Below are 461373 nucleotides of genomic sequence, written 5' to 3' on the forward strand. Positions count from 1 at the left end.
CGAGGCACATCGCCCCGACCCAGAGCGGGACCGCGAGCGCGTAGCCCAGGATGAACCGCGCCTCCTCGGCGAGCGGGGCGAACCGCGAGAGGCAGGCGCCCCCGAGGACGGCGATTGGAAGCGTCCCGACGAGCGCTGCCAACACGCGCAGGGCGGCGTTGAGCCGGGCGGACCGGGCGAGCTGCTGGCTACCCATGGCACGCCCCCACGGACGAGAGCACCGCGATGGCCGGCGGAGACAGGAGGGCAGGGATCCACGCGGCACGCGGCCAGACGGGCGCGATCAGGACGAAGAGGCTGGCGGCGGCCATGAGGGCCGTGAAGGCGACGAGGATCGCTGACGGCCCGGCCTCGGCGCGGCTCCACAGCCACACCGAGAGCGCGAAGGCGGCCGCAGCGAGGCCCCGCGCCGCGGCGCTCCAGGCGCGCTTCCCGCGCAGCCTCGCCGCGACGCCGAACGGAATGCGCTCGGGGCGCGCCGCGTGCAGCAAGGCGAACGCGAGGTACGCCGCCAGGATCGAGGCCGTCTCAACCACGGCCGGCCGCCTCGCAACCCCGGTCGGTGGCGCAACCTCGGTCGGTCCCGCCGCCGCAACCCCGGTCGGTGGCGCAACCCCGGTCGGTCCCGCCGCCGCCGCCGCAACCCCGGTCGGTGGCGCAACCTCGGTCGGTGGTGCAACCCCGGTCGGTCCCGCCGCCGCAACCCGGGTCGGTCCTCTCGGCGCAACCCCGGTCGGTCCCGCCGCCGCAACCCGGGTCGGTCCTCTCGGCGCAACCCCGGTCGGTCCCGCCGCCGCAACCCGGGTCGGCGGCGCAACCCGGGTCGGTCCTCTCGGCGCAACCCGGGTCGGTCCTCTCGGCGCAACCCGGGTCGGTCCTCCCGCCGCAACCCGGGTCGGTCCTTCCGGGTAGCCCGGCTGCGGCGCAACCCCGGTCGGTCCTCTCGGCGCCGCAACCCGGGTCGGTCCTCTCGGCGCAACCCGGGTCGGTCCTCCCCGGGTCGGTCCTCCCGGTTATCCAGGTCCTCCCGGTCTCACCCAAGCGAGCCTCCGCTGCGCGCGTACGCTGGCCGCCCCTCCGGCATGAGCCCCGCCTCGCCCTGGTCCACGGCCGCCGCCTCCCCATCCGGCGCGACCCTCCGCGCCGTCCGTCGCAACGCCGCCCGCCGCAGCGCCCAGGCCGAGGCGCAGAGCGCCGCCGCCGCCACGAGGAGCCCCACGTCCACGGCCACCACCGCCGCGACCTTCGGCCCGGCGCCGAACAGGCCCGCGCCCGACCAGCGCGCCGCGAGCGCGGGCACCGGCAGCAGCAGGAGCCCCGCGACCCCGAGCTGCCGCCAGAAGAGCCCCCCGCCGTCGCGCGCCGCGAGCGCCCAGGCGACGCACAGCCCGAGCGCCGCGACGAACGTGAGCTCCTCGGCCGCCGCGCGCCCGCTCCAGCCGAGCGGAAACGCCCGGCTCGCCAGGAAAAGCGCCGCGATCGCCACGAACGTCCCCGCGCCCACGCCCGCGGTGAGCCGCGCGAGCAGCCGGTTCCCGACGCTCGCTCGCCGCGCCTCCCGCCGCGCGACCCAGATCCAGTTCCCCGTGAGGATCGTGGCGCACGTCCCCAGCGCCATCACGAAGAACAACACGCGCAGGACGGGGCCGCCGAAGTCGGCGAAGTGGAGCCCGTTGATCCAGCGGGTCACGCTCCCCCGCGCCCCCTCCGTGCTCGGCGTGTCCGCGGCGAGGATCGCGCCGTCCGTCGCCCGCAAGCGCACCAGCCCGCGCCCGAACGGGACGCCCTCGATCGGGCCGCGCACCTCGACGATCCCGTCGTCGAGCCCGCGGTGCCGCACGCGAAACGCCTCGGGCTTTAGCCGCGGCTCCACCGCGCGCAAGCGCGCCGTGAGCTCGTCCAGCGTGAGGTTGCGCGCGGGCACCCCGGGCCCCCCCTCCTGGGCGAACGTCATTCCCCACGCCACGCGCTCCGCCCGCAGGACGTCGCCCCCGAACACCGGCCCCGTGAACACCTGCAAGAGCAGCCCGCCGAACACCAGGAACGCGCCCGTGTACGCGTACATGACCTGGAACGGCAGGCCCATCACGCCGAGCACCTTGTGCATGTCCGACCACAGGACACGGCGCGTCTTCTCCGGCCGGAACTGATGGAACTGCCGGACGATATCCTTCAGGTGAATGAGCACCCCGGTCGCGAGCGCGAGCAGCAGCGCGACCGACAGCGACCCGGCGAGGTAATACAGCCACTCGCCGGTCGCCTTGTGCCAGAGGTAGTGGAGATCGAAGAGGAAGCTCGAGAGCCGCTCGCGCTCGGGCACCAGCCCCTCGTGGATCCACGCCGACGTCTCCGCGCCCTCCGCGTAGTAGCGGAGCTTCGCGGCGCCCAGCCCGTCCTTCGGCGGGTAGAACCAGAGCTGCTCCGGCGCCGCGCCGGCCGCCGCGAGCCCGCGATCAAGCGCGTCCTCGAGCCCCCCCTGCGCCGCGGCGGACCGCTGCTGCGCGATCGGCTCCTCCCACACCGCGAGCTGATCCCGGAACAGGGCGATCCCCCCCGACAGGAACATCACGTACAGCAAGAGCCCCCCGATCACGCCGGTCCAGGCGTGCACGTCCCAGAAGGTCGTGAAGGCGTGGCGGGAGAGCTTCTTGGACATCGACGAACACCCTGTCTTCGCGCGCGGCGCGCCGCGCGCGCTGCGCCCTTTACCTCACCTTCGCCACGCCGTGCAGGAACCCCGGCGTCGTCAGCCCGCGCTTCGGGCCCCCCTCGGCCGTGAGCTCGATCAGCGTGGTCTCCGCGTAGTCGTCCGTCGTCTCGGTCCCGAAGACCCGGCCATCGATCTGGAACCAGGAGACGTCCGACGTCCCGGGGCTCAGCTCGTCGACCGGCGCGGCCTCGTTCGCCGCGGTGTCCCACCGCCACCACCGCCACGCCTTCTGACCCGTGAGATCCCACGTCACGCTGTCTTCCTCGACCGTGGCGAGGTCCTCGTCGAACACCCGGAGGAAGATGCTGTCGCCGCCGCCGGGGATGGGCTCGCCCGCGATCGCGCCGTCCGTCAGCTCGCCGAGGGGCTGCAGGTAGTCCTTGTCGAAGGCGTCCGCGTCCTTCTGCACGCGCAGCGCGCACGGCTCGGTCGGCAGCCGGTCGAGCCGATGGGCCGCGCCCGCGAGCGCCGAGCTCACGAAAACCACGTCGCCCGAGGTCGTCTCGACGGCGTGCGTGATCCCGCCGCAGCGCTCGTCGACGTCGACCCGCGCCACGGTGTCCGTCGCGGTGTCGATCACGACGAGCCCGGTCTCCGCGAGGATCGTGTCGTTCTGCTCCCAGTCGAACCACCCCACCGAGAAGAGGAGCTTGTCTCCGCGCAGGAACGACGCGTAGCCGTACAGCGCCAGGTAGCCGTCGCGCGTGGTCTCCGGCAGCGCGATGCGCCCCGCGATCTCCATCGTCGTGGGGTTCCAGACGATGAGCTGCTCGCCGTGGCGATCCGGGTAATACGCCTTCGTCGGGGAGACGAAGTACATGGTGGGCCAGAGGTCCTGCACGCCGAAGGGCTGCAGGCTGATGCTCGCCCCCTCCTGCTCGAGCGCGCCTCGCGCGTCGAGCGTGTAGCGCGAGATCGTCGGCGCGTCGCCGCCGCCGATGGCGAACCAGCCCAGCTCGTCGAGCGAGTAGAGCTTGGCCGAGCCCGGCAGCTCGAGCGCCTGGGCCAGGTCCACCTCCGTGCCTTGCTCGAGCGACGGGACCGTCTGGAAGTAGGACGTCGTCGAGGTGTCGTCCCAGACGCGCGTCCCGATCAGGAACGCCGGCACGCCGCTGTCGACGCTCCCGCCGCCGCCGCCGCCCCCGCCGCCGCCGCTCGGGTTCGTCGGCCCCTCTCCGCCGCCGATCGGGTCGGTCGGCCCCTCTTCGCAGCCGCCGTTGCCGAGCGCAGCGGTCAGGATCCCGAGCGTGCCGAGCGTGGTCCTCGTGCGCCTCGACGCCAGCATGCTGTCCCAGATCGTCCTCATCGGTTCTCCTGACTCTCCGTCACATCTCCAGCGTCGCCTTGGAAAAGAAAGCCCTTCCGGGCCGCTGGACACCGTAGAAATCGAAGGCCGGCTCGTCGGTGAGGTTGTGGCCCTCGACCGTCAGGCTCAGGGTGCGCGGCGCGAGGCGCGCGACGTAGGTGAGCGCGAGCGAGTGCAGGAGCTGCGCCGGCACGCGCGGCTTGTCCTTGCGCCGCCCGTCCTGCTCCCAGCTGAGGAAGAACCCGTGCACGTAACGTGTGCTCCAGGTGAGCGCGAGCTCGTCGCGCGGCGCGGCGACCTCGCGGAGCTCGACGCGCGCCGACCCGTTGGCGAAGAGCCACGGCCGGTTCGGCATCCGCTGGCCCGCGTTGCGGGCGAAGCTCCCCTCCTTCGACGTGTTGCGGAAGTCCTCGTAGGTGAGGTTGCCGTCGAGGGCGAGGTGCTCGCCGGGCGACGTCCAGCCCGCGGCGGCCTCGACCCCCAGCGCCCGCGCCGAGAAGACGTTCTCGTACCTGGAGATCTGCCCGTTGCCGATCAGCACGATGAGGTCGTCGGCCTCGCGGAGATAGCCGTTCGCGTCGAGCCGCCACGCGCCCCAGGCGGTGTCGCGGGCGTCGAGCGCGACGCCGAGGTTCGCGTTGTGGCTCGTCTCCGGCGAGAGATCGAGCCCCTCGCTCTCGCGGATCATCACCCCGTCGCCGAAGACCTCGTCGGGGCTCGGGAGCCGCGTCGCCCACTCGTAGGACGCCTTGGCGTAGAGCTGCTCGCTGAAGCGGTAACGCAGTCCGTCGCCGGCGCCGAAGCGGTGGGTGTCGCGGTCGCGCCGGCGGAAGCGGTCGGTGAGCCCCTGGAGGCTCTCCTCCGAGCGCAGGAGCTGCACATACTCCTTCGCGAAGAGGAGGTTCTCCAGGCGGTCGTCGAGCAGGTTGAGCTGGTGCTCGACGCCGTGCACCCAGCCGACCAGATCGCGCTCGGCCGTGAGCGGGTCGCGGCCCGCGGGGTTCTTCGGCCTGCGCTCGTCTCCCGTGCGCGTGAAGAAGGTCGGCGAGACGGAGATCTGGAGCGCGTGCTCGGGGTGGGGCCGGTAGCGGAGGTTCAGCCGTCCATAGCCGCTGTGCGACCAGAACACCTGGTCTCGCGGCGAGTTGTCGTCGATCTCGCCTGGTTTGCCCTGCTCGCACTGGCCGAACCAGTCGTAGGTGCACGTGCTGACGTCGAGGAAGGTGGCGCGCCCGTACGTGTACCCGAAGGTCGCGTCGAGGGCGACGCCGCGGCCGAGCACGTGCTCGTACCGGAGCGTCGCGCCCGGCGTGATCTCGCCGCTCGTGACCGCGCCGTAGGGCACCTCCATGACGCCGAACTTGTGCTGGTGCTCCTTGTGGTGATCGGAGACGAAGGCGCGCAGGAGGAGCCGCCGCGCCCAGGGCCGGTTCACGAAGCCGAGCTCGACGCCGCCGCCCGTCGCGCGGTAGGCGTCGTGGAAGCGGTAGGGGTGGGCGGGGCGCCGGACGTAGTCGCGGCCGGGCACGGGGACATCGACCGGGTAGTCGTTCCGCGCGTAGTCGAAGAAGCCGTTCACGCGGGCGAAGAAGCCGCTCGGCTCGTGCAGGTGTCGCGCCGTGGCGGTGAGCCGGTGGGTGTCGAAGGACCCGACCTCGTAGGACGCCGCGCCGTGGGTGCCGCGCACGTCCTGGTCGGTGACCAGGTTGACGGCGCCGCCCAGCGCGTCGGCGCCGAGGCGGACCGGGACCACGCCACGGTGGATCTCGACGCGATCGATCAGGTTGACCGGCACGTTGGCGATGCCGAACGGGTAGCCCGCGAAATCGAGCGGGACGCCGTCGAGGAAGAAGCGGATCTGGTCGTCCGAGAGGCCGCCGAGCGAGAAGCGCGTCGAGGACCCGAGCCCGCCGGTGCGCCGCACGCCGATGCCTTCGGTGCGGGCGAGCACCTCGCCCATGTCGGCGGCCTGCCGCTGCGCCTGTTCCGTGTCGATGACCGTGACCGTCTGGGCGGACTGCCGGAGGCGCTCCACCACGGAGGACCCGCGCACGGTCACCTCGACGGGCGCGGGCGCCGTGGCCGCAACCTGGGCGCCCGGGGTTGCCGCCGGGGTTGCCGCAACCTGGGTGCCCGGGGTTGCCGCAACCTGGGTGCCCGGGGTTGCCGCAACCGGCGCAACCTGGTTGGGGGTGCCTGGGTTGCCGTTGCCGATGCCGGGGTTGCCGGCCGCAACCTGGTTGGGGCTGCCGCCGGCCGCAACCTGGTTGGGGTTGCCGGGGTTGCCGGCCGCACCCTTGCCGGCCGCAACCTGGTTGGGGTTGCCGGGGTTGCCGGCCGCAACCTGGTTGGGGTTGCTGCCGGGGTTGCCGGCCGCACCCTTGCCGGCCGCAACCTGGTTGGGGTTGCTGCTGCCGAGGTTGCCGAGGTTGCCGGCCGCAACCTGGTTGGGGTTGCTGCTGCCGGGGTTGACCTGGGTGCCGGGCGCCCCCGCAACCTGGTTGAGGTCGCCGGCGCCGCCGGCTGGGTCGCCCCCCGTGGCCGGCGCCTCGGGCAGCCGGAACTCGTACCCGTACAGGATCCGCGCGGCGACCGGCGCGCCGTCGCGGCGCGCCGGCGTGAACCGGAGCCGGCGCGCGGCCTCGCGGGCCGCCTCGTCGAAGCCCTGGCCGGCCGGCCCGACGACCTCCGCCTCGGCCACGTGCCCCGCCGCGTCGACCAGGAGCTTCAGCACGACCTTGCCCTCCAGCCGCGCCGCGCGCGCCCCGGGCGGATACGCGGGCTCCGCGAACTCGACCAGCCGCGGCGGCTCGATCCGCCGTCCGTCGCCGGCGGCCGTCGGCGCACGTTCGCCGCCCCCTGATCCAGCACCCGGCGCGCCCGCCTCGCCCTGGCCGCCCCCGCCCGGTCGCGCAGGCCTCCCCGAGGCGCCCGCCTCCTGGGCGTGCGCCGCCATGCGCATGCCGGGCAGCAGGAAGGCCAAGGCGCCTGCAAGCAGGCCTGGAAGGGCGAAAGAGCGTTGCGTCACCGCGTCAACCATCGGCCCGCAGAGGCGCCGGCGCGTGCGGGGTCCTGAGAGGCGGGCAGGGGATCATGTCCGCGCCGGATCCCCTGGTACCGGAGTTGAAAACCAAAGTCAATTTCACCCGTAAATCCCCGATAGAAAACCAAATCTGGAAATTTTCCGCTTGACGCATCCCCCAGATGTGTTCCATACCCCCGCCACCAAGAAAATAATAATCGTTTTCATTTTCAACAAGGCAACCCCGGTCGGTTCTGGCAGCCGCCGTGATGCTCGCCGGGCAGGTCTTTACGTGGGCTCGCAACGCGGCGCGTCGTCGCGTTCGCGGGGCGAACGCCAGCTGCACGCGCCGGCTTCGTAAGCCGCCTTTCTTTTCGATTCGAGGGCTGAGGAAGTGATGGAACCGAACCGATCACATCCGCGCGCGATCCACGGTCGCGCGGCGTCCGATCCCGCCACGCTGGTCGCGCTGCTCCAGCGCCGCGCGGAGCAGCGCCCGACCGCGCACGCCTACACCTTCCTGCTCGATGGGGAGCTCGACGCCCGCTCGATGACCTACGGCGAGCTGGATCGGCGCGCGCGCGCGATCGCCGCGTCGCTCGGCCCGCACGCGCCGGCAGGGGAGCGCGCGCTCATCCTGGTTCCGCCCGGCCTCGACTTCATCGCTGCGTTCTTCGGCTGCCTCTACGCGGGGTGCATCGCCGTGCCGGTCCCGCTGCCGCAGCGCAAGCGCGGGTTGCTTCGTGTTCTGGCGATCGCGCGCGACTGCCGCCCTCGCGTCGTCCTCACCACCGAGCTGTTCCTGGCCGCCGTGGAGCAGCTCCGTGAGGACCCGAGCCTCGCCGAGCTGAGCGCGCTCCGCTGCCTCGCCGTCGACAACCTCCCTGACGGCCTGGAAGGAGGCTTTTGCCCGCCGCGCGTGACCGACGCGACCGTGGCGTTCCTCCAGTACACCTCGGGCTCGACCGGCGCGCCCAAGGGCGTGGTGCTCACGCACGGCAACCTGCTGTGCAACGAGCTCATGATCCAGCGCGCCTTCGGGCACACCGAGGAGAGCGTGATCGTCGGGTGGCTGCCGCCGCACCACGACATGGGGCTCATCGGGAACATCTTGCAGCCGCTCTACATGGGCGTGCCGTGCGTCCAGCTCGCGCCCGAGCACTTCCTGATGAGGCCCTATCGCTGGCTGGCCGCGATCTCGCGTTACCGCGCCACGACCAGCGGCGGACCGAACTTCGCCTACGAGCTCTGCGTCAGCAAGATCCCCCCGGAGCAGCGCGCCGACCTCGATCTCCGCTCGTGGAAGGTGGCCTTCAACGGGGCCGAGCCCGTCCGGGCCGCGACGCTCGACCGCTTCGCGGACGCGTTCGCGCCGTCGGGGTTCCGGCGCGACGTGTTCTATCCCTGCTACGGGCTGGCCGAGGCGACGCTGCTCGTCACCGGCGGCGCGCCGGAAGCGCCGCCCGTCGTGCGCGCCGTCGACCGGGCCGCGCTCGAGCAGGGCCGCGCGGTGTTCGATCCGCTCGACCCGCTCGACCCGCTCGGCCCGCGCGATCCGGAAGCCGGCCTCGCGCTCGTCGGATGCGGCCGATCCCCGGCCGGCGAGCAGGTCGCGATCGTCGACCCCGAGACGCGAGCGCCCTGCGCCGACGAGCGCGTCGGCGAGATCTGGGTGGCCGGGCCGAGCGTCGCTCAGGGCTACTGGGAGCGGCCGGAGGACACGGCGTCGACCTTCGGCGCCAGGCTCTCCACCGGAGAAGGGCCTTATCTCCGGACCGGCGATCTCGGGTTCCTGTCGGCCGGCGAGCTCTATGTGACCGGCCGGCTCAAGGACCTGATCATCGTCCGCGGCCGCAACCTCTATCCGCAGGACATCGAGCTCACCGCCGAGCAGAGCCACCCGGGCCTGCGCGCCGGCGGCGGCGCGGCGTTCTCGGTGGACCTCGACGGCGAGGAGCGCCTCGTCGTCGTCCAGGAGCTCAGCCGGCGCGCGTCCGCGGACCTCGCGGACGTGGCCGCGGCGGTCCGCGCCGCGGTGGCGGATCGGCACGAGGTCACGCCGCACGAGGTCGTGCTCATCAAGCCGGGCAGCCTGCCGCGGACCACGAGCGGGAAGGTGCAGCGGAAAGAGTGCCGCGCGCGGCTCCTCGACGGCTCCCTGGAGGTCGTCTGGCGATCGCCGCTCGACGGGAGCGCGCCCGCCGGGGCCGACGGGAGCGCGCCGGCCCCGGCCGACGACCCGCCGCAGACGGCGCTGGAGACGGCGCTCTCGGCCATCTGGGCGGAGGTGCTCGGCCGGGCGCGGGTCGGCCGCCGCGACGAGTTCCTGAGCCTGGGCGGCGACACGCTGCGGGCCATGCAGGTGAGCGCCCGCGTGAGCGAGGCCCTGAGCGTCGATGTGGGCCCGGCGCAGCTCTTCGAGTCGACCACGGTCGCGGCGCTCGCGGCCTGGATCGAGGCCCGGCGGCGCGGCGCGCCCGAGACCGGATCCGCTGCCTCTGCCGCGCCGTTCGCGCCGCTCGCGCCCGCCACCCGGCCGGAGCACGTGCCGCTGTCGTTCGTGCAGGAGCGGCTGTGGTTCCTCGACCAGCTGGTCGCCGGCGCCCCCGTCTACCACGTCGCGGCCGCCGTGCGCTTCGCCGGCGCGCTCGATCCGAGGGCGCTGGAGCAGGCGCTGACCGCGATCACGGCCCGCCACGAGGCCCTGCGCACCCGCTTCCCGTCCGTCGGCCGGCAGCCCGTTCAAGAGATCCTCCCGGCCGCGCCCGTCGCGCTGCACCCGCGCGATCTGAGCGACCGCCCCGAGCGAGAGCGCGCCGCCCTCCTCCGCGCGATCCTCCAGGACGAGGCCCGGCGGCCGTTCGATCTGGCCGAGGCGCCGCCCGTGCGCTGGACGCTCGTCCGCGTGAGCGATCGCGAGCACGTGCTCGCGCTCACCTGCCACCACCTCACCACGGACGGCTGGTCGATGGCCGTCCTCCTGCGCGAGATCGTCGCGCTGTACGGCGCCTTCGCCGCAGGCGGCGCCCCGGCGCTCGCGCCCTTGCCGCTCCAGTACGCCGATCATGCGTTGTGGCAGCGGGCCCAGGACGGGGCGGGCGCGTACCACAACGAGCTCGCCTACTGGCGCGAGCGGCTCGAGCGGCCCGTCGCGCCGCTCGATCTCCCCGCCGACAGGCCGCGGCCCCCCGTCCAGACGTACGCCGGCGCGCGCGAGGAGCTCGCGCTTCGGCCGGACCTCGTGGAGCGGCTCGCCGCGCTCGGGCGGCGCGAGGGCGCCACGCTGTTCGCGACCCTGGCGGCAGGGCTGTTCGTCCTGCTCCACCGCTACACCGGCCAGACGGATCTCTGCGTCGGCGCGCCCGTCGCTGCGCGCCCGCGGGTCGCCCTGGAGGGCGTCGTCGGCTGCTTCATCAACACGCTGGCCCTGCGCGTCGACCTGTCCGGCAATCCCCGCCTCACGGACGTGCTCGCGCGCGTCCGCGCCGCGATCGCGGAGGCGCAGGCGCACCAGAACGTGCCGTTCGAGCGGGTGCTCCAGGCCTTGCCGCTCGCGCGCGACCTCGGCCGCTCGCCGCTGTTCCAGGTCATGTTCTCGATGCAGCCGCCGCTGCCGCCCACGCCGGCGCTGCCCGACCTCGCGATCGCCGCCGAGCAGCTGGACACCGGCACGGCCCAGTTCGACCTCGCGCTCGACGTCGTCTCCGACGGCCGCGACGGCCGCGGCGCCCGGGCCGCGTGGGAGTACAACACCGACCTCTTCGACGCCGCGACGATCCGCCGGCTGACCGAGCACCTCGGCGTCGTCCTCGAGTCGATGGCCGCGCGGCCCGACGCCCGGCTCGGCGAGCTCTCGCTGCTCGGCGCGAGCGACCCTCTCCTGTCGCCAGGGCAGCCGGAGCGGGTGGCCGCGCCCTCCGCGTGTGTCCACGCGCTCTTCGAGGCGGAGGCCGCCCGCCGCCCCACCGCCGTCGCCCTGATCCACGGGGACGAGCAGCTCACGTACGCGGCCGTCGACGAGCGGGCGAGCCGGCTCGCGCACCACCTCCGGCGGCTCGGCGTCGGCCCGGAGACGCGGGTCGGCGTCTGCCTCGATCGATCGGCGGATCTCGTGGTCAGCGTGCTGGCCGTGCTCAAGGCGGGCGGCGCCTACGTGCCGCTCGACCCCACACACCCCCCGGACCGGCTCCGCTTCCAGCTCGCCGACGCCGCGGTCGCCGTGCTGATCACGCGGAGCGCGCCGAGCGAGCGCCTCCCGGCCACGTCCGCCGCCGTCGTCTGCCTGGATCGCGACGCGGACGTGATCGCCGCCTCCCCCGCCCGGCTCGATCCAGCGCCCGCGCGGAGCCTCGATCACCTCGCTTACGTGCTTTACACGTCCGGCTCCACCGGGCGCCCGAAGGGCGTCATGGTGACGCACCGGACGCTCGCCAGCGCCTTTGCCGCCTGGCGAGAGGTCTATCGGCTCCCCGCGGAGGAGCTGCGCGTCCTCCAGCTCGCGAATCCGGCGTTCGATGTGTGGACCGCCGACTGGGTGCGCGCGTTGTGCTCGGGCGGGACGCTCGTGGTGGCGCCGCACGAGGCCGCGCTGGATCCCGCCGCGCTCTCCTCGCTGCTCCGCCGCGAGCGCGTCACCGTGGTGGACCTGGTCCCGGCGCTGCTCAAGCTGCTCCTCGCGCAGTGGGACCGCGATGGGGAGGGGACAGAGGGGGAGGGGACAGAGGGGGAGGGGACAGAGGGGGAGGGGACAGAGGGGGAGGGGACAGCAGGAGAGGGGACAGGGAGCCTCCGGCTGCTCATCGTGGGATCGGATGCGTGGTCGATGCGCGATTATGCGCGGCTGCGCGCGCGGTGCGCCCCGCACACACGCATCCTGAGTTGTTATGGCGTGACCGAGGCGACGATCGACAGCGCCTGGTTCGAGGGCGCTCCCCCGGCCGCTTCCTCTCCCGAAGCGCTGGTCCCCCTGGGGCGCGCCTTCCCGGGCACGCGGCTCCACGTGCTGGATCGGTACGGTCAGCCGCTGCCGGTCGGCGTGCCCGGCGAGCTTTGGATCGGCGGCGCGGGCGTGGCGCGCGGGTACTGGCAGAAGCCGGGCCTGACGGCGGAGCGGTTCACCCCCGACCCCTTCAGCGGTGAACCCGGCGCCCGGCTCTACCGGACGGGCGATCGGGCCCGCCGGCTCCCGGACGGGACGCTGGAGTTCCTCGGGCGCGTCGATCATCAGGTGAAGCTGCGCGGGCTGCGCGTCGAGCTCACGGAGATCGAGGCGTGCCTGCGGCTCCACCCCGACCTCCGCGACGCGGCCGTCGCCCTCAAGGGCGGTCCGGATCGCGACCGGCGGCTCGTGGGCTACCTGGTGCCGGCGCCGGATCGCGCGCCCCGGAGCGACGCCGTGAGGCAGTTCCTCCGCGAGCACCTGCCCGAGGTGATGATCCCGTCCGCGTTCATGGCGCTCGACGCGCTGCCGCTCAACCCGAACGGCAAGGTGGATCGGGAGGCGCTGCCGCTCCCCGAGGAGCAGGGCGAGGTGTCGGCCAGCGCGGCCACGCCGCCGCGGACCGAGCTCGAGCGCACGATCGCCGCGGTCTGGCAGGAAGTCCTGCTGGCCTCGCGGATCGGCGTCGAGGACAACTTCTTCGACCTGGGCGGCCATTCGCTCCTGGTCGCGCGGGTCCGGACCCGCCTGCGCGAGCAGCTGAACCGCGAGGTCGCGATGCTGGACCTGTTCAAACACCCCACCATCGCGTCGCTCGCGGCCGCCCTGAGCGCGGGCCCGGAGGCCGAGCCCGCGCGCCGCGCCGACGAGGACGAGCGGGATCGCGAGCGCGCCCGGGCGGCGCAGCGGCGGCGCGGGGAGCTGCTCGCGCGGCGGCGCGGCGGCGTGGAGAGCAAGAAATGACGACCCAGGGCAGCAGCGAGGCCCGTCCCGGGCTGGACATCGCGATCATCGGAATGGCCGGCCGGTTCCCGGGCGCGCGCGACGTGGACACGTTCTGGCGCAACCTCTGCGCAGGTGTCGAGTCGGTCACCGTGTTGACCGACGACGAGCTCCGGGAGGCCGGCGTCGAGCCGGCGCTGATGGCGCGACCGGATTACGTGAGGACCCGGGCGGTGCTCGACGACATCGACCTGTTCGACGCCGAGCTCTTCGGGTTCACGCCCCGCGAGGCCGCCGCGCTGGATCCGCAACACCGCCTGTTCCTCGAGTGCGCGTGGGAGGCGTTCGAGAACGCCGGAATCGACCCCGAGCGCGCGGGAGGGCGGGTCGGGGTCTACGCGGGATCGAGCCTGAACGACTACCTGTTTCACCTGTTCCCGGGCGGCGCGCGCCTGGAGTCGGCCGCGGACATCGCGGCGCTGCTCGCGCTGGACAAGGACTTCCTGACCACGCGCGTCTCGTACAAGCTGAACCTGGAGGGGCCGAGCATCGCCGTGCAGACGGCCTGCTCGACGTCGCTCGTGGCGCTGCACCTCGCCTGCCAGGGCTTGCTGAGCGGCGACTGCGACCTGGCCCTCGCGGGCGGCGTCTCGATCAGCATCCCGCAGAAGGTCGGCTATCTGTACCAGGAAGGCGCGATCGGCTCGCCCGACGGCCACTGCCGGGCGTTCGACGCGGAGGCCCGGGGCACGGTCGCCGGCAGCGGCGTCGGGGTGGTGCTCCTCAAGCGGCTCGAGGACGCGCTGGCGGATCGGGACGCGATCGTCGCGGTGATCAAGGGGTCGGCGGTCAACAACGACGGTCGGGCCAAGGTCGGCTACACCGCGCCTCGCGTCGAGGGGCAGGCGAGCGCCATCCGCGCCGCCCACGTGGCCGCGGGGGTGGACGCGGGCTCGATCACCTACGTGGAGGCGCACGGCACCGGCACGCCGCTCGGCGATCCGATCGAGATCGCCGCGCTGACCGAGGCGTTCCGGGCGAGCAGCGACCGGAAGGGCTTTTGCGCGGTCGGATCGGTGAAGACGAACATCGGGCACCTGGACGCGGCCGCGGGCGTCGCGGGGCTGATCAAGGCGGCGCTCTCGCTGGCGCACCGCCGCATCCCGCCGAGCTTGCATTTCCGCGAGCAGAACCCCGCCATCGACTTCGCCAGCAGCCCCTTTTACGTGGCCACCGAGCTCGCGGAGTGGGCGCCTTCCGAGTCGCCCCGTCGCGCCGGGGTGAGCTCCTTTGGGTTGGGCGGCACCAACGCCCACGTCGTGCTCGAGGAGGCGCCGCCCGTGCCGGCGGCGGAGGACGCGGGGCGCCCGTGCGAGCTGCTCGTGCTGTCGGCCCGGTCGAGCGCGTCGCTCGAGCGCCTCACCGACGCGCTCGCGCAGCACCTCGAGGCGCGTGTGGACCTCGACCTGGCCGACGTCGCGCACACGCTGCAGCTCGGCCGCCGCGCCTTCGCGCACCGGCGCGCCGTGGCGTGCCGCACGCGCGAGGAGGCCGCGCGCGCGCTCCGGGACCGCGGCGGCGCGGTGCGCTCGGGCGGGCCCGCGGCGGCCGGACCGCGGCCGGTCGTGTTCCTGTTCCCGGGGCAGGGCGCGCAGCACCCCGACATGGCGCGCGCGCTCTACGAGACCGAGCCGGTGTTCCGGGCCGAGGTCGACGCCTGCGCCGAGCTCCTTCGGCCCCACCTCGGCGAGGACCTCCGGGCGCTGCTGTTCCCCGCGCCCGAGCGCCTCGAGCAGGCCGCGGCGCGCCTCGACCACACGTCGATGACCCAGCCGGCCCTCTTCGTGGTCGAGTACGCGCTCGCCCGGCTGTGGATGGGCTGGGGCCTCGTGCCCGACGCGATGCTCGGACACAGCGTCGGCGAGCTCGTGGCCGCCTGCGTGGCCGGGTGCCTGTCGCTCGACGACGCCCTCGCGCTGGTCGCCGCCCGCGGGCGGCTGATGGAGGCAACGCCGGAAGGCGCGATGCTCGCGGTGTCGGCGCCGGAAGGCGAGATCGCCGCGTGGCTCGGCGACGACATCGCCCTCGCCGCGATTAATGCGTCGCGTCAATGCGTGTTGTCCGGCGGGGTGGCGGCGATCCGCCGGGTGGAGCGCGAGATCGCGGCGCGCGGGCTGGACACACGCCGGGTGCGCATGGCGCGGGCTTTCCACTCCCACCTGATGGAGGGGGCGCTGGAGGGATTCCGGGAGGTCGCGGCGCGGGTTGCGCTGCGCGTGCCGCGGATCCCGTGGGTGTCGAACGTCACGGGGACGTGGATCACGGCGGCTGAGGCGCAGGATCCCGGCTACTGGGCGCGGCACGTCCGGGGCACGGTCCGTTTCGCCGACGGCGTGAGGACCCTGGCGGCCCAGCCGGAGCGGATCCTGCTCGAGGTCGGGCCGGGGCAGACGTTGACCGCGCTGTGCCGGCAGCTGGCCGCGGGGTCGCTCGCGGTGCCGTCGCTGCCCGCGGCGCGCGACGCCTGGGGCCCGGGCGCGGCGAGCGCGACCCTGCTGGATGCCGTCGGGCAGCTCTGGGTGGCCGGCGCCGCCGTGGACTGGGCGGGCCTGCAGGCCGGGCGACAGCGGCGGCGCGTCGCGCTGCCCGCAACCCCGTTCGAGCGGAAGCGCTACTGGGTGGATCGGCCCGCCGCCCCAGGAAGTGCGGTCCCGGCGCGCGCCCAGGTTGGACCGACCCAGGTTGGACCGACCCAGGTTGAGGTCCGACCGACCCAGGTTGAGGTCCGGCCCACCCAGGTTGGGCGCTCCGACGCAACGTTTACCGCCTCAACGGATCTGTCCCGCGCCTTCTACATCCCGTCGTGGAAGCGCGCCCCCCTGGCGCCGGTCGCGCCGCCGACCGAGGACGTCCACTGGCTCGTCTTCGTCGACGACGAGGAGCTCGGCCTCCGCGTCCTCGCCCGGCTCGAGAGCACCGGCCAGCGGGTCACCCGGGTCCGGACCGGCCACCGCTTCGAGCGCGCCGCGGCGAGCGTGTTCGCCCTCCGCCCGGATCAGCCCGACGACTACGCCGCGCTGGCCCGGGAGCTCGGCGCGGCCGCCGCGCGGCCCACGCGGATCGTGCACGCCTTCAGCCTCGCCGACGCCGCCGGGGCGCAGCTCGGCCCGGAGACGTTCCGGGACGCCCAGCGCCGCGGCGCCCTGAGCCTGCTCTGGCTCTCGCGCATGCTGGGCCGGCAGCCGGAAGGCGCCAGCCTGATCGCGCTCGCCAGCGGCCTGCACGACCTCACCGGCCGGGAGACCCTCCGCCCCGAGCACGCGCCGCTGCTCGGCGTCTGCCGGAGCGTCTCGCTGGAGTACCCGCACGTCAGCTGCCGCGTGCTCGACCTCGATGCCACCGCGCCCGCCGCGCCCGGCGCGCCCGTCGCCGCCGAGGCCGAGCGGCTCGTCGACCACATCCTCGCCGAAGCGCACGCCGCGCCCGGCGAGCCCGTCGCCGCCTACCGCGGCCCCCACCGCTGGGCGCCGACCGTCGAGCCCTTCCCGCTCGAGGCGGCGCCCGCCGCGCCGCGGCTGCTGCGCGAGCGCGGCGTCTACCTGATCACCGGCGGCCTCGGCGGCATCGGCCTGGCGGTCGCCGACTACCTCGCGCGCACCGCGCGCGCCCGGCTGCTCCTCGTCGGCCGCTCCTCGCCGACCGACGCCCAGCGCCGGCAGATCGAGGCGCTCGAGCGCGCCGGTGCCGAGGTGCTGACGCTCCGCGCCGACGTCGCCGACCGGGCCGGCATGCGCGCCGCGCTGGGCGAGGCGCTCGACCGTTTCGGCGTCCTGCACGGCGTCATCCACGCCGCCGGCGTCGCGGAGGGCGGCCTCATCGAGCGCCTCACCGCGGCCGCCCTGGAGGCGGATCTCGCCCCGAAGGCGCTCGGCGCCCTGGTGCTCGACGAGATCGCCCGCGAGTGCCGCGCGGACTTCGTCCTGCTCTGCTCCTCGACCACCGCGCTGAGCGGCGGCCTCGCGCGCGCCGGGTACGCGGCCGCGAACGCGTTCCTCGACGCGTTCGCGCACGCCTCGGCGCGGAGCGCGGGGCCGTACACGGTGTCGGTGAACCTCGACCGCTGGCGCGAGGTCGGCATGGCGGCCCGCGCCGAGGCGCGCCTCCTGGCCCTGGGCATCGACGGCGTGACGCCGGGCGGCGGCCTGAGCCCGGCGGAGGGCCAGCAGGTCTTCCACCACGTCCTCGGCCAGGCGGCGCTGCCGCAGGTCGTCGTCTCGGTCCGCCCGCTCCATGGCCTGCCCAGCGACGACGAGGGCGCCGCCCTGGCCCGGCAGCTCGGCGCCGGCGCCGCCCGCAGCGCCGCCCCGGGCCCCGGCGGCGACGCCTCCGCCGGGAGCGCGCGTGAGCGCCCGCCGCCCGGCGACGCCGCCGCGGAGATCGCCGCGATCTGGGCGCGGGCGTTCGGCTTCGATCGCGTCGACCCGCAGCAGGACTTCTTCGCGCTCGGCGGCGAGTCGCTCCTCGCCCTGCAGATCCTGAACCGCGTGCGCGACACGTTCCAGGTGGAGCTCTCGCTCCGCGACTTCTTCGAGCGGCCGACCGTCGCGGCGCTCGCGGAGCGCGTCGATCACGCGCTCGCCGCGCTCACCACGCTCGCGGGGCGCGCCCCGCAGCCGGCAGGGCAGCCGCCCGCGGGCCCGGAGCCGGCGCTGATCGCGCTGCCGCGGACCGCGCGGCGGCTCCCCGGCGCCGACGGCACGCGCGCCCCGGCGAGCCCGGACGACGGCGCGGGCGAGCAGAGCGGCTCGAGGGGGAAGGGGAGATGAACATGCTCGGTTTCCTGGTGCGCCGCGACGTCCGGCTCCTCTCGCTCGCCGTCGCCGCCGGCGTGATCAGCGGGCTCACCGGCGCCGGCGTGATCGCGCTCGTCGAGGAGGCGCTCTCCGCCGAGGGCCGCCCGTCCGCGGCGCTCGCGTGGGCCTTCGTGGGGCTCGGCGCGCTCGGCGTGCTGAGCAAGGCCGTCTCCCAGGTGCTGCTCACGCGGCTGGGACAGGCCATGATCGCGGAGCTGCGCGCGCAGATCGCCCGGCGCATCCTCGAGGCGCCGCTGCGCCGGATCGAGGAGCTCGGCGCCCACCGCCTGCTGGCGGCGCTGAGCGACGATCCGACCGCCATCGCGCAGGCCTACGTCTACCTGCCCTTCGTCTGCGTCAACGTCGCCACCGTCCTCGGCTGCCTGGCCTACATCGGCCGGATCTCGTGGTGGGCGCTCGCGGTCGTGCTGGGCGCCATGGCGGTCGGCGCCCTGCTCTTCCGCGCGCACGAGGACCGCGCGCTCCGCTCCTTCTCGCGCGCCCGCGAGACGAACGACGCCCTCTTCCAGCACTTCCGCGGGCTCACCGTGGGGGTCAAGGAGCTCAAGATGCACGGCGGGCGCGGGCGGGCGTTCCTGTCGGACGTGCTCGGGCGCAGCGTCGCCACGTACCAGCGGGAGTTCGTCGCGGGCACGACCGAGTACGCGGTCGCGATGGGCTGGGGGACGCTGCTCTTTTACGCCGTCCTCGGGCTCGCCGTGTTCGTCCTTCCGGGCTGGGCAGGGCTGACCGCGCCCGCCGTCACCGGCGTGGTGCTGGCGATGCTCTTCCTGATGACGCCGTTCGCGCAGACCATCGAGTTCCTGCCGGCGTTCGCGCGGGCCAGCATCGCGCTCGGCAAGGTGAACGAGCTCGGGCTCTCGCTCTCGCCGGAGGTCGACGCGCCGGGGGCGGCGGAGGCGCAGGCGCCCGCACCAGAGCCGCGCCGCGCCTTCCGCGCCGGCGGCCCGGAGGGCGCGGCCCCGGGCGCGTGGACGCGCCTCGAGCTCGTCGGCGTCACGCACCAGTATTACCGCGAGAAGGAAGACGGGAACTTCCAGCTCGGCCCGATCGATCTGTCCTTCCAGCCCGGCGAGCTCGTGTTCCTCGTGGGCGGCAACGGGAGCGGCAAGACGACGCTCGCGAAGCTGCTGCTCGGCCTCTATGCGCCCGAGACCGGCGAGATCCGGCTCGACGGCGTGCCCGTCGACGACACGAACCGGGAGCAGTACCGGCAGCTCTTCTCGGTCGTCTTCGCGGACTACCACCTCTTCGATCACCTGCTCGGGCTGACCGGCCCCGATCTCGACGAGCGCGCGCGGCGCTACCTCGAGCGGCTGGCGCTCGACACCCGGGTGCGCGTCGAGCAGGGCGCCCTGCGCGTGAGCGGGCTGTCCCAGGGCCAGCAGAAGCGCCTCGCCCTGCTCACCGCCTGCCTCGAGGATCGCCCGTTCTACGTCTTCGACGAGTGGGCCTCCGACCAGGACCCGCAGTTCCGGAGGGTCTTTTACACGGAGCTTTTGCCCGAGCTGCGCGCCCAGGGAAAGACCGCGCTCGTCATCACCCACGACGACCAGTACTTCGGCGTCGCCGATCGCTGCGTGCGGCTCGATTACGGCCGCCTGACGCAGGCGCCGAGGCCCTCCGCAAGCGGCGGCGCGGCGCCGCGGGCGGCGCGCGAGGCCGTGACGGCGGCGGAGCAAGGGGCATGAGGCGGCCGATGCGTTCGCTCCGTTCCGCTCGTTCCCTCGTCACGTCGGCGCTCGTCTCGCTCCTGGCCGCCGGCTGCGCTCAGCCGGGCGCTGCGCCGGCCCCCGCGGCCCCGGCGGCGCGTGAGGCCCGCGAGGCTGGCGCGGCGGCGCGCGAGGCCGGCGCGGCGACCCTGGCAGGCCTCGGCGCGGCGGTGACCGTCGCGTCGGACGGCCTGGGGATCCCCACGATCCAGGCTGCCTCGCGGCAGGACGCCTTCCGCGCCCTCGGGTACGTCGCCGCGCGCGACCGGCTGTTCCAGATGGACCTGCTCCGCCGGAGCAGCGCCGGGCGGCTCGCCGAGATCCTCGGGCGCGATCTCGTGGAGGCCGACACCCGGCAGCGGCTTCTCGGCGTCCCGCGGGCCGCGTCGGCGATCCTGGCGCGCCTCCCCGAGGCCCAGCGCGCCGCGCTCGAGGCGTATGCCGAGGGGGTCAACGCCTACCTCCGGAGCGCGGCGTCGCTGCCGCTCGAGATCGGCCAGCTCGGGTATCGGCCCGAGCCGTGGCGGTCGGAGGACAGCGTGCTCGTCGTGCTGGAGATGTTCCGGACCCTCGCGTTCAGCGAGGAAGAGGAGCGGACGCGCACGGTCCTGACCCACACCTTGCCCCCGCGCGTGGTGTCGTTCCTGTTCGAAGGCGCCGATCCCTACACGAGCGCGCTGCTCGGCGCGCAGGCAGGCGCGCTGCCGCCCTTGCCGGCCGAGGAGCTGCGCGCGCTCGTGGCGCGCAGCCGCGGCGACCGCTCCGCCAGCGCCGGCGTGCTCGGCGCCGGCGGCGTGCTCGGCGGCGTGCTCAGCGCCGCCGCCGGCGAGGCGCCCGTCGGCTCGAACGGCTGGGTCGTGGCCGGCCAGCGGACGCGGGACGGCCGCGCGCTCCTCGCGAACGACATGCACCTCGAGCTCGGCGCGCCCAACCTCTGGTACCGCGCGGAGCTCCGCTACGGCGACACGGCGGTCGCCGGCGTCGTGATGCCCGGCGTGCCGATGATGATCGTGGGCACGAACCGCCACGTCGCCTGGGGGCTGACCAGCCTCGACGGCGACGTGATGGACCTCGTGCGGCTCGACGTGAGCCCCGCGCGCCCGGACGAGTACCGGACGCCGTCCGGCTGGCGGCGGTTCGAGGTCGCCGAGGAGACGATCAAGGTCCGCGGCGAGCCCGACGTCCCCGTCGCGATGCGCGCCACGATCTGGGGACCGGTCGCGCCGCGGCCGCTGCTCGGCCGCCCGGTCGCGGTGCGCTGGGCGGCGCTCGATCCCGAGGCGGTCGACGTCGGGCTCCTCGACATGGACGCCGCGCGGACCGTCGACGAGGCCGTCGCGGTGGCGACGCGCGCCGGTGGGCCGGGGTGCAACGTCCTGCTCGCCGACCGGCGCGGCCGCATCGCCTGGACGGTCACCGGGCGCATGCCCCGGCGCCGCGGGCTCGACGGCTCCGTCAGCGTCTCCTGGGCCGACGGGCGCGCGGGCTGGGACGGCTACCTGCCCCCCGCGTCGCTCCCGCGCGTCGTCGATCCGCCGTCCGGGTACCTCGTCAACGCCAACCAGCGCATGCCGCTCGCCGGCGGCGCGCCCGGCGCGCCAGGCGCGCCCGCGCTCGGCCGCGATTACGCGAACGGCTACCGCGCCTACCGCATCACCGAGCGCTTGCGCGCCGCGCGCCCGGTCGCCGAGGCGGACCTGTTCCAGCTCCAGCTCGACACGCAGGCCGACTTCTACGGCTTCTACCGCGACCTCGCCCTGCGCGTGCTCGGCGGCGAGGCCGCGCAGCGGCGGCCGGCGCTCGCCGAGGCGCGGCGCGCGGTGGCGGCGTGGGACGGCCGCGCGGACGTGTCCAGCGTCGGCCTCGCGCTGCTCGTGCGGTTCCGGCGCGCGCTCGCCGACGAGGTGTTCGCCGCGTGGCTCGGCGCGAGCCGCGCCGCGGAGCCGGACCAGGAGCTCGCGCTGACGGACATCGACACGCCGCTCCAGCGCGCGCTCGCCGAGCGGTCGCCCGATCTCGTGCCCGCGCCCGCGGGCGGCTGGGACGCCTTCGTCCTCGCGGCCCTCGAGCGCGCCGCGGACGACGTGAAGCGGCAGCGCGGCGGGCGCCCCCTCGACCAGATCGCGTGGGGCGCGGTCAGCCGGGTGCAGATCGCGCACCCGCTCGGCGCGATCCCGGAGCTCGGCGCCCTCCTCAACATGCCCGACGAGCCGCTCGCGGGCTGCGGCTTCTGCGTGCGCATGGCGAGCGGCGCGCTCGGCGCGAGCGAGCGGCTCGTCGTCTCCCCGGGGCGCGAGGCGGACGGGATCCTGCACATGCCGGCCGGGCAGTCGGGCGACCCGCGCTCACCCCATTACCGCGATCAGCAGCGCGCCTGGGTGGACGGCCGCCCGCTGCCGCTCCTGGCAGGTCCGGCCGTGAGCACGCTCAGGCTCGTCCCCGACCGCCCGTGACATCGCTCATCCCATCTCGAACGGAGGACCCCATGGCGAACGAAGAACAGGAAGACAACACCATTTACAAAGTCGTCGTGAACCACGAGGAGCAATACTCGATCTGGCCCGAGTACCGCGAGAACCCCCTCGGCTGGCGCGACGCGGGCAAGAGCGGCCCGAAGGCGGAGTGCCTCGAGTACATCAAAGAGGTCTGGACCGACATGCGTCCGCTCAGCCTGCGCAAGCACATGGCGGCGCAGGCGGAGGGCAGGTCGTCGTGATCGACGCGGGCGCGCTCTCCTCGAGCGAGGCGCCGCGGGCCGGGGCGGACGGGCTCTCGCGCTCGTATTTCCCCGGCGCGGCGCTGCCGCTCGTCGTGAGCCCGCTCGGGCGCGCCGCCGCGCCCGAGCTCGCGGCCGCGGTCCGGGCGTGCGCGGAGCAGGAACTCACCGCCCGTGGAGCGGTGTTGTTCCGCGGCTTCCCGGTCCGCTCGCTCGCCGACTTCGAGGGCTTCGTCAAACGTATCACCCCGGATCTCCTCGATTACACCTTCGGCTCCACGCCGCGCTCCCGCCTCGAGGGCCAGATCTACACGTCGACGGAGTACCCCGCTCACCAGCACATCCCGCTCCACAACGAGCAGTCGTACACGCTCGAGTGGCCTCTCAAGATCTGGTTCCACTGCGCCGAGGCCGCGCCCGAGGGGGGCAGCACCCCGCTCGCGGACAGCCGCGAGGTCTTCCGGCGCATCCCCGCGCCGATCCGGGAGCGCTTCGCGGCCAGGAAGGTCATGTACGTGCGCAATTACGGCAATGGCCTGGACGTGCCGTGGCAAAAGGTGTTTGGCACGACCGACCGGGGCGAGGTCGAGCGCTTCTGCGCCCAGGCCGGGATCACCTGCGAGTGGAAGGACGACGGCGAGCTCCGCACGCGCCAGGTCTGCCAGGCCGTGGCCGCCCACCCGCGGACCGGAGAGCAGGTGTGGTTCAACCAGGCCCACCTGTTCCACGTCTCCAACCTGGATCCCGCGGCGCGGGAAGGGCTGCTCGCGGTCTTCGCCGAAGACGACCTGCCCCGCAACGCGTTTTACGGCGACGGCTCGCCCATCGAGGGCGCCGTGCTCGACGAGATCCGCGGCGTGTATTCGCGGCTCGCCGTGGAGTTCGCCTGGCAAGCAGGGGACGTGCTGCTCGTCGACAACATGCTGGTGGCGCACGGCCGCGCGCCCTTCCGCGGCCCGCGCAAGGTCCTTGTCGCGATGGCCGAGCCGTACCGGGCTCCGGCCCACTGAGGTTCTTTCATGGCTGCTGACGACGTCTTTGTCTTCCCGATGAGCTCCGCCCAGGAGCGGCTCTGGTTCCTCGCCCAGCTCGAGCCGGAGAGCGCCTCGTACAACCTGGCCGCCGCCGTGCGGCTGACCGGCGCGCTCGACGTCGGGGTGGCGGAGCGGTGCGTGGCCGAGATCGTGCGCAGGCACGAGATCCTGCGCACCACGTTCGACGTCGTCGACGGCGAGCCGTCCCAGATCGTCCGGCCGGACGGCGCGGCGCGGCTCGAGCGGGTCGACCTGACCGGCTCGCCCGAGGGGCAGCGCGACGAGCAGCTGCGGCGCCTCATCCAGCGCGAGGCGCGGCGCCCGTTCGACCTCGCGCGCGGCCCGCTCCTGCGGCTGCTCCTCGCGCGGCTCCAGCAGGACGAGCACGTCCTCGTCTGGGTGGTCCACCACATCGCCTTCGACGGGTGGTCCACGGGCCTCGTCCTCGGGGAGTTCGCCGCGCTCTACGCGGCGTTCGCCGCGGGCGCGCCGTCCCCGCTCCCGGACCTGCCGCTCCAGTACGCGGACTTCGCGCACTGGCAGCGCCAGCGGGTGGCGTCGGGCGCGCTCGCCCCGCAGCTCGCCTTCTGGACCCGGCGGCTCGCCGGGCAGGAGGCGCTCCTGGAGCTGCCGACGGACCGGCCGCGGCCGGCCATCCAGCGCTACCGCGGCGCGCGGTACTTCTTCCGGCTGCCCGGCGCGCTCGCCGACGACCTGCGCGCCCTCGCGCGGCGGGAGGGCACGACCCTCTACGCGGCGCTCGTGGCGGGGTTCCAGGCGCTGCTCTCGCGGTACACGGGGGCGCTCGACGTCAGCGTGGGCACGCCGGTGACGAACCGGAGCCGGGCCGAGCTCGAGGGGCTCGTCGGCTGCTTCGCCAACACCGTCGTGCTCCGGACCGACCTCGCCGGCGATCCGACGTTCGCGGCGCTGCTCGGGCGGGTGAACGAGACGGTCCGCGAGGCCCAGGCGCACCAGGAGGCGCCGTTCGACAAGGTCGTGGAGGCCGTGCGCCCCGCCCGCGATCTGAGCCGCGCGCCGCTCTGCCAGGTGCTCTTCGCGCTGCAGCCCGCGCTGCGCGGCGCCCCCGAGATCCCGGGGCTCGGCGTGAGCCTGCTCGACCTCGACGTGGGCGGCGCCCAGCTCGACCTGTCGCTCGAGGTGGCCGTCGACGAGGGCGGCCTCGCCGGCGCGGTCGAGTACGACACCGACCTGTTCGACCAGGCCACGATCGAGCGCCTGACCGCGCACCTCGCGCGGCTGCTCGAGGGCGCCGCCGCGAACCCGGCGGCGCGCCTGTCCGAGCTGCCGATGATCTCGCCCGAGGAGCAGCGCCGCGCGCTTGGGTGGGGCGCGGCCGCGGGCGCGGGCGCGGGCGCGCTCGCAGGCGCGGCCGCGGAGGCCCCTGCGGGCGCGGCCGCGCACGTCGCCGCGGCGCCGGACCACGCGCCCCGCGCCGTGCACCGGAAATTCGAGGCGCGGGCGGCGCTCGCCCCCGACGCGGCGGCCGTCGTCCACGAGGAGCGGTCGATCACGTACGGGGAGCTCGACCGGCGCGCCAACCAGCTCGCGCAGCGCCTCCTGCGGCTCGGCGTGGGGCCCGAGGTCCGCGTGGGCGTGTGCCTGCCGCGCTCCATCGAGATGATCGCCGCGGTGCTCGGGGTGCTCAAGGCCGGCGGCGCCTACGTCCCGATCGACCCGAACACGCCGCGGGAGCGCGCCGCCGCGATGATCGCCGACGCGGGCATCGGCGTCGTGGTGACCGGGCGCGACGCGCCGGAGGCGCTGCCCGCCGGCCCGGAGCTCGTCCGGCTCGACCCCGGCTGGGCCTCCCTCGGCGGCGAGCCCGAGGCGCCGCCGGCGGGGGAGCCGGCGCCCGAGCAGGCGGCGTACATCCTGTATACGTCCGGATCGACGGGCGTCCCCAAGGGCGTCGTCGTCCCCCACCGGGCGCTCGCGGGCTTCGTCGACGCCGCGGCGGCGCTCTACGAGATCGCGCCCTCGGACCGCGTGCTGCAGTTCGCGTCGCTGAGCTTCGACGCGAGCGCCGAGGAGATCTTCCCGTGCCTCGCGCGCGGCGCCGCGCTGGTGCTGCGCACCGAGGTGATGCTCGAGTCGCCGCAGCGCTTCCTCGACGCGTGCGCGGCGTGGGGCGTCACGGTGCTCGACCTGCCGACCATGTACTGGCACCGCCTGGCCCCGGAGGTCGCCGCGGGGCTCGCGGTGCCGCCCGGCCTGCGGCTCGTGATCATCGGCGGCGAGGCGGCCCTGCCCGAGCGCGTGAGCGCCTGGCGCGCCGCCGTGACGCCGCGGGTGCGCCTCTGCAACACGTACGGGCCGACCGAGGCCACGGTCGTGGCGACCGCCTGCGATCTGACGGCCGCCGGCGCCGGCGATGCCGTCGCGGTCCCCATCGGCCGGCCGATCGCGAACGCGCGGGCCTACGTGCTGGACGCGGCGGGGCAGCTCGCGCCCGTGAGCGTCGTCGGCGAGCTGTACCTGGGAGGCCAGGGGCTCGCGCGCGGCTACCACCGCCGCCCCGATCTGACGGCGGAGCGCTTCGTGCCCGACCCGTTCGCGACCCGGCCCGGCGAGCGGCTCTACCGCACCGGCGACCGCGCGCGCTTTCGGGCCGACGGGCAGCTCGAGTTCGCCGGCCGCGTGGACCACCAGGTGAAGCTGCGCGGCTTCCGGATCGAGCTCGGCGAGATCGAGGCCCGGCTGGCCGAGCAGCCCGGCGTGCACGAGGTGGTCGTCGTCGTGCGCGACGACCGGCGCGATGAACGGTCCGACGAGCGCCGGCTCGTGGCCTACGTCGCCGCCGGGCCGGGCGTCGAAGCCGAGCAGCTCCGGCGCGCCCTGCGCGACCAGGTGCCCGACTACATGGTGCCGTCGGCGTTCGTCCTGCTCGACGAGCTGCCGCGCACGCCCCACCGCAAGATCGATCGCCGCGCGCTGCCCGCGCCGCGGCTGGACGGCGCCGGCGAGCCCGCGGCCCCGCGGACCGAGGCCGAGGCGGCCCTCGCCGGGATCTGGGCGGAGCTCCTGCGCCGCGATGCGGTCGGCGTCCGGGAGAACTTCTTCGAGCTCGGCGGCGACTCGATCCTCGCGCTCCAGGTCGTCGCGCGCGCGCGCGCGGCGGGCCTCTCGATCGCGCCCCGGCAGATCTTCCAGCACCAGACCGTCGCCGAGCTGGCCGCCGCGGCCACGGCGGCCCCGTCCGCGAGCGCGGCGGCCGAGCCGCTCGCGGGCGACGTGCCGCTCACGCCCGTCCAGCGCTGGTTCTTCGAGCACCTCGGGCAGCACCCGCACCACTGGAATCAAGCGGTGCTGCTGGAATTGCGCGCGCCGGTGGCCCTGGAGGTGCTCGAGGCCGCGGTCGCGGCCGTGGCGGAGCATCACGACGCGCTGCGGTTGCGGTTCACCTGCGAGGGCGGCGTGTGGCGGCAGCGCTACGCGGACGCTGGGGGCGCTGCGGGCGCGACGGTCGTGCGCGTGGACCTCTCGGCGGTCCCCGCCGCAGCGCAGGCGGCGGCGCTGGCCCGCGCGGCGGGGGAGCGGCAGGCGCGGCTCCATCTGGCCGACGGGCCGCTGCTCTGCGCGGTGCTCTTCGACCTCGGCCACGGTCGACCCGGCCGCCTGCTGCTCGCCGCCCATCACCTCGTCGTCGATGCGGTCTCGTGGCGGATCCTGATCGAGGATCTCCAGACCGCCTGCCTCCAGCGCGCGGCCGGCGAGCCGTGCCGGCTGCCCGAGAGGACCGTCGCGTTCGGGTCCTGGGCTCGCCGCCTCGCGGCGCACGCGTCGTCCGAGGGCGTGGCGCGGCAGGCGGACGTGTGGCTCGCCGACGTGGACCGGCCGGCGGCGCCGCTCCCGGCGGACGACCCGGCCGGCTCCGGGCTCGAGGGCGCCACCGTGCGCCGCACCGACCGGCTCGACGAGGCCGAGACCCGCGCGCTGCTCGAGGCGACGCCCGCGTACCGGACGCGGGTCGACGAGCTGCTGCTCACCGCCCTCGCCGGCGCGCTCGCGCAATGGACGGGGGACAGCGCCGTGCTCGTCGAGCTGGAAGGCCACGGGCGCGACGCGCTCGCCGACGCGGACGTCTCGCGCACGGTCGGGTGGTTCACGAGCCTCTACCCCGCGCGGCTCCAGATCCCGCCCGGCGCCTCGTGCGGCGAGGCGCTCAAGGCCGTGAAGGAGCAGCTGCGCGCCGCCTCGCGCGCCGGGGCCGGCCACGGCCTGCTCCGTTACCTCGGCGAGGGCGAGCGCGCGGCCGCGCTCCGGGCGCAGCGCGCGCCCGAGGTGAGCTTCAACTACCTCGGGCAGTGGGACGACGTGTTCGCGTCGAGCCCGCTGTTCGCCCTCGCCGACGGCGATCCCGGCGCCGAGCGCGATCCGCGGGCGCCGCGGGGGTACGCGCTCGAGGTCGACGCGGCCATCGTCGGCGGCCGCCTCCAGATCACGTGGAGCCACAGCGCCGCCCGGATCCGGCCGGAGACGATCCAGCGGCTGAGCGAGGACTTCGCCGCCCGGCTGCGCGACCTCACCGCCCACTGCCGCAGGCCCGACGCGGGCGGGGTCACGCCGTCGGACTTCCCGCTCGCGCGGCTCGATCAGCGCCGGCTCGACCGCCTGGTCGGGCCCGGCCGCGACGTCGAGGACGTGGTCCCGCTGAGCGCGCTCCAGCAAGGCCTCCTGTTCCACAGCCTCTGGGAGCCCGGCACCGGCGTCTACGTCGAGCAGGTGACGTGCCGGCTGCTCGGGGCGCTCGACGCGGACGCCTTCCGCCGGGCCTGGGAGGCCGTGGTGGAGCACCACGGCGTCCTGCGCTCCACCTTCGCGTGGGAGGGCGCCGACGAGCCGCTCCAGATCGTGCGGCGCGCGGGCGCGGCCGCGGCGGTGGAGCTCGAGCTCGAGGACTGGCGCGGCGCCGGGGCCGAGGAGCAGCGGGCGCGGCTCGCCGCGCGGATCGAGGCGGATCGCGCGCGGGGCTTCGACCTGGCCCGCGGCCCGCTGATGCGCCTCGCGCTGCTCCGCGTGGGGGACGAGGCCCACGTCGTGCTGTGGAGCCACCACCACCTGCTCCTCGACGGCTGGTCCGCGGCGCTCGTGCTGCAGGACGCCTTCGCCGCGTACGACGCCCTGCGCGCCGGCCGCGCGGCCGCGCTGCCGGCCCGCCGGCGTTACCGCGAGTACATCGCCTGGCTGCGCGAGCGCGACGCGAGCGCCGAGGAGCCGTTCTTCCGGCGCGCGCTCTCGGGGTTCGGCGCGGCGACGGCGCTGCCGCTCGAGCGCGTGCCGCCGGCGGAGGGGGCGGGCGGGTACGGGGCGAAGACCGCGGCCCTGTCGGAGCCGGCCACGGCGCGCCTCGTGCGCTTCGCGCAGCAGCACCACGTGACGGCGAGCACGCTGGTCCAGGCCGCGTGGGCGCTCGTGCTCAGCCGGGCCGCCCGGAGCGACGACGTGCTCTTCGGGATCACGGTCGCCGGGCGGTCGGCCCCGCTGCCGGGGATCGAGTCCATGGTGGGGCTCTTCATCAACACGTTGCCCCTGCGCGTGGCCGTGCCGCCGGCCGCCACGGTCGTCGGCTGGCTGCGCGACCTCCAGGCGACGACCACCGAGCTCGGCCGCCACGAGCACACGCCGCTCGCGCAGGCGCGGGCGTGGAGCGCCGTCCCGGCGGGACAGCCGCTGTTCGAGAGCCTGCTCGTCTTCGAGAACTACCCCGCCGATCCCCGGACGCAGGAGGGCCTGCCCGGGCTCGCGGTCCGCGACGTCGCGTTCGCGGACCAGACCAACTACCCGCTCACCCTCGGGGTCCTGCCGGGAGGCCAGCTCCAGCTGCGCCTCTCGTACGACCGGCGGCGCTTCGACGAGGAGGGCGCGACCGCGCTGCTCGGCCTCGTGGAGGCGGCGCTGCGGCAGCTCGTCGGCCGCCCCGAGGCGCGCGTGGGCGAGCTGTCGCTGCTCGGCGAGATCGAGGCGCGGCGCGTCGCGACCGAGTGGAACGCGACCGAGCGCGCCTACGGGGACGAGCGGCCGGTGCACGAGGTGATCGAGGCGCAGGCGGAGCGGACCCCCGACGCGGTCGCGGTGATCTTCGAGGAGCGGCGGCTGAGCTACCGGGAGCTGAACGCGCGCGCCAACCAGGTCGCGCGCGCGCTCCGGCGGCGCGGCGTGGGGCCGGACGGGCTCGTGGCCATCGCGGCGGAGCGCTCGGTCGAGCTCGTGGTGGGGCTGCTCGGCATCCTCAAGGCGGGCGCGGCGTACGTGCCGATCGACCCGGAGTACCCCGCCGAGCGCATCGCCTTCATGCTCGAGGACGCGGGCGCGCCGGTGCTCGTGAGCCAGTGGCCGGTGGCCTCGCGCCTGCCGGCGCACCGCGCCGAGGTGCTCTGCCTGGACGCCGATCGCGCCGAGATCGACCGGGAGCCGGCGGGCAACCTCGCGGCGCCGGTGTCGCCGGAGAGCCTCGCTTACACGATCTACACCTCGGGCTCGACCGGGCGGCCGAAGGGCGCGGGCAACAGCCACCGCGGCCTGCTCAACCGGCTGCGCTGGATGCAGGAGCGCTACGGGCTCACCGCGGCCGATCGGGTGCTCCAGAAGACCCCGTTCAGCTTCGACGTCTCGGTCTGGGAGTTCTTCTGGCCGCTGATGACCGGCGCCGCGCTGGTCGTGGCCCGCCCCGGCGACCACCGCGACGGCGAGCGGCTCGTGGAGCTCATCACCCGGCACGGCGTGACCACGCTGCACTTCGTGCCGCCGATGCTCCAGGCGTTCCTGGAGACGCCCGAGGTGTCGTCGTGCCGGTCGCTGCGGCGGGTGATCTGCAGCGGCGAGGCGCTCCCCTCCGAGCTCGCGCGGCGGTTCTTCGAGCGGCTCTCGGCGGAGCTCCACAACCTCTACGGCCCGACCGAGGCGTCCATCGACGTGACCGCCTGGGCGTGCCGGCGGGGCGACGCCTCGGCGTCGGTGCCGATCGGACACCCGATCGCCAACACGCAGATCTACCTGCTCGACCAGCACGGCCAGCCGGTGCCGGCGGGCGTGGCCGGGGAGCTCTACATCGGCGGCGTCGGGCTCGCGCGCGGCTACCACCGCCGCCCCGAGCTGACCGCGGAGCGCTTCGTGCCGGATCCGTTCGGGGCCGCGCCGGGCGGGCGGCTGTACCGGACCGGGGATCTCGCCCGCTACCGGCCCGACGGCGCCATCGAGTTCCTCGGCCGCATCGACCACCAGGTGAAGATCCGCGGCCTGCGCGTGGAGCTCGGCGAGATCGAGGCGCGGCTGCTCCAGCACCCGGACGTCCAGGAGGCCGTCGTGGTCGCGCGCGACGAGGCGCACGGCGGCAAGCGCCTCGTCGCGTACGTGGCCGGGCGCGACGGATCGGCGCTTGATCCCGAGGCGCTGCGCGGCTGGCCGGAGGCGCTGCGCGCCTGGGTCGCCGAGGCGCTCCCGGCGTACATGGTGCCGGCGCCGATCGTCGTTCTGGAGCGGCTGCCGCTCTCGCCGAACGGCAAGGTCGACCGCCGCGCGTTGCCCGCGCCCGAGGCGGCGGCGCTCGGCCATCGCCCCTACGTCGCGCCGCGGACCGAGGCCGAGCGCATCCTCGCGGACGTCTGGGCCGAGGTGCTGCACCGCCCGCAGGTGGGCGCCCACGACAACTTCTTCGAGCTGGGCGGCGACTCGATCGTCACGCTGCAGGTCATCGCGCGCGCCGCCCAGCGCGGGCTGCGCCTCTCGCCCAAGCTCCTCTTCGAGAACCCGACCGTGGCCGAGGCCGCGGCGCAGCTCTCCGTGTCGGCCGAGCCGCCGCCGGAGCCCGCGCCGCCGCCGGCCCCCGAGACCCCCGACGCCGGCCTCTCCGCGGAAGAGTGGAGCGATCTGCTGGACGAGCTCCAGAGGTGAACCGTGTCCAAGAAGCCTGATCCCTCGGCCAACATCGAGAGCGTTTATCCCCTCTCCCCGATGCAAGAGGGGATGTTGTTCCACACGCTGCTCCGCCCCTCCTCGGGCGTGTACCTCATGCAGAACCGCTACCGCATCGAGGGCGATCTGCGGCGGGACGAGTTCGTCGCGGCCTGGCGGGACGTGGTGGCGCGGCACTCTATCCTGCGCACCTCCTTCGTCTGGAAGAGCCAGAAGCGCCCGCTCCAGGTCGTGCACCGGGCGGTGGAGCTGCCGTTCGACGTGCTCGATCACCGCGGCCTCGCCGGCGAAGCCCAGGAGGCGCGCCTCGCCGCGGAGCTCCGCGACGAGCTCGATCGGGGCCTCGATCTCGGCAAGGCGCCGGTGATGCGCCTGCGCCTCGTCCAGCTGGACGACCGGACGTTTGAGCTCGTGCACAGCTTCCACCACATCCTCCTCGACGAGTGGTGCACGTCGAGCCTGATGATGGACTTCCTCGCCCACTACGAGGCCCGGGTGCGGGGCGAGACGCCCAACCTGCCGCCGGCGCGCCCCTACCGCGATTACATCGACTGGCTCGCGCGGCAGGATCGAGAGGCCGCGGAGGCGTTCTGGCGGGCCGCGCTCAAGGGCCTCGCGGCGCCGACGCCGCTCGGGTTCGAGGAGCGCTCCGCGCCGGCGGGGGCCGCGGACGCCGCGGACGCCGCGGATCACGGCGAGATCGCCGACCTCACGGTCCGGCTCGGCAGGGAGCCCACGGCCGCGCTGCGCGCGCTGGCCCAGCGGCACCGCCTCACGCTCAACACGATCGTGCAGGGCGCCTGGGCGCTGCTCCTCAGCCGTTACAGCGGCGAGCCCGAGGTGCTCTTCGGCGTCACCGTCGCCGGGCGCCCCCCGGAGCTGCCCGGGGTCGAGTCCATCCTCGGCCTCTTCATCAACACGCTGCCGCTGCGCGTCCCGGTCCCCGCGGAGCAGCCGCTCCTGCCGTGGCTCGCCGCGCTCCTCGAGAAGAACCTCGGGCTGCGGCAGCACGAGCACACGCCGCTCGTCGACGTCCAGCGCTGGAGCGAGATCGAGCGCGGGCAGCCGCTCTTCCGGAGCCTCTTCGTGTTCGAGAACGCGCCGGTCGACCCCGCGCTCCGCGAGGGGCGGATCGTCTTCCGGGTCGCCGACGTCCGCGACCGCGTCCACACGAACTACCCGCTCACGATCATGGCGTGGCCGGACGTGGAGCTGCCCCTCAAGCTCTCCTACGACCGGTCGCGCGTCCGGCCCGAGCTCGCCGCGCGCCTGCTCGGCCACCTCCGCGCGCTGCTCGAGGGCATGGCGGCGAACCCCGGCGCGCGCCTCGGCGACCTGCCGCTGCTCACGCCGGCCGAGCGGCAGCAGGCCCTCGTCGCGTGGAACACGACGCCCGCGCCCGAGGAAGACCTCTCCTCCTACGCCGCGCGCTTCCGCGCCCAGGTCGCGCGCACGCCCGACGCCGTCGCGGCGACCTGCGCGGAGGAGCGGCGCACGTACGCCGCGCTGAACCGCGAGGCGAACCGCGCGGCGCACGCGCTCATCGCCCTGGGCGTCGGCCCCGAGCAGCGCGTGGCGCTGCTCGACGACCGGGGCCTCCCGCTGCTCACCATGATCCTCGCCGTGTTCAAGGCCGGCGGCGCCTACGTGCCGATCGACCCCACCTACCCGGCCGAGCGCGTCGCGCAGATCCTCGCGTCGAGCGAGCCCCGCGTCGTGCTGACGCGCGAGCGGCACCGCGGGGCTTTGGAAAGAGCCTTTGCGTTGCTGCCCGAGCCGCTCCGGCCGGCGATCGCGACGCTCGAGGCGATCGAGGCGACCGAGGGCGCCCCCGGCGACGCCGCGTCCGACGAGGACCCGGAGGAGCGCGGCGGCGCCGAGAGCCTCGCCTACGTCATCTACACGAGCGGCTCCACCGGCGTGCCCAAGGGCGCGATGGTCGAGCGGCGCGGGATGCTCAACAACATGCTGAGCAAGCTCCCGCGGCTCGGCCTCGCGGCGGGCGACGTCATCGCGCAGACGGCGTCGGCGTGCTTCGACATCTCGGTCTGGCAGCTTTTGACCGCGCTGCTCTTCGGCGGCGTGGTCGACATCGTGCCCGACGAGATCGCGCGCGATCCGGCCCGCCTGCTCGAGCACCTCGAGCGCCGGGGGACCGCCGTCGTCGAGGTCGTCCCCGCCGTGCTCCAGGGCATGCTGGACGCGGCCCGCGAGCACCCCGCGCCGCCCGCGCTCGCGCGGCTGCGCTGGGTCTTGCCGACCGGCGAGGCGCTCCCGGCCGCGCTCGCCCGGGCCTGGCTCGATCGCTACCCCGCGGTGCCCCTCATGAACGCCTACGGGCCCGCGGAGTGCTCGGACGACGTCGCGCTGCACGCGATCGCGGCGCCGCCCGCGGCGCACGAGGCGCACGTGCCGATCGGGCGGCCTGTCGACGGCCTCCGGCTCTACGTCCTCGATCCCCTGCTCGCCCCGGCGCCGGTCGGCGTGTGCGGCGAGCTGTACGTGGGCGGCGTCGGCGTCGGGCGCGGCTACCTGGGCGACCCGGGGCGCACCGCCGCCGCGTTCCTCCCCGACCCGTTCAGCCAGGCGCCGGGGCGCCGGCTCTACCGGACCGGGGATCTCGGCCGCTACCGCGACGACGGCACCATCGAGTTCGTCGGCCGGCGGGACCACCAGGTCAAGCTGCGCGGCTACCGCATCGAGCTCGGCGAGATCGAGGCGCGGCTCGCCGAGCACCCCGCCGTGCAGGAGGCCGTGGTGGTCGTCCGCGAGGACCGGCCCGGCGTGAAGCGGCTCGTCGCCTATGTGGCCGCAGGCGCTCCCGCGCCGTCCGGCGAGGCGCTGCGCGCGTGGCTCGCGGCGCGCCTGCCCGAGTACATGGTGCCGACGGCGTTCGTGCTGCTGCCGGCGCTCCCCCGCACGCCGAACGGCAAGGTGGACCGGCGCGCGCTGCCCGCCCCCGAGGCCGGCGACGCGCTCGATCACGTGGCGCCGCGCACGGCGACCGAGGAGCTGCTCGCCGGGATCTGGGCCGAGGTGCTCGGCGTGGAGCGGGTCTCTGTCGAGGACTCGTTCTTCGACCTCGGCGGCCACTCGCTGCTGCTGACGCAGATCCTCTCGCGCGTGCGCCGCGTGCTCGACGTCGAGCTCCCGCTGCGCGCGCTCTTCGAGACGCCGACCGTGGCCGCCCAGGCGCGCGCGGTGGAGGCGGCCCGGCGCGGCCCGGCGTCCACGCCGGCGCCGCCGCTCGTCCCGGGGCCGCGGGGCGGCCCGCTGCCGCTCTCCTTCGCGCAGGAGCGCCTCTGGTTCCTCGCGCAGCTCGAGGAGACCGCGGCGTCCTACAACGTCCCGGCGGCGGTGCGCCTGCTCGGCCCGCTCGACGTGGCCCGGCTCGAGCGCAGCTTCGCCGCGGTGGTCCACCGGCACACGTCGCTGCGCGCCACGTTCGTGGACGAGGGCGGCCGGGCGGCGGTGGTCGTGCGCGACGCGCTGCCGGCGGCGATCGCGGTCGTGGATCTCGCCGGCGTGCCCGAGGCGTCGCGCGAGGAGGAGGCGCGGCGCCTGCTCGAGGAGCAGGCCAGCCGGCCCTTCGACCTGACCCGCGGGCCGCTCTTCCGGATCGCGCTGCTGCGCCTCGCCGAGCGCGAGCACCTCCTGCTCGTCGTCCTCCACCACATCGTGTCGGACGGCTGGTCGATGAACGTCCTCGTCCGCGAGGTGACGGAGCTCTACGCCGCCGACGCGGAGGGCCGCGCCGCGGCGCTGCCGTCCCTGCCGATCCAGTACGCCGATTATGCGCGGTGGCAGCGCGCCTGGCTCGCGGGCCCGGCGCTCGATCAGCAGCTCGCGTACTTCCGGCAGCGGCTTGGCGCCGAGCCGCCGGTCCTGCGGCTGCCCGCCGACCGGCCGCGCCCCGCCGCGCGCTCGTACCGCGGCGCCCGCCTCGCGTTCGAGCTCTCGCGCGAGCTCTCCGAGGGGCTCGGCGCGCTCGCGCGCGCCCAGGGCGTCACCTCGTTCATGCTGCTCCTCTCCGCATTCCAGGCGCTGCTCTCGGGCTACAGCGGCCAGACGGACCTCTGCGTCGGGACGCCGATCGCGGGCCGCACGCGCGTCGAGGTCGAGGGCCTCATCGGGCTCTTCGTCAACACGCTCGTGCTGCGGGCGGACCTCGGCGGGGATCCGCGCTTCACCGACGTGCTCGCGCGGTCGCGGGAGGAGGTGCTGGCGGCGCAGGCGCACCAGGACCTGCCGTTCGAGCGGCTCGTGAAGGCGCTCCGGCCGGCGCGGGACCTCGGGAATACCCCGCTGTTCCAGGTGATGTTCTCGCTCCAGGAGGCCCCGCGGCGCGCGCTGCCGCTCGCCGGCCTCGAGCTCCGGCACGTCGAGGTGGATCCGGGCAGCGCCCAGTTCGACCTGTCGCTCCACATGGCGAGCGCGCCGGAGGGGCTGAGCGGCTCGTTCGAGTACAGCACGGAGCTCTTCGAGGAGCGCACGATCCGCCGCATGGCGGACGACCTCCGCGCCCTGCTGGAGGCGATCGCGGCGCGGCCGACCGCGCGGCTCGGCGAGCTGCCGCTGCCGGCGCTCGCGCTGTCGCCGACCGAGGCCACGCCGCGCGCCGGCGTGGCCCTCGAGGGCGCGCCGCCGACCGAGGCCGCGCCGCCGATCGATCCCGCACCGCAGCTCGACGAGTCAGGAGCGCGCCTCGACGCCGCGCCGGACGCTGCCTCCGCGGCGGCCGTCGAGGCGCAGCTCGCCGAGATCTGGGCCGCGGTGCTGGGCCGCGAGCGCGTCGGCCGCGACGACAACTTCTTCGAGCTGGGCGGCGACTCGATCCTGAGCCTCCAGGTCGTCTCCCGCGCGAAGCAGGCCGGCCTGCGCGTGACGGCGCGGCAGATGTTCCAGCACCAGACGCTCGCCGCGCTGGCCGCGGCCGCGAGCGCCGCCTCGTCCGCCGCGGCGCCCGCCGGGGAGGAGCCGGCGACGGGCGACGTCCCCCTGACCCCGATCCAGCGGCGGTTCTTCGCGCGCGATCTGCCGAACCCCCACCACTGGAACCAGGCGCTCCTGCTCACGATCGCGGAGCCCCTCGCCTGGCCGGCGCTTCAGACCGCGGTGCAGGCGCTCCTCGCCCATCACGACGCCTTGCGGCTGCGCTACGTGCCGGAGGGGGCCGGCTTCCGCCAGGCGCACGCGCCCGGCGAGATCGACGCCGCCGTGCACCGGGCGGACCTCGCCGGCGTGCCCGAGGCCGAGCAGCCGCGGGTGCTCGAGGCGCACGCGGCCCGGTGGCAGGCCAGCCTGGACCTGACGACGGGGCCGCTGCTCCGCGTGGTCGCGTTCGACCTCGGGCCGGGCCGGCCGGCGCGCCTGCTGCTCATCGCGCACCACCTCGTCGTCGACGGCGTCTCGTGGCGGATCCTGCTCGACGACCTCCAGACCGCCTACGACCAGGCCCGGCGCGGCGCGCCGGCGCAGCTGCCCGACCGGACCACCTCGTTCAAGCGGTGGGCCGAGCGCCTCGAGGCCGCGGCGCAGGACGCCGCCCTCCAGGAAGAAGCGGCCTTCTGGCTCGGGCTGCCCTGGGATCGGGTCGCGCCGCTCCCGGTCGACGATCCCGCCGGGGATCGCGCCGAGTCGACCATGGCCACGCTCAAGGTGGCCCTGAGCGGGGCGGAGACGCGGTCGCTGCTCGAGGCGGCGTCCGAGGCGTACCGGACGCGCGTCGACGAGCTCCTCCTGGCCGGGCTGGCCCTGGCCCTCGGCCGGTGGACCGGGCAGCGCGTGGTCGCGGTCGAGGTCGAAGGCCACGGGCGCGAGGGGCTCGACGGCGAGGAGCTCGACCTCTCGCGCACCGTCGGCTGGTTCACGACCGCCTACCCGGTGGTGCTCGACGTCGCGCCGGACGCTGCGCCGGGCGCGGCGCTCAAGGCGGTCAAGGAGCAGCTCCGCCGCGTCCCGAGGCGCGGCCTCCCGTACGGCGCGGTGCGCGAGCTCGGCGCGGGCGCGATCGCGGACCGGCTGCGCCGCCTGCCCGCGCCGGGCGTCGGGTTCAACTACCTCGGGCAGTGGGATCAGGTGCTCGGCGCGGGCGCGCGGTTCTCCCTGGCCGCGGAGTCGCCCGGCCCCGAGCACGACCCGCGCAGCCCGCTCGCGTACGAGATCGAGATCGACGCGGCCGTGTACGACGGCCGGCTCGACGCGACCTTCCGTTACAGCGCCGCGCGGTACCGGCGCGAGACGGTGGCGGAGGTCGGCGCGCTCTTCCGCGACGCCCTGCGGGAGCTGATCGCGCACTGCCTGTCACCCGACGCGGGCGGCTACACGCCCTCGGACTTCCCTGACGTCGCGCTCGCGCCGAACGAGCTCGACTCCATCTTGGAACGACTGGACTGAAGCCATGGCGAACCAGAAGAAAGACGTTGAGTCGATTCACTACCTCTCCCCGCTCCAGCAGGGATTGCTCTTTCACGCGGTCTCGGACCGGTCCGCCGATCCGTACTTCGTCCAGATCGGCTTCGTGCTCGAGGGTCGGCTCGATCAGGACGCCTTCGAGCGCGCCTGGCAGGCGCTCGCCGAGCGCCACCCGATCCTGCGCACCGCCTTCGTCTGGGAGGGCGTCGAGAGGCCGGTGCAGGTCGTCCGCCGGCGGGCGGCGATCCCCGTGGCGCGGCGCGATCTCCGGGGGCTGCCCGCGAGCGAGCGCGACGAGGCGCTCTCCGCGCTCATGGCCGAGGACCGGCGCGCCGGCTTCGACCTGCTGAAGGCGCCGCTCATGCGGCTCACGCTCGTCCAGCTCGAGGACGACGCCTTCTGCTTCATCAACAGCCATCACCACCTCTTGCTGGACGGGTGGAGCTTCGCCCTCCTGCTGCGCGAGGCGCTGTTCGCCTACCAGGCGCTCGTCCGCGGCGCGATCCCCGAGCTGCCGCGGGCGCGCCCGTACCGGGAGTACCTCGGGTGGGTGCAGGCCCAGGACGAGGGCGCGGCCGAGCGGTTCTGGCGCGATGTTCTGGCCGGGTTTCACGCGCCGACGCCGCTGCCCTTCGACGCCGGCCCCGCGGCGGCCGCGGCGCGCGACGGCGACGGCGGCTTCCCCTGCGCCGAGCAGGAGCTGCGCTTCTCGCGGGCGGAGACGGAGGCGCTCGCGGCCTGCGCCCGCCGCCTGCGCGTCACGCCGAACACCCTCGTGCAGGGCGCGTGGGCGCTCGTGCTCTCCCGGAACAGCGGGGAGCCCGACGTGGTCTTCGGCGCCACGGTGTCGGGCCGCCCCCCGGAGCTCCCCGGCGCGGACGCCATCGTCGGCCTCCTGATCAACACCCTGCCGGTGCGGGTCCGCGTGGACGAACATGCGCCGCTCGCCGGCTGGCTCGCGCGGCTGCAGGACCGGAACAGCGAGCTGCGCCAGCACGAGTGGACCCCGCTGTCGCTCGTCCAGCGCTGGAGCGAGGTGCCCGGCGGCCGGTCGCTCTTCGACACGCTGGTGGTGTTCGACAGCTACCCCGAGGAGGACGTGAGCGGCGCGTCGCTCGACGTGCACGTCCGCGCCTTGCCCCGGCCCGGCGGCGGGCGCGAGGGCGGCGCCCTGCTCACGGCCGGGCGCAACAACTACCCGCTGTCGCTCATCGTCGAGCCGGGCCGCGAGCTCGCGCTGATCGTGAGCTACGAGCGCCGCCGCCTCGCGCACGACGCCGCGGCGAGCCTGCTCGGTCAGTGCCGCGCGCTGCTCGGGGCGATGGCGGCGGCGCGGCCCGAGGCGCGGCTCGCCGAGCTGCCCCTCGTGAGCGGCGACGGGCGCCGGCGCCTGCTCGTCGACTGGAACGCGACGGCCGCGGCCTTCCCGGCGGCCTGCGTCCACGAGCTCTTCGAGGCGCACGCGGCCGCGCGGCCCGACGCGCTGGCGGTCGTCTGCGAGGACACGGCCCTGACCTACCGGGAGCTCGACCGGCGGACGAACCAGCTGGCGCGCCGGCTGCGCGCGCTCGGCGTGGGGCCCGAGGACCGGGTCGTCCTGTGCGTCGAGCGCTCGGCGGAGATGATCGTCGGGCTGCTCGGCGCGCTCAAGGCGGGCGCCGCGTACGTGCCCGTCGACCCGAAGTTCCCGCGCGAGCGGCTCCGCGCCGTGATCGAGGACAGCGGCGCGCGGGTCGTGCTCTCCCGGGAGCCGTGGGCCGCCGCGCTCGACGCGCCGGGGCCGGCGCTGCTCTGCCTCGACCGCGACGCCGGCGCGATCGCGGCCGAGCCCGACGCGCCGCTCGGCGCGACGGCGCGGCCCGAGAACGTCGCCTACCTCATCTACACCTCGGGCTCGACGGGGCGGCCCAAGGGCGTGGCCGTGGAGCACCGCCACCTCGCGAACTACGTGCGCGGCGTGCTCGCGCGGCTGCCCCTCCCCGAAGGCGGCGGCATGGCGCTGGTCTCGACCGTCGCGGCCGACCTCGGGCACACGTCGCTCTTCGGCGCGCTCTGCTCGGGCCGCACGCTGCACGTCCTGTCCGAGGCGCGGATCTTCGATCCCGACGCGACCGCCGAGTACATGAGCCGGCACGGGGTCGACGCGCTCAAGATCGTCCCCAGCCACCTCACCGCGCTGCTCGAGGCGGCGCGCCCCGAGCGGGTGCTGCCCCGGCGTTGCCTCGTGCTCGGCGGGGAAGCCTCGAGCTGGGAGCTCATCGACCGGATCCAGGCGCTCGCGCCGGGCTGCACCGTCCTGAACCACTACGGACCCACCGAGACGACGGTCGGCTCGCTCACGTGGGAGATCGGGGCCGCGGCGGACCGGTCGGGATCGACCGTGCCCATCGGCCGGCCGCTGCCCAACACCCAGGCGTACGTCCTGGGTACAAATATGCAGCCGGTGCCCGTGGGCGTGACCGGGGAGCTTTACCTGGGCGGGGCCGGCGTGACGCGCGGCTACCACGCCCGCCCCGAGCTGACGGCGGAGCGCTTCGTTCCGGATCCGTTCGGGGGCGCTCCGGGCGGCCGCCTGTACCGCACCGGGGATCGGGCGCGCCTCCGGGCCGACGGCGCGATCGAGTTCCTCGGGCGCACCGACCACCAGATCAAGCTGCGCGGCCACCGCGTCGAGCTCGGCGAGATCGAGGCGCAGCTGCGCGCGCAGCCCGAGGTGCGCGAGGCGGTCGTCGTGGCGCGGGACGGCGGCGGGGCGAAGCGCCTCGTCGCGTACGTGGTGGGCCACGGCGCGTCGGCGCTCGACGTGGCCGCCCTCCGCGCGCGGCTCGCGCTGCAGCTCCCCGACTACATGGTGCCGAGCGCGATCGTGCCGCTGCCCGCGCTGCCGCTCACGGCGAACGGCAAGATCGACCGCGCGGCGCTGCCCGAGCCCGGGCGGGCGGGCGCGCCGGAGGCCGGCGGCTTCGTCGCGCCCCGGAACGAGGTCGAGGCGACGCTCGCCCAGATCTGGGCCGACATCCTGCGCGTGGAGCGGGTCGGCATCCACGACAACTTCTTCGCCCTCGGCGGCGACTCCATCCGGAGCCTCCAGGTCATCGCGCGCGCCAACCAGCGCGGCATCAAGCTGAGCCCGAAGCACCTGTTCGAGCACCCCACGGTGGCCGCCGCCGCTGCGGTCGCGGTTCCCGCCGCCGCTGCGGTCGCGGTTCCCGCCGCCGCTGCGGTCGCGGTTCCCGCCGCGGGGCCGCACCAGGCCGGAGCGCCGTCGGCAGAGCCGCCCGCAGCGCCCGAGGCGCCGCCGTCCCGGTTCGCGTTGTGCGGCCTCACGCCGGACGAGATCGCGCGCGCCCTGCCGGACGCGTCACGGATCGAGGACGTCTACCGGCTCTCGCCGATGCAGGAGGGCATGCTCTTCCACACCCTCCTGAACCCGGGCTCCGGCATCTACCTGATGCAGCAGCACTACGTGTGGCACGGCCCGCTCGACGCCGGCCTGCTCATCGAGGCCTGGCGGCGGGTGGTCGCGCGGCACCCCATCCTGAGGACGTCGTTCCTCTGGAAAGATCTCGAGCGACCGCTCCAGATCGTCCACCGGGAGATCGACCTCGCCGAGGTCATCCACGTCCTCGACTGGCGCGGCCAGACCGAGGCCGAGCAGGAGGAGCGCCTCGCCGAGACGCTCGAGGCCGAGCTCGCCGCCGGGCTCGACATGACGCGCGCGCCGCTGATGCGGATCCGGCTGATCCGCGTGGCCGAGGACGCCTACCGCATCGTGCGGAGCTTCCACCACATCCTCACGGACGACTGGTGCTTCTCCGTGCTGATGATGGAGTGCCTGTCGTACTACGAGGCGCTCGGCGAGGGCCGCTCGCTCGAGCTGCCCGAGCCGCGCCCCTACCGCGACTACATCGCCTGGCTCGCGCGGCAGGACCTCGCGGCGGCCGAGCGGTTCTGGCGCGAGGAGCTCCGCGGCTTCACGGAGCCGACGCCGTTCGGCGTGGAGCGGGCCTTCCCCGAGGGCGCGGAGCCGCCCGCGGGGGCCGGCGTGAGCGACGAGTTCGTCGAGCTGCCCGTGGACATGACCGAGGCGCTCGTCGGCCTCGCGCACCAGCACGCGCTGACGCCCAACACCCTCGTGCAGGGCGCCTGGGCGCTGCTCCTGAGCCGCTACAGCGGCCGCCGCGACGTCGTGTTCGGCGTGACCGTGGCGGGCCGCCCGACCGATCTGCCCGGCGTGGAGACGATCGTGGGCCTGTTCATCAACAGCCTGCCGCTGCGGGTGCAGGTGTCGCCGGAGCGGCCGCTGCTCGCGTGGCTCAAGGATCTCCTCGCCCACAACTACCGGGTCCGCGAGGTCGAGTACCCGCCGCTGCTCGACATCCAGCGGTGGAGCGAGCTCCCCAAGGGCCAGGCGCTGTTCAACAGCCTCGTCGTCTTCGAGAACGCGCCCAAGGATCCCCGGCTGGGGGAGCAGGTGGGCGACGTCCAGCTCTCCTACGAGCGGGACCGGGTCCACACGAACTACCCGATGACGGTCGTCGCGTACCCGGGATCGAGGCTCGGGATCCGGCTCTCGTACGACCGGCGCTGGTTCGAGCCCGACGTCGTCCAGCGGATGCTCGGCCACCTGGTCCAGCTCCTGTCGGAGATGGCCCGCCGCCCGGAGGCCCGGCTGGGCGAGCTCTCGCTCCTCGGCGAGCGCGAGCGCCGGCAGCTGCTCGTGGAGTGGAACGCCACCGCGGGCGCGGAGCCCCCCGCGCCGAGCTACGTGGCGCTCTTCGAGGCCCAGGCGCGCCGGACGCCCGACGCCGAGGCCGCCTCGTCCCGGGGTCGCCGGCTCACCTACGCGGCCCTGAACCGCGCCGCCAACCAGGTGGCCCACGCGCTGCGGGCGGAGGGCGTCGGCCCGGACACGATCGTGGCCGTGCTCGACGCGCGCGACCTCGAGTTGCTCGTCGCGCTGCTCGGCGTGCTCAAGGCCGGCGGCGTGTACCTCCCGCTCGATCCCCGCCAGCCGGAGCAGCGCCTCGCCCGCCTCGTCGAGGACAGCCGCGCGCCCGTGGTGCTGACCTCGGAGGCGTGGGTCCCGCGCCTCGCGCGGGCGCTCGCGCACCTGCCCGAGCCCGCGCGGCCGCGGCTCGTCGCGCGCGAGCGCGTCGCCGCGCAGCGCGGGCCCGCGGAGGATCTCCCGCACCTCACCGGCCCGGGCCACCTCGCCTACGTGATCACCACGAGCGGGTCGACCGGCGTGCCGAAGGGGGCGATGGTCGAGCACGCGGGAATGCTCAACAACGTGTGGGGGAAGATCCCCGCGCTCGGGCTCGGCCCCTCGGACGTGATCGGGCAGACCGCGTCCCAGTGCTTCGACATCTCGGTGTGGCAGCTGCTGACCGCGCTGCTCTGCGGCGGTCGCGTGCACATCGTGCCCGACGAGATCGCGGGCGATCCGCGGCGCCTCGTGGAGGAGGCCGAGGCGCAGGGCATCACGGTCCTCGAGCTGGTCCCGTCGCTCCTGCGGGAGCTCGTGGCGGCCGACGCGGACGTGCGCGAGGCGCGCGACGCGCCGACCCTCGCGCGCCTGCGGTGGATGTTGCCCACCGGCGAGGCCCTGACGCCCGACCTCTGCCGCCGGTGGTTCGAGCGCTACCCCCGCGTCCCGCTCGTGAACGCCTACGGCCCGGCCGAGTGCGCCGACGACGTGGCGCTGCACGTGATTGCGGCGGCCCCGGGGCCCGAGCTCGCGCGTGTGCCCGTCGGCCGTCCCGTGCCCAACGTGCGGCTCCACCTCGTCACGGGCGACGACCTCTCGCCCGTCGGCGCGACCGGCGAGATCTGCGTCGCGGGCGTCGGCGTGGGGCGGGGCTACCTGAACGACCCCGCCCGGACCGCCGAGGCCTTCGTGCCCGACCCCTTCAGCGGGATCCCCGGCGCGCGCATGTACCGGACCGGGGATCTCGGCCGGCGCCTCCCGGACGGCGCCGTCGAGTTCCTGGGGCGGCGGGATCACCAGGTGAAGATCCGCGGCTTCCGCATCGAGCTCGGCGAGATCGAGGCGCGCCTCGAGCAGCACCCCGAGGTCCGCGAGGCCGTGGTCGCGGTCCGCGACGAGCGCCCGTCCGGCAAGCGGCTCGTCGCCTACGTGGTCGGCGCCGCCGGCGCGCCCCCGGCGCCGGAGCATCTACGCGATTTCCTTAAGGAAACGCTGCCCGACTACATGGTGCCGCCGGTGTTCGTCTCGCTCGCGGCGCTGCCGCGCACGCCGAGCGGCAAGGTGGACCGCAAGGCGCTGCCGGCGCCGGAGTCGCCCGCGGCCGAGCCGGCGGGGGCGGCGGCCGCCGCCCCGCGGACGCCGACGGAGGACGTGCTCGCGGGCATCTGGGCCGAGGTGCTCGGGCTCGACCGGATCGGCGTGCACGCGAGCTTCTTCGAGCTGGGCGGGCACTCGCTGCTCGCCACGCAGGTGGCGTCGCGCGTGCGCAGGGCGCTCGGCGTCGAGCTGCCGCTCCGCAGCCTGTTCGACCACCCCACCGTGGCGGAGCTCGCCCGCGACGTCGATCAGCGGCGCGCCCGGCGCGACGGCGGCGCGGCGGCGATCGAGGCGCCGCCGATCGTCCCGGCGCCGCGGCAGGGGCCGCTGCCGCTCTCGTTCGCGCAGCAGCGCCTGTGGTTCCTGGACCAGCTCGAGCCGGGCAGCGCCGGGTACAACATGACCGCGGCCGTGCGCGTCGAGGGGGAGCTGGACCTCGCGGTCCTCAAGCAGAGCCTCGCCGCGCTCGTCCGGCGCCACGAGTCGCTGCGGACCACGTTCGGCGTGGCCGGCGGCGAGCCGGTGCAGGTGATCGCCCCCGAGGGCGCGCCGGAGCTCGAGGTGGTGGACGTGTCGGCCATGCCCGCCGCGGAGCGCGGCGCGGCGGTCCAGCGCCTGGCCGCGGCCCGCGCGGAGCGGCCGTTCGATCTCGGTCGCGGGCCGCTCCTGCGGGTGACCGCGGTGAGGCTCCGCGACGACGAGCTCGTGCTGGTCGTGGTCGTGCACCACATCGTGGCGGACGGCTGGACCCTGAACGTGCTGGTCGCCGAGCTCGCCGAGCTCTACGCGGCCGTGAAGGCCGGGCGGCCGCCGGCGCTGAAGCCGCTGCCGATCCAGTACGCGGACTTCGCGGTCTGGCAGCGTCGGTGGATGCAGGGCGCCGTCCGCGAGGCGCTGCTCGGCGCCTGGCGCGAGCGGCTCGCGGGGCACCCGCCCGCGCTCGACCTGCGCCCGGATCACCCGCGGCCCGCCGCGGCGAGTTACCGCGGCGCGCGGCACACGATCGCCGTCGACCGCGGCCTCGCCGACGCGGTGCGCGCGCTCGGCCGGCGCGAGGGCGCGACGCTGTTCATGACGCTGCTCGCGGCGTTCAACGTCGTGCTCTTCGCGCGCTCGGGCCAGACCGATCTCCTGGTCGGCACCGACGTCGCGGGCCGGAGCCGCGAGGAGACCGAGGGGCTCATCGGGTTCTTCGTCAACCTGCTCGTCCTGCGCACGGATCTCGGCGGCCAGCCCACGTTCCGGGAGCTCCTCCGGCGGGTCCGCGAGGTCACGCTGGACGCGTACGTGCACCAGGACCTGCCGTTCGAGCAGGTCGTGGACGCCGTGCGCCCGGCCCGCGAGCCCGGCCGCCACCCCCTCGTGCAGGCCCTGTTCGTCCTGCAAAATACGCCGGCGACCGACATCGCGCTGCCCGGCGTCCGCTTCAGCGCCGTGGAGCTCGATCGCGAGGTGTCGCGGTTCGATCTCGGGGTGTTCGCCGAGGAGACGGACGAGGGGATCTCGATCGCGTGGAAGTACCGCGCCGACCTGTTCGAGCCGGCGACGATCGCGGCGATGGCGGCGCAATTCCTGGCCCTCTTGCGGGCCGTCGTGGACGACCCCGACCGCCGCGTGACGGCGCTCGCGGCTGCAGAAAGGAAGGAACGCATCATGGAAGGGCGCGCGCGCGACGAGGGCCGGCAGAAGGGCCTGCGGCGCATCACCCCGCGCAGGGTCGACGTGGAGCCCGGCGCGCTGGTCTCCACCGGCACGCTCGGCGAGGGGCCGCTGCCGCTCGTGATCCAGCCGGCCATGGACGACGTGGATCTCGCGGCCTGGGCCCGCGCGGAGCGGGGGTTCATCGAGGAGCAGCTCCACCGGCACGGGGCCGTGCTGTTCCGCGGCTTCTCGCTGCGGTCGGTGGCGAGCTTCGAGGAGGTCGCGCAGGCCGTCACCGGCGAGCTGTTCGGCGAGTACGGCGACCTGCCGCGGGAGAAGGCCGGGCGGCACGTCTACGGCTCGACGCCGTACCCCGCGGACCGGGCGATCCTGTTCCACAACGAGAGCTCGCACCTGCCGCGCTGGCCGCTCAAGCAGTGGTTCTTCTGCGTGCAGGCCTCGCCCGAGGGCGGCGCGACGCCGATCGTGGACTGCCGCCGCCTCCACGAGGCGCTCTCGCCCGAGGTGCGCGAGCGCTTCCGGCGGTCGGGGCTGCTCTACGTGCGCAACTTCACGCCCGGCTTCGACGTCGCCTGGCAGGACTTCTTCCACACGACCGATCCCGCGGTGGTGGAGGAGCGCTGCCGGTCGGGCGGCATGCGGTGCGAGTGGCGGGAGGGCGGCCGGCTGCGGATCAGCCAGCGCGGCCCGGCGGTGATCCAGCACCCGCGGACCGGCGCGTGGGTGTTCTTCAACCAGGTCCAGCTCCACCACCCGGCGTACCTGGAAGCCCCCGTGCGCGAGTCGCTGCTCGCCATGCTCGGCGAGGACTGGCTGCCTCGCAACGTGCTCTACGGCGACGGCGCGCCGATCGACGCCGCGACGACGCGCGCGCTGGGCGAGGCCTACGAGCGCTGCGCTGTGCGGTTCCCGTGGCGGGAGGGCGACCTCCTGCTCCTCGACAACATGCTCGTGGCCCACGCCCGCGACCCGTTCTCCGGCCCGCGGAAGATCGTGGTCGCGATGGGCGAGATGGTGGCGCAGGACGAGCTCGGGGCGGTGGCGTCATGACGATGCAGAGCGCGATGACGGCGCCGAGCGTGCAGGGCGTGCGGCTGTCGCCGCAGCAGCGGGCCCTCTGGGCGCTCCACCGGCGCGGGGCTGCGTGCGCCGCGCGCGGCCTGCTCCGGCTGGAGGGGCCGCTCGACCCGGCGCGGCTGGCCCGCGCCCTGGACCACGTGGTCGCCCGCCACGAGATCCTGAGGACGACCTTCCGCCGGGACGCGCGCCTCAAGTATCCGCTGCAGGTGGTCGCGGCGGCGGCGCCCTCGTGGCGCGCCGTCGACCTCGGCGGCCGCGCGGCGGAGGAGCAGGAGGCCCGCGTCGAGGCGCTCTGGCGCGAGGCCGCGCGGCGCGGGTTCGATCTCGAGCGCGGGCCGCTGCTCGACGTGGCGCTGGTGCGCCGCTCCGAGCGGCGGCACGACCTGCTGCTCACGGCGCCCGCGCTCTGCGCCGACGCCTGGACGCTGGGTCTCCTCGCGCGCGAGCTGGCTGAGGCCTACGCCGCCGGCGGGGAGCGGCGGCCGCTTGGCGACGCGCACGCGCCGGTGCAGTACGCGCAGTTCGCCGAGTGGCAGAACGACCTCGTCGGCTCCGCGGAGAGGGCGAGCTCCCCCGCGGGGGCGCCCGTCGTGCTCCCCTTCGAGCGCGCCGCGGAGGACGGCGGCGCCGCCGGCGAGGCCGTCGAGCTCGAGATCGACGCGGCGCTCGCCGACCGGCTGGAGTCGCTGGCCCGCGGCGAGGGCGCCTCGCTCGCCTCGGCCCTGCTCGCGGCCCTAGAGGTGCACCTCGCGCGCCTCGGCGGACCGCGGGAGCTCGTCCTCGCGGTCGCCTCGGCCGGGCGGCGGATCGAGGACGTCGAGGAGCTCATGGGCCCGGTGGCGAAGTGGCTCCCGGTCGCGTTCCGCGTGGAGGATGCTGCGGCGTTCGCCGACCTGGTGCGGAGGGCGCACGCCGCCGTCGAGGAGGCGGCGGAGGAGGAAGAGTACGTCGACCCCGGCGCGCTCGCCGACGGCGGGGCGCTCTCCGGCGCGGTCGGCTTCGAGCTCGTGACGCTCCCGGAGCCCTGGGTCGCGGGGGGCCTCTCGTGGCGCGTCGAGCGGCAGTGCGCGGGCGCGGGCGGGCTCAAGCTCGCGCTCTCGGCCCAGCGCGGGCCCGGCGGCGTGCGCCTCGCGCTCTGGCACGACGCGCGCCGGATCTCGACCGACGGCGTCGCCGGCATGGCGGAGCAGTACCTGGCGCTGCTCGGCGGCGCGGCCGCGTCCTGGTCGGCGCCGGCCGGGCGCCTCGGCCTGCTCGGCCCCGCGGAGCGGGCGCGGCGGCTCGCGGCGGGCCGGGGCGCCGCGTGCGACGCGGCGCCGCCGCGGTGCCTGCACGCCTCGTTCGAGGAGCACGCCGCGCGGCGGCCCGACGCGCCGGCGGTGGTCGCGGGCGATCAGGAGCTCACGTACCGCGACCTCAACCGCCGGGCCAACCGGCTCGCGCACCACCTCCGCCGGCGCGGGGTGGGCGGCGGCAGCCCCGTCGGCCTCTGCTGCGAGCGCTCCGCGGACATGATCGTCGGCCTGCTCGGCATCCTCAAGGCCGGCGGCGCGTACGTGCCGCTCGACCCGCACGCGCCCGTGCAGCGGCTCGGCCAGCAGATCCGGTGTGCCGGCCTCTCCCTCCTGGTCACGAACCTCCCTGACGTCGCCCGGCTGCCCGCGGCGGGCGGCGCCGTCCTGTCGCTCGATCACGCCGCGCACGCCGCGCTCCTCGACGAGGACCCCGAGGTGAACCCGGCCGCGCCGGTGCACCTCGACGACCTCGCGTCCGTGGTCTTCACGTCGGGCTCCACGGGCGTGCCCAAGGGCGTCGCCGTCACGCACCGCGGCGTCGCCAGCTACACCCGCGCGCTCTGCGAGGCGCTCGCGATCGAGCCGGGGCTGCACTTCGCGACCGTCTCGACGCTGAGCGCCGACCTCGGCAACACGAGCATCTTCGGCGCCCTCGCGTCCGGCGGGTGCCTCCACGTGATCGACTACGCCACCGCCACCGACGGCCGGCTCTTCGCGGCGTACTACCGGCGCTCTCCGCTCGACGTGCTGAAGATCGTGCCGTCGCACCTGAGCGCGCTGCTCGACACGGGCGAGGGCGCGGCGGTGCTGCCGCGTCGGCTCCTCGTGCTGGGCGGCGAGCCGCTCTCGTTCGCGCTCGCCGAGCGGATCGCGGCGCTCTCGACCGGCTGCGCGGTCGTCAACCACTACGGGCCGACCGAGACGACGGTGGGCGCGCTCGTGCTGCCGCTCGCCGAGATCGGCGATGCGCGCGGGTGCGACTCCGTGCCGATCGGCCGCCCGCTCGCCAACGCCGAGGCGTACGTGCTCGACGAGCGCCTGGAGCCGGCGCCGGCCGGCGCGGTGGGCGAGCTGTACCTCGGCGGCGCCGGGCTCTCGCGCGGTTACCTCGGCCAGCCGGATCTCACCGCGGAGCGGTTCGTGCCGCACCCGTTCGCCGCGGGCGCGCGCCTCTACCGCACGGGCGATCGCGCGCGGTACCGGCCCGACGGCGCCGTCGAGTTCATGGGCCGGCGCGATCACCAGGTGAAGATCCGCGGCTTCCGGGTGGAGCTCGGCGAGGTCGAGGCGCGCGTCCGCGAGCACCCCGGCGTCGGGCAGGCGGTCGTCGTCGCCCGCGACGACGGCGCGGGCGGGCGCTCGATCGCCGCCTACGTGGTGCCCCGCGAGGGATCACTCGACGAGGCCGCGCTGCGCGGGTTCCTCAAGGAGAGGCTCCCCGAGTACATGGTCCCCGGCGACTTCGTGCTGCTGCACGCGTTGCCGCTCACCGCCAACGGCAAGGTGGATCGCAAGGCGCTGCCGAGCCCCGCCGCGCGCCGGCGGCGCGAGTACGTCGCGCCGCGGACGCAGGTCGAGGAGACGCTCGCGGCGATCTGGGCCGACGTGCTGGGGCGCCCGCAGGTGGGCGTCGAGGACGACTTCTTCGAGCTCGGCGGCCACTCGCTGCTCGCGATCCCGCTGATGCACCGGATCCAGCAGGCGCTCGGCGGCTCCCTGTCGCTGACGGCGATCTTCGAGGCGCCGACCGTCGCGGGCCTCGCCCGGCGGATCGAGGCCGAGCGCCCGGCGCCGGGCGTCGTGGCGCTGCGCGCGGACGGATCGCGCCCGCCGCTCTTCTGCGTGGACCCCACGGGCCGGCACGTCGCGGCCTACCGGCGCCTCGCCGACGCCCTGGGGGACGACCAGCCCGTGCTCGGGCTCGAGCTCGGCCCGGCGCTTCCGTGCGAGGCCGAGGCCGTCTCGCTCCCGCGCATCGTCGAGCACCTCGCGCGCGAGATCCGGCAGCGGCAGGAGCGCGGGCCGTACCTGCTGCTGGGGTGGTCCCTCGGCGGCGTGCTGGCGCTCGCCGTCGCGCGGTCGCTGGAGGAGCAGGGCGAGCGGGTCGCGTTCCTCGGCATCCTGGACACGCAGCCGCGCGCGCAGCTGTACGCGGCGGGCGAGCCGGACGCCGTGGAGGAGCTCGCGGCGTACCTCGAGACGGACCGCGGCGCGCAGTGGCGCCAGCTCCCGCCGGCGGAGCTCGACGTGCTGCGCGGGCGGCTGCGGGGGCTCGGCGGCGGCGACCGGGTGACGGAGGCCGTGCGCTGGGCGCAGTCCCACGGCCTGCTGCCGGCCGACGTGCCGCCCGCCGCCTTCCACCACCGTTACGCGCTGCTCCGCGGCGCGGCGACGCTCGTGAGCGAGCTGCCGCCGCGGTGCCTCCGCGCGCCGATCCACGCGTGGTGGAGCGACGAGACGATCGCGCGCCACGGCGGCCCGCCCGTCGACTGGCAGCGCTACACGGCCGGGGCGGCGCGCGCGGCGATCGTCGCCGGCGATCACCTCGCCGCCGTGCAGGGGGACGAGGTGCATGCGCGCGTGCGCGCGGCCCTCGAGGCCCTGGATCTGCGCGCGCGCCCCGGAACACACGAGGTCGAGCAACTCTTCTCACGAGGGAGCACCCGATGAGCCTGTCTGCAGTTTCCATGTCGTCTGCGGTGGACCATCCGCCGCCGGTCTCCAGGGCGCCGCTCCACGCGGGCCTCGCCGCCGAGCTGGCCGAGCGCCACCGGCGGCGCGCGCTCTACGACCTCGGCGATCACCCCCTGCTCGAGCGGCAGCGGCAGCACGAGTCGAGCGCCCGCACCTACCCGCGGCGCCTGCCGCTGGCGCTCTCCCGCGCGCAGGGCGTGTACGTGGAGGACGTCGAGGGCCGGGTGTTCATCGATTGCCTGGCCGGGGCGGGCACCCTGGCGCTCGGGCACAACCACCCGGCGGTGCTCGACGTCCTCGAGCGGACGCTCCGCTCGGGCCTGCCGCTGCACGCGCTCGACTTCACGACGCCGGTCAAGGACCGCTTCATGCAGGACGTGCTCGCGGCGTTGCCCTCGGCCTTCGCCCGCCACGCGCGCATCCAGTTCTGCGGCCCCACCGGGGCCGACGCGGTGGAAGCCGCGCTGAAGCTGGTGAAGACCGCCACCGGCCGCGGCACGGTGATCGCCTTTCAGGGGGCCTATCACGGCATGACACAAGGCGCGCTCACCCTGATGGGCAACCTCGGGCCCAAGGTGGCGCTCGGCTCCAGCCTGCATGGGGTCCAGTTCGCGCCGTATCCTTATGCCTACCGCTGCCCGTTCGGCCTCGGCGGCGACGCCGGCGTCGCGGCCTCGCTCGCCTACCTGGAGAACCTGCTGTCCGATCCGGAGGGCGGCGTGCCCAAGCCGGCCGCCATCATCCTCGAGGCGGTGCAGGGCGAGGGCGGCGTGATCCCGGCGCCGGCGGCGTGGCTCAAGGGGCTGCGGGCGCTGGCGACGCGCCACGACATCCCGCTGATCCTCGACGAGGTGCAGACGGGCTTCGGCCGCACCGGCCGCATGTTCGCGTTCGAGCACGCCGGCATCGAGCCGGACGTGGTGGTGCTGTCGAAGGCGCTGGGCGGCGGGCTTCCGCTGTCGGTGGTGGTCTACCACGAGCGCCTCGACGCCTGGCGCCCGGGCGCCCACGCGGGCACGTTCCGCGGCAACCAGCTCGCGATGGCGGCGGGCTCGGCCACGCTCGCGGTGCTGCGCGAGGCGCGCCTCGACGCCGCGGCCGCGGAGCTCGGCGCGCGCCTCCAGCAGCAGCTCGCCGCGCTCGGCGGCGCGTTCGCGTGCGTCGGCGAGGTGCGCGGCCGCGGCCTCATGATCGGCGTGGAGCTGGTGGACGCCGCGGCCGCGCCGGACGCGCGCGGGGCGCGCCCCGCGCACCCGGAGCTCGCCGCGCGCGTGCAGCGCGAGTGCCTGCGCCGCGGCTTGATCGTGGAGCTCGGCGGCCGCCACGGCAGCGTGGTGCGCTTCCTCCCGCCGCTGATCATCACCGCCGCGCAGATCGACGAGGTGGCGAAGATCTTCGGCCAGGCGCTCGCCGCCGCGCGCGTGTAGCCCGCGGCAGCGCGCGCGCAGCCCGCGTGTCGGAGGCGGCGCCGCGCAGCCCACCGCAGCCCGCGTGTCGGATGTGGCGCCGCGCATCCCGCCGCAGCCCGCAAGTCGGAGGCGGCGCCGCGCATCCCGCCGCAGCCTGCGTGTCGGAGGTGGCGCCGCGCCCCAGGAGCGCACCCAGCAGCGCTCAAAATGTAATATAAACCACATAACAATTCGCCGATCGACCGATGTCGTCGTTGGGCACGAGCCTGGCGGTTCGCCCGCTCCTGTGGTCCCGCGCGGGGGCGGTGCGGCGCCGGCGCGTTTCCCCTCACGATCTTTTGTGCACGGCGAGAACCTCTGAGGTATGTTGCCGCTCCCTCGACTGCCGCCCCGTGCGACCGCCGGGTGGATGCTCTTTTAAACTCCGAGCTTCGAGGTTCGCCTCGGCCGTGCGCTCCGCACGTGTCGGGCGGGCCTTCCTGACAACCAGGAGAGGTGGCCGAGTGGCTGAAGGCACACGCTTGCTAAGCGTGCGATCGGGAAACTGATCCGCGGGTTCGAATCCCGCCCTCTCCGCTGCGATGTGCGCTCAGCGTGACGCCCCCCGTGCGGCGACCTGAGCGCCGCGTGCTGTTGCCGCCGAAGCGCGGAGTGTGGCCCGCTCGAGCGGGCGTCCGCTCGCGCAGCGCGCCCGGCGCAAGGCGCGCCCTTTCAGTCCTCCGCGCGGCCGCGGCGCCTCGGGGCGCCCTGGTCCTCGGCACACGCGCGGGCTGCCGCAGCGCTGTCCTCCGCGCGGCCGCGGCGCCTCAGGGCGCCCTGGTCCTCAGCACGCGCGACTGCAGGAACTGGTAGATCGTCTTGATCGCGTCGAACGACCCGACGGCGCTCTCCTTGATCACCTCGTTCACCGTGCGCGAGCCGTTGACGGCCCCGAGCACGAGCTCCTCGACGCGCGTCAGCTTGTTCTCGCCCACGCCGTCGAGCGCGACCTGGTCCACGACGATCACCTGGTCGAAGTTGATCGTCCCCTCCATGAGCCGCCACTCGTCGACGCGCCGGAAGCCCTCGAGCACCAGCGCGGAGACGGGGAGGCCGAGGCGCGCCTGCTCCACCTCGGGGCGGAACGGCTCGCGCGTGAACGAGAAGCGCCCGTACGGCCAGCGCAGCACCTCGTAAATGAGCTCGCTCGACTGGCGCTCGAGCACCTCGACGAGATCCTCGTCCGTCGCGAAGCCCGCCTCCACGAGCACCTGCCCGAGCAGGACGTTCGGCCGCTTCTCGCGGACCATCACCTCGATCCGCTCGCGCGTCACGAGGCCGCGCTCGATGAAGTAGCGCCCGAGCTTGAACTCGTCGGACGAGTTGCGCGCCTGCACGAGATCGATGAGCCCCTGCCGGAGCGAGATCGTCACCGACGCGCGGTTCGTCACCACCCGCAGCACGCCCGTCTGCCGCTGCATCTGGAGCAGCTGGAGGATCTCGGCGAGCGGGATCGCGGAGACGTCGCCGCTCATCACCTCCTTCGCGTCCGGCGGCGAGTCGGTGTCGCGCAGGGTCAGCGTCAGCATCGAGACCACCTCGCTGGTCATGGCGCGGGCGACCGCCTGCATCACGGCCGCCTCGTTGGTCCGCGCCTCGGGCGACAGGCCCATGATCGCGGGCGTCATCGCCGTCGCCAGCTGCTGGGCGAAGTCCACCCCGGCGCGCTGCCGCATGTGCCGGGCGACGAGGCTCGGCCGCACGCTCTCGGCGATCGTGTCCTCGTCGGGCATCTTCGCGCCCTCGGGGACGGGCCGCGCGCGCCCCTCCGCGGTCTTCGCGAGCGCGCCCTCGATCACCGCGACCAGCGCGCGCGCGTCGAACGGCTTCGTGATCGCGTCGACCGCGCCGGTCTGCTGCACGAACTGCCCCCGGATCTTGTCGCCCTTGGCGCTCATCAGGACCACGGGCACCGTGCGGTGCGACGGGTTCGACCGGAGCTCCCGGCAGAAGGCGTAGCCGTTCATCCTCGGCATCACGAAGTCGAGGAGGACGAGGTCGTACTTCGGCCCCTTCTTGATCAGCTCGATCCCCGCGAGCCCGTCGCGCGCCACGGTCGGCTCGAACCCGTGGCGGGCCAGGATGGCGCTGACGACCTTCAGGATGGTCGGGCTGTCATCGACTACGAGGACGCGCGCCGGGGAGCCCATGGGGAAGGAATGACGGACCTACCCTATCAGAAGTGCGCGGCCTGCAAACAGAAAGGCCGCGCGACATGGTCGCGCGCGGCGAGGTCGTGTCGTACCCGGTGAGCATGGCCGGTCGCCATGGAGCGGCGGGCACCCGCTTCGGATACGGGCCCACCTCGGCGTTTTCGGTGCTCAGCGCACAGGAGTGCGCCTCCGCGCCGAAAACGCCGATCTGGGCCCGTCTCCTGTGCGGGGGACCGCCGCTCCGTGGTGCGTGACCAGAGACGGAGGAAAACGCGCTCTGGGATTAAGCGCCCGCGCTGCCGGCGCCGGTCGCGCTCGCCGCGCCGGCCGGACGGGGCTCGTCCACGACCGTCTTCACGCGGAGCTCGGCGAGCTGCGCGGCGTCCACGGCGACCGGGGCGCCGGTCATCTGGTCCGTGCCCTGGTTGGTCTTCGGGAACGGGATGACGTCCCGCAGCGTCGGCGCGCCGCTGAGCAGCATCGAGAGCCGGTCCATGCCGAGCGCGATGCCCCCGTGCGGCGGCGCGCCGCTGCGGAGCGCGTCGAGGAGGAACCCGAACTTGTCGCGCGCGTCGCGCTCGTCGATGCCCAGCGTCTTGAAGACGCGCGCCTGCACGTCGGGGTCGTGCAGCCGGATCGAGCCGCCGCCGATCTCGAACCCGTTCAGCACGAGGTCGTACCGGTAACACTCGACGCGCGCCGGATCGCTCTCGAGCAGCGGCACGTGCTCGTCGATCGGCCGCGTGAACGCGTGGTGCGCGGCCGCCCAGCGCCCCGTCTCCTCGTCGTACTCGAACAGGGGTGGGTTCGTCACCCAGAGGAACCTCCACTGGTCTCCATGCCCGTACTCCGGGATGAGGCCGATCTTCTTGGCGACGTCGACCCGGAGCTTCGCCATGACGGTGTGCACCACGTCGGTCTTGCCGAACTGGAAGCAGAGGATGTCGCCCGGCTTGGCGCCGAGCGCCTCGTTCAGCTTCTGCCGGAGCTCCGGCGTGATCGACTTCGACAGCGGCGACTGCGTCCAGGAGCCGTCCTCGGCGAGCTTGGCGCGCGCGAGCCCCCGGAACCCCTTCACGTCGCGCAGCCCGCGCTCGAGCTCCTCGGTCTGCTGGCGCGACAGGTTCGCGCTCGCCGGGATCACGAGCCCCTTCACGATCTCGGCCGGCACGTCGCGCCGCAGCTTGCCCGACCGGTACTTCTCGGCGATCTCGACCCAGAAGGGCACCCCGCCGCCGCCCTGCTCGATGATGAGATCGGTGAGGTCGACGTGCTCGATCCCGAAGCGGAGGTCGGGCTTGTCGTTGCCGAAGCGGGCCATCGACTCGGCGAACGGCATCTGCGGGAAGCGGCCCGACGGGTAGAGCTTCGTCAGGTCGATGCCGAGCGCCGCCTTCCAGATGGTGAAGACGAGCCCCTCGATGAGACGGAAGACGTCGTCCTGGTTCACGAACGAGAGCTCGACGTCGATCTGCGTGAACTCGGGCTGCCGGTCGATGCGCAGATCCTCGTCCCGGAAGCACTTCACGATCTGGAAGTAGCGGTCGAAGCCCGCGACCATGAAGAGCTGCTTGTAGAGCTGCGGGCTCTCGGCGAGCGCGTAGAACTTCCCGGCCGAGACCCGCGAGGGCACGAGGAAGTTGCGCGCGCCGCCGGGGGTGTACTTCACGAGGAACGGCGTCTCGAGCTCGAGGCACCCCTGGTCGGACAGGTAGTTGCGGGTCGCCCGGTTGACCTCGTGGCGCATCCGGAGCGCCCGCTGGAGCGGGGCCCGGCGGAGGTCGAGGTAGCGGTACTGGAGGCGGATCTCCTCGCGCGTCTCGATGTCGTCCGCGATCTCGAACGGGGGCGTCTCCGCCCGGTTGAAGACCGTCGCCTCGGCGACCCAGACCTCGATGGCCCCCGTGTCGATCTTCTCGTTCACGTTGCCCTCGCGGCTCTTCACGAGGCCGCGGACGCCGATGACCCACTCGGATCGGGCCTTCTCCGCGGCGGCGTGCGCCTCGGCGACCTGCTCCGGCTTGACCTCGCCGCCTCCCACCTTCTGGAGCTCGCTCTGGATCGCGCCCGCGTAGCTCACGTCGAAGACGATCTGCGTCACCCCGGTGCGGTCGCGGAGGTCGATGAAGATGCAGCCTCCGTGATCGCGGCGCCTCGCGACCCAGCCGAACAGCACGACCTCCTTGCCGATGTCCGCCGTGCGCAGTTCGCCGCAGCGGTGCGTCCTCTTGAGCTCATCGATGAAACGGGACACGAGCCGACCTCCGAGTTTCCGTGGAAGGGGCGACTCTAGCCCAGGTCGCCATGGACCGCCTCTCCGATGCTCGCGCCCTCGGCGACGTCCGCGCGCGGGGGCGCGGCCGGCCGCCGGGCGGGAACTTGGCCGTTCCGGGGCCGATCTGGCATGGCCGGCCGGTGAGCTCGGGAGAGGAACGCTGCTGGCTCGATCGGTCGCTCGCCCTGCTGTCGGCCGCGCTGCCCTTCGGGCTGTCGCTGGCCCGCGCCGCCTCGTCCGGGCAGTGGCGCGACGATCTCAGCGCGGTCCGGGACCTCGGCCTCGTCGCGGTCGGCGTGGGCGGCGGCCTGTCCACGCCGCTCGCGCAGGCGCTGAGCCTGATCCCGCTCGGCTCGCGCACCTTCCGCGCCGCCCTCGGGTCGGCGCTGGCGCTCGGGCTGGCGTCGCGCCTGCTCTACGCGATGGTCCGCCGGCTCCTGCTGGAATCCGCGCGCCCCTCGCCGCTCGCCGGGTCCTCATGGTGGCGGAGGCTCCGCCGCGCCGCGGAGCTCTTGTTCCCCGCCGCGGCCGCGTGGCTCCCCGCCGCGGCCGCCGCGCCGCGCGCGACCGAGGCCGCCGCGCCGCGCGCGACCGAGGCCGCCGCGCCGCCCGCCGCCTCCGGGGCCGCCCCGAGCGCGCCCGCCGCCGGGGTGAGCCCGCGGCTCGCCTCCGTGCTCTCGGCCATCGCCGTCCTCACGGCGGCGCTGTCGCCGACCTGGCAGCGGGAGGCGACCGTCGGCGGCGGCGCCATGCTCGCGACCTGCTGCGCGCTCGCGGCGCTCGCGCTCGCGTCGGCCTGCGCCGAGCACGCGCGGCACGCCGGCCGCGCCTGGATCGCGCTCGGCGCGGCCCTCGGGGTCACGTTCGCCGAGAGCCCGCCGGCCGGCCTCGCCGCGCTCGCCGCGTCGGGCGCGGTCCTCTACGCCGGCCGCGCGTCCGGCGGGCGCCAGGGCGGCGCCCCGGCCCCGGGCCCGCCCCGGCGCCTGCTCGCCGCCGCGGCCGGCGCCGGGGTGCTCGCCGCAGCGCTCCTGCTCGCGCCGCTCGTGCTCCGGCCGCTCGCGCCGCGCGCGTGGGCCGACATCGGCCGCGCGCTCACGGCCGGGAGCCTCGCCGCGCTCGACGTCGCGAGCGCGCGCACCACCGCGCTCGCCGCGTGGAGCCGCGAGATCGGCGTCGTCTCCCTGATCATCGCCGCCGCCGGCATGGCGATCGCGCTCCTGCGCCCCCGCGCGCGCTGGCTCGCCGCCCCGTTCCTCGTGCTGCTCGCGCTCGACACCCTCCTGCCCGCGCGGGCGGCCGGCGTGCTCTCCGCGGACCCGCTCACCCCGCTCCGCTCGCTCGCGGTCGCCGCGATCGCGGCCGGCTCGGCGCTCGGCGCGCACGCGGCGGTGCGGGCGCTGCTCGGCACCCGCGTGCCGTTCGCGCGCAGCGGCGCCGCGCTGCTCGTCGTCTTCCAGATGACGCTGGTCGCGCTGACCAGCGAGGAGGCCGGCTTCGCCGCCGACCGCAGCGAGCAGGCGGCCGCCGAGGTCTGGACGGACGAGGCGTACGGCAGCCTCGACCCCAGGTCCGCGATCCTCGTGCGGTCCCCGGCGATCGCGTGGCGCGTCTGGGCGGCGCGCATCACGCGCGGCGAGCGGCCCGACGTCCTCGTGATCCCGATCCCGCTGCTCGATCGCGGCCAGGTCGCGGCGAGCTTGCTCGAGGACGAGCGCAAGCTCGCGCCGCTCCTGCGCGACTTCGCGCTCGCCGGCGAGCCGGGCGAGTTCGCGCTGTCCACGCTGGCCGACGTCCGGCCGCTCCACGTCGAGATCGATCCGCGCTGGTCGAAGAAGCTGCTCGGCCACCTGAACGTCGCCGGCGTCTGGCTCGAGTACGCGCCGCAGCCGCTCGGCGCCTCGGATCGCAAGCTGGCGACCGCGCAGTCGATCGTGCCGCTGCGGCGCGTGCTGGAGGCGCTCTCGGCCGCGGCCGTGCCGGACACGTCGACGGCGGCGGTGCTCGCGTCCACGATGCGCGGCCAGTCGGACGTCGTCAGCCTGCTCGGCGAGCGCGTCGTGGCGCAGTCGTTCCTCGACCGGCTCGGCGAGCTCGCCCAGGAGGATCCGTTCGTCTCCGGCGGCCCGCGCCGCCGCGCGGTCGCCGGCATCCGCCAGGCGTTCATCGCGAGGCGCCCGGTGCGGCGCCGCTGAGGCGCCCGGCGCAGCGCCCTCCGCTGGCCGCCGCGCCGGCCGCGATCACGGCGACGCGTGCAGCCTCGACTCGGCCGGCGGCAGCGCCCGGAGATCGGCCGAGCGCAGCGCCTTGACCCGCCGCTCGAAGTCGCGGCTGTCGTCCTCCGTGAGCTTCGCCCCGCCGAAGCGGGCGCGCAGGTACACCTGCGTCAGCGTCAGGACCTCGCGCGCCAGCGGGTGATCCACGCGCCCGAGCGCCTCGGCGTGGCGCAGCGGCGGCGTGCTCGGCGGGCGCGGGATCCCCTGCGCGAGCATGGCGGCCTCCAGGCTCTCGTAGAGCGCGGTCGCCAGGATCGAGCTCGGGGTGCGCCCCGAGTCCGAACGGTCCTCCTCGCGCCCGCGGCGCCCGCGGCGGAAGCGCCAGTACAGGAGCCCGCCGCCCACCGCGAGCGCGACCCCGGCGACGGCGAGCAGCCGCCGCGTCGACAGCGCGGCCTCGCCGCTCGATCCCGTCCGCCGGTAGCGCGAGGTGAGCGTCTGGAACAGGCTCACCTGCTGGTTCAGATCGTAGCCGACGATGTGCCGATCCCAGCGCTGGCTCGTCGCCTCGATGAAGTCGCGGAGGTACGCCCAGACCCCGACGAGCTCGCTCTTCGGCGCCGCGTCCGCCGGCGGCGTCGGGTCGAACGTCACCCACCCCTCGCCGTCGAGGAAGACCTCGACCCACGAGTGCGCGTCGCCCTGGCGCACCGCATAGAAGCGGCCGAACCGGTTGTAGGTGCCGCCGATGAAGCCCGTCACGTTGCGCGTCGGCACGTCGACCGCGCGCAGCAGGATCGCCATCGCCGACGAGTAGAACTCGCAGTGCCCGCGCTTCGACTCGAACAGGAAGTGGTCGAGCGGCTGCGGGTCCTGCCCCGACGGGGACGCGAGATCGTACCGGTACTCCGTGCGCAGGCGCGCCTCGATCGCCCGCGCCCGCTCGACGGGGCGCTCCAGGCCCTGCGTCCACGCCATGGCGAGGTCGACGATGCGCGACGGCATGTCCTTCGGGAGCTCCAGGTAACGGCGCCGCTCGGCAGCCGCGAGGCGCTGGAACGTCGGCGCCCGCTTCCGCGACAGGAACACGTCGTAGACCAGCCCGCGGTCGTCCACCGGCTGGTACCTGAACTCCCCCTCGGGCCCGCGGTGCGCGATCGTGTTCGGGTCGACCCCGAGCTGCCCGCGGTGCTTGAACCGGAGCCCCGTCGCGTTCGGCGGGAGGAAGATCACGGGGGGGTCGATCGGCTCGAGGTCGATCCGCATCACCGGGTCGACCGCCGGATCCGGGTAACGCTCGATCGGCACGAGCCCCGCGTCGTTCTCCGCCGGGCGCTTGAAGCTCTCGCTCTGCGTCCAGGTGCGCCCGTCGTACGCGTCGAGCGCGGTGCCGCGCAGGTGCATGGTGAGGCGCATCGGCGGCGGCTCCGGCAGATCCGGGATCTCGACCCGCATCGCCAGCTTGGGGTCGCTGCGGAGCACGCCGACCGCGCCCAGGTCGACCTTGCCGGAGAAGCCGATCATCCGCCCGGTGTGGCCGCGGTTCAGGAGGAGCAGCGAGAGCCCGACGCGCGGGAAGATGACGAAGAGCAGCGCGGTGAAGACGAAGATCGGGATCGACAGGAGGCACGTGACCGCGAGGAACGAGCGCCCCACGACCCGGCGCGAGCGCAGGATGCGCGGCACGTCGACGGGCAGCCCCGTCCGGTCGCGCGCCCCCTGCCGGTAGTTGCCCTCCACCTCGCGGCGCAGGTGGCTGAGCACGAGCGCGCCCGGCGCCACGACGAGCACGCCGAGGAAACACAGCCCGTAGCCGAGCCCGCCGCCGAGCACCGTCCCGGCGATGAGGTGCAGGAGCGCCAGCACGATGACCTGCTGGTCGTGCGCCGCCCCCTTGCGCGTCGCGAGCCGGATGATCTGCAGCGCGGCCGCGAACTCCACGAGCACGTCGAGCACGCTCGCGTCGGTGACGACGATGCGGAACACCTGGGCGGCGATGACGAGCAGGAGGACGATCGTGTCGAGGTGGCGGAGCGCCGGGTGGCGCTGCCACGACTCGCGCACGACGAGCGCCAGCCCGAGGCCGATGAGGATGGCCCAGCTCACGTAGCGGTTGAACTGCCCGCTCGCGACGAGGGCGATGACGCCGAGCGCCGCGAGCGCGTCGGTCATCACCCGGTGCACCATGCCGAACCTCATGAAGCGGTCCTCGGCGAGCTCGCGCGGCGCTCGCCGCTCGTGGGTCCCGCGCTGGAGGCGGCCTTTCGCTGGGACGCCCGGGCGGCGCGCTCGGCCTTGATCTCCGGAATCCGGCTCTCGTCCACGGCCTCGAGCAGCGCCAGGAACCGGAGGATCCCGTCCGAGCCCATGGTGCGATCGCCGCGCACGCGCTCGCCCAGCGTCGTCGCGACGACCACGCCGTCGCCGCGCTTGATGTGGGCGACCGCGCGCGACGCCGCCTCGCGGATCCTCCGCTCGAACGCCTGCGCGAACCCGTCACCCTCCGCCGCCGGGCGCACGGTGTCGACCACGATCTGCACGTCGGGCCGCGTCTCCCGGGTCCGCTCGCGCAGGACCAGCTGGTCGCGCATCGTGCTCTTCCTCCAGTAGATGTCGCGCGGGTCGTCCCCCTCGCGCATCGGCCGGAGCCCGAATGTCTCGTCGCCGCCCCCGCGCCCGCTCAGGCTCGCCCCGCCCTCGCGCCGGCCCGCCTCCTCGACCGGCAGCCGGACCGGATCGACGGCCGGGTAGATGATGAGATCCCCCTCGGCCTCGACCTCGCGCGACTTCTCGAACAGCCCGAAGGGGAAGCGGGTCGCGATGCGGAAGCCGGTGTGCCGGTCGCGCCCGCGCTTCGCCGGCGTCCGCCGGTAGGCGGCCACCTGCGCGCTCGACGGGCTGATCTTCAGGAAGAAGCAGCGCTTGTCGGCCGGCTGACCGGCGCGCAGGTCCTCCACCTCGATCGCGTACGACGGCACGCGCTTCTTGTGGTTGTAGACCTCGATCTCGACGAGGTGCGCCCGCCCCACCTGGGCGCGGGCCGGGAGCCGCCGGGTGACGGTGAGGTGACGGAGCGACAGATCGCTCATCACACCGGAGACGACGATCAGCGACAGCAGCATCCCGAGCAGCAGGTAGAGCAGGTTGTTGCCCGTGTTGATCGCCGCGAAGCCGACGCCCAGGGTGATCCCGAGGTAGTACTTCCCCTCCCGGGTGAACTTGAGCTTCCGGGGCGGCCTGAGGGCGAGCAGGAGCCTCGTCCACCGCGACGCGTTCTCCCCGCGCGCCGGCAAGAGCGGGCGCTGCTCGACCGGGGGCCGCTCGCGCCTCGGCCGGCTCGTCCGGACCGAGCTGCGCAGCACCGGGTCGGAGCGCTCGGGGCTCCGGGCATGGGCAGGGAGCGATCCCCGCTCGCGATCCTCGGTGCTGCTCATCACCCACTCCTCAGAGCGGGACCGGCACCCGCGCCACGAGGTCGCGAACCGCCGCCTCACACTCGTCGCGGGTCGGCATGTAGCCCTCCGCGTGGGCCGATAGCCGGACGCGGTGCGCCAGCACGGCGACCGCGAGGTCGTGGATGTCGTCCGCGATACAGTACGAGCGCCCGTAGAGGACCGCGCGCCCCCGGGCCGCCCGCGCGAGGTTCATGCCGGCGCGCGGCGACGCGCCGAGCGAGAGGGTCGGGCTGGATCGCGTCGCCGCGAGCACCGCCTGCAGGTAGGTCGCGAGCGACGAGTCGAGCTCGACGCGGTCGACCTCGCGCTGCAGGGCGACGAGCTGGGCGGGATCGATGACCTGCGGCACGTTCCGCGCGCGATCGGGCTCGCCGCCCTGGAGGAGCAGCCGCATCTCCACCTGCGGCGGCGGGTAGCCGATCCGGATCCGCACCATGAACCGGTCGAGCTGCGACTCCGGCAGCGGGAAGGTCCCCGCGAAATCCTGCGGGTTCTGGGTCGCCAGCACGAAGAACGGCTCGGGCAGCGGCGTCGCCGTCCCCTCGATCGACACCTGGCCCTCGTTCATCGCCTCGAGCAGCGCCGACTGCGTGCGCGGGCTCGCCCGGTTGATCTCGTCGGCGAGCAGGACGTTCGCGAAGATCGGCCCCTGGCGGAAGACGAACTGCCCGATCCGCTGGTCGAACACGCTGACCCCGAGCACGTCGCTGGGCAGGAGATCGCTGGTGAACTGAACGCGGCGGAGCTCGCCCCCGACCGCCTTCGCCAGCGCCCGGGCCAGCGTCGTCTTGCCGACGCCGGGCACGTCCTCGATGAGGACGTGCCCCCGGGCGAGCAGGGCGATGAGCGCCAGCTCGACGGCCTCTGGCTTCCCTTCGAGGGCCTGCTCCACGGCAGAGCGAAGCTTCAAGAGCAGAGGCGAAGCTTCACGCGCGACCGAGAGCGCTGATGTCATCACGGGCGATGGTAGCACGAGGTTACGGCCCGCCTGCGGGGATGCGCATTTTGCGTTCCACGAGCCGATCTGGCCAGTGCGAACCCGGATTCGCGACGCGCTCCCGCCGACCCGCGGGCGCAGGTGCGCCGCGCCACCTTATGTCCCGGGGGTTCTGGGCCGGTCCTCGCCCGGCTCCGCCGCCCGGCCTCAGGCGACCGCGGTACGACCGCTGTTTTCCATGTCGCAGAATGGATCACCGCGGTGCGCCCAGGTATGCTCGGCCTGCTGTGACCGCCTCGGGGCCCCTTCCTCGCCACACTCCCACAGGTTTTCCTGACGGCGCACGTGACGACGCCGGCGCGCGTGACGACGCCGGCGCGCCCGAGGTTCCGGCGCCCGCTGGGCCGGACGGCTCGCTCGGCGCGGCCGCGGCGGGCAACCTCACCTCGTCGCCCCCGCGCGGCCCCGCGACGCAGAGCTCCCGCCCCCCGGAGAGTGATCCCCCGTCGGGCAGCCTGATCGCGCAGCCGCCGCTCCTGCCCGACTCGCCGCGGGGGACGCTGCTCTGGCGCGTGCGCGGGATGATCCGCGCGCTGCGGCCCCATCAGTGGGTGAAGAACCTCTTCGTGCTCGCCCCGGTGGTGTTCGCGAAGCACCTGACCCACCCGTCGATCATCAAGAGCGCGATCGGCGCGTTCGTGATCTTCTGCCTGCTCGCCGGCGCGGTCTATGTCCTGAATGACATCGTCGATGCGAAGGCCGACCGGGTGCACCCGGTCAAGCGGTACCGGCCGATCGCCTCGGGCCGCGTGCCGATCCCGGTCGCCAAGGCGATGGCGGTCGGCCTCGCGGTGATCGCGCTCGGCGCAAGCCTGCTCGGCCCGCCGCTCTTCGCGGCCGTCGCCGCCAGCTACTACGTCCTCAACGTCGCCTACTCGTTCCGGCTCAAGAAGATCGCGTACATCGACGTCGGCTGCATCGCGGTCTTCTTCGTGCTGCGCGTCCTCGCCGGCGGCTTCGCCACGAAGACGCCGCTCTCCGGCTTCATGATCGCGTGCACCGCCCTGCTCGCGCTCTTCCTCGGCTTCGGCAAGCGCCGCCACGAGCTCGCCTCGGTCAACGCCGCAAAGCAGCGCGCGGCGCTCGACGCCTATACGCCGGGCGCCCTGACGCTGGCGCTGGCCGCGACGGGCATCGCCACCATCGGCACCTACCTGGCGTACACGCTCGACCACGACACGCAGCGGTTCTTCCAGAACCCCTACCTCTGGCTCACGACGATCCACCCGCTCTTCGGGGTGATCCGGTTCCTCCAGCTGGTCGCCGGCCGCCCGAAGGCCGAGAGCCCCACCCAGGAGATCCTCAGGGACACCCCCTTCGTGCTGAACCTCGTCATGTGGTCGGCCGAGGTGCTGGTGATCGTGTACCGCCTGAGGCCGTCCTGATGGGCGGCGCCGGGCCGGACGCCGGATCGGACGTCGGATCGGATCGCTGATGGGCGGCGCCGGATCGGAGCTCGCCCGGCCGGGCCCGGCGCCCGCCGGCGACAAGCCCACCGCGAAGAGCGACGCGCTGACCGATCTGGCGCTGACGATGCCGATCTTCATCCTCTATCACCTCGGCGTCGCCTTCCTCCCGATCCGCAACGCGGCGGACCCGGTGACCGCCGAGCTCAGGGCGCTCGCCAAGCAGAGCCTCCCGCTCTACGCCGGCCTCACGTTCGCCGTCGGCGCCGTGTTCGTCCTCGTCCTCTCCCTCCTCGGCCGCGGCCACGCCCTCCAGACCCGGCGCTTCGCGCTGCTCGCCACCGAGGGGGCGCTCTACGCCATCCTGATGCGCTTCGCCGGCGCCTATGTGGTCGGCTCGCTCCGGCTCGGCCCCCCCGCGGCGTCGAACGACATCTTCACCGGCGTCGTGATGTCGCTCGGGGCCGGCTTCTACGAGGAGATCGCCTTCCGCGCCGGCCTCTACGGGCTGGGCGCGCTCGGGATCAAGGTCCTCTTCGGCCGGGGCCTCCAGGGCATCGTCCTGATGGCCGGCTGGGCGATCGCGGCCGCGGCCGTCTTCTCCGGCTGGCACTATGTCGGATCGATGGGGGATCCCTGGAACGCCCCGTCGTTCGTGTTCCGCCTGGTGTGCGGGCTCGTGCTCACGGGGATCTACGTCTTCCGCGGCTTCGCGCCGGCCGTCTGGACCCACGCGCTCTACGACGTCTGGGTCCTCGTGCTCCGCTGAGCCGGCCTGACGCGTGATTGCGCGGCGCGGCGTATTGCCGGGGCGTCCTGCCCGTGCTTTGGGACTCCGGTGTCCCTCGCACAGCAGATCTCCTCTCTCCCTGCTTCTCTTCTGAAGCGCCTGCACGACCGGGGCTTCGACGGGTCCCGCCTGGCGCAGTGGGCGGCGACGATCGGCGTGGAGCGCGACGCGCGCAACCGGCTGCCCGGCCGGGTCGAGCCGCCCACCCCGGGCGACATCGTGGCCGCCCCCGTCGAGGGCACGGCCGAGCACGAGCGTTACCGCGCGATCGGCCTCGAGGCGCTCGGGCGGGGCGAGGTGGCGCTCTGCGTGCTCGCGGGCGGGATGGCCACCCGGATGGGCGGCGTGGTCAAGGCGCTGGTCGAGGCGCTCCCCGGCCGGACCTTCCTCGACCTCCGGCTCGGCGAGAACGTGCACCTCGAGCGGCTGGCCGGCCGCCCGGGCGTGCACGTCCCCCTGTGGCTGATGACGAGCGAGGCCACCGAGCGCCCGATCCGCGACGCCCTCGGCGCGCGCCTCGACGGCGACCGCTGCGCCACCTTCGAGCAGAACGTCTCGCTGCGCCTGACCCCCGAGGGGGCGCTGTTCGTGGACGAGCAGGGCGAGCCGAGCGTGTACGCCACCGGCCACGGGGACCTGCCCGACGCGCTCCGCCGGAGCGGCCTGCTCGCCCGCTTCCTCGAGCGCGGCGGCAAGACGGTCTGGATCGCCAACCTCGACAACCTCGGCGCGAGCGTCGACCCGGCCATCCTCGGCTGGCACCTCGCCCACGGCGACCCCCTCACGGTCGAGGTCGTCGAGAAGGTCGGCAGCGATCGCGGCGGCGGCCCGGTGCGTTGGAACGGGAGGCGCATCATCACCGAGGAGTTCCGCCTGCCCCACGGCTTCGATCCGGCCACGGTCCCGGTGTTCAACACGAACACGTTCCTGGTCAGCGCCGCGGCGCTCGGCTCGCTCCAGATGGAGTGGACCTACGTCGAGGTCGAGAAGAAGATCGGCGACCGCAAGGCCATCCAGTTCGAGCGTCTCCTCGGCGAGATCACGGCGGCGCTCGAGCCCCGATTCCTGCGCGTGCCGCGCGATGGGGTCGCCTCGCGCTTCCTCCCGGTCAAGGATGTGCCGGAGCTCGAGCGGCGCCGCCCGGAGATCGAGGCGATCGCGAAGGCGCGCGGCATGCTCGGCTGAGGCCCTCCAGGCCGGGCCGCGCCACGGGCGCGTCACGGCGGCGCCGGGAGATCGTCACGCACCGCACCGCGTCCGGGCGGCGCGCATCGCGATCCGAGGTCGTTTGGCGCTATGCTGCGCGCCTCGACGCATGCCGCTACCTCCCTTCCCGAAGCTCGCGCTCAGGCTGGTCCAGACGATTCCATCGTTGGACCCTCCCGGTTTCCTCAACGTGCGGCGCCAGGTGTTCCGCGTCGAGTTCCCGGACGGATCGCTGAGCGACCCCTTCACGTACGACAGCGTCGATCGCGAGCGCCTCGACGCGGTCGTGATCGCGCCGCATTACCGCGGCGCCGACGGCCGCCGTCACGTGTACCTCCGCTCGGCGCTCCGGCCGCCCGCCGCGACCCGCTCGCCCGCGGTGTGCCCCGTCCCCGAGAAGCCCACGCTCGGCGCGCTCTGGGAGCTGCCCGCCGGGCTCGTCGAGGTCGACGAGCGCAGCGCCGAGGGCCTCCAGCGCTCGGCCGTGCGCGAGCTGCTCGAGGAGGTCGGCTTCGACGTGGACCCGTCCGCGCTCCGCGCGCTCGGCCCGCCGAGCTTCCCGGCGCCGGGCATGGTCGGCGAGCGCCACTTCTACTTCCACGTCGAGGTCGATCCCGCGCGCCAGGGGCAGCCCACGGAGGACGGCTCCCCGCTCGAGCGGCTCGCCGCCATCGCGGTCGTCCCGCTCGACGAGGCGATCGAGCTCACCCGGCGCGGCGAGATCGAGGACGCCAAGACGGAGGTGGCGCTCCGGCGCCTCGCGGAGCTCTGATGCCGGAACAACCCCCCGCGCCGCGGCGCCCGCCGCGCGTCGCGCTCGTCGTGAAGCGCTCGGCCTGGAGGATCTACCGCGAGGAGCGGAAGGACCCGCGGATCACGCACCTCATCGAGACCGGCGACGCCGCCGTCGCGCGCCTCAAGGCCTCGCACGACGCGCACGAGCAGACCGTGCGCGAGGTGAAGGCGGCGCTCGACGCCCTCGGCGCCAAGGTCGAGCTCCTCGTCGGCGCGGTGCAGTCCTTCGACGCGGACGGCCTCGATCTCGTGATCACGGTCGGGGGCGACGGGACGCTGCTCAGCGCGTCCCACCACGTCGGCGACGTCCCGATCCTCGGCATCAACAGCGCGCCCGGCCACTCCGTCGGCTTCTTCTGCGGCGCGACGAGCGGCGAGGCGGCCGAGGCGATCTCGAAGGCGCTGCGCGGCTCGCTCCGCAGCACCGTCCTCACCCGCATGCAGGTCACCGTGAACGACCGGCTCGCCACGGCGCGCGTCCTCAACGACGCGCTCTTCTGCCACGTCTCCCCCGCGGCCACGTCGCGCTACGTGATCCGGCTCGGCCGGGCCGAGGAGGAGCAGAAGTCGAGCGGCTTCTGGGTGGGCCCCGCGGCCGGCTCCACGGCCGCGCAGCGCTCGGCCGGCGGGCGCGTCCTGCCGCTCACCTCGAAGCGCCTCCAGCTCGTCGTCCGCGAGCCCTACACCCCGCACGGCGAGCAGTACCGCTTCCGCCACGCCCTGATCCAGCCGGGCGCCTCGCTCGTCGTGCGCAGCAAGACGCACGACGCGAGGCTCTTCTTCGACGGCCCGATCCACTCGGTGAGCGTCGGCTTCGGCGACGTCATGGAGTTCACGCAGGCCGCCCAGTCGCTCACGATCCTGGGCCTCTCCGCGAAGCGGAAGTGGGGCGCGGGCTCGGCCGCGAGCCGCGGCTAGCCCCGTTCGCCGGCATTCCGGCCAGCCCTGACCGCTTCCACGCCCGAGTGGCCCCGCCGTCAGCAGGCACCCGCACGCCCGGATCGCCTTCAACGGAAGGAGATCGGGCGATCTCTGACCCGAACAGCCACCCTCGGGCTGCCCTCGAGGCGGGCGCGCGCGGGCCGAAGAACGGTCGATTTCGGCCGATTTTCAGGCGATTTGGAGGCCCAAGGCGCAAGCCCCCGGCCGCCCTTCCGGCGCGAGGGCGCGCCCCCCGGGGCAGGAAACCCCTGTTTTTGTAGCTCCGATCGACGATTCGACACTGGATCTGCGGCGGCCGTTGTGTTTCCTTTGGCGCGCGAGAGGGCACAAACCTCCGGAGGAAAAGACATGGCGGCGAAGAAAACAGACGGGAAGAAGAGCACGTCGCTCAGCAAGAGCGCGCTGATCAACGCGGTGGTGGAGGCCAGCGAGAACGAGGTCTCGCGCAAGCAGGTCAAGGCGATCCTCGAGGCGCTGACGGACATCGCCTACAAGGAGCTCAAGAAGAACGGCATCTTCACGATGCCCGGCTTCGCGAAGTTCCGCGTCGTGAAGAAGCCGGCGACCAAGGCGCGCGAGGGCATCAACCCGTTCACGAAGCAGCCGATGACGTTCGCGGCGAAGCCGGCCAGCAAGTCGGTCCGCGCCCGCCCGATCAAGGCGATCAAGGACTCGCTCTCCTGAGCGGTCCTGGCCTGCGCTCGCGGCAGGGCTCCTGGGCGCGGCGAAGGCCGCCGGCGGACGGCCCCCCCTCCGGGTGAATTCCGCCCCGGAGGGCGAGCATGGCTGGCCCCGCGCGGCCCCTGCGGTAGCATGGTGCGGCCCTTTCGCCGCACATGACGCTCGCCGTCCGACTCATCCGCGCGCTCTTCGCGTTCTCGGTCATCCTGACGAGCTACCTCGTCCAGCTGGGGCTCGCCCGGGTGTTCGCGAGGCGCCTCGGCGGCGGCTCGTCGGGCGGTGAGCTGCCCGGCTGGCTCGCCGCGCGGCGGGCCCGCGTCGACCAGAACAACGCCCGGCGGCTCTTGCGCGCCATGCTCAAGCTGCGCGGCGTCTTCATCAAGCTCGGCCAGGTGCTGTCCATCATGGGCGGCTTCCTGCCGCGGGCGTACGGCAAGGAGCTGGAGCAGCTCCAGGACCAGGTCCCGCCGCACCCCTTCAGCGACCTCGAGGCCGCGCTGCGCGCGAGCTTCGGCCGATCGGCGGCCGAGCTGTTCTCCTCGATCGAGCGCGCGCCGCTCGCGGCCGCGTCGCTCGGGCAGGTCCACGTCGCGCGCCTGCGCGACGGCCGCAAGGTCGCGGTGAAGTTCCTCTACCCCGGCATCCGCGGGATCATCGCCGTCGACCTGCGCGTCCTGCGCCTCGCGATCCTCGTGTACAAGCGGTTCGTCCCGGTGGGCCGCATCGAGCGGGTGCACGAGTCGCTCGTCGATCTGCTCCGCCGCGAGACCGACTACCTGCACGAGGCCGCGTGCATGGAGCGGATGGCGCAGAACTTCGAGGGCGACGCGGGCATCGCGTTCCCGGAGGTGATCCACGAGCTCACGACGCGCGACGTGCTCACGATGACGTTCATGGAGGGCACGAAGATCACCCGCCTCGACGCGCTGAAGAGCGCGGGCGTCGAGCCCTCGGACGTGGCGCTCCGGCTCGTGCAGGCGTTCTACAAGATGCTCTTCGCGGATCGCTTCTTCCACGCCGATCCGCACCCGGGGAATTTCCTCGTCGCCCCGCGGAGCGCGGAGGAGGGCGGCGGCTTCCGCCTCGTCGTGCTCGACTTCGGCGCGATCTGCGAGGCCCGGGACGAGCTCATCGACGGGCTGCTCGACATCCTGAAGGGCATCTTCGCGCAGGACGACGCGGCGGTCGTGCGCGGCTTCCGGCGGATGGGCTTCGTCGCGCCCGGGGGCAACGACGTGCTCCTCGAGCGGACGGTGAAGAGCTATTTCGCGAAGCTCCTCAAGATCCGCGATCGCACGCCGGCCGCGCTGATGCGCGCCCGCCCCGAGCAGCTGGAGAAGCTCGCCGACCCCGAGCTGGAGCGCGGCGAGCTCCAGGAGCTGATGCGCTCGTTCGAGTACCCCGAGGACTGGTTCTACGTCGAGCGCGCCTGCGTGCTCCTCTTCTGGCTGGCCGCCCAGATCGACCCGAACCTCGACACCATGGCGGCCGGCTTTCCCTACCTGATGCCGCTGATGGCGCAGCGCGAGGCCGACGCCGCGTCGGGCCGCTCGAGCCCAGGGTCGCGCCGTTAGGCGCTCCGCCGGGCGCGCGGTTCACGTGGTGCGGGCTTTGTTTCCTCGGGGTTTCCTCGGGGTTTCGCCCCGAACCCCGGTGTCCGCTTCGCGGCCGCGCTCGTTACGCGCGTCATCAATCCCTGGCGGGATTTCCGACATGCGAGCTAGCGCGGCAGGGAGGGCGGGGCGGGGCTGAAGCGGGGTCCAGGGCGAGCGAGGCCGAGCCGCGCGAGGAACGGCGCGTAGCTCGCGTCGCGATCCGCCATGACTTCGGCCAGCCTGGCCTTGACCGCGGCGATCCCGGCCCCTTGAAGGCGCCGGTAGTTGTCCTCGGCCGGATCGGCGGCGGGCTGGATCCCCGCCCCGGCGAGGACCGTGCCCGTATGGTTCAACCCCTCTGGAATCGTCTGGATGAACGGGTCTGGCGCGTGCCGGAGGAGCCCCACGAGCCGGTGCGAGCTCGTCTCGTCTCCCGCCATCTCGGGGTGGAACGCGGCCAGGACCGGCGCGGGACGGAGGCGCCGCCGCAGCGCCTCGCCGAGGCGCGACGCGAACCGCTCGAACGGGGACGACGGAGCATGGATGCACGGGAAAACCAGGTGCACCACGGCGGAGTCGGCCTCCTCGACCGCCGCGAGCGCCGTCTCCAGGACGGGCTCGCGGTCGAGCAGGACATAAAAGCGTCCGAAACCGGTTGCGGCGTCGCGCATGAACGGGCAGAGCCGGTAGCGAGCGACGACCTCGTCTGCGTACCGTCCGTGGACCCGCCTCACCTCGGCCGCGAACCGCGGCGCCTCCGGGTGGTGGGCCAGCTCCCCTCGCACGACCGGCTCGCTCAATCCCATCACCTCGTTTCTCTTGGGGAAGCAATCTTCCCCCACCTCGTGATAGCTTACGCCGCGCTGCGGCGGAAGGAGGAGGCGTGCAGGAGACCGCGAAACTAACGCTGAACAAGAATGGTGTGGAGCAGACGATCGAACTCCCTGTGATCACGGGGACCGAGGGGGAGAAGGCGATCGACGTCGCGTCCCTTCGCTCGAAGACCGGGTACGTCTGCATCGACCCGGCGTTCGTCAACACGGCCTCCACCACGAGCGCCATCACGTTCCTCGATGGGGAGACGGGCGTGCTCCGCTACCGCGGCATCCCGATCGAGCAGCTCGGCGAGAAGTCGACCTTCGTGGAGACCTCGTACCTCCTGATCTACGGCAAGCTGCCGAACAAGACCGAGCTGTCCCGGTTCTCCACGCTGCTCACCCGGCACTCGCTCATCCACGAGGACATGAAGCGCTTCTTCGACGGCTACCCGTCGACGGCGCACCCGATGGCGATCCTCTCCGCGATGGTGCTCTCCCTGTCGAGCTACTACCCGGAGGCGATGGACGTGAAGAACACCGATCTTCTCGACATCACCATCGCGAGGCTGCTCTCGAAGGTGCGCACGATCGCCGCGTTCTCGTACAAGAAGTCGATCGGCCAGCCGTTCGTCTACCCGCACAACTCGCTCTCGTACTGCGCGAACTTCCTGAACATGATGTTCTCGGTCCCGGCGGAGCCGTACGAGATCGACGAGGACATCGTGAAGGTCCTGAACCTGCTCCTGATCCTGCACGCCGATCACGAGCAGAACTGCTCGACCTCGACGGTGCGCCTCGTCGGCAGCTCGAAGGCGAACCTCTTCGCCTCGATCGCCGCGGGCATCTGCGCGCTGTGGGGCCCGCTCCACGGCGGCGCCAACCAGGAGGTCGTGACGATGCTCGAGGCGATCCGCGCGGACGGCGGCGACGTCTCGAAGTTCGTCAAGCTCGCGAAGGACAAGACCTCGGGCTTCCGCCTGATGGGCTTCGGCCACCGCGTCTACAAGAACTACGACCCGCGCGCGCGCCTCATCAAGGCGGCCGCCGACAAGATCCTGGCGAAGCTCGGCATCAAGGACCCGCTGCTCGACATCGCGCAGCGGCTCGAGGAGACGGCGCTCAAGGATCCCTACTTCGTCGAGCGGAAGCTCTACCCGAACGTCGACTTCTACAGCGGCATCATCTACCGCGCGCTCGGCTTCCCCACGAACATGTTCACCGTCATGTTCGCCCTCGGCCGCCTCCCGGGCTGGATCGCCCACTGGAAGGAGATGAACGAGGATCCGACCGGCAAGATCGGGCGCCCGCGCCAGATCTACACGGGCTCGAACGCGGTCGACTACACGCCGCTCGACGAGCGCGCCTGAGCGCGGCGGGGCCGCGACGGCCCCGCCCCCAGCCCCCTTCAGCAGCTCACGAGCAAGAGGACGACGACCGCGACGAGCACGCCGGTGGCGAGCGAGGCGCCGCCGACGAGCAGGAGCAGCTTGCCCGTCGACAGCTGCGTCAGCGACGCGCCCACCTGGGCGACGCCGCCGGCCCGGGGAGGCGACGTCATGCTGTCGTCGCGCAGCGTGCGCTCCGGCCGGCTCATCGGCGCGCCCGTGACCGCCATGGGCTCCGGCACGGTCGGCTGGGGACGTGCGCTCGGCGACACGGCGGCCGGCGGCGGAGGCGTTTGCGGCGGCGCCGGCGGAGGCAGCGGCTGGCCGGCGTGGATGCGCCCCTCGAGCACGGCCTGCGCGTAGGGCGGCGGCTGGCCCATGCGCACCGCGCGGACGTCCGCGCGCATCGTCTCCGCGCTCGGGTAGCGGTGGAACTTGATGAAGGCGAGCGACCGATCGACCACGGCCGCGACCGCGGGCGAGATGCCCGGCGCCACCGAGGCGAGCGGCGGCGCCGGCTCGGTCGCGGCGGCGATGACCTCCATCGCCTCGGTGACGTCGCCGTGCACCTGCCGGCCGGAGAGCAGCCGGAACATCGTCGCGCCGAGCCCGAACAGATCCGTGCGTCCGTCGATGTCGTGGATGAGCCCCGTCGCCTGCTCCGGCGCCATGTACGTCGCCGTGCCCATGATCATGCCGGTCTTCGTCGCCGTCTTCTCGGGCAGGCCGGTGAGCCCGTCGACGACGCGCGCGATGCCGAAGTCGAGCATGCGCACGCGCCCGTCGACGCCGAGGTGGATGTTCTCGGGCTTGAGATCGCGGTGCACCACGCCGCGCGCGTGCGCGATCGCGAGCGTCTCGAGCACCTGGTCCGCGAGCGCGAGCACCTCGCCGGGCGGCATCGTCCCGGTGCGCGCCATCCGGTCGAAGAGCGTCTCGCCCTGGAGCACCTCCATCACGAGGTATGCGAGCCCCTCGGGCGTCTCGCCGGAGCCGAGCACACGCACGACGCCGGGCACCGCGTCCGCCCCGCCGAACGTGTTCCCGATGAACCCCTCGCGCAGGAAGCGCTTGCGCACCTCCGAGATCGCGTTGAGCTCCGGGTGCAGCACCTTCAGCGCGGCCTGCGATCCGTCCGCGGCACGGCCGAGCAGCACGCTCCCCATGCCGCCCGTCCCGAGCACGCGCTCGATCCGCCACGTGCCAGCGAACGTCTTGCCGACCCAGTGCTGCGCGTCGTCGTCGTACACGGAAGGCGCCCTTGTTCGACCCGCCGCGGCGAGGAGGGGAGGACCTCAGCGGCAAGAGCACTGGTAGGCCGCACCGCGGCAGGCGCGCAAGTTAATTGATGGAGGTCGTCCCGAAGCGAGGATCGTCGTCGAGCCGCTCCGCCGCCGCCTTCAGCCCGGAGGCGACGCCGCGGAACGCCTCCGCCGACATGCGCACCGTCACGCCGGGGCCAAGCAGGGTGACGTGGACGGTGCCGCAGCCGCACCGGGTGACGCGCGTCGCGTCATTCGAAGCAAGCTCAGTGTGTGGACCGCATTTTTTTGACGACGCCATTGGTACCTCTCCCACATCTTAGCAGCATCTGCTCCCGTTCCGCCACGACACCTACAGCCACGACGAATCCCTGCCTTTCTCCTGACGCGATGGTCGTGGGATCGCTGTACGGTGTATATCTCCATCATTGCTGCTGCGCCTGGAGGGATTCATGGACGCTCGAGCGAGGACGCTGGGTTTGCTTTCGGTTGTGCTGGGGGTCGTCGCCTGCGTGGACGAAAGGACGAACCCCTTGGAAGGGCCCGACGTCGACCTGTCCCTGCTCGATCCGCCGCCGGTCGGCCAGGGCTTCCAGATGCAGACCGAGGAGATCGAGGTCCCGCCGGGGGTCGAGCAGCAGGACTGCTACTTCTTCAAGGTCCGCGAGCTCGCCGAGGCGAGCGGGATGGACCCGAACGAGCCCGTGAACCTCCACCGCGTGCAGATCGCCCAGCGCGACGGCTCGCACCACATGAACATCTTCCGCGTGAAGACGGTCAAGGGGCTGGGGCCCGAGGGTGGGCTCATCCAGAAGAACCAGAACGGCGTGGGCGAGTGCTTCAAGAGCCCGAACTGGTCGGACTGGCCGCTCATCGCCAACTCCCAGCAGGACGGCCAGCAAGACTGGGAGTTCCCCGACGGCGTCGCGAACGTCCTCCAGCCCGACGAGTGGCTCATGCTGCAGACGCACTACGTGAACGCCGCGTCGCAGAAGACCCCCACGGCGGTCGGGCGCGTGAGGGTGAACTTCTGGTCCCTGCCGAAGGACCAGGTGAAGGCCGAGATGGGCACCGTCTTCGCGACCAAGCAGTCGATCCGCGTCTGCCAGTCGAACCCGCGGCCCACGTTCGGGGGCTCGTGCCAGATCAACAGCCCCTCTCCGGTGAGGGTCATCGGCGCGAACGGCCATTTCCACAGCCGGGGCACGCGCTTCGACATGTACACGTGGGACGGCCGGACGGCCGGCACGCCCGCGGAGGACGCGCGCTTCTACACCTCGGAGAGCTGGGACGACCCGCCGATGCTCACCTCGCCCCAGCTCGACCTCGAGCTCCCGCAGGGCGGCGGCGTCTGGTACGACTGCACCTACGAGTGGTCGCCGCCGGACCCCTCGGTCGGCTGCAGCGGCCTCGATCAGTACGACGTGACGAAGAACAACACGAAGGAAGAGCTGCTCGACTGCTGCTACACGTTCGGGCCGATCGTCGAGAAGAACGAGCACTGCAACATCTTCGTTTATTACTATCCGAAGCAAGACGACGTGTTCTGCAACTGAGCCTCACCTCGCCTCACCTCAACTCGCGAGCCGCGCGCCGCGCGCCGCGCCGCGCGGCTCGCCCGGCGCGCGCGCTCCGATACCGGATCTCACCAGACAGGCCTCCTATCATGCATCGCTCCCTCCGCTCCGCGGCCGCCCTGGCGCTCGGCGCCCTCGCCCTCACCGGCTGCCCCGAGGAGGAGGAGCCGGGCCCGCCGCCCGCGTGGCGCGTGCTGCTCGACGAGGGGGACCTCGACCGCGCGGTCCTGTCGATCTGGGGCTCTTCGCCTGACGACGTGTTCGCCGTGGGCGGGCCGCTCGGCAATGCAGGGCTCGAGTCGCTCGTGCTGCATTATGACGGCGCGGCGTGGCGCGAGCTCCCGGCGGGCGGGGAAGAGACCTTCTGGTGGGTGGCGGGCTCCGGCCCGAAGGACGTCTGGATGGTCGGCGAGCGCGGCCGCGCGGTCCGCTGGGACGGCGCGGCGTTCACCCAGTACGACGCGCAAGGCACCGGGACGACGGCGACGCTCTGGGGCGCGATCGCGTTCGCCCCCGACGACGCCTGGGCCGTCGGCGGCATGCCCGGCGGCGCCGAGGGCGCGCCCAAGGATATCGTCCTCCGCTGGGACGGCAGCGCGTGGTCGAGGGTGCCCCTGCCCGAGCCGACCGGCAGCGCGCTCTACAAGGTGTGGGGGAGCTCGTCCGAGGATCTCTATGTCGTCGGCGAGTACGGCGTGATCTGGCACCGCGCGGGCACGACCTGGGAGCTGGAGGCCGATCCGCCGCTCGCGCAGGGCACCCTGTTCACCGCCGCCGGCTGCGGCGCCGGCGAGGTGTACGCGGTCGGCGGGCGGGACGTGCTGCGCTCGGACGGCAGCGCGTGGCGCCGGGTCGAGGTGGAGCTCACGAACGACGTGAACGGCGTCGCCTGCGGCCGCCCGGGCGAGGTCGCGATCGTCGGGTATGGAGGCCTGAAGCAGCGCCTCGTCGACGGGGCCTGGATCGACGAGTTCACCGAGGAGCCGTACGCCGACCTCCACGCCGTCTGGTCGGACGGCGAAGGGGCCTTCTGGGCCGTCGGCGGCGACTTCCTCAGCGGGCCGTCGCCCGGCAGGGCGCGCAAGGGCGTGGTGGCGCGTTACGGACGCGGGCAGATCGCCGACACTGTGAGCCGCTGAGCGCCGGCGCGCAGATCCGCTCCTGTTCACGGACATACGCGCAGTGTGGCAGTCTGCATCACGAGACCGTGAACTCGTCGCTACGCCTGCGCTGCACGGGCGCGCCGGCAGAGAAATTTCGCGAGCAATGACTCAAAGTCTGGCGTTGGTCGTCCGATTGCAATACCCGGTGGAACCACACGCGGAACCCGCGCACTAAATTGAGGAGAATCGGCATGCGACGGACCATCGCTCAGCTTTTTGTAAGCGCTTTTACTTTTGCTGTTCCCCTGCTTATCGCTTCTTCCGCATCAGCCCAGGCCAATCCATGCGGAAATCTCCAGCTCGCGGCGGCCGGAAAGTGTGAGATTCGCACGGAGGGCGGCTGCCAAGGCTACTGCGAGCCAGTCCAGTTCACGGCGGAGTGCTCCGGGCGGTGCAATGGCACCGCGCAGGCCTCGTGCACGGGCAGCTGCGAAGCGGATTGCCAGGCGAATTGCACCGGCACCGCGGGGAGCCTGGACTGCGAAGGGAGCTGCACGGCGAGCTGCAAGGGGAAGTGCAGCGCCAACTGCTCGGCGCAGGGGGCGCAGGGGGAGTGCGAAGCGGCGTGCGCTGCGAACTGTGAGGGCGAGTGCAGCGTGAGCTGCGAGGCGACCCCGCCGAGCGCCTCGTGCGACGCGAAGTGCGAGGCGAGCTGCGAGGGGCAGTGCAACGTCGAGGCGAACATCGACTGCAACGCCGAGTGCACGGCCGACCTCAGGGGCGGGTGTGAGGTGCAGTGCTCCACGCCGGACGGCGCGCTGTTCTGCAACGGGCAGTACGTCGATGTCGCCGAGAGCGTGGAGGCGTGCAAGGACTGGCTGCTCACGCAAGGCGTCGACGTCGAGTTCCACGCCGAGGCCGAGGCCGAGGCCAGCGTCTCCTGCGCCGCCGCGCCGGGGTCCCGCGCGCCGCTCACGGGCACCGGCATCGCGGCGCTCGCCATGGGCGTGGGCGTGGCCGCCGCGCGCCGCCGCAAGCGGTCCTGAGCGGACCGCAAGGCTGCTGACGGGGTAGGCGCGCCCGCGAAGGCTCAGCGCCCGCTCCGAGCCGCGCGCCGCGCCGCTCGTCCGGCGCGCGCGCCCTCGGAGCCCGAACCGACAACCCAGGCCGGGTCGCGCTGCGCGGCCCGGCCTGGCTTTCTCCGGGCCTGGTGTAGATTCGCGCACGCCGATGATCCTGCTCCCCGTCCCGAGGCCGCGCTGGGCGCTCGCCCTCGCGCTGCTCGCCGGCTGCGAGGTGCGCCCGCCGCCGGCGCTCGTCGAAGGCGCGGCGGCGCCGCCCGCGACCGCCGGCGCGCCGGCCCTCACCCGCGCCGCCGCCGCGCCGCCGCCCGCGGCCGTCGAGAGCGCCGCGGCGCCGCCGGCGCCCGCGCCCCCGCCCCCGCCCGATCCGCCGATCGCGCTCGCCCCCGGGGGCGCGCGGGCCGTGCGCGGCGACGCGGGGCTCGTGACCTCGGTCGAGGCGCACGCGACGCGCGCGGGGGCCGACGTGCTGCGGAGCGGCGGCAACGCGGTCGACGCCGCGGTCGCCGTCGCGTTCGCGCTGGCGGTGACACACCCGAGCGCGGGCAACATCGGCGGCGGCGGCTTCATGATCGTCCGCCTCGCGAGCGGCGAGACGCACGCCATCGACTTCCGCGAGGCCGCGCCCGCGTCGGTGACCACCGAGGCCGTCCTGGCCATGGTGCGCGCCGGCGGGTACGGCTACACGTCCGCCGGCGTCCCCGGCTCGGTCGCGGGCCTCGCCCTCGCGCACGAGCGGTTCGGCTCGAAGCCGCTCGCCGAGCTGCTCGCCCCCGCGATCGCGCTGGCCCGCAAGGGGCACCGCCTCGGCGCGCGGCAGGCGCTGACGCTGCGCTGGGCGTGGCCCAGGCTGCGGGGCGACCGGGCCGCGAGCGCGATCTGGGGGCGCGGCAAGGCGCCGCTCGCCCAGGGCGACCTCGTGCGCCAGCTCGACCTCGCCCGCACCCTGGAGGCGATCGCCGCCGAGGGGCCGCGCGGGTTCTACGAGGGGCCGATCGCCAGGAAGATCGCCGCCGCGATGCGCGAGCGCGGCGGCCACATCGCCGAGAGCGACCTCGGCGCCTACCAGGCGAAGCTGCGCGCGCCGCTCCGGTTCTCGTACCGCGGCTTCACCGTCGACACGATGCCGCCCCCGTCGATGGGCGGCGTCGCGTTCGCCGAGATCATGCTCACGCTGGAGCGGCTGAAGGCGCACGAGGCGCCCGCCGGCTCCGGGCTCTCGCTGCACCTGTTCGTCGAGGCGGCGAAGCGCGCGTACGCCGACCGGCGCAAGGTGAGCGCCGACCCGGATTTCACCGCGCCCGGCACGACGCGTATGCTCGCGATGCTGCTCGACGGGGGCTACCTGATGGGCCGCAGGCCGCCGGTCGATCCGGAGCGCGCGACGCCGGCGGGCGACATCGCGCCCATCCAGGACGCGATCGCGCTGGAGTCGCCGCAGACGACGCACTTCTCCGTGATCGACGCGCAGGGCAACGCGGTCTCGTGCACGACCACCCAGTCGGCGAGCTTCGGCGCGAAGATCGTGATCCCCGGCACGGGGATCCTGCTCGGCAACGCGCTGGGTGCGTTCTCGGAGACGGGCATCAACGCGGTCGCGCCGGGCAAGCGCATGGCGAGCTCGATGGCGCCGACGGTCGTGAGCCGGGACGGCAAGGTCGCGCTCCTCCTCGGCTCGCCCGGCGGCGACACGATCCCGAACACCGTCGCCCAGGTGTTCCGCAACCTGGTCGACCACGGGATGACCATCGACGAGGCGGTCCGCCACCCGCGCATCCACCACCAGTGGCTGCCGGACCGCGTGCGCGTCGAGCAGCTGAACCCGCCGCCGAAGGCCGCGCTCGACGACCTCGTCCGGCGGGGGCACGTCGTCGCCATGGATCCCATGCCGATCGGCGACGCGAACAACGTCCTCGTCGACGGGGACGGCGTCGCCTGGGGTTACGCGGACACGCGCGAAGGGGGCACGGCGGAGGGCGTCGGCGCGGCCGGCAAGCTGGGCCCGGCGGCGCAGGCCGGCGTGCCGCCCGCGGCGAGCGCGCCGAGCCCACCGAGCGCGCCGAGCCCGCCGGGCCCCTCCAGCCCGCCGTGAGCCGCCGGCCGGCCGCCGGCGCGCCCTCGGGGCGCGCCCGCAGCCGGCGTCACCGCAGCCGCGGGTCGTACTCGCTCGCCTCTGCGTCGTCGTCCTCCTTGGGGCGCACGACCACGACCGGGCAGGGCGCGCTGCGCGCGATCCGGTCGGCGGTCGAGCCGCCGAAGAGCCGCTGCAGCGGCGACTGCGGGTGCGTGGCCACCACGATGAGATCCGCGCTGAGCTCGCGGGCGAGCGCGACGATGGCCCGGTGGGGCTGGCCCGTCCGGAAGTGCATCGCCATGAGCCGCGGCTGGCCGTCCGCGCACCGGTGCTGGAGCACCCGGAGCGCGGGCGGCGAGGAGGCGCCCGGCGTCGTCACGTCGCGCACCGCGGGGGCGACCTGCCGCGGGCCGACGACCACGGCGTGGATCTCCGTCTCGCCCCGGAGCGCCGCCAGGTCGAAGGCGAAGCGCCACGCGCGCCCGCCCGGCTCGGACAGGTCCATCGCGACCACCACAATGTAGGGCTTCAGCCGTCGGCCGCTGCGCGTGCTCGAGCTGGGCGGCTCGTCCGCGGGCCTTCCCTGGTCGGCGCGCGCCTCCGCCGGCGCCTCGGTCAACATCGCGCAAACCTTCGCAACGCGCCGCTCCACCGCAAGCGGCGCCGGTCGCGCCGCGGGCGAGGGGGCCGCGGGCGAGCGGCCCGAGGGCGCCCGGCGCCACTCCCTCCTTGACGCACCCTCCAGACCTTCGCAGCGTCCCGCCCATGATCCCCCGCTATACCCCGTCCGATTTCGAAGAGCTCTGGTCGCCCGCCACCCGATTCTCGACCTGGCTCGAGGTGGAGCTCGCCGCCTGCGAGGCGATGGAGGCCGAGGGGCTCGTGCCCGAAGGCATCGCGAAGGGGATCCGGGCGAAGAAGATCGCGCTCGACGCCGATCGGATCGAGGCGATCGAGCGCACGGTCAAGCACGACGTCATCGCGTTCCTGACCCACGTCGAGGAGCTCGCGGGCGAGGGCGCGCGCTGGCTGCACCGGGGGATGACCTCGAGCGACGTGCTCGACACGAGCCTCGCGCTGCTGCTCGTCCGCGCGGCGGACCTGCTCACGAAGCGGCTCGACGGGCTCATCGACGCGCTCGCGCGGCGCGCGGACGAGCACCGGCGCACGCCGATGATCGGCAGGAGCCACGGCATCGCCGCCGAGCCGGTCACGTTCGGCCTGGCGCTCGCGGGCCACCTCGCCGAGATGAAGCGCGGCCGCGCCCGCCTCGCCGCCGCCCGCGAGGCGGTCGCGGTCGGGAAGGTCGCCGGCGCGGTCGGCACGTACGCGCACCTGTCGCCGCGCATCGAGGAGCGCGCGCTCGCCGCGCTCGGCCTGCGGCCCGAGACGGTCTCGACGCAGATCGTGGCGCGCGACCGCCACGCCGAGTTCTTCGCGGCGCTCTCGCTCATCGCGGCCGGCATCGAGCGGCTCGCGACCAACGTGCGGCACTGGCAGCGGACCGAGGTCCGCGAGGCGGAGGAGCGCTTCTCCGTGGGCCAGAAGGGCTCGAGCGCGATGCCGCACAAGCGCAACCCCATCCTCAGCGAGAACCTGTGCGGCCTCGCGCGCGTCGTGCGCGCGGCCGTGATCCCGGCGCTCGAGAACGTGCCGCTCTGGCACGAGCGCGACATCTCGCACTCCTCGGTCGAGCGGATGATCGCGCCCGACGCGACCGCGACGCTCGGGTTCATGCTCGACCGCGCCGCGGGGCTCGTCGACGGGCTGGTCGTCTACCCCGAGAAGATGCGCGAGAACCTCGACCGCACGGGCGAGCTCTTCTTCAGCGAGGCGGTGCTGCTGTCGCTCGTCCAGAAGGGCAAGCCCCGGCAGGCCGCCTACGAGATGGTGCAGCGTTGCGCGATGCGCGCCATCGCCGGCGAGGGGCGCTTCCGCGACAACCTCGCCGCGGACGCCGACGTCGCGGCGCTGCTCGCCCCGGACGAGATCGCGCGCTGCTTCGATCTCGACCACGCCCTGTCCCACGTGGACACGATCATCGATCGCGCGCTCCGCGCGTGACGCCGGGCCTGCGCCTGCGCCGTTGACCTGCACAGGCCGGTTTGACAGGCTCGGCCCGCCCATGGCCGCCCCCCTCGAACCTCCCGCCCGCCGCTCGCCCCCGCGTCGCCTCGCCGCGCTCGCGGCGGCCTCGGCGCTGTCTGCCGCGCTCACCGCCTGCGGCGGGGGCGCCCCGCCGCCGCCGTCGTCCGCCGCGCCCGCCGAGGCCGCGGCGCCGCCGCTGCTCGCCTCGCCGCCCTCGGCGGCGCCGGCGCAGCCGGCCGCGGTGCCGGCGGAGCCCTTCGCCGCGCTCCGCGAACGGATCCTGCGGGAGTGGATCGCGGACGAGCCGGCGTTCGCCCGCTCGCGCGGCCTGCACGAGCAGGACGGCAAGGTCGGCGACTGGTCCGCCGCCGCGATCCAGGGGAGGCTCGCGCGCCTCGAGCGCGACCGCGCGGCCCTCGCCGCCGCTGCCGCCGCGGCGCTGTCGCCGGACGACGCGCTCGACCGCGCGCTCCTCCTCCAGCAGATCGATCTGCGCCTCTTCAACGGCGAGGATCTCGAGGACTGGCGGAGGAGGCCGCAGTTCTACGGCGATCTGTTCGGCGTGAACCACTACCTCGATCGGGCGTACGCGCCGCTGCCGGATCGCGCGAGGCACCTGCTCGCGCACGAGAAGGCGGCGCTCGCCCAGGTGCCGCACATCCGCGAGAACCTCGCGAGCCCGCTGCCGAGGCCGGTGATCGAGGTCGCCGCGAAGATCTACCGCGGCTACGCCGAGTACCTGCGCGGCGACGTCGTCAAGCTGCTCAAGGGCGTGGGCGACGCCGCGTTCCAGGCCGACTTCGAGAAAACGAACGCCGCGCTGGCCGACGCGGCGCAGGCGCTCGCGGACCACCTGATCCAGGTCGAGCTGCCGAAGGGCGACGCGAGCCACGTGCTCGGCGAGGCGCGCTACCGGAAGCTCCTCCTCGCGCAGGAGGGGCTCGCGATCCCGCTCGCCGAGTTCAAGAAGATGGGCGAGGAGGACCTCGCGGCGAACAAGGCGGCCTACCAGGCGCTCGCGAGGACGGTGAAGGCCACCCGGCCGAAGGCGCAGCGGCTGCTCGCCGAGGCGACGCGGGTGATGGAGGCGTCGCGCAAGTTCGTCGTCGACAAGCAGCTCGTGAGCCTCCCGACCGACGAGCGGGCGATCGTGAAGGAGACGCCGCCGTACATGCGCTGGAACTCGGCGTTCCTCGAGGCGCCGGGGCCGTTCGAGCGCGAGGGGCTCGAGGCGTTCTACTACATCACGATGCCCGACCCCTCCTGGTCGCGGAAGGAGCAGGAGGAGTACGTGATGCCGAAGGGGACGTTGCTCTCGACGACGGTGCACGAGGTCTACCCGGGGCACTTCGTCCAGGGCCTGTGGGAGAAGCGCGCGCCGACGACCGCGCAGCGGCTGTTCGGGAGCTACTCGTTCGTCGAGGGCTGGGCCCACTACATCGAGCAGATGATGATCGAGGAGGGGTTCGGCAAGGAGGACCCGCAGAACCGGCTCGGCCAGCTCGCGGACGCGCTCCTGCGCAACTGCCGCGTGGTCGTGTCGCTCGGGGTGCACGCCGAGGGGATGAGCCTCGAGGAGGCCGAGCGCCGCTTCGTCGACGACTGCTTCCAGGACCGCGCGACGGCGCGGGAGCAGGCGGCGCGCGGGACGTTCGACCCCGGCTACTTCGCCTACACGCTCGGCAAGATCCAGATCCTGAAGCTCCGCGAGGAGGCGAAGGCGACCCTCGGCCCGGCGTTCTCGCTGCGCCGCTTCCACGACGCGGTGCTCGCGCACGGCTCGCCGCCGCTGCCGCTCATCCGCGAGCGCGTTCTCGCCGAGCTCGCGGCGCCGGCGCCTGCGACGCCCGCGACGCCAGCGCCTGCGACGCTCGCGCCCGCGACGCCGGCGCCCGCGAAGTAGCTGCAGCGGCGGGCGGCCGCGGCGACGGCCCGCCGCGGCGACGGCTCACGCGCTCACGCGTGGCCGCTTCGAGTCGTGGGCGCGGAAGAGCTCGTAGGTGCCGTCGACGAGGTGCAGCCGCATGCTGGGCCCGACCGCCGCCGCGGCGGCGCGCTACGCCGTCATGTCGGCCATGAAGATCGGCGGGGCGTGCAGCGCCATGATCTCCGGCGCGGGCGGCGCCGTCACCTTGGCCATCCGGAGCGCCTCGTCCATCGTGCGCGCCGTCTCCCAGCCGAGCAGCTGCGGGATGTACTCGTTGTCGGCGCCGACCACGATCATCCGGCCGATGTGCTGCCGGCCCGCCTCGCCCCAGTACCACATGAAGAACGGGTGCGTCGGGTGGTACGCGTGGCCGAAGCGGTACATCTCGATGTAGGCCGGGTTCTCGGAGAACTTCTTCTCGTACCGCTTGTGCAGCTCCATCGCGTCGCGCGTCTCCGGCAGCAGCCGGTGGACGAACTCGATGTACGGGGCGTGGTGCTCGTTGTCGAACAGGTCGGTGCAGGGGTGGAGGATGATCATCGTCCCCCCCTTCTTGAGCATCGGCGCGCCGCGGTAGAGGTTGAACAGGTAGCCGTTCGCCATCACCTGCACGAGCAGCGGGTTCAAAAACGAGTTCACGTTGTACGGGCTGATGAACGGGATGCCCGTGATCAGGATGTCGGCCTGCCCCGAGACGGGGACGAGGTACTGATCGAAGCTGCGCTTCAGCGTGTGCTCGTGCGTGGCCTCGGTCTCGCCGGCGAAGACGCCGGTCACGCCGAACGGCGAGGGGACGCGCTGGAAGATCGCCTGGCGGGCGGGCTGCGGCAGCTTGGAGAGCGTGAAGCGGAGGGCGCGGAGCGCGCTCTTCTCGGTCGGGGAGAGGTCGTCCTCGTTCCGCGCGAGGAACTCGAGCGGGCGATCGAACATGCGGTTGTTGATCGTCGTCTCGATCGTGAAGACGTTGAGCTTCTTGTTCGCGAGCCGGCCCATGCGCTCGACGCTCGTGTGCAGCGCGGAGCTCTTCGGGTCCATGTACGAGTAGCAGTCGCGCATCACCCGCGGGTTGTGGTGGGCGCGCAGGCTGCGGTAGCCGCACAGGCCGACGCTGACGGACTTGTGCCCGCCGTCCATCGGCACGAGGTTCAGGTTCACGTAGATCACGAGGTCGCTCTCGACCGCGCGCTTGTTGAGCTCGACCTCCTCGCCGACGTCCGTCGTGCCGACGTACTTCATGTTGGCGAGGTTCTCGGCGTCGTGGTTGTAGAGCCGCTTCGGCCAGTACGCGTTGAAGATCCGGTCGCCCACGACGTGGCGGATCTCCCAGTCCTTCATCCGCCGGTGCACGCTCGTCGCGATGATGATCTCGACGTCGTCGACGCCGTAATCCGCGAGCAGGTCGAGCACGATCGTGAGGACGCGCTCGCGGATGTCCGGGCGCCGCATCGGCGGCAGCGGCAGCGAGATGTCGTCCACCGCGATCGTGACCTTCATCCCCGGGCGGAGCTTCGCGTAGAGCGGCTCCGAGTTGTACGGGTGGTTGATCGCGTAGCGGATCGCGGCGTCGACGTCCTTCAGCGGCTCGATGGGCGGCTTCGGGTAGAGCACCCGCGTTCCGGTGGGCAGGTCGACCTCGACCAGCTGGTCGCCTGAGAAGAGCACCCGGGGGGCGCTGCGGCTGTCTAACGTGACGACGCAAGGATGGCTCATGGGGCTCTCCGAGCAGGGGGTGCGACGTGTTGGGCTGGGGTGGGGCGCTCCGCCGCCGTGCGCCGGCAGGGCGGGGTCACGCGGCGAGCTCGAGGATCGGCCAGTGGTACGCCTGCGCGAGCAGCTTGAGCTTGCGGTCCGGGTTCACCGCGGCCGGGTAGCCGACGACCGAGAGCATCGGCACGTCCGAGTAGCTGTCCGAGTACGCGAAGCACGCGTCGAGGTCGTGCCCGTTCGCGTGCGCGTGCTCGCGGATGAGCCGCGCCTTCTCGGGGCCGGCCACGACCGGGCGCAGGAGCTTCCCGGTCGCGAAGCCGTCCTTCACCTCGAGGCGGTTCGCGATGATGCCCGTCGCGCCGAGGTGGGCGGCGAGCAGCTGCATCAGGAAATCCAGCGCCCCGGAGATGAGGACGACGTCGTGCCCCTTGTCGAGGCTGCACTGCACGAGGTCGCGCGCCTTGGCGTAGATCGCCGGGCGGAGCACCTTCGTGAACGCCTCCTCGGCGAGCGCCACGAGGCGGTCCTCGGAGACGCCCTCGAAGGAGCTGAAGAGCAGCTCGTTGAACATGCGCCGATCCCTGAGCTCCGCCATCGCCATCCACGGCGCCTTGACGAGAGCGCGGCCGAGCTTCGCGAGGCTGTGCATCGGCGTCGGCTGGTTCAGCATGTAGAACACCGTCGGGTGCACGAGGTTCGTCGTGACCAGGGTGCCGTCTACGTCGAAGTAGCTCGCCGGCATGGGGGGCAAATCTCCCTGCATGCCGTTCGAGTCAAGATGAAGCGTGCGCGAACCGGGATTCGCAGGGAAATGGTCAGGCGGCGAAGAGGCGCTCGTAGCGATCGTCGAGCTCGACGCCGCCCTCGGCGGCGCCCCGGTCCACCGGGTTGATGCCGCAGTACTCGACGCTGGCGAGGTGGCGCCAGCGCCCGGCGCGCTCCGGCTCGTCGGGGAGCACGGGGGTCGTGCACGGGAAGCAGCCGATCGTGCGGAAGCCCATCGCGTGCAGGGGGTTCTCGATCGCGTCCGGGTGTGCGGCGAAGTACGCGTCGAGCTCCTCGTTGCTCAGCGACGCGAAGGGGTGGATCCGGAGCGTGTTGTTCGCGAGGTCGATTCCGAACGGCGCGACCCTGGCGCGGGCGCCGCCCTCGCCGCGGCGGAGCGCCGCGACGAGCGCGTCGTAGCGGCCGCGGACGGCGCTGAGCGGGGCCGACTTGCGGAGGTCGCAGCACCGCTCCTGGCCCTCCTTCGAGAGGTAGAGCAGGCCCTCGTCGCGCGTCTGCTGGGCGAAGCTGCGCTCGGGGGACAGCGTGACCACGCGGAGGTTCTTGTGGGTGCGCGCGAGCTCGTCGCGGGTGGCGAGCGTCTCGGCGTGGAGCACGCCGGTGTCGACGAAGACGACGTCGAAGGAGAGCCCGGCCCGGTCGGCCACGTGGCAGAGCGCGGTGCCGGCCCGCTGCATGCTGCTCAGGATGGCCGCGCGGGATCCGAACGACTCGCGGACGAAACGGAGGAGCTCGACGGGCGGAGCTCCCTGGAAACGACGGTTCAGCGGTTCGAGATCTCGCTCGGTGATGCGCATGACGGGAGGCATAGCAGAGCCCGTCCCCGCGATCCGGGTTGCGTTCGCCCGGGCTTGCGCCTAACTCCGCTATCGCGGAATGCAGAGCGCCCACCACGAGTTGCAGGCCGGCGGCCTGGGCCATGACCTCCCGGAGCTCGAGCGCCGGCGCTTCCTGTTCGTGACCGGCAAGGGCGGGGTCGGGAAGACGACGATCTCCGGCGCCCTCGCCCTCGCCTTCGCCGCGCGGGGCAAGCGGGTCCTCGTGGCGATGTGCAACACGAAGGAGCGGCTCTCGGCCATCCTGGGCACGCGGCCGATCGGCCAGGAGGTCACCCAGGTCGCCGAGCGGGTGTGGGCGGTGAACATCTCCCCGGACCGGGCGCTCCGGGAGTACGGCGAGATGGTCCTCAAGGTGCGCGCCGCGGCCGACCTCGTCTTCGACAACAAGTACACGCGCACCTTCTTCCGCGCGGTGCCCGGCCTGTTCGAGTGGGCGATGCTCGGCAAGGCCTGGTTCCACACGACCGAGGTGCTCGACGACGGCTCCCCGCGTTACGACGTGGTGCTGCTCGACGCGCCCGCGACGGGGCACGGCATGGACATGCTGCGCGTGCCCAAGGTGATCCTCGACGTGGCGCCGCCGGGCGTCCTGCGCCGCGACGCGGAGGCGGCGTGGGCGATGTTCCGGGATCCGGCGCGGAGCGGGGTGGTCGTCGTGACCCTCGCCGAGGAGATGCCGGCGACGGAGACGATCGAGCTCGTCGGCGAGGTGCGGGGCGAGCTCGGCCTGCCCGTGCACCGGCTGATCATCAACAGCGTGTTGCCGCCGCTGTTCTCGCCCGAGGAGCGGCGGGCGCTGCTCGCGGACCCGGCGCGCCTCGACGTGGGGGCGCCGGCGCGCGCGGCGCACACGGCCGAGAGCGCCGCCGTGGCCGGGGCGCGGCGGGCGATGCGCGAGTCGGTGCAGCACGAGAGCCTGGCCCGCCTGCGCCGCGCGCTCGACGTGCCGACGGTGGTGCTGCCCTTCCTCTTCGACGAGGCCTCGACGGTCGCCGGCACGCGGACGCTGGCCGCGCGGCTCTGAGCGGGGCGCGGGCTTCGGCCATGCGAGCGAGCCCGCTGCTCTGCGACGGACGTGTGCTGCTCGACGCGGACCGGCTCGTGCGCGCGGGCGTCGCGGACCGGCGCGCGAGCTTCGAGCTCGCCTTCACCGGGATGCCGCCGCACACCGGCTTCCTCGTGGTGGCCGGCGTCGAGGCGACGCTCGAGGCGCTCGCGTCCGCCGGCGCGCGCCTCGACGCGGACGAGGTCTTCGCGGCGCGCGCGGCCTGCGGGCTGAGCGACGCGCTCGCGGAGCGGCTCGCCGGGGCGCCGCTCGCGGTGGACATCGACGCGATGCCCGACGGGACGATCGCCTTCCCGGGCACGCCGGTCGTGTCGGTGGAGGGGCCGTTCGTGGCGGCGCTGCTCGTGGGCGCGGTGCTCGTGCCGGCGGTCCGCCGGGGCACGGCGGCGGCGACGCGGGCGGCGCGGCTCCACATCGCGGCGGACGGGGGCGTCGTGGTCGACGGGTCGTCGGCGCGCGCGCCGTTCGTCGAGGAGCAGCTGGCGCTCGCCCGCGCGGCGCACGTGGGCGGCGCGGCGGCGACGACGAGCGCGCTCGCGGCGACGGCGCTCGGGATCCCGTTCCGCGGCGAGGCGGGGATCGACCTCGGCGAGCTCGCGCCGCCGCCGTCGCCGTACGAGGGCAGCTGGCCCTGGTACGCGGACGGGATGATCGACCTCGGCGGCCGCGAGGAGGAGGCGCTGCTGCTCGAGGCGCGGCGCGTGGGCACGACCGCCGGGGGCTGGGTCGCGTCGGGGCTGGCGGAGTGCGGGGAGGACATGCCCGCGGTGCGGTACGAGCTCGTGGCGCTCGAGGAGTCGGGGGCGTGGGCGCTGCGGCAGGGCACGAGCAACCGCGGCGACGTGATCGCGGGGCGCAAGATGGTGGCGCGCTACTACGACGAGGCGGGCCGGGCGGCGGCCGACGTGATCCACCTGGCGCACGAGCGGATGCTGCCGCCGCGCGCGCTCGGGGTGGTGCGGCTCGCGCCGCTCTCGCGCGCGATGATGCGCGGTGGCCACGCGCTCGAGGCGGCTGAGCCGCCGGGCGCGGGGCGCGAGCGGTCCGTCGCGGCGCGGCAGCTCTTGCCGTACGGGGTCGCGCACCTGCGCGCGCCGGCGCGGTACCCGGTGCAGCTCTCGCCGGCGCTGATCGCGATCCGCGAGCCCGAGCCCCCAAGCACCCTCCGGTAGGGCGGCGGTCACCCGCTTCGGATACGGGCCCACCTCGGCGTTTTCGGTGCTCAGCGCACAGGAGTGCGCTTGCGCGCCGAAAACGCCGATCTGGGCCCGTCTCCTGTGCGGGTGACCGCCGCCCTGCGAGGAGCGACCGTCGGGGGTGCGGGGGGACGCCGCGCTGGGACGGGCGGACCATCTGGTGTGCGGGGGGACGCCGCGCTGGGACGGGCGGACCGTTGGCTGTGCGGGGGGACGCCGCGCTGGGACGGGCGCGCCGTCGGCTGTGCAGGGGGACGCCGCCGGAGGGAGCACGCCAGGCTCGCGAGGTGCTCGTCACGGGCACGGACGCCTGCGGCGCCGGCGGGAAGGGGGCGCGCCGCGGTCCGGAAGCTTCGCGCGCCGGCGGGAAGGCTTCGCGCGCCGTCCGGAAGCTTCGCGCACGGGGCGGAGGGTCTATTTCCCGGGAAATTCGGTCCCCGGCGCGCGCCGGAGGGCGCCGGGGGCGCGGAGGACGCCGCTAAGTACGCGAAAGCTCGTGCTCGGGAGCGCGCGCGAAGGTCTCGGGAGCGCGCGCGAAGCTTCCGGAGCGCGCGCGAAGGTCTCGGGAGCGCGCGGGAAGCCTCCGGCGCGTACCGAAGGTGAGAATCTGTGATGTGGGTTACCTGAACTCGGCGCCGCCGGTCTCTTCGCCCGGCTCTGCCGGCGTGGACGGCGTGGCGGGGGGCTTGGTCGGCGTGGTGGCGTGGTCGCGGGCTTGCGCTGGGGTGCCTTGCGGCTCGCGAGGCCGAGGCGGATGAGATAGCTGCGCTTCTTGAACACGGCGCGCGCCGTGGTCGACCACTCGTGGAACCAGCCGCGCAGCTTGACGAACGCCTCGCGCCGGCGCGGCCTCCGGGAGCTCCGTTGTCTCGGGCAGAGGCGATGTCGGGCCGAGCGCCACGTCGACAAGACCCTTGAGGCGCTTGCGCTCGGCCTTGTCGAGGCCGCGGGTGGCGAGGAATACGACGGCCTTCTTGCCGCCCTGCTTCCGGACGGCGGCAATGAGAGCGGAAGCTGCAATGGGAGTTCCGGCGATTGGAAGAGGATTGTTGAGCGCTCCTGTGGCCGCCGGTTTCTTACTTTCGCGGGCTGGCATGGTCCGGGGCAATGACCTGTGCGCCGAGGACGGAGCGCATTGAGCGTTGAGCGCTCTCCGGCGCGATCCTCGGTTGAGGAATGTCCGACCGTTCCGTCGTGGCGCTTGTGTCTGGGAATGGCGCGGGCGAGCTTGCGCCGGCGAGAAAAGTCGCAGGGTGGAGGGAATGAGCATGGGACGGGGAATGACACGACAGAAGGTTATCCTCGTGGCGGCGGCCGCCGCTTTGGCGCTCGGCATGGTAGGGTCCGGGTGCCTGTGGAAGCGCGGGGACCACACCCTCGGGAGCTTCTGCGCCGCGGCGGTGGGCGGCGAGGAGCATTGCGTCGGCGAGAACGTGGGCCCGGGCCGCGCGTGGAGCCAGGCGGAGAAGGACGGCGAGCTGCCGATCGAGATGTGGGCCACGTGGCCGAAGGACAACACGCTGGACGAGGTGGTCGCGCGCTCGCACCGGCTCGACCTGTGGTTTGGTCACCTGGACGAGGCGATCGCGTACGTGCGGGACGACGCGAGGAACGCCGAGTCGCTGCGGGCGACGCTGGCGGGCAAGATGAAATCGCTGCTCGGCGAGGCCGCGGACCGCCAGAGAGAGCTGCTCGCGCAGGAGCCGGTCGACGCGGCGGGGAACTTCAAGACGGCGATGATCGACAAGGCGAGCGCCGAGGAGGAGCCGCTCGCCGCGGCGCTGGCGGCGGACAAGCAGGCGATGGCGGTCGTGCAGGCGGTCTTCGACGAGGCCCGGCGCGACGTCGCTCCGCTGCAGGCGAGGTACGCGGGCGCGGCGGCGCGGTTCGCCGCGTACCGCGCGACCGAGGCGGCGGAGACGGCGGCGTACGCGGCGCTCTCGGAGCAGGCGTCGCGGTCGGCGCTCGAGGAGCTCGACGGCGTGGAGCAGGACGTGCTTGCGGCGGCGCGCGAGGCGAGCCGGGCGCCGAACGAGCTCGCGGCGGAGGTGATGGCGCTGGCGGCGGAGCTCCAGGTCTTCGCGGGCTCCTTCGAGGAGGCGATGGCGCCGCACAGGGAGTTCCTCGGGACGCACGGCGCGGTGCTGCCCGACATGATATCGGGGGCGCTGCGGTCGCTGAGCGCGATGCTGGGGTACACGCACCGGCGGGTGGCGCGGAGCGACGCGACGGCGACGGCGCTGCTCGGCGGGATCGCGATGCGCCGGCAGGCGCTGCGCGCGCTCGAGATGGACGGGGGGGCGCGCGAGGCGATCGCGCGGTCGCGGATTCAGAGGGCTTCGGAGGCCTTCGGGGAGCGGGCGCGCGCGCGGGCGGCGGCGCTGTCGGCGGCGCCGCCGGTGAGCGAGCGGCTCGGGCTGCCGCTGCTGGCCGAGCGGTGCGGGGAGCTCGTGACGCTCGTGCAGATGCGGCCGCTCTGCGAGGCGGCGGGGGCGTCGTGGCGCGAGGCGGGGTGCGCGGCGCTCCGGGAGCGGTTCGACGCGGCGGAGGCGGAGCTCAGGACGGGGCTGCCGCGGAAGATCGCGGCGGGGCTTTCGGCGCTGCGGGAGGAGGGGATGGCCGCGGCGGCGCTCGAGGCGGCGCAGGCGCGGCTCGACGCGGGCGACGTGAAGGGCGCCGCGATCGCGTATGACGCCGCCGTGCGCGGCGCGGAGGGGACATGATCCGGTTGGTCTGCGTTGTGTTGCGCGGCCAGGGCGCCGCGGTGCTGCAGAAGGTTGTCGCGCTGGTCACGATGCTGGCGGTGCTTTTGCCGTCGTTCGCGTGGGCAGGCACGCCGTACAGCCTGAGCTGGATCAACACGCAATCCAGCACGTCATGCGAAGGTCCCTTCCTCGTCGAGGATGGAGACGCGTTCTTTCGCGTGAACGACACGCCGCTGCCGACCTACGAAGTCCCGGGCACGCTCGTAGACCACGGTGATGGAGCGCGCAGTCACCGGTCCGAGGCGGACTTCGACTCGGTGCTGCTCCGCATGGGAGCGAACGAATTCCACTTCGCGGTCGCCAACTCGGGCGGCGACGACTGGTGCACCGACGCGCACGAGCTGGTAACGCTCGTCTCGGTCCCGCTCGGGCTGAACAAGCCGCTGTTCGACGTCCGGCGCCGCGGGGCGAAGTTCTCCGGCAGCACGACAGTCGACCTGAGCCTCGCGGAGATCAACCCGGCGCTCGCGCGCGACATCGAGATCCTGCTGGCCGAGATCGCCGAGGAGCGCAAGGCGCTCGTGGCGAACGCGCCGCGGGTGGAGCGGCTGGCGGAGACGATGGATCTGCTCCAGCAGTTCGACAGCGAGCTGAAGGACCTGGTCAGCCGGCCGCTGGACGAGATCTCGCGGACCGACCTCGACGCGATCCTCGACCGGTACAAGGACGTGGTCGCGCCGGAGACGCGCGCGGCGCTGGAGCAGCTCATCGACGACCTGAAGCAGAGCGTGAGCGACCTGGAGGACGAGCTCGCGCGGCTGATGGACGAGTTCGGCGCGCAGGCCGACGAGGTGGCGGACCTCGTGACGCAGGACGCGCGCGCCGAGGGGTGGGATCCGGACGACTCGGGCGCGTACGCGCTCGGGGCGAGCGACGTGCCGTGGGTGGAGGTGCCGGACATCGCGGAGGTGGAGGGGGCGTTCGACGAGGGCAGGGATCCCTATGCAGCGTACGCGGACGCGGTGATCGGGGCGCTGGAGGAGGACGTGAACGGCGGGGTGGTGGTCGCGCGGGCGGATTTCGTGGCGCACGTGAGGGCGTGGCGAGGGAACAGCGCGGCGCTGGAGATCGCGCTGCGCGACCGGATGGGGGTGTCGCTCGCGGAGACGAACGCGTTCCTGAACGCACAGAACCGGATCACCGGGTTTGTGCGGCGGTTCATGGACGCGTCGGACTGGTTCGAGGACACGCCGGTGCCGGCGGACCTACGGGCGCAGGTGGACATGGTGCTCAAGCCGAGGTTCGACGCGTTCGCCGACCAGATGAAGGACAGCCTCAACCTGTGGACGGGAGACGGGCTCGACCTGGAGCAGACGCAGCTCTACCAGACGATCAGCGCGTTCGCGGGGGCGATGTCGACCGTCAGCGAAGGGGTCGATGTCTACGTCGGGACGATGCAGACGCTGGTGCACGCGACGACACGGCTCGCGGTGGGGTTCGTGCCGGTGGTGGGGCCGGCGCTGGACCTGTGCGAGGCGGTCACGGGCAAGGCGTGGTGCGTGCCGTCAGGGGAGGAGCTGAGCGACGAGGAGAGGATCTTCTCGGGGCTGGGGTTCGGGGTCGCGGCGATCGGGCCGATGTGGCGGGTGATCAAGGGCGCCGGCGGGCTGACGCCGGGGGCGATCCGGGTCGCCGGGGAGATCGCGGAGGTCGACGATCCGGTCTTGGCCGCGCTGCGTGCGAACCGGCGCACATGGTACAAGACGCTGCACGGGGCGGTCACGAGCAAGCCGCTCGATGCGATGGAGAAGAAGGCGGCCAAGTTCATGCTGGACGACGGGAGGGCGCTGATCGGGGTCGGCGACGACGGGGTGCGCACGGTGCTGGACATACCGAAGACCTCTCCGCCAAATACGACCTTGGGGAGGGCTCCCGACTTCCTCACCGTTACCAAGGGGAACAAGCTGGCCCTGAGCGAGGTGAAGGATATTGACAGTGACACCGGGAAGGTCGACATCGACTATGCCCTCAAGCAACTGGAGAATGCGATGAAGAAACTGAGGGACAATGGACTCGCCAGCGACGTCGAGCGGGTCGAGCTCATCATCCCTAAAGGTGCGCGGCTCAAGAATGAGAACAAGATCGTCAAGGACGGCTATCTAGTCGACGTGCTCACGGGCAAGCGCCTTAAACTTGAAGACTTTAGGAACCTGGTCATGGCGATCCAGCTATGAGCCTATCAGGTCCCTGGCTCTTTGCGTGGTGTGACGCGGCGGACAGGGGCGACGCGTTCGCGGCGGCTCTGTCTGCTCTCGTCATCCCGGGGGGAACGTGCGGCTTCCACATCGAGTCTATCGAACATCCCGATAGCACCTGGCGATGGCGAGACACGGTACCACTCAACGAGACGGTCGCGGCGGTGCGCGCAGGATTCACCGCAGGGACGCACGTCTTCGCGTCCTTCGGCGTGACGCTGAGCTCCGGACGCGCAATCGAGCTAGCGATCGAGTGCAACGGCGAAGAGTGGGAGCGCAGGTACGCATCCGGTCCTCTATGCGCGCGCCCTGGTGACCGCAACGATCTACTTCCCACGAACCTCCGCATCGCGTCCGGCGGCAGCATGCGCTCGGTCGACGTTGAGGCGGCGATCCTAGGGATGCACGTCCAGCAGGACATCGAGGACCTCATGCTCCGAATCTGCGCGCCGGACGTGCGTCCGCGCGTCACGATCGGTGCGTGGACGGAGTTCGCGGCGTGGGGGCCGCCGACCAGCGGATGCGCAACGTACCACGCAGATGCGGCCTTGGTTGCGCGCGATCTCGCCCTTGCCTGGCTGCACCTGCAGGATGCCGACAAGGTACCCCGCGTCGCCGGCGTGCCGGTAGATGTGTTGCATACGCGCGTCGACGCCGCGCCGCGCGGAGCCCGCGTCGCGGTCGAGGCCGGCGTGGAGCTCTCTCGCGAAGCCGTCCTAAAGGCGCTCATGATGTCACCCCAGGCGCTGCTCGATGCGCTCGAGGCCGCAGCGGTGCCGGACGACGAGTGGCGCGCAGTCGAATCGATGGCCCTCGAGGCAATCGCCGCGGCGAAGGCGGGCGCGCCCACCTACGAGGCGGACGTCTCCACGCGCAAACACGTCCGGTTCCTCAAGCAACACGCACCCTACCGTGTGCACCGCCTCCCGAGCGGCGGCGTGGTGCTGGCGACCCATCCGTATCGCATGCTCTGGCCGCTCTGGGCCGACGCCCTCTTCTTGCTGGGCATCTCGTCATGATGCAACGGTGTGCCTGCCTCGCCTGCCGTCCGGTCGACCGCGCAGCCAGGTGGACCAGCATCGGAACAGGAGACGCAATGGTATGAGCAAAGATCCTCACGCGAAGCGATTCGAGATCCAGCGGCTCATCGAGCGGTCGCTCGACCTGGCGAGGCGCGCACTCCGGGAACAGGGGTCGTTTCTTCCCGGGTTCATCGCAGTGGAGTCCACCGGGAAGTACAACGTCGGGGTCGCGGCGCAGGGCGGCACCGACGGGTCGAACCTGGTCATCACCGCGCTGAGGCAGAAGGCAGCGGCCAGGCAGATCAGAGCGGCTGCCGTCTATCGGGATGTCCGGGTCCGCCCCCGGGGCGCATTGGAGGACGTCGACGCCATTCAGGTCGTGGCGGAGCTGGCGTCCGGGGAATCACTCAACCTGTTCCAGGTATACCGGATGGAAGGCGCGGAGCCGGTCTTCTACGATGGTCCAGAGACCGAGCAAGTCCCCTCCGTTATCTTCGGGGAGGCGCATCGGAGCGCGGCAGGCGCGAAGCGGTGGTGGAACTTCTGGAAGTGAGCTCCTCTTCCGAGCCGGCGGGGTGGTGCGACACCGCCGCGGACTGCGAGGGGCCGCCGGATACCGGGTGCGGTGTCGGGCGGTGCGTCGAAGGCAAGTGCACGCTGGGTGCTCTCGATGCGTCGGTACATGAATCAAGCGTGCACTGAGCGGGGACCGAGGTTCCACGCGTGGTGTGACGAGGTGGACCGGTTCGACGCCTTCGCGGCGGCCCTGTCCGCGCTCGCCTACCCGGGGGGGCTCTGCGACGTCAGCCTGTCGACGAGCGGAACGTCCGAGGAGATGTGGCGCCCCGAGATCCCCGTCGACGAGGTCATCGCGGTGACACGTCCCGCCTTCAAGGCGGCCTCGCAGGTACGTGTGAGTCTCGGCTCGCCGTGGCGGTGGCTGGGCCGGCATGGGCTGAGCCTGGAGTGCTACGGTGAAGACTACGATCGCCGGTGGCCCAGCGGCCCCCTGGGCGTGGGTGTGGACGAATGGAAGGGGCTCTACCCTTACTGCCTCGAGATGGCCATCGGCAGCGGAGTGCGCTCCGTGGAGGCCGAGGCGGCGATGATCTCGATGCACATGGAGCAGGACGTGGAGGGCATCCTGCTCGGCCTCTGCGCGCCGGACGCGCATGCCCGCGTGACGACGGGCGCGTGCGCGGCCGTCTTGCGCTGGCCCGCGCCGGTGGAGGCGTGCGCGACCTACCACGCCGACGCCGCGACGGTCGCGCGTGACCTCGCCCTATCGTGGGTGCACCTCCACGACGGCGACGTCGTGGGGCGCGCCGCGCGCCTGCCGCTCTCCGCGCTCGCGGCGCGCATTGAAGCCGCTCCCCGAGGGGCGCGCGTCGGCGTCGCGAGCCACGTCGAGCGCGTCGACGAGCACGAAACGCTGGATCTCCATGCCTCGCGGTCGCGGAGCGAGCGGCCCACGCGCGACGACGCCGTGCGGTGTGTGCCCCGCTCCCGGGCGACGTCGAGATCACGCGCGAGCAGGTCCTCCAAGCGCTCTTGACTCCCCCGGACCTGCTGCTCGAAGCGCTCGAAGCCTCGGCGCTGCCGGACGCCGCATGGCGCGCCGTCGAGCCACGCGCGCGCGAGCTCATCCACGAAGTCATCGACGAGGCCGAGACCCGAGAGGGCGAGCCGTCCTACGAGGTGACCGTCGCCACCGGCAGACACGTGCGGTTCATCGAGCGCCATTCGCCCTACCACGTGCGGCGCCTTCCGAACGGTGGCCTCCTGCTGGCCACCCACCCATTCCGCACCCTGTGGCCGCTGTGGGCGGATGCCCTCTTCTTGCTCGGCATGACGTCGTGAGTGGCCAGCGCGAGGGCGCATCGCGCTGCCGCGTCGCTCTGTGTCCCGCTATCGATGCATCTGTTCGCGCGAGGAGGCCCGTCGGGCGACCCGCCGCGGCTCACATGTCGAGCAGCAGCTGCGTCAGGATGTAGTTCGTGACGAGCACGGTGATGCAGCTCTCGACGACCGCGCGCGTCGTCGCGACGCCGACGCCGCGCGCGCCGCCCGAGGCGAAGAAGCCGTGGCGGCACGAGATCGCCGAGACGATGAAGCCGAACACGCACGCCTTGATGAGGCCCATGGAGATGTCCTTGGGCAAGGCGAAGTCGCGGATGCTCTGGAAGAACGCGCCCTCGTCGCCGCCGAGCCAGAGCACGGCGACGAGGTAGGAGCCGCACATGCCGACGCTCGTGTAGAGGATGCAGAGCAAGGGCAGCATCACGACCGCGGCGAACAGGCGCGGCGAGAGCAGGTACTGCACCGGGCTCACGCCCATCGTCGCGATCGCGTCGATCTGCTCGGTGACGCGCATGTTGCCGAGCTCCGCGGCCATCGCGCTGCCGGCGCGGGCCGTGACCATGATCGAGGAGAAGACCGGGGCGAGCTCGCGGGCGAGCGAGACCGCGACGAGGCCGCCGACCCGGCCCTCGGCGCTGAACGCGCGCAGGGCGTACGAGGTCTGCAGCGTCACGACCATCCCGCTGAAGACGCCGGTGAGGCCGACGATGAACACCGACTGCGCGCCCAGGAAGTCCATCGCGGCGAGGAACTGCGCGGGGCGGAACGGCGGGCGCACCAGCCAGACGAGGGTCTGGGCGGTGAGCGTGACGATGGTGCCGATGTTGTCGAGGAACCCGAGGACGGGCGCCAACGCCTTGTTGAGCAGCTCGCTGCGGCTGGTTTCCGCGCCTCCGTTCACGGTGCCCGCTCTTGTACCACGCCAGGCCGCCGCGCACGGGCCCACGCGCGCAAAGGCCACTCGGGCCGCCCGGGCCGCTCGCCCGCGTCACCGCGCGCCGGCGCGAGCAGAGCCTTTTTCCTGCAGATCAGCCGCCAGCGCCGCGAGCACGGCGCGGCTCCGCGCGCCCGTCGCGCCGAGCACAGCAGCGCGGCCGGGGGCGCCGGGGTCCTCGGGCGCGACGAGGTGGACGAGGAGCGCGTCGCCGCCGAGCGCCTCCACGAACGGCTCGCCCCACTCGACCACGAGGAGCGCCCCCTCGGCGCGGCGCTCGCGGAGCCCGAGCTGCGCGAGCTCCGCGGCGGCCGCGCCGCCCTGCGCGCCCTCCGCGGCGGCCGCGCCCTCCGCGGAGGACGCGCCGCCGAGGCGGTACGCGTCGGCGTGCGCGATGGGGACGCGGCCCGCGTGCTCGTGGACCAGCGTGAAGGTCGGGCTGGTGACCGGGATCTCGGCCGGCACGCCGAGCGCCCGGCAGAGGGCGCGGGCGAAGAACGTCTTGCCGGCGCCGAGGTCGCCCGCGAGGACGAGGAGGTCGCCGCCCTCGAGGCGGCCGGCGAGCGCGCGCGCGAGGCGGATGGTGCTGCGGCGGCTCGGCAGCTCGACGCGCATACGTCAGAACCGGAGCCCCGCGCCGAGCGTCGCGCCGAGCAGGATCAGCGCGCCGTCCGCCGTGGGGATCCACCGGAGGTTGCCGAGCTGCGCCTCGAGCTGCGCCGCGCGGCTCAGCGCGTAGACGACGTCGAGCGAGGCGCCGAGCGCGGGGTGCACCGCGAGGTCGCCGCGGTACGTCGCGCCGCCCGGGCCGACGAGGTCGGCGCCGGCCGCCCGGAAGAACGCGCCGAGCTGGATCGACGGGCCGAGGTGGAGCGGGGAGGCGCGCCACGCGCCGTCGTGCGGCGTGAGGCTGGGCGTGAGCAGGAGGCGCGCGCCGCCCTCGATCCAGCCCGCGGGCGGGCCGACCAGGTTGCCGCCGCCGCCGGCGAACAGCTCGAGGCCGCGATCGCCGACGGCGTAGGCCAGGCGCACGGCGCCGATCATCGAGGCCCCGCTGCCGCTCGCGCCCTCGAGGCGCGCCGCCGCGACCGCGGCGCCGAGCGACGCCGACAGCGCGAGCCGGCGCCCGCCCGAGTACGCGGGCCAGACGCGCTCCGGCCCGAGCGGGTACGCCATCAGCACCCGCTTCGCGGGCGGCGACCGCGGCGGCTCCGGCACCGGGGGCACGACGAGCGGCGTCGCGGCCCCCGGCGCGGCGGGGGGGCGCGGCGCGCCCGTGGCGCCGGAGGGCGCGGGCTGCTCCCAGGGGAGCGCGCCGACGCCGACGCCCTCGGGGCGGAGGAGCACGGCGAGCATCTCCTGCGTCTCGAGCTGCGACGCGCTCCGGTCGACCTCCCGCGCGACGGACTCGATCCGCCCCGTTGAGGCGAGGTACGCGGTGAGCTCGACGCGCGTGGTGGTGACCGCGGGCTCGACCGTGGCGGCGAGGACCCAGTCGGCGCCCGCCTGCGCGCCCACCGCGCGGTACTCGTCGGCGGTGTCGGCGACGCCGTCGGCGACGCCCTTGAGCGCGGCCGCGACCGCGCTGTCCGGCGCCGGGGTGTGGCCGAGCGCGGCGAGCCCGCGCGCGATCTCGGACTGGGCGGCGCTGCGGGCGGCCTCGTCGGTGCCGCCGCGCGCGGGGAGCACCGCCACGCGATCGGCGCGCGCGGTCCGGGCGGTAGCCAGCAGCGCGGCGGCGGCGGCGGCATAGCAGAGGGCTCGGCGGAACATGCCGTGACATCGTACGCGCCCCACGGCGCCGGAGCAGCCCCGGGGCCGCGCGCCGGCGCTGTCGGCGCGCGCCTGAGGACCGCCGGCGCTGTCGGCGCGCGCCTGAGGACCGCCGGCGCGGTCGGCGTGCGCCTGAGGACCGCCGGCGCTGTCGGCGCGCGGCTGACGGCCGCCGGCGCTGTCGGCGTGCGCCTGAGCACCGCCGGCGAGGCGGCGGGCGCCGCTCACCGCTCCTTCCCGATCTCGCGGTGCCCGATCTCCCGCGGGAGCACGCGCCCTCCGCCGAAGCCGGGCGCCGAGGTCGTCCACAGCTCGGCCTTCGCGCCGCCGATCGCGGTCGCCGCCGCGAGGCGCCGCGCCTTCACCTCGGCCGGATCCTCGGTGCCCGTCTTCGGCAGGCTCCGCACGCCGGCCCAGGCGAGCACGCCGGCGTCGTGCCCGAGCGCCGCCCAGTAGCTCGGCGGCGTCGGGTGGCTGGTTAGCCACGCGGCGAGCGCGCCGGCGCCGGCACCGGCGTCCGGCGCGCCCGGCGCGCCCGGCGCGGCTGCGGGTGGCGCCTTCGGGCCGGCCGCGCTCGCTGCCGGCCGCGCGCCGCCCGGCGCTGCCGGCCGCGCGCCGCCCGGCGCTGCGGTGAGCGGGAACAGCCCCGCCGTGGCGACGAGGACCCCTGCGGGCGGCGCGATCGCCGCCTCGAAGCCGAGCGCGAGGGTCACCGAGCGCGGGGCGGCGCGGATCGCCTGCTCCGCGCAGGGCGGGTCGCCGCCCACGATGATCCCGCGGATGCCGAGCGGCCGGAGGGTGCGCGCGTCGAACGGCTCATCGCAGGGGAGCACCAGCGCGATGCCGCCCCCGGTCGGAGGCGCCGCCGGGCCCGGCCGTGCGGCGGCGCCGCTCGCGGGCACAGCGCCGCTCGCGGGCACAGCGCCGCTCGCGGTCGCAGCGCCGCTCGCGGTCGCGGCGCCGCTCGCGGTCGCAGCGCCGCTCGCGGTCGCGGCGCCGCTCGCCCCCGCCGTCGCCGCCGCGGCGCCGGCCGCCTCTTTCCGGGCGCTGCGGTCGCCGCCGACCAGGGCCACCGGCGCCGCGCCCCGCGCCGCGAGCGCGGCCGCGAGGACCTCGACGCCCTTGTCGGGATCCTCGCCCACGACGAACACGAACGCGCCGTCGAGCGCGGCCGGCTCCGGCGGGTGGATGAGCAGCACCGGGATCGCGTGGGTGCGCGCGAACTTCGCCGCCGCGGTCGCCTGCTCCCGGTCGGAGCCGGCGACGAGCACCGCGGCGCCCTCGGCCGTCAGGCTGTTCAGCGCCTCGTCGACGCTCCCCTCGCCGCCGTCGTCGCGGCTCACGAGCCGCGCGTCCGAGCCCGGCCGCAGCAGCCCGAGCCCGTGTGTCACGCCGGCGGCGATCTCGACGCCGCGCCGGCGCGACGCGGGCGTGCGCGTCGAGACCAGGAGGCCCACGGTGGGCGGCTCGACGCGCGCGGTCCCCGCGCCGGCCGCGAGATCGGCGATCGCGTCGCCCCGGTCGCCGAGCAGCTCGCCGGCGCGGTCGATCAGCTCCTGCGCGAGCGCCGGGTCGCGGCGCTCGAGGGAGACGGCCGCGAGCCGCACGGCGACGAGCGAGCGCACGTCGAGCTCCGGCGGGATGTCGTCGCCGCCCGCCTGCTTCGCCCGCAGCGCCCGCAGGAGGTGATCGACCGGGACCTTGTCGAGGAGCGTCCCCACCTGCGCCCGCACGGCGGCGCGCTCGTCGTCGTCCGCCTCGCGCAGCCAGATGCCCATCAGCTCGACCGCCTGTGTCCACGCGCCCGCCTCCATGGCGGCGGCGGTGACCTCCTCGTTGAGGAGCGCGCGCACGTACGGGTCGATCACCTTGCTCACGAGCGGGCGCAGCGCCCCGAAGGCCGGCTTCGGCTTGCCGGCGCGCCGGAGCGCCACGCCGCGGAGCACGCGCGCGAGGTCCCCGGTCGCGCCCAGCCGCCCGCGCGCGGCGATCTGCGACGTCAGCGCCTCGGCGCGGCGGAGGTCGCCCTGCTCCAGGGCGATCCAGGCGAGGTGGGCGTCGGCGACCAGCGCGAGGTCGTCGTCCGGGTAACGCTGCCGGAAGGCGGCGAGCTCCGGCCCGAGCGCGACGCGCTCGGCGCGCGCGCCGTTCGCGAAGCGCGCGAGGATGCGCTGCAGCTCGGCCTGCGCCGCGGGCGACCCGCTGAGGATCGGCGCCGCCCCGTCGGCCTCGCCCTGCGCGCCGCCGCAGCCCGCCCCGGCGAGCGCCGCGCCGGCGAGCGCCGCGCCGAGCGCGACGATGGCAGCGGAAAATCGGCCAAAACTGTTCACTGGGTTCACCTTGACGTCCTTCGGGCCATCCCATACACCCGCGGCGCCCGCCTTCCATCGAGGTCAGCGTGTCCGAGGCAATCCCCGCGAGGTCGCTCTTTCACGAGAGCCGCCGGTCCTTTCTCCTGCGCAAGCTGCATTCTCTCACCGGCGCGCTCCCCGTGGGCGGCTTCCTGCTCTTTCACTTCTGGACGAACGCGAAGGCGCTCCAGGGGCAGGCGCGGTTCGACGACGCGGTCGCGGACATCTCGCACATGCCGTACCTGCCCGCGCTCGAGCTCGGGCTCGTCGTGCTGCCGCTCGCGTTCCATGCCCTCTACGGCGTGAAGCTGGCGTTCGAGGGCAAGCCGAACGTCGGCAGCTACACGTACTCGCGCAACTGGATGTACACGATGCAGCGGGTCACCGGGGTGCTCGCCTTCGCGTTCATCGGGTTCCACCTCTGGCAGTACTGGGCGCAGAAGTGGCTGGGCCGGATGGCGCCCGAGGAGTTCTACCCGCGGCTCTGCGCCGACATGGCGTCGACGGTGGGCGGCGTCCCGGTGATCGCGCTCGTCTACATCTTCGGCATCGCCGCGAGCGTGTTCCACTTCGCGAACGGCCTCTGGGGCTTCTGTTTCTCGTGGGGCATCACCGCGTCGCGCCGCGCGCAGCGGACGGCGGCGGCGGTCTTCGGGGTGGTGGGCCTGCTCGTCTTCGTGCTCGGCGCCAACACGGTGATCTACTTCGCGACCGGCGCGGCGCTGCCCGGGACCGCGAGCGCGGCCGAGCCGGGGGCGCTCACCTGCGCGGACCTCGCGGCGGCCGGCGCCGGGCCCGCCGGGCGCGGGGCGGGCGCGGCGGCCGAGCCGCTCGCGCCGGCGCCGCAGCACTGACCACGGTAACGTCGCGGCCGCGCCCCGGCGGGCAGCGGCGCGGGAGCATCGGAGTCGAACATGGCCGCGAAGAGCACGACGAGGAGCGAGGGGGGGAAGGTTCGGCGGGTGATCGTCGTCGGGGGCGGTCTCGCCGGCCTGATGACGGTCATCAAGCTGTGCGAGGCGAAGGTCCCGGTCGACCTGATCTCCCTCGTGCCGGTGAAGCGCTCGCACTCGGTGTGCGCGCAGGGCGGCATCAACGCCTCGGTGAACACGAAGGGCGAGGGGGACAGCCCGCAGGTGCACCTCGAGGAGACGGCGTACGGCGGCGATTTCCTCGCGAACCAGCCGCCGATCAAGGGGATGGCCGAGGCCGCGCCGGGCATCGTGTACATGCTCGATCGCATGGGCGTGCCGTTCAACCGGACGCCCGAGGGCCTGCTCGACTTCCGCCGCTTCGGCGGCACGTTGTTCCACCGCACGGCCTTCGCCGGCGCGACGACGGGCCAGCAGCTGCTCTACGCGCTGGACGAGCAGGTGCGGCGTTTCGAGCTCGCCGACGTCACCGACGAGCACGGCGTCTCGATCCCGGGCGAGAAGATGGTCCGGAAGCACGAGTTCTGGGACTTCCTCGGGGCGATCCTCGACGACTCGGGCACGTGCGTCGGCTGCGTCGCGCAGGACCTGAAATCGATGCAGATCCGCGCCTTCACGGGCGACGCGGTCGTGCTCGCGACGGGCGGCTGCGGCATCGTCTTCGGCCGCTCCACGCTGAGCGTCATCTGCACGGGGACGGCCGCGTCGGCGGTGTACCAGCAGGGCGCGGTGTACGCGAACGGCGAGTTCATCCAGGTGCACCCGACGGCGATCCCCGGCGCCGACAAGCTGCGGCTCATCTCGGAGAGCGCGCGCGGCGAGGGCGGCCGCGTCTGGGTGCCGAAGGACAAGCGCGACGCCCGCGATCCGAAGGACATCCCCGAGAAGGAGCGCGACTACCTGCTCGAGCGGATGTACCCCGGCTATGGCAACCTCGTCCCGCGGGACATCGCCGCGCGCGCGATCTTCAGGACGTGCTTCCACGAGGGCCGCGGCATCTTCAGCGCGGCGACCGGCAAGAACGAGAACGAGGTCTACCTCGACCTGACGCACAAGGACGAGAAGTTCCTCCGCGCGAAGCTCGCGGGCATCCTGGAGATCTACGAGAAGTTCGCCGGCACGGACCCGTACAAGAACCCGATGAAGGTCTTCCCGGCCGTCCATTACTCGATGGGCGGCCTGTGGGTCGATTACGAGGCGGACGCGCGGGGCTCGCTCAAGGTGGGCTCGCCGCGCAATCATGCGACGAGCGTCCCTGGCCTCTACGCGGTCGGCGAGGTGGACTACCAGTACCACGGGGCGAACCGGCTGGGCGCCAACTCGCTGCTCTCGTGCATCTACGGCGGGATGGTCTGCGGCCCGGCGGTGGCGAGTTATCAGAAGAGCATGCGGCGGAGCGCGCTCGATCTGCCGCGCTCGATCTTCGAGAAGGCCGAGAAGCGCGCCGAGGCCGACTACCAGCGCATCCTCACGCAGAACCAGGACGCGAAGCAGCCTGAGAACGCGTACCGGCTGCACCAGGAGCTCGGCGAGATGATGCTGCGCGACTGCACGATCGAGCGCGACAACGGCGTGCTCGACAAGGTGCTGGAGAAGCTCGGCGAGCTGGAGGAGCGGGCGGGTCGGATCCGCTGTACGGACACGGCGCCGCGGGTGAACCAGGGGGCGCAGTTCGTGCGGCATTTCGAGAACATGCTGGTGCTGGCGCGGGTCATCGCGGAGGGGGCGCGGCGCCGCGACGAGTCGCGCGGCGCGCATTACAAGCCCGAGTTCCCGGCGCGGAGCGACGCCGAGTGGCTGCGCACGACGCTGGCGCGGCACGAGGAGAAGGGCGCGGTGAAGTTCGTCCGCGAGTTCGACTACGCCTGCGCCGGCCAGACGGTCCACGTGACCGACGCGGTGGAGACGTCGCTCGTGACGCCGCGGGAGCGCAAGTACGAGCAGGCGGGCGCGGCGAGCGCACAGGCGACGGGCAAGCTGTCGCAGAAGAGCGTGTAGCATGGCGAAGGCGAGCGGAGACAAGGCGAACGGGGCGGCGGCGGCGGCGCCGTCGCAGGCGAGGGGCGAGGGCCGGCTGGTGCACCTGCGCGTGCGGCGCCAGGACACGGCGGATCGCCTGGAGACGCGGCGCTGGGAGGAGTTCAAAGTCCCTTACCTCCCGCAGATGAACGTCATCAGCGCTCTCCAGCAGATCCAGCGTGATCCTCGGACGGTGGATGGCAAGGAGGTCCCTCCCGTCGTCTGGGAGGCGGTCTGTCTGGAGGAGGTGTGCGGCTCGTGCACGATGGTGATCAACGGCCGTGTCCGGCAGGCCTGCTCGGCGCTCATCGATCAGATCGCGCCGAAGGGCGAGGTGATCACGCTCGAGCCCATGTCCAAGTTCCCGCTCGTGCGCGACCTCCTGGTCGACCGCAGCCGGATGTTCGAGGACATGAAGCGCGTGCGCGCGTGGATTGACATCGACGGCACGCACGAGCTCGGCCCTGGCCCGCGCGAGTCCCCGGAGCGCCAGGAGGAGCGATACCCTCTCTCGCGCTGCATGACGTGCGGCTGCTGTGTCGAGGCGTGTCCTCAGTACAACGCGGGAACGAAGTTCGTCGGCGCCTTCGCGATCAACCTCGTGCGCCTCTACAACCTGCACCCGTCCGGCGCGATGCACGCGAACGAGCGCCTGGAGTCCGTGATGGGCGAGGGCGGCATCACCGACTGCGGCAAGTCCCAGAACTGCGTCGAGGTCTGCCCGAAGGACATCCCCCTGGTCGACTCCCTCGCCACCGTGGCCCGCGACACGACGAAGCGAATGCTCTTCGGCTGGCTGCTGAAGTAGCCAGCGCGCCCATCGGACCGGCCGGCATGCCCAGGCGCCCGGGACGGTCTCCGGTGGCGCACGTACGGTCCCAGCGGCGGCGAGGAGGCCGCAGCGTGGCGTTCCGTTATAATGAGCGCCGGATGGATCCCGCGCACATCCGAGCTTTCGCCGAACGGAGTCGAGCCGAGGTGGAGCAACGTAAGCTCGACCACTGGAGCCGCACGTACCGCGAACAGGGCTTCCAGGCGACTCTCCAGGCTGGCCATGCACTGTACGAGCACGCCCGACGTGTACGTCCGGATTTCCCGACGGAACGGGAACGTGCCGAGGATCTGATGCATCACGTCGAGCTGAAGCGTCTTCTTGAACGAGCTGCCGGTGCGTTCGCCGTTCGTTGAGCTCCTCGGGGCGCTCGCTGACGTTTTCGCTCAGCTTGGCGCCGGGTGGTACCTCTTCGGGGCGCAAGCGGCCCTGCTCCACGGAGCGGCGCGGCTCACGGCCGACGTCGATGTCACCGTGGATCTCCAGGACAAGGATCCTGAGGTGCTGGCCAAGGTGCTCACGGAGGCTGGTTTCCAGATGCGCGTCGAGGACATCGCGTTCACGCACGCCCGAAGAAGAGGCGGCGCGCAAGGCGACGCTGAGCGCAGTGGGCGTCGTTGCGCCGCCCTACGAAGCCAGCAAGGCACACGCTAAAAATAGGCGTGAGCGCCGGCGGGGGGATGTGCGCGGCAGGGCGCGGGTGGGCGCGATCCAGCACCGACCGAGGTGCCATAAGGCCTCCCACGGCGCGGCGCCCCAGGCGCGCCTTGTGTGGCGCGCACCATAACGTCCCAGTCCTCAAGGCCCGAAGGGAGACATGCCGGGCGGTGTCTCCATGCGCAAGCTCCCACGCCCCCGCCTCGGCGGATGGCGAGCGCCCACCCGCGCCCTGCCGCGCACATCCCCCCGCCGGCGCGGGCCCACCCGGTCGGCGCCCCCAGCGCCCCCAGCCCTTACGGCGAGAACACCCCTCCCATCCCGAACCCGTCCCCCAGCCCGATCCTGGTCGGCTCCCTCGTGTTCTGCCGCTCCAGCTTCCGGATCCGCATCCCGAGCACGTGCGTGACGAGCGTGCACGCCTGGTGCGCCCGCGGCGTCACGTCGCACCCCAGCCACACGCCGAACGGGATCCGCTCGCCGTCGTCCTCGTACCGCACCACCGCCCCCGACCTCGCGACCGTGATCCAGGCGTTCTTCTCCCCCGGCAGCGACGCGTGCAGCACCCCCATCTGCCCCAGCGACGCCTCGTTCGGCCCGGTGACCCGCCCGTCCCCCTCGAGCAGCGCCACCGGCTCGGCCGACAGATCGAAGACCCGCCCCCCGCGGTCCAGATTGAGCTCGTGCTCGCCGTTCACGAGGATCTTCCCCTCCGGCAGGATGTCGATCGCGAGATCGCCGTAGACCCAGCGGGCGCGGGGGATGTCGAGCAACGCGCCGCCGCGAGCCCAGTTGGCGGGCGGCGTCGCGGCGCACGCCGCCAGCAGCGAGATCGGCAGGACGAGACCGAGGCGTCGCATGCGCCGAGCATACCGCACGGGGGCGCGGCGTGTCGGCCCGCCCCCCCGCGCGGCGGCGCTACACCTTCTCGACGCCCGCCCGACCGAGCAGGCCCGTCGGCTTCACGAGGAGCACCCCGATCAGCACCGTGAACACGAGGACGTCCTGCAGCCCGGAGTAGGGCGTCAGCTTCGTCATCTCGCCGATGATCCCGATCAACATCCCGCCGAGCATCGCGCCCGTGATGTTGCCGATGCCGCCGATGACCGCCGCCACGAAGGCGCGCGTGCCGATCACCACCCCCATCGTCGGGTACACCTGCGACTGCGAGAGGCAGTAGAGCACCGCGCCCACGGCCGCGAGCATCGAGCCCGTGAGGAACGTGAGCGAGATGATCCGCGACGTCCGGATGCCCATCAGCCGGGCGGCCTCGACGTTCATGCTGAGCGCGCGCATCGCCTTGCCCGTCCAGGTGCGCTGCACGAGCAGCTCCAGGGCGATCATCACGAGGATCGAGGTGACGAAGATCACCTTGCGCGCGTGCTCGATCGGCAGGAGCTGCGGGTAACCGCGGTAGCGGGCCGTGAAGAGCAGCTGCGCCAGGTTCTGGAGGAGCACGCTCATCCCGAGCGCCGTGACCAGCGGCGTGATCCGCGTGTTCGCGAGGCCCCGGCCCCGGGCGCGCAGCGGCGCGTAGGCCACCCGCTCGACCGCCACCCCGAGCGCGCCCGTGAGGGCCATCGCGCAGAGCGTGCCCGCGACGCCGGCGAGCAGCGGCGCGCTGTCCGCGCCGAAGGCCGTGATCGCGAAGAGCCCGGCGAAGGCGCCCATCATGAAGACCTCGCTATGAGCGAAGTTGATCAGCTTGAGGATGCCGTAAACCATCGTGTAGCCGAGGGCGACGAGGGCGATCATCGACCCCTGGGCGAGCCCCGTGATGAGGGCATTCACGATCTTTTCCATGGAGACCCCTTCACCGCGCGCGGGGTGGAGATCGGGCGCGCGGGCACGGCTGCTACTGCTTCGCGGTCTTGTCGTTGACCGTCGCGTAGTAGGTAAACTTCTTGTCCTTGATCTGGACAATCACGACCGGCTTGTCGGCGTTGCGGTTCGCGTCGATGGTGATGACCCCCGTCGCCCCCTGGAACCCCTTGGTGTCCTGGATGGCCTGCCGGATGTCGTCCGGGGTCATCGCCTTGGCGCGGCCCATCGCGTCGGCGAGCAGCCCGGCCGCGTCGTAGCCCTGGGCGGCCATGCTCGACGGCGTGCGCTTGTACCGCTCCTCGTACTTCTTCACGAACGCCTGCGAGTTGGGCCAGGGGACGTCCGGCGCGTAGTGGTTCGTGAAGTACGCGCCGTCCAGCTCCTCGGCCGCGTCGCGCAGGAGCTCTTCCGCGTCCCACCCGTCGCTGCCGACGAACAGGGTCCCCGGCACGCCTGCGGCCTTGGCCTGCCGCGCGATCGGGGCCATCGCGGTGTAATAGATCGGCGCGTAGATCATCTCGGGGTTCGCCGATTTGAGCTCGTTGATGTACGTCGTGAAGTTCGTCTCGCTCTTGAGGAAGCTCTTCTCCATGACGACCTCCGCGCCTAGGCGCTTCGCCTCGGCGCGGAACTCGTTGGCGAGGCCCGACGAGTAGAGGTCGTCGGAGGCGAAGAGGAGCCCCACCTTCTTCTTGCCGAGCGTGCTCACGATGAACTGCGCGCCCATCTGGCCCTGCACGTCGTCCGTGAAGCAGGCGCGGAACACGAAGGGGCCGACCTTCGTCACGTCCGGGTTCGTGGACGCCGGCGAGATCATCGGCACCTTCTTCTTGTTGGCGACGATGCCGCCGGCGCGCGACCGGGACGAGGCGACCTCGCCGAGCAGGGCGAGCACCTGGTCGCGGTCGATCAGCTGGAGGACCTTGTTGGTCGCCTCCTCGGGCTTCGACTTGTTGTCCTCGTAGAGGATCTTGATCGGCTTGCCCTTGACCCCGCCCGCCTTGTTGATCTCGTCGATGGCGAGATCGATACCCTCCTTCGAGTCGACGCCGAACGCCGTCTCCTCGCCCGAGAGGCTGAAGTAGGCGCCGACCTTCCACTCGGGGTCGTCCTTGGCCTGCTTCGCCGGGTCGCCGCCCGAGCCCTCGCTCTTCTTGCCGCACCCGAGCGCCATCGCGCTCAGCGCGAGCGCCCCGGCGATCATCCTCACCAAACCCCGTCGTCCGAGCATGTTGTCATCCTCCGTGTCGCCGGGCCGCCTCGCGTGCGGGTCGCCCGCCGGTGGCCATGGCCGCCCACACAGCGGCCATGGAGCGCGTGTACTCGTCGCGTCTACCATTGTCCACGCGGCACGTCAGCTATGTCGGGCCGCGGCGCGCTCGGCGTCGGACATCTTAAGTGTTCGATTCTCCACGGATTCCTGCGGTCTCGCGCGCCGTAGTGCGCGCGCGGCGCGCGGCGCGGTCAGCCGGCGTGCGGCGCGGCGCGCGGCGCGCGGCGCGGTCAGCCGGCGCGGCGTGCGGCGCGGCGCGCGGCGCGGTCAGCCGGCGCGCCGCGCATGGACGAAGTGCTCGACGTTCCCCTTCGGCCCGCGCACCGCGCTGTCGACCTCGCCGACCACCGAGAAGCCCGCGGCCTCGATGGCCTGGCGCGCCTCGGCGATCGCCGCGAGGCGGGTCGCCTCGTCGCGGATGACGCCGCGCCCGCGGGCGGCGGCCTCGCGGCCCGCCTCGAACTGCGGCTTGATCAGCGCGACCAGGTCGCCCGAGGGGCCGAGCAGGCGGGCGATCGCCTCGATGAGCCGGGCGATGCTGATGAAGGACGCGTCGACGACCACGAGATCGATGGGGCTGTCGAAGTCCTCGCGCCGGAGCTCGCGCGCGTTGACCCGATCGCGCACCTCGACGCGCGGATCGGCGCGGAGCTTGGTGGCGAGCTGGCCGTAGCCGACGTCGACCGCGAAGACCCGCGCCGCGCCGCGCTGGAGCAGGCAGTCGGTGAAGCCGCCGGTCGAGGCGCCCACGTCGACGCAGGTCTTCCCGGCGACGTCGAGGCCGTGCGCGGCGAAGGCCGCGAGCGCGTGCTCGAGCTTGTCGCCGCCCCGCGACACGAACCGGGGCCCCGAGGCGACGTGCACCTCGGCGTCCTCCGGGAGCAACGTGCCGGGCTTGTCGATGCGGCGGGGCCCCGAGGTGACCTTGCCGGCCATGATCAGCGCCTGCGCCTCGGTCCGCGACCCGGCGAGCTTCCTGGCGACGAGCAACGCGTCGGCGCGGACGCGGGTCACGGCGCCCTCGAGGTGGAAGAAGGGGAAGGGGGCACGAGGCCCGCGCCCTGGGGGAGAGGCTCGGGGCGGGGCTCGCCGCCGGGCCCCTCGGCCGCGTCCGAGAGCGCAAGGGCGTCGCCGTGGAGCGCCCGGGCCACGGCGACGAGCCCTTCGCCGATGCGCGGCCCCGGGCGCAGCACGACGTCGGTGCGGAGCGGGCGCAGGCGACCCTCCTGCACGGCGCGCAGGGATCTCCAGCCGGGCGCCTCCCGGAGCGCCGCGAGCCGGGAGGCCCCCTGCGCCGCCCCCTCCGCGGCCGTGCCGTCGAGCAGCACGTCGGGGTCCAGGGCGAGCAGGTGCTCGACGCTGATCGACGGGTAGGCCCCGCCGCGGGCGATCGCGTTCTCGCCGCCCGCGAGCCGGAGCAGCTCGTCGGCGAAGCTGCCGGGGCCGGCCACGAAGATCGGCGCGGTGTCGAACAGCAGGGCGACGCGGACGCGCGGCTTGCCCTGCACGGCCCGCTCGACCGCGCGGCGCCGCGCGCGGATGCGGGCGATCGCCTGCTCGGCGCCGGGCGCCGCGCCGAGCCGCCGCCCGAGCTCCGCGAGCATCTCCTCGATCTGCGCGAGCGACTCGGTCTCCGGGAAGAAGGTCTCGATGCCGTGCGCGCGCAGCGTCTCCTCGAGCGCCGGACCGGCGGGGCCGCGGGCGCCGGTCACGAGGGTCGGGGAGAGCGCGACGATCGCCTCGACGCTCGGATCGGCGTAGCCGCCGACGCTGGGCAGGCGGAGCACCTCGGGCGGGTGGTCGCAGTGGCGGGAGCGGCCGACGAGCGCCGCGGCGGCCCCGACGGCGCAGACCGCCTCCGTGGTGCTCGGCGACAGCGAGACGACGCGCGCCCCGCCGGCGGCCGCCGGGGCCCGGCGCCCGCACGCCGAGAGCGCGAGCGCCGCGAGCGCCGCGAGCGCGCCCCGCCGCCCGAGCGCGTGGCCCGGCGCGCTCCCCGCGCCCGGGGGCGCGCCCGGCCGCGGGGGCGCGGGAGCGCGCGGCGCATCGGCGGCGCGCGGCGCTTCAGCCAAGCCGGCCGCGGCTGCGGCGACGCCGCCGCAGGCTCGAGAGGACGCCCAGGCTCGCCGCGCCGACCAGCCAGGGCACTGGCTTCGTCGGATCCGGGCTCGCCTGCATGCTGCACGATCCGCTCCCCCCCACGTCGTCCTCGTCATCACCCGCGCCGTCCTTCGTCTCGTCGCCCCCGCCGTCGTCGTCGGGGGGCGGCCCGGGGATCTGCGCGCAGAAGCCGAGCGCCGCGTCGCAGGTATACCCCGAAGGGCACGTCGCGATCTCGGTGCAAGGACGGGTGCAGTAGCCGTTGAGGCAGGCGTTCGTCGCGCAGTCCCCCGGCGCCTCGCACGCCGCGCCGACGTCGGCCGAGTAGACGGGGTTGGTCGGGTAGCCGGTCGCCCAGCGGGGCGGCTCGTAGCCGCCGAGCTCGGCGGCGCGCACGGTCGTCTCCTTGATCCAGTCGGCCCAGCCGTAGACGTACCCATAAATGGGATACTCGCAGCCCACGGCGCCGCGCGAGGTCACGCCGATCACGCGGTTCATCAGGTCGAGGCTGGGCCCGCCCGAGTCGCCCTCGCAGATGCCGGTGTCGCCCACCCACTCCGTCCTCTTCACCATGGACGCCGGGCAGCTGTCGGCCACGCAATCGATGACCAGGTCGTCGCGGCGCCGCCGCAGGCCCGCGCCGGTGCTGCTGTCGTTCGTCGCCCCGAAGCCGACCGCGTAGTACTCCTCACCTTCCTTGAGGGGCTCGTCGACGCGCGGCACGAGCGGCACGGCGTCGCTCTCCGGGATGAGCTCGTCGAGGATCAGGATCGCCTGGTCGTTGCCGCAGAAGCTGTCGGCGTCGGGCCCGGGGAGCAACACGAGCTCGCTGCCGGGGTAAAAATGCGAGAAGGTGCCGATCTCGGCGTCGGTCGTGACGAGGATCCGCCGCGCCAGGTGCGTGGCCGTGAACTTCGTCGACCGGCAGGTGATCTGACCGTCGAGCTCATTCGCCATGTCCGAGACGCAGTGCCGCGCGGTCAGCACCACGTTCGGCGCGATCAGGCTGCCGGTGCAGATGGCGCCGATTTCGTCGTTGTAGATGCCCACGACGGCCCTGTCGCCGTCGTCCTTGTAACCGCCTCGGATGGCGTCGCGCGTCGACCCGGTCACGTCGGGAGGCTCATCGAAGGCCGAGCTGCACGCGGTGGCAGCGAATCCCAGGACAAGAATCGAAGCGACCCCGGGCGAGCGAAACGACATCGAGAGCCTCCAAGTACTGCAATGTAGGTGCGCGCCTTTGAGGCACAGCAGCCGGCGGAACAGTCTAGAGGCGAATGTGCGGCGATGCACGCGCGCCGCGCGCGATCGACGACTCGGCTCGTTGCATGCAACACATCAGGCGGCAGCTCGCGAGCTCTTGCAGGCTCTCTGGTAATCGCAGTCACGCCGCTCCGCCATGGCGGCGCCAGGGGAATAACGCCTGGCACCCCCACGGAATGACTCGGAAACACGGCGGGCGACGCGGCGGCCCGGCGATTGCGGAGCGGCGCGGCCGTGATCGATCCCGTCCTGCTCTTCGCGCTCGCGCTCGCCGCGGGCGCACCGCTCGCGCTCTCCCCTCTGCCCACGGCGCTCGGCGCGGCGCTCGTCGCGGCGGCGCTCCACCGCCGCGCGGGCCGCGCCGCCGTCGCCGCCGCCGCGACGGCGCTCGTCGTGGGCGGACTGCGCGCCCGCGCGCTGCTCGACGATGCGGGCGGACTCTACGGGGCCGCGGTCGCGCAGCTGCAGCCGCCGGCGCGCTGCGAGGTGACGGGCGTGGTTCTGAGCTCTCCGGTCGTCGTCGGGGCGGCGCAGCGCGCCGAGGGCGAGGCGCCGGCGGCGCGCGTCGACGTGGCGCTCGAGGGCGGCGCGTGCGGCGGTCGGACGCTCCTCTACGGCTACGGGGCGCCGCTCCGGGCGCGCCTCTACGGGGCGCCGGTCGATCTCGCGCGCGGCGATCGGCTCGAGATCCTCGTGGATCTCGCGCCGATCCACCTCTTCCGGAACGAGGGGCTCCGGGACGCGACCGCCGCGATCGCGCGGAGCGGCGTCGTCGCGAGCGGGACGATCGTCGACGCGCGGCGCACCGCGGAGGGGCGATCGATCGGCGCGGCGATCGACCGGGCGCGGGCGTTCGTGCGCGGGCGCATCGAGGCGACGTTCCACCCCGGCGCGACCGCGCTCGGGCGCGCGCTCGTGCTGGGCGAGACGGATCTCGCGCCCGAGGACGAGGCGGCGTTCCGCGACAGCGGCCTCGCGCACCTGCTCGCGGTCTCGGGGACGCACCTCATCCTCGCGGTGGCGGGCTTCGCCGCGCTGCTCCGCGCCGTCCTGGTCCGCGTCGGCCCGATCGCGGCGCGGTGGGACGCGGGCCGCATCACCGCGGCCGTGTGTGTGCCGGCCGCGTGGCTCTACGCCGACTTCGCCGGCGGCGGCGGATCGGCGATGCGCGCCGCCGCGATGCTCAGCGCCGCGATGTGCGCGCGGCTGCTCGGCCTCCGCCCGGTGGGCGTCCGCAGCTTCGCCCTGTCGATCGCGGGCGCCGCCGCGGTGGATCCGCTGATCGCGTGCGATCTCTCGTTCGGCCTCTCCGCGGCCGCGACCGCCGGCCTGCTCTGGCTGCAGCGGCCGCTCGCGGCGCTGCTCGTGCCCGGCGAGCGCGGCGGCGCGCGGGCGGCGGACGACGCGCTCGGGCTGCCCGGCGCCTCGTCCGCGGCGGCTTCGTGGTCGTCGGCGTCGTCGGCGTCCTCGTCGCCCCGCGCGCTCGCGCGCAAGGTCCTCGCGCCGCTCGCGACCACGCTCGCCGCGATGTTCGGGTGCGCGCCGCTCCTGCTCATGAACGGCGCGACGTTCCCGCTGCTCGGCGTCGCGGCGAACGTGGTCGCGGCGCCGATCGGCGAGCTGGCCGCGCTCCCGTTCTGCCTCGCGCACGCGGTGCTCTCGTGGGCGCCGCCGGTCGAGCGCGGGTGCGCCCTCGTCGGCTCGGGCGCGCTGCTCGCGGTGCGCGCCGTCGCCCGCGCCTCGGCGGAGACCGGCGTGGTGCTGCGCCTCCCCGAGCCGACCGGCGCGCAGCTCGCCGCGCTCGCCGCCGCGATCGCGCTCGCGTGCGCCGCGGAGCGCCGCGCCCGCCGCGCCGCCGCGCTCGCCGCCGGCGCGGCCGCCTGGCTGCTGCTCGAGCTGGTCGCCGCGCGCGCGGGCGCGCCGCGCGGGGTGCTGCGGGTCAACGTCCTCGACGTGGGGCAGGGCGACGCCATCCTGATCGACCTGCCCGAGGGCGGCGCGATGCTCGTCGACGCCGGCGGCTTCGTGGGCGGCCCCGTGGATCCCGGCGCGCGCGTGATCCGGCCGCTCCTCAGGGCGCGCCGCCGCGCGCGCCTCGACGCCGTCGTCCTCTCCCACCCGCACCCGGACCACTTCGGCGGCCTCCCCGCGGTCGTCGAGGGCGTCGAGGTCGGCGAGCTCTGGGACACCGGCCAGGGCGAGGCCGAGGGCGCGGGCCCGGTCTACGCGGGGCTGCTCGCCGGCCTGCGCCGGCGCGGCGTGCCCGTGGTGCGGCCGGCCTCGCTCTGCGGCCGGCCGCGGGTGCTCTCGGGCGCCACGATCGAGGTGCTCGCGCCGTGCCCCGAGCTCCACCCGGACCGGAGCGCCAACGACAACTCGTTCGTCCTGCGCATCACCTACGGGGCTCGCTCCGCGCTGCTCGTGGGCGACGCGGAGCACGAGGAGGAGGCCGCGCTCGTCGCGCGGTACGGCGCCGCGCTCCGGGCCGACCTGCTCAAGGTGGGGCACCACGGGAGCCGGACGTCGACCGGCCCGGAGCTGCTCGCGGCCGTGAGCCCCTCGGTCGCCGCGGTGTCCTGCGGCGTCCGCAACCGCTTCGGCCACCCGAGCGCGGAGGTGATCTCCCGCCTGTCGGCCGGCGGCGTCGCCATCGCGCGCATGGACCGCGGCGGCGCCCTGATGTGGGAGACCGACGGCCGCGAGGTCCGCTGGGCCCGCCCGGGCGAGCCGCCGCGGCCGGCGCCCGACCGCCCCGCGTCCTTGCGCCTGGACGTCCCCTGAGGGACGCTCCGCCGATGTCTCGTAGCGCGATGACGACCACGATCCGCCGCCGGCTCGCGAGCGAGATCGGTCGTATCGACAAGCAGGCGCCCTTCCGCGTCGCGTTGTCTTACCCCTCGCCGTACCGGGCCGGCATGAGCTCGCTCGGCTTCCTCCAGATCTACAAGATGATCCAGGCCGAGCCCGGGATGGCGTGCGAGCGCGCCTTCCTGCCGGACGACGAGGGTCAGGGCACCTCCGGCGCCGAGGGCGCTCCGGTCACGTACGAGGGCCTCCGCCCCCTCTCCGACTTTCCGGTCATCGCGCTCTCCGTCGCCTACGAGCTCGAGCTCGCCGGGGTCGTCCGCCTGCTCGAGCTCGCGGGGCTGCCGGCGCTGCGGGAGGAGCGCGACGGCCGCCACCCGTTCGTGCTCGCGGGCGGCCCGCTCACGTTCTCCAACCCGCTCCCGCTCGCGGTGTTCGCCGACGCGATCCTCATGGGCGAGGCCGACACGCTGGCCGTGGACGTGCTGCGCCGGCTGCGGGACGCCCCCTCGCGCGAGGCGGCGCTCGACGAGCTGGCGGGTGTCCCCCACGTCTTCGTCCCGTCGCGCCACGGCGCCGAGATGCCCCCGGTCGCCCAGTGCGACAACGCGCTCCTGCCCGCCTGGTCGCCGATCCGCGCCGAGGAGACGGAGCTCTCGAACATGTTCCTCATCGAGGCGGAGCGGGGCTGCTCGCGCGGGTGCACCTACTGCGTGATGCGCCGCTCGACCAACGGCGGCATGCGCATCGTCCCGAAGGAGCGCCTGCTCGAGCTCATCCCCGAGGACGCGCGGCGCGTCGGCCTGGTCGGCGCCGCGGTCAGCGACCACCCGAAGATCGTCGAGGTGGTCCGGACGCTCGCCGAGCGGGGCTGCGAGGTCGGGCTGAGCAGCCTCCGGCCGGACCGGCTGACCGACGAGTTCGTCGGCGCGCTGCGGCTCGCGGGCTACAAGACGCTCACGACGGCGATGGACGGCACGAGCGAGCGCGTGCGCGAGACGCTCGAGCGGCGCGCGCGGCCCCGGCACCTCCAGCGGGCGGCCGAGCTCGCGCGGCAGCACGGGATGAACCGGCTCAAGCTGTACCTCATGGTCGGCGTCCCCGGCGAGACCGACGCCGACGTCGACGAGTGCGTCGCGTTCGTCACGGAGCTCTCCCGCATCGTGCCCGTCGCGCTCGGGATCGCGCCGTTTTGCCCGAAGCGCAACACGCCGCTGCACGGCGCGCGCTTCGCGGGCATCGACGTGGTGAACAAGCGGCTCGACCGGCTCCGCCGCGGGCTGCGCGGCCGCGCGGACGTGCGGGCCACGAGCGCGCGCTGGGCGTGGGTCGAGGCGGTGCTCGCCGCCGGCGGCGAGGCCGAGGGGCGCGCGGTGCTGCAGGCGGTGCACGCCGGCGGCTCGTTCCGCGACTACGAGCGCGCGTTCGAGAAGGTGCAGCGCCCCGAGCCGCCGCGGCGCCAGAGCCTGCCGCTGCTCGCCGCCGGCTGAGCGGGGCGCGCGGCGGAGCGGGGTTTCGATGAGGGGCGAAAAATGAAGAAGCTGACCCTCTTCACGCGCGAGCGCTGCCACCTGTGTGACGACGCCCACGCCGCGCTCGAGCGGGTGCGCGCGCGTCTGCCGTTCGAGCTCGCCGTCGTCGACCTGGACCGCGAGGCCGGCCCGGAGAAGCGCGCCCTCTACGACTGGGAGGTCCCGGTCGTCGAGCTGGATGGGCGGAAGATCATGAAGTACCGCGTCGACGAGCAGCGGCTCGAGCGGCTGCTCTCCGGTGTGGCCTCCGGCGTAGATTGACCGCGCGCGATCTCCGGTCGCTTCCGCCCGCTTTCCTCCGGCGAGGCGCTACGGTATGGCCATGCCTGTGAAGTGGACCAACGTCTCGCAGATCCTCTTCATCCTCGCCGCGGCCGTCGGCGTCTACAGCTTCGTGCACGCCGCGCAGAACGACCAGCGCACCACGAGCTGCGAGGCCATGTGCGCGATGCGCCCCGCGTACGCCGGCCGCAACCGGATCGCGCCGGACTTCGAGCTGCCGGACATGAACGGCAACCTGGTCCGGCTCTCGTCGTTCCGCGGCAAGACGGTCTTCCTGAACTTCTGGACGAAGACCTGCGGCCCCTGCCTCGAGGAGATGCCGGCGCTCGCGGAGCTCGGCCGGATCGCGCGCGGACGAAAGGACTTCGTCGTGCTCACGGTGTCGACCGACGCGGGGCCGGACGACGTGCGCGACACGCTCAAGGTGGCCCTCAACGGGGATCCCCCGTTTCCGATCCTGTTCGACCCCGAGTCCAAGGTGGTGATGGACCAGTACGGCACCCAGCTCTTCCCCGAGACGTGGGTGATCGACCCGAATGGGATCATCCGGGCGCGCTTCGACGGCGCGCGGGACTGGTCGAGCAGCCTGGCGATCGATGTCGGGGAGATGGTCTCGCGCTGGGGCGGCTGCCCGGTCGAGTTCTACAAGAGTCAGCCCCGCGGCAGCTTCGCTGCCCTCTGCGGCGACGACTCCTGAGCGGCCGGGCGCGGGGGCGCGCTGGCTGCTTGGCGCCCCCGCGAAAGATCGTTATGTGAGCGCACACCATGACCCTCCGCAGGCCCAGGTCGCCGACCGCGCCCCCGCCGCAGCCGCAGCCCGCGGCCGGGGAGGAGGGCAGCGCCGGGGCGTCGGACGAGCGGGTCGCCGCCGCGCGGCAGGAGCTGCTCGAGGGGGTCGGCGCCGAGATTGCCGCCTCGTTTCCCGGCATCACCCGGCTCGGGGGTCAGGTCGTCGCGGCGCTGTACCTCGCGGACGCGCCGCGCTCGATGGATGAGCTCAGCCAGGAGCTCGGCCGCTCGAAGAGCAACATCTTCGCGAACCTGCGCGGGCTCGAGGCGGCGGGGATCATCGAGCGCCGGCGGGAGTCGGGCGCGCGGCACGACTCGTTCGCGCTGCGCGGCAAGTACCCCGACGTGATCGTCGGCGCCTACCTCGCGCGCCTGCGCCGGGTGGTGCAGGACAAACGCGCGCTCGCGCGGCGCGCGCTCGATCTGCTCGGCGACGCCGAGGGCGCGGAGGCCGACGCGATGCGCTCGCGGCTCGTCGATCTGTCGCGCAAGTACGACCTGTTCGCCGACCTCATGGAGCAGCTCTTGCCGTCGATCGACGGCCCGGTGGATCTCGAGCGGCTGGTCGCGCAGGTGCCCGAAGCGGTGGTCCGCTCCCTGAACGCGGCCGCGCGGGTCGCCTGGGCGGCAGGCGACGCCATCAACCGCCTGAGCGCCCGCGCGTCCCGCAAGCGATAACCTCCGCGGCGAGCTCCCCCAGCTTGCGGCGGAGGGGCCGATCGTGCGGGGGTGCCCGCCCCCCGGCGCGTCCCGCTCGGGACCCCCGCCCGCGCTCAGTTGGTGTTGAGCTCGACGCGCAGCAGCTTGCGCCCGATGAAGAGGTAGTCGCCGTGGGCCAGCTCGCGCTCGCTCTTGATGCGCACGTACGTCCCGTTGCGGCTGTTGAGGTCCGTCAGCGTGAACTTGCCGTTGTGCTCCTCGAGCCGGCAGTGCGACCCCGACATGTAGAGGTCCACCGGGAAGTTCAGGTCCCCGCCCTCGCGCCCGATCTGAAGGGAGCTGCCCCGCGCGCAGACCGTCATCCCGACCGCGCCGCCCTGGAGCACCTGCGTGAGCCGGAACGGGCTCGGGTGCTTGGGCGACGAGTAGAAGAACGTGCCGTCCGGGTCCTGCCCGTCGGAGGCGCGCGGCGTCGGATCGAGCCGGAAGAGCTGCTCGCCGGCGAGGAACGTGTCGCCCGGCGTGATGTCGATCGTGCCGCGCACCCGGATGTACACGCCGTTCAGCGAGCCCTCGTCGCGCACCACCAGCTTGCCGTCGCGGTAGAAGAAGTTCGCGTGCTTCGGCGAGACGAACGGGTCGTCCGGGAAGACGAGCTGCCCGTTGCGGCCGACGATGTGCTGCTCGGCCTTGAGGTGGAAGGAGAGGCCGTCCATCCCCTCGCCGCGGATCAGGATCAGCTTCGCCTTCGCCGGGTTCTGCATGTCCCCGAAGAACAGCGTCTGCGCGTTGAGGATCTCGGGCGGCACGGCCGTGCCGCACCGCCCGCAGAACTTGTGGCCCGAGGGAACACCGCTCGAGCAGGAACGGCAGACGTAGTTACGGGCTTGCTCCATCAGCTCCTCCTGGGAGAGTTCGGCGAATTCGCTCTTCGGCGAGGTGGTCTTCGGGCCGCGCGCGCTCGTCGGGCCGAGCCGCGCTTCCGCCCTGGCGCCGCCGTCGGCCGCGCCGGCGCGGCGGCCCGGCGTGACGGGTGAGCTGGCGCGGCGCGGCGTGAACAGGGCCAAGTCGTTCGCGCACTCAGGGCAACGCGCGGTGCCCATCGGGCTCCACAGGTCGCACTGGCCACAGACGATGCCAATCTCGTGCTGCTCGGTGTGCAAACGTCTCCTCGGTGCATTGGAGGACCGCGGAATCACGGTTCTCCGACCCGCGCCAGTGGAGGGCCGCTTGAGCGGTCCTCCGACCGATGAAGCGAGCCCGGACGGGAGAGCCCAGCCCTCGAGGCGCTGGATCCCCGACCCGGGTGGAGAGAACCACGGTTCTAGACGTCGAGGAGCGGAGGGGTCAAGCTTGAGGTGACGCAGATCCAGGGCGGCTGTCGGTAGACGTGCCGCGACGTGCCCCATGGTGCCGCAACGCGGCACGATTCCGCGGCCGGTCCGGGAGCGGCGGGATCGAGCGCGCGGCCCCGACGACCTCCCGCGGGCATGGGCCCGGCGCCGGCCTCCGCGGGCGGCGCGCGGGCCGGCGTGGGCCGGCGCCGCTCAGCGCACGTAGGTGAAGCGCCGCGCGTCGTCGCCCCAGCCCCCGGCGCCCCAGAGCCGGAAGACGATGCGCTGGCTGCACGCGCCGTGCGGCTGGAGGCCGAAGTCGCGCGAGTCGTCGTGGTAGCTCCGGTTGTCGCTCAGCAGGAAGACCGTGTCGGGCCGCACGTCCACGCGGTGCTTGCGCTCGAGCGGGGGCCTGCGCCCCGACGCGCGCATGTGCAGGCCGCTGCCCATCAGCACCATGTCGCACGAGAGCTCGACCGGCTTGCCCGTGGCGGGGTCGGTGATCGTCACCTTGTGCTCGGCGCACGCGCTCTCGGCGTCGTAACGCCGCCCGTTCACGGTGAGGGCGCCGCCGTCGACCTCGACCGTGTCGCCCGACACGCCCGCGATCCGGCCGACGATGTGGCTGCCGGGGGCCTCGGGATCGGGGCACCGCACGAGGTCGCCGAAGCTCGACGTGCCCCGCGTCAGCACCACGACCACATCGCCCGGGGCGAGGCTCGGCGCGATCGAGGCGCCCAGCATCGGGTCGTCCGGCACCCGCCACACGTCGAGGACGAGCGCGCGGAGCGCGACGCCGACCACCAGCAGGAGTCCGAGGATCCAGAGCAGCCCGTTGAACAGCTTCCGCATGCCGCCCCGAGAGCCTAGCGCAGCGGCCGCCGGGATCGGCGGCCAAGGCGCGCCCGGAGACCCCGCGGCGACGTCAGCGCAGGCAGCTCCGGTACGGCGGCAGCTCGCTCGGGCTCGCGCCGGCCGCGATCTCGCGCGCCGCGGAGAACAGCTCGGGCCACACGTCGAGGCGGCTGAAGTACGAGGTGCCGGTCGTGTGCTCGTCGCCGTCCATCACGCTCGACGAGATCACGCCGACGACGTCGTTCCCCTGATCGCTCCGCGCCGGGCCGCCCGAGTCGCCGGGGCAGATCGAGGCGGTCGCGACGAAATGCCCGGGCGCCACGGCGTCGATGGCGCCGCCGGGCCGGGGCACGAGGTGGACCGGATCGCGCGAGAGCGCGCAGCGGCCGAAGCCGTACGGCGTCACCTGCTCCTTCGGCTCCGGCTCGGCCTCGAGCCGCGGCGTGAGCGTCGGGATCCCGAGCAGCCGCCGCGACAGCACGAGGATGGCGATGTCGCCCTCGCCCGCGGTGTACCCGCAGTCCGGCGACACCACCGCGCGGACCGCGACGTCGCCCCAGGGCAGGTGGTCGCCGCCGAGCTCGATCGCGATCGCCTCGGGCTCCTGATCGCGGCGCAGCGTCCTGCCGTTGTGATCGCGCGCGGCGACGCAGTGGTGCGCGGTGAGCACGAGGTCCTCGGTGATCAGCGTGCCCGTGCAGGTCACGTCGGTGACGATCCGGACGATCGCGTCCTCGTCCGTCGCCAGCTCGAACGGCGGGCGCAGCTGGACCTGGCGACCCTCCTGGCCCGGCTGCGCCGCGGGGGTCGGCAGGCCCGCGTTGGTGATCGGCCGCGCGCAGGCCGCGGCGTTCAAGGCAAGCGCGACCGCGATGAGCGCGCCGCGTCGGTACAACCCTCTCAAGGCCGGCGCAGATGCGCCCAACGTTCGAGCGTGCGGCTGTTCCACCTGAGGGGGACCCTCCCAAGCGCAACCGGTTGTTTTATCGGACAGCGCCCCCGGTGCGGACGCGCCGAGCAAGACCTGAGGCTACGGCATAAGACGTGAACCGTCATTCGACAACGACCGGCATTCCAAGCTTGGATGCACTCTTAACGATCCCCGCTCGCCCCTGACGTCTCGCGCGCCGCCGCCGCGCAGGATTTCAACGGTCCGCTCCTCCTCCATCTCCATCCCGGCCAGATCGATCCTTGTCAGGGAGAACCTCACCCCGCGCCGTCGCGCGGTCGCGGCGCTCGCCCTCGACGCCTTGCCTGGCCGCGCGCGCAGCGCCGCCGCGCGCTCAGCGCATCGCGACAAGGCGCACCTCGCTCGCGCTGCGCTCGTAGGCGGCGCGGACGGCGATCGGATCGGCCTGCGGGTCCTCGACGCCGGCCGCGACGAGCTGCTCGAGGAAGGCGCGGTGGCGCGCGGCCTTGGCGGCGAGCCACGCGGGGCACGCGTCCACGGCGCAGGCGGCCGACACCTGCTCGGCCGCGGCGAGCGCGTCCGCGGCGCGGCCGCGACGGAAGTGGGCGCGGGCGGCGAGGTGCGCGGCCTCGGGGCGCGTGCGCACCTCGCGGGGGGCTGCGTCGAGGGCAGAGGCGGCGAGGCCGGGCTGATCGCGCTCGAGGTAGGCGGCGGCGAGCGCGGTGACGTTGGCCGGCGTCGGGTCGGCGGCGTAGCGGGCCTCGAGCTCGGAGAGCTGATCGAGCTGGCCGAGCGCCGCCGGCTCGCGCGCGGGCACGAGCTGCGATGCCCGGAGGTTCGGGCCGAACCCGACCGTCCAGGCGACTCCAGCGAGAAGCAAGCCGTTGGCAACGAACAGCCCGAAGCGCATCACCCGACCTCCAGGACAGGAGCGACAACGCCGAGGGCGAGGAGGTTCCCGCGATCGTGAGCGGCGCGATCGCGATCGCGCGGGCGGCGTGGTCAGCGCACCTACATGGGGGCGAGGCGGGCGGGGCGGGTTACTCGCTCGGCAGCACCACGAGGTCGTCGCGGTGGATCACCACGTCCTCGCCCGCGTCGTCGCGCTTCTTCCGGGCGATGCGGGCGGCGTCGCTTGCGGACATCCGGGCGAGGCCGCGGGCGATCTCGGTGCCCTCCGGGTCGACGACGGCGACGGCGTCGCCCGGGAGGAAGGTGCCGCGCACGCCGAGCACGCCGACCGCGAGGATGCTGCGGTTCTTCGCGCTGATCGCCTCGGCGGCGCCGCGATCGACGAGGATCGCCCCGCGCGGGCGCAGCGTGTACGCGATCCAGTGCTTGCGCGCGCTGAGCCGCTGCGGGACGGCGGTGAAGAGGGTGCCGACGTCCTCGCCCGAGAGGATGCGCGTCACGATGTTCGGCTCGCGGGCGCCGGCGATCACCACGTGCGAGCCCGCGAGCGTGGCGCGCCGCGCGGCCTCGACCTTGCTGGCCATGCCGCCCGTGCCGACGCCCGAGGTCGACCCGCCGGCGAGGTGCCGGGCCTCGCGGGCCACGCTGCGCACGACGGGCACGCGGCGGCCGTCGCCGTCGAGCAGGCCCTCGACGTCGGAGAGGAGGATCAGGAGGTCGGCCTCGCAGAGCGGGGTCACCATCGCCGCGAGCTGGTCGTTGTCGCCGAACTTGATCTCCTCGACGGCGACCGCGTCGTTCTCGTTGATGATCGGGACGGCGCCCGCCTCGAGCAGCGCGGCCAGGGCGTTGCGCGCGTTGTTGGTGCGGGTGCGGTCGGCGAGGTCGGCGTGGGTGAGCAGCACCTGGGCGACGAGCAGGCCGACCTTGCCGAAGGCCTCCTCGTAGCGCTGCATCAGCACGCTCTGGCCCGCCGCGGCCGCGGCCTGGAGCCACGCCATGTCCTTCGGGCGCGACTTCAGCCCGAGCTTCGCCACGCCGAGCGCGATCGCGCCGCTCGACACGATGACGAGGCTCCGGCCGGAGCGGCCGCGGAGCGCGGCGACCTCGGCGGCGAGCCGGTCCCAGGCGTCGCCGGACAGGCTCTTCGATCCGATCTTGACGATGACGCGGCGGCAGCGCTTGAGCGCGGCGCGCGCGGCGGGCTCGGCGTCGGGCGCGGGCTCCGCGGCGCGGGCGCCGCCGGCCGCGCCCGCGGCGGCGGTGTGGTCCTCGGGGTCAACCATGGTCGAAGCCGGTCGCGGCGATCTCGTCGAAGGCCACGTCGAGGCGGCGCCCGACGTACTCGGGCGCGGCGGCGCCCGCGAGCAGGAAGGCGTCGATCCAGCGCGTGAACTCGTCGCGCAGGTCCTCGGAGCCGCCGGGCAGGATGGTGACGCTCGCGCGGAGCGAGGGGGAGAGCGCGCGCCGCACGGCGCGATCGATGGCGTCGCGGACCCGGCGCGCCTCGTCCGCGTGGATGCGGACGGCGCTCGTCCGGCGGACGTGCGTGATGTAGCGGTCGAGGAGGTGGCCGAGCGCGTACACCTCGAGGCCACACGCGGCGGCCGCGACCGCCTGGGCCGGGGTGAGCCGCCGGAGGACCTCCCGCGTGAGGAGCGAGGCGGCCTTGCGGAACGTGTTCCGATCCCCGCCGGGCTGGGCGAGCAGGGCGCGCGCGTCGGTGGTGAGGCTGAGGCCGTGGCGGGCGACCGTGTCCTGGGCGATGGCGCCGCGGATGCGCGTGAGCAAGCGGTCGGGGATCACCGGGAGCGGGATCCACGAGGCGCCCACCGCGAACGCGGTGAGCACGGCGAGGCGGCCTCCGGGGGACGAGCCGCCCGGGGTGACCTGAGCGGCGGACGGCTGGTTCGCGGCGGGTTCGGATGACATCGCGCGCACGGTACTACGGCGCCCGGCCGGGTGGCGAACAGTCGCACGACGCGCGGCGCGCGCTCGGCAGCGGGGGGACGCGCGGGGAGGCTCGGGGGAGGGGACGCGCGGGAGGCTCGGCGGCGGGGGCTAGCGAGAGGCGCAGCGGGGAGGGGAGAGGCGCGCGACGCTCAGAAGAGGGGGACGAGCTCGACGATCGCGGCGCGGCAGCGCGACGCGGCGAGGACGATGTCGCGGGCGGTGGCCCCCTCGGGCAACGCGGCGGTGAAGCGCGCCGGCCCGCCGCGCAGCGCGATGCCGCGGGCGGCGAGCTCCTCGCGGAGCGGCCCGGCGTTGGTGCGGACGGTGAGGGCGTAGGCGTGGCCGCCGGCGGCGATCTCCGCGAACGTGCCCGCGAAGGCGAGCTCGCCGCCCGCGAGCACGACGACGCTGGTGGCGCCGCGGAGCAGCACGCTCTGCGGGCCCTCGGCGTCGAGGCGCGCCGCCGTGATCAGCGCGCCGCGGCCCTCGGTGGCGCCGGCGAGCGCGGCGAGCACGAAGCCGGCGGCGCCGTCGTCGAGGCCGACCAGCGGATCCTCGGCGATGACGACGGGCGGCGCCGCGGCGATCGCCTGGGCGAGGACGAGCGCGCGGCGCTCGGGGAGCGCGAGGGTCTGGAGCGTGCGCCGCCGGGCGGCGGCAAGGCCGACGCGGGCGAGGGCGGCGGGGGCCATCTCGGCGGCGGCGCGGGCGGAGGCGCCCGCGAGCCGGGCGCTCCAGCCGACGTAGGCCTCCGCGGTCCAGCCGAGCGGCAGCGGCGGATCGAGCGGGGCGGCCCCGCTCGCCGCGCGCTGCGCGAAGCCGCCGACGTCGCGGCCCGCGACCGCGAGGCGCCCGGCGACGACGCGCGCCTCGCCGGGGGTCTCGTCGAGGGCGCCGTCGGCGGAGGCCGGAGGCTCCGGCCGACGGGCGGTCGAGAGGGGGATGCCCGTGAGCGCGGCGAAGAGCGCGCCGGTGTCGCCGGCGCAGAGCACGCGATCGCCGCGCGTCTCGACGGTGAGCGCGTCGATCGCGACGACGTCGTCCACGGCGATGCGGGCGGCGTGGGCCGCGAGCAGCGGCGGGCCCGCGGCCGCGGCGGAGAGCGGCGAGCCCGCGGCCGCGGCGGAGAGCGGCGAGCCCGCGGCCGCGGCGGGTTCCATGGCGCTCAGGGCTCCCCGGGCGCGGGGCCGGAGGGCTCGTCCTCGCGGGTGGAGACGGGGGCGCCGAACGAGATCTCGCCGGCGAGCTCGCTGCGCGCGAGCGGCTTGTCCGCGCCGAACACGAGGAACGGCGTGAGGGCGCGCGCGGCGTCGAGCAGGACGGGCGGGATGGTCGCGCGGGCGAGCTCGCCCTCGCGGCCGGCCGAGACGCCGGCCAGGCCGAGGACCATGCCGAGCAGCGAGGTGTCCTCCTCGGGGAGCGACAGGATCGGCGCGTCGTCGGACAGCTGGCCGAGCCGGCGCGCCTCGGCGAGCGCGTCGCGGAGCCCGCCGATGCGGTCGACGAGCCGGCGCTCGAGGGCCTGGGCGCCGGTCCACACGCGCCCGCGGGCGATGGCGTCGACGTCCTCGGGCCGCATGCGCCGGCCCTCGGCGACGCGGCCAATGAAGCGGTCGTAGAGCCGCTTGACGACGACGCCGAGCTCGGCGCGCTCGTCGTCGGTGAACGGCCGGTAGAGCGACTCGGCGTCGGCGCGGGGCGTCGTGCGGAACGTCTCCACCTGCACGCCGAGCTTCTCGAGCAGGCCCGCGACGTCGACCTTGCCGTAGAAGATGCCGATGGAGCCGGTGACCGTGGAGCGGTTCGCGAAGATGGGGCTGCCGGCGACGGAGGCGTAGTAGCCGCCGCTCGCGGCCTGCGAGCCCATGGAGACGACGAGCGGCTTCACGCGCGCGGTGAGGATCGCCTCGCGGAGGATGACGTCGGCGGCGAGCGACGAGCCGCCGCCGGTCTGGACGCGGAGCACGACGGCGCGGACGCTGCCGTCCTCGCGCGCGCGGCGCAGCGCGTTCGCGACCGTGTACGAGCCGGCGAGCTTGACCCCGAGCAGCGGGATCGACTGGCTCTCGCCGTCGATCATGTCGCCGTCGAGGTAGACGAGCGCGATCTTGGGCGCGCGGCCCCAGCGCTCCGGCGCGCTGTCGCCCGGGTCGTCCTCGCCGAGGCGGGAGGGGCGCCCCATGACCTCGTCGACGACGCGGCCGAGCTCGTCGTCGTAGGCGAGGTAGTCGACGAGCTGGTTCTGCTTCGCCTCCTGGGCGAGGAACGGGCCGCGCGCGATCCGCCGCTTGAGCTCGTCGACCGGGATGCGGCGCCCGGCGCTCACGTCGGCGAGGAAGCCGGCGCTCAGCTGATCGACGAGGTCCTGGTGGTCGTCCTTGCCGATCTGCGTGCTGCCCTCGCGCGCGAACTGCTCGGCGGCGAGCTTGTGCGCGCCGATGCGGACGAAGTCGGCCTGGACGCCGAGCTTCTTGAGCAGGCCGCCGAAGTAGAAGTAGCTCGACGAGATGCCGGAGAAGCGCAGGCCGCCGGCGGGGTTCATGGCGATGGCGTCCGCCTGCGAGCAGACGTGGAGCGAGCGCCCGCCGGCGTCCTCGAGGTGGCAGAGGACCTTCTTGCCGCGGCGCCGGAGGTTGCGGATCGCGTCGCCGACCTCCTCGGCGTGGGCGAGGGAGCTCGCCGGCTCGGCGCGGAGCACGAGCGCGACCCCGGAGACCTCGGGGTCGTCGGCGAGGCGCCAGAGCTGCTGCAGGAAGCGCGTGTGCCTGCGGACGCCCGGGGTCGAGTCGAGGCGGATCTTGACGACGCGCGCCGGCATGCGGACGCCCGGCTCGCGGAAGCCGCGGATCGCGGCGCCGGCGTAGAAGCCGGCGCCGCTCCTGGTGAGGGCGTCGCCGAAGACGCCGCCGGCCGAGAGCTGCGTCTCGTCGAGGTTGATGTCGAGGCCGGCCATGGCGGCGACGTGCGGGCCGCCGTCCACGGCGAGGTCGCGGAGGCTGACGTCGCCGCGGAGCGTGCCGACGTAGGGCACCTGCAGCGCGAGCGTGGCGCGCGGCACCCAGGCGCCGGCCTCGGCGGCGGCGTCGCCCTCGGTGTAGGACGCCTCGAGGCCGAGCTCGAGCGCGCGCCGGCCGTCGACGGGTCGGACGGCGATGCCGAGGTCGTAGCTGCGCTCGATGGCCTCGCGCAGGCGGCTCTCGGGCCGGTTCCAGTCGCGCGCGACCGCGGCGAGGGAGAGCCAGGTGTAGGGCCGGAGGGTGATGCCGCTGGTGAGCGAGAAGTGGTCGTCGAGCGCGGGCGCATCGGAGCTGCCCCAGCCGAGCGTGGTGCCGAAGGCGAACGTCGGCCCGGTCTGGAGCGCGAGGCCCCAGCGGATCCAGCGCGAGGGGCTGTCGAACGGCGCCGGTGCGGCGGCGGGCGGGTCGACGAAGTCGAGGCGGAGGCCGGTCGACACGAGCCAGAGGGGGAGGGCGAGCGCGATCGAGTGGCCGCGCGCGGGCAGCGGCGACGCCGAGCCGGTCGAGACCCAGGTCCACCGGAGCTCCGAGCCCGGGAGGAAGGCGAGGTTCGCGGGGTTCACCGCGATCGCGGAGCTGTCGTCGCCGCTGGCGACCGCCTTGCCCGGGTCGGGGATCGGCTGCGAGGGGCCGTCGGGCGGCGCGGCGTGGGCGGCGCTCGCGCCGGCGAGGGCGCACAGGGCGAGGAGCGCGGCGGCGGCGGGGCGAGCGGCGGCGGAGCGGACGGCGGCGGGGCGCGCGGGGCGGGGTAGGTCGTTCATGGGGTGACGAGCTCCCGGAGCGTATCCGCTTCGGCGTCGTACGTCCTCTGGACCTCGGCGACGGCGAGGCGCTCGACGAGGGGGCCGAGGACGCGCAGCCGGATCTGGATGTCGCCGTCGACGCGGCGCCGCGTGCGCCCGTCCGGCAGCCGATCGAGCCGGTAGGTGCCCTCGGCGCGGAAGTAGCTGCGCCACTGCTCCTTCGGGGTGACCTGCCACGTGGAGCTGTGATCGGCGAGGCGATAGGTCGAGCGCTCCTCCCAGGACATGGCGTCCCTCGTGATGGGGTAGCCCTTGAAGATCGGCAGCGGCGCGCTCGCCTGGAAGCGCAGGACGCGGAGGAGCTCACCGCCGCGGAGCGCGTGCTCGACCGTGACGATGCTCTCGAGCAAAGGGACCTTGCTGGCCAGCCGCGGGCCGAGCTCCGGCGAGAGCACGGCGAGCTCGACGGCGTCGAGGGGGGCGTCGAGCTCGTGGGAGAGGGTGAAGTGCACGCGGCGCTTCTAGCACGCTCGAGGATCGGGCGCGGGAGCGGGAGGATCGGGCGCGGGAGCGGGAGGATCGGGCGCGGGAGCGGGAGGATCGGGCGCGGGAGCGGGAGGATCGGGCGCGGGAGCGGGAGGATCGGGCGCGGGAGCGGGAGGATCGGGCCGCGCTGGAGACGTCATTCTACCGGGCCCAGCTCCGGGGCGGCGGCCGACTCGGCGGCAATGGTTTTCTTGCGGGATCGCCGTTTGATGCTCATCCGGTGGCGCGAGACGAACTTGGCGGCGATCTTGGGCTGGTCTCGGAAGGCATAACGGCCGCCCTCCCGAACGTCCTTGGCGAGCTCGTCGGCGGCCCAGAAGCAGCGGTTGCGGAGCTCGAGCGCGCGCGCGGCGTCCGCGTCCGAGGCCTCGTTGGCAGCGGCGTCTTCGAGCGCGTCGGCGAGCGCGTCAGCGCGCCGGAGATCCTTCGTGGTGATGTCGGTGACGCCGAGATCCGCCTCGTGCTCGGACCAGAAGGCGACGAGATCGCGCAGGTCCTGGATGGTATCGGCGAGACCTGAGCCCTCGGCGATGCGCGAGAGCTCCTGCTGGGCCGACGCATCCTTGCGGCACCCCCAGCGGCCGCCGGCGACGAGCTTGGCATCGAGCGCCTCGGCCTCCTCGCGGAGCTTGCGCTGAGCGGACGTGAGCTTCACGGCGCCGCGCGCCTTCTGCCAGGCCTTCTCGAGGGCGCCGAGGCGCCGCGCGAAGCGGGCGAGGAGGTCGACCTTGTCGGCGGTGATGCCGATCCTGGACAGCCGCGCTTGCTGCGCCTGAGCGAGGCGCGCGAGGGACGCGAGCTCGCGCTCGGCGACCGAAGTGGGCATGTCGGGGCTGACCGCGCAGGTAGAGTCCAGCGCGAGGAGCGCCTCGTCGCTGGTGGGGTCGACGGGCGGGGTGGACGGGCGCTTGGTCTTGGAGACCGGCGCCTTCTTCCTGGACGATGCGAGTAGAGGCTTGCTGTTCGCGGTTCGTGTCGGGGGCATGAGTTCCCTCCTGGTGCAGCGGAAGCGTGCGATGGTCGCTCATAGAGATACGATGTCAAGTTGGTTTGACGTCGAAAGATTGCTGTGCCGGACATGGATGTACCGGGGCATGGGGAGTCGGGCAGGGAGGATGGGAGTAGAACCGCAGCGATTCTCTGCGTCTTCCGCCGCCCGGCCGTCGCACTGCGCGGACTCGACGGGTCGCCGCCGATCGCGAGCGGAGGTCGCTCGTCCCTTGCAATGGTGTTGACGTCGCGGCTTTCGATGGAGCAGCCTGCGCGCCTTCAAAGAATCATTTCGCGAGAGGTCTCTCTATGCGGCGGGTGGGTTGGTTGATTCGTCTCGCAGTGTTCTGCGGTGTCGTGCTGCTCCTCGGGCGTGGCCATGAGGGCCTCGCGCTCGCGGGGCCTCCGGAGCCCGGCCTGCTTCCGGCGCAGCCTCCCGGAGGCGGGGTCGCGTCTCTGGCGATGCCCTTGCGGCTACCTCGCGATGGCGGCGGGCGCGTGGTGATCGGACCCGGTGTCGAGGCGCCGCCGGTGGAGGACGTGGGCGCGCCGTATGGCGAGATCGTGCGGCCTGAGGAGGCCCGGGTGCTCTCGTTCGAGGGGGCCGCGCTGGAGATCCCGAAAGGCGCCGTGGAAGAGCCGGTGCGGATCACGATCCGGCCGCTCGACCAAGGCGAGGTGCGGCCGATGGGGCGCGCGATGGTCAACGTCACGCCCGGAGGCAAGGCGTACCGGCTCGGGCCGCACGGGCTCAGGTTCAGGAAGCCGGTGAAGTTGACGCTGCCTTATGACGAGCGCGCGATTCCGCCCGGGATGACAGCGCAGCACGTGGCGGGCTTCTATTACGACGAGGCGCTCGGGCAGTGGCAGCGCGTCGCGAGAGACGGCGAGGCGGCGAAGGGCAAGCTGGCGAGCCTGACCGATCATTTCACCGATTTCATCAATGCGACGCTGGCGATGCCGGACTCGCCGGGCACGCGCAGCTTCGATCCGAACAGCATCAAGGGTCTCGCGCTCGCGAGCCCGTTCGCTGGGGTGACGTTGATCGCGCCGCCGGAGGCGCTGTCGACCGGCGCCGCGCGCTTGAGCCACCCGATCGTGGTCCCGCCGGGGCGGAACGGGATCCAGCCGGAAATCTCGATCGATTACGACAGCGAGCATCGCAACGGGTGGCTCGGCGTGGGCTGGGACCTCAGGCTGTCGAGCGTCGAGATCGACACGCGCTTCGGTGTGCCCACGTACGCGGCAGGCGAGGCGCCGCGTTACCTGCTCGACGGGAGCGAGCTGGTGCAGGTCGAGGACACGTGCGTCGACCCATGCCTCTTCCGGCGGCGCGTGGAGGGGCGGTTCGACCGGATCGTGCGCCGGGGCGCGGGGGCGGACAGCTATTTCTGGGAGGTCACGACCAAGGACGGGACGACCTACGTCTACGGTCGCGGCGCGGACGCGCGGCTCGACGAGCCGGACGTGGACCGGCCGCGCAACGTGTTCCGCTGGTACCTGGAAGAGGTGCGGGACACGTTCGGCAACCAGATGCGGGTCCATTACGATCGGGACGTCGCAGAGGGGCCGCCGCCGCGCATCGAGGTGCACCCGGAGCGCATCGAGTACACGGCCAATCCGTCGCGGGGGATCGGCGCGGCCTATGCGGTGGACTTCGTGTCCGAGGGCGGACGGCGCGACGTCGCGCTCAGCGGCAGGCCGGGCTTCCTGGAGCAGACCAGCGAGCAACTCGCGCGGGTGGACGTGCGGTTCGGCGACGTCGTGATCCGCAGCTACGCGCTGGAGTACGAGGAGGGCGAGTTCGGGAAGCGCCTCCTCAAGGCGATCGCGTTCCATGGCCGAGGCGCGCGGCAGGAAGGCGGGCAGGTGGCGCTCGGCGAGGAGCTGTACCGCCACACGTTCGACTACTTCGGCGCGCCGCGCACCGCGTCCGGAGAGATGGGGGCGTTCGCCCGAGCGGCCGAGGCGTGGGGGAACATGAAGACCTCAGGCGGCCTGTCGCACACGGAGGACTCGACCGGGGGCGGAAGCGCGTCGGTCGGCGTGGGACTGGGGATGTTCTCGCTCACCGTCGGGGGAGGAGGCTTCTCCGGAGACGAGTCGGTTCGCAGGAGCGTGTTCGATCTCAACGGCGACGGGATGCCCGACTTCCTCGACGACGGCGGCGACGTCAAGGTGAACTTGCTCCGGGCGGCGCCGCAGAGCCATCTGGCGGCGGCGAGTGTGCCCGGGTTGTCCCGGGACGATCTCGGCAGGACAGACCGCTCGGGGTGGAGCGTGGACGCGGGGCTGAACGTCGCGATCCTGAGCGGCTCGGTGAACTACACGCGGAGCACGACGGAGGATGAGCAGATCGTCACGGACATCAACGGCGACGGCTACCCCGATCTGGTGTCGGACGGCGCGCTCGGCACGGTGTACGCCGCGATCAACGACCGGCGCGGTCGATTCGGCGAAAAGCGGCCGTGGGGCCAGCTCGCTGCGAGCGGCGTGCCTTCGGGGAGGCCCGACCTGGCGCAGGCGGCGCGCAGGGACTTCCATCCTGCCGATCCGCTCCTGCGCTGGATCGCGCCGTTCGAGGGAGACATCCGCATCGGGGGCGTGCTGCAGAAGCAGGCGGCAGGCGGCGACGGGGTGCGGGTGGAGATCGTGCGGAGCGGCGGGGAAGACCCGCTGTTCAGCGAGGTGCTGGGGCCGGAGGACGTGGCGCCCTGCGCCATCGGCGCAGAAGGGTGCGGCGGCGAGCCGCTGAAGACCCATGTCGCAGCGGGCGATCGGATCTACGTGCGGGTGAGCGCGTCGCCCGGGATCGATCCCGAGGCGGCGGTGGACACGACGTCGGACCTCCTGTCGTGGAGCCCGTCGATTGTGTACGAGGTCAGCGAGGAGCGGCTCGCGCAGGTCGGGCCGGACGGGGCGCCGATCCATCGGTTCGACTACGGCCAGGATCACCGGCTCGCAGGGAGGCCTGACGTTCCGTGGGTGGCGCCTGCGGACGGCAGCGTGCGGATCGAGGGCGACCTGACGAAGGCGTCGACCAGCGATGAGCTGTCGGTGGACATCGTTCGGGAGCGCAACGGCGCGACGGAGACGCTGCTCGCGCCCCAGCGTGTGGGCGCGGAAGCGGGGAGCCTGGGGCTCGGCGCATTCTTGCCTGACGCGATCCCGGTGGTCGCGGGCGACCGTATCCGGTTCCGGGTGAGAGCGGATGTGCCGGACGACCCGGCGCGGATCTCCTGGAGCCCGGTGGTCCGGTACGAGGAGTACACCCGCGTCGACCGGGCGACGGGCGCGCCGCGGCGAGGGCGGGTGACGTGTGGTGTGCAGCCGAGCGGCAAGGCCGGGTGCACGCTGGACAACGACGGTCCGGAGGACGTGCCGCTGCCGCCGTCGCTGATCGTGCAGCAGGCCTATGTGCCCATGCCGGTGGTGAGGTGGCAGCCGGGCACGCGCAGGTCGCCCTGGATGGCGCCGAGCACGGGGACGGTGAGGCTCGAAGGGTCGCTGTTCGTGCCGGGGACCCGCTCGTTCGGCGAGCCGGTGACGCTGCTCGTGCAGGGCGTGCACCGGCTGCTGCACAAGCAGGGATACCTCGCCGCGAGCAGCGCTGGGACCGGATACGCGCTGGCCGTCGATCTGGAGGTGCAGGCCGGCGAGCCGATCTACGTCGCGCTCTTCGCAAAGGAGGCGATGGACGGCGCCTTCGCGCGCGTGAATGTCGACGGCGAGGAGGTGCCGGTGAGCATCCTCGAGCGCGATCCCGCGGCCGAGGCGGTGATCGACGGCGCGCCGCAGGATCCGATGGCGGGCGGGTTCCGCGGCTGGTCGGTGGGCTTCACCAGCGGCGATCGCACGTTCTCGGAGGCGGACATCGTGTTCCCGACGCGCGACCCGGAGCGCGGGTTCACGCTGGCGGTGCCGCTGCCGTCCGGCGACGCGCCGGTGTGGGGCGCGGCGGCGTCGGAGGCGTTCGTCGGCAGCAGCGCGGTCATGCCGTCGATCGCGGGCACGATGGCGCGGGGAGGCGGCGCGCAGCGCGGGAGCCTGCGCAGCGCGGAGACGTGGAACGCGCAGGTCGCCGCCAACCTCGGGTCGCTGGGGGCGGGGTACAGCTTCGGCAGCACCACGTCTGATCGGGATCTCATCGACATCAACGGTGACCGGCTGCCGGATAGCGTGACGCGCGAGGGCGCGGCGCTGAATACCGGGCGAGGGTTCGGGCCGCGCGACAGCTGGTCGCTGCCGGAGGCGCTGCGGCGGATCGAGCACCGCACGATCCGGCTGCAAGGAGGCGCGTCGGTCAGCGTGGACAGCGAGTACCGGATCGTCTCCAAGACCGCAAGCGACGGCGGCACCAGGGGGTATATCCACGCGCTGTTCAGCGCGGGGACCACGTACGGCGTGTCCGCCACACACGTGGATCTGGTCGACCTCAACGGCGATGGACTGGTCGACCACGTGACGCAGGAGCCCGAGAGCGGGGCGATGCGGGTGGCGTTCAACCTGGGACATCGGTTCACCGCGCCGGTGGAGGTGGAGCGGGAACGGTTCGAGAAGGGCGACTTCGATGCAGGAGAGCTGCGCGACACGCTGCGCGGGATCCTGGGAGCGTTCACGGACGCGGCCGGGGTGGACGCGGTGCGGCTCGAGGACACCGGGGCGAACAGCGTCGGGCCGGGCCTGGACGTGACCTTCGCGGCGGCCGGCGCCGGGTACACGTACACGACGGCGCGGACGGTGGTGGACTTCGCGGACGTGAACGGCGACGGGCTGCCGGACAAGGTGATGAAGGCGCCGGAGGAGGACTTCTTCCGGGTGCAGGTCAACCTCGGCAGCTCCTTCGGGGCGGAGGAGCGGTGGCCCGCGGGCGCGTGGGGCGTCGAGATCGACCCGCCGGACTACGCGTTCATGGGCAGCGGCGACGCGCTGGGGTTCCGGAGATCGGAGAGCTACGAGGGGAGCTTCAAGGTCGAGGTGTGTTACTTCATCTGCGTCGGCGGGACGGGGTTCTACTCGGAGGGGAGCGGCTCATCGCACCTCGGGATCGAGGACATCGACGGCGACGGGCTCGCGGACCACGTGCTCAAGCGGGACGGGGACGCGGCGGTGTACGCGCGGGTGAACGCGATCGGCAAGGCGAACCTGCTGAGGCAGGTGAACCGGCCGCTCGGAGGGAGCGTGGTGCTCGACTACCGGCGCGAGGGGAACCTGGTGGTGCCGAGCGAAGGGGGGCTGGAGGCGGTGGATAGAGCGCCGCAGGTGGACATGCCGTCGAGCCAGTGGGTGCTGAGCGAGGTGACCGTACACGACGGCATGGCGGGGCTGCCGGGGGTGCACGGGGTGCATACGTACCGGACGAGCATCGAGACCCACGCGGACGGGGTGTACGACCGGGACGAGCGGGTCGAGCTCGGATACGGGCGCGTGACGACGACGGCGCTGGGTGAGGACGGCGCGACGGCGATGTCGATGCAGGACGTCGAGTACGTGAACCACGACGTCTACCGCCGCGGGTTTGTGGCACGGTCGACGCTGCGCGACGGGGAGGGACTGCTGTACACGGTGGAGGAGCGCGACTACGCGGCGCCGCCGGAGGAGGGGTGGTTCTTTCCGAAGGAGACGGCGCGGCGGAGCGCGTTGTACGAGGGGACGACGGACGATCCGGGGGCGCCGCACAAGCGCACGCGAGAGACGCGGGATTTCGACGAGCTCGGCAATCTGGTTGGGCTGCGCGCCTACGGCGAGGAGGAGACGGACGCGGACGACGTGGTGCAGCGCGTGGTGTACACGGAGCCGGGCGCCGAATACGTGGTGAAGCCGGAGCTCATCGAGACGATGGATGCGGCGGGCCGCGTGCTGCGCAAGCGGACGGCGACGTACTGGCCGGGGACGCGGGCGCCGCGGACGGTGACGGACGTGATCACCGGGGGCAAGCGGCCGGGGGGGACGCCGAACGTGGACGCGGAGGCCACGTGGCAGTTCGAGTTCGATGACGTCGGCAACCTCGAAACGTCGATCGATCCGAACAGCTACACGTTGACCTACCGTTACGACGAGGTGACGCACAACTTCCGCACGTGTGTGAGCGACAGCTTCGCGTACCGCTCGAACAGCGTGCCCAACTTCCTGTACGGCACCGTGGCGCAGGAGACGGACGTCAACGGGCACACGATGGTGCACCGGTACGACGAGTTCGGGCGGCTGAGCGCGGTGTGGGGGCCGAGCGACCTCGCCGGAGACGGCGAGGGCGCGGTGCCGGCGGGATGCGAGCCGAGCAAGGTGTGGAGCGATGAGGAGCTCGCGGAAGCGGGTGAGCCGACGGTCGGGTTCACGTACGCGCTCAGGGCCGACCAGACGGCGGCGCTGCCGGCGTGGGCGAAGACGAGCCACAAGGATGAGGAGCACGCGGGCGACCCGATCGTGACGGTGACGTTCGCGGATGGGCTGGGACGGGTGTTCCAGACCAAGAAGGACCACGAGCGCGACACGGGCGCGGGCGCCGAGCTCGGGATGACGGTCAGCGGCGCGGTGGCGTTCGATGCGCTCGGGCGTGTGGAGGAGCAGGGGCAGCCGGTGTTCAGCGCGGAGCCGGAGACGAGCTTCGTGGCGGTCGAGATGGTGCGAGGGACGCGGCTGCGGCACGACGTGCTGTCGCGGACGAGGCTGGTCGAGACGCCGGATACGAACGCGCCGGACGGGTACGCGAGGACGGCGACCGAGCACGGGCTGGCGGCGTTCGAGGGGCGGCTGTTGTTCCAGGAGATGGTGATCGACGCGAACGGCAAGGTGCGGAATACGTACCGGGACGTGGGCGGGCGGATCGCGGCGGTGGAGGAGTTCAACCGGATCGAGGAGGTGGAGCGGCAGATCGTGACGCGGTACGCGCACAACCCGCTCGGGGAGCTGTTGCGGGTGACGGACGCGCGGGGGAACGTGACGGAGGCGGCGTACGACACGGCGGGCCGCATGGTGGAGCTGGTGAGCCCGGATGCGGGTAGGACCGAGTGGCGGTATGACCTGGTCGGGAACGTGCGGGCGAAGCAGACGGCGGAGCTCGCGGCGCGGGGAGGGCAGCTGATCCGGTACGAGTATGACTTCAACCGGCTGAAGAAGATCGACTATCCGGTGACGCAGGACGTGGTCTACACGTACGGCGGGCCGGAGCACGGGGGCGATGCGTCGGGCAACCGCGCGGGGCGGCTGGTGGAGGAGACGAGCGCGGCGGGGAAGCGGAGCTTCCGGTACGACGGGTTCGGCAACGTGGCTGAGCTGACGACGGAGTTCCCGAGATTGCGGGAGCCGCACCGGGGGCCGTACCGGGCCACGATGCGGTACGTATTCGACGCGCTGGGGCGAATGCAGGAGATGGTCTTCCCCGGGTCGGGGGAGGAGGTGGTGCGGTACGGGTACGACCATGGGGGGCTGGTGGACTCGGCGGTCGGAGAGAACCAGCGGGCGAATCCGCAGCACCCGGACGAGCCGAGGAGGACGGAGTACCTGAGGCACATCGGGTACGACGAGTTCGGGCAGCGGGTGCGTGTCGTGGCGGGCAACGGGGTCGAGACGAGGTACCGGTACGACGAGTCGACGAGGCGGCTGGAGGAGGTGAACGCGGACCACCAGGACGCGCGGATGCGGAGCCTGGGGAGGCCGGCGAGGCCGTTCCAGCGGCTGCGGTACCGGTACGACCTCGTCGGGAACGTGCTGGAGCTGAGCAACGAGGTGCCGCTGGACGAGAGCCTCGGCGGCAGCGTGATGGTGGCGGCGACGCAGCAGCGGTTCCGGTACGACGACCTGAATCAGCTGAAGGAGGCGTCGGGGAGCTACCAGGAGCGGAGGGACGCGCAGCTGCAGTACACGCTGAGGCTTTCGTACGACGCCATCGGGAACGTGACCGAGAAGGGCCAGGAGGTGGCGCGGTACGTGCCGGATGGCGCGAGGGGGTGGAAGCAGCAAGACCCGATCCGGGAGAGGACGTACCGCAACGAGTACCGGTATACGGGACCGCGGCCGCACGCACCGACCGAGGTGGACGAGTACGTGGTGGCGGAGTCGTCGCCGCGGCTGCGGGAGCTGCTCTACGATGCGAGCGGCAACCAGGTCGAATGGAAGTACCGGACGACCTCGCAGCGAAGGATGGAGTGGGACGACGACGGTCGGCTGGTGTCGGTGCAGGAGAACCGGCAGGAGATGTCGCGGGCGCTGTACGACGGCGCGGGGGAGCGGCGGGTGCACCGGCACGGGGTCGCGGGCGAGGAGGAGACGGCGTACGTCGACCAGCACCTGGTGCTGCGGAACGGGGAGTTTCCGACGAAGCACATCTTCGCGGGGGAGACGCGGATCGCGAGCAAGATCGACGCGGACTTCTTCCGGGAGCCGCCGGTGCTCTACTACCACCCGGATCACCTCGGGAGCACGCAGTACATCACCGATGAGGACCAGGCGCTGAGCCAGCACGCGGAGTACCTGCCGAGCGGAGAGCTGTGGGCTGATCAGGCGGACGGGAGCGTGCAGAACAGGCAGCCGTACCTGTTCAACGGGAAGGAGCTCGACCTGTCGACCGGGCTGTACCACTACGGGGCGCGCAGCTACGAGCCGCGGCTCGGGGTGTGGCTCAGCCCGGATCCGGTGCTGGCGAGCTACATGGCTGGGAAGCTCAACGGTGGCGCTTACCGCCCGGCCAACCTGAGCCTATACACGTACGTGTCCAACAACCCTGTCGTTCTCGTTGATCCGACCGGGACCTTGGATGACGCGACGAAGAAGTTCCTCGCTTGGGTCACCGCCGTCGCGCTCGCCGAGCCGACACCGGCTGGAGAGTTAATCCTTGGGGGTGCGTTCGTTCTAGGATCCATAGGCTACGCGGGCTACGTGATCGTTGATGCTGCTGCGAGTGGGAACATACCCAAGCCTCCCGAGTCGTTCCCCATCCCCGAGGACAACCTCCAGGATACCGCGGCGCCGCCGCCACCGCCGCCGACCACGGTCGTCGGGGGGGTAGGCGGCGGTGCGAAAGAGCCCCCCAAGCCTCCTCCGGTTGCCGCGGCAGAGCCGCCGAAGAAGCCGGAAAAAGGAGGGGTGACGATCTCTCGCACTTTGACTCAGTCCGACTTTGGGTTCGACGGTACCGATGCGGAGATACAGGGAACTCTCCGCGTCAAGGATGGTCGTGCTCTTGTGAAGGTCGACTACCTCGGAAGTGCGAAAGGGCTGGGTAGATTGGGGCCACGCGCCTGGTCACGGCTCCAAGATGCGGCACGCACAGAGGGAGCGACAAGCATCCGAGTGGAAACCACGCCGGTGATTGAACAGACCGGGAGGCTCTCGAAGGTGCTTTCCAAGCTCGGCTTCCAAGGCCGTCCGAATGGGACTATGTATTACGAGGGAGATCTCTAATGGCAACAATCGAGATGCATGCCAATAGAAACTTGCGACCACGGACTCTCTCCGATGGTAGCACAAGGGGGATCGATCGCTATTTTTCGTTCGGACGTGGATCGAAGCCTCACTGGTGGGACAGCGAGCATCCGCCAGTTGCTGGTCAAGTAGTTGGCGTGTACGAAAACCGCAAAGATTCAGACAGAGACGCGCTTGTGATTACCGAGGAAGGACTAACTGTGCTCTGCGACCCCGACTGCAACTCATTCAAGTTTGCCGATGTTGCAAGGCTTGTGCTTCCAACCAAGGAGCCTGTGTCCCTTTCCCTTTACGTTTGGCTACGCTCCGGCGCTCGTTTTGAGATACCGGTCTACGAGCCACCTGGTGCGGCGTTTGATTTTTACCGTTTTCTTCTTAGCGTCGTCGGAGAGCAGCAATCGCCGCAATCTCCATAAGCGGCGTTTAAGACACGCGTACGAGTCGACCGGCGCGTACGCGTGCGACGGCCGAGGTATGCTACGGGAGCAACGCGTTCGCGCCGGGCGCGTCGTTCCGCGAGGCGAGTGGCGTGGTACTGCCAGCGGCGGAGGAGGATCCTCGACTTACATAGGATGAGGAGCTCGCCGGGGCGGGTGAGCCGACGGTCAGGTTCGCGCATGCGCTGCGGGCCGACGAGACGGCGGCCGCGCCGGCGTGGGTGAAGACGAGCCACAAGGACGAGGAGCACGCGTTCCAGCAGAGGGTGACCGACGCGAACAACAAGGTACGGAGCACGTACCGGGACGTGGGGGGTCGGATCGCGGTGGTGGAGGAGTTCAACCGGATCGAGGGGGTGGAGCGGCAGCTGGTGACGCGGTACGCGCACAACCCGGTGGGCGAGCTGGTGGGGGGGACCGACGCTCGGGGAACATCACGCAGGCGGCGTACGACACCGCCGGGCGGACACCGCCGGGCGCATGGTGGAGCTCGTGAGTCCGGACGCGGGGCGGACGGAGTGGCAGTATGACCTGGCCGAGAACGTCCGGGCGAAGCAGATGGCGGAGCTGGCGGCGCGGGGGCAGCTCATCCGGTACGAGTACGACTTCAATCCGCTGAAGAGGATCGACTATCCGGCGACGCAGAACGTGGTGTACACGTACGGCGAGGCCGTTCCAGCGGCTGCGGTACCGGTACGACCTCGTCGGGAACGTGCTGGAGCTGAGCAACGAGGTGCCGCTGGACGAGAGCGTCGGCGGAGCTCAGCCCGCCCAGGCTTGCTCCATCGCCGCGATGTAGGCGTCGAGCGAGGGGGTCTGCTCGGCCCTGGCGTCCACGATCTTCCCGCCCGCGTCGCGGACCGGCGCGATCGTCGGCGGAATGGGGACGATGCTCTGCGGCAGGTTCAGCGCCTTCAGCCGGGCCAGCACCTCGTCGCGCCACGCCGGGTTGATCCGGGTCGCGTACCGCTCGACGAGCGCCTTCAGCGCCTCCCGATCGGCCGTCGCCTTGATCCGGTGGAGCTCGGCGAGCAGCTCGCCCGAGGCTTTGCGCCAGGCGTCAGGGTCCTTCACCACGAAGAACGTCTTGCCGCCCCGCACCTCGACGGCGACGGCGCCCTTGTCCTTGACCCAGCCGAAGGCGATCAGCTCCGCGCGGAGGTGATCGTCCTCGGCCACGTCTCCCTGCGGCACCGACTTCAGCATCGTGAGCTGGCTATACGCCGCGAACGCGGGGAAGACCCGCGCGCAGCCGGCGTCCGGCAGCAGGCCTATCTCCACCGTCCTGGGATCGCCGGCCAGCCAGTCGGCCACGCGCTCGGCGCGGCTCTCCTCAAGGGCCGAGTAGTAGGGGGCGAGCAGCGCCTCCGGATCCGCCTTGAGGTCCGGGTTCACCTTGCCCGCGCCGTGGCCGGTGACCTCGTGGAAGGAGGTCGCCGCGAAGCTCAGGTGACGCCCGCAGCGGAGCATCTCGGCGCGCACCTCCTCCGGCGCGAACTCCTCGATGGTCCGGTCGGACGTGAGCGCCTGGCGGATATCCATCGTGGAGGTCACGACGAAGTTCTTCGAGCCGTACTTCTCGCGGAGCTCCTGCGCGTTCGGCAGGTTCACGCCCGAGAACGTGAACGGCCCGCCGTCGCCCGTGGCCGCGACGGCGGTCACGGCCGCGGCCGCGGGCACCGCGAAGGAGTCGCGCTTCCACCGCGCCTCCCAGGGCATCTTCTGCTCGAAGTACTGCGCGCTCCTCGCCACCGCCTGGAGCGGCGGATCGCGCTCCGGATCGGCGATGAAGACGAGGCCCTCGAAGCCGCCCTTGCGCGCGCGGACGTCGCCGTACGTCTCGATGAAGCCGAGGATGTAATCGACCGGGAAGGCCTGCTTGAGCCAGGCGATGTCGTGCTTCGTGAACTCGCCCGGCTCGCCGGTCTTCAGGTAGGTGATGAGGTGCCTGAGCGGCTCCTGCTGCGCGGGCGGCGCGAGCGCGACGGCGGCCTCGAGGTGCCTCACCACCCGGCCGAGCTCCCTCGCGCCCACGCCGGGCAACGCGCCGTCGCCGCCGGCCCGGTAGACCTCCTCGATGAGCTTGCCGCCCTTCTTCACGATACGGCCGTTGAGCTCGTACTTCTCCTTGAAGTTCGCGAGGTCCTTGCTGTCGACCCCCTCGTAGTGCGTCGCCGCCGACTCGAGGATCGGGTCCTTGCCTTTCCCAGGCGTCTTGTTGGTGACGACGGGGGCGACCTTGGGGTCGAAGATCCCCGCGAGCAGATCCCTCGGGATCGTGACGCTGAGCGCCCTGGCCGCGCCCTCGAGCTCCTTCTGTGAGAAGGGCGGGACGAGCTTCTGCCCTGTGCGCGCGTCGTGGATCCCGTGATGCAAGAAGAGCATCTTGCGGTACGTCGTCAGCTTGTCGCGCAGCGCGGGCTCCAGCTTGTCCTTCTGCGCGAGGAGCTGGATCATGAGCTCCGTCGCCGGCCAGCCGTACCTGGAGGTCTGCATCGTGAAGAGCGGATCCCCCGCCAGGGCCGCCTGCACCAGGTGGTAGGCGAGCACGCGCTGCTGCGCCGTGAGCTTGTCGAAGCCGCGGGGCGTGTACGAGGCCGCGGCCACGCCGCCCACCTCCTCCAGCACCTTGACGGTGCTCTCGGGCGCAGGCGCCACGGGCGCGCTGGTGCCGCCCGGCGCCGCCGCGCTCGCGGCAGCGGTGGGCTGCGGCGCGGGCGCGGCCGCGGGCGGCTCGGCGGGCGGCGGGGGAGGCGAGCAGGCGGACTGCAGGGCGGCACACACGGCGAAGGCGGCGACCTGGTGGCGGGAGCGCATGGTGTGGGGCGCTCTATAGCCGCGGCGCTTGCCGGCGAGAAGGGCACGCCGGTGCGGGCGATCGAGGCGTGTGAGGCCTGGTGGACGGAGCGACGGAATCGGGCAGGCGTGGAGAGGCCCGGACGTGCCGTCCAGCCTCCGGGCCGAGGAACCAGGGCTGTCTGTTGTAGGCCAGCGCGATACCCCTTGATCGACGTCAACTACTCTTGCCGGTCAGCGACAACTATTTTTGCCGGCCGCAGCCAGGTCCTTCCTCTCGTCGCCGTCCCACTTCGCCCCCCTCGCTCTCGTTCGTGTAGTTGTCGTCACCTCCGCCGTAGTTGTCGTCGCGTTCCCCGCCCTGCTCCCGCCGCTTCCTCGCGCACTTCCTCCTCGTGTAGTTGTCGTTCCGTCGGCCTCACATTCCCTCGCGCCCACGCCATCGAGGCCTCGGCCGCGCGCCCGCAGTGGCGACGCGGTGCCCCGACGCGCCCCCGCGCCCCCACCGCCGTCCCAGCGCGCCACGGCCATTCCGTTCATCCGCCCTCCTTTGCCACTCGCATCGCTCGTCCTCCCGCGCCCACGCCATCGAAACCTCGGCCGTGCGCCCCCCGTGGCGGCACGGTGCCCGACGCGCCCCGCGCCCCCACCCCGTCGCAGCGCATCGCCGCGGTCTCTCTCATCCCTCGTCCTCGCTGTTCCTCTTGCCTGCGTTGCGCTTCTTCGCCTCCTCTGCCCGCACGCTCTTTCGCTCGATCTCGATGATCGTCGCGTGGTGCACGATCCTGTCGACCGCCGCCGCGGTCGCCATCGGCGTCTTGAAGATCCGGTCCCACTCGCTGAAGACCAGGTTGCTCGTGATGATCAAGCTTCGGCGCTCGTACCTCTCGGCCATCAGCGTGAAGAGCACCTCCGCCTCCTCCGCCGTCTGCTGCACGTACCCCAGGTCGTCGAGCAAGATCGCGTCGAAGACGTCCAGCGCCCGCAGCGCGCGCGGCAAGCTCAAGTCGCGCCGGGCTGCCAGAAGGTGCTGCACCAGCTGGTAGGTCGGCGTAAACAGCACGCTCCTGCCCGTATCGATGAGCGCGTGGCCGAGCGCGCAGGCCAGATGGCTCTTGCCCACGCCGGGCATCCCGAAGAGCAGCACGTTGCCGGCGTGGTCCACGAAGTCGCCTCGCGACAGCTCCTGCACCCGCAGCAGCGCCGACTGCGGCACGCGCGTCTTGTCGAGCGTGTCGAAGGTCTTGCCCGGCGGCAGCTTCGAGGCGCGTCGCAGCCTGTCGGTGCGCCGCTCCTTGCGCCCTGCGGCCTCGAGCTCCAGCACCTCGGCGACCACCCCGAGCGCCTCACCGTGGCCGCCGGCCACAAGCCGCCGCACCAGCTCGCCGGCCGCCGTCGGCAGCTTCCACTCCGACAGCAGCGCCGTGATCCGAGCCCCCATCTCGGGCGTGTACGTCAGGGCGCTCATGACGCGCCTCCGGCCGCGAGCAGCGCGTCGTACTGACCGAGGTCGGGCGCGCCGATGCGCAGCGCGGGCACCGCCGGTGTCTCCGGCTGCGCCAGCGCCTTGACCGCAGCGTAGTCAAACGCTTCGCCCCGCTCAAGCAGCGCCGAGAGCGCCTGTTCCACCGCCCGCTCCCCCGTGCTCGCAGCCAGGTGCAGCACGCGCACATACTCCACGTCGGCGCGGTCGCCACGCCGCTCGCGAAGCGCGTCGTAGGCCCGCCGGAACACGAGCGACGGGAACAGGTCCTCGCGGTAGCGATACGCCGCGAAGGCGCCGGGCTTGCGCACCAGCGACCAGATCACGTGCCGGTAGTCGATGCGATGGCCGTACTCGCCGCGCAGCCGCGGCATCGTCTCGACCAGCTTGCCGGCGTACCGGACCTCGACGACATCGGCGAACAGCCGCGCCTCGACCTCGTGCCCGATGAGCCGCGAGGGCACCGAGTAGATCCGACCCGCGACCGGGATGGTGCTCCACTTGCGCACTGCGACGACTACCCGCGTGTACTCGGGCACGCGGCTGGAGGGCAGTGGCCTGAGCGCCGCACGCTCCTCGGCCAGCCGCGCCTCACGGCCTCGGTGAAACTTCTCCTCGACGACGCGCCCGACAAATGCCATGTACGCCTCGACGGTCAGGAAGTCGCGGCTGCCACGTAACAAGAGCGCCTGCTCCAGCGCGCTCTTGAGCAGGTGGTGCGCCTTCTCCACGACTCCATTCTCATGCGACTCGCCGGGCTGGATGCGCGAGGCCTGAAGGCCGTAGTGCTCGACCACCTCGGCGAACCGCCGTGTCAACGTGCGACCACCCGTCTTCACCAGCTCGTGCGTCGCCGCCGAGAGGTTGTCCAGACGAACCCTCTCGGGCACTCCGCCGAGCGCCCACAGCCCGCCCTGCAGGCCCTTCACGAGCGCCTCGAACGTCTCGCCGAACGCGAGCTCGACGAAGCGCCAGCCGCTGTAGGCGAGCACGAGCTGGAAGAACAGGTGCACGAACAGCTCGCCGGCGATGGTGACGCCGAGCTCGGTGGCGTGGGTGAAGTCCATCGATGCCATGCGCCCCGGCGTGTGCTCCTGCGGGAAGTAGACTTCCTTCTCCGGCCCGTGCTGCGCACGCCACTCCCGTACGCGCCGCTGGAGCGTGCGTAGCTGCCCTGGCTCGAACACGCCCGGCTTTCTGCGCGCAAGCTCCTCGAAAATCGTCTTCGCCTCCAGCTCCCCCTCCTTGTCCGCGACCAACAGCGGCTCGATCTCCGTCGCCCACACCTCGACGAACGGGTCCGGTCGCGTGCGCCATGTCCGCGGTTGCTTCGTCTCCGAGGGCAGCGGCCCGCGCTGCCACGTCCGCGCCGTCCTCTCGCTCATCCCGGCCGCCGCAGCGGCCGCCTCCAACGTCTTGCCTTCCATCCGCTTCTTTCTCAGCACGCGGACCTGCCTGTCGCTGACCATCCGGGCTCCTCGAGCCCCGGCACCCGGCCGGAGCCCTCAGCTCCGCACCGTCGCACAGGCCGTCCGCACGGCCGCCACACCGGCAAATCTAGTTGTCGCCAGGCGGCAGAAGTAATTGTCGCTGATCACCCCTGCTCGCGGAGGCGGGCGCCCTGCGCGCTACGCGCCGTCCGGCAGGAAGTCGCCGTGGAACCCGTGCGGCACGCGGCTCGGGAGCTCGACCTTCGCGACCGGCTCGCCCGCCACGTCGGTGGCGTCGAGCACGAGCAGATGGCTCCGGTTCGTCGCGTGGCTGAACACATAGGCGAGGAGCCAGCCGTCGTCCTCGGCCGTCCCCTCGGCGTCCTGCACGAACGTCGCCTCGCCCACCTCCTGGCCCGCAGGGAGCGCGTGCACGACGGCCTTGCCAGCGTCCCAGTCGTATTTGACGATCTGGTTGAGCGCCGGGGTCGCCCCGGGCTCGGACGGATCAAGCGTCGTCGTCACGCCGTATCCATAGCGGTATTTCATGCCCTGCCGCGCCGGGTTGATGCGCGGGAACTCCACGAAGCGATCGTCGAGCTTCGTGAGCGAGACCTTCGCGTTCGCCAGATCGATCGAGAAGCGGTGAGGGCTCCCGCTCATGTTGAAGTCGCTCGACCCCTTCTCCCATAACGACGGGTACCGCACCCCCTCCAGGTGAACCACGTCCGGATCGGCCGGATCATCCCACGCGTTCCACGTGTGGAACATGAAGCAAGGATCCACCTCGATCCATTTCACGTCCGCCGCCGTACCCGCGCGCGGCATCACCCCGATGCGCGCGCCGCCCTCGGGCCTCCACAGGTACGGGAGCGCGTCGCCCGCGATCGCCCGCTCGAGATCAAACAGCATCGGCAGATCCAAGAAGATCACGCGCGTCGCCGTCACCTGGAAGTCGTGCATCAGCACGGGGCTCCGCACGGAGATCGTCTCGGTCTGCACGAGCGCGCCCTTCGCGTCGCAGCGGTGGTACGTGATGATGGGGTCGGACAGCCCGTAGGCGAAGAACATCAGCTCGCCGGTCACCGGATCGAGCTTCGGGTGCGCCGTCATCGCCGTCTTCAGCTTGGCGGAGAAATCGTACGGACCGAGGGTCGACAGATCGTCCTTCTTGATCTCGTAGGGCAGGCCCACCTCCTCGAGGCAGAAGACGCGCCCCTGGTAGCCGAGTATGCCCGTGCTCGCCCGGTGCTCCGTCAGCCCCGGGGGCCCTTCCCCCCTCCTCGCGCCCCCGAGGACCGGCGTCTGCACGAACCGCGCGCGATACCAGGGGGCCTTGCCTCGATCGAGCAGGATCCCGTGCACCATCCCGTCGCCGAGGAACCAGCGGCCCGAGTCGACCGCCTTGGGGTTCGGTCCGTTCCGCAGGTAGAGCCCGGAGAGCGTGGGCGGGAGCGCGCCGACGATCGCGAGGTCCTTCGCCTCGGTCTCGCCGACCGGCGCGAAGTTCTTGCGGAGCCACCACGGTTTGCGCGGATCGTCCGGGAGCGGATCGGGCCTGGGCGCGGAGGGCGCAAGAGCGGCGGTCGAGCAGCCGGACAAGAGCGGGAGCCCGGCGAGCGCGAGCCCGCCAAGGCCAGTGAAGCCTAGGAAATGACGACGCGATAGCATTGGACCTGCATCTGCGTTCAACCGTCGCTTGATGGATGCCGGCAGCCTCGGCCGTCCTTCGCGAACATGCGCGAGGTTGTGTCGGGTTCCTGCTGTGCGCGCGCACGCGTCCCGGAGATCGACCGCGACGCGGCGAACCCCGGGGCGACGATGCTGGGGGCGGGGCCAAGGCTCGAAGGCGGCACATGACCGAGCTGCCCGCGACGCCGCACCGCGAGGCTACAGGCCCGTGTGAGTCCCCGTGATCCAGACGGTCGCGTGGGAGTCGTCGGGCTGCGTGGCCCAGGTGCGGACGCGGTATTTGTTCGTGGCGACCTGGTGCGCGGTCCCGTAGTTCTCGTGGTAGTAGACGAACGCCGGCGTCGAGCAGTGCCCGCGGCCGGTTGTCGTGTTGTCCCAGACCCACGCGCCGGTCTGCTCCTTGTATGTGAGCTGCACGAACTGGCCCGTGGCCCAGTCCCAGCGCTGCACGCGCGTCGCCATCTTGGTGTTCGCGCAGTCGATCATCGCCTGCGGCGCGTCGCTCCACGAGGTGGACGAGGAGCCCCAGAAGGACGGCTGCACGACGAAGCTGTACGTCTCCGGGGTCTGGTGCTGGTAATAGCCCGGCACGGGGAAATCCACGATCGTCGTCGCGCGATTCTGCCCGCTGGCCGGACAGATGCTGTCGATCCACTGGTAGGCGCGAACGTAAGTCTCGCTTGCTCCGACCGCGGTGAGCTGCGCGCTGGTAAAGTTCGGGTCGGCCCCCATCGCGCAGGGGTCAGGGTTTCCCCCGAGCGCCTCGGCGCTCTCCGCCGTGTCTTCCTCGTCGAAGCTGCCTTCGTCCGCCGCCACGCAGCCCGTGACCATCGAGAAGGCGATGAGACCGAGACCGACATGATACGCAGCAATCTTCATGGTGCGACTCCCTTGGGTTGCCGGCCTCTCCGGCCGCGCCCGACCAAGGAGCAGGGAGCATGCCTGAGGCGTTCCCCGGAGCGCTCCTGAGCGTTTATCGCTCTCGCAGCGCAAGATCGCGACGCGGGCCGTGGGGCTGACCGCCGCTCGCCCTGTCGAGGTGGAGGCGGCAGCCTCCTCCATCGGCAGAGGGATGGAGGCTCGCGCCTCCACCTCGGCGAGGTCCCTGATCCCGTGGACATGGACGAGCGCGGGCGCAGCCCGTTCCCGTGCTCTCGCGTAAGCCGCATGGCGCGTCGACCGCTCCAGAGGTCGACCCGCCCCTCCTCCCGCCTGTACTTTGATTGCATTGCGCGATTCCTGGCGCGCGACGATGGCCCCACGAATCGCGCACCTTATGGCGACGGACGGATCCATCGAGGGCACATCTGGATGGGTGAAGCAAGAGCGCCGCAGCGCTCGCTCGGCGGATCTTCCGCCCCGGCCGCCCGTGCTCAACGGGTGGGTTCCTGTGCGGTGATGCTTTGTGGTCGCTCGCGCTCGCTCTATGCTCGCGCGACGAGACAACGATGCCACGTCTCTACCGACTTTCTGCCAAGCTCAGCAAGCTCGTCCAGGCCCGTCGAGCGCGCGCAGGACGGGCACGGACGTCCGGGGCGGCTGCTCTGGTTGAGGCACAGAGCGGCGCCGCGGAGCATCGGGCGCGGAGGGACCTCGAGCAGCAACAGGCGGTGCTCAAGTACGTTATCGCCAACGTGCCCCACGCCATCTTCTGGAAAGATCGCCAGGGCCGGTTTCTCGGCGGAAACCAGAACTTCCTCAACGACACGAACACGAAGGTCCTGGAGAACCTCGTCGGCAAGACCGACTTCGATGTCTGGGGACGGCGCGACGACGCGGAGGCCTTCGTGCGCATCGACCGGGAGGTCATGGAGCGCGGCACGTCGATCCTCGACATCGAGGAGCCGCTGCTGCGCCCGGACGGCGAGCAGCGGGTCCTGCTCACCAGCAAGGTGCCCATCCGCGACGAGCGCGGCGAGGTGGCCGGGCTGCTCGGGATCTATGTCGACATCACCGAGCGCAAGCGGATGGAGGTCGAGCTCAAGGAGGCCAAGGAGGCCGCCGACGCCGCCGCCCGCGCCAAGGGGGAGTTCCTCACGGTGATGAGCCACGAGCTCCGGACGCCGCTCTCGCTCATCCTCGGGCCGCTCGACTCGCTCCTGTCGAGCAAGGACGAGCCCCTCTCGCCGCGGGCGCGGGCGGATCTCGAGCGCATCCAGCGCAGCGGGCGGCGGCTCCGCCGGCTCGTCGACGACGTCCTCGATTACCAGAAGATCGAGGCCGGCAAGATGCAGGTCGACTGGGAGGCGGTCGACGTGAAAGAGCTCGTCGAGGACATGGTCGAGGAGGCGCGCCCCGCGGCGGAGCACGGAGGAGTGCAGCTGTCGCTCCGGGCGGATCCAGCGCTGCGGACGATCCCCGTCGATCGGCGCAAGCTCGAGAAGATCGCGCTGAACCTGCTGGGCAATGCGCTGAAGTTCACCCCGCCGGGCGGCCGGGTCGAGGTCGGCCTGCGGGCGACGAACAGCCATGTCGAGCTCTCGGTCGAGGACACCGGTCCTGGCATCCCGCCGGACCAGAGACACCTGCTCTTCCAGCGGTTCCAGCAGATCGACGCGTCCGCGACGCGCAAGCACGAGGGGACCGGGATCGGGCTGTCGCTGGCCAAGGAGCTCGCGGAGCTCATGGGAGGCACGGTCGGCGTGGAGAGCGAGCCCGGGGTCGGCTCCCGCTTCTTCGTGCGGCTCCCGCGCGCGGCGGACGGCGCGATGGCGTCGCTCTCGCCGCGCGCGCCGGCGCCGCCGAGCCCGTCCGGCGGCGCCGGCGCCGGCGTCGCGACGCCGCCGGCGCCGCGCGCCGCGGACGCTCTCGCCGCGCCTGCGCCCGCGCCGCGCGCCGCGGACGCTCTCGCCGCGTCTGCGCCCGCGCCCCCGCCGCGGGCCGCGGGCGATCTCGCCGCGCCCGCGCCGCGCGCTGCGGCAGGGGTCCGCGAGGGCGGCCGCGTCGAGGCGCGGACGTCGCGTGTGCTCGTCGTGGAAGACAACCTGGACATGGCCTCTTACCTGGAAGGCATCCTGTCCGCCGAGCACGAGGTCCTGCTGGCGACGAACGGTTGGGAAGCGCTCGAGTCGGTCAGGGCGACGAGGCCCGATGTCATCGTCTCCGACGTCATGATGCCCGGGATGGACGGCTTCGAGCTGGTCCGGCGGCTCAAGGGGGATCCCGAGCTCCGGGACATCCCGATCCTCCTGCTCACGGCGAGGGCGGGCCGCGCCGAGGCCGTGGGCGGGCTCGAGGTCGGCGCCGACGACTACGTGAGCAAGCCGTTCGATCCGCTGGTGCTCAAGGCGCGGATCCGCGCGGCCGAGCGGCTGCACCGCGCCTACGTGGAGCTCGCCGCGAGGAACCGCGAGCTCGCGGCCGCGCTCGAGCGGCTCTCGGAGACGCAGGGGGAGCTCCTCCAGGCGGGCAAGATGGCGGCGATAGGCACGCTGGTCGCCGGGCTGTCGCACGAGATGAACAACCCGGTCTCGGTCATCCTGATGAACGCGCAGCTCCTGCTCCGGCGGCACCGAAAGGGGGATGGCCTGCCCGACGAGGCCGCGCTCGTGAAGGCGCTGGGGGCCATCGAGCGGCAGGCGAAACGCTGCTCGGACCTCGTGACGGCGCTGCTGGAGTACGCGCGCGGCAAGCCGGTCGGCCGGCAGCCGTGCGACGTGCGCGAGGCGCTCCGCCGCGCGGTCGACCTCTCCGCGCCGCGGGCGCGCGAGCGCAGGGTCCACCTCGAGGCGAACAGCTCGGCGTCGGTGCTGCCCGCCGTGCTCGTCAACACATCGCAGCTCGAGTCGGCCCTGCTCAACGTGATCGGCAACGCCCTCGACGCGAGCCCCCGGGGCGGCGCCGTCGTCATCGGGGCTCGACCGCGCCCGCACGGGGACGTCCATGGCGTGGAGATCGACGTGCGCGACGCCGGCTGCGGCATCCGCGCCGAGGACCTGAGCCGCATCTTCGAGCCGTTCTTCACGACGAAGCCGCCTGGGCAAGGAACCGGGCTCGGGCTGTCGCTGACGCACCGGTTCATCCAGGAGCACCAGGGCAGCATCCGTGTCGAGAGCGCGCTCGGCGAAGGCACGACGGTGCGCATGTGGCTGCCTGCCATGCAGGCCGAGCGAGCGCAGTGAGGGAGCGCTCGCCCGGAGGCGCCGGGGGCCTGCTCGTTCTCGGCCACCAGGGTGTTGTCTCCCCGGTACAGCCGGAGGTAGGTGTTGCCGCTGGCGATCGACGTGCCGCGTGACGGTAGAGGGCGCGAGACGCTCGACGGTCAGTGCGCGGCCAGCGCGAGGAGACAGGCGCGCAGCTCCTCGGCGCACTCGGGGCACAGGTCGAGGTGCTTCGCGGCCTCGACCAGCACCTCCGGCACCGGGGCGCCCTCCACCACGAGCTCGGCGTACTGCGGCGCGTGCTCCAGCCATTCGTCGCAGGTCAGCTCGTCGGGCGTCGTCGCGAGGACGACCTTGGCCAGATCGCGGATCTCTTCCTGGGATAGGCGCTTCATGGCGCTCCTCTCGGGGGCGTCCCTTCCTGTGAGGGGATATCGAACGCTTCTCTTACGTCGTCCTCGCTGAAGCCGGCCGCGGCGAGGCCTTGTTGCAGCTTGCGGCGAGCGTCGTGGGTCAATTTGTACAGGGCATTCCGGGTCGTCTCGAGCTGCTCGGCGATCTCGGCCTGGGGCATGCCCTTGAGCTCGGCGATCAACGCCCGGCGCTGCCGGTCGGTCAGCTCGGTATCGAGCGCGTGGTACAAGGCGGCGATCACTCGTTCCCTGGCGGCGTGGGTGTTCGCGTCGGGGGCCGCGATCGGGATCGGCCCGCCCGTGCTCTCGGTGAGCTGATCCAGCGACACGTCCTTCCAGCGGGCCCTCCGCAGGTCGGTGAGCGCCACGCGGATGGAGATGGTGACCGCCCAGGTGGTGAAGCGGCTTCTGCCCCGGAACGAATCGAGCGCGCCGAGCACCTTCAGCGTGGCGTCCTGGGCCAGGTCGTCGAGCACGGCGTCCCCCACGCCGCTGCGTCCGGCGAGCGCCCGCTGCAGGCCTCCCCGCACGACGCGTCGCAGCTCGGCGACCGCGGCGTTCGCCTGCGCCCCGGGTTCGCGGAGGAGCCGCAGCCACTCCTCGTTCGTCCGCTCGCTCATCAGGCGGCCTCGAGAAGAGGCTCCCTGCGGAAGTAAGAACCAGCGCCCCCATGGCGTCCCATGGACATCGAGGGGGCCGCCGGCGAGGCAGCCCCGAGAGGCTGAATCCACGAGGGAGAGACCACCATGTTGACCACCGACCGTGCCGCCCAGCTCGCCGACATCCAGGTTACGAAGCGAACGGAGCCCAGCCTAGCAGCGTGGGGCGTCCGGATCGAGGCCCTCGGCGGCCGACTGCTCCGCGCCGGTCTGGCGCTCACGCTGCTGTGGATCGGGGGCATGAAGTTCACGGAGATGGAGGCGCAGGCGATCCGCCCGTTCATCGAAAACAGCCCGCTGTTCTCGTGGACGTATCCAGTGATGGGTGTCCAGGGGACGTCCAACCTGCTCGGCGTCACCGAGATCGCGATCGGGCTCGCGATCCTGTCCCGGCCGTGGTTCGCTCGGATCGCGGCCGTCGGCAGCCTGCTCGGGGCGCTGACGTTCCTGGGCACGCTGAGCTTCCTGATCACGACGCCTGGGGTATGGGCGGATGACATCGGCGGGTTCCCCGCGATCGGCGCGCTCGGTCAGTTCCTGATCAAGGACGTGGCCCTGCTGGCGATCTCGGTCTGGTCCCTCGGGGAGGCGCTCCGCGCTGCAGGTCGTGGCGATGCGGACTCAACAGCGGAACGCATGTGATAATTTCTTCGCGACAGTAAATTTTGCACATTGGTGCATTGAAATAAGCTGCGCGGCACGCTTTTCAGGCGGCCAGGCGAGCGTGTCGTCGATGCCGCAACAAATACTCTGAAGGGGCGCGCCCCTTCGCGGCATCAAGCCTCATGTGCTGTCCGGATCCGGGCGGCGAGCGGTCCTCTGCGTGCTCCGGGGCGCGGTGCGCGACCCGGGAGCTGCTGAGCGACCATCTATCCCATTCTGACGAAGGGTCTGCATATGCACATGAAGCATGGCATCAGGAAGTATCGACATCGCAGCGCGGCGACGGCAACGCTCGTGAGCGCGGCCGCGTTGACGCTCGTTGCTTGCTCGGATCTCCCGATCCCGCTGGGCTCCGACGGTTCGGATTCGACGCCCTCGACGGCGGTGGATGAGGCCCTGACCGGGGACGAATCGCCCCTCACGGCGGGCGAGCCGACCGACGAGCCGGCTTCCGGCGGCGATGTCACGATGGAGCAGGCGTTCGAGATCACGAGCCGGGCGGTGGAGGCCTATCAAGACCACGCGAGGGCTCACGGGGCTCGCTTCACGGTGGACGCCGGGGTCGTCCCCGAGACCAGGCTGGAGATCGCGGCCGATCGCACCTGGGCCATCCATCTGGGCCCGGACCTCCTCAGGCCGGGCTTGACGCCCGACCTCGTCGCGTTCGTCGCGTGCCACGAGATAGGCCATGCGCTCGGGGGTTTCCCCTTCAAGCGTACACCTGCGCAGCAGGAGCAGGTCGAAGGCCTGGCGACGGGGCAGTTCGGAACGGTGAGCAGCGCGGAGAGCCAGGCGGATTACTTCGCGACGAAGGAGTGTCTCCCGCGCCTCTGGTCCGCCGAGCGCGAGGCGAACGCCGGGTTCCGCGAGACGGTGACGGAGTACGCGAAGACGCGCTGCGACGCCGCGTGGGACGACGTCGCGGAGCAGGACCTGTGTTATCGCCTCGCCGCGGTCGCCGAGGACTTCGGTCGGTGGGGGCGAGCGGGCGGCGATACCCGTCCTGTCCCCGATCTGAGTACGCCCGACGCCACCGAGGTGACGGTGACCAAGGACGAGTACCCGTCCTTGCAGTGCCGGGTAGACACCGCGTTCCAGGGGGCGCTCTGCGGGACCAAGTTCCGCGGCACCACCATCCCCGGCCTGATCCCGCCGTACGAGCAGGTGCTGACGTTCAGCCCTGAAGTGGAGGCGGCCGCGGCGCCCGACGCGTGCACCGAGGGGCCGGGGTCGCGCCCCCGCTGCTGGTTCGCGCCGAACGCGACGGCGCCGGACTGCTCGGGCATCCCCGAGCTGGGGATGTGCGACGTGGTCGACGGGCGATCCGTGGTGGTGACCTGCTCCCAGGACAACGGCGTTCAGACGTTCGTTTGCCCGCCGCAGGCCCCCTGCGGGGTGGACGCAGACGGCTGGGCCGACTGCGGCCTTTGAGCGGCGGTCGCCCGCTGCGGATACGGGCCCATCTCGACGTTTTCGGTGCTCAGCGCACAGGAGTGCGCCTCCGCGCCGAAAACGCCGATATGGGCCCGTCTCCTGTGCGGGCGACCGCCGCTCTGGGACGCAGGTACCGGAGGCGGAGGGAAAACCGATCGAGGCGGCCCAACGGCCGTCTTCACGTCCACAGCCTGCGGGGGCGGCTGCGCTGGAAAATTCTTTCCGAGCGCGATCGTGCAGGCGCGTGAGAGGGGCGCGAAACCGACCTGCGTCCGGCGAGTAGGCACCACCGAACGACGCGCCGCGGGCCACCGCGGGCCGAGGCGGGCGCCATGCGGGCGCCCGCGGCCGCTCCGGTCTCCGGGGCGCGTCGGCGGAACGATCGCTGCCGCGGGGCTTGCCTCGGCGGGGGGCGATCCAGGCCGCGTCATCTCATTCACCGCATCTGGAGGATCGTCATGAAGGTTCGGAATCGCGCGCTGTCGGCCCTGCCCCTCGTCCTCACCCTCGCCGCTGCTTGCAGCGACGGCGGAGGCGGCGATACGACCGGCGCCGGCGGCATGGGCGGGGGAGGCGCAGGCGGATCCACCGGCGGGGATGCGGCCACGAGCTTCGAGGTGACCATCGAGAACGTGACGCCCGCGCGGGATTTCCGGGTGGCCGGCGTGTTCAACACGCCGGTGGGCGCGAGCAAGCCCGGGCCGCTCCTCCCCGGGGACATCTTCGAGTTCCGCGTGGGCGCCCTGCCGGGCGACAGGCTGTCGTTCACGACGATGTTCGCGCAGTCGAACGATCTGTTCTTTGCGCCCGACGGCGAGGGGATCGCGCTCTACGACGAGGCGGGCAACCCGGTGAGCGGGGACGTGACCGACCAGGTCCCGCTGTGGGACGCGGGCAGCGAGGCCAACGAGGAGCCGGGCGCGGGGCCGAACCAGGCGCCCCGGCAGGGGGGCCCGAACACGGGCGCCAAGGACCCGGACAACACGGTGCGGCTGGTCAACGATGCGTATACCTACCCGGCGGTCGAGGAGGTCATCCAGGTGACGCTGACGCCGGAGCCGGGCAATGAGTTCACGGTCCGGATCACCAACATGTCGGAGGTGGGGACGCTGATGCCCGAGGGCGGGGAGCCGGCCGCCGTGCCCCTGTCGCCGGGGCTCTTCGTGGTGCACACGATGAAAGACCCGCTGTTCACGGTCGGGAAGGCGTACCCCGGCAACGGGCTGGAGGCGCAGGCCGAGGACGGGAACCCGACGACGCTGCACGAGGGGACCATGGCCCGCGCGGGGCTGACCTCGCCGGCGGCGCCGGGCGTCGCGGTGGTGCACGGGGCCGCAGCGCCCCTGTTCAGGTCGGGCGAGGCGGACCGGGGCAAGGGCCTCGAGATGCTGGCGGAGGACGGAAACCCGACCGCGCTCGCGGCGTCGCTGAAGACCGAGGTCGGGGGCGAGAGCGGGATCTCGTCGGTGCTGGTCTACAACACGCCCGTGGGCGCCTCGATGCCGGGGCCGCTGCTGCCCGGCGCCAAGTTCAGCTTCACGGTGACCGCGCGGCCCGGCGAGCGGCTGAGCTTCGCGTCGATGCTGGGGCAATCGAACGACCTGTTCTTCGCGCCGAGCGAGCAGGGGATCGCGCTGTTCGACACGAGCGGCGAGCCGGTGAGCGGCGATGTCTCCGACCAGGTCACGATCTGGGACGCGGGCACCGAGGTGAACCAATGGCCCGGCGTGGGCCCCGACCAGGCGCCGCGCCAGGCCGGGCCGCAGGTGGGCGCCGACGATCCGACGGACCAGGTGCGCCCCGTCGATGACGGATACCTGTATCCTGCGGCGAACCAGATGCTCAAGGTGACCATCACCCCGGCGCGGTAGCGGGAGCGCCGGCCGCTGGATCACGGCCCCGGGGGCGCCCGGGGCCGTTCACGCGCGGGGCGCCCGGGGCCGTTCACGCGCGACCTTCGAGGCTGCCACCCCCGGTCCACACGCCCGCAGCGCCGGCGAAACCGCGGCGCGGCACGCGCGTAGAGGGGTCGGCACGCCTGCAGCCTTCAACCGATCGCCGCGAACGTGCCCCGGGCGACCGGAAAGGTTAAGCAGGACGGATGGTGCCGCCGGTCCAGGATGGATGAGCTCGCTCTGAACGCCGCGATGGATCGGTACGCGTGCGGCGACGCCCGCGCTTTCCCGGAGCTGCACCGGGCCCTCCACACGCGCCTGCACGCGTACCTCACCCGCATGTGCAGCTCCACGACGCTCGCGGGCGACCTGACGCAGGAGACGTTCCTGCGGATGCACCGCGCCCGCTCGACCTTCGCCCGGGGCGGCGCCGTCACCCCGTGGGCCTACGCCATCGCGCGCAACGTCTACCTCGATCACACGCGCGCCCAGCGGCACCGCAGCGCCGAGCGCCTCCCGAGCGACCCGGGCGCCGAGCCGCCGGACACGCGCGGCGCCGACGCCGAGGCCGTCGCGATGGCCTCGCAGACCGCGCGGGCGGTCGAGCGGGTGCTCTCGAGCATCCCGGCGGCGCAACGCGAGGCGTTCATCCTGCTCCGCTACGAGGGGATGAGCGTTCAGGACGCCGCGGCCATCCTGGGGGCGACTCCGACCGCGGTGAAGCTCCGCGCGTTCCGCGCCTACGAGGCGCTGCGGGCCGAGCTCGAAGAGCTCAAGCGGGGGCCCGAGGGCGGGAGGGGGGCGGAGGGCGGCGCGGAAAGGCGCACGGAGAGCGGCGCGGAGAAGCGCGCGGCGACAGGCGCAGAGAAGCGCGGGGAGAGCGGCGCGGAGAAGCGCGCCGACAGGAGCACGGAGAAGAGCGCGGCCGCCGAGCCGGAGCGGAGCGGCCGCCGCGGCAGGGCTCCGGGAGGAGCCCGGGGAGGTGCCGATGGCGGATGAACACGAACTGCTGGAAGGGCTCGAGGACATCCCCGATCCCGCGGCCCACCTCGCCGGCCGCGCGCCGCCGCCCCTGACGGCGGCGCCGGCCGAGCCGTCGCTCACGCGGCCCGCGCGCGAGCGCCGCGTCGCGAGCGCGATCCTGGTCGGGCTAGCGTGGGTCCTGCTCCTGACCTGGATCGCGGGCTTCCGCGCCGATATCGGCTCGCCCCGGGTCGCAATCCCGCTCGCCCTCTGGGCGTTGCTCTCCAGCCTCGGCCTGCTGCTCGCGCTGACGCCGCGCGCCCGCGGTCTGCCGGCCGGCGTGAGGGCGCTCCAGGCGCTCGTCGCCGCGGTGCCGGCCGGGTTCCTCGCTGCAGCCGTCGCGACGTCGGGCCTCGCCAACGGACCGCTGTCCCTGATGATGCACCTCAAGTGCAGCGCGATCGGCCTCGGCATGGCGCTGCCGCCGCTCGCGCTGGCGGCCTTCGTCCTGCGCCGCTCGTTCCTCTCGGCTCCGGCCTGGCGCGGAGCCGCGATCGGCGCCCTGTGCGGGCTCGGGGCGGTGATCGGCATCCAGGCGCATTGCTCGTACGACGACGTCGTCCACGTCGCCTTCGCGCACGGCCTGCCGATCGCGGCCGGCGCGCTCCTCGGCGCGGCCGGTGGGGCGCTGCGCGGGAGGGCCTGAGAGCACGGACGGCGGGCGTGGCGCTCGAATCCACGCCTGGAAAGGCCGATGACGTGGTCGAGCGAGAAATGAGACGCCAAGGCGCCAAGGACGCCAAGGGCGCCAAGAAGAAGACAATGCCTTGGCGCCTTGACGGTTCGAAATTCTGCTCGTTTCAGGCGGCTTCAACCCGTTTTCGCGTGCTCGCGCCGGCGTGATACCCTCGACCGATGTTCGTCGTCGCGATCGTCGAGCTGGCCACCTCGATCGAGGCCGAGGCGGCGGCGCTGGCCGCGGACCTCGGCTCGACGGCGTACGAGCAGCGGCTTCACCTCGCGGCCGGCCTCCCCGCCGTCGTGCTCACCACCGCGGATCCGGTGCAGGCGCGGGCGCTGCTCCGCTCGCTCCGCGGCCGCGGCCACGGCGCGCTTGCCATCGACGCCGCCGCGGTCGTGTCGAGCGGCGACATGGTCCCGCTCCGGCGCGGCCGCATCGAGCCGGGCTGCCTCGTCGCCGAGGACCCGGTCGCGCCGGGCGCCGCCGGAGAGCCCGGGGCCGCGGTGGAGCGGCTGCCGTTCGATGACATCCTCGCGCTGATCCGGGCCAGCCATCGGCAGCGTGTCGCGTCGAAGGTCGACGTGAAGGAGCGCAAATTCGCGGCGGGAAGCGCGGTGTTGACCGGCGGGCTGGTGCTGTCGAAGACCGTCACCCGCGAGGAGACCCGCGTGAGCGACGAGCGCTCGGAGGTCCTCTACCTCTTCCGCAAGAGCGGCGACCGTCCCTGGCTCCTGCGCGAGCGCAGCGCGAGCTACGGCTGGCTCGGCGGGGCGATGGCCCCCTCCAGCATCCAGAACTTCACGGCCACCGTCGCCCTGCTCGGCCAGCGCGCTCCGGGCGCTTTCTACGACGAGCGGTTGACCGGCCCGCGGCGGCCGATCCCGTTCTCGGGCAACGGCGCACCCTCGCCCGATCCGACCGCCGACTTGCTCGCCCACCTGCTCGCCCTCTGGGCCTCGAAATCCTCGGCGTCCGGCAGCGGCGCGGTCGCCACCAGGTGAACCTGCCCAGCGCCATTGGGGCCGTCTTCGGGCCGTCCGGGCTCTCCAGCGCCATCGCGGCCGCCGCTCGGGCGCCGCTGCTCACCGGATTGAACCCGAGCTCGTCCCCTTTGCGACGCAAACGCCCGCCCTGATCGGAGCCGTCCTCCCGACACTCCCGCTCGCCCCCCGCCCCGCTTGGCCCGCCCCCCGCCCCGCTTGGCCCGCCCCCCGAACCCGCGCTACCACCGCCGCAGCTCTCCCATGCGAAGACCGCCCCCGCCTGGTACCGGCCTTCGCGCCTCGCCGCGCGCCCCGCTGCGCGCCGCCACCGCCGTCCGGGCCCTCCTCCTCGCGCCGGCCGGCGCGCTCGCGGCCCTCGCAGTCGCCTGCGGCGGCGGTCAGACGCAGGGCGAGGCCTTCGACCGGCGCTGGAAGGACGACCGCGGTGCGGGCATCGCGGAGTTCCAGCAGCGGTTCGCGGGCACGCCCATCCCTACCGGCGTCGACGTGGCGGTCGGCGTCGCGGGCGAGGACGCGCGCCGGATCGTCGGCGTGCCGCTCGACGGCGGCCCCGCGTGGTCGTTCGTGCACCGGCTCAACGCGCGTCCGGCCGTCGCGGGGAACGTCGTCGTGGGGCTCGGGCGGGGCGAGCTGTTCGCGCTCGACGCGCGCACCGGCAAGCTGCTCTGGAAGCGGAACGCCGGCGGCAGGCTCCGCGGCGCGGGCGACGACGGCGAGGTCACCGTGGTGTCGATCGAGTCGACCACGGGCACCATGAGCGTGGTGCTCGCGGTGAACCGCGACGGGGAGGTGCTGCGCCAGATCGAGGACACCGCGGTCATCGGCGTGCCCGCCGTCGTGGGGCGCTACGCGTTCCTGCCGTGGGAGGGGCGGTACGTCACGGTGTTCGACCTGCAGACCGGCCGCGAGGCGGCGCGGACGCAGCTCCGCGCCGAGATGAGCGAGGTGAGCCGCGCGTTCCTGCTCGGCGGCGCCGTCTTCTTCGGCGGGGAGGCGGCGACGCGCTTTGACGAGGCCATCGGGCTCGCGCCGGCCGGGCGCGCGTCCACGGCGCGGCTGCCGCCGCGCGAGCTGCCCGGGACGCCGGCCTGGCTGACCGGCGGGACCGAGGTGCCGGGGCCGATCGCGTCGACCGACGACAAGGCGCGGCGCTACGCCCGCCCGCGCGCCGCGGGTCCGGCGGGCATCGAGGGCGAGCGCTTCGCGGCGACGTACTACCGGATCGCCGTCGGCTTCGACGCGCGCTCGGGCGCGCTCGCGTGGGCCCACGCCGGCGAGGCCGATTTCCTCGGCGGCGCGGCGTACGCCGGCGGCTTCGCGCTGTGCGACGCCCGCGGCGGCGTCGCGTTCCTCGACGCGCAGCGGGGGTCGCTGGCGGGGCGCGCCTCGTTCGGGCGGCCGATCCAGTCGTGTGTGGTGCAGGCCGACGGGCTCACCGCCGCGTCGATTGCCCGGGGTGCGGCCGGGGCCTCGGCCGCCGGGACCGCGCCTTCCGCCGGGACCGCGCCGCCCTCGGAGACCATGCCACCCGCTGCGACCGCGCCTCCCGCCCCGGCCGCATCGCTCACCGAGCAGATCGAGCGCGTCCTCACGCTGCCGCAGCCGGAACTCGCGAGCATGCAGCGGCTGCTGCGCCGCGAGCTCGACGCGCTGCCTTCCCGGTGAGCGATCGAGTTCCGAGCGTCACAAGACTGGCGAGGGATCCCGGGAGATTTCAACGCAAAGGCGCAAAGGCGCAAAGACGCAAACCAGAATTTTCTTTGTATTTTTGCGCCTTTGCGCCTTTGCGCCTTTGCGTTGAAATCTCTCTTCTCTCGCCGTGATCCCTGCCAGGACTCCTGACAGGCGCAACTAGGCACTAGGGCGCCCGCCGCCCCGCCGCGGCCGCCCTTCACCCGGCAGCGCCCCTCAGCGGGGCTTCTCGCCCTTGTCGTCCTCCGGATCGACCGCGATCCGGAACCCGGGATCCTCCGGCGTCGGCCCGGCGGGCGGCCTCGCAGGCGCGTCGTGCCCGGCGTCGCCCTCGCGCCCCTCCTCGCGGGGCGCCGGCGACTGGCCCTTGCTCAGCTCGGTGCCGATCCGGCCGACCACGTTCGACGCCGCCCGCACGAGCTCGCGCCCGGCGTCGTCGATGACCTTGCCGACGCTCGTGCGATCGAGGTCCTTGCGCAGGTCCACGGCCGTCTTGCGCGCCGCGCGCCAGAGCAGGCTCAGCCCCTGCTTGAGATCCTCCTTGGGGTCGTCGCGTTCGGGGTCCGAGCCCATCGCTCCTCCTTGGCTGCCGTCGAGGTGGCTTATGTTCCCGCCCGGGGCCCGCCGCAAGCGCCGCGCAGGCCCTCAGGCCGCGCTCTTCGGGTTGCTCACCGGATCCGGCTCCGTCGGGCGCCTCGTCTTGGGCTTGCTCCGGGGTTCGACCTCCGCCGGCGCCCTCGCCGGCGTGGCCGGCGCGGCGCGCTTCCCGGCGGACGGCGCGCCGTCGTGCCCCGGGGGCGTCACGGCGGCGCTACCGCCGGACGGCCTGCGCTGCGGGGCCGCAGGCGCCGGAGCCGCGGGTGCCGAGGCCCTCGCCGACGCGGGCGCGGCGGCAGCGGGCCTCACCGACGCGGGCGCCTGCGCAGCAGCCCTCGCCGGCGCGGGCGCGGCGGCAGCGGGCGCCTGCGACGCACCCTTCGCCAGCGCGGGCGCGGCGGCAGCGGGCGCCTGCGACGCGCCCTTCGCCGGCGCGGGCGCCGCAGCAGCGGGCGCCTGCGACGCGCCCTTCACCGGCGCGCCCGGCTCGGGCGCCGCAGGCGCCGCCGACGGGTGCGCGCCGCCGCGCATCGACGGCGACCACGCGGTGGAGCGGTTCCGGCCCGACCGCTTCGAGACGTACAGCGCCTCGTCCGCCGCCTTGAACAGCTCCTCCCACGTGCCGCCCGCCTCGGGGTACGTCGCCACGCCGATCGAGCAGGTCACCTGGCACTGCACCGGGCCGGCGCTGCCCGCCGCGTGGAACGTCGTCCGGCCGAGCTCCTCGCGCACGCGCTCCGCCAGCAGCATCGCGCCGCGCGCGTCCGTCTCCTCGCAGATGACCACGAACTCCTCGCCGCCGAAGCGCGCCACCGCGTCCGTCGTGCGCTTCGCCCGCCGCAGCACGTCGCCGAGGCCCTTGATGATCACGTCGCCCACGTCGTGGCCGTACGTGTCGTTCACCTTCTTGAAATGGTCGATGTCGGTCACCAGCACCGACAGCCGCCGCGAGAAGCGGCGCGCCGCCGTGATCTTCTGCTCGGCCACCTCGAGCATCGCGCGCTTGTTGAGCAGGCCCGTCAGCCCGTCCATCGTCGCGAGCTCCTCCAGCCGCCGCATCATCCGCGCGTTCGAGAGCGACACCGCCATGTGGCTCGCGAGCACCTCCAGCGTGCTGCGCACCGAGTCGTTGAACGCCGCGCGGCGCCGCGAGCCCAGCACCAGCGTGCCGAGCGGCCGGTCGTGGACCAAGAGCGGCAGCACGATGATCGACGGCATCGGCGGCGGCGTGACCCGGCGCGTGAAGACGACCTGCCGCTTCTCGTCGTACTCGCCGCGGTAGGGCAGCGGGTGGCGGTTCTGCAGCACCATCGAGACCAGCCCCGCGTTCTGCCGGAAGCGCTGGCCGGTCAGCTCGGAGACGCCCTCGCCGCTCACGGCGCGGATCTCGTGGACCTTCTGCGCCTCGTCGTACAGCGTGACCGCGGCGAAGTCGACCGACGTGATCTCGCGGGCGCTCGTGACGCCCGCCTCGACGACCCCGGCCTCCGTCGTGGCCGCGCCGAGCGCCTCGGCGGCGCGGTAGAGCTTGCCCTGCTCGACCTTGGCGCGCTCCAGCTGGACGAAGACGCGCTCGTTCTGGATGGCGCGCACGGCGTAGCGGCACGCCTCGTCGATGAGCTCGAGCTCGCGCGGCGAGAACGGGCGGTCCTCGACGCGATCGACCACGAGCACGCCCCGGAGCTGCCCGTGCTCGAACACCGGCAGCGCGCAGGCGGCGCGCACCGGGGAGGGGCCGACGTAGTAGGGGAGCTTGTAGCCGGGCTTGAGGCCCGAGACGACGACCGGCGCGCGCTGGGTGATCGCCGCGCCGAAGACGCCGTCGCCGGAGAGGAACGGGCCCTCCGAGAGGTTCGGGGCGTCGCTCGCGAGCTCGCTGATGCGCAGGTGCGTGCCGGCGTCGTTCTGCCAGAGCAGCATCGCGGTGTAGAGCTCCAGCGACTCGCGCAAGAGGCGGAGCGCGAAGAGCACCGACTGGTGGATCTCCTCCACGCCGGAGCGGGCGAGCCGCTCGTCATCGCCCTTCTGGGCGGCCGCGCCGCGCGCGTGCGACGGGGCGGAGAGCAGGCGGTAGCTGCGCGCGTCGTCGCGGAGCCGGTCCATCTCGGCCTTGAGGCGCGTGCTCGACGCCCGCCGGACGCGGCCGATCTCGGCGCGGAGGACGGCGGCGTTCAGGACCGAGAAGACGGCCATGAAGCCGACGTGCGGCGCCGCCGCGCGCGCGGCCGCGAGCAGCGTCGGCGCGCCCCGCGCGGCGGCCGCGCGCACGGCGATCTCGAGGGCGGCGGCGGCGAGCGCGACGAGGAGCGACGCGCCGGGGCGGGCGAACGCGCTGACGAGGGCGATGACGACGTAGAGGGCCGCGTGGGCGCCGCCGTCGAGCGAGCCGTCGAGGCGGAGGACGGCCGCGAACGTGGCGATGACCAGGAGCGCGCCGACCTCGAGGTCGAGCAGCGCGCTCGCCTCGATGGCGGCGGCGCGGCGCCGCGCCCTGTGGACGAGCGCCGCGAGCAGCACGAGCAGCGCCGCCGCCGCGACGACCGGCGGGAGCGGCGCGGCCGCGTCGAGGACCACGAGCCCCCCGAGGGCGAGCGCGCAGGCGAGCGGCGCCGCATTGCGCGCGATGCGGCGGGCGGTGAGCACGGCGAGCACCAGGTTGGCCATGGGCTCGCATGCCGCTACCAGAGGTCGCGCCTCCGGGCCCAGTTCTCTGCCGCGGACGCTCGGCCCGTGAGGGGAAACGGGCGGGATCAGGCGCCGGGGTGTGCCCTCGGCGACAGCGCCGCGGCCGCAGCGCCCGGAGGAGCTGCCGCTCCGGGGGCGGCGGCGGCGCCGGCGCTCACGCGACCGAGCGCGCCGCCGCCGCGCTCCCGGCCCTCTCCCGCTTCCGGATGCGGGTGAGCCCCTTCGCGGTGGCGAGCGCGCTGTCCGGCGTGATCCGCTGCGGCGCGAGGCCGAGCGCGCGCATCATGCGCTCGTCCCACGCCTCGATCGGGTCGAGCCCGGCGACGTAGCGCCGCGCCGGGTTGCCGAGCGGCGCGCGGATGCTCAGCACCTCGGGGGCCGACGCGAGGATGCCGGCCTTGTAACGGGGCGCGTCGCTGAGCAGGAGCTTGCCCGCCACGTGCCGGACCGCGCTCCTCAGGCTGCCAATCTCCCCGCAGAGCCGCTGGAAGTGCTCCACGACCTCGGACGGGTGGAGGTTCTTCGGGCGATGGCACAACGTGTATCCGTCGTAATCGCGGATCGTGGTGTTCGGGAGCAGGCGCCCCTCCGCGGCGACCTGCGTGAAGAACGGCGTCTCCGGGTACGGGCAGACGATCCCGAGGAACGTGACCGAGCCGTACTTGAGCTCGGCCAGGTACTCGGGCACGCGCTCGAGGTAGGCGTTCGTGTCGCCGTCCGAGCCCACGAGCAGCCCGAACGAGAGGAGGATCCCGTGCGAGTATGTCCTCCGCAGGACCTCGCGGACGCCGGCCAGCTTGTTCTGGCCCTTGTTCATGGCCTCGATCGAGTCCGGGTTGAGCGACTCCAGCCCGGTGTAGATGTACCGGCAGCCCGCCCTCGCCATGAGCTTCACGAGCTCCTCGTCCTCGAGGATGTTCCACGTCAGCGCGCAGCCCCACGTCTTCTTGAGCGGGAGGAGCGCCTCGCACAGCGCGCGCAGGTACCGCGGCGAGCCGCCGAGGTTGTTGTCGAGGAAGCTGAAGACGTCATCGACGAGCCCGAAGCGCGACCTGTTGAACCGCATCTTCGTCTCGATCTCCTTCACGACGTCGGCGACGGGCCGGTAGCGATAGCGCTCGTGCCCGGTGAGCACGCAGAAGTTGCAGCTGAACGGGCAGCCGCGCGACGCCTCGATGCCCGGCACGCGCATCGCATTGCGGCTGAAGTCGATGAGGTCGTAGCGCGGCGCGCGGATCTGGGTCGTCGGGGCCGCCGGCAGGTCGTAGCGGGGCTTGAGCTCGCCGCGCTGGAAGTCCTGGATCAGCGCCGGCACGTTCGCCTCCGGGTCGCCCACGACGACCGCATCGAAGTGATCGGCCGCGTCGGCGGCGAAGTGGCCCGCGTGGCGCCCGCCCGCCACCGTCGTGATCCCGCGCCGCCGGAAGATCGTCGAGAGCACCTTCGTGTGCTCGTAATACGCGTGCAGGTACGAGAAGAACACGAGGTCCCAGCCGCCGTCGAGCGGGATATCGCCCTCCTTCTCGTTGTAGAGCTCGATCTCGGCGTCGGGCGGGCAGAGCCCGGCGATGAGCTCCGGCACGGCCGACTGCATGAACGACCGCTCCTTCTTCGGGAGACGGGTGGGGTGGGTGTACGTGCTGATGACGGCGATACGCATGGTTTCCTCACTCCTGTCGAGGACGACAGGACAGGCCGTGTCCGTGGGAAGAAGGACGGTTGTTACGGTGGAACGTCAATTGAGGCCGACAGCGACGCTGGCGATCCCGACCGCGGCGTGGACGGCGGCGACGCCGACGAGGGTGCGGCGGCGCGCGTAGAAGAGTCCGAATCCGACGCTCGCGGCGAACGTGATGAGCGCGAAGGCGAGCGACACGTACAGGTGAAACACCCCGAAGAGCACCGAGGTGACCACGATCGGCGAGAGCCGCCCGGCGTCGGGCAGCAGCCGCTCCAGGGAGGTCTGGATGACGCCGCGCGCGATGAACTCCTGGAGCAGGCAGTGCGGCCCGTAGGCCGCGAGGAAGAGCGCGAGCTCCAGGCGCGAGTAGCCCGCGACCGAGCCCCAGACGAGCCACGGCTCGCCGCGGAGCGCGGGCCCGACGCGCAGCGCGACGCCCGCCGCGAGGGCGACCGCGGCGACGACGAGCGCCTCGCGGAGGCTCTGCCGCGCGCCCGAGAGCGTCACGCCGAGCCGCGCGAGCGGCAGCGGCTGCCGCCGGACGAACCACCCGATCGGCGCGAGGAGCAGCAGGAGGAAGCCCCACGAGTACGCCATCTGGAGGAGCGGCGGCAGGTCCGCGCGGATGAGGTCCCGGACGAGCTGCGCGACCCCGAAGAGGGCGATGGTGACGAGGAAGAAGGCCGCGAGCTCCCGGCGCAGCCGCAGGGCGTCGCGCTGGGCGCGCCGCAGGAGCTCGAGCTCCAGGCGGAGAAGCTCGTCGCCGCCGCCCGCCGCCGGCAGGCCCGCGCGCGCGCTCGCGGGAGCGCCGCCGTCCGGCGCGTGGAGGGAGAAGCGACCACGGTGCGCGCCGGGCAGCTCGGAGCCGGACAGCTCGGAGGACGACTCGAGGAAGCTCATCGTTACGCCGTGGACAGCAGCCGGCGTGCCACGGCGGGCGGCGGGGCCTCACCCGGGATCCGCCGCGCATCCGCGGGCGCTCGCGCGGCGCAGCGGCGCTCGCGCGGCGCAGCGACCGGCCGCATGCTGCCAACTAGCGCAGGAGTTGCTCAATTCGCGCGAGAGACGACCTGCGGCGACGGCCCCTGGGCCGGCCGCCGCGCCAGGCGCCCGCGCGCCCTACCCGGTCGCGGGGTGGGACGACGGCGCCGGAGCAAGATCCGGCTGGGCGCCGGTCGAGGCGACCACGCGGGGCAGCTCGACCGAGAACGTCGCGCCGCGCCCCGGCGCGCTCTCCACCCGCACGGCGCCCCCGTGCTGCTCCACGATGAGCCGCACGATCCAGAGGCCGAGGCCGAACCCGCCGTAGTGCATGACCGACGCCGCGCGCTGGAATCGCTCGAAGATGCGCGCCTGGTCGCCGGGCGCGATGCCGATGCCGCGGTCCTGCACGGCGAAGCGCACCCGCGCCTCGTCGGCCTCGACGTGCACGTCGATCGGGGCGCCGGCGCCGTACTTCACGGCGTTCGACAGGAGGTTCGTGATCACCTGCTCCGTGCGAGAGCGGTCCCAGCGCACGAGGACCTCCGGGCTCCCGAGCAGCCGGATGGGCGAGCCCTGGCCCGGCGTCTCCTGGAACCTCTCGATGCTCTCGCGGAGCAGCGCGACCAGGTCGAAGTCCTCGGCGTGCAGCGGCAGGCCCCGCGCCGAGATCCGCGAGACGTCGAGCAGCTCGTTGACGAGCGCGCTCAACCTGAAGACGCTCCGGTGGATGGTGGCGAGCTTCGGGCCGAGCTGCGCCGCGCCCTCGGGGGCCCGGCCGAGCCGGATCGCCCGGCGCAGGCTCTCCACCTGGAGGAGCAGCGCGGTGAGCGGCGTCTTGAGCTCGTGCGACGCGATGGAGAGGAACTCGTCGCGCACCCGGACCGCCTCCTGGAGGCTCCGCAGGAGCCGCTCGCGCTCCTGCTCGAGCCGCAGGCGCTCCGTCTCGTCGCGGGTGTTCATCACCGCGCCGGCGGGCGCGCCGTCCGCGCGTCGCAGCGGGGACGCGCTCGCCGACAGGACGCGCGCCGAGCCGTCCGGCCGCCGGACCTGGCAGCCGACGCTCTCCACCTTCTCTCCGCGCAGGGCGCGGTGGAGCGGCGTCTGCGCGGCGGGCATCGGGGCGCCGTCCGGCGTCAACAAGCCCGCCGTGCGCGCCCACGCGTCGATCGTCAGCTCCGTGGCCGGCCCGAGCTGCCGCTCGGCCTCCGGGTTCATCAGACGGACGACGCCGTGCTCGTCGACCATGACGATCCCGTCGCCGCTCTGCCCGATGATCCGCCGCAGCGCCGCGTGCTCGGCGGCGCGCCTCGCCTCGCTCTGCCGGAGCGCGTCCTCGGCGCGCTTGCGCTCGATCCCCTGAGCGACCGTGTCGGCGATCGTCGCGAGCGCGTCGAGCACCTGCCCTTGCAGGGGCCTCCGCGCGAACATCGCCATGACGCCGATGAGCCGATCCTCGACGAGCAGCGGATATCCGGCGAAGGACACCATGCCCTCGCGCCGCGCCCATTGCTTCTCGCTCACCTGCGGGTCGTTCAGGACGTCGTTGGTCATGTGCGGCCGGCGCTCCTCCGCGATGCGGCCGATCTTGTACTTGCCCACGGCGATGCGGCTGTGCGCGCCGTCGAGGTGCGTGTACATCCCCGCGCTGGCGCAGAGCTCCAGCGTCTGCCCGCGCTCGTCGAGCAGCCAGATGCGGGCGAACGCCGCCTCGAGCTGCGCCCGGATGGCCTCGGCGCAGCGCTGCACGAGCTCATGCATCGCCCCGGGGCGGGACAGCGCCGCGCTCACCTCCGCCCGGAGCGCGCTCGTGAGCGCCTGCGCCGCGAGCAACTGCTCGCTCCGCTTCCGCTCCGTGACGTCGACGAACGTGACGATGGCGCCGACGACCTCTCCTTGCCTGCGGACGGGGCGGGACCAGCACTCGACGGGGAAGCTCGTCCGGTCCGCGCGAAAGAGCGGCTCGCCGTCGAGGTGCGCGGCCTCCCCGCTCCGGAGCGTGCGGCAGATCCGGCACTCCGAGTCGGGCAGCGGCGCTCCGCTCTCGCGCGTGTGGTGGGTGAGCGGGTGCATGGAGCGCCCGACGAGCTCCGCCTCGTCGCCGTACCCGAGCAGCCGCACGCAGGCCTGGTTGGCGAACGTGCACCGCCCCGCGCGATCGAGCCCGTAGATCCCCTGCTCGGTCGACTCGAGCAGCGCTTGCGCCCGCGCCTCGCTCTCGCGGAGCGCCTCCTCCGCGAGCCTCGCCCGCGTCACGTCCGTGGAGACGCCGCGGGCGACGAGCCCTCCGCCTGGCGAGGCCTTGCAGCGGACCAGCTCGCTGCACAGCCATACCGTGCGGCCGTCCGCGGCGACGAAGCGGTGCTCGATGCGCTCTGTGGCCCCCTCCGCGAGGACCTTGCGCACCAGCGCGAGCAGCCGCGGCCGGTCTTCCGGGTGCTGCTGCCTCCAGAACAGCCCGTCATCGACCGCCCAGCGCTCGGCGGCGTGCCCGAACAGGTCCCTCGCCGGCGCGCCCACCACCGACAGCTCGAGCGCGTCGCCGCGCACTTCCCAGACCAGCGCCTCCAGCGCACCAAGCAGCGCCCGCGCCCCGTCGTCCTCGGCCGGTGCGTCTTGTCCGTGCTCGGAAGGCGCCGGGCTCTGCTGGCAGGCGTCGGATGGCTCCCGGTACGTATTCCTTGTCCGGCCCTGGAAGTCGCTCTCCAGACGAACCACCTGCCACACTAGCATACGCGCAGCTCCTCGGAGCGGCTCGCGGGCCCTCTCGACGGCTTGCGCGCCGCGGGCCGGCCGCCTGCCGGATGCGGACGGAGGCGACCTGGGCGAGGATGGCGCGGAGGGTAGGGACACTCCGTGCGGCTCGGGATCCGGCTCCAGCTCTTGATCGCGCTCGGCTCGCTGCTCGTGCTGGCGTTCGTGCCGCTCTTCTTCGCGGTCGCGAGCCTCACCCGCGCCACGATGGGCGGCGTGCGCGAGTCGAGCGCCCGCGCGATCGGCCGCGCGATCGCCGGGCACGTCGCCGCGGCGCGCGCCACCCGATCCGCTCCGGGCCTGTCGCTCCTGCTCGAGGCGCAGCTCGGCCCGGACGGGGCGTCGGCGGTCGGCGTCTACGACGCGGCGGGGGCGCTCGCGGATCGCGCCGGGGAGCCGGACGTCGCGGCGGCGCTGCCGGCCTCGGTCGGGCTCGGCGCCGAAGTGCTCCGGGCGGTGCGCACGCCGCGCGGGGGCGCGATCCTGGTCGTCGTCCCGGAGAACGGCGGCGAGGGCGCGGGGCGCGCGCGCGAGGCCGGCGCCGGCGCGGTGGCCGTGCTGGTGCCGACGGACCCGTCGACCGTGCCTGCCGCGCCGCTGGTCCGGATCGTGGCGCTCTACACCGGCGTCGTGGCGCTCGCGCTGCTCGTGTTCGCGTACTTCTCGATGACCCGCCTCGTCGTGCGGCCGATCGACCAGCTGTCGCGCGCCGCGCGCCGCGTCGCCGGCGGGGCGCGCGATCTCGAGGTGCCGCGGGCGGGCGCCCGGGAGCTCGCGCAGCTCGGCGCGAGCCTCGCGCTCATGACGGGCCGCCTCCGCGCCGACGAGGAGTCGCTGCGGGCGAAGATCGAGGAGGTCGAGCGTTACGCCGCGGACCTGAAGAGCGCGCAGGAGCGGCTGGTCCGCTCCGAGCGGCTCGCCTCGGTGGGCCGGCTCTCCGCGGGGCTCGCGCACGAGATCGGCAACCCGATCGCGGCGATCCTCGGCTTCCAGGAGCTGCTGCTCACCGGCGGCCTCACGCCGGCCGAGGAGCGCGACTTCCTCGAGCGGATGAAGCGCGAGACGGAGCGCATCCACAAGATCCTGCGCGACCTGCTCGATTTCGCGCGGCCGGCGGCGCTCGGCGCGGGGGAGGCGGAGGGCGCGGGGCGGGCGGGGGAGGAGCCCTCCGGGTCGGTCGCGGAGGCGATCGAGGACGTGCTGTCGCTGGTGGCGCCGCAGAAGGCGTTCCGCGGGGTCGAGCTCGCGCGCGAGGTCGCGCCCGACGTGCCGCGCGTGCCGCTGTCGCAGGGGCGGCTCGTGCAGGTGCTGCTGAACCTGCTCCTGAACGCGGCCGACGCGGTGCCGCGCGCGGGCGGGCGCGTCTGGGTGCGCGCGTCGCGGGGCGCGGACGGGGGCGCGCAGATCGAGGTCGAGGACAACGGGCCGGGGATCGCGGAGGCGGTCCGCGAGACGCTGTTCGAGCCGTTCATCACGACCAAGGAGGTCGGCGAGGGGACGGGGCTCGGCCTCGCCGTGTGCCGGGGGCTCGTCGAGGCGGCCGGCGGCGCGATCGGGGTCGGGCGAGGCGAAGCGGGCGGGGCGCGGTTCGTGGTGCGGTTGCCGGCGGCGTAGCCAGCCCCGCGCGGAGCACCGCAGGCCTCCCTTGACGCAGCCCTTCCTTGACAACTTAGGACTCCTAAGTTAGATGAGGGTCATGGGTCGCTCGCTCCCGCTCTTCTTCGAGGAGAACTCGGAGCCGATCGATCGACGCATCGCGGTGGGGCTTCGAAAGCTGGGGCTCGCCATGAAGCTGCAGGCGTGGGAGCAGGCGAGCCACGAGGGCCTGTCGCCCACGCAGGGTCAGATCCTGGCGACGCTCTCGCTCGAGGGGTCGCTCAGCGGGAGCGAGCTCTCGCATCGCCTGGGCGTCACCCTGGCGACCATCAGCGATTCGGTCCGAGCGCTCGTCGACAAGGGAGCTGTCGTCAAGCGCCCGGACCCGCGCCACCCGCGAGCGAGCCTGATCGAGCTCACGCCGCACGGGCGCGCGCTCGCGCAGAAGGTGACGACGTTGCCCGACGCCATCGTGTCCGCGGTGAGCGCCCTCTCGGCGTCGGAGCAGGAGGCGTTCCTGGCCGGGGTCGTGAAGATCATCCGTTCCTTGCAGATCAGCGGGCATATCCCGGTGAGCCGCATGTGCGTCACCTGCAAGTACTTCCGGCCGAACGTGCATGAAGGGGCGCTGCCCCACCACTGTGCTTTCGTCGACGCGCCGATGGCGGGCCGACATCTGAGGATCGATTGCGGTGAACACGAGCAGGCCGAAGAGCAGCAGCGCGAAGACGCGTGGCGGCGCTTCTCCCAGCTCGACTAGAGCGGTGCTCCTCCTCGCGAGATACGGGCGCTGCCGCCAGGCAGGCGGCGGCTAGACCACCGATCGCGTTGATCGAGCGAGAAGATGAGGCGCCAAGGACGCCAAGGCGCCAAGGACGCCAAGGACGCCAAGGACACCAATTCAATATCTCTCTCTTGGCGTTCTTGGCGCCTTGGCGTCCTTGGCGTTTCGAAATTCTGCTCGTTTCAGGTCGCTCCAGGGCACTGCTCTACATGCGATAGCTCTCCCGAGGCCTGTCCCTGGTTCCTCGCTCCGGGCCCGTGCCTCCGCGGCCTCGGAGCGCAGCCGGCGCGCGCGCCGGCCCCGTCGTGAGGAGCCGAGGCCGAGCTTCGGCGGAACAACCTACCGGCCAGTCGCCGTCGCGACGACCGTCTTGACTCCCCGAGCGCGTCGCTCGGGGTGAGCGCGGGGTATTGCCCGCAGAAGGAGTGGACGATCATGAGCATCCATGGATACACGTATGGAACAGGCGCCGTCGCGAAGTCCCCGGTCCTGCCAGCCGACTTCGAGAACATGAAGAAGAGCGCCCTCTTCGGAGAAGAGGACGTGAGATACCTGCGCCTCTCGCACGATGTCGTGAAGGATCAGATCGAGCAGATCCTCGACGTCTGGTACGGCTTCATCGGCGCGAACCCGCACCTCCTCGCGTCCTTCACCGGCAAGGTCGACGGCAAGCCGCTCGGCGACTACCTCGGCGGGGTCCGCAAGCGCTTCGGCCAGTGGATCCTCGACACGGCGCGCGCGGAGTACGACCAGAAGTGGCTCGACTACCAGCACGAAATCGGCCTTCGTCACCACCGCATCAAGAAGAACAAGACGGACGGGGCGCCGTCGACCGACGTGGTGCCGTTCCGCGACCTCTTCGCGCTCATCTTCCCGGTGACGCTCACCCTGAAGCCGTTCCTCGCCAAGAAGGGCCACTCGGCCGAGGACGTCGAGGGGATGCACGCGGCGTGGCTCAAATCCTGCCTGCTTCAGCTGACGCTCTGGAGCTACCCCTACGTGAAGGAGGGTGACTTCTGACGCGCTGACCGCGCTTCCCTGCCCCGGCCCGTGATCATCGGCGCTTCGGGCCGGCATCGGGCCGGAGACACGCCTCCAGCGTGTCGCAGATCCTCGACAGCTCCTCGACCGTGTGCGCCGCGAAGCCGAAGCGAAATGCGGGTACGGACCCGGCCGCGACGTGGGCAGACCCCGGGGTGAGCGCCAGGCTGCGCTCACGCGCGCGCTCCACGAGCTCTTCCGAGGTCAAACCGTGAAGGCGCATCCAGAGCGCCAGCCCCCCGCCAGGCGGGTCGCACGCGATCGCGGCGCGCAAGCGTGGCCTCGACGCGAGCTGCTCCAGCAGGTGGTCACGGCGCTGCCGGTAGAGCTGCCGGGCGCGGCGCGCGTGGCGCTGGACCTCGCCGTCTTCGATGAGCTCGGCCACGGCGCGCTCGAGCACGACGTCTCCCTGACGATCGAGCAGCTCACGGACCGCCCTCAGGCGCGCGACCACGGGCGTGCCCGCGATGATGTACCCGAGCCGCAGGGCGGGAGCGATGAGCTTCGAGAGCGAAGCGATGTAGACGCAGCGCGACGAGATGTCCTTGGTCGCAGCGAGGGGCAGGAGCGGCGCGCCCTCGAAGTGGTACTCGTAGTCGTAGTCGTCCTCCACGACGTAGAGCTGGAAAGACTCGCAGATCCGCCGCAGGTGCATCCGCCGCTCGGCGGACATCGCGACCGTCGTGGGGTACTGATGGTGCGGCGTCACATACACGGCCTTGAGGCGCCCCTTGAGCCGCCTGGCGTGCGCCTCCAGCTCGTCCGTCCGAAGGCCATCCGCGTCGACGGGCACATGGACGACCTCGGCCCGAGCGAGCTGGAAGGCGCGCCAGGCCGGCGCGTAGCCGGGGTGCTCGGCGGCGACGACATCCCCAGGCTCCAGCATGGCCAGCGCGAACAGGCTCAGCGCGCCTTGGCTGCCGCGGGTCAGCACGACCTCCTCCGAGGTGCATGAGAGCCCGCGAGCGTGGTTGACGAAGCCCGCCAGGACCTCCCTGAGCACGGGATCACCTGCAGCATCCCCGTAGCCGAGGCCCGTCCGCGCCAGCGCTCGGAGGGCGCGCCGCTGGGCGCGGGCGAGCTGCTCCACGGGCGCGATCCGGGCGTCGGGGACCCCATCGTTCACCGCGATCGCGGCGGCGCGCCGCCGGCCGAGCCCCGCATCGACGGAGCGGCGGCCCTCGGCGTCGCCGACGGCGAGCGTCGGGAGGTTCTGCGCGACCCGGGTGCCGCGGGCGGGCAGCGCCTCGAGCCACCCCTGGGCCACCAGCTCGCCCACGGCGGCGACGACGACCTTCCTGTTGACCTTGAGCTGCGCTGCGAGCGTCCGGCTGCCCGGGAGCGTCGACCCCGGCAGGAGCCGCCCGCGCTGGATCTCCTGGACGAGCGCGCGGCTCAGCTGGGTTTGCAGCGGCACGGACGCGCCGCCGTCGAGCGTCAGGTCGAAGCGCCAGGGCCGACCAGCTGGACCCGTCGACATGTTCGTTCTGGAGCCTGTCACGGGTCCAGTCTCGCGCTATCCCTTCTCCTGCGCAAGACGAACTTCGCGCTGACAAGGAGCACCCATGAGCGAACGGTTTCATTCAGCAGACTTCGACAAGACGCCGCCGCGGCCTCGCGTGGTGATGCCAGAGAAGCTCGCGCACCCGGCGGTGGAGTCCGACGGGCATCACGGCGACTACTCGAAGGCGAGGAAACACCCGGTCTTCTTCGTGGACCTCCCGTCGCACGCGATCAGCATGACCATCGGCTGGCTCGACCCGGGGCAATCCTCGAATCGGCACCGGCACACGTACGAGACCGTCCTCTACGTCCTGGAGGGAGAGGGCTACTCGTACGTGGGCGGGAGGCGCGTCGACTGGAAGCAGGGGGACGCGGTCTACGTCCCGGTGTGGGCCTGGCACAACCACGTCAACACCGGGGCGGGGCGGGCGCGTTACCTCGCCTGCGAGAACGCGCCGGCGCTGCAGAACATGGGCGGGGTCGCGCTGCGCGAGGAGGTGCCCGACCGGGGCGATCAGCTCTTCGACAAGGACCACGAGGCGAAAGGAGGCGCGCGATGACATCCTCTCTCCGCGGAATCGTCGCTTACCCCATCACGCCGTTCACGGAGGCCGGGCGCGTCGATGAGCAGCTCCTCGGGCGCATCGTCGACGACATGCTCGCCGCGGGCGTCCATGCGATCGCGCCGCTGGGCAGCACCGGGGTGCTGCCGTACCTCTCCGACGAGGAGCGCGAGGCCGTCGCCGACCTCGTCGTCAAGCGCGTGGCGGGCCGGGCGCCGACCCTGGTCGGCGTGTCGAGCCTCACCACGGAGCGGACCGTGCGCCACGCGAAGTACGCGGAGAGGGCTGGCGCCACCGCCGTGATGATCATCCCGATGAGCTACTGGAAGCTCTCGGACAAGGAGATCGTGGCGCACTTCGACGCCGTCGCGAAGGCCATCTCCATCCCGATCGCCGTGTACAACAACCCGGCGACGGGGGGCCTCGACCTGAGCCCCGACACGATCGCGCGGCTGCTGCGCATCCCGAACGTCACGATGGTGAAGGAGAGCACTGGAGACGTGAACCGGATGCACCGGCTCGTGCAGCTCTGCGGCGATCAGGTCGCCTTCTACAACGGGAGCAATCCGCTCGCGCTCGCCGCGTTCGTGGCCGGGGCGCGCGGCTGGTGCACGGCCGCCCCGCACGTCATCCCTCGCCTCACCGTCGAGCTCTACGACGCGGTGACGCGCGGCGACCTCGACGCCGCGCGGCGTTCCTTCTACCGCCAGCTGCCTTTCCTCCAGTTCATCGTCACGCACGGCCTGCCGCGAGCGATCTCGGCGGCCCTCGAGCTGATGGGCACTCGGGTCGGGCCGCTCCGGGCGCCGCTCTTGCCCCTCGAGAAGGAGCGGGTCGAGGAGCTCCGGCGCATCCTGGTCGATCTCGCCGTGCTGCCATCCGCGTGACGTATTGAGTGTGCCAGTAGCGGAGGTGCACCTGGCGACACGTTGACAGGGCCAGTCCCGCCCGGGTGAAAGGACGTTTCCATGAGTTCAAGAGCACAGACGAACATCCGCCGCGCCTTGCCCATCGTGCTGGCGCTTCTCTGCGGCGCTTGCAGCAAGGAGCTCGGCGATGGGCCCTGGGCGGGCGCGGCGGGCGGTCCGACCCACCCGACGGGCTCGACGCGCGCCGGCGCGGCCCTCGATCCTGCTTCCGCGGAGCCGGCCGCGGCGCGGCGGGTTCAGCAGCTCTCGCGCTTGTACTAGCCAGCGAGACCAGACGCGCAACGCCGCCGCAGCTCAGATGAACACCACCCTCCAGCAACGTGCCAGAGCAGCCGGGGCCGCCCCGAGCCGCCGTCATTTCATCGCCTGGTGCCTCGCGGTCCTCGCCGGCACCGCGGCGCTCTTCTCCCTGATCCATCGGTACGCCGCCGACTACCCCCTCGCCCTCGATATCACGAAGGGCGCGATCGCGGCCTCCGCCGCGCTGGCCCTCCTCTACGAGGCGCGCCGCGCACGGCAGGGACGGCCGATCGCCGAGCGATGGAAGCGACGCGCCGCCTTCGGGTTCTCGGCCGTGGCGGTCGTCGCCTACTTCGACGGCCTTCACTTCGCCTACCCCTCCTTCTACCACCGCTGGGAGCACTACCATTACTACCTCGGGGCCAAGTACTTCCCTGAGATGGCCTACGACGACCTCTACAAGTGCACGGTCATTGCGCAAGACGAGCTCGGGGTCGTCACGTATACGGACGAGCGCACCGGTCAGCCCATCACGCTCGACATGAGCGCGGAGGTGCGCGAGCCGGACAAGAAGATCCGGAACCTCGGCGTGGACAACCTCTTGATCCCCGTGGGCGGGTTCCTGGAGCACCCCGAGATCTGCAAGGCGCGCTTCTCTCCTGAGCGCTGGGAGGCCTTCAAGGCGGACGTGCGGTTCTTCCGGACAGCCTCGGAGAAGGGCTACTGGGAGGACATGGCCAAGGACCACGGCTACAACCCGCCGCCGGTCTGGACGATCATGGGGCGCATCCTGGCCGAGCTTCATCCGGCCACGACAGGCTACCTCCAGCTCCTCGCCAGCTTCGATATCGCCTACCTGCTCGGGGTGTTCGCTGCCCTCTGCTGGGCCTTCGGGTGGCGCGTCTGCGCGGTGGCGGTGATCTTCTGGGGGTGTCAGTCCCCGGCGCCGTTCTTCTGGACGGGCGGCGGCTTCCTCCGGAACGACTGGCTCTTCTTCCTCGTCCTCTCGGCCTGCCTGGTGCGCAGGAGGTACTTCAAGCTCGCCGGCGCGAGCATGGTCTACGCAGGCCTGCTCCGCATCTTCCCGGGCATCGTCGTGATCGGGTGGCTCACCGTCGCAGGGGGCTACCTCCTCCGGCACAGGCGCATGGCGCCGTCCCACGTGCAGGTGCTCCTCGGCGGCGTCCTGGCCGCGGCCGTGCTGATCCCCGTGAGCCTCGCGGTCGCCGGCAAGGACTCGTACCGGCAGTTTTACGAGCACACGCTCGAGGTGCACGACCGGACGCCGGTGACGAACCACATGGGCCTGCGGGTCCTCGTGGCCCACAGGTTCGGAACAGGGGTCGAGTCCGGCAGGATGAAGTACACGAAGGACGCTGCGCTCGCCGACCCCTTCGCGGTGTGGAAGCGAATGCGCAGCGAGCGTTATGCGGAGCACCGGAGCGTCGCCTACGTCGTCATCGCCGCGAGCTTCGCGATCTTCGTCTACGTAGCTCGGCGGGTACGCTCGCTCTGGGTGGCGGAGTGTCTGGCGCAGATCTTCGTCATCCTGCTGTCACAGATCACCTGTTATTACTACGTGTTCATGATCTTGAGCGCCCCGCTCACCCGATTGAGGCGGCACCTCGAGGTTGCCCTCCTCGGCATGGCGGCGCTCAGCCAAGGCATCTGGAGGTGGAGCTCCTGGAACGACGACAGGTACACGCTGCTCACCGCAGCGATGCTCGCGTTCTGCTATTTCCTGCTGTACACGTTCGCGCGGGGGACCCGGCAGGGCCCTGCGAGCGCGGCGGCGCTCGCGAGGTAGAAGCAGGCGCGAGCGGCGCCGCACGATGAGGCCGGGGGCCGGCGATCGTCGACCAACATCGACTTGGGGAGATCTGGAGCGGTTCTCCTCCACCTCCGGTACACGCGTCACAGCGCGGCGGTCACCCGCAGACGCCTTCGCTCATTCCACGACGACCTTCGCCGTCGTGAACTTGACCGTCCCGCTGTTGGACTGGGCCTCGACCAACAGCTTGATCTCGTGCAGGTTCCCCAGGGGAAGGCCGAACGCTTCCCACTGGGTGAAGTGCTCGGAAACGGAGATGGTGCCGCACGTGCGAGCCTTCCGCCGGATGCTGAAATACTGATCGAACGTCTCGCTTGGACCCGTGATGGCCGGCTTGTTCACGCGGGTTTTCTTCCACACGTCGTAGGTCTCGCCATCGGCAGTGAGCGTGCCCACCTCGTCCCGCGGCGTCCCGTCGGAGGAAAAACCTCCCGGCTTCTCGCTCCCCCAGTCGTCGAGGATGTAGAACTCGCGCAGCGGGTTGACGGTCCAGCCGTAGATGCCGATGTACGTCAAGCCACCGCCCTCCTCCGTCTTGGTATGTGCGAACTCCGCCGAGATGGTGCCGATCTGGGTGTGCTTCCGGGTTTGGTTGAAGTCGAGCCCGACGCGCGCCAGGAAATCCTCGACGCCGTTCCATTCCGCGCTGAACGTGGCGTCGACGCCGTGCACGGTCATGCAGCCCGACCCGCTTCCTTCCGCCCAGAGTTCATAACCGTAACCGTGGCCCGCATTGCCTCGGCTGTTCGAGCAATACTCCATGCCTCCGGTCAGGGGTGTCGCTGGCGGGCAGGTGGTCGTGGCGCCGCCCGTGGACCCCCCGCCGTCACCGGCGGAGCCACCTCCACCCGTCGCTCCGCCCGCACCAGGGGGCTCACCGCTGCTGCTCCCGCCGCCACTCCCCGTCACGCCTCCGGTACCGGGGCTAGCGCCCGCGCCCCCGGCGCCCGGTTGATCACCACTTCCGCTCCCGCCGGTCGATCCTGCGATCGATCCGCCGCTCCCGGCTTCGTCCTTCCCCTCCCCGGAGCCGGCACAGCCCGTGAAGACCGCGGCGGTCAGGCAAGCGGCGAGGGGACCCAGCGACCAGCGTGACGGAACGAGAACCATCATGGTTGGAGCATGCCCGAGTATTCGCGTTTGGGTCAAGCGAGGCGAAGTTGGAAAATTCGTCGCCGGGTTGCCGCATCGGGCAGAAGTTTCCAGACCCGCGCGAACATCCACTTCACTTCGTCGCGCCCGACACTGTCGAGTCATATCGTGACCTTGTGTTCGATCACCCTCCAGATCTCCATGCAGGGAGGTAGCAGCGGCCGTGTAGCGTGGATTCGGGTCCGGCAGCGCCCCCTCCTGCATCCCGAAGAGCGGCTCGGCCACGCCGAGCCTTTCTTTCAAGGCGTTCCGTTTACGCCGCCGGCTATCTAACGCATCGGACCGGCTTCATAGGCGCGAAATCCACGCTGAGATCACCGTCGTTGCCTGCGGGGAACATCCTGTCCGCATCGCCCCGGGACATCGCCGCGGCTGGGTCCCTGCCAGAGCGCGGCGGTCTTCAAGGACGTGCACTGCGGCGCGCGATCGACAGCTACTCTCCGGGCCCGGGGATCGCGGACTCGGTCTCGTGGTGCGACGTCGCGTCGGCCCCTTTGCGGGCAACGCGCAGCCACCGCCAGCGCAGAGGGCCTGCCGGACGCCTTCGAGGGTCGCCAGGCGGCGCCGCGTGCGGCACGGACAGGGCCAACCTCAAGGCTACCCCGCCATCGATCCCGCGGCCCTCGGCGGTGATTTCACCTGACAGACGATTCTCATGTGCGTCACGGTAGGAAAGTATGTCGCGATCCCCTTCAACTCGCCGTGGACTGACGCCGCCGAGGACGGCGCTGGCAGCCGAGCGCGTCTCCCGCCGGTGAGCGCGAGCCGAGCGTGCCCCGACCCTGCGACTAGGGGGAGATTCCTGAGCCCGCTTGCTGTATGAACGGACCCATGGAGATCAAAGATCTATCCGACACCCTGCGCGCCGACCCTCGCTTCACCACCCGTCGCAAATGGCTGATCCTGAGCGAGTTCGTCTACACCCCTACGCGTGAGAAGGTGGAGGAAGGTTTCCGCTACTTCACCTGCCCTGTCGAAGCGCTCACCGCCGCCCTGGCGAGGCGGGACTTCGCCGCCATCGCGAAGCTCCCCTTCGCCCTGGACGCGGAGGGCGAGCCGGACACCTCCGCCGTGCGCCTGGATGTCGCCTACACCGCGTCCGGTGCACTCGCCGCCTTCCAGCCCGTGGAGTATCGCGAACACGTGCCCACGCCCCTGTCGACGCCCGTGATCCTCGAGGGGGCCGAGGCCCAGGCGCTCCGCGAGACGCTGCGGACGATCGACCAGTCCGCCTAGTTCGGCCTGTCAGAAGTCTCGGCAGGGATCACGGCGAGAGAAGAGAGATTTCAACGCAAAGGCGCAAAGGCGCAAAGGCGCAAAAATACAAAAGAAAATTCTGGTTTGCGCCTTTGCGTTGATGACATCTGCTCGAACAGCGGGGCGACCTTGCAGGGTGGGGCCGCTGGACGGCCGCCGAACAACGACGGGCATGCTCGATCACGGAAAGAGGTCGAGGCGCCGCGCCCCCGCCGCGCTGCCCGTGCGTCCAGATTCCGGCGCGCCGTCAGCCCACGTCAGTTCACCCCGCGCCCCGCCGACGGCCACGGGCGCTCGCCGCCGAGCTGATCGAGCTCCTTCCGCAGCTCGTCGGACGGCGCGAGCACCTGAATGCGCTCGAGCACGCTGCGCAGCCGCGGCGCGTCCGAGCGGCTCGTGTAGATCGAGCGCAGGTTGTTCAGCATGCGCACGAGGATCTGCCGCTTCTGCGCCGGCACGAGCAGCCGCGGGTCGGGATCGCGCGGCGTGCCGGTGGCGCGGGCGTGCAGCGCGCGCAGGTCCTCGCGGCCGAGCAGGCGGCCCTCGAACGGATCGATGAGCATCACCCCGCCGCGCACCGGCGTCCTCACCAGGAAGTGGCCGGGGAACGAGACGCCCTGGGCCTCCACGCCGATGCGCCAGCACACCTCGAGCAGCACCACCGCGAGCGTGATCGGGATGCCCGTCCGGCGATCCAGCACCTCGTGCAGGTAGCTGTTCTTCGGGTCGTAATAGTCCGACGCGTTCCCGTGGAAGCCGAGCTCGCCGTAGAACCAGCGCAGGAGCTGCTCGACGGGGCCGCTGCCCGGCGTCGCCTCCGGCGCTCGCAGCGGCCGCTCGACCGCCCGGCGCGCCTCCCCGCCGAGCTGATCGAGCAACCTCAGGTAACGGGGGACGTCGAGGCCCGGGTACGCGGCGTCGCCGATGAGCAGGGCCGCCTCGGCGAGGTCCAGCTCGTCCTCCGGCCTCGCCGCGATGTGGGCAAAGAGCGTCAGGTTCACCGGCGCAACCATCGACCGGAGCGTAGCGCCACCGGCGCGAAATGGTCTAGGCCGCGACGTGGTCCCGCGCGCCCTCGTCGAGCCACGCGTCGACGCGGACCCCGGCCAGGTTGCGCTCGCTCATCGCCGCGAGGATACGCGGCAGCGCCAGGACCCCCGCCGGCGTGTGGTCGTCGCGCTCGGCCGCGTCGTGGAGCAGCACGATCGCCCCGTCGCGCAGCCCCGGGATCACCCGCGCCGCGACCGCCTCGGGCTGCGCCCCCGGCAGGCCGTCGAACCCCCGCGCCGACCAGCCGATTACGTCAAGGTCGAGCGCCTCGACCACACGCGCGATGCGCGGGGTCGTGTGGCCGATCGGCGGCCTGAACAGGGCGGGCCGCGCGCCGGTGAGCCGCTCCAGCACGTCGGCCCCGCGCGCGAGGTCGCGCGCGACGTACCGGGACGAGCGCAGCGAGAACAGCCGGTCGTGCGCGTGGCTGTGCAGCCCGATCGCGTGGCCGCGCGCGGCGATCTCGCGGACGAGCTCGGGGTGCGCCTCGGCCTTGCGGCCGATCACGAAGAACGTCGCCTTCACGCCCGCCTCGTCGAGCAGGTCGAGGACCCGCGGCGTGTGCTCCGGGCTGGGGCCGTCGTCGAACGTCAGCGCGACGCCCCGGGCGCCGGGCGGCCCGCGCTTCACCACGTCCACGAACATCCCGAGGCCGAGGAAGAAGACCCCGCACAGGAGGAGCGCCACGTACCCGACGATCGCCGCGCCGGCGACGGCGAGCGGCACCGGCGCGACGAGCAGCGACCGGGCGACCAGCGCGATCGCGCCCAGCGAGGCCGCGTAGAGGAGCGCCCGCGCGATCGGCACGGCCTACTTCTTCGCGCGTTTCTTGTCGGGCTCGGCCTCGAAGTCGTCGTCGAGGTCGTCGAGCGCCGCGGAGGCGGCGATGCGCTTGTTGCCCTTGTCCTTCGCCGGGAGCGCCTGCTTCGGGCCCGGCGCGGCGCCCTCCGAGGGATCGTTGTCGGCCTCGTAGAAGCCGCCGATCAGGGCGGCGATCGCGGCGAGCGACGTGATCGCGAGGCCGCCGAACGTCCCGGCGGTGCCCGCGGCCTCGCCGAGCGACGGGTTCGCGCCCCCGAGCTCGCCGAGCGGCACCGGCACGGGCATGGTCAGCCACTTGCGCGCGGCGAACATCAGCCCGGCGCCGAGCAGCGCGCCGACGAAGGCCTTCATGCCGGCCTCGATCTTCGCGTCCTTGGCCCAGATCGGCTTGCCGGCGATGAGCCCGACGAGGACGCCGGCGAGCGCCGCGGCCAGGTAGGCGACGATCGCGACGGGAGCGGCGAAGCCGAGCTTCGCCAGCCCGAACCCCACCAAGCCCCCCACGATGAGCCCCTTCACAATCCCGAGGATCAGGCGACCCAGCATCAGATCATCCTTGGCACGACGCCGGGCGCCGTTCAACATGGCGCCGCGCCGTGGCCGCCGTCACCGGCGCCCGGCGCCCGGCGCGGCGCCATGTCGAACGGCGCCCCGCGCCGGGACGACGCCGACCTCGACCCCGGACCCACCCGGACCCCCCCTGGGCGCGCTCCTCGCCTGCGCGGCGCGCGCTCGCCGCAGCAGCCTGCCCGACCCGGGCTTCGACCGGCCGTGCTCTTCAACACCCTCTCCTACGCTCAGTTCTTCGCCGCCGCCTTCATCGGATCGTGGGCGCTCGCGCGGGTCTTCGGCGTCTGGCCGCGGATCGTGTTCCTGCTCCTGATGAGCTACGGGTTCTACGCGGCCTGGGACTGGCGTTACCTGCCGCTCATCTTCGCGTCGTCCACGGTCGATTTCCTGCTCGCGCGCGCGATCGCCCGCGAGGAGCGGCCCCGGGCGCGGAAGGTGATGCTCATCGCCACCGTGGCGCTGAACCTCGGGTTCCTGGGGTTCTTCAAGTACTGGAACTTCGCCGTCGAGAACGTCGCGGCGCTCCGCGCGCTGATCACGGGCGCGCCGGTGAGCGCCGACCACGCGCTCCGGGTGCTGCTGCCGCCGGTCGGCATCTCGTTCTTCACGTTCGAGTCGATGAGCTACGTCATCGACGTCTACCGGCGCGAGCTCCCGCCGCACCGGAGCTACCTCCGTTACCTGCTCTTCGTCGCCTTCTTCCCGCACCTCGTCGCCGGCCCCATCGTCCGCCCGCGCGACCTGCTCCCGCAGTTCGAGCGCGCGCCGAGCCTCACCCGCGAGGAGGGCGGCGAGGGGCTGTTCCTGATCGCGGTCGGCCTTCTGAAGAAGGTCGTCCTGTCGGATCAGCTCGCGCTGAACCTCGTCGACCGCGTCTTCGAGCGCCCCGAGAACTTCTCGGCCCTCGAGGTGCTCGCGGGTGTCTACGGCTACGCCGCGCAGATCTACTGCGATTTCTCGGGCTACACCGACATCGCGATCGGCTCGGCGCTCCTGCTCGGGGTGCGGTTCCCGAAGAACTTCGACGCGCCGTACAAGGCCAAGAACCTCGCCGACTTCTGGCGTCGCTGGCACATCTCGCTCTCGACGTGGCTGCGGGACTACCTGTACATCCCGCTCGGCGGCAACCGCGGCTCCGAGCTCGCGACGTACCGCAACCTGATGATCACGATGCTGCTCGGCGGCCTCTGGCACGGGGCGTCGTGGAACTTCGTCTTCTGGGGCTTCCTCCACGGCCTCGGCCTGGCGGTGACGCGCGCCTTCCAGCGCGCCCGCGGCGGCGAGCGCAAGGCCGCGGCGGCGCGCCCGACCGCCGGCGGGCTCTTCGTCCGCGCCGCCTGCGTGCTGCTGACGTTCCACTACGTCTGCTTCGCGTGGGTCTTCTTCCGCGCGCCGACCTTCTCGCAGGCCGCGCTCGTCCTCCGGCAGATCGGCACGCTGACGACCTTCCACCCGAACCTGCCGCCCGTGCTCGTCGCGCTGCTCGGGGCCGCGCTGCTCTCGCATTACGTGCCCGAGCGCCTCTACGAGCGCGCCCGCGGCGCCTTCATCGCCGCGCCGGCGCCGCTGCAGGGCGCGCTGCTGTTCCTCGTCGCGGTCGGCCTGCACGAGGCGGCGAGCGCGGCGGCCGTGCCGTTCGTGTACTTCCAGTTCTGAGGTAGGCTCACGCGGTGCGCCCGCCTCGCCTCGTCCTCGCCCCCCTCGCCGCCCTCGCCGCCCTCGCCGCCGGCGCGCTCCTGCCGGCGTGCTCCGTAGGCAACGTGCCGTCGAACGCGACGCCGATGGTCCGCGCGCGCGCCACCTCCGACCTCGACTGCCCCGACAAGGACGTCCGCGTGGAGGAGCAGCTCGGCGGGCAGTTCAAGGCGATCGGCTGCGGCCGTAAGGCGTACTACCGGGCCGCCTGCGAGGGGCTGCGCTGCGTGGTCCACGGCGAGGGCGAGACGATGGTGCCGTGGCGAGACCGCCCCGATCCGGCCGCGGTCGACCGGGAGCGGGGCCGGTAGGCCGCGGCGCCGCGGCGGAGGAGCGGCGCGGCCCCCGGCGAGGTGGGGAGCCCGGCCGACCGCAGTTTCCCGGCCTTTTTTGGGGCTGTGTGCCCGGGCCTGAGGTAGCCTGCCGGCGCCTCGAGAGTCCTCCGCGGGATCCGGCCATGGCCTTCATCATCACCGAGAGCTGCACGTGACCGACAGGGAGCCGGGCGAGACCGCCGCGCGCCCCGAGCCGGGCGAGACCGCCGCGCGCCCCGAGCCGGGCGAGACCGCCGCGCGCCCCGAGCCGGGCGACGCGGAGACGGGCGCCGCGCAGGGCGAGGCCGCCGGAGCCGAGCCGCGGCGGCGGACGAAGAAGCGCGCGAAGCGGCGCGGCGCGGACGCGGGCCCGGGCGACGGCGCGCCGGAGCTCCCGCGCGACCCCGAGCTCGAGCGCCTCCTCCAGGCGTTCGAGCGCGGCGACTACGCGCTCGTCCGGGCAGACGCGGGGCGGCTCGCCAAGGAGGCCGAGCAGGCCGAGCTCCGGCGGGCCGCGCGGGAGCTGCTGCGCCGGATCGAGCCCGATCCGCTCGCGGTCAAGCTGCTCCTCGCGGCCATGGCGCTGCTCGTGTTCCTCGCGCTCTGGTACTGGTCGCACGGCCACGCGACCCCGTGACGACCGAGGAGGCAGCGCGATGATCGCGGAGATCGACAGCCCCCCTGGCCGCCCGATCGACAGCCCCCCTGGCCGCCCGATCGACAGCCCCCCTGGCCGCCCGATCGACAAACCCCCGGCCCACCCGCCCGCGCGGCGCCTCGCTGCGCTCGCGCCACGGCGCGTCGCCGCGCTCGCGCTCGCGCTGCTCGGCTGCGGCGGCGCCCCCGCCGGCGCGGCGCGGCCGACCGCGTGGAACGCGCCGCCCGAGGGGCAGCAGGGGCTCTCCTCGGGCACGCCGGCCGAGCGCTACTTCCCGCTCGTCGACGGGCACATCTATCACTACGCGACCCTGAGCGACGGCGGCGGCGAGGGGATGCTCGTCGCGCGCGTGCACCGCGCGGACGCGCGCCGCGGGGAGCTCAGGTTCCCTTCCGGGGTGAAGCGGTTCGAGTTCACCCCCGAGGGCGTGATCCGCAGCGACACCGGCGTCTTCGTGCTCAAGGAGCCGCTCGCGCCCGGCACCACGTGGACCGGCGAGCACGGCGGCCGCGCCCGGATCGAAGCCGTCGGCGCCTCGGTCGAGGTGCCCGCAGGCCGTTTCGACGGGTGCGTGCAGGCCGTGGAAGAGCGCCTCGGCGACCGGCCGGCGCGTTACCTCACCACGTTCTGCCCGGACGTCGGCGTGGTGGCCATCGAGGCGACGAGCGGCGCGAGCTACGAGAAGGCCGAGCTCAAGAGCTACGCGCCCCCGGTCGACATGGGCCCCGACGGCGTGCGACGTACGCCGACCGAGCCGCCGGCCGGCGCCGCGAGCTCGCCGTGAGCGCGCGCGGGGCGGCGCGCGAGCGCCGGACCCTTGCGACCAGCGCCGGCGCGCTTCCGTTTTCCGGGGGGCGGGAAGTAGACTCCCGGCGCCGCTCGCGACCCCCGCGCGCGGCGATCGTCCGCGGGCGCGCCGCGCGAGCTCCCGGGCGCAGATCGCGCGATCGTGACCGCCATGAATTACTGGGATTACATCCACGTCGAGGAGCTGCTCGCCCTCCAGGGAGGCTTCGACGACGACGAGCAGAAGGTCGGCAACGACGAGGCCCTCTTCATCGTCGTCCACCAGATCTACGAGCTCTGGTTCAAGCTCATCCTCCGCGAGCTCACCTCGGCGCGCGAGCTCTTCCGCCAGAACCCCGTCCCCGATCAGAAGCTCGCCGAGGCCGCGCGCTCGTTCCGGCGGGTCGTCACCATCTTCGAGCAGGCCATCCACCACTTCCGGGTGATGGAGACCCTAACTACCCGAGATTACCTGGATTTTCGCGATCGCCTCATCCCGGCGAGCGGCTTCCAGTCGGCGCAGCTGCGCGAGATCGAGGTCCTGATGGGCCTCGACGACGCGCTCCGGATCCCGCTCGGCCGCGAGGGGAGCTACCGGGAGGCGCTGAAGACCGCGGACGGCTCGCCGTCGACCGCGACGCGGCGGCTGGAGACGCGCCTCGCGAGCGGGCCGAGCCTCAAGCACTACCTCGACGAGTGGCTCTCGCGCACGCCGATCGACGGCGCGAGCGACCCGGGCGCGGTCCTCGGCTTCCTGCAGCGCTACATCCGGGGGATGCGCGAGGAGAACGAGCGCCGGGTCCAGATCGCGATCGACAAGGCGCTCACGCCGGCCGACGTCGAGCGGCTCCGCGCGCGTTACGAGGCGGAGAGCGCCAACGCCGCGGCGTTCCTGCTCGCCGAGGACGACCCGCAGGCCGACGAGGCCGCGCGCGAGAAGCGCCGGGCGATCCGCGCGGCGATCGTGTTCATCGAGAGCTACCGCGAGCTGCCCCGGCTCGCGTGGCCGCGCGAGGTGCTCGACCGCATCCTGGAGATGGAGCAGGCGATGCTCATCTGGCGGCAGCGCCACGCGCGCATGGTCGAGCGGGTGATCGGCCGGCGCACCGGCACGGGCGGCTCCGCCGGCGTCGACTACCTCGACCAGACCGCGCTCCGCTACCGCGTCTTCAACGATCTCTGGACAGTGCGCTCCCTGCTCCTGCGCAAGCCGAGCGTCCCCGCGCTCGAGCACGCGTCCGATTACGGGTTCCGGGTCGAGGACTCTCCGTGAAATCACTTCGCGATCATTTCTTGCGGATCGACGCCCGCTCGCTCGGGCTGTTTCGCATCACGTTCGGCCTTGTCCTTATCGCCGACCTCTTCGGGCGGTGGCGGTGGCTGCGGGACTTCTACTCGAACGAGGGCGTCCTTCCGAACCACAACCACCTCTTCAACCTCCGCGGCAAACAGGAGGTCTTCAGCGTCTTCCACGCCTTCTCGACGGTGGGCGAGGCCCACTTCGCCTTCGCGCTCGCGCTCGTCGTCTACGTCCTCTTCGTCATCGGCTACCGGACGCGCGTCTTCCACGTCCTCTCGCTGGTGGTGCTCGTGAGCCTGACGGCGAGGAACATCCTGCTCGAGAACGCCGGCAACTACGCGGCGATCGCGATCCTCGCGTTCACCGCGTTCCTGCCCTGCGGCAGCCGCCTGTCGGTCGACAGCCTGCGCGCCTCGATGGCGCTCCGGGACGAGAAGCGCGACACCGAGCTGAACGACCGGTCGCGGACCCCGGAGGCGGAGATCTGGGCCGATCGCCTGCCCGGGTGGTCGCCGACGTCGCTGGCGGCGCTCGGCGTGCTGCTGCAGATCGCGCTGATCTACCTGTGCACGGCGCTCCAGCAGCGCGGCGAGGCGTGGCGCGACGGGACGGCGTTCTACTACGCCCTGCACGTCGACCGGTGGGCGAGCGAGACGGGCGCGTGGCTGGGCGACGCCCTGCCGCTCGGCACGCTGCGCGGGCTCACGTTCGGCGTGCGGGGCATGGAGCTCGCGATCCCGGTGCTGCTCGTCGTCCCCGCGCTCTTCCGGTGGACGCGCGGGATCGCCGCCGCGCTGATGGTGCTGCACGGCGTCCTGCTCGGGGTCTTCTTCGACTTCGGGCTGTTCGGCTGGGCGCTCGCCGCGGCGGCGCCGCTCGTGGTGCCCGGGGAGCTCTGGGACGTGTACGAGCGCTCCTGGAACGAGCGGCGGGCCCGCACGCTCGTCTACGACGCCGACTGCGGCCTCTGCCTCACGATCTCGCGCCTGCTCAAGCGGCTCGACCTGCGCGGCCACCTGGCCTTCCAGGGCAACGGCGCGCTCGACGAGCTCTACGTCCGGAACCAGACCGGCGCGACCGAGCGCGTCCCGATGCCGAAGGAGGTGTCGGCCGAGCTCGTCGAGCGGACGGTGCTGGCGATCGACCGCAAGGGGCGCGTGTTCCTGCGCGGCAAGGCCGTCACCGAGGCCCTGATGGCGCTGCCGTTCGGCTGGCTCGCCTTGCCGCTCAAGCTGCCCGGCATCTCCCACCTGCTCGACGCGATCTACGAGGTGGTCGCGACCCGGCGGCACCACATCAGCATGCTGCTCGGCAAGCAGGCGTGCGGGATCCCGCTGTTCGGCGAGGACGACGTCGACGAGGCGGAGGCGGAGGCCGGGCCCGCGCCCGCGCTGCGGGCGGCGCGCCGCGCCCTGGGGGCGCTGCGGGAGGCGTCGGTGGTCGTCGTGCTGGCGGCGATGCTGGCGCAGACGGCGAAGGAGAACCCGCTGCCCGGCGCGGCGGCGATCCCGCAGGGGGAGCTGCTGGCCGCCGTGGCGTCGTGGCCGCGCATGCTGGCGCGGTGGGATCTGATGGCGCCCGAGCCGCCGCGGAGCAACGGGACGATCGTGATCGACGGCCAGACGCGCGCGTCGCAGCCGATCGATCCGCTGACGGGCGAGGCGCCGCGGCTGGACCCCGCGGCGCAGCCGGCGCCGCGTCTCGGCCAGCTCTGGTCCGATTACCTCGACCGGATCCGGAAGCAGGAGTGGGTCGACTTCCAGCGCGCCTTCCGCGACTACATGGCGAAGGGCGGGCCGCTCTCGGAAGACGGCGGGCGCGAGAGCTCGCTCCAGGGCTTCGACGCCTACTGGGTCGAGGCGCCGATCCCCCCGCCCGGGGCGCCCGCGCCGGGCGAGGCCGAGATCGAGCGGGGGAAGCTCTTCTCGCACGCGCGAGGGGGCATCGCGAAGCCCAGCCTGGAGCGGCGTCCGGGCTTGCCGCCGTCCGTCCTCAAGAAACCGATCCAACCGAACTGAGGCGCTCGAATGCGTGGGCCTGACGACGACCCGAGCGCCGCGGAGCCGGGCGCGCCGGCGGCGGGAGCCGCGCCTGCGGCCGGAGACGCGCCTGCGGCCGGAGACGCGCCTGCGGCGGGAGGCGCGGCTGCGGCGGGAGCGGCGTCTGCGGCAGGAGGCGCGCCGGCGACGGGAGCCGCGCCGGCAGGAGCCCCGCCGGCAGGAGCCCCGCCGGCAGGAGCCGCGCGGCCGGCCGCGAGCCGGCTCCGGCGCCTGGGGCGCTGGATCAAGGAGTATTACTGCACCATCGATGTCCGCACGCTCGGCCTGTTCAGGCTCGTGCTCGGATTCCTCCTCGCGGCCGACTGCGTGCGCCACTGGGCGGAGGCGAGCTGGGCGTACAGCAACGACGGGGTGCTCACCAACCACTATCACCTTTTCCACCCGAGCAGCGGATACAACTTCAGCATCTATCACGCGTTCTCGTCGACGGCGGAGGTCCACGTCGCGTTCGCGCTCTCGCTGTTCTGCTTTCTCTGCTTCTTCATCGGCTGGCGTACGCGGCTGTTCTCGATCCTGTCCTTCCTCCTCGTGACGAGCCGCGACAACCGCCTCCTCATGATCGAGAACGGCGGTTACGTCGTCGTGAACCTCATCACCTGCTGGGCCATGTTCATGCCGACCGGCAGGCGCTTCTCCGTCGACGCGCTGATCCGCTCGTACCGGGAGCGGCAGGAGCGGACGGCCGCCGGCCTTGCGGATCGCAGCCGCCCCGCGTGGGCCGAGCGCCCGTACGTCTCCGGGATCGTGCTGCTCGCGATCCTGAACCTCGGGACCATCTACTACTTCAACGTCGTCAACAAATCGGGCCTGGTCTGGCGTCGCGGCGAGACGGTGCATTACGTGCTGCACCTCGACCGCATGGTCACGGGCATCGCGGTCCTCCTGCGGGAGCACATCCCCTTCTGGGCGATGCGCGGGCTCACCTGGGCCGTGCTCGTGGTCGAGGCGCTGCTCGTGACGTGGATCCTCTCGCCCTACGGCCGCCGCGTCACGCGCGCGCTCGCCATGGGCGGCATGTGGGCGCTGCACGGCTCGTTCGGCGTGATGATGCGCCTCGGCCCGTTCTCGTGGTTCATGATCGGCTGGTCGTTCCTGCTGCCCACGCCGGAGCACTGGGACGCGCTCGAGCGCTGGTACCGCCGCCGCGCGGCGCCACGGGTCGTCGTCTACGACGGCAGCTCGCCGCTCGCGTTCGCCTTGATGCGCTTCCTCGTGCGGCTCGACCTGCTCGAGCTGCTCCGGTTCGAGGAGGCGCGGCCCGCGGCCCCCGAGGCGGGCGAGGGCGGGGCGCGCGAGGCGGGGGCGCGCGAGGCGGGCGAGGGCGGGGCGCCCCGGCCGCCGCTGCTCGTGGTGCGCGAGGCGGGCGACGCGCCGGAAGGGCGTATGTTCGAGGGCGCCGCCGCCGTGCGCGAGATCGTGCGGGCGCTCCCCGGGGGCCGCTTCGCGTGGCCGCTCGTCTGGGCGCTGACCCTCGGCGCGCCCGGCGCGCTGCTCGGCCTCGCCGCGCGGCGGCGCGACGGCATCGCGCGGTTCTTCGGGCTGACGCGCGCGCCGCGGCCGCGGCCGCGGCCGGCGGCGGCCGCGGGCGTCCCGTCACCGCTCTCGGAGAAGGTCGCCCGCGGCAGGGCGATCGCCAGGGAGGCCCTCATCGCCTACCTCGGGATCTGCGCCGTGAGCCAGGCGCTCAACGAGAACAAGAGCGTGCCCGCCATCCTGAAGCACCCCCAGCCGAAGTTCATGCAGGCGACGATCGTGTATCCGCGCCTGCTCCAGGGATGGGGGATGTTCGCGCCGAACCCGATCGCCGAGGACGGGTCTCTCAGCGTGGACGCGATCACCGTCGACGGTCGGCACGTCGACCCGTTCACCGGCCTCCCACCCGATCTGGATCTCACGGACGCGCGCGGGCTCGGGCTAGGGCAGATCCAGCAGGACTATTTCAACCGGATCCGCCTCGACCGCAACAAGCCCTTCCGCCGGCCAGGGCTCCAGGACTACCTGCTCAAGTACCATGTGCGCACCGGCCGCCCGGAGGACGAGATCGTCGCGTTCGACGTCTACTGGGTGAAGGACCAGTGCCCGCCGCCGGGGGAGCGCACGCCTTACAAGAACGAGGCGATACCGATCATGTCGTACCGGCGACCCGGGTATCGGCCCCGCCCCGGGCTGCCGCCGCTGCCGCCGGCGCTGAAAGAGGCGAGCGCGGGGAACTAGCCAGTGAGGAATTCTCGTCCTGCGATCTCCACGGCCGACATCACCAAAGGCCGCTCGAATCCAGGGAACTCGAGCGGCCTCGGTGCGCGGACCCCCGCCGCGAGCCGCCTTATTACCACCCCAAGGCTTCGATCATCTTCTCACCATAACGCGTGCCCATGAGGACAACGGACGCATGATCGAAGTGGTACTGATCCATGACGTTGGTCCCCTGCTGAGTGATCCAGTACCCCTCAGGCAACATGTCGGCCGCTTGGTGCACGAGGTTGTTATGGCCGCTGCAACATCCGCCCGCGGGGAGCTCTCCAAGAATGAAGGGAACGTCGTAGTCGACCCCCCAGGCTTCTTTCACCTCATTATAGAGCTGAACGACCTTGCCGGGCCATGAGCTCTGACCGCTGTCGGATTCGCCCTGGTGGAAGATGATGCCCGCGAAGCGCGCATTCTCAGCCGTCTTCGCTGTGGCGATCTTGTTCAAGATCATCTGGTGATGTGAGCCACCAGTGATGAACGTGTTGATCGATTCACCGCTCTCAGCAGTAGCGACCAACCCGATCGTATCCCCCTCAGGCAGCTTTCCGAGCAGGGTCTTGCCGAACCATATGCCCGGGTCGACGGCGGTCGACAGGTTCCATCCTTTTTCACCAGGGCAATCACTGAGCGGCGGATTGGCCAAGTTCCACTGTCCGGCCGGCTGATTGCATCCGCCGAGGACCTTGAGCCGCTCGTCAGAATTTTGGTCGCTGTCCTGTTTGTCTGCGACGCCAGCCATATTCGACTGGCCCATGAGCATGAAGATGTGAAACGTCGGACTTGAGCTCGGCGCGCCTCCGGTGCCTGTCCCGCTGCTATCCGATCCGGTCCCTCCCGTGCCGCCACCTCCAGTTCCAGCGGTCGTGCTGCCTGTCCCGGCGCCTCCGGTCCCCGCGCTCGTGCTGCCTGTCGTGGCGCCTCCGGTTGTCGAACTGGTCCCTCCGGTATTATCGCTCTCACCGGTCGCGCCGGACGAAGAGGACTCGCCACAACCGGACGCAGCGATGATGAAGAGAAATGGGAGGAGTAGGAATCTAGGTGTGCCTCGGATGGTGCGGTTCATCTCGGTCATGGTCGTTACCTCGTCGCGCCGGGGCGCGATCTTGAAGAGGATGGCGGAATCAGTAGGCCGGCGTCGCGATGCCGGTGCGGCGAGCCTCGCCCGCAAAGAGCTAAGCGCCGGGGCCTAGCCTATCGCATCTTGGGAGCTTGGTATCCAGGATTCGGCCCTAGGACAACACAAGGAGAAGACCGCGACGCTGGACTATTCCATCGTCGACGGCGTTTGTTCTTCCTGCGCCTCGCGCGCCGACCGATCCTTCTGAAGCGAATAGGTTTTATGGTACCGGACCGCGGAATTTGAAACGGATACGTCCCTAGGCAACGCAGGGGACGCATCACGAGGCAGCCGCGCTGCGTCGCGAAATTGGCTAGCATCTCGGAGTCTCTAGTTCCGTGCGTCAGACGAGTCGCCCACCGTGTCGAGCTCGGCGCGTCGCTCTACGTGCTTGAGCCGCCGGGCGACGCGCTCTTCGCGGCGTAGGCGGCCTGGACGATCCGCGGGTTTCGGATGCGATTTCGCCGTCGGCCGACGGGACCGCGCCCGGGGTCCGGGTCGTCACCGCCGCGTCCTGGGTGCGCGGCCTTTCGTCTCCAGCCGCTCCTTGTCGCGCCATGAGTCGGCGTACGACCCGAGTTGCTTCCGCGGGCTTCTTCCCTGGTGCTGGGCAACGCGGCGCGGAAACATGAACCATTTCAATGGCTTCGTCGTGCTCCTCCGCCGGGGTCTCGAAGTGAGTGAGCGCTCACTCTTGACGAGTGAGCGCTCACTCCGGTACAGGGGACACGTGACACCACCGAGCCGGCGAGCTCCTCCCCTGCCCCCCGAGGCGCGCCGCGCGAGCATCATCGCGGCGACGATCCCGCTGCTGCGCTTGTACGGCCGCAACGTGACGACGGCGCAGATCGCGATGGCTGCCGGCACCGCGGAGGGGACGCTGTTCCGCGTGTTCCCTGACAAGGAGTCGCTGATCCAGGCCGCGATCGCGACCCTGTTCGATCCGACGCCGACGCTGCGAGAGCTGGAGTCCATCGATGTCGCGGCGCCGCTGCGCGAGCGCTTGATCCAGGCGGTCGAGATCCTGCAGCGCCGCGTCGAGGGCATCTGGCAGCTCATGTCGATGCTCGGCATGTCGATGCCGCCGAGGCGCCCCGAGTCCGAGTGCGCTCAGAAGCCGCGCCAGGATGAGCAGCTTTATCAGCAGCTCGAGCGCCTGTTCGAGGCGTCGCGCGACGAGCTTCGCTGCGATCCGGCGTATGCAGCGCGGGTCCTGCGCATGATGTCGTTCGCGGGCGCGCACCCGCGGATCACCGACGGCATGCCCCTGACCGCCGCGGAGGTCGTGGCGATCCTGCTCGACGGCATCCGCCGCCGCTCCGAAGAGGAGGAGCCTTGCTGAGGCAGCTGTTGCGCCGCTTCTTGCGCCCACAGGCGCGCTTGCTCGTGATCGTCGTCGCGCTCCAGCTCACGGCGACGCTCGCTTCGCTGTACCTGCCGAGCCTGAACGCCGACATCATCGATCAGGGCATCGCGGCCGGTGACACGTCGCTGATCCTGAAGCTCGGCGCGATCATGCTCGCGATCACCGGCGTCCAGATCGTGTGCTCGGTCGCCGCGAACTACGCCGGCGCGCGCGCCGCGATGAGCTTCGGTCGCGACCTGCGCGCGGCGGTGTTCCACCGCGTCGGCGAGTTCTCCGCGCGCGAGCTGTCGCGGTTCGGGGCGCCGTCGCTCATCACCCGCACGACCAACGACGTCCAGCAGGTGCAGATGGTGGTGATGATGGGCTGTACGACGCTCGTCCTCTCGCCGATCATGTGCGTTGGCGGCATCGTGATGGCCCTGCGCGAGGACAGGTCGCTCGCCTGGCTGCTCGCGATCGCGGTGCCGCTGCTCGCGGGCGCCGTCGTCGCGATCATGTCGCGGATGGTGCCGCAGTTCCGGCTGATGCAGCCCCTCATCGACACGGTGAACCGCGTGCTGCGCGAGCAGATCACCGGCGTGCGCGTGATCCGCGCCTTCGTGCGCGAGCGCGCCGAGGCGGCGCGCTTCGATCGCGCGAACGGCGACCTCACCGAGACCGCGCTGCGCGTCGGGCGCCTGCAAGCGATGATGTTCCCGATCGTGATGTTCGTCTTCAACGCGTCGAGCGTCGCCGTCCTGTGGTTCGGCGCGCACCGGATCGCGGACGGCGAGCTCGCGATCGGCTCGATGACGGCGTTCCTCGCGTACCTGATGCAGATCCTGATGGCCGTGATGATGGCGACGTTCATGGCCGTCATGCTGCCGCGCGCGGCCGCGTGCTCGGAGCGCATCGTCGAGGTGCTGAACACCGAGCCGTCCGTGCGCGCCCCCGACCAGCCCGTGACGCTCGTCGAGCCGACAGGCACCGTCGAGCTGCGAGACGTCGAGTACCGCTATCCGGGCGCCGAGCTGCCCGTCCTGCGCGGCGTCTCGTTCGTCGCGCGCCCCGGGCAGGTCACCGCGATCATCGGCAGCACCGGCTCGGGCAAGACCACGCTGCTCGACCTGATCGCGCGGCTCATCGATCCGACGAGGGGCGAGGTCCGGCTCGACGGCGTCGACGCGCGCATGCTCGCCCTCGAGGCGGTGTGGTCGTGCATGGGGCTCGTGCCGCAGCGACCCTTCCTGTTCTCCGGCACGGTGGCCTCGAACCTGCGCTACGGCGACCCCGCGGCGACCGACGAGCAGCTCTGGGCAGCGCTCGCCGCCGCGCAGGCGCGCGACTTCGTCGAGGCGATGCCGCGAAAGCTCGACACGCCGATCGGGCAGGGCGGCACGAACGTCTCCGGCGGCCAGCGCCAGCGGCTGTCGATCGCCCGCGCCCTGCTGCGCCGGCCGCGCGTGTTCCTGTTCGACGACGCCTTCTCCGCGCTCGACGTCGCGACCGAGGCCCGGCTGCGGGCGGCGCTCGCCGAGCGCACGCGCGACGCCACGGTGATCCTCGTCGCGCAGCGCGTGTCGAGCATCGTCGACGCGGACCAGATCCTCGTGCTCGACCGCGGCGAGCTCGTCGGCAAGGGCAGGCACGGCGAGCTGCTCGCGTCGTGCCCGACGTACGCGGAGATCGTGGCCTCGCAGCGCGACACGGCGGTGGCCGCGTGAGCGCGCGCCGTGCTGGTCCCCCGCCCGCCGCGCCCGAGGGGGCGCGCTCCCCGATGCTGCAGCGCGGCCCTTTCGGCGGCATGGGGGCTGCACCGCCGCAGAAGGCGAAGCGGTTCGCGCCTTCCGCGCGGCGCCTCCTCGGCCGCCTCGCCCCCGAGCGCGCGCGCCTCGCGGTCGTGATCGCTTGTTCGCTGGTCAGCGTGGGCCTCGGCTTGACCGGTCCGAAGCTGCTCGGCCGCGCGACGGACATCATCTTCTCCGGCGTGATCGGCGCTCGCCTCCCGGCGGGCGCCACGAAAGCCGAGGCCGTCGCCGAGCTCCAGCGCTCCGGCCAGGCGCGGCTCGCCGAGCTCGTGGGCCCCATGGACGTCGTCCCTGGCCGCGGGATCCAGCTCCGCGAGCTCGCCGAGCTGCTGCTGCTCGTGATGGCCCTCTACGCCGGCGCGTCGCTGTTCGCCTGGCTGCAGGGCTACCTGCTCAACAAGGTCGTGCAGCGCACCGTGCGGCAGCTCCGCGCCGAGGCGCAGGACAAGCTCGCCCGCTTGCCGCTCGCCTACTTCGACGGCCGCCCGCACGGCGAGCTCTTGAGCCGCGTCACCAACGACGTCGACAACATCGCGCAGGGCCTGCAGCAGACGCTGACCCAGATCATGAACGGCGCGCTGACGCTCACCGGCATCGTCGTCATGCTCGTCGTGATCTCGCCGGTGCTCGCGGTGATCACGCTCTTCACCGTGCCGATGTCGGTGATCACGACCGCGGCGGTCGCGAAGCGCGCGCAGGCGAAATTCGCCGCGCAGTGGGCGCACGTCGGCGCGCTCAACGGCCAGATCGAGGAGGCGTTCACCGGCCACGCGCTCGTCAACGTGCTCGGGCGACGCCGCGACGTCGAGGCGCGCTTCCAGTCCACGAACCAGGAGCTGTTCGAGGCCAGCTTCCGCGCACAGTTCATCTCCAGCACCATCATGCCGGCGGTCAATTTCGTCGGGAACCTGACCTACGTCGCGATCGCCGTCGTCGGCGGCCTGCGCGTCGCGTCGGGCGCGATGCTGCTCGGCAGCGTGCAAGCCTTCATCCAGTACTCGCGCCAGTTCTCTCAGCAGCTCGGCCAGCTCGCGTCCGTCGCGAACGTCCTGCAATCGGGCGTTGCGTCCGCAGAGCGGGTGTTCGAACTGCTCGACGAGCAGGACCAGCCGCGCGACGCCACCCCGCCCGCGGCCCTGCCGAAGGTCAACGGCGAGGTCCGGTTCGAGCACGTCACGTTCCGCTACAAGCCCGACGAGCCCCTGATCGAGGACCTCGACCTCACGATCATGCCGGGCCAGACGGTCGCGATCGTCGGCCCGACCGGCGCCGGCAAGACCACGCTCGTGAACCTCTTGATGCGGTTTTACGAGCTCGACGGCGGTCGGATCCTGATCGACGGCGTCGACGTCGCGCGCTTGCCTCGCCACGAGCTGCGCGCGAAGCTCGGTATCGTGCTGCAGGATACATGGCTATTCTCGGGCACGATCCGTGACAATATCGCGTTCGGCAACGCGGCCGCGACCGAGGCCGACATCCAGGAGGCAGCGCGCGCGGCGCACGTCGATCGCTTCGTGCGCGCCCTGCCCGCCGGTTACGATACGGTCATCAACGAGGAGTCGGGCAACCTGAGCGCCGGCGAGAAGCAGCTCATCACGATCGCGCGCGCGTTCCTCGCGAACCCGGCGATCCTGATCCTCGACGAGGCGACCTCCTCGGTCGACACCCGGACCGAGGTGCTCGTCCAGCGCGCGATGGCCGCCCTGCGCGCCCAGCGCACGAGCTTCGTGATCGCACATCGCCTCTCGACGATCCGCGACGCCGACATGCTCCTCGTGATGAACGCAGGCCGCATCGTCGAACGCGGCACACACGCGGAGCTCCTCGCCGCAGGCGGCGCCTACCACGCGTTGTACCAGGCTCAGCTCACCGGCAGCGGCGGAAGCGGCGCGAAGCTCGAGGGCTAGAGCGCCGCCGCCGGCCCGAGGTCACCCCGGGCGTTCCGGCACGCACGCTCCGCGCGTGGGTGATCGCCGCAGAGCTCGCGGGCGCCAGCTCGACAACCACGGCGGCCCCGGGGCGACGGATCGCTCATCCCGAGCTCGCCAGGCGCGAAGGCCACGCACGGCGCCCCGTCCTGCGGAGGCGAGAGGCTCAGGGGGCGGCGAACTCCCGCTCGTAGATCGAGCGCACCTTCTCCAGCACCCTCGGGCCATGCTCTCGGAACGGGAGATCCGTCGCGCGGTCCTTCGTCAAGTAGACGCCCGAGAGCTCGCGGCTCCCGCCGAACGCCGCCTCGTACAGCCGCGAAGCGCCCTGGCTCGGGGGCGGGAAGAAAAACCTCATCAGCGGCTCCACGTAAAACGGCAGCCCCGACCTTTTTCCCTTCCGCAGCGTGTTGTTGGCCCCCGGATCCACGCTCCGGATCTTGATCCCGTCCCCCTCGAGCAGCGGCGCCACCTCGCGCGTCCAGAGGGAGAGCGCGAGCTTGGAGGTCGCGTACGGGCCGAAGAGCTGCTTGAACGACGCCGGGCGCTCCAGGGCGTCGGGGTCGAAGCGCTTCGTCATCATGAACGCATTGGAGGAGGTGTTCACGATCGTCTTCAAGGTTCCCCGCCGCAGCAGCTCTCTCAGCTCCATCGCGATGACGTACGGCACCACCGTCTGGAGCTCGAAATGCAGCTCGCGGCCTTGCCTGGAGAAGGTCAGCTCCGGGGCGCTGCCGCCAGCGTTGTTGAACAGCACATCGATCTTCGATTCGCTCGCCTTGATCGCGCCGAGCGCGCGCCTGAGGCCCTCGAAATCGGACAGATCCGCCTTGTGGACGCGGAGCCTCCGGCGCTCGAGGCTCTCCCGGATCAGCGGATCGTCCTCGGGGAACCCCGAGCGGTTCAGCGCGACGACCTGAAAGCCCTCCGACAGCAGACGGCGCGTGAGCTCGAGGCCAATACCGTGGCTCGCGCCCGTGACGAGCGCGATCTTGTCGTGTTCCTTGGTGTTCATCATGGCTCCTCAGATGACCGCGTCCCCGCGCGTCCTCGGTGGACGACGACAGCGGGCGCGCCGATCGCCCAGGCCGACCGGCGCGCGGGCGGAGGCGTCGGCGTCCGCTGCAAGGCAGCCTCCGACGATGCGCACGCGCGCCAGGGCCCATGCGCGCGGCGGCCGCGCAGAGGCCTCGGCCGCCGCCCGAGGCGACGGCGATGGATGGACTCCGTACCCGTGAAGGCGCGCTCGCTCGCCCGAAAGCGCTCGAAACCGGCGGGGTGCCGGACAGGAAGAAGAATGTGCCACTGAGTGGCATTTGTCAAGGAGAGGCGCCGGAACGGGCGCGTGGTAGCCTGGCGGGATGGCAGAGGGCCAGGCCCCGGGGCTCCGAGAGCGCAAGAAGGAGCGGACGCGCGCGCAGATCATCGAGACCGCGATCGACCTGTTCCTGAAGAACGGCTACGAGCGGACGACGCTCGACGAGGTGCTCGGCGCGGTCGAGATCTCGCGGAGGACGTTCTTCCGCTACTTCGAGTCGAAGGAAGACCTCCTCATCGCCTGGATGGATCAGCTCATCGAGGTGGCGTGCGAGGCGATCCGCGCGCGCCCCCCGGGCGAGCCGCCGCTCGTCGCGATACACAACGCGATCCGGAACACGCTCCGCTGGTTCCACGAGGGGAACCTGCCGCGGTTCGTCGCGGCCCAGCAGCTCGTCGCGAAGACGCCGGCGGTCCGCGCGAGGCAGAGCGAGCGGCTCGGCCACTGCGCGGAGGCCATCCGCGCGCCGCTGGCCGCGCGGATGAGCCTGGATCCGCAGCGCGACCTCGCGCCGCGGGTGCTGGCGAGCTGCGCCATTGCCATCATGAACTCGACGATCGAGGCGTGGCTCGCCCGCGGGGCGACCGAGGATCTGCTCGAGCTCGTGGACGAGGCCTTCCGGGCGCTCGCGCGCGAGCACGAGCGCCCCTGAGCGGCGCAGGGCTCACGCGGCGGCGGACGTCATTCCTCCTCCGCCGCGCCGCCCGCCAGCACCGTCTCTCCACCTTTCTTGTGAAGCTCGATGAGCCGGCAGGGCGTCGCCTTCCGGATCCGCTCTGCCAGCGGGCGGGAGTGCGTCGTGATCCACAGCTGACTCCGGGACGCCGCGTGCACGAGCAGATCCCCGAGTGGCCCGAGCAGATCCGGATGCAGGCTCGTCTCCGGCTCGTTCAGCGCCAGGAGCAGCGGAGGCCTCGGGCTCAGCAGCGCTGCCAGGAGGCAGAGGTAACGCGCCGTGCCGTCCGAGAACTCGCGGGCGTCGAGCGGTCGCGACATCCCTGGCAACCCGAGCTCGACGCGGAACCGCCCCCGCGTCGAGGAGACCTCGAGCGACGCGCCCGGGAACGCGCTGGAGACGGCATCCTTCAAGGCGCCCCTGTCGCCGATATCGAGGATCGTCGCCAGCGCCGCGGCGAGATCGTGGCCATCGGTGCTGAGCACCGGCGTCCGCACCCCGACCTGCTCCACCCGGAGCGGCGCGCCGGAGTCGGTGCGGAAATGGTGATAGAACCGGAAGTTCATCAGCTGTTGCCGCACCACCGAGAGCAACGGAAAGCGGTGCGGCTCCACCACCTGCGACAGCACCGACTCCGAGCCCCAGAGCGAGAAGGGAAAGGTCACGCGGTGGCCGTCCACGTCGCGCGCGAAGGCCGAGCCCGCGGCCCGCTCCAGCATCGGCAGGCGGCGGCGCTTGTCGAGCAGCCAGAGGTTCTCTTCCTTGATGTCCGGGTCGAGCTCGAACGGCCCTGCAGGCGGCGGCGTCAGCCCGCACTGGAGCTCGTAGACGAGCCGATCCAGCCGCACCCGCAGCGTCATCCGCACCGGGCCTTTGCTGCGCTGGCCGGCCCAGAGCACGGACGGCATCCCCCCCTCCTCGGCCAGGGTGCGCGCGAAGCTCCCGCTCGCCGCGGCGCCGAGCAGCACCATGGTGCGATAGAGGTTGGTCTTGCCGACCCCGTTCGGTCCGACGATGACATTGACCTGCGCGAGGGGGAGGGTCAGCTCGCGGATCGAGCGATATCCCGCGACGTGGAGCTCCTGGACCGTCATCCCGCCCAGGATAACCTATCGTGGTCACCCGCCACCCGCGCCGCGATCAGGGGTCGGCACCACCGCCGCCCGCGGCACCGCCGCCGCCCGCGGCACCGCCGCCGCCCGCGGCACCCCCGCCGCCCGCGGCACCGCCGCCGCCCGCGGCACCGCCGCCGCCCGCGGCACCGCCGCCGTCCGCGGCACCGCCGCCGTCCGCGGCACCGCCGCTGCCCGTGGCCCCACCGCTTCCCGTGGAGCCGGTTGGCGGCAAAGGAGCCACGCACGAGTTCAAGACGACGATCTGGCCCGGATCACAGGGGTCCGAGTCCCAGCACCCCACGAGCATCGCCGCGCAGAGGGCGCCGAGCGCGACGACCAGGGCCCTGGAGCGGGTGGGCGGCATCAGGCGAGACAGGTGGACATCCATGGTTCGTTCCTCTCTCCACAGGCTCACGGCGGCATGACCTGACCGTCGCGGATGCGCGCGATCACCTTGACGGAGGCGTTGACGTCGCTCGCGGCCACATAACCGACGCCGCCCTCTTCCTCGGCCACCGAGCGGAGGACGGCGCCCGGACTCGACACCTTGCGCGGCGGCCGCTCGCCGCCGCGGATCTTGCGGTCGATCCAGTATCGGGCGACACCATCGGGATCGAGGCCCAGCACCGCCCTGTCGAAGCGCTGCCGCACCGGGGAGTCCTCGGGGAGGTTGAACGGGCTCACCGACCGGCCGTACCACTCCGTGCGTGTCGTCTGGAAGATCGGGCGGAGCGTGTCGCGCCCCGCCGCACGCGCAGGGTTGGCCCGGTTGACGACCACGACGATCTCTTCCTCGACAGCGAGGGACGGTGCGGACGGGCTCATGCCGAGCAGGGCCAGGAGGAGCAGAAGGGATGAACGCTTCATCGTTGCGTTGAACCTCTCTCAGAAGGCCAAGATCAGACGTGCCATCAAGGACGTGCCGTCAATCCTCCGCGCCTCGACCCCCTCGCGCGTGGAGGTGAAGAGCGACTGCCTCACCTGGGTTCGAAGCGTGATGTCGGGGGTGATGTAGAAGTTCAGGCCGCCGCCGATCTGCAGCATGGTATCGGTCTGGCCGAACGGCCCATACAGCATGGCGCCCAGGATGAATGGTTCCATGTTCAAGAAATTCATCCGGTGCGCCCCCAGGAGATACGCCGAGGTCCGCCATGCGTCCGGCTCGAAAACTCCGGGTATCAGCTGCTGCCGGGCGCCCTGATCGTAGATCACGCGGACGACCATCGCCTCCGCCCGGAGGCGTGTCGTCCCGACGTCGAGCGAGACATCTCCCCCCGCGATGTACTCCCGGAAAGCCCACGTCGCGTGGATGTCCGGCTCGGGCGCTTCTGGCTTGGTGTCGGCCACCCAGTCCCGCGCCCTGTCCGTCAGGAACGAGGCCCCGAGCTTCAGCGTCAGCTTGCCGGGGTCCTCGTAGCTGGCGTGCAGGCGGCCGCCGAAGCCGCGGTTGTCGTCGAAGGCGAACGGCGCGTTCTCGTTGCGCCCGTTGCTCACGTATGCGTCATACCCGAGCTCCCACGGCCCCGCGAACATGCTGCCGTAGGCCATGACGCCGGTCTGTCGCGTGGGAAAGAGGCTCGATGTGATGAAGTAGGGGTTGTCGACGGTGATGAGCACCGGGCTGCCGTGATCGACGTTGTAGATGCCGATCGGGGTGAAGAACTGCCCGACGCGCACCTTGAAGAGGTTGAAGCGCGTCCAGTCGATGTGGGCGCGCTCGATCGAGACGAGCCCGCCATAGACCATGGGTGTGTCGAGCTTGGTCGTGTCGATGCTCCCGTACGGCTGCGTGCCCACCCGGCGCGTCACGCCGGGCGGCGCCGTCACATCGACCGGCGTGCCACCGGGCGCGGTCGTGAACCGCAGCTCCCCGAGGAAGTGGAAGTCGTCGTGGGGCTGCGCGTCGAGGTAGAGGTTCAAGTTCCCGACGACGAAGTTCAAGGCGTTCGCCTGCGGGATGATGGACTTGATGAACTTGTCCTCGAGCCAGGCGCGCTGGACGCCGACGTCGATGAACCCGTAAATCCGGAGGAGGTCCTTGCTGGGGTCTTGCTCCGGTGCCACCTGCGCTTCCTCGACGGTCGACAGGCGCTCCGCGAGCTCCGCCGCCCGCTTGTTCGCCTCCGTCGCGCGCTCGTTCGCCTCCGCCGCCAGCCTCTCCGCCGCGGCGAGCCGCTCGAGGATGGCAGCCTCTCCGCTCGTCGCGGGCTCCGCGGGTGCCGCTCCGGTCGTGGCGGATGCCGCTCCGGTCGTGGCGGGTGCCGCTCCGGTCGCGGCGGGCGATGCTGCGGTTGCCCCGGTCGCGGCGGGCGCTGCGGCAGTCCCCCGGGGGGCGCCGGCGGCAGGGCTCTGCGCGTGCGCGAGAGATGCCGTGACGAGCACGCCCCCGAAGGCAGCACGCGAGACGCGCGCCAAGCGCGATGCGCGCGCTCTGCGCTGTGAATTCCCACCCATCAACATGGTTCTCTCCCTGTCCGCAGACCCCATATGCGGCAGGCCGACGTCGCACGTCGCTCTTGCGGACTCGCGACCGTCACGTGTACCACACACAGGTGCGGTGATAGATGAAAATTCCGCGCGCTCCGCTGCAATGCAGTACACACTCCACGGGAACACGTCTGAAACGCCTCAACAGCAGCACCTTGAGTCAGCAAGGTCACACATGGTGCGCAGGGAGGGGCCGACAGATGACCGTGTATCTGAGTGGCGCTGTGTTCGCCTGCCATGGTCGATCCGTCGGATGCTCCAGGTGAGCGCCCGGCGGGCGGACTGGCCCCCGGAGGATCCCGGGGCGGGATGCGATGGCAGGTGCGAGGAGCTACTCTCGCCAGCGGTCGAGGAGCTCGCGGGCGGAGCCGCCGCGCTCGAGGCGGGCGCGCGTCACCGCCCCGTCGGGGGCGATGTCGACGATGAACTCGAGTGTCGGCTCGCCGCGCAGGTGATAGCGGAGGTCGGCGACGCGCACGGTGGTCCCGCCGTCGCCGGCGGGGGCGTGGCGGACCACGGGGAAACGGGCCCAGGCGAGCGCCTCGCGCACGGTGGGCACGGCCGCGACACGGGCGGGGACCGGGCCGCTGGGCGCGCGCGCGACCCGGCGCTGCTCGGTCGGCGCGCCGCCGAGCAGGTCGACCGTGCCGGCGGCGTAAGCGTCCTCGTGTGTCGCGATGAAGCGCCATGTCGTCACGCCGAGCATCGCGGGGAAGACGGCGACGTGTTGCGCTGCGGGGTGGGCGGCGGCGACGCGGGCGACGAGGACCTGCTGCGTCGCGATCCGGCCGCCGACGTACGCGGCGGCGACGGCGGCCCCGACGAGGATCACGCGCCGCCAGCGCGCCGGCCGGCGCCACGCGACGAGCGCGCCGAGGGCGAGCGGCAGCGTGACCAGCGGGTCGAGCACGCCGGTCCAGTCGAGCGTCAGGCGCGCGTCCGAGAACGGCAGGAGCAGGCGTGTTCCCCACCCGGTCCAGAGATCCGGCAAGAGGTGCGCGAGGGCGACCGAGAGGACGCTGAACGCGTAGACCGGGCCGAACCGAGCCCGCCGCCGCAGGACGAGCCAGGCGAGCCCGGCGGCCACCGCCGCCACCACCGGCGCAAAGAGCAGCGCGTGCGACGGCCCGCGGTGCGCGCGCAGCGTGCGCAGCACCGCGTCCCCCGCCGGCCAGAGGTAGTCGAGATCCGGCAGCTCGGCGGCGAGCACGCACGAGAGCAGCACGGCGCGGTCGGTCGGCGACGCGCGCCCCTCGCCTGGCCTCACGTCAGGGCGGCGCATCGCGCCGACCGCCAGCCCGAGGAGCCCGTGTGTGAGCGTGTCCATGACGGCCGTCAGCTACCGCATGGACCCGAGCGAGCGCAAGGCCGCCCGCGCCAGCCCGCCGGAGGCAGGCGCCGACCCGAGGCGCGGAGCGGTGGCCGAGGACTGCGCTTCAAGCCTCCGAGAGGCTGCGCTCATCCTTTGATGAAGTGATCCATCAGATTCGAAGCCTCTGCTTCCGAGCCTCACAAGGCTGGCCAGGGATCCCGAGAGATTTGAACGCAAAGGCGCAAAGGCGCAAAGGCGCAAACCAGAATTTTCTCTGTATTTTTGCCTTCTTGTCTCTTTGCGCCTTTGCGCCTTTGCGCCTTTGCGTTAAATCTCTCTTCTCTCGCCGTGATCCCTGCCAAGCTTTCTGACAGGCGGAACTGGGGGGCCGGGGGAACGACGGGCCTCCAATCTCCTGCATGGGGGTGGCGGCGGGTTGACGCGGCGACGTGGGCGGTGAACCTGGCAGCCATGCTCGAACCGCCGCTGCAAATTCGCCCTTGGGCCTCGCCCCTCGCCGCTTCGCGGCGGCGGTGCTCGAGGTGCAGGTCATGAGGACCGACGGATCCGAGCCGGTGTGCATGGGGGTGGCTGTCTCCGGGACGCCCTCCGTGCAGCACCTCGAGCGCGACGCCGAGGGCAGCCTCGACGCCGCGCTCGCGTTGGCCGCCACGCTGCACACGCCGGGGCAGCGCGAGCGCTACCGACGTCTGCTGGAGGGCGCGATCGAGCAGGCGGACCGCGCGGTGGCCGCCGCCGAGCAGGAGCGCGCCGCCCTCCAGGAACATGAGTTCGCCGCTGGAGAAGAGCGGCTCCTCGCGGCGAGGAGGGGCGCCCGTTCGACCTTGGCGAGGGCCCACGCGGCGCGAGCAGAGGACGCGCTCCACGGCGCGGGCCAGCTCTCGCTCAGCGCGCAGCGCGCACCGACGCGCGAGGCGTGCGACGACGGCTGGCAGCGCGTGGAGGAGATCGTGACCGGCGCAGAGGCCTCGGCCCGCGCGGCCGCGATCAGCGCCGCAGAGCTCGAGGCCGGCTCGCCGCGGTCGAAGATCGCCCGCGCGGCGCGCGCGGCAGCTCACAAGGCCGAGGGCGCCGCCCGCGCGGCGCGCAGGATCGTCGAGGAGCGAAACCACGCGTACACGTTCCACACGGACAGCGGCTTCTCGTTCGGCGAGGGGTGGTACGTCGCCGCGGCCGCCGTCCTCGCGGGCACGGCCATTCAGGTCGAGCCAGGCAAGGCCGGAACAGCGCCGGCCGAGGCGTTTCTTCGCGATGCAGGCCTGAGCGATCACCTCCAGGCGTACCGCCCGCGCCCGCGCGCGGTGAAGCAGACGACCGAGATCGTCGCGCGCGCCTTCCGCGCCGATCCGTCGACCGCCCAGCGGAGGCTCCGCGCGGCGTTTCTCGGGGACGTGCCGATTCCGGAGTCGGTGACCGGCTGGGTCGATCGCAGGCTCGCGGGAGCGCGGGCGGGAGCGCCACGCCGGAGGAAGGTGCTGCTCTGGATCCGCGAGGGGCTCCACCACCCGCACCGAAACACGAGGCTCGCCGAGCTTCTGGAGCTGACGGACCTCGTTCAACACACGGGGCTCGTGCCCGTGTTGACCGGCGACGCCCTTCCAGGCGGACAAACCCCCGAGGGCGCGGTCGACATGACCCTCTTCTGGAAAGACCCCACCTTCCGGCAACTCGACATGCGTCGGGCGCAGCTGCAGTTCTTCGAGCACCTGAAGCGAGCGCACGGCCTCGTCGGCCAGCTCGGCGTCACGACCGCAGGCATGGATGGCCCCGCGCTCATGGGGCTTCCCACGATGTACCTCACCGATGCGACGAACGTGCGCATGCGGGCGTGGGTCGGCGCGGTGCCGGGCTACCAGGAGGTCGTGCGCGAGCGCGGTTATATCGAGCGCGTCCGCCGCGTGTTGTCCGGATGGGCTGCCGCTTCGTAGACGGAAGGAGTCGAACGCGGGCAGCTAGCTCAGAGCGTGGTCTCCCCGATCTGCTGGATCGTCGCCTCCACCCGCAACCGTGCCTTCTGCTCTGGAGGGGACTGGATGAGCTCGTTCAGGTTGCTGGAGATGACGTAGATTTTCCCGTCCCGGAGCACTCCGGTCGTTGGATAGACGTCGCCGAGCTGCCGTGCCGCGCGCAGCTTCGCGGTAGCCCAGCCGTCCTCGCTCGACAGCGAGAACGCGGCGTTCGACGCGGCGCCGGGGACCTGGTTCGCGATGAGCACCAGATCCTTCTTGCCCACCAGGATCAGCCCGTCTCCGCCCACGAACCTCTCGGCGATATCGACCCGCGAGAACTGCGAAGGGCTCGCGATCGGCACCCTGAACAGGCTCCCATCGCTCTTCTTGATGACCAGCAAGTAGCCATCGGGGTGAACGACCACCCCGTTCAGGTTGATCCCATCGCCGGCGAAGCGCTCATCCCGCAGAAACACGGTCGCGTTCCCCTGCGGGTCGACCTTGTAGATGGCAGGGGAAAAGCTGTCGGTGACGTAAGCGTTGCCCGCCGAGTCCAGGGCAATGCCGTTCGCGAGGTGAGCGCCGGGGGACAAGGGGGCAAGATCCACGTAGCTGAGCGCCGTGCCTGTCGCGAGATCGTAGATCCCCACAGCGGCCAGGTTCCTGGGCCCCTGGGCAGATGGCTTGACGCTCGACCCGAGGTCGGAGTTCACCGCCCAGAGCCTGCCCCGCCCGGCGTCGACGGCGATCCCGAGCACAGAGCACAGGCGCTTGTCGTCGACGATCCGCGAGACGCCGCCCTCGCCGTCCACCGCGTAGATCGCGCCCTCCCTGAACGAGCCCACGAGAAATCTGTCGCCCCTGCTGTCGTATTCTATCGTCTCCGGATACAGCGCCGGCCTGCGGACCGTCAGGGGCTGTCCCGAGCGCTCGAAGGTGACGGCTCCCGCGCTCGCGCAGCCGACGGACGTCAGCCCGATCATCGCGGCCGCGCACAGGGCGCGGACGGAAGCCCGCGGGCGCGCGCTGATCCGCGTCCCGTTCGCCTCTGCGTGCTGCGCGCTCGGTCCTCTGTTCATGATCGACATCTCAGCTCCTGTTCTGGCTGGCGGCGCGCCGTGGAGAGGAGCGCCGCTACCGAGGCGCGCCGCTAGCGAGGCGCGCCGCTGGAGGCCCCCCGGCGCCGCTCCCACGTGGTCCATTCGTCGACGAAGCGCTCTTCGATCCAGGCCTTTGTAGCGCGCACGTGCCTCAGCTCCTGGCGCAGCTCGAGCACGCGCACCGATTCCTGTGTGTCCGCTCGCTGCGCGCCGGGCAGATCCAGCGCGCTCTCGAGCTGCGCCTCGATCTGCTGCTCACGGCGCGCGAGCTCGGCCATCTGCTCGCTGGCCGCTGCTGTATCGGGAGGTGAGCCCGCCGCCGCGTCGAGCGCAGCCTCAGGGCTCCGCGCGAGCGAGGCGCCTGCGTCCGGCGCGCGCTGCGACGGCCGTGCTCGCGCCGCCTGGACGCTCAGGCCAGCGGTGGCGACGCCGACCGCGGCGAGGGCCGCGATCGCCCACGGCCGGCCCCGCGGGCCCGCCTGAGCCCTCGCCTCGCTCCCCGCCCCCACCAGGCGCTTCACGCGCGGCAGGAGCGCGCTCGCCGAGCGCGCCATCGTCGGGACCGTCGCGCACGGGCGGGGGAGCGGCGCGCCGGCAGCCACCTGGACCAGCGCGCGCGCCAGACCCAGGGGATCCCCCGTGAGCTCGACGGCCCGATCGTCACAGGCCAGCTCGGCGGTCTGGCGAAAGCGAGACGCGACCCAATGGTTGAGCGGCTGCATCCACAGGACCGACTGCACGAGGCCCGCGACGGGGAACCACAGCCCGTCGCGGCGCTCGACGTGGGCGAGCTCGTGAGCAAATACGGCGTCGACCTCTGCATCGCTGAGGGCCGCCAGCTGCGCCAGCGGGACGCACACCTCGGAGGCTCCGATGACCAAGGGGCTGCCGAGATTGGCGCTCTCCGTCAGCACGATCCGGCGCAGCCCGATCCGGGCGCACATCCGATCCATCCGCTCCAGCAGCCGCGCGTCGCGCACCGCTCTGCGCCCGCGAAGATCACGCCACAGCAGCAGCGCCGAGGCGGTGAATCGCAGCAGCCCCAGCGCGGCTGTCACGACGCCGAACATGGCGGGCAGGCGCCACCGCAGGTCTCCCCGCATGCGCCACGCCGAGCCTTCCGCGCCAGCGCTCTCACGCGGTCCTCCGGCTCGCGGCTCGGCATCGGGAGCCGTGGACGCGGGAGCGTCGACGAGCGACACGACGGAGATTTCTCGGTGGTACGACGCGCTCCCAGGGGCGCGCTCGGCGCCCCACGGGCTCCCTGCCGCGAGCAGCGCGGTCGCGAGCGGACCGAGCAGCGCCATCTTCCAGAGGAAGTGCCGCGCCCCGGACGAGAGGGACTTACGGCGAGCAAGCAGCGCCGCCGCCCCCGTCCACACCACGGCGTGAGCCGAGTAGGTGAGCAGCAGCGAAAGCCAGAGCACCGCGCCGTCGGGCTCGGCGTCGCCCAGCCATACCAGCAGCTGGAGCGCCATGATCAGGCCCCCTTCTCCTTGATCAGGCTCCGCATCTCTTCGAGCTCTTCGGGGCTGATCTCCTCGGACTCGAGGAGCTGCGCGGTGAGGGCGGAGACCTTGCCGCCAAAGAAGGCGCGCACGACGCGCTGGAGCACACCCTTGGCCGCCTCTCTCTGATCCACCATCGCACGGTACACGAACTGCCTGCCGCGCCTGCGGCGCTCCACCCAGCCCTGCTTGGTGAGCCGCTGCAGCAAGGTCGCCACCGTCGTGGGCGCAAGCACCCTCCCGTCCTTGTCCATCGCCGCGAGGATGTCGCCGACGGTGCCTTCCCCGACGTCCCAGAGGGCTTTCATCACCGCGAGCTGCAGATCCGTCAGCGTGCCGGTTCCCACGACTACAAGTGTCGTCGTAGGGCTCGCGGTTGTCAACTACAAATGTAGTCGTCTGGGCGAGGGCGGGGCTCCCTCGGCCGTGAGCGTGATGATCTCGCCGGTCTGCCCGCCGTCCTGCCGCGCGGGACGACCTCGGCGCGGTGCCAGGAGCTCACTCCTTCGACAGGTACGCGACCATGAAGCACATCTCCTGGTTCGTCCCCTCCCCCCAGGGCACGTCCCGCGGCGGGCGCTGGAACTGCCCCTCGCTCGCGGCCGTGTTGTCCCAGGTGCACTCGGCGACGAACCGATCTCCCGTCCCCCAGCGCAGCGGCTCGTCGAACATGTAGAGCGCCTGGTGGTGGAACTCGAACTCGCCGCGCGCGGCGCACTCCTCCTCGCCGCCGTCGCGCTCGACCCACGCCCGGTAGGAGCGGCCGAGCAGGTGCATGTGCGGGAGCAGGCCGTAGACGAGCTGCGGCGGGCCCTCGTTCTGCGTGCTGCTCCGCTCGGTGTGCGCCTCGGCGCCGGCGGGGATCGTGAAGGGCACCGGGCCGAACACATCCATGTAGACCTCGGCGCGGGGCGGCTCGCGCGAGAGCTGCAATCGATATCCAGACCGATCGCGGCTGCTCGTGCCCCTGCGCCCGAAATAATGCATCTGCAGGACGAGCTGCTCGCCCGGCTCGACGCGGACCCCGGCGCCCTCCGGGAGCCGCGTCACCCCGACGCCGGGCGCCCAGCTGTGGAGGAGCTGCCAGTCGAGCTCGATGACGGGATCGCGGCACGGAAAAGCGCGCGTACCCGGCGGAACGCCGTATCCGATGCCGGCGTCGCCCGAGAGATCCCGGTACACCGCCATGTGGTGCACCACCGCGGGATCGCCGACCATCGCCTCGAACGCCGTGATCCAGGCCGGCTCCGTGAAGGGGTTGTCGATGATCGCGCAGAAATACTCGTTGCCGTCGTCGTCGAGCGTCACCTCGTGCGCCTCGGGCATCTCGAGCGTGGCGTCGGGCTCCTCGATGGTGTCCTTCGCGCGCTGCGGCGGGGGCGCGTCGGCCGGATCGCCGAGCGGCGCGCCGCCACGCGCCCACGCGTCGAAACGAGCGCGCTCGTCGAGGGTGAGGCTCATCCGCTCCGCGCCCTCGTAGCTGCGGCAGCTCGCGTCCAGCACCGGCGGCGGCATGTCACCGTCGCTCACCCGGAGGGCCATGAGACCGGCGAGCCCCTGCGCCGTCGCCGCGTCCGTCAGCGCCACGCGGCCGACGCCCGCGCCGTCGTGACACGAGGCGCACGAGCGCTCCACGAGGGGCTGAATGTCCCGATACCACGTCACCGTCGACCCCGACGGGGAAGGCGCTTGCTCATCGTCCCCACACCCCGTCACCCCCATCACCCCGAGCACGAGCACCGCCGCGCTCCGCGCTCCACGCACGGTCCTGCACCACGTCATCACACACCTCCGCTCTGCACGGCCGACGCAGGAGCCGCATCTCCCCGGCGAACTCCTATTGATCAACCGTTTCAAACACGTGTTTAACTTGCGCCCGAAGGCGTGTCAAGGACAGGGGCGACGGCGGCGCGCGGCGCGCAGCTTTCCGGCGCAGCGGAGGGGGCCGAGGGGGGAGGGGGCCGAAGGGGGAGGGGGCCGAAGGGGTGCGGGGGCGGAGCCGGCGCCGTCGAGGCGCCCGTCCGTGCGGCGGGAGCTCGATCCACCTGGTCCGATGGATCGGAGGGGGCCAGCTCGAGGCTGGCTCATAGGGGTCTGTGGCAGCGCTGGGCAAGGCCGCAGGCCGGTCCTCGTCGGTGTGACGGTGGCCGCGGTCTCCCCGAGAAGAGTGTCGACGTCGAGGCTAGCTCAGGGCGCGCCGCGGAAGCTGCGCCTCCGCGGCCGGCGCCCTCACGGCGCCGGGCTCGGGTACCGGGCGTGGATCTGATCGATCTCGGCGAGCACGTCCTTGTCGAGCACCACGCCCGCGCTCTTCACGTTCTCCTCGAGCTGCTCGAGCGTGGTCGCGCCGATGATCGTGCTCGCCACGAACCAGCGGCTCCGCACGAACGCGAGCGCGAGCGTCGCCGGGCTCAGGCCGTGCGCGCGCGCGAGCTTCACGTAGGCCTGCACCGCCTCGTCCACGTTGGGCTTCCGGTAGCGCTGGCCGAACGTCTCGAACCGGGCGAGCCGCGCGCCCGGCGGGGGCCCGCCGAGGTACTTGCCCGTGAGCAGGCCGAACGCGAGCGGGCTGTAGGCGAGGAGCGGCACGTCCTCGCGGCGCGACACCTCCGCCAGCGCCGAGTCGAACGTGCGGTTGATGAGGCTGTAGGCGTTCTGGATCGACACCGGCTTCGGGAGCCCCAGGCGCTCCGCGACGTGGCTGAACTGCGTCACGCCCCAGGCGGTCTCGTTGCTGAGCCCGAAATAACGGACCTTGCCGTCGCGGATCACCTCCGCGAGCGCGGCGAGCTGCTCGGGGATCGGCGTGCTCGAGCGCTCGTTCGCCGGATCGTAGGCGGTCGCGCCGAACTGCGGCACGTACCGATCGGGCCAGTGGATCTGGTAAAGATCGATGTAATCGGTCCTGAGGCGCCGCAAGCTGTCCTCGACCGCGCGCCGGACGTTCGCCCGGTTGACCGCGAGCGACCCGCCCCGGATCCACGAGAAGGGCCGGCCCGACGCCGCGATCTTCGTCGCGACGATCACCTTGTCGCGCGGCTTCTGGCTCAGCCACTCGCCCACGTAGCTCTCCGTGCGCCCCTGCGTCTCGGCGCGGGTGGGCACGGGGTACATCTCCGCGGCGTCGACGAAGTTGATGCCGGCGTCGAACGCGTGGTCGAGCTGCGCTCTGGCGTCCTCGAGCGTGTTCTGCTCGCCGAACGTCATCGTCCCAAGGCAGAGCTCCGAGACCCGGAGCTCGCTGTTACCCAGCTGTCGGTAGTGCATTGCTGTTCCGTCCGTCGGCGTCCCGTACCATGACGTCACGCCGATGTCCACTATAGCGGACGAAGTTTCTCTTATAACGGACGCGCCGGGCGGCGCGCCCGCTCCGGCCGCGAAGGCGCCGGCGGCCCGGCCGACGGCGAGGATCGCGGGGCGCTCGCTCAGGGCTCCGGCGAGTCGATGCGCATGAACGAGAGCGTGCGGAACGTGCGCTTGCTGAGCTTCCAGCCCGAGCGCGTCAAGACCGCCTCGTTCTCGTACGTGCCGTGCGCCACCTGGACGCTGCTCAGCGGGTCATAGACGTGCGTCGCGATCAGGTACGAGGTGATCTTCGCCCGGCGGCCGCCAGGGAGGATGTCGACGCGGATGTTGCTGATCAGGTGCTGCGTGCCGACATAACCGGACGCCGCGAACAGCTCGTCGATGAAATCGGCCCAGGCCTCGGCGCTCGGCACCGCGACGACCGGCGGAGCACCCGGAGCGGCGCCGGCTTCCCATATCTCGACCGGGGCGTTCCGCGTGAAGCACTCCGAATAGATCTGCTTGCCCCGCTCCAGATCACCGCGGCCGATCGCGTCGGTCCCGGCCGCGTAGCAGAACTCGAGCTGCTCGATCTCGTGCACCGCCTGGACCTCGTGCAGGCCGCTCGGGGGCGTGCCCTCCGCGGGCTTCGCGACCAGCACGGTGACAGCGCCTGCCAGCGCCACCGTGGAGACGACCGGTAACATACGACGAAGAAAGCTGCCGACACGATCGCTGCTCGTGCTCATGGACCTCACCCCTTTCGTTGGGTGCCCTCAGGCCGCAAAGGACTAAATTAACAGTGTATATATTTGAATAATAGAGTCAAGCGCAGTTCGCGGATTGCGCGTGATCCCTGTTACCGCGCCTCGACGCCATGCTCCGGGCGCGTGGTTTGTCGATGTAGGCTCGATGCAGGCTCGATGCAGCCCCAGCACGTGCGAATCCATCGCTCATGCGGCGCTCCTCGGCGACGCCGTCGCACCCTGTCGGACCGCCCGCCTCGCGCCGCGCGCTCCGGGCCGCGCCGTGATCGCTTTGCCGGCCTGGGCGCGGGGCTCGGCGCCCGCGCGGAGGCGCCGGCGCGAGGGCTCGCGCTGGGCGGGCCGGTCAGCCCGAGCGGCGCCGCCTGGGCTCGCAGGCCATCCTTCGAATGCAGTGCTCGAGCCCCTGCCGCAGCGTCGAGCGCGTCTCGATCGACGTGAGATCCACGCCGAGCCCGACGATGGTCTGGGCGATCGCGGGGTGGATCCCCGTGATAATCCCCTCGGCGCCGAGGAGCTTGATGGCTCCGGTGAGCTTCAGGAGGTGGTCCGCGGTCTCCGTGTCCATCGCCTCGATCCCGGTGAGGTCGAGGATGGCATACCGCGCCTGCGTCCGGACGACCTCGCGGAGCACCCCGTCCATCACGTCGGCGGCTCGCGTGCTGTCGAACATGCCCACGAGAGGCAGCGTGAGCACGCGGTCCCACACCTGGATGATCGGCGTCGACAGCGAGCGGATGACCTGCTGCTGCCTCTCGATGAGCTCCAGCTTCGCGCGGAGCTCCTGCTCGGTGCGCTTCGAGGCCGTGACGTCGAGGCTGACCCCGGCGACGTGGGTGACGTCGCCGCGCTCGTTCTGGATGGGCAGGTACCACGCCTCCCAGTGGACGCCCTCCACCTCGTTCAGGAAGTAAGACATCTTGCCCGCGAGCGCCTTGCGCAGCTCTGCCGTGCCCGATTCGGGGTAGATCTCGAACATGTTGAGCCCGAGGAACTGCCCCGGCTTGAGCCCGGCGGCCTCGAGCGCCTTGCCGTCGTGGAGGACGAAGACCCCTCGCTCGTCGATCGCCCACACGCAGATAGGGAGGTTGTCGTTGATCGCCTTGAGGAGCTTGACCTGTATCTCCTGCTTGATCCGCTCCTCGGCGTCGCGGAGCGTTCCGTACACCTCTCCCTTCTCGGGCGCCCGCCGCGCGGCGCACTGGAAGAACTTGAACGACCCGTCGGCCGTCTTCAGCCTCACATCGACGGTCACGGGCTCCGCCGCGGCGCGTAGCCGCGCCCACGCCTCGTCGAACGAGCGCCTGTCGTCAGGGTGAACCAGCGGGGCGAGCCCCGCCTGCGAGGCCGCGTGGAGGAGCTCGGGGCTCACCGCGCGCGTGAGCGCGCTGCTCATGCGGAGGAGCGCGCCGCCCTCGCTGGCGATGAAGACCATATCCATACAATGCAGGAAAAAGTCGTCGATCGTGCTGGGCGTGCTGTCGGGTTGGGCCATCCGATCGGCAAGGCTACATCGGTCAAGCGTCCAGCGTCGAGGCTGGTCACGCATCCAGCGTCGAGGCGCAGCGCACCTCGCTCCCCGAGCTCGCCCTCCCGATCTCCAGACAAGGAGTGCATGCAGGGCCAGCGGGGCCGCCGCATGACCTCGGCACCCTGACCGCAGGTGTGCGCGAGCACACGCGATCCCGGCGATCGGCTTCCGCGTCGGCAAAAGCTGCTGAGCTCGGCAAGCGTTGCCCGCGGCGCCTGCACGGCCGCAGGATCCTCACAGCAGCGGAGCGCGGCGCGCCCGCGGCGCTGCGGCCGTGCTTGTCCACGACAGCGCGGCTCGGACACGTGCGCCGCCTGGCGCCCGCGCGACGCCGCGCTTCACCGGCAATCGCCACGTCGCCTGGTCTGCGTGTTGCACACGCTGCGAACGCCTGGCTGACGCCCGGCCAATACCTGCGTCGAGCGGAGGCGCTTATCACGCTGCGGGAATGCTCCCCGGCCGCGCCTTCGCCTCGGTCCAAGACCCCTCTCTACCGCTCCAATTCCGGGGCGGCAGAGGGGCTCGCGCGTCACCGCGCAAAGAGGGATAAGTATGCTCGCACGACGTTTCGGTTTCCCCGCCATCCTGCTCTTCACATCCGCCGCGCTCGGCTGCGTCGTCGATTCGGATGCTCCCGCCGACGACGAGGGAGGCGGCGAGCAGGTCGCATCCGCTGCGGCGGAGCTCTCCGGCGTCCGCCGCCCGGTCGCTCTCTGGAACCTCGACGAGTGCCTCAACGGCACGCAGTACCTCGGGACGTCGAGCCATAACGGCACGGCGTGCGCGAAAGGGCAGTTCGGCGCCGCGGCGTCGTTCGACGGCGTGGACGACCGCATCGAGCTCCCCGACGCCACGGCCTATCATTTCACGACGGCGATGACGGTATCTGCCTGGGTCCGGCCGTCGCGCGTGAGCGGCGCGGCGACGATCATCAACAAGTGGTACTCGCCCGACGCGTACTCCCTCGGCATCCTGGACGGCGAGTTCAACTTCTCGGTCGCCTTCCCCGACGGCTCGCTGGACGGCGCGAGCTACATGGTGAGCGCGCCCGCGCAGGCGGGGGTGTGGACGCACCTCACGGGCGTCTTCGACGGGTGGACCATCCGGCTCTACGTGAACGGCGCGCTCGCGAAGTCGCTCGCGGTGCAGCCCGCGGGCAGCCCGGCGCGCTCGCTCCAGCAGTCGTCTCGGCCGCTCGTGCTGGGCAACCACCCGTCGTGGAACGCCTACGCCGGCCTCATCGACGACGTGTCGCTCTACGATGTCGCGCTCTCCTCGTCCGAGGTCTCGGCGCTCGCGAGCCCCGCGCCGGCGCAGAAGGCGATCATCCTCGTCGACCACCGGCTCTACCCGCTCGTCGCCGCGAAGCTCGACGAGTACCGCCACCTCGCCGAGAACGACCGCGGCTTCCGCGTCGCGCTGCACGTCGTGAAGGACCTCGACGACTGGACCCCCGCGCAGACGAGGAGCTATATCTCGAGCCATTACACGACCTGGACGCCGGGGCTCGAGGGAGCCCTCTTCGTCGGCAACGTCAAGCTCCCCTCGTTCTACAAGAGCCGCGACGACATCACCAACACGCGCTACGTCCCGCGCTACTTCGAGGACCTCGACGGCGTCTTCTCCAAGAACTACGCGGACGGCGCCACCGACCCGCTCTGCCCGACGAACGCGCCCCTCTGCGCCTGGAACGGCCCCCTGACGGTGCCCGTCCACGACTTCGACTACACGGAGAAGGGCCCGAACCCGTACCCCGAGATCTGGGCCGCGTTCATGCCGGTCGGCACCGCGACGGACAACACGTACGCGGCGTTCGCGGGCCAGCTGAACCCGTACCTCGACAAGGTCATCAAGTTCCACAAGGGCCAGGTGGTGACGAACGGAAAATATTACTTCGTGTCGAACGACAAGGGCGAGAACTTCGAGAAGACCTGGGAGTCCTGGTCGCGCGATCGCATCGACTTCTACGGCATGCCGGGCCCGAACAACGAGACCGGCTCGGCCTGCCTCACGCCGGGCGGCAACGTCTGCTACCAGCGCTGGCCGATGCAGTCGTACGCGACGGTGAACGACTTCTTCGCCGCCTACGCCGCGAGGCCGTGGGTCGACGAGGGCTGGCAGGATCAGGGCATCTTCATGGGCCACATGAACGGGGCGATGTACGACGTCGCCGAGATCAACGTCCATAGCTGGGAGGGCGGCTCCCTCATCGACGCGTGGCAGGCGCGGCAGCTCACGCAGGCCGCCGCCCTCGTCGCGCTCGACGGCTGCAGCGTGCTCGGCTTCGCGCAGCCGGGCGGCCGGAACGTCGACACGAGCATCGCCGTCGCCGACAACATCGCGATGGCCTACCTCTACGGAAGCTCCAAGGCGGTCGCGGCGATGGGCGACCCGTTCTGGCGCGGCCACTACGCCCACCACCCGACGATCTTCCGCGAGCTCAAGGTGAACGGCAGCTACCTCGGCGCGGCGCACCTCGTCCGCATGAAGCGGCTCTACGACAGCGCGGGTACGAGCCCCTGGGAGCTCCGCGAGCACGGGATGGAGATGCTCGTCGGCGATCCGTTCCTCGACTTCACGCCCTGAGGCCGGCGATGGGGTAATCTCCGCCCGTGGCGACCAGCAGCAGGAGCCGGGCGGAGTACCAGAAGCGGGTGAACCGCGTCATCGATCACATCCAGGCCCACCGCGCGGAGGAGCTCTCGCTCGAGACGCTGGCGGCGGTGGCGGCGTTCTCGCCGTTCCACTTCCACCGCGTGTTCAAGTCGATGACCGGCGAGAACCTCCGCGAGTTCATCCAGCGGACGCGCCTCGAGACCGCGGCCGGCCACCTCGTGCAGCGGCCGCACGCGGACGTCCTCGAGATCGCGCTCGAGAACGGCTTCAGCTCGGCGAGCGCCTTCGCGCGCGCGTTCAAGGAGCGCTTCGGCATGAGCGCCTCCGCCTGGCGCGGCGGCGGGGCCGCGCGGGCGAGCAAGGCGCGACAAGCGGAGAGCAAGCCGGGTGAAGCCGTGCGCAAGCCGGGCAAAGCAGCGGGGTGCGCGCCCGACCAAGATGGCTCCTCGTCGGGCGCTGACGCCCGGAGCAACGAGGAGGAGATCATGAATGTGACGGTGAAGACGCTGCCGAGCTACCATGTGGCCTATGTCCGGACCGTGGGCCCCTATGGCCCGGGAGGGAACGTCCGCGAGGTCTGGGAGCGCCTCATGCGCTGGGCGCGCGCGCGCGATCTGTGGACCGCGGACCGCATCTGCCTCAATATCGCGCACGACAACCCCAAGGTGACCGAGCCGGCCAAGTGCCGCCTCGACGCGGCCATCGTGATCCCGGACGGCTTCGTGGCCGACGGCGACGTCAACGTGACCGACATCCCCGGCGGCAAGTACGCGGCGGGCGTGTTCGCCGGCGAGGCGAGCGCGATCGGCGCCGCGTGGGACCAGCTGTTCGCGAGGTGGCTCCCGGAGAGCGGGTATCAGCCCGATCATCGGGTCTGCTTCGAGCTCTATCAGGGGGAGTTCCACGATCCCAAGACGAACACGTTCCGCTGCGAGCTCTGCTTGCCGGTGCGGCCGCTGTAGGGCGGCGTCGACCTCGGGCGGGGGGCCCGGGGGGCCTCCCGCCTCAGGGAGGCCAGGGAGCGCGGTGATAGCTCACGGCCGGCGAGCTCGACGCGCTGCTCCGCGGTGGCGGGTTCGAGGACGTGTCCTTCACGTCCGGCTTACGCGGGATACTCGCTCATCTGCGCCAGGAAACCTCTTATCGTCGAGGAACACATGGATCCCGTTCGCGAGCTGAAGATCCGCGCCGAGCTGCTGCACAAGCGCCTCGCCTCGAACGACGCGGCGGCGCTGAAGCGCCTGCGCGTGTTGCCCGAGCTCCGGCGCGCCGACGAGGCCGCGCTCGCCGCGGCGGCTCCCGGCATCCGCCGCAAGCACTGCTTCGCGGTGGTCGCGCGCGAGTGCGGCTTCTCCAGCTGGGAGCGCGCGCGCCTCGCCCTCGAGGGAGCTCCCGGCGCGCCCGAGCTCGGGACGTTGCTCTACGGCGGGGAGGGCGGCGTGCTGCACCACTGGTTCGCGACGTACGACGAGGCGCGCGCCCACCTCGCGTCGCGGCCGGCGGCGCCGCGCGGCTACCTCCTCACGTACAAGCAGGACTTCTTCGTCGCCGACCGCGCGTTCGTCGCGTCGCTCGGGCTCGACCCGGACGACCCGGACTGGCGGGCGATCGGGTGGGACTGGGCGCGGCCCGCCGACCCGGCCGCGCGGAGCCGCCTCTACGCGAAGCGGCTCGCCGCGATGCGGGGCTAGTTCCGAGTCTCACAAGGCTCGACCAGGGATCCCGAGAGATTTCAACGCAAAGGCGCAAAGGCGCAAAGACGCAAAAATACAAAGAAAATTCAGGTTTGCGCCTTTGCGTCTTTGCGCCTTTGCGTTGAATTTCTCTTCTCTCGCCGTGATCCCTGCCAAGCCTTCGGACAGGCGGAGCTAGGCAGGAGCCCGGCCCGCGGGGGCGGCGTCACTCCTTGAAGCTGGCGGACGACAGGCCGTGCTTGCGGAGCAGGTCGTAGAGGTCCGTCCGGTTCCGGCCGCAGAGCTTCGCGGCGGCGCTGACGTTGCCGCCGGCGCGGCGGAGCACCTCGACGAGGTAGGCGCGCTCGAAGAGCTCGCGCGCCGCCTTGAGCGAGGGGAGCTCCGCGCCGGGGTCGCCGAAGACGACCGACATGGCCTCGCCCGCGGCGGCGTCGGAGGCCGCGGGGGGCTCGGCGCCCTCGGGCTCCGGGGCGCTCGACCAGCCGTCCAGCTTGCGGGCGGGGGGGACGAGCAGGGCGCTCAGCTCCTGGGGCTGCAGGCGCGCGCCGCGGGAGAGCAGGACGGCGCCTTCCATGACGTTGGCGAGCTCCCGGACGTTGCCCGGCCAGGGGTGCGCGAGCAGCGCGCGCAGGGCCTCGGGGGAGAGCTGGGGACCGGCGAGGCCGTGGCGGGCCGCGGCGCGGGAGAGGAAGACCTCGCAGAGCAGGGGGATGTCCTCCACGCGCTCGCGGAGCGGGGGCATCACGATGGGCACGACGTGGAGGCGATAGAAGAGATCCTCGCGGAAGCGGCCGTCGCGGACCTCGGCGCGGAGGTCGCGGTTGGTCGCGGCGACGACGCGGACGTCGACGTCCTCCTCCTCCAGGGAGCCGACGCGGGTGATGCGCCGCTCCTGGAGCACGCGGAGGAGCTTCACCTGGACGGCGGGGGGAGCGTCGCCGATCTCGTCGAGCAGGAGGGTGCCGCCGTTCGCGGCGGAGAAGAGGCCCGCCTTGTCGCGCGAGGCGCCGGTGAAGGCGCCGCGCACGTGGCCGAACAGCTCGCTCTCCAGGAGCTCGGCCGGCAGGGCGCTGCAGTTGACGGCGACGAAGGGACGGCCGCGGCGCTGGGAGAGGTCGTGCAGCGAGCGCGCCGCCAGCTCCTTGCCGGTGCCGGACTCGCCGAGCAAGAGGACGGTCGCGTCGGTGGGCGCGACGCGGGCGATGATCTCGCGGACGGCGGCGATGCGGTCGCTCGTCCCGAGCAGGCGCAGCTCGTCGCTCTGGGCCCCGACGATGCGGCGGAGGCCGGCGACCTCGCGGCGCAGCCTGCCGCTCTCGACGGCGTGCTCGATCTTCTGGAGCAGGTCGAGGTCGTGGAAGGGCTTCGTGAGGAAGCCGTAGGCGCCGCGCCGCATCGCCTCGACGGCGGTCTCGATCGTGCCGTGGGCCGTGAGGATGACGACGGGCACGTCCGGGGAGCGCTTCTGCACCTCGGTGAGCACGTCGAGCCCGTCGCCGTCGTCGAGGCGGAGGTCGACGATCATGGCGTCCACGGGCTCGCGGGAGAGGGCGGCGATGCCGCCGCTGCCGGTCAGCTCCGTGGTGACCCGGTAGCCGTGGTGCTCGAGGCGGAAGGCGAGCAGCTCGCAGAGGTGCGGCTCGTCGTCGACGATGACCACGTGGGGCTTGCCGGGATGGCTCATGAAAGGGCCGCGGCAGGGTGTAGCGCGGCGGGGGCCTCCTCGGAAGCTCGCTCGGTCGAGAGCGGCACCCAGAGGCGGAACGTCGCCCCCCGTTCGCGCTCGCCCCCACCGCGGGCCGCGCCGCCTTCGCCGGCCGGGGCGGCGGCACCGTCGGCCGAGGCGGCGGCGCCGCCGGCCGAGCCGCCCGCGGCGTGCTCGTCGAGCTCCAGGTCGCCGCCGTGGGCCCGGGCGATCTTGCGGGAGAGGGCCAGGCCGAGGCCGATGCCGACCCGCTTGGGGGAGTTCGCCACGGGCTGCGTCTTGAACTCCTCGAAGAGCGATTGCCGGATCTCCGCGGGCACGCCGGGCCCCTGGTCGGTGACGCTGATCATCACCCAGCGGCCCAGGCGCCGGCCGACGCCCTCCCGGTCGCCGGCGCCCTCCCGACCCCACGCGCCCTCCTGCCTGCCAGGGCCCTCCCGGCCGCCGGGGCGCCCGTGGACGAGCTCGCGCCGCACGACCACCCGCTGGCCGGGCTTGGAGACGGAGGTGGCGTTGCGAACGAGGTTGGCGACGGCGCGCTCGAAGAGGACCACGTCGAGGCTGCACGGGGGGACGTCGCCGGGCGTCTCGACCTGGAGGACGACGCCGCGCTCGCGCGCCTCGTCGTCCTCGTCGCGCACGGCGCTGCGGATCAGCTCGTCGATGGAGGAGCCGGCCTGGAGGCGGATGGGGGAGCCGGCGCTGAGGCGGGAGAGGTCGAGCAGGGTGGTCACCATGCGGATCTCGCGCTCGCAGGCGACGCGGGCGATGTGGAGGATGCGGGTCTGGCGCTCGCTCAGCGCGCCCCCGCCGACGCCGTCCTGGAGCAGGGCGAGCGCCTCCCGGATCTTGGTGAGCGGGGTGCGCAGCTCGTGGGAGACGGAGGCGAGGAAGCCCTGCTTGAGGACCTCCATCTCGGCGAGGCGCCGGCGCAGGGCCTCGATCTCCAGCGCGAGGTCGCGCACCTCGGCGGGGCCGCGCACCTCGGCGGCCGCGTCGAAGTTCCCCCTGCCGAGCAGCTGCGCCTGGGTGGCGATGGCCGCGAGGGGCTCGGTGACGGTGCGCGCGATCCGGTGCGCGAGGACGGCCGCGATGGCGCAGGCGACGATCGTGATGATCAGGCCGTTGGAGAGCGCGCTGGCGCTGGCGCTGAGGGCGTCCTCCTCCCGGACGCGCACGCGCGCCTGGAGCTCGCTGACGCGCACGACCCACGCGTCCGTGAGCTGCTCGTCGAGGCGCACGCGCTCGTGCTGGACGTCGGGGTCGGTGAGGCGCTCGCACGTGCCCTCGTCGAGCGCGCTCTGCACGAGCCGCAGGTGGCCGTCGATCGACGGGAGCATCGGGCCGGGCGGGAGCAGCGCGGTGTCGCCGATCCGCGCCTTCAGCGCGGCGATGCGCTCCCGGAGCGTCGGGGCCACGTTCTCCCAGGGGGCGCCGCGCGAGCACTCCTCCTGGCCGCGCCGCATGGCGAGCCCCATCGCCCAGGCGGCGTGGTGGAGCGCCGCCTCGCGGCGGAGCTCCTCGGTCTCGTCGCTCAGCAGGCTCTGCGAGGACGTGACCCGGGTGAGGGACCCGAGCACGCCGCCGAGGGCGACCAGCATCACGAGCACCGGGACCGTGTGAGAGAGGACCAGCCGGGTCAGGAGGCGCATGCGGGCTCCCGACTATGGCCTCACGCCTCAGCGAGCGCACGAGCCCGGAGATTCGACGATCCTTGCACACCCGCGACGTCGGGAAAGGCCCTGTGGGAGACCGCCGACACCGTCGGCGGCGTCCCTCAAGCAGGTGTCGGCGGATCCAGACGCCGCGCGGGGGAGCGGCGCGCGGGACGCGGCGATCCCGCGCGGAGCGCGCCTGGCACGTCGCGTGAACAGGGCGCGTCACCATGATGCACTCGTCCGGTATACGTACGACGCCCCAGCCGAGCCTCTGGGGCTCGATGTGGGCAGAGACGGTGACCTCCTGGAAGGAGATGGTCGCCCCGAGGAGCGTCGTGGACAACCTCCTGAGCGGGCTGACCGTGGCCTTCGTGGCGCTGCCGCTGAACCTGGCGCTCGCGCTGGCGTGTGGTCTGCCGGCGAGCGTCGGGCTCATCACGGGCGCGGTGACCGGCGTGATCGCGGCGCTGTTCGGCGGCTCGCGGCTGCAGGTGACGGGGCCCGAGGTGGCGCTGGTGCCGCTGACCTTCGAGATCCTGCAGCGGCACGGGCCGCACGGGCTCCTGTGCGCGACGTTCCTGTGCGGCGTCCTGCAGATGCTCATGGGGCTCGCGCGGGTCGGGCGGCTCATCCACATGATCCCCGTCTCGGTGATCGGCGGCTTCATGGCCGCGGTCGGGCTGCTCGTCTTCAACTCGCAGCTGCCGCGGCTGCTCGGCCTGCCGGCGGAGATGAGGCTCGTCTCCTCGCTGCCCGGGACGGGGTGGCTCGCGCACGTCGATCCGTTCGCGGTCGGCGTCGGCGCGCTGGTCATCGCGGCGACGGTGCTCTTGCCGAAGCTGCACCGGCGGCTCCCCGGCGGGCTCGTCGGGCTCGGGGCGGCGGTCCTCGCGGTGAGCGCGCTCGGCGTCGGGACGGCCTCGGTGGGGCCGATCTCGGCGTCGTTCCCCACGCCGGCGCTGCCGGAGTTCCACCGCCTGGAGTTCATCGCGATCTTCCCCGAGGCGATCGCGCTGGCGCTGCTCGCGTCGATCGACTCGCTGCTGTCGGCGGTGGCGATCGACGCGCAGAGCAACACGAAGCGGCACTCGAGCGAGCAGGAGCTGATGGCGCAGGGGGTCGCCAACGTGGTGAGCTCGATGATCGGCGGCATGCCGGTGGCGGGCGCGATCGTGCGGTCGTCGGCGGCGCTCCAGTGCGGGGCGACGACGCGGCTCGCGGCGCTCTCGCAGTCGGTGACGCTGCTCCTCCTGCTGTACCTGGCGCGGCCGTTCGTGGAGCGGCTGCCGCTCGCGGGGCTCGCCGGCATCCTGCTCGTGGTCGGCTACCGGCTGATCAACTGGCGGCAGGCGCGGCTCATGTGGCGGGTGTCGCGGTTCGAGGCGTTCGTGTTCGTGGCGACGGCCGGGTCGATCGTGGTCTCGGACTTCGTGGGCGGGGTGCTGATGGGCCTCGTGCTGTCGCTGGTGCATTTCGCCCACATGCAGCGGAGGGTGGACGTGTCGCTCCTGACGGCGACGACCGACGAGCCCGCGGAGATCCCGCGGCTGCTCGAGCTGCCGGCGCGCCGCTCGCTCGGGCCGACGCCGCCCGTGGCCGTGGTGCGGGTGGAGGGGCCGATCTTCTTCGCGTCGCACACGGAGCTCCGGTCGCTCGCCGAGGGCGGGCCGCTGCCGCGGCACCTCGTGTTCGATCTGGCCGGGGTGCCGCTCATCGACTGCACGGGCGTCGAGGCGTTCCGGACGCTGCTCGCGCGGCTGCGCGAGCAGGGGACGCGGGCGCTCCTGTCGCGGGCCTCGGAGCACGTGGCGGCGCGGCTGGAGGAGGCGGGGGTGCTCCAGCAGCTCGTCGGCGGCCGGGTGTTCCCGACGGTGGTCGAGGCGCTGGAGTCGCTGGGGGAGCCCGCGCCCAGCCCGGGCGTGGTCCCGGCGCAGCGAGGGCAGCTGGCCTTGCCGCTGCTGCGGCCGGAGGCGCCCGCCGGCGCGTCGTGAGCCCGGGCGGCGGGGCGCGCGGGCGGCTCGGCGCCCGCGCGCCGTGGCCGAGCCGATGGCCGGAGCGACGACCGAGCGACGGACGAAGGAGAGGTGCTCCGCGCGTCGGAGCCGAGAGGTGCTCCGCGCGTCGGAGCAAGGAGTGGATCATGGCCTCGCAGACCCGCAGCACGACGATGAACATGGCCGTGGAGACCCGCCGCGGCGGGGCAGGGCCGCTCTCGGCCGGCGAGGCGCCGTCGCCGCCGGCCGAGGCCGGCCCTTCGCCGAGCGCCCCGGCGGCGGGCGAGGCCCCGGCGCCCCGCGGCGACGGCGGCGGGGAGCTCGCTCCGGCGGCGGCGCGGGCGATGGCCCAGGCCGTGGCCGACGGGGCGCGCGCGCTGAGCGAGTCGATGGTCCTGTGCAGCGTGCTGCTGACGGTGGCGATCGGGTGCCTGGCGTGGTCGGTGCCGAGCGCGGGCGCGAGCGTCGGGCTGACGCTCCTCTGCCTGGTGCTCATCGCCGTGGAGCACGCGCAGGCGCGGAAGAGGTTCCAGCGGGCCGTGGCGCGGGCCGGCGAGGAGCAAGGGCTGACGCCGGCCGAGGCGGAGCGCGCGGCGCGGGCGCTGCTCGAGGCGGAGGGCGCGACCCGACCCAGGCTGGGGTAGGGCCGAGCGAGGCACGCGCCGCGCAGGCGCGCTACTCGCAGGGCAGGATGCGCAGCACCTTGATCGTGGTGCTCGTGCTGCCGGGCGCGGCGAAGGCCACGCTTCCGTCGGGAAACGCGGCGAAGTCCTGGTACCGGTTGCCGAGCACGTCGACCTCCAGCGGCTCACCCTCGGCCTCGCCGGTCGCGCGGTCGCGCGCCTGCACGTAGAGCGTGCGCGCCCGGTCGTTGCGCGCGATGTCGCCCGCGGCCGTGGTGGCCTCCCAGGCCGCGATCATGCGGGAGCCGCCATAGGCGGCCAGGTGCGGGGCGCGCTGGTTCAGGCCCGGATCGCTGGCGATCACGATGTCCTGGTCTGCGGCGCCGTCCGTGAAATGGAGCAGCCGCACCTCCGCGAGCCCGGCCGAGCCCGCCGGCTGGCCCGGGCGGCTGTTGCTGGCGGTGAGCCAGTAGCCGCCGCCGACCGCGGTCACGAGGTTTCCCAGGTTCGAGTACGCGAGATCGACCGGAGTGATGGTCGTGTAGCTGGGCGCGAACGCGATGCGGTTGTTGTTGTCGGTCTTGCACACCGTCACGAACTTGCCCGCGCTGTCGTCCCAGAGGACGCGCTCATAGCCGCTGTGGCTGCATCCCCAGTCGAAGCCGTCCCGCTGGAGCTCCCCGCCCGCGTCGACCACCTTCATGCGGTCGCCCTGGTGGATGTTGATACAGCCCCCTTGCGAGACGCTGATCGCGGCGCCGAAATAACCTGCGTAGCGCGAGCCGTCGAAGGCGATGCGGCCGTGGTGGGCGTACCACCAGATCATGTACACATTCGGCCCGGTGGGGCCGGTCGAGTAGGGCGGCAGCGCGGCGCTCGAGCTGGTGAGCTTGGTCGCCCAGGTCTCGCTCGTGCCGTCGAAGCGGACCATGTACATGTCGTAACAGGGGATCGGAGGCGCCGGAGGTGTGCCGCAGAGGTTCGTCGGCGCGCCGCAGTTCAGCGTTCCGCCGCCCTCCGCGTCGCGGGTGAGCAGCAGCACGCCGCCGCGGTCGTCGGCGTACAGATCGGAGAAGTCGTTGGCCGGAAGGCCGAACGGACGGCCCATGATTCGATCGCTGCTGTCGAGCTGGGCGATCTGGACCTGATCGTCGCTGCTCATCCACGCGAGCCGCGAGCCGCCGGACGGCATCGGCGAGATGACAAGCGGCTTCAGCGCCGCCTCGTCCTCGTTGTTGATCACCGGGACTCCGACGTCGACCTCGGTGATACGGATGCGCTCCCGGGTGATCCCGCACGCGCCTGGCCCGGGGCCGCCGCCCGCGCCGCCGCCGCTCGCGCTGGAGGCCCCCGCGCCGCCGCCGCTCGTGCTGGAGGCCTCAGCGCCGCCGCCGCTCGCGCTCGCGGCGTCCCCAGCGCCGCCGCTCGCGCTGGAGGCCCCCGCGCCGCCGCCGCTCGTGCTGGAGGCCTCAGCGCCGCCGCCGCTCGCGCTCGATGCGCCGCCTGCTCCGCCGCCTGTCGCCGCCGAGGAGCGTTCATCCACACACGCTGCGGGTGAGGTGACCAGGGCCAGCGACACGACGACCCGCAGAGTTCGTGTGGACATCTCGTCACGCTACCGTTCGCGTCGTTTTTTCTGCAACGCATTCCACGGAGAGCAGAATTGGACAGCACGCTCCCGCCCTTCGCCGTGAAGCCGGGGCGAGGGCAACGCGGCGCGCGCCGGGCGCTGGACCGGCGGGCTCGCGGCCCCTACCTTCGTCGACGTCGTTGAATCGTTGCTTGAACGTCATCGTATCGTCGCGGTGTCCCTCGGAGGCAGCGCGGCTCGGAGGGGGTGCTGCGCCGTGAAGACGGAAAATCCAGCGGTGAAGAGAGCGTCGGTGTTCGCGGGCGTCAGGTTCGTCCCCCCGGGCCCGGGTCCCTGGGAGCTCGAGCGGTCGCATTTCACGCGCCCGGTCGCGCGGTTCTCCGCGGAGGCGCTCACGCGCGGCGTGCCGAAGGGCTTCGCCGAGGGCTCCGAGCGGTACGGGCTCCTGCTGAGCCACTTCGAGTCCGCCTTCGTGAACGGCTTCAGCTACACGCAGCCCGTGGTCTACGGCGCGCCGCGGGGGGCGAGCGGGCCGCCGCCGAGGCTGCTCCTGTGGCTGCTCCTGCGGCTCCACCCGCGGATGCGCGAGCGCGCCAGGACGTGCCGCCGGGCTTTCGAGACGAAGCTGTGGCGCGCGGACATCGAGCGGTGGGACCGCGTCGACAGGCCGCGCGCGACCGAGAGGAACCTGGCCGTCCAGGCGATCGATCCCGCCCTCCTCGACGCGGACGCGCTGATCGCGCACCTGCGGCGCGTGCACGCGCACATGGTGGACATGGTCGTCCTGCACCACCGCTACAACGTCGCCGGCGTCCTCCCGGTGGGCGACTACCTCGCGCACACCCTGGCGTGGACCGGCGCCGGCCTGGGAGAGGCGCTCGCGCTGCTGCAGGGGACGTCGCCGCTGGCGAAGGGCGTCGCGGTCGACGAGCTCGCGGCGCTCGCCAGGGCGCTGCGCGCGAGCGAGGCGGGGCGCGCGGCGCTCGCCCGGAGGAGCGACCCGCAGGGGGTGCTCGACGCGCTCGCGGCCCTCGGGGGCGACGTCGGCCCGGCGGCGCGCGCGTACCTCGGCCTCGTGCGTTTCCGCTCGATCGGCTACGACGTGGCCGAGAAGACCGGCGGCGAGCTCCCGGACATGCTGGTCCGGGCAATCCGGGCGGCGGTCGACGGCGACCGCGAGGACGGGGCGCTCGCCGCGCGCGAGGCCAAGGAGAGGGCGCTGCGGGAGCGCGTGCCCGCGGCCCACCGCGCGGAGTTCGACGAGCTGCTCGGCGAGGCGCGCCACACGAACCGCCTCCGCGACGAGCGGGCGCTCTACTCGGACAGCTGGGGCAACGGGCTCGCGCGCCGCGCCGTGATCGAGGCGGGGCGCCGCCTCGCCGCCGACGGCAAGATCGAGGACCCGGAGCACGCCGTGGATCTCGCGCTCGAGGAGATGATCGGGCTCCTGCGCGGCCAGGGCGAGCCGTCCGCCGAGGAGCTGAAGCGGCGCGTGCGCTGGCGCGAGCAGGCGAGCATCGACGAGGCGCCCCGCTGGCTGAACGCGCCCCCCGGGCCGCCGCCGCCGCTCGACGTGCTCCCGGCCCCCCTGCGCCGCGTCGCGCGGGCGACCGAGGCCCTCATGGCCAGCATGTCCCAGGAGTCCGAGGCCGCGAACACCGAGACCGTCGTGCGCGGCCTCGCCATCAACGACGGCGTGCACGAGGGCACGGCGCGGATCGTGCTCGAGCCAGGCGACTTCGGGCGGATCCAGAAGGGCGACGTGCTGGTGACGCGCGCGACGTCGGCCTCGTTCAACGTCGTGCTCCCCCTGCTCGGCGCGATCGTGACCGACCGCGGCGGGCAGCTCAGCCACGCGGCGATCGTCGCGCGCGAGTACGGCATCCCCGGCATCGTCGGCACGCGGGAGGCGACGGCGACGATCCCGGACGGGGCGCTCGTGCGCGTCGACGGCGCGGCCGGCGAGGTGAAGATCCTCTCCCCGGCGCCCCCGCCCCGCGCCGAGGAGGCGGCGCTGTGATCGCGCGCCTCGACGAGGAGCTGCGCGAGGGGGAGTTCGGCGGCAAGGCGGCGCAGCTCGGGCGCGCGCGCCGGAGCGGCCTGCCCGTGCCCCCCGGCTGGGCGGCGTCGGCCGGGTTCGTCGAGCGCGTCGTCGCCGGGGACGAGGCCGCGGTCGGGCGGCTCGTCGAGGCGTTCGTCGAGCTCGACGGGCCCGTCGCCGTGCGGTCGTCCGGGGTCGGCGAGGACGGCGCCGCGGCGAGCTTCGCGGGGCAGCACGCGACGGAGCTCAACGTGCGGGGCCGCGAGGCGCTGCTCGAGGCTGTCCATAAGGTGCACCGCTCGGCGCGCACCGAGGCCGCGCTGGCCTACCGGCGCCGGCTCGGGCTGCCGCCGGAGCCGCGCCTCGGGGTCGTCGTGCAGCGGCTCGTGCACGCCGAGTGCGCCGGGGTGCTGTTCACGCGGCACCCGACCACGGGCGCCGACGAGCGTGTCATCGAGGCGGCGTGGGGCCTCGGCGAGGCGGTCGTCGCGGGCCTCGTGACCCCGGACAGCTACCGCGTGGCCCGCGGGGGGCGCGTGCTCGAGCGGCGGCCGGGCGAGAAGGACCTCGCCATCGTGTGGTCCGAGGCCGGGGGCACGGAGGAGGTCCCCGTCGAGGCTGAGCGGGTCGGCGCGCTGTGCCTCGACGACGCCCGGCTCGCCGCGCTCGACGCGCTCGCCGCGGCGTGTGAGGCGGCGTTCGGTGGCACGCAGGACATCGAGTGGGCCTTCGCGGGCGATCGCCTGTACCTCCTCCAGCGGCGCGCCATCACCCGTGGCTGAGCCGGCGGCCCGCTCCGCTGCGGCCGCGCCGGCGGCCCGCTCCGCTGCGGCCGAGCCGGCGGCCGGCTCCGCCGCGGAGGAGCCGGCCGCCCGCGCGCCGGCGCGGCTGCTCGCCGCGATCGTCCTCTCGGCGGCGCTCGCGCCGCTCAACTCCACGATGGTGGCCGTGGCGCTGCCGGAGATGGCGCGCGACCTCCACGCCGGCTCGGGCGAGCTCCGCCAGGGGCTCGTGACGAGCTACCTGCTCACGAACATCGTCCTGCAGAGCCCGGGCGGGAAGCTCGGCGACCGCCTCGGCCACCGGCGCGCGCTCGCGCTCGGGCAGCTCGTCTTCGCGGCGGGCGCCGCGCTCGCCTACCTCTGGCCGGCGCTGCCGGCGCTCACGGCGTCGCGCATCGCGATGGCCACGGGCGCCGCGATCATCGCGCCGAGCGCGACGGCGATGCTCCGCACCGAGCTGCCGCCGGAGGTCCGCGGGCGGGCGTTCGGCGCCTTCGGGGCGATGATGGGGATCTCGGCGGGCGTGGGGCCGAAGGTCGGGGCGCTGCTCGTGAGCCACTTCGGGTGGGCGTCGATCTTCATCGCGAACGTCCCGGTCCTGCTCCTCGCGGTCGCGCTCGCGCATCTGGGCGTGGCGGCGGCGCCGGCCGCGGCCGCCGCGCGGGCCGCGCCCGCCGCGCCGCCGGCGCGCTTCGATACCGTGGGATCGGTGCTGCTCGGCGCGTCGCTCCTCGGCATCGCGCTCGGCCTCGAGAACGCCCATCTCCGCTGGGCGGCCGCGCTCGGCGCGCTGGGGCTCGTGCCCTTCGTGCTCTGGGAGCGGCGCGCGGCGGATCCGGTCGTCGACTTCTCGCTGTTCAGGCGGCGCGCCTTCGTGGGGGGCAGCCTGATCATCGCGATCCAGAACTTCGCCATGTACTCGATCCTGTTCGAGCTCCCGCAGGTGGCCGGGCGGCTGTTCGGCGCGGGGCCGCGCGACGTCGGCAACACGTTGGTGGCGATGATGGGGATGATGGTGGTCGCCTCGCCCCTCGCCGGGCGCGCTTCCGAGCGCTTCGGGGCGCGCGCCGTCGCGCTGCTCGGCTGCTCGCTCGCCCTGGCCGGCGCCGTCCTGCTCGCGGCGCTGCCCTTCCGCGCGATCACGGACGCGATCCCGGCGCTCCTGCTGCTCGGCGCGGGCCTCGGCCTCACCTCGGCGCCGTCGCAGTCCGCGGCGATGGGCGACGTCCCCCGGGAGAAGAGCGGGATGGCCGCGGGCCTCACCTCGACGATGCGGTACTTCGGGGGGATCGCCGGGCTGACGGTGCTCGGCCTCGTGCTCACGGAGAGCCCCGCGCCCGGCGAGGCGATGCGCGAGCACACCACGGCGCTCTCGGTCTTCTGCGCGGCGCTCGTCCTGACGCTCGGCTGCGCCCTGACGCTCCCCGGCCGCGCCTCCGCGCCCGCGCCGACCGCAGCCTCGCGTTAGCCCTGCCGGCGGTTCGTCTCCGCCGCGCCGCGCTGCCCCGCGCCGCGCCGCGCCGCGCCGCGCCGCGCCGCGCCGCCGCGAGCAGTGCTTGCGCTCGATCGCGGTGCGCGCCTGCCGATGTGACGCGATGTGACGACGTGCTCCTCGACGGGGCCGTCGATTCGCTGGCACGCTGGCACGTGAGGCGTGGCACGCTGGCACGAGCGCAGAGTGCCAGTCGACGAGGCGACGAGGGCCGCGCCTGGAACAGCCCATCTCGCGCCGCTCCGCGCACGCCGGCGGCGTCGGGCCGCCGGCGCCGCGGAAGGCACAGCGCGTGCAGAGCGCAGAGTGCAGCGTGCAGAATGGGAGCGCGCTCGGAGCGCCGCCCACTGTAACTTAGGAGAACTTCATGAGCCAACATGGCATCGCCACCCTCGGTGCGGTATTCAGCGCGTTCTCGTTCGTGGCCTGTATGGCAGGAGAGGCCCCTCAGGACGTCGATCGAGAGCCCGGCGAAGAGGTCGTGAGCGAGGCCGAGCAGGCGATCAAGAACGGCACGCCGGCCAGCCCGGACGAGGCGATGGTCGTCCGCGTCAGGTTACCCGGCGCGTCCTGCACCGGGACGCTCATCTCGTCGTCGAGGGTGGTCACCGCCGCGCATTGCCTCGTTTCGAACACTCTGGGCGACTACACGGTGACGTACTCGGGCGCGGCCCGGTCGGTCTCGCAGATCCTCAAGCACCCCAGCGCGTCGAGCGGCGTCGACGTCGGGATCCTCGTCCTTTCGACTCCTTTTTCATTCGGCCCCCTGACGGAGTACCCGCAGGTGAACGTCGCCGACACGGATGGCCTCATCGGCATGGAGGTCACCTGCTACGGCTACGGCGCGGAGGACGTCGGCGGCGCGTGCACGACGAGCGCCGACTGTGCCGCGGGCTTTGGCTGCAATACCAGCGTGGGCTGGTGCTACAAGCCGACGACGACCCTGCGCAAGGGGGATTTCACGATCATCAGCGATCCGAACGACGACGACATCTGGTTCCGGCTCGATGTGCCGAACGCGAGCGGGCAGATCCCGCTGCCGGGCGACTCTGGCGGGCCGTGTATCCTCGAGAACACGAGCTTCGGCACGAAGCACCTCGTGGGGGTCACGAAGGCCGGCAACAACACCAGCTACTCGCGCTACACGAGCCGCGAGGCGTTCGCGAGCTGGGTGCTCGCCAACGACTAGCCCCGAGCAGGGAAGCGACAGGGCCCAGGAGCCGCGCGGCGCGCGCCGACCCAGGTTGGGGTAGCGCCCCGCGAGCCGCCGGACGGCATCGGCGTCATGCACGGGAGCGCAGCCCTCTGCCCCGCGGGCCGGGGAGCGCGCGCTCGGACCGCAGCCAGCAGTAACTCGAATGAGGAAATATCCATGAAGAGGCCTATCCTCGCCACCCTCGGTACGGTATTCAGCGCGTTCTCGCTCATGGCCTGTATGGCAGGAGAGGCTCCCCAGGACGTCGATCAAGCGACCGGCGAAGAGGTCGTGAGCGAGGCCGAGCAGGCGATCAAGAACGGCACGCCGGCCACCCCGGACGAGGCGATGGTCGTCAGCGTCTGGAGGGACAGCAACTTATGCACCGGGATGCTCCTCTCACCGTCGAGGGTGCTCACCGCCGCGCATTGCCTCACGTCGACCCATACAGGCGACTACACGGTGACGTATGCAGGCGAAGACCGGGCGATCTCGCAGATCCTCAAGCACCCCAATGTGTCCAGCGGCGTCGACGTGGGGATCCTCGTCCTTTCGACTGCTTACTCTCTCGGTCCCCTGACGGAGTACCCGCAGGTGAACGTCGCCGACACCGACGGCCTCATCGGCAGGGAGGTCACCTGCTACGGCTACGGCGCGGAGGACGTCGGCGGCACGTGCACGAGCAACGCCGACTGTGCGACGGGCTTTACCTGCATTACCGCCCGGCACCGGTGCTACAAGCCGACGACGACCCTGCGCAAGGGGGATTTCACGGTCATCAGCGATCCGGACAAGGACGACATCTGGTTCCGTCTCGATGTGCTGAACGCGAGCGGGCAGACCACGCTGCCGGGCGACTCTGGCGGGCCGTGTATCCTCGAGAACACGAGCTTCGGTACCAAGCACGTCGTGGGGGTCCACAAGGCCGGCAACAACACCGACATGTCGACCAACACGAGCCGCGAGGCCTTCGCGGCTTGGGTGCTCGCCAACGACTAGCCCCGAGCGGCGCAACGACGAGGTCCACGAGGGGCGCGGCGCGCGCCCCGCCCGCGCTGCCACCCGCGTCGGCCGGACGGCCTCCCTCGCGCTCGCAGGCGCTCTCCGGGGCCGAGCCTCGCGCGCAGCCGGGGAGCGAACCCGATCCGAGGGGCAGCCCGGGTCGACAAGGGGCAACCGCGGGCCGGGCGCAGGGCGCACCGGGGCCGAGGCTCCTGCGCCTGGAATCATTGTGTTCTTATTCATTTGTGGAGGAATCCAGTGAAGAAGCAGATCCTTCCCGCTCTCGGCTCGATGTTCTGCGCGCTCTCGCTCGTGGCGTGCATGACGGGAGAGGCTCCCCAGGACGTCGATCAAGCGACCGGCGACGAGGTCGTGAGCGAGGCCGAGCAGGCGATCAAGAACGGCACGCCGGCCACCCCGGGCGAGGCGATGATCGTCCGCATCTTCAGGAACGGCCGCTCGTGCACCGGGACGCTCATCTCGTCGTCGAGGGTGCTCACCGCCGCGCATTGCCTCGCGTCGAGCACTCCGGGCGACTACACGGTGACGTACTCGGGCGCGGCCCGGGCGGTCTCGCAGATCCTCAAGCACCCCAGCGCGTCGAGCGGCGTCGACGTGGGGATCCTCGTCCTTTCGACTCCTTTTTCATTCGGCCCGCTGACGGAGTACCCGCAGGTGGACGTCGCCGACACGGATGGCCTCATCGGCAGAGAGGTCACCTGCTACGGCTACGGCTCGGAGGACGTCGGCGGCACGTGCACGACGAGCGCCGACTGTGCGACGGGCTTCACCTGCAACACCGACCGGGACCGGTGCTTCAAGCCGACGACGACCCTGCGCAAGGGGGATTTCACGATCATCAGCGATCCGGACAACGATGATATCTGGTTCCAGCTCGACGTGCCGAACGCGAGCGGGCAGATCCCGCTGCCGGGCGACTCTGGCGGGCCGTGTATCCTCGAGAACACGAGCTTCGGCACGCAGCACCTCGTGGGGGTCACCTCGGCCGGCGACCACATCAACTTCTCGCGCTGCGCGAGCCGCGAGGCCTTCGCGAGCTGGGTGCTCGCCAACGACTAGCCCCGAGCAAGGCGGCGGCGAGGCCCACGACGGGACCAATCGGTCTGCGTTTTGAATCATTGTCTTATACTTTTTGGAGAATTCCAGTGAATAAGCATATCAAGTTCACCCTCGGTACGGTGTTCAGCGCCTTGTCGTTCGTGGCCTGTATTGCAGGAGAGGCTCCCCAGGACGCCGGCCAAGAGGCCGGCGAAGAGCTCGTGAGCGAGGCCGAGCAGGCGATCAAGAACGGCACGCCGGCCAGCCCGGGCGAGGCGATGGTCGTCCGCATCTTGTTACCCGGCGGGATCTGCACCGGGATGCTCATCTCGTCGTCGAGGGTGGTCACCGCCGGGCATTGCCTCTTTTCGACCACTCTGGCCGACTACACGGTGATGTTCGCGAACTCCGCCCGGTCGGTCTCGCAGATCCTCAAGCACCCCAGCGCGTCGAGCGGCGTCGACGCGGGGATCCTCGTCCTTTCGACTCCTTTTTCGTTCGGCCCCCTGACGGAGTACCCGCAGGTGAACGTCGCCGACAACGACGGCCTCATCGGCAGGGAGGTCACCTGCTACGGCTACGGCGCGGAGGACGTCGGTGGCACGTGCACGACGAACGCCGACTGTGCGGCGGGCTTTGGCTGCGATACCGAGCGGGACCGGTGCTACAAGCCGTCGACGACCCTGCGCAAGGGGAATTTCACGATCATCGCCGATCCGAACAACGACGACATCTGGTTCCGGCTCAATGTGCCGAACGCGAGCGGGCAGATCCCGCTGCCTGGCGACTCTGGCGGGCCGTGCATCCTCGAGAACACGAGCTTCGGCACGAAGCACCTCGTGGGGATCCACAAGGGTGGCAGCCTCAACAACAACGCAGTCGAGACTGGCCGCGAGGCCTTCGCGAGCTGGGTGCTCGCCAACGACTAGCCCCGAGCAGCGCAACGACGAGGGCCGCGAGCCGCGCGGGGCGACTGACATGAGAGCTCGTCGGCGCTCGGGGCCGGCGGTGGGCGGATCTAACCTGGAGCCGCTACGGACCACTTGGGGAGGCGCGTCGCCGCATGGGCCCGTCGCGCCGCCGTGCGAGCGAGCCCAGCCCTCTGTCCCGCCGGGGAGCGCGCGCTCGGATGACAACCAGCAGCAGCTTAAATCAGGAGATCTTCATGAAGAGGCATATCCTCGCCGCCCTCGGTACGGTGCTCAGCGCCTTCTCGCTCGTGGCCTGTATTGCAGGAGAGGCCCCCCAGGAGGTCGAGCCGGGGGACGGCGAAGAGCTCGTGCGCGAGGCCGAGCAGGCGATCAAGAACGGCACGGCGGCCAGCCTGGGCGAGGGGATGGTCGTCAGCGTCTCCAAGCCAGGCGGGAAATGCACGGGGACGCTCCTCTCGTCGTCGAGGGTGCTCACCGCCGCGCATTGCATCCCGTCGCTCGATCCCTTCGGCTACTCGGTGACGTACGCAAACACGTTCCGGCCGGTCTCGCAGGTCCTCAGGCACCCCAGCGCGTCCAGCGGCATCGACGTGGGGATCCTCGTCCTCACGGATCCTTTTCCGCTCGGCCCCCTGACGGAGTACCCGGAGGTGAACGTCGCCGACACCGACGGTCTCATCGGCAGGGAGGTCACCTGCTACGGCTTCGGCGCGGAGACCATCGGTGCCTCGTGCACGAGCCAGGCCCAGTGCAACACGGCGGCGGGCTTTGTCTGCGTTCAGGGCTTCAACAAGTGCTTCAAGGGATCGACGACCCTGCGCAAGGGGGACTTCACGATCATCCGCCATCCGGACGACGACGACGCCTTCTTCCGGCTCGACGTGCCGAACGCGCTCGGACAGATCCCGTTGCCGGGCGACTCTGGTGGGCCGTGCCTGCTCGATAACCCGAGCTTCGCGAAGAAGCACCTCGTGGGGGTCAACTCGACCAGCAACACCGTCAGCAACGCGACCTACACGAGCCGCGAGGCCTTCGCGAGCTGGGTGCTCGCCAACGACTAGCCCCGCGCAGCGCAACGACCGGGCCGCGCAAGCCGGCGGCGTGTGCCTCGCCCTCGCTGCCCCCCTCGTCGGCCGCTGAACATCCGCACGTCCGCCTGCGCCCTCGGCCCGGCACGCGCCCCGGCGCACGCCCCGGCGGGATCCCGGCACGCGCCCCGGCGCACGCCTCGGCGGGATGCCTCGCCCGCCGCCGCGGGAGGCGGCGCGACGCCCGTCGCGCCGCGTCAGCTTGCCTCCGCGTTAGTAAGTGCCATGATACTAACAAATGGTCCGTCCGCGCAGCACCACCGACGAGGAGATCCTCGACGCCGCCCGCGCCTGCTTCCTCGAGCACGGGGCCGGCGTGTCGACGACCGTGATCGCGGCGCGGCTGGGCATCTCGCACGGGGTCCTGTTCCAGCGCTTCGGCACCAAGGAGCAGCTGATGCGCGCCGCGCTGCTGCCCCCGCCGGAGCCGCCGTGGCTGTCGCGGGCGCGGTCGGGCCCTGACGAGCGCGACGCGCGGACCCAGCTCCTCGAGCTCGCGGTGGAGATCTCCGCCTACCTGGAGCGCATCGTGCCGTGCCTCGCGGTGCTCCGCTCGGCCGGGGTGCCCACGGACGCGTCGAACAAGCGGCCCGACGACCTCCCGCCGGTGCGCGCGCGCCGCGAGATCGCCGCCTGGTTCGCGCGCGCCGTCGCGCGCGGCCTGCTGCGCCCGGTCACGCCGGAGCACGCCGCCGACCTCTTCCTCGGCTCGCTCCACTTCCGCCCGTTCCACCAGCACATCTCGGGCAAGGGCTTCGGCCAGGCCGACGGCCGCACCTACCTCGAGTTCGCCGTCGACGTGCTCTGCCGCACGCTCGACCCCGTCGAGGATCCGCGGTGATCGCCCGGTCCCTCCCGCGCCCTCCGGCCCGGCCGCCGCGGCGCGCCTCTTCTTCCCTGCTTCGCGCTTGTCCATCCAACGACGCGGGCCGCCGCACCGGCGGCGCCGCGGGAGCTCCTTAGATGTCCTCCTCGAACCTCGCCACGCACCCGTCGTTCGCGCCCGTCGAGCTCACCCGCCAGGAGAAGGTCTTCACCATGGCGGGGACCCTCCTCGGGCTCCTGCTCGCGGCGCTCGACCAGACGATCGTGGCCACGGCGGGCCCGCTGATCCAGCGCGACCTCCACATCGAGCCGTCGCTCTACGTCTGGATCACGACGGCGTACCTCGTCGCGTCGACGGTGCTCGTGCCGATCTACGGCAAGCTGTCCGACCTCTTCGGCCGCAAGCCGGTCCTGCTCACCGGCATGTCGATCTTCCTGCTCGGGTCGCTGCTCTGCGGCGTCTCCCAGAGCGCGGTCCAGCTCATCCTCTCGCGGGCGCTGCAGGGCGTCGGCTCCGCGGCCCTGTTCACCACCGCGTTCGCCGTCGTCGCCGACATCTTCCCGCCGGCCGAGCGCGGCAAGTACCAGGGCATCTTCGGCGCGGCGTTCGGGCTCTCGAGCGTGCTCGGCCCGCTCGCGGGCGGCTTCATCACCGATCGCTTCGGGTGGCACTGGGCGTTCTTCATCAACCTGCCCCTCGGCGCGATCGCGATGTTCTTCGTCATCACGCGCATGCCGATGCTGAAGCAGCCGCGGACGAGGCGGGTGTCGATCGACCTCGCCGGCGCCCTCTCGCTCATCGTCGCGGTCGTCCCGCTGCTGCTCGCGCTGAGCCTCGGCAAGGGCGAGCACGCGCCGAGCGCGAGCGGCTACCCGTGGTCGTCGTGGCAGATCCTCTCGCTCTTCGGGCTGGCCGCGGCGGGCATCGCCGCCTTCATCGCGGTCGAGCGGCAGGCGGCGGAGCCCATCCTCGATCTGCGCCTGTTCGGCGGCCGCACGTTCGCCGTCGGCAACGCGGCGTCCTTCGTGGTCGGCATGGCCTTCCTCGCCGCCATCGTGTTCCTGCCGCTGTTCATGGTGAACGTCGTCGGCCTCTCGGCGACCCACTCCGGGCTCACCACGACCCCGCTCACCTTCGGGATCGTCGCCGGCAACGTCGGCTCCGGGCAGATCGTCGCCCGGACCGGGCGGTACAAGCCCCTGCTGCTCGGCGCGCTCGCCGTGCTCGCCGTCGCCTTCGTCGTGATGGGCTTCACCCTCACGCCCGAGTCCACGCAGGGCGAGGTGACGTTCAAGATGATCCTCATCGGCCTCGGTCTCGGGCCCACGGTCCCGCTCTACACCCTCGCGGTGCAGAACGCGGTCCCGCCCGCGCGCATCGGCGTCGCGACCTCGGCGGCGACGTTCTTCCGCTCGATGGGCTCGACCATCGGTATCGCGGTGATCGGCACCGTCTTCGCCGGGACGCTCGCGTCGGGCATGCGCGAGAACGTCGCCGCCGCCACGGCGTCGGTGCCCCCCGCGCTGCGCGCGCAGCTCGCCGCGGGCGCGGGCGCGGGCGCGGGCGCGGCCGGGGCGGAGGAGGGCGGCGCCACGCAGCTCGCCTTCGACGCGGCGCGCGCGCAGCGGGCGGTCAACGCGCACTTCGACCAGCAGCGGAGCGCGTTCACCGCGGCGCTGCGGGACAGGGATCCCGCGGCGCTCCAGGCGCTCTCCGAGAGCCCGGCGACGGACCCGCGGCTGCGGGAGCTCGCGCGCGCCCCGGAGCGGGCCTCCGCCGAGGCGCTCGGCGCCGCGCTCGACGGCGTGGAGCGCGACCGGGCGGCGGCGCTCGCGACGCTCGACCGGATCGGCGCGGCGATGAAGCTCGCGTTCACCGATGCGATCAAGCAGATCTACCGCGTCTGCATCGGGCTCGCGCTGCTCGCGCTCCTGATCACGTCCGCGCTGCCGGAGCTGCCCCTGCGCCGGGACGCCGGCGCCCCGCCCGCCCCCTTGGAATGAAGCGCGCGCGGCGTGACGCGCGCGGCCGGCGAGCGCCGGTGAGGGGAGCCCGGCGCGGCGAGGCGCTGGCCCCGATGTCCGGCAGGCAACCCTCCTTCCACGAGCGACAAGAACGCACGACGAAACGGAAACCCGGAGAAGGCTTCACCCCAGCTTAGGAGAAGGCCCATGACATCCGACACGACGCCCAAGCGCTTCACCTATCTCATGACCGCCCCGGCCGAGGCCGGGCACCTGTTCCGCATCCTCGACCTCGCGCAGGAGCTGACCGCGCGAGGCCACCGGGTGCTCGTGCACACGTCGACCTCGGTCGAGGCCGCGGTCAGGGCGGCGGGCGCCGAGCTCGTGCCTTATGGCCGCTACGAGGACATCGTGATGAGGCTGCGCGATCACCCGGCCGAGGGCCCGTTGAGGTGGCTGCCGAAGATCCCGCGCAACCTGATCCGGTTCCGCGAGGCCCTGATCGAGGGCAGCGTGGCGCTCGCCGAGGAGCTCGCGCTCATCATCCGGCGCGAGCGCGTCGATTGCGTCGTCCACGACACCTTCGGGTTCGGCGCGGCCTATGCGGCCGAGCGCGCGGGCATCCCCTGGGCCAGCGCGGGCAACGCCGCGACGGTGCTCGACGCGGGGGGGCTTCCGATGCTCGCGAGGACGCTCAAGCTCCCCCCGTTCGTCACCCGGAGGCCCGCGCTCGTCCATGCCTTCGTCGACAGGCTCCTGCCGCTCCAGCGAGCGCGGGCGGCGCTCGGCCTGCCGCCGCGCCGCCCCGGCGGACCGGCGGAGTTCCTGCGCCTCGCGGGCTCGCCGATGCTGCACGTCGCGATGGTCCACCGCGGCTTCGTCCAGGATATCCCGCTCCGCGATCGTCAGGTCTTCGCCGGTCCCGTCTCGTTCAACGTGGCCGGCGGGCATCGCGCCGAGGCGCCGACTCCTGCCGCGACCGTCGACGTGCAGCCCGGCACCGTGCTCGTGAGCACCACGACCACCGGCAAGGACGACGGCCTCTTGCGGCGCGTCCTCGAGGCGGTCGCGCCGATGGGCATTCCCGTCCTCGCGACGGCGGCCAGCGCGGAGGACGTCCCTGCCGGCCTCGGCGCCCATGTGCGGATCGAGCGGTATATCCCTCACGAGCAGGTGTTCCCCAAGGTGGCGGCGGTGATCTGCCACGGCGGCTGGGGCACGATCGGGCGCGCGCTGGAGCACGGGGTCCCGATGCTGGTCATCCCGCTCTTCGGCGATCAACCCGTGAACGCCGCGCAGGTGCAGCAGGGAGGGTTCGGGCTTCGCCTGCCGCTCGCCGAGGCGACGCCGGAGGTGATCAGGGCGCGGCTGAAGGCGCTGCTCGCGGACAGGGCGATCCACGAGCGCGTGAAGGCCGCCGCGGCGGAGATACGAGCGCTCAAATCCGACGCGGTCGCCGCCCGGGCCCTCGAGCGGCTGGCCGGCGGCTCCGCCGAGGGCGCGAGCGCCGGCCATGCGGCGCCGCCTCCCGCGGCCGGCCCCCGGGCCGAGGCCGCCCCTGTGCCGCCCGCCGCGGCGGGGGGCTGAGCCGCGCGCCGCGGAAGGGGGCTGAGCCGCGCGCCGCGGAAGGGGGCTGAGCCGCGCGCCGCGGAAGGGGGCTGAGCCGCCCTCCGCGGCAGGAAGTTGATCCGCGCTCGGCACGACGCTTGCGAGAAGCCTCTGCACGAGGTGATTCCCGTGAGACACATCCTTCTCTTCGGAGCGTCCGCTTTCGCGCTTGTGCTGCTGTCCAACCCCGCGTCTGCGGCGCCCACGGTGGCCGCGGACATCGACGGTGGTGCCGCCGTCGGGGAAGCCGCCTACTGGCACAGCGCGACGTTCAGTGTGACAGCGCGTGCAGGGTACGAGTTCGGCCTGGGTGAGCGTTACTTCCTCGCGCCTGAGGTCGGCCTCGGTTACACGATCATGAAACAGGAGGACGGCATCGCAGACGGCGCTTCCGTGCTGCCCACGCGCCCGAGGGTGCTCCGCGCCATCGGCGGCGTCCGCGGCGGCGTGTATGGCGGCGACGGCGGGAGGTGGATCCCCTCGCTGTTCGTGCGGGGTGGGTATGCGTCGATATTCGGCGAACACAACCATGCCGAGGCTCCCTGGATCGAGGTCGGCGCTGCCGTCGACTATGCCCTGTCGCGCCTGATCCGGGTAGGCGCACATGCCAGCTACGAGTCGCTGTGGGCGCAAGGTTACGGCGGCGGTGCGTTCACGGCGCTCCAGGCGGGCGTCGCGCTCACGTTCTCGTTCGGCGGGAGCGAGCGCCCGGACGATGACACCGTCGCTGCGCGGTAGGATCCGTCGAAGGGTGGTCGCCGGCGCCAGGGGGTATAACGTACATCCTGGGCTGGGCGCTCCACGAGGGGAAGGGGAGCCCGGCGGCAGGGGAGGGAAGGTGATCCCGACGGCCTCGATGGGCCTGCGGCGTGTTCTCAGGAGCCGGTCGTTGCGAGGAGTTCCCGGGCGTCGCTGACGACCACGGCTCGGCGGAGCCAGCGGTCCAGCTCGGCAAGGTCCGTGCTCGCCAGGACGCGCTCCCGTACGTCGGCGGGGACCTCTAGACCGCGGACTTCGAACACGGCGAGCACGTCGTGTGCCTTGGCTTCGAGGAGCCCCTGCTGCCGCCCCTGCTCTAGGCCCTTCTCCACGCCCTTGGCCACGTAGCTACGCGCGAACTCGCTCTGAAACTCGTATCCGCCCTTCATCATCGCCTCCAACGTCCGCCTCGCCGCTTCGTTCAGCGAGGATAGCACCACGTCCGTGTACAGGGCGCGGCGTTCCTGATCGAGCCCGGCTGCCGCCGCCAGGAACGCCACGCCGATCGCCTCGCCGACCTCCTCCTGCCCGTGCGCCATCGCCGAGAGCACGACGAGCTCCGGCGCCGCCTTCGCCTGCCCGGTGTCGGTGATGACCGGGACGCCCGCGGGCCCGAGCACCAGCGGCGTCAGCGTCAGGCCGGGGTGGCCCGTGTCGATGGGCTGCGAGCACCACCGCGCCATCTTGGTGTCGATCGTCACGACCAGCAGCCGGGTCGGGCAGCGGTGCCGGGCCCTCGTCTGGGTGACGTAGACCGGCCAGACGTACGGCTTGTCCGGGTCCGGGCCGAGCTGGACCTCGACGACGACGGCCATCGCGGGCCGCCGCTGCTCGTCGACCAGCAGGTCGACGATGACGTCCGCCCGGCGGTCCGAGGGAATGATCTCGGCGAGGTCGGAGGAATCGACACGCGCCTCCGTGAAGGCCGGGACCGGCTGGCCGAGCGCGTCCTGCAGCAGCTCGGCGGCCAGCGTCGGCCGGTTCTTGAACAGCTCCACCAAAGCTTCATGGGTTACTGAGGGCATGGGGTGGTCTCTCGGACAGGTGCAGTCATGCTGAGTTGTCGAGGCATGCCCGGCCGACGCGGTGGATCCGCACGGACCGAGCAGCCGTCTCCCACCCTTGGATTCCGGGTAGCCTCGAGGGCTGGTCACGCTATTTGCTCTCGGCGGGCTCTGCCGGCAGAGAGCGGGGCTTCACGAGAAGGATCGCGGGCGTGGGGAAAGGAATGGGGGCCCGACGGCGAGGCGGGGCCGGAGTCTCCGACGCGGCGTCGGCGTGTCTGGCGTGAATACGGGTGACTGGAGCGACGCTGGGTTCGATTCCCGGCGCCTCTATCACAGAGACACGGCGAGAGCCGTGCCTTCTGCTTTTTGTGTGCCCTGCGTGTGATCTGACAAATTTTAGCGGCACCGGATTTGGAGCGGGCCCGGTGTAGGCAGGACCATCGGGAGCGGTCGCGGCGGGTGACATGAGGGTACCGGGCTCCGCGGAGCTCCACGGCGGGCACCAGGCCGGCGGGAGCGACCCCGGGTCCGAGTCTGCGTGCTTGCGTGCTGGCGGTGGCGCTCGATCAACCGGAGAACGGGCGGGGCTTCTTGGTTGTCGAGCTACTTCGAACACACCTAAAAGAACGCATGCAGCGTCAGACCGACGTCTTCTTCAGTGAACTTGAACGGCTTCCACTCGAGATCGCCAAGCCGCTAGGCGACCCAGCTGCCGCTGGAACCTACTACATACAACTCAATTTCACCGCACCTCCGGCAGCCGTTACCCCGATCATCGCCCCCCCGGCCTCGGAGCTCGCATGCCTTACGTGCCTCGCGGCAGGCGGGAGCCGGAGGATCCAGATACAGCCACAGCGGAACGCCCAAGGAGCCGCTCGTCAGGAGCACGGCGCTCTCCCCCTGCGGGAGCAGGGAGGCATGCCCCTCTTGACACGGGACGGTATCTCGGATGGCCTCGGAGAAGGTGGCGGCCATGAGGGTAGTGGGAGAAGCAGCAAGGCTCGATCCGTGCCTCAAGCACACGCGTCCTCAGATGAACGCTTCCCCGCTCCCCTCCTCTCCTGTCTGCCTCACCAACCATGTTGCGCCGACCGGCCCAATTGAACATTCGCGAGGCAGAAAGGAGCGGTGGATGCGCTTCGCAGCGATCGGCGTCGAAACAGCGAATCCCGATCAGTCGACCCTTGCCAAGTTGGCATCGCTTCTTTTCGGGATGGCAAGCTACAGCGTCAGAATACTTAGAAGCACACAAGAACAAAGACAGTAGGAACGTCTCTATGCAAAAGATGGCTCTTTCCTCACTCTTCGTCGTGCTCCTGTCAATTGGCTGCGGAACCGGCCCTCAAGGGCCGGCGGGTTCCGATGGACCCATGGGGCCGCCTGGCGCGAAAGGCGATCAGGGTGAACAGGGGCCGCCTGGTGCGAAAGGCGATCAGGGTGAACAGGGACCGCCGGGACCATCTCTGGTAGACGTTGGCGATGCCCAGTATTCATTGAATGCCGTCTATTGCGGGAAGTCTGCGCCGGTGAGTGGAAACATCGGAGGCTATGCAGGTGCAAAGACGCTTTGTGAGGATGCGTGTAACTCATTGTCCGCACATCTTTGCGACCCAGCCGAGATGGTGCGCAGTGCGCAGCTCGGCATAATCACAGATCACACTGGGTGGTATAATACGGGTACATTCGCCTACTTCTCGCCAGTCGATAAGCCCATGAACGATTGCGTAGGTTTTACGTCCAACGATGCTAACATTACTGCGCCAGCATGGGAGAGTGGGGCGCCAAGTTTGGGTGGATGTGACCAGAGTCGGGCGCTTCTGTGCTGCGATTCACCGTGATCACAAGTCTAATCCAGAGTAGCTCCAGGAAGGCGTGCCTCAGCCCTGCAGCGAGGGATGGCAACCGAATCTCTGCCGGCGAGGCCATCCAGTGGGTCGGCGACAGAAACCTGACCCCCGCCCGATGCTACGCAACCGACGTCTCCAGCCCGTCGATATCTCGGGCATGATCGACCCTGACCAACTCGACGTCATCGCTGAAGCTGTTCTCGCGGAGGAAGACGAGACCCTCCCCCTACCGTGATCCCCGGTCTCGTGCTGGCGTTTGCATGCCTCGTGCCTGCGGCAAGCAGGAGCTGGGGAACCCACGTACAGTCACAACGGAACGACCCGGAAGCCGCTCGCCGGAGACTCCGCCGGCACGACCTCAAGAGGCTCGGAGCGCTCGGCGCGCGAAGTTGCCTCCCAAATACCTGCTCCGATGCACAGGTGCGCGGCAGTGCTCTGGGACTAGGACCGAGTCGGAAGCTGTGCGACGCTGGTGCTCTCATGGGGGATCATCCTACCGTCTTCGTCAGTTACAGTCACCACGATGGGGCGTGGAAGGACAGACTCGTCCGACACCTGAAGGTGCTCGAAAAGCAGGGGCTGTTGGACGTATGGGATGACGAACGGATCAGGAGTGGAGCGAATTGTAGGCAGGAAATCGCGGACGCAATAGACCGCGCCTGCGCGCCGGCGCCAGGGTGTATAACGTACATCCTGGGCTGGGCGCTCCACGACGGGGAAGGGGAGCCCGGCGGCAGGGGAGGGAAGGTGATCCCGGCGGCCTCGATGGGCCCGCGGCGCCTTCTCAGGAGCCGGTCGTGGCGAGCAGCTCCCGGGCGTCGCCGACGACGGCGGCCCGGCGGATCCAGCGATCCAGCTCGGCGAGGTCGGTGCTCGCGAGGACGCGCTCCCGCACGTCGGCGGGGATCTCGAGCCCGCGGGCTTCCAGGAAGGTGAGCACGTCGTGCGCCTTGGCTTCGAGGAGCCCCTGCTGCCGGCCCTGCTCTAGGCCCTTCTCCACGCCCTTGGCCACGTAGCTACGCGCGAACTCGCTCTGAAACTCGTATCCGCCCTTCATCATCGCCTCCAACGTCCGCCTCGCCGCTTCGTTCAGCGAGGATAGCACCACGTCCGTGTACAGGGCGCGGCGTTCCTGATCGAGCCCGGCTGCCGCCGCCAGGAACGCCACGCCGATCGCCTCGCCGACCTCCTCCTGCCCGTGCGCCATCGCCGAGAGCACGACGAGCTCCGGCGCCGCCTTCGCCTGCTCGGCGTCGGTGATGACCGGGACGCCCGCGGGCCCGAGCACCAGCGGCGTCAGCGTCAGGCCGGGGTGGCCCGTGTCGATGGGCTGCGAGCACCACCGCGCCATCCAGGTGTCGATCGTCACGACCAGCAGCCGGGTCGGGCAGCGGTGCCGGGCCCGCGTCTGGGTGACGTAGACCGGCCAGACGTACGGCTTGTCCGGGTCCGGGCCGAGCTGGACCTCGACGACGATGGCCATCGCGGGCCGCTGCTGCTCGTCGACCAGCAGGTCGACGATGACGTCCGCGCGGCGGTCCGCGGGAATGATCTCGGCGAGGTCGGAGGACTCGACGCACGCCTCCGTGAAGGCCGGGACCGGCTGGCCGAGCGCGTCCTGCAGCAGCTCGGCGGCCAGCGTCGGCCGGTTCTTGAACAGCTCCACCAAAGCTTCATGGGTTACTGAGGGCATGGGGTGGTCTCTCGGACAGGTGCAGTCATGCTGAGTTGTCGAGGCATGCCCGGCCGACGCGGTGGATCCGCACGGACCCGAGCAGCCGTCTCCCACCCTTGAATTCCGGGCAGCTTCGAGGACTGGTCACGCTATGTGCTCTCGGCGGGCTCTGACGGCAGAGAGCGGGGCTCCACGAGAAGGATCGCGGGCGTGGGGGAAGGAATGGGTGCGCGACGGCGAGGCGGGGCCGGAGTCTCCGACGCGGCGTCGGCGTGTCTGGCGTGAATACGGGTGACTGGAGCGACGCTCGGTTCGATTCCCGGCGCCTCCACCAAGAAGACACGCGAGAGCCGTGTCTTCTGCCTTTTGTGTGTCCTGGCGAACGGACGCGCGCGCGATGTGGCATGCCTGGCGGGCCCAGCGCTCATCCAGCGGGCGGCGCGTCGCTTCCTTTCAATGCTCGTACACACCGTTCGGCCAGCGCGTGGATCTCCCGAGCCGCCTTACGCGCCTCATTGCTGTCAAGCCCCGGCCCAATCAGCTGATTAATGCGCTTGACCACCTCGAGGTTCACCGCAGAGAATTCGGCCGTTCCAGCGCCGAGTTTGCCCGCTGCATGGAGCTCGACGAGTCTCTCATACGACTTCTCGAATAGCGCGAGCGTTTCATGGACTACCTCTCGGTTCGCGACCGCAGAAGCCCATGCAGCAACGAGCTCAAGCGCGTGTGCTCCATTGTAGAAATTGACCAGCAACTCCTCGACCTCTGTCGCGCGTTCCATGTGGCCTTTACCTGTCTCTTGCCAAGCCCGTAGCGATACAATCAGCGTAAATCGAAAGTCGAAGCTAGTCCCCACCAGAGTAGGCGCAAGCTTTGGGGAACGGCGTTCCGTGTGGGAAGTAGCAATCGTCGCCGTTTGCGTAATGGTATCCGCACATGAAGCCGATCATCAGATCGTTGCACGAAAACAGCTTGCCAGTTCCGCCGTCAGGCTTGTATGGGTGCACCGCGAGCGCAACACACCCGACCCCATTCGCGAAGCACCGCTCTGAGCATGTGGCGCCATGATCCGGCTTGGTGCAGAAGACCTTCAGGCCCGCCTCATACGGATCATCAGAGGGTGACGGATCATCAGCGTGCGGCGGAGCATCGGTGTGCGACGGGGTGTCGTCGTCCGCCCGACCCGGCTCCCTGCTCTCGCATTCGGTGGGCTCCCCGGAGCCTCTCGGGTCCAGAGGCACGTCCCCGAAGTCTCCCGAGCCTGTCGTCAAGGTGATGATGCCCCCGCCTGCCCCGTCCGGCCCTTCACCGCGGACCCAGCACTCGCCCACGTCGTAGTTACACGCTGCAAGGCTGAGAAGCAAAACAGCAAAGCCCTTGCTCATCTCGACCCTCCGCTGAATTTCCAGACAGGTCCAGCAGTGACCATCGCCACCAAATTGTCTTGAAGGACACGGCTGCTACCACCGACCCAATCCAGGTTGGCGCTCACGGACACCCCCAAAGCCTCTGTGAGGTACCAATCGGTCTGGGTGTGGCCACCCGGAGCAACCCCTACCACTCGCCGACAGATTGTGATGCCGCACACTGGCATCCAGTAGGCCGACAAGGACGGGCCGAGGCTGACTTTGCCCGTCTTCCAAGCGTAAACGAGGGTGACTGCCGTTCGGTCGTAGGCCCCCACCCGCTCTCCGGGAACGATGCTGAACATGTGGTGGACCTCGAGCAGAAACTCTCTCTCTCGACGCCAGAGCAAACCGGCAAAAGGGCTCACTGCGAGCTTCGGGTCCGCCCCGATCTGGATTCCGCCGACGCTCACGCCACCGCTGAGCTCGAAGGCCTCTGCCGGAGCTGGATCACCGACGAGCGCGTACGCACAGCCGCACAGCACGAGCGTGAGTGCCATCACCTTGAACCGGTGCGCCATACCTCCCCCGGGTCCGGATGCTCCTTGCACCGCATAGCTGCGTCAACGGTGATCTAATCTGCATTTATGTCCACGTTGTCGCATTCGGCCTCTGCGGCGCCGTTGGCAGGTGGTCGCGATGGACATCCCGAGGCTCCGGGCGACCGAAGTGACCTGCTTGCCCTCGTCGACCAAGAGCAGGTCGAGGCGCTCCCGCGGCCTGAGCAGGCGGAGCTGGTCCAGGAGATCGCGCGCCTCGGTGGTCCCGTGCGGCGACGGCGCTTGCCCTTCGGCGACGCGGTGCAGATCCGCGACGGCCACCCCGCCCGCGAACCGTGATGTAATCCCCTGCGCCCCGCGCCCTCGCGAGGCCAGCAGCCCCGCGGTGACCCAGTGAGCGATTCAGCCCCGAAAGCGACGATCGCCGTGCTCGAACGGAACCGCGTCGTCGGCCAGCGGATCGCCCGCGTCATGTCGGCCGCCGCCGGCATGCAGGACGTCCCCGTGGCCAGCGACCCGGCCGAGCTGCGCGGCCGGCTCTCCGATCGCCCCCTGCTGCTCGGCTGCGACGCCGCCGACCTCGAGCTCGCGCTCGAGTGGGCCGCCGAGCGGTACCCCAGCATGCACCTGCTCGTGTGGACCTCGGGCAGCACCGACGCGGTCCTCCACGCCGCGCTCCGGGAGCCGCGCCTCTCGAGCATCGTCGGGTGGCCGAGCTTCGCCTCCATGCCCCGGCCGTGGGAGATCGCGCTCGCGGTCCGGCGCATCCTCAAGCCGCTCGCGCTGCCGCCGCGCCTCTCCGACCTGCTCTCCTGGGGCGCGACCATCGTGAAGTGGCGCCCTCGCACGAGCGAGGACCGGGACCGCACCGTCGCCGAGGTCGCGCACTGGGCCGAGCGCGCGGGCGCCCCCGCGCGGGTCGCCGAGCGGCTCGCCGCGCTCGCGCACGAGCTGCTCATGAACGCCATGTACGACGCGCCCGTCGACGGCCGCGGGCGCCCGCGGTACACGCACGACCGGCGGCGGGACATCGTGCTCGAGGAGAACGAGATCCCGACGCTGCGGCTCGGCGCCGACGGCGCGCACATCGCCCTCCAGGCCCACGACCCCTTCGGCGGCCTCCGGCGTCACCACGTCTTCGAGGGCATCACGCGCGGCCTGAGCGCCCGCGGCGAGGGCTCTGCCTGCGCCCCCGTGCTCGACACCTCGCGCGGCGGCGCCGGCCTCGGCATGCTCAAGATCTACGCGGCCGGCGCGGTGCTCGTCGTCGACGTCGCGCCCACGTCGTCCACGATGGTCACCTCCTTCTGGGACCTCGACGTGAACCCGCGCGAGTTCCGCTCGCTCCCCGCGTCGATCCACTACTTCGAGCGCTCCACGTCCGCGGTGGAGACCCTGGAGCGGGGCGGGTGGTAACGCGGCCGCCCGCCGCGCCGCGGCCGCTCGCGCCGCCCGCCGCGCCGCGGCCGCTCGCGTCGCCCGCCGCGCCGCGGCCGCTCGCGCCGCCCGCCGCGCAGCCCGGCCGAGGTGGTCGCCGTGGCTGACATCGACCCGCTGCTCGCCCGGCAGCTCCGGCGCCTCGGCCTCGAGGACCTCGACGAGCCGCCCGACCGGGAGACGTGGCGCAAGGTCATCGCGCGCATCAGCGAGCATTACCGCCACGTCGCCGACGACCGCAGCCTGCTCACCCGCTCGCTCGACCTCTCCACGAACGAGATGAGCACGCTCCACCGCCAGCTGCGCGCCGAGCGCGACCGCCTGCGCAGCGTCGTCGTGGCCATCGGCGACGCGCTCACCATCTTCCACGACGCCGCGAGCTCGCAGTCCGAGCCGGCGACCCCCCACGACGTCGGCTCCACGGTCTCCACGGCCAAGCGCCGCTTCGCCGCGAAGCTCGGCGAGATCCTCTCCCTCAGCAGCGCCCTCGGGGACGCCGCGGGCTCGAGCGGCTCGAACGAGGCCATCAACGAGGCCCGCGTCCAGCTCGTCGCCCTCGGCGACCGGCTCGTGCAGCTGCTCTACGACACCGCCGAGCGGGCCTCGCTCAAGAAGCAGCTCGAGGTGGCGCGCGCCGTGCAGCAGATGCTCGTCCCGGGCGAGGACGTCATCGAGCGGGGCTCGCTGCGGCTCGCCAGCCACTTCCAGCCCGCGGCCGAGTGCGGCGGCGACTGGTGGACGTTCCACGACCTGCCGGACGGCAAGCTGCTCACGGTCATCGGCGACGTGACGGGGCACGGCATCTCGTCGGCGATCATCACGGGCGCGGCCAAGGCGGCGTGTGACCTCGCGCGCACGTTCGCGCGCGAGGAGCTCAGCGCCGCGGAGCTGCTCCGCCTCATGAACTGCTCCATCTTCGAGGCCGGCAAGCAGAAGTACCTGATGACGTGCGCCGCGTGCATCTTCGACCCGGCGGCGCGGTCGCTCACCCTCGCGAACGCCGGGCACCCGTTCCCGTACCTCGTGAGGAACAGCGCCGTCCGGCCGCTCGCCTCGCACGGCTCCCCGCTCGGCGTGGCCCCCTCGGCCGAGTACACCTCGAGCACCGTCGCCCTGGAGGGCGGCGACGCGCTCCTCTGGTTCACCGACGGCGTGACCGAGTGCGAGAACGAGGCGCGCGAGCCGTTCAGCGAGCGCCGCCTGCGCGCGCTCTTCCAGAGCGTGGCGACGTCGCCGCCGGAGGAGGCCCGAGACGCGATCGTGGCCGCCGTCTCCCGGTTCCGCGGCGAGCGATCCCTCGACGACGACATGACCCTCGTCGTGGCCCGCGTGCGGTAACCTGCGGTCGAGGAGCCGCATGATCCTCGAGACGTTCCACTACGACCGGGACTCCAAGAAGTGGTCCGTGCGGGTGCTGCCCGTGCTCGACAGCGACCGGACCCTGGTGCTGGTGTTCGGAGCGCCCGAGTTCCTCGACGACCCCGGGGCGATCCGGGAGCTGCGGCGGGCGTACCCGAGGTCGCACATGGTGGGCTGCTCGAGCGCCGGAGAGATCGCGGGCGCGTCGGTGTGCGACGGGACGTTGTCGGTGGCGGTGGCGCGGTTCGAGCGGACGTCTTTGTGGACGGCGCAGGTGGAGGTGTCGAGCGCGTCGGACTCGTTCGCCGCGGGCCAAGCGCTGGCGCGGAAGCTGGAGCGCCCCGGGCTGCGCGGGGTGCTGGTGCTGTCCGAGGGGCTCGGGGTGAACGGCAGCGAGCTTGTGCGCGGGCTGAACTCGGTGCTGCCGGAGTCGGTTGCGGTGACGGGCGGGCTGTCGGGCGACGGGACGAGGTTCAAGCGGACGTGGGTGTGCACCGGGGACACGGTGCGCAGCGGGGTCGTCGCGGCGGTGGGGCTGTACGGCGAGCACGTGGTGATCCAGCACGGGTCCAAGGGGGGTTGGGACAAGTTCGGGCCCGAGCGGGTGGTGACGAGGTCGGAGGGGAACGTGCTGTACGAGGTCGACGGCCGGCCGGCGCTGTCGCTGTACAAGGAGTACCTCGGGGACAAGGCGGCGGAGCTGCCGGCGTCGGCGCTGCTGTTCCCGCTGGCGCTGCGGGCGACGGCGCAGGACGAGAAGTCGCTTGTGCGCACGGTGCTGGCGGTGGACCACGAGCGGCAGTCGATGACGTTCGCGGGGGACGTGCCGGAGGGGCACCTCGTGCAGCTGATGAAGGCGGACTTCGAGCGGCTGATCGGGGGAGCGGAGCAGGCGGCGCGGTCGGCGAGCGAGGGGAGCCAGGCGGCGGGGGAGAGCGCGCTGGCGATCGCGATCAGCTGCGTGGGCCGGCGGATCGTGCTGGGCGACCGGGCCGAGGAGGAGGTCGAGGCGGTGCTGGATGTGCTGCCGAAGGGGACGCGGGTGACGGGGTTCTACTCGTACGGGGAGATCTCGCCCTACGCCGCGGGCCACTGCGACCTGCACAACCAGACCATGACCCTCACCGTCCTCTCCGAGTCGTCCCCGCTGCTCGTCCGGAGCGAGGGCGGGCGGGCCTCGAAGCCGCGCGCCGCCCGGGAGAAGCCGGTCGTGGCGGCCCGCGTCGTGGCGCAGCCGGCGGGCGGGATGGCGGAGTTCGAGGAGCTCGAGATCGCGTCCGAGTCCTCCTTCGGCCTGCGGTCGTCGCTGCACGACGACGAGCCCGGGATGCGGCTCGAGACGTTCTCGTTCTCGCGCGCGACGGGCGAGTGGTCCGTGCGGGCGCTGCCCGCGCTCGACAGCGACCAGACCCTGGTGCTGGTGTTCGGAGCGCCCGAGTTCCTCGACGACCCCGGGGCGATCCGGGAGCTGCGGCGGGCGTACCCGAGGTCGCGCATGGTGGGCTGCTCGAGCGCCGGAGAGATCGCGGGCGCGTCGGTGTGCGACGGGACGTTGTCGGTGGCGGTGGCGCGGTTCGAGCGGACGTCTTTGTGGACGGCGCAGGTGGAGGTGTCGAGCGCGTCGGACTCGTTCGCCGCGGGCCAAGCGCTGGCGCGGAAGCTGGAGCGCCCCGGGCTGCGCGGGGTGCTGGTGCTGTCCGAGGGGCTCGGGGTGAACGGCAGCGAGCTTGTGCGCGGGCTGAACTCGGTGCTGCCGGAGTCGGTTGCGGTGACGGGCGGGCTGTCGGGCGACGGGACGAGGTTCAAGCGGACGTGGGTGTGCACCGGGGACACGGTGCGCAGCGGGGTCGTCGCGGCGGTGGGGCTGTACGGCGAGCACGTGGTGATCCAGCACGGGTCCAAGGGGGGTTGGGACAAGTTCGGGCCCGAGCGGGTGGTGACGAGGTCGGAGGGGAACGTGCTGTACGAGGTCGACGGCCGGCCGGCGCTGTCGCTGTACAAGGAGTACCTCGGGGACAAGGCGGCGGAGCTGCCGGCGTCGGCGCTGCTGTTCCCGCTGGCGCTGCGGGCGACGGCGCAGGACGAGAAGTCGCTTGTGCGCACGGTGCTGGCGGTGGACCACGAGCGGCAGTCGATGACGTTCGCGGGGGACGTGCCGGAGGGGCACCTCGTGCAGCTGATGAAGGCGGACTTCGAGCGGCTGATCGGGGGAGCGGAGCAGGCGGCGCGGTCGGCGAGCGAGGGGGGCAGGGCGGCGGGGGAGAGCGCGCTGGCGATCGCGATCAGCTGCGTGGGCCGGCGGATCGTGCTGGGCGACCGGACCGAGGAGGAGGTCGAGGCGGTGCTGGATGTGCTGCCGAAGGGGACGCGGGTGACGGGGTTCTACTCGTACGGGGAGATCTCGCCCTACGCCGCGGGCCATTGCGACCTGCACAACCAGACCATGACCCTCACCGTCCTCTCGGAGTCCCCCACGCCGCTGCCGCGGCGCGACGGCCCGGGCGCGGGTACGGCGCGCGGCGCGCTCGACGGCGAGGAGGCGCGGCCGACGATCCGGGTGCCGCAGGCGAACGGCCAGCGGGCCCGGCGCGCCGCGATCTCCGAGCCGGACGCGGAGCCCGTCTCCTCGGGGACGCTGCACACCACCGTCGACTCGGGGACGATGCCCACGGCGGTGGGCTCGGACCGCATGCCCACGGCGGTGGGCTCGGACCGCCTGCCCACGGCGGTGGACACGGGCCGTCTGCCCGCGGCGGGCCCGGACCGCCTGCGCGCCGGACTCGAGCCGACGCCCGCCTCGTTCGCCGCGCACCGCGCCGCGCCCACGCGGAGCGTCCCGCCGGCGGGCGCCGCCGGCCGCCACGCCGGCCTCCTGTTCGATCGCCGCCGGATCGGCGAGGTCGTCGTCGTCCGGCTCGCCGGCCGCATGACCGAGGCGTTCAAGGGCGCGGCGCTCGCCCGGGAGCTCGACGGCAAGGTCCTCTTCGACCTCGCCGGCGTCGAGCGGATCACCTCGTTCGGCGTGCGCGAGTGGCTCCAGATGATCCAGGCGGCCCAGCCCCGCCTGCGCGCGCTCTACCTCGCGCGCTGCTCCGAGCCGGTCGTCCACCAGATCAGCATGATCCGGCGGTTCACGGGCGGCGGGCAGGTCGTCTCGTTCTACGCGCCCTACGCCTGCGAGTCGTGCAGCGCCCAGTTCGAGCGGCTCGTCGACTGCGCGCACGACGCCGCCGCGCTCGCCGAGGGCAAGCCGCCCGAGGCCGTGTGCCCGCGCTGCGGCGGGGCCGGCGCCTTCGACGACGACGCCGACACCTACTTCGGGTTCGTCGCCCAGCACGGCGCCGGCGCGATCCCGCCGGAGGTGCGCGAGCTCCTGCTCGAGCTCGAGAAGAGCGACGACCCGGTCGGCGGCGACGCGGTGGAAAAATCCGTCGACGGGCGCGTCACCCGGCTCAAGGTGGGGAGCAAGCTGACCGCGTCGCTCCGCTGGAGCCGGATCGTCGACGGCCTCGAGGGCCAGGTGGTCTTCGACCTGAGCGCCGTCCCCGGGATCACCACCGACGGCGCGGCGCGCTTCGAGTCGGCGCTCCGCGGCCTCGAGGGCGCCGTCGAGGAGGTCCACATCGAGGGCTGTCCCCGGCTGCTCGCCGAGCGCGTGGCGAGCCCCACCTGGCCCGCGCTCGCGCGGATCGACTCGGCGATCGTCGACGGCCGCTGCGCCTCGTGCGGCGCGCTCCGGGCGGCGATCGTCGAGGTCGACAGCAACGCCGACCTGCTCCGGCGCGGGGAGGACCCGCGCGTCGCCTGCAAGCGGTGCAGCACCCCGCTCGCCTTCGACGGCTCCCGCTCGCTGCTCTACCTGCTCGGCGCCCACGCGCGCCGCCCCGCCTCGACCCCGCCGCCCGCGTCGGCCGCGGCGGGCGCCTCGCCGGCGCCGCCGTCCGCCTCCGCCGCGTCTGCGCGCGCCGGCTCCGCTGCGTCAGCCGCGGCCGGCTCCGCCGCGTCGCCCGCGGCCGGCTCCGCCGCGTCGCCCGCGGCGCCCTCGTCCGCCGCGCCCTCGCCCGCGCCGGCCTCCCCCACCTCGTCGCCGCTCGCCGCGTCCGCGGCGCCGCAGCCGCCCGCCGCGAGCGGCAACGCCGCGTTCCTCGCGCTCCTCGGCGCGGTGGCGCTCGTGGCCGCCGGCTTCGCGCTGTGGCGCAGCGACCACCGCGCCGCCGCGCCGCCCTCCGCTCCCGCGGCCTCCCACGCCCTGCCGCCGGCGGCCTCCGGCGCCGCCGCGCCGCCCTCCGCTCCGGCGGCCTCCCACGCCGGCGCGCCCGCGCCCTCCGCGCGCGGTCAGGCCGCTGCGGGCTGGGCGGCGATGGACGACCTCCCGCCGGCCTGGGTCGAGCGGCCGTTCGTGGTCGAGGGCGAGAGCGTCTTTGTCGTCGGCCGCGGCGGCCCGACCTCGAGCGAGGCGGACGCGCTCGCCGCGGCGCGCAACAGCGCGATCGAGCGCCTCACGTCCGGCCTCGTCGAGGAGCTCGCGGGCTCCCCGGTCGCCGAGCTCCTCCACGTGCTCCCGCCGGCCGAGGTCAGGCCGGCGCAGCGCGCCGAGGTCGCCGAGCGCATCGCCGGGCGCTTCGTGGCCCAGGTCGGGGCGTTCGCGACGCCCGAGCGCGTCGATGCGGTCGTGCGGCGCGAGGGCGGCGGCGTCCAGGCCTTCGCGCGTTACCGGCTGCCCCGGCGGAGCTTTGAAGCGGCCGCGGAGAGCTACCGCCGGACGGTGACGTTCCAGGGCATCACCGTGGCGCGCTTCTTCCCCCGGCTCGAGGCGAGCCTGCGCACCGAGGGCGATCTCGTCGTCGTCGGGGTCGAGGGCGCGCGGCGCGGCGCGGAGCCGGCGATCGCCCCGGGCGACGTCGTGCTCGCGGTGAGCGACCGCCCGGTCCACGCCGTCGAGGTCTTCGGCAAGGCCGCGGCGGACGCGTGGGCGCGCACCCCGGCCGGTGGTACGCTGAGCCTCCAGATCGAGTCGCGCGGTGAGCGCCGCAGCGTCAGCTTCGCGAAGTCCTCCTCCGCCGACCCTCGATGAGCAAGCCGACCGCCCGCCGCGCTCCCGGAGATGTGACGCCGCCGGCCCGCCCGGGGGAGGCGGCCGCATGAGCGAGCGCCACGCCGAGAGCTCCAGGGCCGCGCCGCGTCGCCCCGGCGTGCTCGGCAGGTACCGCCTGCTGAAGAAGATCGGCATGGGCGGCATGGCCGAGATCTGGGTCGCCTCGGTCGCGGGCATCTCGGGCGTGAAGAAGATCTGCGTGGTCAAGCAGATCCTCCCGCACCTCGCCGACAGCCCCGAGTTCGTGCGGATGTTCCTCGACGAGGCGCGCATCGCCGCGACCCTGGACCACCCCAACCTGGTCCAGATGTACGACATCGAGGAGATCGACGGCATCCCGGTCATCGCGATGGAGTACCTCCACGGCGAGGACCTCAGGCACATCAAGAAGTCGCTGCGCACGGCGAACCGGCGGATGCCGGTCGAGCACGCGATCACCATCGCCGCCGGCGTCGCGGCGGGGCTGCACTACGCGCACGAGAAGGTCGGCTACGACGGCAAGCCGCTCGACATCGTCCACCGCGACGTGTCGCCGCACAACGTGTTCGTCACGTACGACGGCGCCGTGAAGATCCTCGACTTCGGGATCGCGAAGGCCGCGAACCGCGTCAACGAGACGCGCGACGGCGCGCTGAAGGGCAAGGTCCCGTACATGTCGCCCGAGCAGTGCACGAGCGACAAGCTCGACCGCCGGAGCGACATCTACTCGGTGGGCATCCTGCTCTACGAGATGTCCACGGGCAGCCGGCTGTTCCGGCGCGGCGCCACCGAGTTCGAGCTGATGCGGGCGATCGTCGAGGACCCGGTCATGCCGCCGAGCCAGGTGATCGGCGACTACCCGCCGGCGCTGGAGCGCATCGTGATGCGGTGCCTCGAGCGCGACCGGGAGAAGCGGTACCCGACCGCGCGGGATCTCCAGATCGACCTCGAGGCCTTCGCCCGGCAGGAGCGGCTCGCCACCTCGGCGCTCGCGCTGTCGTCGTTCATGGCGGAGCTGTTCGGCCAGCGGATCGAGGCGTGGCGGGGCGCGCTCGGCTCGGACTCGGATCTCCTGTCGCACGTCGTCGAGAAGCAGACGGACCTCCTCAACGACGACTCCTTCGCCGACGATCTCGCGGCCACCCCCGGCGCGGCGCTGGGCCTCGGCGGCGCCGGTCGCCCCGGCGCGGCGGCCACGAAGCTCTCCGCGCCGCTCTTCTCGGCGTCGCGGCTCTCGGCCCCGGACGACCTCGACCCGCCTGCGCCGCGCTCTCGGCACCTCGCGCACCCCGCGCACGCGGCGCACGTGTCGCACGCGTCGCACGCGTCGCACGCGTCGCACCCCGCGCCGGCGCACGCGGACGCCGCCGGCGGGGCGGCGGAGCCGGCCGAGGCGCACGGGCACGGGCCGCGGGCGCTCACGGTGACCCGGCGCAGGCTGGGCAGCTTGCTCGTCGTCTCGCTGTCCGGGCGGATGACCGAGGAGCTCCAGGGCGTCGCGCTCGCGCGGGGGATCTCCGGCCGCGTGCTCTTCGATCTCGGCGGCGTGCAGCGGGTGACGTCGTTCGGCGTGCGCGAGTGGATGGCGATGCTGGCCGAGATCTCGCAGAGCGCGTCCGAGCTCTACGTCGCCCGCTGCACCGAGCCGATCGTCAACCAGGTCAGCATGATCCGCCGCTTCTTCGGCGACGGGCGCGTCGTGTCCTTCTACGGCCCGTACCGGTGCGAGCGCTGCGGCGCGGCGTTCGAGCGGCTCTTCGACTGCGACCGGGACGCGCGCGTCGTCATGGCGCACGACCCGCCCCCGAGCCCGTGCCCGCGCTGCGGCGCGGCGGCGGTGTTCGACGACGACGCCGGGAGCTACTTCGCGTTCGCGGCCAGCCACGCGGGGATCGAGCTGCCGGCCGACGTGCGGTCCGCGCTCGACGAGCTCGCGCGGCTCGACGCCGGGACGGGCGAGGCGATCGAGAAGACGGTCGACGAGCGCGGCACGCGCATCGCCGTGCGCTGCAAGCTCGACGAGCAGGTCCGGTGGCGGCGCGTGCTCGACGGCATCGAGGGGGACCTGGTCCTCGACCTCGCGGCCGCGCCGGGGGCGACGCCCGAGGGCGCGAGGGCGCTCGAGCTGTCGCTCCGCGGGCTGGGCCGCGAGGTGACGTCGATCCGGATCGAGGGCTGTCCCGTCGCGCTGCTCGAGCACCTCGCCGCGGCGAGGCCCCCGCTCGGGTCGGCGGTCGCCTCCGCGCACGTCGACGGCGTCTGCGAGCGGTGCCACGCGCCGAGGCAGGTGCTGCTCGACGTGAAGGAGGCCGTCCACGCCGCGCTCGAGGACCGCGACCCGTACCTGCCGTGCAAGCGCTGCAACGCGCCGCTCTCGTTCCTCTCGCTCCGGCCGGTGCTGAAGCGGCTCGGCGGCGCGCCGGCGCCGCGGTCGGGGCCGGGCGAGATCGGCTCGCTGCCGGCGCCCGCGGCGGAGCGCCCTGCGTCGTCGTCGCTGGCGCCGGCGGCGTCGTCGTCGGTGCCGGCCGCGTCGGCGCCGTCGGCGTCGTCGTTGGTGCCGACCGCGTCGTCATCGGTATCGGTGCCGCCGGCCTCGTTGCCGGCGACGGCCGCGTCAGCGCCGGCGACGGCCGCGTCAGCGCCGACGTCGTTGCCGGCGACGGCCGCGTCGACGCCGGCGTCGGCGCCCCGCTCGCAACGCGCGTCGGCGCCGGCGTCGGCGCCTCGCTCGCAACGCGCGTCGGCGCGCCCGTCCAGGGGCGCCGCGGCCCCCGGATCGCGCCTGGCGAACGCGGCGGTCGTGGTCGCGGCCGCGCTGCTGCTCCTCAGCCTGGGCGTCGCGTACTGGGGCTCGGCCCGCCAGCGCGGCGAGGCCCGGCCGGCCGCCGGCCCAGCGGCGAGCCCCGCGCCGGCGCCGGTCGACGGGCCGAGCCCTCCCTGGATGCAGCAGCCGTTCACCGCCGACGGCGACGTGATCTTCGTGGTCGGCGAGGGCGCCGGCGCCGACCGGGACGCCGCGCTGGCGGCCGCGCGCGCCGACGCGATCTCCCGCCTGGCGAGCCACGTGGTGCCGGCGCTCGTGGGGTCGCCTCTCCACGGCTACCTCCAGGCGCGCGGCGGCGGCGCGCGGCGCGCCGGCATGGCCGACGCCGAGGCGCGCCGTTACCTGAGGCAGGTCGGTGCCTTGGCCACGCCCGAGCGCGTCGACGCGCGCTTCCAGGAGCGCGGCGACGAGGTCAAGGCCGTCGCGCGGTACCGCATGAGCCAGCAGAGCTTCGACGCGGCCGTGCAGAGCTACAGGAGGACGGTGACCCTGCTCGGGTTCACCGCGGCGCCCGTGTTCCCGCTGCTGCACGGCGAGCTGGACACCCAGGGCGACGCCATCGTGGTCGCCGTCGACGAAGCAGGCCCCGCCGCCTCCGCCGGCGTGCGCGTCGGCGACGTCGTGGTCGCCCTCAATGGACACCCGATCGCCATATTTGACGCGTTGCGTCGTGCCGTGCAGAGCCTGCCGGAGGGCGCTTCGGTCGAGCTGACGGTGGAGGTGGGAGGTGTGCAGCGCGCGATCGCGATCAAGCGACGGGGCGGGATCCGCGAGGGGGGCTGACGCGAGATCGCCTACGGTATGCTGGGCGTAGCGGCGCGGCGCTCTCGGGTCGGAGGTTTCGAAAACATGCGCGGCCTGGAAGAGATCCAAGGGTTGGAGGTCGGAACCCTGATCGCGGGCAAGTACCGCGTGGATCGTTTGCTGGACAAGGGGGCGATGGGCGCGGTGGTCGCGGCGACGCACGTGGAGCTCGGCGAGCTCCGGGCGATCAAGCTGCTCTTGCCGGCCACGGCCGCGGATCCGGAGATGGGCCGGCGTTTCCTCCGGGAGGCGCGGATCGCGGCGCGGCTCAAGAGCGAGCACGCGGTGCGGGTGCACGACGTCGGGCGGCTCGACGACGGCCTCCCGTACATGGTGATGGAGTTCCTCGCCGGCCGCGACCTCCGGTCGCTGCGCAAGCAGCTGGGCCCGCTGCCGGTCGACGAGGCGACGCTCTACGTGATCCAGGCGTGCGACGCGCTGGCGGAGGCGCACGCGCTCGGCCTCGTGCACCGCGACGTCAAGCCGGCGAACCTGTTTTTGACGCACACGCGCGAGGGCACGCCGTGCATCAAGGTGCTCGACTTCGGCGTCTCGAAGGTCTCGGAGGCGGCGACGCTCGGCGTGGCCGAGATGCGGACGAGCACGGGCCAGATGCTCGGGACGCCGCACTACATGCCGCCCGAGCAGATGCGCGGGGAGCGCGACGTCGACGCGCGCGCGGACATCTGGGCGATCGGCTCGGTGCTCTACGTCCTGCTCACGGGCCGCTACCCGATGCACGCCCGCTCGGTCCAGACGGTCTCGCTGGTGCTCGGGGGCAAGTACGTCCCGCCGCTCCCGTCGAAGGTCCGCCGCGGTCTCACGCCGGAGATCGACCCGATCATCATGAAGTGCCTCGAGCGCGACCGCGACAAGCGATACGTCGACGTCGCGGAGCTGGTCCTGGCGCTGCGCCCGTTCGCGCCGCCGGCGGCGCAGCCGCTCGTCGAGCGCATCCAGGGCATCCTGCACGGCCGCCCGCGCGACTCGCTGGCCGGCGTGCGCCTCAGCCTGGAGTCGCTCGACCTCGCGGCGGACTCCGGCGCGGCGACGGCGGTGGCGGCGGCCGCGGCGGCGGTGCCGGCCTCGGGGCCGCGGGCCGAGGGCTCGCCGGCCTCGGGTGGGCCGGTCTCGGGTGGGCCGGTCTCGGGTGGGCCGGTCTCGGGCGACCCGACGGAGCCGGATCCGGGGGCTCGCCTGCGCTCGGTTCCGCCGGCGGCCGCGGCGCCGGCGGCCGGCGCCGGGGCGGCGGGTCCCGGGGCCGTCGCCGATGCGGCGGAGCCGGTGGATGCCATGGCAAGCGAGCAGAGCGAGGCGGCCACGGTGCCTGACCGGTCGCGGCTCCGGCCGCCCCTGCGGGACCGGTCGCCCCAGATCGAGGAGCCGCCCGACTCGGCGACGCTCGTCGACCCGCCGTCGCACAGCGCGTCCTGGTCGGCGCCGCCGCCGCGGCGGTGGCTGTCGCCCGTGAGGGTGGGCCTCTGGCTGGCGGCGGCGGCGATCGCGGCCATCGCCGCGCTCGTCGTGAGGGGCTCGGCGCCGCCGGCGCCGCCGCCGGGAGGATCGTCACCGCCGCCAGGACAAGGGAGCTCGGTCAGCGCTGCGCCGCCATGACGCGGGAGAGGGCGGCTGCCCGCCGGGTGGGAGCTCGCGCGGCGGGCGTGGGATGACATGGGCGGGTGCCTGGTCGGGCAGGCGGCCGGCATGTCGGGACTGGCAACCCAGCTCACCTCCAGTGGGTTCGAGAGCGGATTGACACGGTAGTCCAGAAGTACGACGAAGTTCGTTAGGGACCGTGGAACCCACGAGGAGGCGGAGGTGGCGATTTTCTGTTCTTTAGGAAAAGTAACGACCTCGTGATTGCTAAAGCGATTGGTGAATATGTGTTATGATTTGGGAGATCGAGCGTTACGACTGGTCAAGCTTGCGCGCGGCGGGCGACGCGTCTGGGATTCCAGCTGCGATTCGACAGCTTGAGTCCGCCAATGCAGAAGCCGAGGCGTCGGTCGCTTACTGGAAAATCGACAACGTTGTAGTCGTTCAGGGAGCTGTTTATCAGGCGGCTCTGGCCACAGTGCCGTGTCTCATAGAGATTCTGCTGCGATGTACTCGCGCGGCTCGCCGCCAGGTGCTGGAGCTTCTAGTTCAGATCGGTAGCGGTGAAGAATCAGAGAGCGAGCTTGCACACGGTGAAGTAGATCTGATTCAGCGATGTTTGCGAGAGCTGTCGAGGGGGGTCGCCATTTATCTGCACATACTCGAATCTAGCTCGGATCCTGATGAGCGCGCCCTTTGTGTCGACCTCCTGGGTTTATCGTGCAGGGCCGACGGTGAGCTGCGGGAGAGGGTCTCATGGTACCTCTCTCGCCTTCGCTCCGAGAAGATCTCGGAAGGGCTGCAAAGCCTGATGTCCAGCTGGTTCGAAGAGCTAGGACCCAGCACGCCGTAGTGGGCTCGTGCGTACCCCCAGCACAACACGCGGCGAGGAGACGCGTGCTGGGCGAACGGTCTCCCCGTTGTCCTCCGGTCCCTCCCGAGGTGAAGCCAATGCTGGTGGCATCGACCACGCGGAACCGGTCCTAAGACAATAGAGCGCAGATGCCAGTCGCGCGAACTCGCCGTCGTGGTTTGCAGTCGATGAAGCTCCCTGGATTCGGCGAGGGGGAGACAGCGCACCACGACCAGCACCTGACGCTGCGGGACGGGCGGTTCATCACCAAGCACATCTACGCAGGACGGACGCGCGTCGCGAGCACGATGGATCCGGCGCCGTGCCGTAGCGCGCCGGGCGCTTACGGCCAGGCGCCGTACGCGACATTGCGCCTGTCACGCGTGCCCAGGATCCCGGGCTGCTTGCCAGCCTTCGCTCGCGGTGCACACTGACGGCCCATGAAGATCCTGATCCTGGGTGGTACATTGTTCGTCGGCCGCCACATCGTCGAAGCAGCGCTCGCGCGTGGCCACCAGGTGACGCTCTTCAACCGCGGTCGCCAGGCGCCTGACCTGTACCCCGAGGTCGAGAGGCTCACCGGCGATCGACGCGGTGACCTCGTCGCGCTCCGCGGGCGGCGCTGGGATGCGGCGATCGACACCGCGGCCTACGTGCCGTCCCTCGTGCAGCGCGCGGCCCGGCTCCTCTCCCCCTCGGTCGAGCACTACACGTTCATCTCGACGCGCTCCGTGTACGCCGACCCGGCCGACTCCGAAGAGACCGGCCCGGTCGCGACGCTGCCCGACGATGCGCTCCGACGGGCGGAGGCGATCGAGCCCGAAGGGCCGTCCAACGCGTCGCTCTACGGCGAACACTACGGCGCCCTCAAGGTGTGCTGTGAGCGCGCGGCCGAGGAAGAGATGCCCGGCCGGGTGCTGGTGCTCCGCCCCGGCCTCCTCGTCGGCACGTTCGATCCCACCGATCGCTTCACCTACTGGGTCCGCCGCGTCGCGCGCGGCGGTGACGTGCTCGCGCCCGGTCGCCCCGAGCGTCCCGTGCGCGCGCTGGACGCGCGCGATTTCGCCGCCTGGTGTGTGCAGCGTATCGAAGCTCGGACCACCGGAGTCTTCAACGCGGCCGGCGCCGACGGTGTGACGATGCATAACCTGCTCGACGCATGCGCGCGCGGTACCGGGAGCGAGCCGCGCTTCGCCTGGGCGAGCGAAGCATTCCTGCTCGCCCGCGGCGTGACGCCCTGGAGCGAGCTGCCCCTCTGGCTGCCTGAGCAGCACAACGCTTTCCTGGAAACTGGCAACGCCAAGGCCGTCTCCGCCGGGCTCACCTTCCGGCCCCTCGTCGAGACCGTCAGAGATACGCTCGCATGGGACCGGTCCCGCGGAGAACCTGCCCTGCGCGCCGGGCTCACCTCGCTCCGGGAGGCCGAGCTCCTGGCGGCGCTCGGAGGTGCGGGTAGCCGACAGGACTCGTAACCGCTGCGTGAACACTGGGTCAGGCGAGCTCGGCCCGTCCCCTGCGCCGCGCGCCGAGCTCCCTCCGAGGGGCCGAGCAGCTCGGCACCCCGCCTCCGCGCCCCCGCGGACGCCCTCAATCAAGCGCGGCAGGCTCACCCCACCGCAGCCACGTTCACTTGCCGGCCGCGGCCCCGATGACCCCGCAACCGATGCGTCCGCCCGCGTTCCCGGAGGGCTGGCCGCCGTCGTCCGCCTTCTCGTGGACGATGATCGCGCGGCCGAGGAACGAGTTCGGCGCGCCCTGCTTGAGGTTCGCCCCCTTCGCGACGATCTCGTGGGTCCCGTTCCCGTCCGGCTTCACCTCGATGTTGCCGAGGTCGCCGAGGTGGCGCTGCGCGGCGTCGGGCAGGCCGTGCTGGTGGTTCTCGGGGTTGTAATGCGCGCCCGCGCTGGCCCCGTCCGGCGCGCTGCAGTCGCCGGTCTCGTGCACGTGCACCGCGACCTTGCCCTTGGGCGCGCCCGAGACCTGGACGGACACCTTCACGCCGCCCTCGACCTCGGTGAACGTCGCGGTGCCCTTCAGCTTCGACTTGCTCCGCGCCTCGATCGGCACGGTGACGGGCGCCGCCGGCGCCGCCGCAGCAGCCGGCGTCGCGGCCCCGGACGCCCCGGCCGCGGACGTCGCGCCCTCGGTCCCGGTGGGCGCCGCGCCGCCGCCCGGCGGGGTGGCTTCAGGCGCCGGCGTCGCCTCGGGCGCCGCGGGCGTCTCGGGCGTCTGCGCCGGCACGGACGGCACCTCGGGCGCCGGCTCGGGCGCGCCGCCGCAGGCGGCGACGACCAGGGCGAACGAGGCGAGCAGCGAGTAGCGATGAGCGGATCTGATCACGGAGACCTCCAGGTTCATGAAGCCGTTGGACCTCACGGACCCTCCTAGAGCGGTCTCAGCGGGCGATCAATCGACCTGCGCACCTTTCGGGCGGCGAGCCGCCAGGCCGGCGGACAGGGGAGGGGACGAGCCGGGGCGCGGATCCAGCTCCGCGCCCCGGGGGGAAGGCTCAGCCGCGCGGGCCGCGCGAGCTCACGGAGCGGGCGGGCAGCCAATCGGCTCGGTGCCGATCACGACGTCATCGATCCACATCGTGCGGGCGGCGTCGGCCTGATACGACTCCCAGCCGAAGCCGATGCTGGTGAACTCCGGCGCGCTCCACGTGAAGTTCTCCACCTCGCTGACGCAGCCCTGGCCGGTCCCGGACATCGTGAGTTTGTCCACCTCCTGGCCGTCGAGCCAGAGGCGCATCTCGTTCTTCGGCCCGTCGAAGCTGAACTCGACGCAGGTCCACTTGCCGGTCGGGACCACGACGCCCTCGGCGTGATGCCAGCAGTCCGTCTGCGGCGCGGTCTTCGGATCGGCCCAGAAGCCGGGCGTGTCGTAGTTCGCCATCATCTGGTTGCCGTTGTCGAGCGCCTTCTGGCCGCCGTAGCGATAGACGGCCGAGTACTCCGCGCCCTCGTAATCGCTCCCCGGCACGATGCCGGAGCCGTCGATGAACGTCCAGTGCACGTCCGTGGTCGGCGCCGACTCCAGGTAGAACATCATGCGGCCACGAATGACGTTCCCCTCGACGGGCAAGGCGTCTCCCGTGAACTGGATCATCGCCGACTTGTAGTTGGGCTCTGCCGTGGTCGCGGGCGTCGTCACCTTCACGGACTGCGTGCCGCTGTAAGCCTGCGCCGTGTCGACCGTGACGGCGGAGCCCTCCAGGGCCGTGTAGACCTTCCACTTGCCGCCGGGCGCGCCCTGGGCCGCGTACGACTCGAAATCATCGGAGATCAGCGACGAGGACGGCGCGGCGCCGCCGCCGCCGTTGTTGTCGCTGCCGCCGCCGCCGTCGCCGCCGCCCGTGCCGCCGCCGCCCGTGCCGCTCGTGGTCCCGCTGCCGCTCGTCGTCGCGCCGGACTCGGTGCCGTTGTCGTCATCTCCACACGCGGCCGCGCTCACGCCGAACGCCGCGAGCAGGCCCGCCAAGGTAATGCAATAACGAAGCTCCATCTTCATTGTATCCTCCGCGGCGGCGACTATGCACGAGGGCACCCCCTGGTTCAAGAACGAACGGTTTTGTGCATCGCCTGACCCACGCGATGGATCTGCCGTGATCCCGGGCAGTCGCCGCGCAATCATGTTCGCGCCTACAGGCCACGTGGGCGCGCCGCCTCTCGCGATCTCGGCGCCGCGGGCCGTCAGCCCTCGCCCGACCCGCCGCGCGCCGCGCCCTCCGCGATCGCCTCCGGCGAGATCGCATAGAGCTTTTCCTCCCCCTGCTTGCCGCGGATCCGCACCACCGCGGGCACCGCGCCTCCCGGGCTCCCGGCCGCGTGGAACGTCGGCTCATCCATCAGCAGGCCACCGGACCTCGCCTGCGCCTGAATCCGAAACGCGGTGTTCACACGATCGCCGATGATCGTGAACTCCCGCCTCCCGCTCGATCCGATGCTCGCGAGCAGGACCGGCCCTGTCGAGAGGCCGAGCCGCGTCGGGAAGGCCGGCCGGCCCTGCGAGCGCTGGTGTTCGTTGAACCCCGCGATGCTGCGCTGGATCTCCTGCGCCGCCGCGAGCGCGTCCGGCGCGCTCCGGAAGAACGCGAGCATGCCGTCGCCCACGTACTTGTCGACCTCGCCCCGGTGGTCGTAAACGACCTGCGCCACCGTGGCCATGTACAGGCTGAGGTCCGCGAGCAGCGGGCCCGGCTCCTCCTGCTCCGACAGCCGCACGAAGTCCTCGATGTCGCTGACCAGCACCGTCAGCACCTCGCGCGCCGGCGCGCTCGGCCGGTTCGACGACACGCTCTCCTCGATGCTCTCCCACGCCCGGTCGGACAGGTAGCCGCGCAGCGCGGCCTGCATCTGCCGGACCTGCGCGTACCGCTCCTCCAGCTCCTTGCGCTGCCGCTCGAGCTCACGGCGCTGCCGGTGCAGGAGCAGCTGCGTCCCCACGCGCGCCAGCACCTCGCGCAGCTCGAACGGCTTCGTGACGTAATCGACGCCGCCCGCCTCGAACGCCGTCACCTTGTCGCCGATGCCGGTCATCGCGCTCAGGAAGATGACCGGCGTGTCCGCGGTCCGCGCGTCCGCCTTCAGCCGCCGGCACACCTCGTAGCCGTCCATGTGGGGCATGCTCACGTCGAGCAGGATGAGGTCCGGCGGCGACGCCGCGGCCGACATCAGCGCCATCGCGCCGCTGATCGCCGCCCGCACCTCGTAGCCCTGCGCCGTCAGCATCGACGTGAGCAGCGACAGGTTCGCCGGCATGTCGTCGACGATCAGGATCTCCGCGGGGCGCTCCCGGGGCCGCTCCGGCCGCGTGCTCACGATCCCCCCGCGAGGTGCTGCTTCTTGTCGGTCGCTTTCATGACGGCTCCTCCTCGTCCGCGCTCGAGAGCGCCAGGATGCTGTCGAACCGATACCCCCGCGCGAGCTCGGCCACAGCCCCCGCGAGCGCCGCGTCCTCCGGCTGGATCCGCTCCACCGCGGCCTGCACCGCCTTGGCGTCGAGCCGCGTCGCCGCCTGCCGGAGGTCCTTGCGCAGCGAGACCGGCAGCCCGGCCGCGGCGCGCGCCAGATCCGCGCCCCGGACGGCCTCCGCCGCCCGCGCCGCCGGCTGGTCCTCGTACTCGAAGCGCGCCCCGAGGTGCTTGCCGAGCAGCGCGAAGATTTCAGCGTCACGGAACGGCTTGCTCAGGAAGTCGTCGCAGCCGGCCTGCGCCGCGAGCAGCCGGTTCTGCTCGAACGCGCTCGCCGTCATCGCGACCACGACCGTGTCCCGCCCCCGCGCGCCCGACTTGATGCGGGTCGCCGCCTCGTAGCCGTCGAGCAGCGGCATGCGCAGGTCGAGCAGCACGAGGTGCGGCGCCCACGTCTCCCACTGCGCCACGGCGCCGAGGCCGTTCGTCGCGCTGCGCACCTCGAACCCCGCGGAGTCGAGCAGCTTGAGCAGGCAGTGGCGCACGTCCCACCGGTCGTCGACCACGAGCACGCGGTACCTCGGCTGCCCCGGCGACAGGCCCACGACCCGCCGCGCGCGCGGCGCGTGGCCCCGGTCCTGCGCGTCGGCCAGCGTCAGGCGCACGTCGAAGCGGAGCGTGGTCCCGCGGCCGAGCTCGCTCTCCACGTGGATGTCGCCCCCCATCATCCGCACGATCCGCCGGCTGATGTGCAGCCCGAGGCCGGTGCCCTCGCGCGCGCCGCGCCCGCTCGCGGTCTGCGAGAACGCCTCGAAGAGCTCCTCGAGCTCGCCCGGCGCCATGCCGCGCCCCGTGTCGGCCACCTCGAAGGACAGCCGCACGCGCCCCGCCGCCGCGCCGTCGTGCGCGCCGGTCGCGCGCCGCGCGGAGGACCGCAGCGTCACCGAGCCGCGGCCCGTGAACTTCAGCGCGTTGCCGAGCAGGTTGATGAGGACCTGCCGGAGCTTGCCCTCGTCGCCGTGCACGAGGCGCGGCACGTCCGGCTCGCGCTCGACCGCGAGCGTGAGGCCCTTCTTCTGCGCCTCCAGCGCGAACATCTCCGACAGCTCCGAGAGCATGGCGTGGAGGTCGAAGTCGACGTCGGCGAGCGTCATCCTGCCGGCCTCGATCTTCGCCATCTCGAGGATGTCGTTCACGAGGCCGAGCAGGTGCTCGCCGCTCTTGCTGATGACCGCGAGGTTCTCGCGGTGCCGATCGCCGAGCGCCTGGTCGCGCTCCATGAGCTGCGCGAAGCCGAGGATCGAGTTGAGCGGCGTCCTGAGCTCGTGGCTCATGTTGGCGAGGAACGCGCTCTTCGCCCGGCTCGCCGCCGCGGCCTCCGCCTGCGCCTTGCGCGCCTGCTCCTCGGCGCGCCGCGCCTCGAGCAGCTCCTCGCCGAGCCGCTGCTCCGCGGCGCGGCTCACGGCGAGCTCCTCCGCCTTGCGCTCGAGCTCGCGCGCGGCGAGGGCGAGCTCGCGCGCGGCGCGCTCGATCTCGAGCTCGCGGGCGCGGAGCCGCCGCGCGAGCGCCCAGAGGACGATCACGACGACGGTCGCGACGACCACGCTGGCGGACATCCAGGCGAGCTGCATGCGGTAGGCCCCACCCACACCCCCGCGGCGGGACGGACCGGAGCGCCGGTCCCGCGCGAGGGCACAGCCCAGCGTACAGGAGTTCGGGACAGCGCGCGGCGCCGCGATCGGCCGGCGCGGCGCCGCGCGGCTCGGCGGCGCCGCGCGCTCGTCAGGTGGATCACGGAAGCGGCGCGCCGCAGCGCGGCGTGGCGGTCACTCCGCGCCGGACGTCGCCCGCGGCGCAGCGGCTGGATCGCGCCGCGGCGCGCCGGCGTCGGCGCCGGGCGTCGCCCGCGGCGCAGCGGCTGGATCGCGCCGCGGCGCGCCGGCATCGGCGCCGGGCGCGGCGCGCGGCGTGACGACCACGTCGGGCCGCGGCGGCGCGCGGTCGCCTCCGTCCTCGTCGGGCGACGGCTCGCGCGGCTCGCGGCGCCGCTCGAGCGCCGGCGGCTCCGGCGCGGGCTGACGGAAGCCGCGCAGCGACGCGAGCCGGTCGACGAGCACGCCGGCCTCGTCGGCCGACAGCGTGACGCGGGCGTGCAGCGCCTTGCCCGCGGCGGCGATCTCGATGCGCCGGAGCAGGGTCCCGAAGCCGGCGAGCCGCACCGCGAAGTCGGCGGCGCGCGCGTCGCGGGCCGCACGCAGCTGCGCGCCGAGCTCGGCGCACGGGGCCTCGGCGTCGCAGAGGACGGCGGCGTGCACGGCGATCTCGGGGCCGAGCGCGACCGCGGCGCCGCCGGCCAGGATGGACGCCGCGGGCGATCGGCCGGCGCCGCCCGGCGCGAGCTCGCCCTCGAGCTCGCGGCGCTGCTCCGGCGTGAGGACGACGGTGACGCGCGCCGCGCCCTGGCCCACCTCGCCCGCGACCTGGCCGTGCGCGCCGCCCTCGCCGAGCGGCGCAGCGCGCCCCTCGGCGCTGTCGATCATGGCGCGCAGGTACGCGCCGCCGCCGAGCAGGATCGGCCCGCCGGGGCGCACGGCGATCTCGCCGCGGCCCTCGGCGCTCGAGTCCCGCACCGCGCGGAAGCCGCCGACCTGCGTGACCACGGGCTGCCCGCCGCGGGCCTTGACGACCTTCGCGGCGCACGCGAGCAGCGCCTCGTGCTGCACGGCGCCCGCGGCGACGAGCCCGAAGTCGCCGCCCTCGCCCCCCGCCGGGATCGCGATCGCGACCTCGGTGAGCCCGGCGAGCGGGTCGAAGCCGCACACGTCGCTCACCTTGCCGAGCCCCGGGATCTCGCGCTCGGCGCGCAGGAACGGGGCGAAGGCCGGCGAGGCGCGCAGCGCCGGGAGATCGAGCGTCGCGACGAGCAGCGCGCCCGCCGGCACCGCGTCGAGCGCGCGCGGCGCGGGGGGGAGCTCCGGCCGCCGGCCGAGCAGCCACGCGGCGCCGCCGCCGAGCACGGCGCCGGCGAGCAGGAGGACGAGGCCGCTCTTGGTCCGCGTCTGCACGCGCGACCGTTAGCACGACCGCAGGTCACGGTGTCCGGAGGGTGCGCGCGAGGACGCGAAAGGTGAGTAAATCCGGATAGATAAAAACGAACACGGGCGCGGGCGCCCGCAGCGCGCTCAGCCTTCTCGGCGCTCTTCCGGGGCCTCCGGCGCGGCGCCGTCGGCCGTCGCCGGCTTCCGCTCGAAGAGCCCGCCGATGGCCTCGCCGACGCGGCCGACCTTCGTGGCGAGCAGCACCACGAGGAGCAGGAAGGCCACGAGGGCGATCTCGTTCGGATAAGCGCCGAGCAGCATGTGCCGATGTCTACCACGCTGAGGGCGCCGGAGGGCCGCGCTCGGGGGCGCGTGCGGCGCCGGGGCCGCGGCGGCCGGCGCGGGCGGGACGTGGGCAGACAGACGGGCGCGGCGCGAGGTGGCGGTCGAGGTGCGGGAGAGGGGGCGATGCGCCGCGGGCGCGCGGGGAGGGAAGAACATGCGGGAAGGAAAGCTGGCCCGCGATCGCGTTTGACAGCCCGCCTGCGACCGTCGACAGTCCACCACACTACGGGGCCCACGGTGTCGCTCCGGGGGGCCGCCGCCACAAGATGACCGCCGTGTCCGAGCTCCGCGACGACCACGATGTTGCGCAGGTGCGCCTGCGCGCTCCTGCCGTCCTCCTGGCCGACGCATCGCCGGAAGGGCAGGCGATCGGCGCGGCGCTGCGGGGCCGCGGCTTCGACGTGATCGCGGCGCCGCTCGCGGAGCTCGAGGCGCGCCTCGCGAGCGACGCGCCGCGGGTCGTGATCGTCGACATCGATCAGCCCGGCGCGATCGACGCGCTCGAGCGCCTGTACCAGCACCCGGACGGGCTCGCCGCGACGGTGCTCCTCGTGGGTGATCCGGTGCGCTCGGCGGAGCTCGATCCGGCGCTGTTCGGGCAGGTGTTCGCGCGCCCGGTGGACATCGCCGAGCTCGCCGCGCACGTGAGCGCGGTCGCCGAGCCGGGCTGGCTGCGCCGGGAGCAGGGCGACGCGCCGCGGCTGCCCGCGGACTACTCGGGCCCGATCGAGAACGAGGTCCCGTCGCACCCGGACTTCGCGAGCGATCTCGACCCGCTCGACGTCGGCTCGGTGCTGCCGCCGCCGGAGGACGGCGAGGCGGTCGGGCCGCGGCTCTTGCCGGCCCGGATCAGCCCGGAGCTCGAGGAGATCCTCGTCGCCGCCGAGCAGCGGGTCACGGCGAAGGCGCACCCGTCGAGCATCCCGGCGGCCGAGGAGGACGTGGATCTGATCCTCTCGCCCGAGCTGCTCTCCGCGCTCGACGAGCCGCTCGATCCGGACGAGGACGAGCCGGGGACCGGCGCGAGCGCGGCCGCCGCGCTGCACGCGGGCGCGGCGTCGCAGCCGCGGACCGCGCCCGATCCGCAGGGCGTCCTGGGCGCGCCGCAGCAGGGGGCCACGCGCGCCGAGCACACCGGCGCGGGCGAGCGCATCTCGGAGCTCGCCGAGCCGGGCGACGACGAGCACGACGAGCCCCCGCTCGACGTGGTGTACGCGACGAAGCGCGCCGGCCCCGAGCTCGCGGCGCTCTCGATCGATCGGGAGGCGCACCTGCCTGGCCGGGACGATCGCGATTACGGCGCGCCCGCGCCGCGCCGCGGAGGGGGGCGCGACGCCGCGCCGCCGACGCCGCGCGACGCGGGGCGGCCGCCCGCGGCCTCGCCGCCGCCGTCGCGCGGCGAGGCCGCGTGGGAGCGGGCGCTCGCGCCGTCGCCGACGCCGCGCGCCGAGGCCGTGTGGGAGCGGCCGTCGGCGCGCTCTCCGGTGCCGCGCGGCGAGGCCGCGTGGGAGCGCGCGCCGTCGCCGCCCCCGGCGCTGCGCGAGGATCCGGCGTGGGAGCGCGCGCTGCCGGACGCCGCGCGCGAGGAGCTCGAGTGGGCGCGCTCCCCGTCGGGGCGCCTCGAGCCGGTCGATCGCCAGCGTTACACCGAGCCGCCGCCGACCCGCGCGCGCTCCGGCCGCGAGCCCCGCGCGGCGGGGGTTGCGTCGTCTGCAGCCGGGCATGCGCCGCCCGGGGCGGGGTTTGCGCCTGCTGCGGCCGGCTATGCGCCGTCCGCGGCCGGGTATGCGCCGTCCGCGGCCGGGTATGCGCCGTCCGCGGCCGGGTATGCGCCTGCTTCCGCCGCGCACTCGGCGCCCTCGGCCGCCTTTCCGCCGCATGTGACGCCGCCGGCCGGCATCGCGTTCGTGCCGGCGGCGTCGGTCGAGCTGAGGACCGCGCCGCTGTCGTCGGGCGGCGGCGCGGGCGAGCCCGATCCGTCGCCGCCGCCCGCGCCGGTGCGCGCTGCCGCGCCGGTGCGCGCGCCGCTGCCCCCCGTGCCCGCCTCGTCCGGCGCGAGCTCGCTCGGGCGAGGCCTCATCGCGCCGTTGCCGCCGGCCCCGGCGGGGGGCGGGCTCGGCCGCATGCAGCTGCCCGTTCCGCCGTCGGTCGCCATCTCCGGCGCGCCCGCCCGCCCCGCCCCGCCGCCCGCGCCGGCCGTCCCTTCGGGGCCCGCGACGATCAGCACGGGCGCGCTCGGCCGCGTGTTGCCGCCGCAGGCGGGCGACGAGGCGCCCCCTTCGAGCAGCGTCTCGTCGGCCACGGTGCTCGGCCCGGGCGACGCGCCGCGCGCGCTCGCCCGCGCGGTGGGCAGCCGCTCGTCCGGCGCCCTCGCGATCGCGACGGACGAGGGCGCGCGGCGGATCGTGCTGCACGACGGCGATCTCGTCACCGCCGGATCGAGCATCCCCGAGGAGACGCTGCTCGCCTTCCTGGTCGGGCGCGGCGATATCGAGCGCGAGGTGGCCGCGCGGCTGACGGGCAAGCTCCCCGCCTCGGGCCGGCACGCCGGCGCGGCGCTCATCGCGCACGGCCACCTCGGTCAGGACGATCTCTGGCCGGTCCTGCGCGCGCACGCCGAGTGGATCATCGGGCATGTCGTGCTGGTGGAGGCCGGCACGTGCGATCTGGAGCCCGAGCCGCCGGGCCGCCTCAAGGCGGAGCCGAACGTGTTCGGCGGCGCGACCGGCGCGGAGGTCTTCGTGGAGACGATCCGCCGGGTCATCGCGCCCGAGGTCGCGCTGCGCCGCCTCGGCGGCCCGGGCGCGCGCCTCGACGACGGCGCGCGGCGCAACCTGCTCGGCGAGTGCGCGCTCCGGCGCGAGGAGGAGGAGCTCGTGCGCACGGCGCGCGGCCGCACCGTCGGCGAGCTGGTGAACGCGGCGGAGCCGGAGAACGCGAGCGTGATCTACGCGCTCGTGTGCCTCGAGGTGCTCGACGTGCTGATCCCGCCGTCGATCACGGAGGCGCCTCCGCCGCCCGTCGAGGATCCGCTCGACGAGGAGGCGATCCGGCAGCGCGTGCGGGCGCGGCTGGCGCTGGTGGAGGATGGAGATTACTTCTCGATCCTCGGGATCCCGCGGGACGCGACGAATTACGAGATTCGCCGGGCGTACCTCGCGCTCCGGAAGGCGTTCGAGCCGTCGACGCTGCTCACCGCCGCGACGGTGGATCTGCTCGATGATGTGCGGCTGGTGATCGAGGTGCTCGACGAGGCGTACGAGATCCTCCGCGAGCCTCACCGGCGGGAGAGGTACCGAAGGGCGATCGAGGCGGGGCCGCCGTAGGAAGTCGGGAGGGGGCGGTCCCGGGTCTTCCGTTTCCCATCACGTCCACCGTACGTCTCCCGTCTTTCGTCTCCCGTCTTTCGTCCCCCGTCTCCCCTCTTCGTCTTCCGTGCGCGTGCTCGATTCCGCGTCCGCGTCTCACGTGCACGGCCGTGCCGCCATGCGGTCACCCGCGCAAGGCGAACGGCTCGTTCGTGAGCGAGCACGCGCACGCGCAGAAACTAAGGGCAAAATGTGATCAGTCCTCAGCCGTGGACGGCGACGGGCTCGACTACGAGGCGCTGCTCGCGCCCGAGCCGGACGACTTCGACTTCCCGCGGCTGGACGAGCGCTCCGCCGCGATGATCTGCTACACGTCCGGCACGACCGGCAACCCCAAGGGCGTCGTCTACAGCCACCGCTCGATCGTCCTGCACACGCTGGTCTCGTGCATGCACGACGCGCTCGGCTTCCGCGAGAGCGACGTCGTGCTGCCGGTCGTCCCCATGTTCCACGCGATGGCCTGGGGTCTGCCGTACGCCGCGGTCGCGGCCGGCGCCAGGATCGTCCTCCCCGGCCCGCACCTCGACCCCGCGTCGCTGCTCGACCTGATGGCCAGAGAGCGCGTCACGTTCGCCGCCGGCGTCCCCACGATCTGGCTCGGCATCCTCGCGCTGCTCGACGAGCACCCGAAGCGCTGGGATCTCTCGTCGCTGCGCGCGACGGTGATCGGCGGCTCCGCCGCGCCGCCCGCGCTCATCGACGGCTTCCTCTCCCGCCACGGCATCGAGGTCACACACGCCTGGGGCATGACCGAGACCAACCCGCTCGGCACCGTCGCCCGCCTGCGGGGCAGCCTCGGCCTGGACCCGGCCGCGTCGCTCGCCACGCGCGCGTCCCAGGGCTTCCCGGTCCCGTTCATCGACCAGCGCCACGTCGGCCCCGACGACCGGCGGCTCCCCTGGGACGGCGAGACCATGGGCGAGCTCGAGGTGCGCGGCCCCTGGGTGGCCTCGTCGTACCTCGGCGGCGAGGGGGAAGACCGCTTCACGAAGGACGGCTGGTTCAAGACCGGCGACGTCGTGACGATCGACGCCGCGGGTTACATGCGCATCACGGATCGGGCGAAGGACGTGATCAAGTCGGGCGGCGAGTGGATCAGCTCGGTCGCGATCGAGAACGCGCTGATGAGCCACCCCGCCGTCCTCGAGGCCGCCGTGTTCGCCGCGCGCCACCCGGTCTGGGGCGAGCGCCCGCTCGCGGCCGTCGTGCTCCGGCAGGGCAAGGTGGTGTCGAAGGACGAGCTCCACGCCCACCTCGAGCCCCGCTTCGCGAAGTACTGGCTCCCCGACGACTACCTCTTCGTCGAGCGCATCCCGCGCACCTCGACGGGCAAATTCCAGAAGTCGAAGCTGCGCGATCAGTACGGCGATCTCCTGGAGAAGAAGGCCTCCGGCTGAGGCGCCCCGCGCGCGGCGAGGCGCACGCTGCGCTCGCGATCGCCACAGCACACGCAGGCGCACGGCAGCAGGGCAGCCAAGCGGCATCGGGCAGACCGCGATCGACACCATGAGGGCAGCCCGGCGGTTCCATCAGCATGTAATCGATCCACAACTCATTGCGCCCCTGCTGCAACGGGTTGCACTCGACAGCCTTACGCGCAGTGATGCGCCGGTCCCGTCAAAGTCCTGCTTGCCATCTCGTCGCTCTTGCTGCGTTGAGGAGAGGCGAGTACACGCACTCCCTGAGTTCCTGCCGGTTTCGCGTCGCCCAAAGCCTCGCGGCTTTCCGTGGATACGACGTCTCCGGACCCGTCACGAGCTCGGTCAACGAAGTACTGGCGCTCCGCTTCACCGCGACGTGCACGCCGCTGGCCTGACACGTGCTCGCCGTGCCCCGCGGCCGGCGGAGATGCCACCACGACAGGATACTTCTCCAGGAGATCGCGATGAAGCTCTTTCGCGCCTCGGCGCAGCTCGCGCTGTTGCTCGTACTGTCAATGCTCTCGTGCGCCGGTGATGAGGCCCCGCGCCTCGGCTGGGCAAAGCAGGCTTCGAACGAGGAGACGCCTCCCGAGCAGCCCAAGCCGTTCGAGCTGCCTGAAGATACCATCGTCCCGGCGACGGGAGCGGCTTCGCTGCCGGGCTCGGGCCAGGTGACCCCGGACGGGGCATATACTTACCGGCTGCCGATCGACGTGCCGGCCGGGCGTGGCATCCAGCCCAGCCTCGCGATCACGTACTCGAGCCGCGCCGGCAACGGCCCGCTTGGAGTCGGTTTTTCGTTGAGCGGCCTCTCGTCGATCCAGCGTTGCCACAAGACGATCGCGAGCGACGGGGTCGTCGACGGGATCGACAACGACGAGACGGACGTCTTCTGCCTCGACGGTCAGCGGCTCGTGAACGTGAGGGGAGCGCACGGCTCGGACGGCGCCGAGTACCGGACCGAAGAAGAGAGCTTTGCCAGGGTGATCTCGTACGGCAGCCCCAAGGTCGACCGCTTCCGGGTGTGGCTGAAAGACGGCCGCATCCGTGACTACGAGCCGGTGGGACCTCTGGACTTCCGGATGACGAAGGAGCAGGACCGGTACGGCAACGCGATCACCTACATCTACGCCGATTTTGGGGGTGGAGGCGAGGACGACCCGACCGAGATCCTGCCCGCGAAGATCGAGTACCTGGACCACTGGATCGAGTTCTTCTACGGCACGGATGATCCCGACGCCAAGTGGCGCAAGGACAGGGCGACGCTTTACACGGCCGGCGTCGCGAGCAACCGACACCGGCTCCTGCAGTCGATCATCGTCCACGCGAAGGCTCCTTCGTTCGACGACCTGACCTGGTCCTACGATTTGACCTACAAATGGAGCGATGAAACGCTACCCCCGGAGCGCTGCGGTACAGGTCGATCGCAGCTCGTCGAGGTGACGCGCCGCGGGTTCGGCGATGCCTCCCTGACACGGAAGTTCACCTGGACCGCGCGCCACAGGAACTGGTTCGGGGAGGCCCACCACGAGGATCATCCTTGGTTCATGGGCGCAGCGCACCCGCTCGTGCTCGACGTCGACGATGACGGCAAAGACGAGGTGCTGTTCCGAACGACCGACGGGGCGCGGTACGTGCTCCTGCGCAGCCCGTCCGAGAGCACGCCGCTCAGCTCCCGCGAGGTGCTCGCGAGCCCGTCCGGCTTCGACGGTGTCGACCTGCGGAACGCGAAGGCCGTTGACGCCGGCGGAGACGGCAGGAACGAGCTCTTTGCCTGGAACGACCGCACGGACCAGTTCGAGCTGTACGCATGGACAGGCAGCACGTTCGAGTCGACCGGGACCACGGTGCCCATGTCCCCCGACCTCGGCTCGATCGACGCCGGCGTGGAGCCCTTCCATTTCGCTGACGTGGACGGCGACGGGCTCGCCGACATGATCAAGCTGCTCGACAATGACGTGGACGGCTTGTACGAGCCGAGCTTCGTCATCCGGCGCAACCTCCCGAGCGGGGACTTCGATTCGGCCGAAGAGACGGGGATCCCTGTCAATGCCGCGAGCGCGCTCGAGTTCGAGTCCATCGCCCTCGATGTCCAGGGAGACGGGCGGGCGGGTCTGTGGACGAAGGGGGCTCCCCACGCGTACTATCCCGATGACGCCGGGGGCTTCACCAGCGCGGAAGTTCCCCAAGACGGCTGGTTCCCGGTCCGCGACTCGGTCATGGCCGACCTGAACGGCGACGGCCTGCGGGATGCGCTGCACTTCGAGGTGGACCCGACATCCGGCGGCCGTGACACCGGCTTCACCGTGGCGTGGAACACGGGCAAGGGATTCAGCAAACCAGACTTAAGCTACAGGGGTCACATCAACGACTGGTACACGACGGCGCCGCCCTACCCTGCCGCGCTACAGGTGGCTGACCTCGATGACGACGGGCGCGACGATATCATCTCCGTACTCAATGACATCCCTTACGTCATTGATGGTGGGGGGATCTTTGTTTATCAGCTGCTCGTGTCGCCGTCGGCGCTTGCGCACACCGGAATGACAGCGAGGACGAGGACGATCCGGCAGCGTCCGGGGCAAATCAGCGCCGTGAGGCACGGCGACTTCAACGGCGACGGGCTACTCGACCTGATGTACTTCGTGGCGTGGTGCTCGGGCGACATCTACGCCGAAGTGGCGTCGGGCTGCGGGTCGGGCAGGATGGAGAGCAGCGTGCGTGTGCACCTGCAGCAGAGCACGGTAGTCGACGTGGTGCAGGCGGTCCAGGACGAGGGCGGCACAACGCTGGAAGAGATCACATACGCGCGGGCGTGGACGGACGCCCCGGAGCGCCCGTCGTGCGTGTATCCGCAGGTGTGCCGGCGGCGCGGCCTGCCGGTGGTACGGGAGCAGGTCGTCCACGAGGCGGCCGGTATCTCGCGACGGCTCCAGTTCTCGTACGACGATCCGCGCTCGGACCTGCTCGGACGCGGCTTCCTCGGGTTCGGGAAATTCCGGGTCTGGGAGCCCCAGGTGCCGCGCGAGACCGTCACGACGTTCGATCACGGGACGCGCGTCGGCACGCGGTATCCGTTCGCGCACCGACCGGAGACGGTGACGGTGGTGACGCCGATCCTCGAGAGCGCCGCCAAGGGGCCGACCGAGCGGCCCGGCAAGGCGCTGGCGCGGGTCTCGCGCAGGACGATGCGCTACGAGCCGCGCGAGCTGAACGGCGGCCTGACGCAGGCCGTGTTCCCGCGCGACTGGACGAGCCGGGAGTGGGAGGAGGAGGTGGCGATCGACTGGACGCCGGAGCGCGGCGTGCACATCACGGAGGTCGACGGCCCGGTGCAGGCGCCGCTGCGGGCGCGCTTCGGCGCGACCCGCTTCGATGACTGGGGCGGCCTGGAGCTGGAGACGAGCGAGACCGTGGGCGGGGTGCGGACGCAGGTGGAGACAGGCTACGAGCACCGGCTGGAGCCGTGGCTGCTGTCGCTGCCCGCGTGGCAGAAGGTGACGTCGACGACGCCTGGAGGAGCGGTCTCGACGGTGCGGCGCACGTCGTTCGATCACAACGACGCGGGGAGGATCGAGCGCGTGGAGGTCGAGCCCGTGGATCCCGCGGCGCCGCGCCTCGATGTGAACGCGTCGGTGCGTTACGACTACGATACCGAAGGGCTGCTCCGGAAGGTGACGCAGACGGCGCCGGGGGTGCCGGCGCGCCGGCTGCACATCGCTTACGACGGGACGCCGGGGCACACGGCGCCGAGCGTGATCTGGGACGACCTCGGGCACGCGCAGTGGTTCGCGGTGGACACCAGCTTCGGCGTGGTGGTGGCGGAGATGGACGCGAACGGGGTGCAGACGACCCGGGTCCACGACGCGTTCGGGCGGCTCGTGCGCCGCTCGGCGGACGGCGCGGGCGAGCAGACGTTGAGCTACGAGCGGCGGTGGGATGGGCTCACCGTGCGTACCTCGGACGGGATCGGGGCGAGCGCGGTCGTCGAGCTCGACCTCTCCGGCAGGCCGTGGCGCACGAGCCATGTCGGCCACGACGGGTCCACGCTCACCGTCGAGACCGTATACGACGCGCTCGGTCGCGTGATCCGTCGGAGCCGGCCGGCGCGCCGGATCCAAGAGGCGCAGTGGAGCCGGCACGTCTACGACAGCCTGGGACGGCTGCTGAGGACCGTCGGCCCCGACGGCGCCACCACGCGCTACAAGCACTCGTTCTTCGAGACCGAGGCGTGGGACCCGAGGGGCAGCCACACCAAGCTGGTGCGCGATCTGGACGGGCGCGTCGTGCAGAGCAGCTCGTACCTCGGGGCCACGGAGCTGTCGACGGCGGAGGATCACTTCCTCTACCACCACGCGGAAGAGCTCACGACCCATTACGAGTACGGTCCTTTCGATCAGGTCGAGCGGATCATCGACCCGCGCTCGAACGTGACCGAGATCGAGTACGACGTGCGGGGGCGGCGCACGCGGCTCGTCGACCCGGACCAGGGGACGACGCGCTTCCACCGCAACGGCCTAGGGGATCTGTGGCGCAAGGTCGAGGGCGGAGACGAGACGATCTACGAGCGCGACGCCATCGGCAGGCCGTACCGCGTGACGGATGCCGACGGAACGACCGAGTACGTCTGGGATACGGCCGCGCACGGCATGGGGCGGCTCGCGGCCACCACGAGCCCGGACGGGACCACGACCGACTACGGCTACGATGAGCACGGCCGGCTGGAGCACCTGGGCTGGACCGTCGGCGGCCAGCCGTTCAAGCTGCGCGCCGGCTACGATCCACACGGCAGAATCGAGACGATGAGCTACCCGGAGATCCCGGGGGCGCCGCGGTTCACCGTCAAGCACACCTATGACAGCCGCGGCTACCTCGAGCGCATCGCGGACGTGACCGCGGGCCCGGCGTCGGACGGGTCGCCGCTCTGGACCGTGAACGCGCGCAACGACGACGGGGCGCTGGTGCGGGCCACGTACGGCAACGGCGTGGAGATGGAGCGCTCGTACCATCCGGTCACCGCTCACCTGGAGACGGTGGAGCAGCGCCTCGGCGGCAGCGTGCTGTCGGCGTTGCGGTACGAGTACTACCCCGACGGCCGGGTGAAGCACCGCACCGAGGTGGCGGGCGATCGCGGCGAGAGCTACGTCTATGACACGCTGCATAGGCTGCGCGCGTGGAGCCTCAACGCCGGCGACGTGAAGCAGACGACGGAGTACCGCTACGACGCGCTCGGGAACCTGACGCGCGTGCTGGTGGGCGGCGAGGAGCAGGAGAGGAACGACTACCTCGATCCGCGGCCGCACGCCGCGTCCTCGAACCTCGACGGCAGCTTCTTCTACGATGCGCGCGGGCGGCTCGAGCAGGACCCCGACCGGAGCCTCGCGTACACGAGCTTCGACCTGCCCAGGGAGATCGCGACGGCCGCGGGGGTGACGCGCTTCGAGTACGACGCCGCGGGCGCGCGGGTGCGCAAGCAGGGGCCTGCGGGGACGACCGTCACGATCGGCGGGCTGTACCAACGCCGTGAGGACGCGGATGGGACGAAGCACGTCTACCTGGTGCCAGGCAGCGACGGCCTGGCGGTGGCTCAGGTCGTCGTCGACGAGGCGAGCGGCGAACGGTGGGTGCAGTACCTGCACCACGACGCGCTCGGCAGCGTGACGCTGGTGACGGACGCAGATGGCAGCGCGGATGCGTCCGATCACGCGTACTATGAGCCGTTCGGGCGCCGGATCGCGCGCGACGGGGCGCCTTTCGGCGGGCCCACCGGCGACGTGCGGCTCGGGCTGACCGGGCACGAGCACGACGACGAGCTCGGGCTCGTCAACATGAAGGGGCGAATCTACGACCCGAAGCTCAAGCGGGTGCTGACGCCCGATCCGCTGGTGTCGTCGCCCCTCTTCGGGCAGAGCTACAACCGCTATAGCTACGTCCTCAATGATCCGCTGAATCTCACCGATCCGACGGGCTTCGAGCCCGATTGCACGACGTGCGGGCCCTGGCAGCCGCGGCAGCCGCCCTGGGAGGAAGGCGACGGCGGCGGCGTGACCATCATCTCGGACGGCGGCGGCGGCGCGGACGGGACCTGGGGCGACCATCCGAGCTTCAGTGAGCTGCCCCCGCCTCGGCCCCTCGTCCGCTCCGACGTCGACGGCTTCCAGAGCGCCGCGGCCGCTCCCTACCACGGCGGCTTCCTCGGCAAGCTGGTGCACGACCGCCAGCGCGACGAGCGGCTGCGCCACGAGGCCGACCAGCGCTCGGCGTTCCGCGGCGCCGTCGTCGGCGCGGGCGCGGTGCTGGTCATCTGGTCGGGCGGTTATGCCCTGCTCGCCATCGAGGAGCTGTCGGTGTTCGGCAGCGCCATCGGGATGACCTCGACCCAGCTCGCGGCGGCCGGCGCCGCGAGCTTCACCACGAGGGCCGTGCCCGCGCTGCTCGGCGAGCTCTGGGTCCTCGAGGGCCTGCGCGACAACGACCCGGGCAGGGTAGCCGACGGGCTCATGATGGCCATGTCCGCGGGCGCGACCTACGGCCCGGGGCTGGGGTCGGGGCCGCGGGGGGGTGGAGGTGCCGAAGTACGCTTGGTAAATCCCCGAGCGCTTCGGGTAACCGAAGAGCTATCGAGCAAGAGTCAGGCTGTCAAGATGAGCAAACTCATGGGCGGGAGAAATGGCTTTGGACCGTTTGAACCCATCGACGCGATCGAAAGCGAGGGCGCACTCTACATCGTCGACGGCCACCATCGAACCAGCGCCGCGATCAGGGCGAAACTCAGAGAGGTTCCAGTAAGGATACGACCGGCGTCCTCCGACGAAGAGACAAAACAGCTGTTTCGCAGCTGGACATCCACATTGAGCGACAGGGGATTCTAAATGACAACACGGGACGCACTCCAGATCCTCAACCACTTTGCATCCCTGCAGGGGCACCTAGTGCGGCAATTCTTGCATCTGTACGACCCGCAAGACCGCGAGCGGTTCCGTGACGCCCCCAACGGAACACTGTCAATAAACGGCAAGACATGGTCTCACCAGCGACACGGAGCCGGAATCACATTTGTGGGACCCGACAACACTCGAGTAAATGCGCACGTAGGAATGGCCGACTACCCGGAAGGGTTCGACAGCGGAAGGTTATTCGAGTACTTCGACTCAACTGGCACGACCATCGTAACATTCGACGACCGCAACTACGCCGCAACAATCCACGAGATCAACAATCTAATAGACGATATGATACAACGTGGATTAGTTCGGGCCGTGTTTACAAAGGGACGATTTCCTCACAAAATATTTGAATTGACACACCCATCGACTGCCAAAAACGATGGCGACAGGCCAATTCTCTGAGTATTTTGATCGAGCCGTGCGAAGCAGATAGCTGCGCAACGCGCGCGGTGTTGCTCACGCGTTTGAGCTAGGAATCGCCCTCCACCGCCAGACTAATGAGCACACAAGAACAGCACATCATCGTCACCTCACATCTGCCGACGCAGGAGATCTCCAGCCTGTTCAGCGTCACACATAATACCGCCTGCCCCACTACCAGCGATTGGAAAACAATATGTTTTCCACATCCTCTCACGCAGAACTTCTCGCACGGTTGCGTGCAATACTCGAGGTAAAGTTCCACAATGATCCGGACGATCTCGAATGCCAGATAGTACCATTCTTGCAAGGGTGGCCGTCCGCATCCGGGATCAAATCGTCGCCGAGGAGGTGCGCTCCGAAGGTCGGGCCGCCGAGGCACGCTGGCAAAATTGGATGAACCTCGGCCCCGACCGGCGGGAGTGGGGGATCGTCAGGAGCTTCGCCGCAGCGACATGGAGGAGCGTATGGCCCAATTGGTCCGCCGCGGACAGACGTGACGCCGCCGAGGTTCTATTGAGCCCATTCGAACCCGACGAAGCCAGATTGCTCGAATTCCTTGACGAGATCGAAGCAGCTTTCAAACATGCGTGATCCAGAATCACCCATCGCCCCGCTAAACCAGCCGCGCTCGACAGGCTGTTCCTCGCCGCGGCGTTCCGACGCGCGCGCCCCCGGCGCAGCGCGGCAAGCCACCGTGCTAGGCTGCGCCCCATGGCGCGAAGCGCCCCCGAAGACCTCGCCGCCGCGCTCAACGCCACCGGCCTCGACGGCTGGATGGCCCCTATGCAGGCGGAGCCAGCGTGCGTAGCTGAACTGGAAGCGGTACGAGGACCTGCTGCGGGATTTCCCGCTCCCCAGGCCGCAGATCCGCGTCCAGATCTGGGCGTCGCCCTGAGCCCTCTCGGCGGAAGAGCCGGATGGTGGAAATCTCCATGTCCGGATCTGGCGAGGGCCCCCGGAGCAGTTGGCCGGGGGCTACTCTACCGACGAGAGCGCCGTGGTGGCAGCGGCCATCGTGTCACCCGGAACTCCCACACATGAGCGCGCTTGTTCCCTCCCGGTCCACCCCTTGCAAGGCCCGGCACCGCAGGAGGAATCATGTCCAAGGCGAGCGAGTTCATCGAAGCCCTGCATCGGATCGAGGAAGGCGGCGACGTCGAGCCCATGGCGCGCCTCTTCGCCCCCGACGCCGAGCTCAGCAACCCCACCATCACCCGGCCGCTCATCGGCCCGGAGGGCGCCCGCGAGTTCTGGCGCGCCTACCGCAGCACCTTCGTCGACGTCCACTCCGAGTTCCGCTGCATCGTCGAGTCCGACAAGGCCTCCACCCTCGAGTGGACCAGCCGCGGCACGCTCGCCCAGGGCACCCCGTTCTCGTACCACGGCGTGAGCGTCATCGAGCATCCCGCCGGCGCCATCACCGGCTTCCGCGCCTACTTCGACCCACGCTCCCTCGGGCTCCACCTCGAGCACGCCGCATAACCACCCCCCGCCCCCCCAGGCGGTGTGCGGCGTTACGCCTCCGTCAGCTGGAGCATGCGGCATAACGCCGCTCGCCGGCGCGCGCGATCGCGTCCACCACGATCTCCCCCTGCTCGACGCCGATGAGCGCGGCGGATCCTTCCTCCAGCTGGCCGCGCAGGATGAGGTCCGCGAGCGGCGCCTCGATGAGGCGCGCGATCGTGCGCTTCATCGGCCGCGCGCCGAGCTCGGGATCGAACCCGCCCGCGTCGAGCAGCGCGTCGATCGCCGCGGGCTCGACCTCCAGCTCCACGCCGCGCGCCTCGAGCTCGCGCTCGAGGCCGCCCAGGAGCCGGCGCGTGATCTCGGCGACGTCCGCCCGCGTGAGCGGCGCGAAGCAAAGGACCTCGTCGATGCGGTTGTAGAGCTCGGGCGGGAGCGCCGAGCGGGCCGCGGCGAGCATCACCTCGCCGAGGCGCTCCGGCGTGACCGCGCCGGAAGAGCGGGCGAATCCGACGGAGCGCTCGGAGCGGAGCGCGCCGGCCTCCGCCGCGCCGAGGTTCGAGGTCATCACGAGCACCGTGTTCGTGAAGTCGACCCGCCGGCCGCGGCCGTCGGTCAGGCGGCCCTCGTCGAAGACCTGGAGGAACGCCTCCAGCACGTCGCGGTGCGCCTTCTCGATCTCGTCGAGCAGGATTACCTGGTACGGGCGCCGCCGCACCGCCTCGGTGAGCTGGCCGCCGGCCTCGTGGCCCACGTAGCCGGGGGGCGCACCCACGAGGCGCGCCACCGCGTGCGACTCGGCGTACTCGGAGAAATCCAGCCGCGTCATGGCGTCCGGCGAGTGGAACAGCGCCTCGGCGATCGCCTTCGCCGTCTCCGTCTTGCCCACGCCCGTCGGGCCGAGGAGCAGGAACGAGCCGATGGGGCGGCGCGCGCGCAGGCCGGCCGCGTTCCGGCGGAGGACCCGCGCGATGCGCGCGAGCGCCTCGCCGTGGCCGACGACGCGATCGGCGAGCAGCGTCTCCAGGGCGAGCATCCGCTCGCGGTCGGTCTCGAGCAGCCGCTCGACCGGGAGGTCCGCGAGCTCGGCGACCACCTCGGCCACCTCGGCGGGGCCCACCTGCCGCGCGGGCGGCGCGGGCTGCGAAGGTTCGCGGAGCGGCGCGCGCCCGCGCTCGGCGTCGCGGGTGCGCGGGGGCTGAGGGGTGCCCTCGCCCGCGCGGGCGCTCTCTGCGCGATCGCGCGCGCGGCGGCGCGTGCGCGCGCCCGCGAGGTCGAGGATGGAGAGCGCCTTGTCGGGGAGCGCGCGGCCGGGCAGGTACCGCACGGACCAGGCGACGGCGGACGCCAGCGCCTCGTCGGTGAACGTGAGCCCGTGGTGCGCGCCGAGGCCGACCGCGACGCTCTGGAGCAGGAGGAACGCCTCGTCCTCCTCGGGCTCGTCGATCTCGACGATCGTGAAGCGCCGGGCGAGCGCCGGGTCGGCCTCGATGCTCTTCCGGTACTCCTCGGGCGTGGCGGTGCCCATCAGCGTGAGCTCGCCGCGGGCGAGCGCGAGCTTGAGCTCGGCCATCGCCTCGTCGAGCGCGCCGCTGCCGAAGAGCTCGGACAGGCCGTCGATGAACAGGAGCACCCGCCCGCCCGCCTCGCGGAGCTCCGACCTGAGCGCGGCGAGGCGCTCGCTGAGCGCGCCGCGCGCGCCCGTGCCGGCGATGAGCTCCGACGGGACGAGCTCGACGACGAGGCGGGGCTCCCGCTCGTCGAAGGCCAGCCGCTGCGCGACGCCGCGCGCGACCGAGGTCTTGCCCACGCCCGCCGGGCCGATGAGGCAAGGGTTGTTCGCGTGCCGCTTGGCGAGCACGTCGAGCACCTGCTCGATCTCGCGCTCGCGGCCGACGATCGGCTCGAGCTCGCCCTGCGCCGCCGCGAGCGAGAGGTTGTGACCGAGCGAGGCGAGGGCCGGGAAGCGCGCGCGATCCAGGGTGAAGCGCGCGCGGTCCAGCGCGGCGCCCGCGGCGCCCGCGAGCAGCGGCCGCGGCGAGGCGGCGGTCGGGGAGGCGAGGGAGACGGCGAGCGGCGAGGTCGAGACGGGCGAGGCGGAGTGCGGCGAGGTGGCGAACGGCGAGGCGGAGAGCGGCGAGGCGGCGTCGTCCGCCAGGGCCGCGGCGCGCCGGGACGGCGCCGCGTCGGCGGGAGGGGGCGTGTCGCCGGCCGGCGCCGCGGCCGGGCGAGGGCGCAGCGGCGGGAACAGCGGGACGGCGACGCCGGGGCCCGAGCTCTTCGCGGGCCGGAGCTCCGGCGGGGCGAGGCCTGGGCCCTTCACGGGGCGGAGCTCCGGCGGGGCGAGGCCCGGGCCCTTGACGGGGCGGAGCTCCGCGGTCGCGCGCGCCGGGCCGGCGGCCTCGCCGCGGGCGCGGCGCGCCGGGGGCGCCTTGGCCGGCGCGGCCGGCTTCTCCGGCGCGCCGTCGTCCTGGGTCGCGCGCGACGGCAGCACGCGCCGCGCCTGCACGACGCCGAGCGCGATCTGCAGCGCCGCCGTCCTCAGCCGCGCGAGATCGACGCCGGACTGCGCGAGCGCCCGGTGCGCGGCCGAGCTGCGGTCCGAGAGGAGCGCGAGCAAGAGGTGGAGCGCGGCCGGCTCCTTCGCGGTCGCGCGCTTCGCGACGTCGCGCGCGCCCCCCATGGCCCGGCCGATCGGGTCGGGGCCCTCGTCGTCGACCGAGCGGGTCGCCTTGAGCAGGGCCTCGTCGTCGAGCCGCCGGTCGCGGAGCAGATCCGCGGCGGGGCCTCCGCGCAAGGCGATGGCTGCGAGGAGGTGCACGCTCGACAGGCGCTCCTTGCGCTGGGCGGCGAGATCCTGGGCGAGCTTGCGGAGCGTCACGAGCTCGGCGTGAGAGCGAGGGCTGGTCATCCTTCCAGAGGTCTCCGAGCCCCCGGTTCGCACGCCCGGCGCGGGCGGGCCAAGTTTCGGAGGAGCCCAGTGCGCCCGGCGCGCGGCGACGCGTCGGCACGCGGGCAGCGGCTGTCGTCATGCGGCCGGAGGCGTTCGTCATCCGGGCCGGAACGCGTCGTCATCGGATCGAAGGCAGTCGTCGCCCGGCCCGAGGCAGTCGTCATCCGGGCCGGAGCGCGTCGTCACCCGGCCCGAGGCAGTCGTCATCCGGGCCGGAGCGCGCCGTCATCGGATCGGAGGCAATCGTCATCCGGGCCGGAACGCGCCGTCACCCGGCCCGAGGCAGTCGTCACCCGATCAGGGACCGATGCGTCCCATCGCCGACCACGCCTACCAGAAGATCCGGCCCGCCACCGTCGGCTCCACGCTGGCCCCGGACCACGCGAGCGTCTTGATGAAGCGGACACCGCACGTCGCTACGACCGCCGCGTGCTGGCTCGACAGGTAGGCCGTCCCGGCCTCCACGGCTGGGAAGAATCCGAGGTACCGCAAGCACAAGCCCCACGCGTTGCATACGGGGATGCGCCCGAAGTCGAGCCGCGCCGAGAGCTCGAAGGACAGCGGCACGCGGAATGGCATGACCCGGGCTGCCGCCGTCGGGCCTCCCAGCACGCCGAGCCAGCGCGCGTCGCCTCCCAGACCGAAGAGCCCCACGTCGGCTCCGAGACCGATGTCCACGGCTTCACGGACGGGCCATCGATGAAGGGCAGCGATCGATGGCAGGAGGCCGCCGGTCGCCCGCGAGCCGCGTGCCCCCAGCACGACGTAGGCCGCCTTGACGTCGACCTGCCATCGCGGCGGCGTGCCCTCTTCCGCGCGGGCGCCCGCGGACACGAGCGACATCGCGACGGACGCGGCGACGGTCGCTTTCAAGGAGCTACCGCCTCTTCTCCGGCGGCACATCGTCTGCCAGCAGGCGCTCTCGAGCGCCGCGGACCGCCGCGATCCAGTGCGCCTGGGCGGGGTCGCTGTCCCACGGCGGGGCTTCCCGGTAGAGCGTGTCCCAGTACTCGCGCGCCGCCGCCTCGGCCGTCGCCAGCTCGCCCTCGCCGTCGGGCGCGTCATCGACGCGGTCCGCGAAGGCACGCCATGGTTCCGAGGTGTGATGGCTGAGGCTCGGCCACGGTCGGCCGGGCGCCCCGTCGAAGAGCCCACCGCTGCTCTGGAGATAAGCTTCGTAGGCGCTCCGGGCGATGGCATCTCGCCGGCGACGCATGACATGCCTCGTGCAGGTATCGCGGTACGCCTGGGCCCATTCGCGGTCCTCCTCCGGCACGTCCTCGCGCCAGGCGCTCGCATACAGCTCCCGCAGCTCCTGCTTGCGCGACAGCAACTCATCCCGATCTTTCGCGTCCGGCAAAGCCCGGATGGCTCGCTCGCGCGCGGCCGCCCGTCCGGGGTACTCCGGCAGCCCGGCCCCCCAGTACCAGGGCGGCTCCAGCATTGGAGGGATCGGCCTCTTCATGGATCTCGGTCGCCGGCGGCGCCCGAGCTGAAAGCCCCTCTGGAAGGCGCAGAGCGCCTGAGACCGGTGCTGCTCGGCCGTGTCGCCCGACGATAACGTCTGCCACAGGTAGGTCCGGCGGAGGCGCGACGCAGCATCGGCCGCTGCTCGATCGCTCTCGCCGGCATGCGCCTCCTCGAAAGCCCCCATGAAGGCGAGGAACGCGCTCTCGACGGCGTCGAGCAGCATCGGCCACGGGGGGCTGAACTCCCCGGGGACGGGGGCATGGCTGCCCTGGAGCGCGCCTGCACTCACCTTCGGATCCGTGCCGCTCGGCCTGGGACCGTCAATCGGTTTCGCGAATTTCTCACGATGCGCCGCTGCCCATGCACGGTCCTCCTCCGGCAGGTCGTCGCGCCATGCTTCGGCGCACAGCTTGCCTAGATCCTCGAAGTGAGGCTTCCATTCCTCGGGATTCTTGGTCGAGAACAGCACGTGTCCGATGGCCGCCTCGCGCACGACCCGGGGTACGAGGGGCTGCGATTCCCACATCGAAGGTCTCATCGAGAATCTCCGGGCTCTGCGCCGGTCGGGACGGTGGGCTCTGCGCCGGCCGGGTCGGCGGGACCCGGGGGGCATCCCCATCCGGGCCCAGCGCCGAGCGGGCAGAGGAGCGGAACGAGCTCGGGGAAAACCCATCCAGGAGGCGGGGCGGGCATCCCGATCATTGCATCGATGACGTCGTCTATCGTGACCTCGTCGGGGTCTATCAGCTCGGGCGGCACGTTGTCCGGCTCATAGCGGAAATCCCACACGAACCTGCACTCGACGCTGGAACCTCCAGGCACCGGCAGGCTGTTCATGAGGTCGGTTTCCCTCAATTGACGCTCAAGCGATTCCCATTCGTCCTTGCACATGACGTAGGTCACCGCGAAAGGCCTCTCGATGAGGCACTCGAACATGTCGGCGACGGTATACCTCGGCTCTTGGTCGGCCCAGTCGCTCCACTGGCCGCCCGCCTGGTAGCGGCACTGGAGCTTGCCCATCTGATCGTTCTTGTCCTTGTACTCCAGCCAATCCCACGCCCTGACGTTCATGACCACTTGCTTCAGGAGCGATATATTGCCCGGTGGCATGGCCGCGATCCGGCTTCTCAGCTCGGCGCGGTCGTCAGGGTCTACGATCGAGCAGCCGAAGGGGAGCAGAACCAGCAGGCCAGCGAGCAGATGTCTCATCGGTCCCCTCGCGAGATGGGCAGAATCCACGTGCGCGCGAGCGGACCCTACCAGCAGTGCGCGACGCCGGTCAAGGCTTGGAGTCGCCGTCTGAAAAACGGCCCCGTGGAGGAGCGCGCATCGACCGATCGGAGCAGTCCCGTCGGCGTGCGTTGGGGCGGTGCTGGGCTGTCACCAGGTCATAACGAAACTCCCACGCCAGCCTTCGCTCATGGCGACGATGACCACGAGGACGAGAACGGGAGCAGAGCCAGGTGAACCGCTCTGCGGGGAAGGCCCGCCCCCGATGCGCTGCGACGAAGACGAGCGACCCCCGACTCAGATGATCAGAATCACATCGATATCGCTCTCCGCCGGGACCACGCCCCCCGCCGGCACACAAGGCTCGTTGGCCGGCGCGAGGCGGAGCGACCCTGACGACCGCACCCGCGCGCTCTCGGGCGCACGCCCGCCGCCCTCCGCCGCGCCGGGCGACGGCTCGCGGTGCGCGCGCCCAGGGCAGCCGGCGATCGCGGCGCGCACCGCGCGGAAGACCCCCTCCGCCCCGAGCCCGCCGAGCTCCTCGGCCGCCGTGGCCAGGCGCTCGTCGACGCACGCGGCGCACGGCGTCTCGCTCGAGACGAGCCGCACGACGAGCGTCGCATCCGAGCTGCCGAGCTCGGCCATCTTGAACGGGACCGCGAGCGCCGAGCCGCTGCCCACATCGACGCTGATGAGGAGGTGAGCGCCGTCACGCACGATCACCGTCTGACGCGGAGCTCGGCCGCTCGTCTCCGCCGCCGCCGCCGCAGCGGACGCGCGACGACCCGTGTTGACAAGGACCCACAGACGATCGGAGCTCGCCTGTCCGCTCGTTTCCACAGCGTTGCTGGTGCGGCCTTCTGCCATTCGCTCCCTCCGAGAAAGCGAACCTATCGCCGCCAGAGGCGGACGGCGATGGGCCCGCCGGACAGACAATGTCCACACCGGGGAGTCCGCTCCGGACGCCTCTCCCGTATGCCAGCGCGCCGGCGCTTCGCCCGCGACGCGTCCATTGCGCGGCTCGGCGCAAGGGAGTAATCAGAGCTCCGGGGAGGGTAGAAAAGTGAATGATCCAGAGCGAAGCCACCACCACTCGGATCAGGGGCCGGGCGGCGCCGAGATGGATCGCGCGCCGCTCGGGATCCTGTTCCTCGCTGCAGCGTTCGCGCTGGCGCTCCTGCTGACGGTCGTCGGGCTGCTCGCCTTCGCGGCCATGACCCCACGGTCGCCGTCGGCGCCAGAGCTGCGCGGGGCGGCCGCCGCCCCGCGGGTCGCGAGCTGGCGGCCGGGCTCGGTCTCGACGTTTCAACAGCCGGCCGGGCTCGACAGCGCCGTGCGGCCGACCGGGCTCGACAGCGCTGACGGCTAGCCGCAGGTCTTCTGGACCACGCCGAGCAGGGCTCCGAAGTCGACTGGCTTCTTCAGGTAGCCGGGGCTGTCGGGCGGGGCCTCGTTGCCGGAGACGATGGTCACCGGAATGGCCGCGAGCGCGTGCACCTGCTTCAGCGCCGCGAGCATCTCCTCGCCGGTCATGATGGGCATCATCAGGTCGAGCAGGATGAGCCCGGGCGGCGGGTCCGCCTCGTGCAGCAGATCCAGCGCCTCCTTGCCGTTGCTGGCGCAGTAGACGTCGTAGCCGGCGGCCTCGAGCATCTCCCGGAGCATCTCGCGCAGCTCGGCGTCGTCGTCGACCAAGAGGACAGGGGCGCGTGGGTTCGGGGGAATCGGCGTCACGCGCGGCGTGTTGGGCCCGCCGGTTGGCAGGGGCTCACTCATTGCTGTCACCTCGTCCGGGCTGCGCAAGCATGCAGAAGCGATAGCAGGCGAAAGCCATGGACGCATCGCATGCTCCTGGCATGTCCGGATCTTCTCCAGGTCCGTGGTCCCAGGTCGCGCCCGGCGGCGCCGCTCCGCGAGCTGAGCCGAGGGCGGGGGCGAGGGCGAGGGGCGTGGCGGGAAGCGTGGCGGGATGGCCGAGCGCCGCGAGCGAGTCCATGCGAAGCGCGGAGCGTCGCGGGAGTTTCGCCGCGGGTCAAGCCTCTCCGCGCGACGGGCGAGCGTCCCCGCGCGCCGCGCGCGCGCCGCCGGACCGGCCGGGCCCGAACCCGAGCGCGCGCGCCTGGGCCGGGCCGGTGTGGCGGCGGCGCCAGAGCACCGCGTCGAGCGCGTAGTGCACGGCCTGCGGGAGCGCGAGCAGCGGCACGAGCAGCGCCCGCGCCAGCGGCCCGAGCAGCGGATCCGAGGCGGCGCCGCCGAAGAGCTCCGGCCGATCGTGCCAGACGAGGCGATCCCAGAGCATCTCCTCGGCGAACGCGAGCGCGAGCGCGATGCCGAGGAAGGTGAGCAGCCCGCCGGCGAGCAGCCGCGCGAGGAGCGAGCCGGGCACCTCGCGGGCCCGCTCGCGGCCGTACGCGAACAGGAGCGCCATGTACGGCACCCCGTGCACGACGACGTTCGTGACCGTGAACTGGAGGTCGCTGTTGGTCGCGACGATGCCGACGTACCATGTCGCCGCCGTCGTCGCCACGACGACGTGTTTGCCGAGGTTCAGCGGCGCGCGCGCGACGCGGGCCCTCTGGATCGCGCGCGCGACGTAGGCGGCGGCGAGCGCGGCGTACACGGCGCCGAGCGGGCCCACCGCGGCCGCGAGCCAGGGGGCGCTCACGAAGTCGCCAGCGACGAACCACTGGAACGCGCGCGGCGGGGCGGCGTGCCAGCAGAGGAGCGGCCACCCCGTCGCCGCGTAGATGAGCGCGTCGTCGAGGTAACGGTCGAGGCGCGCGCGCTCGCCGGCGAGCGCGCGGTAGATCGCGACCCACCCGATCTGCTGGCGGACGAAGTGGATCACGGCGGCGTAGGCGAGCGCGCGCCAGAAGGTCAGCTCGGAGGCGAGGTGCAGCGCGACGCCCGCGGCGTAGCAGGCGAGCGGCACGCCGGCGTAGAGCGCGGGGTGGCGGCGGAGCTCCTCGCGATCGAGGTACGTGCGGAAGAGCGTGGTGTGCACGTGGGCCACGTCCACGCCGATCACGAAGAGCAGGAAGCCCCACGCGGGGAGCTCGCCGCCCGCGGGGAGCGCCGCGATCGCGAGCGCCGCCGCCGCGGAGCCGCCGAACACGGCGAGGTCGCGGCCGCGGCTCCACAGGAAGGCGGAGGAGGCCGCGCCGCGGCGCGCGGCCGGCAGCGCGGCGAGGAGGTCGGGCCCGGCCGAGGCCAACGCGAGACCCCGCGCGTCAGCCGTGGATCGCGGCGGAGATGATCCAGGCGAGGCCCAGGATCACCGCGCCGATCACGATCGCGAGCGCGGTGTTCTGATCCTCCTCGATCTCCTTGCGGATGGAGAACGGGGTGAGCTTCGTGATGATCACGAACGCGAGCAGGAAGACGACCAGCCCGAGGGCGACGAAGACGAGCGTTCCGACCACGGCTTTCATCAGGTTCTGCACGTCGGGCATCGGCGGTTCTCTCTGAGCTCGGGGCGGCGCGCGGCTCGGGCCGGGGCGCGGGACGACTGCTGCGGGCGAGCCTACGCGAGTCGCCCGGCAGCGTGAAGCGGGCTCGCCGCGCCGCGGCGGAACTCGCCGCGGCGCGGCGGAAGCAGACCGGCGCGCGCCCGGCCGGCGACGTGCTATCGCGTTGCCGTGCCGACGACGGTGAGCCGCATCCTGCCCCGCCGCGCCCTGCTCCGCCGCGCCCTCATGGCCGGGCTGGCGGCGCTCGGTCTGATCGGCGCGGGCGCGCCCTGGTCTGCCTCCGCCGCGCCGGAGGCGCCGGGCAGCTCCGCGCCGAGGACGCCGGTCGCCAATGCGCCGAAGGCGCCGGGCAGCGCCGCGCCGAGGACGCCGGCCGCGGATGCGCCGAGGACGCCGGCCGCGGATGCGCCGAAGACGCCGGGCGGCGCCGCACCGAAGACGCCGGCCGCTGCCGCGCCGAAGCCGCCGGCCGCGGATGCGCCGAAGGCGCCGGCCACCGCCGCACCGAAGGCGCCGGCCCCGGAAGCGCAGCGCAAGCCGGCCGGCGGGCGTGCGCCAGGCGCCGGCGCGCCGGCGAGGACCGCGGCGCGCGCCGCGGAGCCGCCCGCCGACGTGCCGCTCGCGCTCTCGCTGCCCGTGGAGCGGGCGACGCTCCAGAACGGATTGCGCGTCGTGCTCAGCGCCGACAGGAGCGCGCCCGCCGTCGCCGTGGCCGTGGCGTACGACGCGGGCTTCCGCGACGAGCCGAGCGGCAGGAGCGGCGTCGCCAGCCTCGTCGCAGGCATGATGGGCCGGGGCAGCCGCAACGTGCCCCCGGGCGGGCACCTGCGCCTCGTGACCGAGCGCGGCGGCGAGCTCTCGACCACCGTCGAGGCCGACCGCACGACCTACGTGGAGGTGATGCCCGCGAGCGAGCTCGCGCTCGCGCTGTGGCTCGAGGCCGACCGCATGCGGGCGCCCGACCTGAGCGCGGCGGGCTTCGAAGCGCAGCACCGGGAAGCCCAGGAGCGCCGCGGCGCGGTCCTCGGCGCGGCGTACGGCCAGGGCGCCGTCCGGCTCGGGGAGCTCGTCTTCCAGGGGTACTGGCCCTACGAGCACCCCGCGCTCGGCGAGGCGGACGACGTCGCCGGCGCGGAGCTCTCCTGGGTCCGCGAGTTCCACGCCGCCCACTACGGCCCGGGCAACGCGGTGCTCACGATCGTCGGCGACTTCGACCCCGGCGAGGCGATGGCGCTCGTGCGCAAGCACTTCGACGACATCCCGGCCGCCGCCGCCGCGCCCTTCAAGGACGTCCCGTTCCCCGAGCAGACGAGCCAGCGCACCGCGGTGGTGCGGGACAGCGCCGCCCGCGTGCCGGCCATCCTCTACGGGTGGGCCGTCCCGCCGCGAGCGCACCGGGATCACGACGCGCTGGAGCTCGCGGCCGTCCTGCTCGGCCAGGGCGAGAGCGCGCGCCTCGAGGCGCTCCTGGTCACGGACAAGGCGGTCGCGCAGTCGGTGCGGGTCTCGACCCGCGGCCACCGCGGGCCGGATCTGTTCGGCATCGACGTGCGGCTCGCGGACGGCGCCCGGGTCGGCGACGTCGAGAAGCTCATCGAGGGCGAGATCCGCGCGCTCGCGACGGCGGGGCCGGCTCCCGCCGAGCTCGCGAAGGCGCGCCGGCTCCTCCAGTCGGCGTTCGTCGCGGGCCTCGCGGACGTGGGCGCGCGGGCGCGGGCGCTCGGCGAGCGCGAGCTGCTCTTCGGGGACGCGGCCCACCTGAACGGCGAGCTCGCGCGCTACTTCGCGGTGACCCGCGAGGACGTGCAGCGGGCCGTGCGCGATCACCTCGGCCCGACGCGCAGGACGATCGTGGAGACGTACCCGCCCGCCGCCGCGGAGCCGGCCCGGGCGCCCGCGCGCGTGGCGGCGCCGCAGGCCGGAGGCGCCGCGCGCGCGGGCGCGCCGGCGGCGCAGGGCAAGAAGGCCCCGGCGAAGGCGCGCGGCGGGGCGGCGCGGCCTGCGCCGAAGAAGAAGCCGACGAAGCCGAAGAAGAAGTGAGGCGATGAGCGAGCGAAGCGAGCGAGGCGACCGGGACGACCAGCGCGACGGGCGCGACCAGCGCGACGGGCGCGACCAGCGCGACGGGCGCGATGGGCACGAACCACGCGCCCTGGGCGACCGCCACGGACGACCGATGAAGCGCCCCTGGCCCCGCTGGATCGCGGCGCTCGCCGTGGCCCTCGCCTGCGGGTGCACCCCCGCGGGGCGCGCCTCGCGGCCGCCGGCCCCCGCGGCCGCCCCGGCGAAGGACGCGCCGGCGGGGGCGCGCCCCGAGGCCGCGGCCCGCGAGCAGCCCCCGCCGTCCGGACCCGCGCGCCCCGCGCGCATGCCCGCGATCACCTGGGCCGAGCTCCCCAGCGGCCTGAGCGTCGCCACCGCGGTGAACCGCGCGCTGCCCCTCGTCGAGGTCCGCGCGCTGATCCGCGGCGGCGCGGCGGCCGACGGCGAGCTCACCGGGCTCGCCGCGCTCACCGGGGAGCTCGCGCTGCACGGCGGCGCCGGCGGCCTCCCCGGCCGCGAGCTGCTCGCGCGCGTCGAGTCGCTCGGCGCCTCGCTCCGGGTCGACACCGGCCTGGACGCGACGGTGATCAGCCTCCGCGTCACGAAGGAGCACCTCGCCGAGGCGGTTCAGCTGCTCGGGTTCGTCGTGCAGCGCCCGCGGCTCGACCCCGCGGAGCTCGCGAAGCTCAAGGCCCGCGCCGTCGAGGCGGCCCGCGAGCGCGCCCACACCGACCCCCGCTGGGGGGCGCTGATGGTCCTCTTCCGCGACCTCTACGCGCTCCCCGGCGAGCTGCACCCGTACGCCTCCTTCGAGGCGACCGCGGCGGAGCTCCCGAGGATCACCGCCGCCGACTGCCGCGCGTTCCACGGAAGGTGGTACGTCCCGAAGAACACGGTGGTGGTGGTCGCGGGCGACACCACGCCCGAGGCCGCGCGCGTGGCCGTGGAGAAGGCGTTCCCCGAGCGCCGCGGGGACGAGCCGCCGGGGCTCTCGTTCACCGATCCCCTCCCCCCCGCGTCGCTCAAGATCACGATCGTCGATCGCCCGCGGAGCGCGCAGAGCGAGGTCTTCGTCGGCGTCCTCGGCCCCGAGCGCGGCGACCCGGCGTGGCCCGCGTTCGCGGCCGCGAGCCAGGTGCTCGGCGGCCCTTCGGGCTGGCTGTCGCAGGAGCTCGTCGAGCGGCGCGGGGCGGCGCGCGCGGCGTCCTCGACGACGTTCGACGTCGCGCACGGGCCCGTCCCGCTCGTGGCCCACGCGAGCGCCGCGGCGGAGCGGACGGGCGCCGTCGCGCAGGCGCTGCTCGCGCAGGCCGAGCGGCTCGCCACCACGATGCCGTCGCAGGAGGAGATCGACGCCGCGGCGCGCCGGATCTCCGCCGGGCTCGGCCTCGGCGTCGGGACGGCCGGCGGCCTCGCCGACGAGATCGTGGCCCTGCAGGTGCTCGGGCTGCCGGATGAGCACCACGACGGCTACCGCAAGGAGCTCCGGGACCTCACCCCGCCCCTCGTGGGCAAGGTCGCGGCCGATCACGTGCGGCCGTCGCGCGCCGTGCTGGTCGTCTCCGGCGACGCCCAGGTGATCGGGCCCATGCTGAGCCGCCTCGCCGACGTGAAGGTGGTCGACCCGACCCGCGGCTTCGAGCGGAAGCGCACGATCCCGCGGGACGCGGCCGCTGCGAGCGATCCGGGCCAGGCGCCGGACGGCGCGCGCGCCGCCCCCGCCGAGGAGCGGCCATGACACGGTCGCCGCGCCCGGCGAGTGTCCCCGCGCGCCGCGCGCGCATCGCCGGGCCGGCGGCTCGCGCCGTCGCGCTCGCGGTGGGCCTCGCGGCCGCCGCGCCGGGCCGCGCCGGGGCGCAGCCGAGGCCTGCCCCGGTCGACCCCGCGCCGGCGCCGCCGCGCCCTGCCGGGCCGCTCGACGGCGCGACGTACGACTACGACCACCCGGCGGCGCCGGCGGCCGGGCCTGCCCGGCAGGGGGCAGCGCCCGCCGCCGACGCGGCCGCGCCCGCGGTGCCGCCGGAGCAGCGGTGGCTCGGGCGCGCGTTCGTGCACCGCCTGGCCGCCGCGGATCCCGCGCGGCCGCTGCCGGTGCTCGTGTTCCTGCACGGCACCAACACCGCGCAGATCAAGCACCGCTGGATGGGGGGAGGCCAGGAGGGCGACGTCCGGCAAATCGCGGCGCAGCTCATGGAATCGGGCCAGATCCCGCCGATCGTCGTCGCCGCGCCGAGCGCGGTGCTCCCGGCTGCCGCCGGCGTGGCGCGGACGAGCTGGCCTGCCTTCGACCTCGGCACGTTCCTCGACGCCACGGCCGCGCGCCTGCGCGGCGTCGCGACCCTCGACCGCACGCGTGTCCTCGTCGCGGCCCACTCCGGCGGCGGCTGCAACACGGCGGGCGGCATCGCGACCGCGCTGCGCGTGTCCCCTCCCGCGCACGCCGCGCTCGCGATCGACACGTGCATGGACGTCGAGCTCGCGCCCCTCCTCGCGCAGGCCGCTCCGGCGACGCACGTCGTCGTGTCGTGGCAGACGATGACCTGGGCCAAGCGCCCCCTCCGCGACTTCGCGCTGGCCTTCCAGCGCGCCGCCGAGGCGCCGCCGGCCGCGCCCGGCGTCCTCCGCGAGCTCGAGCACCTCCACCCGACGGAGCCGATGCCCCACGACGCGATGGTGCCCCTGGTGCTGCGCCGGTGGCTGCCGCCGCTGCTCTCCCCGGACGCAGCCCCCCGCGTGCCCTGCATCTCACCTTGAGCGGCGGGCACCCGCTTCGGATACGGGCCCATCTCGACGTTTTCGGTGCTCAGCGCACAGGAGTGCGCTTGCGCGCCGAAAACGCCGATCTGGGCCCGTCTCCTGTGCGGGTGACCGCCGCTCTGGGCGGCGCTCGTGGCAGGGGGGCGCAAAAAAAAAGAGCGCCCGGGCGACGGTGGGGGGGGAACCGTCCGTCAGGCGCTCTGCTGTCGGGTATTAGCAGGAGCTGGGCCAGGACCTTCCTGGCGAAGGTTCATCACGTTACGCACGCACCTGGCGCTGTCCGGGTTTCATTCGGGACCGGGTGGGTTTCATGGATGAAACGCCGGAGCGCCGCCCTGCCGGCGGTTACGCGGTGCGGTGCGGCTGGCCGCCGGTCCCGGCCGCGCCGGCGGCCCCGCGGCGCGCCTTCGCCACGCGCCGCGCGTGCTGCCGGATGTGCTCCACCGCCTTGTCGAAGAAGACCTCGGGCGAGCTCTTGTTGATGGTGATCTGCTCCCCGCCGACGAGGACGACGAGGAGGCCCTTGTCGGTCCTGCCCACCGCGAAGAAGTCGACGGTGAACGGCAGCTCGTCCTCGATGGTGAGCGACAGCTGGCACTTCAAGACCTCTCCGACGCCCGGCTGACTCTCGACGACGAACCGCTGAAGCAGCCCGTTCGCGTGCGCGTCCCCGGTCACCCGGTTGAGCGCCCACTTGTCCTTGGGCCAGGCCATGTGGTCCCGGAGCTCGTATATCCAGTGCAAGAGCTCCTCGGCGACCTGGCCGATCGCCGCCTTGGACGCGTCGTAGGAGAGCTTCACTTGCTCGTATTTCGTCATCGGGGACTCCATCGCTCCTCGGCCGACATCAGCGAGGCTCTCGTCGACGTCGGGCCTTCTGGGCATCCATGATCGTTGTCGTGGTCCCGGAGAGCGTCTCCTACCATGGAATCCGGCCCGATCCAATCCGTCCACCCGGCCGCGCGCTCGCATCGCGCTCGCATCGCGCTCGCATCGCGCTCGCATCGCGCTCGCATCGCGCTTGCCTCGCCCTGACGGCGCAGCGCGCGTCGACGCGGCGCTCGAGGGGGCGGCTCTCTCTGGGGCCTCGCTGTCGGAGAGGTCGAGCCCGGCTGCCCGCGGCTGACGCTCAACGGCTGACCGATGGCCGCCGCCGGTGTCTTCTCCCGAGCGACACCCGTCGAGGACGGGCGTGGTCTGCCCCTCAGGTCTTGTCCGTTCCGCCTGACGACGCCATCAAGTCGTCCACGAACCGGCGCATCAGGCGCACCAGGTCGCTGAAGTCTTCCTCGCTCCACTTGGCGAGGATAGGGGCCGCAATCCTCTGACGCGCGGCGTCCAAGGCGTCCGTCACCTGCCGCCCCTTGTCGGTGATCACCGCCTCGTGGACGCGGCGATCGGCTGGGCTCGGTCGACGCTCGATCAGCCCCAGGCTCTCGAGCTTCGCGACCTGGCGGCTGACGGTCGTGTAATCGCGCCCGGCTCGGTCCGAGAGCTCGACCACGCCGATCGGCCCGAAGCGCTCGATCCCCACCAGCAACCGGAAGAGGGCTGGATCCAGGGAGACGCCCGCCTCCGCGAGCAGCGCCTGATCGCGCTGCGGCTGATTCATGACCGCGATCAGATCGATCATGGCGCCGTGGAGCTCGCGGAGCTTCTTCTTTGTAATCCGTGTATTTTGCACAAATTCTCTTGACGCTCCGGGAGGCGTAACTATATGCATAGTACACATATCTGAGACGCAGTCCAAAAGAAAGCGGAGCTCGCCGTGGAATCTAATTTTTCAGCGGATGTACTGATCGTCGGCGCAGGTGCTTCTGGGTTGACCCTGGCCATCGAGCTCGCCCGTCGGGGCGCTTCGTTCCGGCTCATCGACAGGATGGACGGGCCGTTTCGCGGCTCGCGCGGCAAAGGGATCCAGCCGCGCAGCCAGGAGGTGTTCGAGGATCTGGGCATCCTCGATCGCGTCGTCGCGGCCGGCGGCCTGTACCCACCCCCGCGGGTGTATCGCGACGATGGAAGCTACGAGGAGTCGCCGCTCATGGAGCCTCAGGACCCGTCGCCCGGCGAGCCCTATCGTCTGCCGCTGCTCGTGCCCCAGTTCCTGACCGAGGCCGCGATGCGCGAGCGGCTGGCGGAGCTCGGGAGCTCCCCGGAGTTCGGCCGCGAGCTGAAGCGCTTCGAGCAGGACGGCGAGGGCGTGAGCGCCCGTATCGCCGGCCCGACGGGCGAGGAGACCGTCCGCGTCCGCTACCTCGTCGGAGCGGACGGCGGCCGCAGCGTCGTACGGCACGCGCTCGCGATCGGCTTCCCCGGCAAGACCCTGGGGGTGCGCGCCCTCGTCGCCGACGTCGTCCTGGAGGGGCTCAGCAGGGCCGCCTGGCATCGCTTCAACGACGGGTCCATGGAAAAGCAGATGTCGCTGTGCCCGCTCGCCGGCACCGACATGTTCCAGCTGCAGGCGCCGATTCCCCTGGAGGGCGATGTCGATCTCTCCGCGGAAGGCCTCACGGCGATGGTCGCGGGCCGCACGGGCCGAGGCGACATCGTGATCCGTTCGGTCTCCTGGGCCTCCGCCTACACCATGAACGCGCGCCTCGCCGACCGCTACCGGGACGGGCGCGTCTTGCTCGCCGGCGACGCCGCGCACATCCACCCGCCGACGGGTGGGCAGGGCCTCAACACGAGCGTGCAGGATGCCTACAACCTCGGCTGGAAGCTCGCCGCCGTGCTGGCAGGTGCGCCGGAGACGCTGCTCGCGACCTACGAGGAGGAGCGCCGGCCGATCGCCGCGGAGACGCTCGGCCTGACGACGAAGCTCCTCGATGCGGCCAGGCGAGGCGACATGCGCCGCGGCCGCGAGGTGCATCAGCTCGATCTGGGGTATCCGGAGTCGTCGCTGGCCATGCAGAAGCCGAAACGCAGCGGCGGCATCCTCGCGGGCGGCCGAGCGCCGGACGCGCCCGTCCGCGGCGCGGCGGGGATGCCGACACGGCTCTTCAAGCTCTTCCAAGGTCCGCATTGGACCTTGCTGGGTTACGGGCTGGACCGGCTCTCGGCCGTCAAGCCGCGCCCCGGACTTCACATCCACGCCGTCGGGCCGCACGGCGACATCGTCGATGAAGGCGGCCATCTCCGCGCTGCCTACGGCGTGTCGCACGGCGACTGGGTGCTCGTCCGGCCGGACGGATATATCGGCGCCATCGTGTCGTCCGATCATGCACCGGCGCTGGAAACCTACCTTGCCAGCGTCGGCCTCCCATCACGGGGATGACGAGGACGCGAGCGCGCTAGGCGTACTGCCGGAGCAGCGAGTCGCGCATCGGGTTGTCGCACGCCTTCACGGCCGCGCGCAGCGCGTCCCGGTCGACCGGCACCCGGTGCAGGCTCACGTTGACGGCGCCCCCGCGCGCCTCCACCGTCGCGTACTCGGCGTGATGCAGCAGCGTCGGCGGCCCGCCGTTCGCATACTCCTTGAAGGGGAGCCCGACGCTGCCCGGGTTCACGAGCAGCGTGCCGCGGTGCTGTCGGAGCATCTGTACGTGGGTATGCCCCCCGGCCATCACCGTCGCCGCGTGGCCCGCGAGGCGGCGATCCATCTCCTCTGGCGGCGTGTCTGCGAGCAGGTCCTCCATGTGCGAGCGGGGCGAGCCGTGGAACAGGAGGAGCGTCGCGCCGCCCTCCAGCGGGACCGTGAGGCGCGCCTGGAACGTGCGCAGGAACCCGAGATCGTCCGCCGAGAGCTGGTCGCGGCACCAGTCCACCGCGTCGACGACGACAGGCGCCTCGGTGTACGTGCGGATCAGCTCCGGATCCAGCATGAACTCGTCGTGGTTGCCGAGGATGCACGGGCACCCGAGCTCCCGCAGCATGTCGAGGATCGCCCCCGGCCGCGGCCCCAGCGTCGCCACGTCGCCGAGGCAGATCACCTGATCCACGCCGGCCGCCTGGATGCCGGCCAGCACGGCCCTGAGCGCCACCTCGTTGCCGTGAATATCGGAAATCAGCGCGATCCGCATGGGATGGACCTCCTCGTGGGCGGCCAGCGAGCCGCTTCACGCGGCGCTCGCCGCATCGCGGCGGCGCGGCGGTCGAACGACGGACCTGAGACGATAGACCATGTCCCGCGGCGCCTCCAGGCACATCGGGCGGGCTGACCATGTCCTCTACCCGGCGTTACCCGGCGTTACCCGGCGTTACCCGGCGTTACCCGCCGTGCTTCCGCTTCAGCTCGCCCTTGAACCGCCACTCCACCGCCGCCTTCACCGCCAGCGTGACCACCGACACGCCGGCGAGCAGGCTGGCCACGGCGAACGCGGGCACGACCCGCACCATGTTGGCGTAATAGACCCGCTCCACGTGGAGCGGCAGCGTCACCTGATCGGACGATCCGGCCGAGACCACATACACCGCGCCGAACTCCCCCATGGCCCTGGCGGTGCACAGGACCACCCCGTAGAGCAGGCCCCACCGGATGTTGGGCAGCGTGACGCGCCAGAAGATCTGCCAGCCGTTCGCGCCGAGGACGCGGGCGATCTGCTCCTCCTCGTCCCCCTGCGCCTGCATCAGCGGGATGAGCTCCCGCGCGACGAACGGGAAGGTGATGAACACCGTGGCGAGCACGATGCCGGGCAGCGCGAAGATGATCTTGGTCGAGAGCTCGAGGCTGAACAGGCCGAGGCTCACCACGTAGGTCTTGTTCACGTACGCGCCGAGCAGCCCGTTCGCCCCGAAGAGCAGGACGAGGCACAGGCCGGCGACCACGGGCGAGATCGAGAACGGCAGGTCGATCAGGGTGACGAGCAGGCTCTTGCCCCGGAAATCGAACTTCGTCACGGCCCACGCCGCCGAGAGGCCGAAGAGCGTGTTGAGCGGCACCGCGATGGCCGTCGTGAGCAGCGTGAGCCCGGCCGCGCGGAACGTCGCCCGGTCGAGGACCGCCGCCCCGTAGGCGCGCAGGCCCTCGCCGAGGGCGTGCCAGAAGATCACCCCGAGCGGCAGGACGAGGAACACGCCCACGAGCAGCACGCAGAGGCCGATCAGCAGGCGACGGGTCCGCCGGTCGCCGGCGGGCTCTGCCCTGTTCACCCGGGGGCGCTCGGCGAGCATCCCGTACCCTGGGATCCGGCGGCCGGGGCGCTCAGCCCGGCGCCCCGCGGCGCACGGCGGCGCGCTGGATGAGGTTGATCACGAGGAGCAGCGCGAACGACGCGCCGAGGAGCAGGACCGCGACCGCGGTCGCGTCGGCGTAGTTCCCCGTCTCGTTCACCTCGATCATCTTGACGATCACCTGCGAGGCGATCTCCGTGGCGGGGAGGTTGCCGGAGATGAAGATGACCGAGCCGTACTCGCCGAGCCCGCGCGCGAGCGCCAGCGCGAAGCCCGTGAGCAGCGCCGGCGCGAGCTCGGGCAGCACGATGGAGCGGAAGATCCGGAAGCGGCCGGCGCCGAGCGTGGCCGCGCTCTCCTCGACGTCCCGGCTCAGGTCCTCGATCACCGGCTGCAGCGTGCGCACCACGAACGGCAGCCCGACGAAGCACATCGCGAGCACCACGCCGAGCGGCGCCAGGGCGATCCGGTCGTAGACGGTCCACGCGATCGGCCACCCCCCGTGGTCGAACCCGCGCCACGCGGGCCACGGGTACCGGAAGCCCAGGTCGGCGAGCGCCCCGCCGATCCAGCCGTTGTCGGCGTAGAGCGTCGAGAGCGCGATCCCGGTCACGGCCGTGGGCAACGCGAACGGCAGGTCGATCACCGCGTCGAGGACGCGGGCGAAGGGGAAGGTGTAGCGGCCGAGCACCCACGCGATGAGCAGGCCGATGAACACGTCGAGGGTCGCCGCGGCGAGCGACGCGCCGAGGGTGAACCGGACCGCCGCGGCGACCCAGCCGCTCGTCACGACCTGGGTGAACCGCGCCCAGCCGAGCTCCGCGGTCCTGAAGAACAGCGCGGAGAGCGGCAGGAGGACCACGAGGCTCAGGGTGAGCACCGCGACGCCCAGGGAGAGGGAGAACCCGGGGAGCACGCGCGCGCGGCGGGACATCACTTCTTCCGCATCTTGTCGAGCTCGGCCCCCTGGCCGAAGTGCACGTTCATCACGGTCGGCCAGTCGCTGAAATGGTCCTTGAAGCGGAACAGCGTCAGCGGCCTGAGCTTCTCGGCGTGTTTCTTCGCGATCGCCTCGTTGTACGGCCGGTTGTAGCGCCGCGCGATGAGCTCCTGGCCCTCGTCGGAGAAGTGGAACTTGACGTACGCCTCGGCGATCTCCTTGACGCCGTGCCGCTCGGCGACCTTGTCGACCACGGCGAGCGGGACCTCGATCGTGATCGAGTCCGAGGGGACGACGACCTCGAACTGGCCGGTGGTCGACGGGTCGTTCGCGATCTGGAGGATCTCGTTCTCCCAGCCGAAGAGGACGTCGCCCGTGCGCTGCGCGATGAAGCGGGTGGACGAGCCGCGCATGGCCGGGTCGAGGAGGGCGTCGTCGTAGACCTTCGTGGTGAACTCGCGCGCGGCGGCCTCGGCCTCCGCGTCGGTCTTGCCCTCGGCCTTCGCCTTGCGCACGGCGTGCGCCCAGGTCGAGAGGTAGATCCACCGCGCGCCGCCGCCGGTCTTCGGATCCGGGCACAGGGACACGACCTCGGGCCGCGCGAGATCCTCCCAGCCCTTCACCTGCTTGGGGTTGCCGGCGCGCACGAGGAAGATGACCGCGGACGTGTACGGCACCGACCCGTTCGGCAGGCGCTCGCGCCAGCTCGCCGGGAGCAGGCCGGCCTTGGCGATGGTGTCGACGTCGAAATCGACCGAGAGGGCCGCGACGTCGGTCTCCTTCCCGGCCGCGATGTCGCGGGCCTGCTTGCCCGAGGGGCCGTGATCGGTCTCGACGTCGACGTCCTTGCCCGTCGTCTGCTTGTACCACCGCTCGAACGCCGGATTGAGCTCCTGGTAGAGCTCGCGGGTCGGGTCGTAAGACGACACCGCGAGCTTCGTGACCTGCGCCGTCGCGCCGCCCTCGGGCGCGGCCGTCGTCGTCTTCTTCTCCTCGCACCCGGCGCCGGCGAGCAGCAGGGCGGAGGAGGCCAGCGCGAGCGCGGTGTGGAGCGGCGTTCTCTTCTTCATGAGCTCATCCCTGGAGGGTCGGAGGGACGGCTACTCTATCGCCGGACCCGCGCGCCCGGCCAGGGCTTCGGCGCGGCCGGACGGCGATCCCCGGACGGGCCGCGCCGTCGTAGGGCGCGGCCCGCCTTCGGGAGCGGCCTACTCGCCGCCCTTCCAGGGCCCCTTCATCCATGGCCCGGTGGGCCCGTTCTCTTCCTTGGCCTCGTCCGGGATCGCCCCGTAGATCCAGTCGACGGCCTTGTCCGCATAGGGGATGTTGCCCAAGGACGACTTGATGGAGGCCTTGAGGTCGCTGGACTTGTACGTGATGCGCGGGCCCCAGCGGCGGCAGTACTGCGTCCAGTCGGGGGCGGCGACCGCGTCGGTCAGGAAGTCCGCGCGCAAGAGCTGGTATCTGGCGTTGCAGTCGAGGCGCTTGGAGCCCTTCTTGGTGCTGTTGACGAGGCCGAGCTCGTACACGGTGTAGCCGAACTCCTTATAGCTGGTGTCGTTCGACAGGTTCGTGCCCTCGCCGCGGTAGGAGGCGTGGCCGTTCCGCGACGAGAAGGCCACGGGCCGGCCGTTCTCCATCGGGATCTCGCCGAGGGGCACCCACTCACCGCCGCCGTGCTGGGCCAGGTACATGGCGCGCAGCTCCTTGGTGACGGGATCGACGCGGCAGGTGACGTGCTCCCAGTCGCCGCCGTGCTGACCCATGGGATCGAGGCCGATGGTGCCGCTGAACTCGGTGACGCTGACCTTGGCGCTGCCGGCGCCGTTGTAGGGGTAGAAGATCCAGAACTGGAGGTCGAGCCACGAGTTCTGGTACTTGGCGTTGACGTAGGCGACCGCGCTGCCGAGGTCGCCGCCGCGGGCGCTGCGGCTGCACTCCAGCCAGTAGAGGCCGTCGTCGCCGCCGCCGGCGGGGAGCGGCGCGTCGCCGGCGTTGCGGGTCGGGCCGTCCTTCTGGTGCAGCGTCGCGCGCTTCAGGAACCACTCGACGGAGCTCGGCCCGAACGTGTCGTCCGGGTGGAAGTAGATGCGCGGCCCGACCTTCTCGATGATCTGCTTGAGCTCGTCGAACGTCGGGGCCCGATCCGCGAGGCGGTCGACGATCATGGAGCTGGCGGCGTCGTTGAAGCCGTCGAGGCTCGCGGCGTCCCGGGTGAGCTCGCGCACGTCGCCCTTGAAAGGCCCGTCCTTGTACAGCGTGACGCGGTGGCCCGCGGGGACGATGACCGACGAGACCAGATCGTTGCCGGCGGGGATGGAGCTGTGGGAGCCGACCGGGACCTCGGCGCTCCAGCCCGCGAACTCGGAGTCGCTGTAGACGATGACGGTCGGTGTCGTGAGGCGCTCGACGATGATCGACGAGGTCTTGTCGTTGGCGCCCTTGAGGCTGGGCGTGTCGCGGATCAGGGTGCAGCGGCGGCCCTCGAAGTTCCCGTGCTCGCAAAGCGTGACCTTGAGGCCGGCCGGGATCTTGAGGGAGCTCAGGGCGTCGTTGCTGATCCCGAAGCCGGACGGGTACCGGCCGATGCTCAGCGTGCTCTGGCTGCCGCGGTATTCGGAATCGGAAAACAGCGTGACCTGCGGATCGCTCATGGAAGTTCCCCTTTGCGGAGTGGCTCGCGCGACGCGGCGAGTGACTACACGGCACATTAACCCAGCGATCCGGCCGCGGAATGGCCGACGATGGACACGCATGGCACGTTTGTGGACACCGGGCAGCCCGGGCCGGCGGGGGCGCGCGCCGCCGGAGGACCGACTCACGGGTGGCCGTCCGACGGGCAACGATCGAAGTCCTCGTCCTCGTCGATGACGAGCCCCGGAAACTCCTGCCGGTCGGCCGGTCGATTCTCGTTGTCGCAGCCGGGTCGGGGCGGGACCATCGCGCAGGGGAGGTCCGCGCGCGGCGTGGACGGCACGGTCAGGGCCGCGGCGCCGACGCCTGGCTCCACGATCACGTGCACCCGCATGGCTGCGTTCACGCCGTTCCCTTCGTAGTTCCATGCCTCGTTCGGGTCGAGCGGCTGTGAATTGCCGGCCGAGTCGAACGCGCGGCAGCGCAGGACGAACCGCCCTGGCGCGGCGTCCCACCGCGCGCGCCACGAGACCCACGCGAACGGGTCTTCGGACAGGCGCTGGATGCCTGCCGGCGCCCACGTGCGCCCGTCGTCCGAGCTGAACTCGACGCGCGCAATGGGACCGAACCCCGACCACGCCTTCCCCTCGATGACGTACGTTCCGGGCGCGGCGAAGCGATAGGCGCTCTCGAGGTCGCGCAGGCCTGGCGGTTTCATCACGGAGTTGACCCGCTTCTCGCGGACGGGGACGCCGGGATCGTCTGCGTCCCGCCGGTACCGGTACTGGCTCGCCTGCTCGAACCCCCGGAACGGCTCATTGAGCACCGTGATGGCGCGCAGCCATTTCACGCTCGCCATGCCGTACCAGCTCGGCACGATGAGGCGGAGCGGAAAGCCGTGCTGCGGCAGGAGCGGCTGGCAGTTCGCTTCCCACGCGAGCATCACCTCGGGGCGGAGCGCGTCGGCGATGGGCATGCTTCGCTCGAACGCGTGCTCGACGCCGAGGTCGACGCCGACGTCCCAGCCCGTGAAGAGGACCTCGACGGCGTCGTCGAGGATGCCGGACTCCCTGAGGATGGGCGCGAGCGGCGTCCCGACGTAACGGTACGTGCCGATCGCGTTCTTGAACCACGGCACGTAGATGGGTCGCGGCGTCAGCAAGTGTCGGCCCGTCCCCGCGCACTCCATGGTGTGGAGCGACTGGACGATCGTGCGGGACATGATCTCCCTCAAGGGGATCTGCCGCGGCCGGCGGACGCGTCCGCCGACCGCGACGGTGTAGCTCTCCGCGGAGAGCTGGGGAACGTCGAAGTGGATGAGCAGGTAGTGGACGCCGAGCGGCGTCACGGGCTGGTTCGCGAGCTCCATCAGGAACCCGTGATTCCGGAACGCAAGCAACGCTTCGGGCGCGCTCGTCACGTACGAGTTCGGCGTCGGCGGCGGACGCTCGCATACCGGCGTGGGCGGGACGTCCGTGCACGACATGATCCGCACGTCGGACCGCGCGACGGCCGTCGGCTCGATCGACGAGTCCTCGGTCGGCGGCTCCTCGGCCGTCGAGCAGGCCGCTGCGACGCTGGCGGCGGCTCCGCCGAGCAAGATGTTCCGACGTGTCAGGGACGGCTCGCGCGGCGGCTGCGACGTGTTCATGAATCCCCTCCTCCGGGAGTGAAGAAGCAAACGGATCGAGAATGTCAATCGCGAAGCGCCGCGTTCACCTCGGATGACAGAATCAACAGGCGATTGCGCCGCCGCGCGCGGGACGCCGCGGGTGACCGTACGGTCACGCAGGCCGCAAGAGCTGCCCTGGCGCGGCTCTCGGCGGCAGGGACGGCTGGGGGTCGAGGCTTCGTGAACGCTCGACGAGCTGCTCGATGACCGCTATCCTCTCGCCGTCTGCAACGAGGGCACGCTCCAGGTGTAAGGATGGATACGATCGCGTCAGACGATTGAGCCGCAGCAACCCCTGAAATCGTTGCTGCGGCCATCTGCTCTCGATCGTTCGACGAACGCCGTCCTGGAGGCAGATCGCCGCCGAATGTCCACCATTTGCGCGGGTGTATCGTCGTGCCTCGAAAAATACCATCAAATTGGAATTCCTCGCTGTCCGCAGCGCTGCTGCTGATGGCCCCCTTCGACCTGCTGGCCTCGCTGGCCATGGATGTCTACCTGCCGGTGGTGCCGAGCATGCCAGGCATCCTCGGCACGTCGCCGGCGGTCGTTCAGTTGACGTTGAGCCTCTACATGGTCGTCCTGGGCGCGGGGCAGCTCGTGTTCGGGCCCATCTCGGACAGGATCGGTCGGCGCCCGGTCCTGCTCGGCGGCGCGGCCTTGTTTGCCGCCGCGTCTTTTCTGCTGGCGGGCACCACGTCCGCCGCGGCGTTCGTCGCCCTTCGCGTCCTCCAGGCGCTGGGCGCGGCCGCGGCGCTCGTCGCGACCTTCGCGACGGTGCGCGACGTCTATGCGGAACGCGCCGAGGGGGCGGTGATCTACAGCCTGTTCGGCTCGATGCTGGCGTTCGTGCCCGCGCTGGGGCCCGTGCTCGGCGCGCTGCTCGCGGACCATCTCGGCTGGCGCGCGATCTTCGTCGCGCTCGGCGTCGCCGCCGCCGCGGCTGCGCTGAACGCGGCTCCGAAGTGGCATGAGACTCGGCCCGTGGACGCGCCCTCGCCGCGCGCGGCGCTCGGTGGGATCCTCGCCGACGCCTCGTTCTGGACCTACACGCTCGGCTTCAGCGCGGCGATGGGAGCGTTCTTCGTCTTCTTCTCGACGGCGTCGCGCGTCCTGATCGATCGGGCAGGCTTTTCGCAGCTCGTCTTCAGCCTCCTCTTTGCCACGGTCGCGCTCGTTATGATCGCGACGACCCGGTTCGCGAAGCGGTTCGTGGCCCGATGGGGGAGGGCCGGGAGCCTCGTCCGCGGGATGGGGATGCTGCTCCTGGGAGCCGCGCTGCTGGTCGTCGGGCAGGTGATGGGCGCTCCGTCGTTCTGGACGTTCATCCCGCCCATGTGGCTCATCGCGGTCGGCATCGTGTTCGCCAGCTCGGTGACGGCGAACGGCGCGCTCCAGCGCTTCGGCCACGTCGCCGGCACCGCGACCGCGCTCTACTACTGCATCGAGAGCCTCGTCGTGGGAATCGTCGGGACGACGCTGGTGGTCCTGCTGCCCGGGGATACGGCGTGGCCGCTGGCGGCCTATTGCACGCTCATGGCCGCCCTTGTGCTGGGCCTCGTCAGGCGGGTGGAAAAGTCCCCGGCGACCGCCGTCTTGCCCGATTCGGCGCGTCCTCGCGAAACGTGAGTGTTCGTTCGCGGGAATACCATTCCCTGCGCGTGTCTCCGGTGGGGCACCGCAACCGGCGCCGGCGCCGCTTGGCGCGGTTGCCCCCCGGGCTCGCCCGCCCCCCAGGCCGCGCCGGCGTGATGGTACACTCCGCGATCACAACCGCCATGAGCATCGCCCACCTCGTCTCCTCCACCGCTCTCCCGCTCATGCGGGGCCGCAACCCCCTCGCCCGCCGCGTCGAGACCCGGCATGGCATCCCCATCCTCCCCGGCGGCTTCCCGGTCGTGGGCCACATGCCGGCGATCGCCGTCGACTCGCTCGACCTGCTCCGCGAGGGCCAGCGCCGCTTCGGCTCCCTCTTCTTCTGGGCCCAGGGCTTCAATGCCTGGCACCTCGTTTACGCCTCGGACGAGGCGTTCTCGCTCTTCAAGAGCAAGACCGTCGACTCCTCGTACCTGACCGAGGGCGGGCTCGGCAACCTCTTCGGTCAGACGCTGATGGCCCACGACGGCGCTTCGCACCGCCACGTCCGCACCGCGATGAACGGGCCCTTCTCGCCGAAGGGCCTCGACGCCGCGGAGGTCGGCTCGATCGTCGCGACCAGCGTCGAGCGCAGGGTCCGCTCCTGGCTCGGCCGGCGCGACGTCGTGGTGCTGCGCGAGACCCGCGAGCTGGCCCTGGAGGTGATGTTCAAGATCACCGGCGTCGAGGACGACGAGCTCCCCGAGTGGCGCCGCCACTACGAGGATCTGATGCTCCTGGTCATCAACCTGCCCTTCGACGTGCCGGGCTCGCCGCGGCGCCGCGGCCTCCGCGCCCGCGACTGGCTCGACGCGCGCATCCGCCGGATCCTCGCCGACGTGCGCGCCCGCGGCGACGCGAAGGGCCTCCTGCCCGCGCTGCTCCGGGCCCGCGACGAGGACGGCGAGCCGCTCTCGGAGCAGGATCTGGTGGGCAACCTCCGCCTGCTCCTCCTCGCCGGCCACGAGACGTCGGCCTCGACCATGGCCTGGTGCGTCGCCCACCTCGCCGAGAGCCCCGCGATCTGGCGCGCGCTCCGCGAGGAGGCGTCGAGCGCGCCGGATCTCCCGCGCTCGCCCGCGGATCTCCGCCGCTTCCCCTTCGCCGAGGCGGTGTTCCGCGAGGCGCTCCGCCTCCACCCGCCGGTGCCTCACGACGCCCGCCGCTCCGTCGCCGATTTCGAGCTCGAAGGCCGCACCGTCCCCGGAGGGACCATCGTGGCGATTCCGCTGGTCCTGCTCTCGCGCGATCCCGAGCTCTACCCGGATCCGGACAGCTATCGCCCCGAGCGCTGGCTCGGCCGCAAGGAGGCGATCTCGCCGCTCGAGATCGCCCAGTTCGGCGGCGGCGCGCACTTCTGCCTCGGCTATCACCTCGCCTGGATGGAGATCGTCCAGTTCCTCGTCGCGCTCGGGCGAATGCTCCCGGCCTCGGGCCCCAGGCTCCAGGACGGATTCCCGGCGTCGCGTTACCTCCCGGTGCTCCGCCCCGCGGCGGGCACGCGCGTCCGCTTCGACGGCTGAGGCACCGCCGGGCCGCACAACCTGATCCAGCCCAACGGCCACGACATCGCCTTCTTCGACAGCGAGGCCGCGGCGCGGGCCTGGATTGACCAGCAGCGGCGCAAGCCGACGGGCACGCCATGAGCAGGAGAACCTCGAGATGCTCGGTGGCGACTGGAGGAGGTGCTGCTTTGGGCGAGACGTCGCCGGTTGCGCCGCGTAAGGTCGCGGCGTCGTCCTGGAGAAGGGAGATCCCATGCATCGGAGTCGTCTCTGTGGGCTCGTGATCGATTGCAAGGTGGAGGACATCGACGCCGCGGCCGAGTTCTGGGGCCGCGCCCTGGGCAGGCCCGTCAAGCCGGCTGATCCGGACGCCGGCGCCTACCGCGACATCGCGATGCGGGGCGACGAGCCCATCGTGCTCGTGCAGAAGGTCGAGCACCCGAGCCGGATTCACCTCGACATCGAGACCGACGACCTCGACGCCGAGGTGCGCCGGCTCGAGGCGCTCGGGGCGCGGCGGGTGGAGTTCATCCAGCGCTGGTGGGTCATGGAGGCGCCGACGGGCCAGCGCTTCTGCGTCGTGCGCCCGCAGCGCGGCCCGCTCGAGGCGCACGCCAACGCCAACACCTGGGAGGGCGAGCCGGGCGAGCCGGGCAAGCAGGGCGGGTGAGGCCCGGGGCGGGGGCCGGCGCCCGCGGATGGGGCCGGCGCCCGCGGGGTGGGGCCGGCCCCTGCGCCCGGCCGCCGGGACCTGCTCCATCGGCCGACCTGAAGTAGGCTCTGGTTCGCGCCCGGAGCGAGGGCGCGCCGGTCATGCGCCAGGTCGAGAGCACTTCAGAGACAGGATGCACCACGTGAGCGCCGACGGCCGGGATCCCGCCGCCGCGGCCGCCTTCGACTGGAACGGCGCCCCGGCGGCGCGCGCCGCCGCGGCCGCGCTTGCGGACCGCGCGCCGAGCGGCGGGCTCGCGGAGCGCGCGCCGGGCGGCGGGCTCGCCGAGCGCGCGCTGGGCGGCGCGCCCGCGGAGGCCTGGGCCGCGGTGCGCGCCGGGGCCGAGGGGTGGCTGCCGTTCGGCCGGGCGGCCCGGCCGGTCGAGGTGCTCGACGAGACGCTGCGCGACGGCATCCAGGGCGTGTCCATCACGAACCCGACGACCGCGCACAAGGTCGAGCTGGTCCACGCGATGGCCGGCATCGGCGTCGACGTCGTGAACCTCGGCCTGCCGGCGGCCGGGCCGCGCCACTTCGAGGACGCGTGCCTGCTCGCCCGGGAGGTCGCCTCGTCCAGGCTGCCGCTCGCCCTGACCGCGGCCGCGCGCACGGTCGCCGCCGACGTCGAGGAGGTCGCCCGCGTGGCCGAGCGCGCCGGGGCGTCGATCGTCGTCTACGCGTTCATCGGCAGCTCGCCCATCCGGCACTTCGTCGAGGGGTGGGGGACCGATTTCCTGGTCCGCAGCGTCGACGAGGCCGCGCGCGCCGCCGCCGCGGCCGGCCTGCCCTTCTGCCTGGTCGCGGAGGACGCGACCCGCTCGCCGCCCGACAGGCTCCGCGTGCTCTTCCGCGCCGCGGTCGACGCGGGCGCGGCGCGGCTCTGCCTGTGCGACACGACGGGCCACGTGACCCCGCACGGGGTCGCGGCGCTGCTCGCGTTCGCCCGGCGCGAGCTCGCCGCGCTGGGCGGGGCGGAGGTCGAGCTCGACTGGCACGGCCACAACGACCGCGGGCTCGGCCTCTCGGCCGCGCTCTGGGCGGTGGCGTGCGGCGCCGATCGGGTGCACGCCACCGCGCTCGGCGTCGGGGAGCGAGCGGGCAACAGCTGTCTCGAGCTGCTCATCGACAACCTCGGCCGCCTCGGCTCGCGCCCCGCTGTGCCGCGCGACCGCCTCGTCGCATACTGCGCGGCCGCCTCCCGCGCCCTCGGGTGGCCGATCCCGCCGGATCATCCGATCGCGGGGGCCGGTGCCGTGCCGCCGCTGGCGCTGCCGCCCGCCGGACGTGGCGAGGCGCTCTAGGACATCATCGCCGATTTCTCGATCGTCGCCGCGCGCGAAGAGGCCTGGCACGAAGGCCACTCCTCGGCCCACTCCTCGGCCCCCGCGGCCGGTTCGATCAGGGGCCGGTCGCCGACTCCGCGCTGGCGGAGAGGAGTTGGGTCCAGCACGCAGGCGCACGAAGGCCAGCCTCCGGACGAGCTCGGAGCCATGTAGTATGCAGGGATGCACAGGTGCAAGGGAGCGATAGGGATGGGCGCGTGCATGGCGCTGGCGGGGTGCGGTGGGGCCCCGCCGGCGGTGGAGCCCATAGTGGAGCCCAGCACGGCTCCTCTGCCCGCCGTGATCGCAGCGCTGCCGCCCGTGTTGACAGGCAAACTGCCCAGCGGCGCACGGTTGCTCGCGCCGGAAGGGCACGTGGACCCTGTCCAGTGCCTTTCCTTCTCGCCGGACGGCCGGCGGCTTCTCTCGGGTGGAGGTAGGCTCCTCCTGATCTGGGATGTCGAGTCCGGTCGGGTCGTGCAACGGCTCGAGGAGTCGAGCAAAGTGTTCGCGTGCGCCTTCCTGCCCGATGGCCGGCAGGTGGCGAGCGGTACCCACAAGGGCAAGGTCTCGGTGTGGGATACGGTCATAGGAGAGCGGCGGCCGGTCGCCGACCTCGGGGCCAAAGCTATCGTGGTGGAGCTCGCCGCGCGTCCCGATGGCCATGAGCTGATGGTGGGAACCAGTCAAGGCGACGTATGGGCATGGAGCGTCGAGACCCGGCGCGAGACATTCCACGATCAAATCGAGGGCCAGGTGGTGAGTGTAGGATACCTGGACGATGGTCAGAGGTTCGGCGGAGCCTATGACGGGTCGACCTTCGTATGGGGGCCAAAGGGATCCCGCCGGATGACCGACAAGGCAGGGCCGGGGAGCGCCCTCGGAGGGGAACGACTCTTGCTCAACGTAAGCGGGACGCGGATCGTCATCGCAGATGCGGATGGATCGGTACGCCCGCTTTTTCACGCCAGGCATCATGTCGAACGTCTCGCCGTAAACTCGCGTCGCGATCTTGTGGTGATCGGCGAGGAAACCGGCAACGTTTCGGTGTGGACCGTCCCGGGCGGGACGCTCCGCTGCCAATTCCCGGGAAGGGGGTCCATCAACGCCGTGGCGTTCGACCCGACCGGTGAGCACTTTACGTGGACAGGCGACGACGGCGGCGTAATGATCGCTCGCACCGCGACCTGCGAGGATCCCAGCAGCGAGGTGACCTTCCGGCGCTTTGGCAGCGGCAAACGTTCGCTGTCGAGTGTGGCTGCTGCCGGCCATTCGGTCATCCTGAGCGACTACTGGGGACAGGTGAGCACCTGGTCTTCCACCTCGCTGCGCATGGATATGACGGCGCAGCTCATCCATACAACTACCTTCACGCTCGATGCCTTGGCGGATGGTCGGTGGATCGCGGGCGGAGTCGGGGACGCGGACGGCATCTTCCTGGGCTCCGCCTCGGGGATTCGTCGCCTCGATCTCGGTCGCCGGATCCTACCGGTGCAGATCGGGCGTTTCGAGGATGAAGCCGCGATCCTTGTTCTGGGCCCGGAGAGCCTCATTCAGGTGCCACTCGACAGAGGTCCGCCCACCGAGCTCCTTCGAGACTCGATGAAGCGATATGGCTACAGGGCGTTCGCCGTCCGGCCGGGGGGGAAGGAGGCCGTCGTGGGAGGCTCTTTCCCGGATCTCTACAAGATCGCACTACCCCCGCGGGGCGATCCCACCGTTTGGCCTCGACACAATCACGCGGCGAGCTCTGTTCAAGCTCTCGCCTATGATCCTGATGGTCGCTGGCTGGCCGAAGCCGGTGACTACATCGGCATCGTTCTCCGCCGTGCCGACACAGGAGACATCGTACGGCGCATACCTGCAGCTGCTCCCAATCTCGAAGATTTTCTCCTGACGCGAGAGCACCTGTGGACCGTAGCCCCTTCCCTCACTGAACTCCTGCGCTGGCCGCTCGCCGGTAACTCGAGCCCCGACCTTCCGCCCATCGATGAGGGAGCGCGGATCGCAGACCTGACCGCCACCCCGGACGGCCGCACCCTCGTGGTCGCGCTCGAGGATGGCCGAGCCGCCGTGCGCGCGCTCCCCGACGGAAGGCTGATTGCCCACCTCATTCCGCTGCACGACGGGAGCTGGGCCACCCTCTACGCCGATGGTCGATACGAGGCCTCCTCCGGCGACGCCACCTCCCTCGCCTTCGAGAGCCCGGAGGCCAAATGCAGGCTTACCCTCGACGGCAAAGGCACCTGCATCGCGTTCAGCGGGGTCACGCAGACATCCCTCGCTACCGGCGCCGTCCTGATCAGCACGACCGTCTTTTCGCCATCCGGTCCGCCCACCATCGTCTTGGATGGTCGTTGGCCTGTTCGCTCCGTCATCCCCAGCTCCACCGCTCCGGGCAAATACAATGTCGAGCTCCTCCTCGATGACCCCGACGGCGTGCCCCACACCCTCGAAGCCAGGACGGAGCGTGGGGACGCGGCCCACGTCGACATCCGGCTCGATCTCGACCCTCGTCATGCGCCTGCGGGCGCGCGCGCGCTGGTGATCGGCAACGACGCCTACTCCGACGGCGCGCGGCTCCAGGGCGCCGTCAAGGACGCGAAGGACTTCGCCGACGTCCTCCGCAGCGAGACGAGCTGGCACCTGCGCGACATCGAGCCGCTCTTTAACCAGCCAGCGGCATCGTTCAAGGACACCGTCCTCCGCTTCTTCCAGGACGCGAAGCGGGGCGAGACATTGCTCTTCTACTTTGCCGGCCACGGCCTCACCGACAAGGGCGAAGGTTACCTGCTCCCGATCGACTACCAGCCCGGCGCGCTCCGCTCTGCCCTCTCCGCGCGCGAGTTATGGGAGGCGATCCGCGCCTCGAGCGCCGCGCGGATCCTCGTCGTGCTCGACGCGTGCCGCACAGGCTCGTTCGTCCTGCCTGAGAGCGTGGGCCTCGAAGCCGAGCGCCTCTCCGGCCGGCAGGAAGGCAAGCGGGTCGGGCTCATCGCGGCCACGAGCTCTGCCAGCTTCGGGTCCAGCACGGCGGACACGACGAGCGGCGGAGTCTTCACGCAACAGCTGCTCGGCGCGCTCCGTTCCACGGCGCACGCCAACCCGCTGACAGGGGCGGTGACGGCGCGCGCCGCGAAGTTCGCCGCCGAAGCCTACTTCATCAGGAACAACCTCCCGCAGAGGCCTGGCATTTACGGAGAACTCGACCCCCTGCCGCTGACCTGGCCGGTGGGCGAGCGGATCTCGAAGCCGGTCGCGGCCGCGGGCGGCGGCCGTGGGAAGCGGATTGCGATCGCGCGGTGGGATGTTGTGAAATCGCGGCAGGTGACGGTGGACGGCTCACGCGTGGAAGGCTCGAGTACGCTTGTCATCGGCCTCACGTTCGGGCATGACACCGAGTCGGTCCGAGTCGGCGTACACTACCCCTTTGGTGACCCCGCGGCGCCCGCGCGGCCGGAGCTCTTCACGCGCAAGCCCGAGGGGAACCGCGATGTCTGGAGCAGGGGCGAAGCGTGGGAAATCCACATTCCGCTCATCGGTCTGGAGCCGAAGAGCAGGTACCGTGTGGAGGTGCAGCCCTGCGATAAGGGGGGCAAGTGCGGTGATCAGTCGCCCGAGTCGTTCGCCCTCGACTTGTAGCCCCCCGCCGGCCGCACCTCTCGCCCCGAGAAGTCGAACAGCACCTCGCCTGCCCCTCGCAGGTACAAGACGGGCGAGAACGCCGGCGCCCCGCCGAGCAGCAGCGTCCTCCGTACGGCGGCCATGGTGGCGACCACATCGCCCGCTGTCCCTGTGGCCGCCGTGAGCGTGCGGTAGAGCTCGCGGGAGCAATCATGCGCGATGTCCGCCGCGACCCGCCAGAGGTGTGCGACGACCGCGTCTGCGCCCGCCCGGGCGAGCAGCTCCGCCGCGCTCCCGAAGGCGCCCGGCCGGCTGAGCTCGCACGCCTCGAGCACTACAAGTCGCAGATCCTCGCCGAATCTCGCGGCGAGCTCGCTCGCGAGCGACTCGACGCGAGTCCACGCCGCTTCGTCGCCCTCGTCGCCGTGGAGCCGGAGGACGGGGTGGCCGTGCTCGTCGATGCCTCCGTGGCCGATGAAGTGAATCACGTGCGGTCGCTCGCCCTTGCGCAGCTGCTCGAAGAGGTACCGCCTGCCGGTCCGAGCGCCTGTGATCGGATCGAGCCACGCGACCTCGCCGGCCTCTATGGAATCGGCGAGGGCCGCGTAGAGCGATCCGACATCGCCCTCCGGCGCGATCGCCAGCACGCGCACGGCGCCGCGCACCGCGCGCGGCGCCGAGGGCCGCGCGGATGACACGCCGCGGGCGAGCCGCACCCGCGGGGAGCTGCCCCAGAAGCCCTCGCTCGTACCGGGCTCGCAGAGCGCTTCCCACGGTACGGCCTGGAGGCGGGCGTCGCGGATCAGGAGGCGCTGGAGGAGCGGCTGCTTCCGATCTGTCGCAGCGGCCTCCAGGCGCGTGGCGACGTCGCGCAGCTCGCCTTGAAAGAGCGCCTCGTGAAGCGCCTGAGCCTCGCCGAGGGTGTGCGCGTCGAGGTGCTCGCGGGCCTCGACCGCGCGGCCAACATCGCGGGCAAACCCCTGGAGCCGCGCCACGCTGACCGCGCTGCCGAGCGTACGAGGCGCGGGGCGCTCGCCGCGGCTGCCGCGCGCGACGACGCGCAGCTCGGCGCCAGCGGGCTCGATCTCGATCTCCATCCAGAGCGGCGCCGCGGCGCTGTCTTCTCTGCTCGTTGCCGGCGCGAGCCGCGAGCGCCCACGTCGCGAGCGCCACCAGAGCAATGCGCCAGCGACGAGCGCTGCGGTTCCTATGGCAGGCGCAGCGAGCCATGCGACGGGCGCGTGCGGCCCGTCGTTGAGGAGGCTCGTCGACGTACCGGTTTTTCCTGGAGCGCCCCCCGCATCGGAGTTGCTCCCAGCGTCGAGGGGGCCGAGCGCCTCCGGCGGTACGTCGTCGAGCACGCGCACGCCGAGACCCTTCTCGTGAATCTCGATCCATTCGAGGGTCAATCCCCCGCCGGCCCAGCGCCAGTCACCCTCGAGGGTGACCTGGGTGTCGCTGCAGCTCAGGGTGCCTCGCACATCCCGGAGCACGACGCCCTCGAGCACCGCCCTGCCCGATGGCATCTTGTCCACGAGCTTCACGGGCCGTGCTCCGTCGTATTCGAGCTGGATCTTCTTGCCGCCAGGGCTCTCGAACCAGATCACGTCACAGCGCTCCACGGCGCACCTCGGCGCGCGATCGAGCTTGCCGCGGAAATCTCCCCTGTCGCCGCCGCCCTCCGCGATCGTCACCGCGGTCGGCGGCCCTGCTTTGTACGTCACGGCGAAGCGCGCGCCTGTCCGGTTCATGCGCACTGGCCACAGCAAGTCGGGGTGATCGAGGCGGACGACGCGCTCCGAGTCGCCGATCTGCGCGGGGGAGAGCTGTACTCTGCCCGCAGAGAACGCCTCTTTCTCGAGCAGGACCGCGGCGCCGACACCCCGCACCTCGACCTCGCCGGCGGTCCCCTGGAAGGCGCACGGGCCATTTCGCTGAGCGGGCATACGTACGTGACTACCAGATTCCTGGCAGGCTCGACGCTCACGGCCGCCAATTTCTGCGGCGATGGCTAGACGCCCTCGAGGCCCTCCAGAATGGGCTGCCCCGGGGGCGGGGCGCGCGCGGCGGCGCCGCCGAGCCCGGGACGTGAGGATGCCGGCCCCACCGTCGACGCCGGCGCGCCTCTGATCGACAACCTCGGCCGCCTCGGTGCGCGCGCCGCCGTGCCGCGCGAGCGCCTCGTCGCGTACTGCGCGGCCGCCTCGCGGGCTCTCGGGTGGCCGATCCCGCCGGATCACCCGATCGCGGGCGCCCGCGCCGCGCCGCCGCTGCCGTCGCTGCCGCCCGGCGCGGCCGGGCGGGGCGCCGGCTCGACTGCGGGCCGCGACGGTACGCGATCCGCGTGCACCGACGGTCAGCTCGACGTGACGGTCCCCGCCTTGGTGAGCTTCATGAGGAAGTGTTCGCCCGAGGTGGTGCGCGTGTACCGGGCGGGCCGGTCAGGGCTGCAGCACGCCGAGAGCGGCGCGATCTCCGCGTCGTAGTTGGGCTGGTGGAAGAAGACGAGGGACTGCCGGCGTGTGGCCTTCGCCTCCGGCGCCGGCAAGGCGACCCGGTGGAGCGTGGAGCGCCAGACGTCGTTCGTCCATTGCTCCATGAGATCGGCGATGTTCACCACGAAGGCGCTCGGAGGGGCCGAGACGGCCTCCCAGTCGTCGCCGCCGCGGTGCACCTCCAGCCCGCCGGGCGCGTCGCGCATGCTGACCAGCGTGAGGCTGCCGTAGTCCGTGTGCGCGCCCGCGCGGAGCTGGCCCGGGACAGGCGGCTTCGTGAGCTCCGGATAGTCGAGCGCGCGCAGGGCGCTGACGCTCTTGTCGATCTTGTCGTCGAAGAATTCGAGCGGCAGACCGAGCGCCGCCGCGAAGATGCGCATCAGGCGGACCGAGACGCCATCGAGGGCGCGGTACAGCGCCGGCCACAGCGCGCGGAGCGCCGGCACCTCGGCCGGCCACACGTTGGGCTGAAACCACATCCGGCCATGCGGCGAGGTGAAATACGGGTCGTCCGACGTGTCGACGCGCCCGATGGTGAACGACTCTTTCAGATCGACCGGCGCGTCCTCGTCGCGGGAGTACGAGAGCCCCTCGGACCCGACGCCGCGGTAGCCCAGGAACGTCCCCGGCGCGGGCTCGTACCGGCGCTTCGTCTCGAGATCCAGATCGAAGAACACGCGAGCCGCCGCGTGGCCGCCGTCGATGAGCCGCTCTGGAACCCCGTGCCCGACGACCACCAGGAAGCCGAGGTCGCGACAGGCCCGATCGACGGCCTGAGCCACCTGTCGCCTGTCCGCCTCGCCGCCGTCGAAAGGCCCTATGTCGATGACGGGGATCCTCGTTCTCATCGCGTCTCCGTGTCGCTCGCGCGGCGCGGAAAAAACCACGCGGCGCACCCCGAGGGGTAATCCGGTCACCTGCGCGCTGGATGGGTTCGGATGTAGGGTATGTGGCGCAGGTGTATGATGATGTTGGCGTGAATTATTGCGTCCTGGACATCATAGCAGCACCGAGAAGCGAGCGCGACAGGTGCTGCCCCTGACGTTCAGCCGCGTGGATCCCTCGGCGGCCTGGCTGAGCTCGTCGTGGAGGACGGCGGCCGTCTCCGCGCTGTTTTTTGTAGCGACCGCTGCTCCTTGCCCGGGGATTCCTGGCGGGACTGTCCCGCGGGGGCGAACCGTCGCGATCCGTCGCTTGCCAGAGTGCGGTAGACGCGGAGATCCGCGTAGGCCGAACCGCGTCATCACGATCCGCTTAGCCATGGATTTGGCACGACCCAGGGTTCATCGACAAGATCACCTCCGAGACCAGCTGTCTGGCGGCACCTGACGAAGCTCCGGGAGAGCGGCTGATCGTGTCCGGCTCGAGGCGAGCGGCGCGACCACCGGCGGCTGACGACCCAATCAGGGCAAAGCCGGAGGACGAGGCCCGACCGGGGACGTTCACGCCGATCCGCCCCTCCGCCGCCGAGATCGGGCCCGGCAAAGGCAAGGCTCCGCTCGAGCGGCGCATCAAGAGAGGCGGGCGCCGGGGCGCGGTCGTGGTGGATGTCGATACCATTCCCCCCGCGCGCGACTAAGCTTGGCCCCGATGGACAGCAACTCTCCTCCCGAGCGGCGCATCAAGCGAGGCGGGCGCCGGGCCGCGGTCATGGTCGATGTGGCCAAGCTCGCCGGTGTCTCGTACCAGACGGTCTCGCGGGTCCTGCACGACAACCCCCACGTGCATCGGGACACGCGGGAGCGCGTGCTCGACGCGATCCGCCAGCTCGACTACCGCCCGAGCTCCGTGGCGCAGGCGCTCGTCACCGGGCGCTCGCGGACGCTCGGCGTGGTCAGCTTCGACACGACGCACTACGGCCCGGCGTCGACGCTCCACGGGCTCGAGACGGCGGCGCACGACGCCGGGTACGGCGTCAGCGTCGTCAGCCTGAAATCGCTCAGCCGCGCGCCGGTGGTGGAAGCGGTGAAGGGGCTGTGCGATCAGCGCGCCGACGGCATCATGGTCATCGCCCCGCTGCGGTCGGCGGTGGACGCGCTCCGCCACGTCACCTCCGACGTGCCGGTGGTCGCCGTCGAGGGTGGGCCGGACGATTCGGTCCCGGTGGTCGCCGTCGACCAGCACGGCGGCGCGGCGGCCGCGACGCGCCATCTCCTCGACCTGGGTCACCGGACGGTGTGGCACATCGCCGGTTCGATCGACTCGCTCGAGGCCGAGCAGCGCATCGACGGCTGGCGTTCGACGCTGGAGGCCGCGGGCGTCGAGCCGCCGCCTCTCCTGCGCGGCGACTGGAGCGCACGCTCGGGCTACGAGCTCGCCCCGCAGCTCTCGCGCACGCCAGGCGTCAGCGCCGTGTTCGTGGCCAACGACCAGATGGCGCTGGGCGTGCTCCGCTACCTCCACGAGATCGGCCGCGAGGTGCCGCGGGACATCAGCATCGTCGGCTTCGACGACATACCGGAGGCGGCCTACTTCACGCCGCCGCTCACCACCGTCCGCCAGGACTTCTCCGAGCTGGGGCGCAGGTGCCTCCACTTGCTGCTCGGGCAGATCGAGAGCGGCCGCCGCTCCTGCTCGCGCGTCGTGGTCGAGGCCGAGCTGGTCTTGCGCAAGAGCACCGCCGCGGTCCCCCGGAACCGATGAGCGCTCCAGCCTGCCAGCTTCGTCTGCACGCATCCCCTCACGGATCAGAAATCCGTACTAGATCCGATAAGACGGTGGAATATCCACCGCAGCCATGAGGCGCTTATCCTCGTCGGGGTACAGAGGGCTTTTCTTGTTGTTGTGGGCCGCCGTGGTCGCCTGGAGCGCTCGATGAACAGGTTGAAGCAGCTCCGCCGCGTCGCGACTCGGTACGAGAAACGAGGCGAACAGTACCTGTCCGTAGTCACGTTGGCGGCTGTCCGCCCGTGGTTGCGCGCGTTTGCCGACGCGCCCTAACAGGATAGAGATGTCTCGCGGCTTGATCCCGTCCTTCGACGCTCGAGCTCAAGGTGCTTTTCACCAGCGTTGCGCCGATGCCAACGCGCGAGCACGTTGGCAAGGGCCGCGACGATCCGGCCCAGCGCTGCCCCGAGGCCAGGCGAAGGCTCGTCGCACAGCGTCGGTGCGACCGAGAGTCGCAGCCGGTCCTGGAGGATCTCCTGAGCGCGGCGAATGGATCGTGGATCCCGGCGGTCGAACCAGATGGCTTCGCCGAACGACTCGCTGGCCTCGGGGCCTTGGTCCTCCGCGGGCCCGAGGTACAGGGTCACGGTGTGTCGTCCCAGCGTGGCTGGTGGATCGAGCCGCATGTTTTCGGGAAGCAGCGTGATCCGCGCTCGTGACAGATGGGTGGCGCAGGCGAAGACTCTCCGTTACAGCGCGGCGCTCACCCCGCAGGCTGTGGAGTGAACGCGGTCCTCCAGATGGGTTGAGGCAGCCCAGGCGGCGCCTGGACCGAGGGTGCCGACCGATGATCGGGGAAAAGGCCTGAGCCCGCCTCGTCCTCGACGCTGGCCACGAGCCCGCTCACGTGGTGGTCGAAGCGCTTCCGCGGGTCGTCGCTGCCGTCGATGGTCAGCGCGACCGTGAGCGAGGCAGCGGCGAGGACGCCGCCAGTGAGACTGGAAAGCTGCGTCGAGCGTCCCATGCGGGTCGTCGTCCCTGATCCAGCGCTGGCGCTGTCGCGCCGATGCGCGAAGGGGCAGCAAGCGCTATACCAGAAGCCGGCGCGCTGCCAGCGCAGGCGCCGGCCCCCGGGTCGTCGGGTGGCACCGTAGTTGCCTATGTGAACCCCATGGAGATGAACGTGCCAGTCCTCGATCACCCGTCCCCCAGGGCCACCGCGCATGCCTCGCAGCGCAGCAGGCTCGCCGTGCTGGCCGCGCTCGTCGCGCTCGCGCTCCTCGGCGCGACCGGGTGCGCAGCGGAAATTCACACCAGGGCTGCCGCGCCTGCGACCGTCAGGTACGAGGAGGTCACGGTCTACGAGGAGCCGGTCGTTCACGTCGCAGCGGCGCCGGTCTACATCGAGACCTACCCCCGCGTGTACTACCGCGGGACCTACGTCTACTACGTGGACGGCCGCTGGTACTATCCATCGCGCCACGGCTGGGTCTACTACCGCGACGAGCCGCGCGCGCTGGTCCGCTACCGCGTCGACTTCGACCAGCGCCGCGCCCATCACCACCACCATCACCACGTGCGCCGCGCCCCCGCGCACCACGACCACGTGCGCCGCGCCCCCGTGCACCACGACCACGTGCGCCGCGGCCCCGTGCACCGCGCGCCCGCGGCCCGGCCGGCGGTCACGGTGAGGGCGGAGGCGACCGTGAAGGCGGGGGCGACGGTCAGGGCGGGGGAGGCGGCGAGGCCCGCGACCCCGGCCCGACCGACGAAGAAGCATCGCGCGGAGCGTCGGCGGCACCACGGCGAGGAGAAGCGCCACGAGCGCTGACTCGGCGCGCAGGTCGTGCTGACGGGGATCAAGCCGTCGGCGGCGCAGACCCTCGTGGACCTCGGCGTCGACCCCGGATCGAGCGTGACCTCAGGTACGCTCCAGAGCGGCATCCGCTACGCACTGCAGCAGATGCGCCCCGTGTAGGCCCGCCGAGGCCAACCTCACCTCACAGCGATCCCCTGCGCGCCGCCTCCAGGCGCCAATCCCCCCGCCTCGCCCCGTGGAAGCAGGCTGCCGTCGCGGCTCACCTCAAACGCCGCGATCGTCCCGGTGCCGGCGTTGAGGGTGTACAGAAACCGGCCGTCGCGCGTCATCGTGAGGTCTATCGGGGCCGTTCCGGCGGGGAACGAGGCCGCCACGCCGTCGTCGAGCAGCGTCAGCGCGCCGCGCGCGTCGACCTGGAGCCCGGAGAGCGTGTTGCTGCCCGTGTTGGCCGTGAAGACATAGCGGCTCCCGGGGGCGCCGGCGATCCAGCAGGTCGCCCTCTGGAAGGTGTCGACCGTGTCACTGATGACAGTGAGGCTCCCGTCCGGCCGGATGCCGTACGAGGACACCACGCTCGTGTCGCCGGTCGCCGGCATACCGTCGCCGCCGACCTCCGCCACGATGAGGTGCCCGCGCCGGTCGAAGGCGAAATCGAACGGGACGAGACCTCTGGAAAACGTCGTTGCTGGAGCGTCGCTGGGCAGGCCGCGGTCGCTCACGGGAAACACGTGGATCTGGTTCGACCCCTTGCCCGCCACGACCAGCGCCTCGCCGTCCGGAGCGAACCCGATCTGACCCGGAGTCGCGCCGAGCGACGGCGGGATCGTGCCGCCGAGCCCGAGATCGCGGATCGACCCGTCGAGCGGGACGAGCTCGCCGCACGGGTCCACCTTGAAGCCGGCGATGTTGCCGTCTCCACCCACGTTGAGGACGTAGAGCAGGTCGCCGTGGGAAGCGACGCTGACCGGAAAGTCGCCGCCCGAGTCCACCACGTCGAGCAGCGCCAGGCCGCGCGGGCCGACGCGGAACATCGACACCTCGTTGCTGCCCGCGTTCACGGCGAACAGCAGCTTCCCGTTCTCGCTGAGGACGAGCGACCCTTGAGAGCCGAGCGGGTTGATCGGCCGGCTCGGCGCGCCGAGCCCCCCGGTCGCGTAGGTGCCGGCGTACGAGAGCGAGCCGTCCGCGGCCCGGTCGTACGCCGCGACCGCATTGCCATCTCCGGCGTTGGTCATCACGAAGACCTGACCGTGCGGGCGGACGCCGGGGCCGTGCGCCATACCGTCGCCGGGCGCGCTCGCCGCGAAGAAACCGAAGCTCAGGGCCGCGATGCTCATCGTGCTGCGAAACATGGGAAAGCTCCTGGGGAATGGCGCCGCGAACCCAGCGGCGCGGGCTTGTCGGTGTGTCGATCGTCGAGGCGCACCTCGGTCGTGACGACCGCACACGGCGCGCCTCTGGCTCGCGCGGCGCGCTTCCCGGCGCGCTCGGTAGAGCGGGTTCATCCGGTGCTACGCGGCATCCCCCCCGCGGTTTCGCGGCCGCCTCCTCCCCACTGTTGCGCTGTTGTCTTACCAGACCGCTGCTGTCCCCACTGCGACAGTGCCACTCCGGCAATTGCTGCTGTCCCCACTATTGCGATGTCGTCTTGCCAGGTCGATGTTGTCCCCACTGTGACAGCTGCGAGCTGGCAGTGGATGCTGTCTTCCAGAAACGGCTTATCGGTAGTAACGTCGCTGTCACAGGCGACGTGTCCACCGCCGCCGCCTGAACTCAGCCAGCATTGGGGGTGTTCGATGGATGCTCACGATACGGCGCTCCATTCGCATCATGGCGAGCTTGCCGCCCTCCGCGCTCGGGTGTCCAAGCTGGAGCAGGTCGAGCGGGATCTGCGAGCCGAGCTGCGTCGCGTGTTCCTCATGCAGGAGGCGGCGCCGTACCTGATCCAGGTGTGCGACCCGGTCGAACAACGCAAGCTCTATGAGAACCGCTCGTTGGCCCGCGAGCTCGGGTATGCCACAGACGAAACGGCTCTCGATGGCCTCGACGCATTCATGACGCTGGTGCACCCCGACGACCACGCCCGGATCCACGAGCAGCTCAATCTCGTCAGACGTGGTGTCACAAGCGACACGATGGAGATCGAGGTCCGGCTGCGCAGGGCGGACGGATCGTGGTGCTGGCTCACCAGGCGTGACATCGTCCTCGAGCGCGACGCCGCGACGCCGCGCCAGATCATGAGCGTCATTCAGGACATCACCGCCCACAAGGAGACGGAGGCGGAGCAGCGCCGACAGGCGGAAGATCTCAGCCTATCAAAGAGGCTGGTCGACAATGCTCTGGACGGCATCACCCTGACCTCGATGAGCGGCGAGGTCGTCTATGCCAACCTCGCCTTCAAGAATATGAGCGGCTTCGGCGACGGCGCGGTCGGCCGCGGGCTGGTCGACTTCTACTCACCGGCGAGCTTCACCCAGCTCTCCACCGAAGTCTTGCCGGCCCTGACGAAGGACGGCGTGTGGCGCGGCGTCCTGAGGATCCGGCGTCCGGACGGGAGTGAGTGGATGGGACAGACCAGCGCCTTCGTGCTCTCGAGCCCGACGGGGCAGCCGACGGGCATGGCGGCGTTCTTCAGGGACATCACGGAGCAGCTCCGGTACGAGCAGGAGACGCTCGCGCAGATGCAGGTGATCCAGGCGCAGCAGGCGGCGCTCCGGGAGCTCGGCACGCCGCTCGTCCCGATCGCCGACGGGGTGATCGCGATGCCGCTCGTCGGGGCGATCGACGGGGAGCGCGCGCAGCAGATCCTGGAGACGCTCCTGCGTGCGCTCGGCGAGAAGCACGCGGCGGTGGCGATCCTCGACATCACCGGCGTGAAGGCCGTGGACGGCGAGGTCGCCGCCGCGCTGGTCCGCGTCGCGCAGGCGGCGAGGCTGCTCGGCGCCGACGTGGTGCTGACAGGCATCCGCCCCGTCGTCGCGCAGGCGCTGGTCGACCTGGGAGCCGAGCTGAGGGGGCTCGTCACCTGCGGCACCCTGCAAAGCGGTATCGCCTACGCGCTGAAGCGCAAGGCGCGCCCGAACGCCGCCTGATCCTCCGCACACCGCCCCCGACGGCTCAACGATGGATTTTCATCATGCATGCTCGAGCGCCACAGACTGCTATGTCCGATGCCGAGGGGGAATCCGCGCGCGAGCTGCCCGCGCTCGAGCTCGCGACGGATCGCCCCCGCCCGCCCGCGCTGTCGCCGCGCCGCGCGTCGGTGTCGCGGGCCCTGCCGCCCCGGCTGGTCCGGGAACTCGACCGCATGCGCGGGGGGTACAACGCGACGCGCTTCGTCACCCTGCTCTCTGCGTATGCGGCGCTGCTCTACCGCTATACCGGGCAGAGCCAGATCCTCATCGGGGTGCCCTGGCCCCGCCGCGGCCGCCGGCAGGGCTCTCTCGAGGCGCCGGGACCTCGCTCCCCGCTCATCGTTCGCGCCCGCCTTGGCGACGAGCTGAGCTTTCGAGCGCTCCTCTCGCAGGTCGCCGCGCAGATCGCCTCGGCCGAGGCCCGCTGCCCGGCGCCCCTCGACGCGCCGCTGGAGGCGCCCGGGGCGGCGGAGGACACGAGCCGACACCCGCTGTTCCATACCACCTTCGAGCTCGCGCGGCCGGGCGACGGCTCGCCCGGCGCCGCGGCCGCGGCGGGGCCAGCGGTGCTCCTGTCCTCGCGCTCGCGCCCGGCCGCGGTGGTCGATCTGTCGCTGTCCGTGGCGGCGTCCGGGCGAGGGCTCGTCGCGACGATTGCGTACAGCACCGACCTGTTCGATCCGGAGACCATCGAGCGGATGCTGGGCCACCTCTGCCTCCTGCTCGCGGGCGCCTCGGAGGGCGCGGAGCGGCCCATCTCCGAGATTCCGCTGCTCACGCCGGAGGAGCGGCGCCGGGTGACCGTGGAGTGGAACGCGACGCAGACCGCCTATCCGCGCGACGCGTGTATCCATGAGCTCTTCGAGGCGCAGGCCGCGCGGACGCCCGACGCCATCGCCGCCGTAGAGGGCAGCGAGGTGCTCACCTACCGCGAGCTGGACCGCCGCGCCAACGGGCTCGCTCACCGGCTCTCGGCGCGCCGCGCCGGACCCGACCTGCGCGTGGCCGTCTTCGTCGAGCGGTCGCTCCGCGTGCTCGTCGCGCTGCTCGGCGTCCTCAAGGCCGGCGGCGCCTACGTCCCCCTCGATCCGAGCTATCCAGACGAGCGGCTGCGCTTCATGCTGGAGGACGCGGCGGCGAGCATCCTGCTCGGAGATCCGGAGCAGATCAGGCGGGTCGACTTCCGCGGAGACGTCATGTGCCTCGACGAGGAGAGCGGCGCGTCCGGCGACGAGGAGCGCCCGGCCGCCCGGGTCGCGGCGACCGATCTCGCCTACGTGATGTTCACGTCGGGATCGACCGGCCGGCCCAAGGGCGTGGCTGTTCCGCACCGGGGGGTCGTCCGCCTCGTCCGGGACACCAACTACGTCGCGTTCGGCCCATCGGATCGCGTGGCGCACGCCTCCAGCGTCTCCTTCGACGCCTCGACGTTCGAGATCTGGGGGGCGTTGCTCAACGGCGCTCGCCTCGTCCTCGTCTCCCGCGAGGCGCTGCTGTCGCCGGAGGGCCTGCCGGCGCTCCTCCGCCGCGAGGGGATCACCGTCCTGTTCCTGACCACGGCGCTCTTTCACCAGCTCGCGCGCGTGAGCCCGGGCGCCTTCCAGGGGCTCTCCTGCCTCGTCGTCGGCGGCGACGTGCTCAGCCCGAAGCTGTCCGGCGAGGTGCTCGAGCAGAGCGCCCCGAAGCGCCTCGTGAACGGTTACGGTCCGACCGAGAACACGACGTTCTCCACGGCCCACGTCGTGCGCGCGGTCCCGGAGGGCGCCCGCCGCGTGCCGATCGGGCGGCCCATCTCGAACACGCGCGTCTATGTCCTGGACCGCCGGCTCCAGCCCGTGCCGGTGGGCGTTCCGGGAGAGCTCTACGTCGGCGGCGACGGGCTCGCCCGAGGCTACCTGAACCGACCGGAGCTGACCGCCGGAGCGTTCATCCAGAGCCCCCTGCCCGAGGAGCCGGGGGACCGCCTGTACAAGACGGGCGACCAGGTGCGCTATCTGCCAGACGGCTCGATCGAGTTCCTGGGACGGATCGACGCCCAGGTGAAGATCCGTGGCTTCCGCATCGAGCTCGGGGACATCGAGACGGCGCTCTCCGCGTGCCCCGCCGTGCGCGAGGCCGCGGTCACGGTCCTGGAACACGCGCCCGGCGACAGGCGCCTCGTCGCCTATGTCGTCTCGAGACCGGGCGCACCCCGCGATCCGGGCCGCGCCGCGCGCGCGAGGCCGACGCAGAGGCGGGACGCCGACACGGACGGCGGCCGCCCGCTCGACGACCTGTCGACGACCCTGCGCCGGTTCCTGCGCAGCAAGCTGCCCGACTACATGATCCCGGCCGCGTTCGTCGCGATGCCGTCGCTGCCGCTCGCCGCGAGCGGGAAGGTCGATCGCCGGGCGCTGCCGCCGCCTCGCCTCGACCGGCTCCGCACCGGAGCGCCGATGACCCGCGTCTCCCTGATCGAGCGGCAGGTGGCCAGGATCTGCGCCTCGGTCCTCGGCGCCGATCGTGTCGAGGCCGACGACGACTTCTTCGAGCTCGGCGGCGACTCTCTCCTGGCGGCGCAGCTGCTCCTCCACGTGAAGACGGTCTTCCAGGTCGAGGTGTCCGCGCGCCGGCTGTTCGAGTCGCCCACCGTGGCCGGCCTCGCCCGCGCCGTCGAGGAGGCGCGGCGCCAGGAGGGGCGCGGCGCCGCGGCGGAGGTGGGCGCGGTCGACCTCCGCGCCGAGGCCGTCCTCGATCCCGACATTCGCCCCTGCGGACCGGCCGTCGACGCGAGCGCTCCGCCGCGTCACGTCTTCCTCACCGGCGCCACGGGGTTCTTGGGTGCTTTTCTCGTGCGCGAGCTCCTTTCGCGGACGGGCGCCACGATCCACTGCCTCGTCCGCGCTCCCGACGCAGGCCGAGGCCTGACGAGGATCCGGCGGAGCCTCGAGGCCTATTCCCTCTGGGATCCCGCGTTGGGCGCGAGGATCGTCGCCGTGCCCGGCGACCTGGGCAAGCCCCTGCTCGGGCTCACCCCGGCCGGCTTCGACGCGCTCGCGGAGCGGATCGATGCGATCTACCACGCCGGAGCGGAGGTCAATTACATCAAGCCGTACGCGTCCCACAAGGCGGCCAACGTGCTCGGGACGCAGGAGATCCTGCGGCTCTCGTGCCTCCGCCGGACGAAGCCCGTGCACCACGTCTCGACGATCGGGGTGTTCGGCCATGTCGGCTACTTCACCGGAGTCCGGCGCGTGGGGGAGAGCGACGATCTCGATCCCTGGGCGGACTACCTCCACACGGACATGGGCTACTCCCAGAGCAAATGGGTCGCGGAGAAGCTCGTGTCGATCGCGCGCTCGCGGGGGGCGCTCGTCGCCATCTTCCGCCCTGGCGTCATCATGGGCCACAGCGAGACGGGCGCCGGCAGCGTGAGCGATTTCGCGAGCAGGATGATCAAGGGGTGCCTCGAGATGGGTTGTGCTCCCGATCTGCCGGAGCAGAGCAAGGAGTTCGTGACCGTCGATTACGTCAGCCAGGCGATCGTGCACCTGTCCCGCCGGCCGGGAGCCCTGGGGAAGGTATTCCACCTGGTGCCCGCGCCGCCGCATCGGCTCGACCTGAACGGCTTCTTCGACCTGCTCGGCGCCTACGGCCATCCGCTGGTGCGGGTGCCCTACGCGCGGTGGTGCGAGGAGCTCCTGAAGGGGATACGGCGATCGGGCGACAGCCCGTTTCTTCCCCTCTTGCCGATGCTGACCGAGAAGGTCCACGGCGACCTGACCCGATGGGAGATGTACGAGAGGATGCCCGCCTGCGAGTCGCGGAACACGATCGACGGGTTGGCCGGAACGGCCATCGTGTGTCCCCCCATGAACGCGCGGCTGCTCGACAGGCTCTTCGACCATTACCTGCGCATCGGGTACGTCCGCGCCCCCGCGCCGCCCCAGAGCGGCGTGCGCCCGACCGCGCGCGCGCGGCGCCTGGCATCGACCTGATGAATCGCGCCTGGACGCCCTTCAGTGCTCTCAGCGCGGCGTTGCCTGGTCGCTGCGCTGCCGCGGACCCAGGGCGAAGGCGCCGTCGCCGAGCAGGGCCTGCGCGCCGAGCGCGAGCATGAGAAAAGCGACGTGCGCGCGCAGCGCGCGTAGAGGTTCATGCCGGCGTCGGTGACGGTGAGCTTGCGCGTGGTGCGCACGAGCAGCCGCTCGCCGAGGCGCTCCTCCAGGCGCGCGACCCGGGTGCTCACCATCGACTTCGACGCCCCGAGCTCGGCCGCGGCCGCGGTGAACGAGCGGCGCTCGACGACGCGGGCGAAGCAAAGCATGCCGGAGAGATCGTCGAAGAGAGGGTCTGTCATGCGCCGCCCACTGTGCGCCGCGGGGCGGATTGTTCGCAAGCGAGGACAAGACCGCGCCGGGCCGGGCCGGTGCGAGCGCGGCGCGCTGAGCTCTGCACCGAGCAGGACGAAGTCGGTCGACGACGCCTCGCGCGGCGGCTCGCGTCCGGCGCTGTGCTCCGGCGGCGCGTGCCGGTGTGACGATCCACGGATACGCGGCGCCCGTCGCCCCTCGCTCTCGCGACCGTCTCCACCCGAAAGCACATCGCATTGCGTCGCCGCCGCCCGGGGCGTCCAATGCCGCCTTGGGCGGAAGGGCGGCGTCGATTGAACCCGCGCGGGCGTCCGGGACTCAAATTCATTCCGTTCACGATCAGAAACGTGCTGACCGGGAATATCCCCCTGGCTCCGGGTGGACATCGGGGTTGGGGCCTCGCCCCGCTTCAAAATTCTTGCCTGGCGGGGTACGCGGTGCAGGGCCGGGACGTCTCGGCGCGGCGTGCACACGCGAACCGCGTTCCTGGCCGTCCACGCGCACCCCGAAGAGACGTCTCCGGTCAGCGCGTGTCGTGCGGACGCAGATCCTCACCCGCCCACAAGACTTCGTCGGTCGCCCGCAGCGACCTTCGCGAAGAGAGTCGAAACAACTCAGGAGAATGCATGAACCTGTTCAAGATCATGAGCACAGTCGTCGCCGCCGGCGCCATCCTGGCCCTCTCGATGGACGGTGACGCCGCGCAGTGCCGTCGGTTCCCGAGCGGCGCGGGCAACTTCAATACGTACCCGACCTCGGGTGAAACTCGGCTGTTGAACGTGGGCTGCGCAGATGGCACGCGCGGCGACCTGATCGTGGACGCGAGCCCGAAGGAGGTGCGCGTGACCTTGCGCAACAAGGTGACCGCCACCGCGCGGGTCAGGCTCATCGGGGCCAACAGCATCGGCGGAGCGGAGTGCGTGGCCGAGTCGACCACCCTCAACGTGACCGACACGGATCCGTGCGGCCCCGCCGCCGTCAAATGGGTCGGCGAGCTGCGCAACGACTGATCCAGGATCTGTTCGCGGCTTGAACGACGCGAGCCGTCAGCGCGCGACGTGGGGAATCGCCCTCATGGGTCGAGCGCTGGCGGCCCGTCTGCGCCGAGGGCTCCCTGGCCTTTGCCGGAATCCACATGACACACTCATGGCTTATCGTCTGCCTGGCCTTGCTCGGCGTGACGGCTTGTGACCGCGGCGCGCGAGGCACCGCCGCATCCGGGCAAGACCCGGCTGGACCCGCGACGAGCGCCCAGGCGGGCCCCGCTCGCCCGAGCCCCGGCCGCTGGCGCTTGGCCGGGTTTCGATCCCTGCAGAGCGTGACCTTGCGCCTCGCTCACATCCTCATCCGCCATCAGGACATCGAAGACTCCAAGGTCAGCTTGAGCATGCTCGAGTGGGCCACGGAGTACCCGCCGGTGAGCCGTACTCGAGCCGCGGCCTGGCAGCTCGCGGAGAGCACCGCCGAGCGGGCGCGCAAGGACCCGAGTACGTTTGCGGAGCTGGCGCGCGACGTCTCGGAAGACCCGATCACGCGAGATCAGGGCGGGGACTTGGGCGTCGTCATGGCGTCTCAGCTATGGAACTGGCCGCAGGTGCTCGACGCGCTGGCGGCCACTGCGGAGGGCGGCGTCAGCCCGGTCGTCGAGACCGAACAAGGTTTTCACGTCTTCCTGCGGCGAGCGCCGCCCGCGGCGCGCAGGCTGAGCGGCGCCCGCATCCTGCTGTCGCACAGGGACGCTCCCTTTCCGAGCGAGGTCGGCGTCCTACGGAGACCCGTAGCCCGCTCCCGCAGCGAGGCGAAGCGGCTGGCGGAGGAGATCTATCGACGGTTACGCCTCGATCCGGGCGCGTTTCAGCGCCTCGTATCGGAGTATTCCGATCACCTCGACGCCGAGCGCGGCGGCGACTTCGGTACCTGGTCGAACCGCGAACCGACCCCGTTATCCCGGCAGGTCGCGACCCTGGATCGGCTACAGATCGGAGAGATCGCGCCGCCCTTGGAGACGCTTTTTGGAATCGAAATCATCCTGCGCGCCGCGGATCGCCCGCGATCCGAGTACGCCGCGGGGACGCTCCAGTTCCCGTTCCATCCGCAAGACCCCGCATCGAAGCTCGAGGCGACGAGCGCCGCCGAACGGGCCGCCGCGCTCCTCAGGAGCGAGCCCGCGCTGTTCGAGAAGATGCAGCAAGAGCGGCACAGCGAGCAACCTCTTCGCGTGATCTCAGGGCGCGACACGCAGGCCGTCGAGGATGCCCTGGCGCGGCTCGAAGCCGGGCAGGTGGCTCCCGAACCCGTGCTGAGCAGCACGCGCTACCTGCTGCTCAAGCGCCTGGACCTGTCCGTATTGCCGCCCGTGCCACCGCCACGAACCGAGTTGCCGTCGCCGGCTCGGATGGATCTCGCCGACATGGTCCGCAATGCGCAGCCGGCTCTTCTGCGAACAGAGTTCCAGAGCATTGCGCAGCAAGCCAGCGCGCTGCCCGGCCTCGGCAGAGACGCCGCGCGAGAGCTGGTGCGCCTTCACGAAACCGGAGCGACGTTCACGGGCCTCGCCCCGGACGAGCGCGTGGAAGCCTTCCAGCGCCTGGACGCCGAGATCGAGGTGCTGCTCGGCGCTGCAGCACACCAGCGGTACCGTGCGCTCGCCCACGCTGAGCTCGAGCGGGCACTCATGACGCAGCGCTAACTACGCGCGTCACCCCGGCGGCGCTGGCGCGGGCTCGGCCTCGACGTCGCGGCGCGGATCGTCCCGGTCGCGACGACACGGGCCGAGGTTCTTCAGCAGGTCGACGGGCAGCGCCATGTCGACCGAGAAGCGCTGCTCCCCCGGCTTGTTCTCCTTGCCCTCCCGGGGGCGGCGCTGCGTCTCCACCCTCGCGTAGTCGAGCAGCTCGGCGAGCTCGTCGTTGCCTTCGCGCTTCGCGTTGAGCCGCCCCACGGAGAGCGCCGCTCCGAACATCTTCGAGAGGTCCGCCATCTGCTCGCCGGCGGGGCCGGCGACCTCGGCGACGACGGCGACGTCCTCCGAGGCGTCGACGTGGATCTCCACCCGCGCGACGGCCTCGCGGATCCGCTCGGCGAGCTCTTCCTGCCCGGGCGGCAGCATCCTCGAGAGATCGTCGGGCGAGAGCACTCCATAAACGTCGCTGTAGGCCTGGTGTTCCTGGAGGATGGATCCCTGCGCGGGATCCGTCGATTCGAGCCGATCGATCGCATCCTCGACGAGGCCGGGCTCGGCGCGTCGGTCCGCGATCAGGAGGTCAGGCCCCCACGTCGCGACGACCCTGCCCGTGTCCTTGTCCTCGTAGACGACACCTTTCTCCCCGTACGTCCGCGAGGTCCATCGCTCGCGCTCGAACGTCGCGCCCTCGAACGATCCCTGGAGCACGACGAGCCCCGTGCTCGACGTGGCGACGCGCTCCACGTCTTCCAGCACATCGATCCCGTACCGGTCCTTGAAGCGCGCGAAGCCGGCGCGCTCGTCGCCGCGCGACAGCATGCAATCGAGCCAGATCTGCATGATCGGCGACTCCTTGAGCGCCGCGATCTCGAGCACCATGGCCGAGCGCTCCGGATCGGCGGGCAGGGCGACGAGCACCGGGTCGCGCTTCCAGCGCGGCGCCTCGGCGTCGGGGGACGGCGCAGGCAGCGGCGGCAGCGTGCGGCGGCGGCTGGCGCGCTCCTGCTCTGCCGGCTTCGGGCGGCGCGGAAACTCGATCTTCCGCGGCGTGACCGTGGGCTTCTCCTTGTCCCCGCGCGACATCAGCCACGCGGCGAGCGCGAGCAGGACCAGCGCCGCCGCGAGCCAGACCCCCCGCTTCTTCACCGGTCTCATCGGGTCGTCCCCTCCGCCCGCGCGGCGCGGAGCTGCGGGCTTCGATCGCTCACTGCCTCGTCGCGCATCGCCGCTCCACCCTAGAAATCCTTCTCTTCGAACACGTGGATGCCCAGCGCGAGCGCGGCCAGGCCGAAGACGAGCAGCCCGGCGATCTGGCTGGCGAGCACGTCGCCCTTGATCGCCGCCGCCACCGCGATGTCCGCCGACGCGTCGGCGAGCGCCGAGACCCGCGGCAGCGCGAGCGTCACCGCGAGGAAGGCCTCGCGGGCCAGGCCGGGCTCGAAGAACGAGTCGAGCTGCTCGCGGTATCCCGCGACGATGCCGAGGAAGAACAGCGCGATCCCCACCGCCGCGGACAACGCGGCGCTCCGCACCATCACCGCGGCCGTGAGCATCGCGCCGTAGATGCCGGCGAACGTCACGCTCGCGAGCAGCGCCGCCACGATCGGGCTCGCCATCCACACGCCCGACTTCACGCCGAAGATGAGCGTGAACCCGACGGCGCCGTACAGCGTGCTGAGCAGCGAGAGCGCGAGCACGCCGAGGAACGTGCCGAGCAAGAGCTCGAACCGCCGCACGGGCAGCGAGAGCAGGTGCTCGATGCGCCCCGGCGCCAGCAGGCTCGGGCCGAAATCGGCGCAGGAGACGATGCCGAACGCGAGCCCCCCGTAAAACAGCACGTACGAGAGCGCGCGGCCCACGTAGCGGAGCGCGACGTCGACCGAGCGGATCTGGCCGCCGCTGACCTCCTTGCCGAAGAGCCGCGTCGCCGCGAGCGCGCCGTCCACGACCTCGAGCTGCAGCGCGCCCCCGATCACCACGAGCGCCATCGTGACGCCGATCCCGAGGGCGAGGAACCACCTGCGCGACGCGGCCTCGCGCAGGAGGTCGCCGGCGACGGTCAGCGCCGCCCTCACGCCGCGCCCCCGCGGGCGCCGCCCGCGCCCAGCGCCTCGGCCAGCACGTCCTCGAGATCGCGCAGGTCCCGCGACAGCTCGACGAGCAGGGCGCCGGCGCGCCGCGCCGCATCCAGCCTCTCGTTGAGCGCCGCGGGGTCCTCGGCGTCGAGGCGGAACGCGCCTTCCCCGTCGACCGGGCGGAACCCGAGCGCGGCGACCCTCGCCGCGTCGACGCCGTCCGCGAACCGCACGCGGTACGCCGTCTCGCTGCCGCACAGCGCGACGAGCGCGCCCTCGCGCACGAGCCGCCCGCCCGCGAGGATGCCGATGCGGTCGCAGACGCGCTCGGTCTCCGACAGGAGGTGCGAGTTCAGGAACAAGGTCGCCCCGCGCGCGCGCTCTTCGCCGAGGATCCTGCGGATCTCGGCGCGGCCGAGCGGGTCGACGCCGTCGGTGGGCTCGTCGAGCACGAGGAGCTCCGGCTGCCCGAGCAAGGCCGCAGCGAGCCCGAGGCGCTGCCGCATGCCCTTCGAGAACCCGCCGATCTTGCGGTCCGAGTCGGCCCCGAGGCCTACCCGCTCGACCAGGGCGCGCAGCGCGCCCTCGCTCCACGAGAGGCGCTTCATGCGGGCCACGCTCGCGAGGAACTGCCGCGGCGTGAACGCGCTCGGCAAGAAGAGCCGCTCCGGCAGGTACCCGATCTTGGCGCGCACGTCCGGGTCCTCCGGCTCGCCGCCGAGCACGCGCACGGCGCCGCTCGTGGGGCGCACCACGCCGAGCAGCGTCTTGATGAACGTCGTCTTGCCCGCGCCGTTGAGGCCGATGAGCCCGAATGCGGCGCCGCGCTGGATGGCGATGTCGAGGCCTGCGAGCGCCGTATGTCCGCCGCTTCGGCGGAAGAAGCCGCGGTAGACCTTCCTCACGGAGGACGCTTCGATGGCGAGCACCGCGGCGTATCTTGGCCGGCCGGCGGCCGCATGCAAGCGGATTGCCCGAGGCGAGGGGGGCGGCGCGGCGGGCCTGCTTCGCGCCTGTCGCTTCACGAGGGCTGGCGTCTTTTCGCTCTTCGAAGGGACGGTATCCCTGACTGTGCTTCACGCGGATCGACAGCTCCGCACTCCTAGAGTGACAAACGGGTTGAATCAGCCTGAAAGGAGCAGAATTTCGAGCCGCCAAGGCACCAAGGCGCCAAGGCAGAAGGCGCCAAGGCAGAAGGCGCCAAGGACGCCAAGGCGCCAAGGACGCCAAGAAGAAGACAATATCTTGGCGTCCTTGGCGTCCTTGGCGCCTTGGCGTCCTTGGCGGTTCATCTCGCGCTCGATCATGACGATATCGGTGTTCTTGTGCGCCACAGCGCCGACGCGAGCGAATGGCCCGGCCGAAGAGCGGCGGGGGGCCGATCCCGCCGAACCCTCCGATCGCGGGCGCCCGCTCCACGCCGCCGCTGCCGCCTGCCGCGGCCGGACCGAGACGCCCTAACCTGGCGGGGGGCCGCCGTTGCCGACGCGCGTCAGGGCGGCGCGCACGATCGGCGCGGCGGGCGCGAGCGCGTCGACGAGCTCGCCGACGCGGTTCGCGGCGCGCTCGGCGCGGGCCCACGCGGACGAGAAGCCGAGCGTACCGGGCGGATGGGCCTCGGCGAGGGCGATCGCCTGCCGCAGGTCGTCGCCGACCGCGGCGATGGCGTGGAGATCTGCCACAGTGGCCCCGCGGGAGCGCGCGGCCACGTAGAGCGCGCGCACGATGCCCAGCAGGTCGCGAGCGGCCTCAAGCGGGAACGGGTCGCGGCGGATCGACAACACGCCGGCCGCTGATCAGGGATGTGCGTCGGGGCGTCAAGCGGTTGGGGCTCGTGCGATGCGGCTTGAATTTTGCAACGAAGATCCCGCAGGAGTTTGCAGAAGGATGCAGGAGTTTTGCAGGAGCTGCACGAGGAGGGATGAATGAACACCCGCACGCATGAGCTCGCAAAGACGGACCTTCCGGGCGAGGAGGAGGTCCCGATGCCGCCGAACCCGGGAGACCCGGGCCCGGAGCAGCCGGAGCCGCCCTCGCCCGATCCCACCCAGGATCCGCGCATCCCCCAGCAGGGCGATTTCCCCCGCGGCGTCTGAGCCTCGGCGGGGCCGCCGCCGCCGCGCGGCTCCGGCGCTCAGGGCGATGCCGCGCGCGCGGTGCAGACGACGGAGCCGATCTGCCATCCCAGCCGGCAGGCAGAACACGCGCCGATCGGCTCACGGCTGCTTCGTGCAGGAGCAGAGGCGGTGTGCCGATGGAGGCTGTGTAGGGGTAAAGACGGCGTACGGCCAGAGGCGGTGTAGTGATGGAGGTGGTGTGGGGATAGAGGCGGTGTAGGGATGGCGACAGCGGCGCGGTGAGGGCCGGAATAGACCCCGACGAGGCCACCGGGCTGGAGTACCATCGCCCCATGCTTTCTCGACGTGTTCCCTTCCTCCACGCCACCTTCGTCCTCTTCGCGTCGGCCGCCTTCCTCGCCTGCGGCGACGACGCCGATCCCTCCTCTGCCGGCAGCGGCGGCGCCGGCGCTTCCGGCAGCGGCGCCGGCGCTAGCACCAGCAGCGGCAGCACGGCGAGCGGCGGCACCAGCACGTCCGGCGGCCTGCCTCCCGCGGACCTCGTCGAGCCCGGCGATCCCGGGCCGGGCGACGTGACCTTCACGGTGCGCGCCGATCAGGGAGTGCGCCCCATCAGCCCGCTCATCTACGGCGTCAACTGGGCCACCGACCTCGACGGCGAGCAGCGCGGCACGACCGTCGTGCGCATGGGCGGCAACCGCATGACCGCCTACAACTGGGAGAACAACGCTTCCAACGCCGGCTCGGACTACATGCACCAGAACGACGCCCACCTCGTCGGGAACAGCCCGAACGGCGACGTTCCCGGCGAGGCGGTGCGCGTGGCGGCCGAGGACGCGTTCTCCCACGGCGCCGCGTTCATCGCGACCGTCCCCATCTGCGGTTATGTCGCGGCCGACAAGGACGGCGGCGGCGACGTCGACCAGACCCCCAATTACCTAGAGACGCGGTTCCACCCCACGATCGCGCGCAAGGGCGCCCCCTTCTCCGCGTCGCCCGATCTCGACGACGACGCCGTGTACCAGGACGAGTTCGTCGCCTGGATGAAGCAGGCCTTCCCCGACGCCTTCGCGGGCGAGGCCGCGCGCGTCCTGTTCTCGCTCGACAACGAGCCCGACCTCTGGAGTGAGACCCACGAGCGCATCCACCCGGAGCCGGTGCGCTATTCCGAGCTCGTCGACAAGAACATCGAGTTCGCGTCGGCGATCAAGGACGTCGCGCCGAACGCGCTCGTCACCGGCTTCGTCTCGTACGGGTACTCCGGCTACGTGAGCCTCCAGGGCGCGCCCGACGCGGAGGGCAACTTCCTCGAATATTACCTCGACGCGATGCAGGCCGCCGAGGCGAGCGAGGGGCGCCGCCTGATCGACGTGCTCGATCTGCACTGGTACACGGAGATCTACGCGAACGGCGAGCGCATCACGGGCGACGACGCCTCCCCCGAGTCGGCCGAGGCCCGCGTCCAGGCGCCGCGCTCGCTCTGGGATCCCACCTTCGTCGAGGACAGCTGGATCGCGAACGACGTCGTGCAGGGCCCGATCATGCTCATCCCGTGGCTCAACGGCCTGATCGACGCGCATTATCCGGGCACCGGCCTCGGCTTCACCGAGTACAACTTCGGCGGAGGCAGCGACATCTCCGGCGCGATCGCGCAGGCGGACGCCCTCGGCGTGTTCGGCCGCGAGGGCGTGCTGCTCGCGACGTTGTGGGACCCCGGCGAGGAGGTCGCGATGGTCCGGGCCGGCATGCGCGCCTTCACGAGCTACGACGGGCAAGGCGCGCGCTTCGGCGACACGTCGATCCACGCCGCGACGAGCGACGTCGCGAAGGCCACCGTGTACGCGAGCGTCGACGAGGCCGATCCGAGCCGCATGGTGCTCGTCGCCATCAACAAGACCACGGCCCCGCTCACGGCCGCGGTGACCCTCGCCGCCTACGGGACCTACACGGCCGTCGACGTCTGGCAGCTCACGGCCGCCGACGCCGACCTCGTGCCCGCGGATCCGGTCGCCCCGAGCGCCACGAACGCGTTCACGTACGCGATGCCGGCCCACAGCGTCTCGGTGCTGGTGCCCCGCTGACAGCCCGAGCGCGGCCGCCCCGGGCGCTCAGGCCGCGAGCGCCTCGGGGTGGCGCCGTCGCCACAAGGCGAGGCGGAAGCGCTGCACGGCCGCGAAGAGGCGCATGGACAGGCTGTCGGACGGGGGCAGGGGCCGCACCCGGGTGTTCTGGAACGACGCCACCCGCCAGCGCCCGTCGTCGCCCCGCACGACCACCACCGTCTGCCGCGACCGCCGGGCCGCGGGCGCCGTCCTCTGCCAGGGCCACAGCACCGCGCCGGTGCTGACGACCACGGCCGCGTCGGGGCCGAGGAAACGCACGCCCTCGATCTCGCCGACCAGGCGGGTGCCGGCGAGCACGCCGGCGAAGAGCTCCTCGTGCACCCTGCGGTTCGCCTCGCGGCCGCGCAGCCACGAGCCGTCGAACGTCACGTAGTCGGAGTCGGGCGTGTAAAACGCGTCGACGGCGCTCGCGCCCTCGCGCGCCCACGCCTCGCACAGGGCCTCGAACATGCGGCGAATGGCCGCCTCGTCGGTCGAACGATCCATGAAAACCTCCAGGCAGCTAACTCTTTTAGTGAGTAAGATAGTTAGCGTGGCTTGTCAAGCCGGCCGCGGCTCGGTAGAGTGCGGGCGGGTCGAGGCGAGAGGTGATGGCCGCGAAGCGGGCGAGCGCGAAGGAGGTGAAGGAGCTGGTGGACAGCCTGGGCGACCGGCTGGGCCGCGAGCTGAGCACCCAGTCGGTGCTCCTCCACCAGGCGATCGCCGAGCGGCTGGGGCTGAAGGGCACCGATCACAAGTACCTCGACGTCCTGCGGCGCGCGGCCGAGGCGGGTCCGGTCACGCCGGGCGACCTGGTGCAGCTCACGGGGCTGACCTCGGGCGGGGTGACGGGGGTGCTCGACCGGCTCGAGGCGGCGGGGTTCGTGCGCCGCGTGAAGCACCCGAGCGATCGGCGGCAGCTGGTGATCGAGCCGGTGACCGAGCGTTATGCCGAGATCGGCGCGCTCTTCGCGCCGTTCCGCGAGCGCTGGGCGGTGCTCTGCGCGCGTTACTCGCTCGACGAGCTGCGGCTCATCTGCGACTTCTTCGAGCACGCGACCGCGCTGATGGCCGAAGAAATCGCCCGCATGCAGCGCCCGGCCGGCCCCCCCGAAGCCACCCCGGCGAGCGCCCCGCCGCGCGACGCCGCGCGCGCCGTGCGCACCGTGCGCACCGTGCGCACCGTCGACGACACGAAGGCGCGCCCGCGCCGGACCCCCTGAGCGGCCGACGGAGTCAGGCTCGCGCCCCTGCGCGCGCGGCTGTCGCAGAAAACGTGGCTCCGCTCAGATCACCGCGGGGCCTCTCGGGCATTTAGCACGCGGCTATCGGACGCCTGCTTCAAGCGCCGCCATGGGTCTGCACGCCCAGGATGGAGGATTTTCATCATGAACACGGCACGCGGGTCGATGACCGGCGTTCTGCTCGCGTTGTCCTTCGTGGCGTGTGGTCCTTCGACCAGCACGCCGGAACCGGAGGGCTCGGGCGGCTCGGGCGCGGGCGCGGGCGGAACAGGCGCGGGCGGCGCGACGGGCCCGGGCGGCGCGACGGGCGCGGGCGAAACAGGCGCCGTCGGCGCGACGGGCCCGGGCGGCGCCGGAGGTGATCCTAGCGGAGGCGGCGGCGCCGGCGGCTCGTCGACCGGCGGCGAGCCCCCCGTGGAGGAGCCCACGTTGATCACGTCCGGTCCGGATGATTACTGGAAGATAGGCACGCCGACCGAGGCGACGAGCGGCAATGCCGACGTGACCGTCGACGACGCGACGACACACCAGCGGTGGGACGGCTTCGGCGGCACCTTCAACGAGGCCGGCTGGAACGTGCTCTCGATGCTCAGCGATTCCGAGAGGGCGCGGGCCATCAAGCTCCTCTTCGACACGCACGAGGGCGCGGCGTTCGTGTACGGGCGCGTCCCCATCGGATCCAGCGACTATGCGATGGATCGTTATACCCTCAACGAGACGCCGAACGACACCGCGATGGCGAGCTTCTCCATCGCGCGGGACAGGGAGAAGCTGATTCCGTACCTCAAGGCGGCGCTCGACGTGCGGCCCGACCTCCACCTCTGGGCCAGCCCCTGGACGCCCCCCACCTGGATGAAGAGCAACGGCGCCATGGACGGCGGCCGCATGAAGGACGACACGAACATCCTGCAAGCCTATGCCCTGTACTTCGCGAGGTTCGTGGAGGCGTACGCCGACGAGGGCATCGTCATCGAGGCGGTTCACCCTCAGAACGAGCCGAACTACGAGACGAGGTACCCGAGCTGCACCTGGACGGGGCCGCTCATGGCCAAGTTCATCGGCACCTACCTCGGGCCGACGTTCGCCGAGCGGGGGCTCACGGCCCAGATCTACCTCGGCACGATGTCCAACGCCGAGAGCGGGAAGGACGGGGCGATCCTCAGCGCCGTGACCGGCGACGCCGCCGCGATGAGGTACGTCAAGGGGTTCGGGCTCCAGTGGAACATGTTGAACAGCGTGTCCGGCCTGAGATCGCGCGGCTTGCCGATCGTGCAAACGGAGCACAAGTGCGGCAATTATCCCTGGAACCCTGCGGGCTCGCCGCCGTTCGACGCGAGCAAGGCGCCGAACGATCACGCCTACGCCGAGGAGAGCTGGAGGCTCCTCCGCGACTGGATCCAGGCAGGGGTGACCTCGTACAGCGCCTGGAACATGGTGCTGGACACGGCGGGGAAGAACCTGGACTCGCAGCGGCCGTGGCCCCAGAACGCGCTCCTCACCGTGGACACGGGGACGAAGACGCTGAACGTGACCCCCGCTTATTACGTCTTCCGCCACGTCTCCGAGTACGTCGATCCCGGAGCGACGCGCGTCGGCACGACCGGCGGCGACGCGCTGGCGTTCAAGAACCCCGACGGCACCCTCGTCACGATCCTGTACAACTCGGGCAATTCGGCGAAGACGACGATCCTCGGCGTGGCCGGCAAGAAGCTCCAGCTCAGCATTCCTGCCCACGGGTGGGCCACCGTCAACTGGAAGTGAGGCCGGCGCTCACGCGCTCGTGACTCGCCGTCGATTTGGCGCGCGACGTGGCGCGCGACGCGGCGCGCGACGGGGCGCGGAAACTGTGGCATCTCTCGTGTGTGGCGACCGCCGCTCCCGCATCCATCCCCCCGCCGAGCGCGCCGCTGCGCGCCCTCGCGCGGGAGACCTTCAGCCGCGTCGCCGGCGCGCCGCTGCTCGGCGGCAACACGGTCGAGCTGTTGATCGACGGGCGAGCGAACTTCGACGCCTGGCTTGCCGCGATAGGGGCCGCGCGCACCTCGATCCTGCTCGAGAACTACATCTTCGACGACGACGCGCTGGCGCGCGAGTTCCGCCGCGCGCTCAGCGAGCGGGCCGCGGCGGGCGTCCACGTCTGCGTGGTCCGCGACTGGTTCGGGTGCCTGGGCGCGTCGACGGACCACTTCTGGGGCGAGCTGCGCGCGGCGGGCGGGGAGGTCCGCACCTACAATCCCTTCCGCTTCACCAGCCCGTTCGGCTGGGTGACGCGCGATCACCGCAAGCTGCTCGTCGTCGACGCCGAGGTCGGCTTCGTCTCCGGCGTCTGCGTCAGCGGCAGGTGGCTCGGCAATGCGGCGCGCCGCGTGCCGCCGTGGCGCGACACCGGCGTCGCCGTGCGGGGGCCCGCGGTGCGCGCGCTCGCCGACGCCTTCGCCGACAGCTGGGCGAGCCTCGGTGAAGGCCTGCCCGCCGACCTGCCCGTGCTCAACGGGGTTCCGCCGGCGGTCGGCCCTGTGGACTTGCGCGTGGTGGCGAAGCTGCCGACCACGACCGGGCTCTACCGGCTCGATCAGCTGGTCGCCGCGCTGGCGCAGAGGACCCTCTGGCTGACGGATGCGTACTTCGTCGGCATCGCGCCGTACGTCCAGGCGCTCGCGGCGGCGGCGCGCGACGGCGTGGACGTGCGGCTGCTCGTCCCCGGCACGAGCGATGTTCCGGCCGTGGGCACGCTGTCGCGCGCGGGTTATCGCCCGCTGCTCGAAGCCGGGGTGCGCGTCTACGAGTGGAACGGCTCGATGCTCCACGCGAAGACCGCGGTGGCCGACGGCCGCTGGGCGCGCGTGGGCTCGAGCAACCTCAATATCGCGAGCTGGCTGGAGAACTGCGAGATCGACGTGGTGGTCGAGGACGAGGCGTTCGCCGGGCGCATGCAGGCGCAGTACGAGGAAGATCTCCGCGGCGCGACCGAGATCGTCCTCCACGCGCGGCGCCGCGCGGGCCAGGACAGGAAGCGCCGCCCGCAGGGGGCGGGCACCGGGCGCTCCGCCGCGGGCGCGTTGCGCCTCGCGAACACCGTGGGCGCGGCGATGACGAACCGCCGTGTCCTCGGCGCGGCCGAGGGGACGATCCTGCTCGGCGGAGCGCTCTTGCTCCTCGGCGGCGCGGCGGTCGCGTTGTACTTTCCGCGCCTCATCGCCTGGCCGCTCGCCGTGCTCGCGTTGTGGTCGGCGCTCAGCCTGATCCTCAGGTATGTGACGCTCGCCCGCAGCGCCAAGGCTGCTGCTTCATCGCGGCGCGCGCCGTGACGCGAGCGAATTGGCTGGTAGTCACCTCGAGCTGGCAGTAACGTCGAGGGGGTAGTACCCTCGAACGGTTCGTCCTCTCCGCCGTGGTGTCGTGGGATTGAGCATCACGCCGCCCGGTGGCTCGCTCGGAGAGGCGGCCATTGCCTGGAGCGTAGACATGCTGAAGGTGGCGATCATCCTGGGGAGCACGCGGCCGGGCCGGAACGGCGAGGCCGTCGCGAAGTGGGTGCACGGCGTGGCCACGAAGAAGGGCGGCGCCGAGTACGAGCTCGTCGACATCAAGGATTTCGACCTGCCGCTGCTCGATGAGCCCGCTCCCCCCTCGCTGGGGCAATACACGAAGCCCCACACCAAGGCGTGGGCGGCGAAGATCGACGCGTTCGACGCCTTCGTGTTCGTCACGCCGGAGTACAACCACAGCACCTCGGGCGCGCTCAAGAACGCGATCGATTACCTGTACAAGGAGTGGAACAACAAGGCGGCTGGCTTCGTGAGTTATGGAAGCGCGGGAGGCGTCCGCGCCGTCGAGCACCTCCGGCTCGTGATGGCCGAGCTCCAGGTCGCGGACGTGCGCGCGCAGGTCACGTTGTCCCTGTTCGACGACTTCGAGAATTTCAGCGTGTTCAAGCCCAAGCCCCGCCACGAGGCCTCCGTCGGCAACTTGCTCGACCAGCTGCTCGCGTGGGGCGGCGCGCTGAAGACCCTCCGCAGCAAGTGAACATCACGCGCTCGAGGCGCCTCACGCTGAGGTCGCTCAGCGAGGCCTCGAACCAGCAGAGCATGCCCGCGCGGCCGCTCGGCAGAGCTTGACCAGGTAAGTTGCCGAGTCGCCGCTCGCGGTGGGCACGCAGCAGACGCGCGCAGGCAGCCGGCGCGAGAGGCCGAGGAAGGAGCCGCGATCGCGGCAGCGCCCGCTCGGTACGAGCGCCGCGTGCCCTGCCGGGCTGTGAGCTGAAGCGGACTCTGCGGCTCGCGGGCGTGTCTGCTCTGTTCGCTTACCCCCGTTCGACCCGCTGCCATGGCAGACGATCGTCCGCTCGGCGCGCCGGCGCCTCCAACCCCGTGGAGGCGCCTCCGTTAATCTGGAGCAAAGTGACAGGCGCCCGTGTGGAAACCGTTGTGAGCGCGCGTGGTCGGATTATACCTGAACTTAGAAGCGACGAGCGCCGAAGACAGGAGAGACCACCATGACCACCGCGACGCAGATGCCGATGATGACGACGAACACCACGATGCCGACGACGGAGAAGACGTCGGGCGGATCAATGATGCCCGGCATGGGCACGGGCATGATGCCCGGCATGGGCATGATGCCCGGCATGGGCATGATGCCCGGCATGGGCATGATGGGCATGGGCATGCCGATGATGCCCAACATGATGGGCATGATGCCTGGCATGATGGGTATGGGCATGCCGATGATGTCCAACATGATGGGCATGGGCATGATGCCCGGCATGATGGGTATGGGCATGCCGATGATGTCCAACATGATGGGCATGGGCATGCCGATGATGTGCAAGATGTCCTGTGAGATGACCAAGGACGGGATGACCTGCAAGATGATGCCGGCCGAGGGCATGTCGATGGACATGCTCAAGGACTGCTGCGACTCGATGATGAAGATGATGTCGACCGGCATGCCCATGATGATGATGTGCGGCGGCATGCCCATGATGATGTGCATGTCCACCATGACCAAGTAGCCTGCACCTGGGCTTCCTGGAGTGAAGAACGCCGGCGAGCGCCGGCGTTCTTCATTTCCCCTCCCCGATCTCTGCGGCAACGAGCGCTCTTTCTCAGGGCGTCGACACCGGGCGGGGGCTGAGCCGCGCGAGCCGCCGCTCCGCCGCCCGGGAGCGGGTCAGTACGCGAGCGAGACCGTCTTGCAGCCGAGGCCGAAGGCGTTGATGGGCCCCCGCTCCATGACGTGTACGAGGTTCGCGACCTCGCGCTCACCGCAGCGGGTGTCCGGGAAGGCCTCGCCGCCGATGCCGCCGACGCCCTCGGGCGAGGACACGGGGCCGAGCTCGACGCGGAGGGCGGCAGCTCCTCCCTCCACGAGGAGCGGCGCGCAATCGAGGACGAGACGGTCGACGAAATCGCCCACCCGGCCGCTGAAACCCACCACGACGTGGCCCTCCGGGCACATCATCGTCCAGGGCACCGTCCCATAGTCCCCCCGGTTCGGGGTGAGGTCACCAGGGGTCGTGGTGATGGTGTACGGGCCCGTTCCGGTGAGCTCCAAGCGACCACACTGCGCCTGGATCTGGCCGTGGATCGACGCCTCTCCATCGTCGTCGACGTGCCCCCGATAGCCCACGATGACCTGTCCCTCGGGGCACGCGTCCATGAACACGTTGCCCATCGTCACATCGCCGCGCAGCTCGGTGAAGGTCTGATCCGCGAGGACGATCCCCGTCGGCGCCGGGCAGGACTCCCCCCCGCACGCCGCACCCCCGGAACCGGTCGAGCCATCGCCGCCTCCGGAGGCACCGCCGCCCCCGGAGGCGCCGCCGCCCCCGGAGGCGCCGCCGCCTCCAGAGGCACTGCCGTCTCCGGAAACGTCGCCGCCTCGCCCCCCCGCGCCCCGGCCGTCGAAGGTGAGGCTGTCGACGCCCGTAATCGCGTTGCATCCGGCGAGCGCGAGGGACGAGATCAGCGCGGCGAGCCTGAGGGAGCGGAGCGTCACGGTGAGGCGGAAGGATACTCGAACCGGAGTCGATCCGACCCGACAAACCGGTCGACAGGTGGGATAGGGTCGCCTCCACGCGGGCCGCGCGTTGGTGAGGGGCGCGCCGCACCTCGAACACGTCGAAGGCGTGCAGCGCCGCCTGGCACACCGCCGCCTGACATGCCATCGGATACGAATGCATATCCTACGATCGATTGCCTTATCCTCAGGTGGCCGACGGCGCGACGATTGCAACGTCTCTGGAACGTATCGGCGCTTGTCCCTCGGTCTGGGCTTGTTCACCTCTCTCCTGCTGGCGGCGGGCTGCGGCGGCGCGGGGAACAACGGCGGATCGGGCGGCGGGGGCCCGGGCGGCGGCGGCTCGGTCGCGGGCAGCGGCGGCGGCTCGGCCGCGAGCAGCGGCACCGGCGGCGAATTGCCGGACCGCTGTACGCTGCCGCAGGACGCCGGGCCCTGCGACGCGGCGATCCCGAGCTACTGGCACGATCCCAGCACCGGCGAGTGCGTTCCGTTCACCTATGGTGGCTGCGACGGCAACGAGAACCGCTTCGAGTCGCTCGCGGCGTGTCAGGAGGCCTGTCAGGGCACCACCCCGGCCATGGATGCATGCGCGGCGCCCGGCGATTGCGTCCTCGCGCCGCCGCGCTGCTGCGCGTCCTGCGACCCGGTCGACGCCGGCGCGTTCGTCGCCATTCACCGTGACGCCGTGACAGATTTTTGGAATGCCAGCGGCTGCGGGGACATGCCGTGCGCGCAGTGCCCGGACGTCAGCGAGGCCGAGCGCACCTCCCAGTACTTCGCCGCCGCGTGCGAGGGCGGGCGCTGCGTCGTCGTCGACGTGCGCGAGTCCCCGCTGACGGAATGCGCGCAAGACGCGGAGTGCGCCCTGCGCGACGGCGTCGGGTGCTGCGAGTCGTGCGACGGGAAAGGCATCGTCGCCCTCAACCAGAGCGCGGATCTCGGCGCCCTCGTTTGCCCCCAAGAGATGATCTCGTGTCCTCCCTGCTCGCCCGTGTATCCGGAAGGAATGACGGCGGTGTGCTCGGAGGGCAGGTGTAAGCCGCAGCTCCCCGACACACCCTGACCCACCGGTATCCCGGGCACAGGCGGCGAGCCCCTCGACGACGTCGTCATGGTACACGCACCGACCGGCACACCGCGGTCCGGGCAAAATTGTTGTACCATCCGGCGCTGCCTGAGGGGACAGCACGTGAAGATCTCGGACACGGATGGAGGAACAAAGCGATGAGCACCGGTGGGCTCTCCAGGGCGCGGCTCGGCCGCATGCGCGACGTCATGAAAGGCCACGTCGAGCGCGGCGACGTGCCGGGGCTCGTCACGCTGATCAGCCGGCGGGGCGAGGTGCACGTCGACGCCATCGGCGTGAAGGCGGTCGGCGGCGACGACCCGATGCGGCGCGACACGATCTTCCGCATCACGTCGATGACCAAGCCGGTCACGGCCGCGGCCGCGATGATCCTGGTCGAGGAGTGCAAGCTGCGGCTCGATGAGCCGGTGGATCGGCTGCTGCCCGAGCTCTCGAGCCGCAAGGTCCTGAAGCGGATCGACGGGCCGCTCGACGAGACCGTGCCCGCGAGCCGGCCGATCACCGTGCGCGATCTGCTGACCTTCCGCATGGGGTTCGGCATGATCATGGGGCCGCCGGATGGCGCTCCGATCCAGAGGGCCGTGCGCGAGCAGCAGCTCGCGTGCCTCGGGCCGCCGAAGCCGTCGACGCCGCACGCGCCGGACGAGTGGATCCGCCGGCTCGGGTCGCTGCCGCTGATGCACCAGCCGGGCGAGCGGTGGATGTACAACACCGGATCCTACGTGCTGGGCGTGCTGATCGCGCGCGCCGCGGGCCAGCCGCTGGAGGCGTTCTTCCGCGAGCGCATCTTCGAGCCGCTCGGCATGAAGGACACCGGCTTCAGCGTGCCGGCGGACAAGCTCGATCGGTTCGCGACGAGCTACTGGGCCAACGCCGAGACCGGGGCGCTCGACCTGCACGATGGCGTCGCCGACGGCCAGTGGAGCCGCCCGCCCGTGTTCCCGGACGGCGGCGCGGGGCTCGTCTCGACGATCGACGACTACCTGGCGTTCGGTCAGATGCTCCTGAACAAGGGCAAACACGGGCGCGAGCGCATCCTGTCGCGGCCCTCGGTCGAGGCGATGACGACCGACCAGCTGACGCCCGAGCAGAAGGCGGCGTCCGGGTTCTTCCCCGGCTACTGGGACAGCCGCGGCTGGGGGTTCGGCGTATCCATCGTCACCCGGCGCGACCACGTGACGGCGAGCCCCGGCCGGTACGGCTGGGACGGCGGTTACGGCACGTCCTGGAGCTCGGATCCCGGGGAGGACCTGGTCGCGATCCTGATGACCCAGCGCGCGGGATTCCCCCTCTTCTCGGGGGTCTATCTCGACTTCTGGACCTCGGTCTACCAGGCGATCGACGACTGACGCGCCGCTGTCGCCGGGCGCGCGGCCGCCCTTCCGAGGCCGCCCCGCTCGGCGACGCCCGCCCCGGCGCTACCCGCGATCGTCCTCGCGCCGCACCTTCACCGCGCACGCCTTGTACGACGGCTGCCTCGAGTACTGGTCGAACGACGGGAACGTCAGCTTGTTCGTCACCTCGTAGTGCATCGGGATGAAGACCTCCCCCGGCTGCACCGAGTTCGTGACGAACGCCCGCGCCTTGATCTCCGCCCGCCGCGACGCCACGACGACCCACTCGTTCGCCGCGATCCCCAGCTTCTTCGCGTCCACCGGGCTGATCTCCATGTAGATCTCCTTCGGATAGAGCCGCTGCAGCACCGGGGACTTCTTGGTCCGCGTCTGCGTGTGCCACTGGCTGGAGCTCCCTCGCCCCGTGAGCAGCGTGAACGGGTACTGCTCGTCGGTCGGCTCCGGCAGCGGGCGGGGCGGCTGGAACGCGAACTTCGCCCTCTGATCCGGCCGGTAGAACTGCCCATCTTCGAACAGCCGCCGCTCGTTCGACTCGTAGGTCGCGCCCTCCGGGAACGGCCACTGGACGCCGCCGCGCTCGTCGAGCATCGCGTAGTCCTTGATGCCGGAGATGTCGCACGGCTGCCCCTTCGAGACCCGCTTCAGGATCTGGAAGACGGCCTCGGGGCTCTTCCACTCCTTGAACAGATCGCCGCAGCCCCAGTACTGGGCCACCAGCTGGAAGATGGAGAAGTCCGCCAGCGCCTGCCCGGGGGCGCGCGCGACCTTCTTCACCAGGCCGATCCGCCGCTCCGAGTTGATGAAGGTGCCCTCCTTCTCGGCCCACGACGCCGCCGGGAGCACGAGGTGCGCGCGCTCCGCCGTCTCGGTCGTGGCGTACATGTCCTGCACCACGAGGAAATCGAGCCGGCCGAGCAGCTCGTGCAGATCCTCCTGGTTGATCCACGAGTGCGCCGGGTTCGTCGCGATGATCCAGAGCCCCTTGATCTTCCCCTTCAGGATGCCCTCGATGATCTGATCGTACGCCAGGCTGTTCCGCGTCGGGATGTTCTCCTCGGGGATGCCGAGGACGCCGGCGATCTTCCTCCGGTGCTCCTCCTTCGTGAAATCGTGGCCGCCGAGCAGGTTCGTCGTGTTGCTGAACATGCGCGAGCCCATCGCGTTGCACTGGCCGGTGATCGAGTTCGCCCCGGTCCCAGGCCGGCCGATGTTCCCCGTCATCAGCGCCAGGTTGATGATCGCCTGCGCGACCCGCACCCCCTCGTGGCTCTGGTTCACGCCCATGGTCCACCAGAACGACACCCGCTTGCCGTTGTGGATCTTCTCCGCGAACGCGGAGAGCTGCGCCTCGCTGAGCCCCGTCGCCTCGGAGACCCGGGCGGGCGTGAAGCCCTCGACGTGCGCCCTGAACTCCTCGAAATCGACGGTGTGCGCGCGGATGAACTCCTCGTCGATCCACCCGCGCTGGATGAGGAGGTGCGCGACGCCGTAGAGCAGCGTGAGATCCGACTTCGGCTTCAGCGCATAATGCGCCGTGGCCGCCATCGCCGTCTCGGTCTTGCGCGGATCCACGACGATGATCTCGGGGCGGTTCTTGTTCTTGAGCAGCCGCTCCCACATGATGGGGTGGGCGATGCAGAGGTTCGAGCCGACGAGCACCACGACGTCGGACTCCTCGAAGTCGCGGTACGTGTACGGCGGCGCGTCGAACCCGAACGACTCCTTGTAGGCGACCACGGACGTCGCCATGCACTGGCGGGTGTTGCCGTCCCCGTGCAGGAGGCCCATCCCGAACTTCGTGAGCGCGCCGAGGAAGGCCATCTCCTCGCTGACGATCTGCCCGGTGCTGATGAAGGCGACCGACTCCTTCCCGTGCGCCGCCTGGATCGCCTTGAACCGATCGCAGAACGTGCGGAGCGCGACGTCCCAGTCGACGGGCTCCAGCTTGCCGCGGGAGCTCCTGAGGAGCGGCGTCGTGGCGCGGTCGCTCGCCCTGAGCGGCGCGAGCGCCTCCCACCCCTTCGGGCACGCCATCCCGAGGTTCACGGGATAGTCGGTGTTCGGCGAGAGGTTGATCGCCTCCCCGTTCTTCAGGTGCACGTTCAGCCCGCAGCCGGTGGAGCAGAAGCCGCACACCACCGTGGTGGTCTGATCCGGCTTCAGCCGGGCGGGCACCCTCCCCAGGCCGAACTCGCCGGGCGCGAGGAGCAGATCGCGCGTGAGCGGCCCGTTCCGCTGCAGGAGGAGGTTGTCGGTCCCCTTGTTCTCCGGAGACGTCCCTTTGGGGCTGCTGGTGCTCATCAGGAGAGCCCTCCTGGCATCTTGGAAGCCGGCGCCGCTGCGAAGAAGAGATATCGCTCGAAGAGCTCGCCCGCGAGGCAGAGCAGGAAGGCGAGGCCCGCGGCGAGCACCAGGACGTTCGCGCTCGCGGCGCTCGCGGACGTCGCGAGCAGGCAGAGCCCCGGCAGCACGATGCCGCCGAGCGCCCCGCTCGCGAAGCGCAGGCCCGTCGCGTCCCGCAGCTCGCCCGCCATCAGGATCGCGCTGCGCTTGAGCTGCGAGTCGCGCCGCTTCCGGAGGTGCCGGAACATCGACAGCTCCGAGACAAGCTTGAGCGCCGTCGCCGCGCAGAGGAGCCCGCACAGCGCGCGGAAGGCCGCCGTCGAGAGCAGCGACGCGGGGTCGCCGCTCGAGAGCACCGCGACCATCAGGATCGTCGAGCAGCCGAGGATCGCCGAGGTCATGCCGAACTTGAAGCCGGTCAAGGCCCCTCGCCAGTGCTCCCGCTGCGTCGCGGCGTAGACCATCACCGAGCAGAACACGCCCAGGATCCCGGTCGCCGCCACCGCGTAGGAGAGCGGCGCCTGGAGGTGCCGGAGCGGCAGGAGCGGCGCGAGCGCCGGGACCGACTCGACGAAGAACGAGGCGGCGTACAGCGTGCCGGCCCCCGCGAACAGCGAGAACCCGATGATCTCCCGGCTGAGCCACGACGTCTTGAGCCCGAGGAACGCCCGGAACGCGAACTGCGGGCGCCCCAGGTGGAGCAGGCTCGCCCCGAGCGCCGCGAGCCCGAAGACGAGCGCGAAGACGGCGCTGTGCCCGCCGAAGTCCTGGGTCGCCTGCTCCCCGAGGTACTTGTTCAGGGCCAGGCTCACGCAGAACGCGCCCACCGAGAGCTGCGTCAGCACGAGCATCGCGACGAGCGGAGGGTGCGAGTGCTCCCGGTTCACCTGGTAGAAGTCCGCGGGGAGCATGTTGCGCGGGAGCGACTTCTTCGTCTTGTAGTTCGTCGTCGGGATCGTGTACTCCGGCGCCGCCGCGCCGGGCACGAAGACGTTCGCCTGGCTCTCCTGCACCGCCGCCGTCTGATCCACGATCGCGATCCGGATCGCCTCGTTGGGGCACGCCTGCACGCACGCCGGGGCCTCGCCGTTCGACAGCCGGTCCGTGCACATATCGCACTTGCGCACGATCCCCCGCTCCGGGTTGTACTTCGGAGCGTCGTAGGGGCACATCAGGATGCAGTACTGACAGCCGATGCACTGGTCATCCAGGTGCTTGACGATGCCGGTGACCGGGTCCTTCTCGTACGCCTTGACGGGGCACCCCGTCATGCAGGCCGGATCGAGGCAATGGTGGCACGCGGTCGTCACGTGCTGCTGCGCGGGCGCCTGGGGCGTGCCGCCGTGGAGAAGGCCGACCGACCGCCACACCTCGTTCTCGTCGAGCCCGTTCAGGCTGTGGCAGGCCGTGACGCACGCCTTGCAGGCGGTGCAGGCGTCGAGGTCGACCTCGAAGCCGTACTGCTGCCCCGGCTTCGGCTTCTCGGTCGGGATCAGGTCGCGGTAGTACTTGGACTGGGCCGGGAGCGCGTGCTCGTCGTGCAGCTTCGCGAACTTCTCCACCGCGGTGAGCTTCTGCTGCTCGGCGAGGAGCGACTGGAGCAGGCTCTTGTTGCCGTCCTGGATCTTGGGGGGCGAGTTGTTGACGATCGGTAAACGAAAGTGAGTGTCCGACACCTTTGCAACGCTCATCGAGGATCCTGTCTACCCTGCGCGGAAACCGAGACCGGAGAACTTCAGGAGACACGCCGTGAACGACGGCGCGTCGGGCACCACAGGACGCGCCGTGAACGACGGCGCGCCCGGCGTCAGGACGAACGCAGCGCTGCCCCCCGAGCGCATCTTCCGTCAGCTCGCCTGTGCGCCGGCCTGCGACGGCGCGAGGACCTCGACCCGCCCGTCCCGGACCCGGACGGCGTACACCGGGAGGCGCACCTCCGGATCGTCCAGGCACTGCCCCGTGCGCAGGTCGAAGTTCTGCTTGTAGATCGGCGAGGCGATCTTCGGCACGCCGCCCTTGTCGCCGACGATGCCGCGCGAGATGACGAACGCCTTGCTGAACGGGTCGAAGTTGCTCACCGCGTAGAGCTCCTCGCCCTCGCCGACCCGGACCACGGCGATCTGGCGCTTCCCCACGAGGGCGCAGACCCCGGTGTTCGGGATGATGTCCTCCAGCGCGCAGACCTCGATCCAGCTGTGGGTCACGCTCTCGTTCCGACGCGCCTCCGGAGGCAGCTCGTTCATGGCCATCGTCATACCCCTCAAGCCGATCCTTTCGTCCTGTAGCTCTTCTCGCACAACGGAACCTGCGTCGCCGGGCATCAGAGCATCTCCTCGACGAGGCTCGACTTTTCCTTCCACGCCGCGGGGCGGTGCTGCGCCCGCTCGGTGACGAAGACGATGCTCCGGTCGGGCTCGCCGGCGTTCACGAACGGGCGGAACTGCTTCAGCTTGTCGGGATCGGAGATCGCGGCCTTCCACTCGCACTCGTACGTCGCGATGAGGTGGGCCATCTCCTTCTCCAGCTCCTCGCAGATCCCGAGGGAGTCCTCGATGATGACCTGACGGAGGTAATCCATGCCGCCCTCGAGGTTGTTGAACCAGGTGGCCGTGCGCTGGAGCCGGTCCGCCGTGCGGATGTAGAACATCAGGAAGCGGTCGAGGTACTTGATGAGCGTCGCCTCGTCGAGGTCCGCGGCGAAGAGCATGGCGTGCTGCGGCTTCATCCCGCCGTTGCCGCAGAGATAGAGGTTGTACCCCTTCTCCGTGGCGATGATGCCGAAGTCCTTGCTCTGCGCCTCGGCGCACTCGCGCGCGCACCCGGACACCGCGGACTTCAGCTTGTGGGGGCTGCGCAGCCCCTTGTAGCGGTTCTCGACCGCGACGGCGAAGCCCACCGAGTCCTGCACGCCGTAGCGGCACCAGGTGCTGCCCACGCACGACTTCACCGTGCGGAGCGCCTTGCCGTACGCGTGCCCCGACTCGAAGCCGGCGGCGATGAGCTCGCGCCAGATGTCGGGCAGCTGCTCGAGCCGCGCGCCGAACAGGTCCACGCGCTGGCCGCCCGTGATCTTCGAGTACAGGCTGTATTTCTTCGCGACCTGCCCGAGCACGATGAGCTGATCCGGCGTGATCTCGCCGGCGGGCACGCGCGGGACCACGGAGTAGGTGCCGTCGCGCTGCACGTTCGCCATGAACCGATCGTTCGTGTCCTGGAGCGGGAGGTGCTTCTTGTTCAGGATGTGCTCGTTCCACGTCGAGGCGAGGATCGACGCCACCGCGGGCTTGCAGATCTCGCACCCCTTGCCCTGGCCGTGGCGGGCGAGCAGGTCGTCGAACGTCTTGATCTGGTGGACCCGGATGAGGTGATAGAGCTCCTGGCGCGAGTAGTTGAAGTGCTCGCAGAGGTAGTTCGTGACCGCGACGCCCGCCTTCTTGAGCTCCTTCTTCAGGATGTCGGAGATCAGCGTGGTGCACGAGCCGCAGCCCGTGCCCGCCTTGGTCTTGCCCTTGATCCCGGCGAGCGTGACGAGCTTGTCGTCGCAGATGGCCGCGCAGATCTCCTTTTTCTGCACGTTCAGGCACGAGCAGATGGTGGCCGTGTCGGGCAGCGCCTCGACGCCGAGGCCGGCCGGCTTCGCGCCGTCGCGCGCCGGGACGATGAGGTCCTCGGGGTGGGGCGGGAGCACGATCTTGTTCTGCACGAGCTGGAGCAGCTGCCCGTAGTTGGAGGCGTCTCCGACCAGGATGCCGCCGAGCAGGTGCTTGCCGTCGCCGCTGACGACGAGCTTCTTGTAGACGTTCGACGTCGAGCTCATGAAGCTGACCACGCGCGCGCCCGGCTGGGCGGCGAAGGCGTCGCCGAAGCTCGCGACGTCCACGCCCATCAGCTTGAGCTTGGTGCTCATGTCGAAGCCGGTGAAGGTCTCCTTGCCGCCGGTGAGCGCGTCGACGACGACCCGCGCCATGTGGTAGCCGGGAGCCACCAGGCCGTAGAGCTGGTTATTGTAGCTCGCACACTCGCCGATCGCGTAGATGTCCGGATCGGACGTCTGACAGCGATCGTTGATGACGACGCCGCCGCGGCTGCCGATCGCGAGCTCGCACGCGCGGGCGAGCTCGTCCCGCGGGCGGATGCCGGCGGAGAAGACGATCATGTCGGTCGCGAGATCGGTCTGGTCGGCGAAGAGCATCCTCGCCACGCGGCCGTGCTCCGCGACGATCTCCGTGGTCGACGTGCTCGTGTGCACCGTGACGCCGAGCGACTCGATCTTCCTGCGGAGGATCGCGCCCCCGGCCTCGTCGACCTGGAGCGCCATCAGCCGGGGCGCGAACTCCACGACGTGGACCTCGAGGCCCATGTTCTTGAGCGCGTTGGCCGCCTCGAGCCCGAGCAGGCCGCCGCCCACGACGGTGCCCACCTTGGCGACCTTCGAGAACTCCTGCATGGCCTCGAGATCGTCGATCGTGCGGTAGACGAAGCAGCCCTTCGTGTCCTTGCCCTTGATGGGCGGGACGAAGGGATACGATCCGGTGGCGAGGACGAGCTTGTCGTAATAGACCGTCTTGCCCTTCGCGGAGGTCACGGCCTTCCTGCGCCGGTCGATCGAGACGGCCTTGTCGCCCAGGTGGACCTGGATGCCCGCCTCCTCGTAGAGGCCGGGCTTCACCATCGACAGATCTTCGGCCGATTTCCCGTTGAAGAAGGCGGACAGGTTCACTCGGTCATAGGCCAGCCGCGGCTCCTCGCAGAACGTCGTGATGTTCCAGTCGCGCAGACAGCCGCCGAGAACCATGTTCTCGATGAGCTTGTGCCCGACCATTCCGTTACCGATGACGAGGAGGTCCTTCTTCTTGCTCATGAAACTCACCTTCTGGACCCGGTGACGCGTGCTCACCGCTTCTTCCGCGCTGCCGTCCGGACATGGCAATGGGCGAATTCCCGGACGAAAACGGTCTACAGTGCCGCCTGTTTCGCGTTTGTTTCACAAGGATGAATTGTCGACCCGCGGCCGGCCTACGTCCCAGTCGCGCGGCGCTCCGGAGCCCGCGAGGATCACTGTTTCATGCATGTTTCGCGGTCGTCCGTGCGTGGTTTGCAATCGTGCAAGGCGGCGGGCGCGACAGAGGCAATGAATGGAAATGAGCGCTTTTGTCGCGGCAAAACCGCATGTTTCCTGGGTGTTTCGCGGTCCCGGGTGAATACATTGCAGTGTTGAACGACGCCGCCGGCCTGGGCGAGCGGAATACGAGCGGAAATGGGCGCCTCGATCGGAGAGCGCAGACCCACGGTGGGAGCGGAGCGCATCTCCTGCTCACCTACCCGCGCCCGGGCGGCGCCCCGGGTCAGGCCTGTCGCGCGGCCTTGGCGACGAGATCGAGCAGCTGCTCGGCGACGACCGGCTTCGTCAGGTGGGCGTCGAAGCCGGCCTCCCGCGACCGGCGGCGGTCCTGATCCTGGCCGTAGCCGGACACCGCGGCGATGTAGGCGCGCTTCGGCTCGGGCTCGGCGCGCAGGAGGCGGACGACCTCGTAGCCGTCCATGCCGGGCAGGCCGATGTCGAGCAGGATCAGGTCGGGCTTCGACGCCCGCGCGGCCTCGAGCGCCGCCGGCCCGTCGTGCGCCATGGCGACGGTGTGGCCGTGGAGCTGGAGGATCCGCCGGAGCCCGTCGGCGGCGTCGACGTTGTCGTCGACGAGCAGGACCCGGAGGGCGCGCGCCCCGGCGAACGCCTCCGCGGAGAGCGGCGCGGGCGCCCCGGGCTCCGCCGAGGCGGCCGCGAGCGGCAGCCAGACGCTGATGGCGGTGCCCTCGCCGGGGCCGTCGCTCATCGCCCTCACGCGCCCGCCGTGCAGCTCGGTGAGCCGCTTGACCAGCGTGAGCCCGATGCCGAGGCCGCCCTGCGCGCGGTCGAGCGTGCGCCTCGCCTGCATGAACGGCTCGAAGACGCGCGGGAGCAGCTCGGCGGAGATGCCGACGCCGGTGTCCCTCACCTCCAGCCACGCCTCGCCGCCGCTCGCCTTGCAGGTGAGCGAGACCCGGCCGCCCGGGTTCGTGTACTTGATCGCGTTGTTGAGCAGGTTGACGACGATCTGCTCGACGCGCACCCGGTCGCCGTGCACGAAGACGCCGGGCTCCACCGAGACGCGGAGCTCGTGCCCGCGCTGCTGGAGGAGGGGTCGGACGGAGTCGAGCGCCGCGGAGACCGCGGAGCCGATGTCGAGCCGCTCCCGCTTCAGCTCGATCTTGCCGCGCGTGATCCGGGAGACGTCGAGCAGATCGTCGACGAGCCGCACGATCGTCTTCACCTGCCGCTCGATGGTCGCGAGGATCTGGCTGTCGTCGCGGTCCCCGCGCTCGCTCATGTTCATGTGCAGGAGCTCGAGGCCGGTCGTGATGGGGGCGAGCGGGTTGCGGAGCTCGTGCGAGAGCATGGCGATGAACTCGTCCTTGCCCCGGTCCGCCTCGTAGGCCTCCCGGTAGAGCCGGGCGTTCTCGAGGGCGACCCGGCGCTCGCGCTCGATGATGGCGGCGCGCTCCTCGTGCAGGCGGGCGCGCTCGATGGCCTGCGCGCACTGGCGCGAGATCGCGAGCAGGAACTCCTGCTCTTCCTGATCGAACGCGCGCGGCTCCGGGAAGCTCAGCCCGAGCACGCCGATCGGCCGGTCCTGGACGATGAGGGGGAGGCAGCAGAGGGAGGCGGTGGTGGGGGTCAGCTCCCCGGCGGCGAACGCCGGGTAACGCGCGGCGCTCTCCTTGCGCGACCGCAGCCAGACGGGGGCGCCGGTCCGCATCGCCTCCGTGACCGGGAGGTCGGCGGCGACGGGGATCCGGCGGTAACGGTCGAGGACGTCGGGCCCATAGCCGGCCGCCTTGAGGCACTCGAGGGTGTCGCCGTCCGCGACGAGGAGCGCCCCTCCGTACGCGCCCGCCGCGGCGATGCCCTGATCGACGGCGACCTCCGCGACCGCATCCGAGGTGAGCGCGTCGGCGAGCGCCGCGGTGAGGTGCTGGAGCCCGGCCATGCGGTTGGCCGCGCGCTCGGCGGCCCGGCGCGCCTCCTGCTCGGCCAGGAAGCGCCGCCGCGCCTCGGCCTCGGCGTCGCGGGCCATGTCGTAGAGGCGCATGCGCTGCACGGCGAGGCCGACGCGCTGCGAGAGCTCATCGGCGAAGGCGAGATCGGCCGCGTCGTAGGTGCGGCCCGACTCGGCGGACGCGAGCGTGAGCGCCGCGAGGACGTGCTCCTCGCCGCGGATCGGCACCATCACCGCGGAGCGGTGGTGGAGGGCGCGCGCGACCGCGAGGTGCTCGGCCTCGGGCGTCGGGCCGACGAGCAGGTCCCCGGAGATGTCGGACAGGAGCCGCCCGAGCCCGCCGTGGAGCACCTCGTGCAGCGGCGTCCAGGGCTCGGGCGGGATCTTGCTTCGCTGGACCAGCCGGGCGGCGATCTCCGCCTTGGCCGGGTCCGCGTGCGCGATGACCTGGAGGCGGATGGCGCCGTCGGGATCGAGCGTGTGCACGGCGCACCAGTCCGCGACCGAGGCGACGGCGAGGTCCGCGATGTTGCGGTAGATCGCGTCGCGGTCGAGCACCGGATCGAGCAGGGCGGCCGCGTCGGCCAGGAGGCGCCGCGCCTCCTCGGCGCGCTTCTGCTCGGTGATGTCCGAGACGACCGTGAAGAAGCCCCGCACTTCGCCCGTCGGGCCGAGGCGGGGAATGTACTGGACGCGGACGTACCGCGCGCCGCCCACCCGGTAGACGAGCCGCGACTCGAAGTCTTGCGGCGCCCCGGCGAGCGCCGCGGCGATGCGCGGCGCCACGACGGCATAAGCGGCGTCGCCGAGCACCTCGCGCACGTGCCGGCCGACGAGGGCGCCGCGCTCCTCGCCGAACCAGCGCTCATAGGCGCGGTTCACGGCGCTGTAGCGCTGGTCACCGTCGATATACGAGATGAGCACCGGCAAGGCGTCGAACGCGAGCTGCAGGTGCTCGGGTTCCAGCGCGGAGCCCGGAGGACCGCCGGTGCCCAGGCCGGCGCCGGTGCGAGCTACGGAGGGGGCGTCCGGCCTATGCATCTAGCTCCATGCATATCCGCAATCTGCGCAGATGGCCACATGCCGGAGCCCCGTGCACGAGCGTGCGCGTGTTATGGTCGCGGTCGATGCGGATCCTCATTGTCGGTGCGGGTGCGGTAGGAGGGTATTTCGGGGCGAGGCTTACGCTCGCGGGGGAAGACGTGACGTTCGTCGCGCGGGGCGCGCACGCGGAGGCGATGCGGTCTCGCGGGCTCGTCGTCCGCGCTCCGGAGGGCGACGTGCGCACTCCGCCGCTGCGGGTCGTCGAGCTCGACGGGGCGCGCGGCCCGTTCGATCTCGCGCTCGTGGCGGTGAAGTGGCCGTCCCTCGCCGCCGTGAGCGCGCGGCTGCCCGGGCTGCTCGCCCCGGACGGCCTCTGCGCGCCGCTCTTGAACGGGCTCGACTCGGAGGACGCGGTCGCGCGCGACGTCGGCGAGGCGCGCGTCGTCGCGGCCATCGCGTACATGTCGTCCGGCCTCGCCGGCCCCGGCGAGATCCACGCGCTCGCGCCGACGCGCGCCGGGCTCGCGCCCTACCGGCCGGGGCAGGAGCCGCGGGTCGAGGCGCTGGCCGCGCGGATCGAGCGCGCGGGCATCCCGGTCCGCCGGGGGTCGAACTACCGGGCGATGCTCTGGGAGAAGATGGTCTGGAACGCGCCGTTCAACGCGATCTGCGCGCTGACGGGCCAGCGCGCCGGCGTGGTCGCGGAGGAGATGGAGGACCTCGTCCGGGAGGCGATGCGCGAGGTGATCGCCGTCGCGCGCGCGGAGGGGGCGGAGCTCTCCAGCGCGACCGCGGACGCGATGATCGCGCTCACGCGGCAGGAGTTCCCGCTGACCGAGCCGTCGATGCTGCAGGACGTGCGCGCCGGCCGCGCGACGGAGGTCGACATCCTCCAGGGCGCCGTGGTCGAGCGCGGGCGCCGGGCAGGGATCGACACGCCGGTGCTGCGCACGCTCGCGGCGCTCGTCCGGGGGCTGCCGCCGCTGCCGTCGGCGACGCGGGCCGCAGGGTAGGCGCGCCGTCCAAGGCAGGGCGGAGGCCTGTGCGCGACGTCCCACGGCGGCCTCAGAACACGGTCCTGGCTGCGAGCCCCTTGCCCATGGGGAGGATCTGCACGCTCCCCACCTGGGTGACCGTGCGCTGCGCCGGGAAGAGGAAGCCGCCGAGGATCTGCAGCGCGCCGATGGCCTGGCCGAGCCCGTCGGCCACGAGCAGCACCTTGTTCGTGGCCTCGGCGTCGCACCGCCGCTCGCCCTCGCAGCCGCCGCGCGCGCCGAGGTCGATCCAGGGCCCCGCGACCGGCACCCAGAGCGCGAGGTCCGCCGGCTTGTCGCTGAAGGTCGCCACGACCGTCGAGACCCCGTACGTCGTGCCGAGGACGGCGACGCCGCTCCAGATGAGCCCGCGGTTCGGGACAGAGTCCGTGATCGTCACGGTGTCGCGCTGCGGCTCCTGCGCGAGCGCGGCTCCGGTGGAAGCCGTCGTCGCGACCGCCAAGACGGCGGCCGAGGTGAAGAGAGCGAGCTTGTTCATGCGGTCCTCCTGCCCGCGTCGCTGAGCAAGCCGGGTGCCGCCGCGGCGCGCGTCGACTCGCGGCTTCCGGCGCGCGACCAGCGCGCCACGCCGGTCGTCTCGTGTGGCGAACTGCCCCGCGTGGGACGGTGCGCCTCGTGGTGCTCACGCTGAAAGATACGATCTACGCTGGAAACGGCGGCGCGCCGCTGCGCTGCTGGGCGCGCTCTTCCTGTTCAGCCGGCAGCCTGGCGCTCGCGGGCTCGTCACAGGCTGGACAGCGCGAGTCCTCCAACAACGCTGAAGCTCCTGAACGGACGGGCTCGCGAGCGTTGTGAGCTGCGACGAGGAATTCGCGCTGAAGGAGCTGAAGGAGGAGAAACCGGGGAGGTCGCGGGCGTTTCTTCCCGTCTTCCCGGCTCCTGGCCGAGCCTGGCGCTCACCCTCGCCTCTGCGGAGAGGGAGGCTGGAGGAGGAGGGGAGTGCGAGGGAATGGAGGAAGGGGATTCAAGCGGAAGGCCTCATCCGCTGCTCTGCTGAGCTCGATGAAGGGAAGAGGCCCGGGTCCTGGTCACTTCGGCGATCAGGTGCCGCCAGCGCCGCCCGCGCCACCAGCACCACCGCCGCCGGCGCCACCTGCGCCACCGGCGCCACCCGCGCCGCCCGCGCCACCAGCACCCCCGCCGCCATCGCCGCCGCCGGCGCCGCCGGCGCCGCCACCCCCGCCGCCACCGCCGCCGGTGCCGTCGTCATCCAGCGGGTAGGTCGGGTCGAGGCAGAAGAGGCCGTTCGGCGTCTCGGTGCAAACCCCGCCTTCCTCGCACTCCTCCCCTACGTCCGTGCACTCCTCCGGCCCGAACAGGCAGAAGCCGTTGTTCGTGGGCGAGCCGATGTCCACGCAGGAGAAGTACGGCAGGAAGCAGTCGGTGTGGCTCGTGCACGCATTCACGCAGATCCCGATGTCGCCCGGGCCGGCGTCCTCCCAGAGCTGGTAAGCGCAAAAGCCCTTCTCCAGACCTCCGCAGTCGAGGCTGGGATCGCCGTTGAGCGCGCAGAGCCCGGCGCACATGGAGACTTCCTGGGTGATGCCGACGCACCACGCCTCGCAGGGATCCGAGTTGTCCTCGCCCAGTTCGCACTGGGAGCCCTGGGGCAGCCCCGTCGTCGGCTCGTCGACGCAGACGTTCCCTTTGGGGTCGCACACGCGGCCGGCGCACTGGGCGTCCGTGCCGCAGCTCGGCATGCAGACGGTCGCGCCCTGGATGTCCTCACAGCGCAGCTCCTCGCGCCCCTGGCACTTGTCCGGATCGACGTCCGGGTTGCCTTGCTCGAACGGGGGCTCCGCCGGGATGCAGCCGAGCAGGCAGATTTCGCCGATGCACGCGCTGCCTTCGCCCTCGCAATCGGAATCGCGCGTGCACGACGTCGTGCAGTACCCGCCCGCAGGGCCGCCGCCGAACAAGAAGTCGCCCGACTCCAGAATGCACATGCCCTCCGGGCCGCAGTCGGCGTCCGCTTCGCACCGGGTGCCGAGGTATTGCGCGAGCTCCGCGCCGCCGCCGGTGGTGCTCACCGAAACGGGGCCCGCGCTCGTGGTCGAGGACGTGGACGTCGTGGTCCCCGTCGCCCCGCCAGCGCCGTCGTCCGGATCATCAGAGCCACAACCGATGAATCCTGCTGAGGTGGCGACCGCGGTGAGCAAAATCGCCGAGATGCGTTGGATTTTCATGCCTGTCTCCGGAGCCAAGAGGCGCTGCCCAGGTCGGGCGCCTGCATGTGGTTTCCGGACAGTAACGGAATCGGTGGGGCTCCGCCATACCCGGGAGCCAGGAAGCGCGCGAAATCGAGCCTCCGTAAAAGCGGACGACGCTCCGGGTGGAACCGCCGGCAGCGCGGCAATCGATTTCAATGGCGACCTCAGGCGGCGCCCGACCGGGCGATCAGGCGTTCTTCGTGGTCTCTGGCACATACCGCACTGCCCGGCGGTCGGCGCCGGTGAGCGGCCAGCGATACCGGAGGTCGCGCGCGGGGACCCAGCCGGCGTGCGCCGGCGGCTCGTCGCGGGCGAGCAGGACCCAGATCTCGCGGCGCTCCGCCGGCTCCGCGGCCGTGAGCGCCGCGCCGAGGGGCAACCAGGCGTCTGGACCCAGCGTCGCGCGGGAGATCGCCACCTCGAACGACCTCCCTGCGCGCGCGAGGTCCTCGCCGCGCGCCCGCTCGACCCGGGGCGGCGCCGCGAGCTCGCCGTGCTGGACCAGGGTGCCGATCGCCGTCCGCAGGAAGGCCACGCGCTTCTGCAGCGGCTCGACGAGCGTCACCGTGAGGTCGGGCCGCAAGAGGGCGAGCGGCAGGCCGGGCGCGCCCGCGCCGGTGCCGACGTCGACCACGCGCCGCCCCTCGGGCACGTGCTCCGCGAGGACCCGCGCGTCGGCGAGCATCAGGTCGGCGAGCTCTTCGGCGCTCCGCGCCGCGGTCAGATCGACCTTGGCGTTCCACGTCTCGACGAGCTCGAGCCAGCGCGCGAGCGCCTCGGGGGCCCGGGCGGGGAGGCGCGCCTCGAGGCCGGCGAGCACCGTTGCGATCCTGTCCGTCAGCCGCGCTGCGCCGCCCAGGGTCATGGCCGCAGTGGAGCACAAGAGCCGGCGCGGAGGCACCCGCGGTCGTGGCGGGGTGGCCTGCGGGCGCGCCGGGGCGGCCGGTGGGCGCGCCGGGGCGGCCGGTGGGCGCGCCGGCCGGGGGTCAACGCGCGCGGCGCGGGCCGCCGCCGCTGCGGTCGCCCGGCGCCGGCGAGCGGGCCGCGCCGGCGCGCGGGGGTTCGGCGAGCGGCAGGGCGCGCTGGGCGCCGACGTCGTAGATCAGGCCGCTTGCGCCGCCGGGCCGCGCGGCCGGGTGGAGCACGTGCGGGGACCGCGCGCCGGGGCCGAGCAGGTGGACGACCGCGAGCCCGCGCGCGACGAGGGCGTCGGCGATGAGGCGGCGATGGCAGCGCCACCAGAGCGTCTCGGCGCACATCAAGGCCATGCGCCGGCCGGCACGGGCCTCGGCCTCGAGCTCGCCGAGCGCGCGCTGGAAGGCGTCGGTCTCCATGTGGTCCGCATACGCCCGGAAGCTCGCGTTCTCCCAGGCGACGTGGGGCGAGCCGTCCCGCCCGGTCCGCCGGCCGCCGAGGGTGTCGCCGCGGAAGACATAGGTCACCCCGAGCGGGGGCAGCGCGTCGGCGAGCGCGGCGCGCGAGAGGTGCGGCGACCGGCTCGAGCCGGGGAACCTCCGGACGTCGACCAGCGTGTCGGCCGGCCCCTCGCCGAGCAGCTCGACGAGCTCTTCCACGCTGCGTGTGCCGTGGCCGACGGTGAAGACGGTGTCCACGGGCAGAGCTTTGCGCTCCGGCGGCGCGCGAGCAACGCGCCCGCGGCGTCCAAGCGCGCGAGCGACGCGCCCGCGGCGCCGCGCTCCAGGCGGCGCGGAGCTAGCCCATCGAGCGCAGCAGGTGGTCGAGGGCCCGGCGCTCCTCCGCGTCGGTGACCGACCGGCGCGCCCGGTTCACCTCGCCGACGGCCGCGGCCGCCAGCAGCGCGACGGCCGCGGGGTCGGGCGCGCCGCGGGCGCGCATCCAGGCGAGCGCCGCGTGCTCGGGGTTGACCACGATCTGGCTCCGGCTCGCCTCGTAACGGATCGGCCTGCCCGAGCGGCCCTCCACCACGGAGCGGACCGGCGTCCCCGCGAGGCGCATCTCGGCGATCACCTCGTGGAGCGCCGCCGCGAGCGGGGTCGGGGCCGCCGGATCGTGCGGATCGGGCCCCTCGTCGGGCGGCGGGCCGCCCCGGCCGCTCGCGAGGCGGTTGCGGAGGCTGCGCCAGAGCGCGCCGAGCCATGCGCGGGCGCCGCCGTTCGTGTCGCCCGCGAGGAGCGGGGCGTCCGCGGGTGCCTCCCCCGGCGCGCCGCTCGTGTCCTCCAGGAGGACGAAGGGCGCGGGCGCGGCGGTCGCGGCCTGCGGAGCGGGCCGGGCCTCGAGCCGCGGGGCGGGCCCGCCGAGCTCCCGCAGCACGCCGGGCGCGGCGCGGTGGCGCAGCACCTCGACGAGCGGCGAGCCGTCGTCGCGCAGCACGAACGCCGGCGCCGCGTGCGGGAAATCGCCGCCTTCGCTCCCGCGGCCGTCCGTGAGCCACAGGCAGCGCCGCGCGGCGAGCTCGGCGCGGATCTCGGCCGGGCCGACGTGCTCCCCGCCGGCGGTCGGCGCGGCGAGCTTGCCGCCGTCGAGGCGGCCGAGCAGGTGGAGGTCCCAGAGGTACGGCGCGGCGGCGGGGTCGTCCGAGAGCTCGGCCGCCATGGAGGCCGCGGCCTCCATGGCGATCTCCACGACGCTGTCCCAGCGCTCCTCCGCCAGCAGCTGCGGGCCCACGAGGAGCATGCCCTCGACCGGCGCGAGCCCCGCCAGGCCGCCCGCGTCGCTCCGGGAGCGGAGCGCGCGCGGCGCGAACCCGCCGCGGGGATCGGCCGCGAGCCGCGCCGTGGCCGACGGAGCGCACACGAGCACCCGCGGCTCGCGCGGCCACCGCGCCGGGAGCCAGAGCGCGCCGGCCACGAGCAGCGAGCGGTCCGAGGCGGGGGCGACCTCGATCCACCGCGCCGCGAGCGCGCCCTCGGGCGGCGCGAGCCGCGCGCGCAGCCACCGCGCCGCGGCCTCCCGCACCTCCTGGCGCAGCCTCGCCGCGGCCGCGGCCGACCGGAGCCCGTCGAAGGCGGGGCTCGGCTCGAGCGTGTCGTCGTTGATCGCCGCGCGCACGGGCCAGCCGTCGCCGGCCTCGAGCGCGCAGAGCGGGCGGCGCCCCACGTGCACCGCGATCGCCGCCGCGCCGGCGTGCTCGGGGGCGAGCAGGCCGATCTCGCCGCGCGCGGGCGCCGGCCCCTCGGCCCGCGCCTCGAAGGGGAAGACCGCGAAGCTCGCGGCGCGCGCCGCCGCGTCGAGGCCGACGGCGTCGAGCGGCGGCGCCGCGAGCCGCTCCTCGGCGGCCAGGTCGCGCGCGAGGACGCCGGTGACGTCGCGGAGGAGCACGGCGGTCGCGAGCGCCAGCCGCTCGGCCTCGCTCAGCCGGAGCACCGGCCGGCCGTAGCGCCGCTTCGGGTAGGGCGGCGGCGCCGCGGTGCTCAGCCACTCGGCGTCCCCTTCCCGCCGGAGGTCGTCGAACGAGAAGAGGTTGCCGTCGATGTCCTGGAAGATCGGCGCGCTCGCGGCCTTGGCGACGAGGCGCTTGCCGCCGGCGAGCGTCCTCAGGACCGCGCTGCGCGCGTGGCTCCGCACGAACGGCGGCAGCTCGTCGAACCGCGGCGCGAGCGAGATCAGGTGGCGGCCGGCGAACCTGGCGAGGCTCGTCAGGAGCGCGCGCGTGTCGTCCCGCGACGGGTCCACCGCGCCGGTGCGCGCGAGGATGCGCAGCGGGATCGGGAGCTCGGCCTCCACCCGCCGCTCCACGCCGTCGAGGCCGAGGAGGCGGATGTCCGAGGCCGGCCCCTCGATGATCTCGAGCTCCCCCTCGACCTTCGCGGAGCGCATCGCGAGGCGGATCCGCAGGCGCGGGTGGGCGGGCTCGCCGGACAGCGCGAGCCCGGGCGCCGGGCGGTCGCCGCGCGCGTCCGCCTGCTCCAGCCGGGCGAGGAAGGCGCGGCGCTCCTGCTCCAGCGCGGCGCGGCGCCTGCGCGCGGGGAGCGCGCCCTGCGCCATGAGGGCGCGGCCGCCGGCCCACCGCACGAACGCCGCGCGCGCGCGCTCGTCGCGGAGGACGACCGGGTTCCACGCGAGCGTCTCGAAGCCGGGCGCGTCGTCGAGCACCGGGATCGGCGAGAGCGCCGGGTGCGTCGCCTCCAGGGTCTCGAGCGAGCACGCGACCTCCTCGCCGCGCGCGTCGAGCATGTGGACGAGCGGCAGGCGCCGGATCCGCGCCGCGAGCTCGCCGAGGGCCGGCTCGAGGGGCGCGCTCCGGGCCCGCAGCGCGAGCGCCCGCGCGCAGCCGAGGAGGTAGGCGGCGACGCCGGCGTTCGGCGTCCCGCGCGTCCCGCGCGTCCCGCGCGCCCCGCGCGCCCCGCGCCGCCCGCCGTCGTCGGGCGGATCGGCCTGCAGGCCGAGCCGCGCGCGCGCGGCGTCGTCGCCCTCCAGCGCGGCCACGATCGCCTCGCAGAGCGCGCGCTCGACCTCGTGGGCGGCCTTCTCGTTGCGCGGCGACAGGAGGCCGCGGAAGCCCCGGCCGGGCATGGCCGTGTCGTCGTCGATCGCGATCGCGACGGGTCCGAGGAGCGGCGCGGGCTCCAGCCTGGCGAGCGGCTGCGCGGCGTGGTGCCACGCCTCGACCGCCGCGCTGTGCGGCGCGGCGAGCGCGAGGAACTCGGGGCGGCGGACCTCGAGGACGGGCGCGCCGGCGCCGGGCGCCGCGAGCTCGTCGAGCGCCGCGGCGAGCGCGCGCCGGCGTGCGGCCTCGCGCGCCGCGAGCTCGTCCTCGGTGAAGAGCGCCGGGGTGTAGAGGACGAGCTCGCGCCGCGGGAGCGCGGCTGCGAGCCAGTCGAGCTCGCGCTGCGAGGCGGCGATCACGGGCCGCCGGTCGGGCGCGCGCCCGCGCGCCTCCGGCGGCGCGACGCAGAGGCCGCGCGCCGCCCGCGCGAGCGCGGCGAGGCCTTCCAGGCTCATGAACCGGCCCGGCGGGATCGTGGGCCAGATCCGCGCCTTCATGAGCCCGGGGAAGGCCGCCGGCTCGAGGTCGTCGCCGGCGGGCGGCGCCGCGCCGCCCGCGCCGCCCGCGCTGCGCTCGACCTGCTCACCGCGCTCGACCTGCTCACCGCGCTCGACCTGCTCACCGCGCTCACCGCGCGCGTCGCCGTCCGCGTCGCCGAGGCGCTGCGGGGCGCAGAACAGCGTCCCGACCGCGGCCCGCAGCGCGGCGCGGAGGGGGGCGAGCTCGCTGCCGGCCGGGGCGGTCGGCCGTGCGGCCCTGGGACCGAAGTGCCGCCGCGCCTCCCCGTCGGCCGCGGCGAGCGCGACCCGAACCGCGTAGCGGACCGCGCTCCAGAAGCGCTCGTCGCGCTCGACGCCGTCGTACGAGAACCGCGGCCGCACGCGCCCCTCCCACGCGAGCGCGATCTCGACGGGCAGGGGGACGGCGGCCGGATCGAGCTCCACGGTCTCGAGGTGCCGCCCTTCCACGAACACGCGGACCTCCGCCCTCCCCCGGGCCGTACCGTCGTCCGCGAGGACGGCGAGCTCGCCGCGCAGTCCGGCGAGCGGGCCCTCGTCCGCGTGGAAGGCGGCGCGGAGCACGTGCTCGGGGGAGGGCGGGACGACCGGCTCGCCGGTCGCGTGCTGGAGGAACGCCCTGCGGCGGGCGGCGCCGAGCTTCGCCTGCTCGACCATCACCTCGGCGCTCTCGAGCGGGAGCCCGGCGAGCGCGCGCTCGGCGAGGCTCCCGCGGCTCCAGATCACGTCGTGGGCCCAGGGCGAAAGCTCGTCCGGGAGCCGCGTGTCGCCGCGCCAGAGGAAGCGGGGCGACCGGTCGCACACGTCGAGCGACGCGAGCGAGACCGGCCGCCCGTGCCCGTCGCGGAGCAGGGGCAGCTCGCGCACCGCCTGCGCCTCGGCGGACAGCACGGCGCCCGCGCGCGCGTCGCCCGTGGCCACGCACGCGAACGCCGCGAGCGCGTCCTCGAGGCGGCCGCGGTCCTCGTCCACCACGAGCACGCCCTCCGGGACGACGCCGGCGCCGCAGACGAGCGCGGAGAGGGCCTTCAGGGCGTCGAGCAGCGCGGCGGTCGCCGCCTCGCGCAGCAGCGCGCGCAGGGGCGCGTCCTCGCGCACCGCCGAGCGCGACGCGTTGGTGGGCAGCTCGTCCGCGTCGGCGACGACGCGGACAGGGAGCTCGACGCCCTGGTAGGGCGACGAGGGAAACCGCGGGGCGAAGCTCCACCGCTCGCGGGCGAGCCGCACGCCGTGCTCGAGGAAGTCGATGACGGGGAGGCCGGAGAGGGGGGTGGAGAGGGGGGTGGAGAGGGGGGTGGAGAGCGGGGCGGAGAGCGGGCCGGACGGGGCCGCTGCGACCGGGCGCGGAGGGGCGGCAGCGGCGGGGCGGGGAGGGGCGCCGGCGAGGGGGGCCGGCGCAGCGCTGGCGAGGGCGCCCGCGGGAGCGCCGGCGAGGGCCGCCCCCGCGGCGGGCTCCTCAGGCCCGCGCCGGGGCGCGACGATCTCCAGCGCGGCGCGGCGCACGCCGCGCACGCGGAACGGCACGCGGAGGAGCACGGCGCGCTCGCCGCCGCCCGTCGCGGCGCGCTCGCCGCCGCCCGTCGCGGCGCGCTCGCCGCCGCCCGTCGCGGCGCGCTCCTCGCCGCCGCCCGTCGCGGCGCGGAGCGGCGCGCCCGCGAGCGCGATCGGCACCGGGAAGTCGCCCGTCGCCGCGGCGAGGTGGGAGAGCTCCGGCGGCAGATCGCCGAGGATCGCGCGCCGGAGCACCGACCAGCCGAGCCGCCGCCGCACCTCGATCCGCAGCCCGGCCGCGGGCATGTCGGGCGGCCGCGGCACCTCGTCGCAGGCCGGGGCGGCGGCCGGGGCGAGCGCGTCGGCGGGCGTCTCGAGCAGGGCGGGCGTGAAGCGCACGCGGGTGCAGCTCGCCTCGGGCGCCGTCCCCTGCGGTCCGCGGCCGGTCGTGATCAGGTCGACGCGCGCGGGGCGCAGCCCGAGCGCGGCGTTCACGCCGAGCGCGAGCAGGCGGAGCCTCCGGGAGGCGTCGTCGGGCGCGGCGTTGAGCACGTGGTCGAGCAGCCGCGCCAGCACGGGCGCGTCGAGCGGCTCGCCGTCGAAGGTCACGCTGACGTCGTCCGCGTCGTAGCGGAGGTCGATCTGCGTCGCGCCGCCCGCGGCCGCTGCCCGGACGAGCTCGAGCAGGTAGAGGTCGAGGTCGACGAGCAGGTGCGCCCGGAGCTTCTGGACGGCGCGCCGGGCGTCGACGCGGATCGCGCCGCGGGCGACGATCCGGCTCACTGCGGGATCCTCCGCTGGCCGCCGCCGCCCGCGGGCGCGCGCTGCGCGGCGGCGCCTCCCCCGGGCGCGCCCCGCGCCGCGGCGCCGCCCGCGAGCGGCGGCGGGCGCGCCGCGAGATCCAGGAGCCGGTCGCTGTCCTCGGGATCGAGCGGCCCCTTGGCCTCGACGAGCAGCGCGCGGGCGAGGAGGTTGCCGGCGGTCACGGGGTCGACGGCCGCGCGCCGCCGCGCGAGCGCCACGGTGTCGCTGCCGGCGTTGAGGTAGAGCGCGTGCCCTGGCCGCCACCGCGCCGCGCTGCGCACGACATCGCGCGCGGCGTGGCACGAGCGCTGCGGCCGGCCGCGCTCGCCGCCTCCCGGCAGGAGGATCGCGCCGCGCTGGCGGAGCGCGCCCTCGACGCGGCAGAGGCTCACCCCGGCGACCCCGTGCCGGGCGCGGGCGAGCGCCTCGGCGACGACCTGGAGCAGCGCCGCGTCGCCCTCGGCGGCGCGCGTGGGCTCCTCGCGCACGAGCAGGTAGGCTGCGCGCGCCTCCTGGACGTGCGCCTTCGGGAAGCACTGCTTGAGCAGCGCGGCGACGGCGGGGTGGCCGCACAGCACCACCGGCAGCCCGCGCTCCGTGACCGCCTCGGTCAGCGCGTCGGCCCGCTCGGCCGTGAGCAGCGGCGCGCGCCCAGGCGCGAGCGACCGGAGCCCTGCGAGCGCGCGCTCGCCCGCGAGGGGGCTCGCGAGCGGGAACGGGATCTCGTCCGGATCGAGGGCGGCCGGCGACGACAGCGCCGCCTCGAGCAGCGCCGCGTACTCGGCGGCGCCCTCGCCGCCGGCCGCGGCGCGGGCGGCGGGCGCGAGGCGGGCGGCGAGCTCGCGCCGCAGCGACCCTTTGACGAGCTCGCGCACGCGCGCGAGCGCGTCCCAGAAGGCGTCGTCGCGGCGCACGTTGTCGCGGCTCAGCGTGTGCTGGAGGTGCGGGCTCATCACCTTGAACCGCACGCCGGACAGCCCGGGGAAGACCTCGCTGCCGGTCTCGAACAGGGTGAGGCCGCGGTTGTAGAAGCCGGCGAAGCTCTGGCCGTGCTCCGCGGCGTCGCCGCCGTCCGGCCGCGGGAGGTGCTGCGTCCCGGCGGAGGGGCCGACCACGAAGGTCGCGTCGTCCTCGACGGCGGTCACGGAGACGGGCGCCGCGACGGCGAGCGGCCCGTCGATCCGCTCGACGCTCCCCGGGACGTTCCCCTCGTGGTCGGCGATGCTGAGGGCGATCTCGCACCGGGCGTGCCGGCACCAGCGGCGGAGCGCGGCCCGCGCGCGCCGCGCGTGCTCCACGAAGGCCTCGCGGGTGAGCCGCTGGAGCAGGGTCACCCGCGTGCCGCTGCCCTCGCGCGGGCCTGCGTCCTCGAGCTCGTAGCTCGTGTCGCCGCGCAGCCGGAGGCGCCACGCCTGCCGGTCGCGCCAGGTCTCCACCTCGACCAGCTCGGGCTGGAGGGCGAACACGGAGACGAAGCCGACGCCGTACTTACCGATCTTGGAGGCGTCGCCCTCCTTGGACGAGCTGAAGAGCGTGAGCAGCGGCCCCTCGATGTCCTCGCGGGACATGCCGCTCCCGTCGTCCGCGACCGAGGTGGCGCAGGCGCCGGGCAACGTCTCGACGCGCACGGCGATCCGCCGCGCGCCGGCGTCCATCCCGTTCTGCACGAGCTCGCGGAGGAAGGCGTACGGGTCGGCGAACTGCTGCACCATGTCGGCCACGGGGCCGGGCGGCGGGGCAGGCGCGGCGGCATGGTCCTCTCGGGAGGATCGGTAAGGGGCCATGGAGCCCTGCGAGGGTATCACACGGCGGGAGCCGGGGTTCGTGGGGGCCTGGCGCGCGGCGGAGGGCGCGTGGTCGCGCGGGACAGCGGGAGTTCAAGATGGGAAAGCGGCGAGACTCGATACGTGAGCTCTTGCGCTCGGACCCCCGCCGTGAAAGCACGCTGCTTGCGGTATATTCCCCGCCTCTCTGTTTTCTTGAGGAGATCCGACCCTGATGGGACCTGCCCCCGACGTGTTGCTCGGCGAGCTCTTCGCCGGTTGCCCCGACCTGCTCTTCATCGCCTCGCCCGAGGGAGCGCTGCTCCACCGGAGCGGCGGGCTGCGGGAGGTGCTCGGCCCCGGGCTCGACGGCGGCGCGCTCCTCGCCGATCTCGCGCACCCGGACGATCGCGCGGCGCTCTCGGCGGCCTTTTCGGCGCTCCTCGAGACGGGCGAGCCCGCCTCCTTCGACGTCCGCCTGCGCGACGGCGGCGGCTCCTACCGGCGGCTGTCGTGCAGCGCGAGGCGGTCGTCCGATCGCAACGCCGTCCTCGGCTCGCTCCGCCCCGCGCCCGAGGTGACCGAGGAGGAGGAGCTCAAGACGCTCCGGCTCAAGGCGCGCATCCTGGACGGCCTCGTCGAGCACGTGGATCCCCTGGTGGTGTGGGCGCTCGACGGCGAAGGGGGCTACCTCTATCACGAGGGCAGGGCGCTCTCGAAATCCGGGATGAAGCCGGGAGCGCACGTCGGGCGCAACGTGGTCGACGTCTATGGGACCGGCCCGGAGTTCGTCGATCAGGTGCGGCAATGGTACGACGGCCAGGTACGCCGCGGCCACGGCGAGGCGCACGGCGCCGACTGGGACAACTGGCTCATCCCGCTCCGCAGCGAGCCCGGCGGGCGCGTCGACGGCGTGCTCGGGGTCGCGCTCGACGTGTCGGAGTCCCGGGTCGTCGAGAAGGAGCTGCGCGTGCAGCTCGACCAGATCGCCGCGCAGCAGAAGGTCATCCGCGATCTCTCCACGCCGATCATCGAGGTCTGGGACGGCGTGCTCACGCTCCCCATGGTCGGCACGGTCGACAGCGTGCGCACCGCCGACGTCATGGACAGCCTGCTCTCGAAGATCGTCGAGAAGCAGGCGCGTTATGCCATCCTCGACCTCACCGGCGTCGAGGTCGTCGACACCAAGGTCGCGTCCCACCTCATCGAGCTCGTCACCGCGATCCGGCTGCTCGGCGCGGACGGCATCGTCGCTGGCATCAAGCCGACGGTCGCCCAGACCATGGTCGCGCTCGGGCTCGACCTCTCGCAGCTGAGCACGCAGCGCAACCTGCGCGCCGCGCTCAACCACGCGATCCGCGCCATGGCGCGCGAGCAGGGCGCCTCCGCGCCGGGAGCTCCTCCCGCCGGGGGCCCGGCGCCCGCGCGGGCGCCGAGGCCCTGAGCGGCGCCCGGCTCAGTCGTCCACGAGGTCGAAGATGATCCCGCCCTGCGTCTTGATCCGGTGCGTCGACCGGTTCGCGCTGTTCACCGGCGACGGCGTCAGCGGGTTGGGCGCGGCGCCCACGATGAGCGGCCGATCGGGATCGCCGTTCACGAACCCGATCAGCACCTCGGTCCCCGGCTTCAGCGGGAAGTGCGTGCCGTAGTTCGCCCCGGCGTGGTTCTGGAGCATGCGCACCGGCCGCGACGGCACGCCGCCCGCCGGCCCCGTGTCGAACAGGAACCGGACCATGTACCGGCCCTGCTCGTCGATCTGCGCGTCCTTGCCGCCGCCGCCGGGCCCCGCGTCGACGATTCCGGTCACGACGCCGCTGATCCGGGGGACGGGCGTCACGCGCGGCGGCCGGTACGTCCTGTCGGCCGGGATCGCCCGGAAGCTGTTCACGTAGCGCTGGGGCTCGCCGTCGCCCTGCGTCCCGGCGGAGGCCTGCACCACGTGGTGCTCCACCTCCACGAAGAGCAGGTCGAGCGACGCGAGGATCGGGTGCTCCTCCAGCATGGACCGCACGCCCGCGCCGAGCGCGGGCACCGAGCTCCGGCCCGCGTAGACGAGCTCCGTCGCCTGCCGCTCCTCGGCCCGGACCTGCGCCAGCACCTTGCCCTCGTCCGGCGTCTTGTAATGGCCGCCGTACTCGACCACGCCGCCCGCGAACCCCGTGGGCAGCACGTGCTCCGCCGTCAGATCGAGCAGCGGTTGACGGTAGTTGTAATCGCGGGCGACATACACGCTCGGCACCAGCCGCGATCTCGCCTCCAGCTCGAACACGTCCCGCGTCTCCCCGCGCTCGCGGAAGTGGACGGACGCCGCGCCCGCCGCGGGCGCGAACCCGCCGGCGTTGTCGGTGAAGACCAGCGTGTCCTGGCCGTCCTGGTGCTCGAAGAAGAAGCTGATCCCGACGTGCTCGGCCAGGCGGCTGATGAACGCGAAATCGGTCTCCTGGTACTGCACCGTGAACTCCCGCGCCGGGTAGGTGCCGATGAGCCGGAACTCCACGTCGCTCCCGCTCAGGCCCAGGAGCTCGAGCTTCGCCTTGATGACCTCGGGCACGGCCTTGTTCATCGTGATCTCCGTGGTCTCCACCAGGGTGGCGCGGAAGGCGCGCGGGACGACGCGCAGCCGGTACGCGCGGCGCTCGATCACCACCGAGGCGAGGAGGTCGTGCACCTCCGCGACCATCCCGTGGATGCGCCGCACCTCGACGTCCCCTTGCTCGAACACGAGCGCGACGCTCTCGCCCGCCAGGGTCTTGCCGTCGACCGCCGCGTCGCTCGGGCACGCGACGTAGACGTCGAACGTGAAGAGCTGCGAGATCGCCTCGCGCCCCGACAGCCTATAGACCTGGAGGAGGTCGGACGAGAAGCCGGAGAGCTCGATTCGAATATCCAGCGAATCAGGTGAGGAAGTCATTATCGCAGCTCCATCCATCGTGCCGTGGGAGGGGGTCTCCTGCCGATCGACGCCTTCTTGAGCGTCCCTCGCGCTCGCCGTGGCGGGGCCAGCGAGCTACCGTTTGCGGTCGAACCGTTCGTAAAGGCTCCTTCTCAGCGCCGGTGACGGCGTGGGCATGGCCGGCAGCGCCGGAGGGGGCGGCGGCCGCGGCGGCGGCGCGGCCGCGACGGGCGCGTCGGGCTCCGGCGCGCGCGGCGAATCGCTGAATGCGACCCTCGGCGGAGGCGGCGGCTCCTCGGGCAGGGCGGCCGGGGCGACATCGGCGTGCACCTCCACGGGGTCGACGACGCCGCGCGCGGGCGCGGCGTCGTCGACGACGGCGAGCTCCTCCGCTCCCGGGCTCCCGGACGGCCTCGCGCTCGCCGGCGCTCCATCGCTCGACTCCCAGCCGTCGTCGGCCGGCAGCGTGAGCGTGCCCGAGCTCTGGCGCTCCTCGGCCGCGATCGGCGCCCGCGCGCTCGCGGCCAGGGCCGGCGCCTCGCCCGGGGCCGCCGGCTGGAACGGGAGCGGCGGCTGGTCCGCCGCCACGTGGTCCTCCTCGGGCATCAGCGCCAGCGTCGCGGCCGGGCCTGCGCCCCCCGGGCCCTCGCCTTCGTCCGGCGAGAGCGCGAGTGTCCCCGTGTCCAGCCGCGGCGCCGGAGCGCCCGCGCCGGACGGGCGCCCGGCGAGATCGACCGGCGCTGACCCGGGTCGGAACGGGGTCGCCGGCGCCGCCGCCGCCTCCGCCGTCCAGGGGAGCGCCGCCGTCGTCGTGTTGCTGCCCGGGAGGCTCAGCGTGCTCGCCGCCACGGCCGGCTGCGTCTGCGCCGCCGCCAGGCCGAGCGCGGCGAGCGCGGCGCCGCCCCCGTAGGCCGCGCCGGCGGCCTCCTGCGGCGGCGCCTCGGGCCACGCGAGCGGCTCCCCGAGGATCTCGACCCCGGCCACGATGCGGGCCGCCGCGAGCGCGGCCTCGTCGGGGACGGGGAAGCTGCCCCGGAAGACCAGGGTGCACCGCTGCTCGTCGCCGTCGATGCGCAGCGTGTCGGCAACGAGCTCGAGCGGCTGCCCCTCGCTCACGCCGAACGCGGAGAGGCCGTGGATGCGCGCCCGGCCGCGCGCGTCCGGCAGGCGCGTCCTCAGGCGAGGCAGCGCGGGGTGCAGCCCGTCGAGCTCGATCCACTCGCCGCCTCGCAGGTGGCCTATGCGCTGATCGGGGGGCGCCGCCTGGAAATAGGCCCACTCGAAGGCGTCGGGGATCTCGGCGATCGGGGCGTCGAGCGCCTTGCGCGGCGTGGCCCCGAGCAGCCGCTTGCGCGCGGGCCACGCGCGCGCGATCGGGCCGAAGCCGGCCGGGCGCGCCGGCTGGAGAGGATCGATGACGTTCGCCTCCAGGGCCGAGTCGTCGCCCGCGGCCGGCACGCCGAGGAAGTTCTCCTGATCGCTCTCCCCGCGGAGCGCCCGCTCGTACACGATCGGCATCCGCTGGAACCCGGCCTTGTCCTGGATGCGGAGCTGCTTGTCCAGGAGGACGCGCCCCTCGTCGGAGATCGCGAGTCGCACAGGCAGCGACTGCACGGGAGTCCCCGGCGGCGCGTGGGCGTGGCCGGTGAAGAGCACGTCGGCGCGCTCGAGGTGCGGGGCCAGGTCGCTCGTGAACCGCACGCTCCGCGCGGGGTTGTTGCCGTGGTGCACCTCGCCCTGCAGGATCCGCTGCGGCTCGATCCGGGGCATGTCCGCGTCGGCCGCGAAGGCGAAGGTCGCCTTGACGATCACGGTGACGCGGAGCTCGCCGCGGCTTCGCCAGGCGACGGAGGCGGCGGCCGCTCCGCGGAGCGGCGTGACCGGCGGGGGCGCGGCTGGGTGGTTCGCCATTGCATCGGCTTATAGCACGGCGGCTGCCGCGCCCAGAGGGCCGAAGTCCGGCGGCGCCGCGGGTCGACGACCGATGGTGGCCGCAACCGGCAACCGATGGCGCGCGCGCGCCTGGCGCCTGACCGATGGCGCGCGCGCGCGCCTGACGCCTGACGCCTGACCGAATGGCGCGCGCGCGCGGCGCCCCGTCGCGGAGCGGAGAGCAGTTTACTTGCCGCCGCCATGCGCCCATGCGACGCACGGCGATCATGAAGCTGCCTGGAACCGTTCGTGCGCTGGGTGCGGCGCTCGCCGTCCTCGTCATGAGTGGCTCGTTCGGCTGCGACACGGTGGCGACGCTCGTCGCGCCCGCAGTCCCGGTGGTGATCGAGAAGGCGACCGCGCCCGGCGAGGCCGCGCCGGAGGATCCTGCCGCCGCGCCCGAGCCGCCCGAGAGCCGCAAATGCTGCTTCCGGAGCGGCGAGGGCGCCGCGAAGACCTGCGAGAGCAAGGAGCGCTGCTGTACGGGCAAGTACGACCGAAGCGAGTGCGAGGACTCCGGCGGGCTCTGGTTCCACAGCGCCGACGGCTGCGCGGGCGCCTGCTGAGCCGCGCGCCGGGCCAGGCGCCCTGACGCGGCCGGCCCTCGTCGCCTCTCTTGCTCGAGATTGCCGGGAAAGCTGGCGCTCGCCCTGCTGGCGGGCGTAGGAAACGGCGTGCATGCGCCCGGCCCCGACGCCCTGCTCCGGCTCGTCCAGCGGGCCACGGGCCATCTCCCCTCGTCGATGGTCGCGCTGCCGGGCGGCGCGTCGTCGCGGCGTTACCTGCGCGTCGCCACGCCCGCGGGCACGGCGGTGGCGATGGTCATGCCCGGCGCGGAGCGCGAGGGCGCGGCGGCCGGCGCCGCGTCCGTGGGGTGGCCTTCCGCGCCCTCGCAATGGCCGTTCCTGGAGGTGCACGCGCTGCTCCGCGAGCGCGGCGTCCGGGTGCCGGCGGTGCTCGCCGAGGACTGCGCGCGCGGCCTCGTCCTCCTGGAGGACCTCGGGGACTGGACGCTGGCGGCGCTCGTCGAGCGCGAGCCCGCGCGCCGCGCCGAGGCCTACGCGCTCGCCGTGCGCGATCTCGCGCGGGCGCAGCGGGCGCTCGCGCCGCTCCCCCGCGGCTCGGTCGTGGCCGCCTCCGCGCTCGACGCGACGCTCCTGCGCTGGGAGCTCGACCATTTCCGCGCGTGGGCGCTCGGCGCGCGCGGGCTCCGGCTCGGCGACGCCGCCCGCGCCGAGTTCGACGCCGTGGCGGATCGCCTCGCCCGGCGCATCGCCGCGTGGCCGCGCGTCTTCGTCCATCGCGACTACCAGAGCCGCAACCTCATGGTCCTGGGCGGGCCGGGAGGGGGCCTCGAGCTCGCGTGGCTCGATTTCCAGGACGCCCTGCTCGGCCCGCGCGCCTACGATCTCGCGACGCTCCTCACCGATTGCTTCCAGGACCTCGATCGTCCCTTCATCGAGGCGCGCCTCGACGACTACGCGGCCGCCGCCGGGCTCGATCGGCCGGCGCGCGACGCGCTCGGCCGCGAGCTCGACGTGATCGCGGTGCAGCGCAAGCTCAAGGACGCCGGCCGGTTCGTCTTCCTCGATCGCATCGGCGTGGATCCTGGCTACCTGCGCTACGTCGAGCCCGCGCTCGCGCGGGCGCGCGCCGCCCTAGAGCGGCTGCGCGACGACGAGGACATGCGGGCGCTCGCGCGGATCCTCGCGGGGCTGTGAGGCGAGCGCGCGGCGCGGGGGCGCCGCGCCGCGGGGATCTCAGAGCCCCGACTCCTCGAGGAAGCGCTGGAGGAAGGTGACGGCGCGCTGCTCTCCGGGCCTCGGGGAGCCGCCGAACACCGCGAACTGGTGCCATATCGCGTCCGAGCTCAGGTGCGTGTCCCGCTCGTCCTCCGCGAGCTCCGAGCACACGTGATCCCAGAGCGGGTTTGCGCCGGGCAGATACCCGCTCTTGTCGGGCGGCAGGGCGGAGAAGCGCGCCTCCTCGGCGCTGCCGCCGAGGCTCTTCCGGACGGCGGCGTTGGCGTCCAGCTGGTGGCCGCCGGTGAGCCGCAGCCGGCGCGAGGCGTCGCCGTGGTACCAGCGGACGATCGTGGCCTCGTTCTTGGCGACGCCGCGCGCGTCGAAGGCGAACACCTCGCTCACGCGGCCGGCGTTCGCGGCGAGCGCCTGCCAGAGGGGCAGCCCGCCCGCGCTGAAGCCCGCGAGCCCCAGCTTGCCGAGGTGGACCCCGCCGCGCCCGGCGCCGAGCTTCTGCGCGCCCCAGAGGAAGCGGATCGCCGCCTCGGCGAGGCCGGGCAGGCTCGCGGTCGCGGCGGCCCCGAAGCTCGATCCGTTCGGCCACGGGTGCAGCATGACGACCGCCTTGCCGCTCGCGGCGAGCGCCTCCTCGAACCCGCAGCGGAGGTAGACCCAGCGGGACTGGTCGCGCGGGTCCACCGCGAGCACGTCGCGCGCCCAGAACGCCGCGCCGGGGTCGGGATCGGGCGCGAGCAGGTAGCGATTGAGCCCGAACATCTCGTGCCGCTGGTCGACCTTGGTGTAGGCGTACCCTTCCGGCCGGAAGAACACGAGCGCCGATACCCCGGCGTCCGGCGGCGCCTGGCACGCCTCCGGGACGCTCGCGAACCAGATCTTCGGCTCCCCGGCGGTGGCGCCGAGGGCCACGAGCTCGGCGCCGGCCCGGTGGCCCTGCTGGTACTCGTCCGTGGACTTGGCGTACGCCATCCAGAACGGCGTGATGTCGACGAAATCGGTATGAATCTGCGCGACGACGACCCCGGGCGACCCCTGCGCGGCCTTCACGTCGACGAGCGGGTGCGCCTGTCCGTACGCCGGGTCCTCGGCGGGCCTGAGCGCCGTCCCGCCGCCGTCGACGTCGAAGGCCTGCTCGACCGACAGCACCTCTTCCTGCAGGGCCGGGACGTCCTCGAACGCCCCGAACGCCGCCGAGAACCGCGCCGTGAGCGCGACGCGCGCGGCGCCCCCGGGGATCTCGAACTCGCGCAGCCCCGGCCCGGCGCTGGCCGGCGCGAGCGGCGTGTCGTCCGCCGTGGCCTGCACGTCGGCGAGCGCTTCGGGCAGCAGCGGGCTCCCCGCGTTGCGCCATGTGACCCGGAGCTTCAGCGGCACGAGGCGCTCCGGACGACCTGACGCGCGCGCGGCGCGGCCGGGGATCGGGTGGGTCCGCCAGGGCTACCGGCGGCGGGGAGGCGTCGCTGCGGGGCGGGGTGCACGGTGCCCTCACGATACCGCGCTCGGCGCGTGCGGTCAGCCGAGATCCCGGGGTGGACCCGCGTCGGCGCCGGGCCAGCGCGGTGTGTGCCGTGAGGGTGGGCGGGGGGCGAACGTCCCGGGTCGGGCGCCGAGGACCGGCGCTCGAACAGGCATGCCGGGCGAGCGAGGGACGATCGTTGGAGAAGACCGTGAAGGAAGACCGCTAAGAGAGCATCAAGGAAGGCAGAAGATCACCGAGAGAGCATCGAAGAAGACAGCGTGAAGGAAGACGGCTAAGAGAGCATCAAGGAAGACAGGGGAAGGAAAGCCGTCAAGAGAGCATCAAGGAAGACAGGGGAAGGAAAGCCGCCAAGAGAGCATCAAGCAAGACAGATGAATATAGATGAAGGAAGCCGGCCAAGAGAGCATCAAGAAGGCGATTAAGGTAAGAAAGCAGGCGGGGAGGGGCCCGAGCTGGCTCGGAGGTCCATTCCGCCTCTTGCGATGGCTCAGCCCATCGCTGCGAATCGAGGTGCGGCGCGGCGGCGGGGGAGCGTCGTCTGCTCGACCGCCGCGCCGCGTGGGCTCAGGTGATTACTTGTTGGCGCAGAAGCCGAAGCTCACTTCGCTGTTGAGCGTGACGTTGTAGCCGTCGCCGGCGAAGATGTAGTTGCTGCTGTCCGAGGTCATCTTGCTGCTCCAGGACTGGCTGACGGTGCCTGTGCCTTGCTTCGGGATGTACGCCTGCCAGGTGAACGGGCTCGTGCCCTTGTTGGTGATCTTCACGTTGGCGCAGTACCCGCTGCCCCAGTCGTTGGACTTGGTGATCACGATATCGGCAGCGCCGCCCTCGACCCGCGCGGTCCCGGAGGTGGGCGTGGTCGTCGGCGTCGTGGTGGGCGTGGTCGTCGGCGTCGTGGTGGGCGTGGTCGTCGGCGTCGTGGTGGGCGTGGTCGTCGGCGTCGTGGTGGGCGTGGTCGTCGGCGTCGTCGTCGTCCCCTTCACGCTTGCGATGAAGTTGTCGTACGTCGAGGCGCTGCCCTCCATCGAGAGCATCACCATCGCGATGCCCATGTCGACCGCCTGGGCGATGTTGTTCGTGTTCAGCCAGCTCGAGTCCTGCGGGATCGACCCGCCGCCGAAGGTGTACGCGTCGACGACGACGAGCGGCAGGCCGAGCGCGCTGGTGATGTCCCGGTAGGTGTAGTTGTCGATCTTGCCCGTGGTGAACGAGAACTGCTTGCCGGTGAGCCCGACGTACTTGACCACCTCGCGATCCCACTGCGAATAGAAGTCCTTCGCGGACGCCCCGAACTTGGTCTTGTCCGCGCTGTACCAGGGGCTGAAGTCGATGACCACCTTGCACGAGCTGCAGTTCGTCTTGATGGCGCCGAGGATCCTGTTCATGAAGCGGTTCGACTCGTCGAGCGAGAACGCATCGGTCTGGTGCGTCTCCGAGAACTGGAACCAGTCCGGCTCGATGTGGATCAAGGCCTCGGCCGAGCCGACGGCGGAGCTGATCTTGCTCGCCGCGTCGGCGTACTTGTTCACCATGGCCTCGATGTTGTCGCGCACGTAGCCCGCGCCCTTCTGGCAGAGCGGCTTCGACGTGTTGCCGTCGCAGTCGTCGTTGGACCCGAGGCCCTTCTTCGTCATGTCCGTCGCGATGTAGCCGAAGAAGTACGGGGTCTTCCCGGCCTGGGCGATCGCCCGCGCCTTGCTCGCGTGCGTGCTGCTGAACCCGCTCGAGAGGAGCCAGTCGCCGACGACGACCGTGTCCACGCGCTGCGGTCCCGACTGGGTCGACCAGTTCTGGCTCCACTGGGGCGCAACGCCGAAGCGCATCTGCGATGCCGCTGCGGCCGCCGCTGCCTCCTCGGCGAAAATCTCGTCCCCTTCGGCGCCGTAGCCGTCCTCCGGAGAGACGACGCACCCGCCGAGCGCGGCGGTCATGCACCATACAACCCCGGCACCGAAAAGCGAACCCTTGATCTTCGTCATTTACGTTCTCCAAGTGGCCGTGCGGCTCGACGCCGCAGCGGATTTTTTCACTCCCGAGTGCCAGCTTCAGCTTGGCGCGGGGCACTTGTTGAAGGTGGCTCGGGTAACTGCAACCGGCGGGCCATCGCCTCGCAAGAGCGATAAACGTCGATTCCCAGGCAGATTTTCGACGGTGCCTGTCCGCGCGAGATGGTGATTAAGTCCCTGGAGTGGATCAGCGATCCGGTGCACGGAAGATCCACCATGAAACCCCTGATCCACTGCGGAAAACGACGATCTGCGCGCATGAACGGCCTCGGACGTCGGCCGATCTGCGCGAGTTGCGCTTGTGATTCCCTCTCGTCGCACCGGCGCATGAGCGCGTTGCGCGCGCGGTGAGAGCGGAAAAATCAGGGCGCGTGCCGTCTCGGAGACCCGTTCTACGAGAAAATTCGGCGCCGAGCGCAACAACTCGTCGAGTGCGACATGCCCCGACATGAGGCGAAAGAGGGTGAAACCTGGGATGAAGCACCAGAAGACGAGATGAAGAACAGCGAGGCAGATACGCGGAGAGTGCGCGGAAAATGCGCGGAAATGCGAACTGATGTTCGCTGAAGCGAGCTGAAGAGACAATTCGAGCGAGAGAACGAGGCCGACACGAACCCGACAGTCGACAGCAGACAGTAGGACAGCAGAGCGAGATCGAGATCGAGATCGAGATCGAGAACGGGAACGAGACGCAGGGCACGCGAGGGCGGAAAGTGCTTGAACCGAGGCTGCTGGTCGGCTAGCGTGTATCTATTTCCCGCTCAGCTCTCCAGTCGTCTGCGCCCGATGAACGGAATCCACGGAGTTAAACGATGAGCGCGCCGCCTCTCATCGAGATCGAGAACGCGGAGGTCTTCCGCGGCGATACACGCGTGTTCGAGGGGCTGTCCCTGCGCATCGCGCAGGGCGAGAGCACCGCGATCCTCGGGCCGAACGGGGCCGGGAAGTCGACCCTGCTCCGGCTGCTCTCGCGGGAGATCTACCCGGTCCACCGCGAGGGCTCGGCCGTGCGGATCCTCGGGCGCGAGCGGTGGGAGGTCTTCGCGCTCCGGCGCAGGCTGGGGCTCGTGTCGTACGAGCTCCAGATGGCCTATCCGCGGGAGGTCCGCGGGCTCGAGGTGGTGCTCTCCGGGTTCTTCGCGAGCGCCGGGCTGCACGAGCACCAGCCGACGACCGCCGCGCACCGCGCCCGGGCCGGGGAGGTGCTCCGGGAGCTCGGCGTCGCGCACCTCGGCGACAAACCCATCGCGGAGATGTCCGCCGGCGAGCAGCGGCGCTGCCTGCTCGGGCGCGCCCTCGTGCACGACCCCGAGGCGCTCGTGTTCGACGAGCCGACGACGAGCCTCGACCTCAAGGCCGCGATCGAGCTCGTCGCCCTGCTCCGGCGCCTCGCGCAGCAGGGCAAGACGCTCGTCCTCGTGACGCACCACGTGCAGGAGATCCCGCCCGAGATCGAGCGGGTCGTCCTGCTCGGCAAGGGCCGCGTCTTCGCCGACGGCCCGAAGCGCGCGGTGCTGACGGACGAGAACCTGTCGCGCCTGTTCGACGTGCCGCTCTCCGTCGTCGAGCGCGACGGGTTCTTCCAGGTCTTCCCCCGCGCACCCTGAGGCGCGCGCCGCGTCGCGCGCCTCGGCGCACGGGGTCTCGCGCGCGGCCGCGCCTCAGCGCACCGGGGCGCGCGCGGCGCGGCGTAGACCGCCGCGCCGGGGCGCGCGCGGCGCGGCGTAGACCGCCGCCTCAGCCGATCTCGACCTTGCTCCACATGTCCCGCCGCATCCGCTCCTTGCGCCGGTCGGTCCGGGTCACGAGGCGCGCCGCGCCCCAGGCCGCGAGCAGCTGGCCCTCCTGGCCGAGGCCGGGCAGCACGCTGCGGCCGACGAGCAGCGTCCGCTCGATCGGCCCGCGGATCGGCTCGCCCGCGAGCCCGAGGTAGCCGGGCGGGTCGACCTCGAGCTGCCGCACCATCGGCTCGGCGCCCGGGGCGGCGCCCTTCAGCGCGGCGCGCTCGACGAGGCGGCGGCGCGGGCCGTCGTAGAGCCACACGGGCAGGCCGTCGTGCACCGAGTCGACGAGCACGAGGTGGCGCTCGAGGAAAGGCAGCTCGGCGACCAGCGCATCGAGCACCGCCTGGCGCGCCTCGAGCAGCGAGAGCGGGCCCCGGTCGGGGAGCAGGATCTCCGCCACGAGCAGCGTGTCCGTGGAGGGCGGCGGGAGGTCGCAGCGCTGGAGGTGGACCACGGGGCGCGCGGGGCCGGCGGGGCGCGCGGGGCGCGGCGAGCTCGGCCGGGCGCCGGCGTCGCCGGCCGCGCGCGGCGGCGAGCTCGGCCGGACGGCGGACCCGGCCGGCGCGGACTGGAACGGGAGCAGGAGCGACTCCGGGCCGAGCGGCTCGGGCAGGCCCTCGCGGCGCACGACGAGCGACACGACGAAGCGGCCGACCGACGAGGTGATGCGCGGCCACTCGCGCAGCGCGCGCTTGTGGATGCCCTCGCCGCCGGACAGGCTCGCGAGCGTCTCGCCGTCCATGTCGGTGATCACGAAGCTGCTGCCGTTCGGGTGGTCGTCGCCGTCGAGCACGACCCCGGCCGCGGTGCCGCGGCGGACGTGGACCGCGGCGGCGCGCTCGTCGAGCAGGCAGCGGCCGCCGTGGGCGAGGATGCGCTCGACGAGGAACTCCTCGAGCTCCTCCTCGCCGCGCGGGAGCATCATGAGCCCGCGCGTCCACGCCCCGTGCAGGCGCGCCACCGCGAACGGGGGCGGGAGCGCCGAGAGGTCGGTGGCGAAGAGGACCGACTGCGCGACGATGGAGCGGAACAGGTGGCCGCGCGGGAACTCGACGAGCAGGTCGGCGTCGGGCTCGGCGCGGGCGTACGGGAGCATCGCGGCGTAACGCGCGGTCTCGCGCCGCTCCCAGAAGGTGCCCGGGGGCCAGACGGCGTCGTGCGAGAACGCGTCGTCGGCGGCGCCGTTGACGTAGGCGAGCTCGGCGTACAGCTCGTCGACGACGCGCCGGAGCTCGGGGAACTCGCGGTCGATCTCGCGGCCGAAGAGGACCATGTCGGGCGGCACGTCGAGGCGCCGGCGGGGCGAGACGGCCTGCAGCATGGGCGCGGCGGGCACGATGCGGCGCTTCCAGGTCTGCGACTGGGCGAGCTCGACGAGGAAGCGGCGCCACGCCGGCGAGGGCTCGGCGAGCATGGTGAAGGCGCGGCGGCGGAGGACGTGCTGGTCGAGCCGGTAGGTGGGCGGGCGCTCGCCGTGGCCGACGACCATCACGGTGAAGTCGCGCCGCGCGAGCAGCGCCGCGGCCGTGAGCGCGCCGACGGAGCGGCCGAGGACGATGACGTCGTAGTGCTTGTGGATCACGCCCCTTCCCCGACTTCTCCGACGTCTCCGACGTCTCCGACGTTTCCCCGCGCGCGGCCGCCCTGGGCGAGCCCGATCGCGGTGTCGACGCCGGCGATCGAGGCGCGCGCGCGCCCGCCGGGCGCGGCGGGCGGCTCGACCCGGAGGCGCCCCTCGGCGATCCACGAGAGCGCGCGGACGAGCAGGGCGTGCTCGTGGACCAGGATGCGCGCGGCGAGGGCGTCGCGGTCGTCGCCGTCGAGCACGGGGACGGCGGCCTGCGCGAGGATGGGCCCGGTGTCGGTGCCGGCGTCGACGAGGTGGACGGTGCAGCCGGTGATGCGCACGCCGTGCGAGAGCGCCTGCTGCTGGGCGTCCACGCCCGGGAACGAGGGCAGGAGCGAGGGGTGGATGTTGACGACCCGGTGCGGGAAGGCGTCGAGGAAGGTGCTCGTGAGCAGGCGCATGAAGCCGGCGAGGACGACCCAGTCCGCGCCCGCCTCGCGGAGGGCGGCGACGGCGGCGTCGTCGAAGCTGTGGCGATCGGCGAAGCCCTTGTGCGGGAGGACCAGGGTCGGGATGCCGGCGCGCTCGGCGCGGGCGAGGCCCTCGACGCCGGGCTGGTTCGAGAGGACGAGCCGCACGCGGGCGTCGAGGCGGCCGGCGGCGATCGCGTCGAGGATCGCCTGGAGGTTCGAGCCGCGGCCGGAGATCAGGACGCCGAGATCGAGGGAGGGCATGCCAGGGCAGATACTACGGCGGCGGCGGGCGCGGGAGAGATCCGGGCCGGCGGCGACCGGCCGGGGCCCCGCGCCCGCGCTGCGCGGCCGGTTTCCTGTCCCACCGGGCGCGCGTCGCGCGACGCGCCGGGCGCCGCGCGAGCTCGTCGGCGCGCTCGGCTCCCGGCACGAGGAAGCCCGGGGCGCCGCGGCTCGTCAGGGGCGCGCTCAGCTGGCCTGCCCGGGCGGCAGGCGCCCCTTCACGCGCGGGCAGGCACGTGTTGGCACGCTGGCACGTTGGCACGTTGGCACGCGCCCCTTCACGCGCGGGCAAGCCGCTCGCATCGGCTGCGTTGATCGGGATCTCGCGCGGTGAACGACCCCTCCGCCGCCGGAGCCGGCGACCGGGGGGATGAATCACGCGCCGGTATGGGCGTTGCTCTGCCAGGCCCGCCAACGATTCGAGATGCCAGGCCCGCGGACGATTCGAGATGCCAGGCCCGCGTTGGCTCCGTCGAGGCACTGGCGCGGCTGAGTGCCCCTCTCTTGTAGCCAGGCTGGATATCGACGCTGCGCGTCGGCGGCGGGCACCCTCGAGCGTTCCAAAGGAGACCTTCATGGGTGCGATTCGAAAGCGTTCCTTTCTTCCCTGCATGATCTGGCCGCTTCAGGCGTCTCTCGCGGGCGGCGTCCTGCTCGCGGCCGGCGCGGCGCAGGCGCAGCCGACCGTCGTGGGCGAGCGCGCCGCGCTCGTGGACCCGCTCACCGGCTCCTCGATGTTCGTGAAGAACGGGACCCCCACGGCAGCGGCGATGGCGAGCACCGCCAAGGTCATGACCATGTACGTCACGCTCAAGGCCGTGAAGCAAGGCTTCCTCAGCCTCAGCGACACCGTGGTGATCAGCGAGAAGGCCGCGTCGCAATGGTGCAACTGCTTCCCGGGAGGCGACGTGAAGACGTTGAAGAAGGGCGACTCCATGTCTCTGGAGGACGCCCTCTACTCGATCGCCCTGTCCCACGGCGAGACGACCGTGGCCGTCGCCGAGCTGGTGGCCAACGCGGTCCTCAACGCCGACGTCAGCACGGGCTCGACCGTCGCCGAGTCGGCCGCGCTGGAGCAGGACTTCGTCGACATGATGAACGATGAGGCGGACGCGCTCGGGATGAGCCTCACCGAGTGGAAGACCCCGCACGGGGGGGACGAGACAGGGCAGGTGACCACACCTCGAGACCTGATCAAGGTATGGAACGCGGCCGTCGATCTGAGCATGGGCTTCCTCGACTACGCAGGCGTCCGCAGCCGCAGCGTCACGGTCGCCGGCTCCACCGGCACGACGGCGTACCCGCTGAACAAGTGGTACTGGTACTACCCGAACGTGGACGGCGACAAGGGCGGCGACACCGACTGGGTGCGCTCGAGCCTGGTCGCGCAGAGCACGCGGCTCGGGCGAACGCTCGTCGCCAGCTCGTTCATGTCGAGCAGCATCCCGGTCGGGCAGCACGCCGCAACGGACGTGGCGGCCATGCTGCGCTGGGGCTTTCGCGGCATCTTCCTGCCGGACCGGATGGAGACCTCCGCCTCCCCCACGGGGGCGGCGACGGTGAGGGCGCTGGCGATGGACTGCACCGGGCGCGACGTGGTGACGGCGGAGGTCACGCAGGCGGGGGGGCTCGTGCTCGCCCGCTGGACTCCTCCGCTCCTGGGCGGTGGAGACTTCCCGTACCTGAGGCTCCACGCCGCCTCCGAGCTGACGTCCGTCACCGAGGCGTCGGTGGCGCACCTCAGCTCCAGCGTGGCCGTGAGCGCGGCCGCGGTCCAGGAGGCGGGGCTCTCCCACGTCTACCTGTCGACCTGGGACGTCGACGGCGCCGTCGTCGGGGATCCCCCCGAGGAGGTGGACGCGGTGCACGTCGGCGCGGGCTGGAACCCGGACGTGGTGCTGGTGAAGAGCGGCCTGATCGCGGTCTCCTACATCCGCACGGATTACCGGCTCCAGATCGATCTCTATACCGTCGGTCCCCATCCCAGCGGCACCACCGGCGTCTACGACGTGAAGGTCGCCTCCTACACGTCTCCCGCCGGAGATGCGTTCTTCGACGTGTCGACGGCGGCGTCGCTGCTCAACGAGTGTCAGGCGTCGCCGTGCACCCCCGCGTACGGCCTGGTCATGGCGGGGCGCACCACGGACGGCAACCTCCGGGCGATCTCGTTCCGCGTGGATGACAGCAGCATCACGCGCCACAGCACGATCGACGGCGAGCCGGCCACCGCCCTCGACACGACGCGCCTGGGCTTCAGCAAATTCGCCACGTCGATCCGGACCGGCGCTGGCAACGTCAGGGTCATCTACTGGGACATGACCCCGGCGGGCACGCTCACCCGGGTCGACGACACCGGCAACCTGTCGGAGACGGCGACCGAGACCTCGATCGCGAGGCTGGGGTCGGCCTCGATTCACACCCCCCGGAGGGGCGCGCTGACCGCCACGAGGGACGTGAACGGCCGGCTCAAGCTGATCGCGTGGGAGCGCGACAGGTTCCAGGAGGTGGCGACCAGGGACGACTACCGGCTCGCGGACAGCGGCGCGTCGGGGGATCTCGGCTCGAGGATCAACGTCTGCCGCCTCTCGACCCTGTCGGACGGCAGCTCGGGCGCCGGGGACTTCGCGGTGGCGATGCAGGACGCCAGCTCGGTGCTCAAGGTCATCTCGTGGCGCGTCGGCGCCCCGTGAGGCCACCCTCCCGCTCGCGCTCGCCCCGAGGAGGGCCACATGCTGGGCGCCGGGCCGGGCGGGCCACCTACCAATGTCGCGCCGCTCAGGGTAGGGTGGCGCCGCCACGATGTCCGACCGTCCGCCCGAGCCGCACCTGTCCCCCGAGGAGGCCGCGAAGCAGCGAGCGGCGTCCTACATCGGGCGGGTCATCTCGAGGCGGTACCGCATCGACGAGGTCGTCGCCATGGGCGGCATGGGCGCGGTCTACCGCGGCGAGCACGTGCACATGCACAAGCGCGTCGCGATCAAGATCCTGCACCCCGACGCCGAGCGGCTCCCCGAGCTCGTGCAGCGCTTCGAGCGCGAGGCGATCGCCGGCGCCCACATCCAGCACCGGAACGTCGCGACGGCGACCGACTTCGGCGAGGCGGAGGACGGCTCGTTCTACCTCGTCCTGGAGTACGTCCGCGGGACGACGCTCCACGAGATCATCCGGCGCGGGCCGATGCCCACCGCGCGCGCCGTCCTGATCGCCAGGCAGCTCGCGGCCGCGCTCGGGGCGACCCACGCCATGAACATCGTCCACCGCGACGTGAAGCCGCGGAACGTGATGGTGGTCGAGTCGCACGGCGACCTCGTGAAGCTCATCGACTTCGGCCTCGCGAAGGTGAGCGTCGATCAGCTGCGCCGCTCCGTCGCGTCGCCGGAGTCCATGCGGATGGGTCCGGAGTCGCACCCGGTCCGGCTCACGACGGCCGGGGTGATCTTCGGGACGATCGCCTACCTCGCCCCCGAGTCGGCGCTCGGGATGGATTTCGTCGACGAGCGCGCGGATTTCTACGCCCTCGGGCTGATCTTTTACGAGCTGCTGGCCGGCAAGCACCCGTTCCTGGCGAAAGATCCGGTCGAGCTGTTCAACCAGCAGCGCAGCGCGCCGGTCCCGGCGATCGCCGAGCACGCCCCCGGCGTCGTGGTGCCGCCGGCGATCGAGGCGGTGGTGCGGCGCCTGCTCGAGAAGCAGCCGCGCGCCCGCTACCAGACCGCGGAGGACCTGATCGCGGCGCTCGACGAGGCGTGCGCCGCGTCGGGGATCGCGGCGCAGGAGCCGCGCGCGGAGATGACGTCGAGGGCGGAGATGGCGTCGGTGCCCGCGATCGCGGATCCGGCGCGCCCGCCGAGCGGGCGGCCGCGCCTGCCCAGCGCTGCGGCGCGAGAGCACGAGGCGGCGGCGGCGGGCAGCTCGTCGGCGATCCTCCTCGGCGAGTCGAGCCTGTTCGAGCTGGAGGAGAGCGGCGCGGCGCTGGCGCCGGCGGCCGGGCAAGCGGGCGATGAGGCGCCGGCGCCCACGGCGAGGCAAGCGGGCGGTGAGGCGTCGGCGCCGGCGGCGAGGCAAGCGGGCGGCGAGGTGCCGGAGCGGGCCGCCGGGCACGCCGACAGCGCGGCAGAGGACGACGAGGACGCCGTCAGCCACTCGCGGCCGACGCCGGTACGGCTGACGCCGAGCCTCGTCGCCGAGATGACGCGCGACTCGCGGCCGACCGCGGTGGGTGGTGCAGCGTTCATCGCGCGGATGGCTTTCGAGTCGATCGGCGCTGACGGTCCCTCGGAGGTCGCGGCAGAGGCGCCGTCGCGGCAAGCGCCGTCGGCGACGCCGGGGGAGGCATCGCGGCCGCTGGAGGCGCCAGCGTCGAGCGAGCCGGCGCAGGGGGCCACACCTCCGCCGCTGGACCAGCCGCAGGTACCGCCGGAGGAGCCTGCGCGTTCGCGGCCGTCGGAGGAGCCTGCGCGTTCGCGGCCGTCGGAGGAGCCGGCGCGTTCGCGGCCGTCGGAGGAGCCTGCGCGTTCGCGGCCGTCGGAGGAGCCTGCGCGTTCGCGGCCGTCGGAGGAGCCTGCGCGTTCGCGGCCGTTGGAGGAGCCGGCGCGTTCGCGGCCGTCGGAGGAGCCGGCGCGTTCGCGGCCGTCGGAGGAGCCGGCGCGTTCGCGGCCGTCGGAAGAGCCTGCGCGTTCGCGGCCGTCGGAAGAGCCGGCGCGTTCGCGGCGGTCGGAAGAGCCTGCGCGTTCGCGGCCGTCGGAAGAGCCGGCTTCGAAAGAGCCGGCGTTGCCGGTCTCGACGCGTCCGTCGCCGGACGTACCCTCGCAGCCGCCGAGGGAGTCGTCGCAGTCGCGCCCCACGGAAGAGCCAGGCTCCAGCGCGCCTCCGCCGGCGCCGGCACCCGCCAAAAGGTCATCGCCGCCTCCGGAGGCGCCTGCATCCTCGAAGCCGACAGCGCCATCCCTCCAGGCGCCCGCGCCCGTCGAGAAGCTGTCGTCTCCTCCAGAGACGCCCGCATCCTCGAAACCGGCAGCGGCGTCCCTGAAAGAGCCGGCTTCAGCCAAGACGCCGTCGCCGCCGGATGCCCCTGCGTCGGCAGCGCAGCAAACCCCGCCGCCGGAGAAGCCGCCGCAGCCGCCCCGGGAGGAGCCGCCCGCCGCCGGAGCAACGCCGCCGCAGGAGCCGCCCGCGGAGGAGGACGCGCCCGCGTCGGAGCCGATCTCTGAACGGCTGAGCGGCTCGCGGCCCGCGTTCGCCCCGACGCTGCTGCGGGAGCTCGAGGCGGCGGAGGCAGAGCGCGTCGCCCGGGAGCGCGAGGCGGAGGCAGAGCGCGTCGCCCGGGAGCGCGAGGCGGAGGCAGAGCGCGTCGCCCGGGAGCGCGAGGCGGAGGCAGAGCGCGTCGCCCGGGAGCGCGAGGAGGAGTCCAAGCGGAAGCGGGCGGCTCGCGCCGGCCGCGTGCTGCCGCAGATCCCCGGCCACCTGAGCGCCCGCCTGCGCCGGGCGGCTCCCTACGTGGGCGTCGCCGTGATCGCGGCAGGCGTCATCGCGGCGCTCGCCGCTAGCGGGAGGGCTCCCCCGGAGCCCGAGCCCCACCAGCGGACGGTGGAGACGCCGGCGAGCGCGCCCGCCGCGCCGGAGCCCGCCGCGCCCGACACGGCGGCGGCCGCGGAGACCGCCGCGCCCGCCGCGCCTGCGCCCGACGCCGCCGCGCCCGAGGTGCCCGAGGCGCCCGCCGCGCAGGCCGAGCCTCCGCCGGATGAAGCGACCAGGAAGGAGCTCGCCGCCGCGTCCAGGGCGCGCCGGTGGGTCAAGGCCGCCGACGCGCTCAACGTGCTCGCCGAGCGCGATCCGACCGCGCTGCGCGACCGCGCGCTCGCGATCGCGGCGCGGAACGTCGCCATCGCCATCGCGAAGACGGGCGGCGAGCACGCCGACAAGGTCTTCGACGCCCTCGCGAGCCGCTTCGGGACGGCGGGGATCGACGTCCTCTACGAGATCGTGGAGACCCGCGGCCGCTCCACGCCCGCGACCCGCGCGGCGAAGCTGCTGCGCACGCCGGAGGTCGCGGCGCGCGGGACCCCCGCCGTGCGGATCTCCTTCGAGATGCGCGACGCCACCTGCGGCGAGAAGCTGCCGTTCATCGAGCGCGCCGTCTCCGAGGGCGACGAGCGCACCCTGGTCGTGCTCGAGACGGCGGTGAGGCCCTGTTACAAGAAGAACCGCGCGATCGACGAGGCGATCAAGCAGCTGAGGTCGCGGCTCGAAGGCGGGTGAGCCGCGCGGCCGCCCGGCTGGCCGCGGCAGGCTCGCCGCGGCCCTGGCGCCGGCCGTCCCTCGCCGGCGCCGCCTCCGTCATCCGAACTGCACCCGCTCCTCGAACGGCACGTCGCCGACCGGCACCACCTCCCCGAGCGCCCACGCCCGCTCCCCGCTCCGGGCGAACGCCTCGATCGCCTTGTCCGCCGCGCCCTTCTCCACGACGGCGACGAGCCCGACGCCGAGGTTGAAGGTGCGCCGCATCTCCGCCTCCTCCACCGGCCCGCCGCGCTGGAGCACCTGGAAGATCGCCGGCCGCTGGTAGGAGCCGAGATCGAGCCGCGCGCCCAGGCCGTCCGGCAGCACGCGCGGGAGGTTCCCCGGCAGGCCGCCGCCCGTGATGTGCGACAGCCCCCGCACCGCGTCCCCGCAGGTCCCGAGCAGCTCCGTGATGGCGCGGGCGTAGATCCGGGTCGGCGTGAGCAGCGCTTCCCCCACGGTCGCGCCGAGCTCGTCCACGCGGTCGCTCATCCGGAGCCCCATCTCCTTCTCGAGCACCCGCCGCGCGAGCGAGAAGCCGTTCGAGTGCAGCCCGCTCGACGCCACCCCGAGCACCACGTCGCCGGGCGCGATGCGCTTGCCGTCGAGGATGCGCGAGCGCTCGACCACGCCCACCGCGAACCCGGCGAGGTCGTACTCGCCGTCCGCGTACATGCCCGGCAGCTCGGCCGTCTCGCCGCCGATGAGCGCGCAGCCGGCCTGCTTGCACCCGTCGGCGATGCCGCGCACCACCGCCTCGCCCACGTCCACGTCGAGCTTGCCGGTCGCGAAGTAGTCCAGGAAGAAGAGCGGCCGCGCGCCGACCGTCAGCACGTCGTTCACGCACATGGCGACGAGGTCGATCCCGACCGTGTCGTGCACGCCCGTCGCGAACGCGACCTTCAGCTTGGTGCCGACGCCGTCCGTGCCGCTGACCAGCACCGGCTCGGAGAGCCCGCCCGGCAGCATGCACAGCCCGGCGAACCCGCCCACGTCGGCCAGCACCTCGGGGGTGCGCGTCGGCTTGGCGAGCCGCTTGATGCGCTCGACCAGCGCGTCCCCTGCATCGATATCGACCCCCGCTTCCCGGTACGTGACGCTCATGGGAGGCGCATCCCACACCTCGGCGGCAAAGGGAAGCGGGCTCGCTCCCGGCGGGGCTGCCGCCCCGCTCGCCGCGGCCGGCGAGCGCGGCGGCCATCCCGGCCCCGGCAGAGGCACGCGCCGCGGCGCCGCCGCCAGGACGGTGCAGCGCCGAACGGCACCCCGAGCGCGGCCGCTCCTTTCGCCTCGGGCCGCGGCCCCGTCGTCCGCGCTGCTCATCTTCCTTTGCTGCGCATTCCGTTGAACGGCGCGACTTTTTCGCAGAACCGACCGCATCCCACGGATGGCGGTTCTTCGCTGCGGTGCTGTCGTGAGCGGCTCTCCCGCCTTGTTTTCTTCACCGCGGTCGACATCCTAGGCGCCCATGTCTGACGTGTCCGATCTGTCGCCTGCCCTCGTCCTCGTCGCCGCCGCCGTCATCATCGAGCGCGGCCGCGTGCTGCTCACGCAGCGCAAGGTGGGCGCCCACCTCGAGGGCGCGTGGGAGTTCCCCGGCGGCAAGGTCGAGGCCGGCGAGGATCCGCGGGACGCCCTCCTCCGCGAGCTGCGCGAGGAGATCGGCGTGGAGGCTCGCGTCGGCGACATCGTGGAGGTGACCTATCACCGCTATCCCAGGAAGCCGGTGCTGCTCCTCTTCTACGAGGCCTCCTTCGCCGAAGGCTCTCCCGCTCCGGCAGCGCTCGACGTCGCCGCCGTGCGCTGGGCCGAGGCGCCCGAGCTCCGGGACGAGCTCTTCCCGCCCGCCGACGTCGCGGTGCTCGCCAAGGTGCGCGCGCGCCTCGCGGCAACGTAGTACCTCGTCGGCCGAAGGCGGGTTGGGGGTGACAAAGCGTCGAGATCCATCGCTTCCGGCGGAATTCCGGGGACGCGTGACGACGGATCGCTCCCTCTCCCGAAGCTATGGCCCCAACGTCCGCCCACCGCCGGGCTTCGGGTATCAAGAGCTTGCGCCGACCGAACCGTCCCTCGGGCGTACGGCAACGATCTGGCCGGACGGAGGCCCGAGGTGGACCCATGAGCGCTCTCCGGCGACCGTCGGACGTCGCCATCGCCACCACACCGGTCACCGCAGAGGCGTGTCGCTGAGCAGTACAGGCTGTCCGCGTCCTCCGGTGCAGATCGTGAATCTCCCTCGGGTGGGATCGTGGTGTCCACCGAGCACGAGGTGAGCTACATTCCCCTTATGAACGCGGTGACCCGAGCGCTCCGCGCCGCTAGGGAAGCGATGCGGCTCGACCAAGAGACCTTCGCCGCGCTCCTCGATGTGGACCTCACCGAGGTGCAGGCGTGGGAGGCGGGGACGCGCGACGCACGATCGAGCACCCTCGTGCGTTGTGCCCGCGCGCTCGCGCTCACGGTGGAGGAGGTGCTCGCCGGCGAGATCCGTCACGCGTCCGTGCCCAGCCTGTTCTTACGGGCGACCGGGCACGAGGGCCGGCTCAGCGACGTGCTGGAGTTCTCCTCGGATCTGGCGCTCTTCGTCGAAGTGGTCCGAGCCCTCGATCGCCTGCAGCTCGCTGCGGGCGCGTGTGTTCCGCCTCTGCCGGCGCCGCCCGTGGATGCGCAGTGGGGCACCGGCGACGCACCCTACGGCGCTGATGAGCTGGCCCGCTGGCTGCGGACGCAGCTCGACATCACCACCGAGTCCATCCCCTCGATGCGCGCCATCTACGAGCGTCTAGGTATCGGCATCGTATGGGCGCGGCAGGAGGAGATGTCCCCGTTCCTGGACGGCGCCTCGCTGCGCGCGCCACGGCCTGCGGTGCTCGTCCACTTGGTCGAGGGCCCGGCATGCTGGTGGCGCACGCGCATGACGTTGGCGCACGAGCTATGCCACGTTCTCTGCGACCTCACTGACGAGCACCGCAACCTGGCGCTCGTCAGCCCGGCGAGCACCGGCGACGCGGAAGCGGCGCCGGGCAGCCGGGCTGCGGGGGCGCGCACCTATCGCTTGTTCCGAGATTTCGCCTGGATCGAACAACGCGCGAGCGCGTTCGCCTCGCACTTCCTTGTGCCGGATCACGCGCTCCGCAGTGTGCTCTCCGGGCGTGATCCCGTAGCAGAGGACTCGGTCACCGAGGTGTGCACGACCTTCGGTGTCGGGCGCATCACGGCCGTGTCGCGCATCAAGCACGTGTTCGGGCTCAGCGAGGATCTCCGGCTCCACATGCTGCGCAGACCCCACGAGGAGCGGCACGCCCCCGGGCACCCCGACCTGGCACCTCCGCGTAGTGGCCTTCGTGCAGGCGCTCTTCTCGACGAGGTCGCGTCCGCCCTCGCGCAGGGCCGCATCGATCGGGTGGAGGCGCGCCGCGTGCTCGGCCTCGCCCTCCATGAGGCGCTGCCCGAGCATCCCAAGCTCTCCGCGTCGCTGCGCGCCCCCCTCCGCTCGGTGAGCGACAACGTGCGCGACATCGCCCGCGTCGCGCTCTCGCGTGCCGGGGCCTCTGGCTTGCGCCCGAGGGAGGTCCGCCGCGGCGATAAGGGCTGGTGCGTGGACATCGTCGACGCCGCGGGGCACACCGTGCGGGAGGACGTCCTCTCCTTCGATCTCGATGCCGAGCGCGCCAAGCTCTCCGCATGAGCGCGGACGCGCGGAAACTCGCCCAGAGCTGGCATCGCCTTCAGAAGACGCGCGGCTCGTGCGTGGCCGCGTGCCGCGCCATCGTCGACGCCCGACATGGCGGCGAAGGCGAGGAGCAGGAGACGTACCCCGCGCTCGGCGGCGAGATGCTCGACACCTCGCTCCCAGAGAGCTTCGACGTGCTCGTAGCCCGTGTGAAGCGCGGTGAGCTCGCGATCGTGACCGTGAACGGGCCAGGCTGGATGGCTCTGGCGTGAGATCGGCAGATGCTCTCGCCCTACGGAGATCTCGGGGACGGCTTGCACGCAGTTGTGATCATCGCCGTCATCGGCAGCTTCTTGGTCGTCCTCGACCCGTACTTTCCGACGAGACACCAGCCCGTACAGGTGTTGCGCGATGACTTCGCCACCGCATGGAGCGGTGAGGTGGAATTCTTCAGCCCTGAAGGCTGAGCTGTTGTGATCACGCGCCTCGTTTGCAGGTGCGTTGTCGCTAGCAGCTCGCCGACGGCGCGGTCCACCTCGCGCACGGCGGCGTCGACGCCGGTCGCGTTGCCGGTTGCCGCGACGACGTTTCAGCTCATCGCCTTGCGCGGCGCCGGCTGCGCCGGCGGCGGGGTCCGCGTGATGCTCCGCCAGGTGTCGACGGCCCAGTCCCGGTCCGACTCTTCCTTGCAGACGATGGTGCAGCGCGCGAGCCGGCCGGCCGGGGGGCACACCATGATGGCCATGAGCACCCAGCACGGCTCCGGCTCGTCATCGCTCTCGCCGAGCATCCACAGCGCGGCGCCCGCGACCGTCCCCCGCTCGTGCTCGTAGCGCAGCCCGGACATCTCGCGCGGCGGGAACGTGTCCAGGACCTCCTTGGCCGTGAACGGCGCGCCGTCGTGCCGACGGTATGTCATCGACGAGAGCGAGACCTCGCGACGCTCGCCTGGATCGAACATGCGCAGCGTCTCGCCGCCGTACAGGAGCTCCGACTCGAAGGAGGGATCGACCTGGATGGCCCAGCCGCAGTGGAAGTAGATCCGGACCGGGATGATCTCGGGGGTGGACGACATCGGCGGCGCTCAGCCTAGGCGCTCCCGGCGGCGAGCGCACGTGAACCTGCCCGGCTTGGCGCCAGAGAGCGGTCGCCGGGCGATGCGCGCACGCCGCGGTGGAAGACGCCTGGCTCAGCCGGCAATGCCGGGCCGCCGGGGTGAGAAGGGTGACAGATCCAGGGGCGGCTTCTCGCCCGCGATTAGCGCCGTCACGATCTTCGCGGTCACCGGGGCGAGGAGGACGCCGTTGCGGAAGTGGCCGGTCGCGAAGATGAGGTTGGCGATCGCCCCCTGGCCGAGGATCGGCAGCTCGTCTTGCGGGTGCGGCCGGAGCCCGGACCAGGTCCTGCCGAGCGGCGCCTCCTCGAGCGCGGGCACGAGCCGGAGCGCCGCGGTCAGGAGGTCGCGCACGGCCCGCGCGGTCACCGCGGGCACGAAGCCGACGAACTCGACGGTCGCCCCGACGAGCACGCGGCCGTCGTCGCGCGGCGACAGGTAACACCCGGGGCCGTAGACCACCTGCGCGAGCGCCGGCGACGCCGGCGTGAGCTCGACGATCTGCCCGCGCACCGGCCGCACCGCGGCGGGCGCGAGCCCGGAGCCCTCGATCAGGGACGACCAGCTCCCGGCGGTCAGCACCGTCCAGGGGGCCTCGACCTTCGTCCCGTCCTCGAGCTGCACCCCGCCTGCCCGTCCCCGCTCGACGAGGATGCGCCGGACGGCCGCCCCGGCGCGGAACCGCACGCCCGCGCGCTCGGCCGCGATGCGCAGCGCCCGCATGAGCGACGGCGGATCGATGCGCGCCTCGTCGGCGAACCACGCGCCGCCGGCGACCTCGGCGCCGAGCGCCGGCGCGTGTGCCCGCGCCTCTGCGCCGTCGCAGAGCTCGACCGCGAGGCCGGCCTCCCGCTGCCACCCGACCTCGCGCGCGATCTCGTCGCGGCCGGCGGCGGTGAACGCCACCTGGAGCGCGCCGCAGCGGCGGTAGCCGACGTCGACGCCCGTCGCCTCGGCGAGCGACGCGACGAGCTCGGGGTACAGCGCCCGGCTCGCGAGACAGAGCCGCGCGAGGGGGCCGTCGCCGGCGGCCTCGAGCTGCGGGCCGATGATCCCGGCCGCCGCCCAGGAGGCGCCCTCGCCGGGGTTGCGCTCGAGGACGTGCACGGCGAGCCCGCGCCGCGCGAGCGCGAGCGCCGACGTGCACCCGGCCACCCCGCCCCCGATCACGACCACCTCGCTCATCGGCGCGTGCATAGCACGCCGGGCACCTCGCGGAGGCGGGCGCACCGGAGCTCATCGCGCGGCGCGCCGCGGCACGGGCTCGGGGCGCTGGCTGCACGGGATTCATCGAGGCCAGGAAGGGGTCTTGGAGAAGGACGACCGGGCGTGCGCGCCCTGCGGGGAGCGGTTCTGCTACAGCATCGCGTTGCCGGTGCCGGCAGGGGTGAGAGGAAGCGCTGCCGGGTGCCGGCAGGGGTGAGAGGAAGCGCTGCCGGGTGCCGGCAGGGGTGAGAGGAAGCGCTGCCGGGTGCCGGCAGGGCTGAGAGGAAGCGCTGCCGGGTGCCGGTAGGGCTGAGAGGAAGCGCTGCCGGGTGCCGGCAGGGGTGAGGGGAAGCGCTGCCGGTGGATGGTCGTCGCTCTCGAGAGCTCGCGAGCTCGCCGCCGAAGCTGTATCCGGGGAGCGCAGCCGAGATGCGGTGAGCGGGCGGCGTGCTCGCGCGGAAAAAGGGGCCAGGGTTCCACAGCGTAGGAGGGACGACCTGATGCGGATCGTCGTAGAAATTCGGGAAGATGCGTTCCGTACACCCAAGACCCCGCAGCAGGTCGCGGACGAGATGCGGCAGGCCGCGGCAGTTTTCTGGGTCGCTCGGGGGGATGTGGCGCCGGAGGCGGTGAATGACATCGCCGCGCCGTCCCAGCCCGAGATAGGGGAGACGCTAAAGGACCTCTTGTTGAGGATGCCCGATGTCGGGGAGGATTCCGACTTTGAACGGCCCGTCGACTACGGGCGGCCGACTGTCGAGTTCGACTGAGCTCCCGCCACCTGGAGCTTCTCTTCCGAGACGTAAGAACGTGCCCCTCAAAAACCCTCACGGGTGACCTCGTCCCCTCAGGTTCATGAAAGTCGCCTGGGCGGCGGGCCCGCTGATTCAGGCTGATCGGGGACGCACAGCTGGACGCGCCTTCGCGGCCGCCCGCGCCCCGCGCACGGCTCGGCTCCAGCGCGCAACGACGGCTACTCTGGGATTGCCTTCTCGCTGCTCGTGCTCCCCGCCGTTGCCGCGGACGTGTTCGCGGTCTCCTGCGGCTTTGCGCGCTCGGGCGGCTCCTGCGGCTTTGCGGGCTCGGGCGGCTCCTGTGTCTTCTCCGTAGATGCTGCGGGCTTCGCGGGGTCTGGCGCCGTGGCAGGCGCGGGTGCTTTCGCGACCTCCTGCGCCTTGGCCGCGGGCTCCGTCGCCTTCGTTCCCGCCGCCTTCGCCTTCTTCTCCTTCGCCGCCTTCGCCTCGAGCGCGCCTGCCGCGATCGGCTCGCGCTTGCCCTGACCGACCGCGCGCGGGTCGCCGTAGGGGAACGCCGCGCTGCCGCTCGCGTCGATCGGCTTGCGCGGGGCGGCCGGATCCGTCGCCGGGCTCGGCGGCGGCGCGATCGGGCGTGGCGCGCGCAGCCGGTTGCCCGGGCCGGCCTGCGTCCAGACCTGCACGTCGCCGAGCACGCGCGTCCTGTTCGCCATCCGCCGCTGGCCGCGCGCGCCGCGCAGCTTCTCCCAGAACGTCGGCGGCGACGTCGCGCCCGGGTCGCCCTTCACCCAGCACGTGTAGTCGCCGATGCCGGTGCCCCGGAACGTCTCGCGGCAGACCGCGATCCCGAGCTCGGCCGCGATCTCGCTGAGGAGCCGACCCGGCTCGGTCTCGACCGTCCTGTGCTCGTTGACGAAGGTGACCTTGGGCATCGGTGCGCGAGAAGGTCGTGCGCCGCCGCGAGCGCGTCAAGACGCGGGTCGCGCTGCCTGTGCTGTCTTCGCGGCTGCGCTGTCTTCGCGGCTGCGCGGCCTGCGCGGCCTGCGCGCCGCGCGCCCTACGCGTCCTTCACGCGGTGCAGCACCCGCGCGATCCCGAACAGGTTCCAGCCCGCGAACCCGAGGAACAGCGCGACGAGCGCGACCGCCCAGCGCGACGCGCGCGGCGAGCTGCCGTCGATGAGCAGCCAGGCGTCGCCGGACACGCTCGTCCCCGCCTGCTCCTCCACCTCGCCGGCGAGGCGCGCGTGCCGGATGCCCGCGCTGCCGAACGGCACGAGCCGCCCCGCGAACGAGCTCGGCGGCACGAAGCGCGGGCCCTCGAAGCCCTCGGGCACCCGGATCTCGACCCACAGCCCCGGGTTGCCGGCCACCGGCGCCAGCCGGAACGAGTCGCCTTCCGCCGCCCGACCGTAACGGATCGCGCCGCGCGTCCCGAGCAGCCCCACGGCGCGCACGTAGCGGTTCGCGAGGTCCGGCCCCGGCCGCAGCGCCGCGAGCTCACCCACGTCGACGGGCTGGCCGGGCGACAGCGCGTAGCGCGCCTCCCCGAGCAGGGCGAACGCCATGTACAGCGCGGCGAGCGCGGTCACCGCCATCAGCGCCACCGTGACCGTGCGCTCCTGCTTCGGCGGGGCCGGCAGCGCGAGCAGCTCCGGATCGGGCCCGGTCACGTCGAAGCCTGGGCCGCGCGGGCCGTGGGACAGGGATTCCACGGTAGAGGTCGGGTCGGTGGGCACGTTTCGTCGAGTATAACGCCGGTCGGGCGCCGCGCGCTTGCCGGGCCGCAGCGGCTTGCCTAGCCTAGCCGCGATGGCCTCGAAGAACGACAGCTCCATCGTCTGCCAGGCGTGCGGCGCGAACAACGCCAGCGTCACGGCGAGCGGGCGGTGCATCGCGTGCGGCGCCCGGATGGACTCGCCGCGGATCGTCCGGAACTCCGATTTCGACCGCCAGCGCCGCTACCAGCAGGAGGGCTTCTCCGTCCTCTGGTGCGCGATCGCCCTCGTCCTCCAGAGCGTGCTGACCGCGGCGCTCATCGGCGGCCTCCCCATGATCGTGCAGCAGCTCGACTTCGAGGGCTCGAACGGCATGACGGTGTCCATCCCCGTCTGGTTCATCGGGGGCGTCCTCCTCGGCATGATCTCGCCCGGCAAGACGTTCCTCGAGCCGGTCGTCGCCTCGTTCATCGTCGCGATCCCGACGGTCTTCTACCTCCTGCAGAGCCAGACCGTCCGGACGATGCCGCTCTTCATGTACGTGATCATGGCGCTCATCGGCGTGTTGTTCACGCTGATCGGCGCCTACCTCGGCGAGCGCATCCAGATGGGCCCGCCGGCGAAGCGGGCCGACTGAGGCCGCCCGCCGTGACGGGCAGCTCCCGGGCGGCTGGGGCGGCGGCGCGGCGGCGCGCCGGCGCGCTCGCCGCGCTCGCCGCGCTCGCCGTCCTCTGCGCTGGCCCCGGGTGCGGCCGGTCGGCCGAGGACCAGGAGGCCGACGCGCTCCTGCACGCGATCGACGCCCTCCGCGACGCCCCGAGCGAGCCGCGCGCCGCGCGGGAGGCGCTGCTCGCGGCGCTCGAGCGACAGCCCGCCTCGACGCCCCCCGCCGCGAGCGCCAGGGACACGTGCGTCCGCGCTTACCGCTCGTTGCTCGACGCGACCGCCGCCGAGGCGCGCGTCCGCGCGCTGCTCGCGGCGCCCGCGGGGTCCGCCGGGCCCGGGGCGCTGTCCGATCTGGCCGACCTCGCCGCGGCGGAGGTCAAGCTGAAGGAGAGCGCCGAGGTCATGCCGAAGTGCGCCGAGGCGCTCTCGGAGCTCCGCCGCGCCGCCCGGCGCGGCATGTAACGCCGCGCCGCGCCGCGCCGCGCGCGCCGCGCCGCCCTCGCGCCGCGCCGCCCTCGCGCCGCGCGCGCCGCGCCGCCCTCGCGCCGCGCCGCCCTCGCGCCGCGCCGCCCTCGCGCCGCGCCTGCCTCGCCTGCCGCGCCTGCCGCGCGCGCCGCCCCCCGCCCCCCGCGGGCGGGGATGCGCTTCTCGAGAGCGCCAGGGGATCCGCGCTCGCGGTCCCCTGTGCTAAGACCGCCCTGCCATGTTCGACACGCTGACACGGGGCTTTCGTCAGGCCAGGAACCGCCTCGCCGGGCTCACCGAGCTCACCGAGAGCAACATCGACGTCGCGCTCCGGGAGGTGCGGCTGAGCTTGCTCGAGGCCGACGTCGAGATCGGCGTGGTCAAGGCGTTCCTCGCCCGGGTGAAGCAGGCGGCGGTCGGCCGCACCCTGGAGACCCGGGTGAAGCACGCGGGCGAGGTCCACCAGGTCTCCGCGAGCGACCACTTCATCAAGATCTGCCACGACGAGCTCGAGGCGATGATGACCCACGAGGGCGACGAGATCGCCTGGGCCGAGGGCGGGCCCACGGGCATCATGATGGTCGGCCTCCAGGGCTCCGGAAAGACGACGAGCTGTGCGAAGCTCTCGCGCTACCTCGAGAAGCAGGGGCGCAAGCCGCTGCTCGTCGCGGCCGACATGCAGCGCCCCGCCGCCGTCGAGCAGCTGAAGGTCCTCGGCGACCAGCTCAAGATCCCCGTGTTCAACATCCCGGGCGAGTCGCCGGTCGCGATCTGCGCCGCGGCCCGGGGCGAGGCGAGGAAGCTCGGCCGCGACGTCATCATCTACGACACCGCGGGCCGCCTCGCGATCGACGAGCCGCTCATGCAGGAGCTCGCGCAGATCAAGGAGGCGACGTCGCCGGACAACATCTTCCTCGTCGTCGACGCGATGATCGGCCAGGACGCCGTGAAGACGGCGCGCGGCTTCAACGAGCGGCTGTCGATCAGCGGCGTCGTCCTGACGAAGCTCGACGGCGACGCCCGCGGCGGCGCGGCGCTCAGCATCAAGGAGGTCACGGGCGCGCCGGTCCTCTTCAGCGGCGTCGGCGAGACGACGGACAAGTTCGAGCCGTTCCGCGCCGACGGCATGGCGAGCCGCATCCTCGGCATGGGCGACGTCGTCGGCCTGATGCAGGACTTCGAGGAGGTCGTCGACCAGAAGAAGGCCGAGAAGGACGCCGCGCGGATGCTCCAGGGCGACTTCACGCTCGAGGACTTCCTCGACCAGGTGCGGATGATCCAGAAGATGGGGTCGCTGAAGGACCTCGTCGACAAGCTGCCCCTCGGCGGGATGTTCCCGGGCGGCCTGCCGCAGGACGTCAACCTCGACGACCGGGAGCTCGTCCGCATCCAGGCGATCATCCAGTCGATGACCCGCTTCGAGAAGAGCGACCCCTACGCGCTCGTCCGCGAGCCGAAGCGGGTGGAGCGCATCGCGAAGGGCTCGGGCACGAAGCCCGAGGCGGTGAGCGAGCTCGTCCAGAAGTTCCTCTTCATGCGCCAGATGATGAGCGGCCTCGGCCAGAACATGGGCCTGATGGGGAAGATCCCCGGCATGAAGCAGATGGCCATGGCGAAGAACATGCGCGAGATGCAGAAGCAGATGATGGCCGGCGGCGGCCTGCCGGGGATGCCCGGGATGCCCGGCATGCCCGGGATGGGGATGCCGGGCATGGGCTTCCCCGGCATGGGCTTCCCCGGCATGGGGATGCCGGGCATGGGCGGCTTCCCGGGCGCCGGCGCGGGGGGCCCGGCCCTGACGAAGATGAAGACGCTCAGCGCGACAGAGCGCAACGCCAAGAAGGCGCAGCGCAAGCGCGAGCGCGACGCCCGCAAGAAGGGGCGGAAGTAGCGGCGGCCTGCATGCGCCGGCCCTGGAGCCAGCGGCGCTCGTTCGACGAGGCGCGCGGCGCGCGCGCGCTCGCGCGGGCCCTGGTGATGGTCGGCGCGGCCTTTGCGGCGGCCTCGTGCTCCAGGGGCGGCGGGGGCGAGCAGGGGGCCGCTCCTGCCGGGTCGGGCGGGCGGGCGCCGGCGGCGGGCGCGGGTGCGGATCGCGGCGCGGACGCGGAGGCGCCGAGGCAGCCCGCCGCCGTGAAGGAGCTCGCGGTGCGCAGGCTCGCACCCGGCGCGGCGATCGCGATCGACGGCCGGCTCGACGAGCCGGCGTGGCAGTCGGCGGCGCGGACAGGGGCGTTCGTCAACGTGGGCACGGGCCGCGAGGACCGGTCGCTGCCGACGCAGGGCGAGGCGCGGCTGCTCTGGGACGATGCGTTCCTCTACGTGGGGTTCGACGTCAGCGACAGGACGATCACCGGCGGCTTCCCCGAGGACGCGCGGGACCCGCACCTCTGGGAGCGGGACACCGTCGAGGTGATGATCGACCCGGACGGCGACGGCGACAACAAGGACTATTACGAGATCCAGATAAGCCCCCAGAACCTCGTCTTCGACTCGCAGTTCGACGACTACAACGCTCCGCGGGGCGGCCCGAGCGGCCCTTTCGGTCACCAGGCGTGGAGCGCGGGCCTCACGAGCGCGGTGGCGCTGAGGGGGACGATCGACGACGACTCGGACGAGGACCGGGGGTACGTGGTCGAGGCGAAGATCCCGTGGAGCTCGTTCGCGAAGGCGAGGTCGGCGCCGCCGGCGCCGGGGGACGCGTGGCGGATGAACTTCTACGCCATGCAGAACAACGGTGGGACGGCGTGGTCGCCGATCCTGGGAGAGGGGAACTTCCACCGGGCGCGGCGGTTCGGGCGGGTTCGGTTCGTCGGGGCCGGGGGCGAGACGGGCGGCGCAGGGGCGCCCGCGCGCGACGCCGGCGCGGCGCCCGTGCCGGCGTCCTCGGCCGCGTCGTCGGCGGCGCCGCCGGGCGCGACGAGCGCGGCAGGCGCCAGGCCGGGCGCCGCGGCGCCCTCCGTATCGGCCGGTCCGACCCGGGACTTCCGCGCTGATCCGCCGGACCGCTGAGCTGCGCCCGTAAATCCCGCGGCTGCAAGCTAGCTCCGCCTGTCAGAAATCACGGCAGGCGCGCCCGAGCACGCGCTGGAGCCACGCGAGGTCCTCCTCGCGCTGCGCGCCTCTACTGCTCTGCGCCGATCTCGTCGAGGAAGTCGTTGTAGGCGTCGACCTTGTTCCCCGGGACCACGTCGACGCCGAGGTCGAACTGGTTGCCCTCGACGAGCTGCGGCGCGAGGATCGCCTTGGTTGCTTCGAGGCCGATGCTCTTGATGCCGTAGACGATGTAGGGCCCGAGGTACCCCTCGTAGTACTGCCGCTGGACGTGCGTGGCCTTGATGCGACCCTCGCGCATGTAGTCGGCGGTCTGCGGCGCGAAGTCGAATGTGACGATGGGGAGGTCCGGCGCGTCCACGGCGTCCGCGGCCAGCACGCATCGATACGAATCGCTGAACATCCCGATCAGGCCCACGACGGGCGGGTCCGCCTCCTTGATCTCGCCCCTCATCACCTCGACGTCCCTGGTCTCGTCATCATAGATGGACTGGTGTACGATGACATCGTAACCGGCTTTCTCGAGCTCGTCCGCGGCGCCCTGCGTTCGATCGACACCGTCGGCCCAGCTCGGGTCGGCCCAGCCGTGGATGAGCACCGTACCAGGCCCTTCGGGCAGCGACTTGATCAGGGTGTTCGCTGCCGTGGCCCCGGCAGACCTGCTGAGTATCCCGACGTAGATCTCGCGCTTCGAGCTCGCCAGGTCGGTGTCGAGCGTCACCACGGGGATCCCCTTCGAGGCGGCGTCGTCGAGCGCGGCCACGTTGCCTTCGCCGAAGGGCGTGATGACAATCCCCTCGGCGCCATCCGCCACCGCCCGCTTTATCTGTCGGGTCTGGAGCTCCATCAATTCTTCTTGATCCGGCGAAGTCTCGGTGGACCCGAGCACGTTCCCCGTGGTCCTCCCGGAGACCCCGAGCTCACCCATGGCTCGGTTCGCGCCCGTGGCGATCGGCGCAAAGAAGTCGCTGAGGGACTTCAGCAGCACCGCGATCTGCACCGGCTTGATCGAGCTCGTGTTGATCTCCGCGACGAGCTCGTCGATGGTCGCCTCGATCTTCACCGGGATGAACTCGTTCTGAGGAAGCGGCGTTCGCTTGATGGGTGTGGCTGCCCGCTCCGCGTCCGTCTCGCTCCCTCCGCACGCCGCCATCATCAGCATGAGCCCGCTGGCCGCTGCCCAACTTCGCACAGTCATCTTCATGAGACCCCTCCTAGTACGTTGTCGCTCGTTCTTACGTGGTTCGCGCGGTCGCGCGCGGTACCCTTGCGCGCGGCTCAGACCTGTAGCGAGATCGCGGCCGAGGTGTGCATGGAACAGGAACCGGGTCGAGATCGCATGCGTCGGCTGAGACGAGCGCGCCGTGTGCCGGATCCACCGGAGCGATCCGTCTCGGCAGGCCACAGCGAGTACATGCGCGACCTTAGGGACACCGCATCACAGCGAGGAGCGGCCTGTCAAGCGCGACGCAGGAGCTTCAGATCTGGATTGGCGACCCGCGCCACAACTGCTGTGGAAACCCCTTTGGCCAGGATCCATCTCCGGAGATCGCAGCCCTTGTACGTGGTTGGCGGATCCTCAGCCGAGAGGTGAGCACGACGACGCAGATGCCGATGCGCGCCGACCTCGTTCGTGGGCGCCAGATGTGGTGTTCGAGGAGCAGCCGTCCTCCTCGACCCGGATGATCTCGGCAGCATCGACCACGCGCGGCAGCCGCGCGCGCCCATGGCCTCCAGCCGGCGACCGCGCGGCGCGCGGCGCGCGGTCGATCGAGGCGAGCAGCCTGCGCAGCGGTGCGCCGCCCGGGGCCGCCGCCCACGATCGGGGCGCTCGGGGCGCGCGGGGCGTCGACAGGGCCGTTTCAGCAAAGCGGGCCCATGTGGCATCCGCTGCGCTAAGCTCCGCCCCCTGTGCCCGTCCTCACCGCCCACGATCTCCACAAATCCTTCGGCCCGCAGACCATCCTCGACGGCGTCTCCGTCAACATCCGCACGGGCGAGCGGGTCGGCCTCGTCGGCCTGAACGGCTCCGGCAAGAGCACGCTCGCGCGCATCCTCGCCGGCGTCGAGCAGCCCGACAGCGGCACGATCGCCCGCCGCCGCGGCGCCGAGATCGGCGTCCTCTCGCAGGACCCGGTGTTCGAGCCGTCCGACACCGCGCGCGACGTCGTGCTCGCCGGCCTCTCCGCCTGGCACGCCGCCAAGGCGCGCCACGACGAGGTGAGCCGCGCGCTCGCCGCCGGCTCGGGCGACGCCGAGGCGCTGCTCGCCGCGCAGGCCGAGGCCTCGGCCGACGTCGAGCGGCTCGGCGGCTGGGACATGATGCACCAGGTCGACGCCATCATCGGCCACGTCGGCGTCACCCGGCCCGACGCCCCCATGAGCGTGCTCAGCGGCGGCGACCGTCGGCGCGTCGCCCTCGCCCGCCTGCTCGTGTCGCGGCCCGCGCTCGCCGTGCTCGACGAGCCGAGCAACCACCTCGACGTCGAGACCGTCGAGTGGCTCGAGCGTTACCTCGTCGAGGAGCACCCCGGCGCGCTCCTGCTCATCACCCACGACCGCTACCTGCTCGACCGCGTCGTCGAGCGCACCCTCGAGATCGACAAGGGCAAGGTCTACAGCTACGACGGCGGCTACGAGGAGTACCTCGAGCAGAAGGCCGAGCGCCTCGCGCTCGAGGCGCGCACCGAGTCGAACCGGCAGAACTTCCTCCGCACCGAGCTCGAGTGGCTGCGGCGCCAGCCCAAGGCGCGCACCGGCAAGCAGAAGGCGCGCATCCAGCGCGCCGAGACGACGAAGGCCGCCCCGCCGCCCAAGGCCGAGCGGACCGCCCAGCTCTCGGTCGAGTCGGTGCGCACCGGCAAGACCATCCTCGAGCTGAAGAAGCTCGGCCTCTCGGTCGACGGCAAATGGCTCGTCCGCGGCCTCGACTTCACCCTCACGAAGGGCGAGCGCGTCGGCGTCGTCGGCCGCAACGGCACCGGCAAGACCACGATGCTCCGCGCGATCCTCGGCCAGGTCGACGCGGCGGACGGCGGCGCGGCCGGGGACGGCGGCGCGGCCGGGGAGGGGCCGCGCATGGAGGGCGAGGTCGTGCTCGGGAAGAACACGAACATCGCCTACTTCGACCAGCACCGCAGCGGGCTCGATCTCGACAAGTCGATCTTCGAGAACATCGCCGGCTCGCACACGCGCGTCGAGGTCGGCGGCCGCTCCATGGATGTGCGCAGCTACCTGGAGCGGTTCCTCTTCGACCCGAACAAGGCGCGGCAGCCGGTCGGCTCGTTGTCCGGCGGCGAGCGGGCGCGCGTCGCCCTCGCGAAGATGCTCACCCAGAGCGTCAACGTGATCATCCTCGACGAGCCCACGAACGACCTCGACGTGATGACCCTCGCCGCGCTCGAGGAGATGCTCATCGAGCTCGACGGCTCGGCCCTCGTGGTGACCCACGACCGGTGGTTCCTGAACCGGGTCGCGACCTCGATCCTCGCCTTCGAGGGCGACGGCCGCGTGGTGCGTTACGCGGGCAACTACGACGCTTACCGCGAGCAGCGGGCGAGCGCCGCGCTCGCGATCGAGGCCGAGGCCGAGGCCCGCGCCGCCAAGGCCGCCGCCGCGGAGCCGCGGCCCGCGCCGGCGCCGGCCGCGGCGAAGCCCGCGGGGCGCGCCGGGGACGCGCCGAAGCTCTCGTTCGCCGAGCGCAAGGAGCTCGACGGCATCGTCGGGCGCATCGACGAGGCCGAGCAGAAGGTCCGCGAGCTCGAGGTGAAGCTCGCCGATCCGGCGCTCTACGCGAGCCGCGGCGCCGAGGTCGCCGGCCTCCTCGCGGAGCTCGAGCGCGCGAAGCAGGAGGCGGCGCGCCTGGTCAGCCGGTGGGAGGAGCTCGAGACGAAGCGCGAGGCCGCCGGCAAGGGGTGACAGCCGGGGGAACGGCAGGTGAACGGCGGGCGACGGCAGGTGAACCACGCGCCCGGACCGCGCCGCGCTGAGCGCATGACGACCCTTGTCGGCGCGGCGCCGCCCGGCGACCATGGCCCCATGATGACCGTGTTCGAGGTGTACCTCGCCAGCGGGGCGGGGAGCAGCGACTTGCTCAGCGCCGAGGTGCTGCGCGAGACAGGGGCCCAGGTCATGACGCTGAAGGAGGCGGAGCTGGTCGGCTTCCAGGGCCTGGAGCCGCTCGACGGCTCCGGCGACGTCCGGCTCATCGCCGTGCGCGCCGCCGACGCCCCGTGGATCCACCGCTGCCTCGAGGGCAGCGGCGCGGTGGTCTCGTTCCGGGCGCACCAGGTCGACTGATCCGCGAGGGCACGATCCGGCCCGACCCGCCCCTCGGTCCGCGTGGCGGCACGCCGACGAGCGCGGCGCGCGAGCTCCGGCGCGCGCCGCCGTCATCCCTGCTCGGCGCGGTCGACCTCCACCGGGCCGAGGCCTGCCGCCACCTCGACCCCGCGCGGCGCTCCGCGCTCGGTCAGTTCCTGACGCCGCCCCCCGTGGCGTCGTTCATGGCCTCGCTCTTCCAGCAGCTCGGCCCCTCCGTGCGCCTGCTCGACGCCGGCGCGGGCGTCGGCACGCTCACGGCGGCGCTCGTCGCCGAGGCGTGCAGCCGGCCGACGCCCCCCGCCGAGATCCACGCGGTGGCCTACGAGCTCGATCCCGACTTCGTAAAGCACCTTTCCGAATCGATGGCCACGTGCCGCGCCGCGTGCCGGCCGCTCGGGATCACGTTCGACGGCCGCGCCGTGCAGGCCGACTTCATCACCCACGCCGTGGAGGAGCTCGCCCGGCCCGGCCCGCACGCGCGCTTCACCCACGCGATCCTGAACCCGCCCTACCGCAAGCTCGGCGCCGGCTCCGCGGCCCGCCGCGCGCTCCGCCGCGCCGGGATCGAGGCGACCAACCTCTACACCGCCTTCCTGGCGCTCGCGGTGCGCGCGCTCGCGCCCGGCGGCGAGCTCTGCGCCATCACGCCGCGGAGCTTCTTCAACGGTCCTTACTTTCGGCCCTTCCGCGCGCTGTTCCTGCGCGAGGTCGCGCTGCGGCGGGTGCATGTCTTCGAGTCCCGCACCGCCGCGTTTGCGGACGACGGCGTCCTCCAGGAGAACGTCGTGTTTTGCGGCGTGAAGGGCGGCGCGCCCGGCGCGGTGCTCGTCTCGTCGAGCGACGGCCCGGGCGACGCGCCGACCGCGGCGCGCGAGGTCCCGTACGACGAGGTGGTGCGGCCCGGCGATCCCGAGCTGTTCATCCGCGTCGTCCCGGATCGGGCGGGCCAGCGCGCGGCGGACGTGCTCGCCGGGTTGCCCGCGCGGCTCGCCGATCTCGGCCTCTCGGTCTCCACCGGGAAGGTCGTGGACTTCCGGGCGCGCGGCTTCCTCCGCGCGGAGCCCGGGGCCGACACGGCGCCGCTCATCTACCCGGCGCACCTCGACGCGGGCTCGGTGCGCTGGCCGAAGCCCGGGAGGAAGCCGAACGCCCTGGTCGACTGCGCCGCGACGGCCAAGCTCTGGATGCCGAGCGGGACGTACGTGGTCGTGAAGCGCTTCTCCTCGAAGGAGGAGCGCCGGCGCATCACCGCGGCGGTCCTCGATCCGGCGGCGGTGCCCGGCGCGCGCGTGGGCTTCGAGAACCACCTCAACGTGTTTCACCGGGACGGCGGCGGGCTGCCGCCGCTCCTCGCCCGCGGCGTCTGCGTGTTCCTGAGCTCCACGCTCGTGGACACGTATTTCCGGCAGTGGAGCGGCCACACCCAGGTGAACGCCACCGATCTCCGGAACCTGGCTTATCCGGCGATGGCGGCGATCGAGCGGCTCGGCGCGCGTGCGCCCCGCCGCCCCGCGAGCCAGCGCGAGATCGACCGCGCCGTGGAGGAGGTGATCGGCTTCAGCGAGCGCGCCGACGCCCCGTGAGCCGCAGGGCCGGGATTCCCTGGTTGCGCGCCGCGCTCCCGTTCGACGAGAGCATGAAGTTTGGTTGGTGAGACTCGCACCTTGCCAGGAGTTCAGCGGCTCACGTGGCCTCATGTGGTTGCTTCGCCGAGCCGCGATGGTACGACCACGCATGATCATCAATCCTCCGCGCAATCCTCTGCGCAACAGCGCGCTCCTCGCGCTCGCCGCCCTCTCCGCGCTCGCCCAGGGCTGCGGGTCGGAGCGGCCGCAAGCGGGCGACACGAGGCCGCCGGCCTCCGGGCCGGAGGCGCCGGCGGCGCCGTTCGAGAACCCCGGCGGGATGTGGACGCCGGAGCAGGTGGCGCAGCACAAGGACCAGCTGAAGGCGCTGGGCCTCGAGATCGATCCGGAGTCGCTCGGCGACCCCACGGCGTCCCCGCTCGGCGCGGTGGTGAGCCTCGGCGGCTGCTCGGCGTCGTTCGTCTCCCCGGACGGGCTCATCGCGACGAACCACCACTGCTCCCTGCGTGCGCTCCAGTACAACTCCACCCCGGAGCAGGACCTCCTGACGAACGGCTACCTCGCGAAGACCCGCGCCGAGGAGAAGTGGGCGGGGCCCACCGCGCGCGTGTTCGTGACCCAGGCCTTCCGCGACGTCACCGGCGAGGTGCGGCGCGGGCTCGAGGCGATCCGGGGTGATCTCGAGCGTTACAAGGAGATCCAGCGGCGCAGGAAGCAGCTCGTCGCCGCGTGCGAGCAGGGCCGCCCTGAGGTCCGGTGCTCCGTCGCCGAGTATTTCGGAGGCGGCCAGTACTCGCTGATCGAGCAGCTGGAGATCAAGGATCTCCGCATCGTCTACATCCCTCAGGAGGGCGTCGGCAACTTCGGCGGGGACGTCGACAACTGGCGCTGGCCGCGCCACTCCGGCGATTTCGCCTTCTTCAGGGCGTACGTGGGCAAGGACAACCGCCCGGCGGGCCACGCCGCGGAGAACGTGCCGTATCGCCCGGCGCACCACCTGAAGCTCGCGTCCGCGCCGCTCCACAAGGACGACTTCGTGATGGTGGCCGGCTACCCCGCCGTGACGAACCGGCTCCGGACCGCGGCGGAGGTCGAGGCCGCGGTGTCGTGGCAGTACCCGAAGCGGGTGTCGTTCTACGAGGAGTCGCTCGCCCTCCTCGACGATCTCAGCAAGAAGGACCCGGCGGTGCGGATCAAGGCGCAGCCGACGGTCCAGGGTTACAGCAACTACCTGCTCAAGACGCGCGGGCTGCTCGACGGGCTGGTCGAGGGCGGCCTGGCCCGGGAGAAGGCCAAGCTGGAGGAGGAGCTCAAGGCCTGGATCGACGCCGAGCCCGCGCGCAAGGCCGCCTACGGCGGCGCCATCGAGCAGATCGCCGCGGCGCACGCCGAGCAGCAGAAGACGCGCGAGCACGACGCGGCCGTGTCGGAGGTCCTGTCGTCGGCCAGGCTGCTCGACGCCGCGGTCACGATCGTCCGCATGGCCGAGGAGCGGCGCAAGCCCGACGCCGAGCGCGAGGCCGAGTTCCAGGAGCGCAACTGGGAGCGGCTCGAGCAGGCGCAGGTGTCGCTCCAGAAGTCGTACGACCGCACGATCGATCGGAGCACCTTCAAGCTGGCCGTGCGGCGCGCGCTGCGGCTCGATCCGAAGGACAGGCCCGCGCTGCTCGGGACCCTCGCGGGCGGGCAGGCGCCGACGGAGGCCGCCCTCGCCGCGGCGATCGACGCCATCTACGCGGGCACGGCGCTCGAGGACGCGGCGACCCGGGTCAAGCTGCTGAAGACGGCCACCGTCGAGGAGCTCGGCGCGAGCCCTGATCCGATGATCCGGCTGGCGCTCTCGGTCGCGCCCGTCGACAAGGCCATCGAGGACCGCGACAGCGCCTATGTCGGGGCGATGACCCTCGTGAAGCCGCGCTTCATCGAGGCGCTCCGCGCGTACCGGGGCGGCATGCTGGCCCCCGACGCGAACGGAACGCTCCGCGTCACCTACGGCACCGTGCGGGGCTACCGCCCGGAGATCGACAAGCCCGTCTACCGCCCGTTCACCGTCGTGAGCGAGCTCGTGAAGAAGCACACCGGCAAGCCGCCGTTCGACGCGCCGGAGGCCCTGCTCGAGGCGGCGCGCCAGGAGCGGTTCGGGCCGTACGTCGACAGGGATCTCGGCGAGGTCCCGGTCTGCTTCCTGAGCGACCTCGACATCACGAACGGCAACTCCGGCTCTGCCACCCTGAACGCGCGCGGTGAGCTCGTCGGCCTCGCCTTCGACGGCAACTACGAGTCGATGGCGTCCGACTGGCTCTTCATGCCGTCGATCACCCGCACCATCCACGTGGATCTCCGCTACATGCAGTGGGTGATGGACGTGGTGTCGGGCGCCGACGCCGTGCTCGAGGAGATGGGCGGCACGCCGGCCCTCTAGCCCCGCCCGCCGGAGTCCGGCCAGGGATGGCCGGACTCCGGCGCCGCTTCGCGGCGGCCCGCGCGCAGCTCCATCGCGATGAGCGCGGTCAGGGCCTCGGCACCCTCCTCGGCGCCTCCTCGCCCTGCCTTCGCAAAGCCGACAGCGGTCGGCGGTGTAGACGCACAGCGCCACTGCAAATCGACGTTCCATGGATGTGCATGGCCGCGCATCGGACGATTTTGATTGACCCTCGTCATGTGAACGTTCACAAACAGTATGTTCGCCGCGGCGACGTGGCCGAGGTGCCCCTTAACCTGAACAGGAGATGTCGTATGTCGATGAGCATGAAGCTGATGAGCGCCGTGTTGATGAGCGTCGGCATTGGCCTTGCGGGCGCGGCGTGGGCCGCGGACGGCACGGCGGACGTCCCCGCTTCTGTCGCCGAGGGGAAGAATTTTGGCTGCGGCGCAAAAGGACAGAAGGCCTGTCCGATGCAGGGCTGGATGAAGACGGTGATGCAGTCGGCGACCACGAGCGGCGACGGCGCGAAGATCGCGTCGGCGCTGGAGTACGTGGCGGCGAAGCCGCCGCCCGGGATGCCGAAGTGGGTCGCGATCTCGAAGGAGGGCGCGGAGAAGGCCAAGAAGGGCGATATCGACGGCGCCAAGGCGAGCTGCAAGGCCTGCCACGATCTGTACAAGACGGAGTACAAGGCGAAGCTCCGCGACGCCGCCTTCTGAGGCGCCCCTCGCCGCTGTCCCCCTCCACGCTCGTCACGCCGGGCGCGCGCTCCTGCCATGACTCTTTGAGCGGGACGCGATGTCAACGAGACGAGGTTCGGTGTTCCCAGCTTCCACGCGGCGCTCTCGCCGGACGGGTGTGAAATGAGAATCTCTCTGCTCGTGGTCCCTGCAATCGTGGTCCTCGTTGCCTGCAGCTCCGACGCCGACCCGCCTCCGGACGACCAGGCTGCCTCCAGCTCGGCCGGCGCTGGAGGTCCGGGCGGAGGGGCCTCGACGGGCGCCAGCACGAGCGCCTCCAGCAGCGCGAGCTCCGGCGGGGCCGGCGGCAGCGGCGGGGCCGGCGGCGGCGGCGGAGGCGGCGAGAGCGGCGGCGAGGACCTGCTCGCGGCGGCCGCCAGCATCGACGGCTTCCGCTGGGAGATGCCGTGCGACCAGGACCCGGGCAACCGCGACGAGTGTTCGACGTCCACGCGGGTCGACGAGGACAGGACGTTCGGCGGCTCGCCCGACACGATCTATCAGGTGACCGTCCGGGTCCGCGGCGTCGTCGAGCCGGAGACGTACCGGGGCGGCACGCCCGACGGCATGCACTTCCGCGTGGGCGGTTCACCCGACAACCCGACGTACAACGTCTACAACTTCTCTGTCTCCGATCCGCCCGAGGTCTACTACCTCAACGACAACCCCAACGTGGGTCACGACGTGTTCATCGTCGACCACACGAAGACCATTCCGGTCCGGGGCGGAGCCACCGTGTCCTTCCTGGGCGACGATCCGAACCATACCATGATCGCCAACTTCAAGCGTCTGGTCGTGGACGGCATCCCGCCGGCGCCCGAGCCCTTCATCGGTCAATTCCTGCAGCTCGACGTGTTGTCCGTCGAGAAGACGCAGCCGTAGACCGCGCGACGCGACGCCCACACCCCCCCGGGTGTGTCTCAATATGTGAACGTTCACAATACTCGGTGGGGCGGGCGCACGCGGCGCCGCGATGCGCCGGCGCAGGTCACGCTTCGGCGTCGTCCGACGACACCCGCACTTCCCCCTCGGCCACGGTCCAGAGGATCGAGGTGCAGCTCTTTCCGAAGGCCCGGTCGTGGGTGACCAGCACCAGCGCGCCCGGGTAGTCGGCGAGGGCGCGCTCCAGCCGCTCGATGGAGGGCAGGTCGAGGTGGTTGGTCGGCTCGTCCAGCACCAGGGCCCAGGCGTGGCGCCCGAGGCCCAGCGCGATCATCAGCTTGCGCGCCTCGCCGGGCGAGGGCCGCGCTGACGCGAGCAGGCGCCCCGGCTCGACCCCGAGCGCGGCGACCAGCGACATCACCCGCCCGCGCTCCGCCGGCGGCAGGCCCCTCGCCTCCGCGAGCAGCGCCCGCTCCTCCGCCTGCCCGAGCTCCTGCGGCACGTAAAGCACCTTCGCCGCCGGCACCCGCGCGCTCGCGAGCAGCGCCTTCACCAGCGTCGTCTTGCCGCCGCCGTTCGGGCCCGCGATCCGGATGCGGTCCTCGCGCCCGACCCCGAGCCGCACGTCCCGCAGGATGACGCGCCCGGCGCCGCCGGGCGCGCGGATCTCGGGCGCGTCGAGCACGAACAGCCACGGCGCGGGCGACCGCTCGTAGCCGACGAAGACGCTGCGGCCCACGGCCTTCTCGAACTCGAACGTCCCCGCCTCGGCCGACACCTTCTCGAGCTTGCGGCGCGTCACGCCGACGTTGCGCGACAGCCGCGCCTCGGCCGTGGACACGCGGAAGTTGGCGAGCATGCCCCGCGCGTCGTGGTCGCGCGGGCCCTTCGCCCGCTTGTTGATGCTCCGCTGCGCGTCCGCCGCGGCCTGCTCGCGCCGCTCCTCGCCGAGCCGCCGGCGGAGCTGCCGCTCCTCGGCGCGCAGCCGCTGGTGCGCCTCCTCGCGCCCGCGCGCCTCGGCCTCCCAGAGCTCCCTGGCCGCGCTGTACCCGCCCGGGTAGAGCCGCGCCGCGCCCTGCTCGACGCGCACGGTGCCGACGGTCAGCGCGTCGAGCAGCTCGCGGTCGTGCGAGACACACGCCCCGATCCCCGGGAAGCCGCCGAGCGCGCCGACGAGCAGCGCCCGCGCGTCCGCGTCGATGTGGTTGGTCGGCTCGTCGAGGAGGAGCACGTCCGGCCCGGCGGCGAGCGCCGCGCCGATCTGCCAGCGCTTGCGCTCGCCGGGCGAGAGCGTGGCCCACCGCACGAGCTCCGCCGGGTCGAGCCGGAGCTCGCCGCGCAGCCGGCGCGCCTCGCCGTCCTCGGACGCGGCGAGCGCGTGGATCGCCGCGTCGGCGTGCTCCACGGTCTGCGGGCAGACCGCGACCGTCGCGCCCCGCGGCTCGAGGCGCAGGCTCCCCGCGTCGGGCGCGAGCTCGCCGGCGAAGAGCCGGAGCAACGTGGTCTTGCCGGCGCCGTTCGGCCCGACGATCCCGTACCACCCGGGCGTCAGGCACAGATCGACGTCCGCGAGGATCGTGGACGCGTCGGAGTAAGAAAAGGAGAGGCGCTGCGCGCGCAAGGACGACGACGACATACAAGCTCCTGAATCCGAGGGCCACGCGGCCCGGTCACGGGACGAGCAGGCCGCCCCGCGCGGCCAGGCAGGCGTGGAGGCCTGGCGCGCTTGCGACCTGCGACGGAGACCGATTCAGGAGCTGATCTTCACCGGAGCACTCTCCTCTTGCGTCAGCCGGACTTGTAACATCCGGCGGCGGCCCGCGCAACCGCGGCCGGCGACGCGGCTGCGCGTGGCGGCGCGTGGTGGGACGGAGTCGGGGGATCAGGGCCTCGGGGACGTCAGAGCGTCTCGAGATAGGCGACGAGATCGTCGATCTGCGCGTCGGACAGGTGCCTCGTCTTGCCGTGCAGCTCGTCCCCGCCGCAGTAGGTGTCGACGAACCGGTCCTTCAGCGTCGCCGCGCAGCCGTCGTGCATGTACGGCGCGCGCGCGCCGATGCGGACCAGCGACGGCACCTGGAACACGTTGCCCGTGCCGACGTTGAACGACGCGTTGGTCGTGAGCTGCGCGCCCGCGTGGCACCTCGCGCAGTCGACGGTCTTGTCGTGGAAGAGGGCCTCGCCGCGCGCCACGGCCCCCGCGTCGGGCGCCGGCGACGCCGGCGGCGCAGGGAGGTTGTCGATCCACGTCGCGAACTCCGCCACGCGGTCCGAGCCGAAATGTGGACCGCCCATACGTCCCTCGAACACCTCCGTCATGATCTCGGTGAGGTCGGCCATGTCGCCGTCCCAGTGGAACGGCGCGGTCTTCAGGATTCCGCCGCTCACGACCTGGGTGCGCCGCGGCCCGATCGGATCGAAGTTCCAGGTGTGGCCGTCGTCGCCGCCTTCCGGGTGGCACGACGCGCAGACCATCGGCCCGTTCGTGTTCTTGTGGAACATCGTGTGGCCGGTGCTCGTCGCGCTCTTGCCGGGGAGGTCGATCCGGGTGTCGCCGTCGTCGAGATCGCCGCCCAGCTCGATCAGGTGGAGGCGCGCAGGCTCGCGGCTCTGCACGACGAGGGTGCTGCCGGCGAAGGCGACGGCGGTGGGCTCGCCGTGCACCGGCAGGCGATGTCCGTTGGAGCACCTCGGTACGCCGTCGACGCCCTCCGCGCCGCTGCCGCCGGCGCCCCCAGAAGTGCCTTCTATCCGGGAGATGTCGGCGAGAGGCACCAGGATGACCTCGTCCTTGGCGGCCGAGACGACCGCGCCCATCCAGATCTGGGTCGAGACCGCGATGTCGACCGGCAAAGGCACGTTCACCAGGGGGGCGGCCGCCCGCTCCGGCACATCGAGCACCCCGGACGTCCCGATCGTCGCCACCGCGGTCCGCACGACGCCGCCTCCACAGTCGCCGTTGCCGCCGCCGTTGTAGCCGTCCACGGGCTCGTTCGTCGTGGGCTCTTCCCCGGTCTCGATCACGACAGGCGAGAGCATCGCGTGCTGGTGCACCACCAGGACCTCGCTCGTCGGTATCCTGATCATCCTCCAGGCGACGCTCGGCTTGAACTGCTGGTCGCCCATGTCGAGCCCGGGGAGCTGCGCTCGGTCGTCGATCGCGCCTTCCGCGTTCACGCTGAGGAGCTCCGCGGAGCGGAACGTGCTGACGAGGAGCCGCTCTCCCCGCACGACGACGTCGCGCAGGTCGCGCTGGAGCTGCAGGCGCCGCGTCGCGGCGCCGCCGCCGGCGGGCAGCGTGACGAGCTCGCCGCCGAGGCAGGCGACGTGGAGCGCGTCGAGGCCCGCGTCATAGGCTATCCCCCGCGGGGCCGGGCACGCCGCGCGCCGGTCGACGAGGGCCCCGCCCGCCGCGTCGATGGTGACGACCGCGCCGCCGCGGCGGAGCGCGACGTGGAACCGGCCGGCGGCGTCCTCGACGACCCGGCCGGGCTCATCTCCCTTGCTCAGCGCGATCTCCGCGCGCAGCTTCCGCTCCTTCAAGTCGACGATCCACACCCGGTCGCGGTCCGGATCCGCGGCCACCGCGGTGAGGCCGTCGCCGCTCACGGCCAGCGTGCCGCCGCTGATCGCAGGCGGCGGGCTCGCGGCGGGGCCGGGAGGCGCGCCGGGCACGTCCTCGGCTGCGGAATCGATGCAGGCCGCGACGAGAGACGAGGCGGCAACAAGGGGGAAGAGAATGGAGGAAAAGCTACGGGGCAATGTTGTCCGTCGACGCATGAGTGCCTCCGGTCCACCGCCAGACAAGATGGCGGCGACATCGATGCTCTCCGATTCGACCGACGTCGGCAATACACGCGGTCCACGGATCGATGACAGGAGATTACAAACAGGACTTCAGAAGAGGACTCTCGGCCGTCCGCAGCGTCTTGCGTCTACGGTGGGCGATGTGGTGAAAGGAGGTCAGAGCGTCTCGAGATAGGCGACGAGATCATCGATCTGCGCGTCGGACAGGTGGGACGTCTTGCCGTGCAGGTCGCCTCCGCCGCAGGAGGGGTCGACGAACCGGTCCTTCAGCGTCGCCGCGCAGCCATCATGCATGTACGGCGCGCGCGATCCGACGCGGAACAGCGACGGAACCTGGAAGCGTTTGCCCGTGCCGACGTCGAACGGCGCGTCGCTCGTGAGCCGCGCGCCCGCGTGGCACCTCGCGCAGCCGACGGTCTCGTCGTGGAAGAGGGCCTCACCGCGCGCCGCGGCCTCCGCGTCGGGCGCCGGCGACGCCGGCGGCGCGGGGAGGGCGTCGATCCACGCCGCGAACTGCGCCACGCGGGTCGGGCTCTGGCGCCGGCCGCCCATGCGTCCCTCGAACACCTCCGTCATGATCTCCGTGAGATCGAACATGTCGCCGTCCCAGTGGAACGGCGCGGTCTTGAGGATACCGCCGCTCACGACCTGGGTGCGCCGCGGCCCGATGGGATCGAAGCTCCAGGTGTGGCCGTCGTCGCCGCCTTCCGGGTGGCACGACGCGCAGACCATCGGCCCTCTCTCGTTCGTGTGGAACATCTCGTGGCCGGCGCTCCGCGCGCTCTGGCCGGGGAGATCGATGGCCCTGACCTCGAAGCTGCGACCGGGATCGCCGACGCCGGGCCTCCACCCGTCAGGGATCTCGAACACCACGAGGCGCGCGGGCTCGCGGCTCTGCACGACGAGGGAGCTGCCAGCGAACGCGGCGGCGATCGGCTGGCCGTCCACCGGCAGCCGCGGCCCGCCGACGCATTCCCTCGGGTCCGCGGCGCCCGGGTCCGGACCGGCGCCCGGATCCTCGCCGCTGTCCCCGGCGTCCTCGGTCCGGAAGAAGTCCGCGAGGGGCAGCAGGACGATCTCGCGCATGCCGGCCGACACGATCGCGCCGGCCTGGAGCTCGGCCGAGACCGCGATGTCGACCGGCAGCGGCGCGCTCGCCAGGGCAGGGGCCCCCCGCTGCGGCACGTCGAGCGCCGTGGACGCTCCGATCCTCGATACCGTGCTCTGCACGACGCCGCCTTCGCAAACGCCGCTGTTGTTGTAGCCGCTCACGGGCTCGCCGGGCGTGGGCTCCGGCTCGGTCCCGATCACCACGGGCGAGAGCATCGCGCGCTGGTGCACCACGAAGACCTCGTCCGCAGGCGTCTTGACCATCCTCCAGGCGACGTTCGGCTTGAACTGCTGCTCGCCGCTGTCGAAGCCCGGGAGCTGCGCGCGCTCGTCGATGGTGCCGTCCGCGTTCACGCTGAGGAGCTCCGCGGAGCGGAACGTGCTGACGAGCAGCCGCTCTCCCCGCACGACGACGTCGCGCAGGTCGCGCTGGAGCTGCAGCCGCCGCGTCGCGGCGCCGCCGCCGGCGGGCAGCGTGACGAGCTCGCCGCCGAGGCAGGCGACGTGGAGCGCGTCGGCGCCCGCGTCGTAGGTGATCCCCCGCGGGGCCGGGCACACCACGCGCCGGTCGACGAGCGCCCCGCGCTCCGCGTCGAGGGTGACCACCGCGCCGCCGCGGCGGAGCGCGACGTGGAACCGGCCGGCGCCGTCCTCGACCACCCGGCCGGGCTCGTCTCCCGTCTTCAAGGCGATCTCCGCGCGCAGCTTCCGCTCCTTCAAGGCGACGATCCACACCCGGTCGCGGTCCGGATCCGCGGCCACCGCGGTGAGGCCGTCGCCGCTCACGGCCAGCGTGCCGCCGCTGATCGCGGGCGGCGGGGCCGCCGCGGGCTGGGCGACCACCGCCTCGCCGGGGCCGTGGTCGGCTCCGGAGTCGATGCAGGCCGCAAAGAGAGATGGCGCAGCAAAGAAGGGAAAGACAATAAGGGAAACGCCCAAGGGCGCTGTCGTCCGTCGACGCATGAGTGCCTCCGGTCCACCGCCAAAAAAAGGCGGCGACATCGATGCTCCCCGATTCGACCACACGCGGCAATACACGCGGTCCGCGGCGCGATGACAGACGATTACACGAAGCGCTCCACAAGAGGACTCTCGATCGTCCCCAGCGTCTCGGCGGGCGGTAGGACGAATCAGGCGGGGCTGCGACGACGGACAACACCCTCGCCGGGAGCGCCGCCCTCGCGTCGGGATCCTGCGGGGGCGCGTGGCCGCCTGGTCAGCGGGGGATGCACCCGCCCGCTGTCCCGGGCGCCGGCGGCGCGGCCTCGCCCCGGGCGAGGGCCTCGAAGCGCGCGAGCACGGCCTGCCAGCCCCCCTCGTGGCGCGCCCGGAAGTCCGCCGCGCGCTCGCCGAGCCGCTCCCAGCCGCGGTGCACGACCTCGACCCGCGTCTGCGCCGCCACGACCTCGACGAACTGCACCTCGACCTCCTGCGCCGACCCGGGCGCGCGGCCCGGGTGCCAGGTGAACGAAAGCCGCCACGGCGCGTCCCACGCGACGACCGTGCCCCAGAGCGCCTCGGTGCCGTCCCGCGCCCGCTCGAACACGCGCCCCCCGACCGAGGGCTCGATGTGGCACGACACCGCCTCGCGCGTGACCGACAGCGTCGCGAGCGGCCACCAGTCGGCGATCCGCCGGACGAACAGATCGAAGGCGTCCGCCTGCGAGAGCGGCACGACCAGCGACCGCCGGATCGGCGGGGGCGCGCCCGCGGCCACGGCTACTTCCCGGCGACCGCCTCGGAGCCCGGCCGCCGCGGCTCGCGCGCGCCCGCGAACCCGCCGCCCTCGCGGCCGATCGCCGGCGCGTCGGCGATGTGGCCGCGCTCGTCGAGCGCGTGGCCCATCGCGCCGAGCGCCTTCTTCAGCTCCTCCGGGAAGCCGCCCGTCTCGCCCATGATCTTGTCCGGGTAGTCCTGCTGGTGGAAGCGCGGCGCGTTCACCGCCGTGGTCACGTCGAACCCGAAGTCGACCACGTTGGACAGGATCTGGAAGACCGCCGTCAGGATCGTCGGGCCGCCCGCGGCGCCGAGCACGAGCTCCACGCGCCCGTCCTTGCCCGTCACGATGGTGGGCGACATCGACGAGAGCATGCGCTTGCCGGGCGCGACGGAGTTGGCCTCCCCCTGCACCAGGCCGAACTGGTTCGGCGTGCCCGGCACGGCGGCGAAGTCGTCCATCTCGTTGTTCAGCACGAAGCCCGCGCCGGTCACGGTCACGCCCGCGCCGTACCAGCCGTTCAGCGTCGTGGTCAGCGCCACCGCGTTGCCCTGCGCGTCGACCACCGAGAAGTGCGTCGTGTGCGGCCCGCGGCCGCCCGAGTCCTTGGCGGGGCCGGCGAGCTCGCTCGTCGGCGTCGCGCGGTCGGGCGCGATGGTGGCGCGCTGCTTCTCCGCCCACGCGACCGAGAGCAGCTCCTCCACCGGGTTCTTCACGAAGTCCGGGTCCCCGAGGACCTCGTTGCGGGCGATGAAGACGCGCCGCATCGCCTCGGCGACCACGTGCACGTGCGCGGGCGAGTGCCAGCCGAGCTTCGCGACGTCGAGCCCCTCGAGCTGGTGCGCGATCATCGCGAGGGCGAGGCCCCCCGACGACGGCAGCGGCATCGAGGCGACCCGGCGCCCGCGGTACTCGAACACGACCGGCTCGCGCCACTTCGCCTTGTAGTTCTTGAGGTCCGCCGCCGAGATGATGCCCTTGCCCCGCTTCATCTCCGCGACGAGCAGCGCGGCCGTCTTGCCCTCGTAGAAGCCCGCGGGCCCCTTCTCGGCGATGCGCTGGAGCGTCTCGGCGAGCTCGGCGGACTTCCACGTCGCGCCGACCTCGATGGGCGCGCCGCCCGGCAGGAACAGCGCGGCCGAGGCCGGGAAGCGCGCGAGCTTGCCGGAGGCCGCCTTGACGGTCGCCGCGAAGTTCTCGTCGACCGGGAAGCCCTCCCTGGCGAGCCGGATCGCCGGCGCGACGAGGTCGGCCCACGTCTTCTTCTTGGAGCCGAGCTTCTCGTACGCCTCCCAGAGCCCCGCCACGCTGCCGGGCACGCCGACCGCGAGGTGGCCGACGCGCGCGGCCTCGGTGGCCTTGCCGTCCTTGCCCCGGTACATGTCGTGGGTCGCCCGGGCCGGCGCGGTCTCGCGGAAGTCGAGCGCGTGCTCCTTGTCCCCGATCCGCGCGACCATGAACCCGCCGCCGCCGAGGTTGCCGGCCGTCGGGTGCACCACCGCGAGCGCGAACGCCGTCGCGACCGCCGCGTCGACCGCGTTGCCGCCCGCCGCGAGCACCTCCGCGCCCACCTTGGTGGCGAGCGCGGCGTCGCTGGAGACCATCGAGGGCCCGCGCACCGGCGGCTCGCCCTCCGGGTACGGCCACCCCGCCGGGAACCGCGACGTCGGCGCGGGCGGCGCCGTCGGCGCGGCCGGCGCCGTCGGCTGGGGCGCCGACGCCGCGCTCGGCGGCGGCGGCGGCGGCGGCGCGGGCGGGACGGAGGCCTCGCATCCGGCGAGGAGGACGACGGCGAGCAGTCGATGCCAGGCGCGGCGCTTCATCGCGGCGGCTTATAGCCCAGCCGCGGCGCCGTTCGAAGACCGAGGCGTCGCGCCGCCGACGTCTCCGCCGCGGCGGCGCGCGCTCGATCGCTCGCGGGCCGCCAGGCGCCGCGCGGATCTCCAGCGCGCCGGGTGCACGCGCAGGACTGCGAATCTACTCCGGATCTCGGGCCGCGCCGCGCGCCGCAATCCGTCACAGCTGTCCGGGTCTCTGCTGTTCAGTTGTACCGCTCCGGCGCGCGGGAGCGCGGCGGCCGGCGCCGGTCGTGTGGAGCATGGCGTCTTACCGAGGCGCCCGGGCACGCCTCTCGGCGCCGCGAAGTGATCCGTGTTGGTCGTTGGCTTGGGGGCTTCGCCGCGCTTGGGTATGATCGGCGCCGGATGTTTCCGACGGAGCCCGCTCCCGAGACGATTGGGGCCTACAAGATCCTCCGGCGCCTGGCCGGCTCTGGGTCGACCAGCGTCTACCTCGGGCGGCTGGACGGCCCGCTCGGTTTCCGGCGCGTGTGCGAGCTGAAGCTCGTGCCGAATACGGCCGAGGGCGATCCGCGCTTCGCGGACGAGCTCGCCCGCGAGGCCTCCATCTGCGCCACGCTGAACCACCCGGCGATCGTGCGGATGTTCGATTTCTTCGAGCACGGCGGCAAGCTCGTGCTCGTGCTGGAGCACGTCGAGGGCGTGAACCTGGGTCGCCTGCTCCAGCACCTCGCGGCGCGGCAGCAGAAGCTCGCCGACGCGGCGGTCTACTACCTGGTCCACTGCATCGCGAGCGCGCTGTCGCACGCGCACGGGGCGACGGACGAGCACGGGAGCCCCACGCCGGTGATTCACCGCAACCTGCACCCGGAGAACATCGTGATCGGGTGGGACGGCCAGGTGCGCCTGACGGGCTTCGGGATCGGCAAGATCCTCGGCCGCACGCCGGACACGATCGCGGGCGTGGTGAAGGGCGCGCCCGGCTACATGGCGCCCGAGCAGGTGCGCGCCGAGCGGGTGACGGTGAAGGCCGACATCTACGGGGTGGGGCTGCTGCTCTGGTCGCTGCTCACGGGCCGCCGGCCGGCGGCGGACGGCACGCGCCCGGTCGCCATCACCACGATCCGCCCCGAGATCCCGCGGCCCATCGTGGCGCTGCTCGAGACGGCGCTGGCCCAGGCGCCGGAGGACCGGAAGCTCAGCTGTCAGGAGATCGAGCAGACGCTCGCGAAGGTGGCGCGCCCCGAGAAGGGCAAGGCGGAGCTCGTGACGCGCGTGCAGTCGGCGCACGCGACGATCGAGCTGGAGGACGCGGATCCCGAGGAGGACCGGCGGCCGACGATCCCGGTGAAGGGCAAGGGGGGTCAGACCTCGCGGCCCGCGGCCGACGCCGCGAAGCGGCTCGCGAAGGACCTGTTCGCGAAGGACGCGCGCGGCGAGAAGCCGAAGCCCGGGGTCGCGCAGGCGGACACCGCGCGGCCTCCGGCGGCGGCCGCCGCCGCGGCGGCGATGGCGGGCGCGGCGCGGCGGGACGGGCCGGCGGGCGCGCGTGGGCCCGAGCCGATCACGATCCCGGCGCCTGCGGTCGAGCCGCCGCCGCTCCCGCCCGGCGCGAAGGGCGGCGCCGCCGGCAAGCCGCCCGAGGTGCGCAAGCCCGCGCTGCCGGATCGGGAGACGTTCGGCCGTCTTTACGAGGCGTCGAAGCGCGCGGCGGAGCGCGACGCGGCGGCGGCGGAGGAGGAGGCGGCGGGCGGGATGCCGACGCTGCCCGAGGACGAGCCGTCGTTCGACGAGGAGGACGACGACGCGACGCTGCCGGGCTCGGGGACGGCGTCGTCGCGCTTCGGCATCTCGATCGCGCCGATCCCGGAGGCGATCCGCTTCGGTCCGCCGCCGGCGCTCCCGGCGGATCTCGCGCCGGATCTCGCGCCGGTGTTCTTCGGTCCGCCGCCGCCGAAGCCGCCTTCGGGAGCGCCGCTCACGCCGTCCGGGGTGGCGGTGCCGGTGGGGGCGTCGGGCCTGACGCCGCCCGGGGGTGTGCCGGCGGTCGGGGGATCGGGCCTGACGCCGCCCGGCGTGACGGTGCCGGTGCCGGTGGGGTCGCCGGGTCTCGGGCCGCCCGGGGGCGGGCCGCACCCGGGCAAGGCGGGTTTCACGAGCGGCGTGTCGTCGGAGCCGCCGCTGTCCGCGGGGGCGGGCCCGTCGTCGCGGCGCCGGCGGGGGCCGGCGCAGCTGTGGCAGGCGCCGCGGTCGCTGTCGTCGACGGTCGGGACGATCGCCGTGTCGGCGATCACGGCGACGGTGGTGGCGGGGCTCTGGATCTACGTCGCGCGGCGGGAGCGGCCGGTGGTGGCCGTCACCGCGCAGGTCGAGGAAGCGCCGCCGGCCGAGCCGGTGATCAGCGCGGCGCCGGCGGTGGCGCCGACGCCGGCGCCTTCCGCGAAGCGGGGCGCGGCGGCGCGCACGCCGGCGAAGGCGTCCGCGTCTGCGGCGGCGGGGTCGGCGTCGGCGGCCGCGGCGGCCGCGTCGGCGTCAGCGGCGGCGGCGGCTGCGTCGGCGTCAGCGGCGGCGGCGGCTGCGTCGGCATCAGCGGCGGCGGCGGCTGCGTCGGCGTCAGCGGCGGCGGCGGCTGCGTCGGCATCAGCGGCGGCGGCGGCGGCGCCCCCGCCGGCGACGAAGGCGCCCGCGGCGAGCCCAGCGCGGGCGGAGCCCAGCGTCGCCTCGTTGGCCAAGGGGCAAGGCCTGCTCACGGTGGGATATCCCGACGCGGGGGGCGTCTACGTGAACGGCAAGTTCACGGGTTTGGTGAACGAGGCGCTCGTGGTGCGCTGCGGCCGCTATTTCGTGCGCGTCGGCAAGGCTAGCAACGTGAAGTTCCCCGAGTGGCTCAGCGCGGGCGTGACGGCGCAGGTGCCCTGTCAGGGGGCCGTACGCATCGACATCAAGCCGACCGCCCCACCGAAGAAGCGGGCTCGTTGAGCCGATAGGTAGAGGGCGCCGACGACCGAGATCGCGGGGGTGGCGCGGAGGTCGTGCCGAGGTGGCCTGCGGTTTTGCGCAACCCCACGAGAGATGCTGGGCGGAGGGGCCAGGCCCAGCATGGGCCGCGGCCCCTCTAGCATCCGCGCGCTCGCTCCGCGTCAGCGTTCACGAGCCGCGAGCAGCTGCATCTCCCAGGCGAACGCGATGCCGCTGCCGCCGCCGTGCCCGCCGAGGATCTCCGCGAGGGCGGCGACGCTGTCCTCGCGCGCCCAGTCGCGCTGCCACTCGCCGGTGACCGCGAGCCAGGTGATCGGCACCGCTCCCGCCGCGACCATGCGACGGATCGCCATGTCGTGCGCCTCGGCCGAGACGCCGCCGGACGCGTCCGTGACGATGAAGACGTCGTACCCGTCGGCGAGGGCGTGGATCGCCGGCATGGCCAGGCAGACCTCCGTCCAGAGCGCCGCGAGCACGAGCTGCTTGCGCCCCGTCTTCGCGACCGCCTCGACGACCCGGCGGTCCTCCCACGTGTTGATGAAGGTTCGATTGATGGGCTTCTGCTCGGGGAAGACGTCCTGGAGGCTCTTGATCAGGTAGCCGCCGCGCTCCTCGAGCACGGTCGTGAGGATCGTCGGCACCTTGAACGCCTTGGCGGCCTTCGCGAGCCCTACCACGTTGTTGACGATGAGCCCGGGCTCGTGGCTGTGCAGGTTCGCGAACTGGAACGGTTGATGGTCGATGAGGACCAGAACGCTGTCTTCCGGCCTCAGCAACGCCTGCAGTCCTGTCTTCGCTGTCATGGAGGTCTCCGTCGCGTGTGTCGTGGAGTCGCGCGGGCTCGCCGCGGCGAGCCTCGTCGGGGGACTGCTACGGCATCCGCTCCGGAGAGGCACTGGACGATCCTGCTGCCGGCGGTACGCGCTTGATGGATCCTCGTCAGCCGGTGCGCTCGCGCCGCCACGCGCCAGGCGTCGTTCCCGCCACGTTCCGGAAGATGCGCCCGAAGTGCGCGGCGTCGACGAAGCCTGTCGCGTCGGCGACGTCTTCGAGCGATTTCGTCGGGTCGAGCAGCAGGGCCTGCGCGCGGCCGATGCGCCGCTCGAGCTGCCACCGGTACGGCGCTCGGCCGGTGGAGGCCTTGAACGCCCTCGCGAAGTGGGCCTGGGACAGCCCGGTCAGCGTCGCGAGCTCCGAGAGCGACACCGCCCGCGGGAGCTGCGCCTCGAGGTACTCCTCGACGCGGCGCAGCTGCCAGGGCGATAGACCGCCGCGCCGCGGGGGCGCGCCCTGCGCCGGGACGAGCAATCGGGCGACGATCGCCGCGGTGAGCCCGTCGCCGTAGAGCTCCGCTGACGGATCGTGGTCGTGCGCCACGTCGGACAGGAGCTTCAGCAACGTCCAGAGACGGTCGTCCGAGAACCGGAGGCGCGGTGTCATCGCGGCCTCCGCGCTCATTCGCTCACCGAGGCGCTCCTCCAGCGCGCGGACATCGAAGACGAGCGTGATGTCCTTGATGTACCGAAGGTTGTTGCTGTAGCCCCAGACGCTCATCCCCGCCGGCGCGAAGTGCATATGGCGCGGCGTGTACTCGACGGAGCAGCGCTTGCTCGCGTGCAGGCGCGGCTCGCAGCGGCCGCCGACCTCCTCGAGCAACCCCGAGAGACGCACCTCGTTCTCGAAACAGAGGTGGTTGCATGTTTCACCATGACCCCAGAACTCGGTGACGTCCACGCACACGCCGTTCCAGCGCCGCCTTGAGACGGCAAGGCGCTTCACGTGAGGAGGCAGCGGCGCCAGACGGTCCGCGCGGGAAGGCAATTCGGTCAGGTGGACGGGCGACGCCATCGGGCTCGAGGCTAGCTGGCGGCGGTCGAATCGTCGACGGAGCGCGGAATGGACATCGAGGACCGCGGATGACCGGAGGCTCGCCGGCGAGAGCGAGGGCCAGCCGGCGAGCCGATCCGGGTCAGCTTCCCGCGGCAGCGCTAGCGGACGATCTCGTCGAGCTTCTGCTCTGCGGCCTCGAGGCGGTCCGCGCTGCTGGCCGCTTCCTGCTGCGCCTCCGCGGCCCTGCGCTCGGCCTCGTCGGCGCGTTTCCTCGCCGCCCGGGCAGCCTCCTCGGCCTTGTCCGCGGCGCGGCTCATCCTGGTTGCCTCCTTGGTCAAGCGCTCCGCCTCCTTGGCGACCCGGGCCGCGTCGCGGCTCGCCTGGTCGCGCTCCTTCTCCGCCGCGGCGAGCTGCGCCTTCTGCTCGCGCTGCTCCGCCGCGAGCCGCTCCTTCCGCGCGCGCTTCTCGGCCGCGATCTCGGCTTTTCGCTCGCGCTCCTTCGCGGCGCGCTGCGCTGCTTGCTCCTTGGCGGCGCGCTGCTCCTCGCGCCCGCGCTCCTTGGCGGCGCGCTGCTCCTCGCGCTCACGCTGCTTGGCGGCGCGCTGCGCTTCACGCTCTTTTTCGGCGCGTTGCTCTTCGCGCTCGCGCTCTTTTTCGGCGCGTTGTTCTTCGCGCTCACGCTCTTTTTCGGCGCGTTGCTCTTCGCGCTCACGCTCCTTGGCGGTGCGCTGTGCTTCACGCTCTTTTTCGGCGCGTTGTTCTTCGCGCTCACGCTCTTTTGCGGCGCGTTGCTCCTCGCGCTCGCGCTGCTCCGCCGCCCTCTTCTGCTTCTGGGTCGGCTTCCCGGTCTCCCGCTCTTTCTTTTGCGCGGGCGCCCCCGCTTTCGCGGCCTTGCGCCCGCGGCCCGCGTCGACCTCCGCGTCGGCGGGCCTCTCGGATGGCCGCCCTCGCAGCAGCCCGAGCATGTCCGACAGATCCCCTGGCTCGAGCTCCTGCGACAGCCGCCCCCGCGCGAGCAGCTCCAGGTCCGCTGCCCGCGCCGTGGGCGTCGCCAGCAGCGAGTCCCTCACCTGATCCATCGAGTTGCCCTTGTCCCGGTAGCCCCCCTCGGTGAAGAGCGCCGGCGCGGCGCGCAGGAGCTCGTTGACGATGGCCCGGTGCTTGTGGCTCGCGTCCCGGAGCCCCTGCGCCCCGCCCGGCGAGAGCGCCCCCGCCTGGGCCTCGCGCAGCCGCTCGCCGGCGTCGAGCAGGGCCTCCATGCGCTGCGGAAGCCGGCGCGCGAGCTGGTTCAGCGTCCAGGCCGCCGCGGTCGGCCGCCGCAGCGCCTTGACCCGGTCGGCCGCCTCCTTGTCCCCGTCTTGCCGCAGCCGCTTCGCGAGCTCGTCGCGGGCGCGCGTGAAGTCGCCGAGCGGCTTCTTGTAGAGGTCATCGACCTCGTCGTCTTCATCCATGCCGCCGGCACGAGGAGGAGCACCGCCGCGCGATCCTTTGGTTCGAGGAGCCATCCCGCGAAAGCTTTGCCGATCTCGCGCGAGCTTACTCCGGCGGCGCGGCCCGTCACAAGCCGCGCCGGGCCGGGGGGCTGCCGGCGTGGCCTGCGGGGGGAGAGGCCGTCACTCGCCGAGCGTCGGCTGCGTCGGCTGCGTCGGCTGCGCGGGTTGCGGCGGCTCCTCGGCGCGCGAGCGGCGCGTCGCGAAGATCTTCGCGAGCGGCCCGGTCACGGTGCGGAGCGCGGGGTTCACCTCGGAGGCGGCCTTGGCGACGCCGTAGGCGACGAGCGACGGGCTCCACGCCTCGGCCGCCCAGGCGAGGCGGCTGTCGGCGAGCCGCTGCCACAGCTCCTCGACGCGCTCGAAGAACGGCCGGATGACGTCGAGGTTGTTCAGGTCCTCGAGGACGGCCTCGGACTGGAACCCGGCCGCGGTCGCCACGGCGGGATGTTCGGCCATCGCGCGGCACAGCGACCGCGTCGCCTGCTCGAAGCCCTCTCTGGCCCGCGGCATGGCGGCGCGCTCGGCGTCGTTCAGCACGACGAGGTAGGGAGCGAGGAGGGTAAAGGCCTCCTCGATCTTCTTGCGGGCCTTCGTGGTGGCGAGCTCGAGATCTGCCGTGTCGATTCGGGTGGACGTGGGCACGGGGATAAACCTCCTGAGGCGATCCAGACAGTTGGTGAAAAGGAACAGGTCCGGTGGATCGCGGCCGGACCGATGTCCGGAGGAGCGCATCGGCCGGCGCCCTGTCAAGTGGCGGTATCGATAAATCGATGTGGAACATCGAAAAACCGATGTCGAGCATCGAAACGTCGATGTCTGACAGCAAAAAACCGACGTGAGACATCGAAAAAGCGATGGGCGATTTCGACGCGGCGATGTGAGACATCGAAAAAGGGGAGTGCTGCATCGGCGCGCGGACGTGCGAGGGCGCGGCGGGTGGGCGGGCTGGGGCGGCACGGCGGGATCGTGCTGGGCGGCGGCGGGATTGTGCCGGAGAGGCGACGGGATCGGGCCTCGCGGATGGCTGGCGGAATCGTGCGGGGAGCGAGAGCGAGGGAGGCGCTCTCGGCGGGGGTTGCCGAGGTCGAGGGCGCCGATCGAGCGCATGCTGCTCGGCGCTGGCGTCGAGCTCGTGCTGCTCGGTGGAGCGAGCGCTCAGAGGGGGGAGGGAAAGCCGAGGTTGGGACCGTCCCATGTGAGCTCGCCGCCGTCGCTCCACGGCTTGATCAGCTCCCCGGCTTTGACCATCGCGAGGTAGAGCGCCTGGAACGAGTCGGCGCCGCTCGCCGTGGCATGGATCGCCTGCTTGAACGACTCGTGGATCTCAATCTCGACGACCCATTCATTGTCCCGATGAATCGGGCTGTGCGGCTTGCCGATGAGGACGTGAACCTTGCGTGGGACGCCTCCATCGTTCGGCGCGAAGGTCAGGTGTCTTGATGCGATCACGTTGTCATCGTGCATGGGCTGCTAGCTAGCACGTCGCGTGGGTCAGGTGAAGTTGTTGTTGCAAAAGTTCTGCCATGCCCGTCCCCCACTGTTTGCAGCGGGCCAACACTGCCTCTTGAGACGCGCGGGGCACAGCTCACGACAGAAACTTTCCCGAGACTCCGCGTCTTTCCCCATGAACAGGCAAAGCTCCCGCAGCCCCCGCTCGTTCGATGTTTCGTCCAGCACGGCGGCCTCGACGGCCGTTGCCTCCGTGACATCTTCCTCGACAGGAGAGACGACGCACGATGCCTGGATGAGCAGCGCTCCAGCGACGATGGCTTGTGTTCGCATGGAAGCATGCTTTACGAGCAACGTACCAGCGACGCGTGTTCCTCTTGCACTCACCTCGGCGATCGGTTGCGTCGTCTGTGCGATTCCGGCGACCGGCGCCTGGAGGCCGGCCGCGCCGCGCCCCCTTTGGAGATCGACGCCGGTGCGCTCGAGGAACCCCGTAGCGGTCGTGGCTCGACGATCTCGTGTTCCAGAACCTCGACGCCGGATCGAGAGCTCGCTCGCCCGAGGTCGGGCACGCATCCCGCCACACCGAGCACGGCTGCATAGCGGAACCGCTGACGCCCGAGCGGACGCGTGTGTCAGCTCGGCAACGTAGACAGCGGCGCCGAGCTCGTTCATGGTCGAGCCACAGGCCAGGCAGGGTCACCATGAGCAGCGACCATCCTCCGCAAGGGTTCATCCGGTCCGTCAAGCTCGTACCCGACCAGGGCGCCGACCTGTCCGCCTACCCGTTCAACATCCCCGCGGTGCGCGCCATCGAGGAGATAACGCTTCATCCGCAGGTCACGTTCTTCGTCGGCGAGAACGGCTCCGGCAAGTCCACGCTCATCGAGGCCATCGCGATCCTCGCGGGGTTCAACGCAGAGGGTGGCTCCAGGAACTTCAACTTCGCGACCCGCCGATCGGAGTCCAGCCTGCACGCGTCGATGCGCCTCGTCCGCGGCTACCGCCGGGAGAAGACCGGATATTTCCTCCGCGCGGAGAGCTTCTTCAACGTCGCGACCCAGGTGGACGAGCTCGGCGTGACCGAGGGGTACGGCGACACCTCGCTCCACGAGCAATCCCACGGGGAGTCGTTCCTGGCCCTCCTCAAGCACCGGTTCAAGCGCGAAGGGCTCTACGTGCTCGACGAGCCGGAGGCCGCCCTGTCCCCCGCCAGGCAGCTCACGCTGCTCGCGCGGATGCACGAGCTCGTCGAGCGAGGGCGATCGCAGTTCATCGTCGCCACGCACTCGCCGATCGTTCTCGCCTATCCACAGGCCACCATCTATCAGCTCTCGGACGAGGGCATCAAGACAGTGGCGTACGAGGAGACGGAGCATTTCACGCTCACCCGCGACTTCCTCGTGCACAGGGACCGCTTCTTCCGCGAGCTCTTCGGCGAGGGCGAGTGACGGTGGGCGTGGCGGCGCGTCCGGCTGTGCACCCGAGAGGGATGGCTGGACGTTCGCTGCCCAGCTTGGCCATGCGTGGAGGAGTCATGTCGGTCGTCCTGTTAACGATGCCGCGCGGAGGTGATGCCACGTCGGCGCACCTCGTTCCGGTCGCGGCGCAGAGCACGTTCAGGGAGGTCTGGATGCCGGCGGCCGTGACGCTCGGCCTCCAGTGGGTCCCGTTGTTCGAGACCGGAATCCCCGTGGACCGCAGCGACTTGCCGGACGTGCTCCGAGAGCTCGAGACGTTGCGGGATTATTGCCGCTCGTCGGCGTCGCTCCGCGAGACCATCCTCGAGCGCCTGGGGCGGCTCATCGATGAGCTCAACAAGATCAACAGCTCCGACGACGATGCGGAGATATTCATAGGATAGCCGTACAAGCCCAAGCTGACCTCGGGGGAGAGTCACGGCGCAGATCTGACGCTGAGGGCGCGCTGTGTACGACGTCCGTATGGACGATGTCGTCGCCGAGCGAGAGCTGGCGTTCAGGGAGAATGGATCAGACCTGGACCAGACCGTCGTGGTTCGGCTTGGTCGACCGTACCTGGGCGCGCATGCGCCCAACTACACCATTGGCTACGAGATGCAAGGGCCTGGTGATGATCGATACAGGTCCTTCGCCGCCGGTGTGGACTCGATGCAGGCCATGGTTCTCGTGCTCGTGGCCGTCAACGCGCACCTGGAACGGCTGAAGCAGGGAGGGAGGCTCAGCTGGCTCGGCGCCGAGGACCTGGGCTTTCCGACAATATTGAGCTGAGGCCGTCTCGGTTACGCAGGCGCGTCGAAATCAACGAGCTGTCAACGAGGATGGTGAGGCTCGAGGGGACGACGCAGGCGTCGGTGGAGCTGCCACAGGCCCGCGTCATGCGCCGCATGCAGGCGGGACGGCGCGGCATGCCAGGCTCTTCGGTCCTGTGGGGACGACGGCGACGAGCGCCGACGGGGCGCGGAGGGGCGGCTGCCGCAGCGAGGGTCGGGCGCGCTACGCGGCCTCGTAGCGCAGCACGATGACCTGGGCCCGGGGCGTGACGCACGCTGGATGAGCGCCAAGAGCCGCGTCGTGACCGAGGCCTCGAAGTCGGCCTCGCCGCACCCTTCGCAGCTGCGAGCAGGGACCTGTCGCACGACGTAAGCGCAGCCGTCGCGCTCCACGGCGAACGTGGTCGTCCCGGGCCGGACCCGGCCGCTCTTGCAGAGGAGACACCTCGCGCGAAGCCCCGAGAAAGTACGCGAGGCAAGCTCGGTCGTCCACGTGGACGCGCTGGAGCCTGGAGGGCGTGCTCGTCCGTCCTCGCAGCCACCGTCTCGGGGCCGCGGCGCCGGTGCGGGTCGACGGCCGGACGTTGTTCCGGTACATCGAGACGGCCGCCACCCGAGGCTGAGCTGCGCCGGGGCCCCCGGGCTCGGGGTCCCGCACTGCGGGATCCGCCGGCGCAGCTGCTCTGCCGCACCGTCGACCGACCGTACTACCCAGACCGCGAACAGGAGCCCCATGCGCATCGTTGTCAGGAACTTTCTCGGCCTCGCCCAGATCGACTGGCAGCCATCCGGCGTCTGTCTCGTCGCGGGCCCCAACGGTTCAGGCAAGACCACCCTGCTGGAAGCGTTCGACTTCTTCGGCAGATCGTTTCAGAAGTCGGCGCACGAGGCCGTACGGCTCCTGGGCGGCGGGCGCGGGCTCAAGCACCGGAGCGCTCCAGCCGAGGAGCCCATCTCGTTCGTCCTCGAGGTGGACGGCGTCGCCTGGGAGCTCGAGCTCACCGTGACCGGCGCGGGCGTCGGCGAGTTCCCCGCCGAGCGCGTCACCGCGAACGGCAAGACGCTGGTGCGGCGCGTCGCCGGCTCGAACGAGTGGACCCTCGCCGACGAACGCCGGATCGATGGTCCCGAGGATGCAACTCGCACCTGCCTGCGAGCCGCATGGGAGGCACGCCGCCTCGAGGACATCGAGCCGCTCGTGCGTGCACTCCAGAACATCCGTGTCTACGACGCGTGGTGGATCAACCAGCTCCGGCAGAACGGGTCGTCCGACATCGGCGACTCATACCTGCACCGCACCGGCCGCAACCTCTTCAGCGTGCTCAAGACGTGGCGCGCGGCGCCGCGACGTTACAATAACCAGTTCGAATGGGTGCGCGACAAGGCGCGCCTCGCGTTCTACGACATCTTCGATGACATCGAGCTCAGCGACAGCGAAGGCTTCGTCACTGCGCGCTTTTTCCAGCCTGGCGAAGGCGCGAGCGGCGAGGGGTTGCCCATCGTGCGTGCCGCCGATGGGCTGCTCGTCGGGCTGCTGCATCTCACAGCGGTGGCTGGCGCTCGGCCTGGCTCGATCGTCGGCCTCGACGAGATGGAGAACCAGCTTCATCCCCATGCCATCCGCGTCATCCTCGACGCGATGCGGGAGATGGCAGAGGAGCGAGAGCTGACCGTGGTCCTCACCTCGCACTCGCCCGTGCTCATGAACGAATTTCGCGGAGAACCCGAGCAGTTCTACGTCACGGAAGTCGGGAGGGTGCCCGGCCCGGTCCGCCTCGTCGAGCTCCACGACCCGAGATGGCTGTCCCAGTTCTCGCTCGGCGATCTCTACGAGCAGCTGCGCATCGGCGCTCCGTCAGCTGGAGAGCGCGCCGCGTGAGGGTGGCTGTTATCCCTACAGGGGTCATGGAGCTGCGCGGGCTCGCCGAGGCGCTCCAGCAGCTCTTCCCAGGACACGAATTCTACTCCGTACCGCGGGTCCTGCCGCGTCCAGGGAAGGAGGCGGAGCCGTTCGACCAGTCGAACACCTACCGGGTCTCCGCGGCGCCGATCGAGGAGGGGCTCAAGACGAACCGCACGGCGCTCGTGCAGATCCTCGCGGGCTCGGTGTTCCCGCCGGGACCGAGAGCCGCAGATCTCGCGCTGGTGCTCGACGACCTGGAGCTTTTCAACATCGACCAGCCGCAGGTCGTGATCGAAGCGGTCCGGTCGACGGTGAGGGCTCACCTCGAGAAGCAGGCGCCGGAGGTCGCGCGCGAGCTCGGGCAGTGCCTGCGGGCGCGGGCCTCCTACCACCTCGCGGTGCCCATGACCGAATCCGGGCTCTTCGCGGATCCGCGAGGGCCTACCAACAGCGGAGCTCCGTCGGCTGAGGCGGTCCGGCTCAAGCCCAGCACCGATCCGGAGCAGTTCGAGACCGAGGATGCCGAATACTCGGCCGACACGGGCGCAAGCTGCGCCCAGCTGCTCGACCGCGACCGGCGGAGGCACGAGAATCGGAAGCCGCCGTGGGTGCTCGCGCCGCAGCCTTACCCCTGGTGCACTCGCGAGCGGCATCCCAAGGCGTACCTCCAGTGGTTGCTGCGCGACCCGGGAGAAAACTCCTGCACCCGCTGGAAGGAAGGCAAGCAAGGCGCCGAGAGTCTCAGAAAGCTGGACTGGTCAGCAGCGCTCTCGAACCTGAACCACTGCACCTGGCTGCGCGCGCTGGTCGATGACCTCGCCGATGGGCTGGGCGAGCCCTTCCCTGTACCGGGCTCCGCGGCGCTGTGCGCTCCGCTCACAAGCCGCAAGCGCCACGGTATCGACGCGGTGCTGCGCAATCTGTAGGGCAGCGACCATTCGCCGCTCCCCCTCCGGAACGGAGCATCGAGAGCCGCGTCGGAAGCGCAACCGCGCGAGGCGCCACGGGCGCTGAGTGCTTGCCGCACCCCGCGGTGATCCTCTGACTCCGCTTTATCCGCGCCCCCACGCCCGCCGCAGCGCCGCCGTCCGCGCGTGCTCCGGCACCCGCTCCAGGAAGCTCGCCCGCCACGCCGGATCCGCGATCGTCCCCGCCCGCTCCTCGAGCCGCGCCTCCGCCTCGGCGAGCGCCCGCCGCGCGCCCTCCTGGTCGCCCGTCGCCCAGAGCGCCTCGGCGTGCACGACCCGCACGAGCATCTCCCCCTCCTCCAGCTGCCCGAGCTCGCCGAGGATCTCCGCCGCGCGCCGCGCCTCCACGAGCGCCTCGCCGCTGCGGCCGCCGGCGAGCAGCACGTCGGCCAGCGTCGCGAGCGCGTGCGGCAGGAGCGGCTTCGCCACCTCGAGCATCTCCACCGCGCGCCGCGCCTCCGCCTCGGCCCCGGCGCCGTCCCCCGCCGCGAGCAAGATCCCCGCGAGGTACGCGCGCGACGCGCCCTCCATCCGCGGCTCCCGCATCGCCGCGAACGACGCGACCGCCTCGGCCTCCACCACGCGCGCCTCCGCGAGCTCGCCGAGCCGCGCCAGCGCGACGCCGAGGTTCTGCCGCGCCGACGCCGCGATGTTGCGCAGCCCCATCCGCTCCGCGCCGGCCAGCGAGACCCGCAAGAGCGCCGCCGCCTCGGCGTAGGCGCCGAGCTCGTTGCACGCGAACCCGGCGTTCGCGCGCTGGCCGCACCCGCCCCGCAGATCCCCGGCCCGGTCGAAGCACACGATCGCCTCCTCCAGCCGCGCCCGGTGCCGGTTGAGATCGCCCCCCACGAACAGCGCCGCCGCCGCCCGGCTCCACGCGATCGTCCCGGCGATCTGCGGATCGGCCGCGAAACGATCGGCCACCGGCTCGACCCGCGCCATCAGCGAACCCGCCTCGGCGTACCGGCCCGTCAGGAACAGGATCGCCGCGGCCCACGCCAGCGCGGCCACCTGCTCCGGCGCGGGCGCGCCGTCCGACCAGCCCGCGAGCAGGTCGGCGAGCAGCGCCGGCACACGCTCCGAGCGGTTCCGCTTGAGCGCGGCCGTGATCGCCACCCGCAGCGCCGCGAACCAGCCCGCGCTGCCCTCGGGCAAGAGCCCACGCGCCTCCGTCGCCGAGCGCTCCGCGTCGTCGAGCTCGCCGCGGAAACGGTGCGCCTCGGCGCGCAGCAGCGACGCCTTCCCGGCCAGCTCCCCGGCCGCGCCGCAGCCGAGCGCCCGGTCCGCGGCGCGGAGCACCCCGCCGAGATCGTTGCCGGACAGCGCCTGCTCCGCCGCCCGGACGTAGTAGCCGGCCGCCCGGCCGAGCTCCCCGCCGCGCTCGCAGTGCTCGGCCAGCACCGCCGCGTCGTCCTGGCCCGTCGACTCCAGCCACGCGACCGAAAGCCGGTGGCCGAGCGCGCGGTCCTCCGCCGTGAGCATGCCGTACGCGGCCTCGCGCACGAGCGCGTGGCGGAACGTGTACTCGATCTCGTCCTTCAGGCTCGACTCGGGCCGGCGCGCGATCCACTCGCGCGCCGCGAGGCCCGACAGCTGCGCGTCGAGCGCGGGCGCGCGGCCCTCGCCGCCGAGCAGCGCGAGCGCCGCGCCCCGCCAGAACACCTGGCCGAGCACCGACGCGGCGCGCAGCACCCGCCGCTCCTCGGGCGCGAGCGCCTCGAGCCGCGACTCGACCATCGCGAGCACCGTGTCGGGCAGATCGTCGCCGCGGCCCTCCGCCACCGCGCGCACGAGCTCCTCGAGGAAGAAGGCGTTCCCCGCGGCGCGCGCCACGAGGCGCGCGACCGTCGCCTCGTCCGCCGCCGCGCCGAGCGCCTCGCGCACGAGCCGCTCGCACGCCCTCGGCGGCAGCGCGCCGAGGCGCATCGCCGTCGCCCCGGCGTCGGCCCAGAGCCGCGGGAAGAGCTCGTCCACCTCGGGCCGCGCGAAGCCGACCACGAGGAGCGGCCGGTCCGAGAGCAGCCGCAGCGCCGCGTCCACGTACTCCAGCGAGGGGTGGTCGCCCCAGTGCAGATCCTCGAGCAGCAGCACCACCGGCTGCGCGCGGCACTCGGCCTCGAGGAAGTCGACGAACGCGCGGCGCAGCTGGTCGCCCATCAGCACCGGGTCGCGCCGCGCCGCACGCAGCTGCACGCTCTCCTCGCCGGAGGACCGCACCCCCACCATCGCGCCGAGGAACTCCGCCACGCGGCCCCGATCCGCCTCGGCCACGCGCCGGGCCACACGATCCGCGAGCTTCCGCCACCTCGCCTCGATGGGCTCGCCGTCCTGTATCCTCGCGACTTTCCTGACGATCTGGCCGAGCAGACCGAACGGCGCGCCCGCCCGCATCGGCTCTCCGCGGCCGATCCAGATCTCGACCGGGGCGCCGTGGTGCGTCGCGCGCGCGATGCGGTCCTCGAGCTCCTTGCGCAGCCGCGATTTGCCGACGCCCGCGCCCGCGGTCACGAGCGCCGCGCGGGCGGTCGGCTGCTCGATGCACTCCTCGAAGAGGTCCTCGAGCGCGCGGAGCTCGCGGTCGCGCCCGACGCAGGGCGTCCGCTTGCCGAGCAGGGAGCGCGCCGCCTCGGGCTGGGCCAGCTCCGCGAGCAGCCGCGGCGTGGTCGACACGACGTCGATCTCGAACCGGCCCTCCAGCAGCGCGGCCGTCAGCGCGTCGACGTGGATCGGGGCGCGCTGCGCGGCCTGCGCGCTCGGCGAGGCTTGCGCGGCCTGCGCGTTCGGCGAGCCCTGCGCGCTCGGCGAGCCCTGCGCGGCCGGCGAGCCCTGCGCGCCAGCCGCGCCCGCCGCGCGGTCGCGCCGGGCATCCTCGATGAGCCGGGCGGCGCGATCGATCGCCTCGCCCGCGGGCGAGCGGCCGCGCACCCGGCCGCGCCCCGTCGCGACCGCGATCGGCGCGCCCGGGAGGAGCTCCCGGATGGCGAGCGCGCAGCGGGCGGCGCGCCCGGCGTGATCCGTCGCGGTCCCGCCGGTGCTGGAGAGCCGCTGGCCCTCATGCGCCCGCAGGCTCGCGCCCCGGGCTGTGCCCAGGAACGTCGCCACCCACGTCCGGTCGGCGAGGCGATCGAGCTCCCCGCCGTGGTCCGCGACCAGCGCCCGCAGCGCGACCTCCTCCGGGTCGGGCGCGGCGACGATCGGCATCTCGGCGACCAGGGTCATCGTGGACGGGTCCACCACCGGCGAGCGGAACCCCGCGTGCTCCCGGGTCTCGGCGTCCGCCGCCGCCGCGGGCGCTCCCGGCGCCGGCACCGCCGCAAGCGCCCCGGGCACCGTCCCTGCCGCGCCGCCGGGCCCCGCCGCCCCGTCGGCCCCCGCCGCGCCCCCGGCGTGCATCGCGCCCCCCGCGCCCGCGAGCAGCACCGACACGAACCGCTGCTCGCCCTCGGTCAACGCCGGCCGCGCGCGGCTCTCCGGCGCCAGGAGCGCGGCCTGCTCCGGGTGGAGGGGGCTCATCGCCTCGATCTCGGCGAGCAGCGCCGCGCCGCTCGCGGGGCGCCGCGCGGGGTCCCGGCTCAGCATGCGCTCGACGAGCGCGTCGACCTCCTCGGGGAGCTCGGGCCGCTCGTCGCGGAGCCGCGGCGGCGAGGCGAGGAGCAGCTTCGCCATCACCGCCATCAGGTTGTCGCCCGCGTAGGCCGGCTGGCCCGTGAGGCACTCGAAGAGCACACATCCGAGCGAGAACACGTCGGAGCGCGCGTCGACGTGGGCGCTGCCGCGCGCCTGCTCCGGCGCCATGTAGCCCAGCGTGCCCACGGCCGCGCTCTTGCGCGTGATGACGGCCGACGCGTTGCCCGGCCGGGCGATGCCGAAGTCGATGAGCCGCGCCCTCTCGACGCGCCCGTCGCAGAGGAAGATGTTGCTCGGCTTGATGTCGCGGTGCACGACGCCGAGCGCGTGCACCGCGGCGAGCGCGCCCGCGACGCGCCGGAGCAGGGTGAAGCTCTCGGCCAGCGTGAGCTCGGCGCGGGCGAGTCGGGCGGAGAGGTCCTCGCCGTCGAGCCACTCCATGACGAGGTACGGCTGCGCCGCCCCGGCGACGCCGTGGGCGATGTACCGGACCACCGCCGCGTCCTTGACCTGGTCGAGGATCCTCGCCTCGCGAGCGAAGCGCGAGAGGTCGTCCTCCTCGCCGCGGTGCAGGATCTTCACCGCCACGGGCGCGCCGGTCTCCAGATCGACGGCGCGGTAGAGGGCGCCCATGCCGCCCGCTCCCGCCTGGCGCTCGATCTGGAAGCGGTTCGCGATCCGCTGCCCGGGCGTCATCGTCTGCGCCTATCACGTCGCCTCCAGCGCGCGAAGCGCCACGGGGGCGGCGCGCAAGGAGCGCATGGCGGCGGCGCGCAGGCAGCGCGCAGGCAGCGCGCAGGCAGCGCGCAGGCGGCGCGCAGGTCAGCGCGTGAAGGCGCGCTCGTGCCGCCTCGCCATGAGCGCGACGGCGGCGGCGATCAGCGCGGCGAGCAGGAAGCCCGCGCCGAAGGCGAGGGCGACGATCCACGGCCGGATCGCCCGCCCGAGGCCGTCGGCGAAGCCCGTCGCGGCGGCGCGGCTGGCCCGCTCGATCGCGGCGCCCGAGCAGCCAGGATCGCCGGCGGGGCAGCCCGCGAGCTGCTCGACGAGCTGCGCCGTCCCCTCGCGCGCCACCGCCCGCGCCGCGGCGCCCGAGCCCTGCTCCACCAGCTCGATCAGCTGCCGGTCGTGCTGCAGCGCGCCCTGGACCACCGCGCTGCTCACCGCCTCGCTCGTCTGCGCGATGACCGGCTCGAGCGGCCCCGCCTGTCGCCCGAGCTCCGCCGCGCCCGCGCGGACCGCGTCGTGGACGATCGCGCCCACGAGCGGGCGCTCCGGGGCCGGCGCGCCCCTGGCCGGCGGCTCGTCAGGCGCGGCGTGGTCCCGCGCGCCCCGCTCGAGCGCCTCGAGCGTGCCGCTGGCCGCCTCCTTCGCCGCCTCGCGGACACACCCGGCGGCGGGCAGCAGGAGGACGAGGGCGAACGCCGCGGTCGCCGCCGCGGTCACCGCCGCGGCGCGCGCCGTGAGCGGCTGCGGCGCAGCCTCGAAGCGAGGGGAGGGCGCATCGTTCACAGCGGCGCTGGCCTCCATGAACCGTGCCCGCTCCGCGCCGCGAGCCGTCGCGGCGCCGCGCGCACCTCACGCCGCGTCGATCGTCCTCAGCAACACGTCGAGCTCGAACGGCTTGCTGATCACCTCGCGCGCGTGCGCCGGCATCGGCTGCTTGATGTTCGACGCGGCGGTCATGATGACGACCGGGATCTCCCCGAGCCCGGGCGCCGCGCTGAGCTCGTCGCACACCTTCCAGCCGTTCATCTTCGGCATCATCAGGTCGAGCAGGATCACCCCCGGCCGCTCGCCCTCCGAGAGGCGCTCCAGCGCCTCGTGTCCGCTGAAGTAGGGCGTGGCCTCGTAGCCGAGCTCGCACAGCGTCTCGGCGAGGGTCGTCGCCAGGTCGACGTCATCATCGATGATCAAGACGGATTTGCTCATGGTACAGGGGGAGCTCCACGGTGAAGGTGGAGCCGGCGCCGAGCTCGCTCTGCACGGAGATGCGGCCCTGCATCCTCTCCACGAGCTGGCGCGACAGCCACAGGCTCAGGCCGAGGCCGCCGTAGTTGCGCACCGAGACGGCGCGCTCGAACTGCTGGAAGATGCGCGCGTGGTCCTCCGGCGCGATGCCGATGCCGCGGTCCTCGACGAGCAGGCGGGCGGCGCGCTCACCCGCCTCGACGGTGACCTCGACCGGCGCCCCGCGGCCGAACTTCATGGCGTTCGACAGGAGGTTCACGAGCACCTGCTCGAGCCGGAAGCCGTCGCCCAGGCAGATCACCGGGCCCTGCGCGTGGACGTGGATCGCGGGCGCGTCGTCGCCGAGGCCGTCCAGCAGCCGTCCCACGACGTCCCGCGCCGCCTCGGCGAGGTCGACCGGCGCGCGCTCGATCTCGATCCGGCCCGAGAGCAGCTGCGTCGCGTCGAGCAGCTGCTCCACCAGCCCGAGGAGCTTCTTTCCCTGCCGCTCTAGCTTGCCCACCCTGGGCGCGAGCTCCCGGACGGGGACCTCCTCCCGCCCGCGCTGGACCCTCTCCAGCGCCTTGACCTGGAGCAGGAGCGTCGCGATCGGCGTCTTCAGCTCGTGCGACGCCACGGCGAGGAAGTCGTCGCGCGCGCGCAGCGCCTCCTCGATGCGCGCCGTGCTGCGGCTGCGCTCGATCGCGATGCCCGCGAGATCCCGGGAGATCTCGATGAGGGCGAGATCGCGCGCGCTCGGCTCGCGCGGGTCGCGGTAGTAGAAGGCGAACGTGCCGAGCACCTCGCCCCGGCTGTCCAGGATCGGCGACGACGTGCACGCCCGCAGGCCGTGGGAGAGCGCGAGGGCGCGCGCCTGCTCCCAGAGCGGATCGTGCTCGATGTCCGAGACGATCACCGTCTTCTTGCGGTAGACGGCGGTGCCGCACGAGCCGCTCACGGCGCCGACGAGCAACCCGTCCACCTCCCGGTTGTACGCCTCGGGCAGGCTGGGCGCCGCGGCCCAGCGCAGGCGGGTCCCCGAGGCGTCGACGAGGAGGAGCGAGCAGAGCGCCTCGGCCGACTGCGCCTCCATGAAGCCGATGAGCTCGTCGAGGACGCGGGAGAGCGGCTCACCAGACGCGACCATCCGGAGGATACGGTTCTGCCCTCGCAGCAGCGACCCAGCCCCGCGCATCTGGCGTCCGGGCCGGGCGCGGCGATCCCTGTCGACCCCCGCCGCAGGGCGTGGATCGGTCGGTATCGATGCCTCCATGCACCTCCGTTGCGCTGAGTGAGCACCGAATCAGGTGCCGCGCTGACGAAAGCGCAAGGGGCAATCTGGTGATGTCGGCGCGTGCCCGCCGGTGGCCGGCTGCCTGGTCGCGGCCGGCTACCTGGAAGCGGCGAGCGGCGCACGGCGCAGGGCGCGCGCCGCGACGCAAGCCGCCGAGGTGAGGTGGGCGCGGCCTGGAAGGTCGCGCCCGGTCGTATCACTCCAGCTGTCCGTCCTCGATCCAGTCGGCCAGCGTCTGCTGCTCGGCGGCGGTGAGGCAGCTGGCGTTGTCAGCGTCCGTCTCCGGATTGCCCGTGCAGCCACGGCCGCGCGGCATGGTGCCGTCGTGGACGCGAACGAGGGAGCACGCGCCGTTGGTGAGACTCGCCGACACGCAGGCAGCGTAGCCGTCGGCGGGCGCGCTTGCAGACACGTAGGTGATCGAGTAGCCGCTGGCCGGGCCTTCCGCCCGGGTGTGGCAGGGCGTGCACTTGGCCGTCAGGATCGGCTCCACGTCAGCCCATCGCGTGGCCTCCGGCAGCCCGCCGCCGCCGCCGTCGCCGCCGCCCGCGCCGCCGTCGCCCGTGCCGCCCGTGCCGCCCGTGCCGCCCGTGCCGCCGTCGCCGCCCGTGCCGCCGTCGCCGCCCGTGCCGCCCGTGCCGCCCGTGCCGCCCGTGCCGCCCGTGCCGCCCGTGCCGCCCGTGCCGCCCGTGCCGCCCGTGCCGCCGTCGCCACCTGTGCCCCCAGCACCGCCGGTGCCCGTCCCCGTACCGGTGCCGGTCCCCGTGTTGGTCGCGCTTGTGCCGCCGTTGCCGGCCTCGCCGCCTGCGCCGCCTGTGCCCGAGTCGTCGTCGCCGCACGCCGCGAGCGCGAGGAGCAGGGCGCCTGTCGTCATGAAAAGACGGATGGAAGTACGCGGAATCAAGAGCATGGCGGCAGCATAGGCGCGTCCGACCCCGCAGGTAAATAACGCCGCCATCGAATGCAACAGTTCACCATTGCCATCTTGGCGGAATACGCTTCGGCTGAATCCACCGCCATCGCTCGAGCCCGGCGGTCAGCTTTGTCAAACCCTCGCCGCGGCGGCGCGCACGCCGGGCGGCGGCGTCACTTCGCCCGGACGCCCTCCGGCGCGCCGGTCGCGTTCGGAAACCTGGACTTGAGATCGTCGACGCCCCGCTGCGGGTTCGCCGCCGCGGCGAGGTCGGCGCGCTCCTTCCGCTTCTCTGCCGTGTTGATCCCGGTGCGCTTGTCGCGCGCCTCCACGAGCTCGGCCGGCATCTCCCCATCGCGGTTGTACGACCAGGCGAGCAGGGGAGGGCCGACCGGCAGGTTGTGGGCGGCGGGGTGCCCCGCGTGCCCCGTGTCCCAGATGTGCCACGTCTTGCCGTAGCTGTTCATCTTCTTCTTGAGCGCCGCCTTCTCGGCCACCGCCGGGACGCCGGGGAGCGTGAGCTGGCCTGAGAGGATCTCGTAATTGTGCGGGTGCCAGCTCTTCTTCTCGTCCTCGGGCAGCCCCTCGAACATCGCCTCGGAGATGATGTACTCGACGCCGATGATGTTCGCGTCCTTCGTGTTGCCGTCGAAGATCACGCACTGCGTGAACTCTTCGTTGACACCTTTGCAGTAGTGATGAGCCTCCATGTGGAGGTCCGGCTTCTCCTTCATCACGTGGAAGCCGTCGAGGTAGTGGTCGATCGCCCGCACGGGGCTCAGGTCCTGGAGCGCCTCTGCGCCCTTCTCGAGGATCTTGGTGTCGACCTTCTTCTCCTGCCCCGGCGGGGCGCCCGGGTTCGAGGGGGGCGCGTCCGCCTGGCCGCAGCCGGCGGTGAGCCCCGGAGCCAGCAGGAGCACGGCAATCGCAAGGTGACCATGTCTCGCCATCGTAGGGATCTCCCGGAAGCGCGGCCGGCGCGAAGTTGCAAATCTGCGGCCAGGCGCCGCAAAGCCGCCCTCCCGCCGGAACGGCCGTCCGTCCGTGGCTCCCCTGCACAGGTTGTGGCGTTATGCCACGGCCCGGCGCGCCGCGCTGCGCCGCCCGGTTTGCGTATTGCGGCCCGAGTCGGTCCATGGTTTACGGGTGACGTCTCCGAGGCACGTAGTGTCTGGGTCCCCACGCGCGGGCCCCGGCCCGAACGACGCTTTCTATCGCTGACACGGTTCACCTCGAGTCCCATCCTTCTTAATCATTGACAACAAAGGGGAGCACCTTATGCGCCTCACACGGTATGCGACATGGATCCTGGCGGCGGCGGCTGTTCTCGCGCCGGCCGCCTGCGGTGACGACGACCCGTCCGGCGACGCCACCAGCGCCGCGAGCGGCGGGACGGGCGGCGGCAGCAGCGGCAGCGGGGCGAGCTCGCCGACGGGCACGGGCGGCGGCAACAGCAACCCGAGCGGCACCGGGGGCGGGGGTGACGGCGGCGGCGGCTCCGGGAGCGGCTCGGGCCTGCGGTCCTGCGACGACGGGTGGCCCAAGCTGGAGAGCGAGGTCGCGAAGGATCCGGAGATCGAGGCGGCGGTCGCCGAGCTCCTCGGCCGGATGAGCCTGGAGGAGAAGGTCGGCCAGATGGTGCAGGCCGAGATCAATGAGGTCACGCCGGCGGAGGTGAAGGAGTTCCACCTCGGCTCCATCCTGAACGGCGGCGGCTCCTGGCCCGGCAAGGACAAGGACGCGACGGCGGCGGAGTGGGTCGCGCTCGCCGACGCGCTCTACAACGCCTCGATCGACACGGCCGGCGGCACCCGCGTGGCCATCCCGATCATCTGGGGCATCGACGCGGTGCACGGGAACAACAATGTCCGCGGCGCCACGCTCTTCCCGCACAACATCGCCCTGGGCGCCGCGCGGGATCCCGAGCTGATCGAGCGGATCGGCGCGGCGACGGCCAAGGAGGTCGCCGCGACGGGCCTCGACTGGACCTTCGCCCCGACGCTCGCGACGGTCCGCGACGACCGGTGGGGCCGCACCTACGAGGGCTACTCCGAGGATCCGGAGATCGTGAACGCGTACGCGGGCCGGGTCGTGAAGGGGATCCAGGGCGACCCCAAGGGCGCCAGTTTCCTCGGCGCCGCCAACGTGATCGCCACGGCCAAGCACTTCATCGGCGACGGCGGCACGGACAAGGGCGATGACCAGGGGAACAACCTCTCCAGCGACACCGAGCTCTGCAAGATCCACGGCCAGGGCTACATGTCCGCCATCCCCGCGGGCGCGCAGACCGTCATGGCGTCCTACAACAGCATCCGCGGCGAGAAGATGCACGGGTACGGCCCGCTGCTCACCGAGGTGCTCAAGGACGAGTTCAATTTCGACGGCTTCGTGATCGGCGACTGGAACGGCCACGGCCAGGTGCCCGGGTGCGAGAACGACTCGTGCGCCAAGGCGATCAACGCGGGCGTCGACATGATCATGGTCCCCTACAAGGCGGACTGGAAGCCGTTCTACCAGAACACGATCGCGCAGGTGAACGCCGGCGAGATCACGCAGGCGCGGATCGACGACGCGGTGACGCGGATCCTGCGGGTCAAGATGAGGGCAGGGCTGCTCGGTCCGAAGAAGACCAAGGGGGCCCCGTCGACGCGCATGTACGCGGGGCAGCAGAACCTGCTCGGCGCGGCGGAGCACCGGGAGCTCGCGCGCGAGGCGGTCCGGAAGTCGCTCGTCCTCCTCAAGAACGCGGGCGGCGTGCTCCCCCTCGACCCGGGGTCGAAGGTGCTCGTCGCGGGCAAGTCGGCGGACACCATCGCGAACCAGACCGGCGGCTGGTCGCGGACGTGGCAGGGCACCGACAACACGAACGCCGATTTCCCGAACGCCCAGTCGATCTACTCGGGCATCTCCGAGCTGGTGCAGGCGGCCGGCGGCCAGGCGACCCTGAGCGCGACCGGCACCGGCGCGTCGGCGAACTTCGACGCCGCGATCGTGGTGATCGGCGAGACGCCTTATGCCGAGATGTTCGGGGACATCCAGCTCGCGACGGACGACAACCCGCACGCGAAGACGCTCGAGCACGCGGTGTTCCACCCCGAGGATCTGGCCGTGATCAACGCCATCCGGACGGCCGCGCCCGAGCTGCCGATCGTGACGGTCTTCCTGTCGGGCCGCCCGCTCTACGTGAACAAGGAGCTGAACCGCTCCGACGCGTTCGTGGCGGCGTGGCTCCCGGGCTCCGAGGGCGGCGGCGTGGCCGACATGCTCTTCGGCGTGGAGGAGTTCCACGGCAAGCTCTCGTTCTCCTGGCCCAGGACCGATTGCCAGCGCATCAACCGCCACGATCCCAACGAGGCAGAGGCGCTGTTCCCCTACGGCTTCGGCCTGACCACGGCGGACCAGGACACGCTCGGAGAGCTCCCCGAGGCGTCCACCGCCGGCGGCTGCCCCTGACCTGTCCCTCGGCGCCCCTGCCGCTCGCCTGAGCGGCGGGCGGCGCTCCCCGAAGCGCCGCCCGGCGCGCCCCGCTCGCCGCCGCGCGAGCGGGGATCCCTGCCCCGATCCGACCACCCCCCGGCCGCCCTGCGCGGGCCGACCTCAGCGCGCGTTCGTGAGCACCACCTTGCCCGTGGTCGCGCGCGACGTGACGGCCGCCATGGCCGCTCGCGCCTCGGCCATCGGTCGGACGGAGGAGATGAGCGGCTTGATCGCGCCCCGGCCGTGGAGCGCGTAGAGCTCGTCCTGGACCCGCCGCGTCAGGGCGGGCTCGGCGCGGCTGTAGGTGCCCCAGTAAAAGCCGATCACCGCGTAGTTCTTCACGAGGAGGTGGTTCGCGCGCGCCGCGGGGAAGTGGCCTGACGCGAAGCCGATCACCAGGATGCGGCCCTCGAAGGCGATGCACTTGGTGGATCGATCGAAGACGTCGCCGCCGACGGGGTCGAAGACGATATCGGCCCCGCGGCCCGAGGTGTGGTCCTTGACGACGGCGACGAAGTCCTCGCTCCGGTAGTCGATCGCGACGTCCGCGCCGAGCGCGCGGCAGACCGCCACCTTCTCGCGCCCGCCTGCGGTGGCGATGACGGTCGCGCCGGCCGCCTTGGCGATCTGGATCGCCGCGCTGCCGACGCCACCCGCGCCGGCGTGCACGAGGACCGTGTCGCCGGGCTGGAGGCCCGCGCGCCGGTGCAGCGCGAAGTGGCCTGTCTGGTAGGTGATCGTCAGCGCCGCGCCGTCCTCGAACGGCATGCCGGCCGGGAGCGCGTAGGTCGTGCGCGGGCCGGCGATCACGTGCGTCGCGTAGCCGCCCGAGCCGGGCAGCGTCGCGGCCACGCGGGCGCCCGGCGGCAAGGACGGCTCGCGGCTCTCGACGACGACGCCGGCGACCTCGAAGCCGGGGATGAACGGCGGCGTTGGCCTGACCTGATGGGCGCCCGCCGTGAAGAGCACGTCGGGGAAATTGATCGCCGACGCGGCGACCTCGATCCGGACCTCTCCCTCGGCGAGCGGGGGATCGTCCACCTCTTCCCAGACGAGGATCTCGGGGGGGCCGAACGAATGGCCGCGCCAGGCGTGCATGGTCCGCGGACCTTACGAGAGAAGAGATTTCAACGCAAAGGCGCAAAGACGCAAAGACGCAAAAAAACACAGAGAAATTCTGGTTTGCGCCTTTGCGCCTTTGCGCCTTTGCGCCTTTGCGTTGAAATCTCTCGGGATCCCTGGCCGAGACTTGTGACGCTCGGAACTGGGTGTCTCCAGGGGCCACGACCCTCTTCAACTCTTCCTGTCCTGGGTCCTACCGATTCTGGCTCGTCGCGGCACAGGGCTGCCGGGAGCGCCCGTGGACCGTCGCGCGCGCGGGGCTCGCCGGCCCCGCCGCGTCACTCGACCTCGGGGTGCCAGCACGCCACGCGGTGGCCGCTCCCGGCGGCGAGCTCCTCGAGCGGCGGGATCTCGACGTCGCACTTGCCCTCTTCGGCCTTGCGGCAGCGCGGGTGGAACACGCAGCCCTCGGGCGGGTTGATCGCGCTCCCCGGCGCGCCCGGGAGCAGCCGGCGCGCCTTGCCCCCGCGGTCGAGCGACGGCATCGCGTCGAAGAGGGCGCGCGTGTACGGGTGGTGCCGCCGCTCGGCCACGTCCTTGGCCGGGCCGATCTCCACGATGCGGCCGAGGTACATCACCGCGATGCGGTGGCTCACGTGCTCGATCACCCGGAGGTCGTGCGAGATGAACAGGAGGCTCAGCGAGAGCTCGTCCTGGAGCTCCTCGAGCAGGTTGATGATCTGGGCCTGGACCGACAGGTCGAGCGCGCTCACCGGCTCGTCGCAGACGACGAAATGGGGGCGCACGACGAGCGCCCGGGCGATCGCGATCCGCTGCCGCTGCCCGCCCGAGAACTCGTGGGGGAAGCGCTCCATCATGTCCGGCCGCAGCCCGACCTTCTGGAGCGCGCCCTCGACCATCGTCGTCGCCTCGTCGCGGCTCCTCGCGAGGCGGTGGATCACGATGCCCTCGCCCACGATCTCGCGCACCGTCATCCGCGGGTTGAGCGAGCCGTAAGGGTCCTGGAAGACGATCTGCATCCGCCGGCGCGTGGCCCTGAGCGCGCGGCCCGACATCGCCGTGAGGTCCTCGCCGTCGAAGAAGATGCGGCCGAGCGTGGGCTCGACGAGCCGGATGGCCGTGCGCCCGAGCGTGCTCTTGCCCGAGCCCGACTCGCCGACCAGGCCGAGCGTCTCGCCGCGGTGCACGTGGAAGGTCACCCCGTCGACGGCCTGCACGAACGACGGCCTCGCGAACGGGCCGCGCTGCACCGGGTACAGCTTCGAGAGCCGCTCCACCTGGAGCAGCGGGCGGGCGCCGCGCGCGCTCTCGGCGCGCGCGGCGGCGGCGCCCGCGGCGTCGCCCTGCGACGGAAGCGGGAAGTCGCTGTCGCGCGTCACGCGGCGCCCTCCTCGCCGGCGCGCCCGGCCTCGGCGAGCAGGAAGCAGCGCGCCGCGTGGCGCCCCGTGCTCGGGCCGGCGGGCGGGACGCCGTAGAGGTCCGGCGCCTCGGCGCGGCAGCGCGCGAACACCACGTCGCAGCGGTCGGCGAAGCGGCAGCCGGGCGGCGGGTCGCGCAGATCCGGCAGGGCGCCCGGGATGGTCGGCAGGCGCAGCGCCTTCTCGCCGCGCACGCGGTGCGGCCGGAGGCCGGGCGCGGGGATGCTCCGGAGCAGCGCCCGCGTGTACGGGTGCGACGGCGCCGCGAGCACCCTGCGCGCGGGCCCCTGCTCCACGACCGTCCCGGCGTAGAGCACGACGATCTCGTCCGCGAGCTCGCCGACCACGGCGAGGTCGTGCGCGATGAGCAGGAGGCTCATCGACGACTCCGCCTTGAGCCGCTCGAGCAGGTCCAGGATCTGCGCCTGCGTGGTCATGTCGAGCGCGGTGGTCGGCTCGTCGGCGATGAGCAGCGAGGGGCCCGGCGCGAGGGCCATCGCGATCATGACGCGCTGGCGCATGCCGCCGGACAGCTCGTGCGGGTAGCTCCCGGCGCGCACCTCGGGCTCGGGCAGGCCGACCTTGCCGAGCAGGCTCACCGCGTAGAGCCGGGCGTCGCCGCGCGACATGGGGCGGTGCAGCCGGATCGCCTCGGCGATCTGGGCGCCCACCGTGTACACGGGGTTCAGCGAGGTCATCGGCTCCTGGAAGATCATCCCGATCTTGCCGCCGCGCACGGCGCGCATCTCGCGCTCGGTGAGCGAGAGCAGGTCCCGGCCCTCGAGCTCGATCGCGCCGGCGTCGACGGACGCATACGGCGCGGGCAGGAGCCGCAGGATGCTGAGCGCGGTCACCGTCTTGCCGCAGCCCGACTCGCCGACGAGCGCCACCGTGCGCCCGCGCGGGACCGAGAACGAGACGCCGTCGAGGGCGCGCGTGACGCGGCCGTCGGCCGAGAACGAGACGCTGAGGTGGCTCACGCGGAGCAGCGTGGGCGGCGGCGCCTCCTCGGGCGCCGGGGGCGGCGCGGTGCGCAGGAGCGGGAAGGGGGGCACGCTCGCCACCGAGCGCCGGGTCACGGCGGGCTCCTCGTCGACGTCGATGCTGTCGGCGCGGCGCGCGAGCAGCAAGGCGAGCGAGGCGGGCGGCACGCTCTCGCGGGGATCGGACGCGGGCGGCGTCCCGCCGGGGCCGGAGGCGGGCGGCCTGACGGAGGCGGGGGGCCTGGCGGACGCGGGGGGCCTGCCGGAGGCGGGCGGCGTCCCCCCGGGGCCGGAGGCGGGCGGCTTGCCGGAGGCGGGCGGCGTCCCGCCGGGGCCGGAGGCGGGCGGCAGGCCGCTGCCGGCGTCGGGCGCGGGCGGCCTGCCGTCGCCCGTGTCGTAACGGATGAGCGGCAGCGGGAGAGCGCTCGGCCTGGAAGCCCGCTCGCCGAGGTCGTCGTCGTCCTGACCGCCGCTCACCGTACGTAGACCTCGAGGAGGGGGCCGACGCCCTGGGAGACGCCCATCGAGTAGGCCGCCCCGACCGCGTCGCTCCCCGGCGCGAGGATCGCGATGCCGTGGTCGTCCCTGCGCCGCCTGGCCCAGTCGCGCACGAGCGGCGTGACGTCGATCCGCAGCGGCGTCGCGGGGCGGCGGCGCACGACGGCGGCGGCCTCGGGCAGCGACAGGCGCGGCTGCCGGCCCCACGTCGCCGTGTCCGAGCGCCACGGCTCGAGGATGCGCGCGACCTCGAGGGTGACCGCGCGCTCCGCCGGCGGCGCGCCCGGGGTCGGCTCCAGCACCACGAAGGCGCTCGCGATCTCGGCGCCGGCGCCGAAGTCCGGGGCGAACCGGAGCAGCAGGACGACGTCGCCCCCGGCCTCGCGCCCGAGCGCGACGGCGTCGGGCACGCCGGCGCCGCCGGCGTCCTCCGCGAGCACCGCGAGGTCCGCGGGCGGGAGCAGCACGCGGCGCGCGTCGATGGGCGAGGGGAGGGCGTCGGCCGGCCGGCAGCGCCCGGCGACGCAGTAGCCCGCGCCGCAGACGCCGGCGCCCGCGCAGACGCGCGCGTCCGACGCGGAGGCGCCGCCGCAGCCCGAGAGCGGCGGCGCCGCGACGAGCAAGGCCACGGGCGCGAGGGCGGCGAGCAGACGCACGGCGGGGGCGACCATAGCAGAGCGCGGCCCCGCCGGCAGGCCGTGGTCCGCCGGCCCCCTCGAGGCGCGCGCCGCCGCGGCGCCGCGACGGGGATGTGCCGCGCTGCACCGCGGGTCGCGATCCCTGTTGTCGGGCCGCGGCCGCTCTGCTGGGATCCCGTGCCGTGCGCGTTCGAGCCGTGGCCGTCCTGAGGGTGCTCGTGGTCCTTGCCGCCTTGCCCGCGGCGCTCGTTGCCTGCGGAAAGAAGGCGCCGCTCGGCTCCCCGTGCCGCGCCGACGACGACTGCGCCTCCGGACTCGCCTGCCACCGCGAGCAGTGCCTGCACGAGGGGAGCGCCCGGCGCCTGCGCGAGGAGGAGCAGCGCAGCGCCGGCGGCGGCGCGCGGAAGGTCGGCGACCGCATCGAGGTCGAGTGGAAGGGCGCTTACAAGCCGGCGATCATCACCGGCGTGGTCGCCCCGGGCAGCTACCGCGTCCATTTCGAGGGCTACGACGCGCAGTGGGACGAGGTCGTGACGGAGGCGCGCATCAGGGGCGGCGCGCGGCCGGGGCCCGGCCCGAAGACCGTGGTCCCCGCGGCGAGCGGCTCGTCGGGCTGAGCGGCTGAAGGGCTTTCGCGGAGCACCCGCAGATCGAAGACCAGGCGCGGTGTCGCGAGCGCAGCCGAGCTGCCCTTGGTTCAGCTCGGACCAGTGCCGCGCTGGAGCCGGAGGAGGCGCTCCAGCGCCTCGACGTCGGCGCGATCCTGAAGGCGATCCGCGGCGCGCTTGTTCGCGAGCAGATCCTCCAGCGCGATGACCGGACAACGGACGTGCTCGCCGAACGCCACCTCGATGCGACGTGGCCACGCCTCGGCAAACTCAACGCCGGAGATCTGCGTGAGCACGTCGATCCGTCGAGGCGGAACGCCCATCATGAAACCGACGCCTGGCGTGGCGAGATCCAGCTCCGAGAGCTCCGAAAGCGGCGCCCCGAACCGACGCAGCGCGTCCATGACCCGCGTCGCGTTCTCGGGGCTGGCCTCTATCCAGACATCGAGGTCCTTCGTCGCACGCGGGCGGCCATGCACGCCGACGGCGTACGCCCCGACAACCATGAACCTCGCGTCAGCGGCGGACAGGGCGGAAAGCAGATCGAGGAAGTCGTCGTTCATGGGTGGATCCGGGCAAAGCCAGCTCGAAGAGCTCCTGGCTCAGCTTCCAGGTGACCTCGGCGCGCTGGTCTACGGGGATGGCGTTCCAGAAGAGAGCGTCCGCGTCCGCCTGCGCCTCGCCCTCGCCGGGCTGGAACACGCGCATCATCCACCCCGCGCGAGCCCTCCGTCGCGCCTCCTTGGCCTCTTCGCCTGCGCTCATGAACACGACGATACCACGCCGCTCGGATCGGCCGAGGGGCCTGCGGCGTTCGGTCGAGCCTCCCGGCTGCCGGCGCTCATCCGAAATCGCGTGAGCCTGGAGAAGCCGACCTCGACCCTGCGGCACCGAGGCGGCGCGGCCGCGCAGCGGCGGGTCACCCTGACCTGCGGCGGCCGGACGGGGCCACATCGCGCAAGACGAGCGCGATGCGTTATCCGTCGATCTGCAGGTGGTAGTGCGCCGGCGTCGTCTCCTCGAGCACGTCGACGCCGCCGGCCTCCGCGGCGCTCTCGAGGAACGCGCGCTTCTCCTTGGCCGACATGGTCCGGTTGCGCACGTCCACGGCGCCCTTGCGCAGGTGCGCGGAGACGTAGATCCCCCGGTCGATCTGGTCCTGGATCACGGCCTCCATGGCCGCCACCACCTGCTCCGGCGGCTTCTTGGAGGCGCTCTGGTACGCCTTCTTGATCTCCTGGACCGCCGCCTTGTTCCGGTAGAGCTTGAGCAGGTCCTCGCCGAGCCTGAGCTTCGTGAACATGGCCCTCGCCTGGCGGTTCGCGTCGCGTGTCCCGCTCGTGATCACGAGGTGCTCCCGCGTGCGGCGCGCGTAGCCCCGATCGAGCTGCTCGAGCTTCTCGGCGATCTTCGGCGGGAGGCTCACGCCCGGCAGCACCTCGTACGGCGGCGTGGTCCACGGCTCCACGGGCACGGCCTTGCCGAGCGCGGTGAGCGGCGGCAGCTGCGCGCGCCGCTCTTCTTCCTCGGAGGGCAGCTCGTCGCAGTCGCTCGGCGGCGCTGCCGCGGCGCGCGGGGCGCCCTGGGCCCGCGCCGAGGCGCTCGCCGGCGCGGCGCCGCGCGGGGCACCCTGGGCCCGCGCCGAGGCGCTCGCCGGCGCGACGGGCGCGCTGGCGCCGGGCAGGTCGATCCCGGGCAGGTCGATCCCGGGCAGGTCGACCGACTCGAGCTTTTCCGTGCACCCGGCCGCGCAGAGCAGCGCGGCGGCGAGGGCGCGCAAGCGGCGCGCCGGCTTCCTCGGGAGGTTCTTCGCGGCTCGGCGGCGTGTCGGCAACATCGGCAAAGCCGGCCCAGCGTGCCATGGGGCGCGCGGGCGGAGAAAAAAACGGCGGCGCCGCCGCGCGCCGTCAGGGCGATGGGCATCGCCTCCTCCGCCTGGCCTCTCCGGTCTCACCGCCCCGCGGCGCCACATCGGCTAGACCAGCGCCATGCCCCACATCCCCCTGTCCGGCCGCGTCGCCCTCGTGACCGGCGCCGGCACCCGCGTCGGCGCCGCCATCGCCCGCTCGCTCGCGGCCGCGGGCGTCGACCTGGCCGTCCACTACGCCACGAGCGCCGCCGGCGCGGACGCCGTGGTCGACGAGGCGCGCGCCCTCGGCCGCCGCGCGATCGCGCTCCAGGCGGACCTCTACGACCGCGCGGCGCTCGCCGGTCTCGCCCGGGCGGCGCTCGACTGGTCCTCTGGCCGGCTCGATCTGCTGGTCCACAACGCGGCGAACTTCGATCGCGTCCCGCCGGCCGAGCTCTCCGCTGACGCCTGGGATCGCGCCATGGCCCTCAACGCGACCGCGCCGTACCTGCTCACGCTCGAGCTCGCCCCCGCGCTCCGCGCCTGCGGCGGCAGCGTGGTCGCGATCGCCTGCGTGAGCGCCGAGCGCCCCTGGAAGAACTACCTCCCTTATTCGGTCTCCAAGGCCGCGCTCGCCCACCTGGTCCGCGGCCTCGCCGTGAGCCTGGCCCCCGAGGTGCGCGTCAACGGCGTCGCTCCCGGGACGGTCCTGCCGCCGCTGTCCGCCTCGGACGAGGCGACGCTCGCCCGGCTGCGCGAGCGCATCCCGCTCCGGCGGATCGGCGAGGCCGGCGACGTCGCGCGCGCGGTGGTCTTCCTGGCCGAGAACGACTTCATCACCGGCCAGGTCCTCGCGGTGGACGGCGGCGCCTCGGTCGCCTGACCCGCCGCCTCCCGGTCGGGCGCGCTCCGCAGGGCCGCGTCCGGCGGCGCTTTGGCTTGAACGACCGCGCCAGATCGCCCCATAGTTTCAGTCCCATGAGCACCACGTTCGACAACAGCGCCCCCGATCCTGTCCAGGCTGACCCCGCGCCCCGCGCGTCCGCTGAAGCTGGATCGGCCGGGGCGCCGGCCGCCGCGGGTGGCGCTCCTGAGGCCAAGCCGGCCAGCCACGACACCTCGCTGCCGGAGGCGCTGGTCGCGTTCATGCTCGATCGGTGGGCGCCGGCGCCTCGCGAGCTCCCGCAGCCGATCGCGCATGCGGAGGTGTTCGCCGCCCGCCGCCGGGCCCTGTCCAAGCTGTTCCCGGCGGAGACGCTCATCATCCCCACGGGGCACGAGAAGGTCCGCGCCAACGACACGCATTACCGCTTCCGCCCCGGCTCGGATTTCTTCTACCTGACGGGCAACCTCGAGCCCGACTGCGTGCTCGTCATGCAGCCGCAGGAGGGGGGCGGTCACCGCGACATCCTCTTCGTCGAGCCGAACCCCGGCCGCAGCGACAAGACGTTCTTCACCGATCGCGTGAAGGGCGAGCTCTGGGTCGGCCCGCGCCTCGGCGTGGACCAGAGCCGCGCGCATTTCGGCGTCGACGAGTGCCGCGGGCTGCCCGAGCTCGACGCGTTCCTGAGCGGCCTCGTCGGCCAGGTGACGCACCCGCACCGCGTGCTCCGCGGCATGTCGGAGCGCGTCGACAACCTCCTCGCCAAGCAGGATCGCGACAAGCAGCTCGGCGAGGCGCTCTCGGAGATGCGGCTCCTCAAGGACGCGCTCGAGATCCAGGAGCTCGAGGCGGTCATCGCGTCGACGAAGCGCGGGTTCGAGGACGTCATCCGCGCGCTCCCCGCCGGGCGCAGCGAGCGCGAGGTCGAGGGCATCTTCAACCTGCGCGCCCGGGTCGAGGGCAACGACGTGGGGTACGGGACCATCGCCGCGGCGGGCCACCACGCTTGCATCCTGCATTGGACCAGGAACGACGGGAAGCTCGAGCCGGAGAAGCTCCTCTTGCTGGACGCGGGCGTCGAGGGCAACGCGCTCTACACGGCCGACATCACGCGCACGTTGCCCATCGGCGGGAAGTTCTCGCCGGAGCAGCGCGAGATCTACGAGCTCGTGCTCGAGGCGCAGGAGGCCGCGCTCGGCGAGGTCAAACCGGGCAACGACTTCATGGAGCCGAACCGCGCCGCGATGCGGGTGCTCGCCCGGGGGCTCGAGCGGCTGGGCATCCTCCCCGTGTCCGCCGAGGAGGCGCTCAAGGAGGACAAGCAGTTTTACCGCCGGTACTCGCTCCACAACGTGAGCCACATGCTGGGGCTCGACGTGCACGACTGCGCGCAGGCGCGGCAGCAGGTCTACAAGTTCGGCAAGCTCCAGCCGGGCATGGTGCTCACGGTGGAGCCTGGCCTCTACTTCCAGCTCGACGATGAGACGGTTCCGGCGCGGTACCGCGGCATCGGGGTGCGCATCGAGGACGATGTGCTCGTCACGGAGAGCGGGCATCGGAACCTCTCCTCGGGGATTCCGCGGAGCGTGGGGGACGTCGAGGCGTGGATGGCGGGGATCTGGGCGGGGGCTCCGGTCGACAAGTGAGCGGCTGAGGGGGGGCGGGCGGGCGTCCAGAGACCGCAGCGGGCGCCGCCGGGGGAGGGGGTGTCGCGCGGGCGGGCGGCGGGGGTCCCCCCACAAACTCGCGCCTTTTAGGGGGCTATTGCCACACTGGGGGGGTGGCGTGGACTGGGGGCGACTCGCTCCGATGCGGGCCGGCGCTCGGGTTTGTGGGGCCCACCCCCGCCGCCCGCCCGCGCGACACCCCCTCCCCCGGCGGCTCTTGCGTGAGTGGGGCGGAGAGCAGGAGCGCGACGGGCAGGGGAGCGAATTTGGAGTTGTGGCTTCGATCGCCTGCGCAGAGACTGCGTGGACGGGCGGCCAGAACCGGGGCTGGACGCCTGGGGCAATCACTCCTTTTCGCTGACGCTGGCATCGTTGGCGCTTCGAGCCGGCGTGGATAGCTGAGGTTTCTATGAAGTGGACATGGCTTGTTATTCTTGGATGCCTGCTGGTCGGCTGCGGAGACGATGATCCCGCCGGAGGCGGGGGCCACGGCGGGGGCGGCAATGCCGATGGTGGGGGCGGCAATGCCGACGGCGGGGGCGGCAATGCCGACGGCGGGGGCGGCAATGCCGATGGTGGGGGCGGCAATGCCGATGGTGGGGGCGGCAATGCCGATGGTGGGGGCGGCAATGCCGATGGCGGAGGTGGCAATGCCGATGGCGGAGGCGGCAATGCCAACGGCGGGGGCGGCAATGCCGACGGCGGGGGCGGCAATGCCGATGGCGGCGGCGGCAATGACGGCAACGAAGGCGGCGGCGGCCACGATGGAGGGGATGCGGTGACGCTCGAGATGGCCACCGACGAGGTCTTCTCGTCAGGGTGCGCGACGTTCGTCGATGGCGCCTGGGGGGTCGGAGAGACCGGCTTCGAAGAGGGGGAGGTGGTGAACCTCGACTGCGCCCTGGTGCCCGTCGTGGTCGACGGGAACCCCTACTGGATCACGTCGGCCACGTTCGAGGGAACCCTCGGCCTGGACGAACTGGCCTACTCGTTCTCGACCGCCGAAGCGCCCGTGGTCGAGGGGAGCGAGCGCCTCGTCCTCACCGACGCGGCGTTCTTCGGGGAGCTCTTCTCGGGGACCGTCAACGTGACGGAGGTCACGTTCAACGCGGTGACCATCACGATCGAATAAAGGCCACCGAAGGCCCGGCGGCCGCCTCGACGCGAAGCGCCACGTCGAGGCGGCGCGACCTCAAGAGGCGACGTGTCGGGCGATCGTGTCGACGAGCCGCGGAATGTCGCGCTCGGCGACCGCGCAGAGCGCCACACGCAAGGCCCCCGCGGAGATCGGCACGACGAACACCCCGTCCTTCTGCAGCCGCGCGGCCGCCGCCTGCGCGTCCTCGCAGAACACCGTGATGAAGAACCCGCCGGTGTAGCGCGGATACCGCAGCTTCCGGGTCGAGGCGAGCTCGTTCCATTTCGCCACGCGGCGATCGAGCAGCGCCTTCAGGGACGCGCGCTCCTTCTCCGTGCGCGCCCGGAGCGCAGGGTCGGTGAGCGCACGGGCGATCGCGGCCATGCCGCCGGCATTGCAGTTGGACCAGGTGCCCCGGCACGAGTAGTTGAGCGCATTCTGGATCCGGCGGCGCTGCTCGGCGTCAGGGTGGATCGCGAGGAGCGCGCCCACCCGGAGGCCGTACTGCGTGAACGCCTTCGACGCCGACCAGGTGACCAGGATCATCGCCTTGCCCGCGAGCTGCAGCACCTGATCGAGGCAGCTGTCGAGGCCGGCCGCGCTGTAATGCGTGTACGCGACGTCGAGGACCACCGTGATCGGCGCGCGCTCGCGCCCCGGCGCCGCGCCGACGCGATCGACGACCTCCACGACACGAGCCCACTCCTCCTCGTCGAACGAGTAGCCGGTCGGGTTGTGACAAGGGGAGTTCAGGATGAGCATCCCGCGCCCCTGGGACTCCACCGTGGCCTGGAGCTTTCGCTCGAGATCGACCGTGTCGAGGCGGCCGCGCTCGTCGAACATCCGGAAGGTCGCGAGGCCGCGATCGACCTCATCCGTGAACGTGCGGTAAGGGGCCCAGTAGTACGAGGTGGTGAGCGCGGTCTGTTGCGGCTCCAGGAAGTCCGCGATCGCGAGGCGGACCGCGCCGCTGCCGCCCGGCGTGGCCACCGCGGCCGTCCACTCGGCCGCCGGCCGCTCGCCGAGCACGTCCGCCACCACGCCGCGAAGGAACTCGGGGCTGCCCGCGATCGGCGCATAGCCGGCCCCGACGCTCGCCGGCATGTCGCGCAGCGCCTCGGCGACGCCCTCCATCACCGCGAGCTTCCCGTCATCCTCCAGCAGGACGCCGATGGTGGCGTTCAAGATCGACTCGCCCTTGGCCGCCCGCGCGGTCGCCTCGGCGTTCAGCGTGAAGATCGGATCGTTGCCAGGTCGGTCGGCGCGCGACGGAATCAGGAAATCCATCCATGTGGCGGCTAGCACGTCTGCCGCCCGGCCGCGATGGCGGGAAAGGCGGCACGTTCGCCGGCCGTCCAAACAACCGCCCGAAGG

General features: G+C 72.5%; 320 protein-coding genes, 1 tRNA gene and 4 pseudogenes (1 of these 325 running past the window's edge). 167 read left to right on the plus strand and 158 right to left on the minus strand.

Features of this window, described 5'->3' with window-relative positions; all coding sequences use genetic code 11:
* The 5 genes from WMF43_RS46260 to mxcH form a co-directional block, all read right to left on the minus strand.
* Window positions 1–196, minus strand: the 5' portion of a protein-coding gene (locus WMF43_RS46260; RefSeq protein ID WP_437675082.1) for a hypothetical protein. It extends 92 nt beyond the left edge of the window; only the first 196 of its 288 coding nucleotides appear in the window; its start codon is at window positions 194–196; its stop codon lies off the left edge, out of view.
* A complete protein-coding gene (locus WMF43_RS46265; protein WP_437675084.1) occupies window positions 189–536 on the minus strand; it encodes a hypothetical protein in 348 nt (115 codons plus the stop codon). The genes WMF43_RS46260 and WMF43_RS46265 overlap by 8 nt, the downstream gene beginning before the upstream one ends.
* Window positions 537–1033: 497 nt before the next feature.
* Window positions 1034–2656, minus strand: coding sequence for a PepSY-associated TM helix domain-containing protein (locus WMF43_RS46270; protein ID WP_437675086.1), 1623 nt, complete (start codon window positions 2654–2656; stop codon window positions 1034–1036).
* 49 nt (window positions 2657–2705) lie between these two features.
* On the minus strand, window positions 2706–4016 hold the full coding sequence (locus WMF43_RS46275; RefSeq protein ID WP_437675088.1) for a hypothetical protein: 1311 nt from the start codon (window positions 4014–4016) through the stop codon (window positions 2706–2708).
* A gap of 19 nt (window positions 4017–4035) precedes the next feature.
* Entirely contained in the window at window positions 4036–6999 is a 2964-nt protein-coding gene (gene mxcH, locus WMF43_RS46280) for a TonB-dependent siderophore myxochelin receptor MxcH (protein ID WP_437675090.1), read from the minus strand.
* Between the two features lie 436 nt (window positions 7000–7435).
* On the opposite strand from mxcH, the gene WMF43_RS46285 reads away from it, so the two are divergent.
* The 12 genes from WMF43_RS46285 to WMF43_RS46340 all read left to right on the plus strand — a co-directional run bounded on the left by WMF43_RS46285 (window position 7436) and on the right by WMF43_RS46340 (window position 52627).
* Window positions 7436–12940 (plus strand): amino acid adenylation domain-containing protein, encoded by a 5505-nt coding sequence (locus WMF43_RS46285; protein ID WP_437675091.1) that lies wholly within the window; start codon window positions 7436–7438, stop codon window positions 12938–12940.
* Window positions 12937–17745, plus strand: a complete 4809-nt coding sequence (locus WMF43_RS46290) for a type I polyketide synthase (protein WP_437675093.1) — start codon at window positions 12937–12939, stop codon at window positions 17743–17745. The genes WMF43_RS46285 and WMF43_RS46290 overlap by 4 nt, the downstream gene beginning before the upstream one ends.
* Entirely contained in the window at window positions 17742–19484 is a 1743-nt protein-coding gene (locus WMF43_RS46295) for a cyclic peptide export ABC transporter (RefSeq protein WP_437675095.1), read from the plus strand. Before WMF43_RS46290 ends, WMF43_RS46295 begins: the two co-directional genes overlap by 4 nt.
* An 8-nt stretch (window positions 19485–19492) precedes the next feature.
* Window positions 19493–21958 carry a penicillin acylase family protein gene (locus WMF43_RS46300; protein ID WP_437675097.1) on the plus strand — a complete coding sequence of 822 codons (2466 nt, stop codon included), beginning with the start codon at window positions 19493–19495 and terminating at the stop codon, window positions 21956–21958.
* A gap of 32 nt (window positions 21959–21990) precedes the next feature.
* On the plus strand, window positions 21991–22221 hold the full coding sequence (locus WMF43_RS46305; protein WP_437675099.1) for an MbtH family protein: 231 nt from the start codon (window positions 21991–21993) through the stop codon (window positions 22219–22221).
* Complete coding sequence (locus WMF43_RS46310; RefSeq protein ID WP_437675101.1) at window positions 22218–23231, plus strand: TauD/TfdA family dioxygenase; 1014 nt, start codon at window positions 22218–22220, stop codon at window positions 23229–23231. The genes WMF43_RS46305 and WMF43_RS46310 overlap by 4 nt, the downstream gene beginning before the upstream one ends.
* 9 nt (window positions 23232–23240) lie before the next feature.
* Complete coding sequence (locus WMF43_RS46315; RefSeq protein WP_437675103.1) at window positions 23241–31169, plus strand: amino acid adenylation domain-containing protein; 7929 nt, start codon at window positions 23241–23243, stop codon at window positions 31167–31169.
* Window positions 31170–31172: 3 nt separating this feature from the next.
* Entirely contained in the window at window positions 31173–37586 is a 6414-nt protein-coding gene (locus WMF43_RS46320; RefSeq protein WP_437675105.1) for an amino acid adenylation domain-containing protein, read from the plus strand.
* A 4-nt stretch (window positions 37587–37590) separates the two neighbouring features.
* Window positions 37591–46623 carry an amino acid adenylation domain-containing protein gene (locus WMF43_RS46325; RefSeq protein WP_437675107.1) on the plus strand — a complete coding sequence of 3011 codons (9033 nt, stop codon included), beginning with the start codon at window positions 37591–37593 and terminating at the stop codon, window positions 46621–46623.
* Window positions 46620–50618 (plus strand): non-ribosomal peptide synthetase, encoded by a 3999-nt coding sequence (locus tag WMF43_RS46330; RefSeq protein ID WP_437675109.1) that lies wholly within the window; start codon window positions 46620–46622, stop codon window positions 50616–50618. The genes WMF43_RS46325 and WMF43_RS46330 overlap by 4 nt, the downstream gene beginning before the upstream one ends.
* 17 nt (window positions 50619–50635) lie before the next feature.
* The gene (locus WMF43_RS46335; RefSeq protein ID WP_437684219.1) at window positions 50636–52069 is read left to right on the plus strand and encodes a diaminobutyrate--2-oxoglutarate transaminase; all 1434 of its coding nucleotides are present in this window, start codon (window positions 50636–50638) and stop codon (window positions 52067–52069) included.
* 471 nt (window positions 52070–52540) lie between these two features.
* Window positions 52541–52627 (plus strand) — tRNA-Ser (locus tag WMF43_RS46340).
* A 230-nt stretch (window positions 52628–52857) separates the two neighbouring features.
* Here the strand turns inward: WMF43_RS46340 and WMF43_RS46345 are convergent.
* Together WMF43_RS46345 and aspS are read right to left on the minus strand one after the other, a co-directional pair.
* A complete protein-coding gene (locus WMF43_RS46345; protein WP_437675111.1) occupies window positions 52858–54240 on the minus strand; it encodes a DUF4388 domain-containing protein in 1383 nt (460 codons plus the stop codon).
* A 286-nt stretch (window positions 54241–54526) separates the two neighbouring features.
* The gene (gene aspS / locus WMF43_RS46350) at window positions 54527–56497 is read right to left on the minus strand and encodes an aspartate--tRNA ligase (protein WP_437675113.1); all 1971 of its coding nucleotides are present in this window, start codon (window positions 56495–56497) and stop codon (window positions 54527–54529) included.
* Window positions 56498–56658: 161 nt separating this feature from the next.
* Between aspS and WMF43_RS46355 the strand changes: the two genes are divergently transcribed.
* Window positions 56659–58710: a hypothetical protein gene (locus WMF43_RS46355; protein ID WP_437675114.1), complete on the plus strand. Its 2052-nt coding sequence runs from the start codon at window positions 56659–56661 to the stop codon at window positions 58708–58710.
* Window positions 58711–58755: 45 nt separating this feature from the next.
* On the opposite strand, the gene WMF43_RS46360 is transcribed toward WMF43_RS46355, so the two are convergent.
* From WMF43_RS46360 to WMF43_RS46370, 3 genes are read right to left on the minus strand one after another with little or no spacing between them, the layout of a single operon-like run.
* Window positions 58756–60930: a transglutaminase TgpA family protein gene (locus WMF43_RS46360; protein WP_437675116.1), complete on the minus strand. Its 2175-nt coding sequence runs from the start codon at window positions 60928–60930 to the stop codon at window positions 58756–58758.
* Window positions 60927–62165 carry a DUF58 domain-containing protein gene (locus WMF43_RS46365; protein ID WP_437675118.1) on the minus strand — a complete coding sequence of 413 codons (1239 nt, stop codon included), beginning with the start codon at window positions 62163–62165 and terminating at the stop codon, window positions 60927–60929. The genes WMF43_RS46360 and WMF43_RS46365 overlap by 4 nt, the downstream gene beginning before the upstream one ends.
* Window positions 62166–62175: 10 nt before the next feature.
* Window positions 62176–63141 carry an AAA family ATPase gene (locus WMF43_RS46370; RefSeq protein WP_061622304.1) on the minus strand — a complete coding sequence of 322 codons (966 nt, stop codon included), beginning with the start codon at window positions 63139–63141 and terminating at the stop codon, window positions 62176–62178.
* 269 nt (window positions 63142–63410) lie between these two features.
* Here WMF43_RS46370 and WMF43_RS46375 point away from each other — a divergent pair, with 269 nt between their 5' ends.
* The 7 genes from WMF43_RS46375 to WMF43_RS46405 all read left to right on the plus strand — a co-directional run bounded on the left by WMF43_RS46375 (window position 63411) and on the right by WMF43_RS46405 (window position 70577).
* A complete protein-coding gene (locus tag WMF43_RS46375; RefSeq protein ID WP_437675120.1) occupies window positions 63411–64568 on the plus strand; it encodes a decaprenyl-phosphate phosphoribosyltransferase in 1158 nt (385 codons plus the stop codon).
* A gap of 49 nt (window positions 64569–64617) precedes the next feature.
* Complete coding sequence (locus tag WMF43_RS46380; RefSeq protein WP_437675122.1) at window positions 64618–65358, plus strand: CPBP family glutamic-type intramembrane protease; 741 nt, start codon at window positions 64618–64620, stop codon at window positions 65356–65358.
* 69 nt (window positions 65359–65427) lie between these two features.
* The gene (locus WMF43_RS46385) at window positions 65428–66564 is read left to right on the plus strand and encodes a UTP--glucose-1-phosphate uridylyltransferase (protein ID WP_437675124.1); all 1137 of its coding nucleotides are present in this window, start codon (window positions 65428–65430) and stop codon (window positions 66562–66564) included.
* Between the two features lie 187 nt (window positions 66565–66751).
* A complete protein-coding gene (locus tag WMF43_RS46390) occupies window positions 66752–67357 on the plus strand; it encodes an NUDIX hydrolase (RefSeq protein WP_437675126.1) in 606 nt (201 codons plus the stop codon).
* A complete protein-coding gene (locus WMF43_RS46395; RefSeq protein ID WP_437675128.1) occupies window positions 67357–68298 on the plus strand; it encodes an NAD(+)/NADH kinase in 942 nt (313 codons plus the stop codon). The genes WMF43_RS46390 and WMF43_RS46395 overlap by 1 nt, the downstream gene beginning before the upstream one ends.
* 372 nt (window positions 68299–68670) lie before the next feature.
* Window positions 68671–69006, plus strand: coding sequence for an HU family DNA-binding protein (locus WMF43_RS46400; RefSeq protein ID WP_437675130.1), 336 nt, complete (start codon window positions 68671–68673; stop codon window positions 69004–69006).
* A 152-nt stretch (window positions 69007–69158) separates the two neighbouring features.
* A complete protein-coding gene (locus tag WMF43_RS46405) occupies window positions 69159–70577 on the plus strand; it encodes an ABC1 kinase family protein (protein WP_437675132.1) in 1419 nt (472 codons plus the stop codon).
* A 146-nt stretch (window positions 70578–70723) separates the two neighbouring features.
* Here WMF43_RS46405 and WMF43_RS46410 read toward each other — a convergent pair whose 3' ends face one another.
* Entirely contained in the window at window positions 70724–71404 is a 681-nt protein-coding gene (locus WMF43_RS46410; protein ID WP_437675134.1) for a hypothetical protein, read from the minus strand.
* 101 nt (window positions 71405–71505) lie between these two features.
* Between WMF43_RS46410 and WMF43_RS46415 the strand changes: the two genes are divergently transcribed.
* Window positions 71506–72783, plus strand: a complete 1278-nt coding sequence (locus WMF43_RS46415) for a citrate synthase (RefSeq protein WP_437684220.1) — start codon at window positions 71506–71508, stop codon at window positions 72781–72783.
* Between the two features lie 38 nt (window positions 72784–72821).
* On the opposite strand, the gene WMF43_RS46420 is transcribed toward WMF43_RS46415, so the two are convergent.
* Window positions 72822–74051: a protein kinase domain-containing protein gene (locus WMF43_RS46420; protein ID WP_437675135.1), complete on the minus strand. Its 1230-nt coding sequence runs from the start codon at window positions 74049–74051 to the stop codon at window positions 72822–72824.
* Window positions 74052–74542: 491 nt separating this feature from the next.
* On the opposite strand from WMF43_RS46420, the gene WMF43_RS46425 reads away from it, so the two are divergent.
* The 4 genes from WMF43_RS46425 to ggt (WMF43_RS46440) all read left to right on the plus strand — a co-directional run bounded on the left by WMF43_RS46425 (window position 74543) and on the right by ggt (WMF43_RS46440) (window position 79917).
* Window positions 74543–75619, plus strand: a complete 1077-nt coding sequence (locus WMF43_RS46425; protein WP_437675137.1) for a hypothetical protein — start codon at window positions 74543–74545, stop codon at window positions 75617–75619.
* Window positions 75620–75729: 110 nt separating this feature from the next.
* Entirely contained in the window at window positions 75730–76779 is a 1050-nt protein-coding gene (locus WMF43_RS46430; RefSeq protein ID WP_437675139.1) for a WD40/YVTN/BNR-like repeat-containing protein, read from the plus strand.
* Window positions 76780–77399: 620 nt separating this feature from the next.
* Window positions 77400–77789, plus strand: coding sequence for a hypothetical protein (locus WMF43_RS46435; RefSeq protein WP_437675141.1), 390 nt, complete (start codon window positions 77400–77402; stop codon window positions 77787–77789).
* Window positions 77790–77973: 184 nt separating this feature from the next.
* Window positions 77974–79917 (plus strand): gamma-glutamyltransferase, encoded by a 1944-nt coding sequence (gene ggt, locus WMF43_RS46440; protein WP_437675143.1) that lies wholly within the window; start codon window positions 77974–77976, stop codon window positions 79915–79917.
* Between the two features lie 49 nt (window positions 79918–79966).
* Here the strand turns inward: ggt (WMF43_RS46440) and WMF43_RS46445 are convergent, their stop codons facing one another.
* Window positions 79967–80521, minus strand: coding sequence for a universal stress protein (locus WMF43_RS46445; protein WP_437675145.1), 555 nt, complete (start codon window positions 80519–80521; stop codon window positions 79967–79969).
* 143 nt (window positions 80522–80664) lie between these two features.
* Here WMF43_RS46445 and purB point away from each other — a divergent pair, with 143 nt between their 5' ends.
* Together purB and WMF43_RS46455 are read left to right on the plus strand one after the other, a co-directional pair.
* Window positions 80665–81963: an adenylosuccinate lyase gene (purB, locus tag WMF43_RS46450; protein WP_437675146.1), complete on the plus strand. Its 1299-nt coding sequence runs from the start codon at window positions 80665–80667 to the stop codon at window positions 81961–81963.
* Between the two features lie 61 nt (window positions 81964–82024).
* Window positions 82025–83890, plus strand: coding sequence for a DUF885 domain-containing protein (locus WMF43_RS46455; protein ID WP_437675148.1), 1866 nt, complete (start codon window positions 82025–82027; stop codon window positions 83888–83890).
* Window positions 83891–84043: 153 nt separating this feature from the next.
* Here WMF43_RS46455 and WMF43_RS46460 read toward each other — a convergent pair whose 3' ends face one another.
* The 3 genes from WMF43_RS46460 to WMF43_RS46470 all read right to left on the minus strand — a co-directional run bounded on the left by WMF43_RS46460 (window position 84044) and on the right by WMF43_RS46470 (window position 87204).
* A complete protein-coding gene (locus tag WMF43_RS46460; RefSeq protein ID WP_437675150.1) occupies window positions 84044–85624 on the minus strand; it encodes a lactate racemase domain-containing protein in 1581 nt (526 codons plus the stop codon).
* Between the two features lie 76 nt (window positions 85625–85700).
* Entirely contained in the window at window positions 85701–86363 is a 663-nt protein-coding gene (locus tag WMF43_RS46465) for an HAD family hydrolase (protein ID WP_437675152.1), read from the minus strand.
* A 73-nt stretch (window positions 86364–86436) separates the two neighbouring features.
* Entirely contained in the window at window positions 86437–87204 is a 768-nt protein-coding gene (locus WMF43_RS46470; protein ID WP_437675154.1) for a phosphoadenylyl-sulfate reductase, read from the minus strand.
* A 79-nt stretch (window positions 87205–87283) separates the two neighbouring features.
* Here WMF43_RS46470 and WMF43_RS46475 point away from each other — a divergent pair, with 79 nt between their 5' ends.
* The 8 genes from WMF43_RS46475 to WMF43_RS46510 all read left to right on the plus strand — a co-directional run bounded on the left by WMF43_RS46475 (window position 87284) and on the right by WMF43_RS46510 (window position 97350).
* A complete protein-coding gene (locus WMF43_RS46475) occupies window positions 87284–88270 on the plus strand; it encodes an ArsA family ATPase (RefSeq protein ID WP_437675156.1) in 987 nt (328 codons plus the stop codon).
* A 20-nt stretch (window positions 88271–88290) separates the two neighbouring features.
* Window positions 88291–89484, plus strand: a complete 1194-nt coding sequence (locus tag WMF43_RS46480) for a hypothetical protein (protein ID WP_437675158.1) — start codon at window positions 88291–88293, stop codon at window positions 89482–89484.
* 1304 nt (window positions 89485–90788) lie between these two features.
* Entirely contained in the window at window positions 90789–92231 is a 1443-nt protein-coding gene (locus WMF43_RS46485) for a hypothetical protein (protein ID WP_437675160.1), read from the plus strand.
* A complete protein-coding gene (locus WMF43_RS46490) occupies window positions 92228–94447 on the plus strand; it encodes a hypothetical protein (RefSeq protein WP_437675162.1) in 2220 nt (739 codons plus the stop codon). The genes WMF43_RS46485 and WMF43_RS46490 overlap by 4 nt, the downstream gene beginning before the upstream one ends.
* 386 nt (window positions 94448–94833) lie before the next feature.
* Entirely contained in the window at window positions 94834–95487 is a 654-nt protein-coding gene (locus WMF43_RS46495; RefSeq protein WP_437675163.1) for a hypothetical protein, read from the plus strand.
* Between the two features lie 82 nt (window positions 95488–95569).
* Complete coding sequence (locus WMF43_RS46500; RefSeq protein ID WP_437675165.1) at window positions 95570–96043, plus strand: hypothetical protein; 474 nt, start codon at window positions 95570–95572, stop codon at window positions 96041–96043.
* A 129-nt stretch (window positions 96044–96172) separates the two neighbouring features.
* On the plus strand, window positions 96173–97045 hold the full coding sequence (locus WMF43_RS46505; protein ID WP_437675167.1) for a hypothetical protein: 873 nt from the start codon (window positions 96173–96175) through the stop codon (window positions 97043–97045).
* A complete protein-coding gene (locus WMF43_RS46510) occupies window positions 97042–97350 on the plus strand; it encodes a hypothetical protein (protein WP_437675169.1) in 309 nt (102 codons plus the stop codon). Before WMF43_RS46505 ends, WMF43_RS46510 begins: the two co-directional genes overlap by 4 nt.
* A 100-nt stretch (window positions 97351–97450) precedes the next feature.
* On the opposite strand, the gene WMF43_RS46515 is transcribed toward WMF43_RS46510, so the two are convergent.
* The 4 genes from WMF43_RS46515 to WMF43_RS46530 form a co-directional block, all read right to left on the minus strand.
* The gene (locus tag WMF43_RS46515; RefSeq protein WP_437675171.1) at window positions 97451–98251 is read right to left on the minus strand and encodes an MlaE family ABC transporter permease; all 801 of its coding nucleotides are present in this window, start codon (window positions 98249–98251) and stop codon (window positions 97451–97453) included.
* Window positions 98252–98338: 87 nt separating this feature from the next.
* A complete protein-coding gene (gene tsaE / locus WMF43_RS46520) occupies window positions 98339–98899 on the minus strand; it encodes a tRNA (adenosine(37)-N6)-threonylcarbamoyltransferase complex ATPase subunit type 1 TsaE (RefSeq protein WP_437675173.1) in 561 nt (186 codons plus the stop codon).
* Between the two features lie 3 nt (window positions 98900–98902).
* The gene (locus WMF43_RS46525; protein ID WP_437675175.1) at window positions 98903–100057 is read right to left on the minus strand and encodes a hypothetical protein; all 1155 of its coding nucleotides are present in this window, start codon (window positions 100055–100057) and stop codon (window positions 98903–98905) included.
* 224 nt (window positions 100058–100281) lie between these two features.
* Window positions 100282–102396: a tetratricopeptide repeat protein gene (locus tag WMF43_RS46530; RefSeq protein WP_437675176.1), complete on the minus strand. Its 2115-nt coding sequence runs from the start codon at window positions 102394–102396 to the stop codon at window positions 100282–100284.
* Between the two features lie 59 nt (window positions 102397–102455).
* Here WMF43_RS46530 and WMF43_RS46535 point away from each other — a divergent pair, with 59 nt between their 5' ends.
* From WMF43_RS46535 to WMF43_RS46555, 5 genes are all read left to right on the plus strand, one after another.
* A complete protein-coding gene (locus WMF43_RS46535) occupies window positions 102456–103262 on the plus strand; it encodes a succinate dehydrogenase (protein ID WP_437675178.1) in 807 nt (268 codons plus the stop codon).
* A gap of 60 nt (window positions 103263–103322) precedes the next feature.
* Entirely contained in the window at window positions 103323–105338 is a 2016-nt protein-coding gene (sdhA, locus tag WMF43_RS46540; protein WP_437675180.1) for a succinate dehydrogenase flavoprotein subunit, read from the plus strand.
* Window position 105339: 1 nt separating this feature from the next.
* Complete coding sequence (gene sdhB, locus WMF43_RS46545; RefSeq protein ID WP_437675181.1) at window positions 105340–106167, plus strand: succinate dehydrogenase iron-sulfur subunit; 828 nt, start codon at window positions 105340–105342, stop codon at window positions 106165–106167.
* Window positions 106168–106262: 95 nt separating this feature from the next.
* Window positions 106263–106547 (plus strand): hypothetical protein, encoded by a 285-nt coding sequence (locus WMF43_RS46550; protein WP_437675183.1) that lies wholly within the window; start codon window positions 106263–106265, stop codon window positions 106545–106547.
* A complete protein-coding gene (locus WMF43_RS46555; RefSeq protein ID WP_437675185.1) occupies window positions 106513–106845 on the plus strand; it encodes a hypothetical protein in 333 nt (110 codons plus the stop codon). The genes WMF43_RS46550 and WMF43_RS46555 overlap by 35 nt, the downstream gene beginning before the upstream one ends.
* A gap of 299 nt (window positions 106846–107144) precedes the next feature.
* Here WMF43_RS46555 and WMF43_RS46560 read toward each other — a convergent pair whose 3' ends face one another.
* The 6 genes from WMF43_RS46560 to WMF43_RS46585 all read right to left on the minus strand — a co-directional run bounded on the left by WMF43_RS46560 (window position 107145) and on the right by WMF43_RS46585 (window position 113158).
* Entirely contained in the window at window positions 107145–107708 is a 564-nt protein-coding gene (locus WMF43_RS46560) for a hypothetical protein (protein WP_437675187.1), read from the minus strand.
* Window positions 107709–107766: 58 nt separating this feature from the next.
* Window positions 107767–108651, minus strand: a complete 885-nt coding sequence (locus tag WMF43_RS46565) for a branched-chain amino acid ABC transporter permease (RefSeq protein WP_437675189.1) — start codon at window positions 108649–108651, stop codon at window positions 107767–107769.
* A gap of 52 nt (window positions 108652–108703) precedes the next feature.
* Entirely contained in the window at window positions 108704–109903 is a 1200-nt protein-coding gene (locus WMF43_RS46570; protein WP_437675191.1) for an ABC transporter substrate-binding protein, read from the minus strand.
* A gap of 309 nt (window positions 109904–110212) precedes the next feature.
* Complete coding sequence (locus tag WMF43_RS46575; protein ID WP_437675193.1) at window positions 110213–110959, minus strand: TlyA family RNA methyltransferase; 747 nt, start codon at window positions 110957–110959, stop codon at window positions 110213–110215.
* Entirely contained in the window at window positions 110956–112017 is a 1062-nt protein-coding gene (locus WMF43_RS46580) for an ABC transporter substrate-binding protein (protein WP_437675195.1), read from the minus strand. The genes WMF43_RS46575 and WMF43_RS46580 overlap by 4 nt, the downstream gene beginning before the upstream one ends.
* On the minus strand, window positions 112010–113158 hold the full coding sequence (locus WMF43_RS46585; protein ID WP_437675197.1) for a trypsin-like serine peptidase: 1149 nt from the start codon (window positions 113156–113158) through the stop codon (window positions 112010–112012). The genes WMF43_RS46580 and WMF43_RS46585 overlap by 8 nt, the downstream gene beginning before the upstream one ends.
* A gap of 384 nt (window positions 113159–113542) precedes the next feature.
* Here WMF43_RS46585 and WMF43_RS46590 point away from each other — a divergent pair, with 384 nt between their 5' ends.
* The 5 genes from WMF43_RS46590 to WMF43_RS46610 all read left to right on the plus strand — a co-directional run bounded on the left by WMF43_RS46590 (window position 113543) and on the right by WMF43_RS46610 (window position 119394).
* Window positions 113543–116089: a ComEC/Rec2 family competence protein gene (locus tag WMF43_RS46590; RefSeq protein WP_437675199.1), complete on the plus strand. Its 2547-nt coding sequence runs from the start codon at window positions 113543–113545 to the stop codon at window positions 116087–116089.
* A gap of 14 nt (window positions 116090–116103) precedes the next feature.
* The gene (locus WMF43_RS46595) at window positions 116104–117603 is read left to right on the plus strand and encodes a B12-binding domain-containing radical SAM protein (RefSeq protein WP_437675201.1); all 1500 of its coding nucleotides are present in this window, start codon (window positions 116104–116106) and stop codon (window positions 117601–117603) included.
* A 42-nt stretch (window positions 117604–117645) separates the two neighbouring features.
* Complete coding sequence (locus tag WMF43_RS46600; protein WP_437675203.1) at window positions 117646–117906, plus strand: glutaredoxin family protein; 261 nt, start codon at window positions 117646–117648, stop codon at window positions 117904–117906.
* Window positions 117907–117961: 55 nt separating this feature from the next.
* Window positions 117962–118624 carry a TlpA family protein disulfide reductase gene (locus tag WMF43_RS46605; protein ID WP_437675205.1) on the plus strand — a complete coding sequence of 221 codons (663 nt, stop codon included), beginning with the start codon at window positions 117962–117964 and terminating at the stop codon, window positions 118622–118624.
* A gap of 68 nt (window positions 118625–118692) precedes the next feature.
* Entirely contained in the window at window positions 118693–119394 is a 702-nt protein-coding gene (locus tag WMF43_RS46610) for a GbsR/MarR family transcriptional regulator (RefSeq protein ID WP_437675207.1), read from the plus strand.
* A 95-nt stretch (window positions 119395–119489) separates the two neighbouring features.
* On the opposite strand, the gene WMF43_RS46615 is transcribed toward WMF43_RS46610, so the two are convergent.
* From WMF43_RS46615 to WMF43_RS46660, 10 genes are all read right to left on the minus strand, one after another.
* Window positions 119490–120539, minus strand: a complete 1050-nt coding sequence (locus WMF43_RS46615) for an FHA domain-containing protein (protein WP_437675209.1) — start codon at window positions 120537–120539, stop codon at window positions 119490–119492.
* Between the two features lie 384 nt (window positions 120540–120923).
* A complete protein-coding gene (gene lepB / locus WMF43_RS46620) occupies window positions 120924–121562 on the minus strand; it encodes a signal peptidase I (protein ID WP_437675211.1) in 639 nt (212 codons plus the stop codon).
* A 73-nt stretch (window positions 121563–121635) separates the two neighbouring features.
* The gene (locus WMF43_RS46625; RefSeq protein ID WP_437675213.1) at window positions 121636–122421 is read right to left on the minus strand and encodes a trypsin-like serine peptidase; all 786 of its coding nucleotides are present in this window, start codon (window positions 122419–122421) and stop codon (window positions 121636–121638) included.
* A gap of 427 nt (window positions 122422–122848) precedes the next feature.
* Entirely contained in the window at window positions 122849–123355 is a 507-nt protein-coding gene (locus WMF43_RS46630) for a hypothetical protein (RefSeq protein WP_437675215.1), read from the minus strand.
* A 160-nt stretch (window positions 123356–123515) separates the two neighbouring features.
* Window positions 123516–124673: a glutamate 5-kinase gene (proB, locus tag WMF43_RS46635; RefSeq protein ID WP_437675217.1), complete on the minus strand. Its 1158-nt coding sequence runs from the start codon at window positions 124671–124673 to the stop codon at window positions 123516–123518.
* Window positions 124666–125319 carry a hypothetical protein gene (locus tag WMF43_RS46640; RefSeq protein WP_437675218.1) on the minus strand — a complete coding sequence of 218 codons (654 nt, stop codon included), beginning with the start codon at window positions 125317–125319 and terminating at the stop codon, window positions 124666–124668. Before WMF43_RS46640 ends, proB begins: the two co-directional genes overlap by 8 nt.
* 170 nt (window positions 125320–125489) lie before the next feature.
* Entirely contained in the window at window positions 125490–126500 is a 1011-nt protein-coding gene (locus WMF43_RS46645) for an ABC transporter ATP-binding protein (protein ID WP_437675220.1), read from the minus strand.
* A 5-nt stretch (window positions 126501–126505) separates the two neighbouring features.
* Window positions 126506–129118, minus strand: a complete 2613-nt coding sequence (gene sppA, locus WMF43_RS46650; RefSeq protein ID WP_437675222.1) for a signal peptide peptidase SppA — start codon at window positions 129116–129118, stop codon at window positions 126506–126508.
* Window positions 129115–129612 (minus strand): DUF2505 family protein, encoded by a 498-nt coding sequence (locus tag WMF43_RS46655; RefSeq protein WP_437675224.1) that lies wholly within the window; start codon window positions 129610–129612, stop codon window positions 129115–129117. Before WMF43_RS46655 ends, sppA begins: the two co-directional genes overlap by 4 nt.
* Window positions 129613–129782: 170 nt before the next feature.
* Window positions 129783–130631, minus strand: coding sequence for a hypothetical protein (locus WMF43_RS46660; RefSeq protein ID WP_437675226.1), 849 nt, complete (start codon window positions 130629–130631; stop codon window positions 129783–129785).
* Window positions 130632–131137: 506 nt separating this feature from the next.
* Here WMF43_RS46660 and WMF43_RS46665 point away from each other — a divergent pair.
* The gene (locus tag WMF43_RS46665; RefSeq protein WP_437675227.1) at window positions 131138–140035 is read left to right on the plus strand and encodes a SpvB/TcaC N-terminal domain-containing protein; all 8898 of its coding nucleotides are present in this window, start codon (window positions 131138–131140) and stop codon (window positions 140033–140035) included.
* 1220 nt (window positions 140036–141255) lie between these two features.
* Here the strand turns inward: WMF43_RS46665 and WMF43_RS46670 are convergent.
* The 5 genes from WMF43_RS46670 to WMF43_RS46690 all read right to left on the minus strand — a co-directional run bounded on the left by WMF43_RS46670 (window position 141256) and on the right by WMF43_RS46690 (window position 148773).
* Entirely contained in the window at window positions 141256–143310 is a 2055-nt protein-coding gene (locus WMF43_RS46670; RefSeq protein WP_437675229.1) for a dipeptidyl-peptidase 3 family protein, read from the minus strand.
* 658 nt (window positions 143311–143968) lie between these two features.
* Window positions 143969–144757 (minus strand): IS21-like element helper ATPase IstB, encoded by a 789-nt coding sequence (gene istB / locus WMF43_RS46675; RefSeq protein WP_437671251.1) that lies wholly within the window; start codon window positions 144755–144757, stop codon window positions 143969–143971.
* The gene (gene istA / locus WMF43_RS46680; RefSeq protein ID WP_437668776.1) at window positions 144754–146241 is read right to left on the minus strand and encodes an IS21 family transposase; all 1488 of its coding nucleotides are present in this window, start codon (window positions 146239–146241) and stop codon (window positions 144754–144756) included. Before istA ends, istB begins: the two co-directional genes overlap by 4 nt.
* 159 nt (window positions 146242–146400) lie before the next feature.
* The gene (locus tag WMF43_RS46685) at window positions 146401–147873 is read right to left on the minus strand and encodes a carotenoid oxygenase family protein (protein WP_437675231.1); all 1473 of its coding nucleotides are present in this window, start codon (window positions 147871–147873) and stop codon (window positions 146401–146403) included.
* A 219-nt stretch (window positions 147874–148092) separates the two neighbouring features.
* A complete protein-coding gene (locus WMF43_RS46690; protein ID WP_437675233.1) occupies window positions 148093–148773 on the minus strand; it encodes a hypothetical protein in 681 nt (226 codons plus the stop codon).
* Between the two features lie 731 nt (window positions 148774–149504).
* On the opposite strand from WMF43_RS46690, the gene WMF43_RS46695 reads away from it, so the two are divergent.
* Entirely contained in the window at window positions 149505–152015 is a 2511-nt protein-coding gene (locus tag WMF43_RS46695) for an ATP-binding protein (protein ID WP_437675235.1), read from the plus strand.
* Between the two features lie 140 nt (window positions 152016–152155).
* Here the strand turns inward: WMF43_RS46695 and WMF43_RS46700 are convergent, their stop codons facing one another.
* Window positions 152156–152389, minus strand: a complete 234-nt coding sequence (locus WMF43_RS46700) for a hypothetical protein (RefSeq protein ID WP_437675237.1) — start codon at window positions 152387–152389, stop codon at window positions 152156–152158.
* Window positions 152386–153027: a sigma-70 family RNA polymerase sigma factor gene (locus WMF43_RS46705; RefSeq protein ID WP_437675239.1), complete on the minus strand. Its 642-nt coding sequence runs from the start codon at window positions 153025–153027 to the stop codon at window positions 152386–152388. The genes WMF43_RS46700 and WMF43_RS46705 overlap by 4 nt, the downstream gene beginning before the upstream one ends.
* A gap of 126 nt (window positions 153028–153153) precedes the next feature.
* On the opposite strand from WMF43_RS46705, the gene WMF43_RS46710 reads away from it, so the two are divergent.
* From WMF43_RS46710 to WMF43_RS46745, 8 genes are all read left to right on the plus strand, one after another.
* Window positions 153154–153708, plus strand: coding sequence for a YkgB family protein (locus WMF43_RS46710; protein ID WP_437675241.1), 555 nt, complete (start codon window positions 153154–153156; stop codon window positions 153706–153708).
* A 255-nt stretch (window positions 153709–153963) separates the two neighbouring features.
* Window positions 153964–155160 carry a hypothetical protein gene (locus tag WMF43_RS46715; protein ID WP_437675243.1) on the plus strand — a complete coding sequence of 399 codons (1197 nt, stop codon included), beginning with the start codon at window positions 153964–153966 and terminating at the stop codon, window positions 155158–155160.
* 461 nt (window positions 155161–155621) lie between these two features.
* Window positions 155622–157034, plus strand: a complete 1413-nt coding sequence (locus WMF43_RS46720; RefSeq protein ID WP_437675245.1) for a spondin domain-containing protein — start codon at window positions 155622–155624, stop codon at window positions 157032–157034.
* 249 nt (window positions 157035–157283) lie between these two features.
* Window positions 157284–158057, plus strand: a complete 774-nt coding sequence (locus WMF43_RS46725) for an RNA polymerase sigma factor (protein WP_437675247.1) — start codon at window positions 157284–157286, stop codon at window positions 158055–158057.
* On the plus strand, window positions 158047–158727 hold the full coding sequence (locus tag WMF43_RS46730) for an NrsF family protein (RefSeq protein ID WP_437675249.1): 681 nt from the start codon (window positions 158047–158049) through the stop codon (window positions 158725–158727). The genes WMF43_RS46725 and WMF43_RS46730 overlap by 11 nt, the downstream gene beginning before the upstream one ends.
* Before the next feature lie 17 nt (window positions 158728–158744).
* Entirely contained in the window at window positions 158745–158924 is a 180-nt protein-coding gene (locus WMF43_RS46735; RefSeq protein ID WP_437675251.1) for a hypothetical protein, read from the plus strand.
* 12 nt (window positions 158925–158936) lie between these two features.
* Window positions 158937–159764: a hypothetical protein gene (locus WMF43_RS46740; RefSeq protein WP_437675252.1), complete on the plus strand. Its 828-nt coding sequence runs from the start codon at window positions 158937–158939 to the stop codon at window positions 159762–159764.
* Between the two features lie 243 nt (window positions 159765–160007).
* Complete coding sequence (locus WMF43_RS46745) at window positions 160008–161432, plus strand: outer membrane protein assembly factor BamB family protein (RefSeq protein WP_437675254.1); 1425 nt, start codon at window positions 160008–160010, stop codon at window positions 161430–161432.
* 243 nt (window positions 161433–161675) lie between these two features.
* On the opposite strand, the gene WMF43_RS46750 is transcribed toward WMF43_RS46745, so the two are convergent.
* From WMF43_RS46750 to WMF43_RS46770, 5 genes are all read right to left on the minus strand, one after another.
* Window positions 161676–162032: a hypothetical protein gene (locus WMF43_RS46750; protein ID WP_437675256.1), complete on the minus strand. Its 357-nt coding sequence runs from the start codon at window positions 162030–162032 to the stop codon at window positions 161676–161678.
* Window positions 162033–162104: 72 nt separating this feature from the next.
* The gene (locus WMF43_RS46755) at window positions 162105–164720 is read right to left on the minus strand and encodes a diguanylate cyclase (RefSeq protein WP_437675258.1); all 2616 of its coding nucleotides are present in this window, start codon (window positions 164718–164720) and stop codon (window positions 162105–162107) included.
* A gap of 175 nt (window positions 164721–164895) precedes the next feature.
* The gene (locus tag WMF43_RS46760; protein WP_437675260.1) at window positions 164896–166401 is read right to left on the minus strand and encodes a B12-binding domain-containing radical SAM protein; all 1506 of its coding nucleotides are present in this window, start codon (window positions 166399–166401) and stop codon (window positions 164896–164898) included.
* A 75-nt stretch (window positions 166402–166476) separates the two neighbouring features.
* A complete protein-coding gene (locus WMF43_RS46765; RefSeq protein WP_437675262.1) occupies window positions 166477–167322 on the minus strand; it encodes a CPBP family intramembrane glutamic endopeptidase in 846 nt (281 codons plus the stop codon).
* A 219-nt stretch (window positions 167323–167541) separates the two neighbouring features.
* Window positions 167542–170136 carry a PAS domain S-box protein gene (locus WMF43_RS46770; protein ID WP_437675264.1) on the minus strand — a complete coding sequence of 865 codons (2595 nt, stop codon included), beginning with the start codon at window positions 170134–170136 and terminating at the stop codon, window positions 167542–167544.
* A gap of 123 nt (window positions 170137–170259) precedes the next feature.
* On the opposite strand from WMF43_RS46770, the gene WMF43_RS46775 reads away from it, so the two are divergent.
* From WMF43_RS46775 to WMF43_RS46785, 3 genes are all read left to right on the plus strand, one after another.
* Window positions 170260–171771 (plus strand): ATP-binding protein, encoded by a 1512-nt coding sequence (locus WMF43_RS46775; protein ID WP_437675266.1) that lies wholly within the window; start codon window positions 170260–170262, stop codon window positions 171769–171771.
* A gap of 82 nt (window positions 171772–171853) precedes the next feature.
* Window positions 171854–172513: a MarR family winged helix-turn-helix transcriptional regulator gene (locus WMF43_RS46780; RefSeq protein WP_437675267.1), complete on the plus strand. Its 660-nt coding sequence runs from the start codon at window positions 171854–171856 to the stop codon at window positions 172511–172513.
* A 459-nt stretch (window positions 172514–172972) separates the two neighbouring features.
* Window positions 172973–173557: a protoglobin domain-containing protein gene (locus WMF43_RS46785; protein WP_437675269.1), complete on the plus strand. Its 585-nt coding sequence runs from the start codon at window positions 172973–172975 to the stop codon at window positions 173555–173557.
* Window positions 173558–173591: 34 nt separating this feature from the next.
* Here WMF43_RS46785 and WMF43_RS46790 read toward each other — a convergent pair whose 3' ends face one another.
* A complete protein-coding gene (locus tag WMF43_RS46790) occupies window positions 173592–175079 on the minus strand; it encodes a PLP-dependent aminotransferase family protein (RefSeq protein WP_437675271.1) in 1488 nt (495 codons plus the stop codon).
* Window positions 175080–175143: 64 nt separating this feature from the next.
* On the opposite strand from WMF43_RS46790, the gene WMF43_RS46795 reads away from it, so the two are divergent.
* The 4 genes from WMF43_RS46795 to WMF43_RS46810 all read left to right on the plus strand — a co-directional run bounded on the left by WMF43_RS46795 (window position 175144) and on the right by WMF43_RS46810 (window position 178620).
* Complete coding sequence (locus WMF43_RS46795) at window positions 175144–175641, plus strand: cupin domain-containing protein (protein ID WP_437675273.1); 498 nt, start codon at window positions 175144–175146, stop codon at window positions 175639–175641.
* Window positions 175638–176531 (plus strand): dihydrodipicolinate synthase family protein, encoded by an 894-nt coding sequence (locus WMF43_RS46800; protein WP_437675275.1) that lies wholly within the window; start codon window positions 175638–175640, stop codon window positions 176529–176531. The genes WMF43_RS46795 and WMF43_RS46800 overlap by 4 nt, the downstream gene beginning before the upstream one ends.
* Window positions 176532–176612: 81 nt before the next feature.
* Window positions 176613–176834: a hypothetical protein gene (locus WMF43_RS46805; protein ID WP_437675277.1), complete on the plus strand. Its 222-nt coding sequence runs from the start codon at window positions 176613–176615 to the stop codon at window positions 176832–176834.
* Between the two features lie 37 nt (window positions 176835–176871).
* Window positions 176872–178620, plus strand: coding sequence for a hypothetical protein (locus tag WMF43_RS46810; RefSeq protein WP_437675279.1), 1749 nt, complete (start codon window positions 176872–176874; stop codon window positions 178618–178620).
* Window positions 178621–178761: 141 nt separating this feature from the next.
* Here the strand turns inward: WMF43_RS46810 and WMF43_RS46815 are convergent, their stop codons facing one another.
* Window positions 178762–180000 carry a glycoside hydrolase family 11 protein gene (locus WMF43_RS46815; RefSeq protein WP_437684221.1) on the minus strand — a complete coding sequence of 413 codons (1239 nt, stop codon included), beginning with the start codon at window positions 179998–180000 and terminating at the stop codon, window positions 178762–178764.
* A gap of 627 nt (window positions 180001–180627) precedes the next feature.
* Between WMF43_RS46815 and WMF43_RS46820 the strand changes: the two genes are divergently transcribed.
* The gene (locus tag WMF43_RS46820) at window positions 180628–181032 is read left to right on the plus strand and encodes a hypothetical protein (RefSeq protein ID WP_437675281.1); all 405 of its coding nucleotides are present in this window, start codon (window positions 180628–180630) and stop codon (window positions 181030–181032) included.
* A 278-nt stretch (window positions 181033–181310) separates the two neighbouring features.
* Here WMF43_RS46820 and WMF43_RS46825 read toward each other — a convergent pair whose 3' ends face one another.
* The 3 genes from WMF43_RS46825 to WMF43_RS46835 are packed head-to-tail and all read right to left on the minus strand — an operon-like array spanning window position 181311 to window position 183471.
* Window positions 181311–182066 carry a SirB1 family protein gene (locus WMF43_RS46825; RefSeq protein WP_437675283.1) on the minus strand — a complete coding sequence of 252 codons (756 nt, stop codon included), beginning with the start codon at window positions 182064–182066 and terminating at the stop codon, window positions 181311–181313.
* A 34-nt stretch (window positions 182067–182100) separates the two neighbouring features.
* Complete coding sequence (locus WMF43_RS46830; RefSeq protein WP_437675285.1) at window positions 182101–182910, minus strand: polysaccharide deacetylase family protein; 810 nt, start codon at window positions 182908–182910, stop codon at window positions 182101–182103.
* 3 nt (window positions 182911–182913) lie between these two features.
* Window positions 182914–183471: a hypothetical protein gene (locus WMF43_RS46835; protein ID WP_437675287.1), complete on the minus strand. Its 558-nt coding sequence runs from the start codon at window positions 183469–183471 to the stop codon at window positions 182914–182916.
* Window positions 183472–183696: 225 nt separating this feature from the next.
* Here WMF43_RS46835 and WMF43_RS46840 point away from each other — a divergent pair, with 225 nt between their 5' ends.
* The 7 genes from WMF43_RS46840 (at window position 183697) to WMF43_RS46870 (ending at window position 192522) form a co-directional block, all read left to right on the plus strand.
* The gene (locus WMF43_RS46840) at window positions 183697–185151 is read left to right on the plus strand and encodes an MBOAT family O-acyltransferase (RefSeq protein WP_437675289.1); all 1455 of its coding nucleotides are present in this window, start codon (window positions 183697–183699) and stop codon (window positions 185149–185151) included.
* A gap of 14 nt (window positions 185152–185165) precedes the next feature.
* On the plus strand, window positions 185166–185501 hold the full coding sequence (locus WMF43_RS46845; RefSeq protein ID WP_437675291.1) for a hypothetical protein: 336 nt from the start codon (window positions 185166–185168) through the stop codon (window positions 185499–185501).
* A gap of 175 nt (window positions 185502–185676) precedes the next feature.
* On the plus strand, window positions 185677–186141 hold the full coding sequence (locus WMF43_RS46850; protein ID WP_437675292.1) for a hypothetical protein: 465 nt from the start codon (window positions 185677–185679) through the stop codon (window positions 186139–186141).
* Window positions 186142–186160: 19 nt separating this feature from the next.
* Window positions 186161–186946 carry a hypothetical protein gene (locus WMF43_RS46855; RefSeq protein WP_437675294.1) on the plus strand — a complete coding sequence of 262 codons (786 nt, stop codon included), beginning with the start codon at window positions 186161–186163 and terminating at the stop codon, window positions 186944–186946.
* 174 nt (window positions 186947–187120) lie between these two features.
* Window positions 187121–188221 (plus strand): tryptophan 2,3-dioxygenase family protein, encoded by a 1101-nt coding sequence (locus tag WMF43_RS46860; RefSeq protein WP_437684222.1) that lies wholly within the window; start codon window positions 187121–187123, stop codon window positions 188219–188221.
* Window positions 188218–190266, plus strand: coding sequence for a DCC1-like thiol-disulfide oxidoreductase family protein (locus tag WMF43_RS46865; RefSeq protein WP_437675296.1), 2049 nt, complete (start codon window positions 188218–188220; stop codon window positions 190264–190266). The genes WMF43_RS46860 and WMF43_RS46865 overlap by 4 nt, the downstream gene beginning before the upstream one ends.
* 9 nt (window positions 190267–190275) lie before the next feature.
* Window positions 190276–192522 carry a hypothetical protein gene (locus WMF43_RS46870; protein ID WP_437675298.1) on the plus strand — a complete coding sequence of 749 codons (2247 nt, stop codon included), beginning with the start codon at window positions 190276–190278 and terminating at the stop codon, window positions 192520–192522.
* 112 nt (window positions 192523–192634) lie between these two features.
* Here WMF43_RS46870 and WMF43_RS46875 read toward each other — a convergent pair whose 3' ends face one another.
* Complete coding sequence (locus WMF43_RS46875) at window positions 192635–193627, minus strand: sialate O-acetylesterase (protein ID WP_437675300.1); 993 nt, start codon at window positions 193625–193627, stop codon at window positions 192635–192637.
* A 775-nt stretch (window positions 193628–194402) separates the two neighbouring features.
* Here WMF43_RS46875 and WMF43_RS46880 point away from each other — a divergent pair.
* Genes WMF43_RS46880 through WMF43_RS46890 form a run of 3 tightly spaced genes read left to right on the plus strand, consistent with a single transcriptional unit; the run spans window position 194403 to window position 198732 of the window.
* Complete coding sequence (locus tag WMF43_RS46880) at window positions 194403–195014, plus strand: TetR/AcrR family transcriptional regulator (protein WP_437675302.1); 612 nt, start codon at window positions 194403–194405, stop codon at window positions 195012–195014.
* Complete coding sequence (locus WMF43_RS46885) at window positions 195008–196741, plus strand: ABC transporter ATP-binding protein (protein WP_437675304.1); 1734 nt, start codon at window positions 195008–195010, stop codon at window positions 196739–196741. The genes WMF43_RS46880 and WMF43_RS46885 overlap by 7 nt, the downstream gene beginning before the upstream one ends.
* 53 nt (window positions 196742–196794) lie before the next feature.
* Window positions 196795–198732 carry an ABC transporter ATP-binding protein gene (locus WMF43_RS46890; protein ID WP_437675306.1) on the plus strand — a complete coding sequence of 646 codons (1938 nt, stop codon included), beginning with the start codon at window positions 196795–196797 and terminating at the stop codon, window positions 198730–198732.
* 187 nt (window positions 198733–198919) lie between these two features.
* Here the strand turns inward: WMF43_RS46890 and WMF43_RS46895 are convergent, their stop codons facing one another.
* The gene (locus WMF43_RS46895) at window positions 198920–199768 is read right to left on the minus strand and encodes an SDR family NAD(P)-dependent oxidoreductase (RefSeq protein WP_437684224.1); all 849 of its coding nucleotides are present in this window, start codon (window positions 199766–199768) and stop codon (window positions 198920–198922) included.
* Between the two features lie 346 nt (window positions 199769–200114).
* Between WMF43_RS46895 and WMF43_RS46900 the strand changes: the two genes are divergently transcribed.
* Window positions 200115–200723: an acyl-CoA-like ligand-binding transcription factor gene (locus WMF43_RS46900; RefSeq protein WP_437675308.1), complete on the plus strand. Its 609-nt coding sequence runs from the start codon at window positions 200115–200117 to the stop codon at window positions 200721–200723.
* A 29-nt stretch (window positions 200724–200752) separates the two neighbouring features.
* Here the strand turns inward: WMF43_RS46900 and WMF43_RS46905 are convergent, their stop codons facing one another.
* From WMF43_RS46905 to WMF43_RS46925, 5 genes are all read right to left on the minus strand, one after another.
* Window positions 200753–201841: an AAA family ATPase gene (locus WMF43_RS46905; protein ID WP_437675310.1), complete on the minus strand. Its 1089-nt coding sequence runs from the start codon at window positions 201839–201841 to the stop codon at window positions 200753–200755.
* 46 nt (window positions 201842–201887) lie between these two features.
* Window positions 201888–202250: a hypothetical protein gene (locus tag WMF43_RS46910; protein WP_437675312.1), complete on the minus strand. Its 363-nt coding sequence runs from the start codon at window positions 202248–202250 to the stop codon at window positions 201888–201890.
* A 23-nt stretch (window positions 202251–202273) separates the two neighbouring features.
* Window positions 202274–202729 carry a hypothetical protein gene (locus tag WMF43_RS46915; RefSeq protein ID WP_437675314.1) on the minus strand — a complete coding sequence of 152 codons (456 nt, stop codon included), beginning with the start codon at window positions 202727–202729 and terminating at the stop codon, window positions 202274–202276.
* Window positions 202730–202747: 18 nt separating this feature from the next.
* Window positions 202748–203926, minus strand: a complete 1179-nt coding sequence (locus WMF43_RS46920; RefSeq protein WP_437675316.1) for a hypothetical protein — start codon at window positions 203924–203926, stop codon at window positions 202748–202750.
* 754 nt (window positions 203927–204680) lie between these two features.
* Window positions 204681–205676 (minus strand): metal-dependent hydrolase, encoded by a 996-nt coding sequence (locus tag WMF43_RS46925; protein ID WP_437675318.1) that lies wholly within the window; start codon window positions 205674–205676, stop codon window positions 204681–204683.
* A gap of 485 nt (window positions 205677–206161) precedes the next feature.
* On the opposite strand from WMF43_RS46925, the gene WMF43_RS46930 reads away from it, so the two are divergent.
* Entirely contained in the window at window positions 206162–207610 is a 1449-nt protein-coding gene (locus WMF43_RS46930; protein WP_437675320.1) for a hypothetical protein, read from the plus strand.
* Between the two features lie 29 nt (window positions 207611–207639).
* Here WMF43_RS46930 and WMF43_RS46935 read toward each other — a convergent pair whose 3' ends face one another.
* The 7 genes from WMF43_RS46935 to WMF43_RS46965 form a co-directional block, all read right to left on the minus strand.
* Window positions 207640–208710 (minus strand): hypothetical protein, encoded by a 1071-nt coding sequence (locus WMF43_RS46935; RefSeq protein WP_437675322.1) that lies wholly within the window; start codon window positions 208708–208710, stop codon window positions 207640–207642.
* 71 nt (window positions 208711–208781) lie between these two features.
* Window positions 208782–210209 carry a M56 family metallopeptidase gene (locus WMF43_RS46940; RefSeq protein ID WP_437675324.1) on the minus strand — a complete coding sequence of 476 codons (1428 nt, stop codon included), beginning with the start codon at window positions 210207–210209 and terminating at the stop codon, window positions 208782–208784.
* Between the two features lie 2 nt (window positions 210210–210211).
* Window positions 210212–210586 (minus strand): BlaI/MecI/CopY family transcriptional regulator, encoded by a 375-nt coding sequence (locus WMF43_RS46945; protein WP_437675326.1) that lies wholly within the window; start codon window positions 210584–210586, stop codon window positions 210212–210214.
* 151 nt (window positions 210587–210737) lie between these two features.
* Window positions 210738–212021, minus strand: coding sequence for a hypothetical protein (locus WMF43_RS46950; protein ID WP_437675328.1), 1284 nt, complete (start codon window positions 212019–212021; stop codon window positions 210738–210740).
* A gap of 447 nt (window positions 212022–212468) precedes the next feature.
* Entirely contained in the window at window positions 212469–213506 is a 1038-nt protein-coding gene (locus WMF43_RS46955) for an NADP(H)-dependent aldo-keto reductase (RefSeq protein ID WP_437675330.1), read from the minus strand.
* 158 nt (window positions 213507–213664) lie between these two features.
* Window positions 213665–214273, minus strand: a complete 609-nt coding sequence (locus WMF43_RS46960; protein WP_437675332.1) for a nuclear transport factor 2 family protein — start codon at window positions 214271–214273, stop codon at window positions 213665–213667.
* A gap of 361 nt (window positions 214274–214634) precedes the next feature.
* The gene (locus WMF43_RS46965) at window positions 214635–215783 is read right to left on the minus strand and encodes a PAS domain-containing protein (RefSeq protein ID WP_437675334.1); all 1149 of its coding nucleotides are present in this window, start codon (window positions 215781–215783) and stop codon (window positions 214635–214637) included.
* Window positions 215784–216371: 588 nt separating this feature from the next.
* Here WMF43_RS46965 and WMF43_RS46970 point away from each other — a divergent pair.
* The 3 genes from WMF43_RS46970 (at window position 216372) to WMF43_RS46980 (ending at window position 220126) form a co-directional block, all read left to right on the plus strand.
* Window positions 216372–218405 carry a LamG domain-containing protein gene (locus WMF43_RS46970; protein ID WP_437675336.1) on the plus strand — a complete coding sequence of 678 codons (2034 nt, stop codon included), beginning with the start codon at window positions 216372–216374 and terminating at the stop codon, window positions 218403–218405.
* A gap of 26 nt (window positions 218406–218431) precedes the next feature.
* Window positions 218432–219397 carry an AraC family transcriptional regulator gene (locus WMF43_RS46975; RefSeq protein WP_437675338.1) on the plus strand — a complete coding sequence of 322 codons (966 nt, stop codon included), beginning with the start codon at window positions 218432–218434 and terminating at the stop codon, window positions 219395–219397.
* 195 nt (window positions 219398–219592) lie between these two features.
* A complete protein-coding gene (locus WMF43_RS46980; protein ID WP_437675340.1) occupies window positions 219593–220126 on the plus strand; it encodes a hypothetical protein in 534 nt (177 codons plus the stop codon).
* A gap of 208 nt (window positions 220127–220334) precedes the next feature.
* On the opposite strand, the gene WMF43_RS46985 is transcribed toward WMF43_RS46980, so the two are convergent.
* Both WMF43_RS46985 and WMF43_RS46990 read right to left on the minus strand, forming a co-directional pair.
* Window positions 220335–221813: a sigma-54-dependent transcriptional regulator gene (locus WMF43_RS46985; RefSeq protein WP_437675341.1), complete on the minus strand. Its 1479-nt coding sequence runs from the start codon at window positions 221811–221813 to the stop codon at window positions 220335–220337.
* Window positions 221810–223486, minus strand: a complete 1677-nt coding sequence (locus WMF43_RS46990; protein WP_437675343.1) for a HAMP domain-containing sensor histidine kinase — start codon at window positions 223484–223486, stop codon at window positions 221810–221812. The genes WMF43_RS46985 and WMF43_RS46990 overlap by 4 nt, the downstream gene beginning before the upstream one ends.
* 287 nt (window positions 223487–223773) lie before the next feature.
* On the opposite strand from WMF43_RS46990, the gene WMF43_RS46995 reads away from it, so the two are divergent.
* Window positions 223774–225483, plus strand: a complete 1710-nt coding sequence (locus WMF43_RS46995; protein ID WP_437675345.1) for a SulP family inorganic anion transporter — start codon at window positions 223774–223776, stop codon at window positions 225481–225483.
* A gap of 149 nt (window positions 225484–225632) precedes the next feature.
* The gene (locus WMF43_RS47000) at window positions 225633–226130 is read left to right on the plus strand and encodes a hypothetical protein (protein ID WP_437675347.1); all 498 of its coding nucleotides are present in this window, start codon (window positions 225633–225635) and stop codon (window positions 226128–226130) included.
* Window positions 226131–226161: 31 nt separating this feature from the next.
* Here the strand turns inward: WMF43_RS47000 and WMF43_RS47005 are convergent, their stop codons facing one another.
* Window positions 226162–227715 carry a hypothetical protein gene (locus WMF43_RS47005; protein ID WP_437675349.1) on the minus strand — a complete coding sequence of 518 codons (1554 nt, stop codon included), beginning with the start codon at window positions 227713–227715 and terminating at the stop codon, window positions 226162–226164.
* A gap of 262 nt (window positions 227716–227977) precedes the next feature.
* Here WMF43_RS47005 and WMF43_RS47010 point away from each other — a divergent pair, with 262 nt between their 5' ends.
* The 12 genes from WMF43_RS47010 to WMF43_RS47065 all read left to right on the plus strand — a co-directional run bounded on the left by WMF43_RS47010 (window position 227978) and on the right by WMF43_RS47065 (window position 242427).
* Window positions 227978–229720, plus strand: a complete 1743-nt coding sequence (locus WMF43_RS47010; protein WP_437675351.1) for a PEP-utilizing enzyme — start codon at window positions 227978–227980, stop codon at window positions 229718–229720.
* Complete coding sequence (locus WMF43_RS47015; protein WP_437675352.1) at window positions 229717–230523, plus strand: PEP/pyruvate-binding domain-containing protein; 807 nt, start codon at window positions 229717–229719, stop codon at window positions 230521–230523. Before WMF43_RS47010 ends, WMF43_RS47015 begins: the two co-directional genes overlap by 4 nt.
* Window positions 230516–231991 carry an MFS transporter gene (locus WMF43_RS47020; RefSeq protein ID WP_437675354.1) on the plus strand — a complete coding sequence of 492 codons (1476 nt, stop codon included), beginning with the start codon at window positions 230516–230518 and terminating at the stop codon, window positions 231989–231991. Before WMF43_RS47015 ends, WMF43_RS47020 begins: the two co-directional genes overlap by 8 nt.
* Window positions 231992–232382: 391 nt before the next feature.
* Entirely contained in the window at window positions 232383–233204 is an 822-nt protein-coding gene (locus WMF43_RS47025) for a trypsin-like serine protease (RefSeq protein WP_437675356.1), read from the plus strand.
* A 183-nt stretch (window positions 233205–233387) separates the two neighbouring features.
* Window positions 233388–234209, plus strand: coding sequence for a trypsin-like serine protease (locus WMF43_RS47030; RefSeq protein WP_437675358.1), 822 nt, complete (start codon window positions 233388–233390; stop codon window positions 234207–234209).
* Window positions 234210–234470: 261 nt separating this feature from the next.
* On the plus strand, window positions 234471–235292 hold the full coding sequence (locus tag WMF43_RS47035; RefSeq protein ID WP_437675360.1) for a S1 family peptidase: 822 nt from the start codon (window positions 234471–234473) through the stop codon (window positions 235290–235292).
* A gap of 86 nt (window positions 235293–235378) precedes the next feature.
* Window positions 235379–236200, plus strand: a complete 822-nt coding sequence (locus tag WMF43_RS47040; protein ID WP_437675362.1) for a trypsin-like serine protease — start codon at window positions 235379–235381, stop codon at window positions 236198–236200.
* A gap of 236 nt (window positions 236201–236436) precedes the next feature.
* Window positions 236437–237264: a trypsin-like serine protease gene (locus WMF43_RS47045; protein WP_437675364.1), complete on the plus strand. Its 828-nt coding sequence runs from the start codon at window positions 236437–236439 to the stop codon at window positions 237262–237264.
* Between the two features lie 265 nt (window positions 237265–237529).
* Window positions 237530–238132 (plus strand): TetR/AcrR family transcriptional regulator, encoded by a 603-nt coding sequence (locus WMF43_RS47050; protein WP_437675366.1) that lies wholly within the window; start codon window positions 237530–237532, stop codon window positions 238130–238132.
* A gap of 122 nt (window positions 238133–238254) precedes the next feature.
* Window positions 238255–240120 (plus strand): MDR family MFS transporter, encoded by a 1866-nt coding sequence (locus WMF43_RS47055; RefSeq protein ID WP_437675368.1) that lies wholly within the window; start codon window positions 238255–238257, stop codon window positions 240118–240120.
* A 168-nt stretch (window positions 240121–240288) separates the two neighbouring features.
* The gene (locus WMF43_RS47060; protein ID WP_437675370.1) at window positions 240289–241668 is read left to right on the plus strand and encodes a glycosyltransferase; all 1380 of its coding nucleotides are present in this window, start codon (window positions 240289–240291) and stop codon (window positions 241666–241668) included.
* 228 nt (window positions 241669–241896) lie between these two features.
* On the plus strand, window positions 241897–242427 hold the full coding sequence (locus WMF43_RS47065) for an autotransporter domain-containing protein (RefSeq protein ID WP_437675371.1): 531 nt from the start codon (window positions 241897–241899) through the stop codon (window positions 242425–242427).
* 137 nt (window positions 242428–242564) lie between these two features.
* On the opposite strand, the gene WMF43_RS47070 is transcribed toward WMF43_RS47065, so the two are convergent.
* Window positions 242565–243473 (minus strand): hypothetical protein, encoded by a 909-nt coding sequence (locus WMF43_RS47070; protein ID WP_437675373.1) that lies wholly within the window; start codon window positions 243471–243473, stop codon window positions 242565–242567.
* Between the two features lie 2309 nt (window positions 243474–245782).
* Here WMF43_RS47070 and WMF43_RS47075 point away from each other — a divergent pair.
* Window positions 245783–245950: pseudogene (locus WMF43_RS47075) on the plus strand (TIR domain-containing protein); the annotation flags it as partial.
* 136 nt (window positions 245951–246086) lie between these two features.
* Here WMF43_RS47075 and WMF43_RS47080 read toward each other — a convergent pair.
* From WMF43_RS47080 to WMF43_RS47090, 3 genes are all read right to left on the minus strand, one after another.
* Window positions 246087–246995, minus strand: coding sequence for a hypothetical protein (locus tag WMF43_RS47080; protein ID WP_437675375.1), 909 nt, complete (start codon window positions 246993–246995; stop codon window positions 246087–246089).
* A gap of 406 nt (window positions 246996–247401) precedes the next feature.
* Window positions 247402–247758 carry a hypothetical protein gene (locus WMF43_RS47085; RefSeq protein WP_437675377.1) on the minus strand — a complete coding sequence of 119 codons (357 nt, stop codon included), beginning with the start codon at window positions 247756–247758 and terminating at the stop codon, window positions 247402–247404.
* Between the two features lie 600 nt (window positions 247759–248358).
* Entirely contained in the window at window positions 248359–248883 is a 525-nt protein-coding gene (locus tag WMF43_RS47090) for a hypothetical protein (protein WP_437675379.1), read from the minus strand.
* Window positions 248884–249309: 426 nt separating this feature from the next.
* Here WMF43_RS47090 and WMF43_RS47095 point away from each other — a divergent pair, with 426 nt between their 5' ends.
* The 8 genes from WMF43_RS47095 to WMF43_RS47130 all read left to right on the plus strand — a co-directional run bounded on the left by WMF43_RS47095 (window position 249310) and on the right by WMF43_RS47130 (window position 264302).
* Complete coding sequence (locus WMF43_RS47095) at window positions 249310–250299, plus strand: hypothetical protein (RefSeq protein ID WP_437675381.1); 990 nt, start codon at window positions 249310–249312, stop codon at window positions 250297–250299.
* A gap of 120 nt (window positions 250300–250419) precedes the next feature.
* On the plus strand, window positions 250420–251658 hold the full coding sequence (locus WMF43_RS47100) for a PP2C family protein-serine/threonine phosphatase (RefSeq protein WP_437675383.1): 1239 nt from the start codon (window positions 250420–250422) through the stop codon (window positions 251656–251658).
* A 19-nt stretch (window positions 251659–251677) separates the two neighbouring features.
* Complete coding sequence (locus WMF43_RS47105) at window positions 251678–256753, plus strand: FIST N-terminal domain-containing protein (RefSeq protein ID WP_437675385.1); 5076 nt, start codon at window positions 251678–251680, stop codon at window positions 256751–256753.
* Window positions 256754–256820: 67 nt separating this feature from the next.
* Window positions 256821–260360, plus strand: a complete 3540-nt coding sequence (locus tag WMF43_RS47110; protein ID WP_437675387.1) for a protein kinase domain-containing protein — start codon at window positions 256821–256823, stop codon at window positions 260358–260360.
* Window positions 260361–260426: 66 nt separating this feature from the next.
* Window positions 260427–261995 carry a serine/threonine-protein kinase gene (locus tag WMF43_RS47115; RefSeq protein ID WP_437675389.1) on the plus strand — a complete coding sequence of 523 codons (1569 nt, stop codon included), beginning with the start codon at window positions 260427–260429 and terminating at the stop codon, window positions 261993–261995.
* Window positions 261996–262269: 274 nt separating this feature from the next.
* Complete coding sequence (locus tag WMF43_RS47120) at window positions 262270–262830, plus strand: hypothetical protein (protein ID WP_437675391.1); 561 nt, start codon at window positions 262270–262272, stop codon at window positions 262828–262830.
* 188 nt (window positions 262831–263018) lie between these two features.
* A complete protein-coding gene (locus tag WMF43_RS47125; protein ID WP_437675393.1) occupies window positions 263019–263264 on the plus strand; it encodes a hypothetical protein in 246 nt (81 codons plus the stop codon).
* A gap of 6 nt (window positions 263265–263270) precedes the next feature.
* Window positions 263271–264302, plus strand: a complete 1032-nt coding sequence (locus tag WMF43_RS47130; protein WP_437675395.1) for an NAD-dependent epimerase/dehydratase family protein — start codon at window positions 263271–263273, stop codon at window positions 264300–264302.
* 154 nt (window positions 264303–264456) lie between these two features.
* Here the strand turns inward: WMF43_RS47130 and WMF43_RS47135 are convergent, their stop codons facing one another.
* The 6 genes from WMF43_RS47135 to WMF43_RS47160 all read right to left on the minus strand — a co-directional run bounded on the left by WMF43_RS47135 (window position 264457) and on the right by WMF43_RS47160 (window position 271101).
* Window positions 264457–265206 (minus strand): superoxide dismutase family protein, encoded by a 750-nt coding sequence (locus tag WMF43_RS47135; protein ID WP_437675397.1) that lies wholly within the window; start codon window positions 265204–265206, stop codon window positions 264457–264459.
* A gap of 156 nt (window positions 265207–265362) precedes the next feature.
* A complete protein-coding gene (locus tag WMF43_RS47140) occupies window positions 265363–266334 on the minus strand; it encodes a hypothetical protein (RefSeq protein WP_437675399.1) in 972 nt (323 codons plus the stop codon).
* A 188-nt stretch (window positions 266335–266522) separates the two neighbouring features.
* Window positions 266523–267650, minus strand: coding sequence for a response regulator (locus tag WMF43_RS47145; protein WP_437675401.1), 1128 nt, complete (start codon window positions 267648–267650; stop codon window positions 266523–266525).
* Between the two features lie 37 nt (window positions 267651–267687).
* The gene (locus WMF43_RS47150; protein WP_437675403.1) at window positions 267688–269373 is read right to left on the minus strand and encodes an ATP-binding protein; all 1686 of its coding nucleotides are present in this window, start codon (window positions 269371–269373) and stop codon (window positions 267688–267690) included.
* A 195-nt stretch (window positions 269374–269568) separates the two neighbouring features.
* Entirely contained in the window at window positions 269569–270807 is a 1239-nt protein-coding gene (locus WMF43_RS47155) for a hypothetical protein (protein WP_437675404.1), read from the minus strand.
* Window positions 270808–270924: 117 nt separating this feature from the next.
* On the minus strand, window positions 270925–271101 hold the full coding sequence (locus tag WMF43_RS47160; RefSeq protein ID WP_437675406.1) for a hypothetical protein: 177 nt from the start codon (window positions 271099–271101) through the stop codon (window positions 270925–270927).
* Window positions 271102–271400: 299 nt separating this feature from the next.
* Between WMF43_RS47160 and WMF43_RS47165 the strand changes: the two genes are divergently transcribed.
* From WMF43_RS47165 to WMF43_RS47190, 6 genes and pseudogenes are all read left to right on the plus strand, one after another.
* Window positions 271401–274451: a hypothetical protein gene (locus WMF43_RS47165; protein ID WP_437675408.1), complete on the plus strand. Its 3051-nt coding sequence runs from the start codon at window positions 271401–271403 to the stop codon at window positions 274449–274451.
* Between the two features lie 251 nt (window positions 274452–274702).
* Window positions 274703–275890: pseudogene (locus WMF43_RS47170) on the plus strand (AMP-binding protein); the annotation flags it as partial.
* Window positions 275891–276378: 488 nt separating this feature from the next.
* Window positions 276379–282786 (plus strand): RHS repeat-associated core domain-containing protein, encoded by a 6408-nt coding sequence (locus WMF43_RS47175; RefSeq protein WP_437675410.1) that lies wholly within the window; start codon window positions 276379–276381, stop codon window positions 282784–282786.
* On the plus strand, window positions 282787–283263 hold the full coding sequence (locus tag WMF43_RS47180) for a DUF6896 domain-containing protein (RefSeq protein ID WP_437675412.1): 477 nt from the start codon (window positions 282787–282789) through the stop codon (window positions 283261–283263).
* Window positions 283264–283593: 330 nt separating this feature from the next.
* Window positions 283594–283875: a hypothetical protein gene (locus tag WMF43_RS47185; protein WP_437675414.1), complete on the plus strand. Its 282-nt coding sequence runs from the start codon at window positions 283594–283596 to the stop codon at window positions 283873–283875.
* Between the two features lie 507 nt (window positions 283876–284382).
* On the plus strand, window positions 284383–284766 hold the full coding sequence (locus WMF43_RS47190; RefSeq protein ID WP_437675416.1) for a nuclear transport factor 2 family protein: 384 nt from the start codon (window positions 284383–284385) through the stop codon (window positions 284764–284766).
* A gap of 43 nt (window positions 284767–284809) precedes the next feature.
* On the opposite strand, the gene WMF43_RS47195 is transcribed toward WMF43_RS47190, so the two are convergent.
* The 5 genes from WMF43_RS47195 to WMF43_RS47215 all read right to left on the minus strand — a co-directional run bounded on the left by WMF43_RS47195 (window position 284810) and on the right by WMF43_RS47215 (window position 291118).
* Window positions 284810–287659: an AAA family ATPase gene (locus WMF43_RS47195; RefSeq protein WP_437675418.1), complete on the minus strand. Its 2850-nt coding sequence runs from the start codon at window positions 287657–287659 to the stop codon at window positions 284810–284812.
* A 372-nt stretch (window positions 287660–288031) separates the two neighbouring features.
* Window positions 288032–288574: a hypothetical protein gene (locus WMF43_RS47200; protein WP_437675419.1), complete on the minus strand. Its 543-nt coding sequence runs from the start codon at window positions 288572–288574 to the stop codon at window positions 288032–288034.
* Window positions 288575–288578: 4 nt separating this feature from the next.
* Window positions 288579–289697 (minus strand): hypothetical protein, encoded by a 1119-nt coding sequence (locus WMF43_RS47205; protein WP_437675421.1) that lies wholly within the window; start codon window positions 289695–289697, stop codon window positions 288579–288581.
* Window positions 289698–289705: 8 nt separating this feature from the next.
* Entirely contained in the window at window positions 289706–290380 is a 675-nt protein-coding gene (locus tag WMF43_RS47210; protein WP_437675423.1) for a hypothetical protein, read from the minus strand.
* A 318-nt stretch (window positions 290381–290698) separates the two neighbouring features.
* A complete protein-coding gene (locus WMF43_RS47215; protein ID WP_437675425.1) occupies window positions 290699–291118 on the minus strand; it encodes a hypothetical protein in 420 nt (139 codons plus the stop codon).
* Window positions 291119–291464: 346 nt separating this feature from the next.
* Here WMF43_RS47215 and WMF43_RS47220 point away from each other — a divergent pair, with 346 nt between their 5' ends.
* A complete protein-coding gene (locus tag WMF43_RS47220) occupies window positions 291465–291770 on the plus strand; it encodes a hypothetical protein (protein ID WP_437675426.1) in 306 nt (101 codons plus the stop codon).
* Here WMF43_RS47220 and WMF43_RS47225 read toward each other — a convergent pair.
* The 3 genes from WMF43_RS47225 to WMF43_RS47235 all read right to left on the minus strand — a co-directional run bounded on the left by WMF43_RS47225 (window position 291767) and on the right by WMF43_RS47235 (window position 293853).
* On the minus strand, window positions 291767–292177 hold the full coding sequence (locus WMF43_RS47225; RefSeq protein WP_437675428.1) for a response regulator: 411 nt from the start codon (window positions 292175–292177) through the stop codon (window positions 291767–291769). The genes WMF43_RS47220 and WMF43_RS47225 overlap by 4 nt on opposite strands.
* A 256-nt stretch (window positions 292178–292433) precedes the next feature.
* Window positions 292434–293615: a hypothetical protein gene (locus WMF43_RS47230; protein ID WP_437675429.1), complete on the minus strand. Its 1182-nt coding sequence runs from the start codon at window positions 293613–293615 to the stop codon at window positions 292434–292436.
* A 16-nt stretch (window positions 293616–293631) separates the two neighbouring features.
* Window positions 293632–293853 carry a DUF350 domain-containing protein gene (locus WMF43_RS47235; RefSeq protein ID WP_437675431.1) on the minus strand — a complete coding sequence of 74 codons (222 nt, stop codon included), beginning with the start codon at window positions 293851–293853 and terminating at the stop codon, window positions 293632–293634.
* 186 nt (window positions 293854–294039) lie between these two features.
* Here WMF43_RS47235 and WMF43_RS47240 point away from each other — a divergent pair, with 186 nt between their 5' ends.
* The 3 genes from WMF43_RS47240 to WMF43_RS47250 are packed head-to-tail and all read left to right on the plus strand — an operon-like array spanning window position 294040 to window position 298668.
* Window positions 294040–295911 carry an insulinase family protein gene (locus tag WMF43_RS47240; RefSeq protein WP_437675433.1) on the plus strand — a complete coding sequence of 624 codons (1872 nt, stop codon included), beginning with the start codon at window positions 294040–294042 and terminating at the stop codon, window positions 295909–295911.
* Window positions 295912–295915: 4 nt separating this feature from the next.
* Complete coding sequence (locus WMF43_RS47245; RefSeq protein ID WP_437675435.1) at window positions 295916–297652, plus strand: M16 family metallopeptidase; 1737 nt, start codon at window positions 295916–295918, stop codon at window positions 297650–297652.
* Complete coding sequence (locus WMF43_RS47250; protein WP_437675437.1) at window positions 297649–298668, plus strand: hypothetical protein; 1020 nt, start codon at window positions 297649–297651, stop codon at window positions 298666–298668. The genes WMF43_RS47245 and WMF43_RS47250 overlap by 4 nt, the downstream gene beginning before the upstream one ends.
* Window positions 298669–299016: 348 nt before the next feature.
* Here WMF43_RS47250 and WMF43_RS47255 read toward each other — a convergent pair whose 3' ends face one another.
* Both WMF43_RS47255 and WMF43_RS47260 read right to left on the minus strand, forming a co-directional pair.
* Window positions 299017–299556 (minus strand): hypothetical protein, encoded by a 540-nt coding sequence (locus WMF43_RS47255; protein ID WP_437675438.1) that lies wholly within the window; start codon window positions 299554–299556, stop codon window positions 299017–299019.
* A 319-nt stretch (window positions 299557–299875) separates the two neighbouring features.
* Window positions 299876–300394: a MarR family winged helix-turn-helix transcriptional regulator gene (locus WMF43_RS47260; protein WP_437675440.1), complete on the minus strand. Its 519-nt coding sequence runs from the start codon at window positions 300392–300394 to the stop codon at window positions 299876–299878.
* Between the two features lie 45 nt (window positions 300395–300439).
* On the opposite strand from WMF43_RS47260, the gene WMF43_RS47265 reads away from it, so the two are divergent.
* Window positions 300440–301945, plus strand: a complete 1506-nt coding sequence (locus WMF43_RS47265) for an FAD-dependent oxidoreductase (protein WP_437675442.1) — start codon at window positions 300440–300442, stop codon at window positions 301943–301945.
* Window positions 301946–301961: 16 nt separating this feature from the next.
* On the opposite strand, the gene WMF43_RS47270 is transcribed toward WMF43_RS47265, so the two are convergent.
* From WMF43_RS47270 to WMF43_RS47295, 6 genes are all read right to left on the minus strand, one after another.
* Complete coding sequence (locus tag WMF43_RS47270) at window positions 301962–302690, minus strand: metallophosphoesterase family protein (protein WP_437675444.1); 729 nt, start codon at window positions 302688–302690, stop codon at window positions 301962–301964.
* 187 nt (window positions 302691–302877) lie between these two features.
* A complete protein-coding gene (locus WMF43_RS47275) occupies window positions 302878–303780 on the minus strand; it encodes a sulfate ABC transporter permease (protein ID WP_437675446.1) in 903 nt (300 codons plus the stop codon).
* A 31-nt stretch (window positions 303781–303811) separates the two neighbouring features.
* Window positions 303812–304714 carry an ABC transporter permease gene (locus WMF43_RS47280; RefSeq protein ID WP_437675448.1) on the minus strand — a complete coding sequence of 301 codons (903 nt, stop codon included), beginning with the start codon at window positions 304712–304714 and terminating at the stop codon, window positions 303812–303814.
* Window positions 304714–305790 (minus strand): sulfate ABC transporter substrate-binding protein, encoded by a 1077-nt coding sequence (locus tag WMF43_RS47285; protein ID WP_437675450.1) that lies wholly within the window; start codon window positions 305788–305790, stop codon window positions 304714–304716. The genes WMF43_RS47280 and WMF43_RS47285 overlap by 1 nt, the downstream gene beginning before the upstream one ends.
* Before the next feature lie 138 nt (window positions 305791–305928).
* Window positions 305929–307374, minus strand: coding sequence for a Vps62-related protein (locus tag WMF43_RS47290; RefSeq protein ID WP_437675452.1), 1446 nt, complete (start codon window positions 307372–307374; stop codon window positions 305929–305931).
* Window positions 307375–307538: 164 nt separating this feature from the next.
* Entirely contained in the window at window positions 307539–309005 is a 1467-nt protein-coding gene (locus WMF43_RS47295; protein WP_437675454.1) for a sulfite oxidase, read from the minus strand.
* A gap of 429 nt (window positions 309006–309434) precedes the next feature.
* Here WMF43_RS47295 and cml point away from each other — a divergent pair, with 429 nt between their 5' ends.
* The 5 genes from cml to WMF43_RS47320 all read left to right on the plus strand — a co-directional run bounded on the left by cml (window position 309435) and on the right by WMF43_RS47320 (window position 317841).
* Window positions 309435–310655 carry a CmlA/FloR family chloramphenicol efflux MFS transporter gene (cml, locus tag WMF43_RS47300; protein WP_437684225.1) on the plus strand — a complete coding sequence of 407 codons (1221 nt, stop codon included), beginning with the start codon at window positions 309435–309437 and terminating at the stop codon, window positions 310653–310655.
* 149 nt (window positions 310656–310804) lie between these two features.
* Window positions 310805–312184 carry a cytochrome P450 gene (locus tag WMF43_RS47305; protein WP_437675456.1) on the plus strand — a complete coding sequence of 460 codons (1380 nt, stop codon included), beginning with the start codon at window positions 310805–310807 and terminating at the stop codon, window positions 312182–312184.
* A 235-nt stretch (window positions 312185–312419) separates the two neighbouring features.
* Entirely contained in the window at window positions 312420–312836 is a 417-nt protein-coding gene (locus WMF43_RS47310; RefSeq protein WP_437675458.1) for a VOC family protein, read from the plus strand.
* A 175-nt stretch (window positions 312837–313011) separates the two neighbouring features.
* Window positions 313012–314178: a 2-isopropylmalate synthase gene (locus tag WMF43_RS47315; RefSeq protein WP_437675460.1), complete on the plus strand. Its 1167-nt coding sequence runs from the start codon at window positions 313012–313014 to the stop codon at window positions 314176–314178.
* A gap of 321 nt (window positions 314179–314499) precedes the next feature.
* Window positions 314500–317841, plus strand: coding sequence for a caspase family protein (locus WMF43_RS47320; protein ID WP_437675462.1), 3342 nt, complete (start codon window positions 314500–314502; stop codon window positions 317839–317841).
* Here the strand turns inward: WMF43_RS47320 and WMF43_RS47325 are convergent.
* Both WMF43_RS47325 and WMF43_RS47330 read right to left on the minus strand, forming a co-directional pair.
* The gene (locus tag WMF43_RS47325) at window positions 317808–319769 is read right to left on the minus strand and encodes a CHAT domain-containing protein (protein ID WP_437675464.1); all 1962 of its coding nucleotides are present in this window, start codon (window positions 319767–319769) and stop codon (window positions 317808–317810) included. The genes WMF43_RS47320 and WMF43_RS47325 overlap by 34 nt on opposite strands.
* A gap of 410 nt (window positions 319770–320179) precedes the next feature.
* Window positions 320180–321166: an isopenicillin N synthase family dioxygenase gene (locus tag WMF43_RS47330; RefSeq protein WP_437675466.1), complete on the minus strand. Its 987-nt coding sequence runs from the start codon at window positions 321164–321166 to the stop codon at window positions 320180–320182.
* A 742-nt stretch (window positions 321167–321908) separates the two neighbouring features.
* On the opposite strand from WMF43_RS47330, the gene WMF43_RS47335 reads away from it, so the two are divergent.
* Window positions 321909–322961, plus strand: coding sequence for a LacI family DNA-binding transcriptional regulator (locus tag WMF43_RS47335; protein ID WP_437675468.1), 1053 nt, complete (start codon window positions 321909–321911; stop codon window positions 322959–322961).
* A gap of 293 nt (window positions 322962–323254) precedes the next feature.
* Here WMF43_RS47335 and WMF43_RS47340 read toward each other — a convergent pair whose 3' ends face one another.
* Both WMF43_RS47340 and WMF43_RS47345 read right to left on the minus strand, forming a co-directional pair.
* Window positions 323255–323572: a hypothetical protein gene (locus tag WMF43_RS47340; RefSeq protein ID WP_437675470.1), complete on the minus strand. Its 318-nt coding sequence runs from the start codon at window positions 323570–323572 to the stop codon at window positions 323255–323257.
* 116 nt (window positions 323573–323688) lie between these two features.
* Window positions 323689–323949 carry a hypothetical protein gene (locus tag WMF43_RS47345; protein ID WP_437675472.1) on the minus strand — a complete coding sequence of 87 codons (261 nt, stop codon included), beginning with the start codon at window positions 323947–323949 and terminating at the stop codon, window positions 323689–323691.
* 147 nt (window positions 323950–324096) lie between these two features.
* On the opposite strand from WMF43_RS47345, the gene WMF43_RS47350 reads away from it, so the two are divergent.
* Both WMF43_RS47350 and WMF43_RS47355 read left to right on the plus strand, forming a co-directional pair.
* The gene (locus WMF43_RS47350; protein WP_437675474.1) at window positions 324097–324756 is read left to right on the plus strand and encodes a hypothetical protein; all 660 of its coding nucleotides are present in this window, start codon (window positions 324097–324099) and stop codon (window positions 324754–324756) included.
* A gap of 15 nt (window positions 324757–324771) precedes the next feature.
* The gene (locus WMF43_RS47355; RefSeq protein ID WP_437675476.1) at window positions 324772–324903 is read left to right on the plus strand and encodes a hypothetical protein; all 132 of its coding nucleotides are present in this window, start codon (window positions 324772–324774) and stop codon (window positions 324901–324903) included.
* A 17-nt stretch (window positions 324904–324920) separates the two neighbouring features.
* Here the strand turns inward: WMF43_RS47355 and WMF43_RS47360 are convergent, their stop codons facing one another.
* Window positions 324921–326096, minus strand: a complete 1176-nt coding sequence (locus tag WMF43_RS47360; RefSeq protein WP_437675477.1) for a lactonase family protein — start codon at window positions 326094–326096, stop codon at window positions 324921–324923.
* A 345-nt stretch (window positions 326097–326441) separates the two neighbouring features.
* On the opposite strand from WMF43_RS47360, the gene WMF43_RS47365 reads away from it, so the two are divergent.
* Together WMF43_RS47365 and WMF43_RS47370 are read left to right on the plus strand one after the other, a co-directional pair.
* Window positions 326442–327836 carry a PAS domain S-box protein gene (locus WMF43_RS47365; protein ID WP_437675478.1) on the plus strand — a complete coding sequence of 465 codons (1395 nt, stop codon included), beginning with the start codon at window positions 326442–326444 and terminating at the stop codon, window positions 327834–327836.
* Between the two features lie 71 nt (window positions 327837–327907).
* Entirely contained in the window at window positions 327908–331855 is a 3948-nt protein-coding gene (locus tag WMF43_RS47370) for an amino acid adenylation domain-containing protein (RefSeq protein ID WP_437675479.1), read from the plus strand.
* Here the strand turns inward: WMF43_RS47370 and WMF43_RS47375 are convergent.
* Complete coding sequence (locus tag WMF43_RS47375; RefSeq protein WP_437675480.1) at window positions 331765–332217, minus strand: LysR family transcriptional regulator; 453 nt, start codon at window positions 332215–332217, stop codon at window positions 331765–331767. The two genes, WMF43_RS47370 and WMF43_RS47375, sit on opposite strands and share 91 nt — an antisense overlap.
* 639 nt (window positions 332218–332856) lie before the next feature.
* On the opposite strand from WMF43_RS47375, the gene WMF43_RS47380 reads away from it, so the two are divergent.
* Both WMF43_RS47380 and WMF43_RS47385 read left to right on the plus strand, forming a co-directional pair.
* On the plus strand, window positions 332857–333240 hold the full coding sequence (locus tag WMF43_RS47380; protein ID WP_437675481.1) for a hypothetical protein: 384 nt from the start codon (window positions 332857–332859) through the stop codon (window positions 333238–333240).
* A gap of 308 nt (window positions 333241–333548) precedes the next feature.
* Window positions 333549–334919 (plus strand): peptidylprolyl isomerase, encoded by a 1371-nt coding sequence (locus WMF43_RS47385; RefSeq protein WP_437675482.1) that lies wholly within the window; start codon window positions 333549–333551, stop codon window positions 334917–334919.
* A 9-nt stretch (window positions 334920–334928) separates the two neighbouring features.
* On the opposite strand, the gene WMF43_RS47390 is transcribed toward WMF43_RS47385, so the two are convergent.
* The 5 genes from WMF43_RS47390 to WMF43_RS47410 form a co-directional block, all read right to left on the minus strand.
* On the minus strand, window positions 334929–336068 hold the full coding sequence (locus WMF43_RS47390) for a hypothetical protein (RefSeq protein WP_437675483.1): 1140 nt from the start codon (window positions 336066–336068) through the stop codon (window positions 334929–334931).
* Window positions 336069–336148: 80 nt separating this feature from the next.
* Window positions 336149–336988: a hypothetical protein gene (locus WMF43_RS47395; protein WP_437675484.1), complete on the minus strand. Its 840-nt coding sequence runs from the start codon at window positions 336986–336988 to the stop codon at window positions 336149–336151.
* Entirely contained in the window at window positions 336985–337917 is a 933-nt protein-coding gene (locus WMF43_RS47400; RefSeq protein ID WP_437675485.1) for an ABC transporter ATP-binding protein, read from the minus strand. Before WMF43_RS47400 ends, WMF43_RS47395 begins: the two co-directional genes overlap by 4 nt.
* A 195-nt stretch (window positions 337918–338112) precedes the next feature.
* Window positions 338113–338322 (minus strand): hypothetical protein, encoded by a 210-nt coding sequence (locus tag WMF43_RS47405; protein ID WP_437675486.1) that lies wholly within the window; start codon window positions 338320–338322, stop codon window positions 338113–338115.
* 123 nt (window positions 338323–338445) lie between these two features.
* Window positions 338446–338772 carry a hypothetical protein gene (locus WMF43_RS47410; RefSeq protein WP_437675487.1) on the minus strand — a complete coding sequence of 109 codons (327 nt, stop codon included), beginning with the start codon at window positions 338770–338772 and terminating at the stop codon, window positions 338446–338448.
* A gap of 141 nt (window positions 338773–338913) precedes the next feature.
* Here WMF43_RS47410 and WMF43_RS47415 point away from each other — a divergent pair, with 141 nt between their 5' ends.
* Window positions 338914–339084 carry a hypothetical protein gene (locus WMF43_RS47415; RefSeq protein ID WP_437675488.1) on the plus strand — a complete coding sequence of 57 codons (171 nt, stop codon included), beginning with the start codon at window positions 338914–338916 and terminating at the stop codon, window positions 339082–339084.
* 314 nt (window positions 339085–339398) lie between these two features.
* A complete protein-coding gene (locus WMF43_RS47420; protein ID WP_437675489.1) occupies window positions 339399–341147 on the plus strand; it encodes a glycoside hydrolase family 44 protein in 1749 nt (582 codons plus the stop codon).
* Between the two features lie 27 nt (window positions 341148–341174).
* Here the strand turns inward: WMF43_RS47420 and WMF43_RS47425 are convergent, their stop codons facing one another.
* Entirely contained in the window at window positions 341175–341675 is a 501-nt protein-coding gene (locus WMF43_RS47425; protein ID WP_437675490.1) for an SgcJ/EcaC family oxidoreductase, read from the minus strand.
* 104 nt (window positions 341676–341779) lie between these two features.
* Here WMF43_RS47425 and WMF43_RS47430 point away from each other — a divergent pair, with 104 nt between their 5' ends.
* The 5 genes from WMF43_RS47430 to WMF43_RS47450 all read left to right on the plus strand — a co-directional run bounded on the left by WMF43_RS47430 (window position 341780) and on the right by WMF43_RS47450 (window position 347426).
* Window positions 341780–342391 carry a MarR family winged helix-turn-helix transcriptional regulator gene (locus tag WMF43_RS47430; RefSeq protein WP_437675491.1) on the plus strand — a complete coding sequence of 204 codons (612 nt, stop codon included), beginning with the start codon at window positions 341780–341782 and terminating at the stop codon, window positions 342389–342391.
* A 165-nt stretch (window positions 342392–342556) separates the two neighbouring features.
* On the plus strand, window positions 342557–344173 hold the full coding sequence (locus WMF43_RS47435; protein ID WP_437675492.1) for a glycoside hydrolase family 30 protein: 1617 nt from the start codon (window positions 342557–342559) through the stop codon (window positions 344171–344173).
* A gap of 101 nt (window positions 344174–344274) precedes the next feature.
* Window positions 344275–345720: a phospholipase D-like domain-containing protein gene (locus tag WMF43_RS47440; RefSeq protein WP_437675493.1), complete on the plus strand. Its 1446-nt coding sequence runs from the start codon at window positions 344275–344277 to the stop codon at window positions 345718–345720.
* Window positions 345721–345877: 157 nt separating this feature from the next.
* Window positions 345878–346438 carry an NADPH-dependent FMN reductase gene (locus WMF43_RS47445; RefSeq protein ID WP_437675494.1) on the plus strand — a complete coding sequence of 187 codons (561 nt, stop codon included), beginning with the start codon at window positions 345878–345880 and terminating at the stop codon, window positions 346436–346438.
* 469 nt (window positions 346439–346907) lie between these two features.
* Window positions 346908–347426 carry a hypothetical protein gene (locus WMF43_RS47450; protein WP_437675495.1) on the plus strand — a complete coding sequence of 173 codons (519 nt, stop codon included), beginning with the start codon at window positions 346908–346910 and terminating at the stop codon, window positions 347424–347426.
* A gap of 158 nt (window positions 347427–347584) precedes the next feature.
* On the opposite strand, the gene WMF43_RS47455 is transcribed toward WMF43_RS47450, so the two are convergent.
* Window positions 347585–348412, minus strand: coding sequence for a hypothetical protein (locus WMF43_RS47455; RefSeq protein WP_437675496.1), 828 nt, complete (start codon window positions 348410–348412; stop codon window positions 347585–347587).
* A 259-nt stretch (window positions 348413–348671) separates the two neighbouring features.
* Between WMF43_RS47455 and WMF43_RS47460 the strand changes: the two genes are divergently transcribed.
* The gene (locus WMF43_RS47460) at window positions 348672–349499 is read left to right on the plus strand and encodes a BPTI/Kunitz domain-containing protein (RefSeq protein WP_437675497.1); all 828 of its coding nucleotides are present in this window, start codon (window positions 348672–348674) and stop codon (window positions 349497–349499) included.
* Between the two features lie 161 nt (window positions 349500–349660).
* Window positions 349661–350872, plus strand: coding sequence for a serine hydrolase domain-containing protein (locus WMF43_RS47465; RefSeq protein ID WP_437675498.1), 1212 nt, complete (start codon window positions 349661–349663; stop codon window positions 350870–350872).
* A gap of 69 nt (window positions 350873–350941) precedes the next feature.
* On the opposite strand, the gene WMF43_RS47470 is transcribed toward WMF43_RS47465, so the two are convergent.
* From WMF43_RS47470 to WMF43_RS47490, 5 genes are all read right to left on the minus strand, one after another.
* Complete coding sequence (locus WMF43_RS47470; RefSeq protein WP_437675499.1) at window positions 350942–353179, minus strand: molybdopterin oxidoreductase family protein; 2238 nt, start codon at window positions 353177–353179, stop codon at window positions 350942–350944.
* The gene (locus tag WMF43_RS47475; RefSeq protein ID WP_437675500.1) at window positions 353179–354912 is read right to left on the minus strand and encodes a DmsC/YnfH family molybdoenzyme membrane anchor subunit; all 1734 of its coding nucleotides are present in this window, start codon (window positions 354910–354912) and stop codon (window positions 353179–353181) included. The genes WMF43_RS47470 and WMF43_RS47475 overlap by 1 nt, the downstream gene beginning before the upstream one ends.
* Before the next feature lie 156 nt (window positions 354913–355068).
* Window positions 355069–355464, minus strand: a complete 396-nt coding sequence (gene nirD, locus WMF43_RS47480; RefSeq protein WP_437675501.1) for a nitrite reductase small subunit NirD — start codon at window positions 355462–355464, stop codon at window positions 355069–355071.
* Between the two features lie 77 nt (window positions 355465–355541).
* On the minus strand, window positions 355542–358082 hold the full coding sequence (gene nirB, locus WMF43_RS47485) for a nitrite reductase large subunit NirB (protein ID WP_437675502.1): 2541 nt from the start codon (window positions 358080–358082) through the stop codon (window positions 355542–355544).
* A gap of 484 nt (window positions 358083–358566) precedes the next feature.
* Complete coding sequence (locus WMF43_RS47490) at window positions 358567–361296, minus strand: ATP-binding protein (RefSeq protein ID WP_437675503.1); 2730 nt, start codon at window positions 361294–361296, stop codon at window positions 358567–358569.
* Between the two features lie 86 nt (window positions 361297–361382).
* On the opposite strand from WMF43_RS47490, the gene WMF43_RS47495 reads away from it, so the two are divergent.
* Window positions 361383–362312 carry a ketopantoate reductase family protein gene (locus tag WMF43_RS47495; RefSeq protein WP_437675504.1) on the plus strand — a complete coding sequence of 310 codons (930 nt, stop codon included), beginning with the start codon at window positions 361383–361385 and terminating at the stop codon, window positions 362310–362312.
* A gap of 52 nt (window positions 362313–362364) precedes the next feature.
* On the opposite strand, the gene WMF43_RS47500 is transcribed toward WMF43_RS47495, so the two are convergent.
* The 6 genes from WMF43_RS47500 to WMF43_RS47525 all read right to left on the minus strand — a co-directional run bounded on the left by WMF43_RS47500 (window position 362365) and on the right by WMF43_RS47525 (window position 373629).
* The gene (locus WMF43_RS47500) at window positions 362365–362832 is read right to left on the minus strand and encodes a hypothetical protein (protein ID WP_437675505.1); all 468 of its coding nucleotides are present in this window, start codon (window positions 362830–362832) and stop codon (window positions 362365–362367) included.
* 562 nt (window positions 362833–363394) lie between these two features.
* Window positions 363395–364540, minus strand: coding sequence for a hypothetical protein (locus WMF43_RS47505; protein WP_437675506.1), 1146 nt, complete (start codon window positions 364538–364540; stop codon window positions 363395–363397).
* A gap of 211 nt (window positions 364541–364751) precedes the next feature.
* Complete coding sequence (locus WMF43_RS47510; RefSeq protein ID WP_437675507.1) at window positions 364752–365429, minus strand: 16S rRNA (guanine(527)-N(7))-methyltransferase RsmG; 678 nt, start codon at window positions 365427–365429, stop codon at window positions 364752–364754.
* A gap of 121 nt (window positions 365430–365550) precedes the next feature.
* Window positions 365551–366177 carry a DUF488 domain-containing protein gene (locus tag WMF43_RS47515; protein WP_437675508.1) on the minus strand — a complete coding sequence of 209 codons (627 nt, stop codon included), beginning with the start codon at window positions 366175–366177 and terminating at the stop codon, window positions 365551–365553.
* Between the two features lie 100 nt (window positions 366178–366277).
* The gene (locus WMF43_RS47520) at window positions 366278–371824 is read right to left on the minus strand and encodes a hypothetical protein (RefSeq protein ID WP_437675509.1); all 5547 of its coding nucleotides are present in this window, start codon (window positions 371822–371824) and stop codon (window positions 366278–366280) included.
* Window positions 371821–373629 (minus strand): sacsin N-terminal ATP-binding-like domain-containing protein, encoded by a 1809-nt coding sequence (locus tag WMF43_RS47525; RefSeq protein WP_437675510.1) that lies wholly within the window; start codon window positions 373627–373629, stop codon window positions 371821–371823. The genes WMF43_RS47520 and WMF43_RS47525 overlap by 4 nt, the downstream gene beginning before the upstream one ends.
* 214 nt (window positions 373630–373843) lie before the next feature.
* On the opposite strand from WMF43_RS47525, the gene WMF43_RS47530 reads away from it, so the two are divergent.
* Complete coding sequence (locus tag WMF43_RS47530; RefSeq protein WP_437675511.1) at window positions 373844–375052, plus strand: STAS domain-containing protein; 1209 nt, start codon at window positions 373844–373846, stop codon at window positions 375050–375052.
* A gap of 12 nt (window positions 375053–375064) precedes the next feature.
* On the opposite strand, the gene WMF43_RS47535 is transcribed toward WMF43_RS47530, so the two are convergent.
* Both WMF43_RS47535 and WMF43_RS47540 read right to left on the minus strand, forming a co-directional pair.
* Entirely contained in the window at window positions 375065–376519 is a 1455-nt protein-coding gene (locus tag WMF43_RS47535; RefSeq protein WP_437675512.1) for a type VI secretion system Vgr family protein, read from the minus strand.
* Between the two features lie 96 nt (window positions 376520–376615).
* Window positions 376616–378412 carry a DUF2169 family type VI secretion system accessory protein gene (locus WMF43_RS47540; protein ID WP_437675513.1) on the minus strand — a complete coding sequence of 599 codons (1797 nt, stop codon included), beginning with the start codon at window positions 378410–378412 and terminating at the stop codon, window positions 376616–376618.
* 248 nt (window positions 378413–378660) lie between these two features.
* On the opposite strand from WMF43_RS47540, the gene WMF43_RS47545 reads away from it, so the two are divergent.
* A complete protein-coding gene (locus WMF43_RS47545; protein WP_437675514.1) occupies window positions 378661–378999 on the plus strand; it encodes a hypothetical protein in 339 nt (112 codons plus the stop codon).
* 108 nt (window positions 379000–379107) lie between these two features.
* Entirely contained in the window at window positions 379108–380154 is a 1047-nt protein-coding gene (locus WMF43_RS47550; RefSeq protein ID WP_437675515.1) for an aminoglycoside phosphotransferase family protein, read from the plus strand.
* 39 nt (window positions 380155–380193) lie between these two features.
* Here the strand turns inward: WMF43_RS47550 and WMF43_RS47555 are convergent, their stop codons facing one another.
* Together WMF43_RS47555 and WMF43_RS47560 are read right to left on the minus strand one after the other, a co-directional pair.
* Window positions 380194–381567, minus strand: coding sequence for a hypothetical protein (locus WMF43_RS47555; protein WP_437675516.1), 1374 nt, complete (start codon window positions 381565–381567; stop codon window positions 380194–380196).
* A 678-nt stretch (window positions 381568–382245) separates the two neighbouring features.
* Window positions 382246–383604 (minus strand): cellulose binding domain-containing protein, encoded by a 1359-nt coding sequence (locus WMF43_RS47560; protein ID WP_437675517.1) that lies wholly within the window; start codon window positions 383602–383604, stop codon window positions 382246–382248.
* 887 nt (window positions 383605–384491) lie between these two features.
* Here WMF43_RS47560 and WMF43_RS47565 point away from each other — a divergent pair.
* The gene (locus WMF43_RS47565; protein ID WP_437675518.1) at window positions 384492–385286 is read left to right on the plus strand and encodes an ABC transporter ATP-binding protein; all 795 of its coding nucleotides are present in this window, start codon (window positions 384492–384494) and stop codon (window positions 385284–385286) included.
* 130 nt (window positions 385287–385416) lie between these two features.
* Here WMF43_RS47565 and WMF43_RS47570 read toward each other — a convergent pair whose 3' ends face one another.
* The gene (locus WMF43_RS47570; RefSeq protein WP_437675519.1) at window positions 385417–387045 is read right to left on the minus strand and encodes an NAD(P)-binding protein; all 1629 of its coding nucleotides are present in this window, start codon (window positions 387043–387045) and stop codon (window positions 385417–385419) included.
* Complete coding sequence (gene purN / locus WMF43_RS47575; RefSeq protein ID WP_437675520.1) at window positions 387042–387764, minus strand: phosphoribosylglycinamide formyltransferase; 723 nt, start codon at window positions 387762–387764, stop codon at window positions 387042–387044. The genes WMF43_RS47570 and purN overlap by 4 nt, the downstream gene beginning before the upstream one ends.
* A gap of 596 nt (window positions 387765–388360) precedes the next feature.
* Between purN and WMF43_RS47580 the strand changes: the two genes are divergently transcribed.
* On the plus strand, window positions 388361–390475 hold the full coding sequence (locus WMF43_RS47580; protein WP_437675521.1) for a D-alanyl-D-alanine carboxypeptidase family protein: 2115 nt from the start codon (window positions 388361–388363) through the stop codon (window positions 390473–390475).
* A 109-nt stretch (window positions 390476–390584) separates the two neighbouring features.
* Window positions 390585–394043, plus strand: coding sequence for a protein kinase domain-containing protein (locus WMF43_RS47585; protein WP_437675522.1), 3459 nt, complete (start codon window positions 390585–390587; stop codon window positions 394041–394043).
* A gap of 78 nt (window positions 394044–394121) precedes the next feature.
* Here the strand turns inward: WMF43_RS47585 and purM are convergent, their stop codons facing one another.
* Window positions 394122–395168 carry a phosphoribosylformylglycinamidine cyclo-ligase gene (gene purM / locus WMF43_RS47590; protein ID WP_437675523.1) on the minus strand — a complete coding sequence of 349 codons (1047 nt, stop codon included), beginning with the start codon at window positions 395166–395168 and terminating at the stop codon, window positions 394122–394124.
* 364 nt (window positions 395169–395532) lie between these two features.
* Here purM and WMF43_RS47595 point away from each other — a divergent pair, with 364 nt between their 5' ends.
* The 5 genes and pseudogenes from WMF43_RS47595 (at window position 395533) to WMF43_RS47615 (ending at window position 398204) form a co-directional block, all read left to right on the plus strand.
* Window positions 395533–395961: a (deoxy)nucleoside triphosphate pyrophosphohydrolase gene (locus WMF43_RS47595; protein ID WP_437675524.1), complete on the plus strand. Its 429-nt coding sequence runs from the start codon at window positions 395533–395535 to the stop codon at window positions 395959–395961.
* 390 nt (window positions 395962–396351) lie between these two features.
* Window positions 396352–396522: pseudogene (locus WMF43_RS47600) on the plus strand (helix-turn-helix domain-containing protein); the annotation flags it as partial.
* A 12-nt stretch (window positions 396523–396534) separates the two neighbouring features.
* Window positions 396535–397752, plus strand: a complete 1218-nt coding sequence (locus tag WMF43_RS47605) for an ImmA/IrrE family metallo-endopeptidase (RefSeq protein WP_437684227.1) — start codon at window positions 396535–396537, stop codon at window positions 397750–397752.
* A complete protein-coding gene (locus tag WMF43_RS47610) occupies window positions 397749–398009 on the plus strand; it encodes a hypothetical protein (RefSeq protein ID WP_437675525.1) in 261 nt (86 codons plus the stop codon). The genes WMF43_RS47605 and WMF43_RS47610 overlap by 4 nt, the downstream gene beginning before the upstream one ends.
* 9 nt (window positions 398010–398018) lie before the next feature.
* A complete protein-coding gene (locus WMF43_RS47615; protein WP_437675526.1) occupies window positions 398019–398204 on the plus strand; it encodes a hypothetical protein in 186 nt (61 codons plus the stop codon).
* 122 nt (window positions 398205–398326) lie between these two features.
* Here WMF43_RS47615 and WMF43_RS47620 read toward each other — a convergent pair whose 3' ends face one another.
* Together WMF43_RS47620 and thiO are read right to left on the minus strand one after the other, a co-directional pair.
* Entirely contained in the window at window positions 398327–398812 is a 486-nt protein-coding gene (locus WMF43_RS47620; protein ID WP_437675527.1) for a hypothetical protein, read from the minus strand.
* A gap of 114 nt (window positions 398813–398926) precedes the next feature.
* The gene (gene thiO, locus WMF43_RS47625) at window positions 398927–400036 is read right to left on the minus strand and encodes a glycine oxidase ThiO (protein WP_437675528.1); all 1110 of its coding nucleotides are present in this window, start codon (window positions 400034–400036) and stop codon (window positions 398927–398929) included.
* A gap of 521 nt (window positions 400037–400557) precedes the next feature.
* On the opposite strand from thiO, the gene WMF43_RS47630 reads away from it, so the two are divergent.
* A complete protein-coding gene (locus WMF43_RS47630) occupies window positions 400558–400827 on the plus strand; it encodes a hypothetical protein (protein WP_437675529.1) in 270 nt (89 codons plus the stop codon).
* Window positions 400828–401030: 203 nt separating this feature from the next.
* On the opposite strand, the gene WMF43_RS47635 is transcribed toward WMF43_RS47630, so the two are convergent.
* Window positions 401031–401744, minus strand: a complete 714-nt coding sequence (locus tag WMF43_RS47635) for a hypothetical protein (protein WP_437675530.1) — start codon at window positions 401742–401744, stop codon at window positions 401031–401033.
* A gap of 125 nt (window positions 401745–401869) precedes the next feature.
* Window positions 401870–402526 (minus strand): hypothetical protein, encoded by a 657-nt coding sequence (locus WMF43_RS47640; RefSeq protein WP_437675531.1) that lies wholly within the window; start codon window positions 402524–402526, stop codon window positions 401870–401872.
* Between the two features lie 97 nt (window positions 402527–402623).
* Between WMF43_RS47640 and WMF43_RS47645 the strand changes: the two genes are divergently transcribed.
* The 4 genes from WMF43_RS47645 to WMF43_RS47660 all read left to right on the plus strand — a co-directional run bounded on the left by WMF43_RS47645 (window position 402624) and on the right by WMF43_RS47660 (window position 406669).
* On the plus strand, window positions 402624–403166 hold the full coding sequence (locus tag WMF43_RS47645; protein ID WP_437675532.1) for a hypothetical protein: 543 nt from the start codon (window positions 402624–402626) through the stop codon (window positions 403164–403166).
* An 11-nt stretch (window positions 403167–403177) separates the two neighbouring features.
* A complete protein-coding gene (locus tag WMF43_RS47650; RefSeq protein ID WP_437675533.1) occupies window positions 403178–403657 on the plus strand; it encodes a hypothetical protein in 480 nt (159 codons plus the stop codon).
* A gap of 241 nt (window positions 403658–403898) precedes the next feature.
* Window positions 403899–405551 carry a signal recognition particle protein gene (ffh, locus tag WMF43_RS47655; protein WP_437675534.1) on the plus strand — a complete coding sequence of 551 codons (1653 nt, stop codon included), beginning with the start codon at window positions 403899–403901 and terminating at the stop codon, window positions 405549–405551.
* A gap of 11 nt (window positions 405552–405562) precedes the next feature.
* Complete coding sequence (locus tag WMF43_RS47660; protein ID WP_437675535.1) at window positions 405563–406669, plus strand: carbohydrate-binding family 9-like protein; 1107 nt, start codon at window positions 405563–405565, stop codon at window positions 406667–406669.
* 112 nt (window positions 406670–406781) lie between these two features.
* On the opposite strand, the gene WMF43_RS47665 is transcribed toward WMF43_RS47660, so the two are convergent.
* Window positions 406782–407915, minus strand: coding sequence for a sugar ABC transporter substrate-binding protein (locus WMF43_RS47665; RefSeq protein ID WP_437675536.1), 1134 nt, complete (start codon window positions 407913–407915; stop codon window positions 406782–406784).
* 707 nt (window positions 407916–408622) lie between these two features.
* On the opposite strand from WMF43_RS47665, the gene WMF43_RS47670 reads away from it, so the two are divergent.
* The 6 genes from WMF43_RS47670 (at window position 408623) to WMF43_RS47695 (ending at window position 416667) form a co-directional block, all read left to right on the plus strand.
* Window positions 408623–410629 (plus strand): ABC-F family ATP-binding cassette domain-containing protein, encoded by a 2007-nt coding sequence (locus WMF43_RS47670; protein WP_437675537.1) that lies wholly within the window; start codon window positions 408623–408625, stop codon window positions 410627–410629.
* A 75-nt stretch (window positions 410630–410704) separates the two neighbouring features.
* Entirely contained in the window at window positions 410705–411010 is a 306-nt protein-coding gene (locus WMF43_RS47675) for a hypothetical protein (RefSeq protein ID WP_437675538.1), read from the plus strand.
* Entirely contained in the window at window positions 410944–412617 is a 1674-nt protein-coding gene (locus WMF43_RS47680) for an Eco57I restriction-modification methylase domain-containing protein (RefSeq protein WP_437675539.1), read from the plus strand. Before WMF43_RS47675 ends, WMF43_RS47680 begins: the two co-directional genes overlap by 67 nt.
* 151 nt (window positions 412618–412768) lie before the next feature.
* The gene (locus tag WMF43_RS47685; RefSeq protein WP_437675540.1) at window positions 412769–415042 is read left to right on the plus strand and encodes a S46 family peptidase; all 2274 of its coding nucleotides are present in this window, start codon (window positions 412769–412771) and stop codon (window positions 415040–415042) included.
* Window positions 415043–415356: 314 nt separating this feature from the next.
* Window positions 415357–415764, plus strand: a complete 408-nt coding sequence (locus WMF43_RS47690; protein ID WP_437675541.1) for a hypothetical protein — start codon at window positions 415357–415359, stop codon at window positions 415762–415764.
* 144 nt (window positions 415765–415908) lie between these two features.
* Entirely contained in the window at window positions 415909–416667 is a 759-nt protein-coding gene (locus WMF43_RS47695) for a hypothetical protein (protein WP_437675542.1), read from the plus strand.
* Between the two features lie 106 nt (window positions 416668–416773).
* Here WMF43_RS47695 and WMF43_RS47700 read toward each other — a convergent pair whose 3' ends face one another.
* The 5 genes from WMF43_RS47700 to ggt (WMF43_RS47720) form a co-directional block, all read right to left on the minus strand.
* Entirely contained in the window at window positions 416774–418303 is a 1530-nt protein-coding gene (locus WMF43_RS47700; RefSeq protein WP_437675543.1) for an ATP-binding cassette domain-containing protein, read from the minus strand.
* A gap of 263 nt (window positions 418304–418566) precedes the next feature.
* The gene (locus tag WMF43_RS47705) at window positions 418567–420342 is read right to left on the minus strand and encodes a c-type cytochrome (RefSeq protein ID WP_437675544.1); all 1776 of its coding nucleotides are present in this window, start codon (window positions 420340–420342) and stop codon (window positions 418567–418569) included.
* 288 nt (window positions 420343–420630) lie between these two features.
* A complete protein-coding gene (locus WMF43_RS47710; protein ID WP_437675545.1) occupies window positions 420631–422523 on the minus strand; it encodes a c-type cytochrome in 1893 nt (630 codons plus the stop codon).
* A gap of 277 nt (window positions 422524–422800) precedes the next feature.
* Window positions 422801–423301: an SRPBCC domain-containing protein gene (locus tag WMF43_RS47715; protein WP_437675546.1), complete on the minus strand. Its 501-nt coding sequence runs from the start codon at window positions 423299–423301 to the stop codon at window positions 422801–422803.
* 2 nt (window positions 423302–423303) lie between these two features.
* Window positions 423304–425124, minus strand: coding sequence for a gamma-glutamyltransferase (gene ggt / locus WMF43_RS47720; RefSeq protein WP_437675547.1), 1821 nt, complete (start codon window positions 425122–425124; stop codon window positions 423304–423306).
* A gap of 381 nt (window positions 425125–425505) precedes the next feature.
* Between ggt (WMF43_RS47720) and WMF43_RS47725 the strand changes: the two genes are divergently transcribed.
* A complete protein-coding gene (locus tag WMF43_RS47725) occupies window positions 425506–428079 on the plus strand; it encodes a serine/threonine-protein kinase (protein WP_437675548.1) in 2574 nt (857 codons plus the stop codon).
* 161 nt (window positions 428080–428240) lie between these two features.
* Here the strand turns inward: WMF43_RS47725 and WMF43_RS47730 are convergent, their stop codons facing one another.
* The 6 genes from WMF43_RS47730 to WMF43_RS47755 all read right to left on the minus strand — a co-directional run bounded on the left by WMF43_RS47730 (window position 428241) and on the right by WMF43_RS47755 (window position 433184).
* Window positions 428241–428882: a hydrolase gene (locus tag WMF43_RS47730; protein ID WP_437675549.1), complete on the minus strand. Its 642-nt coding sequence runs from the start codon at window positions 428880–428882 to the stop codon at window positions 428241–428243.
* Between the two features lie 136 nt (window positions 428883–429018).
* The gene (locus tag WMF43_RS47735) at window positions 429019–429858 is read right to left on the minus strand and encodes a helix-turn-helix domain-containing protein (RefSeq protein WP_437675550.1); all 840 of its coding nucleotides are present in this window, start codon (window positions 429856–429858) and stop codon (window positions 429019–429021) included.
* A gap of 209 nt (window positions 429859–430067) precedes the next feature.
* Window positions 430068–431360, minus strand: a complete 1293-nt coding sequence (locus WMF43_RS47740) for a hypothetical protein (RefSeq protein WP_437675551.1) — start codon at window positions 431358–431360, stop codon at window positions 430068–430070.
* Window positions 431361–431522: 162 nt separating this feature from the next.
* Complete coding sequence (locus WMF43_RS47745) at window positions 431523–432044, minus strand: hypothetical protein (protein WP_437675552.1); 522 nt, start codon at window positions 432042–432044, stop codon at window positions 431523–431525.
* A 513-nt stretch (window positions 432045–432557) separates the two neighbouring features.
* Entirely contained in the window at window positions 432558–432866 is a 309-nt protein-coding gene (locus WMF43_RS47750) for a DUF6968 family protein (RefSeq protein WP_437675553.1), read from the minus strand.
* 27 nt (window positions 432867–432893) lie between these two features.
* Window positions 432894–433184, minus strand: coding sequence for a hypothetical protein (locus WMF43_RS47755; RefSeq protein ID WP_437675554.1), 291 nt, complete (start codon window positions 433182–433184; stop codon window positions 432894–432896).
* Window positions 433185–433555: 371 nt separating this feature from the next.
* Between WMF43_RS47755 and WMF43_RS47760 the strand changes: the two genes are divergently transcribed.
* The 3 genes from WMF43_RS47760 to WMF43_RS47770 all read left to right on the plus strand — a co-directional run bounded on the left by WMF43_RS47760 (window position 433556) and on the right by WMF43_RS47770 (window position 435100).
* A complete protein-coding gene (locus tag WMF43_RS47760) occupies window positions 433556–434302 on the plus strand; it encodes an AAA family ATPase (RefSeq protein ID WP_437675555.1) in 747 nt (248 codons plus the stop codon).
* Window positions 434303–434388: 86 nt separating this feature from the next.
* Window positions 434389–434715, plus strand: a complete 327-nt coding sequence (locus WMF43_RS47765; protein WP_437675556.1) for a hypothetical protein — start codon at window positions 434389–434391, stop codon at window positions 434713–434715.
* A 79-nt stretch (window positions 434716–434794) separates the two neighbouring features.
* Window positions 434795–435100: a DUF6968 family protein gene (locus tag WMF43_RS47770; RefSeq protein ID WP_437675557.1), complete on the plus strand. Its 306-nt coding sequence runs from the start codon at window positions 434795–434797 to the stop codon at window positions 435098–435100.
* Between the two features lie 41 nt (window positions 435101–435141).
* Here WMF43_RS47770 and WMF43_RS47775 read toward each other — a convergent pair.
* Window positions 435142–435534: pseudogene (locus WMF43_RS47775) on the minus strand (type II toxin-antitoxin system MqsA family antitoxin); the annotation flags it as partial.
* A 61-nt stretch (window positions 435535–435595) separates the two neighbouring features.
* Between WMF43_RS47775 and WMF43_RS47780 the strand changes: the two are divergent.
* Both WMF43_RS47780 and WMF43_RS47785 read left to right on the plus strand, forming a co-directional pair.
* Window positions 435596–436981, plus strand: coding sequence for an AAA family ATPase (locus tag WMF43_RS47780; protein ID WP_437675558.1), 1386 nt, complete (start codon window positions 435596–435598; stop codon window positions 436979–436981).
* Window positions 436978–437931 (plus strand): hypothetical protein, encoded by a 954-nt coding sequence (locus WMF43_RS47785; protein ID WP_437675559.1) that lies wholly within the window; start codon window positions 436978–436980, stop codon window positions 437929–437931. Before WMF43_RS47780 ends, WMF43_RS47785 begins: the two co-directional genes overlap by 4 nt.
* Before the next feature lie 126 nt (window positions 437932–438057).
* Here WMF43_RS47785 and WMF43_RS47790 read toward each other — a convergent pair whose 3' ends face one another.
* From WMF43_RS47790 to WMF43_RS47815, 6 genes are all read right to left on the minus strand, one after another.
* Window positions 438058–442296 carry a serine/threonine-protein kinase gene (locus WMF43_RS47790; RefSeq protein WP_437675560.1) on the minus strand — a complete coding sequence of 1413 codons (4239 nt, stop codon included), beginning with the start codon at window positions 442294–442296 and terminating at the stop codon, window positions 438058–438060.
* A 126-nt stretch (window positions 442297–442422) separates the two neighbouring features.
* The gene (locus tag WMF43_RS47795; protein ID WP_437675561.1) at window positions 442423–443112 is read right to left on the minus strand and encodes a hypothetical protein; all 690 of its coding nucleotides are present in this window, start codon (window positions 443110–443112) and stop codon (window positions 442423–442425) included.
* A gap of 66 nt (window positions 443113–443178) precedes the next feature.
* Window positions 443179–443532 (minus strand): response regulator, encoded by a 354-nt coding sequence (locus WMF43_RS47800; RefSeq protein WP_437675562.1) that lies wholly within the window; start codon window positions 443530–443532, stop codon window positions 443179–443181.
* Window positions 443504–444697, minus strand: coding sequence for a sensor histidine kinase (locus tag WMF43_RS47805; RefSeq protein ID WP_437675563.1), 1194 nt, complete (start codon window positions 444695–444697; stop codon window positions 443504–443506). Before WMF43_RS47805 ends, WMF43_RS47800 begins: the two co-directional genes overlap by 29 nt.
* 343 nt (window positions 444698–445040) lie before the next feature.
* The gene (locus WMF43_RS47810; protein WP_437675564.1) at window positions 445041–445718 is read right to left on the minus strand and encodes a hypothetical protein; all 678 of its coding nucleotides are present in this window, start codon (window positions 445716–445718) and stop codon (window positions 445041–445043) included.
* A gap of 212 nt (window positions 445719–445930) precedes the next feature.
* Window positions 445931–446677, minus strand: a complete 747-nt coding sequence (locus WMF43_RS47815; RefSeq protein WP_437675565.1) for an OBAP family protein — start codon at window positions 446675–446677, stop codon at window positions 445931–445933.
* A 358-nt stretch (window positions 446678–447035) separates the two neighbouring features.
* On the opposite strand from WMF43_RS47815, the gene WMF43_RS47820 reads away from it, so the two are divergent.
* Entirely contained in the window at window positions 447036–449210 is a 2175-nt protein-coding gene (locus WMF43_RS47820) for a glycoside hydrolase family 3 protein (RefSeq protein ID WP_437675566.1), read from the plus strand.
* 144 nt (window positions 449211–449354) lie between these two features.
* Here WMF43_RS47820 and WMF43_RS47825 read toward each other — a convergent pair whose 3' ends face one another.
* The 4 genes from WMF43_RS47825 to WMF43_RS47840 all read right to left on the minus strand — a co-directional run bounded on the left by WMF43_RS47825 (window position 449355) and on the right by WMF43_RS47840 (window position 453872).
* On the minus strand, window positions 449355–450332 hold the full coding sequence (locus tag WMF43_RS47825; protein WP_437675567.1) for an NADPH:quinone oxidoreductase family protein: 978 nt from the start codon (window positions 450330–450332) through the stop codon (window positions 449355–449357).
* A gap of 302 nt (window positions 450333–450634) precedes the next feature.
* The gene (locus tag WMF43_RS47830; RefSeq protein ID WP_437675568.1) at window positions 450635–451696 is read right to left on the minus strand and encodes an ABC transporter ATP-binding protein; all 1062 of its coding nucleotides are present in this window, start codon (window positions 451694–451696) and stop codon (window positions 450635–450637) included.
* A complete protein-coding gene (locus tag WMF43_RS47835) occupies window positions 451693–453195 on the minus strand; it encodes an oligopeptide/dipeptide ABC transporter ATP-binding protein (protein ID WP_437675569.1) in 1503 nt (500 codons plus the stop codon). Before WMF43_RS47835 ends, WMF43_RS47830 begins: the two co-directional genes overlap by 4 nt.
* Window positions 453192–453872, minus strand: coding sequence for a DNRLRE domain-containing protein (locus WMF43_RS47840; protein WP_437675570.1), 681 nt, complete (start codon window positions 453870–453872; stop codon window positions 453192–453194). The genes WMF43_RS47835 and WMF43_RS47840 overlap by 4 nt, the downstream gene beginning before the upstream one ends.
* A gap of 164 nt (window positions 453873–454036) precedes the next feature.
* On the opposite strand from WMF43_RS47840, the gene WMF43_RS47845 reads away from it, so the two are divergent.
* Window positions 454037–454471, plus strand: a complete 435-nt coding sequence (locus WMF43_RS47845; protein WP_437675571.1) for a hypothetical protein — start codon at window positions 454037–454039, stop codon at window positions 454469–454471.
* Between the two features lie 80 nt (window positions 454472–454551).
* Here WMF43_RS47845 and WMF43_RS47850 read toward each other — a convergent pair whose 3' ends face one another.
* From WMF43_RS47850 to WMF43_RS47860, 3 genes are all read right to left on the minus strand, one after another.
* On the minus strand, window positions 454552–455025 hold the full coding sequence (locus tag WMF43_RS47850) for a DUF6036 family nucleotidyltransferase (RefSeq protein ID WP_437675572.1): 474 nt from the start codon (window positions 455023–455025) through the stop codon (window positions 454552–454554).
* Window positions 454979–455227, minus strand: a complete 249-nt coding sequence (locus WMF43_RS47855) for a hypothetical protein (protein ID WP_437675573.1) — start codon at window positions 455225–455227, stop codon at window positions 454979–454981. The genes WMF43_RS47850 and WMF43_RS47855 overlap by 47 nt, the downstream gene beginning before the upstream one ends.
* A gap of 211 nt (window positions 455228–455438) precedes the next feature.
* Complete coding sequence (locus tag WMF43_RS47860) at window positions 455439–456242, minus strand: hypothetical protein (protein WP_437675574.1); 804 nt, start codon at window positions 456240–456242, stop codon at window positions 455439–455441.
* Between the two features lie 208 nt (window positions 456243–456450).
* Here WMF43_RS47860 and WMF43_RS47865 point away from each other — a divergent pair, with 208 nt between their 5' ends.
* From WMF43_RS47865 to WMF43_RS47875, 3 genes are all read left to right on the plus strand, one after another.
* Window positions 456451–457194 carry an SDR family oxidoreductase gene (locus WMF43_RS47865; protein ID WP_437675575.1) on the plus strand — a complete coding sequence of 248 codons (744 nt, stop codon included), beginning with the start codon at window positions 456451–456453 and terminating at the stop codon, window positions 457192–457194.
* Between the two features lie 95 nt (window positions 457195–457289).
* On the plus strand, window positions 457290–458840 hold the full coding sequence (locus tag WMF43_RS47870) for an aminopeptidase P family protein (RefSeq protein ID WP_437675576.1): 1551 nt from the start codon (window positions 457290–457292) through the stop codon (window positions 458838–458840).
* 430 nt (window positions 458841–459270) lie between these two features.
* Window positions 459271–459993 carry a hypothetical protein gene (locus WMF43_RS47875; protein ID WP_437675577.1) on the plus strand — a complete coding sequence of 241 codons (723 nt, stop codon included), beginning with the start codon at window positions 459271–459273 and terminating at the stop codon, window positions 459991–459993.
* 60 nt (window positions 459994–460053) lie between these two features.
* Here WMF43_RS47875 and WMF43_RS47880 read toward each other — a convergent pair whose 3' ends face one another.
* Window positions 460054–461286: an aminotransferase class I/II-fold pyridoxal phosphate-dependent enzyme gene (locus tag WMF43_RS47880; RefSeq protein ID WP_437675578.1), complete on the minus strand. Its 1233-nt coding sequence runs from the start codon at window positions 461284–461286 to the stop codon at window positions 460054–460056.
* Window positions 461287–461373: the final 87 nt, after the last annotated feature.

This window comes from Sorangium sp. So ce131 (assembly GCF_051519095.1).
Lineage (GTDB): Bacteria > Myxococcota_A > Polyangia > Polyangiales > Polyangiaceae > Sorangium.

Excerpts from the sequence above, each read along its gene's own strand:
- WMF43_RS47345 (WP_437675472.1), bottom strand. The coding sequence starts at position 323,949 with ATGGGACGCTCGACGCAGCTTTCCAGTCTCACTGGCGGCGTCCTCGCC.
- WMF43_RS47225 (WP_437675428.1), bottom strand. The coding sequence starts at position 292,177 with ATGAGTGAGCCCCTGCCAACCGGCGGGCCCAACACGCCGCGCGTGACG.
- WMF43_RS47420 (WP_437675489.1), top strand. The coding sequence starts at position 339,399 with ATGCTTTCTCGACGTGTTCCCTTCCTCCACGCCACCTTCGTCCTCTTC.
- WMF43_RS47675 (WP_437675538.1), top strand. The coding sequence starts at position 410,705 with ATGACGACCCTTGTCGGCGCGGCGCCGCCCGGCGACCATGGCCCCATG.
- WMF43_RS47495 (WP_437675504.1), top strand. The coding sequence starts at position 361,383 with ATGCGGATCCTCATTGTCGGTGCGGGTGCGGTAGGAGGGTATTTCGGG.
- WMF43_RS46965 (WP_437675334.1), bottom strand. The coding sequence starts at position 215,783 with ATGGCCCAACCCGACAGCACGCCCAGCACGATCGACGACTTTTTCCTG.
- WMF43_RS46710 (WP_437675241.1), top strand. The coding sequence starts at position 153,154 with ATGTTGACCACCGACCGTGCCGCCCAGCTCGCCGACATCCAGGTTACG.
- WMF43_RS46800 (WP_437675275.1), top strand. The coding sequence starts at position 175,638 with ATGACATCCTCTCTCCGCGGAATCGTCGCTTACCCCATCACGCCGTTC.
- WMF43_RS46430 (WP_437675139.1), top strand. The coding sequence starts at position 75,730 with ATGCATCGCTCCCTCCGCTCCGCGGCCGCCCTGGCGCTCGGCGCCCTC.
- WMF43_RS47130 (WP_437675395.1), top strand. The coding sequence starts at position 263,271 with ATGAAGATCCTGATCCTGGGTGGTACATTGTTCGTCGGCCGCCACATC.
- WMF43_RS47245 (WP_437675435.1), top strand. The coding sequence starts at position 295,916 with ATGAGCGAGCGAAGCGAGCGAGGCGACCGGGACGACCAGCGCGACGGG.
- sppA (WP_437675222.1), bottom strand. The coding sequence starts at position 129,118 with ATGAACGACCTACCCCGCCCCGCGCGCCCCGCCGCCGTCCGCTCCGCC.
- WMF43_RS47315 (WP_437675460.1), top strand. The coding sequence starts at position 313,012 with ATGCACCACGTGAGCGCCGACGGCCGGGATCCCGCCGCCGCGGCCGCC.
- WMF43_RS46760 (WP_437675260.1), bottom strand. The coding sequence starts at position 166,401 with ATGCGTATCGCCGTCATCAGCACGTACACCCACCCCACCCGTCTCCCG.
- WMF43_RS46995 (WP_437675345.1), top strand. The coding sequence starts at position 223,774 with ATGTGGGCAGAGACGGTGACCTCCTGGAAGGAGATGGTCGCCCCGAGG.
- WMF43_RS47025 (WP_437675356.1), top strand. The coding sequence starts at position 232,383 with ATGAGCCAACATGGCATCGCCACCCTCGGTGCGGTATTCAGCGCGTTC.
- WMF43_RS46380 (WP_437675122.1), top strand. The coding sequence starts at position 64,618 with ATGGGCGGCGCCGGATCGGAGCTCGCCCGGCCGGGCCCGGCGCCCGCC.
- WMF43_RS46805 (WP_437675277.1), top strand. The coding sequence starts at position 176,613 with ATGAGTTCAAGAGCACAGACGAACATCCGCCGCGCCTTGCCCATCGTG.
- WMF43_RS46455 (WP_437675148.1), top strand. The coding sequence starts at position 82,025 with ATGGCCGCCCCCCTCGAACCTCCCGCCCGCCGCTCGCCCCCGCGTCGC.
- WMF43_RS46345 (WP_437675111.1), bottom strand. The coding sequence starts at position 54,240 with ATGGGCTCCCCGGCGCGCGTCCTCGTAGTCGATGACAGCCCGACCATC.
- WMF43_RS47030 (WP_437675358.1), top strand. The coding sequence starts at position 233,388 with ATGAAGAGGCCTATCCTCGCCACCCTCGGTACGGTATTCAGCGCGTTC.
- WMF43_RS47330 (WP_437675466.1), bottom strand. The coding sequence starts at position 321,166 with ATGAGAACGAGGATCCCCGTCATCGACATAGGGCCTTTCGACGGCGGC.
- WMF43_RS46500 (WP_437675165.1), top strand. The coding sequence starts at position 95,570 with ATGAGCAAAGATCCTCACGCGAAGCGATTCGAGATCCAGCGGCTCATC.
- WMF43_RS47435 (WP_437675492.1), top strand. The coding sequence starts at position 342,557 with ATGAACACGGCACGCGGGTCGATGACCGGCGTTCTGCTCGCGTTGTCC.
- WMF43_RS46720 (WP_437675245.1), top strand. The coding sequence starts at position 155,622 with ATGAAGGTTCGGAATCGCGCGCTGTCGGCCCTGCCCCTCGTCCTCACC.
- WMF43_RS47105 (WP_437675385.1), top strand. The coding sequence starts at position 251,678 with ATGATCCTCGAGACGTTCCACTACGACCGGGACTCCAAGAAGTGGTCC.
- WMF43_RS47700 (WP_437675543.1), bottom strand. The coding sequence starts at position 418,303 with ATGTCGTCGTCGTCCTTGCGCGCGCAGCGCCTCTCCTTTTCTTACTCC.
- istB (WP_437671251.1), bottom strand. The coding sequence starts at position 144,757 with ATGAGCGCCCTGACGTACACGCCCGAGATGGGGGCTCGGATCACGGCG.
- WMF43_RS46610 (WP_437675207.1), top strand. The coding sequence starts at position 118,693 with ATGACCCTCCGCAGGCCCAGGTCGCCGACCGCGCCCCCGCCGCAGCCG.
- WMF43_RS46305 (WP_437675099.1), top strand. The coding sequence starts at position 21,991 with ATGGCGAACGAAGAACAGGAAGACAACACCATTTACAAAGTCGTCGTG.
- WMF43_RS47050 (WP_437675366.1), top strand. The coding sequence starts at position 237,530 with ATGGTCCGTCCGCGCAGCACCACCGACGAGGAGATCCTCGACGCCGCC.
- WMF43_RS47635 (WP_437675530.1), bottom strand. The coding sequence starts at position 401,744 with ATGCCCAAGGTCACCTTCGTCAACGAGCACAGGACGGTCGAGACCGAG.
- WMF43_RS47445 (WP_437675494.1), top strand. The coding sequence starts at position 345,878 with ATGCTGAAGGTGGCGATCATCCTGGGGAGCACGCGGCCGGGCCGGAAC.
- WMF43_RS47295 (WP_437675454.1), bottom strand. The coding sequence starts at position 309,005 with ATGAACACGTCGCAGCCGCCGCGCGAGCCGTCCCTGACACGTCGGAAC.
- WMF43_RS47855 (WP_437675573.1), bottom strand. The coding sequence starts at position 455,227 with ATGAGCGCAGGCGAAGAGGCCAAGGAGGCGCGACGGAGGGCTCGCGCG.
- WMF43_RS47335 (WP_437675468.1), top strand. The coding sequence starts at position 321,909 with ATGGACAGCAACTCTCCTCCCGAGCGGCGCATCAAGCGAGGCGGGCGC.
- WMF43_RS46900 (WP_437675308.1), top strand. The coding sequence starts at position 200,115 with ATGGCAGAGGGCCAGGCCCCGGGGCTCCGAGAGCGCAAGAAGGAGCGG.
- WMF43_RS46780 (WP_437675267.1), top strand. The coding sequence starts at position 171,854 with ATGGGTCGCTCGCTCCCGCTCTTCTTCGAGGAGAACTCGGAGCCGATC.
- ggt (WP_437675547.1), bottom strand. The coding sequence starts at position 425,124 with ATGAAGCGCCGCGCCTGGCATCGACTGCTCGCCGTCGTCCTCCTCGCC.
- WMF43_RS47790 (WP_437675560.1), bottom strand. The coding sequence starts at position 442,296 with ATGACGCCCGGGCAGCGGATCGCGAACCGCTTCCAGATCGAGCGCCAG.
- WMF43_RS46745 (WP_437675254.1), top strand. The coding sequence starts at position 160,008 with ATGCGAAGACCGCCCCCGCCTGGTACCGGCCTTCGCGCCTCGCCGCGC.
- WMF43_RS47425 (WP_437675490.1), bottom strand. The coding sequence starts at position 341,675 with ATGGATCGTTCGACCGACGAGGCGGCCATTCGCCGCATGTTCGAGGCC.
- WMF43_RS46860 (WP_437684222.1), top strand. The coding sequence starts at position 187,121 with ATGAATTACTGGGATTACATCCACGTCGAGGAGCTGCTCGCCCTCCAG.
- WMF43_RS46990 (WP_437675343.1), bottom strand. The coding sequence starts at position 223,486 with ATGCGCCTCCTGACCCGGCTGGTCCTCTCTCACACGGTCCCGGTGCTC.
- WMF43_RS46725 (WP_437675247.1), top strand. The coding sequence starts at position 157,284 with ATGGATGAGCTCGCTCTGAACGCCGCGATGGATCGGTACGCGTGCGGC.
- WMF43_RS46980 (WP_437675340.1), top strand. The coding sequence starts at position 219,593 with ATGGATCCCGTTCGCGAGCTGAAGATCCGCGCCGAGCTGCTGCACAAG.
- WMF43_RS46690 (WP_437675233.1), bottom strand. The coding sequence starts at position 148,773 with ATGAAGATTGCTGCGTATCATGTCGGTCTCGGTCTCATCGCCTTCTCG.
- WMF43_RS46970 (WP_437675336.1), top strand. The coding sequence starts at position 216,372 with ATGCTCGCACGACGTTTCGGTTTCCCCGCCATCCTGCTCTTCACATCC.
- WMF43_RS47120 (WP_437675391.1), top strand. The coding sequence starts at position 262,270 with ATGATTTGGGAGATCGAGCGTTACGACTGGTCAAGCTTGCGCGCGGCG.
- WMF43_RS47630 (WP_437675529.1), top strand. The coding sequence starts at position 400,558 with ATGCGGATCGTCGTAGAAATTCGGGAAGATGCGTTCCGTACACCCAAG.
- lepB (WP_437675211.1), bottom strand. The coding sequence starts at position 121,562 with ATGCGGAAGCTGTTCAACGGGCTGCTCTGGATCCTCGGACTCCTGCTG.
- WMF43_RS47535 (WP_437675512.1), bottom strand. The coding sequence starts at position 376,519 with ATGACTTCCTCACCTGATTCGCTGGATATTCGAATCGAGCTCTCCGGC.
- WMF43_RS46905 (WP_437675310.1), bottom strand. The coding sequence starts at position 201,841 with ATGACGGTCCAGGAGCTCCACGTCGCGGGATATCGCTCGATCCGCGAG.
- WMF43_RS47585 (WP_437675522.1), top strand. The coding sequence starts at position 390,585 with ATGTCCGACCGTCCGCCCGAGCCGCACCTGTCCCCCGAGGAGGCCGCG.
- WMF43_RS46360 (WP_437675116.1), bottom strand. The coding sequence starts at position 60,930 with ATGAGGTTCGGCATGGTGCACCGGGTGATGACCGACGCGCTCGCGGCG.
- WMF43_RS46465 (WP_437675152.1), bottom strand. The coding sequence starts at position 86,363 with ATGCCGGCGAGCTACTTCGACGTAGACGGCACCCTGGTCACGACGAAC.
- WMF43_RS47045 (WP_437675364.1), top strand. The coding sequence starts at position 236,437 with ATGAAGAGGCATATCCTCGCCGCCCTCGGTACGGTGCTCAGCGCCTTC.
- WMF43_RS46395 (WP_437675128.1), top strand. The coding sequence starts at position 67,357 with ATGCCGGAACAACCCCCCGCGCCGCGGCGCCCGCCGCGCGTCGCGCTC.
- WMF43_RS47430 (WP_437675491.1), top strand. The coding sequence starts at position 341,780 with ATGGCCGCGAAGCGGGCGAGCGCGAAGGAGGTGAAGGAGCTGGTGGAC.
- WMF43_RS47475 (WP_437675500.1), bottom strand. The coding sequence starts at position 354,912 with ATGAGCGTTGCAAAGGTGTCGGACACTCACTTTCGTTTACCGATCGTC.
- WMF43_RS47730 (WP_437675549.1), bottom strand. The coding sequence starts at position 428,882 with ATGACAGCGAAGACAGGACTGCAGGCGTTGCTGAGGCCGGAAGACAGC.
- WMF43_RS47770 (WP_437675557.1), top strand. The coding sequence starts at position 434,795 with ATGGACGATGTCGTCGCCGAGCGAGAGCTGGCGTTCAGGGAGAATGGA.
- WMF43_RS47255 (WP_437675438.1), bottom strand. The coding sequence starts at position 299,556 with ATGCCCAGAAGGCCCGACGTCGACGAGAGCCTCGCTGATGTCGGCCGA.
- WMF43_RS46835 (WP_437675287.1), bottom strand. The coding sequence starts at position 183,471 with ATGCTGGGTCGCCTGATCCTCGGGATTGTGAAGGGGCTCATCGTGGGG.
- WMF43_RS46505 (WP_437675167.1), top strand. The coding sequence starts at position 96,173 with ATGAATCAAGCGTGCACTGAGCGGGGACCGAGGTTCCACGCGTGGTGT.
- WMF43_RS47805 (WP_437675563.1), bottom strand. The coding sequence starts at position 444,697 with ATGGTCGCGTCTGGTGAGCCGCTCTCCCGCGTCCTCGACGAGCTCATC.
- WMF43_RS47450 (WP_437675495.1), top strand. The coding sequence starts at position 346,908 with ATGACCACCGCGACGCAGATGCCGATGATGACGACGAACACCACGATG.
- WMF43_RS46750 (WP_437675256.1), bottom strand. The coding sequence starts at position 162,032 with ATGGGCTCGGACCCCGAACGCGACGACCCCAAGGAGGATCTCAAGCAG.
- WMF43_RS47875 (WP_437675577.1), top strand. The coding sequence starts at position 459,271 with ATGAAGTGGACATGGCTTGTTATTCTTGGATGCCTGCTGGTCGGCTGC.
- WMF43_RS46950 (WP_437675328.1), bottom strand. The coding sequence starts at position 212,021 with ATGACGTGGTGCAGGACCGTGCGTGGAGCGCGGAGCGCGGCGGTGCTC.
- WMF43_RS46730 (WP_437675249.1), top strand. The coding sequence starts at position 158,047 with ATGGCGGATGAACACGAACTGCTGGAAGGGCTCGAGGACATCCCCGAT.
- WMF43_RS47565 (WP_437675518.1), top strand. The coding sequence starts at position 384,492 with ATGAGCGCGCCGCCTCTCATCGAGATCGAGAACGCGGAGGTCTTCCGC.
- WMF43_RS47290 (WP_437675452.1), bottom strand. The coding sequence starts at position 307,374 with ATGAGCGATCCGCAGGTCACGCTGTTTTCCGATTCCGAATACCGCGGC.
- WMF43_RS47375 (WP_437675480.1), bottom strand. The coding sequence starts at position 332,217 with ATGACAGACCCTCTCTTCGACGATCTCTCCGGCATGCTTTGCTTCGCC.
- purN (WP_437675520.1), bottom strand. The coding sequence starts at position 387,764 with ATGCCCTCCCTCGATCTCGGCGTCCTGATCTCCGGCCGCGGCTCGAAC.
- WMF43_RS47540 (WP_437675513.1), bottom strand. The coding sequence starts at position 378,412 with ATGGCGAACCACCCAGCCGCGCCCCCGCCGGTCACGCCGCTCCGCGGA.
- WMF43_RS47560 (WP_437675517.1), bottom strand. The coding sequence starts at position 383,604 with ATGACCGCCGCGCTCGGCGGGTGCGTCGTCTCTCCGGAGGACGGCTAC.
- WMF43_RS47360 (WP_437675477.1), bottom strand. The coding sequence starts at position 326,096 with ATGTTTCGCAGCACGATGAGCATCGCGGCCCTGAGCTTCGGTTTCTTC.
- WMF43_RS47175 (WP_437675410.1), top strand. The coding sequence starts at position 276,379 with ATGAAGCTCTTTCGCGCCTCGGCGCAGCTCGCGCTGTTGCTCGTACTG.
- WMF43_RS47280 (WP_437675448.1), bottom strand. The coding sequence starts at position 304,714 with ATGTCCCGCCGCGCGCGCGTGCTCCCCGGGTTCTCCCTCTCCCTGGGC.
- WMF43_RS47525 (WP_437675510.1), bottom strand. The coding sequence starts at position 373,629 with ATGGCCCCTTACCGATCCTCCCGAGAGGACCATGCCGCCGCGCCTGCC.
- WMF43_RS46595 (WP_437675201.1), top strand. The coding sequence starts at position 116,104 with ATGTCTCGTAGCGCGATGACGACCACGATCCGCCGCCGGCTCGCGAGC.
- WMF43_RS46480 (WP_437675158.1), top strand. The coding sequence starts at position 88,291 with ATGCGAGCGAGCCCGCTGCTCTGCGACGGACGTGTGCTGCTCGACGCG.
- WMF43_RS47110 (WP_437675387.1), top strand. The coding sequence starts at position 256,821 with ATGAGCGAGCGCCACGCCGAGAGCTCCAGGGCCGCGCCGCGTCGCCCC.
- WMF43_RS47380 (WP_437675481.1), top strand. The coding sequence starts at position 332,857 with ATGAACCTGTTCAAGATCATGAGCACAGTCGTCGCCGCCGGCGCCATC.
- WMF43_RS47210 (WP_437675423.1), bottom strand. The coding sequence starts at position 290,380 with ATGAGACATCTGCTCGCTGGCCTGCTGGTTCTGCTCCCCTTCGGCTGC.
- proB (WP_437675217.1), bottom strand. The coding sequence starts at position 124,673 with ATGGTTGACCCCGAGGACCACACCGCCGCCGCGGGCGCGGCCGGCGGC.
- WMF43_RS47350 (WP_437675474.1), top strand. The coding sequence starts at position 324,097 with ATGGAGATGAACGTGCCAGTCCTCGATCACCCGTCCCCCAGGGCCACC.
- WMF43_RS47595 (WP_437675524.1), top strand. The coding sequence starts at position 395,533 with ATGTCTGACGTGTCCGATCTGTCGCCTGCCCTCGTCCTCGTCGCCGCC.
- sdhA (WP_437675180.1), top strand. The coding sequence starts at position 103,323 with ATGGCCGCGAAGAGCACGACGAGGAGCGAGGGGGGGAAGGTTCGGCGG.
- WMF43_RS47115 (WP_437675389.1), top strand. The coding sequence starts at position 260,427 with ATGCGCGGCCTGGAAGAGATCCAAGGGTTGGAGGTCGGAACCCTGATC.
- WMF43_RS46600 (WP_437675203.1), top strand. The coding sequence starts at position 117,646 with ATGAAGAAGCTGACCCTCTTCACGCGCGAGCGCTGCCACCTGTGTGAC.
- WMF43_RS46755 (WP_437675258.1), bottom strand. The coding sequence starts at position 164,720 with ATGGCCAACCTGGTGCTCGCCGTGCTCACCGCCCGCCGCATCGCGCGC.
- purM (WP_437675523.1), bottom strand. The coding sequence starts at position 395,168 with ATGAGCGTCACGTACCGGGAAGCGGGGGTCGATATCGATGCAGGGGAC.
- WMF43_RS47235 (WP_437675431.1), bottom strand. The coding sequence starts at position 293,853 with ATGCCCGACGTGCAGAACCTGATGAAAGCCGTGGTCGGAACGCTCGTC.
- WMF43_RS47205 (WP_437675421.1), bottom strand. The coding sequence starts at position 289,697 with ATGTGGGAATCGCAGCCCCTCGTACCCCGGGTCGTGCGCGAGGCGGCC.
- WMF43_RS47190 (WP_437675416.1), top strand. The coding sequence starts at position 284,383 with ATGTCCAAGGCGAGCGAGTTCATCGAAGCCCTGCATCGGATCGAGGAA.
- WMF43_RS46685 (WP_437675231.1), bottom strand. The coding sequence starts at position 147,873 with ATGCTATCGCGTCGTCATTTCCTAGGCTTCACTGGCCTTGGCGGGCTC.
- WMF43_RS46275 (WP_437675088.1), bottom strand. The coding sequence starts at position 4,016 with ATGAGGACGATCTGGGACAGCATGCTGGCGTCGAGGCGCACGAGGACC.
- WMF43_RS47810 (WP_437675564.1), bottom strand. The coding sequence starts at position 445,718 with ATGACGACAGGCGCCCTGCTCCTCGCGCTCGCGGCGTGCGGCGACGAC.
- WMF43_RS46335 (WP_437684219.1), top strand. The coding sequence starts at position 50,636 with ATGTCGTCTGCGGTGGACCATCCGCCGCCGGTCTCCAGGGCGCCGCTC.
- WMF43_RS47660 (WP_437675535.1), top strand. The coding sequence starts at position 405,563 with ATGCGCCGGCCCTGGAGCCAGCGGCGCTCGTTCGACGAGGCGCGCGGC.
- WMF43_RS46370 (WP_061622304.1), bottom strand. The coding sequence starts at position 63,141 with ATGACATCAGCGCTCTCGGTCGCGCGTGAAGCTTCGCCTCTGCTCTTG.
- WMF43_RS47865 (WP_437675575.1), top strand. The coding sequence starts at position 456,451 with ATGCCCCACATCCCCCTGTCCGGCCGCGTCGCCCTCGTGACCGGCGCC.
- WMF43_RS46325 (WP_437675107.1), top strand. The coding sequence starts at position 37,591 with ATGGCGAACCAGAAGAAAGACGTTGAGTCGATTCACTACCTCTCCCCG.
- WMF43_RS47080 (WP_437675375.1), bottom strand. The coding sequence starts at position 246,995 with ATGCCCTCAGTAACCCATGAAGCTTTGGTGGAGCTGTTCAAGAACCGG.
- WMF43_RS46470 (WP_437675154.1), bottom strand. The coding sequence starts at position 87,204 with ATGCGCATCACCGAGCGAGATCTCGAACCGCTGAACCGTCGTTTCCAG.
- WMF43_RS46460 (WP_437675150.1), bottom strand. The coding sequence starts at position 85,624 with ATGAGCCATCCTTGCGTCGTCACGTTAGACAGCCGCAGCGCCCCCCGG.
- WMF43_RS46785 (WP_437675269.1), top strand. The coding sequence starts at position 172,973 with ATGAGCATCCATGGATACACGTATGGAACAGGCGCCGTCGCGAAGTCC.
- WMF43_RS46670 (WP_437675229.1), bottom strand. The coding sequence starts at position 143,310 with ATGCGCTCCCGCCACCAGGTCGCCGCCTTCGCCGTGTGTGCCGCCCTG.
- WMF43_RS47510 (WP_437675507.1), bottom strand. The coding sequence starts at position 365,429 with ATGACCCTGGGCGGCGCAGCGCGGCTGACGGACAGGATCGCAACGGTG.
- WMF43_RS46705 (WP_437675239.1), bottom strand. The coding sequence starts at position 153,027 with ATGAGCGAGCGGACGAACGAGGAGTGGCTGCGGCTCCTCCGCGAACCC.
- WMF43_RS47070 (WP_437675373.1), bottom strand. The coding sequence starts at position 243,473 with ATGCCCTCAGTAACCCATGAAGCTTTGGTGGAGCTGTTCAAGAACCGG.
- WMF43_RS46855 (WP_437675294.1), top strand. The coding sequence starts at position 186,161 with ATGATCGCGGAGATCGACAGCCCCCCTGGCCGCCCGATCGACAGCCCC.
- WMF43_RS46640 (WP_437675218.1), bottom strand. The coding sequence starts at position 125,319 with ATGTCATCCGAACCCGCCGCGAACCAGCCGTCCGCCGCTCAGGTCACC.
- WMF43_RS46290 (WP_437675093.1), top strand. The coding sequence starts at position 12,937 with ATGACGACCCAGGGCAGCAGCGAGGCCCGTCCCGGGCTGGACATCGCG.
- WMF43_RS46645 (WP_437675220.1), bottom strand. The coding sequence starts at position 126,500 with ATGGAACCCGCCGCGGCCGCGGGCTCGCCGCTCTCCGCCGCGGCCGCG.
- WMF43_RS46700 (WP_437675237.1), bottom strand. The coding sequence starts at position 152,389 with ATGAAGCGCCTATCCCAGGAAGAGATCCGCGATCTGGCCAAGGTCGTC.
- WMF43_RS47870 (WP_437675576.1), top strand. The coding sequence starts at position 457,290 with ATGAGCACCACGTTCGACAACAGCGCCCCCGATCCTGTCCAGGCTGAC.
- thiO (WP_437675528.1), bottom strand. The coding sequence starts at position 400,036 with ATGAGCGAGGTGGTCGTGATCGGGGGCGGGGTGGCCGGGTGCACGTCG.
- WMF43_RS47530 (WP_437675511.1), top strand. The coding sequence starts at position 373,844 with ATGGGACCTGCCCCCGACGTGTTGCTCGGCGAGCTCTTCGCCGGTTGC.
- WMF43_RS47415 (WP_437675488.1), top strand. The coding sequence starts at position 338,914 with ATGAACACCCGCACGCATGAGCTCGCAAAGACGGACCTTCCGGGCGAG.
- WMF43_RS46445 (WP_437675145.1), bottom strand. The coding sequence starts at position 80,521 with ATGTTGACCGAGGCGCCGGCGGAGGCGCGCGCCGACCAGGGAAGGCCC.
- WMF43_RS46810 (WP_437675279.1), top strand. The coding sequence starts at position 176,872 with ATGAACACCACCCTCCAGCAACGTGCCAGAGCAGCCGGGGCCGCCCCG.
- ggt (WP_437675143.1), top strand. The coding sequence starts at position 77,974 with ATGATCCTGCTCCCCGTCCCGAGGCCGCGCTGGGCGCTCGCCCTCGCG.
- WMF43_RS46365 (WP_437675118.1), bottom strand. The coding sequence starts at position 62,165 with ATGAGCAGCACCGAGGATCGCGAGCGGGGATCGCTCCCTGCCCATGCC.
- WMF43_RS46300 (WP_437675097.1), top strand. The coding sequence starts at position 19,493 with ATGCGTTCGCTCCGTTCCGCTCGTTCCCTCGTCACGTCGGCGCTCGTC.
- WMF43_RS47090 (WP_437675379.1), bottom strand. The coding sequence starts at position 248,883 with ATGGCACTCACGCTCGTGCTGTGCGGCTGTGCGTACGCGCTCGTCGGT.
- WMF43_RS47620 (WP_437675527.1), bottom strand. The coding sequence starts at position 398,812 with ATGTCGTCCACCCCCGAGATCATCCCGGTCCGGATCTACTTCCACTGC.
- istA (WP_437668776.1), bottom strand. The coding sequence starts at position 146,241 with ATGGTCAGCGACAGGCAGGTCCGCGTGCTGAGAAAGAAGCGGATGGAA.
- WMF43_RS47365 (WP_437675478.1), top strand. The coding sequence starts at position 326,442 with ATGCTGTCTTCCAGAAACGGCTTATCGGTAGTAACGTCGCTGTCACAG.
- WMF43_RS47665 (WP_437675536.1), bottom strand. The coding sequence starts at position 407,915 with ATGAAGATGACTGTGCGAAGTTGGGCAGCGGCCAGCGGGCTCATGCTG.
- WMF43_RS47645 (WP_437675532.1), top strand. The coding sequence starts at position 402,624 with ATGGCCTCGAAGAACGACAGCTCCATCGTCTGCCAGGCGTGCGGCGCG.
- WMF43_RS46715 (WP_437675243.1), top strand. The coding sequence starts at position 153,964 with ATGCACATGAAGCATGGCATCAGGAAGTATCGACATCGCAGCGCGGCG.
- WMF43_RS46985 (WP_437675341.1), bottom strand. The coding sequence starts at position 221,813 with ATGAGCCATCCCGGCAAGCCCCACGTGGTCATCGTCGACGACGAGCCG.
- WMF43_RS46605 (WP_437675205.1), top strand. The coding sequence starts at position 117,962 with ATGGCCATGCCTGTGAAGTGGACCAACGTCTCGCAGATCCTCTTCATC.
- WMF43_RS47285 (WP_437675450.1), bottom strand. The coding sequence starts at position 305,790 with ATGAAGAAGAGAACGCCGCTCCACACCGCGCTCGCGCTGGCCTCCTCC.
- WMF43_RS47055 (WP_437675368.1), top strand. The coding sequence starts at position 238,255 with ATGTCCTCCTCGAACCTCGCCACGCACCCGTCGTTCGCGCCCGTCGAG.
- WMF43_RS47765 (WP_437675556.1), top strand. The coding sequence starts at position 434,389 with ATGTCGGTCGTCCTGTTAACGATGCCGCGCGGAGGTGATGCCACGTCG.
- WMF43_RS46765 (WP_437675262.1), bottom strand. The coding sequence starts at position 167,322 with ATGAGCTTCCTCGAGTCGTCCTCCGAGCTGTCCGGCTCCGAGCTGCCC.
- WMF43_RS47725 (WP_437675548.1), top strand. The coding sequence starts at position 425,506 with ATGTTTCCGACGGAGCCCGCTCCCGAGACGATTGGGGCCTACAAGATC.
- WMF43_RS46820 (WP_437675281.1), top strand. The coding sequence starts at position 180,628 with ATGGAGATCAAAGATCTATCCGACACCCTGCGCGCCGACCCTCGCTTC.
- purB (WP_437675146.1), top strand. The coding sequence starts at position 80,665 with ATGATCCCCCGCTATACCCCGTCCGATTTCGAAGAGCTCTGGTCGCCC.
- WMF43_RS46295 (WP_437675095.1), top strand. The coding sequence starts at position 17,742 with ATGAACATGCTCGGTTTCCTGGTGCGCCGCGACGTCCGGCTCCTCTCG.
- nirD (WP_437675501.1), bottom strand. The coding sequence starts at position 355,464 with ATGAACGAGCTGCCTCCGGAGGCGCGTCGGAACGAGAGCGTGACCCAC.
- WMF43_RS46925 (WP_437675318.1), bottom strand. The coding sequence starts at position 205,676 with ATGGACACGCTCACACACGGGCTCCTCGGGCTGGCGGTCGGCGCGATG.
- WMF43_RS46485 (WP_437675160.1), top strand. The coding sequence starts at position 90,789 with ATGACACGACAGAAGGTTATCCTCGTGGCGGCGGCCGCCGCTTTGGCG.
- WMF43_RS46870 (WP_437675298.1), top strand. The coding sequence starts at position 190,276 with ATGCGTGGGCCTGACGACGACCCGAGCGCCGCGGAGCCGGGCGCGCCG.
- WMF43_RS47800 (WP_437675562.1), bottom strand. The coding sequence starts at position 443,532 with ATGAGCAAATCCGTCTTGATCATCGATGATGACGTCGACCTGGCGACG.
- WMF43_RS46490 (WP_437675162.1), top strand. The coding sequence starts at position 92,228 with ATGATCCGGTTGGTCTGCGTTGTGTTGCGCGGCCAGGGCGCCGCGGTG.
- ffh (WP_437675534.1), top strand. The coding sequence starts at position 403,899 with ATGTTCGACACGCTGACACGGGGCTTTCGTCAGGCCAGGAACCGCCTC.
- WMF43_RS46740 (WP_437675252.1), top strand. The coding sequence starts at position 158,937 with ATGTTCGTCGTCGCGATCGTCGAGCTGGCCACCTCGATCGAGGCCGAG.
- WMF43_RS46815 (WP_437684221.1), bottom strand. The coding sequence starts at position 180,000 with ATGCAGGAGGGGGCGCTGCCGGACCCGAATCCACGCTACACGGCCGCT.
- WMF43_RS47150 (WP_437675403.1), bottom strand. The coding sequence starts at position 269,373 with ATGCAGCTCGCCTGGATGTCCGCCAGCGTGGTCGTCGCGACCGTCGTC.
- WMF43_RS47580 (WP_437675521.1), top strand. The coding sequence starts at position 388,361 with ATGGGTGCGATTCGAAAGCGTTCCTTTCTTCCCTGCATGATCTGGCCG.
- WMF43_RS47000 (WP_437675347.1), top strand. The coding sequence starts at position 225,633 with ATGGCCTCGCAGACCCGCAGCACGACGATGAACATGGCCGTGGAGACC.
- WMF43_RS47125 (WP_437675393.1), top strand. The coding sequence starts at position 263,019 with ATGAAGCTCCCTGGATTCGGCGAGGGGGAGACAGCGCACCACGACCAG.
- WMF43_RS47610 (WP_437675525.1), top strand. The coding sequence starts at position 397,749 with ATGAGCGCGGACGCGCGGAAACTCGCCCAGAGCTGGCATCGCCTTCAG.
- WMF43_RS47085 (WP_437675377.1), bottom strand. The coding sequence starts at position 247,758 with ATGGAACGCGCGACAGAGGTCGAGGAGTTGCTGGTCAATTTCTACAAT.
- nirB (WP_437675502.1), bottom strand. The coding sequence starts at position 358,082 with ATGAGCAAGAAGAAGGACCTCCTCGTCATCGGTAACGGAATGGTCGGG.
- WMF43_RS47760 (WP_437675555.1), top strand. The coding sequence starts at position 433,556 with ATGAGCAGCGACCATCCTCCGCAAGGGTTCATCCGGTCCGTCAAGCTC.
- WMF43_RS47180 (WP_437675412.1), top strand. The coding sequence starts at position 282,787 with ATGACAACACGGGACGCACTCCAGATCCTCAACCACTTTGCATCCCTG.
- WMF43_RS46875 (WP_437675300.1), bottom strand. The coding sequence starts at position 193,627 with ATGACCGAGATGAACCGCACCATCCGAGGCACACCTAGATTCCTACTC.
- WMF43_RS46270 (WP_437675086.1), bottom strand. The coding sequence starts at position 2,656 with ATGTCCAAGAAGCTCTCCCGCCACGCCTTCACGACCTTCTGGGACGTG.
- WMF43_RS47310 (WP_437675458.1), top strand. The coding sequence starts at position 312,420 with ATGCATCGGAGTCGTCTCTGTGGGCTCGTGATCGATTGCAAGGTGGAG.
- WMF43_RS47470 (WP_437675499.1), bottom strand. The coding sequence starts at position 353,179 with ATGAGCACCAGCAGCCCCAAAGGGACGTCTCCGGAGAACAAGGGGACC.
- WMF43_RS46910 (WP_437675312.1), bottom strand. The coding sequence starts at position 202,250 with ATGGATGTCCACCTGTCTCGCCTGATGCCGCCCACCCGCTCCAGGGCC.
- WMF43_RS47850 (WP_437675572.1), bottom strand. The coding sequence starts at position 455,025 with ATGAACGACGACTTCCTCGATCTGCTTTCCGCCCTGTCCGCCGCTGAC.
- WMF43_RS46890 (WP_437675306.1), top strand. The coding sequence starts at position 196,795 with ATGCTGCAGCGCGGCCCTTTCGGCGGCATGGGGGCTGCACCGCCGCAG.
- sdhB (WP_437675181.1), top strand. The coding sequence starts at position 105,340 with ATGGCGAAGGCGAGCGGAGACAAGGCGAACGGGGCGGCGGCGGCGGCG.
- WMF43_RS46915 (WP_437675314.1), bottom strand. The coding sequence starts at position 202,729 with ATGAAGCGTTCATCCCTTCTGCTCCTCCTGGCCCTGCTCGGCATGAGC.
- WMF43_RS47005 (WP_437675349.1), bottom strand. The coding sequence starts at position 227,715 with ATGTCCACACGAACTCTGCGGGTCGTCGTGTCGCTGGCCCTGGTCACC.
- WMF43_RS47305 (WP_437675456.1), top strand. The coding sequence starts at position 310,805 with ATGAGCATCGCCCACCTCGTCTCCTCCACCGCTCTCCCGCTCATGCGG.
- WMF43_RS46895 (WP_437684224.1), bottom strand. The coding sequence starts at position 199,768 with ATGAACACCAAGGAACACGACAAGATCGCGCTCGTCACGGGCGCGAGC.
- tsaE (WP_437675173.1), bottom strand. The coding sequence starts at position 98,899 with ATGCGCGTCGAGCTGCCGAGCCGCCGCAGCACCATCCGCCTCGCGCGC.
- WMF43_RS46560 (WP_437675187.1), bottom strand. The coding sequence starts at position 107,708 with ATGCGACGCCTCGGTCTCGTCCTGCCGATCTCGCTGCTGGCGGCGTGC.
- WMF43_RS46935 (WP_437675322.1), bottom strand. The coding sequence starts at position 208,710 with ATGAACAGAGGACCGAGCGCGCAGCACGCAGAGGCGAACGGGACGCGG.
- WMF43_RS47880 (WP_437675578.1), bottom strand. The coding sequence starts at position 461,286 with ATGGATTTCCTGATTCCGTCGCGCGCCGACCGACCTGGCAACGATCCG.
- WMF43_RS47390 (WP_437675483.1), bottom strand. The coding sequence starts at position 336,068 with ATGAGACCGGTGAAGAAGCGGGGGGTCTGGCTCGCGGCGGCGCTGGTC.
- WMF43_RS46570 (WP_437675191.1), bottom strand. The coding sequence starts at position 109,903 with ATGCTCGGACGACGGGGTTTGGTGAGGATGATCGCCGGGGCGCTCGCG.
- WMF43_RS47370 (WP_437675479.1), top strand. The coding sequence starts at position 327,908 with ATGTCCGATGCCGAGGGGGAATCCGCGCGCGAGCTGCCCGCGCTCGAG.
- WMF43_RS47615 (WP_437675526.1), top strand. The coding sequence starts at position 398,019 with ATGCTCTCGCCCTACGGAGATCTCGGGGACGGCTTGCACGCAGTTGTG.
- WMF43_RS46955 (WP_437675330.1), bottom strand. The coding sequence starts at position 213,506 with ATGCACTACCGACAGCTGGGTAACAGCGAGCTCCGGGTCTCGGAGCTC.
- WMF43_RS46795 (WP_437675273.1), top strand. The coding sequence starts at position 175,144 with ATGAGCGAACGGTTTCATTCAGCAGACTTCGACAAGACGCCGCCGCGG.
- WMF43_RS46475 (WP_437675156.1), top strand. The coding sequence starts at position 87,284 with ATGCAGAGCGCCCACCACGAGTTGCAGGCCGGCGGCCTGGGCCATGAC.
- WMF43_RS46770 (WP_437675264.1), bottom strand. The coding sequence starts at position 170,136 with ATGCTAGTGTGGCAGGTGGTTCGTCTGGAGAGCGACTTCCAGGGCCGG.
- WMF43_RS47250 (WP_437675437.1), top strand. The coding sequence starts at position 297,649 with ATGACACGGTCGCCGCGCCCGGCGAGTGTCCCCGCGCGCCGCGCGCGC.
- WMF43_RS46410 (WP_437675134.1), bottom strand. The coding sequence starts at position 71,404 with ATGGGATTGAGCGAGCCGGTCGTGCGAGGGGAGCTGGCCCACCACCCG.
- WMF43_RS47505 (WP_437675506.1), bottom strand. The coding sequence starts at position 364,540 with ATGAAAATCCAACGCATCTCGGCGATTTTGCTCACCGCGGTCGCCACC.
- WMF43_RS47465 (WP_437675498.1), top strand. The coding sequence starts at position 349,661 with ATGAGCACCGGTGGGCTCTCCAGGGCGCGGCTCGGCCGCATGCGCGAC.
- WMF43_RS47325 (WP_437675464.1), bottom strand. The coding sequence starts at position 319,769 with ATGCCCGCTCAGCGAAATGGCCCGTGCGCCTTCCAGGGGACCGCCGGC.
- WMF43_RS46960 (WP_437675332.1), bottom strand. The coding sequence starts at position 214,273 with ATGAGCACGAGCAGCGATCGTGTCGGCAGCTTTCTTCGTCGTATGTTA.
- WMF43_RS46405 (WP_437675132.1), top strand. The coding sequence starts at position 69,159 with ATGACGCTCGCCGTCCGACTCATCCGCGCGCTCTTCGCGTTCTCGGTC.
- WMF43_RS47490 (WP_437675503.1), bottom strand. The coding sequence starts at position 361,296 with ATGCATAGGCCGGACGCCCCCTCCGTAGCTCGCACCGGCGCCGGCCTG.
- WMF43_RS47755 (WP_437675554.1), bottom strand. The coding sequence starts at position 433,184 with ATGCGAACACAAGCCATCGTCGCTGGAGCGCTGCTCATCCAGGCATCG.
- WMF43_RS47740 (WP_437675551.1), bottom strand. The coding sequence starts at position 431,360 with ATGGATGAAGACGACGAGGTCGATGACCTCTACAAGAAGCCGCTCGGC.
- WMF43_RS47270 (WP_437675444.1), bottom strand. The coding sequence starts at position 302,690 with ATGCGGATCGCGCTGATTTCCGATATTCACGGCAACGAGGTGGCGCTC.
- WMF43_RS47695 (WP_437675542.1), top strand. The coding sequence starts at position 415,909 with ATGAGAATCTCTCTGCTCGTGGTCCCTGCAATCGTGGTCCTCGTTGCC.
- WMF43_RS47545 (WP_437675514.1), top strand. The coding sequence starts at position 378,661 with ATGAAGCTGCCTGGAACCGTTCGTGCGCTGGGTGCGGCGCTCGCCGTC.
- WMF43_RS46525 (WP_437675175.1), bottom strand. The coding sequence starts at position 100,057 with ATGTTCCGCCGAGCCCTCTGCTATGCCGCCGCCGCCGCCGCGCTGCTG.
- WMF43_RS47820 (WP_437675566.1), top strand. The coding sequence starts at position 447,036 with ATGCGCCTCACACGGTATGCGACATGGATCCTGGCGGCGGCGGCTGTT.
- WMF43_RS46330 (WP_437675109.1), top strand. The coding sequence starts at position 46,620 with ATGACGATGCAGAGCGCGATGACGGCGCCGAGCGTGCAGGGCGTGCGG.
- WMF43_RS46285 (WP_437675091.1), top strand. The coding sequence starts at position 7,436 with ATGGAACCGAACCGATCACATCCGCGCGCGATCCACGGTCGCGCGGCG.
- WMF43_RS47160 (WP_437675406.1), bottom strand. The coding sequence starts at position 271,101 with ATGCTGCTCGGCGCTTATCCGAACGAGATCGCCCTCGTGGCCTTCCTG.
- WMF43_RS47825 (WP_437675567.1), bottom strand. The coding sequence starts at position 450,332 with ATGCACGCCTGGCGCGGCCATTCGTTCGGCCCCCCCGAGATCCTCGTC.
- WMF43_RS46660 (WP_437675226.1), bottom strand. The coding sequence starts at position 130,631 with ATGCCCCCGACACGAACCGCGAACAGCAAGCCTCTACTCGCATCGTCC.
- WMF43_RS47690 (WP_437675541.1), top strand. The coding sequence starts at position 415,357 with ATGTCGATGAGCATGAAGCTGATGAGCGCCGTGTTGATGAGCGTCGGC.
- WMF43_RS46315 (WP_437675103.1), top strand. The coding sequence starts at position 23,241 with ATGGCTGCTGACGACGTCTTTGTCTTCCCGATGAGCTCCGCCCAGGAG.
- WMF43_RS46495 (WP_437675163.1), top strand. The coding sequence starts at position 94,834 with ATGCGCTCGGTCGACGTTGAGGCGGCGATCCTAGGGATGCACGTCCAG.
- WMF43_RS47500 (WP_437675505.1), bottom strand. The coding sequence starts at position 362,832 with ATGAACAAGCTCGCTCTCTTCACCTCGGCCGCCGTCTTGGCGGTCGCG.
- WMF43_RS47195 (WP_437675418.1), bottom strand. The coding sequence starts at position 287,659 with ATGACCAGCCCTCGCTCTCACGCCGAGCTCGTGACGCTCCGCAAGCTC.
- WMF43_RS46400 (WP_437675130.1), top strand. The coding sequence starts at position 68,671 with ATGGCGGCGAAGAAAACAGACGGGAAGAAGAGCACGTCGCTCAGCAAG.
- WMF43_RS47060 (WP_437675370.1), top strand. The coding sequence starts at position 240,289 with ATGACATCCGACACGACGCCCAAGCGCTTCACCTATCTCATGACCGCC.
- WMF43_RS46825 (WP_437675283.1), bottom strand. The coding sequence starts at position 182,066 with ATGGTTGCGCCGGTGAACCTGACGCTCTTTGCCCACATCGCGGCGAGG.
- WMF43_RS47685 (WP_437675540.1), top strand. The coding sequence starts at position 412,769 with ATGATCATCAATCCTCCGCGCAATCCTCTGCGCAACAGCGCGCTCCTC.
- WMF43_RS47750 (WP_437675553.1), bottom strand. The coding sequence starts at position 432,866 with ATGCACGATGACAACGTGATCGCATCAAGACACCTGACCTTCGCGCCG.
- WMF43_RS47140 (WP_437675399.1), bottom strand. The coding sequence starts at position 266,334 with ATGGAGCTTCGTTATTGCATTACCTTGGCGGGCCTGCTCGCGGCGTTC.
- WMF43_RS46940 (WP_437675324.1), bottom strand. The coding sequence starts at position 210,209 with ATGGCGCTCCAGCTGCTGGTATGGCTGGGCGACGCCGAGCCCGACGGC.
- WMF43_RS47260 (WP_437675440.1), bottom strand. The coding sequence starts at position 300,394 with ATGCATATAGTTACGCCTCCCGGAGCGTCAAGAGAATTTGTGCAAAAT.
- WMF43_RS47275 (WP_437675446.1), bottom strand. The coding sequence starts at position 303,780 with ATGCTCGCCGAGCGCCCCCGGGTGAACAGGGCAGAGCCCGCCGGCGAC.
- WMF43_RS46565 (WP_437675189.1), bottom strand. The coding sequence starts at position 108,651 with ATGGAAAAGATCGTGAATGCCCTCATCACGGGGCTCGCCCAGGGGTCG.